Origin of the sequence: Lentzea sp. NPDC020367, assembly GCF_044387305.1 — a bacterium.
In the GTDB taxonomy this organism is placed as follows: domain Bacteria; phylum Actinomycetota; class Actinomycetes; order Mycobacteriales; family Pseudonocardiaceae; genus Lentzea.
Map to the genome: position 1 here is coordinate 169,110 of NZ_JBIRVV010000006.1, position 454,567 is coordinate 623,676.

Genomic DNA, 454,567 nt, shown 5'->3' on the forward strand with positions numbered 1-454,567 from the left:
ACACGCCACCTCCGACGAGAGCAACAACGACGACCGTCGAGACGACGGCGATGATGCGACGCTTCTTGGCCCGCTCCTGGCGGTAGACCATCTGACGCTCAAGCTTGCGCTTGGCTGCCGCGCGTCGCTGCTCGTTGGTGGGCACGTGCTCCCTCCCCAGGGACTCATGCGAATAGGGCGGTCGGCTCGGCAGTCTAGGGCCTGGGCATATGAGCTTTGTGTGGTGGTTAGGCTGTCGTTGAACAGGGAGGTCATTTTCGTGCTCGTGATCGGGTTCCCGACTGGTGCGCTCCAGGCGAACTGCTTCGTCCTGGCGACCGGTGAGGGCGAGCCCTGCGTGATCATCGACCCCGGTCAGGACGCGGTCGAGCCGATCGAACAGGCCCTGCGCCAGCACCGTCTCGCGCCTGTCGCCGTGCTGCTCACGCACGGGCACTTCGACCACACCTTCTCCGTCGCGCCCGTCTGCGACGGCAACGACATCCCCGCGTACATCCACCCGGATGACGTAGCGATGCTCGCCGACCCGTTGAAGGGCATCAGCGCCGAGACGGCCGCGTTCTTCGGCGGCAAGCTGGAGATGCGCGAGCCCTCGGAGGTGCGCGAGCTCACCGACGGCGCCGCGCTCGACCTCGCCGGGCTGCAGATCACCGTCGACCACACGCCGGGCCATACCGGCGGGTCGGTGATGTTCCGCTCCGGCGTGCAGGAAGGGGGTCGCCTGGTGATCTCGGGCGACACGCTCTTCGCCGGTTCCATCGGACGCACCGACCTGCCTGGCGGTGACCACTCACGCATGTTGTCGTCTCTGCAGAGCAAGGTCATGACCTTGCCCGATGACACAGTGGTGCTGCCCGGCCACGGCCCGACGACGACCATAGGCCGCGAGCGTGCGACGAACCCCTACCTGCTCCAGCTGCAGGACGCTCCGGCCGCCCCGCACCGAGGACTCTGAGACACGTGTTTTCCGCACCCAAAGGCGTTCCCGACTACATCCCGCCGACGTCCGCCGCGTTCGCGCACGTCCGGTCGACGCTGACCCGTGCCGCCGAGCTCGCGGGCTACGGCTACATCGAGCTGCCGGTCTTCGAGGACACGGCGCTGTTCTCGCGCGGTGTCGGCGAGTCGACCGACGTCGTGACGAAGGAGATGTACACCTTCCTCGACCGCGGTGAGCGTTCCATCACGCTGCGCCCCGAGGGCACCGCGGGCGTGATGCGGGCCGTGATCGAGCACAGCCTCGACCGCGGCTCGTTGCCGGCGAAGCTCTACTACGCGGGCCAGTTCTTCCGCGCCGAGGCGCCGCAGGCCGGCCGGTACCGGCAGTTCCACCAGGTCGGCATCGAGGCCATCGGCATCGACGACCCGGCGCTCGACGCCGAGGTCATCGCCGTCGGTGACGCCGGGTTCCGCGCGATCGGCCTCACCGGCTACCGGCTGGAGCTCACGTCACTGGGTGACGCGAACTGCCGTCCGGCCTACCGCGAGCTGCTGCAGGCGTTCCTCGCGAAGCTGCCGCTGGACGAGGCGACCCAGAAGCGCGCCGAGCTGAACCCGTTGCGCGTGCTGGACGACAAGCGCCCCGAGGTGCGCGCGCTGGTCGCCGAGGCGCCCCTGATGGTGGATCACCTGTGCGACGGCTGCCGTGAGCACTACGAGCTCGTCAAGGGGTACTTGACCGAGCTGGGCGTGAAGTTCGTCGAGAATCCGCGCATGGTCCGCGGCCTCGACTACTACACGAAGACGACGTTCGAGTTCGTCCACGACGGTCTCGGCGCCCAGTCGGGCATCGGCGGCGGCGGTCGCTACGACGGCCTGATGGAGCAGCTCGGCGGTCAGTCGCTGTCGGGCGTCGGCTTCGGTCTCGGCGTCGACCGCGCGCTGCTCGCGGCCCAGGCCGAGGGCGTGCTGCCGGAGTTCAGCCGCGTCGACGTGATCGGCGTGCCGCTGGGCGAGGCCGCGCGGGCCCGTCTGGTCGCGATCGCCGGTGAGCTGCGTGCCGCGGGCGTGCGGACCGACCTGGTCTACGGCGGCCGGTCGATGAAGGCGGGCTTCAAGGCCGCCGACAAGTCGGGCGCGAAGCTGGCGCTCGTGCTCGGTGAGCGCGACCTGGAGGCCGGGAACATCGGCGTCAAGACGCTGGCGACGGGGGAGCAGGTGACGGTGGCACTGGCGGACGTGATCGAGGCGGTGCAGGCGGCGCTCAAGCCGGCCGCGCTCGTGGCCGCTGTGCCGGGCGGTGTTGAAGGACTGGCTTCGGACGCGGGAGCCGTGGCGGCCGAGGCGGTGCAAGAGACTCCGTGAGCGACGACAAGCTCGTTCTCGACCTGCTCGACAAGGTGACGGTCCGCAAGCGTGCGCGCATGGTGGCGATCGGCGGCCTCATGGTCGCCCTCGCCTTCGGCGCGATCGTGGGCTTCATCGGCGGCCGCTGGTCCGGTGTCATCGCCGGGCTGATCGTGTCGGTGCCGGTGATCCTGCTGGCGATGTCCGAGGCGCGCCGCACGGTGTGGCTGGAGGGCACGACGGTCTACGTGCGGGCGTTCGGCACCCGCAAGGTCGACCTGGCCGTCGCCGATGGTCTCGACCTGCTGGTCACCGACCTGCGTGGCGCGCGGACCGTCGGCCTGTTCGTGCGCGGCAACAAGAAGGCGATCAACATCGCCCTGTCGATGTACGCGGGCACCGGCGGCCGCGAGCTGGGCGTCTACCAGCTCCGCCGCCTGGCCGACGCTCTCGCCGCGCGGGGTGACACGCCTGGGCTGGTGTTCTCGGAGCTGCTCGTGGCCCAGCTGCGGGCCGAGGCGCGCGGGATGGCGGCGGCGGAACGGCCGCTGTACCGGCTGGGCTCGCTGGCCCCGGCGGGCCGGATGGCGCAGAAGCTCCATCCGGACGCCGTCTCGAAGTTCGTCACCTCGCTGGACTGAAGTCCCCGACGGCGCCGCCCTCTCAGGTGCCCCAGAGGCCCGAGGGCGGTGCGGGGGACAGGATCGCGGTCGCGTCGGTCGTGACGGGCGCGCCGCCGATGAACTTCGTAAGCCCAGTGCCGTGTTCGACCCGGCCTGGGAACGGGTCTCCGGCGGTGGCGCGGGTCAGTTGCTGCATCGGCAGGCCGTTGTGCGAGGCCATGATCACGAAGTTGCCGAAGCGCCTGCCCCGGAAGACGCCTGGTTCGGCGAGCACGCAGACGTGTTCGAACACCGAGCGCACGGTCGCGCACTGGGACCGTGCGAACTGCAGGCCGTTGCCGTCGCCGATGTTCGCCGTGTAGATGCCGTCGTCGGCCAGCGCCGTGGACGCCTGCTTCACGAACTCGACCGACGTCAGGTGCGCGGGCGTGCGGGCTCCCGCGAAGCAGTCGCTCACGATCAGGTCGAACGAGCCGGGACGTGCCTTGACCAGCACGGCGCGGGCGTCACCTGTGGTGATCTTCACTCGTGGGGGCGGCGGGAGCTCGCGGCGGATGAACGCGATCAGGCCCGCGTCGATCTCGGCCACCTGCTGAGACGCCCGAGGCAGTAGATCGGCTACGTAGCGCGCTAGCGTGAGAGCGCCACCACCGAGGTGGAGCACACGCGAAGGCGCGGTGAGATCGACGATGTGACCCAGCCGGCGGACGTACTCGAACTCCAGATAGGTCGGGTCGTCCAGGTCCACATGCGACTGTGGGGTTCCGTTGACCCGCAAGGTCCAGGAGCGTCGTCCACCGATGTCGGGGACCAGTTCGGCGACGCCGGAGTCGATCGACTCGGTGATCGCCTCGGTGTCGGGCCGCTGTCTTCCCACTGCTCTATTGTCTCACCGGGTGTGTCAGTCCAGAGGAGGACCCAAGTGCAGGTTGTCGCGAACGTTCTGATCGCCCTCGTGGCGGTGATCCATCTCTACATCGTGGTGCTGGAGATGTTCCTCTGGACGACGCCGCGCGGCCAGAAGGCGTTCGGTCTCACGCCCGAGTACGCGCAGTCGACCAAGGCCCTCGCGGCGAACCAGGGTCTTTACAACGGCTTCCTCGCGGCCGGCCTGATCTACGCGCTGATCCGCCAGGACTTCGGCGCGTCCGTGCTGTTCACGGTGTTCGTGATCGTCGCGGGCATCTACGGCACGTTCACGGCGAGCCGGAAGATCTTCTTCGTGCAGGTGGTGCCTGGCGTGCTGGCGCTGCTCTTCGTGCTCTTGGCTCACTAGGACGTTCCCACGGCCCCTTGTCGGGGTCGTAGCCGGTGAAGAGGTCGCCCTCGATCCGCGCGGGCCGTGGTTTCACGGGCTTCGCGGCGCGTTTCACGGTCTTCGGTTCGGGCTTGGGCTCGGGCTCAGGTTCGGAGACCGCGATCGGGGCGACCTCCTGGCGTACCGCGACCAGGGCGGCCAGCGCCGTCGTCACCGGGATCGCGGCCACCAGGCCGATGCTGCCGACCAGGGTCCGGACGATCTCCTGCGCGATCTGCTGCGAGGTCAGGATCTCGCCCATCGACCGCCCGGCCAGCGAGATCGCCAGCAGCAACGGCAGTGCCGCGCCCGCGTAGGCCATCACCAGCGTGTTCACGACGGACGACATGTGGTCGCGCCCGATCCGCGAGCCCGCCGCGAACAGCTCGCGCCACGTCAGCTTGTCGTTGGCCCGCCGAAGCTCCCACACCGCACTGGTCTGGGTGACCGTCACGTCGTCGAGCACGCCCAGCGCGCCGATCAGGGTTCCGGCGAGCAGCAGCCCGCGGGTGTCGATGCTGGTGCCGAGCAGCGTGACGAGGTTCGTCGTGTCCTCGTCCAGGCCGGTCAGCTTCGACAACGCCGAGAACAACGCGCCCAGCACCCCGATCAGCGCGAGGCTGACGAGCGTTCCGAGCACCGCGGTCGACGTGCGCGCCGATATGCCGTGCGTCAGGTACAGCACCACGAACATGATCAGTCCGGCGCCGACCACCGCGACCATCAGCGGGTTCTTCCCCGCGAGGATCGACGGCATGACGAACAGCACCAGCACCACGAAGCTCAGCAGCAACGCGCCGAGTGCCGCGAGTCCCTGCCATCGTCCGAGCAGCAGCACGGCGGCCGCGAACAGCAGCGCCAGCACGGCGAGCGACCAGCCGCGCTGGAAGTCGACGATCTGGTACGACTCGGCGGCCTGCGGCTGGCTGCCCGCGTAGGACAGCACCACCTCGTCGCCGAGTTGGAAGCTCGGCGCTCCGGGGCCCTTCACGCTCGGGATCGTGATGCTCTGCCCGCTCGCGGCGCCGTCGGTCATCTTCACGGTCACCGCGACGCACTTCTCGCCGCAGTTCTCGGCCACGCCGGTGACGACGGCCTCGACCGGCGTCTGGTGCAGGCCGATCTCCGCGCCGGTCTTCTGCTCGACCCCGAACGGGTAGAGCAGTGCGGCGCCGACGATCGTGGCCAGTGCCAACGGCACCAACAGCCACATCAGCAACGTGCGCACGCGCTGCGACGCCGGTTCCTCGCTCAGCGCATGGCTATGCCCGTGACCGTGACCCACGCGCGACATCCTGCCCCATGAGATGTTCGACGGCCGTTACGGCCGCTGCGAACCTGTCCTCGGTGAGCTTCAGCCACGGCACACCGCGCCGCGTGAGCTCGCGTTCGAACAGGCCCGTCATCCACTCGCGAAGGTGTTCGCCGTCGCGCCAGCCGTCCTGTTCGAACGGAACGCCGACGTGGTCGGTCAGCAGGTACAGGTCCGGTTCGCTGCCCAGGAAGAGGTCCGGCCGGAAGCCGAGGTAGCGCTCGCCCCAGACGGTCGCGGCGAACGCGTCGTTGTCCGCGACGACCAGTGGTGCGGTCTCGGCCTGGATGCGGCGTTCCTGTTCGTGGGCAACGTCTTCGAAGTCGCCCAGCGTCCACACCAGACTGTCCACGGTGGCTTGCGGATCGAACGATCGTGCGGCGGTGAGCTTGTGTTCGGTGTGCTCCCGGCCGTACTCGGGGATCCAGGGTGCTCCGAAATGCGCGGCGAGCTGTGTGGACAGTGTCGTCGTGCCGGTGCTCTCGGCGCCGACCACCACGACCTTCCAGCCCAGGCCGCGCTGGGTCGCCGGTGCGAGGTGGTGCCAGTTAGCGACGGGATCGGTCCGCATCGCCGTGCCGGAGACCGGGTGCGTGAGGCGGTCGAGGTCGACGAGCACGTGCCGCGCGCCGAGCCGTTCGGCCAACTCGTCGCCGTACTTCTCGCTGGAGAACACGACGTCGACCGGGGCTTTCGACGGGTCTCCGTCCGCGATCGCGCGTCTGGCGAGCACCGCGCGGGTCAGTGCGACGTGCAGGTCCCAGATCTCGTCGGAGTCGAAGTCCATCGGGTGGTCGTCGAGGTCGCCGATGATGCGAACGCCTGGGGTCGTGGCGTGCGTCTCGGTCAGCCAGCGCACGCGGTGTTCGAGCGGGATGGTCTCGTTCGAGGCCGCCAGGACCGTGACGGTCGTGCGAACGCTCCGGGAAGCCGCCGTCTCGATGAGGTGGTGGTGCCCGTTGTGCGGTGGGTAGAACTTGCCGAGCACGAGGGCGTGTTCGAACTCCTTCACACGCGCACCTCGTTCTTCATCCAGTTACGCAGGCCGATCACGCACAGCACCATGAACCCCACGTACAACACTGCCGTCAGATACAGCTCCTTGTAGGCGTAGAGCGGCACGTAGATCACGTCCGCGGCGATCCACAGCCACCAGCACTCGATCTTCTTGCGGGCCTGGCCCCAGGTCGCGAGCAGCGACAACACCGTCGTGACGGCGTCCCAGAAGGGCACGGTCGACTCGGTGAAGGTGGTCAGGACCCAGTGCAGCAGGCCGGTGCCGAGCACGCCGGCGACCGCGAGCCAGATCCACTGAACGTTCGTCGTGCGGCTGACGTGCAGCGTGCTGTGCTGGTCGCCGCCGCGCAGCCACGCCCACCAGCCGTAGACCGCGAGCACGACGTAGACGACCTGCAGTCCGGAGTCGGCGTACAGGCCGCTGCCCCAGAACAGCACGAAGAACGCGATGTTGTTGGCGATGCCGATCGGCCAGTTCCAGGAGTTCTGCCTGGCCACGAGCCACACGCAGAGTGCTCCGGTGATGAAGCCCGCGATCTCGACAACCTTTTCGGGTGACACGTGCGCTCCTTGACCGCTGTTCGAACATGTGTTCGAATCGAGGTGTGCGATGGGACGGACAGAAACTCGAGGCAGAGCCGCAGCAGGCGCTACCGGGGCTACCGGGACTGGTGCGCAGCGTACGAACTCCTGAGTTCGCGGACGTGGTGTTCCACGAGGTCCGCGCCAAATCCGTGCTCAACGGAGTGCCGGGTTCGTCGCTGCCCTTCTCGTGGACGGTCAACCCGTATCGCGGCTGCTCACACGCCTGCACCTACTGCCTGGCCGGTGACACGCCGATCCTCATGGGCAACGGCCGCACCAAGCCGTTGTCCGAGATCCGGGAGGGCGATGAGATCTACGGCACCGAACTGGTCGGCAACTACCGGCGCTACAAGCTCACGACCGTGCTGGCGCACTGGGAGACGCGCAAGACCGCGTACCGGCTGACGCTGGAGGACGGCACCTCCGTGGTCGCCTCGGGTGACCACCGCTTCCTGACCGACCGCGGCTGGAAGCACGTGACGGGCGAAACGGCGGGCACTGGCCGTCGTCCGCACCTCACGACCGGCAACAAGCTGATGGGCACGGGGGCTTTCGTCGAGCAGCCCGCCGTGACCGACGACTACCGCCGCGGCTACCTGCGCGGCATGGTGGACGACGAGCACGAGATCCGCATCCCCGCGGCCGACATCGAGGCCATGGACCGCACCCGGGAGTATCTCGACTACTTCGGTGTGCGAGAAGGGAGGGGATTTCTGCCCCAAGTGCGCGAGCTCGCGCACTGGCAGATAGCCCCGAACCCCGACTGGCTCAAGGGATTCCTGGCCGGCGCGTTCGACTACCTCGGGACCTGCTCGCGCAGCATCCTGCGGATGTCGACGCGCAACGCCACCGTTCTGGAAGCGATCTGCCTGGCTCTCAAGCACTTCGACTTCGACTTCGCGATCGAGGAACTGCGTCGCCGTCGTGGCGTGCGGGTCGTGCGGTTGCGCGGAGGACTGCGGGAGAACCTGCGTTTCTTCCACACCGTCGATCCGGCGATCACGCGCAAGCGCGACATCGACGGCGTGGCGATCAAGTCGCAGCAGCCGCTCGGCGTCGTGTCCGTGGAACCGTTGGGGGAGATGACGCTCTACGACATCTCGACCGGCACCGCGGACTTCATCGCCAACGGAGTGGTGTCCCACAACTGCTTCGCGCGCAAGACGCATTCCTATCTGGACCTCGACACCGGCAAGGACTTCGACAACCAGCTGATCGTCAAGGTCAACGCGGGGGAGGTGCTGTCGCGCCAGCTGCGTTCCTCGAAGTGGAAGCAGGAGCACGTGGCGCTCGGCACGAACACCGATCCGTACCATCGGGCGGAGGGGCGGTACGCCTTGATGCCAGGGATCATCGAGGCGCTGACCGCCTCCCGCACGCCCTTCTCGATCCTGACGAAGGGCACGCTGCTGGCACGGGACCTGCCGCTGCTCTCGGCCGCCGCGCAGGTGGTGCCGGTCGGGATCGCGGTGTCGCTGGCGCTGATGGACCGGGACCTGCACAAGTCGCTGGAACCCGGCACGCCGACGCCCGCCGCTCGGCTGGATCTGGTGCGGAAGGTGCGCGAGGCAGGCTTACCGTGCGGGGTGTTCGTGGCCCCGGTGCTGCCCGAGCTGACGGATTCCGTCGAACAGCTGGACTTCCTGCTGGAGCAGATCGCGGCGGCCGGCGCCACCGGTGTGACCGTGCTGCCGTTGCACCTGCGGCCCGGTGCCAAGGAGTGGTTCGCTGCCTGGCTTCGCCGCGAGCACCCGGACCTCGTCGAGACGTACCGGTACCTCTACGGGCGTGGGTCCTATGTGGACAAGCGGTATCGCGCCCGGCTGGCGGCTCGGGTCGTGCCGTTGATCGAGAAGCACGGACTGACGCCGCGTGGGCGGCCCACCGAGGCCGTCACCGGGGTGCCCGGTGACGACGACGGCGTGTGGCCCGACGGCAGCCTGCCGGTGGGTGTACCGGCGCCGCGCGTGGATCAGGAACAACTCACCCTGCTGTGACCTTCCCTGCTGTGATTGTTGGAGCGTGGAGCACCCTCTTCCCCAGGGTGTCCTTCGCGGTTATTCGGCCCAACCGCCCTGGGCCATCGTCTGGAACTTCCACTCGCCGCCGACCTTCGTGAGCAGGTCGCCGTAGCGGACCGTCATCCCGTTGATCGTGCCGTCCGTGATGACGAAGACCAGGTTGTCGTTGATGAAGTGCGGCGTCCTGGTGGACTCCATCTGCACCTCACCGCCCAGTTGGGTCCCCATCTCCTTCAGGAACGTCTCGCGGTCCCACGACGTGGCCGAACCGTCGGTGACCGTGTTGATCGGGAACAGGGCCATGTCGGCCATCGCCTCGACGTCGCCCCTGACCGCGAGCTCGTCCCACTTCGCAAACCACTGCATGACCTCGTCGTACGCCATACCGTACATTGTACGGAAGTCAAGCGCTGCCGACCACTGCGGTGGTGTCCTCGCTGGTCACGAGCTTGGCGTCGAGTCCTGCGGCGGTGAAGGCCTGGAGTGCGGCGGGTGCCTGGCGTTCGCTGGTCTCGCTCAGCAGGTGCCCGCCGGGACGGAGCCAGGTCGCTGCCTGCGCTGCCGCGCGGCGCATCACCTCGAGGCCGTCCTCGCCGCCGTCGAGCGCCACCCGTGCCTCGTGGTCGCGGGCTTCGGCGGGCATGAACCGGATGTCGTCGGTCGGCACGTACGGCACGTTGGCGACCACGACGTCGATGTGGCCCTTGAGATGCGCGGGGAGGGCGTCGAACAGGTCGCCCTCGAACACGTTCGTGAGGTTCTGGCGCGCGCACGCCACGGCCACGGGGTCGATGTCGGCGGCGTAGACCGTGGCGTCCGGCAGGCGGTGTTGCAGCACCGCGCCCACCGCGCCCGATCCGCAGCACAGGTCGACGATCAGGGCGGGCTTCAGGTCGGTGGCGAGGTCGACCAGCAGTTCGGTGCGGTGGCGCGGGACGAAGACGCCCTTGGTCACCACGATCCGTTGCCCGCAGAACATCGCCCAGCCGACGGCGTGCTCCAGCGGCAGCCCGTCGACCCGTTGCCTGACCAGCTCTTCCAGGTGCTGGTCGTCGCGAGCGGCTTCTTGTAGTAGTGCGGCCTCTTCTTCGGCGAAAACGCAGCCGGCGGCCCGCAGTCGTTCCACGATGCTCATCGCTGCCGGACGCTAGCAGCGGTATTTACAAGCAGGCTTGACTGTTTGTTTGTTCGGCGGAACACTCGGGAGCGTGGAGACGAGGCAGCGCCAGGCCGACCGCAGCCGCGAGACCAAGCGGAAGCTGATGGAGGCGACCGTCGAGTGTCTGGTGGAACGCGGCTGGTCCGGCACGACGACGACCGAGGTGGCCGAACGCGCCGGGGTGTCCCGCGGTGCGCAGCTGCACCACTTCCGCACGCGCGGTGAGCTGGTGGCGGCGGCCGTGGAGCACGTGGGCGCGGAGAGCGTCGAGGTGCTCAAGCGGCGCGCGGAGATCGCTGAGAAGACCACGCACGCCGTGGTGGAGCTGATCGCGGACTTCCACGCCAGTGACCTGTTCACCGCGGCCCTGGAGCTGTGGGTGGCCGCGCGCACCGATCCGGAGCTGCGCGAGCAGGTGCTGGAGCTGCAGGCGCGGCTGGGCCGCGAGGTGTACGGGCTGGCGCTGGAACTGCTCGACGTGGACGACACCAAACCGGGTGTGAAGGACGCGGTGCAGGCAACCCTGGATCTCGTGCGCGGGCTGGCGCTCGCCAACCAGCTCGCCGACGACGCCAAGCGCCGGGCGCACGTGGTGCGCTACTGGGCGCGGATGCTGGAGGAACAGCTGTGATCACCGAACTGCTGGCCGATCTCGACGCCGAGTCCCGTTCGCTCGACGAGATCGTGTCGGCGGCGGACGACTGGTCGGTGCCGACTCCTGCCGAGGGCTGGACGGTCGGGCACCAGATCGGCCATCTCATGTGGACGGACAGGGCGTCGGTCCTCGCCATCACCGATCCGGAGGCGTTCCAGGCGCAGCCGCTGACCGCCGACATCGTCGACCGCACGGCGGCGGAGGGCGCGGCGCTGCCGGACCTGCTGGAACTGTGGCGGGACAGCCGGAAGTCGTTGCTGGAGCACCTCGCGCAGGCGTCCGGGAAGATCCTGTGGTTCGGGCCACCGATGAGCCCCGCCTCGATGGCGACCGCGCGGATCATGGAGACCTGGGCGCACGGGCAGGACGTCGCGGACGCGCTCGGGGTGGTGCGGGAGCCGACCGCGCGGATCAGGCACGTGTGTCACATCGGGGTGCGGACCATGGGGTTCGCGTTCCTGCTCAACGGGTTGGCGGCGCCCACCGCCGAGGTGCGGGTCGAGCTGACCGGGCCCGGTGGGGAGTCCTGGACCTGGGGGCCGGAGGACGCCGAGAACCGGGTTTCCGGGCCGGCGCTGGACTTCGCGTGGCTGGTGACGCAGCGGCGCAACCGCAAGGAGCTCGCGGTCGAGGCCTCGGGCCCGGTGGCGGAGGAGTGGGTGCCGATCGCGCAGGCCTTCGCGGGCCCGCCCGGAGGTGGCCGGTGATCAGGATCGGCAACGCGTCCGGCTTCTACGGCGATCGGCTCTCCGCCATGCGCGAGCAGCTGGAGGGCGGCCACCTCGACGTTCTGACCGGCGACTACCTGGCCGAGCTGACCATGCTCATCCTCGGCCGCGACCGCATGAAGGACTCGTCGCTGGGCTACGCGAAGACGTTCCTGCGGCAGATGGAGGACTGCCTGGCGCTGGCGCTCGACAAAGGCGTCAAGATTGTCGTCAACGCCGGTGGGCTCAACCCCGAGGGCCTCGCGCGCAAGCTCGACGCCAAGGTCGGGTACGTCACGGGTGACGATCTCAAGGCGCGGTTCCCGGAAGCCTTGACCGCCAACGCCTATCTGGGCGCGTGGGAGATCGCGGAGTGTCTCGACCAGGGCGCGCAGGTCGTGGTCACCGGGCGCGTGACGGACGCGAGTCTGGTGGTCGGGCCCGCCGCGGCGCACTTCGGATGGGCGCGCGACGACTGGGATCGGCTCGCGGGAGCCACGGTCGCCGGGCACGTGCTGGAGTGCGGGACGCAGGCCACGGGTGGGAACTACTCGTTCTTCACCGAGATCGACGTGACCCGGCCGGGGTTTCCGATCGCGGAGGTCGACGAGGACGGGTCGTGCCTGATCACCAAGCACGACGGCACCGGGGGCGCGGTCACCACGGACACCGTCACGGCGCAGTTGTTGTACGAGATCGGGGCGCCGGAGTACCTGGGGCCGGACGTCACCACGCACTTCGACACGATTCGGCTCGACGAGCACGAGCGCGGGGTCAGGATCAGTGGTGTCAAGGGGAGTCCGCCGCCGGACACGCTCAAGGTCTGCCTGAACACGTTGGGCGGGTTCAGGAACTCCACGACGTTCGTCCTCACCGGACTCGACGTTCAGGAGAAGGCCGACCTCGTGCGGCGGCAGCTCCACGACGCCATCGGAACCGAGGGACTGACCTGGACGCTGGCCCGGACCGATCAGCGGGACGCGGCCACCGAGGAGCAGGCCAGCGCGTTGCTGCACGTCACGATCAAGACGCCGGATCCGAAGCGGGCCAAGGCGTTCAGCCGGGCGGCGATCGAGCTGGCGCTGGCGAGCTATCCCGGGTTCCACGTGACGGCGCCGCCCGGTGACGGGACGCCGTTCGGGGTCTACAAGGCCGCGTACGTGCGCCGCGACGAGGTCAGTGCCAAGGCGGTGTTGCTGTGAAGAAGCCACTGGGAACGATCGTCGGCGCGCGCAGCGGCGACAAGGGCGGGGACGCGAACCTCGGCGTGTGGGTGCGCAGCGAAGAGGCTTTCGAGTGGCTCAACGGGTTTCTCACCACCGAGAAGCTGAAGGAACTGCTTCCGGAGGCGACCGAGGTCAGCAGGTACGAGCTGCCGAACCTCAAGGCGCTCAACTTCGTGCTGCACGGCCTGCTCGGCGACGGGGTCGCGAGCAGCACGAGGTTCGATCCGCAGGCCAAGGCGCTGGGTGAGTGGTTGCGCGGCAGGGAAGTAGAGATCCCCGAGGAGCTCCTGTGATCACGAAGGACCTGTACGAGCGGAAAGAGCTCAGGGCGCTCGTCCGCGACTTCACGCGCAAGGAGATCGCGCCGCACCTCGGCCAGTGGGAACGCGACGGTGAAGTTCCGCGGGAGCTGCACAAGAAGGCGGCGGAACTCGACCTGCTCGGCATCGGGTTCGAGCACGGCGACCTGCTCGACTCGGTGGCGCTGACCGAGGAGATCATCCAGAACGGCGGCTCGTCCGGTGTGATGGCCGCGTTGTTCACGCTCGGCATCGCGATTCCGCACATCTGGCAGTCGAAGAACGAGGACCTGATCGAGCGGTTCGCGAAGCCCGCGATCCGGGGCGAGAAGATCGGCAGCCTCGCGGTCACCGAGCCCGGCGCCGGGTCCGACGTCGCGGCGATCAGGACCAGGGCGGTCAGGGACGGCGACCACTACGTCGTCACCGGTGAGAAGACGTTCATCACCTCGGGGTGCCGCGCGGACTTCGTCACGACCGCGGTGCGGACCGGTGGCGAGGGCTACCAGGGCATCTCGCTGCTGGTGATCGAGGACGGGTTCACGCGGCGCAAGCTCGACAAGATGGGCTGGCACTGCAGCGACACCGCCGAACTGCACTTCGACGACGTGCGCGTGCCGGTGGCGAACCTGGTCGGCGAGGAGAACCAGGGGTTCGCGCTGATCATGCAGCAGTTCCAGGTCGAACGCGTGACGATGGCGGTCGAGGCCTACGCGACGGCGCAACGGGCGCTGGACCTGACCGTCGAGTGGACGCGCAACCGCGAGACGTTCGGCAAGCCGCTGATCAAGAACCAGGTGGTGCGCCACAAGCTCGCCGCGATGGCGCAGAAGATCGACCTGGCGCGGACGTACACGCGCGAGGTCGCGGCGCGGATCGACCGCGGTGAGGACTGCGTGACCGAGGTCTGCTTCGCGAAGAACGCCGCCGTGGACGCCTGCTCCGAGGTGGTCGACGAGGCGGTGCAGTTGCACGGAGGCATGGGATACATGCGGGAGTCCGAAGTGGAGCGTCATTACCGGGACGCCCGCATCCTCGGCATCGGGGGCGGGGCGAGTGAAGTGATGACCGAGCTCGCGGCACGACGATTGGGGTTCGCCTGATGGGCAACAGGGAGGCGCTGCTCGCGAAGATCGCGGGACTGGACGCCGAGCACGCCAAAGCGCTTGCGGGCGGTGGGCCGAAGTACGTCGAGCGTCACCACAAGCGCGGCAAGCTCCTTGCCCGTGAACGGGTCGAGCTGCTCATCGACGAGGACAGCCCGTTCCTGGAGTTGTCGCCGCTCGCCGCGTGGGGCACCGACTTCCCGGTCGGGGCCAGCGTGGTCACCGGCATCGGGCGGATCGAAGGCGTCGAGTGCGTGATCGTCGCGAACGACCCGACGGTGCGCGGTGGCTCTTCGAACCCGTACACGCTGCGCAAGTCGTTGCGGGCCAACGACATCGCGTTGCAGAACCGGTTGCCGCTGGTCAGCCTGGTCGAGTCGGGCGGAGCGGACCTGCCGACGCAGAGCGAGATCTTCATCCCCGGCGGCCGGGCGTTCCGCGACCTGACGAGGCTTTCCGCAGCGGGCATTCCGACGATCACGGCGGTGTTCGGCAACGCGACGGCCGGTGGAGCGTACGTGCCGGGCATGTCCGACTACGTGATCATGATCAAGGACCGCTCGAAGGTGTTCCTGGGTGGTCCGCCGCTGGTCAAGATGGCGACCGGGGAGGACTCGGACGATGAAAGCTTGGGCGGCGCGACCATGCACGGCGCCACGTCCGGGCTCGCGGACTTCGTGGCCGAGGACGAGACCGACGCGATCAGGCTCGCCCGCCGGGTCGTTGCTCGGCTGAACTGGCGCAAGCAGGGGCCTTCACCGGCTGCGATCGAAGAGCCGAAGTTCGACGCCGACAGCATCCTGGACGTCGTCTCCGAGGACCAGCGCGTGCCGTTCGACCCGCGGGACGTCATCGCGCGGCTGGTCGACGGATCGCAGTTCGACGAGTTCAAGCCGTTGTACGGCAACAGCCTCGTCACCGGGTGGGCCCGCATCCACGGCTACCCGGTCGGCATCCTCGCCAACGCGCGCGGCGTGCTGTTCAGCGAGGAGTCGCAGAAGGCCACGCAGTTCATCCAGCTGGCCAACCAGAGCGACACGCCTCTGGTCTTCCTGCAGAACACCACCGGGTACATGGTCGGCGCCCAGTACGAGCAGGGCGGCATCGTCAAGCACGGCTCGATGATGATCAACGCCGTGTCCAACAGCCGGGTGCCGCACCTGACGATCACGATGGGTGCCTCGTACGGTGCCGGCAACTACGGCATGTGCGGCCGGGCGTACGACCCTCGCTTCCTGTTCACCTGGCCCAACGCCAAGTCGGCCGTGATGGGGCCCGCGCAGCTCGCCGGCGTGCTGTCGATCGTCGGGCGGCAGGCCGCGATGGCGAAGGGGCAGGAGTACAACGAGGAGCACGACGCCGCCATGCGCAAGATGGTGGAGGCGCAGATCGAGGAGCAGTCGCTCGCGCCGTTCCTGTCCGGGAAGCTCTACGACGACGGCGTGATCGACCCGCGCGACACCAGGACCGTGCTCGCCCTCTGCCTCTCCGCTGTCCACAGCGGACCGATCAAGGGCGCCGACGGCTTCGGCGTCTTCCGGATGTGAGCCCCGTGATCAAGACTCTGCTGATCGCCAACCGCGGTGAGATCGCCCGCCGGATCATCCGCACCTGTCAGGACAACGGGATCCGCACGGTCGCGGTGTTCTCCGACCCGGACGCCGATTCGCCGCACGTGCGGGAGGCCGACTTCGCGGTGCGGTTGCCCGGTGCGTCGCCGACCGAGACCTACCTGCGTGCCGATCTGCTGGTCGAGGCGGCGGTGAAGGCCGGCGCCGATGCCGTGCACCCCGGTTACGGGTTCTTGAGTGAGAACGCCGACTTCGCGCGCAAGGTCCAGGCTGCGGGACTGACGTGGGTCGGGCCCGAGCCGGACTCGATCGAGTCGATGGGCTCCAAGGTCGCCGCGAAGAAGCGGATGGCCGCCGCGGGCGTGCCGACGTTGCCGGAGCTCGATCCGGAGACCGTCAGCGAATTTCCGGTGCTCATCAAGGCGTCGGCCGGCGGTGGTGGCCGGGGCATGCGGATCGTGCGCGAGAAGGCCGAGTTCGCGGACGCCCTGGCGAGTGCGCGGCGCGAGGCCGAGTCGGCGTTCGGTGATCCGACGGTGTTCTGCGAGCCGTTGCTGGAGCACGCGCGGCACGTCGAGGTGCAGATCCTCGCCGACACGCACGGCACGGTCTGGGCGCTCGGTGAACGCGAGTGCTCGATCCAGCGCCGGCACCAAAAGATCGTCGAGGAGTCGCCCAGTCCGGCGGTCACCGACGACGTGCGCAAGCGCTTGTTCGCCGCGGCGACGGCGGCGGCCGAGTCGATCGGGTACGTCGGCGCGGGCACCGTCGAGTTCATGCTGAAGGGCGAGGACTTCCACTTCCTGGAGGTCAACACGCGCCTGCAGGTCGAGCACCCGGTCACCGAGCTCGTGCACGGCGTGGACCTGGTCGAGTGGCAGCTCCGGATCGCCGAGGGCGCTCGGCTGCCGGTGGAGACGCCGGAACCGCGTGGGCACGCGATCGAGGTCCGGCTCTACGCCGAGGACCCGGCGAACGACTGGCGCCCGGCGAGCGGCACGCTGCACCGGTTCCACGTGCCCGGTGACGTGCGGCTCGACAGCGGTGTCGAGGACGGCTCCGTGGTCTCCGTGCACTACGACCCGATGCTGGCCAAGGTGATCGCGTACGCGCCGACTCGCAGGGCCGCCGCGCGCAAGCTCGCGACGGCGTTGGAAAGCGCGCAGATCCACGGCCTGGTCACGAACCGCGCACTGCTCGTGGACATCCTCGGGCACGAGGCGTTCCTCAACGGCGACACGCACACCGGGTTCCTGACCGAGCACGACTTCACTCGAACCGTTGACCCGCAACCGTTTGCGCGCGCGGCGGCACTGGCGCTCGCGGCGAGTCGCCGGATCGGGCATCTGCCGCTGGGCTGGCGCAACGTGCGGTCGCAGCAGCCGAAGGCGAGGTTCCTGTTCGGCGAGGAGCTCGTCGAGGTCGAGTACGACCCCGCGCAGGCGACTCCCGGCGTGGTCGCGCTGGAGCTGGACGGCGTGCGGACCCCGTTCCAGGTTGCCCGGTACGGCGATCTGGTCGAGGTCGACTCGCCGCGCGGATCGCTGTCGTTGAAGGTCGTGCCGCGCTTCCCCGAACTCGAGACGAAGCTCGCGCCGGGTGCGACCGTGGCGCCGATGCCCGGGACCGTGGTCAGGGTGTCGGTCCAGCAGGGCGATGTGGTCGAAGCCGGTGCCGAACTCCTGGTGCTGGAGGCCATGAAGATGGAACACCGCGTGCTCGCGAACAACGCGGGCACCGTCACCGAACTCCTCGTCGAGCAAGCCCAGCAGGTCAACGCCGGAGATGTCCTGGCCGTAGTGGAGGAATCGTGAGCTTCGTCGAGTCCGAAGAGCGGATCGCGCTGCGCAAGGCCGTCTCCGAGTTCGGTGCCAAGTACGGCCATGACTACTTCATCGCCAAGTCCAGGGCGGGGGAGAAGACCACCGAGCTGTGGGAAGAGGCAGGCAAGCTCGGCTACCTCGGGGTGGCCGTGCCGGAGGAGTACGGCGGCGGTGGCGGTGGCATCGGCGACCTCGCGGCGGTGTGCGAGGAGCTGGCGGCGGCGGGATGTCCGTTGCTGCTCATGGTGGTGTCGCCGGCGATCTGCGCGACGGTGATCGCCCGGTTCGGCACGGACGAGCAGAAGTCGAAGTGGCTGCCCGGTTTCGCGGACGGCACGCTGAAGATGGCGTTCGCGATCACCGAGCCGGACGCGGGGTCCAACTCGCACAAGCTGAAGACGCACGTCCGGCGCGACGGTGACGACTGGATCCTCAAGGGCACCAAGACCTACATCTCCGGCATCGACGAGGTCGACGCCGTGCTGGTGGTCGCGATCCAGGCGACCGGGCCGGTGCTCGTGGTCGTGCCGACGAACTCCGAGGGCTTCACCCACCACCAGATCGAGATGGACCTGGTGGCGCCGGAGAAGCAGTTCACGCTGTTCTTCGACGACGTCAGGCTGCCGTCCGACGCCGTGGTGGGTTCGCCGGACCAGGGGCTGCTGCAGGTCTTCGCCGGTCTCAACCCCGAACGGATCATGGGCGCGAGCATGGCGACCGGGTCGGCACGGCTCGCGATCGGCAAGGCCGTCTCGTACGCCCAGCAGCGTCAGGTCTGGGACCGCCCGATCGGCGCGCACCAGGGCCTCTCGCACCCGCTGGCGAAGATCCACATCGAGATCGAGCTGGCCAGGCTGATGACGCAGAAGGCCGCCGCGCTCTACGACTCCGGTCGCGACAAGGAGTCCGGCGAGGCCGCGAACATGGCCAAGTACGCGGCGGGCGAGGCGATCGCGGCGGCCGTCGACCAGGCCATCCAGACGCACGGCGGCAACGGGCTGAGCTCCGAGTTCGGGCTGGCGTCGATGCTCGGCATGTCCCGGTTGTCCCGCATCGCGCCGGTGTCGCGCGAGATGGTGCTCAACTTCGTCGCGCAAAACTCGCTGAAGTTGCCCCGCTCCTACTGACACACTGCGGTCCATGGGGACTTTCAGCACTTCAGACGGCGTCGGCCTCGTCTACCACGGCGAGGCCGACGACCCGTTGATCTGCCTGCCCGGCGGGCCGATGCAGGCGTCGTCGTACCTGGCCGGACTGCCGCTCGACGACGTGATCCGGCTGGACCTGCGCGGCACCGGCGACTCCGAACCGGCTGAGGCCTACCGCGTCGATCACCAGGTCGACGACGTGGAGGCGTTGCGCACGCACCTCGGTCTCGACAGGATCCGGCTGCTCGGCCACTCCGCGGGCGGCACGCTCGCGATCCTGTACGCCGTGCGGTTTCCGCGGCACGTCAAGGAACTCGTGCTCGTCGCGCCCAGTCCGCGCGTGGTCGGCATCGACGTCACCGACGACGATCGCCGCGCGGTCGTGCACCAGCGGCGCGACGAACCCTGGTACGCCGAGGCCGTGAAGGGGTTCGAGGAGATCTGGGCGGGCGGCTTCACGCCGGAGGCGTTCGCGAAGATCGCCCCGTTCCACCACGGCCGCTGGAACGACGCCGCGCGGGCGCTCGAAGACCATCCCACCAACGACGAGGCCGCCCGCGAGTACTACGCCGATGGCGCCTTCGACCCCGAGCAGGTGCGCGCCGGGCTCAAGACCCTCGACGTGCCAACGCTTTTCGTCGCCGGAGCGTATGACGTCGGGCTCCCGCCGAACCGGGCGCGGGAGTACGCGGACCTGTTCCCGTCCGCCGAGTTCGTGCTGCAGCCCGGTGCCGGTCACTTCCCCTGGGTGGACGACCCCGAGGCGTTCGCAGCGGCGGTCCAGCGCATTCCGTAGAGGCCAGGGCCGAAGTCGAGCGCGGCGGCGTGCGCGTAGCCCCCTTCGTCCACGGCGGCCGGGCGGGCGCCGCCGGGCATTTCCGCACCGGCCGGGCCGGACGAGAATTGTTCGCAGGACGCGGGCGGGGACTCCGCCGGGAATTTGATCTCCAGGACGTAGTCGTGCACGCGTTCGCCGAACCGCCGGAAATGCGTGTGCTCGACGGTCGGATGTGGATAGATCAATTCGTACTCGATCGCGATCGACTCGCCGGCGGAGATCGGTTCGTCGAACAACAGCTCCGCGACGAGCACGCCGTTCGTGCGTTCCCGCGCGATCCGGCCGACCCGGCAGGAACGGACGGCGGTGAGCGCGGGCTGCGCGGAACCCGTTTCCTGGCACAGGATCCAGCGGTCCACATTGGCGGAACTGGCCTGCAGGACCTGCCGTGAGCGGATGCCGCGCACGCCACCGCAGGGCGCGACGTCGACCCGGTCGTGCTGGGCGGTCAGCAGCAGGCCCGAGCCGTCCCACGGTGCCCGTGACGACAGCTCCCGCCTGCGGGAACGCCCCCGCGGCCGGGGTGGGCCCAGCAGGCGGCTCAGGGCGGTGTCCTGCAGCCCGAGCACGTTCTCGAGGTGCGCGAGCGCCGTCAGCGACTCCGGCCGCTCGGGTCTGCGCCGGCCCGACTGCCAGTAGCTCAGCGCCGTCACGCTGATCGGCGCGCCCCGCACTTTCAGGCGGTGCTGCAGCCGTTCCAGGCTGAGGCCCCGCACCTGGATCGCGACCCGCAACGCGTCCGCGAAGGGACCCGTCACGAGAAGGTCGGCGAGCTCCTCGCGCGGTGGGTAAATCGTGAGCATCGCTCCTCCGGTTTCACGGAGTCAAGGTCGGAAGGCTATCGGCAGCAAAGAGAACGCGGTACAGCCGATCGGCGGTTTTGTCCGGGTTCGAAACTCGGCAGGTTCAGATCTCGGGACTATTACGCCGCCAATAGCCCTCGTTCGGTTCCGGAGCATCCCTGCGACGAACAGGACTACACAATGCGCAAGACCGCAACTCTGCTGGGCTCGGCGGTCATGATCGCCGCGTTCGCGGCACCCGCTACCGCCGCGGTGGGCGAGATCCGGGTGTCACCAGGTGAGAACATCGCGGGCAGCTTCATCGTCAAGTTGAAGGACAACGGGGTCACCGCGAGCGCGCAGACTCTCGGTTCCCGGTTCGGCGGCCAGGTCGGGTACGTCTACGACACCGTCTTCCAGGGCTTCTCGGTCAAGATGAGCGACGCGCAGGCGCGCAGACTCGCCGCTGACCCCTCGGTCGAGTACGTGGAACGCGACCAGGTCGTCAGCACCCAGGCCACGCAGGTCAACCCGCCGTCGTGGGGTCTCGACCGCATCGACCAGCGCAACCTGCCGCTCGACCAGCGCTACACCTACAACAGCACCGGCGCCGGCGTGAACGCCTACATCATCGACACCGGTGTCCGCATCACGCACCGCGACTTCGGCGGCCGTGCGCGCAACGGCTACGACTTCGTGGACAACGACGCCGTCGCGCAGGACGGCAACGGCCACGGCACGCACGTCGCCGGCACCGTCGCGGGCACGCTGCACGGTGTCGCGAAGCAGGCGAACATCATCGGCGTCCGCGTGCTGAACAACTCGGGCTCCGGCACCATCGCCGGTGTCGTCGCGGGCGTCAACTGGGTGGCGTCCAACCACGTCAAGCCCGCTGTCGCCAACATGTCGCTCGGCGGCGGCGCCAACACCTCCCTCGACAACGCCGTGTCGGGTGCGATCACGCGCGGCGTGACGTTCGCCGTCGCGGCGGGCAACTCCAACACGAACGCGGCGAACACCTCGCCCGCGCGTGTGGCGGCGGCGCTGACCGTGGGCTCCACCGAGCGCACGGACGCCCGCTCCTCGTTCTCCAACTACGGACCCGTGGTGGACGTCTTCGCGCCCGGCGGTGGCATCACGTCCGCGTGGAACACCAGTGACACGGCCACGAACACCATCTCCGGCACCTCGATGGCGTCGCCGCACGTCGCCGGCGTGGTGGCCCGGTACCTGCAGGGCAACGCGACCGTGACGCCCGCCCAGGTGGCGACCGCGATCACCTCCAACGCCACCAACGGCAAGGTGACCAACCCCGGAGCGAACACGACCACGAGGCTTCTGTACTGGGCCCCGACCAGCTGAGCGCGACCCTGAGATGTGCGGCCCCGGCTCCCTGCGAGCCGGGGCCGTTTTCCCTGCAAATGAAAGGAAGTCTGCCCGTGAGAGCCCTGCTGGCAGTCGCCGCCCTCGCGGCAACGGTCGTGGTCGCCCCGGCGTCCGCGGCCACGTCGTCGTACATCGTCGTGCTGAAGGATGGCGCGGTCTCGTCCTTCAGCGGTGCCGTCGAGCACCGGTACACCAGTGTGCTGAACGGTTTCAGCGCCCGGCTGACATCGGCGCAGCTTCGCGCGTTGAAGGCCGACCCGAACGTGTCCTCAGTGGAGCGTGACGGGATCGTGCACGCCAACAGCGTCCAGCTCAACCCGCCCTGGGGGCTGGACCGGATCGACCAGCGCGCGTTGCCGCTCGACCAGCGCTACGAGTACACGACCACCGGCCGCGGCGTGAACATCTACGTGATCGACACCGGTCTTCGCGTGACGCACGCCGAGTTCGGTGGGCGTGCGCGCAACGGCTGGGACACCGTCGACAACGACGCGATCGCCCAGGACGACAACGGTCACGGCACGCACGTCGCCGGCATCGCGGCGGGCAAGACGTACGGCGTCGCGAAGAACGCGACGGTGTGGGGCGTGCGGGTGCTGAACGGATCCGGTTCCGGCACGATCTCCGGTGTCATCGCGGGCGTCGACTGGGTGACGACCAACGCCGTGAAGCCCGCGGTGGCGAACATGTCGTTGGGCGGCAGCGCTTCCGCGGCACTGGACACCGCGGTGAAGAAGTCGATCGACTCCGGCGTCTCGTACGCGGTCGCGGCCGGCGGCAGCAACACCGATCCGGGAAACTCGTCGCCGCAACGGGTTTCGCAGGCGATCTGCGTGGGTGCGTTGACGCCGACCGACACCAAGTCCTCGTCGTCCAACTTCGGGCCCCTGGTGGACATCTGGGCGCCCGGCGTGAACATTCCCTCCGCCTGGAACACCTCTGACACCGCGACCAACACGCTGAGCGGTTCGTCGATGGCCGCACCGCACGCGGCCGGTGTCGCGGCCAGGTTCCTGGAACGCAACCGTGCCGCCACGCCCGCGCAGGTCGAGCGCGCGCTGGTTACCACGGGCACTCCGGGGACGCCACCCGTCACTCGTATCCTTTACTGGCCGCCATCCCTGTGAAAGGTGAATTGTCCGGCAATGCAAGGCCGTCTTAAACCTTAAGACACCCTTGGCAGGAACCGGATCTCTCCATAACGTCGAAAGCGCTTCGTTCCCCTGCAAAGAACGGAAAGCGAATCATGACGCGAAAGATCCGGTTCCTGGCCGGCGCCGGCGTGGCCACTCTCGCCATGTCGGTTCTGATGGTTCCCAACGCCTCCGCCGCGGAGGGCGAGGTGCTGTCCCTCAACGCACCCGAGAAGATCGCCGGCAGCTTCATCGTGAAGCTGAAGGAAGGCAAGGCGAACGGGCACGCCCTCGCTTCCCGTTTCGGCGGCACCGTCGAGCGCGAGTACAAGACCTTCGGCGGCTTCAACGTGAAGCTCACGGAGAAGCAGGCCAAGCGCCTCGCGGCCGACCCGTCGGTCGAGTTCGTGGAGGCCGACCAGGTCGTGCACACGCAGGCCACGCAGACGAACCCGCCGTCCTGGGGTCTCGACCGCATCGACCAGCGCAACCTGCCGCTGGACGCCAAGTACAGCTACACCTCGACCGGTTCCGGCGTGACGGCGTACGTCATCGACACCGGTGTCCGCATCAGCCACTCGACGTTCGGGGGCCGCGCCTCGAACGGCCGTGACTTCGTGGACAACGACAACGTCGCGCAGGACGGCAACGGCCACGGCACGCACGTCGCCGGCACCATCGCGGGCTCGCAGTACGGCGTCGCGAAGGCCGCGAAGATCGTCGCCGTCCGCGTGCTCGACAACGCGGGCTCCGGCACCCTCGCGGGCGTCGCGGCCGGCATCGACTGGGTGGGCGCCAACGCCGTCAAGCCGGCTGTCGCCAACCTGTCGCTGGGTGGTGGCGCCAACGCCACGCTCGACACGGCCGTGCGCAACGCCATCGCCAAGGGCGTCACGTTCGCCGTGGCGGCGGGCAACTCCAACGCCAACGCCAACACGTTCTCCCCGGCCCGTGTGGCCGAGGCGATCACCGTGGGCGCCACCGAGCGCACCGACGCCCGCGCGTCCTACTCGAACTACGGCGCGGTGCTGGACATCTTCGCGCCGGGCTCGGCCATCACGTCGGCGTGGAACACCTCCGACAGCGCCACCAACTCCATCTCCGGTACGTCGATGGCCACCCCGCACGTCGCGGGTGCGGCCGCTCGCTACCTCTCGACGAACCGCGCGGCGACGCCGGCCCAGGTCGCCTCGTACCTGGTCGCGCAGTCGACGCCGTCGAAGGTGACGAACCCGGGCTCCGGCTCGCCGAACCGCCTGCTGTACCTCGCGCCGACCGCGTGAGCTAGCTGAAGAGTGAAGGGCCGCGACCCCGGTCGCGGCCCTTTTCCTATTGTTGGGTCCATGGTGGAGGGTCTGAAGGGCATCGACTGGTACCGGTTGCGCAGTCACGACGGGTACGCCGACGACCTTCCCAGGTTGCTCAGGCAGGCCAGGACCTCCGTCGAGCCGCACGAGGAACTGGTGCGGCACCTGACCGGGGACGAGTCCGAGGTCAGCGAGGCGACGGCGGCGGCGTGGCCGTTCCTGCTGGAGCTGGTCGCGCACGACAACACACCCAGCCGCGAGTGGCTGCTGGAGAACCTGTGCGGGGCGATCGCGGTCGCCGGGGGCAGCGGCTCCGACGGAGTGCACCCGAGTTGGCCGGCCGCCTGGGAGGCCTCGAAACCGGCGTTGCTGGCTCTGCTCGACCACGGCTCGGCCGGCGTGCGCCGAGCCGTGTTGTTCATGCTGGGGAAAGGCCGCGGCGACAGCTCGCTCGTGCTGCCCGCCCTGTCGCAGCGGTGGGAGGAGGAGCTCGATCCGGCCACGCGGCTGTGCCTGGTGATCGTCGCCACGGAGTTCGCCGGGCGCGGCGACGAGGCGGCGGCGCAGTGGTTGCGGGACCTGACGGTCTCCGGTGACGAACCGCTGGCGCGGCTGCTCGTGTCGGCGGCGACCAGGCCGGACGCCGACGTGATCCTGCGCGGGCTGACCGGGGACCTGGAGCTGTTCCTCGCGACCGGGTCGTTCGAGATGGGCTACGACGAGGTGCTGGAGCACGTGCTCTGGCTGGTGGGTCCCAAGGACTTCGACGGCATCGACCTCGTGCTGGCGCTGGTGGACGTGCTGCCGTGGCGGACCGAAGCGCTCGACTACCTGCGCCGGCTGTTCGAACGCGACACCACCGACGTGGGTCTGGTCGTGCCGTTCGTGCCGGTGTGGATCGCCGATCCGGACGTGCGGCTCCGGGCGTTCGCGGTGTGGCTGACCGGCGTCGCGGGGGCTCGGGAGTACCGGGACCTCGTCGCGGAGAGGGTGCACGACCACGGTGTGACGTCGTTGGGGCAGAAGGTCTCGACGCTGGCCACGTCGGTGCTGCTGGAGCTGGGATGACGCTGGAGGGACTGGACGACGTCGCGTGGCATTCGATCGACCACGCCTACGGTCCCGCGCTGGACACACCTGGTCACGTGCGGGCGTTGCTGTCCGACGATCCCGAGGTGGTCGCGCGTGCCATCACGGATCTCGACCGGACCATCCACGAGGAAGGCGGGTTCGTGTGCGGGGCCGCCACGGCGGTGCTGCCGTTCCTCGTCGAAGTGTTGCCGTCGCTCGCGCCGGGACCGAGAGCGCGGCTGCTCGACCTGATCCACCGGATCGCGGAGTGGGGGGACGCCGAGCAGGTCGACGCCGGGTGGCACGCGGCGTGGGCGAAGGCGAAACCGGTGCTGGAGAGATCATCTCCGCAGCGAGAAAGCCCTGCGTGAAATTCTGTCGGTGGCTCCGGCTAGCCTTGACGGCAAAGCTGACTTCGTCTACAAGGAGCCACCACCGTGTTGCGCACGCACGAGGCCGGATCACTCCGGGCCGAGCACGCCGGGCAGTCCGTCACCCTCACCGGGTGGGTCGCTCGCCGGCGGGATCACGGCGGTGTCATCTTCATCGACCTTCGCGACGCCTCCGGGGTGGCCCAGGTCGTGTTCCGCGAGGGCGAGATGGCCGAGCGCGCGCACCGGCTGCGCAGCGAGTACGTCATCAAGGTCACCGGCGACGTGAGCAAGCGTCCCGAGGGCAGCGAGAACCCCGACCTCTCCACCGGCGCCATCGAGGTCTACGTGACCGACCTCGAGGTCCTCAACGAGGCCGCGCCGCTGCCGTTCCAGGTCGAGAGCGACGTGGAGCCCGGCGAGGAGGCCCGCCTCAAGCACCGCTACCTCGACCTGCGCCGCTCCGGCCCGGCCAAGGCCATCCGGCTGCGCAGCGAGGTCAGCCGCATCGCCCGCGAGGTGCTGCACGGCGAGAAGTTCTCCGAGATCGAGACGCCGACGCTGACCCGTTCCACCCCCGAGGGCGCGCGTGACTTCCTGGTGCCGGCGCGACTGCGTCCGGGTTCCTGGTACGCGCTGCCGCAGTCGCCGCAGCTGTTCAAGCAGCTGCTCATGGTCGGTGGCCTGGAGCGCTACTACCAGATCGCGCGCTGCTACCGGGACGAGGACTTCCGCGCCGACCGCCAGCCGGAGTTCACCCAGCTCGACATCGAGATGAGCTTCGTCGAGCAGGACGACGTCATCGCGCTGACCGAGAAGCTGCTCGCCGCGATCTGGAAGGAGACCAAGGACGTCGAGCTGCCGCTGCCGTTCCGCCGGATCTCCTACGCCGACGCGATGGCGAAGTACGGCTCGGACAAGCCGGACCTGCGCTTCGAGCTCGAGCTCACCGACCTGACCGAGTACTTCAAGGACACGACGTTCCGCGTGTTCCAGGCGCCGTACGTCGGTGCCGTCGTCATGCCGGGTGGTGCCTCGCAGCCGCGCCGCACGCTCGACGCGTGGCAGGAGTTCGCAAAGCAGCGCGGCCACAAGGGCCTCGCGTACGTGCTTGTCCAGGAGGACGGCACGCTGGGCGGCCCGGTCGCGAAGAACCTCACCGACACCGAGCGCGAGGGTCTCGCGAAGGCCGTCGGCGCCAACGCGGGCGACTGCATCTTCTTCGGCGCGGGCGACCCGCGGGACGCGCGCGCCCTGCTCGGTGCCGCTCGCGTCGAGATCGCGCACCGCGTCGGCCTGATCGACGAGAACGCCTGGGCGTTCGCGTGGGTCGTCGACTTCCCGATGTTCGAGTCGGTCGACAAGCTCGACGCGGGCGACGTCGCGGTCGGTGGCGGCAACTGGACGGCGCTGCACCACGCGTTCACCTCGCCGACCCCGGAGTGGATCGACAACTTCGAGTCCGACCCGGGCAACGCGCTGGCCTACGCCTACGACGTGATCCTCAACGGCAACGAGCTCGGCGGTGGCTCGATTCGTATCCACCGCGCGGACGTGCAGCAGCGCGCGTTCAACGTCATGGGCATCGGTGCCGAGGAGGCGCAGGAGAAGTTCGGCTTCCTGCTCGACGCGTTCAAGTTCGGCGCGCCGCCCCACGGCGGCATCGCACTGGGCTGGGACCGCCTCTGCATGCTGCTCGCAGGTGCCGACTCGATCCGCGAGGTCATCGCGTTCCCGAAGTCGGGCGGCGGCTACGACCCGCTGACGGCCGCTCCGGCGCCCATCACGGCGCTGCAGCGCAAGGAGGCCGGTGTGGACGCGAAGCCGCAGGAGAAGGCGGCCGAGAAGACCGCCGAGAAGGCCGAGCAGAAGGCTTAACGATCTTTTCGCGCGCGGAGGCAACCTGCCGGGTGCCTCCGCGCGTCCCAGAACATGAGACCCGTTCGCCCGATCGGGCAGCTACTTGATCGGTATTGACCCAAGGGCGGCGATCGATCGGGTTGATCGGCACGTAGTGGGCAACGGAAGGTGTTTCCACACGTCCACACGTCGGAGGGGATCCGGAAACAGCGCGAGCCGTTATCAACGAGTAGTGGTGGTCGCAGTCTGGCCGGATTAGCGTCGGTCCGGCTCACGGACTTGGGGAGTAGGGTCGGAGGGGATGAGCGTGGAGATCACCGCGGGCCCTCCCGACACGACTTCACCTGAGATCGCAGACGCTGTCGGGGCGGCTGAACGCGTACTGACCAGAAGACTGGGCGCACAGGTGCGCCTCGCGGACCCCGAGACTCTCGGGGGTACCGGTCGTTCCGTCGTCATTCGCGTGAGAGTCGCCTCCTCGCCGTTCTCCATGCCGCGCACACTGGTCGTGAAGCGCTATCCCGCAGGCACCGGCGACCGCGACCCGTGGGCGCACGAGGCAGTCAGCCACCAGCTGCTCACCGCTCTTCCGGCCGAAGAGCGCGCCACCCCGGAACTCTTCGCCCACGACGCGGCGACGCGTCTGGTCGTGCTGGAAGACCTGGGCCGTGCGCCGCGGCTGTCCGAGAAGCTGCACGCGCCGGACGCGCGCGCCGCGGAACGCGGGCTGCTCTCGTGGGCACACGCCATGGGGCGCTTGCACGCCACGACGGCGGGCCGTGACGCGGACTTCGACGCGTTGATGCGCAGGGCCGGCGCGCAGTGCTGCCAGGATCCGATCGCGGTCGACGTGCACGCGGCGATCGCGGGCTTACCGGCGTTGCTGGAGTCCACCCTGGGCGTCGGCACGTCCCCGCAGGCCATCGAGTTCGCCGCCGAGTCCGCGCGGGCGTTCAGCACCTCGCGGCGCCGTGCCTTCAGCCCGTCCACGTCCTGTCCGGACAACCACCTGGTCACCTCGCGCGGTGTCCGGTTCGTCGACTTCGAGGGCGGCTGCGTCCGCGACATCGTGTTCGACGCCGCCGCGTTGCGCGTGCCGTTCCCGTCCTGCTGGTGCGGCTGGGGTCTGCCGCCGGGGATGTCCGAGGCCATGGTCGCCGCCTGGCGCGCCGAGGTCGGGTCGGTGTGGCCCGAGATGGACGACGACGCGGTGTTCTTACCGCGGCTGCTGGAAGCCCAGCTGCTGTGGGTGTGGCTCGCGACGTGGCGAGCGCTCTCCAAGCCCATGCCCAACGTTGTCAACGCGCCGCCGCGCAGTGTCGTGCTGACCGGCCGGTGGATCCGGCTGAGGTCCGACGCGTTGCTGCTGGGCGAGAAGACGGTCGCGTCGCACGCCGACGCGGTGATCGGGGCACTGGCCGACCGCTACGGCCCTGAGGTGCTCGAACTCCCGCTTTACCCAGCATTTCGCTGAACCGTTCCCGCACGGTCATTCCCGGATCACCGGGCCAGCTGATCCTGAACCGCGTGCTGGTGTTACTAGGTGACTCGACAGCGGTCGGGATCGGCGACCTCGTGCCCGGCGGATGGCGTGGCTTCGGCCCGATCCTCTCGTCCGCCTACTCGGACAACGGCTATCGCAACCACGCGGCCTCCGGTGCCAGGCTGGCCGACGTCAGACGCACCCAGCTGCCGCATGCGTTGCGCGACAAGCCCAGCGCGGCCGTCGTCATCGCCGGGGTGAACGACACGCTGCGATCCGACTTCTCCGTGCGGCGCATGCACGAGGACCTCGACCACGTCTGCCGTGAGCTGACCGCGGCCGGGGTCGCCGTCGTCACCGTGCGGTTCCACGACCAGGGCCGGGTGTTCAAGCTGCCGGGCCGGTTGCGGCGGGTGCTCAAGGACCGCATCGACGAGTACAACCGCGTGGTCGACGTCGTGGTCGCACGGCACGGTGTGCGGTGCGTCGACCTGCACACGATGCCCGGCGCCTACGAGCTGGACACGTGGGCCGTCGACCGGCTGCACCCGTCGGAGCGGGGGCATCGCATGCTGGCGCGGGCGTTCGCGGCCGAACTGCGCGCGGCCGGGCTCCAGTTCGGCGAGGTCAGCCTGGAGTGTTCCGGCGGACGCGAGCTGACGGTGTGGCACCACATGGCGTGGCTGATGCTCAAAGGGATTCCGTGGCTGTGGAAGCGCGGCGCCGACCTGCTTCCACTGCTGTGGGCCGACGAGTCGGCCGAGACGATCGGGCCGGTGCCGGGGGAAGTGCTCCCCGCCGACACCGGCCGTCTCTGACGATCAGCCCGTGGTCAGGTCGTAGAGGGTCTGGCCGCCCGCCGTCGTGGACTGGAAGGTCGCCGCGACCCACTCGGCGATCGCGCTGTCGCCACCGCGTCCGCCGCCGCCACCTTCGACGTAGTAGCGCACCTTGCCCTCCGCGACGAGCGCCTTGAACTCGTCGAGCGTGGGCGCGGGATCGCTGCCGTTCCAGCCGCCGATCGCGATCACCGACCGGCCGGACGCCAGCTGCAGTGCCGCCGCGCTCTGGGCGCCGGTCGTCGCGGCCGCCCACTCGGTGTCCGTGGCCTTCAGCAGCTGCACGACCTCCGTCGACGCGCCGCCTTCCCGCATGCCCATGCCGCCGCCCTGCTGCGAACGCGGGCCGGACAACGGGATCGACCCGCTGTGCGTCGTCGCGGCCGTGGCGAACGCGTAGCCGGACGTGCCGAGCAACGCCGCGACCACCAGCGCGGCCGCGATCCAGCGGCGTCCGTTCAGGCCGAACACCAGCGCGAACACGACGAGCGCGGTGACGGCCAGCAGGACCCAGCGCAGCCACGGCGTCCAGTCCGGCGTGCGGTCGAGCAGGATGAAGCCCCACACGCCGGTCGCCGCGACCATCGCCGTCAACGCCATCCGCACCGGGAAGTGGCCACGGCCGCGCCAGAGTTCCCGTCCGGCGATGCCGACCACGGCGGCGATCGCGGGCGCCAGTGCGACCGTGTAGTACGGGTGCGTGATGCCGCTCATGAAGCTGAACACCGCGCCGCTCACGAGCACCCAGCCACCCCACACCACCAGTGCCGCACGCGTGCGGTCGGTGCGGGGCGCACGGCGCAGGAACCAGAGTCCGGCACCCAGTCCGATCAACGCGGCGGGCAGCAGCCAGGAGATCTCCGGGCCCATGCTCGCGCCGAACAACCGCCCGATGCCCGTTTCGCCCCCGAAGCCGATGTTCCCGTTGCCGCCCATTCCGCCGCCACCGGGACCGCCGCCCTCACTGCCGAAGATGCGGCCGAGCCCGTTGTAGCCGATGGCCAGTTCCCACAACGAGTTGTTGGTCGACCCGCCGATGTACGGGCGGCTGTCCGCCGGCCACAGCTCGACCAGCGCGATGAACCACCCGGCCGACACGACGATCGCGACACCGGCGCCCAGCAGGTGCAGCAGCCGCTTGAGCGGTGAGGTGGGAGCCGCGATCAGGTAGGCCAGCGCGAGTGCGGGCAGCACCAGGAATGCCTGCAACATCTTGGTGAGGAATGCGAAGCCGATCGCGGAACCCGCGAGCGCCAGCCACAGTGGGCTCGCCTTCTCCAGCGCCCGCACCGTGCAGTACGCGGCCGCGACCATCAGCAGCACCAGCAACGCGTCCGGCAGGTTGAACCGGAACATCAGCGTGGCCACCGGCGTGAGCGCGAAGGCCGCGCCGGCGAACAGTGCCGCGGTCGGGCCCGACGTGCGTTTCACCGTGGCGTACAACAATCCCACTGCCGCAACGCCTTCCAGCGCCTGCGGAGCGAGCACGGTCCAGCTGGAGAAGCCGAACGCCTTCGCGAACAGCCCGCTCACCCACAGGAACGCGGGCGGCTTGTCGACGGTGATCGTGTTGCCGGGATCGAGCGAGCCGAACAGCAACGCCTTCCAGCTCTGCGACGCCGCCTGCGTTGCCGCCGCGTAGAACTCGTTGCCGTAGCCGGACGCGGTCAGGTTCCACAGGTACAGCACGGCGGCACCGGCGAGCAGGCCCAGGAACGCGATGCGGTGCAACAGTTTCGGGTCCCGGCGTTGCTGCGGCTGAGGTGGTGCGACGGGCGCGGGGGCGAGTGTGGCGGTCATGCCGTGACCCTTTCCGGTGCGGTGACCGGCAGGGCCGGCGTGGAGCGGCGCAACCGCGCGATGCCGCGCAGGTCGGCCAGTGCGGTGGCGAGGATGTCGACGCTGGAGTCCGGGTCCTCCACCCAGTCGACGGGGACCTCGTGGACGCGCAGTCCCGCGCGCTGGGCGAGGACGAGCAGTTCGGTGTCGAAGAACCAGCCGGTGTCCTCGACGTGGGGCAGCAGCCGGTGCGCGGCGCGGGCGTGGATCGCCTTGAACCCGCACTGCGCGTCGGTGATGTGCGTGCCGAGGGTGGCGCGCAGCAACACGTTGTAGCAGCGGGAGATCACCTCGCGTTTGGCGCTTCGGATCACCCGTGCCCCGTGCGCGAGCCTGCTGCCGATCGCGAGGTCGGAGTGCCCGGACAGCAGCGGCGCGACGAGTGGAGCCAGCGCGCGCAGGTCGGTCGAGAGGTCGACGTCCATGTACGCCAGCACTTCCGCGTCCGACACCGACCAGACCTCTTTGAGCGCACCGCCACGGCCCTTGCGCGGGAGGTGGACGCTGCGCACCTGGTCGTGCGCGCGCGTCAGGTTCTCGGCGATCTGGAGGGTGTGGTCGGTGCTCGCGTTGTCGGCGATGGTGATGCGGAAGTCGTGGGGGAAGAGCTTCGGCAGTTCGGTGAGCAGCCGGTCGACGCACCTCGGCAGGTCGCGTTCCTCGTTGTAGACCGGGATCACCACGTCGAGAGTCGTCATGACGCGTCCAGTTGGTAGAGGGTGGCACCGGCGACGGTGGTCGCGGTGTAGTTCTCGGCGACCCACGCGGCGATGTCGTGGGCGGCGTCGCTGCCGCTCTCGCCCTGCATCATCCGGCCGGCCGCGACGTAGTAGTGGATCTGTCCATTTCGGACCAGTTCCTGGAACTGCACCAGGGTCGGAGCGGGATCGGTGCCGTTGAAGCCGCCGAGCGCCATGACCGGCTGCCCGCTGGCGAGCTGGAGTCCAGCCGCGTTGTTGGAGCCGATGGTCGCGGCGGCCCACCGGTAGCTGCCCGCGTTGTCCTGCAACAGGGTCACGACCTCGGCGTCCGGTGTCGTGGCGTCGAGCAGGCCACCGCCCATGCCGCCCATCCGACCGTTCGACGGGCCCGCGACGGGCAGCGCGCCGGTGTGCGGGGTGGTGACGGTGGCGAAGGAGTACGTGGTGGGGCCGAGCAACGCGGCGATGAGCGCGACCGGGATGGCCCAGCGCATCGACAGCACCAGGCCGACCGCCGCGATCAGGCCCGTCATCAGCACCAGCACCGCGACGGGTGTCGAGAACTCGTTGATCAGCACGTAGCACTGCAGCGCGCTCAGTGCGACGGAACCCGAAAGCACCGCCGCGGCAACGGGTTCGCTGCGGCGGTCCCAGAGCTCGGTGGCCGCGATGCCGACGACGGCGGCGATCGCGGGTGCCAGTGCCACGGTGTAGTAGGAGTGGATGATCCCGTTCATGAAGCTGAACACCCCGGCGGTGACGACCAGCCAGCCACCCCACAACGCCAGCGCGGTGCGGGCGCGGCCCTTCGTCAGCCACAGCCCGGCGACCAGCAGCACCACCGCGGCCGGCAGCAGCCACGCGATCTGACTGCCCATCTCCGCGCCCAGCAGGCGGCTCCAGCCGGCGGAACCCCAGCCGCGGCCACCGCCGACGCTGCCGACCTCGTCACCGGTCAGGCGGCCGAAACCGTTGTAGCCCAGCGTCAGTTCGAGCACGCTGTTCGTCTGCGACCCGCCGATGTAGGGCCGGTCCGGCGTCAGTTCGACGGCGACGATCCACCAGCCGCCCGCGACGACCATGGCGCCGAAAGCGCCGAGCAGGTGCAGGAGTTTCTTACCCGCGGAGACCGGGGCGGCGAGCAGGTACACCAGCGCGAACGCGGGCAGCACCAGGAACGCCTGCAACATCTTGGTGAGGAAGCCGAAGCCGACCGCCACGCCCGCGAGTGCTAGCCAGAACGGGCTGGCGTTCTCGACCGCTCGGGTCACGCAGTAGGCGCCCGCGACCATCAGCAGGACCAGCAGCGCGTCCGGGTTGTTGAAGCGGAACATCAGCACCGCGACCGGGGTGAGCGCGAGCACCGCCCCGGAGATCAGCGCGGCCGCGGGGGAGAACCAGCGCCGCACCGTCGCGTACAGCAGCCAGACGCTGCCCACGCCCATCAACGCCTGCGGCACCAGGATGCTCCACGCGTTGACGCCGAACAGCCGCGCGGACAGGCCCATCACCCACAGCGAGGCGGGCGTCTTGTCGACGGTGATCGCGTTCGAGGCGTCCGACGAGCCGAAGAACCACGCCTTCCAGCTCGTCGCACCGGCCTGCGCGGCGGCCGAGTAGTAGGCGTTGGCCCAGCCCGAGTCCCCCAGCCGCCACAGGTACAGCGCGCCGGTCGCGATCAGCAGGACCGCCAGCGCCAGGCGTTCTCGTCTCATGGGGACGAGAGTCGCGGCCTAGCCTGGGTCGGTCGTGTGCTTCCGCTGTGAACGACCTGTGTGCAAGGAGACGGTGAACACCGTGCGCCCTGGCGTGCTCGCCACGGACACGTCGCCGTCGTGCGCGCCGACCACGGCCGACACGATCGACAGGCCCAGGCCGGTGCTGCCCGCCGCCCGTGAGCGCGAGGAGTCGCCGCGCGCGAACCGTTCGAAGACCTCCAGGCCCTCGGGGATGCCGGGGCCGTCGTCGGTGACGGTCAGGTCCACCTGTCCGTTGTGGACGGACAGGCCGGTCGTGACGGTGGTGCCCGGCGGGGTGTGCGCGCGGGCGTTGGACAGCAGGTTGCCGATGACCTGGTGCAGTCGTTGCACGTCACCGGGAACCGTGACGGGCTCGTCCGGTAGCGCGAGTCTCCAGCTGTGCTCGGGGCCCGCGATCCTGGCGTCGCCGACCACGTCCAGCACCAGCCTGGAGAGGTCGACGTCCTTGCTCTCCAACGGTCTTCCGGCGTCCAGGCGCGCGAGCAGCAGCAGGTCCTCGACCAGCGACGTCATTCGCACCGCCTCGGACTCGACCCGGCCCATCGCGTGGGTGACCTCGGGCGGCAGGTCGGCGTCGGTGCGACGGGTCAGCTCTGCGTAACCGCGGATGGCGGCGAGGGGTGTCCTGAGCTCGTGCGAGGCGTCGGCGACGAACTGCCGGACCCTGGTCTCGCTGTCGTGCCTGGCTTTCAGCGCCTCGCCGACGTGGCCGAGCAGCTTGTTCAGCGCGAGGCCGACCTTGCCGACCTCGGTCGCCGGATCGGTGTCCTCCTCCGGCACGCGTTCGGCGAGCGCGACCTCGCCCTCGTGCAACGGGAGTTCGGAGACGCGGGTCGCGGTGTCGGCGACCCGGTCGAGCGGCACCAGCGCGCGCCGCACGATCACCCTGCCCGCCAGGGCGACCGCCGCCGCTCCCGCGACGATGAGCCCGGCGAGGATCCAGACCATCTGCCACACGATGTCCGTGACGGTCGAGAGCGGCAGACCCTTGATCCCCATCCGGTCGGTCGTCACGCGGAACTCGCCCACCTCGCCGAGGTCGACGGTCCGCAGGCCCGACGGCGTGGCCGCCAGAGCCTTGAGCTCGTCAGTGGTGAGTCCGCGCGGCGCGGTCCATCCGGGCAGCTCGATCGTGCCGCTGATGCTGCCGTCGGGGAAGATCCTCGCGTTGATGCCGGGAGGGCCGTACTGCTGGCCGGGCGGTCCCGGCCGCAGGGTGGACACCTCGCGGTCGAGGTTGCTCATCAGGAACGCGTGCAGCGCGAGCACCGAGACGCCGCCGATCACCAGGCACAGCGCGGTGAGCAGGACGATCTGGCCGGAGACGAGCTGGGCTCGCAGCGTTCTAGGACGCAGGCTTGAGGACATAACCGGCGCCTCGCATCGTGTGGATCATCGGGGTGCGCCCGGCGTCGATCTTCTTGCGCAGGTACGAGATGTAGAGCTCGACGATGTTGGCCTGGCCGCCGAAGTCGTAGCTCCACACGCGATCCAGGATCTGGGCCTTGCTCAGCACGCGTTTCGGGTTGCGCATCAGATAGCGCAACAGCTCGAACTCCGTGGCCGTCAGGTCGATCGAGGCGCCGGCGCGTTCGACCTCGCGCGTCTCCTCGTTCAGCGACAGGTCGCCGACGATCAGCCGGGTGCCCGCGTCCGCGTCGGTCACGCCGGTGCGCCGCAGCAGTGCGCGCAGCCGCAGCACGACCTCCTCCAACGAGAACGGCTTGGTGACGTAGTCGTCGCCGCCCGCGGTGAGCCCGGCGATGCGGTCCTCCACGGCGTCCTTCGCGGTCAGGAACAGCACGGGCAGGATCGGCGCCTCGGCGCGCATCCGGCGCAGCACCTCGAAGCCGTCGAAGTCCGGCAGCATCACGTCGAGCACCACCACGTCCGGTCGGAACTCGCGCGCGGTCCGCACCGCCGAAGTCCCGTCGAGGGCCGTGCGCACGTCCCACTTCTCCATGCGCAGCGCCATCGACATCAGCTCGGCCAGAGTGGACTCGTCGTCGACCACGAGCACCCTGACCGGCTGTCCGTCCGGCCTGCGGAGTTCGGTCTTCATCGCGCGCATGGCTCCCATCGTGAATGCCGATCCTGTGTACCAGCTGTGAGCGATGCGCACAGGTCGTGCCTACGTCAGGCACAGGTTCGGCACAGCCGGGACCACCACGGTGGCTGTCATGACCGAACAACAGCCCCCGGAGTGGGGCGCACCCCAGCAGTCCGCCGAACCTGCGGCGCGCCCGGCGTGGACCGCGAAGAAGACGGTGGCGGCCGTGGCCATCGCCGTCGCGATCGCCGGTGCCGGTGGCGTCGCGATCTACGCCGCCAGCGGCACGAACCAGCAGACCGGAGCCGGCGGCATGGGCCCCGGCGGCATGGGCGGAGCGCCGCCGGACGGTGGCGGCGGCATGCGCGGCGGTCTCGGGTTCGGCACGGCGACGCACGGCGAGTTCCAGTCCGGTGAGGTCACCGCGCTCAGCGACTCGTCCATCGAGGTGAAGTCCACCGACGGCTACACGAAGACGTACGTGATCGACGCCGAGACCGTGGCCGAAGGTGTCGAGAAGGGGGACACGGTCACCGTGATCGCCACCACAGAGGACGGCAAGTCCGTCGCGTCCAGCGTGGTCGAACCTGGTCAGCGCGGTCAGCGGGACGGGCAGGCCCCTCCCACGAGGTGATTTGGGGTCAAGTGTGAGCGGTTATGGTCGGGTGATCAGCCCGACCACAACCGGAGGTGAGCGGCGTGCGCACGTTCACACTGACTGTGATGGGGTCGACAGACCTGCACGGCAATCTCTTCAACTGGGACTACTACCTCAACCGCGAGTTCGACGACTTCGCGCACAACGACGTCGGGCTCGCGAAGATCTCGACGCTCGTGAACGACGTGCGTGCCGCCGTGGGACGCCAACGGACGTTGCTGCTCGACGCCGGTGACACCATCCAGGGCACACCGCTCGCGTACTACTACGCGAAGGTCGAGCCGATCACGCGCGGTGCGCACGTCCATCCGATGGCCGCCGCGATGAACGCCATCGGCTACACGGCCGCCGCGCTGGGCAACCACGAGTTCAACTACGGGCTGCCGGTGCTGCGGACCTTCGAGCGGCAGCTGGAGTTCCCGCTGCTGGCGGCCAACGCGCTGGACGTGGCCACGGGCCTGCCCGCGTTCCAGCCGTACGTGGTGAAGACGGTGTGGCTGACCGGCGGGGCGCCGTTGCGGGTCGGGATCCTCGGGCTGACGAACCCCGGGATCGCGGTGTGGGACCGCGCCCACGTCGACGGCGTGCTGACGTTCCCCGGTCTGGTGGAGCAGGCGCTGCACTGGGTGCCGGAGGTGCGGCACAAGTCCGACCTGGTGATCGTGGTGGCGCACTCCGGTGCCGACCTGTCGTCGTCGCTGGGCGACCAGGTGCCGTTCCCGGAGAACTGTTCCGAGCTGCTGGCGGAGACGGTGCCGGGGATCGACGCGGTGCTGGTCGGGCACGCGCACGTGGAGATCCCGTCGCGGTTCGTCACGAACAAGGTGACGGGGCGGCCGGTGCTGCTGACCGAGCCGCTGTACTCGGGCAAGCGGTTGTCTGTGATGGAGTTCGACCTGCGCTACGACGGGCGCTGGGAGCTGGCGGACTCGCGGTCGTCCGTGCTGTCGTCGGCCACGGTGGCGGAGGACCCGCGGATCGTGCGGCTGCTGCGGCACGACCACGAGCGGGTCGTGTCGTACGTCAACGGCCGGGTCGGCACCTGTGCGTCGGCGATGTCGGCCGCGCGGTCGCGGTTCGAGGACACGCCCGCGTTGCGGTTCATCAACCACGTGCAGGCGCTGGAGGTCGCGAAGTCCACCTCGTTGCCGGTGGTGTCGTTGTGCGCGCCGTTCAACCGGGCCGCCGCGATTCCGGCGGACGAGGTGTCGCTGCGGGACGTCGCCGGGCTCTACATCTTCGACAACACGCTGGTGGGCGTGCGGATGACCGGTGGGCAGCTGCGCGACTTCCTGGAGGAGTCGGCGCGGTACTTCCTGCAGGTGTCCGGTCCCGGCCCGTTCTCGGCGGCCGAACTGTCCGCCGACGTGCCGGACTACAACTTCGACATCGCCTACGGGCTGACCGCGCCGCTGACCTACGACGTCGACATCTCGCAGCCGGTCGGGTCGCGGATCGTGGATCTTCGGTTCGGTGGTGAGCCGGTCTCGGACTCGTTCGAGTTCGCCGTGGCCGTGAACAACTACCGGCAGGCGGGCGGCGGCGACTTCCCGCACATCGCCTCGGCGCCCGTGCTGCACAACCAGCAGCAGGAGATCCGGCAGTTGCTGATCGACTGGGTGAAGGCCGCTGGCGTGCTCGATCCCGCCGACTTCGCGGGCTCCGACTGGCGTCTGATGGCGGGCGGCGAGCCTGTCGTGGTCTCCACGAACGAGTGAATTCGGGCGCGGTGTCCTGGGTGTTCCGGTCCAGGTGGTGGCACCCGGTCGGCCGAATGAGATAGGCCAGCCCCGTGCAGTTGCCGCTCCGCGTCTTCGTCGGCGCTCTGGTCGTGCCGGCGTTGCTCGCCGCGGTGGGCCTCGCCGCGCAGCCCGCTCCACGCGTGTCCCCTGGCCACCTGGTGCTCGCGGTGCGGTCGTCGGAGATCGTGCTGGCGGGCACCGCCGCGTCCGCACAGGAACGTCAGGAGGTCGTGGACGCCGTGCGCGCGCTGACCACGTTCCGGATCACCGACGTGATCACCCCGGACGCCGGCGAACGCCTGCCCGTCTCCGCGGCGCAGGCCGCCGCGCTGCTGGGCGCCGTGCTGGACCGGGACGTCACCGACTTCACCGGCGTCGTGCACGCCGGACACCTGACCGCGTCGGCACGCGTCGCGACCCCGGAGCACGCGGGCGCGCTGAGCGACGCCCTGCGCTCGGCCGCTCCCGGACTGCGCGTCGACGAGGACTTCACGACTACGGGCTAGGAGCTGTTCGGTGTTCGGGTTCTTCTTCCAGATGTTCCTGCTGTGCGCGGGCGCGTTCCTCGCCGGCGTTCTGCTGACCTGGCTCACCATGCGCGCCCGCGACTCCTCCGCGGTGGTGGAGGCCGCGCCTCTGTCGATCATGGAGGAGCCCGCCGCCGTCGCGCCCGCGATCAAGGCGAACTCGCGCACGATGATGTTCCACACCCCCGAATCGCCCTACTACAAGCGCATGAAGGGCGACGCGTTCTTCCACTCGCCGGAGGACGCCCGCCGCGCCGGCTACACGATGTGGACGCCCCGCCCGCGCGTGCCGGCCGTCAGCGCTTAGCCCGCGCGCAGCCAGGCGTCGAGTTCGAGGTAGTCGGCATCGGTCAGGCCGTGCCGCGGGTTCACCTTGTGCAGCAGTGCTTTGCCGTGGTGCTGGGCGACCCAGGCGCGGTCCTTCTTGCCGATCTCGTCGTCCACCCAGACGAACGGCCTGGTGCCCGCCAGCGCGACCAGGCCGCGGGTCTTCCAGTGCAGGCCCTGGCGCGCGTCGGCGGCCTCGGCGGCCGGGTCGTCCGGCCAGGTCGCGACCGGCAGCGTCGGCAGGCCGAGCAGGGGCGCGATGTGCGCGTTGGCGTCGTCCATCCAGGTCGTGGCCCACATCAGTTCGCACGGCAGGGCCGTGAGCCACGGGCCGTGTGCGGGGTCGAGCCGTGCGAGGCCCGGAGTGCCCGGGACGCCGTCGCCGAAGGGGAGCAGCGGGCCGTCGACGTCGAGGAACAGGATCGGGAGCGCGGCCATGGCGGGCAGGGTAGGCGGCACCTCGTAAGCTCGCCACGTGATTGCCGACGTGATCAAGCCCGGGCTCGACGTGCTCTTCTGCGGCATCAACCCCGGCCTCGTGTCGGAGGCGACCGGGCACCACTTCGCGCGGCCGGGAAACCGGTTCTGGCCCGCCCTTCATTTGTCCGGTTTCACGCCGTCTCAGTTCGCGCCCGGCGAGCAGGAGAAGCTGCTCGACCTCGGGCTGGGCATCACGAACGTCGTCGCGCGGCCCAGTGCCAAAGCCGACGAATTAACAATTGACGAAATGCGTCAAGGTGGGATCGCGCTCGCTGAAAAGGTCGAGCAGTATTCACCGAAGGTTCTCGCGGTACTCGGTGTGACGGTCTATCGTGCCGCCTTCGGCCGCAAGAAGGCGCAGGTCGGGGCGCAGCAGGACACCGTGGGCGGTGCTCGGGTGTGGGTGCTGCCGAATCCGAGCGGGCTGAACGCGCACTGGCAGTTGCCGGCGTTGGCGGAAGAGTTCGGGCGACTCAAAGCCAGCCTCTAGAAACAGAACAAAAGTTCACATTCATGCCCACTGAAAGTGGGCTGGACGTAGTGTGCTCTGGTCTGGTTGCATCCAGATCTGCGTCCGTTCGAGTGCATTCACTCTGAAGTGGAACCCCCGCGCATCGGAATGCGTCAAAATTTGGCAATGCCGTGCAGAACTTGGTGAATGTTCAACACTGGTGGGGGGCGCAGTGGAGGTCAGGATTCTCGGGCCGGTCGAGCCGTCTGTGCCGCCGAAGCCCGCGCAGATCTTAGCCGTCCTGGCGGTCGAGTGCGGCAGGATCGTGCCCGTCGAACGGCTCATCGATCTCATCTGGGGCGAGGAGCCGCCGCCGCAGGCGCGCAAGTCGCTGCAGGTGCACATCTCCAGCCTGCGCCGCTCCGGGCTGCCGGTCGAGCACCGGGCGGCGGGCTACGTGCTCAACGCCGACCCCGACAGCGTCGACCTGCACGCGTTCCGCAGGCTCGTGACCAGGGCGGGCGACGAGGCCGACCTCAAGGTCAAGGCCGAGGTCCTCAACGAGGCCCTGCAGCTCTGGCGCGGCACGCCGGTGGTGTTCGCGCAGACGCTCGACGTGCAACGGCTCGCGGCCGCCGAGGCGTGGGTCGACGCCGAACTGGCGCTGGGACGGCACGCCGAGCTGATCGACCGGCTCGGGGCGTTCGTCGCCGAGTACCCGCTGGCCGAACGGCTGCGCGGGCAGCTCATGACGGCACTCGCACGGGCTGGGCGGCGCGCGGACGCCATGCGGGTGTTCCGCGAGACGCGCAAGGTGCTCGTCGACGAGCTCGGGGTCGAGCCCGGCGAACAGCTCCAGCAGCTCTACCGGGACGTGCTGGAGGGCTCGCGGGACAGCCGCCGCAACTACCTGCCGCGCGACGCGGGCGACTTCACCGGGCGCGACCGGGAGCTGAGCAGGCTCCTCGACAGCGACGGCGGCGTGTGGTGGATCGAGGGACCGGCCGGCGTCGGCAAGTCGGCGCTCGCGGTGCACGCGGCGCATCGGCTCGCCGACCGGTATCCGGACGGGCAGCTGTTCGTCGACCTGCACTCGCCGTCCGGGGCGCTGGACGCGTTGCTGCGCGCGATGGACGTGCCGAGCGAACGGATTCCGGAGTCCGCCGAGGAACGCGCGGCGCTGTGGCGGGCCACGGTCGGCGGGCGGCGCGTGGTGATCGTGCTGGACGGCGTCACGAGCGTCTCGCAGGTCAGGCCGCTGTTACCGGGCAGCCCCGGCTGTCTGACGCTGATCACGAGCCGCAGCAGGCTGTGCGGGCTCGAAGGCGTGCGGCGCATCCCGTTGGACGTGCTGAGCAGCGACGAGGCCGTCACCCTGCTCCAGCGCATCCTCGGCGACGACCGGGTCTCCGCCGAACCCGATCAGGCCCAGGAGGTCGCGCGGCTGTGCGGGTACCTGCCGCTCGCGGTGCGGATCACCGGCGCGCGGCTGGCCGGTCGCGGGCACTGGCCGGTGTCGAAGCTGGTCAGGAGACTCTCCGACGAACGCAGCAGGCTCGACGAGCTCGTCGCGGACGACCTCGCGGTGCGGTCCAGTCTGGAGCTGACCTACCGGGCGCTCGACGAGAACGTCCGCCGCGCGTACCGGATCTTCGGGTTCCTCGGGCTGCCAGAGGTGCCGAGCTTCCTGTGGGTGCACCTGCTGGACGAGGACGTGCTCGACCAGCTCGTGGACGCGCGGCTGCTCGACGTCATCGGCAGCGCGCGGTACCGGATGCACGAGCTGGTGCGGCTGCACGCCCGCGAGCTCGCCGAGGCGGAGGACCGGCAGCAGGAACGAGAAGACGTCGTCAGAAGGGCCGTGGTCGCCGCTCTGTCCACTGTGGATGGACTGACCGAGCAGCTCTTCCTCGCCGTGCCGCGGATGCAGGACTCGCTGGGCATCGTCGCGACGGCGGCCCGCCCGACCGACAAGGACGCCTGGTTCGCGCGCGAGGAGTCGTTGCTGACCAAGCTCGTGGAACGCGCGGCGGAGCTCGGCCTCGCGGAGATCGCGTCCCAGCTGGCCGAGGTGCTGGTGTTCGCCTGGTTCGGGCTCAGAAACCGTTACGAGGCTTGGGAACGAACACACACAGCGGCGCTGGAGGCCGTGTGGAGGACCGGAGATCTGCGCCTGGAGGCGGTGCTGCGGTGCAGCCTCGGGCAGATGCACTACAAGCGCGACAACCTGGTCGAGGCGCGGTCGTGGTTCGACACCGCGCAGACGTTGTTCGTGGACATGGGCGACCGGCGCGGCGAGGCCGTGGCGATGAACGGCATCGGCATGGTGTGCCGCGATCTCGGCCAGTACCCGTGCGCGCTGGAGGCGCTCGGCCGGGCCCGTGAGCTGATGGAGTCCCAGGACCTCGAGGGCGAAGCGCACGCGCTGTACGGAATCGGCTCCATCAAACGGGAACTCGGCGACGACGACGGTTCGTTCGAGACTCTCCGCCTCGCCGAGTCCATCTACCAGAAGGCGCGCAGCCGCAGGGGTGAGGCGCTGGCGGCCCGCGGGATCGGGCTCGTGCACCGCGCCCGCGGCGAGCTGGACCTCGCGGAGGACCACATCCGGCGCGCCCACGAGATGGTCGCGGGCACCGGTGACGAACTGCTCGGCTGCTACACCGCCCAGGCGTGGGGGAAGGTGTTGCTGCGCAGGGGTTTGCTCGATCCCGCCGAAGGACTGCTGCGGCAGGCGCTGGACGGCTGCCGCGACGTCGGCGACCGGTTCGGCGAGGCGCTCGTCCGCCGCACGGTGGGGGAGTGGCGGCTCGCGGCGGGCGACCACGCCGGCGCGCGGGTGGCGCTGACCGACCTGCTGCCGGTGTGGAACGACCTGAGCCTGCCGCTGTGGCGGGCTCGGACGCTTCGGGACCTGGGAGCGGTCCACGCCTGTCTGGGGGACGTCGAAGGCGCGGACCGCTCCTGGGCCGAGGCCGCAGAGCTCTTCACGCGACTGGGCACCAGAGAGATGGGGGAGGTGCACCAGTGGCCTGCTCAATGGGCCCCGCGTGCACTCAGCCGGTGATCTTGTTGTACTTCCAGGGAGCGTAGCCACCGCTCTTGAGCGACGAGATCGTGACGGTCTCGTGGTCCATGTCGGTGGCGGTGCTGCCCTCTTCGTAGATCCACGCTGACGTCTTCGCGGAGCTCGTCCACTTCTCGAACAGCTTCACGTGGCCGTTGCGCAGGATCATGTCGCCCGGCTTGAGGTTCGCCCAGGAGATCTTCGTGGCGACCTCGTCCAAAGTGGACGTGTTGCGGCTGGTCGTCAGCTTCCACGCCATGGAGACGAAGCCGGAGCAGTCGGTGCGGTACTGCTTGCCGTGGTTGACGTCCCACGCGTAAGCGGTCTGGCTGTACGGAACCTTGCGGTCCCACCAGTTCTTGGCCCGGCTGATGACCTCGGTGCGGGTGATCGAGCCGCCGTACCCGGCCGCCGCCTGCACCTGCGAGAGGGACGTCTCCTGCTCGGCAGGACCCTCCGGTGCGGCCTGGGCGATGCCGCTCATGCCGCCCAGCAGTCCCAGCGAGATCGCGGTCGCCGCGAGGGCGTGGCGAATGCGCATGGTTGTAGCTCCGATCGACTTGCTGTTGGTGATGACCGGAACTGTCCACGGTGGCGCCAAAGAACGGCCTAAAGCCGATTTAGGCGTTCCTTTACCGCTGCTTCCTAGCTTTCGCGGCACCTTGGGCATAAGGAGAGAGCACATGTTCGTTCGCACGATCGCAGCCGTGATCGCGATGTTCGCCGCTCTGATCATGGGCGCGTCCGTCGCGTCGGCGGCCCCGGCCAAGTACACCCACTCGCAGGCGACCGCGCAGCTCAGCGCCGCCGGCATCAGCTGGACGTCCAGTGGTGGTTGCAGCAACCGCAACCAGTCGAACTGCACCTCGTTCGAGCAGATCAACCAGACGACCATCGCGGGTGCCAAGACGTTCAAGAGCGCGTCGGGCTGTGCGCTGACCATCACCGGCGGCACGGAGACCGGCCACGCGTCGGGCACGTACTCGCACTGGAACGGCTACAAGGTGGACTACCGGCTGACCACCTGCGTCACGAACTACATCAAGGGCAGCTTCTCGTCCATCGGTGGCAACAAGTGGAAGTCGAACGCGGGCAACATCTACTACCTCGAGTCGAACCACTGGGACGTCACGTACCACAACTGCGGTTGCTGATTTAGCGCCGAGGCCGGTAGTAGGTTGGTCGGGTGACCACACTCGGCGCCGTCTACCGGCCTCAGCTTCCGCCCGAGAACCTGCGATCCGTCGTCCTGGCCGCGGAGGAGTCCGGTGTGGACTCGTTGTGGCTGTGGGAGGACTGCTTCCTGGAGAGCGGCATCGCCTGCGCTTCCGCCGCCCTGGCCTGGACTTCCCGGCTGAAGGTCGGCGTCGGGCTGCTGCCGGTGCCGTTGCGCAACGTCGCGATCGCCGCGATGGAGGCCGCGACGCTGGACCGGTTGTTCCCGGGTCGCGTCACGATCGGCGTCGGGCACGGCGTGCAGGACTGGATGGGCCAGGTCGGCGCACGGGTCTCGTCGCCGTTGACGTTGCTGCGCGAGTACACGGACGCGTTGAAGGCGCTGCTGGCAGGCGAACGGGTCACCGTCGAGGGCCGGTACGTCAAGCTGACCGGCGTCGCGCTGGACTGGCCGCCGGCCGCACCGATGCCGATCTACGTGGGCGGACTCGGCCTGAAGACGCTGGACCTGGCGGGCGAGGTCGGCGACGGCACGATCCTCGACGCGTCGGCCGATCTCGACCGGGTCCGGGCCATCAGGGCCACCCGCGAGCACCCGTTGGTCGTCTACGTCGAGACGGACTCGCGTGACCGCGCGTTCGTCACGGACCTGGTCGCGCAGGTGGCCGAAGCGGGCGCTACCAGCGTGATCTTGCAGCAGTCCGCCACGAGCGAGGACCCCGAAGGGTTCGTTCGTTTCGTGGGATCACTCGATGGTGTGAGCGCATAGCGTCGTAGATAACGGCGGATACCTCCGTGCGATGGAACGGTCATGGGCCTTTCGTCGCTGTTCGGGGAGGTAAGCATGCTCGGGCGCAAGAACCGCCGGATCGCAGAGCTGCAGCGGGCCGTGGAGAGCCTGCAGGAACTCCTCGCCCGAATCGGTGACGCCCGGTCAGCGCAGACCGACGTGCTGGACGAGGTCGACAGAGCCGGTGCCGAACTAGTAGCGCTGCGGCACCGGATCAAGAACGCGCGCGCCGAACTCCAGCCCCTGAAGGAAGAACTGACCCTCCAGCGGGCAGGTGTGTTCCGCGCCGACGCCGCCGCGGACCACCAGGCGCAGCTCGACCTCATCCACGACGAGATGAAGACCCTGATCAAGACCGGCACGGCGATCGAAGGTAGCGGGCAGGTCACCTACAACGGATCGGACGCGACCGGCCGCAGGCTCGTCGAGGACTGGTCAGCGCTGATGCTCCGCTCGTACAACTGCGAGGCCGAGAACTGCCTGCGCATGCTGCGAGCCGGTGGCCTGGACGCGGCGAGAAGGCGGCTCGATCGCTCGGCGTCGGCGATCGAACGCCTCAGCGGGACGTTCGCGCTCCGCGTCTCGCCGCGTTACCAGGCCTTGCGCACGTACGAGCTCGAACTCACCGCCGACCACCTGCAGCGCAAGGCGGAAAGCCGCCGCACCCGCCGAATCGCCTCCTGACCAGCTGAAACCGCACTTCAGCACCCTTTCACTAGGTAACTAGTGAAAGGGTGCTACGGTGGTGCGCATGGGACAGAGGGAGCACCCGCCGGTCCTGGCGGAGGAGCTGGGGAAGAAGTACTCGCGGGGCTGGGCGTTGCGCGACTGCACGCTCGAGATCCCGGCCGGTCGGATCGTCGCGCTCGTCGGGCCGAACGGGGCCGGCAAGAGCACGCTGATGGGCATGATCACCGGGTTGCTGCGGCCGACGACGGGCCGGATCTCGGTGTTCGGGGACGCGCCCAACGGGCGTGGGATGCATCCGGCCGTGGCGTTCCTGACGCAGGCCAAGCCGTTGTACCCGCAGTTCACCGTCACGGAGACGCTCCACTACGGCCGCAACGCCAATCCCGGCTGGGATCAGGCGTACGCCGAGGAGCTGGTCGAGAAGGCGCAGGTGCCGTTCGCGGCCAAGGTCGGCACGCTCTCGGGTGGGCAGCGGACGCGGGTCGCGCTCGCGCTGGCGCTCGGGAAGCGGCCGAGACTCCTGATGCTGGACGAGCCGCTCGCCGACCTCGATCCGCTGGCGCGCGAGAACGTCCTGCAGACGCTCGTGGAGGAGTGCCGGACGCAGAAGATCACGGTGCTGTTGTCGTCGCACGTGCTGGCGGAGCTGGAAGACGTGTGCGATCACCTCGTGCTGCTGGCCGACGGACGCGTGCGGCTCGCGGGTGACGTCAGCGAGCTGCTGGCGGCGCACGCGGAGCACCGGACGCTCAGTCAGCTCGCGCTCGCCTACATGCGGATGGAGGTCGCGGCATGACCTGGATCGTGTGGCGTCAGCAGCGGCCCGTGGTCATCACGCTCGTCGCCGGGCTGGTCGTGGCGGTGGTGGCGATCCTGTTGCTGCGGGTCGGAATGGTCGCCGACCTCACCGCGCGCAACCTCCTCGACTGCGTGGGCAAAGGGGTGGAGGCGTGCCGGGGTTCGGCGGCCAGCGAGTTCCAGACCACGTGGTTCGACAGGATGCACCTCGCTGAGGTCACGGTGCTGGCGGCGCCCGCGCTGATCGGCGTTTTCGTCGGGGCGCCGTTGTTCGCGCGGGAGTTCGAGCAGGGCACGCACGCGCTGGCGTTCACGCAGTCGGTCAGCAGGACGCGGTGGATGGCGACCAAGTTCGTCGTCGCCGCGCTGCCCGCGCTCGTGGTGGTGGTCGCCTACCAGCTGGTCGTGCACAGCTGGCTGGACGCGGCGGGGAAGCTCGGGCCGCTGAGCATGGGGCCGTTCTACTTCACGACCTTCGACGCCCACGGTGTCTCGCCGGTCGCGTACACGCTCTTCGCCTACACGCTCGGCATGTTCGCGGGCGCGGTGTTCAAGCGGACGCTGGTGGCGATGACGTTGACGCTCGGGCTGTTCATCGCGCTGCGCACAGTGCTAGTCGGGGTGCGCGAGTTCCTGATCACGCCGACCAGGGTGCTCTCCGACGACCTGGACACCACCGAGGTCGTGCGCGGTCCGCTGGTGGTGGAGTCCGGCTTCCTGGACGCTCAGGGCGCGGTGGTCACCGATCCGGGGCCGATGATGAACTGCGCCGTCAAGGGGGACGTGCAGGGAGTCGTCGACTTCGAGGTCTGCTACCGGGCGAACGGGCTCGCGAAGCGGTTCTGGGACGTCATCCCCGTCGACCAGGCGACCACGCTGCACCTGGTCGAAGCGTCGATCTTCACGGGGCTCGCGGTGCTGTTCGTGCTCGGCTCGGTGTGGGCCGTGCGCAGGCAGGTGTGACGGACGGCGATCGCGGGACGGTGGACACCTATGCTGGGCGGCGTGATCGAGTTCCGCATCGATCGGCACTCCGGGGTGTCCACCTATCTCCAGATCGCCGCGCAGGTCAAGCAGGCCATGAGGATGGGGCTGCTCGGACCCGGCGACAAGCTGCCGACGGCACGCGAGGTGGTCGAGTCCACCAGGGTCAACCCCAACACCGTGCTCAAGGCGTACCGCGAGCTCGAACACGAGGGTCTCGTGGAGGGCCGCCGGGGCATGGGCACGTTCGTCACCGCCTCGCTCGCCACCGACGCGGCGAAGGCGGACGCGCCGCTGCGGCAGGACCTGGAGCAGTGGATGGACCGCGCCGTGGACGACGGGCTGTCGGCCGACGAGGTCGACGCGATCTACACCGACGTGCGGGGCACGCACTACTGATGTCCACTGTGGACTTGGGAGCACGATGAACGCCAGTCCTGTGCAGGCGGAGAACGTCGCGAAGCACTTCGGGCGCACCAGAGCGCTCGACGGCTGCTCGTTCGCACTGCCGGAAGGCAGCGTGACCGGGCTGGTGGGACCGAACGGCGCGGGCAAGAGCACGTTGCTGTCGCTGATCGCCGGGCTCGCGAAGCCCACCAGCGGTGAGATCTCCGTGCACGGCACCGCGGTGCACGGCCGGATGCACCCCGACGTGTCGCTGCTGACCCAGAAAAGGCCGCTCTACGACCAGTTCACCGTCAGCGAGATGATGCGGGCGGGCGCGGCGATGAACGACCGCTGGTCGTCCGCCAGGGCGGACGAGGTGCTGGATCTCCTTGCGGGCGTGGACAAGGACGCGAAGGTGCGCACGTTGTCCGCCGGCGCGCGCACGCAGGTCGCGATCGCGCTGGCGGTCGGCCGGCTGCCGAAGGTGCTGCTGCTGGACGAACCGCTGTCCGACCTCGACCCGTTGGCGCGCGACGAGACGTTGCGGATCGTCATGACCGAGGTCGCGGAACGGGGCACGACGGTCCTGCTGTCGTCGCACCTCCTCACCGACATCGGCGACGTCTGCGACCACCTGCTGCTGCTGGACGAGGGCCGCGTGCAGGTGACGGGCGACATCGACGGGATCCTGGACGAGCACCGGGTCGTCGTCGGGCCCGCCGGGCTCGACCTGGAGACGGACGGCGTCGTGGTCGACACCTCGCACACGCCCCGCCAGACGACGGCGCTCGTGCGTGGTGGCGTTGTGCCCGAGGGCTTCGAGACCACGCACCCCGATCTGGAAGCGCTGGTCATGGGCTATCTGCGGGCGTCACGCACCCGCAAACTCGCCCGCACTCAGTAGAGGGCCTTGTTCACGCCCTGGATCAGCGTTTTGTAGAGACCGCCCGCCGCACCCCACCGGGCCAGCGCCGCCCGTGCCGCGTTCGCCCCCGCCGCGCCGTGCACGCCGCCGCCCGGCCACGCCGACGAACCCGCCAGGTAGAGCCGGTCGAACGGGGTGTCCGCGCGGCCGAGTCCCGGCACCGGCCGGAAGACCAGCTGCTGGTGGATGCCCCCGGTGCCGCCGTTGACCGAGCCGATCTCGGCCGGTCCGAGCACCGAGCGCCCGAGGACGCGGGACCGGAAGCCGGGCGCGCGTTCCTCGATCATCAGCTCCAGGCGGTCGGCCCGGCGCTTCAGCCGTTCCGGCGTCCAGTTCCCGCCCAGCGGCACGTGCGTGTACGCCCAGGCGGCCTCGGTGCCCGCGGGGGAGCGGGTCGGGTCGGTCGTCGTCATCTGGCCGATGAGCATGAACGGGTTGCGCGGCACCTTTCCGCAGGCCAGTTCGTGGGCCACGGTGGCCATGCCGTTGACGTCGCCGCCGAGGTGGATCGTGCCCGCCCGCGCCGCCTCCGGGTTGGTCCACGGGATCGGGCCGGACAGCGCCCAGTCGACCTTGATCGTGTCGGTGTCCCACTGGAACCGCTTCAGGTCGTCGGCGAGCTTCGCCGGCAACGCGTCGGCGCCGATCAGGTCCAGGTAGAGCGACGGCGCGGGCACGTCCGCCAGCACCGCGCGGCGTGCGCGCACGACCGAGCCATCGGCCAGACGCACCCCAACGGCGACACCGCGCGCGTGCAGCACCCCCGTGACCTGGGCGTTCGTCTCGATGCGGCCGCCGAACCGGCGCACCAGCGAGGCCGTCAGCTCACCCGCCCCGCCGCGGGGGACCGGGTTGCCGACCTCCTGCGCGAGCATCGCCAGCAACCAGCCGAAGCCCGCGCCGCCGGCCTGGTCCGGGCCGAGGTCCGTGTGCATCGTGTTGCCCGCCAGCAACACACGGGCGCCCTCGCCCTCGAAGAGCTCCTCGCCCAGCCGGCGCACCGGCAACGTCAACAGGCGCGCCAGCCGCAGGGCGTCGCCGACTCCCGCCGAAAGCAGCAGGGAAAGACCACCGCGCACGGGTGGAAACGGTTGCAACAGAGAGTGAAGTACCGCGTCGCGCACCTGGAGCCATCGCGCGTACTCCGTTTGCCAGCGTTCCGCGTCCGAGTGGGCAAAAGTGCCGACGGATTTGGCCGTTTCCGCGACATCTCGCGAGAGCAGAGCCACTCGGTCATCCGGCAGAACGTGCGCTAGTACGGCCGGAGCGTGCTGCCACTGGACGTCGAGGCCCAACGCGCCGAGCACCGGCGAGCCCATGCCGAGCGGGTAGAAGGCGCTGAAGACGTCGTTGGTGAAGCCCGGCGCGGTGAGCTCTGCCGACGTCACGGCCCCGCCGGGCTTGTCGCGCTGCTCCAGCACGAGGACGTCCCAGCCCGCGTCCGCGAGCAACGTCGCGGCCACCAGCCCGTTCGGCCCGGACCCGATGACGACCGCGTCGACCTCGTTCACGCACGCCTCCCCAAAACGATGTCCGGGCCACGATTCCAGATCTTCACGCGTTCGGATGCGTCCGTACGGAGGTGTGAAATTCGGCCGGGAACGCCGTATCTCATTTCGTTCGGCACCGAAGAGCTAGCACACTCCGTAGTCGAGCGGTAGTCACATGAACCTTACGTATCTGTGTTCCGTACCACATAGAGAGGCATTATGTGACGACGAAATCAATACTGAGCTACCGCTTAGTATGCCGAGATCATTTGGACAAGGACTGCTGCATGCCCCTCCGCCGTGTACTGCCCACCGCCGCCTTGGCGCTCGCCGTCCTCGTGGCCGGTTGTGGCGCCAAGACAGACGAGAAGGTCCAGGTGAAGACCGGGCCGGGCGTTACCGACGACACGATCTCGCTCGGCATCCTCACGGACATGACAGGCCCGTTCAAAGCCTCCGCGCTGACCCGCATGAAGGGCTACGACCTGTACGTCAAGCAGGTCAACGACCGCGGCGGCATCTGCGGGCGCAAGATCGAGCTCAAGCAGAAGGACCACGCGTACGACGTGCAGAAGGCGCTCGACGCGTACTTCGACCTGGAGCCGCAGGTGCTCGGTCTGCTGGAGCTCGCGGGCACGCCGATGACCGCCGCGATCGAGCCCGACATCATGCAGACCCGCACGCTGACCGCCCCCGCGTCGTGGGCCGCGTCCCTGCTCGGCAACCCGCACATGATGATCGTGGGCACGACGTACGACCTCGACGTCATCAACGGACTTGATCACTACAAGCGTCGTGGTGTCATCAAGGACGGCGACACCATCGGCCACGTCTACGTCCAGGGCAGCTACGGCGACAACGCCGTCGAGGGCAGCCGGTTCGTCGGGACGCAGTGGAACATGAAGGTCGCCGAGCAGCCGATCGGCGAGACCACGGCCGACCTCGCGCAGCAGATCGGCGCGCTGAAGGCCGCGGGCGCGAAGGCCGTCGTGCTGAGCACCACCCCGGCCCAGACCGCCGCCGCCGTCGGGGTGGCCGCGGCGCTGAAGTGGGAGGTGCCGTTCATGGTCAACGTGGTCGGCTTCGACACCGCCATCCTCGACTCGCCGGTCGGTCCCGCCGTGGAGAAGCAGGTGTCCGTGGTGACGTCGGTGGCGCCGTTCACCGGCACCCAGGCGGGCCCGCGCGAGGTCGCGGCGGCGTTCAACAAGTACTACCCGAACGACAAGCCGGCGATCTACGTCGACCACGGCTACACCGTCGCCAAGGTGTTCCTCTCGGTCATCGAGAAGGCGTGCCAGAGCGGCGACCTCTCGCGCGACGGCGTGCTGGACGCGTTCCACAACATCAACGGCCTGGACACCCAGGGCCTGACCAGCGCGCTGCACTACTCGCTCGTCGGGCGGCCGTCCGCGACGCAGTCCTACATCACCAAGGTCGACTCGAAGGTGCCCGGCGGTCTCACGACCGTGGAGGAGCTGTTCGAGTCGGAGCTCGTGAAGATGAAGGGCACCCGAGCCAAGTAGCCACCAAATGAGAAAGGGCCCCTCCCGGCGTGGGAGGGGCCCTTTTCGTCGTCCTACTTGCCGAATCCGGCCTTGCGGAGCGCGTCCGCCATCGAGCCGCTCACGGGAGCCTGCGAGGTGCGCTGCTGGCCGCCCCGCTGGGGCTGTCCGCCACGCTGCTGCGGACGACGGTCACGGCCACCGCCGCCACCGCCCTGCTGCTTCGGAGCGGGCTTGCCCGGCTCGTCGGTCAGCCGCAGCGTCAGGCCGATGCGCTTGCGGGCCTCGTCGACCTCCAGCACCTTCACCCGCACCACGTCACCGGACTTCACGACGTCGCGCGGGTCCTTCACGTAGGTGTTGGACAGGGCCGAGATGTGCACCAGACCGTCCTGGTGCACGCCGATGTCCACGAACGCGCCGAACGCGGCCACGTTCGTCACGACGCCCTCCAGCACCATGCCGGGCTTGAGGTCGGCGATCTTCTCGACGCCGTCCGCGAAGGTCGCCGTTTTGAACGCCGGACGCGGGTCGCGGCCCGGCTTCTCGAGCTCCTTCAGGATGTCCGTGACCGTCGGCAGACCGAACTGCTCGTCCACGAACTGCTCGGGCCGCACCTTCGTCAGCACCGCCGTGTTGCCGATCAGCTCGGCACCGGCGGCCTCCTGGATCCGCCGCACGACCGGGTACGCCTCGGGGTGCACCGAGGAGGCGTCCAGCGGCTCGTCGCCACCGCGGATCTTGAGGAAGCCCGCGCACTGCTCGAACGCCTTCGGGCCGAGCCGCGCCACGTCCTTCAACGCCTTGCGCGACTTGAACGGACCGTTGGCGTCGCGGTGCAGCACGATGTTCTCCGCGAGACCGGCGGTGATGCCGGAGACGCGGCTCAGCAGCGGCACGGACGCCGTGTTGAGGTCGACGCCGACCGCGTTCACGCAGTCCTCGACCACCGCGTCCAGCGAGCGCGACAGCTTCGACTCCGCGAGGTCGTGCTGGTACTGGCCGACGCCGATGGACTTCGGGTCGATCTTCACCAGCTCGGCCAGCGGGTCCTGCAGGCGCCGCGCGATCGACACCGCGCCGCGGATCGACACGTCGAGGCCCGGCAGTTCGGACGACGCGTAGGCCGACGCCGAGTACACCGACGCGCCGGCCTCGGACACCACGATCTTGGTGAGGCCCAGGTCGGGGTGGCGCTTGATCAGGTCGGCGGCCAGCTTGTCGGTCTCACGGGAGGCCGTGCCGTTGCCGATCGCGATCAGGTCGACGTTGTACTGCTTGGACCACGCCGCGAGCTTCGCGATCGACTCGTCCCAGCGGTTCGCGGGCACGTGCGGCTGGATGACGCCGTGCGCGACGACCTTGCCGGTGGCGTCGACGATCGCGACCTTCACGCCCGTGCGGTAGCCGGGGTCGAGGCCCATCGTGGCGCGCGTGCCGGCCGGGGCGGCCAGCAGCAGGTCGCGCAGGTTCGAGGCGAACACCTTCACGGCCTCGTCCTCGGCGAACGAGCGCAGGCGGCCGCGCAGGTCGATGCCCAGGTGCACGAGGATCCGCGTCCGCCACGCCCAGCGCACGGTGTCGGTGAGCCACTTGTCGCCGGGACGGCCGCGGTCGTCGATGCCGAAGCGCGAGGCGATGCGCACCTCGAACGTCGACGGACCCTCCTCACGCGGCTCCTCCGGCTCCAGGACGAGGTCGAGGACCTCCTCCTTCTCGCCGCGGAACAGCGCCAGGATGCGGTGCGACGGCAGCTTGGCGAACGGCTCGTCGAACTCGAAGTAGTCGGAGAACTTGGCGCCGTCGGTCTCCTTGCCCTCGCGGACCTTGGAGACGACCCGGCCGCGCGTCCACATCTGCTCGCGCAGGTCGCCGATCAGGTCGCCGTCCTCGCCGAACCGCTCGACCAGGATGGACCGCGCGCCCTGCAGTGCGGCCGCGGTGTCCGCGACCTCCTTCGCCGGGTCGACGAACTTCGCGGCTTCTTCCTGCGGGTTCAGGCCAGGATCACCCAGAAGTGCGTCGGCCAGCGGTTCGAGACCGGCCTCCTTCGCGATCTGGGCCTTCGTGCGGCGCTTCTGCTTGTAGGGCAGGTAGAGGTCCTCCAGCCGCGCCTTGGACTCGGCGGCGAGGATCTGCGCTTCCAGGGCCTCGTTCAGCTTGCCCTGTTCGCGGATGGAGTTGAGGACGGCCGCCCGGCGCTCCTCCAGTTCGCGCAGGTAGCCGAGCCGTTCCTCGAGCGTGCGCAACTGGGTGTCGTCGAGACCGCCGGTCGCCTCCTTGCGGTAGCGGGCGACGAACGGGACGGTCGCGCCACCGTCGAGCAGTTCGACAGCAGAGCCGACCTGGCCTGCGGCCACTCCGAGCTCGTCAGCGATCTTCTGGTGGATGAGCGTTGTCACAGCGCGCCATTCTGCCCGCTGTCCGATTCGACGTGGCACGGTGTCCTACATGACCATCGCCGAGGTCGTCCCCTCACTGCTGTCGGGCCTGGACGTACCGGGTGCCGACAACACGCTCGGCCTTCCCACGGCCCGGCGTGTCGTCCTGCTGCTCGTCGACGGTCTGGGCCACGAACTGCTGCGCGCCCACGCCTCCCACGCGCCGTTCCTGACGTCGTTGCCCGACCGGAGGATCTCCGCGGGTTTCCCGTCCTCGACGGCCACCAGCCTCGCCTCCATCGGCACCGGGCTGCACTCCGGTGAGCACGGCATCGTCGGCTACACGTTCGAGGTCGGGGACGAGGTGCTCAACGCGCTGACCTGGAGCCGGGCCGGTGAGCACTCCCACGACCTGCGCAAGGCGCTCGTGCCCGAGGTCGTGCAGCCGCATCCGACCGTGTTCGAACGGGCCTCGGCGGCCGGGGTGGCGGTCAGCACCGTCGCGCCGATGCTGCAACGGTCCTCCGGGCTCACGCGGGCGGTGTTGCGCGGCTCGTGGTTCCGGGGCGCGGCCGGGTTCGGCGACCTGGCGCTCGGCGCGGTGGCGGCGGTCGAGGAGGAGCGGTCGTTCTGCTACGCCTACCACGCCGATCTCGACACGATCGGGCACATCTACGGGCCCGGTTCCGAGGAGTGGTTGCTGCAACTGGAGTTCGTCGACTCGCTGGCCGCCCGGATCGCCGCGCGCCTGCCCGATGACTCGATGCTGGTGGTCACGGCGGACCACGGCATGGTGACCGCGGGCGAGCGGATCGACTTCGACACGGAACCGTTGCTGTGGCAGGGAGTTCGCGTGATCGCGGGCGAGCCGCGGGTGCGGTACCTGCACACCGCGAGCGACGAGGTGTTCTCCGTGTGGCGGGAGTTCCTCGGGGATCGCGCGGACGTGGTGACGCGGGAGGAAGCCGTGGAGGCCGGCTGGTTCGGGCCGGTGAGCCCGCTGGCGATCGACCGCATCGGGGACGTCGTGGTCGCGATGCGGGACGCGCACGTCGTGGTGCGCAGCCAGGCCGAGCCGGTGCTGAGCGGCCTGACCGGGTTCCACGGATCGCGCACGGCCGCCGAGCTGGGGATTCCGTTGCTCGTCCACTCAGTGACTTCAGTGTAGACCGAATTCAGCCCTTCTCGTTGGCTCGCCTTAGGATCACCGGACGTGACGATCGAACTGCCAGGACCAGTCGGGTTCGTGCTCGGAGGAGGCGGAAGCCTCGGTGCCGCGCAGGTCGGCATGCTGCGCGCGTTGCGGGAGCACGGCGTGCGGCCGGACCTCGTCGTCGGCACCTCGGTGGGCTCGGTCAACGGCTCGCTGCTCGCCCTCGACCCGGACAAGGCCGCCGAACGGCTGGCCGTGCTGTGGGAGGGCATGACGCGGCAGCGGGTGTTCCCCGGCGGGCCTATCGCGCAGCTGAGGTCGTTGCGCACCAACAAGACCTACCTCTTCCCGAACACCGGTCTCGCGCACGTGCTGACCGAGGGGCTCGGTGGGTGCACGTCGTTCTCGGAGCTGGCGCTGCCGTTCGGCGCGGTGTCCGTGGACGGCGTGACCGGCGAGGCCGTGAACATCGTCGAGGGCGAGCTGATCCCCGCGATCCTCGCCAGCGCGGCGATTCCAGGCGTCTACCCGCCGGTGCGCATCGGTGACCAGGTGCTCTACGACGGTGGCGTGCTCGCGAACGTGCCGATCCGGCAGGCACTCGCGATGGGCGCGAAGTCGTTGGTGGTGCTGGACTGCGCGTTCCCCGGCCACCTGCCGACCGTGCCGGAGACGCTCGCCGAGACGCTGCTGTTCTGGGCGACGCTGGGCATGCGCAACCAGGCCGTGCTGGAGGTCGAGCTCGCCTCCCAGACCGCGCCGGTGCTCTACCTGCCGGGTCCGCCCGTGCAGGCCGTGACGCCGCTGGACTTCTCGCACACCGCGGAACTGGTCGAGGCCTCCTACCTGGCCTCGACCACGTTCCTCACGTCGCTGGAGTTCGCCGGTGTGGGGCTCTACGGGCACCCGTCACACGGGTAGGACGTACTGGCTGGCGGGGCGCGGCAGGCCGTAGTGCTCGCGCAGCGTGTGGCCGGTGTACTCGGTGCGGAACAGGCCGCGCTGCCGCAGGATCGGCAGCACCTCGTCCGCGAACCGCTCCAGCCCGGACGGCAGCACGGCGGGCATGATGTTGAACCCGTCCGCGGCGCCTGCCTCGTGCCACTGCTGGAGCTGGTCGGCGACCTGGAGCGCGGTGCCGGTGAACGTCTTGTGCCCGCGGCCTCCGCCGAGCCTGCCGATGAGCTGACGGACGGTCAGGCGTTCACGCCGGGCCAGTTCCACGATCAGCGTGTACCTGGACTTGGCGCCCTCGATCGCGGCCTCGTCGGGGAGGTCGGCGGGCAGTTCCTCGTCCAGTTCCAGGTGGTCGACCCTGAGCAGGCCGGCGAGTTGCCGGGCCGCGTGCTCCGGCACGATCAGCCGCTCCAGTTCGGCGTCGAGCGCGTGCGCCTCCTCCTCCGTCGAGCCGATCACCGGGACCAGGCCCGGCAGGATCTTGACCTCGTTCGGGTCGCGGCCGAACTCGATCGCCCTGCGCTTCACGTCCCGGTAGAACGCGACCGCGTCCTCCAGCGTCTGGTGCGCGGTGAAGACGGCCTCGGCGTGCCGGGCGGCGAAGTCCCTGCCGTCCTCCGAACTGCCCGCCTGGACCAGCAGCGGGTAGCCCTGGGGTGAGCGCGGCACGTTCAGCGGGCCGCGGACCTTGAAGTGCGGGCCGACGTGGTCGATGGTGTGGACGCGGTCGTCCCTGGCGTGCACGCCGGTGGCCTTGTCGGCGACGATCGCGTCGTCGTCCCAGGAGTCCCAGAGCTTCTTCGACACCTCCACGAACTCCGCGGCCCGGTCGTAGCGGGTGAGGTGGGCGGGCTGGGCGTCGAGGCCGAAGTTCCTGGCCGCGTCGTCGCCGGCGGTCGTGACGATGTTCCAGCCCGCGCGGCCGCCGCTGACGTGGTCGAGCGAGCTGAACCGGCGGGCGAGGTTGAACGGCTCGTTGTAGGTGGTGGACGCGGTCGCGATCAGGCCGATTCTCGTGGTGACAGCGGCGATCGCGGTGAGCAGGACGGTCGGTTCGATCTTGCCGGACGGGCGGCGGCTCGGGTTTCCCCACAGCACCGGGGAGTCGGCGAGGAACACCGAGTCGAACTTGGCCTCCTCGGCGATGCGCGCGATCCGCTGGTGGTAGGCGATGTCGATGTGCGCCAAGGGTTCCGACTCCGGCAGCCGCCAGGACGCCTCGTGGTGGCCGGTGTCGTGCAGGAAGAGGTTGAGGTGCAGCGTCATGCGGCGACTCCGATGCCGAGTGCGGACAACAGGTGCGTGCGGTCGGCGTCGTGCGCCGGGAGGTCGAGGCCGATGCGGCCCTCCTGCAGGACGAGGACGCGGTCGGCGAGTTCGATGGCCTCGTCGACGTCGTGCGTGACCAGCAGGACGGCGGGCCGGTGCTTCGCGCACAGCTCGCGCAGCAGGGCGTGCATCTTGATGCGGGTCAGGGCGTCCAGCGCGCCGAACGGCTCGTCCGCCAGCAGCAGCCGGGGTTCGCGGACGAGGCACCGGGCGAGCGCGACCCGTTGTTGCTCGCCGCCGGAGAGTTCCGCGGGCCACGCGCGTTCGCGGCCCTTGAGGCCGACCTCTTCCAGCGCTGCCCTGCCCCTGCCCGGTTTCACGCCGAGCTCGACGTTGTCCAGCACCCGCAGCCACGGCAGCAGTCGTGAGTCCTGGAACGCGACGGCGACCTCCTGGGGGACTTCGAGGGTGCCCTCGCCGGTCACGTCGTGGTCGAGTCCGGCGATGGCCTTGAGCAGCGTCGACTTGCCGGAACCGCTGCGGCCCAGCAGTGCCACGAACTCGCCGGGCGCGATCGTGAGGTCGAGGTCGTCGAGCACCTTGCGTTGCTGGAACTGCCTGGTCAGGCTCTTCACCCGGACAGCGTGCGTCGCCATGCCAGCGCCCTCCGTTCGATGATGCGCAGCAGAGCGTCCGACACGAACCCGAAGAGGCCGTAGACGACGAGTCCGACGACGATGACGTCGGTCTGGCCGTAGTTCTGCGCCTGGAACATCAGGTAGCCGATGCCGCTGGTCGCGTTGATCTGCTCCAGCACGACCAGCGACAGCCACGACGCCGTGACGGCGAGCCGCAGGCCGAGGAAGAAGCCGGGCAGCGCGCCGGGGAAGACGACCTTGCGCACGTACTGGGTGCGGGAGAGGCCGACGGCTTCCGCGAGTTCGACGTACCGGCTGTCGATGCCGGTCAGTGCCGCGTACGTCTGCAGGTACATGATCGTCGCGATGGTCACGGCGATCACCACGATCTTGAACTCCTCGCCGATGCCGAGCCACAGGATCAGCAACGGGATCAGGCCCAGCGACGGGATCGCGCGCTTGACCTGGACCGTGCCGTCGATCAGCGCCTCGCCGACGCGGCTGAGTCCGGAGAGGACCGCGAGCACCGTGCCGGCGGTGGCACCGAAGAAGAAGCCGAGGGCCGCTCGCTGGAGCGAGGTGAGGATGCTCTCCGGCAGCTTGCCGTTCTCGGTCAGCTCGATTCCTGTTTGGACGATCGTCCACGGCTCGGACAGGATCCGCGGGTCGAGCGCACCGGTCGCGGAGGCGATGCTCCAGACGGCGATGACCAGTGCCGGGCCGAGGACCCTGCCGTACGGGATGGGTTTGCCGAGCCCCAAGCGCTTGCGCTTCGGTGCTGTGGTGGGTGTCGAGATGGCGGCGGGGCGGTCGAGCACGTGGGTCATGTCCGGCTCCGGTACTTGGCGTCGACGGCCTCGGCGGCGACCTTCTCGAACCGCCGGTCGAACAGTTCCGTCACGTCGAACCTCGGCACGAAACCGCCTTCTGCCAGCAGGTCCGCGGTCTCCTGCTCCCACTGGACCGCGCGGTCCCAGTTCGAGGGGAACGTCAGCGGCGGCTGGGACTGCACGATCCGGTCGCCGTCGGCTTTGGAGACGTTCTGGTCCTTCACGTAGTAGTGGTCGACCCACTTGTCGGGGTTCTCGTAGCTCCACACGGTTCCGCGGGCCCAGAACGGGATGAACGCCTTGATCGCGGCGAGTTTCGCCGGGTCGTTGAGCACCTCGACCGGCGCCCACAGGACGGTGAGCAGGTCGACGGAGTTCATCTGGATCGCCCGCGCGTCCGGGTACTGGCCGAGGTACTTGGTGAGCTGCGGTTCGGCCAGCACCGCGACGTCGACCTGACCCGCCTGCACCGCGGTGAGGAACTGGTTGCTGGTCAACGGGATCAGCTCGACGTCGGTGATCTTGAGCCCGAGTTCCTTGAGCGTGCGCAGCACGACCACGCCCTGCGCCTGGCCCTGGCTGAACGCGATCTTCTTGCCCTTGAAGTCCTGGAGAGTTCTGATCGGCGAACCTGGTTTGGTGGCATAGGTGTAGAGGGGTTTGTCGCGCTCGCCGACCGCCACGATCTTCGTGGCGAGTTTGGTCGCCTGGGCCTGGATCGGCGGGATGCCCGCGTTGGCGCCGAGGTCGACGGACTTCGCGCGGAACGCCTGGATCACGTCCGGACCGGCCTGGATGTTGGGCCAGTCGGTGACCTGGAAGGGGAGTTTGCCCAGCTCACCCGATGCTTCGAGCTGCTTGAGCGTGGTGCGGATGGAGATCGTGAGCTTCGTGTCCGGCGGCGGGGCGGTCGTGGGCAGGTCGCCGAGGACCTGCTGGGTGGTGGTGCTGCCCGCGGAGCACCCCGCGGCACCGAGAGCCGCGAGGCCGAGCAACAGGGAACGCCGGGTCAGCATCAGTCCACCACCACGGCGTGGTCGGCGGTGAACGGGCGGCCGGCGAGCAGCGTGGACTCGCGCCCGTCCGGGCCCACCGGGGTGTCGCCGATGAGCGTGACACGGTGCAGGGTGCGCTGGACGTCGAGGTGCTCCAGGTCGCGCGGCGCGAGGTGGGCGGTGGCGCGGTTGTCCCAGAACGCGACGCTGCCCGGCTCCCAGCGGAACCGCACGGTGTACTCGGGCCTGGTCAGCTCGGCGTACAGCAGGTCCAGGACCGCCTTGCTCTCGGCGGGGGAGACGCCGACGACGTGGCTGGTGAAGCCCGGGTTGACGAACAGGCCCTTCTCGCCGGTGACGGGATGCACGCGGACGACCGGGTGTTCGGCGACCAGCAGGTTGTCGTTGACGCGCTTGGCGTACGCGCCGTCTGCTTTCACCGGGCCGCCGTAGCGGTGCTCGGCCCGCAGCCCGTCCACAAAGGACCTGATCGGGGCGGAGAGTCCGTTGTACGCGGCGACGAGGTTCGTCCACGTCGTGTCGCCGCCGACCTCCGGCACCACCTCGGCGCGCAGGATCGACGCGGCCGGCGGGTTCACCGCGGCGGTGACGTCGGTGTGCCAGCCGGAGAAGTAGCTGTACTGGCGCTTCTGGGTCTGCTGCTTGAAGTCCTTGCCGTAGCGCTCCTCGTACCGGCGCGGGTCGATGGTGAAGATCTCCGGGAAACCGGTCGGCGGGGCGTCGTCGTGCGGGTGGGCGTAGGTGAGCTCGCCGAACTGGCGGCCGAACGCGATCTGGCTCGCGTGGTCCAGATCCTGGTCGCGGAAGAAAATCACCTTGTGGGCGTGGAGTGCCTTGTGCACCGTTTCCAGTTCGACCGCCCGGAGTGGCCGGGAAATGTCGATGCCCGAGATTTCCGCCCCGATGTGCCCGGCGATCTGCTTGACCGTGAGGGTCTTTTCCTGAACTGAGGTCATGGAACAAGCGTGCAGTTCAGGGGCTGGTGATGTCTATTTTCTGCTCACGGAAAATAAGTCGGGCCGCCGTAGATCTCACTGAGCACGACACTTCCTGCGGCGACGCTGAGAACGTCGCTGCCGAAACTCGTCTGAATGACGTCTGCTTTACGTTCGCCGATTTCCGATGTCAATTCCTCCCAGCATCCGGGAATGAGGATCGCACCGGCCTCGACGACCACGAGCACGTCCGGGTTGATCACGTCGAGCAGCAGCCGGGCGGCCTGCCCGACGAGCCTCGACCGCCGCCGGAACAACTCGACCGCGCGTGGATCACCCCGTCGGCCCGCCTCGATCAGCAGGTCCAGCGACGGTTCCGCGGTGATCCCGGCCCGCGCGGCCCGTTCGGCGAGCGTCCGGTTCGACGTCGCGGCCTGCAGGCACCCGCGCCGCCCGCAGGGGCACGGCGTGTCGTCGTGGCGCAGCCGGAGGTGCGCGATCTCGCCCGCCGCGCCGCCCGGCCCGCTGTGCACGGCGCCGCCGGTGACGATGGCCGCGTCGACCACGTTGCCCACGAACAGATGCACCAAGCTGGTGCGGGCTCTGGGGTCAGCCCCGAAGAGCTGCTCGGCCCGCGCGAGTGCCCTCGAGTGCGACTCGACCTGTACCGCCATGTCGAGCGCTGTGGTCAGAAACTCCTTGGCGCGCACGTCCTTCCAGCCGAGCTGGCTGTGCTCGACGATCGTGCCGTCGTCCACGCGCCCGCCGGTCGCGACCCCGACCCCGATCGGCACGCGGTCGTGCCGGCGCAGGAACGCGGGCACCCGCTCGGCGATCCGCCGCAACGCCCGGTCCGCCGCCGGCCGGTCGTGCGGCTCGCGTTCCTCGGCGAGCACCCGCCCGCGCAGGTCGACGAGCGCCAAAGTCGTGTGCCCGTAAGCGATGTGGACGCCGCACACCACGTGCCGGTCCACGTCGATGTCCACCGGCACGTGCGGCCGTCCGATCGTCACGCGCGGAACGCGGGTGTCGACCTCGCGCACCAGCCCGCGTTCGGCCAGTTCGGCGTACTGCTTGGTGACGGTGGCGGCGCTCAGCCCGGTGAGGCGCGCGATGGTGCTGCGCGCGACGGGTCCGTGGTCCAGCACGGACCTGAGCACGGTGGCGGCGGTGCGGCTCATGCGGTCCCTCCCCTTCTCGCAGGGGTTCGTCTGATCTCCGGTCAGGCGAAGGCGGGCGCCGCACAGATCGCGCTCGCCTGCCGACGGAGGTCGACGTGGCGGCGCGTGCTGAGCACGGATGCCTGGGACATGTCACCGATGCTGACACCCGGTCCCGTCCTGGCCAAGCACGCCCACGTGGTGGGACGCGTGGAAAGGTCGGCTCATTTGGAGCCTTTATCGATCCTTTCGCGATGTAACACGCTCAGACCTCCGATGACCTCTTGAAGCACGTCATCAGGTGGCGTAAACCTTTGCGAGGAACACCGAGCACGTCTTCCTACCGCCGCGGGGAGCGTCCACCAGGAGGCTGGCTCGTGGGTAAGAGGTTGCGTCGTCTCGGCGTGTTGATGACCGCCGTTCTGCTCGTCGCGGGTGTGAGCACGCCGGCACGCGCCGAGGTGCTGCATCCGCGGCAGGACTGGTTGCGGGCGTCCACGTCCGGGCTGTTCCTGCACTGGGGGATGCGGACGAGTCCCGGCTACACCAGTTGCAGCGCTTGGGAAGCCGCCGTCACGGGTGGCGGGTGGAGTGCGCAGTACTGGGTCGACGAGGCGAAGAAACTGCACGCGCAGTACCTGGTGCTGGCGTCGTTCCACTCGCGGCTGGGCTACGCGCGGGCGTGGCCGTCGGCGATCCCGGGCAGTTGCTCGACCAAGCGCGACTTCCTCGGTGAGCTCATCGACGCGGCTTCGGCGGAGGGGCTCAAGGTCATCAACTACATGACCGACGACCCGCAGTGGCACGACGAGGGCGGGCACGAGTGGCTCGACTCGGCGGCGTACTCGAAGTACAAGGGCAAGACGGTGAAGCTGCAGGAACGGCCCGGGTTCGGGCAGTTCAGCTACGACAACTTCGTCGAGGTCATGGCGCGCTACCCGAAGCTCGCCGGGTTCTGGATCGACAACGACAACGCGTACTGGGAGCAGAACGGCCTGTACGAACGGATCCGGCGCGATCGGCCGGACATGGTCCTCAGCAACAACAACGAGGACACCGCGATCATGGACACGATCAGCAACGAGCAGAAGACCGGCATGACGCCGAACTACGACTACCCGCAGGCGGTCTACACGGCGGCACCGCGGCTGATCGAGGCGTGCTTCAAGCTGCCGAGCGGCGGGGCGTGGTGGTACTCGGGCTCCAACTCGTCCGTCGACTACAAGCTGACTTTGGGACGCTTGATCACCAACGCGGGCAGTGACGTCAAGGCGTTGATGGCCGAGACCGCGATGGTCAACGGCAAGTTCCCCTCGAACCAGGCCGCCTTCAACAACTTCACGAACACCTACCTCGGCGACGTCTGGGAGTCGATCGGCGGCACGTACGGCGGCGGGTATCTGAACGGCGGCCTCAAACCGGGCTTCTGGAACGACGGCGCGCACGGCGTCACGACCGTCTCCAAGGCCAACCCGCAGAACCACTACGTCCACGTGCTCACCAAACCGTCCGGCAGCACGTTGAAGGTGCGCGACAACGGGTACGAGGTCAGCCGCGTCACCAACCTGCGCACCGGTGCGGCGGTGACCTGGTCCCAGGCCGGCGGCACGATCACGCTCAGCGGCGTCTCGAACTGGGACCAGTACGACACGGTGTTCAAGGTCGAGACCGCCGGCCGGGAGGGGATCATCCCGGCCTCGTCGTACACGATGAGCGCGTCGGCCGCCGGCTCCGGCCACCCGGCCTCGCACGCGGCTGACGGCAACTACCAGACCTATTGGGACGCAACGGGTGCGGGCACGGTGTCGCTGCGCTTCGACCTGGGCTCGGCGAAGGCGGTCTCGTACGTCGCGCTCAACCAGCGCGAGGACTCGACGACCTACCCGTCGTCGAACTCCGCGCGTGTCAAGAACTACAACGTCTACACGTCCAGCGACGGTTCCAAGTGGACGAACGTCAAGTCCGGTTCGCTGGCCAACCACCGCGGGGTGCAGTTCATCGACCTGCCCGCGAACACGACCGCGCGGCACATCCGGGTGGAGAAGACGTCCACGCAGGGCAAGGCGCAGCTGCGGATCGACGAGGCCTGGCTCGGCTCGGCCTACCCCGGCGTCTAGCAGACCAGCACGCGTTCGACGTTGTGCTCGGCGATCTCCCGCATCGCGTCCCGGTGCGGGAAGTCGCCGTCCAGCAGGCGAAGCGGACCTTCCACGAGGGACAGGTGCTGCGCCAGCCGGTAGAACGACATCCGTGCCGGGTCGAGACCGGTCGCGGGACGGTAGTGCGGGCCGAACCGCAGCTCCAGGAACGCGTGCTCCCATTCGACGTCGAAGAACATCACGCCCTCGAAGTCGATCAGCACCGGCCGTCCGTCGGCGACGAGCACGTGGTCGGGGCCCAGTTCGCCGTGGATCAACGCGTACGCCGTGCGCGGCTCGATCACCGAATGCCGTTGCCGCAGCTGGGTTTCCAGGCGATCCCGCTCGGCCGCGATGCGTGGCACGCGTTCGCAGCAGGCCTCCAGGTGCCCAAGTGCCCGGTGCAGCACCACGTCCGGTACCGGCGGCGCGTCCAGCGGTTGCAGCGCGCTCGGACGGCCGTACTGCGGACTGGTGCGCAGGTGCATGGCCGCGAGGTCGTCCCAGAATCGTTCGAGTGCCTCGGCGTCGTGGTCGAGCAGCTTCTCCAGGAACTCGGCGCCGAGGTCCTCGACCACGATCACGTCGCGGTCGACCAGCACCAGCCTCGGCACGGACGCCCCGGCCTCCGACAGCGCGGTGTGGGCGGTCAGGAACAGGTCGCGCCCGCTCGCGTTGCCGAACAACGGATCGTGCTCGTGCGTGGGCCAGTAGTCCTCGGACGGGCGCCACACGTAGGCGACGCCCGTCGTGCCGTCGTCGAGCGTCAGGCGGTAGACGCCCTTCTTGCTGCCGCCGTGCAGTCGGGTCACGTCGCTCAGCTCACGGCCGTACGCCGCCTGCGCGATGTCCGCGAGGTCGGCCACCCCCAGATGTGCCACGCCGCACGACGTTAGTGGCGGACACGTGAAACTGGTGCCAACACTTCTGTCGCGAGCGGACACGAACAGACATGACGACCGAAGACGACCGAGCGTTGTGGTCGCAGGCCGCTGGGGGCAGCGCACACGCCTTCGGAGTGCTGTTCGACCGGCACGCGAAGGCGGTCTACAACCACTGCTTCCGGCTGACCGCGTCCTGGGCCGAGGCCGAGGACCAGCTGCAGGCCACGTTCCTGCTGGCCTGGCGCAAGCGCGACGACGTGCGGCTGGAGCGCGAGTCGGCGCTGCCGTGGCTGCTCACGGTCGCGACGAACGTGGTGCGCAACGAGCAACGCTCCCTTCTGAGACGCCTGAAGCACCTGCGGCGCGTCGGTGAGGAACCCGCGATGCCCGACCACGCGGACCGGGTGGCGGAGCGCCTCGACGACCAGCGGCAGATGAAGGAGCTGCTCAAAGCCGTGGAGAAGCTGCCGCGCAACGAACGTGAGGCGCTCGCGCTGTGCGTGTGGTCGGGGGTGTCGTACGCGGACGCGGCGGCAGTCCTCGGCATCACCGAGGGCAGCGTCCGCGCACGGGTCAGCAAGGCCAAGTCGAAGCTCCAGCAGCACCGGGAGCTCGTGCACACCGGGGAGGACCGATGACCAGCATGCTTCCGCCCACCCGCGACCTGCCACCCGGTCGCCAGGCGCGCATCCGCGCGGAGGTCGAACGCGCTGCCGGTCGGCGCGGGTCCCGGCGGCTGGCCGTCCCGATCCTCGCGGCCGCGGCTGCCGTCGCCGTAGTCACCGCCGGAATCGTGGTGCTCAGGCCTGCCCCGACGCAGCCGGTGCCGGCGGTGCGGATCACGACGTCACCGGCGACGCCGTCCGCCGGCTTCGGAGTCCCGCCTGACGAGGTCGCCGCGATCGAGACGGGCTGCATGCGGTCCACGGGCATGCAGGGCAAGGCGACCCTGCACCAACTGCTGGACGAGCAGACGCGATGGGCGCTGCTCTACACCGAGAACGAGGTGCTGCTCTGTTCGCTCGGCGCGGAGGGCAAGGACTACCGGGCGGGCTTCGGGAAGCGTGCCGTCGCGCTGCTCCCGGGGCACTTCTCCGTCGAAGGCGGCAGCGCGACCGCCGGAGGCATGCACCGCGGCCCGGCGTACGCGGGGACACCCGGCTACCGCGAGGCGGCCGGCCGGATCGACTCGAAGGTCGCCCGCGTGACGGTCACCGCGGACGGCGACACGGTCGACGCCAAGATCGCCAACGGCACGTACGCCCTCCGCATCTACTACCCGTCGTCCTGGGCCATTCCCCAGGGCGTCCCCGACCCCGTCGTGCGTGCCTACGACGCCGCGGGCAACCTGCTCGGCACCAGTTCCGACCTCGTGAACGCGTGCTTCTTCGACCCCGCGACCGGTGAGGTCGTCTACGGCGACGAGCGCAGGCCCCGGGATCAGTGCCTGCCCGCGTCGCCGTGGAAGTGACCCACGTGGCTACCGATCAGTACGGCCAAGCGACATACTGGTTGGTATGACGACTGTGGCGAACTTCGGCGGCACCAGCCACCACGCGGACCTCGGCGGGCCCGTGCACTGGGTCGACTTCGGCGGACCGGCGGACGGGCCGCGCATCGTCCTCGTGCACGGCCTCGGCGGCTCCCACCTCAACTGGGTGCTGCTGGCGCCGTTGCTCGCGAAGAAGGCCCGCGTCACGGCCGTCGACCTCGCCGGGCACGGCCTGACCAACCCGGAGGGCCGGCAGACCACGGTCCAGGCCAACACGAGGCTGCTGGGCCGGTTCCTGCGCGAGGTCGTGGGGGAGCCGGTGATCCTGGTCGGCAACTCGATGGGCGGGCTGATCTCGCTCTTCCAGACCGCCTACGACCCCGAGCTGGTCAGGGGCCTGGTGCTGGTCGACCCCGCGCTGCCGATGGTGCTCGGGACGCGGCCGGACCCGACGATGCTCGGCACGTTCTTCCTGTACTCGGTGCCGGGCCTGGGCGAACGGTTCCTGGCCAGGTCGAGGGCCGTCCCGGCCCGTCGTCAGGTCGAACGCCTGCTGGAGATGGTCTGCGCGGACCCGTCGGGCATCCCCGAGGAGCTCAAGCAGGCCAGCGAGCACCTGATCGGCGAGCGCGCCAAGGTCGAAGGACTGGACAAGGCGTTCCTCGACGCCGCGCGCAGCGTCGTGTTCACCACCTCGAAGCGCGGCGCCTACTACGCGGCGATGGCCAAGGTCCGCGTGCCGGTGTTCCTGATGAGCGGCGACCGGGATCGGCTGGTCAACGTCGCCAACGCCCGATACGTGGCGCGCAGGTACCCGCACTGGCGCTACGACGAGTACGCGAACGTCGGTCACGTGCCCCAGATGGAGATCCCCGAGGTCGTGTCCGAGCGGGTCCTGGACTGGATGGACGCCAACCGCCTGAGCACGTCCGCGAGCTGACCCAGGGTGAGCCGCTCCCGCAGCACGGGGGCGGCTCCGGTCAGCACGAAGTGGTCGTCGAGCTGCTCGATCCCCGTCAGCTGGATGCCGCGCGGCAGCTCCGGCACCGCGAACACGCGTGCGGGCAGCCACTTGTGCAGCCGCACGTGCAGTTCCGTGCCGACCAACTGGACGGTCAACGGGAACCAACTGAGCGGTTGTAACTCCGGGATGTCCGCGAAGTCCACTTCGACCCGGAACTCGACGGGGGACGACACGAGGACCGCGGGCGGGTTCACGTGCACGTCCCGGCACACGACGGTCGCGCGGCGAGCACGCCAGCGCGACCACCGCACGTTCTCCAGCTCGATGCGGACGTCGTCGACCTGACCGAGCGCCAGTCCGAGGGCGCCCAGCCGTGCGTCGAGTCCTACTACGGTCAGGTGCAGGTCGTGCGCGCCCGCCTGAACCGTCAGGTCGTGTCTCAGGCCGTCGTCTCCGGCTTCACACCGTTCGTGGCCGCCTTGGAGGTCGCACGCGGGGCACGAGGCTTGGGAGCGGGCTTCTTCGCCACGGGCTTGGCGACCGGCTTGGCAGCGGGCTTCGGGGCGGACTTGGGGGCCGGCGCGGCCTCGACGACCTTCTCTGCGGTCTCCGTCTTCTCCGCCGCCTCGGCGGCCAGCGCGACCATCTCGTCGAAACCGGCGCGGATGCCGTCCGCGAGCAGCTGGACGTCCGGCACGCCGTCGAAGTCGGCGTTGATGCCGAAGGTGAACCGGTCGAGGTAGGAGAAGATGCCGACGGTGATCCGGATCGTCGAGGCGACCGGCACGTACGGGAACATCTCCACCAGCGGGCGGCCGAGCATGTAGAGCGGGATGCGCGGGCCGGGCACGTTGGTGGTGACGGTCTGCAGGATCTGCTGCGGGAACCGCATCGCGGTCCGCGACCCCAGCGCCATCAGCGTCGGCGCGGCGAAGTTCGACAGGTTCGTGATGACGTCGGCGCCCGCCGCCTGGCGCGAGCTCTTCAGGTCGTCCATCTGCGCACGGATCGACGCGAGGCGCTTCACCGGGTCCGCCTCGCCCACGGGCAGGTTCACCAGCACGGCGCTGACGCGGTTGTTCAGCTCGTTGTGCTGGTCGGCCTTGCGCATCGACACGGGAACCATGGTCCGCACGACCATGCCCTCGGTCAGCTCGCCGCGCTTCTCCAGCAGATCCCGGAAACCACGCGTGATCGCCGTCAGGATGACGTCGTTGACGGTGCCACCCGCGGCGGTGCGAATCTGTTTGATCTCAGCCAGGTTCGCGCGCGCCCACACCCAACGGCGGTGCGGTCCAATCGGACCGTTCAAAGAGGTCGCTGCGCGCGTGACCAAACGCTTGGCCGTACCGGGAAGAGAACCGAGAACGGTCTTGCCGAAGTCCATGATCTCGCTGAGCGAGCGCACGTTCCGCGCCACAGCGGGCAAAGCGGACAGGTGCTGCACCGGCGTCACCACGGCGTCACGGACACCGTCGATGACCAGATCGAGCGTGGACGGCTGCGGCTGCGGCTTCCACTCCTTCGGCTCCGGAAGGACGCTCTCCTTCTTGAAGTCGAGGATGAGCTGCAGCATGTCCGAACCGGACACTCCGTCGATCATGCAGTGGTGGACCTTGGAGATGATCGCCCAGCGACCGCCCTCCAGGCCCTCGACCAGCCAGGCCTCCCACAACGGCTTCTTGTCGTCGAGCTTCTGCGCGAAGATCCGGCCCGCGAGGTTGCGCAGCTGGTCCTCCCCGCCCGGCGACGGCACCGCGGTGTGGCGCACGTGGTAGAGGATGTTGAAGTGGTCGTCGTCGACCCAGACCGGACGACCGACGTGGAACGGCAGCGCCTTCACCTTCTGCCGGTAGCGAGGCACCTGGTCCATGCGCGCCAGGAAAAGACGGATCACGTCGCCGTAGGACGGGGCCGGCCCGTCGAAAACCAGGACGGAACCGACGTGCATGGGCACGTTCTCGTCCTCGATGAAGTAGAAGCTGGCGTCCAGAGAGCTCATCCGATCCACTTGAAAAAGAGTAGAGGACCGGAGCGTCTCAATCGACGTCCATGCAGGTGAGAGGCAGTGCACACCTGTGAGGTTGCCAACGTGTTACCTGCACGTGGCGAATCGAGACTCGAAAGTACTGGCAAAAAGATCGTTCACGAAACATCATGGACTCACTGGGCAACGACGTCCAGGGCGCCGGCTCGGGGTTGTCGACGTGTGGGGAGGCTCCTATGTCTGCCGTACCTTCGGACGAAGTCTTCGAAGTGCCTGCTGTTTCGCCCCTCCACCTCGTCAGAGGCAGTGCGCCCGGCCTGTTCTGGTACCTCACCGAGCCCACCCGCTGCGCGCTCGACGTCAGCGAGTTCGTGGCCACCCGCTCGATGCTGCGCGGCGCGCCCTCCGGTGACGGCCACCCGGTTCTCGTCTTTCCCGGCCTCGGTGCCGCCGACTCGTCGACGGTGATGCTGCGCCGCTTCCTGTCCGGGTTGGGCTATCAGGTGAATCCGTGGGGCCTGGGCCGCAACATCGGGCCGACGCGCAAGGCCGTGGACGGCATGCACGCCTTGGTGAAGAAGGTTTCGGACGCCCACGGCGGGCCGGTCTCCATCGTGGGCTGGTCGCTGGGCGGGATCTTCGCGCGCGAGATGGCGCGCGATCACCCGCACCGCGTCCGCCAGGTGATCACCATGGGATCGCCGTACAACATGAGCGATCCCGTGCAGTCACGGGCGATGCCGGCGTTCGCGTTGTTCTCCCGGCTGCACATCCCGAAGGACGAGTTCCCGCCGCTCGAGTCGACGCGGCCGCCGATCCCGGTGCCCGCCACGTCGATCTACTCCAAGACGGACGGCATCGTCTCGTGGGAGTCGTGCGTCGAGGAACCGGGACCGCGCAAGGAGAACGTCCAGGTGTCGTCCTCACACCTGGGATATGGCTTCAACTCCAGCGTTCTGTGGGTCGTGGCCGACCGGCTGGCACAGGCGGAGGGCACGTGGGCGCCCTTCGCCGCGCCGCCCGGGATGGCCCGGCTGTACCCGCGCGCCGCCTAACAGGGGCGTTCGTCGGAGTAGACGACCAGCGTGTGGTCGGGCTGTTCGGCGAGGTGGAACGCCGTGTACGCGTAGTCGAGCGGCCCTCGTTCGGGGTGCCGCAAGCGTTTCCGGCCGCCGTGCCGGGGTTGCACGTCGTAGTGGGGCCACCAGGAGCGCACCTCCTGGCTGGCCTCGTGCAGGTCGTCGATCAGCCGGGTGAACCGCTCGTCCGAGGGGTGCTGGGCCGCCAGCGCGCGGAGTTTGGCGAGCAGGCCGCGGGCCTCCAGTTCCCAGTCGATCAGGACGTGCCGCGCCTGCGGGTCGGTGAACACCCAGCGCGCGAAGCTCGGTTTCTCCTTGCGAAGAAAGGGAAAGAGCTCGGCCGCCGCCTCGTTGTGGCTGAGCACGTCGTAGGTGGCGCCGATGATGAACGCCGGGTGCGGGTCCAGAAACCCCGGTACCGCGGCGACTTCCGCGGCCAGTTCGGCTTCGAGGGTGTGCGGGCGCGTGTGGCCCGCGAGCCGGAGCAGATGGTCCTTTTCGGACGGAGTGAGCCCGAGCGCGGCGGCGAGCGCGCCCAGCACCTGGTCGGACGCGCGCACGTCGCGGCCCTGTTCCAGGTACGTGTACCAGGTGGCGCTGATGCCCGCGAGCACCGCGAGCTCCTCGCGGCGCAGGCCAGGGGTACGCCGCCGGCCCGTGCGCGGCAGGCCCGCCTCGGCCGGGGTGAGCCGCTCCCGCCGGCTGCGCAGGAACGCGCCCAGTTCGTGCCGCTGATCGGCCGTTCTCCGCATGCTGGCACCTCCAGTACCAGAATAAGGTGGCTCTGGATACCAGGCTGAGCCTAACGCAGGCTGGGGTCATGGCAATCAAGGACAAGGTCGTGGCGATCACCGGCGCCAGCAGCGGGATCGGGGAGGCGACCGCTCTTCTGCTCGCGGAACGGGGCGCGCGCCTCGTGCTCGGGGCCCGCCGGTCGGAGCGCCTCGCGGACCTCGTGGCCAGGATCGAGAAGGCAGGCGGAACGGCCGTGCACACGCGCACCGACGTGACCCGCCGCGAAGACCTGCACGTGTTGGTGGCGTTGGCCCGGGAGCGGTTCGGACGGCTCGACGTGCTCGTGAGCAACGCGGGGGTCGGCCCGATCTCACCGCTGGACGACCTGCGCGTGGACGAGTGGGACGAGATGGTCGACGTCAACATCAAGGGCGTGCTGCACGGCATCGCGGCGGCGCTGCCGGTGTTCCGCGAGCAGCAGGCCGGCCACTTCGTGACCACGGCCTCCACGGCCGCGTTCACCGTCGTGCCGTCCATGGCGGTCTACGCGGGCACCAAGGTCGCGGTCCGGTCGATCTGCGAGGGCCTGCGCCAGGAGGCGGGTCCTTCGGTGCGGGTGACCACGGTGTATCCCGGTTTCGTGCACACCGATTTCGCGGAGGCGTCGAGCAACACCGCTGTGCGCGAACGGATCGCGGGCATGCGGGACGAGATCGCGATCCCGCCGGACGCGATCGCCCGCGCCATCGCGTTCGCGATCGAGCAGCCGGCCGACGTCGACGTGAACGAGATCGCCGTGCGGCCGACTGCCCAGGCTTAGCTATTTGGTCATCGGCTTTCCGTTGCCGGTGACGTTGGTGAACTTCAGGCCGTCGACGTTCTTGACGGTGTTGGTGGTGCTGCCGAGGCCGTTGAACTTCGAGTCGCGCAGGTCGAGGCCCTTGACGTGCTCCTGCGAGAGGCCGGACACGTCGAGGACCTTGGAGGCCTTGGTGCAGCTGGAGTTCGAGACGGAGAACGGCCCGAACTTCGGCACGTTGCTGCCCGTCTGCGAGTTGTAGGTCGTGGTGACGTAGATGAACGCGCGCCCGAATACGCCGGACACGCTGTCCAGGTTGATGTTCTGGGAGAAGCCGCCGCGTTGGGTGTTCGACTTGACGTACAGGGCGAACTTGGTGGCGTTGACGCAGTTCAACTGGTAGCCGTAGACGTTGCGGATGCCGCCGGTCTGCTCGGAGCCGCACGTGATGGCGCCCCAGTTGCCGTTCATGCGGCAGTTGACGACGACGATGTTCTGGCACGGCACGTTGATCCGCCGGCCGTCCTCGTCGCGGCCCGACTTGATCGCGACGTTGTCGTCGTGCGCGCCGAGGTCGCTGTTGGAGATCACGACGTGGTCGCACGACTCGGGGTCTACCGCGTCGGTGTTGTTGGCGGACGTGGACGGGTCGGTGTGCACGTCGTCGACCGTGACGTTCTTGCAGAGCGTGGGATGGATCTGCCAGAACTTGGGGTTCTTCAGCGTGAGGCCCTGGATCAGCACGGTGTCACAGTCGTAGGGCTCGATGAACGTGGAGCGCATGTTCTTGCCGGAGCCGGGAACCACGCGCTTCTCGGGCGGGGTTCCCTTGGCCACCAACGACTCCAGGTACGAGCGGTCGCTGCCCTTGTTCCAGCCGCCGGTGGCACCCGCGTCGAGCGTGCCCCTGCCGGTGATGGCGATGTTGGTCTGCTTGTGCGCGTAGATCATGGGGGAGCGGTTCATGCACTCGATGCCCTCGTAGCGCGTGAGCACCGTCGGGAACTTCGAGGCGTCGCCGGAGAACTTGAGCAGCACGCCGTCCTCGAGGTGGAAGTCGACGTTGCTCAGCAGGTGGATCGCGCCGGTGACGTAGGTGCCCTTCGGGACGATCACGTGCCCGCCGCCCGCAGCGTTGCAGGCGGCGATGGCCTTCTTGAACGCGTCGGTGTTGTCGGTCTTGTTGTCGCCCTTGGCGCCGTAGGCCGTCGCGTCGAAATTTCGGTCCGGGAACGACGGGAGTTTCGTGTTCCGCACGATGTCGTTGGCGGCCGGCCAGGGCAGGGTGGGGACGGCGACCGCGAGCGCGGTCGCCGCCAGGGCCGGTGTTGCTACCGCGGCCACGATGGTGGACTTCATCAGCAGCCTGCGGTTGATCCTGCCGTCCATGCTTCCTCTTCCGGTGGGAGGCGTGACGGCGGCGGTGTGTTACAGAAAAGACTGTAAACGTTTGCGGTGGCTCAGCGGAAGGCGTTGCGCGTGTAGGTGAGGCTGAAGGTTCCCTTGTTGGCGAAGTACTTGTCGATCACCAACGCCGGATCGGTGGCCAGGTAGCCGCGGTAGATCGCGCCGTCGTTCTGGTCGTCCCAGCCCCATGGCGCGTTGGCGGCGTTGTCCTTGCCGTTGTCACCGCGGAAGGTGCCGAACGACGAGTAGGTCTCCGAGTTGCTGCGGCGCGCCCACATTCCGTTGGCGTCCAGGGAGTTCACCAGGCGGTAGCCGACGCTGCGGTCGTTGCCGCCCGACGGCACCTCGCCGGTGGCGGCGGGCTGGTAGATCACGCCGTCGCCGCCGGGGAAGTCGGCGCCGTTCCAGCGGTACAGACCGTGGCCCTTGGCTTCCTGGAAGGTGGCGGGGCGGCCGCCGACCAGCAGCAGCGTGCCGTCGATGGTCTCCGACCCGTTCTGGTACGGCGACCCGGCGGGCACGTAGGAGTAGAAGTCGCTGTGCGCCACCGTGACCGCGGCTTCGAGCGTGCCGAACCCGGCGTCCTTGCGGACGACGAACAGGGTGCCCTCCAGGTCGTTCTCGTGGGTCCTGGTGCCGAACGGGTCGGGCTGGTCGTCCCAGTCGCGCGGGTGGAAGAAGCTGTAGACGAGGAACCAGTGCGTGGACGTCTCGACCACCGAGTAGTACGCGGCGCCGGTGAGTTTGGCGAGCTGGGTCTGGTTCTCCCAGTTGTTCAGCGTGTTCCAGTCGCCGTCGAAGTCCACAGTGGACAGATAGTCGGCGTCGTAGTCCGACGAGTCGGTGTCCTGGTGGTGCACGGGCGCCCAGTGCAGCGCCAGGTCGTAGTCCGAGACCGCGGCCTGGGCGGGCGCGGTGAGGGCCGTGGTGAAGAGAGCGACGGCCAGCAGGGAGGCGCGGATCGTTTTCACGACGCCGGAGGTTAGCTGTAGATGGTGACCGTCAGGCGGGGGTTTGAGCGAAAGTCCGTCGACTCGTAGGCGACGCGCGCGAGTGGCATCGATCCGGCCGCCGCGGTCAGCGTCGTCTCGATCTCGTGGCGCTCGTCCTCGGTCAGGTACGCCCAGAACGAGCTGTGCCAGATCACCGTGTACGTGCCGCGTTCCTCGGGCGGCACGAGGTTCTCGCGCAACCACCGCCCGGCGGGGGAGCGCGCGACCTTCACGCCGACCTTGGCGGCCAGTTCGATGGCGTCGTCGAGGTCCCACCGCAGCGCGTCGTGCTCGGGCGGGATGAACGAGTGCAGGATCATCGCGTGCTTGGGATCGGCGGGGTCGCGCGGCTGCAGGTCGCAGCCGGCCCTGTCGACGATCTCCAGGTTCGGCGGCTGCGGCCCGACCGCGGCCAGCCGCACCGGCGAGTCCTTGTCGCCCCACTCCCAGCCGAGCCCGAACCAGCGGTAGTGGTCGAGGATGAGGTTCAGCCCGGCGCACGCGCCGAGTTCGAGCAGCCGGACCTTCGGCGCCCCGATCATGGTGAGCCCGCGCAGCAGGAACCCGGCCGTCTTCGGCTGGTGCTGCTGGACGGTGCGGTCGAGCGCGGCCAGGATCTCACCCGCGTTCTCGACGATCGCCCGCCGTGCCGCGAGCCAGGCGAGCAGCGCCGTGGAATCGGACTCCCCGGCCATCGCCGCCGCGTGCGCGCTGGCGAACCGCTGACTGAGTTCCGGCGCCTTTCCCGACAGCATCAGCAACCGCACACCGGCGAGCGCCTGGATGCCGAACAGCGGGCTGTGCACGGCGCTGTGCGAGCACAGCAGGTCCGCCACCGGCCCGCCGCGGTCGAGTTCGCTGGCGAGTTCGGAGAGGATGCGCGCGGACACCGGAGCACTGGTGCGCAACCGCACCGCGAGCGTGCGCAACGTGGAAGCACCGATGGCGGCCGCGGTCACGTTTCCTCCCCTCCTCGGCAGAGGGACTTTACAAGGAGGTGAACGCATTACTACCCAACTGAGACCGCGCGAGCCGCCGGACGGCGGTAGGTATCGTGCGGCGGGTGAGCGAGTTCCTGGAGCTGTCCGCGGCCGGTCCGGTCGCCACGTTGACGATCAACCGCCCGGCCAAGCGCAACGCCATGTCGTACGAGATGTGGTCGGCCATACCAGGGCTCCTGGCACAGGTTTCCGCAGATGAGAGCATCCGCGCACTGGTGATCCGCGGTGGCGACCACTTCTCCGCCGGCGCCGACATCGCCGAGTTCTCGACCCTGCGGCGCGGTCCGGAAGGCGCCGCCCACTACGGCGAGGCCGTTCACAACGGTGAACGCGCGATTGCCCAGCTCGACAAACCGACGATTGCCGCGATTTCCGGTTTCTGCGTCGGCGGCGGTTGTGAGATCGCCCTCGCCTGCGACATTCGGGTGGCGTCTTCGGATGCCCGATTCGGCATCACGCCCGCGAAACTCGGCATCGTTTACAACTTCACGTCCACCAAGGCCCTCGTGGACGCGGTCGGCCCGGCCTGGGCGAAGCAGATCCTGTTCTCCGCCGACCTGATCGACTCGGCCACGGCGTTGCGGATCGGGCTCGTGAACGAGGTCGTGGAGTCCCTGGACGCCCGCGTGAAGGAACTGTCCGAACAGATCGCGGGCCGCGCGCAGGTGTCCGTGCGGGGTGCCAAGAAGATCATCAACTCGATCACGGACGGCGGGCACGAGGACGACTTCGTGCGCGCGCTGTACGCGGAGGCCGCCTCCAGCGCCGACTACGCCGAGGGCGTGACGGCGTTCCTGGAGAAGCGGCCTCCTAGGTTCTAGGCATGGGTCAACTGATGGGGGCTTTCACCGCGGCGGCTGATCACGGCTGTCTGCTGCTGGAAGACGAACAACCGATGGGGTTGCGGCACGACTCGTGGGACCCGGCGGAGGTGCTCTACGACGTGGAGGACGACTCCGTCATCTTCAGCGTGCTGCCGTCGGTGGACGGGATGGTCACGGTGCGGGTGTGGCGAGGCGAACCCGAACCCGGGGCCGCGACGCTGCCGTACTTCTCCGGCGCTCTGGTTCTCTCGCGCGGGAAGGCCGTGCTGCGTGATCCCGAGGACAGGGTGACGTTGACCTTCTACCTCGAACGGGGTCCGAACCCGTTCTACGTGTTGACGGACTCGGTCGAGTTCCCCGAGTCCGTCGACATCGTCTTCTCCTAGAAGATCTCGGCGGCGATCGTGGTGTCCGCGCCGTGCCCGGTGTGCACCACGGTGTCGCCGGGCAGCGTCAGCAGCTTTTCCCGGATCGACGCCTCGATCGTCGGCCGGTCCGAGAACGACCGGCCCGTCGCGCCCGGCCCGCCCTGGAACAGCGTGTCGCCCGTGAACACCGCGCCCAGCGACGGCACGTAGAAGCACACGGCGCCAGGCGAGTGGCCCGGCGTGTGCAGCACGTGGATCTCCTCGCCGGCCACCGTGAGCACCTGGCCGTCTTCCAGCGCCTGGTGCGGGATCACGCCGGTGTGCGTCAGCGACCACACGATGTGGTCATCCTGGTGCAGAGCCATGGGCGCACCCGTGGCGTGCGCCAGATCCGGCGCGACGCGGACGTGGTCGTCGTGTGCGTGGGTCAGCAGGATCGCGACGACCTTGCGGCCGTCGACCGCTTTGAGGATCGCGTCCACGTCGTGCGGCGCGTCGATGACGACGCACTCCGACGAGTCCCCGATGACCCAGACGTTGTTGTCGACGTCGAAGGTCTCGCCGTCCAGCGAGAACGTGCCGGAGGTGACGGTGTGATCAACGCGAAGCGACATCAGAACACCACGACCGATCGCAGGACCTCGCCGCGGTGCATCTTCTCGAACGCGCCCTCGACGCCGTCCAGCGCGATCTCCTCGCTGACGAACGCGTCCAGGTCGAAGCGGCCCTGCTGGTACAGGTCCACGAGCATCGGGAAGTCGCGCGTGGGCAGGCAGTCGCCGTACCACGAGGACTTCAGCGCGCCGCCGCGCGAGAAGAAGTCGATCAGCGGCATCTCGAGCCGCATGTCCGGCGTCGGAACGCCCACCAGGACAACGGTTCCGGCGAGGTCGCGGGCGTAGAACGCCTGCTTCCACGTCTCGGGACGGCCGACCGCGTCGATCACGACGTCCGCGCCGAACGAGTCCGTCAGGTCCTGGATCGCGGTGACGACGTCGTCGACCTCGCGTGCGTTGATGGTGTGCGTGGCGCCGAAACCCTTGGCCCACTCCAGCTTCTGCGGGTCCGTGTCCACGGCGATGATCTTCGCGGCACCGCCGATGCGGGCGCCCGCGATGGCGCCGTCACCGACACCGCCGCAGCCGATCACGGCCACCGAGTCGCCGCGGCCGACGCCACCGGTGTTGAGGGCCGCGCCGACGCCGGCCATCACGCCGCAGCCCAGCAGGCCGACAGCGGCGGCGCGGGCGGACGGGTCGACCTTCGTGCACTGTCCGGAGTGGACCAACGTCTTCTCGACGAACGCGCCGATGCCCAGCGCCGGCGAGAGCTTGGTGCCGTCTGCCAACGTCATCGGCTGCGACGCGTTGAACGTCGAGAAGCAGTACCAGGGCTTGCCGCGACGACAAGCGCGGCACGTGCCGCAGACCGCGCGCCAGTTCAGCACGACGAAGTCGCCGGGCGCCAGGTCCGAAACGCCCTCACCGACCGACTCCACGACGCCCGCGGCCTCGTGACCCAGCAGGAACGGGAAGTCGTCGTTGATGCCGCCCTCGCGGTAGTGCAGGTCGGTGTGGCAGACGCCGCACGCCTGGATCTTCACCACTGCCTCGCCGGGACCGGGATCGGGCACCAGCACCGAGGTCAGTTCCACCGGTTGTCCCTTGCCCCGGGCGACGATGCCCTTGACCTCTTGCGCCACTGCGACTCCGTCCTCAGTTGATCAGTGTCGTGCCTTCGAACTCGCCGAGTTCTTCCCGGTAGAACTCAATCCCTACACCGTTGGGGTCGCGGATGTACAGGCTGTCCTCGACGCCCCGGTCGGGGCCCAGGTACTCGATCCCCGCCTCGTCCAGCTTGGACTTGATCTCGGCGAACCGCTCGGGGGAGGTCGACAGCGCCAGGTGCTGAACGGCGCCGATCGTCTCGGAGAACGGCGGGTGGTCGTGGCCGGGGAAGTCGAAGAACCCCAGCAGGTTCTTGGCCCCGAGGTCGAAGAAGAAGTGGCTGGAGCCGTTGTAGTCGCGGTTCTCCACGAGCTCGACCAGCGGGAAGCCGAGGAACTCCTGGTAGAACCGGATGGTCTCCTCGACGTCCTTGCAGATCAACGCGATGTGGTGAACGCCCTGCGTGGGCGAGCCGCCGCGCTCGGCGAGCGGCTTCACGTACTTCGCGCGCAGCTCGTCGCGCTTGGCCCGGATGGCGGCGAGGTCATCACCTTCTGGCTGTGGCATGCGCGCCAGAGTAGTTGAGGATTCAAACGTCCGCAGGGCTAGCCGGCGACGCCCTCGAACTCCACCGCGTCGTCCTCGGAGAGCAGGGTGGCCTGCAGGAACGCCACCGAGGTCCGGGGACTCAGGCGGGCGGTGACCTGCGAAAGATCACCCGGTTGCCGGGCGTAGATCTTCAACGACGACACGTCGTGCAGCCCGAACCCGTCGCCGACACCCCACTGGGCGAGGTTCGCCGCGCTCATCAGCTCCTCGGCGTCGTCGAGCGACGGAGCCGAGAAGTACAGCCGCCCGTGCGCGTAGACGCCGCGCGCGCCGCTGGGGGAGATGATCGTGACCGGTGTGCCCGTCCGGCAGGCCAGGAAGTGGAACGCGATGCCGCCGCCGAGCGAACCGACGACTGTGGCCGCGGTCAGGCCGCTCCACGTCACCGGCCGCCGCGCGAACGCCTCGGCCTGGCCCAGCAGGAACTCGCGGTAGGTCCGCGGGGTGAGGTCCTGCAGGTAGTTCCACATCCGGAACACGTGGTGGTAGCCGAGCTTGCCGGCCAGTTCCAGCGCCGCGCGGAACGCCAGCCGTCCGGCGTAGGTGTGCTCGTCGCACGGCGGGATCCGTCCGGCGCAGAACAGGTACTCGCCGTCGTGCGCGTAGGCGATCGCCTTGTGCTCACCGGATTCCACGCCGTGCGCGCTCGTCCAGACCTCCGCGAAACCGCGACCCTCGTCGGCGAGGTGGACCGTCAGTTCCGGATACCCGGCCTTCACCACGGGGTTGAAGGACGTGCCGGCGAACCTGACGACGCCCAGCCGCGACCGGGCCGGGTCGTCCGGAACGTCGGTGAGCGGCTCGAACGTCGAAAACAGCGCACGAGCCCGCACCTGACGAGTCATCACTGGCCTTTCCCGGGGGAACTCGGCCAGATTAAGACGCCACCGGATCGTCCGCACCTACGCGTCTTGATTGGACGGACAGGTGCTCAATCTTCTTCGTCGCCGGGCCATTCACCGGTCAGCTTCTGAAAACCCTTGGCGCCGCCGCGGTCGATGGCGGCCTTGACCAGGCCGAAGATGGCGCCCTGCAACGCCGCGGCCATCAGCACCTCGCTCCAGGCGCGGTTGCGCATGGTGGCGCTGGGCGCTTCTTTGTCGCCCGCCACCAGTTTCCAGATCTGCCCGAAGATGGCGGTCGCCAGGAAGCCTCCCAGCGCGCCGACCAGCATTCCCAGCGGGCGGTAGAGGAGTTTCATCCGTTCCTCCTGGAAATCGCCCAGATCGCCAGGACGAGCGCGATCAGCGCCGCCGCGACGGCCCCGGGATGCCTGCGTGCCTTCTCGACCTGCACCGCGACGGGCTCAGGCAGCGAGTCGACCGCCTGGTTGGTGGCGAGGGCCAGCCGCAACCGGGTCTCCTGCGCCTGCTCCTTCACCCGGCCGGGCACGTCCACCTTGTGCGCCAGCGCTTCCACCGTCTCGCCCAGCTCACGCCGGGTCCGTTCGACGTCGCGCTGCAGCTCTTCCCTGGGGTCGTTCATCGGTGCGCACTCTCCTTGATCGTCGCGATGTCCTGCTGGACGTTGTCCATCGCCTGCCTCGGCGCGGGAGGAACGGCCTGCTTGACCTGTCCCTTGCCCACGAGCGCGAAGATGCCCGCGAACAGCAGAAGGGCGGCCGCGACGATCAACGCGGCCGCCCACGGCGGTACTACGAGTGCGAGCAGCAGGATCAGGCCCGCGACGACGCTGAGCCCACCCCACCACGCGAACACGCCGGCCGCGCCGAACATCCCGGCGCCGACACCGGCGTGCTTGCCCTTGTCCTTCAGCTCCGCGACAGCGAGACGGATCTCATCGCGCGCGAGCCTGCTCACCTGCTCGGACAGCTGGTGGACCAGCTGTGCGGTCGACGTGTCGGTGTTCATGCACCTCGACTACCCCGAGCGGCGTAAAGCCAATCAGCCCTGCTGGGCCTGGGCCTCCGCGACCTTCGCGTGGACCTCTTCCATGTTCACCTCGCGCGCCTGCTGGATCAGGTCGTTCAGCGCGGGGGCGGGCAACGCGCCCGGCTGCGAGAACAGCACGACGCCTTCGCGCACGATCATCAACGTGGGGATCGACCGGATGCCGAACGTGGCCGCGAGCTCCTGCTGCGCCTCGGTGTCGACCTTGCCGAACACGATGTCCTCGTTCTTGTCCGACGCGGCCTCGTACGTGGGCCCGAACGCGCGGCACGGACCGCACCACTCGGCCCAGAAGTCGACCAGGACGATGCCGGAGCCGTCGGAGTCACCGACCACCTCGTCGAAGTTCTCCTTGGTCAGCTCGACCGTCGCCATGTTGGTCCTCCTCGTTTGCTGGGGGCACCCGATCCAACGGAGCAGACGCCGATGGAATTCCCCGAGTGCGCCCGGTCACGCCTGGTTTCAACTTTTTGTGGACTTCTTCAACTGGACGTTGTACGGTCCCCGCCATGAAGCCGCGCCTGCTCGTGACCTCGCTGCTCGTACTGGGGCTCGCCGCCTGCGGGTCCACGTCTGACCCCGCTCAGACGTCCACGCCTCCGTCGTCCGACCTGGGCTCGGTCAAGAAGGACGACGCGCTCGCCGCGCTGCTGCCGCCCGAGATCGCCTCGGCCGGCACGTTGAAGGTGGGGTCGAACATCCAGAACCCGCCGAACAACTTCTACGACCAGGACGGCAAGACGCCGCTGGGGTCGGAGGTCGACCTGATCAAGGCGATCTCCGCGAAGCTCGGGCTCAAGGCCGAGCACAGCGACATGGCGTTCAGCTCGCTGATCACCAGCCTGGAGACCGGCCGCGTCGACGTGACGATGGCCGCGATGAACGACACCGCCGAACGCCAGCAGAAGATCGACTTCGTCGACTACTTCACCTCCGGCATCACGATCATGGTGCAGAAGGGCAACCCGCAGGGCGTCAAGGGACCCGACGACCTGTGCGGCAAGGGCATCGCGGTGAACCTGGGCAGCTCGCAGGAGCAGTTCGGCAAGGAGCAGAGCCAGAAGTGCGTGGCCGCGGGCAAGCCCGAGGTCCAGCTCAGCGTCACCGACAGCGACACCGGCAACCAGAACCAGCTGCGCACCGGCCGCGTCGCCGCGATCCTCAACGACCTGCCGACCGCCGTCTACGTCGCGAAGACCGCGGGTGACGGCCAGTACTTCGAGGTCGTGCCGCTCGCGCCGATCAACGGCGGCCCGTACGGCATCGGGGTCGCGAAGAAGAACGCCAAGCTGTCCGAGGCGATCAAGAGCGCGCTGCAGTCCCTGATCGACGACGGCACCTACGAGAAGATCGTCACCACCTGGGACATCAAGCAGGGTGCGATCACGAAGGCCGCGATCAATGGCAAGTGATCTCCAGACCAGTGGGCTCCAGCAGGGGGAGCTCACCGTCGTGCCGCTGCGCCACCCCTGGCGGTGGTTCAGCGGCGCGGTGATCCTCCTGGTCATCGCCGGGCTCGGCTGGGCGATGGCCGAGGCGCAGATCCAGTGGGAGGACGTGCCGGGGTTCTTCACGCACCCCGTGATGCTCGAAGGCCTGCTGAACACCATCGTGCTGGCCCTGGCCGCACAGGGTGGCGCGATCATCCTCGGCGTCGTCGTCGCGTTGATGCGGCTGTCGGCGAACCCCGTCGCGCGGTGGTTCGCGGTCGGCTACATCTGGCTGTTCCGCGGCCTGCCGGTGCTGCTGCAGATCCTGATCTGGTTCAACCTCGCGCTGGTGTTCCAGAACATCAGCATCCCGGGGCTGTTCTCGGTGCCCACGAACGTGGTCATGACCGCGTTCGTGGCCGCGTTGCTGGGGCTCGGTCTGAACGAGAGCGCCTACATGGCCGAGATCGTCCGCGCGGGCCTGAGCAGCGTCGACGAGGGCCAGACAGAGGCGGCCAAGTCGATCGGCATGACGCCGCTGACGACGTTGCGCCGAGTCGTTCTGCCGCAGGCGATGCGCGTGATCATCCCGCCGACCGGCAACAACTTCATCAACATGATCAAGGGCACCTCGATGGCGTCGGTGATCGCCTTCACCGAGCTCATCCACGCCGCGAACAACATCTCCTCGCGCAACCTGGAGATCATGGAAACCCTGTTCGCCGCCGCGGCCTGGTACCTCGTGATGGTGTCCGTCGCGTCGATCGGGCAGCACTACCTGGAGCGTGCGTATGGCCCTCGTTGAGTCGATCGGGGTCCGCAAGTCGTTCGGTCACACCGAGGTCCTGAAGGGCATCGACCTGGAGGTCGAGCGCGGCGAGGTCGTCTGCCTGCTCGGGCCGTCGGGTGCGGGCAAGTCGACGTTCCTGCGCTGCGTGAACCACCTGGAGACCATCGACGCCGGCCGGATCTGGGTCGACGGCGTGCCCGTCGGGTTCCGGGCGGCGGGCGGGAAGCTCTACGAACTGCGCGAACGCGACGCGGCCCACCAGCGGCGCGACGTCGGGATGGTGTTCCAGCGGTTCAACCTGTTCCCGCACCGCACGGCGCTGGAGAACGTCATGGAGGGCCCGGTCCAGGTGCTGGGGCGCGGCAGGGCCGAGGTGCGCGCGGAGGCGTTGGCGCTGCTGGAAAGGGTGGGACTGTCGGAGAAGGCCTCCGCCTATCCCGGTTCGTTGTCCGGTGGTCAGCAGCAACGTGTTGCGATCGCGCGTGCCCTGGCGATGAAGCCCAAGCTGATGCTGTTCGACGAGCCCACGTCCGCGTTGGACCCGGAGCTGGTCGGCGAGGTGCTCGACGTCATGACCTCGCTGGCCCGCGACGGCATGACGATGATCGTGGTCACTCACGAGATCGGCTTCGCCCGCTCGGTCGCCGACCGCGTGGTGTTCCTCGTCGACGGCGCCGTGGTGGAGAGCGGCACGCCGGCCGACGTGCTGGACAATCCGCAGCAGCCGCGCACGCAACAGTTCCTCGCAAAGGTGCTCTGAGTTGATCGACGCCCCGTACCTCGCCCAGTTCCGCGAACCGGAGGGGTATCTCGACTTCGCCCGCTTCGGCCCACCCTCTTTGGCGGTGGTGACGGCCACCTCGCGCCTGATGGAACAAGCGTCCCTCGCCGGGCCGTCCACTGTGGACACGCTGATGCGCGAGGAACAACGGGTCAAGGCTGCTGTCGCGCGGTTGTGCCGCACCGACACCGACCACGTGGCTTTGGTGCCGAACACGTCGATCGGCCTGTTCCAGGCGGCGTTCGGCCTGTCGGGCACGGTCATGTACTCGGCGGCGGAGTTCCCGTCCAACACCTATCCGTGGGTGCGGGCGGGACTTCCGTCGGTCTTGCTGGACGGTCCGGTGCATCCTGCTGCCGTGGCAACCCACCTGACCGGTGACGTTTCCGCTCTGTCGGTGTCCGCTGTGGACTTCCGCACCGGCTACCGCGCGGACCTGGCGACGTTGCGCGAGGTCGTGGGTGACCGTCTCCTGATCGTGGACGGCATCCAGGGCTTCGGCGTCGTCGACGAGCCGTGGGAACTGGCCGACGTGCTGGTGGTCGGCGGTCAGAAGTGGTTGCGCGCCGGGTGGAGCACCGGTTTCGTGGTGCTGTCGGACCGCGCTTTGGAGCGGTTGACACCGGTGCTGTCGGGCTGGACCGGCGCGGTGGACGCGGGGCTGTTCGACGACGCGGTGCACGACGCCGCACCGGACGCCGCCTCCTGGAACATCACGAACCTCTCCCCGGTCGTGTCCGGCGCCTTCGCGGAAGCCCTGGAACTCGTCGAGCTGGCAGGCGTTTCCGCGCTGGACTCGGCGGTGGGCGAGATCGTCGCCGAGGTCGAGGAGATCGTGCTGTCGAGCGGCGGCAAGATCGTGTCCGCCCGCGAACGCCGTGCCGGAATCCTGGCCTTCACCATGCCCGAGGCCGCCTCGGTGGTCGGGGAAGCGTTGAACGCCTTCGGAATCACCGCCACGGTCCGCCCGGAGCACGTCCGCCTGTCACCGCACGCCACCACGTCGCGGGCAACGCTGGAACGTCTGCGGGCGGCCCTGAAGTCGTTGTCCGCCTCGGCTTCCTCCCCGATCCCGGCCGCGCTGTCCGCGCTGGTGCCGACCATCGACAGCCTCGCCTCGGCCCTGGGCCCGGACACCGAGGTCGTGGTGCACGACCTGTCCCGCCTGCCGAACTCGATCATCGCGATCGCCGGCTCGCTCACCGGCCGCCAGGTGGGCGGCCCCATGACCGACCTGTTGCTGGGCCTGGTCCGCCGGGGCACGACCACCGACATGCCCGGCTACGAGACCTATGCCCCGGACGGCCGCGCGATCTGGTCGTCGACGACCTTCGTGCGCGACGCGGCCGGCGTCGCCGTGGGCTGCCTGTGTGTCAACAAACTCGCGGCACACGAGGCTTCCGGGCCCGTGGAGTCGTTTCCACAGGACGTGGACACGCTTCAGCGCGTGCTGGTCGAGAAGGCGATCGCCGATGTGGGCGTGCCCGTCGAGCTGATGAAGAAGGTGCACAAGTCGCAGGTCGTCCGGGTGCTGGACGAGGCGGGCTTCTTCCTCATCCGCGACTCGGTCGACCACCTGGCGGGCGTCCTGGAGGTCACCCGCTACACGATCTACAACTACCTCAACGAGAACCGGGGGACCTGACCGGGTTCCGGTGGCACGTCTGCTTGTTCGGGCGGAAACGGTCCCGGTCGCCCTTCGCGTTCCGGTGGAGTCTGGGACCTTTCCGCAACTTACGTCTTCCCTCACCGTCATCTCGGCTTTACCGTTCCAGGTGTGAGAGCGCTCTCAAAGGTGAGATGGCGGCGCGGACTGGCCGCCGTAGCGATTGCCCTGTCGTCATTGGCGACGGTCGAGGCTGCACACGCGGCCGACGACTACACGCAGAACGTGACCGCGATCGACGCGACTCAAGCCCGGATCAACTTCACGCCGACGACCCCTGCTGTCTACGTCGACGTGCACTACCTGATCTCCGGCCAAGGTCAGCAGAACTTCCGGATGACCAACAACGCCGGGACCTGGCAGAAGACCGTCGGGTCGCTGTCGTCCGGCACGGTGATCGACTACTGGTTCACCTACGAGAAATCCGGGCCGCAGTACGACACACCGCACTTCAGCTACACCCACAACGGCGCGTCGCAACCGGTCGCGACGCCCACGTTCAGCCCGCCCGGCGGCACGTACTCGTCGGCGCAGACGGTGACGATCTCGACCGCCACGTCCGGCGCGACGATCCGCTACACGATCGACGGCTCGACGCCGACCTCCTCGTCGACCCTGTACAGCGGCCCGATCTCGGTGCCCAGCAACAGGACCATCAACGCGATTGGTATCAAGTCGGGTCAGGCGAACTCGTCGGTCGGCAGCGCGTCGTACGTGATCGGCACGCCGGTCGCGACGCCGACGTTCAGCCCGCCGGGCGGCGCCTACGCGTCCGCGCAGACGGTGACGATCTCCACCGCGACCTCGGGTTCGACGATCCGGTACACAGTGGACGGATCGACGCCGACCTCGTCGTCGACCCTGTACAGCGGCCCGATCTCCGTGTCCAGCAACAGGACCATCAACGCGATCGGGATCAAGTCCGGCCTCGCGAACTCCGCTGTGGCCAGCGCGACGTACACGATCGGCACGCAGCAGGGTTGTACGCAGTCCGACAACCCGAACTTCGGGCCGAACACGCGCATCTTCGACCCGAGCATGTCGGCGACGAGCATCCAGGCGCAGCTCGACACGGACTTCAACAACCAGAAGGACACGCTGACCGCGCAGATGGCGCCCCGCCGGGTCGCGCACCTGTTCAAGCCCGGCACCTACAGCGGCATCCACGACGACGTCGGCTACTACACGTCGGTCTCGGGCCTGGGCCGCAACCCCGGTGACGTGCTGATCAACGGTGACATCACCGTGGACGCGTTCAACGAGTCCGACAAGGGCGTGGCGCTGCAGAACTTCTGGCGCTCCGCCGAGAACATGGCCGTCAACCCGGCCAGTGGCACCAACCGGTGGGCCGTCGCGCAGGCCGCGCCGTTCCGCCGCATGGACGTCCGCGGCAACCTGGCGCTCTACCCGGCTTCGTACGGGTTCGCGTCCGGTGGCTACACGGCCGACACGCGCGTGTCCGGTCAGACGGCGTCGGTCTCGCAGCAGCAGTGGTACACGCGGGACACGAACTACGGCAGCTGGAACGGCGGCGTGTGGAACATGGTGTTCTCCGGTACGCCGGGCGCACCCGCGACCACGTTCCCGAACCCGCCGTCGACGAACCTCGCGACGACGCCGATCTCGCGCGACGTGCCGTACCTGTACCTCGACGGCAGCCAGTACCGGGTGTTCCTGCCCTCCTTGCGCACCAACGCTTCCGGTGCGTCGTGGATCAACGGCGGCACTCCCGGCACCTCGTTGCCGATGAGCCAGTTCTACGTCGTGAAGTCCGGCGACACCGCCGCGACGATCAACGCGGCACTGGGTCAGGGCTGCAACCTGTTCTTCACGCCCGGCATCTACAACGTCAACCAGACGATCAACATCACGCGGCCCAACACCGTCGTGCTGGGCATCGGCTACGCGACGATCGTGCCGCAGAACGGCGTCACCGCGATGCAGGTCGCGGACGTCGACGGCGTGCGGATCAAGGGCATCCTGTTCGACGCCGGCACGACGCTCTCGAGTTCGCTGCTGACCGTCGGCCCGGCGGGCTCCTCGGCCTCGCACGCGTCCAACCCGACCACGCTGCAGGACGTGTTCTTCCGCGTCGGCGGTGCGGTCGCGGGCAAGGCGACGAACAGCCTCGTCGTCAACAGCAACAACACGATCATCGACCACAGCTGGATCTGGCGCGCCGACCACGGCAACGCCGGCACCTGGGGCTGGAACGAGGCCATCGGTGACACCGGCCTGGTCGTGAACGGCAACGACGTGCTGGCCACCGGCCTGTTCGTCGAGCACTACCAGAAGTACCAGGTCATCTGGAACGGCAACGGCGGACGGACCATCTTCTACCAGAACGAGATGCCGTACGACGTGCCGAACCAGGCGGCCTGGAACGCGCCCAACGGGGTGACGGGCTACGCGGCCTACAAGGTCGGGGACAACGTCACCACGCACGAGGCGTGGGGGCTCGGCAGCTACTGCTTCTTCAACGTCAACCCGTCGGTGAGAGCGGAGCACGCGTTCGAGGTGCCCAACCGATCCGGCGTGCGGATGCACAACCTGCTGACCGTGTCGCTCAACTACCAGGGAACGATCACGCACGTGATCAACGACGTGGGGGCGGTGACACCGCCGGGCACCGTGCCGGTGAACGTCATCAACTACCCGTAGTGCTGCCCTGAAATACGGCCCGTCACCTCCTCCTGGTGACGGGCCGTATCGCTGCCGCCACCTATGATGCGGCCATGTCGATCGAGCGGGGCGCCGAGTTCGCCGAGTTCTGGGCAGAACGGCACCTGTGCACGTTGTCCACCGTCCGTCCCGACGGGACTGTGCACGTCGTCCCGGTCGGGGTCACGCTCGACGCCGAGGCCGGTGTCGCGCGGGTCATCACGTCCGGTGCGTCGTGGAAGGTCAAGCACGTGCGCAACGCCGGGTACGCCGCTGTGTGCCAGGTGGACGGTCGGCGCTGGTCCACGTTGGAGGGTCCGGCGGTCGTGCGCGACGACGTGGAATCCGTCGACGAGGCCGTGCGGCGGTATGCGCTGCGCTACAAGCAGCCGCGGGTGAACCCGCAGCGCGTGGTGATCGAGATCCAGGTGCGGCGTGTCACCGGCACCGTCTGACGTCGTTGTCGTCGGCATCGGCGCCGACGGGTGGGACGGGCTGTCGCCCTCCGCTCAGCAGGCTGTTTCCCGGTCACGTGTGCTGATGGGGTCGCGGCGGCAGCTCGACCTGGTGCCGGGGGAGTTCGAACGGGTCGCGTGGCCGTCGCCGCTGGTACCGGCGTTGCCCGAGCTGTTCGAGAAGTACCGGGACGTGTGCGTGCTGGCGTCCGGCGACCCCATGTTCCACGGCATCGGCACGACCCTGGTCCGGTTGCTCGGCGATCGCGTGACGGTGATCCCGCATCCGTCGTCCGTGTCGCTGGCCTGTGCGCGGCTCGGGTGGGCGTTGAACGAGGTCGAGGTCGTCTCCCTGGTTGCGCGTTCGGTCGATTTGCTACGGCCCGTGTTGACTCCGGGACGGCGTGTGCTCGTGCTCGGTGGTGACCCGGCAGCTGTGGCCGAAGTCGTCGGAGCGTCTGGGCAGATCGTTGTGCTCGAACAGCTAGGTGGGCCCGCCGAGCGGGTTTACCCTTGGTCCGGGCAGGACTCGGACCCGCTGTGCGTGATCGCGGTCGAGTACCGCGGGAGCGCTCTCTCACGGGTTCCCGGACTGCCTGATGACGCTTACGAATCCGATGGCCAGCTGACGAAGCGAGAGGTGCGGGCTATTTCGCTGTCGAGATTGGCGCCTCTGCCGGGGCAGTTGCTGTGGGACGTCGGGGCCGGATCGGGTTCCATCGCGATCGAGTGGGCGCGGACGCATCCGACGTGCCGCGTCATCGCCATCGAGCAGTCGGCCGAACGCGCAGAGCGAATCGCCGGTAACGCTGCGTCTCTGGGCGTGCCGGGGGTGGAGGTCCACATCGGACGGGCGCCGGACGCGTTGGAGGGGCTGGAGAAGCCCGACGCGATCTTCATCGGCGGTGGCGTGACCGTGCCCGGCGTGATGCAGGCCTGCTGGGACGCTTTGGCTTCCGGCGGTCGTCTGGTGGTGAACGCCGTGACGCTGGAGTCCGAGGCCGTGGTGGCGCAGTGGTACGCACGGCTCGGCGGCGACCTGGTCCGGATCGCGGTGAACCGCGGCTCGGCGGTCGGCAAGTTCACCGGCTGGCGGCCGCACATGCCCGTGACGACGTGGAGCGTTACCAAGTGACTGTGCACTTCATCGGGGCCGGGCCCGGAGCGGCCGACCTGATCACGGTGCGGGGGCGTGCGCTGATCGAGTCGTCACCCGTGTGTCTGTACGCGGGTGCGTTGGTGCCCGTGGAGTTGCTGGAATTCTGTCCTGCCGGGGCGCGCAAGGTCGACACGGCGTCGCTCACGTTGGACGAGATCGTCGCCGAGCTGGTCGCGGCCTCGGAGCAGGGGCTGGACGTGGCCCGGTTGCACTCCGGGGACCCGTCGGTGTTCAGCGCGATGGCCGAGCAGATGCGCCGGCTGGACGCGTTGGAGATCGCTTACGACGTGACGCCCGGGGTGCCGGCGTTCGCGGCCGCGGCGGCGTCGTTGCAGCGCGAACTGACCGTGCCGGGCGTCGGGCAGACGGTGATCCTCACGCGGACCTCGCAGCGGGCCACGCCGATGCCGGACGGTGAGGACCTGGACACGTTGGGTTGCAGTCACGCGACTCTCGTGCTGCACCTGGCCGTGCAGCGGATTTCGGACGTGGTCGCGGAGCTCGTGCCGAACTACGGCCTGGACTGCCCGGTCGCGGTCGTCGCGTATGCGTCCCGTGAGGACGAGGTCGTGCTGCGCGGGACGTTGGACGACATCGCGGCGCAGGTCGAGGCCGCCGGGATCAAGCGGACCGCGGTGATCATCGTGGGGAACGTGCTGGGAGCGACGCAGTTCCCGGACAGTCACCTGTACTCGGCCACGCGCGTTCGATGATCCTGATCCTCGGCGGGACGGGGGAGGCTCGGGAGCTCGCGTCGCGTGTACCCGCTGTTTCTTCGCTGGCGGGTCGGGTGAGTGCGCCTCGGTTGCCTGCCGGTGAGGTTCGGATCGGCGGGTTCGGAGGTGTCGACGGGCTCGCGCAGTGGTTGCGTGACAACGATGTCCGGGCCGTGGTCGACGCCACCCATCCGTTCGCCCAGCAGATCACCGCGAACGCCTTCGAGGCCTGCTCCCGGCTCGGCGTCCCGTTCCTGATCCTGCGCCGGCCGGGGTTCTCCCCGCAGCCCGGCTGGCACTGGGTCGACAGCGTTGCCGACGCCGCGCGGGACCTGCCCGGGGCGCGGGTGTTCCTGACGACCGGCCGGCAGGACCTCGCCGAGTTCGCCGCGTGCCCGCAGTGGTTCCTGGCGCGGATGGTCGAGCCGCCAGAACCGCCGCTGCCACAACGGATCGAGGTGCTGCTGTCGCGCGGTCCGTTCACTGTGGACGGTGAACTGGAGCTGATGCGGTCCCGGGAGATCGACGTCCTGGTGACCAAGGACAGCGGCGGCTCGATGACGTCGGCCAAGCTCGAAGCCGCTCGTCAGCTCGGGGTGCCGGTCGTGATCGTGCGTCGGCCACCGCTCCCGCCTGCGGAAACGGTGGCCGACGTCGACGCTGCCGTCAGCTGGTTGGGTACCGTCGGGGCGTGAAGACGACGCCCTGAGGCGTCACGATCGTCTGCGACGAGCCGATGATCAGCAGGCAGCGCATGTCGATGGTGGCCGGGTCGAGGGCGCCGAGCGTGAGGACGCGGATCTCCTCCTCCGGGCCGCCGACGTCGCGGCCGACGACGATCGGCGTCTCCGGGGCGCGGTGCTGGAGCAGCAGGTCGCGCGTGTCCGCCACCTGGTGGGTGCGGGCCTTGGACGCCGGGTTGTAGATCGCGATGACCAGGTCGGCCTTGGCGGTGGCTTCGAGGCGTTCGGCGATGACGTCCCACGGCTTGAGCCGGTCGCTCAACGAGATCACCGCGTAGTCGTGCCCGAGCGGCGCGCCCGCCTTGGCCGCCACGGCGTTCGCGGCCGTCACACCGGGGATGACGCGCACCGGCACGTCCGGGGACTCCGCCGCGACTTCCAGCACCGCGGTGGCCATGGCGAAGACGCCGGGGTCGCCCGACGACACGACGGCGACCCGCGCACCCTTGCGGGCGAGATCCAGGGCGAAGGCCGCGCGTTCGGACTCGACCTGGTTGTGCGAGGAGTGGCGCTTCTGGCCTGGCCGCTCGGGAACGCGGTTGAGGTAGGTGCTGTAGCCGACCAGTTCGTCGGCGGCCTCGAGCTCCTGGCGGGCCTCCGGGGTGAGCCAGTCGCGGGAGCCGGGGCCGAGGCCGATGACCACGACCTCGCCCTTCGGCTTGGCGGGCTTGGACTGGCTCGGCAGCAGGGCGAGCGAGAAGTACGGGACGCTCTCGGGATCGACGTCGGCCAGCGGCGACATCTTCTGGCGGCCGGTGGTGGCGCGTTCGACGTACCACGCGCCGTCGAGCCTGCCGGACGCTTCGAGGGCCGCGCGGACGTTGGCGAAAGTGCGGCCCAGCTTGAGGATCGCGGCGCTGTCGGTGTCGGCGAGCCTGGTCGCGAGCTCGGCGGGCGGCAACGTGCCCGGCAGGATCGTGAGCACCTCGTCGCGTTCCACGAGCGGAGTGCCGAGCACTGCTGAAGCACCGCTGACGGACGTGACGCCGGGGACCACTTCCCACTCGTACCGGTCGGCCAGGCGTTTGTGCATGTGCATGTAGGAGCCGTAGAAGAACGGGTCCCCGGCGGCCAGCACGACGACGTCGCGGCCGGCGTCGAGGTGCGCGGCCAGCTTGGCGGCGGCCTCCTCGTAGAAGGCGTCGATCTCGCCCTGGTAGTCGTCCGTGTCCTCGGTGGTGACCGGGTAGACGAGCTGTTCCACGATCTGCGGGTTCGGATCGTCCTGGCTGCGGAAGTACTGGGCCGCAATGGTCTTCGCGACCGACTTGCCGTGCCGGGCGCTGTGGAACGCCACCACGTCGGCTTCGTTGATGAGTCGCGCGGCCTTGACCGTCACGAGTTCCGGGTCGCCGGGACCCAGGCCGACGCCGTAGAGCTTGCCCGTCATTCTTCCTCGCTCGCGATCGCGTTGATGGCCGCCGCCGTCATGGCACTGCCGCCGCGCCGGCCGCGCACCACGAGGTGCTCCAGATCCGTTGCGGCCAAAGCTTCCTTGGACTCCGCCGCCCCGATGAACCCGACCGGGATGCCCAGTACCGCGGCGGGTCGCGGAGCTCCGGCGGCGATCAGGTCGAGGAGGTGGAACAACGCCGTGGGGGCGTTGCCGATCGCGATCACCGCGCCGTCGAACCGGTCCGCGAGCAGTTCGAGCGCGGCGGCGCTGCGCGTGTTGCCGATCTCCTGGGCTCGCGTGGGGGTGCGCGGATCTCCCAGGTAGCAAAGGACTTCGTTGTCCTTGGGCAGGCGGCGGCGGGTCACGCCGGACGCGACCATGTTGGCATCGCACAGGATCGGCGCGCCCGCCCGCAGTGCCGCACGGGCGTCGCGGACGACGTTCGGCGAGAAGGCGACGTCGGTCGGCAGATCGGTCATGCCGCACGCGTGGATCATGCGGACGACGACTTTCGCGACGTCGCCGGGGAACCTGGTGAGGTCCGACTCCGCGCGAATGGTGGCGAAGGACTGGCGGTAGATCTCCGCCCCGTCCTTGATGTACTGCGTCAACGGATCTCCTCGTAGCCGTCGCCGGTCGCGACGAACTCGGTCACATCGCCTGCGGGACGACCGCAGCGGCGGGCACAGCCTGACCAGTGAACGGGGCGGTCGTGCGGGGTTCCGAGCCAGGCTCGCGCGTCAGCTCGCACGTCGGAGAGCGACTTCGCGCAGCCCGGGCGGCCGGTGCAGGCGCTGACGCCGTGCCACGGGGAGGCCGGGTCGGTGATCAGGCCGGTGGTGTCGGTGCCTTCGGGGACGACCAGGCTGCGCCACGGGGTCAGGCGGAGGGCGACGCCGGGGAGCTGGTGAGCGTCGAGCCGGCCGAGCGGCACGCCTGGCGTCAAAGGTGAAGGTGCGACAGGCGTCACAGCCGGGGTGATGCGCGGGGCGTCGGTGGCACCGAAGTGAGCGGTGATCTTTCGCACACCGTCGTCCACTTCGGACAGGCGCCAGGCCTGGCCGCGGAGCTGCTGGAAGAGGCGGGCGGCGGTCACCACCGCGTCGACGGGGTCGGTGACGCGGACGCCGGTGTCGCGACCGGCGAGCAGAAGCACGTCGTTGACCAGGCCGAAGTCCCCTCCCAACCCGCTCACCGAGGCCCCGACCGTCACCAGGAACCTGCCCGGCAGATCCGCCAGCGCCGGGTCCGCGCACAGGGCCGTGTCGATCGCGTCGACCAGTGCCTGGTTGTCCTCCAGCGGTGCCGCGATGATGTTGCGGATCCGCTCGTGCGACGCGGAGGGCAGGAGCCCGGCCGCGGTCAGTCGCGTGCCCAGTTCCACGCCGTCCGCCAGGCCCCTGATCTGGAGGTTCGCCCGGGAGGTCAGCTCGATCGAGCCGGAACCCAGTTCGAGCGCGGCGAGGCGCACGACGTCCCACTGAGCAGCGGAAAGAGTGCCGCCGGGTACCCGGATGCGCGCCAGCCCGCCGTCGGCCGCGGCGTGCAGCTCGACGGCGCCGGGGCAGGCGTCCGGGTGACTACGCATAGGTCGGACTGTAACCCGCCGGTTAGGGTGAGCCCGAACGACGAAGCGCAGGAGGAAGCCGGTGTGAATCCGGCGCGGTCCCGCCACTGTGACCAGCGAACACCGCTGGGAGTCAGGAACTCCGCTTCGCCAGTCACCCGCATTTTGGGGCGAGGACCCCACGAGGGATGGAGCCTGCGTGATCCTGCTGCTGTCGACCTCCGACACCGACCTGCTGTCGGCGCGTGCGAGCGGTGCCGAGTACCGGCTCGGCAACCCCGCGCGACTCACGACCGACGACCTGCCCGTGCTCGTCGACGGCGTGGACCTGGTCCTCGTGCGCATCCTCGGCGGCCGCCGGATGTGGGAGGAAGGCCTCGACTGGCTGCTGGCCGGCGGGCTGCCCGTGGTGGTGCTCGGCGGTGAGATGCAGCCCGACGCGGCGCTGATGGAGCTGTCGACGGTGCCCGGTGGCGTGTGCGCCGAGGCGCACCTCTACCTCGCGCACGGCGGTCCGGCGAACCTCACCGAGCTGCACAAGTTCCTGTCGGACACCGTGCTGCTGACCGGCCACGGCTTCGAGGCCCCCGCCGCCACCCCCACGTGGGGTGTGCTGGAGCGCGAGGGAACGCCAGAAGGTCCGACGGTCGCGGTGCTCTACTACCGGGCGCACCACGTGGCCGGGAACACGGCGTTCGTGCACGCCCTGTGCGACGCGATCGAGGCCAAGGGCGGCAAGCCCCTGCCGGTCTTCTGCTCCTCGCTGCGCACCGCCGAACCCGAGCTGCTCGACACCCTCAGGCAGGCCGACGCGCTCGTCGTAACGGTGCTCGCGGCGGGTGGCACGAACCCCGCGAAGGCCTCGGCGGGTGGCGACGACGACGCGTGGGACGTCGGCGCGCTGGCCGCGCTCGACGTGCCGATCCTGCAGGGGTTGTGCCTCACGTCGAGCCGCGACTCGTGGGACGAGAACGACGACGGACTGTCTCCTTTGGACACCGCGACCCAGGTCGCGATCCCCGAGTTCGACGGCCGGATCATCACGGTTCCGTTCTCCTTCAAGGAGATCGACGAGGACGGGCTGACCGTCTACGTGGCCGACCCGGAACGGGCGCTGCGCGTCGCGGGCATCGCGGTCCGGCACGGCAGGCTGCGGCACATCCCGGTGGCCGAGCGCAGGATCGCGGTGATGCTGTCGGCGTACCCGACCAAGCACTCCCGCATCGGCAACGCGGTCGGCCTGGACACGCCGGCGTCGACCGTGCGGCTGCTGAAGGCCATGCAGGAGCACGGTTACGACATCGGTGACGCGCTGCCGGGCGTGCAGGAGCTGGACGGCGACGCGTTGATCCACGCGTTGATCGCGGCCGGTGGCCAGGACGCGGACTGGCTGACGCAGGAGCAGTTCGAGAGCAACCCCGTGCGCATCGCCGCGGCGGACTACCGGGAGTTCTACGAGACGCTGCCCGAAGACTTCCGCGAGTCGATGCAGGAGCACTGGGGCGAGGCACCGGGCACGCTCTTCGTCGACCACTCCAAGTCCAAGGACGGCGAGATCGTGCTGGCCGCGTTGCGGTCCAACAACGTCGTCGTGATCGTGCAGCCGCCGCGCGGGTTCGGCGAGAACCCCATCGCGATCTACCACGACCCGGACCTGCCGCCGTCGCACCACTACCTCGCGGCGTACCGGTGGATCGAGTCGAACTTCGGCGCGGACGCGGTCGTGCACGTCGGCAAGCACGGCAACCTGGAGTGGTTGCCGGGCAAGACCGTCGGCATGTCGGCGTCCTGCGGCACGGACGCGGCGCTCGGCGACCTGCCGCTGGTCTACCCGTTCCTCGTCAACGACCCCGGTGAGGGCACGCAGGCCAAGCGGCGCGCGCACGCCACGCTGGTCGACCACCTCGTCCCGCCGATGGCCCGCGCCGACAGCTACGGCGACATCGCGCGCCTGGAGCAGTTGCTCGACGAGTACGGCAACATCTCCGCGATGGACCCGGCGAAGGTGCCGGCGATCCGCGCGCAGATCTGGACGCTGATCCAGGCCGCCAAGCTCGACCACGACCTCGGCCTGGAGGACCGGCCGCACGACGCGGAGTTCGACGAGTTCATCCTGCACGTCGACGGCTGGCTGTGCGAGGTCAAGGACGTCCAGATCCGCGACGGTCTGCACGTCCTCGGCGAGGCGCCGACCGGCAGCGTCCGCGTCAACCTCGTGCTCGCCATGTTGCAGGCGCGGCAGATGTGGGGAGGTCAGGTCGCCGCGCTGCCCGGACTGCGCGAGGCGCTCGGGCTCACGACGACCGGCCGTGAAGACGTCGACGCGATCGAGGAGATCGCGCGCGGACTCGTCCAGGCCATGGAGGACGCGGGCTGGGACCGGGAAGTGGCCAAGACCCTGCACGAGTCCGAGGACGTGCAGAAGATCCTGGAGTTCGCGGCGGTCGAGGTCGTGCCTCGTCTGGCGCGCACCACGGACGAGATGACGAACGTCCTGCACGCGCTGGACGGCGGCTACATTCCGGCCGGCCCGTCGGGTTCTCCGTTGCGCGGCCTGGTGAACGTGCTGCCGACCGGCCGCAACTTCTACTCGGTCGACCCGAAGGCCATCCCGTCGCGACTCGCGTGGGAGACCGGCCAGGCGATGGCTGACTCGCTGCTCGCCCGCTACCGCGAGGAGAACGACGGCGAGTGGCCGCCCTCGGTCGGTCTGTCGGTCTGGGGCACGTCCGCGATGCGCACCGCCGGTGACGACATCGCCGAGGTGTTCTCGCTGCTGGGCGTGCGGCCGGTGTGGGACGACCAGTCGCGCCGCGTCACCGGTCTCGAGGTCATCTCGCTGGAGGAACTGGAGAGGCCGCGCGTCGACGTCACGATCCGCATCTCCGGGTTCTTCCGGGACGCCTTCCCGCACGTCGTGTCCATGTTGGACGATGCCGTGCAGTTGGTGGCCGCGCTGGACGAGCCCGCGGAGCAGAACTTCGTGCGGGCGCACATGCTGAAGGACCTGGAAGAGCACGGCGACCAGCGCAGGGCGACGTTGCGCGTCTTCGGTTCCAAGCCGGGCGCGTACGGCGCGGGCGTGCTGCCGTTGATCGACAGCCGCAACTGGCGCGACTCGTCCGACATCGCCGAGGTCTACGCGGTGTGGGGCGGTTACGCGTACGGGCGTGGCGTGGACGGCGTGGCGGCGCGTGCGGACATGGAGTCGGCGTACCGGCGGATCGCGGTGGCGGCCAAGAACATCGACACCCGCGAGCACGACATCGCCGACTCGGACGACTACTTCCAGTACCACGGCGGCATGGTCACGATGGTGAAGGCGTTGACGGGCAAGGCACCCGCCGCGTACGTCGGTGACAGCACGCGACCGGAGGCGGTCCGCACGCGCACGTTGACGGAGGAGACCTCCCGGATCTTCCGCGCCCGCGTGGTGAACCCGCGCTGGATCGGGGCGATGCGCAACCACGGCTACAAGGGCGCGTTCGAGCTGCAGGCGACGGTCGAGTACCTGTTCGGCTACGACGCCACGACCGGTGTCGTCGCGGACTGGATGTACGAGAAGCTCACCGAGTCGTACGTGCTCGACCCGGAGACCCGGAAGTTCCTGCAGACCAGCAACCCCTGGGCGTTGCACGGCATCGCCGAGCGGCTGCTGGAGGCGGCCGAGCGCAAGATGTGGGAGCACCCGGAGGAGTCCACTTTGGACGCGCTGCGGGCGGCCTACCTCGAGACCGAGGGTGACCTGGAAGACGGCGTCTGAACGACCCGTACGCAGCAGTGACCTGGTGACGGATCGAGGCGGGCGGACACGCCGTTCGCCTTGATCCCTTCCAGCAGGCCGTTGATCAGGCACAGGGTCATGCCGCACACCAGTTGCGCGTGCCGCTGCGCCAGGCTGTGGAACGGGCAGTTGCCGAGCAAGATCTCCTCGCCCTCGGACCGGGGCTCGAAACCGAAGTCCTCCAACGCCCCGGTCAGATCGCCCGAGGCGGTGGAGGCCAGCTTCGCGCCCCATTCGTGGGCACGCCGGTTCAGGATCTCGCGCGGCGGCTCGCCGGTGCTCTCCGCCTCCATCAACGCGTCCGTCACCAGGTGGCTCGCGGCCTCGTAGCGGCGGTCGGGCAGCGACACCTCGATCTGCTGCTCCGAGCGCTGGTAGAGCTTCGCCGGACGGCCCGCGCCAGGTCCGCTGCGGCCGGATCGGCGCTGGTGCACCACTGTGAGCAACCCCATCTCGACCAGCTTGTCGAGGTGGAACGCGGCCGTCGTGCGGGGGAGTTCGACGGCCTGCGCGGCCTCGTCCTTGCTGATGGGCGCGGTGTGGTGCACGACGAAGTCGTAGAGCCTGCGGCGGTTCGGCTCGTCGAGGGCCGCGACGGCGGCGACGGGGTCGGCCATCTCTAAAACCTACTCTTGTTGACTAAATTCGGCGAACGGATCTACCGTGGCGAACATGGACGTCGAGGCGGCGCAGCGAGCGGTCACGGACCTGCTCAAGGCACTGGGCAAGGACCCGTACTCGGCGCACTTGGCCGACACCCCGCGCCGTGTGGCCGAGGCCTACGAGGAGATGCTGACCCCGCGCGCCTTCACCATGACGACGTTCCCGAACGACGAGGGCTACGACGAACTCGTGCTGGCGCGCAGCATCCCCGTGCAGTCGTTGTGCGAGCACCACATGCTGCCGTTCCACGGTGTCGCGCACGTCGGATACCTGCCGGGGGAACGGATCCTGGGCCTGTCGAAGCTCGCGCGGGTGGTGGAGATGTTCGCCCGCGACCTGCAGGTGCAGGAACGGCTCACGAAGCAGGTCGCCGACTGGCTGCAGGAACACCTGCAGCCCAAGGGAGTCGGCGTCGTGATCGAAGCAGAGCACATGTGCATGTCGCTGAGAGGCGTGCGGGTCAGCGGATCCCGCACGGTCACCTCGGCGTTGCAGGGCGTGCTGCGCGAGAACCCCGCGTCACGCCAGGAGTTCTTCTCCCTCGTTCAGGCCGCCTGAACCGGTCCGAACACGTAGGAGCCGGCGGCGTCCGCGTTGTCGCCCGCCCAGAACTCCGCCCACAGCGTGGCGAACTCGGCCCGCGAGAGCCTGCCGTCACCGTCGAGGTCCAGGACGGAGAAGTCGGTCGTGCCCTCGTGGCCGAGCCAGGCCTCGATCATCACCCGGTACTCTTCCTCGGACACGTAGTCGTCGCCGTCCGCGTCCACGGCACCGAACATCGCGTCCGCGGTGCCGAGCACCGGTTCGATGTTCGTGGGCAGCACGTCCACGACGTTCAGCACGTCGTCCAGCGTCACCCTGGCCGCGCCGCCCGCCGCCGACTGCAGGGTCGTCCACCAGCCGAGCATCACCTGGGACAGCAGTTTCTCGTCGCTGCCGCGCAGTTGGGCCCAGCGCGCGGCGAGGAGCCGGAAGTCCTCCTCGGTCAGATAGCCGTCACCGGTGACGTCCATCGCGCCGAACACCAGGTGCACCTTGCTGCGCTGAAATTCGCTCGCCATGCGCAGGACCATAGGCCGAATGCCGCAACGGGAACCATCGGCCGAACGGGTCCGAACTAGTCCACGAACAGAGCATCGGCCAGCTGCAAACGGCCGGACACCCCGAGTTTGCGGTAGATCCCCGACAGCACTCCTTCGACGCCGCCGACGGGCATGAGCAGCGTGGACGCGATCTCGTCATCCGAACGGCCGCGTGCCGCCAGTTCCGCCACCTGGTGCTCCGTCGGGGTGAGCGCGGTCGGCCCGGTCTGCCGCATCCGCCGAGGTCCGGCGCTCGTCGCCACCAGTTCGGAGTAGGCCCGCGCGGCCATCGCCGAGGATCCGCACTTCTGCGCCAGGTCCATCGCGTCACGCAGACAGGTGCGCGCGAACGCCGTGCCGCCCTGACGGCGCACCACGACGCCGAGGTCGACCAACGCGCGCGCCAGCTCCAGGCGGGCGGGGGAGCCGCGCAGCACCCGCACGGCCTCTTCCAGCAACGTCCGCCCGGCCGCACCCGCCGTCACCCGGCCGGCCGCGCGCAACGCCATGCCCAACGCCCTGGGCGCGCCCCAGTCGCGGGCCAGCGTGACCTCTTCCATGGCCAGTTCGCGGGCCCGTTCGCCGTCGCCCATGGCCGCGCTCGCCAACGCCGCGCCGGAACGCCACGCCAGCGCCGCCGGATTGCGGTACGGCCACGCCGCGCAGTGCCGTCCGGCGGCCAGAAACGCTTCCAGGGCCTCGTGATCGTCGCCTCGCGCGGTCAGCATCCGTCCGCGCACGGTCAGCACGCCGCCGTACGACCACACGCGCCGCGCCTCGTCCGTCGAGGCCTCGGCGATGACCACGGCGGCCTCGTCCAGACGGCCCTCCTCGAGCAGGATGTCGGCGAGCAACGCGGCGTGCCACGTGGACACCGCGTGCCAGCGCCGGTCCTGACGCAGATGGTCGGCCGCGACCTCCAGGTCCGCGCGGGCCGAGACGAGATCTCCCTTGCGGCGCTGGACGTTCGCGCGCATCACGTTCGTCAGCGCCCGCAACGCAGGAGCCTGCGCGCGGTCGACCTCGTCCAGCACGGCCAGCGCCTCGTCCAGCGAGTCGGCCAGGTTCAGCGTCATCGCGGACGCCAGCGACGACAGCACGCCCGAGGCGGACACGAGCGGAACCGCTTCCGCGGCACTGATGTCCCCGACCATCACGTGGTGCAGCACCCCGGCGGGCGTGTCGAGCGGCACCGACGACGGCACGGCCTCCTGCCACACCAGCCCGTGCACGGCCAGATGTGCCTGTGCCAGCGGAGAACCGGCCAGAACCGCGGCGATCTCGGCCGGGTTGCTCTCGGCGTGCAGCGCGTACGACAGGGCCACCGCGGACTCGACGTCGTCCACATCGGACTGGAACGCCTCGCGCAGCCGGGCCGTCGCGCCGGGCAGGTTGCCGACCAGCTCGGCGATTCCCAGCAGCCGCAACGCCCGTGACGGGTTCGCCACCGGTTCGCGCAACGCCCGCCACAGCAACCGCGCGGCACCCGACGTGTCGCCCTGGTTCACCGCCTCCTGCGCGGCCCGGTCGAGCACCTCGCCCGCCCACGGCTCCAGGCCGGGCGAGGTCTCCAGCAGGTGGTCGGCGACGGCCCGGTCCGAAGCGCCATGGGTGCGCAACGACCGTGCGGCCCGAAGATGCAACGCGGCCCGGGCACCGGCCGGCATGTCGTCGAGCACCGCGGGCCCTGCCACGCCGAGCAACTCGACCGTCCGGACCGCCTCGGCGAGCTCGACGGGACTGAGCCGGGTCAGCTCGGCCAGCACGCCGGGATGCGGTGAAGAACCCAGGGCCGCAAGGCAATGAGCCGTGGCCACCACGGCGGCCGGACGGCGGCGCAACCGGGCGGTCATGATCTCGCCGGCCACCTCCGCACCCCGGTGGGAGACCCGCCACGCGGCTTCGGCGGTCGGTGGCACCTTGTCCTCCGCCAACGCCCTGAGCAGACGCGTGACCGTCAACGGGTTCCCGCCGGTCGCCTCCACACAGGCCGTCACGAACTCGGGCGCCGCCTCACCCAACGCCGACGTGACCAGCACTCCGATCTCGGCCGGCGTCAGGTTGTCCAGCGTGACCCGTTGGCACGCAGCCATGATCTCGCCGTAAGAAGGATCGTCACACCGCTCGCCCGTGCCCACGGCCAGCACGAGAGCGATGGGCAGCCGTTGCACCCTCAACGCCAGATACGCCAGCCAGCGCAGAGAAGCGGTATCGGCCCAGTGCGCGTCGTCCACGACGATGAGCAGGTCACCGCGACAAGCCAGTGCGGCGGCCAGTCGGTAGACACCGTGCAACAGGGGGAAATCGGCGGTCGCGGCTGTGAGCTGCAACGCACTCATCGCCTCCGCGGGCACGAGATCCGGGTCGACCAGGTCGAAGAGCTGTGCCACGACCCCGAACGGCAGGTCGCCTTCCAGCGCACTGCCCCGCGCTCGCACCACCTGCCCCGCCCAGCGCGCGGCGAGGTCGTCCAGCGCCGCCGTCTTGCCCGTGCCGGGTGCGCCTTCCACCACCGTGGTCGTCCCCGGCGCCACCTGATCGCTGATTCCGGCGCACCACACTTTCAGCCGGTTTTCCAAGATCTCTCCACAATCCGCCGCTGAAAGTATCAGCGGAATTGATGTTAGGAGAAAGCGCTCCACTTGCCCAGGTAAAGGTTCCTGCGCCAAGGGCGTCTCAACAGGAGGGCTGCACGTATGATCCCGCGGGCAACTACTCGAATGGGTAGCGGCAGCGTGGCGGCGGCCTCACCCGCTGATCCCAACGGCCTAGGAGAGGCGCTTCGGGGCTGGTCGTGGTGCGGGTCGTTGTGGTATTGCAGCGAGTGTTCTCCGCCGCCGCGGAGCGAAAGGAAAAATGGGTGTCGGGGAATCGGGACGGGGTGTTTCGCGGCCGTGAGGGAGAACGGGAGCTCCTGAGCGGTGTGCTGAACGCGGGCACCGGTGTGGTGCTGATCGAGGGGGAGGCGGGCACCGGGAAGACGCGGTTGCTGGCCGAGATCGCCGCCGTCGCCGCCGGCCGCGGGTTCGAGGTGGCCACCGCCCAGGACGAGCTCGATCAGCCGTTCCTGCTGGCCCGCCTGGCCGACCGCCGCCCGGACGGGCCTGCCGTCGTCGTGCTGGACGATCTCCACCTGGCCGAGCCGGGAACCCTGGCCGCTCTGCGCGCACTGTTACCCGCCTCCACGCACGAGAAGGTGGTCTGGCTGCTCGCCCGGCGCCGCGGCGAGGGCGCGGACCGCCTGTTCGCCGCCGCGGCACAACGCGGAGCGACCCGGATCACGCTGAGTCCGTTGGCGGACAACGTGGTCGAGGACCTCGTGACCGACCTGACCGGCGGCATTCCCGACCACGACCTGAAAGCGCTTGCCTCGCTCGCCCAGGGCAATCCCGCCGCGCTGGCCGGGCTCTTCGAGGCTCTCCGGCAGGACGACCAGGTCGTGGTCACCGCCGAGCACGCCTCGATCAGGACCGATCGCTCGTCGCACGCCACCGAGGCGTTGCTGCGCGACCGCGTGAGTGCGTTGAGCGGCAAGGCGAGGCACCTCCTGCAGGTCGCGTCGGTGCTCGGGCCGCGCTTCGAACCCGGTGACGTCGCGGAGATGCTGGCGTCGAGCACCGCGATCCTGTTGCCCGCACTGGACGAGGTCATCTGCGCGGGCGTCGTGACGTCGCTGGACGAGCGGCTGGCGTTCCGCCACGAGCTGCTCTGGCGGCTGGTCGCCGACTCCGTGCCCCTGCCCGTGCGGCGCGCGCTGCACCGCGAGGCCGGCGAGATGCTGCTGGCGCGCGGGGATTCCGCCGTTCTCGCCGCGCGGCACCTGCTGCACGGCGCCCAGCGCGGCGACGCCCGGTCGATCGACGGCCTCGTCGCGGCGGCGAAAGCCGTGCTGTGGAACGCTCCCGAGGCCGCCGCCGAACTCGCCGTGCGTGCTTTGGAACTGACCGACCAAGCGTCTGCTTCGCTGGTCCACCGCACGGTCATGGCGGTGCGGGCGCTCACCGCGGCCGGCAAGCTCACCGCCGCGCAGGCGCTCGCGCGGGAAGCCCTGTCCCGGCACGTGTCCCCGGAACCGGCAGCCAAACTCCGGCACTGCGTCGCCACGACGTCGTTGCTGGGCGCCCGGCACGCCGAGTCGCTGGAGATCTCCGAGGCGTTGCTGCGCGAACCCGACCTGGCCCCGGAACTCGTGCCGTGGGTGGAGATCACCCGGCTGATGGCGTTGCTCGGCCACGACCGGCGCCGCGCGGAGGAACTCGCCGAGGAAGTCGTGCGCGGCCACCAGGGCGCGCCGGACGACGTGCTGGCAACGGCCCTGGCCGTGCACGCGGCCATCGCGCGCGACACCGGACGACCCGGCGCCGCGCTCGAACTCGCCCGCGAGGCCGCGCGGTCGAGCACCTCCCACGACCTCAGCGCCTACCCGCAACTGCTGCTCGCGACGCTGCTCGCGGGGCTGCGGGAGTTCGCCGACGCCGAGAACGTGGTGCGGCGGGTGCGCAGCGGGCCGTCCGCGGTGGTGACCAGGGAGGTCATGACCGCGGTCGTGCAGGCGCGGATCCTGTTGCAGGCGGGGCGGATCGAGGAGGCCTCCGTAGAGGCGCGCGCCGCGCTGACGGTGGCCGAGGAGACCGGGCACGAGTCGGTGGTGGCGCCCGCGCTGGCGGTGCTGGCGATGGTCGCGATCCACACCGGCGACCTGCCCGCCGCGATCGAGCACGTCGAGCGCTACCGCGAGCAGGTTCCCGCCGACGAGATCCTCTTCTCCCGCGCCTACTACCAGTGGGCGGACGTGCTCGTCACCCACGTCGGCTCGGGGCTCGAGAAGGCGCTGGCGCTGCTCACCGACGAGTACCCGGGCCTGGTGTCGTCGGGGCTCTTCGCGGAGGAACCCCGTGCCGCCGGGTGGTTCGTGCGCCGGGCGCTGGAGGCGGGGGACGAGCGGCTGGCGAAGGCCGTCGTGGACCGCGCGGAACGGCTGGCCGAGGAACACCCCGCGTTCGGCGCCGTCACCGCGGCCGCGGTGCACGCGCGCGGCTTGTTCGACGCCGACGCGAAGTTGCTGGAACTGGCCGTGCAGCAGCACCGCGACCTGTGGGCGCGGGCGAACGCGGCCGAGGACCTCGGCGTGCTGCTGACCGGCACGCCGGACCGGGCGGACTCGGTGAAGTCGCTGGAGACCGCGCTCGGCCTGTACCGGGAGATCGGCGCGTCACGGGACAGCGCGCGGGTCCTGGGCCGGTTGCGCAAGCTCGGCAGGCGCCGCAGGGCCGCTCCGGCACGCCCTGCCTCCGGATGGTCCAGTCTGGACGACACCGAACGGGCCATCGCCAACCTGGTGGCCAAGGGTCAGACGAACCGGCAGATCTCCACGCAGCTGTTCATGTCGCCGCACACGGTGAACTTCCACCTGCGCAAGATCTTCCGCAAGCTGGAGATCAGCTCTCGCGTCGAGCTGGTGATGAGGTCGCGGGACGACCAGTAGGCGCGGCGGTCCGCTTGGCCTGCCGGCGCAGCTGCAGGATGCGGGCCGCACCGACCACGGCGACCAGCAACGCGCCGCCGATCGCGCCGAACAGCAGGGCCACGCCGAGGGGAAGGCTGAACTCGCCCCACAGGAAGTGGATCGTGGCGTTGTCGCCGTTCTGCAGGATGAAGATCAGCAGGAAGATCAGCACGACGATCGCGACCAGCACGGCGACCCAGGTACCGCTGATCCGGGTGGGCCGCAGCTTCTTCGGTGCGGCCGGTGCCGGTGCGTCCGGCCTCGGTGCGACCGGCGCTGGAGCGGCCGGGATCGGTTCCGTGATCGGCGTCTTCTGGGACTCGTCGCTCGGGTTCGCCACGATCCACATTATCGGCGCCCGAGCGTGGTCCCGCGCGTTGGCGAACGGCCTACAACTTGCGCAACCCCGACAGCACGCGTTCGAGCAACGCGACGTTCGGCTGGGCGGCCGGTTCGTGCACCGCGACCAGGTTGAGGGTGATCAGGTCGCTCAGCAGCACCCGCGTGACGCCGAGCGGGATCTTCATGAGCGCCGAGATCTCGGCGACCGACCGCGGCTGCAGGCACAGGCGCATCATCGCCGCCTGGTCGTTGGTGGCGCGGTAGAGCCGGTCCTCGTCGGTGGAGAGCAGCGTCTCCAGACGAAGGTCGTGGCGGGCCGTCGTGCGGCCGCCGGTGCGGGCGTAGGGACGGATGAGCGAGCTGTCCCTAGCGGGGGCGTGGGTCGGTTCTTGCTCTTGCACAGGCCACTCCGGTGGCGGTTCCGGTGGGCGTTGGCGCAACGGTTGCTGACGGGGCAGTTGTTGCGTCTCCGCGCCAGTGAAGTCTTCGCTTCCGTCGGCGCGTAGCCGTCTACGGGTCGCGGGCGACCCGAAACGCGCCCCCGTGTAACCGATTGCCGTCGCTTCCTCGTCGTGCACGTGCTCAAGCTATAACGAAGTGGCCCAAATGTATGTGGATCACGTTGCCTTTTTGTCACCCAGATCGAATCTGACTTGGATTGCAGTGCCCGACGACGTCGTTTGGGTGCGCACGAGGTCCGCCAAACGGTTGACGAGCAACAGACCGCGACCGCCTGGTTCGTTTGCGTGAACAGGCGTTCGGCCAGCCAGAACATCGGTGATGTGACCGTTGTCGTTGACTTGGCAAACAATACTTTTCGGTTCGGCCCAGACGCGGACCGTGCTCTCGCCCCCGCCGTGCCGCACGCTGTTCGTCGCGAGCTCGGTGACCGCGAGCGCGAAGTCGTCGACACGATCATGGGACAGGCCGAGCTTGACGGCCTGCTCGCGGGCGAACGCCCGCACCGCCGCCATCGCCCCGGCGCCGACGGACGTGCTCACCGCGTCGGACGGGATCGGCAACGGCATCGAGTGGGCGGCGACGACCACCCGCGCGGGGTGGAAGTGGTCGCTGGGACGGTGGCCGCTCGCGTCGATCACGACCGGGTGGGTCTTCTCGGCGTCGGCCAGGATGTCGTGGTTGAGTGTGGTGATGCTGTAGGGGCACAGGATGCTCAGGTCGCGGCCGCTGAACGCGTAGTTGATCAGCGCCTCGTGCAGCGCGCACGCCGGGTACTCGACGTCGGTGCGCAGGTCCCACACCGGCTCGCTGATGATGCGGACGGCCCCGCGGTGCCGGTCGGCGAACGTGCGGAGCTCGGGGATGATCCGGCCGGGGTTGCGGCCGGTGTCCGCCATGTCGATGAACGTCACGAGGTGGGCGAACCCGCTCAGCGCCTCTTTGAGCAGCTCCAGGTTCGTGCTGGGCACCGCCACGGCGACCGGTTCGGCGCTCGCGAGGCCTTCCATGACGAACGGGACGGTCCCGTCGATGTAGGAGTCCTCATCGGAGTAGAACAGCGCCGGATGTGCGAACGTCATGTGCCACCTCTCGTCAACGTCCCAGGATGTCCACCCGGCGCGTTGCTCAAACCCATCATTTCTTGACCCTCACACCGTGTCAGCCCCTACACAGGAGCAGTCATGTTCACCATCGGAGACTTCGCCCATCTGGGGCGTGTGTCGGTGCGGATGCTGCGCCATTACGACGCGGTCGGCCTGCTCCTGCCGGCCCGCGTCGACCCGGCCACCGGCTACCGCTTCTACACCGCCGCCCAGCTGCAACGACTCAACCGCCTGGTCGCGTTGAAGGACCTCGGTCTGACACTCGACCAGGTGCGTGTGGTGCTCGACGAAAAGCTTTCCGTCGAGCAGTTGCACGGCATGCTTTCGTTGCGGCGTGCCGAGCTGCGGCAGCAGATCCTCGCGGACGAGTCGCGGCTGCGGCGGGTCGAGGCACGTCTCCGTGCCATTGAAAGGGAAGGCACCATGCCGACCGACGAGATCGTTGTGAAGCCCGTTCCCGCCGTCAGGGTCGCCCGGCTGACCGCGACCGCCGCCTCGTACGGGCCGGAGGACATCGGGCCGGTCATCCAGCCGCTGTACCCGCAGCTGATGGAACGCCTGGGACGGGCGGGGGTCGCGCCGTCCGGCTACGGGGTCGCCACCTACGAGCCGGCCGAGGGCGACCAGGTCGTCGTGCACGCCGGCGTGACGGTGGCCGTCGAGCCGTCGCCCGCCTACGAGTTCGAGGTCGTCGACCTGCCCGCGCTGGCCGAGGCGGCGACCGTCGTGCACCGCGGCACCATGGACGACGTGGACTCGACGTACCAGGCCGTCGCGGCGTGGATCGAGGCCAACGGGTACAAGCAGAACGGGTTCGCCCGCGAGGTGTACCTGAACTACGGCGAGGGCGACCCGGCCGACTGGGTGACCGAGCTCCAGCTGGAGATCAGCAAGCCGTAACGGGGCCGATCGCGGTTCAGTGGTCGTCCTGGTGGATGCGTCGATGCAGCGACTCCATCCGGTCGTCCAGCTGGGCCGCGATCATCGCCGTCGACATCAGCTCGCCCACGAAGTCCGCGGGCGGGCTGTCGTCGTACTTGTAGAACAGCTTGTGCTCCAGCGTGGCCCAGAAGTCCATCGCGATGGTCCGCAGCTGCACCTCGACCTTCACGTGCTCGACCCGGTCCGACAGGAACACCGGGATCCGCACGATCAGGTGCAGGCTGCGGTAGCCGTTCGGCTTCGGCGTGGCGATGTAGTCCTTGGTGCGCAGGATCTCCACGTCGTGCTGGCGCGCGAGCATCGCCTTGACCCGGTAGACGTCCGAGACGAACGGGCACACCACCCGCACGCCCGCGATGTCGTCGAGCCAGTCGCCGATCGCGTCGAGGTCGAGCGGGAAGCCCTTGCGCCGCAGCTTCTCCAGGATGCCTTCTGGCTTCTTCACGCGGTTGGTGATGTGCTCGATCGGGTCGTGCTGGTGGACCGAGTCGAACTCCTCGCTGAGGATGCGGAGCTTGGTCATGAGCTCCTCGATCGCGAACTTGTAGACGAGCAAACGTCGTTCGAGGTCGCGCAGCAGGCTCAGGTCGTCGGCCAGGTCGGTCACCACACCAGAGTACTGATCACTCCGGATCAGAACTGGGCCACGGCCTCCGGCGCGTACCCGTAGAAGCCGGGAAGACCACCCGTGTGGAGGAACACGACCGGGACGTCGCTGTGCGGGGCGATCTCGCGGAACTTCACCGCGGCCTTGCCGGTGTAGACCGGGTCGAGGATCACGCCCTCCGTCCGCGCGAAGAGCTTCAGCACGCTCCACATCTCCGGCGTCGGCACGCCGTAACCAGGCCCGATGGTGTCGTCGGTGACGGTGACGTGGGTGAGCTTCGGGGCGGGCTGTCCGAGGAGGGCGGCGGCGTCGGTGGCGAGGTTGTGCAGCTCCCGCTCGGCGTCGGCCGCGGTGTGCGAGACGCTCGCGGCGTGGACGGTGCCGGCCCAGCCGAGCAGTTCGGTGCCGAGCGCGATCCCCGCCGCCGTGGCGCCGCTGCCGTCCGGGACGACGATGGTGGCGTTGTCGATGCCGCGCTCGTTCAGCTGTCCCACGAGTTCGACGGCGGCCGCGACGTAGCCGAGCGCGCCCAGCCCGTTCGACCCGCCCACGGGCAGCGTGACGGCCTTGTCGTGGTTGATCTTCTCGTACGCGCTGACGGTCTCGTCGGCGTCCGCGCAGACGTGCACGTTCGCGCCGAACATGTGGTCCAGGACGACGTTGCCGGACCGCTCGTACGCGTCGCCCTTCATCGGCACCTTGGCCGTGAGCACGAGTTCGCACTTCAGGCCGAGCTTCGCGCACGCCGCCGCCGTCTGCCGGCCGTGGTTGGTCTGCAGCGCGCCGAACGTGATGATCGTGTCCGCGCCCTCCTCGATGGCCTGGCCCAGCAGGAACTCGAGTTTGCGCAGCTTGTTGCCGCCCGCGCCGAGGCCGTTGACGTCGTCGCGCTTGATCAGGACCGGCGGTCCGCCGAGCTCGGTCGCGAGCCTCGGGGCGTCCTCCAGCGGGGTCGGCCAGGTGCCCAGGGAGACTCGGGGGAACGCGCTCAGGTCCATGGTTCGAGCTTAATCGCTTCGGTTCTGGAGGGCTCCGGCCCGATTCCGTGCAGGACGTGGGCGAGGACCTCGATTCCGCGCACCACGCGCGGGCCCGGCCGGTTGAAGTACGACGGTCCATCCAGGACCCACGTCCGCGGCAGCGGCTGGTCCGGGAGTTCCCACAGCGTCCGTTCGATCGGGAAGCCGCAGGGCATCAGGAGGGCGATGTCCGGCTTCGCGTCGTGGACGGTCTGCCAGGTGATCGGCCTGGTGTGCTCGCCCTTCTCCGCGATGAGCGGGATGCCGCCCGCTGCCGCGATCTGCTCGGGAACCCAGTGGCCGGCGGGCCAGACCGGGTCGAGCCACTCGATCGCGGCCACTCGCGGGTGGGGGAGATTCCGGGTCTGTCGTTCGACGTTCTCGATGCGGCTTCTGAGCGCGGCGATCTTGTCCGTGCTGTCGACGCCGAGGACGTCGCCGACGGTCTTCAGGCAGCCCAGCACCTCGTCCAATGTGGAGGGTTCGAGGCTGAGCACCTTCGGGCCCACGTCCATCATCCGGACCGTGTCGGTGACCTTGCGGTACGAGATCGCGCAGACGTCGCAGAGGTCCTGGGTGAGGATCACGTCCGGCGCGAGGTCGTTCAGCAGGTCCGCGTCGAGCCCGTACAGCGACGACCCGTGGTGGACGGTCGAGTTGATCTCCCTGCTGCTCAGGGTGTTCTGGTCGATCCCGGTGCTCGTGACGACGGGGACGCCCTCGACCTCGGCCGGCCAGTCGCACTCGTGGGTGCGCCCCACCAGGTGCTCGACGAGTCCGAGTTCGGCGACGATGTCGGTCGCCGCGGGCAGCAGCGAGACGATCCGCATCAGACCTCCCGGCCGAACTCGGCGTACCGCGTGGAACCGCTCTCCAAGGCCGTGAGAGCGAGCGTGAGCCTCCGGTGCAGCGACGGGTAGATGCGGTGCCGTGCCTCGTCCAGAGTCAGGTACAGCACGCCTTCCAGTTCGGGATCGCGGGCCACCGCGTCGTCCACCACGCCACCGTCGAACACGAACTGGTGGCAGTCGCGCCAGACCCCGTTGCGCGGCGTCCAGTCGACCACCAGCAACGGCCCGAGGGTCAGCGTCAGCCCGAGCTCCTCGTGGATCTCGCGCAGCGCCGCCGCCTTCGGGGACTCGTCGTCCTCGGTCATGCCGCCGGGGATGTCCAGCACCGCCTTGTACGTCGGCACGACGAACAGCACGCGTCCGGTGGAATCGCGGATCAGCGCGCCGCCCGCGCACGTCTTGGTGGGGCGCCGTGACGCGACTCCCGGCACGTACTCCAGTTCGGCCGGACCCTCGTCCAGAACATCGGCGGCGAATGAGGCGGGATCTCCCGCGTGCAGTGCGGACACCAGTTGATGATCACACCACCGGGTGAATCGCGCACCCGTTGTGCAGCGGTTTCGCACCTGCTGGCCGATGTCCGGAAAATGACGGTCTGCAACCAAACGACCGAGGAGTACGCTTGGGCCTGTAACTCCGTGCGATCAATCGCCGATGTCCACGGCAACATCGGTGGAGGTGACGCCAATGGGGGCAACCGGTGCCGCCAAGCGCAGACGCGAGAGCAGTTCGGCCCCGTGGTCGGTGGTCGGACTGACCGTGGTGTTCGTCGTGGTGGCTCAGGTCCAGTTCGCCATCGCGGTCGCGGAAAAGGTCCTGTGGCCTGCCGCGCTCGGGGTGTTGTTGCTGGTGGCCGCGGTCGTGTTCGTGAAGACGGCGCGCAGGCTGCGGTGGGAAGAAGAGGACCTGTACGAAGCACCGCCCGAGGTGGCCCAGCCGCTTCCGGCCGCGCACTACGAGAGTCACGTCGACGCCGACGGAAGCCTGGCACGCGCGGTCGGCGAAGTCGTCCACGCGTCCCGGCGCTGGAGGGCCTGACGGCCTCATGACGCGGAGACCGGGCCACGGGTGGTCCGGTCATTTCGCCTTGTCGTCGAGAATGGCGCCATGCCGACGTCTGCCGAGTGGCTCGAGGTACGTGCCCACCTGCTCGAACACCGCCACGCGCTGGCCCTGAAGGCGGTCTCGGAGTATCCGGACGTGCCCAGGGTCGCCGGGACGCCGTTGCTCACGGCGCCGGGCTGGACGCCGGCCGCGCCGATCCCGCTGGCCGATCTCTCGCTGGAACTCCGGTCCTCACCGGCGTTGCCCGTGCTGCCCGGCTCGCCGGTCCCGGACGGGTTCAGGAGTTACTCGGAGGCGATGGCCTCGCTCGCCTCGCCGACGGTGTTCCAGAACCGCGAGACCTACCGGCTGCTCGACTTCAGCGGGCGGCACCTGACGTTCGGGCTCGGCACCTACTTCGACGGCATCGACGTGGGCGAGGCGTGCGCGCACGAGTACGCGGGACAGAGCAGCGGGCTGCCGTTGCGCGCGGCAGTCGGTGATCCGTGCGATCCCCGGCGCCGTCCGGTCAACATCGCCGTCAGCACCCTGACCCTGCGCCACGACACGGCGTCCGGGGAGGCGACGTTCTTCCTGCACTGGCGCGACCCGAAGCGCGTCGGGCACGCCGGCGGCATGTTCCAGGTGCTGCCGGTCGGCGTGTTCCAGGGCTCGTCCGAGGACGACTTCTCGTTGTGGCACTGCATGATCCGCGAATTCGCCGAGGAGATGCTGGGAGCTGAGGAGATCCACGCGGTCGACTACGCGGCCTGGCCGTTCGCGCGACGGCTGACGGAGGCTGCTCGCGTGTTCTATCTAGGCATGGGCGTGGACCCGCTGACGTTCGCGACGGACATGCTGACGGTCGCGGTGATCGAGGCGGGGGAGTTCGACGAGCTGTTCGGCGATCTGGTGTCGCACAACGAGGAGGGCGAGGTTCTGCGCGGGTTGCCGTTCACCGCCGAGAACGTCGAGCGCTTCGTGCACCACGAACCCACGCAGGCGGCCGGCGCCGCGCTGTTGTCACTGGCGTGGCAGCACCGTTCGGCGTTGCTCAGCGCTTGAACGGGTTGGGCAGGTAGGCCCAGGCCGTCGTCTTCGGGTCGAGCCGCATCAACGTGAGCGGCTTGGCCGGCAGCGGGTCGTTCAGCAACGCGTGCCGGTCCGGGGTGTCCGGGAGTGACTTCGCCACCACGTCCCACAGGTCGGCGTCCGGTGCGTCGAGCGTGCCGATCAACCCGGTCAGCGCGGTCGCGAAGAACGTCGCGAACGTCTTGGCGCGCAAGGCTTCCGGGCTCGCGTGCAGGCGTGCCGGCAAGCCGGGGCGCGGGCTGACGCGGATGTCGGCCAGGTCGCGGTAGAGCACCCGGCGCGGTCGGCCGTTCACCAGGCCCACCACCAGGTTCTGCTCGTGCGCCTCCAAAGCGACGCCGCGAGCGAGCAGCGTCATCAGCGGCGGCACGGTCAGTTCGGCGAACTCCGCGAGCCACTCGATCGGGTCGGGGATGCGCCAGGTGCTCAGCGCGGCCAGGGGCAGCAGGGTTTCGCCCTCGTGTGGAACGGGTTTGTCGCGCAGGATCACGCCCAGCCGGCGGTCCGGTTCGCCGTCGGTCAGCACCGCCGCCGACGCCCGGTTGTGCTGCAGTTCGATGCCCTCGACGGTCTCGCTCAGGAAGTCGGAGACCGTCGTGGCGGTCGCGATCGAGCCACCGGAGATGTCCCGCACGGCCGAGGTGATCTGGGCGCTCAGCGTCGTCTTGACGTGCCAGGAACCGGTCGAGAGGGTGCGCAGCGCCATCAGCGGGCTCGCGTCCAGGGTGCCGTCGGTGGGCACGTTCAGCCGGTCCGCCTGCCACGGGTGCACGGGGAGGAGGATCCGTTCGCCGTCGCGAAGCTCGTCGGGCCAGTCGCCGAACACCACGTGACTCGGCGCGGAGTGCAGCCGGAGCCGGACGACCGGGCGGTGCTCGGGGCCGTACGCGAGGTGGTCCCGGGCGGTGAACCCGGTGCGGTTGCGGCAGCACGGGTGCAGCGGATGGCCGTCGACGACGCTCTGCTCGTGCTCCTCCAGCGACCTGCTCAGGAACGGGGTCGTGAGCGGGCTCGTCGTGCGGGACAGGGCCAGCCCGGCGACGCTGTGGGCGACCTCCGTGATCAGGCTCTCAGAGCCGGGCCAGCGCAGTGCGGTGAGGAGCTCGACCGGGTGGAGGTAGTCGGCGGGATCCACGCTGACCTGCGGCAACGGCTCGATCGCGAACGCACGGCGCAGGCGCGCGAGGATGGCCGCACGGGCTCCCGGCAGCGCCGCGGCGAACCTTTCGGCGCGTCTTTCGTCCAGCGCTGCGGCGAACTCGGACTCGACCGGTGTCTGCGTCAGAATGATCTGATCCTGACACATCGCGACAGGGAAGCGGACACCGGTGGACGCCAGCACTGACCCCGACGCCGTCACCACGACGGCCCTGCTGAACTGCCTGCGCCGCGAGGTGGGGGAGTGGGCGAACGGCACGATCCGCCTGCCCCGCACCGACGTCCTGATCCGGGTGCGGGAGGGGCGCTGGCTCTCGGATCCCGAGGTGTTCACCGGATCGTGGCAGCCGTTGTCGTGGCACGAACTCGCCGTGCTCATCACGAAGGAGCTCGGCGACCCGCCGGTCGGCTTCCTGGACGAGGTCGCGGGCTCGCGGTCGGCCATCGCCGCCGTCCTGGACGCCCGCGCCGCGCCGCCCGCCGACCTCTACCAGCGCTCTGAGCAGGCGTTGATCGCCGGCCACCGCTACCACCCCGCGCCGAAGGGCCGCGGTGGCCTGCCCGCGTCGGAGTGGCTGCCGTACTCGCCAGAGGTGCACGCGAGCTTTTCGCTGGCGCACCTGGAAGGCGAGTTCGTCGACGACGGCGAGGTGCCGCTGCCCGCCGGTGTGCTGCCCGCGCATCCGTGGCAACTCTCCCTGCTGGGCCTCACGGGTGCCGTGGCGGAGCACGAGGTGTGGCCGACGTCGTCGGTGCGCACGGTCTACGACCCGGCCGCCGACCTGTTCTACAAGTTCAGCCTCGACGTGCAGATCACCAACGACGTGCGCCGGTTGTGGGAGCACGACCTGCGCTGGATCCCGCCGCTCGCGCGCCTGCTGAGACCGGTGTTCGCGGACATCGCCGCGGACTTCCCCGGCGCGGCCTTCCTGATCGACCGCGGCTACCGGACCTCGCCGGACTCGTTCGAAGGACTGGCGGTCGTCGTGCGCGACGGTGTCCGGCAGCACGTTCTTCCCGGCGTGACCCCGTTGCTGGCGGCCGGGATCAGCGAGGGCTTCGACGGCAACCCGTTGGACGGGCTGGATTCCGAGAGCGCGTTGCGCTGGTTCCGCCAGTACGTCTCGGTCGTCGTTCCCCCGGTGCTGCACGCGTTCTTCGCGCACGGCATCGTGATGGAGTGCCATCTGCAGAACGTTCTGGTGGGCGTGGACGCCACGGGTACGCCGGTGCAGGCGATCTACCGCGACCCCGAGGGCATGCGGCTGTTGCCCAGGCACGCCGAACTGCTGTCCTCAATGGACGGACTGGACGGGTCGCGGGGAGTCTCCGAGGCCAAGGGCTGGGAGCGGCTGCAGTACTGCCTGATCGTCAACCACCTGATCGAGATCGCCGGCGCGGTGCTGGTCCGGCATCCCGGTCTGGACGTGTGGGAGCAGGCACGGTCTGTTTTCGTTGCGTATGCAAGAGATCACGGATGTGAACAGGTCATGTCGTTGCTGGAGAACCGGTTCGTGCCCGCGAAGGCGAACCTGCTGCTGCGCTGGACGCGCGCGGAGGGCGCGGCGAGCCGGTACGTCGACTGCCCGAACCCGTTGTACCGGAACTAGCTCCTTTCGTTGACACCGTTTTCATCGCGCCCATACGTTCAGGGACATGACACGTCTGCCGGCGCTGCTCCTGCCGCTGCTTCTGCTCTCGGCGATGTTCGTCGGCACGCCGGCGGCTTCGGCTTACGTGCCACCGGTGACACGTGCGCAGGTGAGCCTCGACGCGGGCTGGCGGTTCCTGCGCGCGGACGCCGCGGGGGCCGAGGCGACCGGCTTCAACGACTCGTCGTGGTCGCAGGTCAGCGTCCCGCACACGTGGAACGCTTCCGACGGCCAGGACGGCGGGTCGAACTACTACCGGGGAATAGGCTGGTACCGCAAGCACTTCACGCCGTCGACGATGCTGGCCGGCCGGCGGTTGTGGCTGCGGTTCGACGGGGTGAACCAGGTCGCGGACGTGTGGGTCAACGGCGTCAAGCTGGGGCAGCACCGCGGCGGCTTCGCCGGGTTCCGGTTCGACGCGACCGCCGCGCTGAAACTGGGGCAGGACAACGTGATCGCGGTCAAGGCGGACAACGCCGCGAAAGCCGACATCGCCCCGATCTCCGCGGACTTCACGTTCTTCGGCGGCATCTACCGAGGCGTCTCGTTGACCGCGCTGGACCTGCTCGCCGCGCGCATGGGCGACTCCGGCGGCCCCGGTGTCTATCTGCGGCAACGGTCTCTGAGCGACGCGTCCGCGAGCGTCGAGGTGACCACGAAGGCCTGGAACAACCGGGCCTCCGCGGCACGGGTCAAGGTCCGCACGGTCGTCGCCGACCACGCCGGTGTCATCGTCGGCGAGACGACGTCCGCGACCCGTTCGGTCAACGCCGCCACCGGGTTCGACACCGTGCAGACGGTCGCGATCGCGCGCCCGCACCGCTGGAACGGCAAGGCGGACCCGTACCTCTACCGCGCGAGCGTGGAGATCATCGACGCCGACACGAACGTGGTGAAGGACGTCGTCACCGAACCGCTCGGCCTCCGCACCACCGCCGTCGACGCCAACACCGGGTTCTCGTTGAACGGCAAGGCTTTGCGCCTCAACGGGGTGAACGCGCACCAGGACCGGCTGAACGCGGGCTGGGCCGTGACGGCAGAGAACCACCGCCAGGACTTCGACCTGATGGACGAGATGGGCGTCAACGCGTTGCGCACCGCCCACTACCAGCAGGCCGAGCAGGTCTACGACCTCGCCGACGAACGCGGTTACGTGGTGTGGACGGAGATCCCGCTGGTCAACGAGATCACCGACAGCGCGGCGTTCCGCGCGAACGCCCAGCAGCAGCTGCTGGAGATGATCCGGCAGAACTTCAACCACCCGTCCATCGCGTTCTGGGGCATCGGCAACGAGCAGAAGACCAGCAACACCGCCACCAACAACCTGCTGCGCGACCTGGCCGCCGCCGTCCAGGCCGAGGACTCCGGCCGGCACTCCACCTACGCGTCGCACATCGGCGACCTCGACCCGGTGTCGGGACACGCGGAACTGGCCGCCTACAACAAGTACTTCGGCTGGTACGACACCAGCAGCACCGGCCCGGGCGGCTGGGCCGACCGCCTGCACGCCCGCGACCCGGCCCGCAAGATCGCGCTGAGCGAGTACGGCGCCGGCGGCAGCATCGCGCAGCACGAGGAGAACCCGCGCCCGCCCGTGACGACCTCGCGCTGGCACCCGGAGGAGTACCAGACCCTCGTGCACGAGAACCACTGGGCGGAAATCAAGACGCGCTCGTACCTGTGGGGCACGTTCGTCTGGAACATGTTCGACTTCGCCGTCGACAGCCGCTCCGAGGGCGACACGCTGGGTCGCAACGACAAGGGCCTGGTCACCTACGACCGCGCCACCCGGAAGGACTCCTTCTACCTGTACAAGGCGAACTGGACGAACACCCCGTTCGTGCACCTGAACAGTGCCCGCTGGACCCAGCGCACGGTCGCGGCCACCACCGTTCGCGCCTACGGCACGACGGACAACGTGCAGCTCACGGTGAACGGCGTGGCCGTCGGCGCCCCGAAGCCGCCCGCCGCCGACCACGTCTACACCTGGCCGATCACCCTGCGACCGGGCGCCAACACGGTGACGATCACCGGCACGCGCGACGGACGGACTTACACCGACACGGCAACCTGGACGCTCGCCGGCGCGTGAACACTCCGGGGGTGACGCCGGGTGTTGCGTCTTCTGGGAGAAGTGAGCGCGGGAGCGGTGGACCTGGGTCCGCCCCGGCAGCGGTGCGTCCTGGTGGCGCTCGCGGTCGACGCGGGCAAGGTCGTGCCGGTCGACCGGCTGGTCGAACGGGTCTGGGGCGCCGACGCGGCACCACGGGCGCGGACGACCTTGCACAGCTACGTGTCGCGGCTGCGGCGGGCGGTGGCCGGGATCGGCGGGCTGGCGATCGAGCACCGGTCCGGCGGGTACGTCCTGACCGGTGACGCCGTCGACCTGCTGCAGTTCCAGGACCTGCGGGCCCGTGCGCGGGACGGTGACGCGATCGGCCTGCTGACGGAGGCGCTGGCGTTGTGGCGGGCGGAGGCGCTGACCGGCCTCGACGGCGAGTGGGTGCGCGAGGAACGCGACCGGCTGGAGCAGGAGCGGCTGGCGGCCTCGCACGAACTCGTGGACGCTCGGCTGGCCGCCGGCGAGGGCGGGGAGCTGGTGGCCGAGCTGTCCGCACGGGTCGCGCGGCACCCGTTGAACGAGCGGGTGGCCGGCCAGTACCTGGTGGCACTGCACCGGTCCGGGCGCAGCATCGACGCGTTGGAGCACTATCGGCAGGTGCGCGAGCGGTTGCTGGCCGAGCTGGGTGCCGAGCCGTCCGCCGCGTTGCGCGAACTGCACCAGCGGATCCTCGTCGCCGATCCCCGGCTGGCCGCGACCAGGCCGGTCCTGGTCGTGCCGCGGCAGCTGCCGTCGGAGCCCGCGACGTTCGTCGGGCGCAGGGACGAGCTGGACCGTCTCGACGCCGCCCGCACCGCGGTCGTCTCGGCGATCGCGGGCACCGGAGGGATCGGCAAGACCAGCCTCGCGCTGCGGTGGGCGCACCGGCACGCCGGCCGGTTCCCCGACGGGCAGCTGTTCGTCGACCTGCGCGGCTTCTCCCCGACCGAGGAACCGATGACCGCGGGGGAGGCGCTGGGAGGCCTGCTGCACGCGCTGGCCGTCGAACCCGGCCGCATCCCCGCCTGCACCCAGGAGCGCGCGGCGCTGTTCCGGTCGCTCGTCGCGGGCAGGCGGATGGTGCTGGTGCTCGACAACGCCGCGTGCACCGACCAGGTCGTGCCGCTGCTGCCGGGCAACGACCTGTGCGCGGTGATCATCACGAGCCGCAACCGGTTGCCCGGCCTGATCACCCGGCACGCGGCCCAGCACCTGCTGCTGGGCGAGCTGACCGGCGCAGAGGCCCGCGTGCTGCTCACCGACCGGCTCGGCGCGGCCCGGCTGGCGGCCGAACCGCTCGCCACCGACCGGCTGATCGCGGTGTGCGGCGGGTTCCCGCTGGCGCTGAGCATCGTCGCCGCCCACGCCCAGATGAGGCCCGGTCTCCCGCTGACGACCCTCGCCGCCGAGCTGGACGACGCCGTCATCGACGTGCTCGACAACGAGGAACCGTCCGCCAGCCTGCCCGCCGTGCTGTCGTGGTCGTTGCGCGCTCTCTGTCCCCGGCAGCGCGACGCGTTCGCGCTGCTGGGCATCGCGCCCGGCCCCGACATCGGCCTGGCGGCGGCCGCCAACCTGCTCGGCGCCACACCGGCACAGGCCAGGCAGGTGCTGCGGGCGCTGGAAGAGGCTTCCCTGCTGCACCAGGACGTTCCTGGTCGATGGCGGATGCACGACCTGGTCCGCGCCTATGCCACGACGGTCGCCAGGGAGCTGCCGAAACCGGTGCGGGAGGACGCGTCGCGGCGGGTGTTCGACCACTACGTGCAGGCCGCGCGGGTGGCGGAGGAGGTCATGGACCAGATCTGCTTCCCGTCACCGCTCGACCACGTCACGCGCGACGTCCACCTCGACCCGGTGCCGGACGACGCGACGGCGCAGGCGTGGTTCGAGGCCGAGTTCCCGTGCCTGGTCGCTGCCCAGCAGAGCGCACTCGACCAGCGGCGGTACGCCGTCACGTGGCTGTTGGCGTGGCACCTGCACACGTTCCTGGTCCGGCGCGGGCTCACGCACGCGAGGCTCACGACGTGGGGGCTGGCCGCCGAGGCCGCCGGGCACCTGAACGATCCGGCCGTTCTCGCGAACACCGAACGCATGACGGGGGTCGCCCACATCTCCCTGGGGCAGAACGACATCGCCGTCGTGCACCTGCGCCGGGCGCTGGCCCTGGCCGAGCACTGCGACGACACCGTCCACCTGGCCGGCGTGCACTACTCGCTCGGGGTGGCCTGGGGTCAGCAGGACCCCCGTCAGGCGCTGCAGCACGCCCGCCAGGCGCTCGTGCTCTACCGGGCCGTCGGGGAACCGAGGTGGGAGGCGCGTGCGCTCGCGCAGATGGGCTGGCACGCGGCCGCCCTGGGACGGCTCGACGCGGCGCGCGGCTACAGCCGCCTCGCACTGGCCCGGCACCGCAGGGACGGCTTCCGCACCGGCGAGGCGGCCGTGCTGACCTGTCTTGGTCTCATCGCCCACCGGCGCGGCCACTACGAGGAATCCGCCCGGCACTACGAGGAATCCATCGCCGTGGTGCGGGAACTGGGACATCTCCTCGGACTCGCGGACGGCCTCGAACGGCTGGGCCACACCCTCGTCGCCCTGGGCCGGCACTCGTGCGCCGAGGCCGTGTGGCGGGAAGCGCTCGGCATCTACCTCCATCGTGGGATGAAGGCGGAGACCGAGCGCGTTCACCACTTCCTCACCCGTTGAAGGCGGAGAAGATCTTGGCGAACTCGTAGGGCTGCTGCGGGATGTTGTTGCAGCGGTACAGCGCGCCGTTGCAGGCGTTGGCATCCCGGCCCTGCTCCCAGAACGAGAGCATGCCCAGGTGCACGGAGGACGCGAAGGTCACCAGCGCACGGGCGTCCTTCTGGTAGAAGATCTCGTTCTGCGAGTCGTTCACGCCCAGCATCGGCGTGACGCCGACCTTCTTCCACGCGGCCGCGTCCGACAGCCCGTAGACGGACTTGACCTGGGCCTGCGTCGCCTTGGCGGCGGCGATCGCCCTGGCGCCCTGGTCGGCGGGGCCCATGTAGTAGTCCATCGCCATGACGTTGACCAGATCGAGGTTCACCCCGGCGTTCTTGGCCGACCGCACCACGTTCAGGCCGTCCGCCGTGAGCCCGCTCGGCAGCACCGGCAGCGTCAGCGAGATCTTCAGGCCGGGATTGCGGTCCTGCAGGATCTTCAACGCCTGCGAGCGCCGCTGGATCGTTGTGGGTTCGGCGACCGCCGCGCCCTCGATGTCGAAGTCGACGTACTTCAGCGCGTACGCCTTGACGACGGCGTCGTACTCGTCGGCCAAAGTCGTTGGCGTGGTGCAGAAGTAGGCCAGCTCGATGCCCGAGGCCCCGCCGAACGAGATCTTCACGTCCCCGCCCGCCGCCCGCAGCTTCTGGATCTCCTCCTTCTGCCACCCGGCCCGCGGGTCGTAGGCACCGAACCAGCTCGCCTTGCAGCCGTACGAGGTGACGAACCCGAGCGTGAAGCTCTTCACGCCGCCCTTGCTCGCCATGGACGACAGCACGGGCGTGGGCCACGCCCCCATGTCTACGTACGGCGCGACCGACGACAGCGTCGCCGCCTGGGCCGCACCGGTGGGCAGCACCACCGCCGCCAGCACGGCGGCCAGACCCAGTTTGACCAGTCTGTTCAGCATGACGAACTCCTCAGGGGGCAGGTTCGCGGCGGCTGAATATTGGTATAGACCAAGACCGGTGCGTTGGCCAGGCCGCGCGGCTTTCCCGGTCGCCCCAAGGCAAAGCTCGTGTCAGATACAGGGGCAAACCGGGACAAAACTCGCCGCGGGAACTACAGGAGCCGCTTGATCTCTCCCCTCGCGCGGTAGAAGCCGCCGCTCGCCGAGGTGTGGATCTCCGTCACCAGGTAGCGCGCGCCGGGGACGCGGATGTCCTTCGGGAACTGCACGGCGCGCGAGCGGTCGTACCCGTCGGAGATGACGTGCACGCGCAGACGACCGCCGTCCTGCACGCACTCCACGACGACGCCACCGTCGGCCGGCACCGCGCTGGCCACCACGGTCTCCACCGCGGCTGTCGCCTCGACGCGCTGCCAGTGGTCGGCCTTGATGTCGCTGCGCTGCGGCAGTTCTCCTTGCTCGGCGGCGTGAATGGCCGCCGGGCTGGCGTCGATGCACGCCAGCGAACCGTCCGTCGTGACGATGTAGAGGCGCTCGTCGCGGTACTGCATGGAGTACGCGGAGCCGCAGCCCGTGGCGAGCTTCCACAACCTCGTGCCGTCGGCCGCGAAGCAGTACACCGACGAGTGGTTGTCGCCAGCGAACACGTAGTCGCCGCCCGGCGAGGTGGCGCACGAGAAAACCGCCGCGTCGCAACGGTAACGCGCCTTCTCGGCACCGGTGGAACGCGCTAACCGGTGCACCCAGCCGCGGCTGGTGCCCGCGAACACCTCGGCCGGTTCCTGCCAGCCGAACAGCACGGCGCCCACCGTCTCGGCGTGCCACACGGGATCGCCACTGCGCGCCGCGTAGTGCATGACGCCGCGGGAGTGCCCGTGGAACACGCCTTCCGGCGCGCACCGCACCATCCACGCGCTGTCGCCCGTGCTGCGGCGCGACCACTGGAACTCGTCCTCGTGGTCGACGATCGTGATGCCGCCCTGCCGGTCCGACACGCCGAGCACGCCGTCGTCGATGTCGAGCCAGTAGATGTCGACGTCGTTGGCGATCTCGTACGCGACGCGCGGAACCTTGCCGCCCAGGTCGTACACGCGGCCGTCGTCGCAGCCCGCGTAGATCCAGAAGTCGTCGGCGACGATGCACTTCACGCCGTCCGGCAGCCCGTACCGCCCCGTCACCCGGCCGTCGTGCGCGAGCGTGAAGACGTCACCGCGCTCGTTGCCGACCCACGCCTCGTCCTCGCCGATGAAGATGCCGAACGCCGGCGCACCGGAGTGGAAGCGCCACAACACGGGCGCCTGCCGGGCGCTCGACTGCACGCTCGTGATCTCGCGCCGGGTGATCGCCCGCCGCGCCCGCTGCCCCTTGACCGCGGGCGCGTACCCCTTGCGCACCTTCTCGCCGATCTTCTTCTCCGCGGCGACCACCGCCTTGGCCGCATCGGCGAACGTGGACTCGCGAGTGGACCCGCGTTCACCGATGCGGCCGAACGTGATGGTGACCGTCGTGCCGTCGACGACCACCTCGTAGAACTTGTGCGCACTTCCGCCGGACTCCGACAGCTCCAGGTACGTGGTGGCAGCGGCCACGGTCTTTCCCCCTCGCGTTGATCAGCTGAAAACGACCGTAGCAAGGGGGTCCGACAATTCCGGAGACCGCGGTGATCAGCCGACGCTGCAGGAGACGCTCGGCCAGTTCCAGTTGCCACCGTGCTGGATGGTGAAGCCGAACGTGTTGCCGTTGCCGTTGGGGCGCGCGGTCATCACGTTGGCGGAGCCCCACGAGGCGCTGGTGTTCCAGGTGGCGATGATCTTCTGAGGCGAGCTCACGGTGACCGTGACGATCCAGTTGTCCGTGCCGGTGACCGTGACGTTGCCGTTGAAGCGGTCACTCCACTTCTCGCCCTCGGAGTACGTCGCCGTGCAGCCCCCGCCGCCGGGGTTGGACGACGTCGTCGTGGTGGTCGTGGTGCTCGTCGGACCGGGGTTCGTGCCGTTGTTCAGGACGTTGAGAACCGACGTGTAGGCGGCCTTCTTGTTGCCACTGCCGTCGAACAGCAGCGGGGTACCGGACGCACGCCACGAGTCGCTGTCGCGGATGCCCCACACGGTGATGCCGGTGCAGCGCGAGACGGCGAGGCAGGCCTGCGTGACGCCCTGGTACTGCTGGGCCTGCGAACTGCCGGAGCCCTCGATGTCCAGTTCGGTGATCTGGACGTCCACGCCGAGAGCGGCGAAGTTCTGCAGGGTCGTGTGGTAGTTGGACGGCACCGGGTTGCCGCTGTTGAAGTGCGCCTGGAAACCGACGCAGTCGATCGGGACACCGCGGGACTTGAAGTCCTGCACCATCCGGTAGACGCCCTGGGTCTTGGCGTGCGACCAGTCGTCGGTGTTGTAGTCGTTGTAGCAGAGCTTCGCGTTCGGGTCCGCCGAACGGGCCGCGCGGAAGGCGGCCTCGATCCAGTCGTTGCCGGTGCGCTGGAGGTTGGAGTCACGGCGTCCGCCGCCGCTGCCGTCGGCGAAGGCCTCGTTCACCACGTCCCAGGCGTAGATCTTGCCGCGGTAGTACGTCGCGACCTGCGTGACGTGGTTGAGCATCGCGTTGCGCAGCGACGTGCCGGACATGTTCTGCATCCAGCCGGGCTGCTGCGAGTGCCACGCCAGAGCGTGCCCGCGGACTCGCTTGCCCTGGTTGCGGGCCTGGTTCACGATCCGGTCGCCGTTGCCGTAGCTGAACTGGTTCTGGTTCGGCTCGGTCGCGTCCATCTTCATCTCGTTCTCGGCCGTGACCATGTCGAACTCGCGGTTCAGGATCCCGGTGTAGGTCGAGTCACCCAGTTTGCCCGCGGCCACCGCGGTGCCGAAGTAGCGGCCGCTCTGCTGGGCCGCCGCGCCCAGGGTGGAGGCGGCGCCGCTGGCGGGCGACGCTCCGATGATCGCGGCTCCCGCGACGGCGGTGAGAAGGGCTGACACGAGTGAGACCCGTGCGACTGACTTCGCTGTCAGCGTCATTTTCGGCGCTCTCTGAGAAGCACCCGCGAGAGGCGGGTGGAATTGGACCGGTCAACGCAGTTCGGTGCGAGCGGCGGGGATTGCGCCAAATCCCGATGCCGCCCGAACTGGAACTTCTCGCAGTGTTGACCGGACCGGTTCGACGGATCAAGAGCTGTCGAACAGGGTGAATCAGGTGTCGAATTCCGTCGAATCTCCAGGTGAATGCCCCGCCCGGCACCGTGCGGAAGGGCGGAAAACGGCGAAGTTTCGAAAACTGTTCGACTTCAGGGCGTCGGACAGGGCGAGAACAACCTGCGGGTGCCGGGCCCGGTGTAGGCGGCGCGATCGGAGAAGCGGCAGCCGAACGTGGCCGCGGCGACCGCGTCACGATCGCCGATCGCGTCACCGGCGGGCCTGCGGCCGCGGTCGGTCCACGTCACGAGGTCGTCCCACGCCGCACCTGCCTCCGCCGGCGAGAACTCGCAGTGGTCCACCGTGCGGATCGCCCGCTGCACCAACAACTTCGACTGACCGTTGCGGGCGACGTCGGCCCGGTAGTCCTGTTCCATCGAGAACGGCACGAAGAGATCGCCCAGCCCGTGCAACGAGAGCACCGGAACCCTTGGCCTGCCGGCGATCGCCGGCACCTCGGTGAGCGCGGGGGAGAGGCGGGTGCGCCAGTCGCGCGGCGCCACCCGCCGCACCTCGCGGTTGAGGTCGACCGGCGTGTTCGGCTGGTAGCGGGTGCCGAGGTTGGTCGCCAGCCTGCCGGGGTCGAGCGAGAGCGGCGCGCTGTCGTTGGCCGGCGAGGCGAGGCTGAACAGGAAGTCCTTCCAGTACGCGAAAGCAGGCGTCGAGCCAGGACGCGGGCCACCGCTGCGTTCGACGACGCTTGCGCGGAACTGGGCGCCCCGGACCGTCACGGTGTCCGGGCCGCCGGGCACGAGTCCGGTCAGGCCCAGCTTCTCCTGGATGCGCGGCACCACGGCCGTGGGGTAGTCCGCCGGGATCGGGTAGGCGCGAATTCCGCTGAGCGCCTGCGACGTCAGCTGGTAGTCGAGGAAGAAGTCGAACAGCTCGTGATCGCCGAGCACGCCGCACATCGGCAGCGCGCCGTCGTAGAAGCCGGGATACTGCTCCAGCGAACGGCCGATGACGTGCCCGCCCATCGACACCCCCGCGACGAACACCTGTTTCGGCCTGGCGACCAGCGTGCCGAAGTGCTGGGCCAGGTCGTGCGTCGCCGAGACGCCGGCACGGACGTCGTATCCGTTGCTGTAGTAGGAGGACGCGGCCCAGGCGTAGCCCTGGCCGAGCATCCGGGTGCGCAGGCCGTACGCCGGCGGGTCCACGGTGAGCACCGTGCCGGTGCCGCGGTAGCCGTGCGCCCACATGGCCAACCGGCCGTTCCACTTCGGCGGCACCTCGACGACGTACGCGGAGTGCTTGTGGACGCCCTGCAGCACTCTCGTCGGCTGCCCGTCGATCACCTCGGGCGCCAGCGGAGGGTTGACGATGGTGTAACCGGGCAACGGCTGGTCACCGGGCACGTGCAGTGGCTCGGCCACCGCGGGCGCACCACCCGCGACCAGTACGAGCCCCAGCAACGACACCACGAGCCGTGTTCGCATGGCACACCTCCGTTGGCGACTCCGCCGGATCATTGCACCCCGGCGGAGCCGCCCCGGTCACCACTCAACGGCCCAATGCGGCCCCGACAGCAGCTTCCTTCGGCAGGCGGCCGAGCTCGGCCGTCGGACGCTTGAACGTCTCGCGTCCCGTCGCGATCGCCGTAGCACTGAGCGCGCACACCGCCGCCGTGAAGATCGCGACCCCGAGCCAGTCGTCGCGCCCGGACCCGATCGCCGCCACCACGCTCGGCGCGAAGCCCGCGATGGCGAAGCCGATCTGCGTGCCGATCGCCATGCCGGACAGCCTGACCTCGGTGCTGAACATCTCGCCGTACAGGGACGGCCAGATGCCGTTGATCGCGGAGTAGCACACGCCGAACAGCAGGATGCCGAGCGCGAACACCAGTCCGTACGCGCCGATGGAGATCGACCACAGGTACGGGAAGATCAGGATCGCGCACGCGCCGCAGCCCGCGAGGAACACGGGTTTGCGGCCGATCCGGTCGGAAAGCCCTGCCAGCAACGGGATCGCGGCCAGCGCCACGACGTTGGCCAGCACGCCGACCCACAGCATGGGCGTGCGCGCCAGGCCGATCGTGTTCACCGCGTAGCTCAGGGCGTAGACGGTGAAGATCGTGCTGACCGAGGCGATGGTGGCCGCGAGGACGACCCGCAGGACGTCCTTCCAATGCGTCCGGAACAACACCGCGGCCGGCAGCTTGGCCGTCTTGGTGCGCTTGAACTCCGCGGTCTCGTCGATCTTGCGGCGGATGACGAAACCGACCACCACGACGATCGCGCTGCACCAGAACGGCACGCGCCAGCCCCACGTCAGCAGGTCCTCCTGCGGAAGTGCCGCCACGGGCAGGAAGATCGCCGTGGCGAGGATCTGCCCCGCCTGCGTACCGCTCAGCGTGAAGCTGGTGAAGTACGCCCGCCGGTGATCAGGGGCGTGCTCCAGCGACATCGAGTTCGCGCCCGCCTGCTCGCCCGAGGCCGAAAGTCCTTGCAGCAGGCGGAGAAGGACGAGCAGGACAGGTGCGAGGACACCCGCCGTGGCGTAGGTGGGCAGGCAGCCGACGGCGAACGTCGCCACGCCCATCAGCAGCAGCGTGAAGACCAGGACCTTCTTGCGGCCGAAGCGATCGCCGACGTGGCCGAGGATGAACGCGCCGAGCGGCCTCGCGAGGTAGCCCACGCCGAACGTGCCGAGCGCGAGCAGGGTTCCCGTCGCCGGATCGGCGGCGGGGAAGAAGACCTTGTTGAAGACCAGCGCGGCGGCGGTGCCGTAGATGAAGAAGTCGTAGTACTCGAGGGCGCTGCCGATCCAGGCTGCCAGCGCAGTCTTGCGGGCCATCGATGTGGTCACGGCGTACTCCCATGTACGACCTAGTTAGTTAATACAAGGTCGGATATGTGACCCCCGTGTGTCAAGAGCGAGATTTCAGCTGGTCAGATAGTCGATCAGCATGTCACCGAGCATGCGTCGGTAGTGCTCGCGGCGGCCGGGGTCGAGCATGTCCCTGCCGAAGATCGCCGCGAACGTGTGCCGGTTCGCGAGCCGGAAGACGCAGAACGAGCTGATCACCATGTGCACGTCGAGCGGGTCGGCGTCGGCGCGGAACCGGCCGGCCGCGCGGCCCCGTTCGAGGATCTGGGTCAGGCCGTCGAGCGCGGGGTTCGCGAGTCCCGCGAGGACCTCCGAGCGCGCGATGTGCTCGGCGCGGTGGATGTTCTCGATGCTGACCAGCCGGATGAAGTCGGGGTGCGCCTCGTGGTGGTCGAAGGTCAGCTCCGCGAGCCGCCGGATGGCGTCCTCCGGCTCGAGGTGCTCGACGTCGAGTTCGGCCTCGAGAGCGCGGATCGCCAGGTAGGCCTGCTCCAGAACGGCGATGTAGAGCTGTTCCTTGCCGCCGAAGTAGTAGTAGATCATCCGCTTGGTCGTGCTGGTGCGCTCGGCGATCTCGTCGACCCGCGCCCCCGTGTAGCCCTTGTCGGCGAACTCCCGCGTGGCTACGTCCAGGATGTCGGCGCGGGTGCGGTCCTTGTCCCGCTGGCGCTCATCGGATGACGGCGGTGCGGCCACCGAGCCCCCTTCGATCTGCGGATGACCAGCCAACTCTAGTCCAGCACTTCCTGCGGGCGACTCGGCGCGCTACAGTGAACTCACTAGTTCGTACATTAAATGGAGGCCGGGTGACCACCTACCTGATCGGGCTCATCGGCTCCGGCATCGGACCGTCCCTGAGTCCGGCGCTGCACGAACGCGAGGCCGCCGAGCTCGGGCTGCCCTACCGCTACCGGTTGCTCGACCTCGACGTCCTCGGGCTGCCGGTGGGCGAGGTGCTGGCGCAGGCCAGGGCCGAGGGGTTCGACGGCCTCAACATCACCCATCCGGCGAAGCAGGCGGTCCTGCCGCACCTGGACGAACTCGTCCCGCAGGCCGCCGCGCTCGGCGCCGTCAACACCGTGGTCTTCGACAACGGCAGGGCGATCGGTCACAACACGGACGCGACCGGGTTCGCCCGCAGCCTGAGCCGGGGCCTGCCGGACGCCGCGATGCAGAACGTCGTCCTGCTCGGCGCGGGCGGGGCGGGCGCCGCCGTGGCCCACGCGCTGCTCTCACTCGGCACCGGGCACCTCGGCGTCCACGACGTCGACCAGGATCGCGCCGCGAAGCTGGTGGTGGCGCTGGAAAGCAGTTTCGGCGCCGGCCGCGCCAGCGCCTGCACCCCGGAGGCCGTGCGCACGGCGGAAGGTCTCGTCCACGCGACCCCCACGGGCATGGCGGCGCATCCCGGCCTGCCGCTCGACGAGTCGTTGCTGCGGGACGAACTCTGGGTCGCCGACATCGTCTACCGGCCGCTGGAGACGGCACTCCTCGCCGCCGCGCGAGCGCGGGGCTGCCGGGTGCTGCACGGCGGCGGGATGGTCGTGCTCCAGGCCGCGGAGTCGTTGCGGCTGTTCACCGGCGTCGAACCGGACGCGGACCGGATGCTCGCGCACTTCGAGGAGCTGGAAGGGGAGCCCGCGCATGCGTCCTGACCTGCGCACCGCCATCGCCACCGTGTGCCTGTCCGGCACCTTGGACGACAAGCTGACCGCGGCCGCCGAGGCGGGCTTCGACGGCGTCGAGATCTTCGAGAACGACCTGCTCGCCGACCGCCGCGGCCCGGCGGAGATCCGGCAGCGCTGCGCCGACCTGGGCCTGAGCATCGACCTGTACCAACCTTTCCGCGACTTCGAGGCCGTGCCGCCGGACGTGCTCGCCGCCAACCTCCGCCGCGCCGAGCAGAAGTTCGACGTCATGGCCGAACTGGGCGTGGACACCGTGCTGGTGTGTTCTTCCGTGTCGCCAGAAGCCATCGACGACGACGATCTCGCTGCGGAACAGCTGCACCTGCTCGCGACTCGCGCGGGCGAGCGCGGCCTGCGCATCGCCTACGAGGCGCTCGCCTGGGGCCGGTACGTCAACGGCTACGAGCACGCGTGGCGGATCGTGCGCCGCGCCGGGCATCCGTCCCTCGGCGTCTGCCTCGACAGCTTCCACATCCTGTCCAAAGGGGACGATCCCAGGGCGATCCGCGCGATCCCCGGCGAGAAGATCTTCTTCCTGCAGCTCGCGGACGCTCCGACGTTGCCGATGGACGTCCTGCCGTGGAGCCGCCACCACCGGCTCTTCCCGGGACAGGGCGACTTCGACCTGACGACCTTCACCCGTGACGTCCTCGACGCCGGATACCGCGGTCCGCTTTCGCTCGAGGTGTTCAACGACGTGTTCCGCCAGTCCGACCCGCACCGCGCCGCCGTCGACGCCATGCGGTCGCTCGTCGGTCTGCAGGACTCCTTGCGGTTGCTGGACGTTCCCGCCGCGCCCGTCCCGACCGGCTACGCCTTCGCTGAGGTCGTGGGGAAGTCGGACCTCGCCGTGCTGGGCTTCACGCGGACAGGCGTGCACCGCTCGAAGCCGGTGGAGCTGTGGACGCAGGGCGAAGCACGCGTGCTGGTCAACGCGGCAGGCGAACCCGGCGCGATCGGCGCACTTGGTGTCTCCGTACCGGATCCGGCCGCCGCGGCACAGCGGGCGAAGGTCCTGCTCGCGCCTCCGCTGGCCCGCACGGCCGGTCCTGGCGAGGCGCCGCTGACGGCGATCGCCGCACCCGACGGCACCGAGATCTTCCTGTGCGCGGACGACGACTGGCTCGGTGACTTCGTGCCGACCGGTGAGTCGGCGCCGGAGGCCGGCATCACCGGCATCGACCACGTCGCGCTGACCCAGCCGTTCGACAACTTCGACGAGGCCGGCCTGTTCTACCGTTCGGTGCTGGGCCTGGAACCCGGTGTGACGGCGGAGTTCGCGGCGCCGTTCGGCCTGGTGCGCGGCCGTGGCGTGAGTGGAGGCGGCGTCCGGCTCACCCTGGACTGCGCGCTGGTCCGTCGTGGAGGGTGGGCACCGGCGGTGGAGGAGCCGCAGCACATCGCGTTCACCTGTGCCGACGCGGTCGCGTGCGCCGAAGCGTTGCGGGAGTTGGGCGCACGGCTGTTGGACATCCCCGGCAACTACTACGACGACCTGTTGGCGCGCACGAACCTGACGGCTGACCGGGTCGACGCGCTCCGGCGGAACTCCGTGCTCTACGACCGCGACGAGTTCGGCGAGTACCTGCACTTCTACACCGAACTGGCGGGCGCGAGGGTGTTCTTCGAGGTGGTCGAACGGATCGGCGGCTACCGCGGGTTCGGGGTGGTCAACGCGCCCGTCCGGATGGCCGCCCACCACGAGGCGCGGCGGTTCGCCCGGACCTGATCACCGGCCGGTGCTCGCCGAAGATGAGCCCCCACTCCAGTTCCTGCTCGGGAGCCGGGCGTGGTTCGGGGATGTGGCCGTGCGTCGGGACGATCGAGCCGTTGAGGAACTGCCACACCTCGTCGCCCGCGCGTTGCTGCGCGGCGGCCTTCCTCGGCAGCGGGACGCCGGTCGGAATCGTTGCCACGAAACGGATTCCGCGGAACCCCTCGGCGTCGGTGGCCTCCAGCGTGCCGTGGTGCCTGGCGGCGATGCGCCGGGCGATCGCGAGCCCGAGGCCGGCGCCGCCCGCGGCACGCGTGCGGGCCTCGTCGAGCCGGGTGAACCGGTCGAAGACGCGTTCCCGGTCCGCCTCGGGGATCCCCGGCCCGTCGTCGATGACCTCCAGCGTCGCGGAAGGCCCGCCGCGCAGGCGCACGACCACCTCGGTGCCCGCGTGGCGTTCGGCGTTGTCCAGCAGGTTGCCGAGCAGCCGGGACAGCTGCGCCCGCCGTCCGGGAACGAGCACGTGGTCGTCGGCCTCCAGGGTGACCATCGCCCGGCGCGAGACCTCCCGCCGCACCACGGCGGTGAGGTCGACGGTGTCCTGGTTGTCCAGCGCGTCGGCGTCCAACCTGGCCAGCAGCAACAGATCCGTGGTCAGCTCCTGCAGTCGTTCGGCGTCCTCCAGCGCGGCCTTCACGACGGTGGTCCAGTCCGCCAGGTGCGGATGCGACAGCGCGATCTCCAGCTCGGCCCGCAGCGCGGCCAGCGGGCTGCGCAGCTCGTGCGAGGCGTCCGCGACGAACCTGCGGGTGTCCTCGACGGCGCTGTGCATCCGGTCCAGCGTCTCGTTCAGCGTCTTGCCCAGCCGGGCGATCTCGTTGTCGGAGGACGGCACCGGGACGCGCCGGGTGAGGTTGTGCTCGTTGATCTCGGCCACCTCGGTCCGCATCGTCTCCACCGGCCGCAGCACCCTGTTGGCCGTGGCCAGCACCGTGACCGACACCAGCGCGGTGATCGTGCCGAGCACGCCCAGCAGGACCAGCGTCGCGCTGTTCAGCGCCCGCTGCGCCTGGTAGACGATCGTCAGCGTCTCCTCCTCGTCGGGGTGCGGCCCTTCCCCGATCACCCGGTACGGGGTCTCGCCGAGGCCGGTGAACGGCCAGATCGACAACTCCGGCCGGACCTCGACGCTCGCGTACCGGACCAGCACACCCGGCATGGGGGCGGCGGCCTTCTCGCTCAGCCGTATGCAGTTCTCGCTGCTGGAGCACATGTAGTGCGCGCGCGAGCTGTCCGCTGTCTGGTCGGCGATCTGCTGGCGTTGTGCCGTCAGCATCAGCGTCCCGGCGAGCCCGATCAGCACCGCCGTGATCACCGTGGCCAGCACGGTCACCTTGACCTGCAAGGACTTCATCGGTCCGCCAACCGGTAGCCGACTCCGCGCACGGTGGTGATGCTCCGCCGGTCGAACGGCGTGTCGATCTTGCGGCGGAGCGCGCTGATGTAGACCTCGACGAGGTTGGGGTCGGGGTCCTGCGCCGCGTCCCACACGCCGTCGATGATCTCCGACTTGGTGACGACCTCGCCCGCGTGCCGCAGCAGGAAGCTCAGCACCGAGAACTCCTTGGCCTTCAGGTCGATCCGCGCGGTACCGCGATGACACTCCCTGCTGACCGGGTCGAGCACCAGGTCGCCTGCTCGTAGCAGCACCGGCTGGGCGGTGCGCGACCGCCGGGCCAGCGCTCTGAGCCGGGCCACCAGCACCACGTAGGAGAACGGCTTGGTCAGGTAGTCGTCCGCGCCGGTGTCCAGGCCCTCGGCCTCGTCGAACTCGCCGTCCTTCGCGGTGAGCATCAGGATCGGCGTCCACACGCCCGCGTCCCGCAGCTCCTTGCACACCCGGTAGCCGTTGAGACCGGGCAGCATGATGTCCAGGACGATCACGTCGTACGGGTGTTCGCGCGCCCGCCACAGCCCGTCCGTGCCGGTGCGCTCCACGTCGACGGCGAACCCTTCGGCGGTCAGGCCGCGGGTGAGCAGGTCGGCGAGACGGGGATCATCCTCCACCACGAGCACGCGCATGGGAGCAGCGTGCCGCATCCCTCGTGATCGCGTCCTGAAATCCGGTTCAGGTTCCTTCAGCGTCTCTTCAGGTTCACCCTGGCAGGCTCTGCCGCGTGGATGAGGGGATCCACGACCGGGGGGAAGGTGGCGGTGCCGCTGGGGGGAGCGGCGCCACCACCTTCTGGCCGGCTCACGGGGTGAGCGGGCAGGGGATCAGGGCCCACACGGACTTCCCGACGGTGCGCTGGACCACGCCCCACTGCTTGGCGAGCTGGTTCACGATCACCAGCCCGCGGCTGCGCACCGAGTCGGGTGTGGCCGGTCGCAGCACGGGGCTCGTCGAGGAGGCGTCCTCGACGGAGATGGTGACCATGCACGGCTTGGTGGACTTCCGCAGCCGGAGACGTGCCGGGAACCGCGCGTGGTCGTAGACGTTCGACACGAGTTCCGTGACGACCAGCAGCACGTCGACGAGCTCGTCCTGGTGCACGCCGGGGAGGGCGGCCTCGGTCCAGCGGCGAATCCTGCCGAGGTCGGTGACGTCGCGATCGAGTTCCAGGACGTGCGCGGCATCGGAAGCGGTCGTGCCGTTCATCACTTCACCCTCCTTCGCGATGTCACGCCGTTGCGTTGGTGGTGGGATGCCCGCTCACCGAAGCGATCAACCGTTGCGCGGACCACCTGGGGCGAACGAGCGCTCAGCGGTCGAGTTCCGGGAGCGAGAGGCTGCGGGTCACGGCGTCCCCTGCCGGCTCGTCCAGCGACCTGGCCAGCACGAAGGCGCAGCCGGGCCTGGCATCGGTCTCCGTCCTCATCCCGGGCGGGTGACGGTCCGCAGCAGGGTGTGAGCGACGGTGCGGAGCTTGACGTTCTCGCGCTGAGATCGCTCGACCAGCATCGAGAAGGCTTCGTCCGCCGTGCACTCGTGCGCGGCCATCAACGCGCCCTTCGCCTGTTCGATGACGGCACGCGACTCCAGTGCCTGCTCCAGGTGCTGGACGTGCTTGCGGGAGCGGTGCCAGCGTTGCGCGCTGGTGATCGTGGCGGAGGCCTCGGTGGTGAAGAGGCGCATCAGGCTCTCGTCGAACGGGTCGAAGGCGGCCGCGGTGCGGCTGTAGACGTTGAGCGAGCCCACGTGGTGCGCCTCGGATCTCTCCGACGCCGGCAGCACCACGGGCACGGACAGGTAGGCGCGGATGCCGTGCTCCGCCGCGGCCACCTCGAACTCGGGCCACTCGTCGCGGCGTTCGCCGACCACCGCCCGGACGGCCGTCAGGGTGCGGGCGGCCTCCAGGCACGGGCCGCGGTCGGCGCTGTACTGCTTCTCGTCGACCTCGACGAGACGGTCGTCGGTCGCCGCCGCCGTGCGCGTCTGGTCCAGCTTGAGCACCGAGACCGTCACCGCGCCGGCGTCCACGATCGCCCCGGCCGCCGTCTCCGCCAGCCGCCGCAGTGCCTCGTCGAGGCCCTCCTCGCCGGTGAACGCGTCGCGCAGCACCGTGAGCGCCTCGGTCGTCTCGTCGAGACGTTCGACCGGATCAGGCCGGACGTCGTCCGCGTGTGCCGGCGGGAACGTTCCTGGATCGTCGGCCATGCCGTCGTACTCCTTCATCGCCTGGGGGAGTACACGGCGCAGGCTGCTCGACGCTCGCTAGAGCATCGTGGGACTGTTCACCGTGTACGGGCTGGACTCGCCGCGGTGAACCCCGGGCGGGTCCGGTCTAGGACGTAGCGCGAGGACGCAGACGTCGTCTCGCCCCTGTTCGGGAGCGACCGCGCTGATCACCGCGGGTACGAGGTCGTCGAGGCGTTCTGGCAGGTGCGGCGTCGTCACGGCGGCGCACAGCCTCTCGACACCCGCGTCGATGTCCTCGTCGCGGTGCTCCACGAGTCCGTCGGTGTAGACGATCAGCACGTCGTCCGGTCGGAGGGACGTCTCGAACGCGAGGTACTCGGCGTGCTGCACGGCCCCCGTGATCAGCCCGTGCCGGTGCTCCATGGGACGAGCGACGCCATGGCTGACCAGCAGCGGGTGCGGATGACCGGCGTTGGCGTAGCGGAGCGTGCCGTCCCACGGGGTGTAGACGCCGTAGAACACCGTCGTCATCGTCATGTCGTCGCCGGAGTGGACCAGCAGGTTCAGGTCGCGCAGCACGCGGTCCGGAAGCGGGTCCAGCATCGCGAAGGCGCGGATGGCGCTGCGGACCCGGCCCATCGTGACGGCGGCTTCGACGTCGTGGCCGATCACGTCGCCGACCGCGATCGCGAGCCTGCCGTCGGACAGCGGGAACGCGTCGTAGAAGTCGCCGCCCACCCCGGCCGAGCTGTTCGCCGGGCGGTAGGCCACGGCCAGTTCGGTCGCCTCGACGGCGGGGATGCTCGGCGGGAGCAGCGCCCGTTGCAGCTGCAGCACGATCTGCCGCTCGTCGCGCAGCTGCACCGTCATCTCGTCCGCTCGCACCACGGCCGCCCGCGCGTCGGCCTCCGCGGTGCGCCGGGCGGTGCGGTCGACGCACATGCCGCGCAGCGCGACCACGGTTCCGGTGGCGTCGGCGACCGCCTCGGCGATCGCGGAGAGCACGACGACACGACCGTCCGGCGTGCAGAGCCGGTACTCGATGTCCGGTGTCGGTGAGTGCAGGGTGAGGCCGGTGAAGGACGCCCTGGCCGGTTCGACGTCGTCGGGGTGCACGAGCGCGAGCACCTCGTCGAGCGTGTTCGGGGAGTGCGTGACCCCGGCCATGCGGCAGAGGTTGGCCGACCACGCGACCCGGCCGCTGCGCAGGTCGAACTCCCAGGAGCCCGTGCCGCCCACCCGTTGCGTCCGGTCCAGCCGGTCGGTCCACTCGGCCTGCACGCGCAGGCCTTCGAGCTCGGCGACCTCGTGGGACCTGGTGAGGTCCTGCACCGCGATCACGGCGGCGATCACCTCGTCCTGGTGGTCGCACAACGGGAACAGGTTGAGCAGGAGCTGCTTCCTGGTGTTGCCGACCTCGGCGCGGGTCTCGACGTCGCGGTGCACGGCACCGGCCGTGAGCACCTCGGCGACGTGGGGTTCCACCATGGCCTCGTAGGCGGGTGAAACGACCTCGCTCATCGTCCGCCCGGCGTAGTCACTGGCCGCCAGACCGTGCATCGACACGAACTCCGGATTGGCGTAGAGGAACCGCATCCGCTCGTCCACCACGGCGAAGCCCACCGGCGCCCGTTCGATCATCGCCGTGATCTCCGGCAACGACCGTCCCGACCCGGCGAGACCGCGGGCGAGGTCGATGCTGCCCGCCGGCGCACCGTCGAGGAACTGCGCGTCTTTCCCGTCCACGAACCACATGACTGGTCGTTCCTCCTGTCTCACCACACAGGCTCGGCTCCAGGTTCCTTGGCATGGCGTTACTTCCGGCAATCTTCATACCCGGCCGCGGACACGGGTAAACACGGAATCAGCCTGATGGAGGTGTGGCAGGTCCACAGAGGACGTGCGAGCCGAGGCCGAGCAGCCAGAGGACGGGCGTCCAGGGAGCGTCGGCGGCCACGAAGTAGCGGACTCGGGTGAAGTGGTTCTGCGCGGCGTTCACCAGGTCGACGCGGCCGTGCTCGAGCAGCCACTGCCGGATGGTCATCGAGTGGTCTCCCGTGCCTGCCGGCGTGCCGGTCCCGGCGATGACCACGGCCAGCGGGATCGCGGTTCCGCGCAGTTCGGTCAGCGCCTCGGTCACGCGGTCGAGCACGAGTTTCGGGTCGGGTCCGGCGAACGGGTCGACGACGAGGATCACGCCGCCGGCCAGCCCGAGGAACGTGGCGTGCTCGAAGGTCTCGCCGACGGCGCTGTGGAGGTGCACCCGGCGGCGGGAGTTCTTCTCTCCCAGGAGGATGCCGTGTGGCGGGACGGCGTCGGCGAAGGCCGCGTCACCCACGACCGCGAGGTGCACGGCGGGGACTGCCTGCGCCAGCGGGGGCAACGGGGTGTGGCAGCGGCCGCAGCTCGCGGGCAGGGAGTGCTTGCCGTTGAGCAGGAGCACCGGCAGGCGGTGGCCGCACAGGCAGGTTCGCCGGAAGACGCCCTGCGCGCCTGGGACCAGATCGTGGTGGACCCGTCCACATCCGCACGTGTACGCGGGGTGGACTCGTTGCTCACACGTGCCGCACTCGGTGGTGACGCCGCGCAGGGTCAGGGTGATGATCTCGAACCAGCGCAGGCAGTATGCCGCTGTGCGCACGGCCAGGACGACCGTGCCCGCCAGCGCCGCGTGCAGTGCCGTGACGGCCGCGATCAGCAGCGTCACGGTCAGGAACCCCAGCGCGTATCCGCCTGCCAGACCTGCGGGCGGGAGGACCAGCGGCCCGTCCAGGTTCCTGATCGACCACCTGCGCCACGTCCGGGCGAACATCGAGTCCGGGAACTCCTGGTCCGGCAGTGCCACGAGCCGTCGATACGTCGCGCGCACCGAGGTGCTGCTCAGCCGCCAGACGTCCTGGAACACGGGGCCCGCCAGGTAGAGCCGGTGCGCGGGATCCTCGCCGGCCCGGTGCGCCGGTTCCGGACGGGCCGGGCTGCGGATCGCGGTCGCGAGGCCGATCGCGGTGCTCGCCGCGAACGCCACGACGAACGAGACGACGGCGAACGGCGCGAGGACGACGAATCCCACGAAAGCGAAGACGCCCACGGCTCAGGCCCTCGTCGCGCGAAACTGGGAGAGCAGCCACAGCAACGGTTCCGCCACTCTCTGTCCATCCAGTGCGGACAGTGCGAAGCACCGGTGACCAGGCGGGGCCTCGATGTCGCCCCAACGGGCAAGCCAGGCCTCGACCTCGTGGTGCACGTCGAGGCTGTCCGACTCCACGTGACCGCGGTCCTGCGGGCTGGGGCGCCGCAGCGGAGAGCCGTCGGTGAACATGTCCCGGACCAGGTCCAGCTTGGTCACCGTCATCGCCGTGGGGACGGGGTGTGCCCACGGAGTGGGGCGCGGCGGCAGGGGCTCCAGGCCGAACAACGTGCGCACGCCGGGCAGTCGTCCCGGGTCGATCACGTGCACCACTCCCGCCGCGGTGGCCATGACGTCCGGCGGGCAGTCGTCCTCCGGCAGTTCGTACAGCGCGAGCACCACGGGTTTGGCGCTCACCGACCGGATGCTCATCAGCAGCGGCTCGGTCGACGGTGTGCGCAGATCCGCGTACCGGTTGCGGGAGCTCTCGCCGAGCAGGTGCACGGACAGTCCCGCCAGCGCGGCCTCGCCGGTCTCGAACTGGCGGACGACCGCCGAGATCCACGCGCTCTTGCCCGCTTCGCGTTCTCCCACCACGACGATCGCGCGGCCGGGTGCCTCCGCGTACTCACGGGGAACGGCGCGTCCGCAGGCCGGGCACACGCGCCGGGCCAGCGGAACGCGGCCGTGCGGGCATCGGTTGCGCCGCAAGGTCTTCACCGGGAACGGTGGCGCGGACGCGCACAGCGGACCACAGCTCATCAGCAGTTGGTCGGCGGCGCACCGGGCGCGGCAGTACGGGCAGATCATGGCGTCACCGCACGACGAGATCACGCGGGTCGGGATGGCACACCCACATCGAGTCGTCCAGCGCGAACGCCCGCAGGTGCACCGGTCCGCGCAGCTCGGCGGGCACGGTGAACTCGGCACGGCCGACCCGTTGCCCGCCCGGCAGAGTCGCGAGCACGACACCGTCGCCGGGATCCAACGGCCGGCGGGCCTCCTTCCCGAGCACGACGACGTCGGGAAGATCCGCGTCGCACTCGACCTCCACCGCGAACGTGCGCGCCCGCCCGTGCAGCCGGTAGCGCAGCTGGACCGGGCACGGCGACTCGACCGTCGCAAGTGGACCGAGCCGCCCGTCGCCGAGGACGCACACCCCGAACCAGTGACTGCCCGCCTCGGCCGCGGTCAGCCGCGCTCCGCGACTCAGGTAGGCGGTTCTGCTGACGCGCCAGCGGTGTGCCGCCGGGTCGTCCGGTCCGGCGAGCGGGCCGCCGTGCCGCCACACCACCAGCACCTCCCGCGCCCAGTCGGGCCAGTGCCAGGAGAGCTGGACCTGCGGGCCGAGCCGGACCGCGCGCAGGCCGGTCACCTCGACGGACGAGACGTCGACGGTCGCCGGTGTGCCGATGGTGGCCACCGGTCCGGACACGGTCACCGGTACCAGCGTGCGCTCGCCCGTGAGGTCTGCGGCGGGCACCCGGACGCGCCCGCACCGGCTCGTGGCGACGACCGGTCCCGCCAGCGCGGCCTGGTCGAGCCGGACCACGCCACCGGGCGCGGCCTCGGGAGCGGTCAGCAGCCGGATCTCGACCTCGTCGCCGCGCGGAGGTGTCCAGGTGAGGTCGACGACGTCGCCCGCCGCCACGGCCCACAGGTCGGTGACGGCGTCCGGCTCGCCGAGACACACCACCCGGACGTCGATGCCGGGACTGCGGAGCGCCGCGTACTCGACCAGCACCCGGTAGGTGTACGCGGTCCCGGGTTCCACGTTCCGATCGGTGAAGCCGGTCTCGTCCGCGGGCACGTCGGAGCCGGCGCGCCGGACGACCGCGCGCGACGCCCCCGGTGGCAGCGTCCACCGCCCGAAGACGACTCCCGGTTCGGTGACGAGCCGCAGGTCCGTCACCTCCGGCAGCACCGCTACCGGCTCGGCCGCCGTGGTTCCTCCAGGCACGCCATCGCGCAACGCCGTCACGGTGTAGATCAGCGGCACCCCGGCCGGAGCTTCGAGGTCGACGAACGGTGCCGTCGCCTCCTCGGCCAGCAGAGTCGCCCCGTGACGCACCTGGTAGCCGATGTTCCCCGCCGTGGAAGGCGATGGCCGCCAGTCCACGGCGACCGCGGCACCGTCCACAGTGGCCGATACGGCGGCAGGAGCGGCGGCCGGGCAACGGAGAAGGCCTTCGTCGACAGCCGGGTCCGTCAGCTCACGGCCGATCGCCAGGTACCGGGCGGCGGCGTCCTCCAGGTCGGAGACCTCGCGGGCCTGGGCCAACGAGGCGTACAGGCGGTCGAGCCGGGCGCGCAGCGCGTCCCGGACGCGGGCCCACGACTCGGGCAAAGGACGTGACTCCAGCAGATCCAGCGCGGCGGGCAGCCGATGTGCGTCGACCGCGGCGAAGTAGGCCTCCGTCCACGCCGCTTCCTCGCGGGCGCACCACACGGCGTACGCCACGGCATCGGGATCGGAGGAAAGGGTTGCGGCGCAACGTTGTGGTGAGGCCAGCTCCCGCACCGCCTGATAGCCGCACACCGTCGCGGCGGCGAGTTCGGCCAGCAGGTCGTGCGCGAGCGCGGCGGACAGGCCTCCTGGCGCCGCCGCCCACAGCCGGACGAGCGCGAGAACGGCCCGTTCGGCGTCCGAAGCCCGGTCGCGCGAGACCCGCAAACGTTGTCGTCGCGTCTCCACCTCGGCCGGAGTGGTGTCCGCGCCGCGCAGCTCCGGCGTGCGGGACAGGTACTCCCACAACGAGTCGTGCGGGAGGTCGGCCAGGTGTTCGCGCAACGCCGGCCAGCGCTGCGGCCGGGAGACGCGGGGCAGCGGAACGGGCTCGCGCACGGTGGCGCCGACGGCGTGCAGCGCGGCCACCACATCGGGAGTACTCCACCTGCCGCCGGCGACGCGCACCACGGCGGCGACGTCGTCGCCGGTCAGGGCGGGCGCTCCGTGCAGGCGGTGGCGGACGACCTCGACCAGTGCCTGGTGCTCCCGCTCGACGAACTCCCGGTGCCGGGCGCGGGCGGCAGGGTCGCCGAGGACCGCGGTGGCCGTGGAGTGACAGGCGTGCAGGCGTTCGCAGGCCACGGCGTGCAGGCGCAGCTCGGGCGTTCCCCACCGAGCGGGCAGGTCGGACAGCGCCGCGTCGACCTCGGCCTGACGGGCGTGCGGCGGGAGGCGGTACACCCGGAAGTAGTTGCGGTGCGGGGACCAGCCGGTCCGCACCGGCACGAGCACGTCGTCCACATAGGACTTCTCGTGGAAGTCCATGTCAGGCGCGGATTCCCGGCAGCGGCGCGCTCATCTCGGTCTCGGTCATCGCTCCCGCCACCTCCGCGTCGAGCCGCAGTGACGCGCCGTTGCCCGCGCGGGCGTGCACCCGCAGGACGCCGTCGGCCTTCAGCTCGAAGCAGATCTCCACCGGCGCGCCCTTCGGCAGACCGGCGGGCAGTCCGGTGATCTCGCCCGCGACCAGGCCGACGTGGGCCGCCGGGTCGTCCGCGAGGTCTCCGTGCACGAACCCGGTGGCCGATTCGTAGACCCTGATCGCCATGCGGCGCTGGTCGTCGCGGATCGTGCACACCTGATGCCGTTGCACCGCAGGGGTGTCCGCGCCGGGCGGAATCATCCACAGCACGCCGTGCCCGAGCGCGGGACGGGCCGCGTCGCGCACCACCGCCACCCCGTACCCCTTGGCGGTGACCGTGCTGATCTCGTCGGTGGTCTCGTGTCCCAGGGCGTGCCACGCCAGCCGGGCCGCGCCCTTGGCGACGGTGTGGTCGGCGTCGTGGGCCAGCCGGGCGGCGGGCAGTTCCGGCAGCTCCTCGGCGAGCCTGCGCGCCACCGCCGGGGTGCGGGACATGCCGCCGGACAGCAGCAGGTCGTCGATCCTCTCGACACCGTGCGGGCGCGCCTTCTCCAGCGCGTCGCGGGTCAGTTCGACGGTGCGGCCGAGCAGGTCGGCGGTGGCCTCCTCGTACTCGTCCCTGGTGATCGTCACGACGTGCTCCGCGCCGCCGGGGACGGTGATCAGCGCGGTGTGGCGCTCGGCGCCGGTCAGGGCGATCTTGAGCTGTTCCACCTGCCGCACCAGGCCGCCCATCAGCTTCGGGTCGCCGCGCAACGGGTCCGCGGCGGAGTTCAGCCGGCCGAGCAGGAGCTCGGTCAGCTGCCGGTCCCAGTCGGCTCCGCCCAGGCGGTGGTCGCCCTCGATGGCGACGACCTTGGCCGGCCCGTCCGGGCGGACCTGGATGACGGTCACGTCGAACGTCCCGCCGCCGAGGTCGTAGACCATCGCGGTGCGCTCGCCACCGCGGTGCAGGCCGTGCGCCACCGCCGCCGCGACGGGTTCGTTGACCAGGTCGAGCAGGTTGAGCCGGGCCAGTTGGGCCGCCTGGGCGGTGGCCTTGCGCTCGGCCGCGCCGAAGTAGGCGGGCACGGCGACCACCGCGTCGGCGACGGGCCCGGTCGCGGGCATCGCCCGGCCGAGGTGCGCCAGCGCGTCCTGGACGACCTTGAGCAGGATCACCGCCGACACCTGCTGCGGGTGGTAGCGGCGCCCGCCCGCGTCCACGGTGACGTCGGCCCTGCCCATCTCCCGTTTGATCAGCGAGACGACCCGGCCCGGTTCCTGGTCGCGCCGGGCCACGGCGGCGCTGCCGACCAGAGCCGTGCCGTCGTCGGCGAAGTAGACCACCGACGGCGTGATCGACTCGCCGGCGGAGTTGGGCAGCACGGCCTCGCCCCGCCGGTCGATCGCGGCCACGCACGTGTAGGTGGTGCCGAGATCGATGCCCAGCACCGGCCGGGTCTGGTCATTCGGGGGCACCGGTCTCGGTCCTCTCGTTCGGCGACGGCAGGCCGGGGCTGATGTCGAACACGTCCAGCCCCTCGGTGGCGTCGAACGCCGGGATCGCGATCCGTTCCGACGGCTGCACCGGGCCGATCGGCACGGCGGCGGGCATGCCACCCGTGAGGATGATCGGCGCGTGGGTGGCGCCGGCCCTGATCCGTTCCGCCTCCATCCGCTTGACGTGATCCAGGCCCAGCCGCTCGATCAGCACGTCCAGCTGGGCGGAGAGCTTCGCCTTGTGCACCTCCAGCCGGGTGCGCTCGATGTCGTTGGCCACGTGCTGGTTGAGCAGCTTCTGCTCGAGCTGCCGGAACTGCTGCTGCAGCACCACGTACTCGCGGTACTCCTTGTTGAGCTCGTCGGAGGCGAAGCGGATCTCGCCGATCGTCGTCTCGCGCGCGTCGACCTGGACCTCGGCCAGCGCCTGGGTGATCTGGACCTTCAGCTTCCCGCGCGTGTCGGCGAGCTCGTGGAGGAACCGGTCGATCTCGCCGCCGCTGGCGCGTTCGTTGAAGTAGCCCCTGACCTTCTCCCCGAGCACCCTGCCCACGAACCGCTTCACCGCAGTGGACTTGTGGTCGCCGACGTCGCCGTCCGCGTCCTCGCCGAACCGCTTGACCAGGAAGGGCGCGGCGTGCGGAGGGATCGACAGCGTCTGGGTCAGCTCCACCTCCAGCTCGAAGCCCTGGATGGTCACCTTGAGCGGGCCCAGTTCCGAGTCGTAGCGGTCCTCGCTGCCGGACTTGGTGCCCCAGGTGAGAGTCAGCTCGCGGGTCGGGATGTGCACGACCCGCGCGAACAGCGGGTTGATCGCGTAGGTCGCGCCGCCCGGCAGGATGTCGGTCTGCGGCCCGCTGCGCCCGCCGTTCCACAGGAACTCCCAGGGTTTCTGGAAGTTGTTGTGCCCCTCCACCACGGGTGCGGGCGCGCGCAGGTCGTCGGGTGCCGGCGCGTCCGTGACGATGACGACACCGACGTCCTCGGCGTCGACGGAGACCAGCCGGAGATCGTCGGCCTTGGCCGGGAAATCGGCGGGCAGAGTGTCCACTGTGTACACGTCGAACACCTGCGGGTCGATGGCGTACGCCTCGCCGCCGCGCAGCAGTTCCGGTTGCACGCCCTGCTCGCAGTCGCCCTTGAGGAACTTCGTGACGCTCTGGAAGCGGTCGCAGTCGACGTACCTGGACAGCCTGCGGCCCGCCGGCGCGTTGGCGCCGATCTTGGCCTTGACCAGCCCCACGGTGCCGGTCGGGATGCTGATGTAGTCGTACTCGTGGATGTCGTACAGCCACGACCACGGCGGGATCGTCTGCCCGCCGCGCACGATCCGCGTGCGCCGGAGCAGGAACTCCTCCCGCGACTGGTTCGGCGCGGGCAGGCCCCACCTGCGGGTGGCCACGGCATATCGGTGCAGCGGTAGGTACCGCATCCTGCGCAGGATCGGCACCGCCGCGGCGATGAACGCGACGGCCACCACGACGAGGACAACGATGATCACGGGCATGAGAACTCGCTCCGGATTCGTCGGTAGAGCGCGGACACGGTGACGTTCCAGTTGTCGAACCACGCGCCTGAGGGCACTTCGTGGCGCAGGGTCGGGAAGAACCCGGGGCCCGCGCCCGTCACCCAGACCGGGTAGTCGGCGGGAATGCCCAGCGGGTCGCCCCAGCCGAACAGGTGGGCCAGGTCGGCGACCTCGGTTCCGGCGCCGTCCGCCATGAGCAGGCGCTGGGCCCGGAAACCGTGCTTGCCGTCCGTGCCCTCGTGCCAGACGCGGGCGCAGTCCCGCAGAAGCCGCGTGCCGATGGACGCGACCTCGTCCAGTCCCGCCCAGCCGTGGTCCGCACAGCCCGCCGCGGCCAGCAACACCGCCGTGGTGAGCAGATCCGCCGCCACCAGGTCACCTTCCGCGAGCGCGGCGGCGATCCCGGCCACCACCGGGGTCTGAGACGTTTCCGTTGCGGGGTTGGCGTTCTGGCGCGCCGCGAGCTCACGCAGGGCTCGCAGCTGAGCGGCATCGGGCAGCGCGCCGGTGCGGGCGTCGAGGAAGACGTCCGGTTCGTGGTGGCCACCGGCGAGGACCACGAGCACGGTCACCCCGCGCTGCTCGGCCGCGAGCCTCATGTCCCGCACCGCCGCGTCCGGCCGTTCGGACACGATCACGATCAGAACCCGTGCGTCGGCAAGGGAATCCGGTTCGGCCGACACCCGCACGGCCAGTCCGGCGTCGAGCAGGACGGCATGCAGGTGGGCGGTGTGGCTTCGCCCGTTCCCGCCGCACAGCACCACTTCCGCGCCCACGGTGGCCAGCTCGTCGAGGATGCTCCGCACCGACGGGCGTCGTTCGGGACGCTTGTCGAGGGTGCGAGCGACCAGTTCGCGCACGACGCCCGGAACGCCGGTGAGGTCGGGGATCGGCTGGGTGAGCGTGGTTCCCGCGCTGGAGAAGGCGGTTCGGCCGGTGGCGGCGAAGTAGAGCAGGCAGCCCCAGGAGAACACGTCGGAGGCGGGCGACGCCGGTGCCGCCCGCCGCGGGTCGACCAGTTCGGGCGCGAGGTAGGGCAGCGTCCCGACGACGTGGCCGGTGGTGGTCACGCGCACGAGGTCGGACAGGTCGGCCGCGATCCCGAAGTCGATCACGACCGCCCGGTCGCCCGCCATCATCACGTTGGAGGGCTTGAGATCGCGGTGCACGATGTCGTGCGCGTGGATGTCCAGGAGCGCCTGCGCGGTGTCCCTCGCCACCGTCAGCAGCCGATCTGGGGCGAGGCCTTCTTCCAGGCCGGCGAGGCTCGTGCCGCGGACCACCTCGGTCACCACGTACGGCTCGTCGCTCTCCAGTTCCGCGTCCAGCAGCCGGGGGACGTGCGGGGACCTGATCAACGCCGCGGTCCGGACCTCGCGTTCGAACCGGACGCGGTACTTCGGCACCTCCGCGTAGGACCGGTTGATCACCTTGATCGCGACCTGCCGGTCGGTGCCGGGCCAGACGGCGAGGTACACGACGCCCATGCCGCCCGCGCCGAGCCTGCCGAGCAGCCGGTACGGCCCCAGCCGCCGCGGATCACCGGGCCCGAGCGCGATCACCTCACTCATCGGTCGTCCTCGTGCTGTCGCAACAGGGTGCCGCCTGATGGGCGAATCGTAGGTTCAAACGATCCTGAACTGGGCTTTTGTCCACTTATTGGCCACTGGGTCATGGCCACCACCGGTGCACGTCGTGCAGTGCCGCCTCGAGCCGCCCGGCCGCGTCGTCCCCGGCGAGGCCTTCGATCCTGGGTAGCGCGGCGGCCAGGAGCGCCGTGCAGGTGACGCGGCCGCCGAGGCTCAGCGCGTGGCGGAGCAGGGCGACGAAGTCCTTGTCGGCAGCCACTTCGACGGCTCGCAGCACCACCGCGCAGAGCAGGTCCCGGTCCCCGTAAGGCGTTGCGGCTAGTGCGTCGGCTAGGTGGACGGACGTGGACAGGTGCGGCACCAGTTCGCTGAGCGCGCGGGACCGGGCGCGGATGTCGGTGTTCGCCGTGGCCGCGGTTAGGGCGCTGTCGAGGTGGGGTCCTTGCGGGACAACGGGTTCTCGTCTGCTCTTCAGATAGGCCGACATCGTCGTCAGGGTGTCCGACCGGCTGCGGGTCGCGGTGAGGCCGGGCCAGTCCAGGCCCGCGGGCAGATCTCGGCCGCCGTCGTCGGGCGCGGTGGCCGCGCTGAGGGCTTCGGTCAGCACTTCTCGTCGTTGTGCTGGGGGCAGCAGGGGTGCCAGCCGAGTCAACGCTTCGGCGCGGTCGTGTGGGTCAGTGATCGCGTAGGCAGCCTCCCGGAGTTGCTTGCGATCAGGTGGTGCCGGTGTGGCACGGGCTTCGGCCGGTACGGCGTCGGAGAGGGCGGCGAGCGCGGTGGCCCGGCCCTCCTCGCTGCTGATCGCGCGCGCGGCTGTCAGCGCGCCGGTCCGGTCGCCGAGAGCGGTCAACGCCCGCGCTCGGGCGTGCGGGCTGGTGAGGCCTTCTGCCAGCGTCCGCACGGGACCGAGATCGCTCAGCCAGGGAACCAGGTCCGCGATGGCCCCGGCGCGTTCGTGCTCACCGGAGATGTCCGTGATGGCCTGCAACGCCATCGCGGCGAGGCTCGGGCGGTGCGGGACCAGTTTGAGCAGCACCTCGGCGCGGGGGTACGGGGCGATGACCTGCTCAGCCTGGGCGAGCGCGAGGTCCAGGACGTCCGGTGCGGCGGTTTCGGCTGCGAGCACGGCCAACACGTGTGCTCGCGCGGTGGCCGTGGGCAGTCTGAGTGCGTGGGTGACCGCACGCGTCTGCGTCCACACGCCACCGGTGACGAGTGCGGCGACCAGTTCGGCGGGGATCGCGTTGGTACGGCAGACAACCGTGGCCATGACCAGGTCGTAGTACAGCTCGTCGCAGAGGGTTGGTGCGGGCTGTTGCTCAGCGAGAGCCTGGTCGGTCGTCCGGGCACGGAGGTCGCGCGCGACGGCGACGTCGGACAGAAAGCCGTCGACCGTGCCGGCGCGGTCGTGCGCGGCGAACCACGCGGGCCGTCCGCTCGTGTCCTCCTTGCGCAGCAGTTGGTGCAGGTCCTCGGCGCGGCCAGCGCCGACGAGGTGCCGTGCCAGGTGCCTGAGCGGATAACCGTCGTCGAAAGGACCGGTCAGGTAGTGCTCGGCGATCCGGTCGTGCGCGGCGGTGGTGGCCGACCGCAGGACGTCCCACCACTTCCAGTCCTGCTCGGGACTGTCGTCGTCGGGGCGCACGCCGGCGAGGAACTCCCGCAGACTGGCGTGGTACAGCGCGAAACCGCGGCCGTCCTGCCCGTCGACGGCGCCGAGGAACGGTCGCAGCATCCGGTGGCAGTGTTCCCTCACCGCGCTTTCATCCACATCGGACAGTGCGGCCAGGGTCGGTACGCCGAGCGGTTCGCCCGCGACGCCCAGGGTCGCGAGGAGTGGCAGCAGCCTGTCCGTCCGGCTCCAACGCTCCAGCGTGTCGATGTAGTAGCACGACAGGTCCTTCGGCAACGGGTCGGCCGTCGCACGGGTGCCTTGCCGGAACTCGTTGAGGACGTATCGCAGGTACACCCACACGCCGCCGCAACGTTCGACGAGGTCGTCAGCGTCGGGCCGGACCTGGGCCACGTGCTCGGCCACGTCGGCGATGTTGCGAGGATCGGTCGCGGAGAGCCGCAGCACCGACGCGGGCGCCGTGGACCTCGGCGGCGGGCTGCCCGTCCGGTAGGTGCCCACCACGAAGACCCCTTGCGGCAGCTCCATCGGCAGCCCCCACGGCTGCGCTCCCGCCACCTGCTCGGCCTCGTCGGCACCGTCCACGACCAGGACGAGCGGAGGCGTGATCTTGGCCAGCAGCGCCGGGAACCCCTCCGGCGTGCACCAGCGTTCGGGCAGCAGGCCGCCGGGCGCGAGATCGTGTTCGCGGGCGAGTTGCCCCGCCAGGTTGCGCAGCGCGACCCGCGCCGAACCGCCGAGCGTCAGCCGCGAGAAGTGCCCGGCCCAGCCCCGTTCGCGGACGAGGTGCGCCGCGAGCGCGGTCTTCCCGACGCCCGCGTCCCCTTCCACCCACAGATAGCCGCAGGGCCGCTCGGCCACGAACCCGTCGATCTGCTCGATCAGCCACCGCCGCCCGGTGAACCCACCGGCGAGCACGTCGGCGAACAGCGGCGCGAGGTCGCACACCGCCTCGTCGACCGGCACGTCCCCGGACGCGTCGAACCGCACGGTCCGCACGTAGCCCGCCTGCAACACCCTGTCGGCGGTGCCTTTGAAGACGTTCCGGTACTCAGCCACCGGCCACCGCCGCGTTCTCCGGAGCGGTCCGCAGCCGGACCGCCTCGACGATCGACTCCGGCGGAGGCCAGAACAGCCGCGTCTCCTCACCGTGGTCGGCCACCTGAGCGGTGATGTCGTGCAGCGCCAACGGGTCCACCGCGTCGAGGTCGGCGCGGAACTGGTCGACGGCCTTGCCGCCGATCCGCCGCGCTGCCACGAGCTCGCGCACCTGCCGGTCCCGGCACCGCACGGCGTCGAAGGGCGTGGCGTGCCGCACCAGCTCCCGCTGCCAGCTGGTGCCGAGCAGCAACGCGGCGCTGTTCCCGTTGGTGGCGGCCACTTTGGCGCGAGCCCGGTGCGACACGTGCCACGCCACCACGAACCGCCCCTGGAACCGGCCGCGCAGCCCGGCCACCACGGACAGCACGTGATGCCCGTCGTCCGGCAGCTCGTCGACAGGCATGAGCAGCAGCACGCACGCCTTGGGGTCCGCCTTGACGTCCAAAGCGGACACGGGCTCAGCTCTCAGTCCGTTGCGTCCCAAGGAAGAGCACAGCGCGGGGCCACGTGCCGCGCCGGACCCGTCGACCACGACGACGTCCGGGCCGCGCCGCCGCATCAGCGGCCACCGCCGAGCAGGAACAGCTCGACCTTGGCGTCGCCGGGCGCGCCGTCCGAGCCGAGGTACGCGCGCATGTCGTTCATGGTGCGCAGCTGCGGCAGGCCCGCCGGCACCACCAGGTCCTTGAGTTGTTGTGAGACCAGGGTTCCCTGCGTCGGCACGGACGGGTCGCGGGACTTCCCGAACACCAGGATCAGCCCGACCCGCGCGTCCGGCCCGACCTCGTCGAGAAGCCTGCGGCGGAACTCGTCCACCACGCCCGCGCCGGACCCGTCCACGGACATGATGAACGACTTGGTGGTCAGCGACAGGCCTTCCGGTGCGGCCGTGCTGCTCGTGGGCGTGGGTGCCGCGGACGAGGTGGCCGGCTGGGCCGCCGCCGGCACGTGGTCGTCCGACCCGAGGGCGACGATCATCAGCACCAGGGCCAGCTCCGCGAAGAGCCAGCCGGCGATGCCGAGCGCGTTGACCGGTTGCCTGCGCGCCATCACGCCACCGGGCTCGGAGGTGTGACCTGGTCCGGGTGCTCGGCAGGATGGCGCAGACCGTCGGACACCATCGCGAGCCAGTTCACCTCGCGGATCGTCTCCCGCAGCTTGCTCGTGGTCTCCTGCAACGTGGACACGGTGGCCTGGAAGCGATCCGCCGCGCCCGCGACCGAGTCGGCGGCCGCGGAGAACGGCTTCTGGGCCTCCTCCAGCAGGTCGCGGTGTGCGGCGTTGCGGGTGGAGAGGTCGTGGGCCAGCGAGGTCTGCACGGTCGCCGCGCGCACCACCTCGCCGGAGGTGGCGGAGGCCTCGCGGGCCAGGCCCGCCGCGACGCCGACATCGGCGACCACGGTCTCGAGGGGTGCGACCGCGGCGACGATCTGGCCGGCCTGCTCGCCGAACCGCTGCTGGACCGCGGAGAACGCGTCCACCTGGCGGGCGAGGTCGGGCAGGGCGGCCACGAGTTCCCTGGCCACCGCGCCCAGGCGGTCCACCACCTCGGAGGCGGCGGCCAGCCGGGAGGAGGCCTCGCCGAGCCGGTGCGCGGCACCGGCCAGGGTGGCGGCCGCCTCGCGCGTCTGCTGTTCCGGCGACGACGTGCCCAGCAGGGCGCGCAGGATCGCGAGCGGCGGGAGCAGGTCCACCTCGAGCTGGTGGGCGACGCGGTCGATCGTGTCGGCACGGCGGTGCGACTTCCAGGTGCGGCGGTGGTTCAGCATGATCCACAGCACCGTCACGACGATCACCAGCGACAGCATCACCGGGCCGAGGTACCAGGGCTGGGCGAGCCAGTCCGCGAAGAACGACGGGCGGGCACCGGGATCGCTCGACGTGTACTGCTCGACGTAACGCCATTCCGCGACACCGAGCGCGGACCAGGTCAGCACGACCGGGAGCAGCACCAGCGCGCTGCTCGGGTGTGCGGGCGGGTGTTCGCAGATCGCGCGCAGGTAGCCGGGTTCGCGCAGCCGCCACAGGTCGGCGTCGCGGTCGGCGGCCGCCGGGTTCGACTCGACCTGCTTGGCCTGCTGCGCGGCGACCTCCAGCACGCCGTGCAACTGGGCGAGGTGCGGAGGACGGTTCTTCGCGGACACCCCGGCCGTCTTGTCCATTGTGGACATGGCCGCCTTGCTCAGCACGGCCACCTGCCGGGCCGCGGACAACGGTTCGGTCATCACTACCCCAATCGACCGAGCACGGCGCTCACCAGGAGGAAGAGCACGACGACCACCGACGTCGCGACCAGCGCGGACACGGCCCACCACGAGCCCTGCCCGTCGTCCCGGTCCTCCTCCTGCGGAGCCTCGGGGACGAACGCGAGCGAGCGGGCCGGTTCGTCCCGCGCCTGCCAGCGGTCGTCGTGGCGCGGCACCGGCGAGGGCGTGTTCCTGGCAGGTGCGGTGGGACGCAACAGAAGCCCCGCATCGCGCAGCACCACATGTGCGACGGGATCCTTCTCCGAATGCACGCTCCAGTACTCCAGCGCCGAGACCAGGAACGTGGCGGGCAGCGTCCCGCTCTTCTCGAGGTGCCGGGTCCCGGCGATGACCGCCGCCTCCTTCACCCGGCTCGAGCCGGTCGTCGCCATGAGCTTGACGAGCCACGCCGCGGCCTCCGACCCGCGGAAGGTGTTGCGCGCGAGCACGTTCTCGAGCACCTGGACCCGGCCCTCGGCGTTGTCCGGCACCGCCATCAGCACGGCGGCGCTCGCCGGACTCACGTCCTCCATGCGCTGCACGACCAACCTGATCGAGTCGGCCGGGTCGCCCGCGGCCCGCAGGAACTGCTGGTGCGCGTCGGAGATCCGGCCGGTCTGGGCCAGGGCCGCCGCGATGTCCTTGGCGGGCAACGGGAAGATGGACGGGTCGTTCGGCGAGACGCCGAGCTTCACCAGCCAGCTCCGCCAGTCCTGCACGAGATCGGCTGTGCCGAGCGGCTTTCCGGGTGCGACCACGTGGTCGCGCACGAACCGTTGGAGCTCCTCCTGCTGGTGGTAACGCGCACGGAGGAGTTCGGCGAGCCGCCCGTGCCAGCTGCCGCTGACGGCGTGCGCGGGCGGGAAGAGTGCCGGGTTCTGCCCGCGTCCGGCGTGCAGCTGCGCGTGCATCAACCCGTCGAACAGCAGTGCCTCGAGCCACTGCGGCGGTGTCCTGAGCAGTTCGCTGATCGCGGAGCCGGGCTGCTGGGACGCCCACCGCAGGACCATGTCCGAGTTGGTGCCGTTGCGCAGCCGCTGTTCGTGCGCGTGCACCAGGCCCGCGATGTCCGCCTCGGTGATGCCCAGCTCCTCGGCGATGATCAGGTCCAGCAACGCCCGCAACGACGCCGCACGGCGGTGCGCGGGGTTGCGTCGCCCGGACGCGGCGAGCTGAGCCAGCCACCTGAGCGCCTCGTCCGCGCGACGGGGCAGGGACTCCGGCAACTCGTCGGGGTCGGGCTCGAGCCAGCGCGCGACCCGCCGCGCGCTGAGGTTGTCCGACTGCTCGGCCGGCCACCGCCCGGTGACACTGGGACGCTTGTCCAGCACCGGAGTGCTCAGCGGGAACGTCATCCAGATGTGCTCGGCCACCACCGCGCTCGGCAACGCCGTGACGAGGCACCCGATCACGGCCGCGACCTCGGCGGGGGAGCCGGCCACCGCGACGCGCCTGCGGCGTTCGGCCAGCGCCGTGAGCGGCCCCAGGAGCAAGGACGGGTCCACGCTGTGCGGTGAGATCGGGCGCGGTTCGTGACCGAGCTTGCCGTCCCGGCCGACCCGTGCGACGCCGTGCGCCCACACCTCGGCGGGATCGGCGGCGACGGGCGCGAACAGGAACTGGCAGCTGCCCGCCCGCCCGAACGCGCCACCCCGGCCCTGCACGGTGAAGCACCAGTGCGGACCGTGGTCCTCGACATCGACCTTCTGCAGTCCCCACACCGGGAACCGGTCGTTGTCGCGCGCGTCCTCCGGCGGCTGAGGCACGATCTCGTCCTGCAGGTCGTGCGCCGCCCTCACGAACGCGGGCGCGGGCGCCTCGCCCCGCCGCGGATCGGCGTACGGCGCGAAGCCGCCACCGGCGTGGTCACCCCACTCAACGACGACGTGTTCGGTCACGGCCGCATCCTCCGGAGCAGGCAGAGCAGCAACTGGGACAGTGCCGCTGATCTCTCGTCGACATCGGGGAAGACCGCCCGCGCGTCCTGCGGCTCGATCAGCTCGCTCGTCGCGGCGACCCGGACGGGCGCGTGCTCCAGCGGGGAGCACAGGAAGAACCGGACGTCGCGCCACTTCTGGCCGAACATCGACTCGACCTGTTGCTCGAACCCGAGCGCGAACGCGATGCCGCACCCCAGCGCGGACATCACCAGGTCCCTGGTGCGCAGCACCGCCGACTGGTGCGGCGTGAGCGCGCCCGCGACGTGCGCGTCCAGCGACGGCAACAGGATCCGGCTCGCGGGCAGCACCGACGAGTGCTCGCCCTCGCGCACGTGGATCACCGCGCCACCACCGACGTGCACCAGGTTCCACCACGCGTCCGGGTCCGAGTGGTGGTCCACGATCGCCGTGGCGAACTGGCGCACGGTCGCCTCGAACAGGTTCGGCTCGTGCCGCGTCCGGTCGATCGGGTCGACGATCGAGTGCAGGGCCGCGTCCTCGACCATCCTTCGGTTCGGCCCGCTGAACCGGACCGCGAGCTCCGCGAGATACCGCGCGGCACCACTGACGATCGCCCCTGGCGCGCCGAGCTCGTCGAGCTTCCTGCCTCGCCGCAGACCCAGGTGGACGAGGTCCATCTTGGTGATGCACACCAGCATGTGCTGGCGCGCCCCGATGTTGGCGGCGAACACGCCCGCGTCCTGCGCGAGCGTGCGCGCGACCCGGCGCTGCACCGAGTTGCGCTGTTTCAGCACGGCACGCAGGTCGGTGTTCACGCTCTCACCCGGCCGGACGCTGGCCGCGAGCGTCTCCTCCGCGGTGTCCTCGGGGATGAACGCGGCGAACGGCTTCGCGATCGCCGGGTCGATCACCCAGGTGAGCGTGCCGTAGTTGCGCAGCAGCCGCTGGTGGTAGTCGTCCTCCAGTGCCGACTTCGCGAACTGCTCGCCCGCGAGGTCGGCGACCGCGACGAGCACCCGCCTGCCGCCGATCTGGTACCGGCACAGGATCGGCTGGCGGATCCGCCGTCCCCACGACGACCGGTCGAGGTGGCCCTCACCGCCGAGCTTCTCCTGCAGCTCCAGGAGAGCGGGCACGACGTCGGGGGAGATGTTGGCGCTGAGGAAGTGGAACGGCACCGTGGTGCGCAGCACCGTCGGCCCGAGCGGGAGTCCCTTCTCCTCGGTCTCGCGGTAGTTCTGCAGCAGCACCTGCAACGGCGTGTCCTCCAGCCAGTCCACCGTGTGGCTGTTGACCTGCATCGGCCGGTCCGGCGAGGTGATGTGCGGCAGCCCGCTCACCGACAGCTGCTGGTGCAGGGTGCGCAGCACCAGGTAGCTCTTGCCGGCCGCGACGCCGCCGATCGTGGCGGCCACGTCGAAGTCGTCGACCGTCCACTCGGTACCGACACCCTCGCCGGTCATCCTGATGTGGTCGAGGAAGACGTGGCCGTCACCGCACATGCGGTACACCCAGCCGGGCCGGGACCGGTGGTAGCCCTTCGACTGCGCCTCGACGGCGTTGTCGAACGAGCTGAGCCGCCACTCCATCGCGCCGCGCTCGGTGCCGCACACCTCCAGCAGGAGGCTCGGCCGCCGCCAGGAACCGTCCTCGGCGTGCGACGGCGGCACACCCAGGTCGTCGTCGCACGCGGGACATCGCCTGAGCTGGTTGAGGTTGTGGGACTGCGTCATTCGCGTCTTCCGTTCACAGCAGGGCCAGCAGGACGAACAGCACCAGCAGCAGCGCGGTGACCGGCAGCAGGACGAGCCGGGAGAACGCCCTGCCGCACGTCGCCCCCGCCGCGGCCGCCTGCTCGAGGTAGCCGTGCACGTGCGGCTCGGCCTCCCGGCGCGCGACCGTCGCGGTCGGCTCCTCCCACAGCACCCAGTCGCCGATCACGTGCCGGATCGACTCGTCGAAGTCCGGCGGTGGGCACACCCGGCGCACCGCGTCGCGCAACGCACCGGGCAGCGTCTCCTGGTAGCGCACGACATCACCTCCCCATCCACAGGCTGAACAGCAGGATCAGCGGGACCGCCATCGGCAGCAGGCCGCGCACCGCGACCTCCCGCCAGTACGCGTGCCGCGCCACGGTGAACTGGTGCCGCTGCACCGCCGCGGCGACCGCCGGGACGCGGGTCTTGCGCCCCTGCGGTTGTGCACGCACCTCGGCGCGGATCTCGTCCACGTGCCGCGCGTGCCTGCCGACCGGGGGCAGCCGCTCGTCCTCGCGCTGATCGTCCGGTGTGGACGGACGGGTCCTGATGAGCGACTGCAGCTCGTCGATCCACCTGGTGGCGCTCCACTCGTCGCCGCCCAGCGCGTTCGGCTGGAAGGGCGCCGCGAGCACCTTGGCGAACGGCCGCCAGTGCTCCGGCCAGTAGGCCGCGAGCGCACCGGCCACGACGTCCGGCGAGTCGACCGTGCGCCGGCCGTCGTCGTCCTGCGTCAGCATCGGCGCGACCCGGTCCTCGCCCGCGACGGCCGTGAGCACGACCAGCGCGAAGCCGAACCGGTCGTGCTCGCGCAGGTCGATCTCCTGCCGTTCCCTGCCGGGCGCCCGCATGCGGTGCCGCTGGTAGAGCACCTCCGGTGAGGCGTAGGCGGCGCTGAACCTCAGCTCGGGCAACTGCGCCGTGGCCCGCGCCACCGAGTCGCCGTCGATCAGCACGTACCCGCTGCGGTTGTTCGCGGTGAGGTAGCGGCAGACGTTGGCCGGCTTGATGTCGCAGTGCGCGATGTCCCGCTTGTGCATCGCGTCCAGGCCGATCGCGAGGGTGCGCAGCTCCGGCAGCTGCTCGACGCCCGGCGCGACCGTGCGCATGTCCGCCCTGGGCCAGCCGACCGGCGTCAGCAGCGGCGACACCACGAGGACGAAGCAGGCGGGCTGGGGCCGGTCGGCGACGCCGAACCACGCGGACAGCCGGTTCTCCGGGTCGGACACCACCTCGTGTTCCGGCATCGAGAGGTTCGTCGCCTGCGGTGGCCCGGTCAGGCCGGTCCGGCCGGACAGCACGTGCACCGGCGTGATCACCCACGGCGGCGCCTGCGCGGTGCCGCCGACCGAGGCGTTGACCTGCTCGATGAGCACGGCCTGGGTGCGCAGGTACCGGCGCAGCTGGGCGGCGTGCTGCGGGGTGGCGCAGCGGTACATCTTGACGTGCCACCGACTTTCGGGCCGGTCCTGCTCGGCGGCCACCGAGTAGAGCACCTGTGTCACCAGGTGCCGCATCGGCCGTTCCGCACTGCTCGACGGCACCGGGAAGAGCCGTTCCTCCGGCTTGTTCGCGGTGGACGGCGGTTCGATCAGCAGGATCCGGCCCGTCTCGTGCACGGTGGGGTGCGGCGAGCCGTCGAGGTGGTCGGGTTCGCCCGGCACGCTCGGCTGGCCGACCAGCCAGTCCTGCAGTTCGTAGTCGAGCGTGCAGCCCAGGCCGGTGTTGAGGTCGGTGAAGGTGATCCGGCCGCGGCGGCCTGCGACGTGCGGGGCCTGCTCGGCGATCAGCAGGTGGTCGTCGGCGGACACCGCGATGTGCGGGCCGTGCGGGAACCGGCGCAGCTCCAGCTCCCCGTTGTGGAAGCGGAAGTCCAGCAGCCTGCCGGACGGCACGGCGAGCATCGACCGGGGCAGCACCACACCCGGCCCGTAGTCGTCCCTGGCGTGCGGGCGCCCGAACGGCAACCACTTCGGGCTCGCCGACAGCACGAACTCGAACCGCAGCGCGCCCCAGCTCAGCACCAGCAGTTCGGACTGGTCGTCGTCGAACTCCGGCGGCGGCTCGGAGACCTCCTCGCGGCCCGCCTCCGCCGTGTCGCACCGCACCTCGCAGCCGCGCGGCACGACCGGGTCGACGACGAACGTGACCCTGGTGCGGATGTCGCGGTGGCCGCCGCGCACGTCGAGGAGCGACTCGCGGATCTTCGCCCGCACCGGGTCGGACAGCGGGCGCGAGGTCACGATCCGGATCTTGACCAGCCAGACGCCGCTCGCCGGCGCCTTCTCGCGCACCAGGAACTCGTGGAACCTCGTGGTGGCCTCGATCCGCGCCGCCTCCTCGAAGCGGGGGTCGATGTCGGTGGTCATCCGCGCACCTCCGTGACCTTGTTGATCGCCTGCTGTGCGAGCAGGCGGACTCGATCCGCGCCGGCCTGCTCGTCGCTCGTCTCGACGGCGACGGCGAACGACACCGGTCCCTTCGTGGTCGGCATGGCGCCGACGAGCCACGCGATCTGCCGGACGAACTGTCCCGGCGGCGGATTCGCGTCGTCCTCGACCAGCACGTGCGTGCCGGTCTTCACCCACAGCTCCCCTCCGTTCGCAGTGGACAGTCCGGTCGCGGTGCCCGCGGTGGTGGTGGCGGACAACGCCAGTCGCAGCTGCTCGGCCTGCGCGGGTTCCAGCACCTTGCGCGTCTCGCCGGCGACCGGGCGACGCGCGCCGCCGTTCGGGTCGGTGACGGAGGTGACCAGCGACGGCTGGATCGTGGTGCCGTTGTTGGCGACCGCGGCCATCACGGCGGCCATCTGCAGCGGGGTGCCCTCGACGGCGCCGCCGCCGAGCACCGGGTTGCCGATGTCGGACGCCGCGAGGCCGTGCGGCACAACGGAGTCGACCCCCGCTACCACCCCGGCGAGCCACGCGTTTCCCGGTTCGGGCCCGGCGAGCGAGAACCCGAACGCCTTCGCCGTCTCCTCGACGCTCTGCCACCCGATCTTGCCCGCGAGCTGGACGAACGCGGTGTTGCACGAGACCGCGAGCGCCTGGGTCAGCGAGATCTGCCCGTCGGGCCTCGTGCCGGGGCAGGCGACCTTGCCGTAGTTGTGGATCGGCTTGCCGCCGAGCTGCACGGACAGCGGCGCCGGGATCAGGTCCTGGGCGGTCGTGCCCGGCTGGCGCAGGTACGCCGCCGCGACGACGACCTTGAACGTGGAGCCGAGGCCGTACCGCTTGCCGAGCGCCCGGTTGACCGTCGGACCCGGCAGCGCCATGCCCTCGAGCCCTCCCACGTAGACCCGCAGAGCCGCCTGCACCTCGGCCGAACGAGGGCCGGGGTCCGCGCGCAGACCCCAGCGAACGCAGTCCGCGCGTTCCTCGGTGGTCGGCTGGTTCGTGCTGCACGGACGCGTCTCGTCCGGCGTGCCGTCTCCCTTGCGGTGGTAGTACTTCCGGTGCGAGGCGAGGAAGTCCTCCATCTCCCGCGTGACCGTGACGTCGGCGGTGGTGCGGGCGGTCTCGGTCGGCGCGCTGGCCGACGTGAGCACGTGCCCGGTGCGCGCGTCCAGCACGACCAGTCCGCCGGCGAGCGGGCCGGCGCCGGGCGCGGGCGTCCGCAGCGCCGTCGCCATGGCGGCCTGGAGCGTGGGGTCGACGGACAGCTCGACCGACCCCGGCGTCGTGGTCGCCGCCGGGCCGACGCGTTCCGCGAACGACGTGCCGGATCCGCTCGACAACGCGTCGTTCAACGCGCTGCCGTCGACGATCCCGGCGAGATCGGCCAGCGCGACGGTGGGTTGCCCCACCGGTGTCCAGGTCGGATCGGCGCCCTTGCGCACGTACTGCGCCTTGCCGCCGACGACGAGTTCGACCGACGTGCGGGCGTGCGCGATCCGGTCGGTCGAGCACTTCTCCGCGTCGACCACGGCCGACGTCGTGGCGCAGAAGGGCCGGTTCTCCGCGAGGCCGGTGTAGGGCCAGACCGTGACGCCTCCCGCGAGCATCAGGCAGGTCACGAAAGCCAGCAGCGAGGGGGAGAGGCTCAGCACCCGCCTCGGTCTCGGCGGCGGTTCGGGTCGCGGCTCCGACCGGTAGTGCAGCGCGACCGCGATGATCACGCCGAGTCCGAGCGCGACCGTGGACTGCACGCCGTAGGACAGGAACGGCGCGGTGATGCCCGAGTGCGGCACGGCGTTGACCGTCGCGGCCAGCACGAAGAGGAACTGCACCAGCACCATGCCCGCGAACCCGCCGATGAACAGCCGTTCCGGCGAGGCCGCCTGGCCCGTGGTGCGGGACAGCTTCGCGAGCGCCGCGGCCAGCAGCGCCAGCAACGCGCTGAGCAGCAGCACCACGACACCGCCGAGCTTGCTCCAGATCACCGCGAGCACGAGGTCCGAGCTGCCCGCGGGCAACCCGCGGGAGGTCGTGTCGGCGAGTCCGCGTCCCCACAGGCCACCGTCGGCGATGGTGGCGAGCGACTGCGCGATCTGCGAGTTCGTGCTGGCGAAACCGCCGCCGAGCGTCTCCTGGCACGCCGCGGTTCCCGGCGGGGTCACCGGTGCCGCCGCTGTCTCCGGAGCGTCCACACAGGACTGTGCCCAGTTGTAGACCCACGGGTTGCGCTGCGTTTCCCACCGCGTCGTGATGTACGAGGTGCTCACCATGACCAGAAGACCCACCGCCGCCAGCGCGAGCAGCGGCACGACCACGGGCTTGACGAACGTCCACGCGGTCTGCGTCGCGGCCATCGACCGCTTCGCACCTCGTTGGCCGCTCACGTACAACGACTTCGACACCTCGGCGCGGACCACGAGCCACACCATGGTCACCGTCGCCGCGAACACCGGGATCAACGGTCCGATGTCGGACTTGAGCGTGCTGGCGACACCGACCACGCCGAACAACGCGAACGGGTACAGCAGATGCCGCCGTGCCTTGATCGCGAGCTTCGGATCGGTCTTCGCGTTCCGCAGCGGGTCGCGCTCGATCCGGAACCCGTACGCGTGGTCCGCCAGCATCATCGCGAGCACCGCGAGATAGATGATCTTCCCGTACTCCGGCGTCGCGATCCCGCCCAGCGTGAGCTGCCCGTCACCCAGCAGCGGCGCCGCGAACAGCAGGAAGACCACGACGAGCCCAGCGGCGTGCCACCGGTCGTGCCGCGGCCGCTCGAACCGGATCCGCCCTGGCCGCAGCTTCAGCGCCAGCAACCCCAACGCCCCCGCGAGCACCGCGGCGGGCAGGATCACCTTGGTCAGCGCCGCGGCAGGCGCATCCCCTTCGAGCGCACCGAGAAACCCGACAGCCGGATCGCGCACGACCTCCAGCCGCACGGTGAGCAACAACCCGAAGAGAACGAGCACCCCCGTCGTCAGCAACACCGCCAACGCCGGCCCGGACACCACTTCTTCGCCGCGCCGCTCGTGCACCGCCTTCAGCAGATGCAGCCCGCACGCCACCCCGGCCAGCACGAGCACCAGCACCGCGAGGAACCAAGGGGTGGTCCGGAACTCGGTGCCGAACCAGAACCCCAGCCACAGCAGCACCAACGGCCACCACAGGCTCGGAACGCCACCGCGCACCAGCACCGCGGGCACGGTGAAGAACCGCCCCGGCTGCGGCGAACCGAGCGCGGCGATCGCCACCGAGGGCCTGCTGGTCAGGAACCGCAGTCCGTTGCCGACGGCCAGCGCCAGTCCGAGCAGAACGAACAGCCGGCTGAAACCCGCCGTGCCGCCGAAGAACATCGCCAAGTACGCGGAGAGGCCGTTACTCATCGCCGCTGCAGCCCTCCGATTCCTGAACAGGGGTGAACGTCACTGATTGCTGAATGGGGAGACGCGGTGAGTCGCGCTCCCGTTGAACCACAGTGCTGATCGGACCGGCATCGATCCGCGTTACGGCGCCGACGAACGTTTTCGGATATTCCCGTCGACGTCGACTCGACATTCTTCCGCGCACCTGAAAAGGCTTTGAGCGCCGCTGATTCGCGATTTCTATGGCCCCGCGGCAGCAGTGGAGTCCGTTGTGCTGCAACGGATCGACGTCATGACAGCCGAGTGTGCCGATGTCAGCGGGCGAGGGTGCTTGGTTTCGTTGTCAGAAAGTGGCCAATTACCTCCGGGTCGCCATGTCCCTGCGGGTGCGGCGCCGAGTTCGGCCTCCGCATGCTGCTGGAACGCACTATCGCCCGGTCTTGTTGCAGTCGAAGTTCACCGCATTCGGGTGACGGCGCCAGAACGTGCTCCCACACCCCTCGGCACGGCGGCTGGAACGAACCCGCGCCGGCGACCACCCGGCCCTGAGCACCGTTTTAACGGTCGTCTCAGGTCCGCTCGGTATGAACTGGGCATCGCCGGGCGACGCGGTGTCGGCCCCGCACCGGACGGCGGCTGAACCGTCCACGCGACCCTGAAAGGCAGCCGTTCATGATCTCTGTGCTCGTGGTGGACCCCCAGCCGCTGCAGCGCTTCGGGTTCCGCATGTTGCTGGAGAGCACCCCCGACACCGAGATCGTCGGCGAGGCCGAGAACGGCGCCGAGGCCGTTCGGCGGACCACCGAGCTGCGACCCGACGTGGTGCTGATGGACATCCGCGTGCCGGGCGTCGACGGGATCGAGGCCACCCGGCGCATCGCCGCCGCCGGTGGGCGTTCGCGAATCCTCGTGCTGACGACGTTCGACGTGGACCGGTACGCGTTCGCCGTGCTGCGGGCCGGGGCGAGCGGGTTCCTGCTCAAGGACACCCGCCCGGAGGAACTGCTGGCCGGCATCCGCGCCGTCGCCGCCGGGGACGCGGTGATCGCGCCGGTGCTGACCCGGCGGCTGCTCGACACGGTCGCCGACCAGCTCGACGACGACCTCGGCGGGCCCGTGCGGAAGGATCCCCGGCTGGACTCCCTGACCGGCCGAGAGCGCGAGATCCTCGTCGCCATCGGCCACGGCCTCACCAACGGCGAGATCGCGCAACGGTTCACGCTGTCGGAGTCGACGGTGAAGACCCACGTCGGGCGGGTCCTCGCCAAGATCGGCGCACGGAACCGGATCCAGGCCGTCATCCTCGCCTACGACCTGAGACTCACCCGGCCGATCTGACGCTTCGTCAGGCGAGCACCACCTGGCCTTCAACGACCTTGACCGGGATTTTGATCAGTGGTGCGGGTGCCGGCCCTCCGGTCACCTGTCCGTTCTCGTCGTAGGTGGCGCCGTGGCAAGGGCACTGGAATCCAGGGCCGACGTAGGCGACCGGGCAGCCCTGATGACTGCAGGTCGCGTTGAACGCCAGGAAGGTGTCCGTCGCCGGGCGCAGAAGATGGGCGGGCATCCCGTTCGGCGTCGTGAAGCTCTTCGACGAACCGACGGCGACGTCGTCGACCGCGGCGATCACCGGGCCGTGGCTCACCGGGTCCGCGGACGAGCCGGCAGGGCGCCGGGCGAGCGCCAGCACGCTGCCCGCGGTGACTCCGGCAGCGGTCGCCGCCCCCGCGATCAGACCGCTCCGCAGCACGGTGCGCCGCTCGACGTCGTCCTGCACCGTCCCGTCCTCGTCCGGCGCGGGGTGCGGCGGCAGGCCGAGCCCGTGCCGCACCTTCGCACGCAGCCGGGCACTCAGTGACAACACCCCGGCGTCGCCCGCGATGAGCAACGGCGTCCAGGCGAGGGCGAACACGATGTCGGCCCCGACGTAGTACGGCCGAGTCGTCCAGCTCACCGTCAGGAAGAAGCTGAGCGAGAGGAGGACACCGCCGAGTGCGGCGAGCCGGGTGAACAGCCCGAGCAGGGTGCCGAGCCCGACCGCGATCTCCCCGAGAGCGATCGCCAGCCCGGCGACGGTCGCGTGGTCGGCGGCCAGCGAGACCAGCGGGCCGATCGGGGAGGTCGCGGCGGCGTTCACCATCTGCGCGTGGACACCGAGTGGGGAGGTGCCGTCCAGGTAGTGCGTGTCGAGGAGCTTGGAGACACCGGCGTAGAAGAAGGTGCCACCGAGAAAAGCACGCAGTGGCAGCAACACCCAGACCGGCGACCGCCTCGGGGAGTCCCAACGCAACCGTTTCATGTCAGGACTTGCGGGGGGAGACCGTCATGATGCCCGCGCACATCTCGTCGCTGGTGCCGTCGCCCCACACCACGTAACGCGGCGGCAGCTTGCTCAGCTGTGGCAACCGTTTGCGCAGCCCGGCGTCGTGCGTGCACGTCACCCGCAGCGTGTCCCCAGGGCCGATCTCCACCGGCTCCGGCAGCTTCACCAGCCGCTGGTTGTCGAAGTCGAACTGCGGCACGTCCAGCACGACCTTGGCGTTCGGCTTGCCCGGGTTGAGTTCGACCTTGATGGCCCGCCCGAGCAGGTGCATGTGGCCGAAACCGGCGAACAGCGTCATCGGCGCCGGCACCTCGTGGTCGCAGGTCTGGGTGTCGCCGGGCTTCGGCGCGCTCTGGCCGCACTCCTCCAGCTGACGATCCGCGGTTTCACCGACCTCCGGCCCGAACCGCTTCGTCACGTCCGCGATCGAGGCCGCCCGGTCGCAGAGCGGACCCGACTCGTCGGCGGTGCAGGGCAGCTCGGTCGGCGCGTCGAGCGGGAACGTGTCGAGTTCCCGGGTCTGCGGCGTGCCCTCGGTCAGCCGCAGCCGCACCGCCGTGCGATCCGACCCGGCCGGCTTGCCGTCGGTCACGAGCAGGTTGTAGTGCATCTGGAGGATGAGCAGGCTGCCCGGCTCCAGCTTGAAGCCGGCGTCCTGGGTGTACAGCGTCTCCGTGGCGCCCGGCGCCCAGGTGTCCACCCACGTCGCGCCAGGGTCGGCGCTCTCGTCCTCGCTCTCCACGTCGGCGCCGACCACGCCGGTCCCGCCGAAACACTGCCAGCCGAGGCCGGGGGTCTTCGCGTCCTGCTCGCGCACGAGGGCAGCGCCGCCCGGCGGCACCGCGTACACGATGGCGTGGTGCGCGAGGGCGACGTTCTCCGGCACGACCTGGGTCCCGGTCAGGAACTCCGCCTTGGTCAGGCCCGGATCGATCACCTGGCACCGGTACTCGTCCGTGCCGCCGCCCTCCGGCGGAGCGGGCGTGTAGGCCTCGGCCATCTTCAGGTCGGCGAACCGCTCGCCGGCGCGCAGTGGCTGCGTCGGAGCCGGCGGCTGTCCCGCGTGTCCGTTGTGCGGGCCGGGCGGGACGGGCGCCGCGCCGTTGCCGGCGTTCGACCCGCAGGCAACGACGGCGAACGCCGTCGCCAGCGCCACGGTGGCCGCCCCAAACCTCCACAGTGGACTGTCAGTTTTCCTCATGACCTGAACGCTAGGGCGGAATCCGTCCCGTTGCGTCGTACCGCGGTCGTCACTTCGGCAGGGAGGCGGTACGACGGTACTACTCCGTTGAGTCCCCTTAGGACTGCCGACGGACCTGAGCACCGCATTAACGGTCCTCTCAGATTCGCTCGGTAGGAAGTCGATGCCAGACAGGCGAAGCATCACTTGTGCGGGAGGCTCTTTAATGGCAGTCAAAGCAGCGCCGTCCGGAAAGAAGCCGGCAGGCCGGTGGGTGCCGTGGTTGGTGATCGGCTTGTGGTTGGTGCTGACCGTCGTCATGGGGCCGTTGAGCGGAAAGCTGAGTTCGGTCACCACCGACAAAGCCGTGGACACCCTGCCGGCGAACGCCGAGTCCACCAAGGTCGCGGCACTGGAGGACGGTCTCCCCGGCGGGAACGACAACACGTTCGTCTTCGTGTACCACCGCGACAGCGGGATGACCGACGCCGACCGCGCGACGGTCGAGCGCCACTACGACACCCTTGCCAAGCGGTACCCGCCGAAGGTGGCGGCCCCGCCCGGCGAGGACGAAGAGGGCCCGCGGACGAGACCCTCCAACGACGGCAAGGCAATGATGTTCACCCTCGACGTGAGCACGACCTACGGCGCACCGGAGGCCATCGTCGGCCCGCTGCGCGACGCCGCGAAGGACCGCCCCGGCGGCCTCCAGCTCGAGGTGACCGGCCCGGCCGCGGTCGAGGGCGACATGGACGCCGTCTTCGACGGCATCGACCTGCAGGTCCTCCTCACCACCATCGTCGTCGTCACGCTCCTGCTGATCATCACCTACCGCAGCCCGGTGTTGTGGCTCATCCCGCTGGTGGCAGTGGGCGCGGCCGCACTGACCTCGATGGCGACCGTTTACTTGCTGGTCAAGGGTTTCGGCATCGTGGTCAACGACCAGAACTCGGCGCTGCTGACGATCCTGGTGTTCGGCGTCGGCACGGACTACGCGTTGTTGCTCATCGCGCGATATCGGGAAGCGTTGCACCACCACGAGAACGTCCGGGTCGCGATGGTCCACGCGTTGCGCGGCGCGGCGCCGGCCATCGTCGCGTCCGCGGCCACCGTGGTCGCCGGCCTGCTCTGCCTGCTCGTCGCGGACCTGAACAGCACCAGCGGATTGGGCCCGATCGGCGCGGCCGGCATCCTGTGCGCGCTGGTGGCCATGCTGACGCTGTTCCCGGCGCTGCTGGTGGTGCTCGGCAGGCGGATCTTCTGGCCGGCCATCCCGCGGTTCGGCGCGGCCGTGGGGGAGAAGCCGGGGCTGTGGGTCCGGCTCGGCGCCACCATCAGCCGCCGCCGGTGGGTGGCGACGCTCGGCTCGCTCGGAGTCCTGGGCGTGCTCACCATCGGGCTGACGGGCAACACCGGTGCCCTGCGGGAGCAGGACCAGTTCGTGTCCGCGCCGGAGTCGGTCACCGGCTTCACCGTTCTGCGCCAGCACTTCCCGGAGCTCGGTGGCCAGCCGATGACGATCTTCACGCGACCGGCGCACCAGGAGCGGGTGCTCGACGTCGTCAAGGGCACTCCTGGCGTGGCAGTGGCCATTCCGGGTCAGACCAGCGGTGGCTGGGCCGACATCTCGGTGTTCCCGACGGACGCGCCGGACACCGCCGCGGAGTACGACACGATCAAGCGGGTGCGCACCGCCGTGCACGCGGTGAGCGGGGCGGAGGCGATGGTCGGCGGGCCGAGCGCGGAGCACCTCGACACCGAGGTGACCACCAGCCGCGACGAGAAGCTGGTGATCCCGCTGGTGCTCGTCGTCGTCCTGCTCGTCCTCGGGCTGCTGCTCCGGGCGATCGTGGCCCCGCTGGTGCTGATGGCCACCGTGGTCGTCTCGTTCGCGGCGGCCTTCGGCGGCAGCGTGTTCGTCTTCGACACGATCCTCGGGTTCAAGGGCGTCGACTATTCGGTGCCACTGCTGGCATTCCTGTTCCTGGTGGCGCTCGGCGTCGACTACAACATCTTCCTGGCCAGCCGGGCACGGGAGGAGACCGCGCGTCTGGGCACCAGAGCGGGCATGCTCAAAGCCCTCTCCGCCACCGGTGGCGTCATCACCTCGGCAGGCCTGGTCCTGGCGGCCACGTTCGCGGTCCTCACCACGCTTCCGCTGGTGATGCTGATCGAGGTCGGGTTCCTGGTCGCCTTCGGCGTGCTGCTCGACGCCCTGCTGGTGCGGTCGGTCCTGGTGCCCGCCCTCACCCTGCTGATCGGCCGGCGGATGTGGTGGCCGAGCCGGCTGTCCCGACCCGTGGTGTCGCCGGACGGTCAACGGCCGCTCGCCGACGATGAAGAGCTTGTGCTGCAACGGTGAGTGCGTGGAGATCCGGGACGGGGAACGAGTCCCGTCCCGGATCTCTCACGGCCTGACGGTGGTGAGCCGTGGCAGCGGAACAGCCGGAAGGTCGACCCGAAGCAACGCGCCACCGCGTGCGGAGCGGCCCACGGTGGCCCGGCCGCCGTGGGCGTCGACGACCCGCTGCACGATCGACAGCCCCAGACCGGATCCCGGCAACGCCCGAGCGCTGTCGGCGCGGTAGAACCGGTCGAACACCCGCGGTACGTCGGCGGCGTCGATGCCCGGCCCGGCGTCGTCGACCTCGAGCACCGCCGACGCGCCCTGGGCACGGAGCCGAACCTGGACCGGCTGGTCCGCGGGGGACCACTTGCCGGCGTTGTCGATGAGGTTGAGCACCGCCCGTTGGAGCGCGGCGGGACGCCCGCTCACCCACACGGACGTCACGTCGAGCACGACCTCGACGTCGGGCGTGCGGGAACACGCCTGGGTCGCGGCGGCCACCACCACGTCGGCGAGGTCGAGCAGTTCGGTGTTCTCGTCGCTGACGTCACCGCGCGCCAGGTCGGTCAGCTCGGCGACAAGGGTGCTCAGCTCGGCCACCTGGGAGCCGAGATCGTTGAGCAGCCGGGTCCGGCTCTCCGAGGGAAGTGCGCTGCCCAGGGTGCCGCGCCGATCGAGCCGGATCAGCAGTTCGATGTTGAGGCGCAGGCTGGTGAGCGGGGTCTTGAGCTCGTGGGCGGCGTCCTCGGCGAGCAACCGCTGGGCCTGCCGGGAGTCCCGGAGCGCGGCGAGCATGTCGTTGATCGACCGGATCAGCTGCCGGATCTCCCCACCGCCCTCGTCCGGGATGTCGGCGTCGAGATCCCGGGTGCGCGCGACACGGACCGCGGCGGCGGTCAGCCGGTCGATCGGTGCCAGCCCGGTCCGCGCCACGGCCCGCCCGACCAGGGCGCCGCAGACCACGCACAGCAGCCCGATCAGCAGCATGCCCAACCCGAACCGGTTGATCGGGGTGTCGTCGGCCACGAGGGCCACCTGGACCGCGCCGCCCCCTGCCCGCAACGTGTAGACGAGGTAGCCGTCGTCGTCGCTGTCACCCGACTCCACCAGATCGGCCGCCACGCCCTGCGCCACGCCCCGGGCCTGCTCGCTGACCGGAGGAAGCGCGGGCTGGCCGTCCGGCGTCCGGACCGAGCCGTCGGGCAGGACGACCCGAACCAGCCGACCGCCTCCGGGATACGGCGGCAGCTCGACCTGCGCCAGGCCAGCGCGCTCCGCGCTCGCAGCGAGGACGCGGGAGTCGGCGCGCAGTTGGATCTCCGCGGCGTCCTGCAGCTCCCGGTCCAGCAACTCGCTGGCCACCTGGAAGGCCATGAACACACTGGCCGCGATGGCCGTCGCCGCGATCACCGTCATCCTGGTCCGCAGGGACCTCCGACGCCACCAACGCCTCAACCTCCGCGAGCCCCGGCTCACGGAGGAGTCTCCCGCAACGTGTACCCCAAACCGCGCCGCGTGTATATCAGTCGCGGCTCACCCTCGGCCTCCATCTTGCGGCGCAGGTAACTCACGTACACCTGGAGGTTGTTGGACGTGACGCTCATGTCGAAGCCCCAGATCGCCCCGAACAGCTCGCCGCGGGTCAACACACGGGTCGCGTTGCGCACGAGGACCTCCAGCAGGAAGAACTCGGTCCGCGTCAGACGCAGCGGCCGCTCACCCCGCCACGCCTCGAACCTGTCGGGATCGACCCGGAGATCCGCGAACGTCAGGACCTGCGACTCGTCGTCACCCGTCGTGCGGCGCCGCAGCAGGGCCCGGACCCTGGCCAGCAACTCCTCGGTGGCGAACGGCTTGGGCAGGTAGTCGTCGGCGCCGGCGTCCAGCCCGGCGACCCGGTCGGAGACCTGATCCCGGGCGGTCAGCATCAGCACCGGCAGATCCCGGCCCGCCGCCCGCAACCGCCGGCAGGTCTCCACCCCGCCGAGGCGGGGCATCATCACGTCGAGGATCAGCAGATCCGGCTCGTCGCCGTCGATCCCGTCGAGCACGGCGAGACCGTTGGCGACGGTGCTGGTGTCGTACCCCTCGACCTGGAGCACCCGCTCCAGCGACTCACGGATGGCCGCCTCGTCATCCGCGATCATGATCCGCACCCCGCCCCACCCCCTCCAGCCGACGCTTTAGCCGCTCATGGTCTCCGATGAACCTGAGACCAGGGTTAAAGCCCACCAGCTTGCCGGATCGTGAGAACGCACCTAGGGTCGGCTGCGACGTGCGAAAGTCACTGCCCGGTAGGTAGTCCGGGTGACGCGTGAGCGTTCGTGCAAGTACCTGTGATCAGGTCACCAGTGCGTCCTTTGTCGACCATCGACCAAAGGACGACCGTGTCTGATTTGAAGGTTCTCATCATCGGTGCCGGTCTCGGCGGCCTCACCCTCGCCCATGCGCTCCGCGGTCGCGGAATCGACGTCGCCGTCTTCGAACGCGACGCGAGCCCGTGGGATCGGCCCCAGGGCTATCGCCTACACCTCGACTCCGACGGGCTTGACGCCCTCCGAGAAGTGCTGACCGCCGAGCTGCACGCCGTGTTCGAGGCGACGGCGCAACGCACCGAACCGTTCACGACGATCCTCACGACCGACCTCTCGGTCGTCAAACGCCTGCCGGAACGCGATGAACACCGCAACGTCGACAGGGCAACGCTGCGCCAGATCCTGCTCGCCGGAATGGACGACGTGGTGCGGTTCGGCCGTGGCCTCACACACCACGAGAGTGACGAAAGCGGTGTGACCGCCTATTTTTCCGACGGGTCGACGGCGCGAGGTGACGTGTTGGTCGGTGCGGACGGCATTCGCTCGGTCGTGCGCGATCAGCGTGCACCGCAGTGCGGCACCATGGATGCCGGGATCACCGCGATCTACGGACGCGTGGCGGTTCCGGTCGCGGAGCCGTTGGTACCGGCCGAGACGCTCACGGACATCTTCACCATCGCTTCAGACGAGCGGAAAGTCTTCCTGGGTCTCGGCTCTGTGCGGTTCCCGGTGGCTCCCGCCGAAGCTGCCCGGCGACACGCGGCCGGAATCTCCATGCGTGATCAGGAGGACTACGTCGTGTGCGTGGTCGGCGGCCGTCATGAGTACTTCGACGGCGTGCGCGACCTGGACGCGCACGCACTCCGCGAGGTGGCGGCCAAGATTCTTGGCGCCTGGCCCGGCCGTGCCGCCGAACTCGTCAGCCGTGCGGACTCCGACTCGTTCTTCTCGGTGCAGATGTACACCAGCGTGCCGGCGGTGCTGGACGCCCCCGCCAACGTCACGCTTCTCGGCGACGCGATTCACGCCATGACGCCGACACTCGGTCGCGGGGCCAACATCGCGATGCGCGACGCCGCCCTGCTCGGCCGCGCACTGCAGTCCGTTGTAGACGGACGGGTCGGTCTTGCCCGCGCCCTGGCGGACTACGAACAGGAGGAATTGGTCGGCTACGGGTTCTCCGTCGTCAGAGAAGCCGCGCGGATCGGAGAGCAGCGCATGGGGCAGAACCCTCTGCCAAGCTGACCCTGTCGTGTCCTGCGACTGCGCGAGGGCCTTTCGCCTGAAAGGCCCTCGCGCCGCGGTCGGGTCAGCAGGACAGGTTGCCGCCGGCCGGGACGCCGAGGATCCCGGTGATCTGCGTGTACTTGTCGATCCGGCTCTGCACCTGTGCCGGGTTGCCGCCGTTGCACTCGATGGAGCCGTTGATGCTGCGGATGGTCTCGCCGAAACCGCGGCCGTTGACCATCGCGTCGTGCGGGGTCATCGTGCCGGGGCCGCTCTGGGTGTTCCAGTACCAGAGGCCGGTCTTCCACGCGACGGCCGCGTCCTGCTCGACGAGGTAGGGGTTGCCGAGCAGGTCGATGCCGAGGTTGTCTCCGGCGGCCTTGTAGTTGAAGTTCCAGGTCAGCTGGATCGGTCCGCGGCCGTAGTACGCGGCCTGGCCCGCGGGACAGCCGTAGGGTTGGCCGGCGTCGCAGTAGTGCGGGTAGTTCGCCTGGTTCTGCTCCACGATGTGGACGAGGCCGCCGGTCTCGTGGTTCACGTTGGCCAGGAACGCTGCGGCTTCCTGCCTCTTCACCGTGTCGTCGCCGGTGTTGGCGAAGGCGGGGTAGGCGTCGAGGGCCGCAGTCAGGCCGCTGTAGGTGTAGAAGCTGTTGCGGCCGGGGAAGATCTGGTCGAACTGAGCCTCGCTCACCACGAAGGACGCGTCCGATGTGGACGGTTGGGCGGACGAGGTCGTGGCGGGCAGCACCAGTGCGCCGGTGGTGGCGACGAGTGCGGCCACGGCCACTCCGGCGCGCTTCAGGAACCGGGGTGTCGACATTCGGAACTCCTCTTGTCATGTCGGTCGTGCGCGGTACGACCGATCCCGTTGGGCTACGGCAATAGGTATGGACCAATCGTCGATGCGTGAAACCGCTCTCACGGCAAGAGGCCGCGAACGGCCCAGTGATCGCTCCGCTATCTGGCAGCGAGTAGAGGACGAGTGGGCCGAATGAATGAAGGCCGAGGCTGGACGTAGGCAGCATCTCTACTCTCCGTAGAGATTTCTCGGCCGATGCGACGCCCAGTCGTGTGGCCCGGTGAGCCGGTGGAGCTCCCCAGGCGACGGTGAAAGTCCACAGTGGACCCGATCACCCGATCGCAGAGCCAGGCTGTCGGTCCGTACCTGGTGCAGCGGGTGACCCGGACTGCGAAGGCCCCGTTCACGCCCCGGCGTGGATGTGCCCGGCCCACAACGAGGGCGTGGCCGGATAGCGGTCGCGTTGCCGGCGGACGGCGTCGTGCAAGGCGAACGCCGCGCGGGAGGTCGGCCGGTCGGCGGGCAGACCGCGGTAGAAGTCCTCGGCGATCTCGACGGCGATCTCGTCGTCGAGCGCCCACAGCGTGCCGATGACGTGGGGAAAACCGGCGAGTTGGAAGGCCGAGGTCAGGTGGATGGCCTCGTCGAGGAGGTGGCCGGAGGTGTTCAACGCGGTCTCGCAGGCCGAAAGATAGGCGAGCCGGGCGTGGTCGAGGCTGATGGTGGCGAGGCTGGCCACGGTCAACGGCGTGGTCAAGTGGTCGTGCAGGAGCAGCCGGCTCTGTGACGGGTCGGTGGCGTCGTGCGTGCCATGGCACGCGAAGTGAGCGACGGCCCTGCTGGCCAACTCGGTGAGGACGCGCGAGGTGGTCGGGGTGTCCTCACCTTCCACGAGCAGGAGTGGCTCGGGCAGCAGGTCGTTCACGAGGTGGGCCTCGTCGGAGACGTGCCGAAGACGCCCGTCGCGGGGCAGGCCCGGGGTGGTTGGCATGGCGACGATGAGCGAACGTGACGGTCCCACGGCATTGCCGGCCTGGCGAGCGTGGTGCAAGGCACGGATGGTCGGGGTGTAGGAGCTGACCACGCGGTCGATCACGGTGCGACGGGAGGAATCGCCGTGGTACCCGGAGGCGTGCAGGGGCAGCAGGCCGAGCAGACCGCCGGGGACCCACCACACGCGGGGCCAGCAGTCGGTCGGGGAGGAGTCGAAACCCAAGGCGGCCAACACCGGACCGGCGGCGACGTCCCACAACCAGCCCAGAACGGCGGCCAAGGTGCGCTGCGCGCCGGCGCGGTCGGCGTCCCGGTCGGTGGTCTGCCGCAGCGCCTGGTGAAAGGTGTCGACCTGCTCGATCAGCGCGGCGAAGTCGAGGTCTGGCAACGGCAACAGCCGAACACCGTCGGCGGTCAGCAGCAGCGCGTCGCTTCGATCGGCGGTGATGTTGAAGGTGACGACCGGCCCGTGCGCCGCCTCGGGCATCAGCTCGCCGGCAGCGGGGGCCAGGCCGAAGGACCCGAACCCGTCGAGGGCGCGGATCTGGTCGAGGACGGCGGCCAGTTCACCGGGCAGGTCGGCCCGGCTGTCAGGCCGCTGACCGATCTCGATCGCGGTGGCGTCCTGGTCCAACCGGTTGCGCAGCTCGACAAAACGCGCGGCGAGATCGGCCCGGGCCGCCCGCAGATCGGTCAGATCGCTGCGGGTCTGCAGACTCTGGCTGAGCAAAACCGCGCGGCCGGCCTCCAGCAGCCCCAGGGCCCGCATCGCGCCATCGGGCGCCGAAGTCAGCACGGCCGCAGCGGCATCGTTGGCCAGGCCCGCGGTTTCGGCGATCGCGACCTGCCGGTCGGCCCGCCGCAGGTACTGCGGGGTGAGTTCGAACAGCAGCAACACCGCGGCCTCGAGTGTCGCCGCCTTGGCCGGGTCGTCGGGCACTGAGAGCGCTGCGGCCGCGCGGGCGGCACGGATGCGCACCGAGGGTGCCCCGCCTGGAATCGCCACCGCCGCCTCGAAGGCGTGCCGAGCTTCCTTCCCGGCGTCGGATCGAGCCTCCAGGCCGGAGCCCAGCATGAACAGGTACTTGGCCCGGTCCGGGTGATCCGGTGGGATCACCGTGGTGGCGAGCCTGGCCGCCGCGATCGCCTCGTCCAGGCTGGTCGCGTCGCCGTTCTCCTCGTAGCGGGCCTGCAGCATCTGACTGAGGTTGGCGTTGGTCATCGCCTGATCGGGGTGGCCGTCGCCAGCGAGCGCGGTCGCCTCCCGGCACACGTCGATCGCCTCGTCCAGATCCTCGGCGTCCTGATGCAGCCGATGCCGGGTCATCAGTGCGCCACCCAGGTTGGTGAGCATCAGCGGCCGGCGCGGGTGGTCGTCGGCCGCGGTCTCGACCGCCCGCCGCCCGACCGTGATCGCCTCGTCCAGATACCGTGCGAGCTCCTCGGCGTCCTCGGCGCGGCTGGACCTGATCCGCAGGGTGCCGCCGAGATTCGACAGGTACAGGGCAAGATCGCCGATGTCGTCGCCGCGGAGGCCCTCGGCGGCGACCACGGCGTCCCGGCCCGCCTCGACGGCTCCGTCGAGGTCGCCCAGCGCACCGGTCCGTTCGAATCTGGCCTGGATCACGCCGGCCAGGTTCGACAGGTACATACCCGCGTTGACGTTCGCCGCGCGCGCGGCGGTCACCGCCTCGCCGGCCACGCGGATGGCCTCGTGCAGGTCGTCGATCGCGCCGGTGCGTTCGGACCTGGCGCGCAACGCGCCCGCGAGATTCGAGCGTGCCATGGCCAGATCGTCGTGGTCGCCGCCGGATTCGACGGCCACTCTCCCGACCCGGACCGCCTCATCGAGGTCCGCCAGGCCGCCGGTCCGTCCAGATCGGACGATCAGCCGGTTGCAGAGGTTCGTCAGGACAAGAGTTCTCTCGCCACCGTCCGGCAGCACTTCGGCCGCGGCCGAAGCGATCCCCACAGCCCGGTCCAGGTCGTCGGCTCGGCCCGTGAGCAGGGATCGCGCGTTCCAGGCGTACGCCAGGTCGACCAGGACGCCCGGCCGGTCCGGGTGGCCGTCGTCGGCGATCTCCAGCGCTTGCTCGCCGGCGTCGATCGACTCGGTCAGCACGGCAAGCCCGTCGGGTGCGTGCTGAGAGGTGAGCAGAAGCGCCTCGGCCAGCGACGCCAGGCGGCCGACCAGATCGAAGCGACTGTCGCCAGGAGAGATCCGCACCGACTCGCGCCCGCGGTCGACCGCCTCGTCCAGATCGGTCTGGTTCCCGGTGCGGCCGTAGCGGATCAGCAACGATCTGCTCAGATGCCACAGTCGGCCGGGCCGGGTGGAGTTGTCCGGAGTGCCGTCGACGATCCTGGTCCACAACGCCACCAGATCGTCCAGCTGCTCCTCGTCCGCGCTCCCCTCCCGAGCTCGCTCGAACAGCTCGATCGCCTCGGCCGTCACGCGATCGGCGAGTTCGGAGGCCAGCACCCCCGGCGTTTCCAGCCCGACGAGGAAACAGAAGGTGAAGGCCTGCAAGGCGAAGTCCAGCGCCTCCCGTCCGTCCGGCACCGGCAGCCCGTTGTACCGATACCAATGCAGCCATCCCAGCAGCCGCAGCGTCTTCCAGGCGACTTCCGGCGGGTCGTTCTCGTCGAAGAGCCGCCTCAGTTCCTTCGCGTCCCGCGCGACGCCGGGCCGCAGTACGAGTTCGAAGTTCCGAGTCGCCTCGGTCGCCTCCAGCAACGCGATCAGAGACGCGAACAGTTCTTCGCGCCGCGCCTCGGTTCGCCGACGCGTTGCCTCACGCCATTTGTCGCGCAGTCCCATGGTGATCGTCTCCATCCGGCGGTGGGACGGGGCCAAGCAGGTCGGTCAGCTGGTCGCCGATGTCGGCGGGCAGGCGGCCGGTGAACTCGATGCCGAGCTGACTGGCCATCGGCCCGGTGTAGACGCGGACCGCCGCCTCCAGGAGTTGCGCGTACACCTGCACAGCCTCCCGGAACCGGTGATGGGCCGTGACGGCCACGACCAGGGCCACTGGAGCGGCGGGCCACCACATGAACGCGAGTGGCGCGTACAACACCGCCCATGAGCCCAGCAGCGCGGCGCGGCCCAAGGTGTCCCGAGCCGCGCTGATCTCATCTTGTTGCGGCGCGGCCAGCGTGAGCCACAGATGGGGCCACACCAGGCCGAAGTCGATTCGATGGTCACGCAGCAGGCGTGCGGCGGCAGCCTGGACTCGATCTCCGCTCCAGGTCGGCCGGTCCGGCCGGGTCAACGCGATGCGGTGCACGGCTTCGCGGGCTCGACTCAGTTCATCGTCGTCGTACGGCTTGCGCAGCGCCGCGGCGCGAGCACTTTTCTCGCGCAGCCGGTCGAGATGCCGGCTGGCGTCGTCCCATCGCCTCCGACGCCGGGCGACGCGTCGGTTCGCGGCCCACCGCAGTGGCGCGGGCCAACGACGCCAGCCGGCCGCCAGCACGACCCGTTCGATCCCGCCGGCCAAGCCCCGCGCGACCAGGCCCACCGCGCCACATGCGGCCAGCGCCGCGGCCAGGAGCGCGACTTGGCCGCCGGTGCTCGACACCGAGAAACCCTTGGCCCAACCGGTGAAACTCGTTGTCAGCGTGTTCACGTCGAACGTGTGCGATTGGCCGAGAGCGCGAGCCGTGAGCAGGACCGCCAGATACAGCGCCCCGGGCACCGCCATCAGGCTCAGCCACTTGTCGGCCAGGTTCTTGCCGAGTTGCCCGAGGAATCCCGTCACAACCACACCCGACGCAACTCCTGGTCACTGATCTTGCACCGGTGCTCCGCGGCCGCCGAGGGCCATGCGTGACGAGCGCAGGGATGGGCGTCTCGTGGGCACACGTAAACGGAATCGCGCCCGCTGGACGACTCGATTCCCGGTGGCTTGATCCCGGACCGCGCGCCGCCGAAGACCCCCAGCGTGTCGCCTGCCGCGCGCAGCGCGCGGTGCAGATCCTCCAGCGCCGCTGCCGGATTCCTGTCCTGCGCGACGGCGGCCAGCACCGTGTCCAGCACACCCACGCCGTCAGAAGAGAGCGTCAGCGTCTCGCGGATCTGGTCCAGGCGCGCGCAGACGTGGTCGAGGCCAGCGGCTACGTCGTCGTCCGTCCGCGCGCTGCGCTCCACGAGGCCCCCAAAGATTTGCGTGCCGTTAGTCAGGATCGGTGCAGTCCCGCCCGGCGTTACGCCCAAAGCGGCCCGGCCGTCTCCCACTGCGCAGCTTCCAACCTGCAACGTCGGGTTTCCGTGAACAGGGTCAGGCCGCTGTGCCGTCTTCCGGCATCCGACAGGCAAGGCGGTGGATGCCAGGCCTCACCTCATGGGCCGGTTCGCCGGGCAGCCGCACCTCGGCGACAGTTCCGGACGGCACGTCCAACTCGAGAGCGAATCTTTCGTCGTCGAGCCGCCAGGCCACGGAGATGGTCCCGTGTCGTGTTGTGTGTGTGGTTGAGGCGGACCTGATGCCTCCACCGGGGCGTGGCTCGACGCGGAACCGCCGCCACGTCGGCTCCAGCCGTCGCAGCCCCGCCACGTACTGGTGCAGGAACGAGATGACGGCGCCCTTGGAGTAGTGGTTGAGCGACTCGTGCGGCGTTCCGTTCTCGTCGACCCCCTCCCAGCTCTCCCACACCGTCGTCGCCCCGCGGTCGATCATCGTGAGCCAGGACGGGGGACTGTCCTGGAACAGCAGTGCGTAGGCGAGGTCGAGGTGTCCGTGGTCGGCCAGCGCGGGCAGCAACAGCGGCGTGGCGAGGAAGCCGGTGCCGAGGTGCTTGCCGTTGCTGGTGATGAGGGCGGCCAGGTCGTCGGCGACCCGTTGCCGGTGCTCGTCCGCCACCAGTCCGAAGGACAGCGCGCGGACGAGGTTCGCCTGGGTGTGCGGGACGACGTGTCCGCCGGCGTCGACGTACTCGGCGCGCCAGGCGGCTGAGGCTGCTTCCGCGAGCTCGTCGTACCGTGCTGCCGAGGCCGTGTCGCCGAGCAGTGCGGCGATCGCGGAGGCGTGGCGGGCCGACCAGGCCAGGTACGCGGTGGCCGTGTCACCCTTGTCCGCAGCGATGAAGGCGGCGAAGTCGGACACGGCCTCGCCTGGCACCAGCCACTCGCCCCAGTGAAAACCGTTGTCCCACAAGTGCTTCTCGTGCGCGGCAGGGTCAGGACGCCGAACGGTCCTGTCCGGGTGCCTGGCCGCGGCCGCCAGCCGCTGTGCGCGGTCGAGCCAGCGCACGACGTGTGGCCACATCTCCGCGAGCACAGAGATGTCGCCATACTCCTGGTATAGCTCCCACGGCACCAGGACGATCGCGTCACCCCATCCCGCTGAGCCGTTGAGACCTCGGAGCGGACCGGTGCGCTCGGCGACCGGCATGGGTGCCATGTTGTTCAGCGTGCCGTCCGTCCACTGGGCGGCGGCGAGGTCCCGCAGCCACTTCACCGAGAAGCCGTGCACGTCGTACAAGTACGTCGCGGTCGGTACGAACACCTGCCAGTCACCGGTCCACCCGGCCCGTTCCCTGGTCGGGCAGTCGGTGGGAATGTCGCAGGCGTTGCCGCGGAAGCTCCAGACCGCGGCCTCGTGCAGCCTGTTCGCCCGGTCGTCATCACACCGGAACGTGCCGCGGGGCCTCAGGTCGGTGTGCACGACCACTCCGGTCACGTCCACAGTGGACAGTGGACCGGGATGACCCTCGACGCGGACGTAGCGGAAGCCGTGCGTGGTGAAACGGGGTTCGAACACGTCACCGTCGACACCGGCGGATACCACTCGGTCGACCTGACCCGCGGTGAGCGGTCGAGGCAGAAAAGGGACATCGGGAACGAGATGATCGGTGGTGACGTCGCCGTCGCCGTCGCCGTCGCCGTCGACGGCCTCGCCGTGGGTGAGCACCAACTCGGTACCCGCTGGGCCGAGCGAGGTCAGCCGGACCCGGCCGTTGATGTTGCGCCCGAGATCGACGACGTGGGCGGAACCGACCTCGGTGACCGCCACGGGGACGATCTCCTCGATGGCTCGAACCGGCGGCGACGGCGACACGACCAGGGTCTCGGTGCTGACCGCCTGCGCGGCAACGGGTCGCCAGTCGTGCACGCCGACCAACCGGCGGTCCTCGTGCTGCCCTTCGATGAGGTCCGCGACGGTGATGTGGCTGTGCGACCACTGCCACGAGTCCCCGGTGCCGGTCGTCGTCGTGGAGCCGTCCTCGTACGTGATCGTGAGCTGGGCGAGGAACGCCGTGCGGTCTCCCCACTGGTCCGCGGCACGGGTCAGGCCGACCTGGCCGCGGTACCACCCGTCGGCGAGCAGCGCGCGCAGTTCGGAAGCGCCCGGCCGCAACAGCGACGTGACGTCGTACTGCTGCACTTGCAGGTGGTGCGTGTAGTCGGTGTAGCCGGGAGTGAGTTCGTCCCTGGTGACGCGCATTCCGTCGATGGTCAGTTCGTAGATCCCGTGCGCGGTTGCCCACAACACGGCACTGCGCACGGGCTTGGTCACCACCACTTCGCCGCGCAAGGCGTACGCGGGCCGGGCGCCGGGAGTGCCCGGCGCGTCGGTAGACGAGATCCACGAGGCCGACCACGTCGCCGGCAGCTCCGTCATGAACTGTGCTCCTGCGTTTCGGCGAGGAACTCGATGACCGTCGTGCGGAACTCGAGGCTGCCGCCCGCGGTCATGTGGTCTCCGGCGACCAGCCTCAGCGAGGCACCGGGGATCGCGGCGGCCAGCACCTCCGGCCGGGTCGCGAGCGGATCGGCGTCACCCGCGATCACGAGGGTCGGCGCGGTGATGGCGCCGAGGTCGACGGGTCCGGCGTGGGCGGCCAACGCCTGGGCGGCCAGCGACGGACGGTCGGAGCCGACCGCGTCCGCGAACCCCCGGAACGCCGCGAGTGCGGGAGGCAGGCCGGCCAGGTCGTCCGTGAGCAGCGCCTCCGCGAGATCGGCGGTGGGGATCACGCGGGTGTCCACGCCGCCGAGTTCGACCAGGCCCGCACCCGTGCCGCCGAGCACCAGCCGCCTGACCAACGGCTCGCGGGACGCGGTGATCGCGGCGACGACCGATCCCATGGAGTAGCCGACGAGGTCGACCGCCGGAACGCCGAGCCGGGCGATGACGGCGCGGAGGTCGGCCGCCATTCGCCCTTCGCCGTAGCGGGCCGGGTCGGGAGACTTCTGCGAGGCGCCGTGGCCCCTGGCGTCCACACCGATCACGGTGCGACCGGCGGCGAGCAGCGCGGCGACCATCCCGCGGCCTGCCCACTCCAGCAGGGTGTTGCTGATGAAACCGTGCTGGAGCAGAACCGGCGGCAGGTCCCCGACCGGCGGGTCCCAGCGGTGGACGGCGATCTCGGTGCCGTCGTCCACGACGACCGTCGAGGTGATCGGGTTCGTCATCGGTGCTTCCTAGGAGGCTCGGCGGATCGGCAGGATGAAGAACGCACCGAGCAGACCCGCGGCGGCGCCGAGGACGAACAACGCGGTGAAGTTCTGCGGTGCGGCGGCGGTCGCGCCGATGGCGAGGACCGCGGGCGCGATCGCGGGGATCAGGGAACTCGGCAGCGTGCTCGCGATGTTCATGATTCCCAGGTCCTTGGCGGGGTTGTCCGGGTCCGGCAGCAGCTGGGTGATCAACGCGATGTCGACGGCGAAGTAGGCGCCCTGACCGAGTCCGACGATCGCGGTGGCCACGAGGAACATGCCGAACGACGTGGCGAACGCGGCGGTCGTCAGCCCGGCGGCGAAGATGACCGCGGCGGCGATGACGAACGGCTTGCGCCTGCCGACGCGGTCGGAGAGCTTCCCGGCCAGCGGAGCGAACAGCAGTGCCGTCGCGGTCAGGACCAAAGTGGACAGGAAGACCGCGTTCGCGACCTCGGCGGGCGGGTAGTGCAGCACCACGATGAGGTAGAACGGTTGGTAGGCCTGGATAGCGGCCACACCGAGGAACACCATCAGCCTGCTCAGCCAGGCCCACGCGAAGTCGGGCCGGCGGCGCGGGTTGACCCAGAACGTGCGCGCCAGGTCGAGCCACCCGAAGGGTTCCTTCCGCGTCCAGCGCGGGTCGGACAACCGGAAGGCGAACAGCACGCAGCCGAGTGCGGCGACGGCCGCCGGGAGCAGGATCATCGCTCCCAGGTTCGGGGCGACGAGCTGGGCGATGAACAGCCCGACGACCGCACCGACCGGCAGGCTCAGCCCGACGATGGCGGACGCCGGACCACGGCGGTCGGGGGAGAACTGGTCGGCGACGACCGCGGTGCAGGCCACCGTGGCGGAGCTGAAGCCGAGCGCGGTGGCGATGCCGGACAGGACCAGCACCAGGGTGCTCTGCCCGACCAGCATGAGCACCGCGCCCAGGACGAACAACGCGGCGCCCAGCAGCAGGAACGGCCTGCGTCTGCCCAGCCGTCCGGTGGTGCGGTCGCTGAGCCGCCCCAGCACGGGGAAGGACAGCAACGAGAACAGGGCGCTGATGCCGATCACCGTGGACAGCAGGGTGGTCGCGTCGGCCGGGTCGATGACCGTCGCCTTGAGCGAGGTCGTCAGAACGGCGGGGACGAGATTTCCCATGCCCGCGCCCACGGCGGCGAGGCCCAGGAAGAAGAGGAATCCCCCGCGGGGGTTGGTCCGCCAGGAGACGGACTCGATCGGCTGGTCTTCGAGGAAAGCGCTCATCGTTGGGCACCTTTCGCCGCAGTTACGGGCGAGGATGGCCACCGGCCTCGGGTAAGGTCTGCGTTCGTGCCAACCAATGAAACGCCGGCGCGGAAGCGGGGGCGTCGGCCACCGCACGGGGAGCCCGTCGTGGACCGGGCGCTGGCACTGCTCGCGGCGTTCGACGCGGAGCACCGCACGCTGTCGCTGGCGGAGCTGAGCCGCCGCACGGAGATGCCGCCGAGTTCCGCACTGCGCCTCGCGAACCGCCTCGTCGAGTGGGGTGCGTTGGAGCGTGACGCCGGCGGACGGTTCTCGGTCGGGTTGCGCCTGCTGGAGGTCGCCACCCTGGCCCCACGCGGCCACGGGCTGCGGCACGTCGCGTTGCCGTTCATGAACGACCTCGCCGAAGTCACCCGGCAGCACGTCCAGCTCGCGGTGCGCGACGGGATGCAGGCGATGCTCGTCGAACGGTTGTCCTCCCGGCACGCCGCCCCGGTCGACTACCGCATCGGAGGCAGGCTTCCACTGCACTCGACCGGCGTCGGTCTGGTGCTGCTCGCGTTCGCGCCGCTGGAGGTGCAGGAGGAGTTGCTCTCCCGGCCCGTCTACAGCGAGCCCGACAACAGGCTCATTCCGGCGGACAAGCTGCGGCGCACGCTCGCGGAGGTGCGCCGCGAACGGCTCGCGATCTTCCGGCGCGACGACGAGCACGAGTCGATCGTGTCGGTGGTGGCGCCGGTGTTCGGTCCGGACGACACCGTGCCGGGCGTGCTGGGGGTGCTGGTGCCGCAACGGGTCGCCCAGCCGCGCAGGCTCGGCCTCGCCGTGCAGACCGCGGCGCTCGGCATCTCACGAGAACTCGGCGCGCGCCGCACCGTTTCCATTGAATGACACACCGATGTGGATGAACTCGATCCCGGGCTCATGATCGGCCCATGCAGCTGTATCAGGACCCGAAGCATCCCGCCGAAGCCCGTGCCGACGACCTGATCGGCAGGATGACCCTGGCGGAGAAGGCGGGTCTGCTCTGCCACGCACCCGTGGCGGCGAGCCCGGAAGGCGACCTGGTCGAGCAGTCGCACGGACCGTTGCCGGTGGCCCCCACCACGCACGCGGTCGAGGACCTGCACCTGCGGTGCCTCAGCCTGATGGCGCCTGTCTCCGCCGGCCCGCTCGCCCGGTGGCACAACCGCGTGCAGGCGCTCGCGGCGAGGAGCAGGCTGGGCATTCCCGTGCTGGTGTCGTCGGATCCGCGGCACTCGGCGAACGCGAACCCGCTGACGTCCGTGCCGTCCGGCAACTGCTCGCGCTGGCCGGAACCTCTGGGACTGGGAGCGCTGGGCGACGAGCGGCTGGTGCGCCGGTTCGCGTCGGTGGTCAGGACCGAGTACGCGGCGGTCGGCATCCGGCTCGCGCTGCACCCGATGGCGGACCTGGCGAGCGAACCGCGCTGGTGCCGGATCTCCGGGACGTTCGGTGCGGAACCCGGACTGGTCGGCCGCCTCGCGGGTGCCTACGTCGAGGGGCTGCAGGGGCCGTACGTCGGCCCGTTCTCGGTGGCGGCGATGGTCAAGCACTGGCCGGGCGCCGGTCCGCAGGCCGATGGCGAGGACGCGCACTTCCCGTCCGGTCAGGAGCAGGTCTACCCGGCGGGCCGCTACGAACTGCACCGCGCCCAGTTCGGTCCGGCGCTGCGGGCGGGCGCCGCGGCCGTGATGCCCTACTACGGCCGTCCGGTCGGCGTTCACGGCCTGCGGGAGGTCGGGTTCGCGTTCGACGCGGAGGTGATCGCCGGGCAGTTGCGGCGCGGCGAGGGATTCGACGGTCTCGTCTGCACCGACTTCGGGCTGCTCACCGACTCGGTGCTGCCGGACGAATCGGTGTGGCCCGCACGGGCGTGGGGACTCACCCACCTCAGCCGTGAGGAACGGGCGCGGCAATTGCTCGAGGCCGGCGTCGACCAGTTCGGGGGCGAGTGGTGTCCGGAGGTCGTCGTCGAGTTGGTGACGACCGGGCAGGTCACCGAGACGCGGATCAACGAGTCCGTGCGCCGGGTGCTCACCCTGATGTTCCGGCTCGGGTTGTTCGAGAACCGGTACGTGAACGAGGAGCGCGCCGCGCGGATCGTCGGCCGGGCGGACTTCGTGGCCGACGGCGCCGAGGTGCAACGCAGGTCGATGGTGTTGCTCGGCAACAACGGCGTGTTGCCGCTCGCCACCGGAATCCGGCTCTACGTCGAGGGAATCGACCCGGAGGTGGCCGCGCGGTATGCGTCCGTTGTGGACGATCCGGAGGACGCGGACGTCGCGCTCGTGCGCATCGCCACCCCGCACGAGCCCAGGCCGCGGCTGCCGGAGGCGTTCTTCCACCAGGGGCGGCTCGACCTGTCCGGCGACCAGCGCGAGCACCTGCTGCGACTCATGGCCGTCGTGCCCACCGTGGTCGACGTCTTCCTGGAACGCCCGGCCGTGATCCCGGAACTGGCTGAGCACGCGGCGGGACTGGTCGCGGACTTCGGCGTCGAGGACGAGGCGGTCCTGGACGTGGTGTTCGGGCACGAGCGGCCGGAGGGCAGGCTCCCGTTCGAACTGCCGAGCTCCATGGCCGCCGTCGCCGCTCACCCCGAGGACCTCCCCGGTGGCACCGAGAACCCGTTGTTCCCACTCGGCCACGCTCTGGAGACCGGGAACTGGATTCCCCGCGTCACGCGGACCTCATGACAGAGCGGAGAAAGGCCACGGAACGGTCCACAACGGACTCCGTGTCGGCGTCGAGCCACATGTGCCGTGCTCCGGGGACGATCTCCAGTTCGACCGGGGCGCCCGCCGCGAGCAACGCGTCCGCCATCCGGATGCTCTGCTCAGGCGGCACCAGGTCATCGGCGTCGCCGTGCATCAGCAACACTGGTGGCGCCGCAGCGTGGACGTGCGTGAGCGGGCTCGCCGCGCGGGCGAGGTCAGGCACCTCGTCCGGCGCTGAGCCGAGCAGACCGGCCTCACGGGAGTCCGGTCCGCCGGGCATCGCCAGCAGATCGGTCGGGGGAAACCACGCCACCACGCCCAGCACTCCCTTCGCGCTGCTGAGCGCCGCGAGCAGCGCCAGGTGCGCGCCGGCCGACTCGCCGAGCAGGAACACCGGGCGCCGCAGGTGGTCGAGCGCGACCAGCACGTCCTCCAGCGGGGCGGGGAACGTGGCCTCGCCGCTGAGCCGGTAGTCGACCGCCGCGACCGCGAACCCTTCCGCGACAAGGCGTTCGAAGCAGCCCGGCACGACCGGGTGGCGGCGGGAACCACGTCGCCACCCGCCGCCGTGCAGGTACACGACGGTAGCCACGGGGTCGTCCGGCAGGTGCAGGTCGAGCTCCAGCGGCCGGAAGCCCAGCACCTCGCGGTAGACGACGCCGTGCTCGGACCTCACCCGGCCAGCGCTCCGGACAGCTTGTGGAAGCGGCCGCCCTGCACGATCGCGAGCAGGTTGCCCGGATCCTGCAGCACCGTCACGTCCTCGGTCGGATCCCCTTGCACGACAAGCACGTCCGCGAGGTAGCCCGGGGTGAGCCGGCCGACCGGCAGGTCCAGGACCTGGCCGCCGTACTGCGTGGTGGCCCGCAACGCCTCTGCGGGGGAGTAGCCGAACAGGCGCACGAACAGGTCCAGATCCCGCGCGTTGCGGCCGATCGGGTTGTTGGGGAACCCGTAGTCGCCGCCCGGCAGCACCCGGAGGCCGCGCTTGCGCAGTTCCGGGTACAGCTCCGTCATCGCCTCCAGCGAACGCACCGAGCCCATCTTCTCCGCCAGCGCGGTGTCGATGCCGAACTCGGCGCCCTCGTGGACGTTGGCCCACATGATGCCGACGGCGGGGGAGAGGAAGATCGAGTCCTTGTGCTCCTCCAGGAGGTCGATCGCCTCCTGGTCGGCGTAGGAGCAGTGGTAGATCGAGCGGAACCCGGCCCGGACCGCCAGTTTGATCGACTCGGGTGCCTGCGCGTGGCAGTTGAGCCACACCCCGGACTCCCGGGCCTGTTCGCCGGCCGCATCGGCCTCCTCGGCGGTGTACTGGGTCACCATCGAGCCACCGTCGACGAACACGTCGTCGTTGCTCATCAAGAGCTTCACGCTGTCGAAGCCGAGTTCCGCCTGCTCCTTGACGAACGCGCGGACCGCGTCCGGTCCCGTCGCCTGGGGCACCGGCCCGGCAGGTCCCATGCGCACGGGGTTGTTGTCGCGTTCGAACGACGCCGCGCGCATGCGTGGACCGGGCACCACGCCCGCGGCGATCTTGTCGCGCAGCCACACCTCGGTCGGCACCGGGGTGAGCGACCCGGCGGAGTAGGCGCTGGTGAACCCGTGGTCGAGCAGGATGCGGGCGTTCCGTTCGGCGATCGCCAGGTGCTCGTCCGGCGTGGGCATGTGGTGGAAGAAGCTGACGTCGAGCGGCGGGTTGAACGACGGGTCGACGTGGCCGACCGCGGACGGGAACGTGAGATGGCTGTGCGACTCGACCATGCCGGGCATGACCGTGGTGCCACGGCAGTCGATCACGTGGTCGTCGGGGCCGGCCTCGGCGGTGCCGGCGGGCAGCACGGCCTCGATCCGGTCGCCGCGCACCACGACGTCTCCCGGCACGGCGGGGGAGCCGGTGCCGTCGAAGACGTTGCCACCGGAGAAGATCAGGGTTCGGTGTTCCATGCTGACCGTCCTCGTCGTCGGTTGATCATGCACCGATCATGTTGTAACCGCCATCGGCGAGCACGAACCCGCCGGTGATGTGCGCGGCGTCCTCGGTGGCGAGGAACAACGCCGCGCCCGCGAGCTCTTCTGGGCGGGGGATCCGGCCCATCGGGGTGTTGCCCCGCAACGTCTCGGCGCGCCCGGACCGCCAGTCCTGCCTGCCCAGCGTCGCCTCGGTCTCGATGAACCCCGGCGCGAAGACGTTGACCCGCACGACCGGGGCGAAGGCGTGGGCGTAGGACTTCGTGAGTCCGATGATCCCGTACTTCGCCGCCGCGTACTGCGGGGCCCGCGCGCTGCCCCGCACGACGACCGTGGACCCGATGTTCACGATCGCCCCGCCGCCCTGGTCGAGCATCCGGTCGCCGAACTCGTGCGTGCAGAACAGGGTTCCCTTGATGTCGACGGCGAGCACGTGGTCGACCGACTCCTCGGTGACCTCACGCCACGACATCTGCTCGCGGGCGACGTCGCCGACGTTGTTGATCGCGACGTCGACGCGCCCGAAGTGGCTCCACGCCTCGTCGGCCATCCGCACGACCTGGTCCCGTTCGGCGATGTCGGCCTGCACCAGGAAAGCCTTGCGGCCCTGCTGTTCGACGCGCTCGGCCGTGCGTTCCGCGCCGTCGCGCGACGAGCGGTAGTGCACGGCGACGTCCGCGCCCTCCTGCGCCGCGCGCACGGCGATCTCGGCACCGAACCCGGTGCCCGCGCCCGTGACGAGCACGGTCTTGCCCGCGAACCGCTGGGGATGGGTCACGTCGGTCTCCGTTTCAGACGAGGGTGCGGCCGCCGTCGGCGTACAGGACATGCCCTGTCACGAACGCCGACTGGTCGGAGCACAGGAAGAGGATCGGTCCCACGAGGTCGCCGACCGTGCCCAGCCGTCCGGCGGGCACCAGCGCGGTCAGTCCGTCGCGGACGCCGGGTTCGTCGAGGTGAGCACTGGTCAGGCCGGTCTCGGTGTAGCCGGGCGCGACCGCGTTGACGGTGACGCCGTGCGCCGCCCACTCCCTGGCCATCACCCGGCACAGCTGGTTGACCGCGCCCTTCGTGGCGGCGTACGGGGCGTGCTCGGCGTGGGCCAGCAGCCCCGAGACCGAGGACAGGAAGACGATCCGGCCGCGGCGCGCCCCGACCATCAGGCCGCCCGCCGCCCGTGCGGTCCAGAACGCGCTGTCCAGGTTGATCGAGACGATCCGCGCCCACACCTCGTCCGGGGTCTCCAGCACGGGACGCCGGTCGTTGACGCCGACGGCGTGCACGAACACGTCCAGCCCGCCGAGCGATGCGGCCGCTTCCTCGACCGCGGCCTTCGCCGCCTTGGGGTCTGTGAGGTCCGCGAGGCTCGTCCGCAGCTTCGTGCCGGCTGCCTCCGCGGCCCGCGACACCTCGTTCAGCCTGCTGTCGTCGACGTCGGTGACCACGACGTCGGCGCCCGCCGCGGCGAGCGCGACCGCCGCCGCGGCACCGATGCCGCCGGCACCCGCGACCAGCGCGCGCCGTCCGGTGAGACCCAGCCAGTCCAACTCTGCTCCTCCGTCGGCGGAACCGAGGTCCGACGCTAGGAGCCTGCCTCCGCGAGCGGGAGCCGGTGTGCCATTGATTGGCACTCGGGGCGGGGTGTTCCGGTCGCGTTGGTGAGATGGCGGCCATGACCAGACTGCCGCACCTCACGCCCGCCGAGCTGGACCCGGCGCAGCGGGCGCTCTACGAGGTCATCACCGGTGGCCCGCGCGCGAACGGACCGTTCGCGCTGACCGACGACACCGGACGCCTGAACGGTCCGTTCAACGCCATGCTCTTCGCACCTGCGGTAGGCGCGGCCCTGCAGGGACTGGGCGCCGCCATGCGCTACGAGACCTCGTTGAGCGGCCGCATCCGTGAGCTCGCCATCCTGGCCACGGCCGCGCACTGGGACTGCGAGTTCGAACGGTTCGCGCACGAACCGGCCGCGCTGGCCGCCGGCGTGACCGCGGAGCAGCTCGCGGCCGTCCGCGCGGGTGAAGTGCCGGAAAGTCTTGACACCGTTGAACTGTCGGCCGTGTTGTTCGTCCGCGTGTTGCTGCGGGAATGCGACGCGGACGACGAGACCTACGCCTCGACCGTGTCAATCATTGGCAACCAGATGGTCGTGGAACTGACCGCGCTGGTGGGCTACTACTCGACGCTCGCACTCCAGCTGCGGGTCTTCCGAGTGGGGAGCCCATGAAACTCGTGACCTTCGACGACCACCGCGTCGGCCGCATCGCCGACGACCTGGTGCTCGAACTCGACACGTCCTCCACCCGCGAGTACTTCGAGCGCGGCGGCGACGTCCCCGAGACGGGCCGCAGAGTTCCGCTGGCCGAGGTCCGGTTGCGCGCGCCGATCGTGCCGAAGAAGTTCTTCCACACCGCGGGGAACTTCCGTGAGCACCACGAGGACCTCGCGCGGGTCAACTGGTCGCACCCGGTCAACAAGGGGATCGTGTTCTTCCAGAACGTCGACGCGATCATCGGCCCGGACGACGACGTCGTGTACCCCGGTCACCTCACGCGGGAGCTGGACTACGAGTTGGAGATGGCCGTCGTCATCGGCACACCGGGGAAGTTCTTCTCCGCGGACCAGGCCGCCGAGCACATCGCCGGTTACCTGATCTTCAACGACATCACCGCCCGCGACATCCAGCGCCGCGAGATGGAGTCCGGCGTGTTCTCGTTCTCCAAGGCGATCGACACGTTCTGCCCGATCGGCCCGTACATCGTCACGGCGGACGAGGTCGGCGACCCGCACGACCTGAACATGGAGCTGCGCGTCAACGGCCAGGTGCGGCAGAAGTCCCACACCGGCCGCATGTCCGTGTCCATCCCGCAACTGGTCGCCTACCACTCGCCTCAGACCTACAGCGCCGGCGACCTCATCACCACCGGCACCGTGGCGGGCGTCGCGGCGAGCACCGACGACCCGTTCGCGAACTACCTCAAGCCCGGTGACGTCGTCGAGGCGGAGATCGAGAAGCTCGGTGTGCTGCGCAACCGCGTGGTGTCGTGGGAAGACGCCCACGGCACGCCCCCGCCCGCGGCGGACGGGTGGATCTGACCGATGCGCATCGCCAATCTCGCCGGTCGCCTCGTACTGCTCACCGGCGACAGGGCTCTTGACGTGGAGAAGGCCAGCGGCGGCCGCTTCGGCCCGGACCCGATGGCCGCGCTGGAGCAGTGGCGGGACTTCCACCCCTGGACGCGCACAGCCGATCTCTCCGACGCGGCCGACTTCGACCCGAGCCTGTTGGGGCCACCGGTGCCCCGCCCGAGCCAGATCTTCGCGGTGGCGCTGAACTACCCGCCGCACGCCGCCGAGGCCGGGTACGAGCCGCCGTCCGACCCGTTGGTGTTCACGAAATTCACCAGCTGCCTCACCGGTCCACATGCGACGGTCGACCTGTCCGGCGACCGCGTCGACTGGGAGGTCGAACTCGTCGTGGTCATCGGAGGAGGAGGCCACCGGATCCAGGCACAGGATGCGTGGTCGCACGTCGCCGGCCTGATGGTCGGTCAGGACCTGTCCGACCGCCACGTCCAGATGCTCGGGAAGCCACCGCAGTTCTCGCTCGGCAAGTCGTTCCCGGGGTTCGGTCCCACCGGCCCCGCGCTCCTGACAGTCGACGAGATCCAGGACCGGGACGACCTCGCGATCAGCGCGACCCTCAACGGCGAGGTCGTCCAGCGGGCGTCCACGAAGGACATGATCTTCTCGGTCGCGGACCTCGTGGCACGGCTGTCCGCGATCTGTCCGCTTCAGCCCGGGGATCTCGTGTTCACCGGGACGCCGGCGGGGGTCGGCAACCGGATGACGCCGCCTCGCTACCTCACCTCGGGTGATGTCCTGATCAGCACGATCGCTGGAATCGGTGAACTGCGCACCACTTTCCGCTAGGAGTTGTCACAGGCTCGCCCAGTCCGGCTGGACAGCGGTTCGCGAGTCCTCGCGGGAGACGAAGCGTCCGGTCCCGGCGCCGGGACCTTCCGTGGCCAGGGCGACGATCGCGTCCGTGCCCTCCGTGACGGTCTGGAAGCCGCTGTGACCGTTGAGGTCGGTCGCGGTGTAGCCGGGGTCGGCGGCGTTGACCCGGATGTCCTTCAGTCCCTTGGCGTACTGCGTCGTCATCATCGTCAGCGCCGCCTTCGACGCGGTGTACAGCGGTGCGATGACGCGCGACTCGGGCCGGGCGGGGTCGTGGGTGAGGGCGAGGGAGCCCATGCCGCTGCTGACGTTGATGATCACCGGGTCGTCCGAGCGGCGCAGCAGGGGCAGGAACGCACTCGTGGTGCGGACGACGCCGATCACGTTGACCTGGAAGACGGCCAGGGCATCGGCGCCGGTGAGGTCTCCCAGGTCTCCTCCGGCGGGACCGTGCACCCCGGCGTTGTTGATCAGCACGTCGATCCTGCCCTCGTGGCGGCCGACGTTCGCCGCAGCCGCGGCGACGGACGCGTCATCGGTCACGTCGATGGGAACGTGGCGCGCACCGAGCGCGGCGGCGGCCTCCTCACCTCGTGCCTGGTCGCGAGCTCCTATCAGGACGGTGTGGCCGAGCTCGATCAGGCGGCGGGCGGTTTCGTGCCCGAGCCCCTTGTTGGCTCCGGTGATGAAGATGATCGTCATGCGTTCGATGCTGGTCCCGCACCGACGCGTGGACCAGGACCGGTTCGACGGTAGGAAGACCAGTACCACCCTCACCGCCTTCACAAGCAGGAGGATGGACCTCGTGACGAGGACATCCGGGAACGAGCTCGGCGCGATGATCCGCGTGTGGCGGGATCGTCTGCCTCCGTCGGCCGCCGGGCTGCGGTCGGCGCGTGGACGGCGGGCATCGGGACTGCGGCGGGAGGAACTGGCCGACCTGGCCGGGGTGTCGGTCGACTACGTCGTGCGCCTGGAGCAGGGGCGAGCCACGACCCCCTCGGCGTCGGTCGTGGCGTCCCTGGCGCGCGCCCTGCAGTTGTCCACCGCGGAGCGGGACCACCTGTACCGGCTCGCCAAGCTCGTCGCACCCACGAAAGGCGTGATCTCCGACCACCTCCCACCCGGCGTGCAGCGCGTGCTCGCCCGCCTGGGCGACGCGGCGGTCGCCGTGTTCGCGGCGGACTGGCAACTGGTGTGGTGGAACCGCGGGTGGGCGGCTCTCCTCGGTGATCCCGCCGCGTCGACACCCGGGCTGCGCAACTTCGCCCGTGACAGGTTTCCCCTGGACGACAGCGCCCCTCACCTCGCGCGGTGGCCGGTGAGCGAGGCCGACCGCGACGCCACCGATGCCGCAGTCGTGTCCGACCTGCGCCGCGCCACCGGCCGTTACCCGCACGACGCCCGCCTCACGGCACTCGTCCACGACCTGAACGCCGGCAACAGCAGGTTCGCCGCCCTGTGGGCGAACGGGGAAGTCGGCGCGCACCGCGAAGACCGCAAGACGATCCACCACCCGTCGGTGGGCCCGGTCACGGTGGACTGCGACGTCCTGACCGAAGGCGACTCCGAGCTCAAGATCGTCATCATGACAGCCGTGCCCGGCAGCGAGGACGAGACCAAACTCCGGCTCGCCGCCATCGCCGGCCATCCGGCCACCGCACAGATCTGACCCACCAGTGCTGCCGGCGGTCACCTGATCGGAGTTCGCCTGCCTTGCCGTCTCCCGCGCCTTCGCCGCGCTGTGGCTCCCGCGCATGACCGATGGTCAGGCGTCACGCAAAGTGGTCGCCGTCCACGCGAGTGTTCCTGCGATGACGAGCCACGTCAGACACATCAACACGCCGAGGTGCACGGGCAACAGGCCGGGCTGGGTGGTCACCATCGACGTGGACGCGCCGAACGGCAGGAGTTGACCGACGGTCGGCCACGACTCCAGGACGAGTGCCGATCCGATGTGGACGGCGAACAACACCGTCGGTGCCAGGAAGTAGTTGCGCACGACGACACCGATGAACAGGCCCCACATCGCGCCCGAGGCGCCGAGTGGGATCGCGAGGAGTGTGTCGGGTGTGCGGGTCAGGAGTACGGCGGCGGCACCCACGCCGATCAGTGCGCCGCCCAGAGCCGTGACGGCCGCGGAGGACAGCAGCACGGGGACGCGGTGGCTCAGCAGGACGGCGCGGGTCACCACGCCGTTGCGGTGCGCGAGAACGTGCCTGATGGTGCCGTACAGGCCGGCGAGCAGGCTGACCTGGATCAGCAGGGCGTCCTTCGTCGCGTGCTGCGCCAGCAACGCGATCGACGCGAGGACCGTGAGGACGACGAAACCGAGCAGGGGCAGGTCCGACCTCAGCCGCATCAGTTCGGCACGCAGTGCGGTCACAGGACCTCCCGGCGTTCGAAGAGGCGCAGGCCCGCGAACGCCGCCGCGGCGACCCACAGCACGGCGATCAGGGCGCTGAGCCACACGGGGAACAGGCTGGACAGCGGGGTCCGCATCAGACCGGCGAAGGCGTCGTTGGGCAGGAACCGCGCGATCGACGGGCGCAGGAAGAGCAACGGGAGCTCGATGGCGAAGGGGAGCAGGAACGAGACTCCCGCGGCGAAGTAGTAGTCGCGCAGGATCCAGCCGACGGCGGCGCCGAAGACGCCGGCCAGCGTGCACGCGGCCAGACAGCCCGCGAGCGTCAGCCAGGTGGAGGGGCCGAGGTCGAAGTCGTCGCGCAGCACCAGCCACGTCACGAGACACCAGCCGAAGGCGCCGACCAGGCCGGTCACCAGGCCGCTGAGCGCTCCGGCGACGAGCTTCGCGGCGTAGAGGAAGACCTTGCGGTGCAGCAGGACGGCTCGTTCGAGAGAACGGTAGTAGTAGTCGCGGGTGACCAGGTATCCGCCCAGGAACGTGGCGGCGACCGGGCAGGCGGCCAGACAGCCCAGCATCATGCGCGTGTCGGCCATGTCCAGGCCGGAGAACCGCCAGACCGCCCACGGCAGCAGCACGGCGTAGGCGAGCACGGCCAGCAACCAGAAACCGCTGCGGGCCTTGAGGAGTTCGGCTCGAATCGCGTCACGCACGGACGGACTCCTCTCCGGCGACGAGGTCGAAGTAGCTGTCTTCCAGGCTTCGGCCGTCCGCGGTCAGCGCCTGGAGCGGTCCGGCGAACAGCGTGCGGCGGTTGATGACGATCACCTCGTCGACCGTCTGGGCCAGTTCCGCCAGCTGGTGGCTGGAGAGCAGGACGGTTCCGCCCTTCTCCGCGAACGAGCGCACGAACTGGCGCAGCCAGCGGATTCCCTCGGGGTCGAGCCCGTTGGCCGGTTCGTCCAGGACGAGCAGATCGGGGTCGCCGATCAGCGCGGTGGCCAGCCCGAGGCGTTGTTTCATGCCGGTCGAGTACTTGCCGAGCCGCCTGCGCGCGGCGTCGGCCAGGCCCACCTCGGCGAGAACGGCGTCGACGCGGCTGCGGGGGACCCCCGCCGCGACGGCGCAGATCTCCAGGTGACGCCTGCCGGTGATGCCCGTCTCGAAGCCCAGGCCGTCCATGTGCACGCCCACGGCCTGTGCAGGCCTGTCGAGCTGTCTGTACGGAACGCCGAACACCGTCGCCCGTCCCTCGCTGGGCCGGAGCAGGCCCAGCAGGCCGCGCAACGACGTGCTCTTACCGGCGCCGTTCGGCCCGAGCAGGCCGACCACTCGTCCGGGGCGCACGGAGAAGGTGAGGTCCTCCACCGCGACGAGATCGCCGTACCGCTTGGTGAACCCGTCGAATTCGATCACGGGGGTCATCTAGTCCTCCTGTCCGAAGATCTGGTGCCAGACGGGCAACAGGTAGTTGTGCGCGAGCCAGGTACCGGCCGGCATCGGGGCGCCCCGCACACGAGCCGCTCCGTTGGGATCGAGCCGGCCGGTGACGTCGATCAGCGGCAGGGTCGAGCCCTCGGTGGTGACACCGGTGCGGAACGGGGTCAGCGCGCTGAACGGGACGGTGGTGCGTTGGGTCTGCCCGGCGCCGATTCGGGCACTGCCCAGGCTCGTGCTGAACATGAGTCCGCCGCGTTCCAGCTCGACGTGCGAGCCGGCGGTCACCTCGGTTCCCGGTGGCAGCACGAGATGGACCCCCGACGAGTCCTGCGCATAACCGGCGCGAATGTCGTTGTCCACCTCGAGGAACGTCAGCAGCGCGCCGCAGGCCGAGAGGGCCACGACGGCGGTGAGCGCCAGGCGTGCGGTGCCGACCCCGGCTCGGTGCGCGTTGCGCAGCAGCGACCACAGTCCGCGGACCAACAGGTAGCCGAGGTATCCGAGAAGCAGCAGCACCAGCACACCACCGACGAGGCCCATGCCCAGCAGGACGTGGCTCCAGCGACCAGCCGCGATGCCGAGCACCAGCACGGGAAAACCGATGCACGTCAGACCGAACGGTACTGTCCAAACAGGAAGCGAACGGACGTGCCGAACGCCGAACAGCCGCCACAGCAACCAGGAGCGGGCTTCGGCCATGGACCGGTCTCGCAGGTGCGGGATGTCGACGTACGCCATCAACGCCAGGTAGCCGTCGAGCTTGACGAACGGGATCAGGTTCACCAACGCGCTGAGGTAGCAGACCACCGAGAACCCGAGCAGTGTGCTCTTGCCGTCACCGCCCGGCACGGCCGATGCGACCATCGCCGCGCACCCGGCGACCGCTGCCTGGGTGACGACCCCGGCCATCGCCACGCTCACCCGCTGGGACGGCTTCGCCAGTCGCCAGCCGTCGGTGACCTCGCAGAAACACGCAGGCGTCAGGTAGAAGAGCATCACGCCGAACCAACCGGGCCGGCCGTGGAAGTGCGTCAGGGTGGCGCCGTGGCCGAACTCGTGGACGACGGTGGTGGCGGCCAGTCCCGCCCAGATCAGTGCGAACGTCGAGAGCGGCAGCGGTGCGCCCAGAGCCTGCCCGAGCGCGGATCCTTGACACGCCAGCGCGATCAGGCCGCCGACCAGCAGTGCGAGGGCGGTGAACAGCACGGCGTGGCCGGACAGGCGGACCAGCAACGGCCGGATCGGGGCCAGCAGGCGGTCGGCCTTGGCGACGCGCAGCTGCCACGTCGTCGGCGACACCACCACGAATCGGCGCTCGGGTTTGGGTGCAGCGGCGTTCGGTCCCTCGATCAGCCCAAGCCCGTCGAGTCGCTCGACCGCGTGGCTGACGAGTTCGGCTGTCCAGGGAACCCCGAGCTGCCGGGCCAGGGACGCGGGATCTCGTCCGTCCAGAGTGGACAGCAGGGCGCCGATGTCGGCGCTCACCCGCAACGGGCTCGCGTCCGGTCGTTCGACGATCCAGTGCGCGCCTTCGGCCATGGGCTCGTGCACCGTGATCCACGGCGCGCGACGGGGTGCTGCGACGGTCATGGTCACCTCAGATCAACGGATGCGGGAAACGTGAGACGGGGCCGGTGCCCGCGGCCTCGATGCGGTCGTGCCGCCAGCCGAACTCGTGCCGTTCGTCCATCCGCAGAGGCTGGTAGCCGGGCACCACCACCTTGACCGCACGCCAGCCCATCGCCTGGTGCGGCGCGGGCAGGCGTGGCGTGAGGTCGACGACGAGCGGTTCGCCGCCGTCCGCCCGCACCGCCGCCACCAGTTCCGCGGCGGAGTGCCGTGGCGAACTCGGGGGCCCCGGCGACGCGAACGGAAGGTCACGCAGGCGCCGGGCGAGCTCGGCGACCGCGCGGGGAGTCAGCCAGAGCCGGGCGCGATCGATGTCGTCCCGCACCACGGCGGGCGGCTCACCGCGGCCCCACTGGCCGCGCAGGACCGTCAGCATCTCGTGCACCTGCAACACCTCCTGCAACGCGATCAGCAGAGCGCGGTCCCACTCCTCGTGGGCTTTCGCGCCGCACGCCGCCAGATCCGGTCCTGCCACGGTCGCGAGCACGCAGTGCAGGCCGGGGAGAACCGGCAGCCGCACGAGACGTGGCCGAAGACCTGAGGCGCACGCCTTGCGATACAACGTGCTGACCCGGCGCCACTCGGGCGAGGGAGGTGCCAGCGCGATCTCGGCCTCGAGGTCGATCTCCGCCGAGAACGCGCCGGCCGCCCACGCGACCCCCACGGCATCGCGCTCGATCAGCTCCAGCAACGCACCCCGCACCGCGAACTCGAAGTCCGGGCCCGCCGCCGCGCCGGACGGTGACGGGTCGAACCACGTCGTGTCGGCGGGGTAGTCCACCAGCCCGGCCGGGACCCACACCGATGCACCGGAGTGCAGCCAGGTTCCCGCGTACCACCGCAACGCGGCATCAGCGGCGACCGGGTCGCCGAGGCCCGCCGCCGCGAAGTCCAGTGCGGCCGAGCCGAGCGACGACGCCGTTGCCGTGACCGTGCGCGGGCCCGGATCACGAGGGAACAGCGAGAACCGCTCGACGGCTTCACCCGCGGCCCTGGCGAGGGTGTCGGCACGACTGGTGCCGTAGGCGCCGACCAGGTGGAGCGGGTAGCCGCCGAGGTCGGTTCCCCGCGCCTCCAGCCCTCCGACGTCGACCGCGACACTCCACATCGGACTGTCCGCCGACGGCGGCCGCATGTGCCATCCCCTGGCGAGCCCGTTGGCGGGATCGAGGGTCTGGATCAGGTCGAACACGACGCGTACACCTCCTCGACGTCGGCGGCGGTCAGATCGGCGAGCATCGGCAGCCGGCCGCCCCACGAGCGCTCCGCCCTCCGGGACGCTTCGGCGCGCTGGTCCGCCGTCGCGTCGAGCGAGGACGCGAGATCCCACCTGTGCAGCAGGGAAAGCAGTCCGGACACCGGCGGGCCGTCGGCGATCCAGCTCCACGCCTCCGCCAGCCGTCCGGCATCGCCGTAGCGGCGGTCGCCGGCCATGATCCGGGTCCACACCGCGGGTACCACCGCGGCGGTCGCGATCATCTTGCGCACACAGAGCACGGTGGACAGTTCGTTGGCGAGGTACCAGTGCTTGGCGCCGTAGGTGTCCCTGCCGACGAGGGCCCAGCCGGTGTGCGTGGCCGCGCTGAGAGTGGCCGCGGTGAGGCGGACGCCGGGTCCGGCATCGCCGGCCGCCAGCCTGTCGCCGACGGCGACCAGTTGACGCACGAGCATCTCGGCTTCCGCGTCGGGCAGCCCACCGATCCACGGGCTGCCGACGAACGGGCCGACGACTCGCAACAACGCCTCCAGCACTCCTTCGCGCAACAGCGACGGCGGAAGGGTCTCGGTGAACGCCGGATCGAGCACCGCGGACTCCGGCGCGAGCGCGTTGCCGATGGCGAGCCTGCGGTGCCCTCCGATGCGCACGCAGGCGACCGGGCTGACCTCCGCGCCGGTGCCGATCGTGGTCGGCACGAACACCCGCCGGAAGGCCGGTGAGGTGTCCGGCAGGCCGACCACACCGGCGCGCTGCCCCCGTGCCTCCAGCACATCGGCGAAATCGGGGACGCAGGCCAGTTTCACCACGTCGAGCACGCCGCCACCGCCGACACCCACCAGGACGTCCGGCGCGTGCTCGGCGATCTGCGACGACAACGCCCGCACGGTGCCAAGATCGGTGCTGGTGGTGTCGAGCCGGATGGTGGGCGCGTCGAAGGAGAAGGACAGCCCGGAGTCCGTGACGATCAGCGGGCGCCGGCCCAGGTCCGCCAAACGCCATGCCCCCGCAGCCGCGTGCACCGTGGTGGGGCAGGCGCGCCGCAGCATCACCGCGCCACCTCGTCGAGCGCGGTCAGCAGAGCCGACTCCAGTTCGGCCAGCTCGTCGTCGCCGTAGGTCAGCGCGGGGACCAGCTGGACGCAGTCGGGTCCGGGTTGGACGATCACGCCCGCCTTCCGGGCGGCTTCCGTCACCTGTGCGGAAACGCCGGACCGCAGCGTGATCGCGCGGAAGCAGCCGCTGCCACGGTGTCCGCTCACGAGCGGATGTGCGGAGACCCGGTCCAACAGCGCATCCAGCTTCACGCTGTTGCGCGCCGCCGTCGCCACCGCGTCAAGCTCGTGCATCTGCTGGATGGTGGCCAGGATCGCGGCGCAGCTGCCAGGAGTGCCCGCCTGCGTCTCGCCGTGCACCAGCACGGCGTCCGCGCGTTCGAAGACCTCGCAGATCTCATGCGACACAACGACCGCCGACGCCGCGCAGGTGCCGTTCGTCAGCCCTTTGGACGTGATCAGCACGTCCGGCGCGATCGGCCAGCCCGACGAGGCGAAGTACCGGCCGGTGCGACCGAACCCCGTGGCGACCTCGTCGGCGACCAGGAGAAAGCCGTGCTCCTCGCGGAGTCCTGCCACCGCCGAGATGAAGCTCTCCGGCACCGGATGCGCGCCCGAACCGAGCACGGGTTCGAGCACCACGGCGGCGACGCGATGGCCTTCCCTCGCGAGCAAGGAGGTGAGCTCCGCCTCGTCGGTGAAGCCGACGTGGCGGACCGCGCGCTGGTCGACGCCGTAGATCTGCTGGCCGAGGTTCTCCCCGGTCAGGCTGAAGCTGCCATAGGTCAGGCCGTGATAGCTGCCCGTCAGTCCCACGACGACGCGACGGCGATCATCTCCGCGCACCGCGTGGAAATGGCGGACCATCTTCATCATCACGTCGTTCGCGGCGCCGCCGGACGTGGAGTACAACACTCGGCCGAAGCTCGGCCCGCACACGTCGAGCAACGCCTCGGCCGCCCGCACGGCGAGGTCGTGCCCGCCGCGGAACAACGTCAGGTACGAGGCGTTCGTCAGCGCCTCCGCGACCGCGTCGGCGATGTTCTTGTTGCCGTAGCCGAGGTTGCAGTTCCACAGGCCGCTCGTGGCGCACAACGCCCAGCTGCCGTCGGCGAACCGGACGCGCGTGCCTTCTGCCGCGACCGCCTGCCGGTCGGGCAGGCCGTACCGGCTCGGCGGGATCAAGGACTCCCACACGGGATGGCGGCTAGTCATCGGAACTCCTGCAGACCAGCTGCACCTGGACCTGTTCACCGTCCGGGCCGCGACGCTGCTCGACGACCGCGAATCCCGCCGCGGCGAGCTCGTCGGAGAGCGTGCCGGAGCTGACCAGCCGCACCTCACTCGTGTAGAGCGCGCGACCGTCCGCCGAGTCACGGAGCAGACTGGTCGTCCGGATGCCGCGACGGGGATCGAAGTGCTGCAGGAGCGTGATGACGGACTGCTCGTGAACGACCACTGTGGACCGTTCGGCCGGGCGGGTGAGAAGAGTGCCGGCGAAGTCCAGGACGCTGAGGTAGAAGTGGCCACCTGGAGCGAGATGTCCGCGCACGCACGCGAAGAGCCCGGCTCGCTGGTCCTCGTCGAGCAGACACACCGACGACGTGCCCAGCAGGACGGTCTCGAACGACCGCCCCAGATCGAACGCCGTCATGTCGCCTTCGGCGAGGATGACCGAGTGGTCCGCGGGCAGCCGATCGGCGAGCAGCTCCAGCAGCGTGGGCGAGTTGTCGAGTGCGACGACGTCGTGGCCTCGCGCGGCCAGCGGCAGGGTCAGCCTGCCCGACCCGCACGCCAGTTCCAGCACCGGCCCGCGGGCGAGCCGCAGCACGTCCCGGATCTCAGTCGGGTCGTGCCGGGCGATCGCGTCGTAGGCGGATGCGCCTTCCTCGCCGTACAAAGGTTGTGCCTGCAGGCCGTACAACGCGGCCAGCAGCCCGGCTGTGCCGGGAATCGTGTTCCCGCTCAAGATCTTCCCCCAGGACGTGCGGAACCCCCGCACCCATTCTCGAATCGTTGGCGCGCAAGCTCAATACCGCCTGCGGGCCGACTTCACCTACTGCGCTGGTTGTAGTTCTTCAACGAAAGTCGTGTCGCACGGATCCCAGCGAGAGCAGCAACAACTCCAGCTCACGCACCGCGACCTGGTCGCCCCGCTCGAATCCGACGCCACTGAGATTCAGCACGATCTCGTCCACTCCGGCTTCGCGGTAGGAATCGAGTCCGCTGACCAGTTCCGCGATGTCACCGTGCAGGAAGACGCCGTGGTCGACCAGCGCCCGCGCGCCCGATTCGGGATCGTCCGCACGCACTTGAACACCGGCTCTGCCGAGCATGTCGACGTAGTGCGGCGACTGCAGATGGTTTCTGCTGACGGCCAGTGCGAGCCTTGCCGGATCACGGCGCGGTTTGCGCTGGGCCAGGTGCACCACGGACACGACCCGGGGCACGGATCGGTTCGCGGCGCGTGCGGCGGCCCGGATCTCCGGCACCAGCACGTCCTTCAGATAGCTCGGCGGGCACAGCCAGGTGATCGCGACATCGGCGATCTCCCCGGCGAGCCGCGCCATGGCGGGACGCAGCACTCCCAGACCCAGGTCCACCCGCGGGTGATCGATCGGCGGCAGCGCGGTGGAAGCACCGTCCACAAAAGACCGGACTGCGGTCAGGTACTCGCGCGCCGCGGTCAGCGGGCTGCGATAGGCGGCCCCGAGCAACGCGCGTTGGAAGTCGGCCGAACCAGGGCCGTAGCCCGCCACCACCGGATGGCCGGTGAGCTGGGCGAGCGAGCGGGCCTGCGAGGCGGCTTCGAGTGGATGTCGCAACGGCATCAACGTGACGCTCGTGCCGACCGGTACCTGGACGCCGCGGCCCGCGAGATGGGCGAACAGCTGGTGCGGTTCGAGCGACAGGGACTGGCCGAGCCAGAGGCGGCAGTCGTCGGCGCGCCTCACCAGCTCACCGACCGGCAGCACCTGGTCGGCGCGCACCGGCATGAACGGCACGTGCACGGAGAAGGTCATGGCCGACCGACGTTCCGCGCGGGGTTGGCAGGATCGATGCCCGCGTCCAGAAACGCCCGCACGACGGCGGGTTCACTGCGTTCGTCCCCGTCCGCGGCGTCCAGCAGAGCCTGTGCGAGCACGGCACAGCGGTGCTGCCCGAAGCTCTGCCGGGACCTGCCCGGTCGTGCGTCCGACGGCTCCCACGCCGTGGCGACGCCACGCGCGAGACGTTCGGCGAAGACCGATGTCTCGTCGAGAACTCCGGGCAGATCGCGGACCGCGTCGGCGACCAGGGGAGCGGCGTCCGGCGACGGCAGGTACACCACGATCGCGTCGCGGCGCGGGTACTGCCGTGCCCTGGACAGCACCTTCGCCTGATAGGCGACGGCATTGGACTCCAAGGTCTGCAGCACGGAACGCCAGACGGCGACCGCATTGTCCTCATCGGACACGTGGACGTACACGCGCAGTGCGGCTTCGGACAGGTCGACGGTCCGGGAGCCGCTGACGAACAGGAAGCCCGGTGACAGGGCCGGTCGGGCAGGAGGCACGAGCAGGTCGACGAGCTCACCCACCGCGGGGATCCGCACCGCGGCAGAGGCAGGAAGGTGCACCAGCACGCCGTCCCACTCGACGAGCAGGGACTCTCCGGCCGAACGCAGCACTGCGCGAACCGGTGCCGCGGAATGCGGGACCGCCGCGGAGAGCGCCTGCTCCAGCCACCGGTCGCGCTTCGCCAGCGCCAGTGCGACGTTCCGGTCGGCCAGCCCCGCGTGCAGGTGCGCGTAAAGCCATTCGGTGAGTCGCGCGACGAGATGCGGCCGGGTGTCCGCCTCGAGCTCGACGCCGTTCACGGTCGCTGTCCCCGCCCGGGTGCGGACCTGGGGGAGCGCCTCGGCCAGCCGGGCGGCTAGCACGGCTCAAGCCCGAGAACTGAGGTGAAATCGTTGTGGCGCAGCAGAATCGTGCGTGCCATGCGGAACAAGGTGAGAGCGGTGCCGTCCAGGCCGGTTCGAGGCTGAGCGTCGATGAGCATCCGCTCGAGCAGGTGCCACGCCACGTACAACGGTGCGCGGGCGGCGACGTCGGGGGCGAGATCCGGTTGGACCGCGCGGTAGGCGCACCAGAACGCCGCGACCCCGGGACGCGCCTGTCTCCAGGGCGGGCGATCAGGTGCCAGTACGACCGTCGGCGGCGGAAGAAGCCGACCGGCGGCTCGCGTGCGTTCTCCCAACAGGTCGACGATGGCGTGGTACAGCCATTCGCCGACGAACCCGCCGACGTCGCGGGCGGGATCGGCGAGCTGGTACATCTCCCAGTCGGTGAGGTACAGCCGATCCCCCGACACCAGGAACTGGTCGAGCCGGACATCGCCGTGCACGGGGACCTTCACCGTGTTCACGGCGTCGTCCTCGAGCCGGCCCAGCGCGTCTGTGATCACGCCGTCCTGCTGCACCAGCCGCCAGGCTTCGAGCTGGCCGAGGCTGGAGTCGTAGAACAACTCCTCGGTGAGCCCGAGTAGGGGATTCTCCTGCGGCAGTGGTGGAAGCGACGGTTCAAGCTCGGCGAGGCGTGTCGACCCGGCTGAGTGAAGCGCTCCGAGCGCGGCGCCGGCCTCGGCCGCGAGCGCGTGGCCGAAGTCCTTGGCAGCCATGACTTCCTGGCCGCTGCGCGGCTCCGGCAGCCCGTCGAAGACCTGCACCCCGACGCGTTCGTCCAGCCCGATCAGCGTCGCGGTGCGCAGCGGTGCCGGATGCGGCGTGAGGTAGAAGGCCTCGGTGCGCCGGAATCCGTTGGTGATCTCGGCTTCGGTACCCACGAGCTGTTTGACGAACACGCGTCTGCCGCACGCGGTGTCACCGAGCCAGTTGTTGTTCCGCCCGCTCATCGTGGTGGCGGCGGACCAGTCGAGGTCACCGAGACCGAGTGCGCGCAGAACGGTGTCTATCCGGCTGGACTCGGTCACACCCGGCATGAGGAAGGCTCCTCCGGAGTCAGTCCCCGTTCGCCTGGCGACGCTTCACGTTGCGGAGCAGGAAGAACGAGACGGTGAAAATACCCAGAATCGCCACCACGAGGAGGGTGATTCGCAGCCACTCCGCCGACACGGCGGAGGAGACCGGAATCAATGCGATCGCGACGACCAGGAACGCAACAAGTGCGCCGTTGTTCGCCTCGGAATTGTTGTTCGCCATGGTGGCAGCATAGTGCAGAACTGCCGGGTGCCTGGATTGGTTTCATGTTGTGTCTCCGCACACAAGCACCCGGCCGCGACCTTCTACGTGATCGTCATCGCGCCGATGACGAGCGCGCTGACACCCGCGCCGGCACCCACGCCGGCGAGGAAATCACCGACGTCCGGCGTCGCCACGACCTCGAGCTCGACGTAACTCAGGTCCGGGCCCCGCAGGGCCATCTCGGAGACCGAGAGGTCGAGAACCTTGGCTTCCTTCACGTTCACCCCCAATTCACGTTGTCGCAGGTCCAACCCGAAATTCACCGGATCAGGTGACGGCGACGGCGATCGCCGAGAAGGCGATCGCCAGGCTCACCGCTCCGCCGAGAGAGGCGTCACACGCCTTCGGGTCCATGCCGGCCTGCGAGCAGCCGCTCATGCCGACCATGTCCTCGAGCTCGGTGACCGAAAGGTCCAGAGTGATGTCGTTCATCATTTTCACCTCCCCCCGAAGGTGCGCGCCGAAAATGGAGGCGACTTTGGTGTCGGCGGGCGGCTCTGAGCACGCCTCGCCGAATCACGCTTCCCCCAAGCGAGATGAACCCTGACATCCGGCCGCAGCCGAACGCAATACTGCGCTGGTTGTACTTCTCCATTACGGCGTTGGTAGGACGTGGCGGAGCAGAGGCCACAGGTAACGTCGAAAGCAGTTTTCGGGGAGTTTCGCGTGTTCTGGGGGATTCAGATGACGGACGCTCGCGCCGCGTTCACCGCGGTGGTGCAGCTGGTCAGCGGCACAACGGTGACAGGTGGCTTCGGCAGGGTGGTGCTGGTGGAATCCGCCACGCACGAGGACAAGGCCGTGGAGCTGGGCGGAGCCGGCGGGCTCGTGTTCAGCCCCGGCGCCGGGGAGGCGGCCGTCCGGTACGAAGGAGGACTGGTCGAGCCGGGAGACGAGTTCCTGGTGGGGGACGACCTCTTCGTGCACACGCAGGACTACCTGGCGACGCCGTTCCTCGCGGTCGCGGGCCCGACCGTGGTGCGGGTCGGGGGTGAACAGGACTACGAGGCGTTCCTGCAGGACGCCGATCTGGCCAGGAGCAAAGGGGTGTTCGTCGAGCAGCTGACCACTCCCGGCGTGTTCCTCGCCGACCAGTGCGCCCTGGGCACGACCCACCCCTGTGTCGGTGCGAACCGCCTGCACGTGTCGGCGTCCGGTGAGGTGCGGACCGCGCCCGGTGGCGAGGTGCTGGGCTCGATCGAGTCCGATGTGGACTTCTCGCGACCCGATGCCGGTGGAGACGTGTGCCTGAACGCCGTGGTGGACGCGAACGTCATCGAGGACGCACGTGCCGCTCGTCCGTGGTTGTCCCGCTACCTGCGAGTGCTCGCCGTGCTGCGAGGTCTGCGTGCCGAGGGACGGACGGGGCTGAGGGTGTCCGGGTTCGGAGGCCGCTTCACCCCGGCGTTGCCCGCGGACCTCGTCGAGGACGTCGACGCGCCGATCCTGGTCTGGAGCGACGACGAGCAGCTCGTCTGCGACACCACGCAGGACCGCGTGTTCCAGGTCGGCGGGGACGCGGCCAGGATCGTCGAACTTCTGCTGGTCTCGGCCGGCACCGAGCACGCGGCCGAGCTGGCATCCGTCCACATGGGACTGGACCCTCTCGTGGCGGAGGCCGCCGTGCGGGAGGTGGTGGCCGCGTTCGAGGGCACCCCGGTTCAGTCGGCGGTGCGCGCCGGGATCACCAGCCCCGCTTCGTAGGCGGCGGCGACCACCTGGGCGCGCGAGGTCAGGCCGAGTTTGGTCATCACCCGGTTGACGTGCGTCTTCACCGTGGTCGCGGACAGGAACAGCTTGTCCGCGATCTCGTTGTTGGCCAGGCCGCGCGCGACCAGGACCATGATCTCGTTCTCGCGTTTGGTGAGCTCGTCGAGCAACACCGTGCGCACTGGGGCGGAGGTGAACTCGCGGATGAGCCGCTTGGTCACGGTCGGCGCGAGCAGCGCCTCGCCGGCCGCGATCACCCGCACGGCCGCGACCAGGTCCTCGGGATCGGTGTCCTTGAGCAGGAACCCGGACGCGCCCGCCCGCAGCGCCGAGTAGACGTACTCGTCGAGGTCGAAGGTCGTGAGGATGAGTACCGCCACCTCGCCGCCGAACGCCTCGGTGATCCGCCGCGTCGCCTCGATGCCGTCGGTCTGCGGCATGCGGATGTCCATCAGCACGACGTCCGGCCGGTGTGCGGTGGCCGCGGCGACGGCGGACACACCGTCCGCGGCCTCGGCGACGACCTCGATGTCCGGCTGCGCCCGCAGGAACGCCGCGAACCCGGCGCGCACCATGGCCTGGTCGTCCGCGACCACCACCTTGATGCTCACGCCGCCAGCTCCCTCGGCAGAGTCGCGACCATCCGGAACCCGCCTCCCGGGACGGGCCCCGCGTTGAGCGTCCCTCCGCAGACGACGGCGCGTTCCCGCATTCCGACGAGTCCGTGGCCGTGCTCGCCACCCGGCGGCTGTACAGCGTCGTTGAACACCTCGACGCTCATGTGGTCGTCCAGATAGCGCAGGCGCACCTGTACCTCGGCGTTGCCGGCGTGCTTCAGGACGTTCGTGAGCGCCTCCTGGATGATCCGGTAGACGGTCAGCTCACGCCCGGCGGTGAGGGGATACGGCGCACCTTCGGTGTGCACGGTGAGCGACATCCCGACATCTCGCATCGTCTGGAAGAGGTCGTCGAGCTGGCCGAGCGTCGGCTGCGGCCGCAGCTCGGCATCCATTCCCTCCGGCGTGCGCAACGCGCCGAGCAGGTGTCGCATCTCGGACAACGCGTCCTTGCTCGCCGTCTCGATGACCCGCAGCGCCGTGCGAGCATGCGCCACGTCGTCGGGCATGGCCCGTGCGACACCGGCCTGCACCGAGATCACCCCCAGACTGTGCGTCACGATGTCGTGCAGCTCACGGGCGATCCGGTTCCGCTCCAGGAGCGCGGCTTCCTCCTTGAGCTGCTCGCGCGCTTGTTCGAGCTGGCTCACGACCTCACGCAGCTGAAGCGCCCGCTGCCGGTTGCGGCGCGTCACCGTGCCCAGCCCGATCGATCCGCTCAGCAGCACCACGTCCAGCACCGCCACCGCGGGGTGGAAGCCGGGGTTGGCGACGTAACTCGTCACGGCGGCCACCGACGTCAGCACGGCAGCCACCACGGTGTGAATCGGCGCCGAGTTCGCCGCGATCGTGTACAGGGCGACCTGGAGCGCCAGCCCCACACCACCGCTCGGATAACCACCCAGCACCAGCGTCAACGCGGCCACCAGCACGACGAGGAAGACCGTCCGCGTCCACCGCCGACGACCCAGCAACGGCACGATCCCGGCGACACCCACCGCCGCCGCACCCCACGCCGGCAGCCATCCGGAAGACCCGTCGCTGAGCTCACGCACCACGAGAAGGTGCAGCGCGAGCAGCGCGACCACGATCACCGAGTCGATGGCCAGCGCACGTTTGACGGTCACACCGAGTGAGTATTCCAGCGAGATTGCCCCGGTGCCCGCCGAATGCCGCCGGCACTCCCCGTTCGCCGCTGTCGCTCTCACCACAGTGGACGTTCGTGTGACGGCCGTTTCTTCTCGTTCTGGGAGCGCGGCAAGGTCGAAGGAGCTGTTCCGCTCCTGCGGCCCGGTGCTGGCGAGTGCTCAAGGTGTCAGGGCGGTCGATTCCCAGCCTGTGTTTCGGCGATGACGAGTAGCCGGGCGTAGTGGCGCAAAGAGCCGTGAGAAACCCTCTGGGTACACGTCGCAAGTAGGCGATTCTTCCCGTCGTGGAAAGACTTTGAGGCTGTATCGCCGATCGCAGAACTCCCTGCAGACCTGGATGGCGGCGCGTGATGTGGTTGCCCGCGCGATGTCGGACCGTGGTCGTCAAGGAGAGTGCACAGATGGTTCAGAGGCGGCCTGCTGTGGTGATCCGCACCGCGACTGAAGCGGAGTACAGGGCGGTCCGTCATCAGATTCCAGCATTGTTGACGATCAAGGGTCGGACGGTCTGCTTTGGACAGTAGGAACACCGCTCAGGTGGGACACTGCTGACAAGGTCGTGGTCCCGTCCCCGCTCGTCAAATCGCCGAACGGCTGCTGGAGGACGAGTGGACGGAGCACATCGCCTCCCTCGCCCTCCTGCACCCCGATTTGCCCGAGCGCGTCCACAACCTCGTCCTCAACCTGACCGAGTTCCGCTAGCATCTTGTAATTCTGTTTGCTTTACGTTGCGTGATTGGTGTGCAAGCCCGACTCCTGGCTCTGCTCGAGATAGATCCGACCAGACCAAGGTGATCAACAGCCACGTGCGGAAGACGGATCTAGATGATCGTCGCGATCCACCAGGCTGATCAGGATCCGGTCCGCCAACTGAGCCTGGACGCGGAGAGCGGCACGATCGGCCGGACGGGGCCGTCGCCGACCTGCTGCCAGCGAATGACCCGAAAACTTCGAAGCTGTTCACGCTCTGACGCGCGAGCGCAGGACGGGCTCAGCGCTCGCGCGTCAGACAACGGTGCGTCGCGACGATCAGGTCTGGCACTGAGCGGTCACGGCGCCGGTCCAGTTGCTCCAAGCGCCTCCCGCGGGCCTGACGTGGATGCGGATCTCGGCCTTGGCGTTCCGCAGGCCGCAGACGCGACTCACGCTGGCGACTTCAATGGGGCCGACGGCGCCACGGGCGGGGACGCTGGTGCGTCCATTGCCCATTTTGGACCAGTCGCCGCCCTCGACGATGCGGAAGAACGCTTCGTACTCGACCGTGGCGGCGTGAGCGCTGGTGTTCCTCAGCTTGACGTGGGCCTTGATCTCGCGCATGGGGACCCGCCCCTCGTTGAACTTGTCGGCGCTGATGCAGCCGTTGGCGCCGATGGCCACGCTGGAGACGGAGCCACCGCAGGCGATGGCGGTGGCGTTGGCGCCGACGGCAGGAAGCAGCATGGCGAGCGCAGTGGCTGCGAACAGAGCCGTGGTGCGAATCAATCGCATGAGAGAAAGTCCATTCGACGGATGAGATCGTTGTGGTCTGCCCTCGCAGGCGGACAAGAGGGACTCTCGTGGAGGCGTTGCCCAGATCTCGCCCAGATCTCGTAATCGCTCGGGCACACTGAGTGAGTGAAGTTCTTGGTGCTGGGCCCGCTGGAAGCCCAGGTCGGTGGGGAGCCTCGAGCGCTGGGAGGGCCCCGGCAGCGTGCCGTGCTCGCGGCACTGCTCCTGCGCGCGAACGAGGTCGTGACGTTCGAGTACCTGACCGAAGCCGTGTGGGACAGGCCGCCGGCCCGGCCGGAAGGAAACCTGCGGACGTACGTGAGCGGTCTGCGCAGGCAGTTGCAGGTTGGGGCCGACCGGCTGGTGACAAGGCCAGGCGGCTATCTGCTGCGAGTGGAGGAGCCCGAGCTCGACCTGTTGTCGTTCGAGAGGCTCGCCCAAGCGGCCCGCGGCGCTGACGAGCCGCGAACGGTGGTGGAAGCCCTCGGTCAGGCACTGCGGATGTGGCGCGGCCGCCCTTTCGAGGGGCTTGCCGCGGGACCCGTGCTCGCTGCTGAGGCCGCGGGACTGGAAGAGCGGTATCACGGTCTGCTCGCCGACTACGTGGCAGCGCGGTTCAGTTTGGGCGAGCATGCCGAGGTCGTTCCGGAGCTGCGCAGGCTCACGGCGATGTTTCCGCTGCGAGAGCAGCTGTGGAGTGACTTGCTCACGGCCCTGCACCGGTCAGGCCGTCGTGCGGACGCACTCGCCGCGTACCAGGAAGCCCGAGTCCTGCTGGACCAGGAGTTGGGCGTCTCGCCCGGCGAGCAGCTGGTTCAGGCGCATGCGGACGTGCTCGCCGACCTCGGTGCGGAGGACGAGGCGGAAGCTCAGGTCCGGCCCGTGCCAGTAGCTCAACTGCCAGCGGCGCTGCCCAGGTTCACCGGCCGCGGTGAGGTGCTCGGCGCATTGGACGACCTGCTGCCGGAGGTGAGCAAGACCGCAGTCGTCGCCGCTCTGGCCGGTACCGCGGGAGTGGGGAAGACGACGGCCGCCGTGCACTGGGCACATCGGGTCCGCTTCCGTTTCCCCGACGGCCAGCTGTACCTCAACCTGCGTGGTCACGGCGGCGGCCAGCCGCTCACGCCGGAGCTCGCGCTCGCCGCGTTGCTGGTAGCGCTCGGAGTGGACAAGAGCCGCGTGCCGGCCGATGCCGCTGACGCCGCCGCGCTGTACCGCTCACTGCTGGCGGACCGCCAGGTCCTCGTGCTCCTGGACAACGCGGTGACGGCCGACCAGGTCCGTCCCCTGCTGCCGGGCACACCGGGCTGCCTGACGATGGTTACCAGCCGCAACCGGTTGGACGGACTGGTGGCCCGTGACGGTGCGCGGCTGTTCGTCCTCGACCTCCTGAGCCCTGTCGAGGCACGGGAAGTTCTGGAGCACCTCCTGGGCAAGCGGCGGACGGCCGCGGAGCCGGGGGCCACGGGTCAGCTGGCTGAGCTGTGCGCCCGGCTCCCGCTGGCGCTGCGCATCGCGGGGGCGAACCTCGCGGGCAGGCCCGGCTGGTCGATCGAGGACTACGTCACCGAGCTCCGCACGGGTGATCGGCTGACCGAACTCGAGGCGCAGGGCGACCCGGACATGGCGGTGCGCACCGCGATCGACCTGTCGTGCCAGAGCCTCGGGCAGGAAGCCAGCAGGCTCTTCCGCCTGCTGGGGCTGATCCCGGGGCCGGACGTGACGGTGGCCGCCGCGGCCGCGCTGGCCGGCCTTGATCAGGTCGCCACCCGGCGCGCTTTGCGCTCGCTCGCCTCCGCGCATCTCGTGGAAGAGCACACGCCCGGCCGGTTCACCTTCCACGACCTGCTTCGTCTAGCTGCATCGCAACGGTGCGCGGCTGACGAACGGGCGGTGGCACAGCACCGTCTTCTGCTCTTCTACGCGATGGCGGCACGGGCAGCGATGGAGGCGATCGTTCCTCGTGCCTACCGGCCGCTGCTCGCCGTGGAGTGCGAGCTCCCGGTGTTCGCCGACAGCGCGACGGCGACCAGGTGGCTGGACGACGAGATCTCGTGCCTGATGCCCGCGGCCCACTTGGCGGGAGCCCTCGGCGAGCCCGTCATCGGGTCGCTCCTCGTGCACGTGGTCGGACAGGTCCTGGACCGGCACGGCGACGTGGTCAATGCGTTCGACTTCGCCGAAGCCGCGCTGTCCTGGACGAGACGCACGGACAACTTCTCCGGGCAGATCCACGCGCTGTGGTCGCTCAGTTCCGCTCTCTGCCTGGTCGGCGAGTTCGGCCGGGCGGAGGCACGGATGGAGGAAGCCCGTCAGATCGTCGAGCGAGAGGGGATCGCCGATCTGGGCAGCATGGTGTTCAACCACCTCGGCCGCATCTGCGCGCCGGTGGGGAAGGTGCGCGAGGCGGTCGACCACTACCGCATGGCGGTCAAGTGCGCCCAGGAAGTCGGACACTCGCTGGTGGTTCCGATCAATCTCGTGTGCGAGGGCGACATGCTGTGGGAACTGGGCGAGCTGATGGAAGCACACCGCTTGCAGACCGAGGCGATGCGTCTGGCCGAGGAGGTAGGAGATCGCAACGCCGAACTGGCCGGCCTGAGCCTGCGCGGCCGGACCTGCCGGACGCTCGGCTGGTACGACGAGGCCATCGAGCACTTCACGGCCGGCCAGGAGCTGTGCCGCGAACTGAACGAGCCGACCCTGCACGGCACCATTTTGAACCAGCTTGCGTGCACCTATCGCGATATGGGCGACTACCCGGCCGCGGTGCGCACCGCGACCGAGGGTCTGGCGGTCGGGATCAAGCTCGGCGCACTCAACGGGCAGTCGTCGAGCCATCACGTGCTGGGCAGTACCTACCGGCTGCAGGGCAGGCACTCCGAAGCGCTGGCCGAGCTGCAGCTCGCGTTGTCGTTCGCGCTGAAGGCCGCGAACAAGCGGACTCGTGGAGAAGCCCTCGTCTCGTTGGCCGAACTGCACATCGACCTGGAACAGCCCGAGCTCGCGATCGAGTTCGCCACGCAAGCGCGGGACCTGAGCCGTACGAGCGGTCATCGCCTGATCGAAGCGGAAAGCCTCCGGGTGCTCGCGGAGGCTTTCCTGGCCCAGCGACGGCCGGTCGAAGCCGCCGCGTTCGCGGATCGGGCTCATGACCTGCACCTGTTGTCCGAATACCGGCTCGGCCTCGACCGGGTGCGGAGCGTGCGTGACCGGCTGGCCGTGCCGTCGACGACCTGAACATGCTGGACCCGATGCGGTTCCGGGTGATGTTCTGGGCCGGTGACCGTTGAGGACGTGCTCGAAAGTCCTCGCGACCGCTCGCGCAGCCGGCCTGATCGGTCGAGTCGGTCTTGTCCTGACTGCTTTGCGAACGGCTTCGGACCGCCCGGACAGTCTGGACCGCTACCCGGTCGAACTCGTCAGGACACTGCGCTGCTGCGAACCGCTGTTGCGCGCCGGTGGACACGTCGTTGTCGTCGCGCGGCTTCAGCGGCAGCTGGACAGTTCACTTGCAGACCTGACCACTCAGCTCATCGCGGCAGGCGCCGCAGCAGGGCTGACACCGGTAGACCGGTGCGTCGCGCTGACCGCGGAGTTGCGTGGTGGTCGCGTGATCACGCGAGCCTCGCTCGCGGAGCGCCGTGCGGCTTGCGTCGACGCGTCGCGAGCCTTGCTCTCGGCCCATCACGAAGTGCTCGTCTTCCAACTTGTCCACGACGCCGAACTCGCTGCCGTGGCAGTCGGTGGTGTCGAAGTCTTCGACTCGAGGCAGGCAGCACGACCACACGCCTCTGCACTCGGTGCGTCTGACTCTTCGTCAGGCGAGCGCATTTGTGACGAGCCACCATCGTCATCACAAGGCACCGCGTGGGATGAAGTTTGCCATCGGGGTTCGCGCGGAAGGCCGACTGGTTGGCGTGGCGACGGTAGGTCGTCCCGTGGCCCGGCATCTCGACGACGGATGGACGATCGAAGTCACGCGCACCTATACCACCGGGACCCGCAACGCCAACTCCATGCTCTACGCGGCAGCTTGGCGAGCAGCTCGCTCCATGGGGTATCGGCGACTGATCACCTACACACAATCCGGCAAGAGCGGGGCAAGTCTTCGTGCTGCCGGCCTTCGAGCTGTGGCGGTGCTGCGGCCGCGCCCTGGCTGGGATTCGCCAGGCCGTCGGCGTCAATCGCACGGTGTCGACAACGTAGGTAGAACTCGTTGGGAGATATACCCGTCTGCGGCACAGTCCAATGGCGATGAAGTGCCGCAGGGCGCCTGAGTCATGCCAACGGGTGCTTTCCTGCGCATCGCAGCTGGTTTCGGTGGTGCAGCTGGCAAAGCGTCGTAATTGATGTTGACCCAATCAAGGCATACGACCTGGCAGTCCCAAAGTGCCGGCCTTTCGGGCCGTGCTTTCGTGTGCCCAGATTCAGTCTGGAGAGTCTCGTGATTGATGATCATGGTCCTGCTCTCGTGTCCGTTCCAGAAGCCGCCCGGTTGCTCGGCATCAGTCGGGCATCGGCCTATCGGTACGCCGACTCGGGTGTGCTGCCCGGTGTCCGCCGGCTGGGGCGCAGGGTGTACGTCGTTCGCGCTCGACTTCAGCGGACGTCGAAGACCTGGACCGCGACGCCGAGGCAGTGACTGGTCTGTTCCTGCCATCCTCGGCGAGAGGGCTGATCTGACGTGAAAAAACGCCGATCTGCTACCACTTCTGCTACCGAAGACCCCAAAACGGGGTTCTCACGGTATGCAAAAAACCTGAAAGCCTCTGACCTTCGCAGGTCAGAGGCTTTCAGGTTGTATGGGCGATACTGGGATCGAACCAGTGACCTATTCGGTGTGAACGGATCCTGTCGAGTGTCAGGCCATTGCGCGGGTCTCAGTACTTGTGTCGTGACTTGCGCGAACCGTCTTGTTGGGTCTTCTGCCATCGCTGGCGTCTCGCTAGCAACGAAGCGTCCCAGCTACCGGATTTACTACCAGACTGGGCTTAGCGCTGTTCGAGACCGCGTGTCGATTGGCCTGGTGGCTTCTGCGGAGTTCGTGTCGTAACTTGCCGAGGTGCTGATGGCCGGACACCCTTGTGGCTCGAAAATGCAGCCCTGACGGTCGCGGCATTGGGCACCTGTGAAAATCCTGTCAGAAGGAAATTTATGGCGGTGTTCCAGAGTTCGCAACGAGTATTTGAGTTCGACGCATGCGCGATGAGAGGAATTTAGAACTCGGCGCCTCTGGTGGTGTGAGATGCGTCGTCGGTCCGCTTAACTTGCGTGGATGTAGTTTTCGGCACGCACAGGGTCACCGCAGCGAGTAAAATTCCAATCCGCATTGAAACACTACTCTTCACCACATCAGCCGATGCTGCTATCTGTCGTTCGACGGCAAGATACGGGTATGCGCTCGCACGTCCCAACAGTGACCGTGCTCGGCATTCGGGTGGTTTGCCTGCCCAGGAACCAGGTGCTCACCGTAGTCGGCGAGCTCATCGACTCGCCGGGCCCGTCGTTGCTGGCCTATACAAACGCCCACTCGCTCAACGTGGCCAGTGTCAACCTCGCCTACCGGCGAGTTCTGGACAGCGCGGCGCTCGTGCTGAACGACGGGTCCGGGCTGGCGATCGCTGCGAAGGTGCAGGGGAAATGCTTTCCGGACAACCTCAATGGCACCGACCTCACCCCGAGGATCCTGGAGCTGGCAGCGGAGCGTGACGCACCGGTGTTCTTTCTCGGTGGGGAACCGGGGATCGCGGAGGCGGCTGCGAAAAATCTCACCACACGGATCCCCCGGCTCCGGGTTGCAGGCTGTCGGCACGGGTTCTTCGGCCGCGTCGAGGAGGCCGGGATCCTGCGCCAGATCAAGGAAAGCGGCACGAAAGTACTCATTGTGGCGATGGGCAACCCGAAGCAGGAGTTGTGGCTGGACCAGCACCTCGGTGCCACCGGGGCATACCTGGGGGTCGCGGTCGGCGCGTTCCTGGACTTCGCCGCGGGCAAGGTCTCCCGCGCTCCCGAGTGGATGCGGAAGGTGGGAGTCGAGTGGGTGTACCGGCTGCTGCTGGAGCCGAAGCGGCTGTTCCGCCGGTACGTGCTGGGCAACCTGCTGTTCCTCGGGCGGATCGCCGTTGAACGGATCTTCACCCGACGGTGACTCGTGGCTGGTCGCAGTGCTGCGCCGACTCCGACTGCTGGTCAGCCAGGACACGGTGCTGCGATGGCATCGTGACCTGTGGAAGCGTCGCCACGCCCAGGCGAGCCGGCGTCGAAGGTCCGGGCGTCCGCGCACCGTGGCACCGGTCCGCCGTCTTGTCTTGCGTCTGGCGGCCGAGAACTCCTCGTGGGGCACCGGCGCATCCACGGAGAACTCGCCCTCCTTGGTGTCAGGGTCGCTCCTTCGACCGTGTGGGAGATCCTCAACGCTGCCGGCGTCGACCCGGCGCCACACAGAGCGACCGACCGTGACCTGGGCCGAGTTTCTGCGCTCCTAGGCCGAGGTGGTCCTGCCCGCCTACGGCGCCATGAAGCGCGATTTCAACAGCCTCACCGAGAGCGCCGCCGTTACGTGGCGAAGGAGGGCATCAGGGGCTACGGCATTACCCCGGCGGCACCGCGATGGCGATGATCGGTCAGTGGGAGGCTGAGACCCCCGGCGTCATCGCGCACGACAACGCCTCGAGTCCGCTCGGCAGGATGGCCGAACTGCGCGAGGTGACCGAGGTGGCGGCCTGGCTGCTCAGCGACAGCGCATCGATGGTGAACGGGGCGATCATGCCCGTGGACGGGGGAGCGGGCGCGTAGCGTTGTGCGCCGTGAACGATCGTGCGGACGTGCCGGACCGGGTCCTGGACGAGGTGCGGGCCATCTGCGCCGCGCTGCCGGAGACCACCGAGCAAGCGGCGTGGGTGGGCATGCGGTGGAGCATCCGCAACCGCAGCTTCGTGCACGTCTTCACGGCGTATCCCGGTGAGACCGGGGCGTACAGCCGGGCCGCCGAACTCACCGAACCAACAGTGATCATGACGTTCCGCGCGCAGTCCGAGGAGTTCGACGCCTTGGCCGGAGCCGGGGAGCCGTTCTTCCGGGCGGCGTGGGGCAAGGACGTGGTCGGGCTGAAGGTGCTGCCGGACGTGGACTGGGACGAGGTGCGGGAGTTGCTGACTGAGAGCTACCGGGTGCTGGCGCCGGCGAAGCTCGTGAAGCTGCTCGGTTGAGCGGTCAGGGCTCGCGGGTGCTGGGGACGGCGGTCCACGTCCGCTCGTGGCGATTGGCGGTGATCTCGGCGAATGCCTGGTTCACGGCGGCGGCGGACGGTTGCTTGCGCGGGTGGTTCCTGGTCAACAGGGCGGACATCGCGGAGGCGAGCGACTTGAACGCCACGTATTCCTTGGATCTGTCGGACGTCCAGGGAATGGTCTCATTCGCCCGGATGTGGCGGCGCAGCGACTTGAACGCCTGCCGCAGCCCGCCCAGTACCGCGATGTCGTCCTGATCGAGGACACGTTCCCCGGTCAGCTTGGCGAGCAGTGACTCGAACTGGCCCTCTGCCGCGGTCGCACGGAGCAGACACGTCCACTTGGCGTCCTGCGGTGGTGCGAACCCGGCGGGGAAGTCGCTCATCAGCGCGTTCCAGGTCTTCCAGATCGACACCGCCTCGCCGTGGAGCCGCTGGAAGTCGCTCGCGGCGGCGAGGTCGAGCTCACGAGTCTTCTTGACCCGGTCCCAGCGGTCGGTGACCCGGGTCGTCACCAACCAACCGCCGGACAGCGTGATCATCACCGTCACGAGCGGCACCACCAGGGGAATCCAGACCGGCATGGCCGCCTCTCGTCCGACTGCCTCTGACGAACGTCGTGGCGACGGGCGGGGTCGTTACGACCCGGACGAGCACGCGCAATTCGTTTTGGCGCGGGTGATCGTTCCCGTTAGGCGCACGGAATCTCTGTGGCGTGGCTGCGCGCGACCCTGGGTGAGGGCGTGCTGCGGCACCGCTACGACGAGCCCCAGGTCCTCACGGCCAAGCAGGGGCCGCTGGGCGGTGGGTCTCAGCTCCGGGGCCGACAACCGGACCGTGCTGGAGTGGGCGCCCGAAGTCGTTGCGACTGCACGTGAAACTGGCCTTGTCCTTGATCCGAACGGGTAGGTCGCTCCCGCTGCGGTCCTCGTCGCCGCGACCGAGGACGACTGAGGCCGCTGAGCTCGGTGCGCGCTTGGGCTGCAACGCCTCCGTTCTCGTGGAGGACGGCGGCGTTGGGCTGTACTGCCGCAAAGCGCACCTGGGCCGAGATCGCGGCTTCAGGCGGCTCCCGGACTCAGGAGCGAGGCAGCATGCCTGCAAGAGACGTGATGACCGCGAGCCGCAGGGCTGATCGAAGGTCGATGCGGTGGACCGCCAGCGCTGGTTCGGCCTCGTAGACGGCCAGCAGACTCGGTGGGGGAGGCATGTACGCGGACAGAGCGCCTGCCATCAGCAGGAGGTTCAGGCAGAAGTGCTCCACGTGGTCACCGATTTCGGGCAGGTACCTCTGGAGCAGGTCCGTCATCACCTTGAGATTGCTCAGTGAGGCCTGCTTGTGGCGACGGGCCACCTCGACCGAGACGTTGTGCTCCAGAACCCCGCCCTGCGCGCCGTAGAGATCGCAGAGCACTTTCCGGGATGCTAGTGAGCGGCTGAGCACGTCGGCCGTCTGCTCGGCCCGTTCCATTGTGGACAAACCCAGGTCGACGCCGGCGGACAGCTCCTGCTCCAGTTCGGTGAGCCAACTCGCCGTCCGGTCGTTCAGCAGGTCGAGCAGCACCGCCTCGCGGGACTCGAAGTAGCGCACCACCGCGGTCTTCGCCAAACCGACCCGCCGACTCAGTTCGTTCAGCGTCACCTCCGCCACCGGCATCTCGTCGAGCATCGCCGAGGTCGTCTCCAGGATCGCCTGTCGCCTGAGCTCACGCTGCTCGTCGGTGCGCGCCCGCTGGAACGTCATGTCCTCGACTTTAGCTTAGGTACCGCCGGTCCCTTGACAAGGTACCGGCGGTACCTTAGCGTTTCGAGCGTAAGTTACCGACGGTACTTTAGGAGACTGGGATGAACTGGGACGAGCAGCAGATCCCGCGCCAGAGCGGCCGGGTGGCAGTGATCACCGGCGCCAACACCGGACTGGGCTTCGAGACTGCTCGACAGCTCGCCGAACGCGGGGCATCGGTCGTGCTTGCCGTGCGTGACACGGAGAAGGGCAAGCAGGCCGCGGCGAGGATCGACGGCGACGTCTCCGTGCAGGAACTGGACCTGACCTCTTTGGACTCTGTGCGCACGGCCGCGGTAGACCTGCGTGCAGCCCATCCGCAGATCGACCTGCTGATCAACAACGCTGGAGTGATGCACACCCCGAAGCAGATCACCCACGACGGCTTCGAGCTGCAGTTCGGCACCAACCACCTCGGCCACTTCGCGCTCACCGGACTGCTGCTGGACAAGATGCTGCCTGTGCCTCGCTCCCGCGTGGTGACGGTCAGCAGCACCGGTCACCGCATTCGCGCCGCCATCCACTTCGACGACTTGCAGTGGGAGCGTTCCTACAGCCGGATCGCCGCCTACGGGCAGGCCAAGCTCGCCAACCTGATGTTCACCTATGAGCTGCAGCGCAGGCTCGTCCCTCACGGCACCACTGTCGCGGTGGCCGCGCACCCCGGCGTCTCCAACACAGAACTTGCCCGCAACATCCCGCCGGTTGCCCGCGAATTGGTCAACTGGCTCGCGCCGGTGATCACACAGCCTGCGGCGGCGGGCGCGCTTCCGTCCCTGCGGGCCGCCACTGACCCTTCTGTCCTTGGCGGGCAGTACTACGGACCGGGCGGGCGGGGCGAGAGGCGTGGCAACCCGAAGCTGGTCGCCTCCAGTCCTGCCTCTTACGACTTGGCTGTGCAGCAACGCCTCTGGGAACTCTCAGAAGACCTCACGGGCGTGCGGTTTCCCGTGGGGCGAGCGGATATCGCTATGGCGTGACCTGCGTCGATGAGACACCTTGGCCTACCAGCGAGTCACGCACGGGTTGGCCACGCGGTGCCTCGTGGCCAACCCGCACAAGTCAGAGCGAGGCTTCCTGGCCGAAAAACAGTTCCGAATGGACGGTCTGTCCGCGACGGGAACGCAGGTGGACGGATGACGGGTCCACCCGGAACGGTGGCGTTCGCTCGTCGAGCAAGTGCCCGGTGTGATCGAGCAGTGGCGCGACAAGAATCCTTTGCACGTCAAGGGAATTCCCTTGAGCGCGCTGGCGCAGGACCTCGCTCTCCCCGTCCAACAGCATCGCCGCGCAACTCGTTCAGGCAGCCGGGCTGAAGACCGTGGACGGTCATGCACGAGTGAGAACACTGCTGCCCGAGCCGCTTGAACGGGCGCTCGCCGCCCTGCCGCAGCCCTTCACCGTCAGCGAGGCCTGCCGCGTCCTGGACACATCGCGACGGGTCGCGCTGCCCCGGCTGCAACTGCTGGACCACGGCTCCGTGGACAGCGGCAACTCGCCCCTCCGTCTGCATGTCCTCGACCAGGCTGCACCTCGCCGCTAGCGCTGCTTCGTTGTGCGTCCGGCACCGACCTCGTCGCGGACGGCGGTGTCGAGGTCGGTGGCGGTCAGACCGAAGGTGTCGGTCGTCTCCGTGGCGTCCATGTGGAACGGTGCGTACCACTGGTAGTCCATCTCTGCCACCTCGCGGGCGATCGGTACGACCAGGCCGGTAGCGCGCATCACGAAGCGCGGTAGCTGGATCAGTTTGATCGGTGATCGACCTGCTGCTGCGGCGTAGCGTCCGGCGAGCTCGCGGACGGTGATGGCGGGCGGGGACGGCACGTGCCAGGCCCGGCCCCACGCCCGTTCTTCCGACGCCAGCGTGACGAGTGCCTGTGCCATGTCGGTGTTGACCGTGAAGGTGTGCGGCATGTCCAGGTGACCGGTGATCCAGGCTGCCTTGCCCTTCGTCAGGGCCGGCTCGATGAGCAGGGAGTAGATGCCGTTGGCGCCCTTGCCGACGTAGTCGGAGCCGCGGACCTCGACCGTGCGGATGCCCGCGGCGAGGGCCTGTTCCCACAACCTTTTGCGCAGCAGTCCTTTGTGTCCGGTCGCGGCCATGGGGGTGTGTTCGGTCATCAGGCCACCGGGCTGCGGGCCGTAGGCGTACATGCTGCCGGTCAGGGCGAGGACGGCGTCATTCGCCTTCGCGGCGGCGATGACCGCCGTCTGCAGGGGCGGTAGCAGGCGTTCCCATTCCGTGTAGGAGGGAGGGTTGGCGCAGTGATAGATGACTTCGGCGCCGCGGGACAGTTCGGTCAGGCTGGACGGGTCGGACGCGTCCGCGGCGACTCGCTCGATCGACGGGTGCTCGGGGCCCGATCCGCTGCGGGTGATGATCCGGACGTCGTGGCCACGCTCGACGAGCAGGCGAGCGACGTTGCTGCCGATGGATCCGGCGCCGATGACGACGTGTTCGACCATGACTGTTCTCTCCGTTCCAGAGTCTCGGTCAGTGATCCACGCCGGAGCCGGTGTAGCTGGGCACATCGGCGAGCATGCCGGCGACCTGCGGGTTGAGCTCGTTGCGGCGCCGATGCAGTTCCTGGATCTTGCCGTTGAGGTCCGGGTCCTCGTCGTCGCTGATGTCGAAGATCTCCATCCGCTCCACCAGATTCAGTCCCAGGTGGTCGGTCTGGTAGGTGGTCGGGTGCGTCAGGTAGGCGAAGAGGCCGTCGAGGTCCTGCATGACGAACACCGCGCTGTGGGTGTAGTCGCCACCAAGGTCACGTCCGACGATGAACGACTGGATGGCGGGGTTCGACCTGCCCTGGTTGCGCCAGCCCTCGAGTGCGGCCTCGACCTGTTCTGGCGTCGCGGTGGCCTTCATCGTGACGCGGCAGATGTGGTGAATCATGGTCAACCTCTCGTGTTCTAACGACGTTAGATTTCCTAACGTTGTTAACCATGGCGCACTCCTCCGACAGGGTCAAGGGCGGTCGTTAGTGTTCGAGGACACCATCGAGGGCGAAGTGACGGACCATGTCGATCAGCACGAGACGGGCCCGCGAACGGGCGAACACCCACGAGCGGATCATCGAGGCGGCGTTGCACGTGCTCGAGACCGAAGGCCCTGCGGCACTGACGATCCGGCGCATCGCCGGCGACGTCGAGTACTCCGCACCCGTCGTCTACCAGCACTTCGCCAACAAGGACGCGCTAGTCCTGGAACTGGTCGCGCACGGCCACCGCCTGATGCTGACCGAGGTCCTCCACGCCGTCCAGGAGGCCGATGTGGACCTGCGCATGAGGCGCATCGCGTCGGAGTACGTGCGGTTCGCCGGCGAGCACCCGCACCTCTACCAGGTCATGAACGACCCTGCGGTCGACACGGACGAACGGCGGCGCGTCGTGGAGCCGGCCATCGACTCCCTCAAGGAGTTGCTCACCACCTGGTCCGCCGCACACGACGTCGTCCTGGCCGATCTCGACGAGGCCTGCGAGGCCCTCTGGGGCACGATGCACGGCATCGCCTCGCTCGGTCACCTCGGCAACGATCGTGCCCGCCGCCTGGCCGAACACACCCTGCAAGCGATTCTTCTCGGCTGGCGCACCAAGGTGTTCGCGAACGACCAGAACCAGCAAAAGGAGATGCGGGGATGACACTGGCCCATGGTCGAAACCCACACGGTCTCCTCGATCCTGCAGTTGGCCGGTGATGTCGCGCAGGCTTTGGCTCGTGGCGTCGACGCCCATCCCCTGGCTGCGCGAGTGGATCTCGCTGCGGCTGTTCTCGATCGCGCGTGACAGCTCATCGCTCGGCTGGCGGCTGCCAAGCGTTGGCTATCGCGACCTGCTGGAGTTCACGAGGTGAAGGTCGTCGTGGTCGGACGCGGCAGCTCCGGTGCTCGCTGCTACTTCAGATCGAGATGCTGATGACGGTGGACGTCGAGGAACAGTCCGGTGCGAGCAGCGGAGCGGCGTGCAGAGCGCGGCGCACCCTAACAGGGAAGTGTTCCAGGACATTCGTGGATCAGCGCGAACAGATCACCTAGCTCCGAGACACGTTCGAGCACGTCGTCCGCGGTGAACTTCAGCTGGTCAGGCTGGTGGCAGTGTCAGACCTCGTGCCAGGTGAGGGGAGTGGCGACGGTGGGCTCGTCGCGGCCGCGCAACGACTACAGGCTGATGGTCGTCTTGGCGACGTTGTTCTGGCTCCAGTCGATGAGAACCCTGCTCGTCCGTCGAGACTTCGCCATCGTGGCGGTGACCTGCTGGGGCGTTTCCCGTTCGAAGTTCGTCGCGATGGTCTTCGCGTAGGCGGAGGGCGCCTGCACGTTCGCCTTCTTGATGCCACATAGATCTGGAGGCCTTTGAAACCGGACGTTGCGGGCACCGGGGTGAGGCCGTCCGCCGTCAACACGTCGTGCAACCGTTCGGCCACTCTGCAGCAGTCGACGACGGTGGTGCCCGGTCCGGGATCGAGGTCGAACACGAGGCGGTCCGGCGGGTTCCTCGATCCGTTGCCCGAGAGGGTCCATTGAGGAACGTGCAGCTCGATGGCGGCGAGGTTCGCTAACCACACGAGCGGGCGAGCTCGTGAATCAGCGGGTACCTGACAATCTCGTCGGCATCTGACTTGGACGGTTTACTCGCCGACCTGACCACCCAGCTCATCGCGGCAGGCACTGCGGCGGGGCTGACTCCGGTCGACCGGTGCGTCGCGCTGACCGCGGAGTTGCGTGATGGCCGCCTGATCACGCGAGCCACGCTCGCCGCGCGGCGTGCAGCTCGCGCCACCGCCTCGCCGGCCGCTCGTGGCCCACCACGAAGTGCTCGTCTTCCAGCTCGCCCACGACGCCGAGCTTGCTGCCGTGGCAGTTGGCGATGCCGATGGGTTTGACCTGCTGGACGAGACGGTGGGAGGTCGTTGTGGCCTCGCTGCGTGAGATCGTCCGTGGCGGCACCGACGTGACCGTCGGCTCGCTGTGCACGGGCTACGGGGTCTTGACCTCGGTTTGCTCGCGGCTCTCGGCCGCGGACGAATGCTCGCCCGCCTCGACGAACTCGAAGCCGATCTGCTCGACCGCCGGACCCGCGCCGAAGCAGAGAACTGGGCACGGTCTGGCCGAGACCGCCTTTGCTTCTTGCAGTCGTCAGTGTGGGAACAACGATGCCAGGACCAGGCATCTCCGGTCAGGGCTGGAGCCAGCGGTCGAACCAGGCACGGGTGCGACGCAGGACGTCGAGTTGGTGGTTGCGTTCCCGGATCGAGTGGCCCTCCCTGGGATAGATCACGAACTCGTGCACGGCACCGAAATGGCGCAGGGCCCGGTGGAAGTACACGGCTTGGCCGAGGGGGACGTTGGTGTCCTCGGCGCCGTGCAGGATGAGCACCGGGGTGCGGACGCGGCTGGCAAAGGAGACCGGGCTGACCGCGTCGTGTGGGTGTGGGCCGATCCCATCCCACCCGATGCTGCCGCTGAGCGCGCCGTCGAGCTGGCCGTGCTCCCCGGTCGCGGCGAGCATCCCCCAGTCGGTGATACCCGCGTTGACCAGCGCGGCGCGAAACCGGTTCGTCTGCCCGATCGCCCAGGCGGCCATGAAGCCGCCGTGGCTGCCGCCGGCGATGCCCAGTCGGCCGGGGTCGGCGATGTCCTCGGCGATGAGCAGGTCGATGCCGGTCAGGATGTCGGACCACTCCTCCCGGCCGACCCTGCCCGCGACGCTGGCCGCGAACTCGTGGCCGTGGCCCTGGCCGCCGCGCGGGTTGGGCAGGAACACCGCGTATCCGGCGGCGGCCAGCCACTGTGCCTGTGCGCTGTGGAACGAGAACAACTGGAGGCGATCGGCGTACCGGTCGTCGGGGCCTCCGTGCACGATCGTGACGAGTGGGAACGGGCCGTCCGAGGCGGATTTCCCGGCCGGCAGCACGAGCAGACCGTCCAGATCGAGGCCGTCGGCGGCTCGATAGGCCAGCGGTCGCTGGGTACCGAATGCGATGCCGTTCAGTTCGGGGCGGGTGTCCGTGATCTTCCACAGCGGCCCGGTCGGTGGCCCGACATGAACGTTCGTGGGTTGGTAACGGGTGCCGGTCAGTGCCGCGATCGTCTTGCCTGCTGGGGTGGTGGTGAGGGCGTCGAGGTGGCCGGGGTGCTGCGACAGTGGCGTGGGACCGTCGGGGTCGAGCCGGGCCAGGGTCGTGTTCAGGCCGTTGGCGAAGACCACCAGCGGGGCGGCGTCGGTCTGGCACAGTTCGGTGGGGCACATCGGCAGGTCGGCGGTGCGGTTGCGGCGGACGAGACTGCTCATAGCCAGGTCAAACACGGCGGTGCCGGCGTGGAGGACCGGTGGGGTGAGGGCGATGTAACCGAGGTGCCAACCGTCTTCAGCCGACCACCAGGCCAGGGATTGTGCGTCGACCTCGACCGGTCCGAGGTCTTTCGCGGTCCCCGTGGCGGGGTCGAACAGGTGCAGCTGGCCGGTGCGGGGGCCGTAGTCCTTGTCGGCGCTGGCCTGGGTGAGGACGGCGAGCGGGCCACCGTCGGGTCGTTGCCGCAGTTCCACGACGTGCCGGTCGCCGAACACATCCGGGGTGGTGACCTGGCCGGTGCGCAGGTCAAGCAGGCGCAGCCGAGCACGCGGTTCGCGTTCGCCGAAGACAATGGCGTCGTCACGGTCCCGGGCGCGGCGCACGTCCTGCTCGGTGGGCTCGTCCTCGGCGAGCAGCGCGATCAGGTTGGGATCGGCGAGCGGCCGGTGGTCGATGATGCCGGCACGCCAGCGGGTCACCGCGATCACCACGTCGTCGGCGGGGCTGAGCCGATGCAACTGCGGAGTGCCACGCTCGGCGCGGTCGGACAGGAAGTACAACGTGCCCGAGTCCGCGGACCAGCGGGGCCGGGACTCCGTCGCGGTGTCGGCGGTCACCCGACTCCACACACCGTCGTCGTTGATATCGGCCAGCCAGAGTGCGGTGTCGAGGTGGTCACCGATTCGGCTGATGGGGGCGAGGACGTAGCAGAGCAGATGCCCGTTCGGAGCGAGAGCCGGTGTCTGCGGGACGCGACCCTCGACCACGAGTTCAGCGGTCAAACCTGTCATGTGATCAGTGTGTCAACGTTAACAGCGCACCATGTGGACGAGTCACTGCGCTCGGCACGCTCGGCCGAAGCGTGCAGTTGAAGGCTCCGTCAGTTCCGAGGCGAAACCACAGCACCTGGACTCCGGAGCAGATGATGAGGTTCCTCGAGCACGTGCAATACCACCGCTGGCATGCGTTGTGGGTTCTCGAGGCCTCGACCGGAGTCCGCCGCTCAGAGCTCTGCGGTGCGGAGATCACGGCCTTCGACCTCACGAAAAAGGTCGTTCGCATGGCCGCCACCACACGAGTCATCGCAGGTGAAAAGGCGGTGAAGGATGCGGGCAAGAGCCAGAAGAGCCGTCGGCTGCTTGCCCTGGACAGCTTCACCACCGGAGTGCTGACCGTCCACTTCCAGCAATTGGAGAAGGAGAAGCGGGATTGGGGAGACGCCTATCAGGACCACGGGCTGGCGTTCTGCTGGGAAGACTGTAGGCCGATCTACCCAGACACCATCACGGAGGAGTTCAACAAGATCGTCAATTTCCTGGGGCTGCCGAAGATTCGATTCCACGACGTGCGTCACACCTACGCGACCATGTCGCTGCGGGCCGGTGTGCACCCGAAGATCGTCAGCTCTCGCCTGGGACACGCGACGGTGGCGTTCACGCTCGACATCTGCTCGGCGGACATCGAGGACCTTGATCGTGACGCCACAGAGGCAGTGATTGGTCTGTTCCTGCCGCCCTCGCAGAGAGGGCTGGTCTGACGTGGAACGACCCGGTTTAGCACCACTTTTTGCACCGAGGTCCCGGAACGAGCGGTCTGCGAGTGCCCGACAAACCCGAAAGCCCCCGACCTGTGAAGGTCAGAGGCTTTCCGGTTGTGTGGGCGATACTGGGATCGAACCAGTGACCTCTTCGGTGTGAACGAAGCGCTCTCCCGCTGAGCTAAACGCCCGTGTTCTGTTGTGGTGCTGTCCCGCTCTCGCGGTGTGGCCATAGCCTACAACATCATCAACGAGAACCAAAAATCGGGCTCTGCAACCAGGTCCACTCCACGCCGAACCAGCCTCCCACCAGTGCGAACACGTTGAGGAAGTAGCAGGTGACGAGGACGATGGCGCAGACTCCCGCCATCACCAGGCCGCGGACCCAGGCCGGCTGGCGCTTGAGCCACGCCACCCAGCGGTCGTAGTAGCGCTTCGCGAACTTCAGGACTCGGCCTGCCCACTCGAACTCCGTGGCGAGGATGGCCAGGCCCGCGAAGACCACGAGCCAGCCTGGGCCCGGGTACGGGATCATGACGATGCCCGCGATCAGCACCAGGCCGCCGATCACGCCCACGCCGATTCGGTAGGCCAGGTTGAGCGCCGGGTTTCGGTGGAACCAGTGGCGCCAGCCCTTGTGCTCGTCGGGCTTCACTTCGGGCTTCGTCATGTGTCGATCATCCTGTTGGGATTCAGGCGGGTGCAACCTGACCGCCTGCCAGCACCTCCGAGGGTTTCGGCGGGGCTTGGCGGCCTGGTTCGAGCGACACCGCGAAGGTCGTGTGCTTGTGCGCGTCGGCGGACCAAGACAGCAGTTGCGGGTCTGTGGTGCCTGCGCGCACGTCGAACACCGCCAACGGTACCGGCGCTTTGGTACTTGCACCCCAAACTACGTAAACGTGGCCCGTGTCGTTCGGTTTGAGGTTCATCGGCATCACGGCGCCCGAGGTCGGGTTCGAGAGGACCACGGCCACCTCGTCGCCTGAGGTCGTGCGCAGGACCGCCCTGTTCGTGGCCGGGTCCGCGGCCAGGGAGAGGGCCTTGTTCAGGTCGTCGGTGCGTGCCTGTGCGGCCGTGACCTCGCTCGAGAGTTGGTTCACGCGCACGCCCAGGTAGCCGGCGCCTGCCAGTACGGCCAACGCTGCCGCGGCGGCCAGCAGCACGCGGCCGGTGCGGCGGCGGTGTTGCGGGCGCAGCGGAATCGGGGCCGCGTGGCGCGGGGTGTGTTGCTCAGGCACGTCCTGGGGGATGTGCTCGATCTGTTCCATCAGCCTCGCGCGCAGGCGGGGTGGTGGTTGTTCTTGGCGGACCGCGCCGCCGATGCCCGCCAGCACCTCCTGCGTCGCCTGCACGGTGCGCTGGCACGTGGTGCAGGTCGGCAGGTGGTCGCGGACCAGTGCTTCCTCGTCGGGCTCCAAGGAGTGCATCGCCCAGCCGACGGCGAGCTCCTCCTGAGCGCACAGGTCGCCGTTCACCGGTGAACTCCCGTCGTCTCGCCGGTCTCTCCGGCCCACAAGTTCCCCAACGTGCCTCTCAGGCGTCTGATCGCCGCGAACGTGCGCGATTTCACAGTGCCCAGGGGTACGCCTGTCAGCTTTGCCACTTCGCACTGCGTGTAGCCACCCAGATAGGCGAGCGCTATTACCTGGCGCTGTTCTTCGGGCAGCGTGTGCAGGGCCGCCCTGACCTCGGCGCTCACCACGCTGACCAACGCTGCGTGGTCGGAGCCTTCGGCAGGAGGGGAGACATCGTCGGTTAGGGGAACAGTCCGACGACGCTGAGTGTTCTCCTTACGTACGGCGTCCACCGCGCGGTGGTGCACCAGAGTCATCAACCAGGTGCCGAAACTTCCGCGGGCGGGGTCGAACCTGGCGGGGTTCCGCCAGAGCGCGAGGAAGGCTTCCTGGACGACGTCCTCGGCCAGGTCCGGGTCGACGCAGATGCGCCTGGCCAGCGAATACGCTGGTGTGCTGTAACGGTCGTACAGCTCACCGAACGCCGGCCGATCGCCCTGTGCGAGTCTTTGCACGAGCTCGAAATCGGTCGGCCGGCCGTCGCTCGACGCGACGGTTGGGCCGGGCGAGTCAGCCACCAGAGATGTCCTCACGTCCAACATTCGCGCAACAGCCGGTACCGGGTTCAGGTTAGACCCAGCAAGATGGGAGTCGCTGAACGTCGGCTAACGAGCGAGGAGGACACGGAGCGCGTGCATACGGTCGCGTTGCGGAGTCAAGCTGACCCGATGGGGTGATCTGGGCCCGATTCGCGAGCGTTCCTCGCCACATGCACGTCACAACTAAGGTGCTCGGTCGTTTCATTGACCGGGAAGGGAGAAGAGGGTAACGACGATGCGCAACGATCACGTGACGCTCCGCTCGACAGCGGTCTTCGACCTGCTGGCACCGAGGACCCCTGCGGTCCCGGTTCAAGTGGAGCTGCGATACGACACAAAGGACCCGTACGCGGTCGTCGCCGCGTTCCGCACCGGCCGCGCCGGTTGGGTCGAGTGGGTTTACGCCCGCGACTTGCTCGCCGACGGTCTCATCGCCGACGCCGGTGACGGTGACGTCCGGATCCGCCCCGCCGCCGACGACCCCGAGGTCGTCGTGATCGAGCTGAGCTCGCCTTCCGGGCACGCCATGTTCGAGGCGTCCGCCCAGGAACTCGCCGACTTCCTCGACCGGACCTACGACGTCGTCGTGCCGGGCAACGAGCACCTCTGGGTCAACGTCGACGAGGCGCTCACGCACCTCATCTCGAACGACCTCAGCTGAATAACCCGAGGTAGGGGGCCCGCGATGGCGATGCGGGACCCCCCGGTGAAACCCGCTTGAACCGCTCGTATAAGCTTTGTTTCAACATCATGAAGTCAGTGATGAACGCGGATGTAGCGCAGTTGGTAGCGCATCACCTTGCCAAGGTGAGGGTCGCGAGTTCGAGTCTCGTCATCCGCTCTGTGGTTCCCCGGCGCCAGCCGTCGTGGAGTCATGCTCCTGGCGGAGTGGCCGAGTGGCTTAGGCAAGGGCCTGCAAAGCCCTGTACACGGGTTCGATTCCCGTCTCCGCCTCGGACGATTAGCTCAGCGGGAGAGCACTACCTTGACACGGTAGGGGTCACAGGTTCAATCCCTGTATCGTCCACGGTACTCGGGGCGAGTTGTGTTCGCGGATAGCGCGAACCAGCTCGTCCCGTAGTGTTTTCTGGGGGTGCAACCCCCAGACCCCGCCCGGCGGGCTTCGCCCCCGGACCCCTATCGGTGGTCGCTGTTGTCTCCGGCCTGGCCGGCAGGCTCAAGATCAGCCGATTTGGAACTTCGGGGGACCGTCGGATAAAGTTCCTCTCGCGCCACGGGAAACCGGCGGGGCACGCGGATGTAGCGCAGTTGGTAGCGCATCACCTTGCCAAGGTGAGGGTCGCGAGTTCGAGTCTCGTCATCCGCTCGGACGATTAGCTCAGCGGGAGAGCACTACCTTGACACGGTAGGGGTCACAGGTTCAATCCCTGTATCGTCCACTCCCAAGAAGCCCTCGATCACCATGATCGAGGGCTTCTTGCTGTTCCGGGGTGGAGCGCGCAAGGCATCCAGTTTTTGTCCAATTCCGGTCGGCGCAGCTGAAAATGCCCACTTTTTTGTCTTTTATCGACCGGGGTGGCGCACCTACCGTTGTGCGCTGTGTCCTACAAGTACGATTTCTTCATCAGTTACTGCCGATACGGCAGTGTGCAGAGATGGTTGATCAACCACTTCCTGAACAAGTTCAAGGAATGTCTGGCAGATCAGTACGCGCCAACTCCGACGGTGTACGTCGACCGCACGATGGAGCGCGCCGTGCACTGGCCGTCGAACCTGCAGGACGCCCTGCGCCACAGCAAGATCATGATCCAGCTCCTGACGCCGCAGTACTACGAGTCGCGCTGGTGCATGGCTGAGCAGAAGAGCATGCGGGCCAGAGAGGAGATGCTCGGTGTCGCGAGCATCGACGTCTCCCAGGGGCTGATCTACCCGATCCTCTACTCCGACTCCGAGAACTTTCCGCCCAAGGAGAAGGAAAGGTCGTGGGTGGATTTCAAAGACGTGGCGCACCCGGACCCGGTGTATCAGCAGAGCCGGAAATACCTTCGATTCCACACGCGGGTGAACGATCTCGCGGCTGATCTCGTCCGGCTCGCCAAGCAGGCGCCCCCGTGGCAGCCGGACTGGCCGGACGTCGATCCACCGGAACCCCCTCTTCTGCCACCACCCCAGATACCGAGGTTCTGACCATGGCCGGGACCGTCATCACCTTCTACTCGTACAAGGGCGGCGTCGGTCGCAGTTTCACCATGGCCAACATCGCGGTGCTGCTCGCTCGCTGGGGTTATCGGGTTCTCACGATCGACTGGGACCTCGAAGCTCCCGGGCTGCACCACTACTTCGCACCGGTGCTCCAGGCGGCACCGAATGGGGGCGTGATCGATCTCGCGCACGATTTCCTCGCCGGCGCGAAAGAACCCACCACCCACGTCGTGAAGGCCGCGGTAGGGGGCAACGGCACGCTCGAGTTGCTGGCCGCGGGGAAGATGGACCGCTCCTACATGCAGCGGATGCAGACGATCGACTGGGAGAAGCTCTACGAGAAGGGGTTCGCGACCTTCCTCGAGGTGTGCCGCGACCGCTGGACCACCGACCACGACTTCGTGCTGATCGACAGCAGGACCGGCATCTCCGACATAGCCGGCATCTGCACGGCTCACCTGCCGGACCGCCTGGTCGTCGTCTTCACCGCCAACGACCAGAACCTCGACGAGGTCGTGGACATCACCCGCCGCGCCGACGACGCGCGAGATCGGATGCCCTACGACCGGCCCCGGCACACCGTGCTCCCCGTGCTGTCCCGGCTGGACAACCGGGTCGAGTACGAACGTGCGGACAAGTGGCAGCGCAAATGCGCCGCGGTGGTCGCCCCGCTGTTCGAGAACTGGCTCGTCAAGAGCGTTCCGGAAGATCTGATGCTGCGGCATCTCACGGTCCCGTACGTCTCCTACTGGAGTTTCGGCGAGCAGTTGCCGGTGCTGGAGGAGCTCGTCCCGTCCCCCGACCAGATCTCGTACGCGCTGGAGACCATCGCCGCGGTGATCGCGCAGGGGTTCGACCGGACCGACGTGCTGGAGGACAACCGCGACGCCTACGTCGCGGCCGCGCGCAACCACCACCGCGACTTCGACCTCGACCTGCTGGTGTCCAGTCCCCGGACGCTGTTGAAGGCCACCGAGGAACTCATCACCGAACTGACCGCGCTCGGGCTGCGGGCAGATCGCTCGGTGTCCGGCGACCCGGAGATCCTCGAGAAGACCGGTGATCCGGCGGAGCACCTGTGCCTCCTGGTCGACGGACTGGCGAGCCGGTGGCAGATCACCGAGGCCGAGCGCTTCCTGCGGCACACCATCGGGCCCGAAGGCGATCAGCGGCAGTTGTTCTGCGTGCTGACGAAGAACACGGATCGAGACGAGCTACCAGGCTTCCTGCGCAATCTGCGGCACCTGGAGCTCGGCCCGCGTCCGGAGCTGGTCGCGCGGCAGCTGCACACCCTCATCCAGGGGACCCCCGAGCACGAACCGAACCACGAGGCGTTGCTGACGGCCGCGACCGCGTTGCGAGGCCTTCCGGTCGAGATGCCCTACGCCGGCCGGTTCGTGCTCGTCCAGGAAGCCGTCCACGGCATGACGGCGGCGCTCGACAGCGGCGCCGTGGAACTGCTGATCGACCACTCGGCTGATCTCGCGCTGATCAGCAAGGCGCACGGCAACGGCGCCAGGACCCCGATGCCACCGGAGCTGCGAGCCGCCGTGGGAGAGCTGCTCGCCCGGATCGATCGACGACTCGACGCGTTCACCGACTGAGAGAGGCGGCGTGATGCCGGAGAAGTTTGGCGCCCCGGAACGTGCGGTGCTGATTGTGCTGGTCCTGGCGAATCGGGCGATGCCCAACACGGAGCTGGGCGGCCAGGTCAGGCTCACCAAGCCCGGTCGTGAGAAGTTGAACAAGGCCGGCTTGATCCGGACGGACGACACCGTCACGCCGATGGTCCACGAGATCACCGACGAAGGAATCACCTGGTGTCTGAAGGATCTTGTCGATGGTGAGCTGCCGCCGAGGACGCCGTCGTACGCACGCGCCGGCTTCGGCCTGCTGCGGAAGCTCGTCCTGCACCACGATTCCCGCGGGACGCTCATCGAGGTGATCCGGTCCCGGGACCTGGAGTCGTTGATCCGGTCCGTCTACGAGGAACTGGCCGTCGAACCGCAGGACTGGATCCGGCTCGCCCGCATCCGGCCCCGGCTCAACGGCGCGGACAAGGGCGAGGTCGACGAGACGCTGGTGAAGATGATGAAGACCGGCACCGTCCACCTGGCGCCCGAGTCCAACACCAAGGTGCTCACCGCCGAAGACCACGCCGCCGCACTGCGGGTCGGCAGCGAGGATCTGCACCTCGTGGCGATGGAGGAGTCGTGACCGCACAGTTGCGGGAAGCGTTGGCCGCGTTGCGGTTCAACTCCGCCGAGACCCCGGACGACGTCTGGCGCACCTCGCCGTCCCACGTCGACGGTCTGCACACGCGAGCGGAGCACCGCATCCGGACAGCGATCGCGGATGCCAGGGACAGCACCGGTTCCAACCCCATCGGGCTCGTCTTGCAGGGGCGGAAGGGGGTCGGCAAGACCCACCTGCTGGGCACCGTGCGCAGCATGGTGCAGGAAACCGGTGGCTACTTCTTCCTGATCGAGGTCACCTCCGCGGCGATGTTCTGGGACGACGTGGCCGACTCCATGCGCAGCGAGCTGCTCCGGACCGACGACAGCGGCCAGCTCCAGCTCATCCTCCTGCTGCGGCAGTTGTGCCGGGGCGCCGACATGTCCGAGCAGGTCACCAAGGCGATCGTGAACGAGGCGCCGCTGAAGCCCGATCACCTGACCGCTCTCATCGACGGGCTGCGCAAGGTCGACGCCCGGATCGCCAGCGAGTGCGACGAGGTGATCCGCGCGCTGGTGCTGTACGCGTCCAGGCACTCGTCGATCGGCAGGAACTACCTCGAGGGGCTGGACGACGCGGACGGGGAGCGCCGCGGGTGGGGCCTGTCCGCCAGGACGAAGTCCTCGCAGCAGGTGGTGCGGGACATCTCGCGCGTCCTCGCGATGACCGGTCCCTGCGTGGTCGCGATCGACCAGTTGGACACCGTCGTCAACAAGACCCTCGACCTCATCGAGGACGACCTCAGCCCGGAGGAGGCGCGGGAGCTCGCGCTCATCTCGGACGGGTTGATGCAGCTGCGCGAGATCACCCGGCGAACGCTGACGATCGTCGCTTGCCTGCCCACCACGTGGATCAAGCTGCGCCAGGCCGCCAGCGACACCGTCGGCGACCGGTTCACGCTGACACCGATCCTGGGCTCCGTCACCGATCCCTCGATCGCCAGGACACTCGTGGCGAAGTGGCTCGCCGTGATCTACCAGAGCAAGGGGATCACGCCGCCTCACCCGACCTGGCCGGTGGCGGCGGAGGCGTTCGGCGAAGACTGGAGGGAAGAGACCCCGCGCACGTTGCTCAAGCGCCTTCACTCCCACGCGGAGGCGTGCCTGCACGGCGAGGTCCGGGAGCTCCGCTCGTTCCAGGAGCCGGAACAGCAGGAGACGCCCGCGCCGGCGGTCCCGTCCGCGCCCAAGTCAGGTCCCGTACCGGACTACCTCGCCGAACTCGACGCCAAGTTCGCGCGGCTGCGGGAGAAGGCCGCGCCCGCCGCCGCCGAAGTCAGGTCGCAGAACGAGGACGACGTGATGCCGGCGCTGCTGCTGGCAGGGCTGAGGTCGTGGGTCACCGAGATCGGCAACGACGATCTGGCGTGGCATCCCGAGCCCCAGGCCCAGGACAAGAGTCTCCACGCGAGCCTGCGGCACACCGTGGACGAGGAACGGGACGTCGAGGAGCGCTGGGTCTTCCGGCTGATCGCCAGCAGTCACGGCAACAAGGTGCTGCGCAAGTTCCGCAACGCGCGTGCGGCGGCCGAGGACGGACGCGGCAGGCACCTCGTCCTGATCCGCAAGGGCTCCACCGGCTGGACCGGGGCGAAGACGAAGGGCGAGGTCGCGGAGTTCGTGCAGCGCGGCGGCAAGAGCGTCGACGTGTCCGACGACGACCTGCGCACGTTCATCGCGCTCAAGGAGATGTGGTTGTCGCAGTCGCACCAGCTGCTCGCATGGCTGGTGGCGCGGAAACCGGCCAGCAGCAACACGTTCCTGCGGAAGATCCTGCCGGATCCGGCGAGGAGCGGGACCAGGAGTGGGCACCAGGAGACACGCCCTCCGCCGCGGCCAGAGCAGGCGACGCCCCAGCAGACGCTCCAGCCGCGGTCTGAGCCGCGGGCCGACGGAGCGATCGTGCTCGGGATGGACGGCGAGATCCGGATCGAGCTGGAGTCGTTGCGCAAGCACGCCATCGTGTTCGCCGGGTCCGGCAGCGGGAAGACCGTGCTGTTGCGCCGGATCGTCGAAGAGTGTGCGCTGCAAGGGGTTTCGGCGATCGTGCTGGATCCCAACAACGACCTGGCCCGGCTCGGGGACGCCTGGCCTGAGGCTCCGGGGGAGTGGCGGGCGGGCGATGACGCTCTGGCCGCCGAGTACCTTGCCGGGACTGAGGTCGTGGTGTGGACGCCTGGACGGGCTGCCGGGCGGCCGTTGAGTTTTCATCCCTTGCCCGATTTTGCCTTGGTACGAGGGGATGAGGATGAGTTTGGAGCGGCTGTTGAGGCCGCTGTGGCTCGGTTGGTGCCTCATGCGCGGATTGCCAACGAGACGAAGTTCGCCGTTCGTGGGCGGGCTGTGCTCAAGGAGGCGTTGAAGTACTACGCGCGCAACGACAGGCGGGATCTGAACGGGCTCGTGGATCTGTTGGCCGAGTTGCCGGACGGGGTCAGCAAGTTGTCCTCGGCGACGACCACGGCGGCTGATCTGGCGGAGACGCTCAGGGCCGCGATGGTCAACGATCCGCTGCTCGCGGGCACTGGAGAGGCGACGGATCCCGGGGTGTTGTTCGAGCCCTCGCAGGGGAAGAAGGCGCGGATCTCGGTGATCAGCTTCGTCGGGCTCGCGTCCGACGAGCAGCGGCAGGGGTTCATCAGCCAGTTGCAACTGGAGGTGTTCGCCTGGATCAAGCGGAATCCCGCTGTGGATCGGCCGCTCGGCGGGCTGATGGTGATGGACGAGGCGCAGACGATCGCGCCTTCCGGGCAGGCGACGGCCAGCACGCAGACGACGATTCTGCTGGCGTCACAGGCTCGTAAGTACGGGCTCGGGTTGTTGCTGGCGACGCAGGCGCCCAAAGGCGTGCACAACCAGGTCACCGGCAATGCGACCACGCAGTTCTTCGGGCGGTTGAACAGTCCCGCGCAGATTGCCGCGGCCACGGAGATGGCGCGGGCGAAGGGAAGTTCGATCACGGACATCTCGCGGCTCGAACGCGGGCAGTTCTACGTCACCGGGGACACGTTCGGGTTCCGGCGAATGCTCGCTCCGCTGTGCCTGAGTCATCACCCGCCCAGTCCGTTGCGACTGGAGGAAGTGATCGAACGAGCCAGGCAGTGAGAAAGGGCGGTGTCCCCACAACGGGGGCACCGCCCTTTTCGCGTCACGCGGTCGCGGTCAGCATGTCCTCGATTCGTTGCCACAGCGTGGAGAACAGCTCCGGGGACTCGCCCAGGACGACGAAGTTCACGATGTCGTCGTCGCGCACTTCGAGTGCGTACACGGCGTCGTTCGCCCGTTCGACGCGCACCGCGACTGTCGTGCCGCCCAGGTGCAGGGTGCCGGCGAGACCGCGCCTGGTGAGTGCGGGGGACGCGGCGGCGAACTGTTCGGCGAGGGTGCGCAGGGCGCTGCTGGGCGCGGGAGGCTCCGGCTGCTTGAGCGCCGCCACCAGGTCGGCGACGGGGACGCGGTCGTGGCCCGCGGTCTCGGCGGCCTCGATGCGGGCGACGAGGGTGTTGACGAGATGTTCGTCCGCCCGCAGGTACGTCACGTTCGACGACGTGGGCGGCTCGCCGGTCAGCACCGGCAGCACGTGTTCGCGGTCGTTCACGATCTCGTCCACGGTGGACACGAACGGCACGAGGAAGCGCACCTCTGCCTGCGGCAGGTCGTTGCTCTCCAGCACGGTCAGGCCGCGCTGACGGCACGCCTCGACCACTTCGTCGACCACGGCGCGCTGTTCCTCTGCGAACGACACGGCGATGTCGCAGGTCGCGGATTCGGTCACTCCAAACCTCCCTGATGACGACCGGCCGGCGGCCGGGCGCGTGCAGCATCCACAGCCGGTGTTGACCAGAAGTGGATGAGGAGTGGACGTGTTGACCACCTCGGTGGGCAACGGGAAACACCTGTTTTCAGGCTTTTCCAGGACGAATGCTCGAAGGGAGCCCGCAGAGAGCGGGCGAAATCCGGAAATCAATTCCGACTCCCTTCGGAGGATTCGCCATGTCCAAAATCGTGTCCACTTTCGTCGCGGGTGGCGCCACCCTGCTGACCGCACTCGCCGTCGCCGCCTCCCTTTCCGGTGGCGTCGCGGCCAACGCGGACGGCAACCCGCCGCCGCCTCCCACGACGACCACCACGGAGACCCAGGACGGCCACGGCAACCCGTGGCACGGATGACCTGACGCAAATGCGCCCCGGCCATTTCTCGAAACGGCCGGGGCGATTGCGGAGGAACGGTCGGGATGATGTACTCGGAAGACGCCGGAGCGGGAGGCAATCATGTCCGAAACTTTTGGTGAGTTGCTGCGCGCACACCGCATCGCGGCGGGTCTGTCGATGGGACAGCTGGCCAAGCTGATCCATTACAGCAAGGGATATCTCAGCAAGATCGAGAACGATCTCAAACCGCCGACCCCGACGGTGGCGCGGCTGTGCGACGGGGTGCTGGACGTCGGTGGCCGGCTGGTCGAGGCCGCCGCTCACACGCCGTCCTCGCGGGACACCAGGGGCCTCGACCGGCGTCAGGTGCTGGTGGCCGGAACGATGCTCGGCGTCGGCGCGTTCGCCGGCAGCGGAGGGCGGCCGGTGCCGGACGAACACGTGATCGCCGGGATGCGCTCCTCGTTCGAGCAGTTGCGGGGCCTGGGACTGCGGACCAGTCCGCAGGTGGTGCTCGAACCGTTGCGGGCCTTGCAGCACACGATGCACGGCATGGCGCGGGAGAACGCCGGACCGGTAGGCACCCGGCTGCTCCTGCTCGCCGCGCGCATCGCCGAGTACACCGGCTGGATGTGCCAGGAGGCGGGTGACGAGCAGGGCGAGCTGTGGTGGACCAGGCACGCGTCCGAACTCTCCCGTGCGGCGGGAGATCCGGACATCGCGAGCTACGCGTTCGTGCGGGAGGCCGGCCTGGCGCTCTACCGCAGGGACGCGTCCGCCACGATCAACCTCGCCCAGCAGGCGCAGTGGATCGGCAGGGCCGGCTCACGCGTCCTCGCCCTGGCCGCCCGGCGCGAGGCGCAGGGCCACGCGCTCGCGGGCGACCGGGGTGCCGCGGAACGGGCGTTCGACCGGGCCGCGCGTCAGATGGAGATCGCCGCGCCGGACAGCCCGTACCCGGTGCTCGGGTCGAGCGCTCCCGACCCGCTGGAACTGGCCAGGGGCTGGGCGTTGTCCGATCTCGGGCTCAACGCCGAGGCCGCGGTCGTGCTGGACCGGCAGCTCGCGCTGGTGCCGGCCACGTCCCGCCGCAGCCTGGCGAGGTTCGGTGCCCGGCGTTCGCTCGCGCTCGCGTTGTCGGGCGAGGTCGACGAGAGCTGCCGCTCGCTCGCCTTCACCCTGGACCACGCGGCGCACGTCGACTCCGCGACGGTGCGAACCGAGCTGAGGCAGCTCGCCAGAATCCTGGGCCGGTGGCACAACCATGGTGCGGTGCGCGAGGTCTACCCCGACCTGAAACGACTGTTCGTTCACCGCTGACCGCACGCGCACGTCAGCTCGGCCCGTTCCCGCCGCACCTCCTCGGCTTCCGGCTGGTCGAGCTCGCGGTACACGGCCTCGGCCATTTCCCAGTGCGCCACGGCTTCCGCGTGCCGGCCCAGGGCGTGCAACGTCCGTGCGGCGCCGATCTGGCCGTACGACTCGTGCGTGCGGTTGCCAGTACCCGTGGCCACGTCCAGCAACTCCTGGTAGAGCAGCAGCGCCGCGCCCGGCCGGCCGCGGTCCTTCTCCGTGGCGGCCCGGTCGCGCAGGAGGCTTCCCCGCAGTTCCGCGTCGGCCAGCCCGGCGGCCGCCTTGGTCGCGAGATCGTGGTGGTGCAACGCTTCGGGGAACCTGCGCGCGAGCCGGTGGGCGTCGGCGATGTTGGTCAACGCGTAGGCCGCCACGCAGAGGTCGTCGAGTTCGACCGCGATCTCGTGCGCCTCCAGGTGGTTCAGGATCGCCGCGTCGAGCATCCCCAGGTGCTGCTGGTTCGCGCCCAGGTTGTTCAGCACGTGGGCGAGCCCCTGCCGGTGGCCGCTCTCCCGCAGGAACCGCACGGCGGCTTCCTGTTGCGCCACCGCGACTTCGTACCTGCCGTGCTGCTCGTTGAGGTAGCCGAGCAAGCTCAACGCGTGCCCCTGGCCGCGCACGTCCCCGCACTGCTCGTACTTCGCCAGCGCGGCCTCGACATGCCTCATCGCCTCGTCGTGCGGACCGAGTTGCATCTTCGAGACGCCGATCGCGCACAACGCCGCGGCCTCACCGGCCACGTCGCCCAGCCGGGTCCAGCACGCCAGCGCCTGTCCGGCCAGGTCCAGCGCCTCGGTGTGCCGGCCACGCCGGTCGTTGGCGATGGACAGGCGGTAGAGGACGTGCGCTCGGCCGTGGTCGCCGTCCGGCCGCACGGAACTGACGGCGTCGATCCAGTCGTCGATCCGGTTCGCGGTGTTGAAGTGCCGCCAGATCAACGAGGCGAGCAGCCACGCGCGGTCCGAGTCCGCCTGCTTGATCGCGGCCATCAGGTTGTCGCGTTCGGCGATGATCCACGCCATCGCCTCGTCCTCGAGCGCGAACCGCAGACTCCGCGGGCTTTCCCGTTCGACGGAGGGCAGGGCGGCGCGGTCGAACGGGTACGCGACGTTCACGGCGTCCGCGAGCGTCACGAGGTAGAAGTCGAGCAGGCGTTCCAACGCGTCCGCGGAGGGAGGTTCGAGAGCGGCGAACTCCTTGATGGAGTCCAGCATCTGGTAGCGCTCCGGCGCGACCTCTTCCAGCAGGCAGACCTCGTGCAGGTCGTGCAGCAGCTTGCGGGTGACGGCGATGTCGGTGCCGATGAGCGCCGCCGCGCCGACGATGTCCACGTCGGGTCCCGGCAGGTGTCCGAAAAGACGGAAGACCTGCTGCTGGTGGGCGTCGAGTTGCCGGTAGGAGGCGTGGATCGCGGCGCCGTCCTCCCGCCACGCCCCGTTGTCGTCCAGCTGGCCGATCAGGTAGTCGAGCGACCACCTGTCGTGCTTGCGCAGCAACGCCGCCGCGACGGTGATCGACACCGGCATGTACCCGCATCGCTTCACGAGCCCGGCGACGTCCGCGGACCTGCCGCGCACGCGCGACGAGCCGTTCGTCAGCCTCTGGAACAGCGCGGACGCGTCGCCGGCCGGCATCGGAGCCAGCCGCACGTGCTCGCTGATGTCCGGCTCGCCCATCTTCCTGCTCGTGACGACGGCGAAGCACTCGCGCGTCTCGGGCAGCAACGGCCGGATCTGCTCGGGTGACGCCGCGTTGTCCAGCACCACCAGCGTTTTCGTGCCGTAGAGCCGTGACTGGTAGACCGTCGCCTTGCGACCCACCGTGTCGGGGATCTGCTCCGCGGGCACGCCCAGGTCGGTGAGCAGCTGGCTCAGCGCGTCCGAGACGGACATCGGCGCCACGTTCGGCGTGAAACCGTTGAGGCGCACCAGGAGCTGACCGTCCGGGAACCGGTCGCGCAGGCGGTGCGCGGCTTCGACGGCCAGGTCGGACTTGCCGACGCCGGGCGGGCCGCTGATCCACACGGCGCGCCGTTCGTCCGAACCGGCGGCGGCCGCGGCGATCTTGTCCAGCTCGTCGGACCGGCCGGTGAACGCGCCGGGGCGGGACGGCAGCGAACTGGCCGGTTCACCGCGCCGGGCGCGTTCCGCGAGGTTGCGCAGCACGGTTCCCGGCTCGATGCCGGACTCGGCGAGCGCGGCGGACGCGGTGTCGAAGACCCGGAGCGCGCCCGCTCCGTCGCCGCCGGCGATCAACGCCCGCATCAGGAGCTCGGCGTACTTCTGGTGGTCGGGGGAGGTGCGGGTGGCGCGGCGCATCCGGTCCCTCGCCGACCGGTGGTCGCCCGTGACGAGTTCCAGTTCGGCCAGATCGCCGAGCGCGTCGTGGTAGCTCTCCGTCGGCACGAACACCTCGGCGCCGCCGACCCTGTCGATGTCGATGTCGTCGAGGAACCGGCCGCGCCACAACGCCACCGCCTCGCGCAGCAGGTCGATGGCCCGGCGCTGGTCGTTGTCCTGCTGGGCGAGCGCGGCCTCCCCGCGCAGCCGGTCGAAGCGGACCGTGTCGATCTGGTCCTCGTCGACGCGCAGCACGTACCCGGTCGCCGTCGTCTCGATCTCGGCGTCGGTGGGTTCGAACGCCGTGCGCAGGCGCTTGATGTAGCTGCGGACCAGGCTCCGCCGGTCCGGGTTGCCCTGCCACACGATCTCGGTGATCCGTTCGGGTGACACAGGTTTGTTCGCGTGCAACAGAAGTACGACGAGGATGAAGCGTTGTTGCTGGTCCCCCAACGGTACGGCGGTGTGGTCGTGCCACGCCTCCAGTGGACCCAGCATTCGAAATTCCACGCCGCCTCCCGATCTGTTGCTCTCGTCTGGGGGGAATGTCGCGCAAGGTCCCGTCTGCGTGTCACCGAATCAGCTTTTTGTCCACGTTTGATCAACGCGATCCGGTAACGGTGCACGGCATGGACCGTGAGGTGTTGCCTTGTTACGTGGTGTGCGATGTGTCCTTCTCGATGGCCGGCCACATCGACGAGGTGAACGCCGGCATGCGGGAGTTCCGCGGTGTGGTGCACGCGGATCGCCGCAGAGGTGCCCAGATTCGGCTCTGCGTGGTCGTTTTCGCGGAACGGCCGCTGGTCGTGCGGCCTTTGTCGCCCGCGCTCGATCCGCTCGAAGTTATTCGACCGCGCCAGGAATCGGGTTCTGCCTTCGGATCCGCGTTCACCCTCGTGCGCACCGTCATCGAGCGTGACGTGGAGAGCCTGAAGGCGCAGCGACTGCGGGTGCGGCGGCCGATGTTGTTCTTCGTCTCGGACGGCAGGGCCACGGATCCCGCCTGGCCCGCCGCGCTGGAACGGCTCAGCGCCACGACCTCGTGCCCGGAGATGATCGCGTTCGGGTTCGGGGCCGTCGACCAGCCCGCGCTCGACCGCATCGGGAGCTCGCGGGTCTTCCTCGGCGGTGACGGGGTGCGGCTGGGCATCGCGCTGGCCTCGTCGGTGGCGCGGACGGTGCTGCGCCCGGACCACGTCTGACCGATCCACGGCGTGTCCACTTCTCGTCCACATGGCCGACGCAACCTGCCCCCGCAGCACGTGAGCACGCAAGGGGAGGAGAACCGGGGATGACGACGGCGAGCCTGGTCCAGGAGCTGAAGACCCTCCGCAAGGGGCGAGGGGTGCACGCGGGACGGATCACGGACAAGATCGGTCCGGCGCTGGCAGCGGCGTGCGGGATCACCGAGGCCGACGGGGCGGTCGCGGCCAAGCAGAAGCTGGTCACCCGGCTGACAGACCTGGTCGAGCAGCTCCCGGAGGACCTGCACCTCGCGGCACGGGTGGCGTTCGGCCTCATCTCGGACGTCCGGCACCCGCTCTACCAGGAGCGCGTCGGCTGGCTGGCGGCCACGATCGACCGCGACGCCCGCACCGTGCGCCGGCGTGTCGACGAGGCCGTGGAACAGCTGGCGGAGCTCGCCGCGACGACCATGCGCCGGGACGCGGGTGGCTGGCACACCGCGGAACTGGCCGTGGCGGTGATGCTGGACCAGGAACGGCCGGAGGTGCTGGAGCGCTACCAGATCGTCGTGAACCAGGACGGGGTGACGTCGTTCGACTTCGTCGCCGCGTTCCCCGTGCACCGGCGGGACGTGGAGGCGCAGCTGCTGTACGGCGGCACGTTGCAGGACCGGGGCAACCTGGACCGGCCCGGCTTCCGGCTCGTCCCGGCCGAACCGCTGGCGCGGGGCGAGACCCACGACTTCGCGATCCGCTACCGCCTGTCCCACCGTGACGCCATGCGCCCGTGCGTGCTGCACGTGCCCGAACGGCCGTGCGAGGTGTTCGACCTGCGCGTGCGGTTCGAGCACGACCGCAAGAGGCTCGTGCGGGCGTTCGACGGGGTGCTGCGGTCCGAGGCGGAGCCGGTCGGGACGACTCAGTCCGTGGACCGGGCGGGGGAGATCCACCTGCGGTTCCGGCGGCTGCTGCCCGGGCTGCTCTACGGCGCCCGGTGGGGCAACGCGGCCGTGTGCTCCGCGCGCAGGGCCTCATGACCGGCGGGGCTCGTACCAGGTCTCGCCCACCGGTTCGCCCGCCATGTTCCACGCCCAGACCCTGGTCGGCGTGATCCGGCAGTAGACGCCGGGGCCGACGATGCCGGTGCGGGCCTCCGGGTCGTCGGCGGTGCCGTAGACGCGGATCGCCCGCGCGACGAACGGGGTGAACGAGACCAGGTCGTCGACCACGAGCGAGACCTTGCGGCGGCCGGCGGTGATGTTGCGGAACTTGCGGGTGTTCCTGACCTGGTCACCCGCGCCGCCGACCCAGAGGTGCGTGCCGTCGTACTCGAACGCCAGCGGTACCACGTCCGGCCAGCCGTCCTCGTTGATCGTGGCCAGGCGGGCCAGGGGCTGTTCGCGCAGGTAGGCGATCTCCTCATCGGTGAACATGCCCCCTATACGAACAGGGGCGGGCGTTTTCGACCACCGAGCGGGCCGTCCGGGCATGCTGGACGGGGTGAGACCGCTGATCCTGATCGACGTCGACGGGCCGCTCAACCCGTGGGCCGCGAACCCCAAGCCGGGCAACTACCGGCCGTTCGACCTCAGGGTCGGCTGGCGGCGCAGGCTCCGCATCTGGCTCGACCCCGGTCACGGCGACCAGTTGAGACAGCTGGCGGACGAAACCGGCGCCGAACTCGCCTGGGCCACGACCTGGCTGCACCGGGCGAACACCGAGATCGGACCGCGTCTGGGCCTTCCGCCGCTCAAGGTGATCGAGTTCCAGGACGCGACCGGCTGGAAGTACCCGGCGGTCGCCAGGTACGCCTACGAGAGACCTCTCGTCTGGTTCGACGACGACTTCGGGCTGCACGCGGCGCGCCGGGAGGAGTTCGTCCACAAGCGACGGCACCTGACCACCGCGCTCGTCCACGTCGATCCCGGTACCGGGATCTCGGCACAACACCTCAGCGAAGCGCGGAAAGCATTCGGCGGCAACCCCGGGGACGCCGAGAATTCACGGTAGGAGTCGAGAAGGTCTCAACCGGCGCGGCTGGCTTGACAACGAAAGCATCCCGAGCCAATCCTCCGCTCGTGCTGAAGCGAGGGAACGTCACGACGAAGTTGATTGGCGTCGGCGCGTTGGTGCTGGCGGTGGCCGCCTGTGGCGCCCCGCCCGCCAAGGAGACGCCGGCTGGTGCTGCCGGAACCGCGAAGTCGGCGAGTGAGCTCGGCGGCATGGACAAGCTGGTCGAGGCCGCCAAGAAGGAGGGCAAGCTCAACGTCATCGCGCTGCCCCCGGACTGGGCGAACTACGGCGAGATCATCAAGGCCTTCGAGGCCAAGTACGGCGTCAAGGTCGACTCCGCCCAGCCGGACGCGTCCAGCCAGGAGGAGATCAACGCCGCCAAGCAGCTCAAGGGCAACGACCGCGCGCCGGACGTGTTCGACCTCGGGCTGAACGTGGCGCTGGCCAACAAGGACCTGTTCGCCCCCTACAAGGTCAGCACGTGGGACGACATCGCCGCTGAGCTCAAGGACGCGGACGGTGCGTACTACGGCGACTACGGCGGCTTCATGTCGATCGGCTACGACGCCGCGAAGGTGCCGGCGCCGACGAGCGTGAAGGACCTGCTCAAGCCCGAGTACAAGGGCAAGGTCGCGCTCAACGGCGACCCGACGCAGGCCGGTGCCGCGTTCTCCGGCGTCATGATGGCGGCACTGGGCAACGGCGGTTCCGCCGACGACATCGCTCCCGGTGTCGAGTTCTTCAAGCAGCTCAAGGCCGCCGGCAACTTCCAGCCGGTCGACCCGTCGCCCGCGACCATCGAGTCCGGTCAGACGCCCGTCGTCATCGACTGGGACTACACCAACGCCGCCCAGACCGAGAAGCTCAAGGGCAAGCTCGACTGGAAGGTCGTCGTCCCGGCCGACGCGCAGATCGGCGCCTACTACAACCAGGCCATCAGCAAGGACGCGCCGCACCCCGCGGCCGCGCGCCTGTGGCAGGAGTTCCTCTACTCCGACGAGGGCCAGAACCTGTACCTGAAGGGCATGTCCCGCCCGGTGCGCCTGGACAAGATGGGCGACAAGGCGGACAAGGCGGCGAAGGACAAGCTGCCGAAGACCGAGGGCAAGCAGGTGTTCCAGACGCAGGCGCAGGCCGACAAGGCCAAGGCCGTTCTCACCGCGACCTGGGCGCAGGCCATCGGATGACCTCAGTCGCTCCCGTAGCGGCGGCAAAGCCCGGCGGTCCTGCCCCGAAGAGGGGTGGGGCCGCCGGTCGGCCATCTGTGGCCGCTTGGCTCGTCGCGGTGCCGTTCCTGGCGTTCGTCGGCACCTTCCTCGTCTACCCCACGGTGCTCGTGCTGTTCGGGGCCTTCCAGGACTCCAACGGCGCGTTCACGTTCGACAACCTCACGACCCTGTTCACGGGTGTCGTCTTCGACGCCTTCGTGCGCAGCATCGAGCTCTCCGCGCTGACGGCGGTCATCGGCGCGATCTTCGGCGCGCTGCTCACGTGGGCGATCGCGGTCGGCAACCCCGAGGGGATGCTGCGCCGGATCGTCGTCGCGGGTAGCGGTGTGCTCGCCCAGTTCGGTGGCGTGCCACTGGCGTTCGCGTTCCTCGCGACGGTCGGCTTCGAAGGTCTCGTCACGAAGTTCCTGCGTGACAACGTTGGCATCGACCTGTTCGCCGGCAGCGCGTGGCTGTTCGACCTGCCGGGCCTGACGCTCGTCTACACGTTCTTCCAGATCCCGTTGATGGTCATCGTGTTCCTGCCCGCGCTGGACGGCCTGCGCCCGCAGTGGCGTGAGGCGAACGCGAGCCTCGGCGGCACGAGCTGGACGTACTGGCGGCACGTCGGCGGCCCGATCCTGACGCCGCCGTTCCTCGGCGCGCTGCTCCTGTTGTTCGCCAACGCCTTCAGCGCCTACGCCACGGCCGCCGCGCTCGTCTCGCAGGGCAGCCCGATCGTGCCGCTGCAGATCCGCGGTTTCCTCACCGGTGAGGTCGTGCTCGGCCAGGAGAACCTCGGCAAGGCCCTGGGCCTCGGCATGGTGATCGTGGTCAGCATCGCGATGGGCGTGAACGTGCTGCTGCAGAAGAGGGTGGCCAAGTGGGTTCGCTAGTGAAGCAGCGCGTCCTGCGCACGATCATCCTGCTGATCCTCGGCGTCTACTTCATCCTGCCGCTGATCGCGATGGCGGAGTTCTCCACGCGCGGCAAGGGCGGCAGCCGCAGCCTGGAGTCGTGGACGTCGATCGTCGACGACGAGGGCCTGATGGAGGCTCTCGTCAACTCGCTGCTGTTGTCGGTCACTTCGGCTGTGCTGATGCTGGTGCTGCTCGTGCCGACGATGGCGTGGATCCGGCTCAGGCTTCCCCAGCTGCAACGGCTCGTGGAGTTCCTGTGCCTGCTGCCGCTGGCGATCCCCGCGATCGTGCTGGTGGTCGGCATGGCACCGCTCTACGCGTGGGTGAACTTCTTCCTCGGCGACTCACCGCTGACGCTGACGTTCGCGTACACGATCCTGGTGCTGCCGTTCGCCTACCGCGCGGTCGACGCCGGTCTCGCCGCGATCGACCTGAAGACGCTCGCCGAAGCCGCGCGCAGCCTCGGAGCGTCGTGGTTCACGGTGCTGTGGAAGATCGTCGTGCCGAACATCCGCGTCGCCCTGATCGGTGCGTCGTTGCTGAGCGTCGCGTTGGTGCTCGGCGAGTTCACCATCGCGTCGCTGCTCAACTTCGACACGTTGCAGGTGCAGGTGAACCTGCTCGGCAAGCGCAACGCGGGCGTGTCCATCGCGGTGTCGCTGCTGTGCCTGCTCTTCGCGTTCGTCCTCCTGTTCGCACTTTCCTACGTCGGCCAGCGGCGCCGTCAGACCGTGGTCGAGGAGTAAGCACATGGGTCACTTGGAACTCAAAGGGCTGCGCAAGTCCTTCGGTGGGAACGCGGCTTTGGACGGTCTTGACCTCGAACTGGCCGAGGGCGAGCTCGTCTCGTTGCTCGGCCCGTCGGGCTGCGGCAAGACGACGGCGCTGCGCATCGTCGCGGGCTTCGAGACGTCCGACTCCGGCACGGTCACCGTGGGCGGCAAGGACATCACGAAGGTTCCGGCCAACAAGCGGGACATGGGCATGGTCTTCCAGGCCTACAGCCTCTTCCCGAACATGACCGCGGCGCAGAACGTCGCGTTCGGCCTGAAGATGCGCAAGGGCGACGCCAAGAAGGCGGGCGAACTGCTGGAGCTCGTCGGCCTCGCGCACCTCGGTGGCCGTTACCCGCACCAGATGTCGGGTGGTCAGCAGCAGCGCATCGCGCTGGCGCGCGCTCTCGCGATCCAGCCGCGCGTGCTGCTGCTGGACGAGCCGCTGTCCGCGTTGGACGCCAAGGTCCGCGTGAACCTGCGGGACGAGATCCGTCGCATCCAGACGGAGCTCGGCATGACGACGCTGTTCGTCACGCACGACCAGGAGGAGGCGCTCGCCGTCTCCGACCGCGTTGGCGTCATGTCGCACGGCAAGCTGGAGCAGCTCGACACCCCGTCCGTCGTCTACCGGGAGCCGGCGACGGCGTTCGTGGCGCTGTTCGTCGGCGTGACGAACAGCGTCGAGGCCAAGGCGGAGGGCCAGACCGTCGTGGTGAACGGTGTCACGGTCGCTGCGTCGCACGACCAACCGTCCGGAAGCGACGTTCGCGTCATCGTGCGTCCCGAGGACATCGGCGTCTCCGCGCACGACGGCGACTCCAATGGCAAGATCGTGGGCGACGTGCTGACCCAGTCGTTCCTCGGGCCGGTCACGCGGATCTCGGTCAGGGTGGGGGAGCAGGTGCTGCGCATCGACCAACCCTCCAACACCGCCTCCGTCTACCAGCCCGGCACGCGGGTCGCGCTCGACCTCAGCGAATCACGGATCATGGTGGTGCCTGGATGATCAAGAAGCTCCTCGCGCGCGACACGGCGGAGACCCACCGGGTCGCGACGCCGTTGGAGCTGTTGTTCGACCTCAGCTTCGTGGTGGCGGTCGCCCAGGCCGCCGCCTCGTTGCACCACGCCGTGTCGGAGAACCACGCGGGCGCGGGCCTGCTGGCGTTCTGCATGGCGTTCTTCGCGTTGTGGCTGCCCTGGCTGAACTTCACCTGGTTCGCCAGCGCGTTCGACAACGACGACACGCTCTACCGGATCATCACGATGGTCCAGATCGCCGGCGTGCTGGTCATCGCGGCCGGCATCCCGGCGGTCTTCGAGCACCAGGACTACCGGATCGTCGTCGCCGGCTACGTCGTCATCCGCCTCGCGATGGTCGCGCACTGGCTGCGAGCGTCGATCGACAACCCGTCGCACAAGGGCTGCACGCGCCGGTACGCCGCAGGTATCGCCGGCATGCAGGTGCTGTGGGTGTTGTGGGTGCTGGTCGCGCCGACGAGCCTGCAGCTCCCGCTGTGGATCCTCTTCATGATCGGCGAGCTGCTCGTGCCGGTGTGGGCGGAGCGCAACGAGGCGACGACGTGGCACCCGCACCACATCGCGGAACGGCACGGCCTGTTCACGCTGATCGTGCTCGGCGAGTCGATCCTGGCGGCCACGCTCGCGTTCCAGAAGGGCTTCGACACCGGCGTCAACCTCATCTCGCTCGCCGCGGCCTCACTGGTCATCGTGTTCTCGGTGTGGTGGATCTACTTCGAGGCGCCGTCGCACCTGCACAACCTGAAGAAGGCGTTCCTGTGGGGGTACGCGCACCTGTTCATCCTCGGCTCGATCGCCGCGCTCGGTGCCGGACTCGCCGCCAGCGTCGACTACGACCTGCACCTCTCGCACGCACCGGGCACGACGGTCGCCGCGTTCACGACGGTGCCGCTGGCCGTGTTCTTCCTGTGCGTCTGGTACGTGCAGGACTGCCCCGGCCAGGAGGGGGTGCGCAAGTACCTGCTGCCGCTGGGCTCGCTCGCGGTGCTGGCGGCGACGTTCGGACCGGCGCCGATCCACGTGACGGCGGGGATCGCGCTGGTGCTGTGCGTCGCCACGCGGCTGGTGTCGTCGAGTCAGCTCGTCGAGGCGTAGTCCCGCATCGCTTCGTTCGAAGCCGGGAGCCCGTACGCACCCGTGAGCACACCGAACTGGTCGTAGCTCGCGCCGTTGTACAGCCAGATTTCCGGTGTGCCGGCGAGTGCGTCCGCAAGTCGGCGTGGGCGGTCGTCCAGCGCCGCGTAGAGGGTGCCCGCCGGCGTCGGGCCTGACGGGAACGCGAGGTGCAGCGCAGCCTCGACGACGTGGTAGGCGTCCAGGCCGGTCACCGACGGGATGTGCGTCAGCAGCGCGTGGAACGTCCGCTCCGAGTCGCCGGTCAGCCTCAGAGCGGCGGCCGCGTAGGCACCGAGGTAGCCGTCGAGGAACGGGATGTCGCGGTTGTCGGGCAGTGCGCCGGCGGTGGCGGCGACCAGTTCGCCGACGACCTCGTCGCTCGCGTCCCGCCGGTCGACGGTGGCCAGCGCGATCGCGGCACCCCAGCGCGCGAGCGGACGCGGATCGCCGAACGCGGGACGCCCGCCCAGCAGGCCCATCGCGACGGACGCCGTCGCCGCCACGAAGTCTTCGGGGTCGCCGGCGGAGATCGGTGCCAGTGCGCGCAGGCTCTCCTCCGCCTCCTCCTGGAACCACGCCAGGGCGTACGCGGCCATGGCTCGCACCGGTGGCGCCGCGTTCAGCAGCTCGCGGAACAGCGGTACCCCCGCGCGGACGCCGTCGTAGATCCGCACCCAGCAGTCGTTGTACGCCTTGGCTTCGGGGTCCTCCGCCGTCGCCGCGGACTCGCGGTGGCCGGCGACCGGGATCGTCTCCGGCAGCCACCTCTCGTCGTACCCGGTCACGATCGAGGTCAGCAGGAGCAGCAGCGTCTCCTGCTCGGGGCACTCCGGCAGCGCCTCCAGCAGGAACGGCACCGCGTGGGGCGTGGCCTCGTAGATCGTGCCCTGGTGGAAGATGTTGCCGAACAGCTCGTCGAGCGCCGCGGTCCGCACGGACTCGTCGGGGGACACCAGGTCGCGGAGCTGGCCGGGGACGTCGTCCGCTGGTCCGTACGCGTGCTTCAGCTTCGCCCAGTCGACGTCGTCGAGTCCGTCCAGCATGATCGTCATCTTGTCAGGCGGCGCACTTTGGCGGGTTCGCTTTGTTCTGACACGAGTGGTGCGATGATCGTCGCCATGACCGGTGTCCGTGAACTCCGCCTGGTCGTCACCGCTGACGACTACGAAGAGGCCCTGCGTTTCTACCGCGACGTGCTCGGCCTCGAGCAACGGGCGGCGTTCACGTCCGACGGCGGGCGGGTCACGATCCTGGAGGCCGGCAGGGCCACGCTGGAGATCACCGATCCGCCGCACGCCGAGTACATCGACCAGGTCGAGGTGGGCAAGCGCGTCGCCGGGCACGTCCGGGTCGCCTTCGAGGTGGACGACTCCGCCGCGGCCACCCGTGCGCTGGAGGCCGCCGGTGCCGAGGTGATCGCGGAACCGACGCGCACGCCGTGGAACTCGCTCAACGCCCGGCTGGCCGCGCCCGCCGGGTTGCAGCTGACGTTGTTCCAGGAGCTGGGCGAGTAGATGACGATCTCCGCTGCCGGGTACCGCGACCTCGCGAACCGGGACGTGCTGGCGTGCGCCGTGGTGACGGTCGCCGCGAAGTTACCGATGTCCATGACGCCGCTGATGATGGTGTTCCTGACCAGGGGACTGCCCGGCGGGTACGTGCTGGCCGCGTCGCTGGTCGCGGTCTACGTGCTGGGCGAGATCCTCGGCGCCGCGCTGCTCGGGTTGTTCCTCGACCCGTCGCGGATGCGCGGGCAGCTGTCCATCGGACTGGTCGTCGGCGCGGGCGCGTTCACGACGCTGGCGTTGACGCAGAACGTGACGGTGCTGGCGATCGCGGCGTTCATCGCGGGCGCCGGGCCGTCGACGACGCCGGGCGGACTGCGGGCGATGCTGCTCGGGCTGGTGCCGGACTCGTTGGTGCCCAAGGCGATGGGCTTCGACGCCATGATCACGCAGGTGGTGTGGGCGGTGGCGCCCGCGCTGGTCACCGTGCTGGCGCTGAGCGTCGACCACCGCGCACCCGTCGTGGTGTCGGTGTCGCTGGTCGTCGTGGCGGCCTGGCTGGTGTTCATCCTGCCGCGCGGGCACGTGACGTCCCGTTCCGGCACGGCTAAACCTCGTGTGGTGGCGTCGGCCTGGCCGATCTACCTCGTGAGCGCGGCGGCGCTGGCACAGCTGGCGGTCGCGGAACTGGTGCTGCCCGCGTTGCTGGAGCACCGGGGGATCGGCATCGGCTGGATCGGGCCGCTGCTCATGGGTTTCGCGGCGTGCAGCGCGCTCGGCGCGGTGCTGTACGGGTTGCGGCCGTGGCCGGGAACGTTCCGCACGCAGGGGCTGGTGCTGCTCGTCCTCACCGCGACGTGCGTCGGCGCGCTGGCGTTGTTCCCGAACCTGCCGGGCATCACGGGCGCGTTGCTCGCGGCCGGGTTGTTCCAGTCCGGTGTGCTGGTGACGCGCAGTCTCGCGTTGCGCGAACGGCTTCCGGTCGGCGCGCACGCGGCGGGGTTCTCGATGATGTACGCGGTGACCGGTGCGGGCTACGGCCTCACCGCCGTCGTCGCCGCGTGGGCGATGGACGTCGGTTCGCCGGTCTGGGCCGTGTTCGGTGGTGTGGCGGTGACCCTGGTCCTGACAGCAGTCAGCGCGGCTGCCGAACGCCGGCAGCCGCGCTGATCTGAGAGGGAGACTGTCTACCCGCGGTAGAAGTTCCCCTGGGTCTGCACGTTCAGCTCGTCCGTGCGGAACAGCTTCGCCACGAACGTGCGCGGGTCGCGCATGTCGATGACGTCGAAGCCGCGGCCCATCTCCGAGGAGTAGATGTAGCCGTTGTACCAGTAGGTCGACCAGGTGCCGCCGCCCGAGCCGTTGGCCATCGGGCCGCGCTCGAAGAAGCCGATCTCACGCGGCTTGCTCGAGTTGGTGAAGTCCCACACCGAGACGCCGCCCTGGTACCAGGACTGCACCATGATGTCCTTGCCGGGCACCGGGATCAGCGAACCGTTGTGCGCGACGCAGTTCTCCGTGTCGCCCTGCATGCGCGGGATCTTGTAGTAGGACTTGAAGACCAGCTTGCGGTTCTTGCCCTTGCCCACGATGTCGTAGATGCCGTTGGCGCCGCGGTTCGGGCCGATCTTCTCGTTGCACGTCGCCGCGCCGCCGCCACCGAGCTCGTCGGTGAAGACGACCTTGGTGCCGCTGTTGTTGAAGGTCGCCGAGTGCCAGAACGCGAAGTGCTTGTCGTCCTGGACGCGGTTGATCTCCACCAGGCTCTCGCGGTTGGAGATGTCCCAGAGGACGCCGTCACCCATGCACGCGCCGGCCGCGAGGTCGAGCTGCGGGTAGACGGTGATGTCGTGGCAACCGGTGGTGGCGGAGGTGTAGCCGGTCTCGATGTCGCCGGGCTGGCCGGGGTTGCCGCCGTCCGGGAACAGGACCGGCGCCTTGAGCAGCGAGGCCGAGGCCGGGTTGCGCACCGGGACCTTGACGATCGAGATCTTGTCGTGCGGAGGCTGGCAGTCCGGGAACGTGGCGTTGGGCGAGTAGGACGAGATGTAGAGGTAGACGCTCTTCTTGTCCTTGGCCGGCACCATCGTGTGGGTGTGCGAGCCGCAGTCGGTCTCGACGGCCGCGACGTACTTCGGGGCCTTCTTGTCGCTGATGTCGAAGACCTTGACGCCCTCCCACGACTCCTTGATCGTCGCGGGCTGGGCAACGCTGTTGCACGAGTTGTCGCTGCGCGACGAGTCGGTCGACAGGAACAGCAGGTTCCCGTACACCGAGATGTCGTTCTGCGAACCGGGGCAGAGGACCGAGCTCGTGATCTTCGGCGCCCGCGGGTTGCGGACGTCGTAGATGGTGAAGCCGTTGTAGTTGCCGACGAACGCGTAGTTGTCCTGGAACGCGATGTCGGTCTGGGTCGAGTCGAGCGGAGCCTGCTTGTCCAGGTGCGAGACCAGGACCATGTTGCGGCTGCGGCTGATCTCGTCGACGCCGGGAAGGCCGGTGGACCCGTCGGCCCGCGACTCGAGCTGGGCCTCGCTCAGCCCCTTGCCGTCGGCGGGAAGATCGGGCTCGGCGAACGCGGGCGCGGTCAACGTTGACAGCGTCAGCGTGAGAGCCCCCAGAATCGCGAAAGGCGTTCTACGCCGCCGGGCCGTTTCGCGTGAACTCACAGCTGTACCCCCTCGGTACGGGTTGGTGAGGGGGAGTATGACCCTTTCGCCTTGCTAAGGGCCAGCGTCTTTCGGAGGGTTCTGCACTCTTTGTCCACAGTTGAAACGTCGGACATACATCATGGAGTAATTGTCCGGTTTCGCGGTGTCACCGGCTGTATGCCACGTCGCGAGGCCTGGATCGGCGGGAGGCGGACTGTATTGTCCGAAGCATGCGTTCTGGGGTCCTGGTCTTCGTCGTGGCGGCCGCGTTGCTCGCCGGCTGCACGTCCGAGCCCGCCGCCGCACCGGTCATCGCGCCGGACACGCCCGGCGGCTCGGCGCCCACCGTCGCGCCCTCAGACGTGGCGGGCAGGGTCCAGGCACCGCCGAACGACGCCGACCGCGAGTACGTGGCGATGATGATCGCGCACCACGAGCAGGCGCTCGCGATGACGCGCTTCGCCCCCGATCGCGCGGAGAACGAGACGGTGAAGGGTCTGGCCGACCGCATCCGGTTCAGCCAGGAGCCGGAGATCGGCGCGATGAAGCAGTGGCAGCGGACGTTCAACGCCATTGGCACGCACGGCGACCACTCGTCGATGCCGGGCATGGCGACGCAGGACCAGTTGAACGCACTGGGTTCCGCGCGCGGCAAGGACTTCGACCGGATGTTCCTGGAACTGATGATCAAGCACCACGAGGGTGCGATCAAGATGGCGACCGACGTGCGCGGCTCCGGGACCAACGTTCAGGTCGAGGAGATGGCGGACGACGTGGTCGCCACCCAGGACGACGAGATCAAGAGGATGAGGAAGCTCCTGACGGAGCTGTAGGAACGTCTATTCGGTGCGCTGCCGCGGCAGAACCATGTCCTCCGCGTGCGTGAACCGCTCCGGCTCGTTGCCCGTGACCAGGCGTGCGATCGTGCGGTGGCCCTTGTGCGCCTCGCGGAACGCTTCGGAGGCGACCCACGCGCGGAAGGCGTCCTCCGACTCGAACTCGTTGACCGAGACGTACGGCTGGTCGTCCTGCGTCGGCTTGAGCAGCGTGCTGCGCAGCAGGCCGGGGACTCCGGGCAGGTGGGTGCGCATGTTGCCGCGGAAGTACCGCTCGAACTCCTCGGACATGTCCGGGTTCACGAACATCCGGTTGGTCGCGATGAACATGCTGGCCTCCCTGATCCCGACGCTCTGTCGGGAACTATTCCAACTCCCCGTCGGGAAATCAAGCGCGATACGATCCCGATGTGCCGAGGATCAGCGCAGACACCGTCGCGGAGCATCGCGCCAACCGGTTGCGCGCCCTGCTGGACGCCGGGCGCGACATCGTGGCGACCGAGGGAGCGGAGGCGCTGACGCTCGCGTCGCTCGCCAGACGCGTCGGGTTGTCGCGGCCGAGCCTCTACGAGTACTTCCGCTCGCGTGAGGAACTGGTCGCCGCGATCGTGTCGGACGCGCTGCCGGAGTGGGCGGACAAGCTGGAGGACGCGGTCAACGGCGCCTCGTCCGTGCCGGAGAAGATCGAGGCGTACCTGCGCACCGAGCTCGCGATCATCACCGACGGCAGCCACGGGGCGGTGGTGGCGCTGTCCGCGCACACGTTGCCGGACTCGTCGCGCGAGCAGATCAGGGCCGAGCACGAACGACTGCTGGCGCCGCTGGTCGGTGTCTTCCGGACGGCCGGGGTGGAGCGCGCGGCGCTGCGGGCGATGCTCGTGCACGCGATGGTCGAGGCGACGTCACGGATGATCACGCCGGGTCGCAACGAGCACAACGAGGCGGTCATCCGGACGTTGCTCGACCAGGTGGTGCACGGGCTGGACAAGCCCATCAGCTGAACGGCACGACCTCGCCGTGGCGGACCAGTTCGCCGTACTGCGCCGGCTCGAGCGGGCTGAGAGCGAGGTCCAGCAACGCCGTCGCGGCCTGGGCCGGGGTGGGCGCGGTGCTGACGTCCCACCACAGCGCGGACGTCGGTGTGTTGATCATTCCCGGGCACGTCGCGGCTATCAGGATGCCTTTGGCGAGGTCGCTTTCTCGGCGTTCGCTCGCGAGGACGCGCACGGCGGCGACCTGGCCGATCTTCGATGGAATGTTCACGAATCCCGGCCAGGCGCCTGCTTTCGTGCGGCCGTCCCTCACCGCGTCGCGCCAGCGGGCGACCTGCGCGTCCAGTTCGTCCAAAGAGGACGGCTTCGTGAAGTGCCCGTGCAGCACCGGTGCGAGGTGGTGGAGGGTGCCGAGCGAGCTGGCGACAACGATCAGCCTGCCGTTGTCGTTGAGCAGTGGGGCGAAGGCCTTCAGGAGCCTGGTGGTGCCGAAGTTGTTGACCTCGGTGTAGCCGTCGATGAACTCGCGAGGGTCGTCGTCGGGGCCGACGCGCATGACGGCGTTGCCGAAGACGACGTCGATTCCGCCGTGCCGGTCGTGGATCTGGGCGGCGAGCTTCGCGGCCGCGCCGGGGTCCGCGACGTCCAGGAGTTCGCCGCGGACCAGCGCGCCCCCGCCCGGCAGGGACTCCACCGCGGCGGTGATCTTCTCGACGTCCCGGCCGGTGAGGTAGACGGTGTCCGTGGGCTCCAGGCGGTGGGCGAGCCCTTCGACCAGTGCCAGGCCGAGGCCCTGGGTGGCGCCGGTGACCAGTGCGATCGTCATGTCTCAGGCTTTCGCGAGGAGGGTTTCGGAGTACGTCCACAGCCGGGCGGCGTTGTCCTGGTCGAGGGCGTAGCGGGCGACGCCGTGCAGCGGCGGGGCCTCGTCGCGGCGGTCGACGGTCGGGGTCTCGTTGCAGTCGTCGAAGTAGCGGCCGCCGATGCCCTCCAGCAGCGGTGAGGTGGCGAGCAGGACGGACGTCGCGGCGCCCTGTTCCGGCGTCTTGATCGTGCTGAGGTCGACGTCGCTCTCCTTGATGCCGAGGTGGGCCGACAGGTTCGTGAAGATGGCGCCGGGCATGAGGGCGTTCGCGGTGATGCCGTCCCCGGCCCAGCGGCGGGTCGCCTCGACCGCGAACAGGACGTTGGCGGTCTTGCTCTGGCCGTAGGCGGTCCACGCGTCGTAGGTGCGGAATCCGTAGTTGACGTCGTCGAAGACGACCGGCGAGAGCATGTGGCCGGTGGAGCTGACGACGACGATGCGCGCGTCGTTCGCCGCCTTGAGCGCCGGGTGCAGGCCGGTGGCCAGTGCGAAGTGGCCCAGGTGGTTGGTGGCGAACTGCCACTCCCAGCCCTGGTCGGTGTACCGCTCGGGGACGGCCATCACGCCGGCGTTGGCGATCAGGACGTGCAGCGGGCCGTCCCAGGCGCGGACGAACGCGTCGATGGAGGCGAGGTCGGTCAGGTCCAGCTTCGCGACGCGGACGTCGCCGCCGATGTCCCGCGCGGTCTTCTCGCCCGCGTCCGTGTTGCGGACGGCGAGGGTGACCTCGGCGCCTCTACCGGCCAGCGCACGTGCGGTCTCGACACCGATGCCGGAGGACGCCCCGGTCACGACCACGCGCCTTCCGGTCACGTCGATCCCCTCGGCGACCTCGGCGGCTGTACTGCTGAACCCGAACCCTGTTGTGATCACGTCTTCGACGCTAGGCTCGTTCGAGCTATGCGGGTAGCGAGAATTTGTCAAGAGGGGTATGCGTAAACGTCATGGCTCTGGGTGATGCCTCACTGGTGGCGCTGCGGGTGTTCCGCGAGGTGGCCGAGCGCGGCTCGCTGACCGCGGCGGCCGCTGTCCTGGGCTACACGCAGTCCGCCGCGTCCCGGCAGATCGCCGCTCTGGAACGGTCGGCCGGTGTCCCGTTGCTGGAGCGGCGGCATGACGGCGTGCGGCTCACCGCGGCTGGACGGCTCGTGTTGCGGCGTGCGGCCGTGGTCGTCGATCAGGTCGACGCGGGTGCGCGAGAGCTCGCGGGATTGCCTGAGGACGTGAGCACCGTGAGGCTCGGCTGGTTCGCGACGGCTGGGGCGTGGCTGCTCCCTCAGGCACTGACGGCGTTGGCGCGCACTCATCCGTCCATCACGGTCGTGACGCGTGAGGGGAGCACGCCGGCGTTGGTGCGCGCGCTGCGTGCGGGCACGGTGGACATCGCCTTGATCTCGTCGGCGCCGCCGTTCCGCGCTCCGGACGACGAGATTCCCGCGCTGGAGGTCGACACCCTCGTCGAACGCAGCCTGCGAGTGGCCGTACCTGCTACGCATCCGTTGGCGCGCAACGACTTCATCGACGTCGAAGACCTGCGGGGCCAGCGCTGGATCGCGGGGCCCGGCGATCCGTGGGTGATGGGGGTGTGGCCGGGGCTGGACGAACGGCCCGTCGTCGCGCACACCGCGCGGGACTGGCTGGCGAAGGTGCGGCTGGTCGCGGCCGGGCTCGGCATCACGACGATTCCCACGTCGCTGAGCGAGGTCGTTCCCGCCGGGGTGCGGATCCTGCCGGTGCGGGGTGGGCCCGCCGAACAGCGCCGGGTCCTGCTCGCCCGGCTGCCCGGACCACTGCCGGAACCGGTGGCGCGCCTGGCCGCCGCTCTGCGCGCCGCCGTTCTCGAGACTGACTGACGGCATCAACCGATCGGTTGATCCAGGTCGCGCTCGTTGTTCGATGATCTTCGGGCGCCGTTCTTCGACGCTGGTGGCATGGCAATCATCGAAGTGAGCGACCTCGGGAAGAGGTACGGGCCCCGCGTGGCGGTGGACTCCGTGTCGTTCGAGGTGGCCGAGGGGGAGATCTTCGGCGTGCTGGGCCCGAACGGGGCGGGCAAGACGACGACGGTGGAGTGCGTGGCCGGGCTGCGGACGCCGGACCGGGGGACCGTGTCGGTGCTGGGGCGGCGCCCCGCGGACGTCCGCGCGTCGATCGGGGTGCAGCTGCAGGACTCGGAACTGCCGGAGCGGATGCGGGTCAGCGAGGCGCTGGAGCTGTTCTCGTCGTTCTACCCGTCGCCCGCCGACTGGTCCGAGCGGCTCGGCCTGACCGAGCACCTGGGGGTGGAGTTCGGGCGGCTGTCGGGCGGCTTGAAGCAGCGGCTGTCGATCGCGCTGGCGCTGATCGGCTCGCCTCGGGTGGCGATCCTCGACGAGCTGACGACGGGGCTCGATCCGCAGGCGCGGCGGGACACGTGGTCGGTGATCGAGGAGGTGCGGGCGGCCGGCGTGACGATCCTGCTCGTCACGCACTTCATGGAGGAGGCGGAACGGCTCTGCGACCGGGTGGCGGTGTTCCGCGACGGGCGGATCGTCGCGCTGGACACGCCCTCCGCGCTGGTGTCGCGTGTGGACGGTGCCACGCGGGTGCGGTTCGTGCCGTCCGCCGCCCTGGACGTGTCGTTGCTGGAGGCGTTGCCGGAAGTGACCGCGGTGTCGTCGGTGGGGGAGCAGCTCGTGGTCAGCGGGTCGGAGGACCTGCTGCACGCGGTGACGTCCCTGCTGGCACGGCGGCAGGTCGTGGCGCGCCAGCTCCGCGTCGACCAGGTCTCGCTGGACGACGCCTACGTCGAACTCACCGGGGGTCGTGATGTTGAAGATCATTGAGATCGAGGCGCGGTTGTTCCTGCGCGACCGGCTGAACTCGTTGTTCGCGATCCTGTTCCCCAGCCTGTTGTTGCTGGTGCTGGGCGCGATTCCGGCGTTGCGCACGCCAGACGCGAACTTCGGCGGTCAGCGGTTCATCGACAGCTACGTGTCGGCGCTCGTCGTGTTCACGTTGGTGTTCATCGGCTTGCAACGGTTGCCCGCGGTCGTGGCCACGTATCGCGAGAAGGGCGTGCTGCGCCGGCTGTCCACCACGCCCATGCACCCGGCGCGGCTGCTGGCCGGTCAGATGGTGGTCAACTTCGTCGCGGTGATCTTGTCGGTGCTGCTCCTCATACTGGTGGGGTACGTCGTTTTCGGCGTCGACCTGCCTCACCATCCACTCGGCCTGGCGTGTGCCGTGGTGCTGGGAGGCGCGGGCACGTTCGCGCTGGGCCTGGTGATCGCCGCCTTGGCCCCGAACGCGCGATCGGCCGGTGGCTGGGCGACGGTGGTGTTCATGCTGCTGATGTTCTTCGGCGGCGTGTACCTGCCGCGGTTCATGCTGCCCTCGGTGATTCAGGCGATCGGGTCGTACACGCCTCCCGGTGTGGAGGCGTTGCAGCAGGCGTGGCTGGGTACCGCGCCGGACTGGAGGCATCTCGCGATCATGGGGCTGGTGAGCCTCGTGGCGGGTACGGTCGCGGCCAGAACTTTCCGGTGGGAGTAGCTCGTGGACATGGCCGCGTTGGACAGGTGGGAGCGCAGGCTCGTCGCGATCGCCCACGTGATCCCGTACTTCGTGCTGACGGTGACGACGGTGCTGTACGCGGTCTTCACCACGCAGTCGGCCCCGGAGCGCTGGTTCACCTACGGAGTGGTGGCGTGCTGCTTCGCGTGGATGGCGTGGTGGTTCACGCTGCATCCCGGATGGCGCGGCCGTCCGAAGCTCATGGCCGTGTTCATCGGTGGCATGGTCGTGTTCTACGCGGTGCTGGGCATGCAGGAGCACTGGTTCGGTGTCGTGTCCTACGCGCTGTACGTCTACGCGAGCGAGGTGTTGCGCGGTCGCTGGATGTTCATCGTGGTGGCGCTGACGGCGGTCTTGGCGGCGCTGTCGTTGTTCGGCGGCTACCCCCTCGACGCCCAGGCGGCGTTCTGGTTGCTGCTGGTCGTCTTCGTGGTGCTGGCGTGCACCTTCACGTACGTCGGCCACGTGACGACCGAACAGGCCCGGCTGCGCAAGGAACTCCTGGAGGAGAACCAGGGCCTGCACGCGCAGTTGCTGGTGCAGGCGCACGAGGCGGGCGTGCAGGACGAACGTCACCGCATGGCCGGGGAGATCCACGACACCTTGGCCCAGGGCCTGGCGGGCATCATCACGCAACTGTCCGCGGCGTCCGATGAGGACTGGGAGCGCCGCGTGGCGGTGGCGGCCGAGCTCGCGCGCTCGAACCTGGCCGAGGCCCGCCGCTCGGTGCACGCCCTGCAACCACCCGCCCTGGACTCGGCGGCCCTGCACGAGGCGCTGGACGACGTGGCGTCGGGCTGGTCGAAGCACAACGGCGTGCCGGTCTCGGTGACGCTGACCGGAGCCGTGCGCGAAATGCACCCGGAGGTGGAGGTCGCCTTGCTGCGCACCGCCCAGGAGGCCCTGGCGAACGTGGCGAAGCACGCCTCGGCGTCCCGCGTGGGCCTGACCCTGTCGTACATGGAGGACGTGGTGACGTTGGACGTGCGCGACGACGGCGTGGGCTTCGACCTCGCGCGCCCCTCGGACGGCTTCGGCCTGCCTGCGATGCGCCACCGCGTGCACCGCCTGTCCGGCGCGCTGTTCGTGGAGTCCGAACCGGGCGCGGGAACGGCGATCTCGGCACGGGTGCCGGCGTGATCCGGCTGGTCATCGTGGACGACCATCCGGTGGTCCGCGACGGGCTGCGCGGCATGCTGTCCGCCGCACCGGACTTCGAGGTGGTCGGCGAGGCCGCCTCGGGCGACGAGGCGGTGGCCGTGGTGACGGCGATGTCGCCGGACGTGGTCCTGATGGACCTGCGGATGCCGGGTTCCGATGGCCTGTCAGCGATCGAACGCCTCCGCACCCACCCGTGCCGCGTCCTGGTGCTCACCACCTACGACACGGACCGCGACGTCCTGCCGGCCATCAAGGCGGGCGCCACCGGCTACCTGCTGAAGGACACCCCGCGCGACGAACTGCAACGCGCGATCCGTGCCGCGCACGCGGGCGAGGCCGTCCTGTCACCCGCGGTGGCCACGCGCTTGCTGGGGCAGGTGCGGGAGCCCGCGCTGGAGCCGTTGTCCACGCGGGAGGTCGACGTGCTGGCGTTGGTGGCCAAGGGATCCACGAACCGTGCGGTGGCGGCGGCGCTGTTCATCAGCGAGGCGACGGTGAAGACCCACCTGCTGCACGTCTACGCCAAGCTCGGCGTGTCGGACCGGGCGGCGGCCGTGGCGGTGGCGTACGAACGCGGGTTGCTGAAGGGGAGTGGGCGCTGAGGAGAAGGTCCCGCGGCGGGACCACTTCGGTTGGTCCCGCCGCGTGCGGCAACTCCCCCTTGCCAGTGGCACCCCCCGTGCCACTCCCTCACCCCTCGCTGTGCAAGAACTCCCGCCAGTCGCCGAGATACGAGATGTCCCGGATGTCACCCGATCGGATCAACGGATCGACCATCGCGTCGCGCAGGACGGTCGCGAGGGCCGCGCTGCCGTCCTCCAGTTCGATGACGCCGATCTCCAGTTCGGCCGGCTCGGCTGGGACGAGGTGGTCGCGCAGGATCTTCAGCGGCAGGTCGTAGAGCTCACCGACGACCGAGGCCGAGCCCGACTCGTGCATCGCGGGGAACTTCCCCCGCACCGAGAAGTAGCGGTACTTGGCCGCACTGCGCGCCTGGCACACCATCGGCGTGCCCTGGAGTTGCGAGTGCAGCGGTCCGCCCCGCATGCCGCCGCCGTTGAGGAAGATCAGTGCCATGACTCTCCAGGGTTCGGTGGATGGGGGTGGACAGCGCCGACAACGGAAGACCGGTGCCGCCGTGGCGCACGGCCACGAGTTCGGCCGCGATCGACACCGCCGTCTCGGACGGGCTGCGGCCGCCGAGGTCGAGGCCGATGGGGGAACGGAGCCGCGCCAGCGACGCCTCGCCGACGCCCGCTTCTCGCAGTCGTTCGAGGCGCTCCGCGTGCGTGCGGCGGGAGCCCAGCGCGCCGACGAACGCCAACGGCCTCGCCAGCGCCTCCACGAGCACGGGGATGTCGAACTTCGGGTCGTGGGTCAGCACCACGACGGCGGTGGAGTCGTCGGTGTGGGTGGACGCGAGGTAGCGGTGCGGCCAGTCGACGACGACTGAGTGCGCCGCGGGGAAACGTGCGGGAGTGGCGAACACGGGTCGTGCGTCGCACACGGTCACGTGATAGCCGAGGAAACGCCCGATCTCGGCCACGGCGGCGGCGTGGTCGATGGCGCCGAACACCAGCAGACGCGGTGGTGGCGTCCACGACTCGGTGAACGTCCGTCCGTCGGCCTCGAACCGGACCGACACGGGGTGTCCGTCGACCGAGGCCTGAAGTGCCGCGCGCAACGACGGGCTGTCGCGCTGCACCAGCACGTCCAGCGAGCCGCCGCAGGTGAGGCCGACCGCGAACGCCGTGTCGTCGGAGTAGCCGAACGTGGCGAAAGCCGGTTCGGAGGTCTCCAGCACCTGGCACGCCAGGTCGTAGACCTCGGCCTCCACACAGCCGCCGGACACGCTGCCGATCACCTCGCCGGAGGGGCCGACGGCCATCGCGGCGCCGACCGGGCGGGGCGCGCTGCCGCGCACGGCCACCACCGAGGCGACCGCGAACCGGTCCCACGACAGCAAAGTCGGCGCCAGATCACGCATCGAGCCTCCCAATCGAGAAGAAGGGCTCGGCCGGGTGGCCGCCCGGCCGAGCCCTCAGGTCACTTGCCGGTGATCAGATCCACGCCGAAGTACACGGCGAACATCAGCGCCAGGCCGGTCATCAGCCAGCCGGGCCAGCGGCCCTTGCAGACGCGCAGCACGACGTAGGACACGAGGCCCGCGCCGATGCCGTTGGTGATGGAGTAGGTGAACGGGATGACGGCGATGGTCAGGAAGACCGGAATCGTGAAGTCCGTTTCCTGCCAGGGGATTCGGCGGATCTGGGTCATCATCAGGCCGCCGATCACCACCAGCGCGGGAGCCGCCGCCTGCGCGGGCACGACCGTCGCCAGCGGCGTGAAGAGCAGTGCCACCAGGAACAGTCCGCCGGTCACCACCGAGGCCAGGCCGGTTCGGGCGCCTTCGCCAACGCCCGCGGCCGACTCCAGGAACACGGTGTTCGGGGCGGACCCCGTGACGCCACCGGCGATCGCGCCGGCGCCGTCGACCATCAGGATCTTGCCCATGCCCTCGACGCGACCGTCCTTGGTGAGACCCGCCTCGTCGGAGACCGAGGTGATCGTGCCCATGGCGTCGAAGAAACCGGACAGCACCAGCGTGAACAGGAAGATCGTCGCCGCGATCACACCCGCGGACACGAAGCCGCCGAACAGGTCCACCCGCCCGAACAACCCGAAGTCCGGCGAGCTGACCACCGAGTCCGGCAGCGTGGGCGACACGAGTCCCCAGCCCTGCACGTCGAACGCGGCGTTCACACCGATCGCGACGACCGTGGCCACCACGATGCTGATCAGCACGGCACCGGGCACACCGCGCGCCATCAGCACGATCATCAGCAGCAGACCCAGGCAGAAGATCGCGATCGGCCAGCCGCTCAGGTGGCCGTCGACGCCCATCCGCACCGGCACCGTCGAGTGCGCGGCGTCCGGCGTGCGGGTCACGAAACCGGCGGAGACCAGTCCCACCAAAGCGATGTAGAGCCCGATGCCCACGGTGATCGCGATCTTCAACGGCTCCGGGATCGCGTTGATGATCCGCTCGCGGACGCCGGAGGCGGCCATGATCACGATGCAGACGCCCTCCAGCACCACGAGACCGAAGGCCTGCGCCCAGGTCATCGTCGGCGCCATCTGGAAGGCGACCACGCCGTTCACGCCGAGACCGGCGGCTATCGCCAGTGGAGCGTTGCCGACGAGTCCCATGAGGACGGTCATCACGCCGGCCGCCAGCGCGGTCGCGGTGGTGATTTCGGCGATGGTGAGTTTGGCGCCGGTGATGTCCGCGGACGCGCCGAGGATCAACGGGTTCAGCAGCACGATGTACGACATCGCGACGAACGTCGTGATACCGCCGCGCACTTCACGGCCGAACGTGCTGCCGCGTTCGGTGATGCGGAAGAACTGGTCGAGCGACGAAGTCGTCGGTCGGCTCCGTAACTGGGTCATGGATGGACGGCCTTTCCCATGCCGGTGGGCGCGTTCCAACGCCGGAACGCGTTTGTGCGATGCGAGCTCCGGTCAGCTAGACAGGCTTGTGGCCGTTAGTAATCGATACGAGTTGCGAGAGACGTCCACGCGGTAAACGGGGCGTTGTCCTCGCCTGTGGAGATCTGGTGTACCGGCAGGTCCCACTCGCTGCGGGACTTGCTGAAGAGTTCGTAGAACTCCCGGTCGTCGAAGCCGGCCGCCGCCGCGTCATCGCGGTCGGCGGCGTACACGACCTTGTCCACGCGCGCCCAGAGCGCGGCGGACAAGCACAAGGGGCACGGCTCGCACGAGGAGATCAACGTGCAGCCGGTCAAACGGAAGTCACCGAGCGCCTGGCAGGCAGCGCGGATCGCGACGACCTCGGCGTGGGCGGTCGGGTCGAGGTTCGGCGTCACCTGGTTCACGCCGGTGGCGATCACCTCGCCGTCGCGGACGATCATCGCGCCGAACGGGCCCCCACCGGAGGCCACGTTGCGGGTGGCCAGGTCGATGGTGGCGAGCAGATGTGCGTTCACAGCAACAAACTCCAGGTTCTAAGTACCGGTGAGGTGTTCCGGGCGGACCGGGACGCGGGTGAGCGCCAGGCCGGTCGCCGCGCGGATCGCCGCCACGATCGCCGGGGTCGACGAGATGGTGGGCGGTTCGCCGACGCCACGGATCCCGTACGGGGCGTGGGGATCGGCGAGCTCGAGCACGTCGATGCTCATCGGCGGCATGTCGAGCACGGTGGGGATGAGGTAGTCGGTGAACGACGGGTTGCGCACCTTGCCGCCGGAGGTCTGGATCTCCTCCATCACGGCGAGGCCGAGGCCCTGGGCGGAGCCGCCCTGGATCTGGCCGACCACGGCCTGCGGGTTCAGCGCCTTGCCGACGTCCTGCGCGCAGTCCAGCGACACGACGCGCACCAGGCCGAGATCGACGTCCACGTCGACGACGGCGCGGTGGGCGGCGAAACCGTACTGGACGTGCGCGTTGCCTTGTCCGGTCTCGGGATCGAGAGCCTCGGTCGCGCGGTGACGCCACTCGGTGGTCTCGTCGATCACCTCGTCGCCGATGTCCGTGCGACCGTCCAAACGCGACAGAACGAGCGCGCAGGCGGCCTTCACGGCGCCGCCGGTGACGTACGTCTGGCGCGAGGCCGAGGTCGAGCCGCCGTTGCCGATCGTGGTGTCCATCGGCAGCACGGTGACGCGCTCGATGCCGAGTTCGGTCCGCACGATCTGCTGCATGATCGTCACCAGGCCCTGGCCGACCTCGCAGGCGGCGGTGTGCACGGCGGCGGCCAGTTCCCCGTTGACCATCGACACCCGGACGCGCGCGGTCGAGTAGTCGTCGTAGCCCTCGGAGAAGCAGATGTTCTTGATGCCGACCGCGTAGCCGACGCCGCGGATGACGCCCTCGCCGTGCGTGGTGTTCGAGACGCCACCGGGCAGTTCGCGGATGTCGGAGGACGTCCCTGCGGGCAACGGCCTGTCCTGCACGAGCTTCAGCAGCTGCGCGACGGGTGCGGCCGAGTCGACGACCTGACCGGTCGGCATCACGGAACCCTCGGTCATCGCGTTGCGGATCCGGACGTCGACCGGGGACATGCCCAGCGCCTCCGCCAGCTTGTCCATCTGGGACTCGTAGGCGAAACCTGCCTGCACAGCACCGAATCCGCGCATCGCGCCACACGGCGGGTTGTTCGTGTAGAGGCCATAGGCGTCGATCGTGACGTTGTCGACCTCGTACGGACCCACGCCCAGCGTCGCCGCGTTGGCCACGACAGCGGGCGTCGAGGACGCGTACGCGCCACCGTCGAGGTACATGCGAGTGCGGACGTAGACGAGTTTGCCGGTGTGGTCGGCGCCGTGCTCGTAGTACAGCACGGCCGGGTGCCGGTGCACGTGACCGTAGAACGACTCTTCGCGGTTGTAGACCATCTTCACCGGCTTGCCGGTGTACAGGGCCAGCAGACACGCGTGCACCTGCATCGACAGGTCCTCACGGCCACCGAACGCACCGCCGACGCCGGACAGCGTCAGCCGCACCTGCTCCTGCGGCAGGCCCAGCGCGGCCGCGATCTGGTCGCGGTCGACGTGCAGCCACTGCGTCGCGATGTAGAGATCGACCGAACCGTCCGTCGCCGGCACCGCGAGCCCGGACTCCGGCCCGAGGAACGCCTGGTCCTGCATCCCGACCTCGTACCGGCCGGTCACCACGACCTCGGCCTCGACGTCCTGCGAACCGCGCCGGATCGGCACGTGCCGCACCAGGTTCCCGCCGGGGTGCAACGGGGTGTCCTCGGCCGCGGTCTCCATGTCCACCACGGGTTCCAGCACGTCGTAGGTCACGACGATCTTCTTCATCGCCCGCAGCGCGGTCTCCGGGTGGTCGGCGCCGACCAGCGCGATCGGCTCGCCCTGGTAGCGCACGACGTCCACGGCCAGCACCGGCTGGTCCTTGTGCTCCAGCCCGTACAGGTTGCGGCCGGGCACGTCCGAGTGCGTCAGCACCGCGTACACGCCCGGCACCTTCAACGCTTCAGTGATGTCGACCGACGTGATGCGGGCATACGGGTGCGGCGAACGCAGCGTCGCGCCCCAGATCATGTCCTCGTGCCACAGGTCGGACGCGTAGGCGAACTCGCCGCGCACCTTCAGGTTGCCGTCCGGGCGCTGCGGCGACGTCCCGATGCCACCCGAGACCGCGGAGGTGAGTTCGGCCGGAGTGAGGGTCATCGCGCTGCCTCCTGGAGCTTGGCGCCGGCCGCGGACAGGTCACGCGCCAGCTCGTCGGTCGACGCCGTGAGCAGGACACCGTCCCGCACCACGACCTCACCGCCGACGATCAACAGTTTCAACGGCGGGGGAGTGCCGAGCACCAGTGCCGCCACCGGGTCCGCGATCCCCGCGTAGTCCATTCCGGACAGGTCCCACACGGCGAGGTCCGCGACCTTGCCCGGCTCGATCGAGCCCAGCGCGTCCGCGCGGCCCAGTACCTGGGCGCCGCCCATCGTGCCCATCCACAACGCCCTGCGAGCGTCCATCGCGCCCGGACCGCCCCGCTGACGTGCCTGGTAGAGCGCCGAACGCAGCTCGACGACCAGTCCACCGTCCTCATTGGACGCGGCACCGTCGACGCCGAGACCGACCGGCGCGCCGGCGTCCAGCAGGTCGCGGACCGGCGCGATCCCGGTGCCCAGCCGCCCGTTGGACGTCGGGCAGTGCGCGGAACCGGTCCTGGTCGCTCCCAGCCGCTTCACCGCGTCGCCGTTGAGGTGCACGGTGTGCGCGAGCCACACGTCCGGACCCAGCCAGCCGAGCTGCTCGGCGTACTCGGTCGGCGTGCACCCGTTCTCCGCCTGGCACTGCTCTTCCTCGTCCAGGGTCTCGGCGAGGTGCGTGTGCAGCCGGACGTCGTGGCGGCGAGCGAGAGCCGCGGCGCCGGTCATGAGTTCGCGCGACACCGAGAACGGCGAGCACGGACCCACGGCCACGCGCACGAGCGCGTCGTCGGCGGTGGAGTGGTAGTCGCCGATCGCCTGCTCGGTCGCGATCAGCGCGGCCTCGGTCTCCTCGACCAGGTTGTCCGGCGGCAACCCGCCGTGCGACTGGCCCCGGTCCATCGAGCCGCGGATCGCCTCCAGGCGGATCCCGATCCGCCGCCCCGCCGAGACCAGCGCGTCGAAGACGTCGCCGCCACCGGACGGGAAGACGTAGTGGTGGTCGGCGGCGAGCGTGCAGCCCGTCAACGCCAGTCGCGCCAGCCCTGCCGACGCCGCCGCGTGCGTAACGGTGTCGTCGAGCCCGCGCCACACCGGGTACAGCGTGGTCAGCCACTCGAACAGCGTGGCGTCGGTCGCGAGCCCGCGCGTCGCCCACTGGTAGAGGTGGTGGTGCGTGTTGATCAGCCCCGGCGTCACCAGGCACGACGACGCGTCGACGTAGGTGTGCGACTCGTAGGGCCGAGGCGCCGGGCCGGATCCGACGGACCGGATCCGCCCGCCGTCGATGACGACGTGCCCGGACAGGTGCTCGGTCCCGGCCTCGTCCACAGTGGACACCGCGCAGCGGTCGAGGACGATCATCGGCGCGCCGCCGCCAGTCGCACGGCGTCCAGGATCTTCTCGTACCCCGTGCAGCGGCACAGGTTTCCGGCCAGCGCCTCGCGGATCTCCGGATCCGACGGGTTCGGCACGCGGTCCAGCAGATCGTGCGCCTGCACCACGAGACCCGGCGTGCAGAAGCCGCACTGCACCGCGCCCGCCTCGACGAACGCCTCCTGCACGGGGTCCAGCACGTCGCCGTCCGCGAGTCCCTCGACCGTCGTCACCTCGCGGTCCTGCGCCTGCCCTGCCGCGACCAGGCACGCGCACACCGGCACCTTGTCCAGGTACACCGTGCACGAACCGCATTCGCCCTGCTCGCAGGCGTTCTTCGAGCCGGGCAGTCCGAGCCGCTCGCGCAGCATGAACAGCAGCGACTCGCCTTCCCACACGTCGTCGGCCTGGCGCTGCTCGCCGTTGACCGTCACGTTCACGCGCATGCTCGCTCCCCATCAAGAAGTTCCTGCCAGGCCCAGCCCAGCGTCCGGCGGGCCATCACGGCCAAGGCGTGCTTGCGGTAGGCCGCCGAGCCGCGCACGTCGTCGATCGGTGACGCGGCCTGGGAGACCAGCTCCCCGAACTCGCGCTTCACGGAGTCCAGCAACGGCTTGGGGTTGCGGAAGTCCAGCGCCGAGGCCAGGAACTGCTCGGCGTCGTGCGCGTGCCGTGGTGTCGGAGCGGCGGACCCGACCGCCGCGCCCACCCGGTTCTCCTCGGGGAACAACGAGATCCCGAACGAGCACACCGCGATCACCATGGCGTTGCGCGTGCCGACCTTCGAGAACTGCTGTGGCCCCTTGGCAGGCGTCAGGTGAACCGCGACGATCAGTTCGTCCTGCTCCAGCGCGTTCCGCTTGACCCCCAGGTAGAACTCGGCGGCCGGGATCATCCGAGTGCCGCGCACGGAGGCCACCTCGATGACCGCGTCGGAGGCCAGCAGCACCGGGTGCGTGTCCCCGGCGGGGGAGGCCGCGCCGAGGTTGCCGCCGACCGTGCCGCGGTTGCGGATCTGCGGCGACCCGACCGTTCGTGCGGCCATCGCCAGACCCGGCAGCTGCGCGCCCAGTTCGTCGATGATCCGCACGTACGGCACGCCGGCGCCGACGCGCAGCCCGTCGGACCACTGCTGGAGCTCGGGAATCCGGGTCAGGTCCAGGAGGGCGGAGGGCCTGCGGTGGTCGTAGTTCAGCTCCACCATGACGTCCGTGCCACCGGCGATCGGCACGGCGTCAGGGCGTTCCGCCTTGAGCTCCAACGCCTCCGCAAGCGTTTCCGGTCGAAGGAAGTCCATCGTCAGCTACCTCGGTAGGTGGAGTAGGCGAACGGCGACAGCAGCAACGGCACGTGGTAGTGCTGCGCCGGATCGGAGTAGTCGAAGGTGAGCACGACCTCGGGGAAGAACGGCGCCGCCTCCGAGGTGTCGAACACCAGCCGGTAGACCCCGGCCTCCAGACCTTCACCCCATCCGGTGATCCGGCCATCGGTGTTCGTCTCGGCGTGCGCCACCTCGGTCCCGTCGCGGCGTTGCAGCGACACGGTGATGCCCGCGAACGGCCTGCCGCGCGCCGCGTCCAGCACGTGCGTGGAGATCGTCACTCGCCCTCCCATCTGGTTGTGAGCCAGTACACAGACCTAGAGGTACACACCTCTACGGCGGGACACATGAATCAGGAGGCTCCTACAGGTAACGAATTTGTGCTTTCCTACAAACACGAACGGACGAAAGTGACCTCTCATGTTGTTGCTGCGGACGTTGCTGCAGATGCCGGAACTGCGCCTGAGCCTGCACACCGGTGAAGACCAGCTCGACCGCACCGTCACCCGTGTGTACGGAACGGAGCTGCCCGACCCCAGCCGGTACCTGTCCGGCGGGGAGCTCGTGCTGTCCGGCCTGCTCTGGCACCACGGCCCGCAGGACTCCGAGACGTTCGTCCGCTCCCTCGCCTCGGCCCGCGTAGCCGGTCTGGCCGCGTCCGAGACCGAGAACCGCGCGCTGCCCGACGACCTGGTCGACGCCTGCCTGCGCCACCACGTGCCGCTGCTGGAGGTGCCGGTCGACCTCTCGTTCGCGACCATCACCGAACGCGTCTCGATGGAACTCGTCGGCCTCTCCCGCCACCGCCGCCTGCTCAACGTCGTCGCGGAGGGCTCAGGCCTGCCCGCGCTGCTGCTGGCGGGCAGCCACGAACTCGGCGCCTCCTGCTGGGTGCTGTCCACCACCGGCCGCGTCGTCGCGGGCGGCGAACTGCGCGAGCGGGTCGCGCTGGTGAAGGAGTTCCTGCAGGCCGACCGCCTCCCGAAGACGGTCAGGGGCATGACCCTGGTCCCCGTCTCCGAACGCGGCGGCAACCGGCTCACCAGCTGGATCCTCGTCGTCGGCGGCTCGGTACAACCGGAGGCCGCCGCCGAACTGGCGTCGCTGGTGGGGCTGGAACGACTGCGCGAGGCCCAGGGCCGCCAGATCGAGAACCGCACCGCCGCACCACTCGTGTCCGCGGTGCTGAGCGGATCGGCCGACCTGGAGTCCCGGCTGGCGGCCGCCGGACTGGAGAGCGCCCAGCTGCGGGTGATCAGCGCCGTCACCTCCGACCAGCGGACGGAACTCGCGGCGGCGGTGCTGGAGGAGGCACTGCCCCAGGCCCTCGTGACACCGGTCGGCGACACCGTCTACGCGGTGGCCAAGGCCGGCGACTCGGTGCCCGACGACGTCCGCGAGGCGATGCGCGTGATGGAACCGGGCCTCGGCTCGTCCCGCGTGCTCGTCGGCATCAGCTCACCGGTCACGTCCCGCGGACTGCGCGGCGCCGCAGAGGAAGCCACGCACGCGCGTCGGCTGGGAGAGCGCCGTGGCGGCCGCACGTGTGTGGTGGCGGGCGAGGAGATCGCACTGCACCAACTGCTGCTCGCGGGCGTGCCGGAGGAACTGCGCGCGTCGTTGCGGCGACGGCTCCTCGGCCCGGTGCTGGATTACGACGCCGAGCACGGGTCGGATCTCGTGGGCACGTTGAAGGTGTTCCTCGACTGTTCTGGTTCGTGGACCGCGGCGGCGGGCAAGTTGCACGTCCACGTGAACACGTTGCGGTATCGGGTGGGGCGCGTGGAGGACCTGCTCGGCGCCGACCTGGCGGAGTTCGAGGCACGCGTGGACCTCTTCCTGGCGTTGCAGTCGGGGTAGCTTGGACCGGTGCCCGAACATCGGCCGATAGAACGAATCGCGGCCGACCTTCGTCGTGTGCGCCGGGTGCGGGCCTCCTTCGAGCCCGGGGCGTCCGCGATCAAGAAGATCGGCGCTCGTCAGGCCTATGACGCGCTGCTCGTCCAGGCCTGCACCGCGTTGGGCGTCGAGCACCGGTTGCGTTTGTTGCCAGAGGGAATGGACCGCGAGATCGAGCGGTTGCGGGTCGAGGAATGCCTCAGACACCACGGGTTGTCACTCTGATGGCTGATGCTTCTTGAGCCTTCAGGCTGATGCCGGAGCACCTCCCCGCTTCCTACCGTTCGGGACATGAAGACCGCTGCCTTACTCGTGGGCCTGCTGCTGGCCGGAAGCGCCGGCTGTGCGGCAGCGCCCAACATCCGCGTGGTGGTCGAGGGAACCGGCACGACCGACCGGCTCACCTACACGTTTCCCGGTGAGGAGGAACGGACGCTGCGCAACCCCGACCTGCCGTTCGAGCGCATGGGCAAGCGCAAGGGGAGGGTCGTCATCCGGCTGGAGGGCGTGCACGGCGAGCTCACCTGCAAGATCATCGTCAACGGCCGGCAGGTTCGTTCCTCGACGTCGAAGACAGGGGCCGCGCTCACGTGCGATCACTCGATGGCCGTCTGATGTAAGACGAGGAAAGCCCGTAGCTTCAACGTGTCGGGGAGGTACGGGTTGATGAGTGACGTACTGGCTGTCAGAGCCACAGGGGTCATCAGGGGCAGGAACGACGTACCGCCGCGGTTCCGGCCGCCCGCGCCGCCGCGGCACTTCGTGGGGCGGGACGCCGAGCTGGCGGGCATCAGGGCCGGGGTGACGGTGCTGCACGGCGCGAGCGGGGTGGGGAAGACCGCGCTCGCGTTGAAGTGGTTGCGGGAGCGGGGATCCGGCGACCAGCTCTACCTCGATCTCGCCGCGCACGACCTCAGTCAGGTGTTGCGGGCGTTCGGGTTGGACGTCGAGACCGGTGACGAGCCGGCGGTCTTCCGGAGTCTGGTCACGTTGCGGCAGTTCACCCTGTTGCTGGACAACGCGGACTCCGCCGAGCAGGTGACGCCGCTGCTGCCCGCCTCGGGCACGGTGCTCGTCACGAGCCGTTCGAGGCTGGGTCTCGCGCAGGCGCAGGAGATCGGCGTCGAGCCGCTGGCCGACGACGGGCGGCTCGGGCCGTTGCTCGATCGGTCCTATGTGGAGCTTCCGGAACGGCAGGCTCGGCTCTACCGGCTGTGCGCGTGGGAGCCGGACGCGTTCGGGGTGCCGGTGGCGGCGGCGATCGCGGGCGAGGCCGACTGCGACGTCGAGGACGCGCTGGACGACCTGGTGGAGAAGTCGTTGCTGACCGAGGTCGGGGACTACGCGTTTCGCTTCCATGACCTCGTGCGTGCTCATGCGCGCGCAAAGCGCTATCAATCGTAAAAAGGGTGCACGGCCGTTTAACGCAAAGCATTCCTTCTAACGAAGATCGTTGGCGGTAAAGGGTTGTCCACAGCGACCCGTCCCTTTCGGGAATCCGAATTGGTCATATCCTTTGCGTCATGCCGAAGGATTTCCGGGCCACGACGCTCGAACGCGCCATCGGGCGGCAGCTGGCCGGGTGGCGCGACGAGCGCGAGCTGAGCCTCACCGAGGCCGGTCAGCGCGTGGGTTTCAGCAGTGCCAAGCTGTCCATGATGGAGAACGCGGTGCAGCCGTCGGCGCCCGTGGACGTCATGGCGCTCGGTTACGTCTACAAAGTGCCGACTCCGGAATGGCAGGCCGTGGTGTTGCGCGCGCAGTACGCGGAACGGGTCCGGGCGCGTTCCAGCGGCGACGGCCCGAACTTCGATCCGGCGGCCGACTTCGCGAATCTGGTGTTCGAGGCGACGTTGTTGCGCGCGTTCACGACGGATCTCGTTCCGTCGGTGTTCCAGCTTCCGGGATACACGAACGCGGTTCTGCAGGACGACGATCCGGTGCGGACGGCGCGGCTCGCGATGGTGCGGGAGGCGTGGGCGACGCGGCTGACCGACAGGGATCCCCTGGCGGTGCAAACCGTGTTCCCGGAGGCGGTGCTGCGGCAGGTGGTCGGCGGGCCGCGGGTGATGAAGGCGCAGCTGCTGCACCTGATGGAGGTCAGCGAGCACGAGACGGTGACCCTGCGGGTGGTGCCGAGGGGCGCGGGGGCGTATCCGGCGATGGGGTCGCCGTTCACGTTGCTCGGGTTCCCGCATCGGCAGCACAACGACGTGGCGTACCTGGAGACGTTCATCAAGGGGGAGTACGTCGAGGAGCCTGGGCTGACCGAGCAGTGCGCCTCGCGGTTCGAGAGCCTGCAGGACAGGGCGCTCGGCACCGGCGAGTCGCTGGAACTCATCGCCGAGGCCGCCGCTGACCTGTAGAGATGTCGGATTCCTGAGAAATCTCCTGTTCGGCCGCCAGCAGGGGAAGGATCAGGACGCATCCCAACCCGACAAGGAGGCGGCATGTACCGCAGATTCGGTGTCCTGCTCGCGGCGGTCCTGGGCATCACGCTCACCGTCGCGGCGCCGGCCACCGCGGACGGTTCCCGGCACTTCCCGACCGAGTTCTCCCTGCCCAACGGGTGGCAACCCGAAGGCATCGCGATCAGCGGCACCACGGCCTACTTCGGGTCGCGGGCCACCGGGTCGATCTACGCGGCGGACCTGCGCACCGGCAAGGGCAAGGTGCTGGCCGAGGGGCCCGGCACGCCGTCACTCGGTCTGAAGGTCGACAACCGCAAACGGCTGTGGGTCTCGGGTGGCACGGGCGGCGACGCACGGGTCTACGACACGCGCACGGGCGCGTTGCTGGCGAAGTTCCAGTTCGCCACCGCGGACACGTTCGTCAACGACGTCGTGCTGACCGACAAGTCGGCGTGGTTCACCGACTCGCGCAAGGCGGTGCTCTACGAGGTGCCGCTGAACCTCAAGCCGCACCGGACGCTCGCGCTGACCGGCGACCTCGTCGTCACCCCCGGCGCGACGAACCTCAACGGCATCGTCACCGGGCTCGACGGCGGCCTGATCGTCGTGCAGAGCAACACCGGAAAGCTCTTCCGGATCGATCCCCGGAGCGGCAAATCGACCGAGATCAATTTGAGCGGTCAAACACTCACCAATGGCGACGGTCTGTTGCGTGAGGGACGGCAGTTGTACGTGGTGCAAAACCGGCTGAACAAAGTCGCGCGCTACACGCTCAGTCGTGATGGCGCGACGCTCGCGGCGGAACGCACGGACGCGCGGTTCGACGTTCCCACGACGGTCGCCGCGTTCGGCAAGCGCCTCTACCTGCCGAATGCCCGGTTCAGCACGCCTCCGACGCCCGAGACGACTTACAACGTCGTCGCGGTGGAGCGCCCGTAGAACGAACGACAGAACTAGCCCGTACGGGGGTTCTCACAAGGCAAGAACCCCCGTACTGGGTGTTGCTCCAGTCACTCGACTGGGTAGCCTGCGACCGCGTACTGCGTGTGATCGCTGTCATTGGGTAACGATGATCTCTCCCCGTAACCTAAATGCAGCCGAAGGAGTTAGTTGGGTTACCCGCAGCGCTAGCCGTGGGACACAGGAGACCGTGAGAGCGCTGTGAACGAGAAGAGCGGTTACACACCGACCAACTACCGGACCATTCGGTCCCGGCTGGCCGGTGTCGTGGTCGTTCCCAGCGTGGTCCTGCTGGTCATGTGGGCCGTTTTCTCCTCGTACACCCTTTTTGACGGTTTCTACATGCGGTCGGTCGCCGCCGGGGTGAAGGGCGCGACCATCCCGTCCGTCGAGGCGCTCGCGGGGCTGCAGAAGGAACGCCAGCTGACCCTCGAGGTCCTCAGCAGCGTCGGGGGCGTCGACAAGACCGGGTTGAAACGGCAGCAGGGCGTCACCGACGAAGCCGTGCGCAAGATGAAGGACGCGTTCACCGAACTCTCCGAGAGCGCGCCCCAGGACACGCTCGACCGGATCAACGCCCTCAACTCGGTGCTGAACGAGCTGCCGCAACAGCGCACGCGCATCGACTCGGGATCGGCGAACCCGCAGGCCGTCTACGACTACTACAACAGCCTGCTCGACTCGGGCGTCGCGCTGCTCGCCCGGCAGGCGCGCCTCGTGCCCGACTCGGAGGCGAGCCAGGCGAACGTCCAGGCCGTCACGATCTTCCAGGCCGCCGACTGGCTCTCGCGCGGTGCCACGATCGGCTCGCGCGGGCTGCTCAACGGCCGGTTCACCCCGGCCGAACGGGTCGAGTTCGCCCGGCTGGTCGGCGCGTACCACTCGAGTCTCGACGCAACGATCCCGTTTGCGCTGGAGCAGCCGCGCTCGCTGTACGACGCGCTGCGCGGCAGCACCGAGTACCGGTCGCTGCTCGACCTCGAAGGCCGGATCATCAACTCCGACGCGACGGTGACCGACGAGCAGTGGCGCGGGGTGGCCGCGCCGGTGCACGACAACCTCGTCGGGCTCGCCGTCACGCAGGCCCGCAACGCCGCCGATCTCGGTCTCGACAAGGCCAACAGCCGGGTCGCCGCGGTGCTCATCGGCAGCCTGATCGCGTTGCTCGCGGTCGTCGTCGGCATCGTGCTGGCGTTGCGCATCTCGAACCGGCTCGTGTCGCGGGCCCTGGTCACGCGGCTGGCGTCGCTGCGGGAGGACACGCTGCGGCTCGCGCAGGAACGGCTGCCGCACATCGTGGCCCGGCTGCGCGGCGGCGAGCAGGTCGACGTCCACCGCGACATGCCGCCGCTCGACTACGGCAACGACGAGATCGGCCAGGTCGCGGACGCGTTCAACGCAGCCCAGTACACGGCGGTCGCGGCGGCGGTGAAGGAGACGCAGGCACGCGAGGGCGTGAACCGGGTCTTCCTCGACATCGCGCACCGCAACCAGGGCCTGGTGCACCGGCAGATCAAGATCCTCGACAAGCTGGAGCGCGAGGAGGAGCACCCCGAGCGGCTCGACTCGCTGTTCCAGCTCGACCACCTGGCCACCCGCGCCCGCCGCAACGCGGAGAACCTGATCATCCTCGCCGGGGAACAGCCGGGCAGGCAGTGGCGCAAGCCGGTGCGCCTGAGCGACGTCCTGCGGTCCGCGGTCGCCGAGACCGAGCAGTACGTCCGCGTCAGGGTCAACCCGGTGCCGGACCGCGCGCTGGTCGGCGTGGCCGTCGCCGACACCATCCACCTGCTCGCGGAACTCGTCGACAACGCGACGGCGTTCTCCTCGCCGCGCTCCGAGGTGATCGTCCACTCCAACGCCGTGCCACACGGGATCGTGATCGAGATCGAGGATCACGGCCTCGGCATGACGCAGGAGGAGCGCCTGCAGGCCAACGCGAAGCTCTCCAACCCGCCCGACTTCGAGACGATGGCGTTCCGGGGGGAGTCCCGGCTGGGGCTGTTCGTCGTCGCCCGGCTCGCCGCCCGGCGCGGCATCAAGGTGGAGCTGCGCGACTCGCCCTACGGCGGCACGGTCGCGTTGTGCGTGCTGCCGCCGAACATCGTCGCCCCGCACAACACCGCCGGCGACATCACCGAGACCACGCAGATGCCGGTGCAGTCGTTCCACGACACGTACCACGGCCACGGCGCGGACCACCCGAGCTTTCCCGTGAAGGTGAATCCCGAAGTGCACGAGGCACTGAACGCGGGGCTGAAGGCGCTCGTAGAACCTGATATGAGCGCAGTTGCCCCCGCGGCCGTGTCCGCAGCAGAAGCATCGGTGGAGGAACCGACCCCCGCGGCACCTCCGGCTCAGGACGGGAAGGCACCCCTTCCCCGCAGGAAGAAGCGGCAGAACCTCGCGCCGCAGCTCATGCAGTCCTCGGAGGAGCCGCCACCCGCCGAGCCGGTGACCGGCGAAAGGCTGGCCGAGCGGTCCCGTGACGGACTGGCCGCGTTCCAGCGCGGCACCCGTGACGCCCGGCTGACCGACGACTGGAGATCAGAAGGAGCCCCCTCGTCATGAAGGACAACGCAAGCCAGCACGGCGAACTGAACTGGTTGCTGGAAGACCTGATCCAGCGAGTGGTCGGCGCCCGCCACGCGGTCGTGCTGTCGGCGGACGGACTCCTGCTCGGCCGCTCGGCCGGGCTGTCCCGCGACGACTCGGAGCACCTGTCCGCGATGGCGTCGGCGTTCCAGTCGCTCGCCCGCGGCACCGGCCGGCACTTCGGAGGTGGAGCCGTCCGGCAGACGATCGTGGAGATGGAACACGCGTATCTTTTTGTGACGGCGGCCGGTCACGGTGCCTGCCTGGCCGTGCTGGGCGAGGAGGACGCGGACATGGGCATGATCGCGTACGAGATGAACATGCTGGTCAAGAGGGTGGGTACGTACCTGTCGTCGGCTCCGCGCCAGGAGACGGCGACCGTGCCCTCGGCGCGCGAGTCGCGCTGATGACCGGGCGCGACGACTGGTGGTACGACGAGGCCGCGGGACCGTTGGTGCGGCCCTACGCGATGGTGCGCGGCCGCACCCGGCCGAACGCGCCTGACCTTCATCTCGTGACGCAGGTCCGAGCGTCCTCGTTTGCGTCCGACCAGACGTCGCTGATGGTCGAACATCGCGAGATCATGGCACTGTGCGCACGCCCGCTCTCGGTCGCCGAGGTCGCCGCTTACCTCGACGTGCCGCTCGTCGTGGTGAAGGTCCTGCTGTCGGACCTCATCGAGCGTGGTGACGTGCTCGTGCAGAACTCCACCCCCAAGATTCCCGACAGGGATCTCCTGCAGGCCGTACTGGATGGTGTTCGTGGGATCTGATGGCCTGATCGTGCCTACCGCGGTCAAGATCGTCATCGCGGGCGGGTTCGGCACCGGCAAGACCACCATGGTCGCGTCGGTGTCCGAGATCCCGCCTCTTCGGACCGAGGAACTGCTCACCGAGGCCGGTGTGCACGTCGACGACCTCGCCGGCATCGAGGGCAAGGACACCACCACCGTCGCCCTCGACTTCGGCCGCATCACCATCAACACCAAGGTGGTGCTCTACCTGTTCGGCACGCCGGGCCAGAACAGGTTCTGGTTCATGTGGGACGAACTCGCCACCGGTGCCATCGGCGCCGTGGTGCTGGTGGACACGCGCCGGCTCGACTCGTCGTTCCCCTCGATCGACTTCTTCGAGCACCGCGGGATCCCGTTCATCGTCGCCGTGAACTGCTTCGACGGGTCGCAGATGTACACGGTGGACGAGGTCCGGCACGCCCTGGACCTGGACGAGGCGATCCCGGTGCTGCTGTGCGACGCACGCGATCGGGAGTCCTCGAAGGCCGTGCTGGTCGGGCTGATCCAGCACTCGATGAACCGGCTGGCCGCGGTCTAGCGATCGCTCACGTGGTGCGCGTCCGCGGGCCAGGAACCCTCGCGGACGACGTGCTCGGCGATCCTCAGCGCCTCGTCGATCGGCACGGTGTCCGCGTCCGGGTACGCGTCGTTCTGCCCGTTGGAGAGCACGAAACCGTCACTGGAGCCGGTGGCTACCGGGTCTGTCGCGTGTTCACCGGGGTCGCCTTCGCCGTCGAGCAGCATGACCATCGCGCGTTCGGTGTTGGTCACGAAGGCGAGCATCCGGCCGGACTCGCTGGTCAGCCACGTTTCGAGGTGTCCGGCGCTGATCCGCGCGCGAAGAACGGCGCCCGTCTCGTCCGATGCGAGAGGGGCGCCGTCCACGGTCCAGGTTTCGGTCACTTCGCGTAGTTGTGGAATCCGCGTCCGGACTTCTTGCCCAGCAGGCCCGCGTCCACCATGCGCAGCAGCAGCGGCGGCGGCGAGTACAGCGGCTCCTTGAACTCGTCGTACATCGACTCGGCGATGGCCTTCGTGGTGTCGAGGCCGATCAGGTCGGTGAGGCGCAGCGGACCCATCGGGTGCGCGCAGCCGAGCACCATGCCGTTGTCGATGTCGTCGGCCGAGGCGAAGCCGGACTCCAGCATGCGGATCGAGGAGAGCAGGTAGGGGATCAGCAGCGCGTTGACCACGAAGCCGGCGCGGTCCTGCGAGCGGATGACCTCCTTGCCCAGGGTGGCGCGCACGAACGCCTCGGCGCGGACCTGGGTGGTGGCGCCGGTCAGCAGCGACGGCACGATCTCCACGAGCTTGAGCACCGGCACCGGGTTGAAGAAGTGCACGCCGATGACCTGCTCGGGACGGCCGGTGGCCATGCCCAGCTTCATGATCGGGATGGACGACGTGTTGGACGCGAAGATGGCGTCCTCGTCCTTCACGACCTTGTCGAGCGTGGTGAAGACGTCGGTCTTGATCTGCTCGTTCTCGGCGACCGCCTCGACCACGAACTGCCGGTCGGCGAACTCGCCCATGTCCGTGGTGAACCGGATGCGCCCCAGGGCGGCGTCGCGGTCCTCCTCGCTGAGCTTGCCCGACTTGACGCCCCTGGCCAGCGAGGTGGCGATCCGCCCCTGCGCTGCCTCGGCCGCACCCGCGTTGACCTCGGCGACGATGACGTCGAGGCCGGCACGGGCACTCACCTCGGCGATTCCGGAGCCCATGAGGCCGGAACCGACGACTCCCACACGTTGAATGTCACTCACCTGCCCGATCCTGCCACGACCTGCTCGAAACGAGGTCGCGGAGCGTCTCCTGGACGGTGGCCGCGTAGTCGCCGACCGGCCGGTAGCCGAGCGCGAGAGCGGCAGAGGTGTCCAGGACGAAGCCGCGGTGCCACGGGTGGCGACCGGCCTGGTCGTGGTCCAGCAGGATCTCGTGCCACTCGTGGCCGAGCGAGCCCGCGATGATCCGGGAGATCTCCAGGCCGTTCGGGGCGTCCGGGTCGGCGGCGTTCAGCACGCGCGCGCCGGGGTGCAGGGCGGCGGTCTCGATCAGCGCGGCGAGGTTCGCGGCGGCGGTCGGGTGGTCGACGCCTTGACCGCGCGACGCCAGCACGACGACCTTGTTCCCGGCGAGGATCCGTTCGACGAAGTACCGCTCCAGCGGCCGCTTGTTGCCCGGACCGTGCACTTTGGACGGTCGCAGCACGGTGACCGGGAGTCCGCTGTCGAGCAACGTCCGCTCCGCCGCCACCTTGTTCGGCCCGTATCCCTCGCGGGTGAACGGGTCCGAGTCGAGCGGCGCGAGCGTCGGCTGGTCCTCGGTCACCGGGGCGTCGAAGCGCGGCGGCTCGGAGGAGTTCGCGTGGCGTCCGTGGGAGTCCACGTAGACGGCCTTGGCGGAGATCATCACGGTCGAGACCGCCTTGCGTGCCAACGGCATCAGCGTGCGTGCGTCGGTGGCCGAGTAGCACAGGGTGTCGACCAGGAGGTCCGCGCCGTCGCCCATCGCCGCGGCCAGCGCCTCGGGATCGCCGCGGTCCACCTCACGGCCAGGGGCGTCGACGGTCCAGCCGGCCTCCCGCAGACGCCGAGCGGCGGCACGGCCGATGAGGCCCGTGCCGCCGAGGATCAACGCTCGTCTGCTCATTCGAGCATCACATCAGAGACCGAGGCCGAGGCCTTCGGTCAGGCCGCCGACGCCGTCGAGCAGGTCGAGGTCGGTGACGCCACCGAGCACGTCGCCGCCGAGCACGTTGCCGACGGTGCCGTCGGCGACGCCGTGGACGGTGTCGTGCACGCCGCTGACCGGCGCGACGTCCGGGACGACCTCGTGGACCACGTCGGTGACGGTCGTGACGTCGGTGGTGAGGGCGCCGACCACGCCGGGCACGCCGTCGACGGAGACGACGTCGGTCACGCCGGTGACGGTGCCGAGGACGCCGTGGACGTCCGCCACGCCGGTCACGCCGGTGACCGTGCCGAGCACGTCGCCGGTGCCGGCGAGGCCCGTGACACCGGACAGGTCGGTGACGTTGCCGAGGTCGGTGATGCCGCCGAGGTCCGAGACGTTGGCCAGACCGGCCACGTCGCCGATGCCGGGGACGACGCCGGTGACGCCGTCGAGGGTGCTCGACACGTCGCAGTGACCGGACAGGTCGCCGGCGAGGCCGTTGACGGAGTCGAGGTTCGCGAGGCCGCCGAGGGCGTTGTAGGACGAGAGGCCGTCGACGTCCGCGATCGAGGCGGCGTCGAGCACCAGCGGGAGGATCTCCTGGACGTCACCGGGGGTGATGTCGCTCAGACCGCAGGAGCTGAGGACGCCTTCGGGGTCGAGGTCGAACGCAGACAGGGCCGCCGGGTCGTTCAGGAGGTTCAGGGCGAACTCCTGCAGCGTGGCCGGCTGGGCCTCCTGCGGCACGGCCGCCGGGGTGGCCGGGGCGGGCGCGGCGGGCTGAACGGGCTGCTGCGGGGTGGCCTGGATCATGGGAGTGGGGCTCCTACGGCGTTCGGGGGATGTCGTCAGGAACCGTATTGAGATCGACTTCCCCCGGCATCGGGTGTGATCCCCAGATCTCGGACGGGTGAGCTCCCTAGGGGCTGATGGTCACCCGTTAGGGGGATGCTCCGCCACGTTAGGGGCACCGAACGGCGGCACGGCCGACGAGGCCCGTGCCGCCGGGGATCGATCACACCGAGTCGAGATCCCGTTCGATCGCGGCCAGTTCCTCCGGCGTGCCCTGGACCTTGGGGCCGGTGAACCACTTCCGCGCGGACACGAGCCACCAGACGCCCGCGAACCCGAGCACGACCAGCACGGCGATCGGCGTGTAGTTGAACGTCTTCGCCGTCACCGGACTGGCCTGGGGCAGCATGAACAGCACGGTGATGAACAGGACCCACGCCACCGCGACGACGCCGATGGGCCTGCTCCACTTGCCGAGGTGCCACGGCCCGCGCTGGAACCGGTCGCCCTGCAGCAGCCGCAGCAGCGTCGGCAGCACGTACGCGATGTAGAGGCCGATCACCGCGATCGACGTGACCGCCGCGTACGCCGTCGCGTTCCACAGGTACGGCAGGCCGAGCACGAACGCGCCACCCGCCGCCAGCCAGATCGCGTTGGTGGGCGTCCGGGTGCGCTTGTTGATCTTGTGCCAGAACCGCGACGCCGGCAGCGCGCCGTCACGGGAGAACGCGTAGATCATCCGCGAGTTCGCGGTCACCGACGACATGCCGCAGAACAGCTGCGCGCCGATCGCGATCAGCAGCAACAGCTTGCCGCCGGTCACGCCCAGGGCGTCGATGAAGATCTGCGCCGGGGGCACGCCCGTCGAGCTCGCGATGGCGCCGTCGTAGTCGCGGATCGCGAACGTGATGCCGACCAGCAGCACCCAGCCCGCGATGAGCGACACCACGATCGACATCACGATGCCGCGCGGTCCGCTGCGGGCCGCGTCGTGCGTCTCCTCGGTCATGTGCGCCGAGGCGTCGTAGCCGGTGAAGGTGTACTGCGCCAGCAGAAGCCCGAGCATGCCGACGTAGAACGCCGACGACCAGCCGGTGTTGTTGACGAAGTGCGTGAAGACCCACGACGCGGACTGGTGCTCCGACGGCAGGATCACCAACGCGCCGACGATGACCACCACGCCGACGATGTGCCACCACACGCTGATGTCGTTCAGCAGCGAGACGAGCTTGACGCCGAACGTGTTGAGCAGCCCGTGCAGCACGAGGACGATGCCGAAGATCAGGATCGTGTGCGGGGGCGTGGCCGCGAAGCCGAACTGCAGGTCGAGGAACGCGTTGATGAAGAACGCCGCGCCGAAGTCGATGCCCGCGGTCACCGCGACCTGGCCGAGGAAGTTGAACCAGCCGGTGAACCACGACCAGGCGGCGCCGTTGCTGGGCGCGAGCTTCGCCGCCCAGTAGTACAGCCCGCCCGCCGTCGGGAAGCTCGAGCAGACCTCCGCCATCGCCAGGCCGACGATCAGCGTCATCAGGCCGACGAACGGCCAGCCCCACACGATCAGCGCGGGACCACCTGTGTTCATGCCGAAGCCGTACAGGGTGAGGCAGCCGGAGAGGATCGAGATGATCGTGAACGACACCGCGAAGTTGGAGAAGCCGGACATCGTCCGGGAGAGCTCCTGCGCATAGCCGAGCTCGTGCAGCCGCTGCTCGTCGGCCGACCGTGAGGGGGTGGGGGGACTGTCTGCATCGTGACTCATCGGCGTCCTCCTCAATTGGACTCCGTCCAGTCCTTTAGACGGTGGTCGAGGGTGGCGCTCGCCACCCAGCGGTGTCAAGATGGTGCCGCCAATGGCTCGCAGACATACCTTTGGAGGAACGCGGAGATGCTGACCGTCGAGGAGTTGCGCGAGGCCGTGGACAGCGGTGAGATCGACACCGTCCTGGTCGCGATCGTGGACATGCAGGGTCGCCTGCAGGGCAAGCGTTGCGCCGCGCAGTACTTCCTCGACGAGGTCCTCGGGCACTCCGCGGAGGGCTGCAACTACCTGCTCGCCGTCGACGTCGAGATGAACCCGGTCAGCGGCTTCGAGATGTCGAGCTGGGAGCGCGGGTACGGCGACTTCGTGATGAAGCCGGACCTCGAGACGCTGCGGCGCGTGCCGTGGCAGGAGGGCACCGCGCTCGTCATGTGCGACGTGGTCTGGGAGAACGGCGACCCGGTCGTCGCCTCGCCGCGGCAGGTCCTGCGCAAGCAGCTCGACCGGCTGGCCGCGCTGGGACTGGACTGCTACGTCGGCACCGAGCTGGAGTTCATCCTCTTCGACGACACCTACGAGCAGGCGTGGAACGCCGGCTACCGCAACCTCACGCCGTCGAACCAGTACAACGTCGACTACTCGTTGCTCGGCACCGCGCGCGTGGAACCGTTGCTGCGGGCCATCCGCAACGGCATGACGGGCGCGGGCATGGTCGTCGAGTCGGCCAAGGGCGAGTGCAACCCCGGCCAGCACGAGATCGCGTTCAAGTACACGACGGCGCTGCGCACGTGCGACCAGCACGCCATCTACAAGAACGGTTCCAAGGAGATCGCGTCGCAGCAGGGCAAGGCGCTCACGTTCATGGCGAAGTACAACGAACGCGAGGGCAACTCCTGCCACATTCACCTCTCCTTGCGCTCCAAGGAAGGCGAGGCGGTCTTCGCCGAGGGCCACGGCATGTCGCAGCTGATGAAGCACTTCCTCGCGGGCCAGCTGGCCGGGCTGCGGGAGCTCACCTACTTCCTCGCTCCGAACATCAACTCCTACAAGCGCTTCGTGAAGGGCTCGTTCGCGCCGACCGCGGTGGCGTGGGGCCGCGACAACCGCACGTGCGCGCTGCGGGTCGTCGGCCACGGCCACGGGCTGCGGTTCGAGAACCGGGTCCCCGGCGGTGACGTGAACCCGTACCTCGCGGTGGCGGCGCTGATCGCGGCCGGCCTGCACGGCGTCGAGCAGGAGCTGGAGCTGGAGGACGAGTTCGTCGGCAACGCCTACGCGTCCGACCGGCCGACGGTGCCCACGACGCTCAAGGAGTCGGCGGAACTGCTGTCGGGCAGCACGATCGCGCGCGAGGCGTTCGGCGAGGACGTCATCGCGCACTACCTCAACGCCGCCAAGGTCGAGCTGGACGCGTTCGAGGCGGCGATCACGGACTGGGAGAAGGTGCGCGGGTTTGAGCGCCTCTAAGCCACTCATCGGCATCAGCACGTACCTGGAGCGCACGCGCTTCGGGCTCTGGGACGTGGAAGCGGCGGTGCTCTACCGCGGCTACCTCGACTGCGTCGTCGAGGCGGGCGGCAACCCCGTCATGCTGCCGCCGGTCGGCACCTGGAACGCCGAGACCATCGGGTTCCTCGACGGTCTGGTGATCGCGGGCGGCGCGGACATCGACCCCGCCGCCTACGGTGCCGAGAAGCACGAACGGACCGGCGAACCGAGCCGCGCCCGCGACGACGCCGAGTTCGCGCTCGTCGAGGCCGCGCTGAAGCTCGACCTGCCGGTGCTCGGCGTGTGCCGCGGCATGCAGGTGCTCAACGTGGCCCTCGGCGGCACGCTGCACCAGCACATCGAGGGCCACAACGAGGCACCGGGCGTGTTCGGGAGCACCGACATCACGGTCGCCGCCGACACCCAGCTGCACACGATCCTGGGCGATCGAACGACCGTTCAATGCCATCACCACCAGTCGCTGGACCGCGTGGCGGACGGGTTGCGCGTCACCGCGAAGGCACCCGACGGGACCGCGGAAGCCGTTGAACTGGAAGGCGCGCGGTTCGTCGTCGGCGTGCAGTCGCACCCGGAGCAGGACATCGAGGACCTGAGGCTTTTCGAAGCTCTCGTAGCCGCTGCAAGGAGCAAAGCGTCGTGACCTTTGACGTCATCAACCCCGCCACCGAGAAGATCGTGCGGTCCGTGCCGCACACCACTCTCGGCGACACCGACGCGGCGATCGGCCGGGCGCAGAAGGCGTTCGAGAGCTGGCGGAACGTCGCTCCCGGCGATCGAGCCAGGCTGCTGCGGAAGTTCGCGGAGATCGTCGACGCGCACGTCGAGGAACTCGCCCGGCTGGAGGTCGAGAACTCCGGGCACACCATCGGCAACGCGCGCTGGGAGGCGGGCAACGTCCGCGACGTGCTCCAGTACTACTCGGCTGCCCCGGAACGCTTGTTCGGCAAGCAGATCCCGGTCGCGGGCGGGCTCGACGTCACGTTCCACGAACCGCTCGGCGTCGTCGGCGTGATCGTGCCGTGGAACTTCCCGATGCCGATCGCGGGCTGGGGCTTCGCGCCCGCGCTCGCGGCCGGCAACACGGTGGTCCTGAAGCCCGCCGAGGTGACGCCGCTGACCGCGATCCGGCTCGGTGAGCTGGCGCTGGAGGCGGGCATCCCGGAGGGCGTGTTCCAGGTCCTGCCGGGCAAGGGCAGCGTCGTCGGCAACCGGTTCGTCACGCATCCGTTGGTGCGCAAGGTCGTCTTCACCGGCTCGACCGAGGTCGGCAAGCAGATCATGGCGGGCTGCGCGGACCAGGTGAAGCGGGTGACCCTGGAGCTGGGCGGCAAGTCGGCCAACATCGTCTTCGCGGACTCCGACCTGGAGAAGGCCGCCGCCACGGCGCCGTACGGGGTGTTCGACAACGCCGGGCAGGACTGCTGCGCCCGGTCGCGAATCCTCGTGCAGACGAGCGTCTACGACAGGTTCATGGAACTGCTGGAGCCCGCCGTCAAGGGCGTCAAGGTCGGCGAGCCCGGCGACGAGGCGACCGAGATGGGGCCGCTCATCACCGCGGCGCACCTGGACAAGGTCGCGTCTTACGTCCCAGACGACACCCACGTCGCGTTCCGCGGATCGTCGCCGGACGGACCCGGTTTCTGGTTCCCGCCCACGGTTCTGACGCCGCCCGCCGGCCACGTGACGGTCACCGAGGAGATCTTCGGACCGGTCGTCGTCGTGCTCCCGTTCACCGACGAGGCCGACGCGATCCGGATCGCGAACGACTCGGAGTACGGGCTGTCCGGCTCGATCTGGACGAACGACGTCGGCCGCGCGATCCGCGTCTCGCGCGCGGTCGAGGCCGGGAACCTGTCGGTGAACTCGCATTCGTCCGTCCGCTACTGGACGCCGTTCGGTGGCGTGAAGCAGTCGGGCCTGGGGCGCGAACTCGGCCCCGACGCGCTCGACTCGTTCACCGAAGTCAAGAACGTCTTCATCGCTACCTGATTCCAGGCGAACCCGAGGAGAACAACAGATGGTGCAGCGACTCGAAGGCCGCGTGGCCGTCGTGACGGGTGGCGGCAGCGGTATCGGACTCGCGACCGTGCGCAGGTTCGCGAGCGAGGGCGCGAAGGTCGTCGTCGCCGATCTCGACCCCGCGTCGGGCAAAGCCGCCGCGGACGAGGTGAGCGGACTGTTCGTCCAGGTCGACGTGACCGACGAGGAACAGGTCAAAGCGCTGTTCCAGACCACTGTGGACACTTACGGCAAGCTGGACATCGCGTTCAACAACGCCGGTATCTCGCCGCCCGACGACGACTCGATCCTCACGACGGGCCTCGAGGCGTGGGAACGCGTGCAGAAGGTGAACCTCACGTCGGTTTATTTGTGTTGCAAGTACGCGCTTCCGCACATGCAGGCCAACGGCAAGGGCTCGATCATCAACACCGCGTCGTTCGTCGCGACGATGGGCGCGGCGACGTCGCAGATCTCCTACACGGCGTCGAAGGGCGGCGTGCTCGCGATGTCGCGTGAGCTCGGTGTGCAGTTCGCCCGCGAGGGCATCCGCGTCAACGCCCTGTCTCCCGGCCCGGTCAACACGCCGCTGTTGCGGGAACTGTTCGCGAAGGACCCGGAGCGGGCCGCGCGGCGCCTGGTTCACGTACCGCTCGGTCGGTTCGCCGAACCTGAGGAAATCGCGGCGGCGGTCGCGTTTCTGGCGTCCGACGACTCGTCGTTCATGACGGCGTCGAACTTCCTCGTGGACGGCGGCATCGCCGGCGCGTACGTGACACCGCTCTAGATGATGGAGCACGCGCAGGAGGCGTTGTTCCGCCCGGTGCGGGCGGGCAACGCCTTCGAGGAGACCGTCGAACGGCTCATGCAGTCCATCCGGCTCGGCGTCGTCGCGCCGGGGGAGAAGCTGCCGTCCGAACGGGAACTGGCCACCCGGCTCGGCGTGAGCCGGGTGACTGTGCGCGAGGCCATCAGGTCGTTGCAGGAGAACCATTACGTCGAGTCCCGAAGGGGACGCTACGGCGGCACGTTCGTCAACGAGGTGCTGCCGAAGTCCGCTCCCGGCAAGGAGTTCGGCGACCTCCACGACGTGCTGACGTTGCGGAAGGTGCTGGAGACGGGCGCCGCGGAGACGGCGGCGGGACGGTCGCTGGGGCCCGCCGAACGACGCGGACTGCGGGCGCGACTGGAAGAAGCCTCCACCTCATCGCTCGTGGAATATCGGCGCAAGGACTCGCGGCTGCACCTGGCGATCGCCGAGGCCACCGGGTCCGCGGCCCTCACCGCCGCCGTCGCCGAGTCGCGGATGCGCGCCAACGAGCTGCTGGACCACATCCCGCTGCTCGAACCGAACCTCGCGCACTCCAACGCCCAGCACGAGCGCATCATCGCCTCCATTTTGGACGGAGACCCCACGACGGCACGGCAGGCCATGGCCGAACACCTGGACGGAACGGCGTCGTTGTTGCGCGGCTTCTTGGTCTGACCGGTCAGACTCCCGCGAACGCAGCAGTGTGGAAAGCTGACGAACATGAACCGGACCACCTGAAAACGTTTACAAGTCCAAATGTCCTGTTGTCATGCACATTCCGCATGGAACAACACTTGGCGTAAGGCTTTCGGACGGTTACCGTCCGAAACCTCGGGGACTTGCAGCGCAAGGAGCTGTTGATGCCAGGGTTGCGCAAGGTGTTTCGCGACGCCATGGGCAAGGTGCACTCACTCCGTGTCTTGTCCGAAGCGGGCATGGTGAGTCTCACGAACGTCAAGATGTCCGTGCAGGCTTTGAGAGAGGTCCAGGTCTGGGGGCCGAACGTGACGGCGCTGCGCCGTTCCGTCCGGCTGAATCCGGACGGCGTCGCGATCGTCGACGAACGTGGTTCGGTGACGTACAGACAACTCGACCGGCGTTCCAATGCCATCGCACAGGGATTGCGCGCGCTGGGGGTGCAGCACACGCACGTCGTCGCGCTGATGTGCCGCAACCACCGCGGCACGGTCGAGTCGCTGCTGGCGTGCGCGAAACTGGGTGTGCGCGTACTCCTGGTGAACACGGGATTCGGCGCACCGGTCGTCATGGATCTCCTGCAACGTGAACGCGCGTCGCTCGTCATTCACGATGAGGAGTTCACGCCGCTGTTCCACCAGTTGCCGCCGTCGATTCCGCGCTGGCTCGCGTGGTCGCGCGACGGACTGGACCGCCGCACGCCGACGCTGGACCAGTTGGTGGCCAAGGCGCCGCGCGGAGAGCTGGAACCGCCGCGCGAACCGGGTGTCGTGATCCAGCTGACGTCCGGCACCACCGGCACCCCCAAGGGCACCGCCCGCGAGATCAAGTCGGTGCTGACCGCGTCGGACTTCCTCGACCGCATCCCGATGCACTCCGGCGAGTCGACGTTCATCGCCGCGCCGATCTTCCACTCCGTCGGCTACTCGCACCTGACGCTCGCGATGTCGCTGGGTTCGCGCGCGGTGCTGCACCGCCGCTTCGACCCGCGCAAGACGCTGTGGTCGGTGCAGGGCCAGCGCTGCACGACGCTCGTCCTGGTGCCGACGATGCTGCAACGGATCATGGAACTCGAACGCCACGTGATCGACTCGTTCGACCTGTCGCACCTGGCCGTCGTGTTCTCCTCGGGCGCGCCGATCTCACCGGACCTGGTCGAACGCACCCAGGCCGTCCTCGGCCCGGTGCTCTACAACCTCTACGGCTCAACGGAAGTGGCCGTCGCCACCGTCGCCACGCCGGAGGACCTCGCGGCCGCGCCGTCCAGCGTCGGCCTGCCACCGCACAACTGCGTCGTGCGCATCTACGACGCCGAGGGCAACCGCATCACGCGCTCGTTCGTGACGGGCAAGATCTACGTGCGCGGCTCGCTGACCGTCGACCTCTACACGGACGGCACGCAGAAGGAGTCCATCGACGGACTCGTCGCGACCGGCGACCTCGGCCACTTCGACCCCAGCGGCCGGCTGTACTTCGACGGCCGCGAGGACGACATGATCGTGTCCGGCGGCGAGAACGTGTACCCGGTCGAGGTCGAGAACCTGCTGATGACGCACTACCGCGTGCGCGACGCGGCGGTGCTCGGCGTGCCGGATCCCGAGTACGGGCAACGGTTGCGCGCGTTCGTCGTGCCGGTCGCGGGCGCGCGGATCGACGTGCGGGAGCTGCGCGAGTTCGTGCGCACGAGGCTGGCGCGGCACAAGGTTCCGCGCGAGGTCGTGGTCGTGCCGCAGCTGCCGCGCAACGCGACCGGGAAGGTGATGCGGCGTCAGCTGCTGGCGATCCGGCTGGGACCGCAGCCCCACTGAGGCATGGGCGGAACGCACGCCACCGCAGAACGAGGGGGACTAATTCCGGCGGGGCGCGCGTTCCGGGTTTTGGGGAGCGCGTGACTCACGGCGTCGGGGATCGGGTCGTGAGTCACGCGCTCGGTCGGGTCACCGCTCGAAGCGGTCGCCGGGACGGCCTTCACCGAACGGGCCGCGCTGGTCACCGCGGTCGCCGCCGCGGGCAGGGCCGCGATCGGGTCCGCGCTCGCCGCGCTCGTACATCCGCACGTGGCCGGGGCCGCCCCGGTCGTCGAAGCGGTTGGCCGCGACGGCTCCCACGATGCCGCCGCCGAGGACGAGACCCAGCAGACCCACGGCCACCAGTTGGGTGGCGCGGTGGCCCGCGAAACGCCTCGCCCGGCCACGGGGTGCCGGTACCGCGGCCGAAGGGGTCGCCGCCGGAGGGGGCGGTGGGCCCGCCGGAGCCTCCGCGGCCGTCGCCGTCTGCTGCGGGGCCGCTGGTGCCGCGGGGGAGTCCGCCGCGGTCGTCGCCTGCTGGTCCGCTGCCTGCTGCTGCTGTGCCGCCGGGGTGGCCGGGAGCTCGGCGGTCTGCTGCTGGCCAGGCGTGGCCGGTGCTTCGGCCGGCAGCGGGGTCGTGGCCTGGTCCGGCGCGGGCTGGGCCGCCCGCGGATCGTTCTTGGACGGCTCCTGCGGTGGAGGCGTCTGTCCCTGCTCGCTCATGTCCTCAACGATGCGCCGTCCGGCTGAGCTGTGGCTGACAGCCACCTGTTCGTTTCCTGAAGCCCTGCGGGATCCCTCAGCGAGTTCATGACAGGCCTGGAACCAGCGAAAACGTGCCGCTGGTCGGCATAGGTGGCGCCGAAGAGCTCGTCGTCCAGGACGCCCGTCCACAGGAAGTGCAACGTCGTGCGCGTGCCGTCGCGGGCGTCCCGCCGTGCGTAGTGGTCGCGCAGGTCGGCGTAGAGCAGGCGCAGTTCGTCCCGGTTGGACTCGGTGAGGCGGACCGGGCATTCGACGACCAGGTCGGACATGATCGATGCTCCATTCGGCGGGCCGGGTGACAACAGGGTGCTCGCCCGAGGCGCTTGGACGCATCCGAAAAACCACTCAGAAGCGCGTACGTAGGTGTCGCGGACGGAATCCGCTTGCGCCCACCGGCTTCAATCGGAGCATGGAACTCGTACCTCTGCGCCCTGAGTTCGCCGCCGAGATGGCCGCCGCCGGAGCGAACGACGACGAGGTCAACCGGCTCACCGGTACTCACGGGACGTTCACGCTGGAGGATTACGAGGCGTACATCGAGCGCACCCTGAACGACCCGGACCGCTACACCCGTGCGATAACCGAGGACGGGAAGTTCCTCGGCGAGGTCGTGCTCACCATCAATCCGCACAACAGGTCGGCGGGCATGCGGATCGCGTTGTGGGGTGGTTTCGGCAAGGGCTACGGATCGATCGCGATCAGGCACGTGCTGGACCACGCGTTCAACGAGCGCGACCTCCACCGGGTGGACCTGGAGGTGTACGACTTCAACGACCGGGCCATCCACGTCTACAAGAAGCTCGGCTTCCGCGAGGAGGGCCGGCTGAGGGACGCCCTGCTCTGGGACGGCGTCTTCCACGACGCGATCGTCATGTCCATCTTGAGCACCGATAACATCTGATCCGCAATCCCCATCTTCGAACGTAGGAGTCATCGTGTCCGAGTCGCGCCCAGCAGTCGCCCAGAACCCGCCGCGCGTGGTGGTTCCGGCTGGGACGACGGCGGGCACGGCCGTGCGCGAAGCCGGTCTGCCGGGCAAGGGTTCCGACGCGATCGTCGTCGTGAAGGACGCCGAGGGCCACCTGCGCGACCTGTCGTGGACCCCGCAGGTCGACGTCGAGGTCGAGGCCGTCGCGGCCGACACCGAGGACGGCCGCAGCGTCCTGCGCCACTCCGCCGCGCACGTGCTGGCGCAGGCCGTGCAGCAGCAGTTCCCCGAGGCCAAGCTCGGCATCGGCCCGCCCGTGAAGGACGGCTTCTACTACGACTTCCAGGTCGAGAAGCCCTTCACGCCCGAGGACCTGCAGGCGCTCGAGAAGCGCATGAAGCAGATCATCAAGTCCTCGCAGCGGTTCTCGCGCCGGGTGGTCGAGTCGATCGACTCCGCGAAGGCCGAGCTCGCGTCCGAGCCGTTCAAGCTGGAGCTCGTCGACATCAAGAGCGACGTCGACACCAGCGAGATCATGGAGGTCGGCGGCGGCGAGCTGACGATCTACGACAACCTCGACCCGCGCTCCGGTGAGCAGGTCTGGGGCGACCTGTGCCGCGGCCCGCACGTGCCGACCACCAAGCACATCCCGGCGTTCAAGCTGACCCGCGTGGCCGCCGCGTACTGGCGTGGCAACGAGAACAACCCGCAGTTGCAGCGCATCTACGGCACCGCGTGGGAGTCGCAGGAGGCGCAGGACCTCTACCTGGAGCGCCTGGCCGAGGCCGAGCGCCGCGACCACCGCAAGCTCGGCGTGGAGCTCGACCTGTTCTCGTTCCCGGACGAGATCGGCTCCGGCCTCGCGGTGTTCCACCCCAAGGGCGGCATCATCCGCAAGGCGATGGAGGACTACTCCCGCCAGCGCCACACCGAGGCGGGCTACGAGTTCGTCTACTCGCCGCACATCACCAAGGGCAAGCTGTTCGAGGTCTCCGGTCACCTGGACTGGTACAAGGACGGCATGTACCCGGCGATGCACCTCGACGCCGAGTTCAACGAGGACGGCACGGTCCGCAAGCCCGGCCAGGACTACTACCTCAAGCCGATGAACTGCCCGTTCCACGACCTGATCTTCAAGTCGCGCGGCCGTTCGTACCGCGAGCTCCCGCTGCGCATGTTCGAGTTCGGCTCGGTGTACCGCTACGAGAAGTCCGGCGTGGTGCACGGCCTGACCAGGGTGCGCGGCATGACGCAGGACGACGCGCACATCTTCTGCGCTCGCGACCAGGTCCGCGACGAGCTGAAGTCGCTGCTGACGTTCGTGCTGGACCTGCTGCGCGACTACGGCCTCGACGACTTCTACCTGGAGCTGTCGACCAAGAACCCGGAGAAGTTCGTCGGCCCGGACGACATCTGGGAGGAGGCGACGGCGACGCTCGCCTCCGTGGCCGAGGAGTCCGGCCTGGAGCTCGTGCCCGACCCCGGTGGCGCCGCGTTCTACGGCCCGAAGATCTCCGTGCAGGCCCGCGACGCCCTGGGGCGCACCTGGCAGATGTCGACGATCCAGCTCGACTTCATGCTGCCGGAGAAGTTCGAACTGGAGTACACCGGCCCGGACGGCTCCCGCCAGCGCCCTGTCATGATCCACCGCGCCCTGTTCGGCACGGTCGAGCGCTTCTTCGGCGTGCTGACCGAGCACTACGCGGGCGCGTTCCCGGCGTGGCTCGCGCCGGTGCAGGTCATGGGCATCCCGGTGACGTCCGAGAACGCCGACCACCTGTTCGCGGTGCGCGAGGTGCTGAAGAAGGCCGGCATCCGGGTCGACGTGGACGCCTCCGACGACCGCATGCAGAAGAAGATCCGCAACCACACCATGCAGAAGGTGCCGTTCATGCTCCTGGCCGGTGCCAAGGACGTGGAGGCGAACGCGGTGTCGTTCCGGTTCCGCGACGGCACGCAGATCAACGGTGTGCCGGTGGAGCGGGCCGTCGAGCAGATCGTCGACTGGGTCGGCCGTCGCGAGAACGCCTCGCCCACGGCGGAACTGCTCTCGTGACGCCTGAGTTCTCCGAGCAGGACGGTGTGGGGGTCCACGACGCGTTGCAGCGTCTGTGGACCCCGCACCGCCTGTCGTACGTCCAGGGCGCGGGCAAGGCGCACGGCGACGAGCCGGAGGGCTGCCCGTTCTGCCGGGTCGTGTCCCTGGACGACGAGGCAGGACTGATCATCGCGCGCGGGGCCGAGGTCTTCGCACTGCTGAACCTGTACCCGTACAACCCCGGCCACCTGATGGTGCTGCCGTACCGGCACGTGGCCGACTACACCGAGCTCACCGTCGCCGAGACCGCGGAGATCGCCGCGTTCACGCAGAAGGCCATGAAGGTCGCGCGGCACGTGGCGGCGCCGCACGGGTTCAACATCGGCATGAACCAGGGCGTCGTCGCCGGCGCCGGGATCGCCGCCCACCTGCACCAGCACGTGGTGCCGCGGTGGGGCGGGGACGCGAACTTCATGCCGGTCATCGGGCACACCAAGGTCCTGCCGCAGCTGCTGGGGGAGACCCGGCAGCTGCTGGCCGACGGCTGGAAGGCCGTCGACTGATCGTTTTCCGACGCTTATCTGTTGACTTTCGATAGGTCACGAGCGACAGTCGTCCCATGCCTCGACTGCTGTTGCCCCTGGTGGCCTGTGTCCTCGTCGTCGCGCTCGGCGTCGGCGCGATCATGTACGCCGACGCCGACGACGCCCCCGGTCTGGGGCTCATCGGCTTCGTGCTGATTCTGGGTGCCATCGTGTTCGGTGTTCGGACGGTATTGCGGGCTAAACGGAGCGTTTAGCGGCGTGTCTGTGATTGAAAGCCGTACCAATTGTTGGACAAAAGAGTGACAAAAACCACTCACGTTGTCCGCACTGGACAATCGATGTCGTTTCCACGCGACACGGAATGGCTTTCGGTTACATCTTTCGGGTGCATTTCTCCAGTCGATCGAGACGTAACACCAGCACAAAGCGATTCCAGGTAGGTGAGATCACCCACCTGGAGGTGTCAACTGCGAGTCAAGTCCCCGCCTATGGCCGATCGTCTCACCGTGTGCGAATGGTTACGGTGCGAACATGACCGCACCTGAGCGTTCGCGATTAGCGAGAGAGCGGCTTTCGCGTGAACTACGCCGGTTGCGCACCGAGGCGAAGATGACCGGCACGGCCACCGCCCGTGCCACCGGGATGAGCCAGTCAAAGCTGTCGAAGATCGAGAACGGCATGCTGCTTCCGTCCGTCACGGACGTGGAGCGTCTCGTGGCGGAACTGGCCGCCGCGAGAGAGACGCGCATCGAACTGGTCGAACTCGCCAGGTCGCTGCACGCGGAGGCGGAAACCCGTCGCGTCGTGCTGCACCGAGGAGCGCACCGCCACCAGCAGACGATCAGCCGCGTGGAGGCGCGGGCCGCGACGTCGAGGTTCTTCCAGGTCAACCTGGTGCCCTCGTTGCTGCAGTCCGAGTCCTACCTGCGGATCGTGCTGGGGACGATGCCGCATTCGGAGCAGGAGGCCGCGGTGGCCGCCCTGCGCACCCGCCGTGCCCGGATGGACGACCTGGCGAAGCAGTTCGTGTTCGTGCTCTCCGAAAGCGCGCTGCGCTGGCGGATGGGCTCGGCCGAGCTGATGGCGGAACAGGTCGAGCACCTGGCCGCGATCCAGCGCCGCCCGAACGTCCGTCTCGGCGTGGTGCCGTGGTCGGCGGACGCGAACGTGGTCGCCCTGCACGGTTTCCACATCTACGACGAGCGCGTCGTCACGGTCAGCGTGCTGACCGGCAACGCCACCATCACCGACCCGCTGGACGTGCGCGAGTACCTCGCGCTGTTCGGCCGGCTGGAGCGGCTGGCGGTGCGAGGGGAGGAGTTGCAGGCGCTGCTGAAGCGCATCGCCGAAGACCACCGCCGGCTCGGTTAGAGACGGTTTCGCAGAGGGGGTTTGGACGGGCTGCACGTGAGTGCTTGTCACCGGCGTGGGACGGCGCTCGCACGGCCCGCCCGCGCCCGCCCTCTGCCTGCGCGCATGCGATCCCCGGACGTCCCGGTCCGTCGGAGGCGCTTCTGTCCGCTCCCACCCGCGAGCCGCTCGGCGCATTCCCGTCGAAGGGTGTCCCGCGTACCGCGCTTACCCGCGGAACACCTGTTTCAGCAGTCCAGCTAGGCTGCGACCTGCCATGCTGAACATCTTCGCTCGCGCGTCCGTCTCGCGCGTCACCGATCCGATCGGGGCGTGGCTGCTGGCGCGTGGCCTCACGCCCAACGCCGTGACAGTGGGCGGCACGATCGGTGCCGTGGCGAGCGCGCTGTGGTTCATCCCCCGCGGGCAGCTGTTCCTGGGCTGCGCGCTGGTGACCTTCTTCGTGTTGCTCGACCTGATCGACGGCGCCATGGCCCGCGCGCAGGGCCCCACGAGGTTCGGCGCCGTGCTCGACGCCACCTGCGACCGCATTGCGGACGGAGCGCTGTTCGCGGCGCTCACCTGGTACGCGTTCGACACCGGCGACCGGTGGACGGCCGCGGCCGGGTTCATCTGCCTGGTCGCCTCGCAGGTCATCTCGTACGTCAAGGCGCGCGCCGACGCGTCCGGGCTCTCGGCCGACGGCGGCATAGCCGAACGGGCCGAGCGGTTCATCGTCGCGCTGATCGGTGCCGGGGTGCAGGGGCTGGGCGTGCCGTACCTGATGGCCATCTCGCTGTGGCTGCTCGCGGCCATGACGGTCGTGACGGTGCTGCAGCGGATCTTCGCCGTCGCGAAGTCGGCGCGGGAGGCCGCGTGAACCTCGCGACCCTCGGGTACAGCGCCGGGTGGCGGCTGATCCGTCTGTTGCCGGAGTCGTGGGCGCGCGGGCTGTTCCAGGCCGGTGCCGACTACGCGGCCAAGCGTGGCGGCGAGAGCGTCGACCAGTTGCGCACGAACCTGCGCCGGGTCGTGCCGCGGGCCGGTGAGGAAGAGCTCGACGAACTGGTCCAGGACTCGCTGCGGTCGTATGCGCGGTACTGGTGCGAGGCGTTCCGGCTGCCGTCGATGGACCTGCGCGCCGCCTACGAGAAGTGCGACTCGCAGGTGTCCGGCGTGGAGAACCTCGACGCCGCGCTCAAGGCCGGCACCGGTGCCGTCGTCGCCCTGCCGCACAGCGGCAACTGGGACATGGCGGGCGTCTGGCTCGTCGGCCACTCCGGCACGTTCACGACGGTCGCCGAGCGGCTCAAGCCCGAGTCGCTGTACCGCAAGTTCGTGGAGTTCCGCGAGACCCTCGGGTTCGAGGTGCTGCCGCTCAACGGCGGCGACCGTCCACCCGCGACGGTGCTCGCCGAACGCCTGCGCGACAACAAGGTCGTCTGCCTGCTCAGCGACCGCGACCTGACGTCGTCCGGCGTGCCCGTGACGTTCTTCGGCGAGCAGACCCTGATGCCGGCGGGTCCCGCGCACCTGGCCTCGACGACGGGCGCCGCGCTGCTGCCGGTCGGCTGCTGGTTCACCGCGGACGGCTGGCACTTCCGCATCCACCCGCCGATCAAGGTCAGCACGGTCCAGGCAGCCACGCAGGCCGTCGCGGACGTGTTCGCCGCCGACATCGCCGCGCACCCGGCCGACTGGCACATGCTGCAGAAGCTCTGGCTCGCCGATCTGCCGGAGAAGCGCCGCGCCGCGCTGGCCAGGAGGCTCGCGCGGTGAAGGTCGGGATCGTCTGCCCGTACTCCTTGGACGTGCCAGGGGGAGTGCAGGCCCACGTCGTCGACCTCGCCCGCGCCCTGATCGGCCTCGGGCACGACGTGAACGTCTTCGCGCCCGCCGACGACGAACAGGCGCTGCCCTCGTTCGTCACGTCGGCCGGCCGCGCGGTCGCCATCCCGTACAACGGTTCGGTGGCGCGGCTGTCGTTCGGCCCTGTCTCGTACGCGCGGGTGCGGCGCTGGATCGACGAGCACCAGTTCGACGTCCTGCACCTGCACGAGCCCACCGCGCCCTCGCTGTCGTTCCTGGCGCTGGTGGTCGCGGACGGCCCGATCGTCGCCACCTTCCACACCTCGACGCCGCGCTCCAAGATGCTGTCCGCGTTCCAGCCCGTGCTGCAGCCGTTCCTGGAGAAGGTCACGGCCCGCATCGCCGTCTCCGCACTGGCCAGGCGCGTGCAGGTCGAGCACCTCGGCGGGGACGCGGTGGAGATCCCGAACGGCGTCGACGTCGACTTCTTCTCCTCGGCGTCCACTTTGGACGGCTACCCGCGCGCGGGCGGCACGATCGGCTTCGTCGGCCGCTACGACGAGCCGCGCAAGGGCATGCCGCTGCTGTGGGAGGCGTTCGGCCTGATCGCCGACGAGTTCCCGGACCTGCGCCTGCTCGTCGTGGGCCGCGGCGAGGACCCGTTCGAGGGCCCGTTCGCTTCTCGCGTCGACCTGCTGGGCCAGGTCAGCGACGAGGACAAGGCCAGGATGCTGCGGTCCGTGGACGTCTACGTCGCCCCGAACACCGGCGGCGAGTCGTTCGGCATCATCCTCACCGAGGCCATGTCTGCCGGCACCGCCGTGGTGGCTTCGGACCTGGACGCGTTCCGCCGCGTGCTGGACGACGGCAAGGCGGGCGCGCTGTTCCCGGTCGGCGACGCCCACGCGCTGGCCGACGCGTTGCGCTCGGTGCTGCGGGATTCCGCGCTGCGCGCCGAGTACGTCGACCTGGCGTCGGCGCGGGTGCAGGCCTTCGACTGGTCCGTGGTCGCGTCACAGGTGCTGCGCGTCTACGAGACCGCCATCGCCGCCGACCCGCGCAGGGTGAGCGAGGCATGACCACAGCTCTTGTCGTGGTGCTCGTCGCCCTGCTGCTCGCCGCCTGGATCCTGAAGATCGCGAACCGCCTGGATCGCCTGCACGTCCGCACCGACGCCGCCTGGGCCGCCGTCGACAAGGCCCTGGCCCGCCGCGCCGTCCTGGTGCGCACGCTGCTGGTGCCGGAACTCTCCGCGGCGGCCTCCCGCGCCGAGTCCGCCTCACGTGCCGACCGCGAACAGGCCGAGAACGAACTCTCCGGCCTCCTGGCCGCCCTGGACCGCTCGACCCTGGCCCCGGCACTGGCCTTCGAACTCGCCGACGCCGAGGAACGCGTCATGCTGGCCCGCCGCGTCCACAACGACGCCGTCCGCGACACCCTGCTGCTGCGCCGCCGCCGAGTGGTCCGCTGGCTCCGCCTGGCAGGCACCGCCCCGCAACCGTCGTACTTCGAGATCGCCGAACCCACCACCCCGTCCGAAGCCGTGATGCTCAAGCCCCGCCCGTCCGCCCGAGTGGTGCTGACGGACTCCGCCGGCCGCGTGTTGCTGTTCCAGGGCTTCGACCCCGCCCGTCCCCAGGAGTCCTTCTGGTTCACGGTCGGCGGCGGCGTGGAGGACGGCGAGGAACTGCGCGACACAGCCGTCCGCGAGGCCTTCGAGGAGACGGGCCTCAAGCTCGCACCGGAACAGCTCGTCGGCCCGATCTGGCGCCGCCGCACGGTTTTCAGCTTCGACGGCGAGACGTTCGACGCGGAGGAGTGGTTCTTCTACGCCTCCGTCGACGGGGTGGACGTCGACACCTCGGGCTTCAACGACGTCGAGGAAACCTCGATCACCGGGTTCCGGTGGTGGAGCGCTGAAGAGTTGGACGCCGCCGAGGACACCGTGTATCCGGTGCAGCTGGCCGAACTCATGCCGACGCTCACGGCGGAGTGGGACGGCGAGACCCGCACGGTCCGCTAGTCGTTCGCGCCGAGCGTGCGCCGCAACTCCGCCACGTCCTCGTGACCAGGCCCGAGCACCCTGACGAGATCGGCCAGAAGGCGCTCGCCCTCCACTTCCGCACGTGCCTGCTCGCCATTCCTGGTCAGGCACTCGACGAGACCGCCCCGGATGAACAGCGTCTCCAGGTTGTCGTGGCCGTAGACCCTCTCGAAATCCGGGACTAGTTGATCGAGCGCGCCGATGGCGTCCGCCAGGCGACCGGACTGTGCGAGCCAGTAGGCGCGGTCGTTCCTGGCCATCAGGGTGTGGGTGTCGTCAGGGCCGAGCACCTGGTGGAGGTCGGGCAGAAGCCGGTCGAACTCGCCCACCGGATCATCGGCCGCGGCCTCCGCGTGGAGCTTGGCCAGCCCGTATCGGGTCTTCAGCACCTCGGGGTGTTCCGGTCCGTGCTCCCCGAGCTGGTCGGCGAGGATGCGCTCGAGATCGGCTATGCCACCGGAGACGTCGCCGGCTTGTGCACGCAAGTGCGCCAGGTCCTGCCGTGCGGATTGCAGCAGGCCTGGCGTGAAGCGGCGGTAGATGGGAGAGACTCGGTGTTCGTCGGCCGAGATCTGCTCGAGTTCGGCCACGGCACCCGCCGGATCACCGGCTTTGCCGCGCCAGGCGGCTCGGCCGATGCGTGCGAGCATGGTCGTGAAGTCGTACGGAGTGCGGATCCGCGCGGTCGTTTCGCACAGTCGGTCGAAGTAGTCCCTTGCTTCGACCACACGGCCGCTGTCGCCCAGGCTGTTCCCCAGCAGGCTCGGCAACAGCAGGCCTTCTTTGACCCACATGTCCATGCCGATGACCGACAGGAGCGCTTCGCCGTTGGCGAGCAGCGCCTGTCCTCTCGCGTCGTTCCGGTAGAACTTCGGCCACGTGGCTGTCAGTGCGGTGGCAGTGGCGCGGCTGACCTTCTTCGTCTGCCGGACGGACCAGCCGTCGCGGTGGGCGCGTTGCACCAGCGCGTGCACGCGGACCTCGCGTGCCGTCGAGCCGACGTCCAGCGTGATCAGGCTGAGCCTGTGCAGGGTCGCGAGCACCTCCCGCACACCGGTCTCGTCGAGTTTGTGGAGATAGCTCCGCACGGACGGTTCGGTGAGCACGTCGAGCGGAATGCCGTGGGGATCGAGGACGCTGATGACGTCGAGCAGACGGCCCGCCACCCGCTTGGGATGCGTGCTGTTGGCCCGTTCGATCGACAACGACCAGGTGGCCGCCACGCTCGTGCGCCGCGATTTCGCCAGTCTGCCGAGGTAGTCCGCGCAGGACAGGTGCTGGTCCAGCACATAGGCGCCGGCCTGGGCCAACGCCAGCGGAAGGCCGCCGAGTTCGCGCACGACCTCGGCGGCGCCGTCGAGCAACGCCGGTCGATCGGCGAGCACCGTGCGCAGGTAGTTCAGGCTTTCGGTCTCGCTGAAGGTCTCGACGTCGAGGATCTGCCGTTCGTGCCCGCGCAGAGCCGCGTCCCGCCGCCGCGTCGTGACGAGCGTCCGGCCGTTGTCCGGGGGCCAGAGGCCCGTGAGGTCTTCGGGATCCTGGAGGTCGTCGAGCACCACGAGCCACGGTTCGTCCTTGGCGGCCAGCCATTCCAGGAACTTGCGCGCGCCGCGTTCCAGATCGGGCTCGTCGCGTCCGGTGAGTTCCGCCGCGGCCTCGGCAAAGGTGGACACGATCGCGTTCCTGGAACCCGCGGTGACCCACACCAGCAAGCTGACGTTGCCTGCTGCCCATTCCGTCGCGGCGTGATCGGCCGCGAGTTGTGTCTTGCCCACACCGCCCAGCCCGGAAAGCACGGTCACCGCTTTCCAGGGGAGTTCTCTGTGCTGGAACGCCGCTGCCCGCTGGGGCACGACACCGATTCGCAGCGGTAGTTCCGCGGGAGGGCGGAGCGTTGTGTGGGTGTGCAGGTTGATGTCGCCACTGACATAGCCGGCCTGCACAAGGGGTCCGTACACGTCTCCGGTCACGGAGTTGTGCACGGACCCCTTGTCCAGATCATCAGACACGCGATTCAGTATGCCGCTAAACAGCGGAGATGATCGCCGATCCGTAGGCGTCGCGCGTCTTGTCCTTCTCGTCGTGCATCAAGTAGAGCGCGAAGTTGTCGACGCCGATCTCCTTCAGTTCCTTCAGCCGCTCGATGTGCGCGGATTCCGGCCCGACGAGGCAGAAGCGGTCCACGATCGCGTCCGGCACGAAGTCGGTGGACCGGTTGCCCGCCTTGCCGTGGTGGGCGTAGTCGTAGCCCTCGCGGTCCTTGATGTAGTCGGTCAGGGCCTTGGGCACGACGCCCGAGTCCCCGTACCGCGCGACGAGGTCCGCGACGTGGTTGCCGACCATCCCGCCGAACCACCGCAGCTGGTCGCGCTGATGACTCAAGTCAGTGCCGACGTACGCGGGTGCTGCCACGCACATCGTGATGGCCGACGGGTCACGTCCGGCGGCCACCGCTGCCTCGCGGACGGAGCCGATGGTCCAGCGGGCGATGTCCGGGTCGGCGGTCTGCAGGATGAAGCCGTCGGCCTGCTCGCCGACCATCTTCAACGCCTTGGGACCGTACGCGGCCATCCACATCTCGAGCTTTCCGTTGCGCACCCACGGGATCTGGACCGGTGTGCCGTGGTGCTCGACCTCTCGCCCCTCCGCCAGCTCCTTGATCACGTGCATCGCGTCGCCCAGGGTGGCCAGGGACGCGGGCTTCTGGCCGATCACGCGGCGGGCCGAGTCGCCCCGGCCGATGCCGCAGACCGTGCGATTGCCGAACATGTCGTTCAGCGTCGCGAACAGCGATGCCGTCACCGACCAGTCCCTTGTGGACGGATTGGTGACCATCGGGCCGATGATCAGATCGCGGGTGGCCGAGAGGACCTGCGAGTAGATGACGAACGGTTCCTGCCACAGCACGCAGGAGTCGAACGTCCAGCCGTAGCGGAAGCCGCAGTCCTCGGCCGCGCGGAGGCCTTCCACCACGTCCCGCGCCGGCGGGTCGGTCTGCAGCACTACACCGAAGTCCACGGGTGACCGCCTTTCTCAGACGAGGTACTGGTTGAGGTCGCGGGACACGAAACGGCCGTGGCCCGTCGAGCCGTGGTACGCGCCGTCCGCGATCACCTTGCGGCCGCGGGAGAACACCGTCTCCACCCGGCCGGTGACCTCGAAGCCCTCGTAGGCCGAGTAGTCCACGGCCATGTGGTGCGTGTCGGCGGAGATCGTCTGCGAGGCCGTCGGGTCGTAGATCACGACGTCCGCGTCGGCCCCCGGTGCGATCACGCCCTTGCGCGGGTACATGCCGAACATGCGCGCGGGCGTTGTGGAGACGATCTCGACCCAGCGTTCGCGGGTGATCTCGCCCTTCACGACGCCCTGGTGCAGCAGGTCGACGCGGTGCTCGACGCCGGGCATGCCGTTGGGGATCTTGGAGAAGTCGCCGACGCCCAGCTGCTTCTGGTCCTTGAAGCAGAACGGGCAGTGGTCGGTGCTCACCACCGAGAGGTCGTTGGTGCGCAGGCCGCGCCACAACGACGACTGGTGTTCCTTGGGCCGCAACGGCGGCGAGGCCACGAACTTCGCGCCCTCGAAGCCCGGTCGTGCCAGGTCCTCCAGCGACAGGTACAGGTACTGCGGGCACGTCTCGGCGAACACGTTCTGACCCGTGTCACGGGCAGCCGTGACGGCGTCAAGCGCTTGCGACGCCGACAGGTGCACGATGTACAGCGGGGAACCGGTGACCTTCGCGAGCTGGATCGCCCGCGACGTGGCCTCGCCCTCCAGCTCCGGCGGCCGGGTCAGGCCGTGCTGCACGGGGTCGCCCAGGCCCGAAGCCAGCGCCTGCGCGACGAGCTGGTCGATCGCGATGCCGTTCTCCGCGTGCATCATGATCGTGGCGCCGGTCTCGCGCGCCTTCTGCATGGCCCGCAGGATCTCGCCGTCCGTGGCGTAGAAGACGCCCGGATACGCCATGAACATCTTGAAGCTGTTCACGCCGGCCGCGATGCACGAGTCCATCTCCTTGAGCGACTCGTCGTTCACGTCGGAGATGATCATGTGGAAGCCGTAGTCGACGGCGCAGTTGCCGTCCGCCTTGCTGTGCCACTTGTCCAACGTGGACAGCAGACTGCTTCCCTTGGGCTGCACGGCGAAGTCGACGATCGTGGTCGTGCCGCCCCACGCCGCCGCGGTCGTGCCGGTCTCGAAGGTGTCCGCGGACTGGGTGCCGCCGAACGGCATCTCCATGTGCGTGTGCGCGTCGATGCCGCCGGGGATGACGTACTTCCCGGCCGCGTCGATCACCTCGTCGGCCTGCACCTCGAACCCCGGCGTGACCAGGGCGGCGATGTGCTCGCCGCTGATCAGCACGTCGGCGGCGTGCGAACCGGTCGCGTTGATGACCAGGCCGTTGCGGATGAGAGTGCTCACGGGTTCACCAGGCCCTCGTAGGTGTCCGGGCGGCGGTCGCGGTAGAACGCCCACGTGTCGCGGACCTCGGTGATCAGGTCGAGGTCGAGGTCGCGCACCACGAGCTCTTCCTCGGTGTCCGAAGCCACCTCGTCGACGAACTGCCCGCGCGGCGACACGAAGTACGTCTGGCCGTAGAACTCGTTGTCACCCAACGGTTCCACGCCCACGCGGTTGATCGCGCCGACGTAGTACTCGTTCGCGACGGCCGCGGCGGGCTGCTCCAGCTTCCACAGGTACTCGGACAACGAACGCGAGGTCGCCGACGGGTTGAACACGATCTTCGCGCCCGCGAGCCCCAGGGCACGCCAGCCCTCGGGGAAGTGCCGCTCGTAGCAGATGTAGACGCCGATCCGCCCGACCGCGGTGTCGAAGATCGGATAACCGAGGTTGCCGGGCTTGAAGTAGAACTTCTCCCAGAAACCCTTCACCTGCGGGATGTGGTTCTTGCGGTACTTGCCGAGGTACGTGCCGTCGGCGTCGATCACGGCGGCGGTGTTGTAGTAGACGCCCGGCTGCTCGACCTCGTACATCGGCACGATCAGCACGATGTTGTTCTGCGCGGCGACCTCCTGCATCAGCCGGGTCGTCGGTCCGTCCGGAATGGACTCGGTGTAGGAGTAGAAGTCCGCGTCCTGCACCTGGCAGAAGTACGGCCCGTAGAAGAGCTCCTGGAGACACAACACCTGCGCGCCTTGGGATGCGGCGGCGCGGATGTGCTCGACCGCGTTCGCGATCATCGACTCCTTGTCGCCCGTCCACTTCTGCTGGACGAGCGCCGCCCGGATGATGTTGCTCACCTGGTCGTCTCCTTTGCCGTGTTGTCCTTCAGAGCGAGGAAGACCAGGAAGCCGGCCGCGAAGCCGACGACCCAGTTGTAGTCGTAGAGCGGCTTGAGGAACGGGATCAGCCCGTCCACCGGGAACGGCCCGCCGTGGGCGCCGCCGACCGCGAGCACCGAGCCCACGAGCGTCGCCACCACGGCCCGCCAGTTCCAGCCGCCGTTGAACCAGTACGCGCCCCTGCCGTCGAGGTAGAGGTCGGTGAGCTCCAGGTGCGTCTTCTTGATCACCCAGTACCCGGCGACGAACACACCGGCCACGGACGCCAGCAGACCGCCGTAGAACCCGAGCCACGCGAAGATGTAGATGTTCGGGTCGGAGATCAGCCGCCACGGCTGGATCACGATGCCGATGACACCGGTGATCAGGCCGCCGATCGCGAACGTGATCTTGCGCGGGAAGGCGTTCGAGAAGTCGTAGGACGGGCTGACGACGTTCGCCGCGAGGTTCGCCGAGATCGTGGCCAGCACCAGCGAGACCAGCGCGATGACCACCAGGAACGTGTTGTCGAAGCGGGACGCGAGATCCGCCGGGTCCCAGATCGCCTCGCCGTACAACGCCTGCGCGCCGGACGTCGTCAGGATCGCGACGATCGCGATGAACGACATCGTGGTCGGCAGGCCGAGGAGCTGCCCGATCGCCTGCTTCTTCTGGCTGCCGCCGAACCGCGTGAAGTCCGGCATGTTCAGCGACAGCGTCGACCAGAACGCGATCATGCCCATCAGCGCGGGGAAGAAGAGCTTCCAGAAGTCCGGTCCCCAGCCGAGCTTGCTGGGCGTGTCGAGGATCGGCCCGAAGCCGCCCGCCTTCACCAGCACGTAGCCCAGCAGGATCAGGAACCCGATGCTGACCAGCGGCGCCGTCCAGTTCTCGAACCGCCGGATCGCGTCCATGCCGCGCCAGATCACCAGCATCTGCACGACCCAGAACCCGAAGAAGCACAGCCACAACGTCCACGGCTGGCCGCCGATCGACGACGCCTTGGTCCACCCGTCGCCGGTCAGCCGCCCGATGATCACGTGCAGCGCCTTGCCGCCGACCCACGTCTGGATGCCGAACCAGGCGCAGGCGATGAACGCGCGCAGCAACGCCACCAGGTTCGCGCCGCGGATGCCGTAGAAGGCGCGGGCGAACACGGGGAACGGGATGCCGTACTTCGTGCCGGCGTGGCTGTTGAGCAGCATGGGAACGAGCACGATCAGGTTGCCCAGCGTGATCGTGAGGAACGCCTGCACCCAGTCCATGCCGATCGCGATCAACGACGCCGCGAGCGTGTAACTGGGGATGTTGTGCGCCATGCCCATCCACAGCGCGAAGAAGTTGTACGTCGTCCATGTCCGCTGCTCGACGGGCACGGGGGCGAGTTCGGGGTTGAAGAACCTGCTGTCCTTGATGGGACCTGCGTCGCTCAGTTCGACTCGGCCGTCAGGTGTGACCTGGGGCGGTGAGGACTCGACTGCCATCGTTCAACCCCCTGTTACGCTGCTGAAACAACCTCAATCCGGTCGGATTCCACCCCGGAATCCTGGGTCCGCCGCCGCAGGTGTGGCAGTGTCAGAGTGTCCACGCTTGTCATGATCGGCGCACATTGTGTTCCACTGGACCGCATGGGGATGTCCCGGCGAGCTGTCCTTCTCGGTGGTGCGGGCCTGGTGGGAGCGGCCGGAACGTACGCGGCGCTGACCCCGCGAGGCCGCCGTCTGCTCGGCTGGACGGGCCCGCCCGGCGTGGTCCCCGACGTCGCACCTGTACCCGTTCAGCCCACGCAGTGGGGCGCGTGGATGGGGACGGACGGGCCGGTGGTGCTCGTGCTGCACGGCCGCGGCGGCAGCGTCGGGTGGTGGCGGGACCTGGGGCTGCCGCAGTTCCTCAACGGGTGCGCGTTCCGGTGCGCGGTGATCAACGGCGGCGAGGACTACTGGGTGAACCTCACGCCGCCCGTGCCGTTCGAGGCGGCGTTGGGGATCTCGATGGGCGGGTTCGGCGTGCTGGACGTCGCGTCCCGTCAGCCGCTGAAGGCCGCGGCGGCCATCAGCCCGGCGCTCTTCCCGTCGTGGGAGGACGCCCAGCGGATCGACGGGTTCGCGTCGCGCGAGGTGTGGGAGGCGCACGAACCGTTGCGGCACAGGGAGAGGATCACGTCACCGGTCGGCGTGTGGTGCGGGCGGGAAGATCCGTTCCACGACCCTGCGCGAGAGCTCGCGGACGCGGTCGGCGCGCAGGGATCGTTCGAACACGGCGAACACGACGCCGGCTACTGGCGCCGTGTGCTGCCGGAGGCGTTGCGGTTCATCGGGGATCGGCTGTGAGCATGCGGGCCAGCGCGTCCCGGTCCACCGCCGCCAGCCGTGCGTCCTCGTGCCTGCCGTTGCGCTCGAAGGCGAGCACCAGGCCTTCCAGCGCGTCGTGCATCAGCGGCACGTCGTTGCAGTGGCGCACGACCTTCCAGGCCTCGTAGAGGTTGTTCAACGCGCGCACGTCTTCCCCCGCCCGCAGGCAGGAATGGCCGAGCCGCACCCGCAGAACCGCGACGAACCAGGTGTTGTCCAGGTTGATCGCCGCGTCCACGGCCAGCTGGTCGGTCATCAGCAGGTCGTCCAGGTGGCCGCGCAGACCGAGGTAGTCGTGCAGCGCCTGGGCGATCGCGCCGCCGTGGGGGATGTGCCGCAGCAGCAGTGCGGACAGCACGGACGCGACGAGCGTCGGCCGGTGGCGGTCGAACCAGTGCAGCGCCTCGGACTGTTTCGGCGTGCGGAGTGCTTCGTTCATCTGCGCGGCCCGCTCGGCGAAGTAGGTGAAGAACCGCGACATCGCCTGTTCGCGGGTCTCCTTCTCCTCGTCCGCGCTGACGCAGCCGGCCGCGAACTGGCGCACCAGGTCGTGGAAGCGGTCGCCGGGCTCGATCAGGTGCGCGGTCCGCAGCTCCCTCAACACCTTGCGCGCCTTGGCCTCCGTGCACCCGGCCAGCTGCGCGGCGCCCTCGACCGTAACCTCGTGCGAGGGGTGCAGCGCGGAGAGCCGGAACACCCGGCGTTGCTCCTCGGTGAGTGCTCGGTAGGACAGTTCGAAGGCTGCGCGCACGGACCGTTCGTCGCCGTCGTCGAGCAGGTCCAGCCTCACCTCGCGCAGTTCCGCGACCCAGTCGTGGCCGGGGTCGGTGCGGCGCAGCGCGGCCATGATCCGCAACGCGAGCGGCAGCCGTCCGCACAGTTCGGCGAGCTCGGGATCGCCCACCAGCGCGGCCGCCTCGTCCGGTGCGAGCAGCCCCAGCTCCAGGTGGTGGGCGTCGTCGAGGCCGACGAGCCGGTGCCTGCTGGTGACGATCGTGCGGTGCCGGTTGGGCAGCAACGGCCGCACGTGCTGCGCGGACCTCGCGTTGTCGATCACGATCAGCATCGGCTCGCGGTCAGCGACGAGCGTGCGGAACAACGCGGCGCGGGCGTCCTCGGAACGCGGGATCTCCCGCACCCCCAGGGCGGTCAGGAACTCCTCCAACGCCTGGGCCGGCGTCACCCGGCGTTCGTCGTCGTAGTCCTGGAGGTCGACGAAGAGCTTGCCGCCGGGGAACTTCTCGGCGTGCCGCAGCACGAGTTCGGTCTTGCCGACACCCGCGAGGCCCGACACCACGGTCAGTCCGGCCACGTCCAGCTCGGCGAGTTCCCGCTCGCGGCCGACGAACGACTCGGCGGCGTGCCGAAGACCGTCGAGCGCGGTGGGCGCCGGTTCGGGGGAGGTGAGGTGAACGGAACCCACGGTGTGCGCCTGCACCACGTTCCCGTGGTTCTGCCCGACCTCGTTGGTCACCGCTGGGATTGTGCCACTTTGAGCCGCACCACGGCCGTGCCCGCCTTGCGGTCGTGCCAGGTCCGGGTGCCGCGGAGGTCAAGCGACTCCACGGCGGACAGCACGAGCAGCACGAACCCGCCGACCAGCAGCAACGACGCGAGCCAGCCCGGCGACCCCACGGCGACGTGCTCGCCGATGACGACCCACGGCTGCTGCCAGCCGAGGCCCGCCATCAGCGCCGGCTCCCGCCAGCCCAGACCGGTGAGCACGAGCACCGCGCCCGCGCCGGGCAGCGCGGTCGTGATGAGCGTGCGCGTCAGCGCCCGCCGGAGGTTCAGGCCGGACGCGGGGCCCACGACCCGCAGCCCCGTGAGGACTTTGCCGAGGGTGTTCAGGCGAAGCAGCAGAGCGTCGTACAGCGCCGCGCAGAGCACCACCAGCACGGGTTCGTGGACCAACGGCCACGCCACGACCAGCACCAGGAGCCAGTCGAGCAGACGGGCGAGCAGCCGACGAACGAGCATGATTCACGCTAAGCGGCGGAAGTGCGTCATAAGTGGTCAGTTCATGGCCAGTTGTCGCACGAATTCAGCGGTCCAGCGGCCCCCGTCGCGATTCACCTCCAGCGCGGTGAGACCGTCCGTCTGGAACGCGTGGATCTCCGACGGCGTCAACGGCCACGGCGGACCGTCCGCGACCGAACCCTCCTCCCTGGCCACGGCCAGGACCAGCAGTTTCGACCCGGTCAGCCACGCGACCCGTTCGATGGCCTGGGCGTGCGCGTCAACGGGCAGCGCCTGCACCGTCATGTTCTCCACGACCAGGTCGAACGCGTGGTGCCACTCGGCGGGCGGGTCCAGCAGGTCGGCGACCACGTACGAGACGGAGGACTCCGGGTACCGCGCCTGCACGGCCGCCACGGCGGTGGGGGAGATGTCGAAGGCCGTCACCTCGAACCCGAGCGAGGCCAGGAACTCCGAGTCGCGGCCGTAGCCGCAGCCCACGACCAGCGCGCGCTGACCCGTGCCGTCGACTCCCTCGGCCCAGGCGACGAGGTGCGGTTGCGGGTGGGGGATGTCCCAGGGGACGGAGGCCGTGCCGGCTTCGGCCTCCGCGTAGAGATCTTCGAACCACCCGGTCGGGTTGGCGGCTTGCAGACGTCGGTCATCGGGAAGCATGACCAACTTCTACCGAACTCACCGCGCCGCGCGCGCCCGAGTTACGTAATCCACCAGACCGTCGTCGGCGGGCCACCCGATCTGCGTGCTGATCGTCGCCTTGTTCTCGGTCCACGACTTCTGCGCCGCGGCCTGGACCGCCGGGTCGCCGCCGGTGAACCGGGCACCCAGCTCGTCCCACTGCCGCCCCAGCTCGACGACGCGCGGGTCGTCGGCGGGGGTGCCGTCGGTCATGTGCTGACGCAGCTGTTGCACCAGTTCCAACCAGGACGCCTTCAACGCCTCCACGGCCTCCGGGCCCATCGCCGCCGCGCGCGACCTCATGTCGCCCAGCTGGTCGGCGGTGAAGTAGCTCTCGTACACGGACATCATCTCCAAAGTGGACAGAAGGGACTCGGTGGTGTGCCCGTCGAGCAGCGCGGTGAGCCGCGACCGCAGTGCCTCCACCTGTCGCGCCTGGGCGTTCAGCGCGGCGAGCTGGGCCTCGAAGAGAGGTCGCAGCGAGTCCGAACGGGACAGTGCCGATCGGACCTCTTCCAGGGAAAGACCGAGCTGGCGCAGCGATCTCACCTGATAGAGGCGACGAACGTCGTCCGGTGTGTACCGACGGTGACCGGATGTCGTGCGCTCGGAAGCGACGACCAGTCCGATCTCGTCGTAGTGGTGCAGCGTGCGGACGGTCAGTCCGCTCGCTCTGGCCAGGTCACCGACGCTCCAACGGGTCACACCACGACCGTAGGACCTCCCGCCGCGTGAGGTTCAAACCCTCACCACCCGATCGAGCGGGTTAATTCTCGAACCGAATGCGCCGATGAAATCGAAGATCGGTCCCCAAACCAGATTGAGGAAAACTGTGTCTCGTTCCGGACTGTTCCGTGCCGCCGCCCTGCTCGCCGCCAGCGCCGCCCCGCTCCTCGCGGGTTCGGCCAGCGCCGCCGAGCTGCCCCAGCTGGGTGCCGGCGTTCCCGAGGTCGGCGCGGACAAGCTGATCTCCGACGCCCAGCAGCACGCGAACCCGCTCGAGTCGGCCTCCGCTGTCCAGCTCCCGCACGTCGGCGCCCCCGTCGCCAACGACCTGCCGGTGCCCGCGCTGCCCGCCGTCCCGGCCGCGCAGGAGCGCACCGTGCCGAACCCGGTCGCCGCCGAGCTGGGCACCCTGCCGTCGCTGCCGAACGCCGAGGCCCTCACGGGCAACGCGCACGTCGGTGACCTGAAGGCGCCGGCGCTGTCGGACCTGCCGACCAACAACGTCGTGCCGAACCCGACCGTTCTCTCGGGCACCTTCCCGACGATCAACGGCTGAGTTCCCACATCGAAAATGGGCCCGTGCGCGCTCACGGGCCCATTTCGTGTACCAGCAGGGCGACGTAGAGCGAGAGCACGGACTCCGGGTCCTCCAGCGAGACGCCGAGCACCTGTTCGATCCGCCCCAGTTGCTGGTAGTAGGCCGTGCGGGACAGGTGCGCCGCCGCGGCCGCCGCCGACTTGTTGCCGCCGTTCTCGCACAGGCACCGCAGCAGCTCGACCAGCCGGGAGCCCTGCGCCGAGTCCCGCGCCAGCAACGGCCCGAGCTCGCGGTCCGCGAACGCCCGGACCCGTTCGTCCTCGCGCAGCAGGTGCAGCAGGCCGCGCAGCCGGACGTCGTCGAGCCGGTGGTACAGCTGGGATCCCGGTGCCCGCAGCGCCGCCCCTGCCACGTGCACGGCCTCGCCGAGTGACCTGCGAACGTCCGTTGTGGACGTGACCGTCGTGCCCACCGCGATCACCACCGCCGACGCCGCCGTCCGGTGGATCTCGCGCGCGACCTTGCGCAGAACTCCTTCCACACCAACGGTCACCGGCACCGACAGCAGCGCGCGCACCGACGTGTCGTCCACGACGCCGACCAGTGCCGCGACCGTCACCCGGCGGGCCGCCAGTGCCGTCGCCTCGGCGAGATCACGCAGGACCTCCTGCGTGGCAAGCGTTTGCCCCTGCAGGACGGACACCGGCCGGACCGCCACGCCGATCAGCTGGCGGCGTTCCAGCGGCACTCCCAGCGCCGCCGCCCGCGCACCCAGATCCGGCGACTGCGGCGACTGGCCGAGCAGCTGGGCCAGCAACGTCCGGTGCGTCTGCCGTTCCAGTGACTCCCGATCGCGTGCCACGAGCCGATGCACGGCCAACGCCGACGCGGCGCGTTCGGCGACCACGACGTGCCGGTGTGGTGGAGGCTCCGGCGAGACCATCACGAGCCGGCCCCAGTCGGCGCCGCGTGCCCCGACGATGGTGATCAACCAGCCGGACGCGGTGTCGTAGGCGGTCCGTTCGGTGACCGTGACGGCCCGCGAACGCGCCGCCCAGTCGTCCAGCAGCGTCACAGGATCGTGCCCGGCCGCGTCGTAGGCGAGCACGTCGTGGCCGAGCGTCTCCAGCACGACCGCCAGTCCGGACGTCCTGGCCACCTCGCGCAGCACCTCGGAGGGCTCGGCGCCCGCGACCGTCAGCGCCGTGAACGTCTCGTGCACCTGCTCCGCGGCCCTGAGCTCGGCCAGCTGGGCGTCCACGATCAGCCCGACGACGGCCTCGGTCACGGCCACGTACTTGGTCTCCTCGGTGAGCGTGACCAGCGGCAACCCGTGCCGTTCCGCCGCCGTGACCAGGGCGCCGGGCACGTCGTCGCGCCACCGCCTGCCCAGTTCGACGATCAGGCCCGCGCAGCCGACGGCGGCCAGTTCCTCGATGTAGCGGGCCAGGCCGGACTCGGGCAGCATCACGCCGGTCGTGAGCACCAGTTCGCCGCCGCGCAGCAGCGGCGCGATGTCTGCGATCTCCGCCACATGGACCCATCGGACGCGTCTGCCGAGTCCGGCCGATCCGGCCACCAAACGGGGCTTTCCCTGCCGGATCACCGGCAGAGCGACGACTTCGGAGACCGTCGGGTACATGGACACAACGTAATGCCAACCAGCCGATCCGGGTACAGGTTGTGCATGGCGGCGCACCCGGCACGCCAGCAGACTCCGAGGCAGGCGTCGGACCCCCTGGAGGACGAGATGGCTCACAAGGAGCTGCTGGCACGACACCGCGCGGTGATGCCGAAGTGGGTGGCCCTCTACTACGACGAGCCCATCGAGATCGCGAGCGCCTCCGGGCGCCGGGTGACCGACCGCGAGGGCACGACCTACCTGGACTTCTTCGCGGGCATCCTGACCAACGCCATCGGCTACGACGTCGCCGAGATCAGCGACGCGATCCGCTCGCAGCTCGACACGGGCGTGCTGCACAGCTCGACCCTGTACCTGATCAAGAACCAGATCGAGCTCGCGGAGAAGATCGCCGAGCTGTCCGGCATCCCGGACGCCAAGGTGTTCTTCACCAACTCCGGCACCGAGGCCAACGAGACCGCGCTGATGCTCGCCACCCAGGCGCGCCGCAGCGAGCAGGTCCTGGCCCTGCGCAACAGCTACCACGGCCGTGCGTTCGCCACGATCGCCATCACGGGCAACCGCGGCTGGTCCGCGTCCGCGCTGTCGCCGATCAAGGTCAGCTGGGTGCACGGCGGTTACCGCTACCGTTCGCCGTTCAAGGCGATGGACGACAAGGACTACATCAAGGCCTGCGTCGACGACCTGCGCGAGATCATCGAGACCACGACGTCCGGCGACGTCGCGTGCATGATCGCCGAGCCGATCCAGGGCGTCGGCGGCTTCACCTCCCCGCCCGACGGCCTGTTCCGCGCGTTCAAGGACGTCCTGGACGAGTACGGGATCCTCTTCATCTCCGACGAGGTGCAGACCGGCTGGGGCCGCACCGGCGAGCACTTCTGGGGCATCCAGGCGCACGACGTGGTGCCGGACGCGATGACGTTCGCCAAGGGCCTCGGCAACGGCCTCGCGATCGGCGGTGTGGTCGCGCGCGGCGACCTGATGGACACGATCAACGCGAACTCGATCTCGACGTTCGGCGGCAACCCGATCTCCACGGCCGGCGCGTTGGCCACCGTGAACTACCTGCTCGACCACGACCTCCAGGCCAACGCGGCCAAGCTCGGTTCGCGGCTGCTGAGCGGCCTTCGTGAGCTGGCCGAGAAGCACCCGGTGATCGGCGACGTGCGCGGCAAGGGCCTGATGGTCGGCGTCGAGTTCGTCGGTCCCGAAGGCGAACCGAACTCTGGTGCGGCCGGTGTCGTGCTGGCGGAGGCGAAGGCGCGCGGGCTGCTCGTCGGCAAGGGCGGTCTGTACGGCAACGTGATCCGGCTGGCCCCGCCGATGACGCTGACCGAGGACGAACTGGAAGAGGCTTTGGGCATCTTGGCGCAGGCGGTGGAGAAGGCGTGATCAAGCACTGGATCAACGGCAAGCCCTGGGACGAGACTCCTCTGCGGCTCGGTGATGTCTACGACCCGACGACCGGCAAGGTGGCTTCTCAGGTCGCCTTCGCCTCGGTGTCCGAAGTGGACGCTGCGGTCTCGGCGGCCGCGGAAGCGTTTGCGTCCTGGCGGAACGCGTCCCTGGCGCAACGCTCGACGGTGATGTTCAAGTTCCGCGAACTGCTCAACGACCGCAAGGGCGACCTCGCGAAGATCGTGTCCGCCGAGCACGGCAAGGTCGTGTCCGACGCGGGCGGCGAGATCCAGCGTGCGCTGGAGTCGGTCGAGTACGCGTGCGGAATCCCGCAGCTGTTGAAGGGCGGCTTCAGCGAGAACGCGTCGACCCGCGTCGACGTCTACTCGATCCAGCAGCCCGTCGGCGTGGTCGGCGTGATCTCGCCGTTCAACTTCCCGGCCATGGTCCCGCTGTGGTTCGTGCCGACCGCCATCGCCTGCGGCAACACCGTCGTCCTGAAACCGTCCGAAAAGGACCCTTCGGCGTCGAACTTCCTCGCCGAACTGTTCGCAGAAGCCGGTCTGCCGGACGGCGTCCTGAACGTCGTGCACGGCGACAAGGTGGCCGTCGACCGCCTGCTCGAACACCCGACCGTGAAGGCGATCTCGTTCGTCGGCTCCACCCCGATCGCCCGCTACGTCTACGAGACCGGCACCTCGCACGGCAAACGCGTGCAGGCGTTGGGCGGCGCCAAGAACCACATGGTCGTCCTGCCCGACGCCGACCTCGACCTGGCCGCGGACGCCGCCGTGTCCGCGGGCTTCGGCTCGGCGGGCGAGCGGTGCATGGCGATCTCGGTGGTCGTCGCCGTCGGCGAGGTCGGCGACTCGCTGGTGTCCAAGATCCAGTCGCGGATCGCCGACGTGAAGGTCGGCGCCGGTTCGTCGTGCGAGATGGGCCCGCTGGTCACCGGCGTGCACCGGGACAAGGTCACGTCCTATTTGGACGCCGGGGTGGCCGCGGGCGCGGTGCTGGCGGTCGACGGCCGGGACCACCCGATCGACGGCGACGCGAGCGGCTTCTGGCTCGGCCCCACGCTGTTCGACCACGTCGGCACGGACATGACGATCTACACCGACGAGATCTTCGGCCCGGTGCTCTCGGTCGTCCGCTGCGACACCTATGAAGAAGCCGTCGAGATGGTGAACAGCAACCGCTACGGCAACGGCACCGCCATCTTCACCAACGACGGCGGCGCCGCTCGCCGGTTCCAGAACGAGATCGAGGTCGGCATGGTCGGCGTGAACGTGCCGATCCCCGTGCCGGTGGCCTACTACTCGTTCGGCGGGTGGAAGGAATCGCTGTTCGGCGACTCCCACGCGTACGGCCCGCACGGCGTGCACTTCTTCACCCGCTCGAAGGTCGTCACGTCGCGGTGGCTCGATCCGTCGCACGGCGGCGTGAACCTGGGCTTCCCGCAGAACACCTAAGGCTGCGTTCGTACAACCTCTTGACCGCGAGGTACGCCGCCGAACTTGGCGACGAGCTCGCGGGAAGCGACTGGACCGTGCGCTGCTCGACTTGATCGCCGAGCAGCGCACGGCCGGTGCTCGACGTTGGCTGCGGTTCTGGCCACGTGGCGGCGTCCCTCGCGGACCGGTGCCTGTCGTCGGTGTTGACCCGTCACTGCAGATGTGCGCACGCCGCCGTACTCACCTGCGCCGGTGACATGACGGCAGTGCCCATCCGGGTTTTCTGTTCCGGCTCATCCGCACCTGCGCCGTCGTTCGCCTGGATGCAGCGCACCCCAGACCTGCACCAGGTGGCGCGAGTACTGCGAGCCGGAGGGTACCCGTTGATCGCGTTCTACGTGCTCACTGCGCAAACCCAGCCAGGTCAGGAGAAGTGCAGTGCTGGGGAACCCGTCGACGCCGGTCTCCCGAACGCCTGGAAGGCACGCTCACGCAGGGGTACCCCCTGATCGGGAACCCCTGCGTTTCAACGTACTCACGGGGTCCGACAAGACCGGACCGCGAGAATCGGGCCTACTTGGCCGCGCGGGCCGCCAGCGCCTCCGGCAGCGGGTCGTAGCGGGAGAAGCGGCGCGTGAACGTGCCGGTCCCCGACGTCAGCGACCGCAGCTCCACCGCGTACCGCAGCAGCTCCGACGACGGCACCTCGGCGCGGATCAGCGTGCGCCCGCCCTCGTCCGACTCGGTGCCGAGGACTCGGCCGCGCCGTCCGGACAGGTCGCCCAGCACGGTTCCCAGGTGCTCGTCGGGCAGCCGGATCGCGACCTCGTCCATCGGCTCCAGCAGTTGCGTGCGCGCGGCGGCCGCGGCCTCCTTCAACGCGAGTGCGCCCGCTGTCTGGAACGCGGCGTCCGACGAGTCGACCGAATGCGCTTTGCCGTCGACGAGAGTCACCCGTACGTCGACGACAGGGGTGCCGTCGTGCAGGCCTCGTTCCAGCTGCGCGCGCACGCCCTTCTCGACGGACGGGATGAACTGGTGGGGGACCGAGCCGCCGACGACCTTGTCCACGAACTCGAAGCCGGCGCCTCGGGGGAGTGGTTCCACGAGGATGTCGCACACCGCGTACTGGCCGTGGCCGCCGGACTGCTTCACGTGCCGGCCGTGGCCTTTGCCCGACCCGGCGAAGGTTTCGCGGAACGGGACGCGCACCGGTTCGGTGTCGATCTCGGCTCCGCCGGCGCGCAGGCGGGCCAGCACGACGTCGGCGTGGGCCTCGCCCATGCACCACAGGACCATCTGGTGCGTCTCGGCGTTGCGGTCCAGGCGCAGGGTCGGGTCGCTCGCGACCAGGCGGCCGAGGTTGCGGGCCAGGTTGTCCTCATCGCTGCGTGTGCGGGGCACGACGGCGATGGGTAGCAACGGTTCTGGCATGTCCCACGGCGCCATCAGCAGTGGTTGTTCGGGGGCGGAAACGGTGTCGCCGGTCTCGGCGGTGGTCAGCTTCGTCAGTGCGCACAGGTCGCCGGCCACGCAGTACGGGACCTCGCGCAGCGTCGAGCCCAGCGGCGAGTAGATGTGGGCGACGCGTTCGTCGGCGTCGTGGTCCTCGTGGCCGCGGTCTGCCATGCCGTGGCCGGAGACGTGCACGGGGCGTTCGGGGCGCAAGGTGCCGGAGAAGACACGGACCAACGACACGCGGCCGACGTAGGAGTCCACTGCTGTGCGGACCACCTCGGCGACGAGTGGCCCGTCCGGGTCGGCGGCCATGCGAGGTTGCGGGATGCCGTCCACGGACGTCACGTCCGGAACGTCGTGCTCCAGCGGTGACGGGAACGCGCGCGCGATGCCGTCCAACAGCTCCACGAGACCCATGCCGGTTGCGGCGCACACGGGCATCACGGGGTGGAACGAGCCGCGCGAGACGGCGGTCTCCAGGTCGGCGATCAGCGTGTCCTGGTCGATCTCCTCGCCTTCGAGGTAGCGGTCCATGAGGGTCTCGTCCTCGCTCTCGGCGATGATTCCCTCGATCAACGCCGCGCGTTCGTCCGGGTAGTTCGCACCGGATGTGAGCAGCCCGACCAGTGCGTCGCCCTCCGGCATGTACAGCGGCACGACGCCCGCGCCGAACGCCGCCTGGCACGCGATGACCTCGGTGCCGAAGTCCGCACGGTGGTGGTCGGTGCGTGTGATGACGACGGCGCGTGGCATGCCGACGAGAGCGCACTCCTCCCACAACGAGATGGTGGCCGCGTCGACGCCCTCGAAAGCGTTGACAACAAAAAGGGCCGCGTCCGCGGCCCGTAGTCCTGCTCTGAGCTCACCCACGAAGTCGACGTAGCCGGGGGTGTCGATCAGGTTGATCTTGATGTCCCCGTGCTGGATCGGGGCTACCGCGAGGCCCACCGATCGTTGTTGTCGCACGGCGGCCGGGTCGTGGTCGCAGACCGTGGTGCCCTCGGTGACCGATCCCGCGCGGGTCAGGACGCCGGTGGCGGCGAGCAGGGCCTCGGTGAGCGTCGTCTTGCCGGCGCCGGACGGCCCCACGAGCACGACGTTGCGGACCTTGGCCGGGTCATCTACAGCGACCGCGCCTGCCGGTGCCCCGTTGTCGGAGTTCTTGCTTCCCATGACGACCTCCGTCAAGTCGTAGTGTTCGATCTCACACCCGTTCCCCTCCCGGTACAACCCCGCAGACCCGTCTGGACGCCCACCAGCACGCGAACACAATTCACAACCGGCGCAGTGACACGTGTCACGACCTGCGGTTGATCGGAAAGTGGCCTTCTGGTTCGGGGCTCCAGTGGCTTGGGTGAGGGGGCCACGTCGGACGTAGGCTGAGTTCACCAAGACTTCCCCTCGTGAAAGGTTGCCCCGGTGAGCACTGATCAGGTCACGGGTACCGCCCGCGTCAAGCGCGGCATGGCCGAGATGCTCAAGGGCGGCGTGATCATGGACGTGGTCGACGCCACCCAGGCGAAGATCGCGGAGGACGCGGGCGCCGTCGCCGTCATGGCACTCGAGCGCGTCCCGGCCGACATCCGCTCCCAGGGCGGCGTCGCGCGCATGAGCGACCCCGACCTGATCGACGGGATCATCAACGCCGTCTCGATCCCGGTCATGGCGAAGGCCCGCATCGGCCACTTCGTCGAGGCCCAGGTCCTCGCGTCGCTCGGCGTCGACTACATCGACGAGTCCGAGGTGCTCACCCCGGCCGACTACGCCAACCACATCGACAAGTGGGCGTTCACCGTCCCCTTCGTCTGCGGCGCGACGAACCTGGGCGAGGCCCTGCGCCGCATCACCGAGGGCGCGGCCATGATCCGCTCCAAGGGCGAGGCCGGCACCGGTGACGTCTCGAACGCCACCACGCACATGCGCAAGATCCGCCAGGAGATCCGCCGCCTGCAGAACCTCCCCGAGGACGAGCTCTACGTGGCCGCCAAGGAGCTCCAGGCGCCGTACGAGCTGGTCAAGGAGATCGCGCAGAACGGCAAGCTCCCCGTCGTGCTGTTCACCGCGGGTGGCATCGCGACCCCGGCCGACGCCGCGATGATGATGCAGCTCGGCGCCGAGGGCGTGTTCGTCGGTTCCGGCATCTTCAAGTCCGGCAACCCGGCCCAGCGCGCCGAGGCCATCGTGAAGGCCACCACCTTCCACGACGACCCCGACGTCATCGCCAAGGTCTCGCGCGGCCTGGGTGAGGCCATGGTCGGCATCAACGTCGACGAGATCCCGGAGCCGCACCGCCTGGCCGAGCGCGGCTGGTAGGTCCCAGTAACGAACGAAGAAGGGCGCGTCCTGTGCGGGACGCGCCCTTCTGCCGTCCTACTACGGCAGCACGAAGCAGTAGGTGGTCTTCGTTTCCTGGTAAGCCATCGCCTTCAACGAATCCGGGCCGCACGCCGCCTCGTCCGCGGTGTTCGTGAGCACCCGGACCTTGACCGCACCGGTCGCGCCGCAGTCCACCACGGGGTTCTCGGCGGTGAGCGAGGCGAGCATGAAGTCGTAGCACTCGCCGTCGAAGAACACAGGGATCAAGCACAGGTGCTCACCGTTGAAGCCTTCGTAGGTCGTGTACGCGTCCGGATCGTCGCCGCACTCGTCAGTCCGGAAGGTTCGCGCCTTGCTCACGGTGTAGTTGTGCTGCTTGCCGTCGCACGAGACCTTTTCGTACGTCATGTTGGACTCCACGCCCGTCAGCTTCACGCAGTCGCCGACCGCCGCGCCGGGAGTGCCGGTTCCCGGGAGCACGTAGAAGACCGTCGCCATCATCGCCACCAGCAGGACACCGAGACCGATCCCGATCACCAGGCCGGCGCGGGAGGTCCTTTGTGGAGGGCCGGCGGGTGCCGGTGCGGGGTAGACGCTGACCGGGTACGCGGGGAACGGGGTGGCCTGGGGGCGTGGCGCCCACACGTTGGCCGGTTCTTCCGGTGGAACAGGCGGAGTCGTCATGCATTGCCCCCAATGCGGCTCGGACGCGGATGTGAATCGTCTGGCCGACGCGAGCAGTCCCCCCAGACTTCCGCCCATCCTATTGGCGGCCGGGTCCTTCGCCGACCGCCTATCGGGTCAGATCGAGAACGTGTGGGTCAGGCAGTAGGTCGTCTTGATCTCCGGGTAGGCCAGCGCCAGCGCGAGTCGCTCGTCCTGCCCGCACGCCGCCTTGTCCGCGGTTCCGGTGATCACCTTGGCCTTGACGACCATGTAGCCGCCGCACGCCTTCTTCGGGAACTCCGACTGCAGCGACGCGAGGGTGAAGTCGTAGCACTCGCCGTCGACGAACACCGGGATCAGGCACACGTTCACGCTGGAACCCTTGGTGTACTTGACGTAGCCGTCCGGCGGCGTGCCGCACTCCTCGGTGGACGTCGCCGGCACCTTGGACACCGTGTAGTTGTGCTTGTTCTCGGCGCACGGGGTCTTCTCGAACTTCGGGTTGAACGACCCGCCCGCGAGCAGCACGCAGTCACCGACCTCCGCGAACGGCTTCGGCTTCGTGGTCGTCGTGGTCGTAGTCGTGGCCGATGTGGACGGAGCCGCGACCGGCCTCTTGCTGCCCCAGTTGCCCAGGAACACGGCGGCACTGAGCCCCAGCGCGACCACGACGATCCCGGCGATGATCAGGAACGCCTTGCCCGAGGACTTCGGCGGTTGCGGAGCCGGGTAGGACGGGTAGGCCTGGAACTGCTGACCGGGGTAGGCCTGACCCGGATACGGCTGGCCGGGGTACGGCTGGGAGGGATCGGGCTGGCCCGGGTAGGCCTGGCCCTGGTAGGGCTGGCCCGGTTGCGCCTGGCCGGGATCCGGCTGTCCGGGGTAGGCCTGGGCCGGGTACGCCTGGCCGGGCTGCGGGCCCGGCGCGGCCTGCCCCGCGGGCGGTGTCGCCCACGGGTTGGCCGGGTCGTGGGGCTGGTAGGGCGGAGTGCTCACCAGCGGGACTTTAGAGCTGGTCAGAACCCCGCACCCACCGAATTACCCGCTTGTGCCCACGGTCTCAGCGAGATCGGACAAAGCGGTCGGCAACGCCTCGTGGTGCAGCACGCCGAGCCGTTGCGTGGCGCGGGTCAGCGCCACGTACAGCTCCGCCGCGCCGCGCGGCCCGTCCGCCATGATCCGTTCCGGCTCGACGACGAGCACCGAGTCGTACTCCAGGCCCTTCGTCTCCGCGGCGGGCACGGTGCCGGGCACGCCGACAGGTCCGATCACGACGCTCGTCCCTTCGAGGGACGCCTCCTGCTTGACGAACTCCTCGATGGCGCCGGCCAGTTCGTCCTCGGTCACCCGCCGCGCCCAGGGCTGGACACCGTTGGCGCGCACCGACTCCGGCGCGCGCACGTCCGGCGCGAACTCGGCGAGCACTCGCGCCGCGACGGCCATGATCTCCGCCGGCGTGCGGTAGTTGACCGTCAGCGACCGGTACTCCCAGCGCCCCGGCACGTACGGGTCGAGCATCTGGGCCCACGACGTGGCACCCGCCGCCGCACGACGCTGCGCCAGGTCGCCCACGACCGTGAAGGAACGGCCCGGGCAGCGGCGCATCAGCACCCGCCAGTCCATTTCGGACAGTTCCTGGGCCTCGTCCACCACCACGTGCCGGTAGGTCCAGCCGCGGTCCGCCAGCGCGCGTTCGGCGAGCGTGCGCTGGTCGTGGTCCTCGAAGCGCTCGGCCAGGTCCTCTGCGAACAACATGTCCGAGGCGAAGAGGTGGTCCTCGTCGTCCATGTGGTCGAAGCGGCCGACCATGCTGTCGAGCACCTCGGCCGCGTACCGGGCCTCGGCCGCGCGGTCCGCCGAGGCGGCCTGGTCGTCGGCCTGCTCGGTGCCGTCCTTGCCCAGCAGGTCGTGCAGCTCGTCGAGCAGCGGCACGTCCGAGACCGTCCACGCGGACCCGTCCACGCGGTGCAGCGACGGGTCCGCGCCCGCCTCCGCGAGCAGTTCCGGCGACGAGTACAGCGCGCCCAGCAGCTCGAACGGCGTCATGATCGGCCACAGGGAGTCGAGGATCGCGAGGAACGCGTCGTCGTCGGCGAGGTCCTTGACCAGCCCCGCCCGCATCTCCTCCCAGGCCTGCTTGTCGGACCGGGACATCCAGCCCTTCCCGATGCGGCCGATCGCCCGCTCGGTCAGGACGTACGTGACGATCTCGCGGAACACCGCGCGGGCCTCGTTGTGCGGCAGGCCGCTGTCGCGCGCCTCCTGCCGGGCCCACTCGGCGACGTCCGCGCCGATGTGGACGATCACGTCCTTCATGCCCATCGGGATCGGCTCCGCCGGAACGCGCTGCAGAGACGCGACGGCGCCCTTCAGCACGTCCACCATCTTGCGCGAACCCTTGAGCCGCGCGACCTCCGGCGTGTCCTCGGCGGTCGCGAGCAGACCGGGCAGCAGGCTGCCGGTGGTCGAGAACACGACGTCCGACTCGCCCAGCGACGGCAGCACGCGACTGATGTGGTTGAGGAACGCCGGGTTGGGACCGACGACGAGGACGCCGTGCCGTTCCATGCGCTCTCGTTGCGTGTACATCAGGTACGCGACGCGGTGCAGCGCCACGACCGTCTTACCGGTGCCGGGGCCGCCCTCGATCACCAGCACGCCGGGGTGGTCGAGCCGGATGATCGCGTCCTGTTCGGACTGGATGGTCGCCACGATGTCGCGCATGCCCTCGCCGCGCGGCGCGTTCAACGCCTCCAGCAGGGCCACGTCGCCCTGCTCCTCGCCGAGCCTGCCGAACACCTCGTCGGTGAACCCGGCCACGGCACGGCGGCGGGTGAGGAACTGGCGGCGCCGGAGCATGCCCTCGGGGCTGGCCCCGGTGGCGGTGTAGAACGGCCGCGCCGCCGGTGCCCGCCAGTCGAGCAGCGCCGGTTCGAACTCGTTCTCCTCGTCGAACAGGCCGATCCTGCCGATGTAGGAACTGTCGCCGTCGACGCTGTCCAGCCGGCCGAAGCACAGGCCGTAGTCGGCCACGTTCAGGCGCTTCATCTCGCGGTGCCGGGCGCGCACCTCGTTGTCACGGTCCATCGCGGTCTCGCCGGTGCCACCCAGCGCCGACAGGTAGGCGGCCTTCACGCGCGCGCGTTCGCCATCGAGGCGCGCGTAGAGACCGGCCACGTATTCACGCTCGGACTGCAGTTCTTCTTCGTAACCCACGTGCTCCCCACAGCGCCCTTGTTCTGCCTGAGGCGATGAGTGTGAACGATGCACGGGGTCTTGTGGCAAGGCCCCCCACCTGCTATACGTTTAAGTGGAGAAACGGGCCGGGTCGCGGGTGCGACCTGGCCCGTTTCGCATGTGACGCCCCTTACGGGTGGGCGATCTTCCAGGCCTTGTAGTAGGCCGAGGTGACCGCCTTGTCGGCCTGGTCTCGCCCGCCGCGATGCCGCTCAGCGCGGAGTCGACCTCGGTCTTCACGACGTTCGCGAGACCGGCGCACTGCCCGCCCTGCAGGTTCGTGCACGCGGTGGCGAGATCGGTGCAAATGAATTCATGGTTCTGAAACGGACCTTGGATCGTGCCGAATTCGACCGCGTGCGTGGCCTGACCGAGAGGAATGCTCGCCCGGCTCAGCTGGGTGGCGCAGGCACCGGCCGACGGGGCCGTGAAGGCAGAGAGACGAAGGCAAAAGCGCTGGTGAGGGCAGCGATGGCTACCGCGGCGCACAGGGATTTCCGCATGAAACATTTGTAGTCAGGAATGGGGAGGAGAGGCAACCAATTGATTGGAAGTTGGACCGTTTCGCCGAATTGAGTACCGGGATCAATGTCTCGGTGAACCGTTCGAAACCCGATGGCGTAGTAGATGCCCGCTTGTCATCATGGCGGTGTGAACGTGCCGTATCGCTGGGACCTCGTGACGCCCGACCAGCTCGGGTCGCTGCTCGACGGCGTGACCGCGCCCGAGCCGTGGTACTTGCCCGAACTCGCCGAGTGCGCGGGCAAGGTCCTGGCGCGCAGCGGCAACGGCGACCTGGTGTTCGTGGGCAGGTCGCTCGACTCGATGTTCGACCTGCTCAGCGGGGCGCTGCCGGACTCGGGACGGACGCTGAGCCGGTTGCCGATCTCGCTGTACGGCTCTGGTGAGCTCATCCCCGGCGACGTCCGGCGCGCCAGGGAGATGGCCGCGGAGATCGGCATCACGCCCGCGGCGCTGGCCAGGCGCGATCGCCCGGTGACCTTCGTGGACGTCGTGCACGTCGGCTCCACGTTCACCAAGCTCTTCGCGCTGCTGGACGACTGGATCACCGAGGAGCGCGAGACCTGGCCCGCGATCCGGCGCAAGCTGCGGTTCGTCGGCGTCACGACGCGCACCAAGACCAGCCCCAACACCTGGCGGTGGCAGCAGGAGCACCCCGAGTGGACCCATCGCCTGCCTGCCTCCGCGGTGGTGAACGTCTCGCTGGAGAGGATGGTCTGGTCCTACTTCGGCGACCACCAGACCAAGCTGACCCGCGGCTACCGGCTGGTGAAGTGGCGCGAGTACTCCGGCGAGATCAAGAGGGACGAACGCACGCGCATGGCGCTGGCCGAAGCGGTGCACCTCCTAGAACTCGGCCGCACCAAGGAGGTTCGGCGCATGATCGCGCGCGCCATGGACGGCGAGCCCGCGCTCAGCGAGTCCTGGCTGCGCACGTTGCGAAGCCGGCTGAGCTAGACCGTGTGCTCCATGACCATCATCGCGGTCGTGCCCGGTTCCAGTGCCTTGCAGATGTGCGGCACGTCGCCGGGGTAGACGATGTAGTCGCCGGGCCCGAGCTCGATCGGGTCGTCGGCGAGGCCCGCCAGGCAGCGGCCGGTCGCCACGATCATGTGCTCGATGCTGCCCGGCACGTGCGGCAGCGACTCGCGGGCGCCGCCGGGTTCGAGCGCCAGCCAGTAGATGTCGTGCTTGGTGCCCGGACGGCACGCGGCCAGCAGCGTGGCGGAGTAGTGCGCGCGCTCGGAGTGGATGACCGGGCCCTCGCCCGCGCGGATCACCTGCACGCGCGGCACGGCGGGTTCGACGAGCTGGCTGAACGGGACGCCGAGCGCCACGCCGAGTGCCCACAGGGTCTCCACGCTGGGGTTTCCGGCTCCGGACTCCAGCTGGGAGAGCGTCGACTTCGCTACGCCGGCCTTCTTGGCGACCTCGCTCAGCGACATGCCGGTGCGGTCGCGCTCGCGGCGGAGGTTGGCCGCGATGAGGTCGAGTGGTGCGTTCGACACAGAAGTCCATCCGTTCGTCTTGACGAACACCGATCCCAGGTGTTCATCTTAATGGGTGGTGCGTTCGATCTGGCGAACTCTTGATGCTGTGCTTCTGCGTGACGTGGCCGCGGTCGCACTAGGTGCTGCCGTGACCGGTGCGAGCTTCGGCGCGATCTCGGTCGGCTCCGGCCTGCCGTGGTGGATGCCGGTGCTGATGTCGCTGGTGATCTTCGCGGGTGGCTCGCAGTTCATGGCCGTGGGTGTTGTCGCCGCAGGTGGCAGCCCTGCCGCCGCGGTGCTGGCCGGGCTGGTGCTCAACGCGCGGCACCTGCCGTTCGGCCTCGCGGTCGGGGACGTGCTGGGCAAGAGCTGGCTGGCGCGGATCGTCGGCAGCCACCTGCTGATCGACGAGTCGACGGCGTTCGCGATGGCGCAGAAGGATCCCTCGAGAGCGCGTGCGGCCTACTGGGCGTGTGGCGTGTCGCTGTTCTTCAGCTGGAACACGGGCGTGCTCATCGGTGCGCTCGTGGGGCAGGCGATCGGCGACCCGATGACGTTCGGGCTGGACGCGGCGTTCCCGGCGGCCCTGCTGGCGCTCACGCTGCCCGCGCTCAAAGACGCGGCGACGCGCAACGCGGCGCTGGTCGGCGCGGCGATAGCGCTCGCGACGACGCCGTTCCTGCCCGCCGGTGTGCCCGTGCTGCTCGCGCTGGCCGGACTGTTCGCGTTCCGCACGACGAAGAAGAAGGAGGAGCCGTGCCCGTCACCGCAGTCCTGATCCTGGCCGCCGGCACCTTCGCGATCCGCCTCGCCGGACCGCTGCTGCGCGACCGCGTCACGCTGCCCGAGAAGGTCCGTGAACTGCTGTCCGCGAGTGCGACCGTGCTGTTGTTGGCGCTGGTAGCGGTCTCGGCGCTGACGAACGGCAAGCAGTTCGGCGGCTGGGCCCTCGCGGCCGGGGTCGCCGTCGGCGGGCTCGCGGCGTGGCGCAAGCTGCCGTTCGTGGCGGTCATCGTGCTCGCCGCGGTGACCACGGCGGGCCTACGGCTCGTCGGGGTGGCATAGCGCCAATGCTTCCGCGATAGAGGGCCAATGGCGGACAGGCCTCAGATGGGCCCATGGGCGCGAAACCTGGACTGGTCGGGCGGGACCGGGAGACGACGCAGCTCGCGGAGGCACTCACCGCGGCTTCGGGCGGTGACGGGCACCTCGTGGTGGCCACCGGGGGACTCGGGGCCGGCAAGACGGCACTGCTCACGACCGCGCGGGAGCTGGCCGCGCGGCACGGGTTCACGGTGCTGGCGGCGCGCGGCAGCTACCTGGAGCGCGACCTGCCGTTCGGGCTGGTCAGCCGCCTGTTCGTGTGCGTGCAGCCGGGGGAAGACGTCCAGCACCAGCCACGCATCGCCGCTGCGCTCGGGCAGTCCGACTCACTGGCCGAACCGGGCCCGGTGACGTTGCCCGAACTGCACGTCCTGCACCGCGCACTGGCGAGGATGGCCGCCGAACGCCCCGTCGCCCTCGTCGTGGACGACGCGCAGTGGGCCGACCAGCCGTCGCTGCAGTGGCTGAGCACCCTGCCGCACCGCATCGAGCACCTGCCGATCTTCGCGCTGGCCGGGATCGGGGCGGGCGAGGTGTGCGCGGGGCCGCAGACCCTGGAGGAGCTGCTCGCCGCGTCGACCAGCGAGATCCGGCTGGACGAGCTGTCGTTCGCCGACTCGCGCGCGTTGGTCGAGAACGAGCTGGGGCCGCAGGACGACGATTTCATCGCGCTGTGCCGCGCCGAGGCGGGCGGCAACCCGTTGCTGCTGCTCAACCTCGTGCGCGCGTACACCGACCACGTCGTCGGACTCACCGCACCGGCCTTGCTGCCGACCGTCAACGTCCGCCTGCGTCGCCTCGCGCCGCACGCTCCGGACGCGTTGCACGCGCTGGCCGTCCTGGGCGGCGAGGTCACGCTGCCGCGCGTCGCCGAGCTGATCGGCATCGAGCCGTGCGAACTGGCCGGGACGATCGCCGCGTTGCACCGGATGGGCTTGCTGTCGGCCGACGGCTCGCTGGTGCACCCGTTGGTGCGCAACACTTTGCGCGAAGAGCTGACCATCACCGAGCGCCAGGACCTGCACGCTGCCGCCGCCCGGCTGCTGACCGAGACGGGCGCGTCCTCCGAGGCGGTGGCCGAGCACCTGGTCGAGACCCGGCCGCAGGGCGAGGAGTGGGCGACCGAGGTGCTCGTGTCGGCCGCTCAACGGGCTCGGACGCGCAACCGGGTCGTGGACGCCGTCCGGTACCTCAGGCGGGCGATGGACGAGCCGGAGTCCGCCGGGCTGCTGGCCGAACTCGGCGAGGCCGAGTCCTATGTGGACGTCCCGGCGGCGGTGGACCACCTGGGAGAGGCCGATCCCGCACACCCCGCGCTGCCGGGCCTGCTGGCGTTGCTGGGGGAGGAGCCGCAGGTAGAGCCGGACGTCATCGGCGATCCCGACGTCCTGCCGGCGACGCCCTCGGAGTTCGAGCCCTACCTGCGGGCCATCGGGTTCGTGCGGATGCGTGGCGAGCTGACGGCCGCCTACGCGCGTGCGGATCGTGCGTTGACCATGGCACGGCGCTGGCAGCACCGGCCGTGCGTCGCGTCGGCACTCACGGCGCGTTCGGCGTGCCTGCGGGATCTGGGACGGCTGGCGGGTGCCGAGTCCGACGCCCGCGAGGCGTTGGCGGTGCTGGAGAGCTGCGGCGCGGCTCGGGTGTCGACGCCGGTGTTCGCGGCGCTGACCGAGCTTTCCCTGGCACTGCTGGAGATGGGCGACCTCGAGATGGCGACGGCCGTGTTCGAGATCGTGCCGGGAGAGGTGCCGGACCTGTTCGGCGCGCCTGCTCTGCTGGCCGCACGAGGGCGAGTGCGGATCGCGGCCGAGCGGCGCAAGGACGGCGTGCGCGACCTGCTGGACTGCGGCGAACGGTTGCACGTGCGCCGTTGTGACAGCACGTCGTGGCGGCTGCCCCTCGGAGGAGACCACCTTCTCGCCGAGGAACGGCTCGCACGCTCGATCGGCGCCGTGCTGCCGTTGGCGGCGTCGTTGCGAGCGCAGGGCGTGCTTCTCGGCGTGGAAGGCATTGCGCTGCTTCAGGAATCGGTCGACCTGCTGGCCCCGTCCGGCGCTCTGCTCGAACGGGCGCGCAGCCACTTCGCACTGGGGCGCGCGCTGCACCTGGCCGGACGGGTCAAGCCGGCCCGCGCCGAGCTGCGTGTGGCCGTGGACCTCGCCGACGACTGCGGTGTCGAGGAACTGGCCGAGGAGATCCGGCAGGAACTCGCCGCCGGTCCCGCGGGCCTCACCGAGTCCGAACGGCGGGTGGCCGCTCTAGCCGCCGAGGGCAAGATGAACCGCGAGATCGCGGCCGTGCTGTTCGTGCAGTTGAGGACCGTCGAGATCCACCTGACGAAGGTTTATCGCAAGCTCGGCATTGACGGCCGCGACCAGCTCGCACCCGCATTGCGCCTCGCCGGTTAATGCTTCCTGACGTGCGAGAAAAGGAGGTTTGTATGAACCTCTGTCACCTCTCGCCGGCTGGTGAACTTGTCGAGCACGAGTCGTTGCAGATGGCCGACGTCCGATACCGCGACGTGCACCAGGAAATCTTCCGGACCGGTCACGTGTGAGAGCGCGAGAGTTTCCGGCAGACTCAGCACATAAGCCATGAACGGGTCGACGATCTCCTTGGTGTGCGGGCGGATCTTCACCGCGAGCATCGCCTGGACGTGCTGTCCGACGGCGCCCGGATCCACCTCGGCGTGATAGCCGGTGATCACTCCGCGCTCCCGCAGCGCCCGGTGCCGGACCACCGCCGTGGACTGCGCGACGTTGACGCGTTCGGCCAGGTCCTTGTTCTGCAGCCGCGCGTCCTTCCGCAGCTCCCGCACGATGGCCTCGTCGATCGAATCCAGCACGGCCGTTCTCCGTTCTGCCGAATCGCCTGCGGTCTTTCATCCACCCTGCCGATGAAGTCTCCACCATTCGGGCCATGACGCGCATCGAGACCATCGCAGTGCACGGCGGCCGCGACGACCTCGCGGAGCTCGGCGTGCACGCACCTCCCATCGACCTGTCCACCACCTACCCCGTGCCTGACCAGGCGCTCGGCGGGGAAGCGCTGGGGGAGTGGGCCACCGGCGCCGCGCGGGCCACCTCGCCCGTCTACGCGCGGCTGCACAACCCGACGGTGGCCCGTTTCGAACAGGCGCTCGCGGCCCTCGAGCACACCGAGACGTCCGTGGCGTTCGGCAGCGGCATGGCAGCGGTGACCGCCGTCGTCCAGGCCGCATGCGTGATGGCGGGAAAACCGCACGTTGTAGCCGTGCGGCCGTTGTACGGCGGCACCGACCACCTGCTGTCGTCCGGTCTCCTGGGCGTCACGACCACGTACGTCGAAGCGGGCCTGGTGTCCTCCGCGATCCGGCCGGACACCGGGCTGATCGTGGTCGAGACCCCGGCCAACCCCAACCTGGACCTCGTCGACATCGAGCACGTCGTGCGCCAGTCCGGCGGCGTGCCGGTGATGGTCGACAACACCTTCGCGACCCCGATCCTGCAGAACCCGTACCTGCACGGGGCCTCGTACGTGCTGCACTCCGGCACCAAGTACCTGGGCGGGCACGGCGACGTGCTCGGCGGCGTCGTGGCCTGCTCGGAGTCGCTGGCGGCGGCGTTGCGGCAGGTCAGGATCATCACGGGCGCGGTGCTGCACCCGCTGGGCGGCTACCTGCTGCACCGCGGGCTGGCCACGCTGCCGTTGCGCGTCGAGGCGGCGTCCCGTTCGGCCGCGGTGCTGGCCTCGCGACTGGCCTCGCACGACGCCGTGGAGTTCGTGCGCTACCCGTCCGCGTCACGGCAGATGCGCGGAACCGGCGCCATGATCGCGTTCGGCGTGCACGGCGATCCGGTTGAGGTCGTGCGGCGGTTGAAACTCATCACGCCGGCCGTGTCGCTGGGTTCGGTGGACACGCTTATCGAGCATCCCTCGGCTTTGACCCATCGCCTGGTACCCGGAGAAGAACTGCGGGCTTCTGGCGTTCCGGACAATTTGCTGCGCATTTCCGTCGGGCTTGAGCACGTCGACGACATTTGGGATGACCTGAACGTGGCGCTGTGTGATGTCGCTTACGTTAAGTCTTCCCCAGGTGATTACTTGGTGATGACCGCCACTCGCTAGGGTTCCCCGAATCAGCGCGTCGGGGCGCGGGAGGTTCCGACGCGAGCATTTTTCCGTTTCGGAAGGAACCTCCTCGTGAGTTCTGTGGAAACTGATGCGGACGGCTACACCAAGGCGCTGAGCAAGCGTCAGGTGCAGATGATCGCAATCGGTGGCGCTATCGGCGTCGGCCTTTTCCTGGGTGCGGGCGGGCGCCTCGCCACAGCGGGGCCGTCGCTGATCCTCGCGTACGCGGTGTGCGGCCTCGCGGCGTTCTTCGTCATGCGCGCGCTGGGCGAACTCGTCCTCCATCGCCCCGTGTCCGGCAGCTTCGTCGAGTACGCCCGCGAGTTCATCGGCCCGTGGGCCGGCTTCACGTCGGGCTGGCTGTACTGGCTGAACTGGGCGATGACCGGCATCGCCGAGATCACCGCCGTCGCGATCTACATGCACAAGTGGTTCCCCGACATGCCGCAGTGGATCACCGCGCTGGTGGCCCTGGTCGTGCTGATCGCCATCAACATGTTGTCCGTCAAGCTGTTCGGCGAGCTGGAGTTCTGGTTCTCCGTCATCAAGGTGACCGCCATTGTCGTGTTCCTGGTGGTCGGCGTGGGCCTGGTCATCGGCAACGCGGACATCGGCGGCACCACGGCGTCGGTCTCGAACACCCTGGGCCACGGCGGCCTGTTCCCGGCAGGCTTCGGCATCGCCCTGATGACGTTGCAGGCGGTCGTGTTCGCGTACTCGGCCATCGAACTGGTCGGCATCGCCGCGGGCGAGACCAAGGACCCCGAGAAGATCATGCCGCGCGCCATCAACGGCGTCGTCTACCGCATCGCGATCTTCTACGTCGGTTCCGTGCTGCTGCTGACGATGTTGTTGCCGTGGGACCACTTCACCGGCACCGAGTCGCCGTTCGTGACCGTGTTCTCGGCGCTGGGCATCCCGGCGGTCGGCGACATCATGAACGCGGTGGTGCTGACGGCCGCGTTGTCGTCGTGCAACTCCGGCCTCTACTCGACCGGCCGGATTCTGCGTTCGCTGGCGCAGAAGGGTGAGGCTCCGGCCATCACCGGCAAGATGAACTCCCGGCACGTGCCGTACGGCGGCATCCTGTTCACCGGTGTCGCCTACCTGTTCGGTGTCGTTCTCAACTACATCGTGCCCAAGGAGGCGTTCGACATCGCGATCGCGGTGGCCTCGCTGGGTGTCGTGTCCACCTGGGCCACCCTGATCATCTGCCAGCTCCGGTTGCGGAAGAAGGCGTTGGCGGGCGAGATCCAGCGGCCGTCCTACCGAATGCCCGGCGCGCCCTACACCTCGTACGGGACGCTCGCGTTCCTCGCGCTGGTGATCGGGCAGATGGCCTTCGCCGGGACCGCGGAGAAGATCGCGTTCTGGTCGATCCCCGTGGTCGCTCTGATCTTGTTCCTCGGCTGGCGCTTCGTGAAGTCGCGTCAGCCGGTGGAGCAGCGGGATCTCGTCACCATCGACTGACGTAGCCCGTTCAGGCCGCGAGCCGCCCCCTCACGAAGGGGGCGGCTCGCGGTCGTTCTGACCTCGAATATGCTGGTGAACATGGTTGTCGCTGCCCCTCCCGTCATCGGCGTGCTCGCTCTTCAGGGCGATGTCCAGGAACACCTCGTGTCGCTCGCGAAGTGCGATGTCACCGCACGGCCCATTCGCAGGCCCGAGGAACTGGCCGAGCTGGACGGGATCGTCATCCCCGGCGGCGAGTCGACGACCATCAGCAAGCTCCTGGTCAACTTCGAGCTGCTCGAACCGCTCAAGGCCAAGATCAAGGCCGGTTTCCCCGCCTACGGGTCGTGCGCGGGCATGATCCTGCTGGCCGAGACGGTGCTGGACGGCCGTGAGGACCAGGAACAGCTCGGTGGCCTGGCGGTCACGGTGCGCCGGAACGCGTTCGGGCGGCAGATCGACTCGTTCGAGACCGATCTCGATCTCGCCGGTGAGAGCGTGCACGCCGTGTTCATCCGTGCGCCGTGGGTAGAGGCGGTTGGCGACGGGGTCGAGGTTCTCGCTACGGTGCCCGTTACGGCTGAAGCGGGTGATGCCGCCGGTAGGATCGTCGCGGTCAGGCAGGGCAACGTGCTGGCCACGGCGTTTCATCCGGAGCTCACGGGGGATGAGCGCGTCCATCGCCTGTTCGTGGACATGGTTCGTGGTTTGACTGGTTCGGAGGAGAAATGAGCGGCCACTCCAAGTGGGCGACCACCAAGCACAAGAAGGCCGCCATCGACGCCAAGCGCGGCAAGCTCTTCGCGCGGCTGATCAAGAACATCGAGGTGGCGGCCCGCACCGGTGGTGGGGACCCGGACGGCAACCCGACGCTGTTCGACGCCATCCAGAAGGCCCGGAAGAACTCGGTGCCGCTGGACAACATCGAACGCGCCCGCAAGCGCGGTGGCGGTGAAGAAGCCGGCGGCGCCGACTGGCAGACCATCATGTACGAGGGCTACGGGCCCAACGGAGTCGCGGTGCTCATCGAGTGCCTCACGGACAACCGCAACCGCGCCGCTACCGAGGTCCGCACGGCGATGACGCGCAACGGTGGTTCGATGGCCGACCCCGGCTCGGTGTCGTACATGTTCAGCCGCAAGGGTGTCGTGATCGTGCCGAAGGCGGACACGTCCGAGGACGACGTGATGCTGGCGGTGCTGGAGGCCGGTGCCGAGGAGGTCAACGACCTGGGCGAGGCCTTCGAGGTCGTGTCCGAGGCCGGCGACCTGATCCCGGTCCGCAAGGCGCTGCAGGACGCGGGCATCGACTACGAGTCCGCCGAGTCGAGCTTCCTGCCGTCGGTGTCGGTGCAGCTGGAGGCCGAGGGCGCGAAGAAGATCTTCAAGCTCATCGACGCGCTGGAGGACTGCGACGACGTGCAGAACGTCTTCGCGAACTTCGACGTGTCGGACGAGGTCATGGCCGAGGTCGGCTGACGACGTCCCACTTTCGGCGAACGCCGGTCACGCGATGCGCGTGGCCGGCGTTCTCGCGTTCAGGCCAGGTCTTCGGCGAGCGAGGTGCGCAGGGCGAGCGATTTCGCGTCGTCGAACTCGGCGAGGATCTCGAACGCCTCTCGTCCGCAGTGCCGGGCTTCGTCCCCGGACAGTTCACGGCTCAGGTTCACCAGGTTCTTGGCGAGCTTCCAACGGTCGCCCAGCTGCCGATGAGTGGCCACGGCCTGCCGGTGGAAGTCGACGGCGTCGTCCTCCCGGCCGAGGTCGCCGTACGCCAGCCCCGCACCTTCCACGGCCATCGCCTCCCGGCTGCGATCGCCGTTCTGGCGGCAGATGACCGCGGCCGCCTGATAGGAGACCAGGGCCGGGCCGGGCTCCCCGACCGCCCGCTGCGCTTTGCCGAGGTACAGCAGAGCCGTCGCCTCCCACAGCCGGTTGGTCATCTCGCGGCTGATGGAGACCGCTTCGGTCGCGAGTGCCAGTGACGTGCCCGCGTCACCGCGGATCCGGGAGACGTAGCTGGTCGCCGTGAGGGCCATCGACTCGTACAGACGGCTTTCGAGGTCGCGGAACATGCCCAGCGATCTCGTCAGGTGCGCGTCGGCCTCGTCCAGGTCCCGGAGCTGCGCGCAGGTGTACCCGAGGCTGTAGAGCACCGTCGCGAGCCACTCCTGGTCGTCGAGCTCCTGTGCCACGTCCAACGCCTCGGCGAACGCGGATCGGGCGTCGCGCAGCCGATGCTGGAACAGGTGCACCCAGCCGAGCCCGTTCAACCCCTTGACCACGTTGGCCAGATCGCCGAGTTCGCGGTAGGTGGCCACCGCGCCGATGTGGTGCGTGACGGCCTCGCCGAGGCGCATCGTCATGCGGCTCAGCCTGCCGAGGCTGTCGTGCATCGCGGCCTCCTCCGCGCGCAGGCCCAGTTCCCGCGCGCAGTCCAGGCCGATCCGCGAGGTCGATCGCCAGTCGTTGAAGTGGTTGTAGGTGGCGTAGATCCGTTCCAGCACGGCGGCCAGCCGCCAGGCCGTGAGGAGTTGCCCGGTACCGGCCGCCGCCCGCACGGCGGCCTCCAGGTTGAACTTCTCCTCGGCGTACCACCGAGCCGCCTGGGTGTGGTCGGAGAAGGGAGAAACTCCCTCACCCATCTCGAACAACAACGTCGTGTCGTGCGCCAGAGTTAGCGCGCAGTCGTAGCTCATGCGCAGATACCAGTCGCAGACCCGTTGGAGGGCCTCGAGTTGTTCCTCCTGCGACAGCCTGGATTGGGCGCAGTCCACCGAATAGGCGCGCAACAGGTCGTGGAAGCGGTAGCGCGCGAAACCCGTCGGCTCCAGCAGACAGGCGCCCGTGAGCTGGTCCAGCGCGGTGCGCACCTGGCGAGGGTTTCCGCCGGCCAGCGCCTCGGCGGCGCTCTCGCTGAAGTCTGCGCCCGGATGCAGGCCGAGCAGGCAGAAGACCAGTGCCGTCTCTTCCGGCAGAGCTCGATAGGACCAGGCGAACACCGTGTGCACGGCCTCCGCCTCGTCGATGTCACCAGTGGAAAGCGTGTTCCACAGTTCCGACTCGTCGCGCAGATCCGCGATGAGCCTGCTCAACGGCATCGACGGACGACTTGCCGCTCGTTCCGCCGCGATCCGCAGGGCCAGGGGCAGATACGCGCACAGGCCGGCCAGTTCGGCGATTTCTGCGGGATCGTCTCCGCTGCGGTACTCCCGAATCGTCGTGGTCAGCAGCTGAACGGCTTCGGCCTCGGTGAGGGTGTCGAGCGTTCTGCGGCGTGCGCCGTGCCGGATCGCGAGACCCTGCAGATGGCTGCGGCTCGTGACGATGGCGAGACTCTGACCCGAACCCGGCACGAGAGGGCGGACCTGCGCGTTGTTCGCCGCGTTGTCGAGGATTATCAGCATGCGCCGGTCGGCGAGCGCGGACCTGTAGAGACTTGATTTCGCCTCGACGTCATCAGGCACCGCCGCCGCTGGAACTCCGAGCGCGATCAGGAACCGCTCCAGGGCCTGGTCGGGTGATACGGGCAGGCCGGGGTCGTAGCCCCGGAGATCGATGTAGAGCTGTCCGTCCGGGAACTCGGCCCGTGCGCGATGTGCCCAGTGCAGCGCGAGCGAGGTCTTTCCCACGCCCGCGGTCCCGGAAATCACGTACACCACGAGGTTCTCGTCGTCGGCCAGGAGTTCGTCGAGAGCGGTGAGCTCGGAAATCCGGTTCACGAATCCCCGGACGCCTCGCGGCGGCTGAAGAGGGCGGTGGCCGCGGCCACCACTTCCGTAGTGGAAGTGAATTCCACCCTCGACATCGCGCACCTGCACGATTTCGCCGGTGTTGCTGTTCACCAGCGAGCGGTTGCCGGCACCTTCGAGTTCGCCGTCGGAATCGTCAGGCATCTTGATCACCACGGAGCAGAGGGTAGATGTGCCGGCAGCGGCCGGAGCCGGCATCGGTTCGCGGGGTTCGGCATCGGGCTCACCAGCGGAACTCGCCGAGAAGCTCTCTGAGTTCCGCGTCGTCCGTGCGCGCGAGCGCCGCGGTGAGCGGCTCTTCGACGGGCACGCCGTGCTCGCCGGCCTCGTTCCTGATCCACGACGGGACGTACCCGAGCAGCACCAGGGTTCGGTGCCGTGCCCGCGCGGTCGACGCCGCCGTCCGGTGCCAGAGGCCCCCGTGGATGATCACCGCGTCGCCGGGCTCGAAGAACAGCTCGACCTGGCCGGCGCGGTCACCCCGATCGCCCTGCGGGATCCGCAGGTCCGGCCGCAGGTGGGAGCCCGGCAGCAACGTCAGGGCGCCTTCGTCCACCGACACCCGATCCAGGTAGATCAGGCAGTGCAGCTGGTGCGGATAACAGAAGAAGACGGGCAGCGGATCGGGGATGACCGGCAGGTGGTTGTGCCACGGGACGGCGATGCCCGCCGTTCCCGGGTAGTGCATCCGAGCCTCGAGGTCGATCCACACCTGAGGTCCGAGAAGTGTGCGGGCGATCGAGAGAACCGGTTCCAGGCGGAGCAACCGGTGGAAATCCACGTGCTTGTCGAGCAGCCTGCGCAGGTAGATGCTGTCGTGGGCGACCCATTCCGCACCCGGCTTTCCCTCCTCGGACGCGGCGATCTCGTGCACGCGGTCACGAAGGGTCGCCGCCGTCGCCGGTGGAATCAGCCCTCTGCGCACCAGGTGGCCGTCCCGCACCAGGCACGCGATCTCGCCCGGCTCGACCTGGGCCGTGACAACGCGGACCGGGTAGCCCGCGGACTGGTCGTTGATCAGGAATTCGGTGCGAACCGATGCCTTGTCCACGGTTGTACTCGCTTTCGGCGGGCTACTGTCCGAGCGCGGCCGGTGGCGCGGGGTATGACGAGTCTGCTGCTCCGGATCTCGGCGAGAAGCTCGGACAGCGGGAATGACCTGGCGTGGAACTCCCGCCACGCCGTTCTCGCCTGGGCGAGGCGCTCTGGCGCGTCGTTCTGGTTTATGTAGAGCAGCTCTCCCTCTTTGTTGTAGCTGAGATCGACGACCACGGTGTCGTCGAACAGCCAGGTGTCCGTGTAGGTGACGTCCGGTACGTCATTCCGGTAGATGAACCGGATGTCCTCTCCCGCGGCGCCGTTGATCGCGTAGTACCAGTCGATCTCGAACTGGAGGTACGGGGTAAGCACGTGGTCGATGATGTGCACCCTGCCCATGTACCTGCCATCGGCCACGCACGCCCTGATGTTGTCCGCCCATTCCGCGTTTCGATTCTCGGGCAGCGGCTTTCCCGCGAGATAGTGTTCGAACTGCGCTCGCTCTTCTTCGACCGAGTAGGCCGGAAGGGTCTCTATTCGGGTCGCGGACTTCTTGAACTCGACGAAGAGTCTGCCGAACTGGTCCATGTTCAGAATGATGGCGACGGCTCCTCGGTCCGGCTACTGGTTGAACGCGCGCTCGAGGATGTAGCGCGGTATTTCGACCGCGCCTTCTCCTGGCGGCAGGTTCAGCCCGGCCTTGTCGCCATCCACGTTGAACCCCTGTACGACGATCGTCCCGTTCTCGGTCTCGTACACAGCGGGACATGGGCCGTTCCCGCATCCGGACCCGCCGATCTGCCTGAGCTCCACGGTGCTCCCCTCCGACGTCGCAGTGCAAGGTTAGGGTCCAAAAGTTTATCTGGCGGTGACGACCCCGGACAACCCGGGCCACTCACTTGTCGCACGTTTGCGCCGAACTGGCCAAAAACTGGGAGGCGTTCATTGACAATTCGTGGACAAGTTCCTCGAGGAAGTCATCCATTCGCGCAGAAAGGCAGTCCGAGAGGGTGAAGATTCGTTGGTCGACGTCTTGCCGTGTTGCGGCGAGTGAATTGCGTGATCGGATCAGGGCTGGTCGATGACCATTTTCATGGGTCCCGGCCATACGTCGGACGAGACGTCCGGTGAGGTGCAGGTCCGACGAACGGTGGACGTGGCGTTAGACCTTTGCGGGTCGTGAGCGGTACTCCCGCGGCGGTGGACTGTCCCCTGACACCGAACTGGGGAGATGTCATGCGATTGCGTTGGATGGTGCCGCTCGTTGCGGCCGGACTGCTGGCGAGCACGGCGGTGGCGTCGGCGGACGACCTGGTCGTGCGGACCGGGTACGGGGCGGTCAAAGGGGAAGCCAGCGGTGGCACGAGGGTGTTCGAGGGGATTCCGTACGCCGCGCCGCCGGAGAAGGACCTGAGGTGGCGCGACCCGCGGCCGCCCGCGAAGTGGAACGGCGTGCGGGACGCGGTCGAGCCGGGACCGGCGTGCGCTCAGTTGCCGGGCGAGTTGCCCCAGGGCAGCGACAGCGAAGACTGCCTCTACCTCAACGTCACGGCGCCCGCGGGCAGGCACAAGCCCGTGATCGTGTGGCTGCACGGCGGCGGGTACTTCATGGGGGCCGGGTCCAACTACGACGCGCGGCGGTTCGCGGAGCGCGGTGACGTCGTCGTGGTGACGGTCAACTACCGGCTCGGGATCTTCGGGTTCCTGGGCATGCCGGGGCTGGCGGGGTCCGGGACGTTCGGCTTGCGGGACCAGCAGGCCGCTTTGAAGTGGGTGCGGGCCAACATCGGCGCGTTCGGCGGGGATCCGCGCAACGTGACGCTCGCCGGGCAGTCGGCCGGCGCGATGAGCGTGTGCGCGCAGCTCACGTCGCCGGGAGCGGCCGGGTTGTTCGACAAAGCGGTCATGCAGAGCGGGTCCTGTGCGACCGGGTGGCTCGACAACTTCGAGTACCGCGGCGAGCAGGCGGCGACGATCTTCCAGCCGTTGGACGTCGTCGCGGCGCACGGGGCCGACGTGGCGCGCGCGTTGGAGTGCGCGGACGTGGAGTGCTTGCGCGGCAAGGAGATCGAGAAGCTGAAGCCGCACCTGCGCGACTTCATCCAGCCCGCGTACGGGACGGCCGCGCTGCCCAGCTATCCGGGCGATGCCGTGCGGGACGGGCGATTCCACCGCGTGCCGGTGCTGAGCGGCACGACACGTGACGAGGCACGGCCGTGGATTGCTGCCTACGAAGACAACGGGACCGCCGCGATGCGCCCCGACACCTTCGAGACGGTGCTCGCCGAGACCTTCGGCGACCAGGCGGCAGCGGTCAGGGCCGTGTACTCGCCCGAGAAGTACGGGTCGGCGGCACTCGCGTGGGCCGCGCTCGTGACGGACAAGATGTGGTCCTGCACCCAGCTCAAGACCGACCGCGGGCTGTCGGCCAAGACACGCGTGTACGCCTACGAGTTCGCCGACCCCACCCCGCCGAAGCTCTCACCGCTGCCGCCGACGATGCCGTTGGGCGCCCAGCACGCGTCGGACCTGTGGGACTTCTTCGACCTCGGCGGACGTGCCCCGAAGTTCACGCCCGAGCAGCAGAGGTTGTCCGAGCGCATGATCGACCACTGGGCCGCCTTCGCCACGCACGGCGATCCGGGGTGGCCGAGGTTCAACGGCCGTGACGCCGTGTCGTTCGCACCGGACGCGATCGGCCAGGTCGACCTGGCCGCCACGCATCACTGCGACTGACGAGCCTTCACGTCGTTCAAGAACGCCGACCACGCAGCTGCCGAGAAGGGGAGGTGCGTGGTCGGCGCCTTGCTGTCACGGATACCGACGCCACGGCCGACCTCGACGCAGTTGTTGCCATCGCCGGTGTAGGTGCTCTTGCGCCACACGGTCATTGGAGGCCCTCCAAGATGCTGTTGATCACCGCCCTCGATTCTTCCTCATCCAGGGCGACGGCAGCGAGGTCCTTCAGGATGTTCTCGTAGACCTCGACGGTGCCCTTGTCATCGAAGAAGAGGCCGCACTTGACGCTCTCGATGTAGACCACCGGCGGGTACTTCGGGAACTTCATCAGCCGGAAGTCGCCCGCCGCTCCCGCGTGCATGCCGACAGACCTCGGGATGATCCGGATGGTGACGTAGTTCCGCACCGACATCCGCAGCAGGTGGGCGAGCTGCTCCCGCCACACCTCCTCGCCGCCGACCGGAAGCCACAACGCCTGTTCGTGCAGGTAGAAGGTGAAAGTCCGGCTGTATTCGAGAATCTCCGCTCTGGCGACCCTCGCCTCGACCGTCGCTGGGATGTTCTCCGGCGGGACCGTTCGCGCTTTGGCGGTGACAGCCTCGATGTACTCCCGAATCTGGAGCAGGCCGGGCACCACGATCATTGACCAGTCGATGATCTCGTTGGCTTCCTTCTCCTGGTTGATCAGAGTGCGGGCCTGGTCGGGTAGACCGTCCTCGGGAATTTGCACGAAGAAGCTGCCGGACTCGCGGAACAGGTCGAGCAGACGTTCGCGGTCCTCAAGCGGTGTGCGGCAGTAGGCGAGCAGCGTGGCGACTTCCAACTCGTTCACGCCGCCCTTGCCGGCGAGCATGTCGGACAGTTTGGCCTCTTGCCAGCCGAGCACCTCGGCGAGCTGACGCTGGGTGAGTCCGGTGCTCTCGATGGCGGCTCGGACGCCGTTGCCGAACTCGCGGCCCACCACGCTGGACGATCTCTTGGGCATGGACGGACGGTAGGGGCAGGGGCCGCGAAAGCTCTATCGTTTCGCGTCAAATCTGCCTGAAGGTGGGAGCGTTGGAACAGCTCCAAGCAGGCATAAGGCGCCGGAGGGGTGCCGTAGGCTGGGTGCCGTGCTTTCCGACGAAGACATCGAGCTGCGGGCTCGCCTGCTCTCCGCGGCCGACCGGTTCGGCCACACCAACATCGTCGTGAACCCGGACTCCGAGGGCCCGGGTTACGTGTTCTCGGTGGGGGCCTGGCGCCGGTTCGGGGTGGCAGAGGCCGTGGTGATCGGGCTGCCGCAGGGCATGGGCGAGAACCTGGTCAACATGTACGTGAAGCGGGCCAGCGACGGCGAGCGGTTCCAGCCGGGCAAGCTCTACGACGACTTCTTCGAGGGCGTCCCGATCACGTTCGAGCGGGTGTACAAGGGTTTCTACCCGGAGTTCTTCGGGAGCGCGTACCTGCTCTACGACGGGTCGGAGTTCGCGGCCGTGCAGATCATCGTGCCGACGCCGCAGGGGCAGTGGCCTTGGCAGCCCGATGCGCCGCAAGGGTTCCACGACCACCAGATCATCCTCACCGAGAGCGGTCTGCCGGAGAGCTGGACGCCGGGGGTCACCGGTCCGTGAACGTCCACATCGGACCGCTCAGGCCGGAGCACGCCGGTGAGGTGATGACGATCCAGCGTGCCGCGTACCTCCAGGAAGCCAGGCGGTACGGCGCGTGGGACCTGCCGCCGCTCGTCGAGACCCTCGACCAGATCCGCGAGCACCTCGAGGACGGCACGCCCGCGCTCGGCGCGTTCAGCGGCTCCAGGCTCGTCGGGTCGGTGCGCAGCCGCGTCGACGGTGACCGGATGGAGGTCGCCCGGCTGTCCGTCGCGCCCGACGTCCAGGGGACCGGGGCCGGGCGGAAGCTCCTGCAGGCGATCGGCGAGCACGCTCCGGACGGGGTCGAGGTCGTCTGGCTGTTCACCGGCGCCGAGAGCGACGGGAACATCAGGTTCTACGAGAGCGCCGGGTTCGTGAGGGTCAGCGAGCACCTGGACGCCGTGGGCATCCGGTGCGTCACTTTGGAGCAGAGACCAAAACGTTGTCCGGAGGTCGTTGTCCGCTGAAAGCGCTCCGACACCGGACAACGATCTACCTGTAGAAATGCGGTGCGTTCAACGGTCCGGGGGGATCCGGGGATCGCGGCCGGGGGAGGAACGCCCCGCCCCGCAGGAGGCACAGGGGGATGCGGCGCGGGGCGTTTCGGAAGAAGAACCGGGAATTCTAGTTCTGGCTCAGGAACTGCTGGGCGAGTGACTCACCGAGTGAGGTGGCCTTTGCGTGGTCCTCGATCGGGGAGACCTTCGAGTTCTTGAAGTAGATGTAGTGCACCGGGCCGTCGGTGCCGCCGTTCTCCGGGTTCGGGTTGATGCCCAGGTTCACCGCGGACGCGTACGAGGCCTCCCCGATGATCGCGGTCGGGCCCGTGTCGCCGACCACCGCGTAGTCGACCTTGCCGTTGTAGATGACGGCGACGACGCCACCGCCCTGGATGCCGAACTTGCGGTAGTCCCAGGTCCCGCTGGGCGAGGGCACGACCACGTACGGGAGCTTGTCCGCGACCAGCGGCTTTCCCTTCGAGTCGTGGAACGCGGTGTCGGGCTGGAACCACGGGTCGGTGCTCTCGCTGCACTTCGCGGTGCGCTGGCCGTCGCAGTCGACGTCCAGGTCGGCCTTGTACCAAACGGCGCCGTTCTTGCCGCAGACCGGGATGTTCGCGGACGTCTCGGAATCCGACCGGTACTTGCCGCTGGAGATCTGCGAGCACGACGTGAGCTTGGCCAGCAGTTGCGACGCGCTCGGGCCGGCGGCCTGGGCGGCGGGGGATGCGAGCAGGGATGCGGCGAGAGCGGACACGGCGAAAAGCCCTGGGGCGAGCTTGCGCATTGTTGCCTCTTTCGACAGGGAACTTTCCTGACTGAAAGCGGCGGCAGGCTTACTGTGCGCAATTCACGTGATACCCGTCAAGGGCCTAAGGCTTACGTCCCAGAAGTCCAATCAGTCGTGTTTGGTCGTCGGCGTCCGGCGCAACCGGAACGGGCGAATCGAACATCGACGAACCACCCCACTCCTCGATGTTGCGTTCGACGTACTTCAACACCGCCGACGCGAGATCGGGGTCAATTCGTTCGTCCGCGCCGATCGAGCGCGCCAGATCCCAGGCGTGGACCGCGAGATCCGTGGTCATCTGCCAGCAGTACTCCTCGGCGTCCAGCGTCCCCGACGACACGTGCACGGGTTTCGCCAGCGCGTACTTGCCCAGCCACGCCTCGCGCGCCGCCGCGGCCGCCACGACCCAGGACACGAGCGGGTCGTCGCCCAGGTTGTCGTGGTCGAACCGGTCGCCGACCTGTTCCGCCGTGCAGCCGGCGAGCAGTTCCGGGGCCCAGAGCTGCTCGTAGACCAGGTGGCCGACGAGGTCTCTGACCGACCACTCCCGGCAGGGGGTGCCGAGCGACCACTGGTCAGGAGCGATCTCCCGGACCCGTCGGTCGAACTCCGTCATCGCCACGCCGTGCGCCTGGATCAAATCCATCCCAGCAGTGCATCAAATCCTGCCCAGCCGCGCATCCTGGCGTGAGAGTTGGGCCACTCGGACGCAACCCCGATTTCTAACAGTACGAGCGTTCGGCGTAATCTCGACCAGATCCGCCGTGACATCGTTGACACGAGAGGACGATGACTGTGAGCGCTCCTAGCGCCAGCATCTCCGCGCAGGACAAGGGATTCTTCGGGCACCCCCGAGGCCTGTCCACGCTGTTCTTCACCGAACTCTGGGAACGGTTCTCGTTCTACGGGATGAAGGCCATCCTCGGCCTCTACCTGTGGACAGCCGTGTCCGACGGAGGCCTCGGCGTCGACAAGGCACTCGCCCTGTCGGTCGTGGCCATCTACGGCACCGCGGTCTACATGTCCGGTGTCGCGGGCGGCTGGCTCGCCGACCGCGTCTGGGGTGGCCAGCGCTCGACGTTCTACGGCGGCGTGCTGATCATGTGCGGTCACATCGCACTGGCGCTGCCGATCGGGATCACGGGCGTGTACCTCGGCCTGATCTTCATCGTCTTCGGCACCGGCCTGCTCAAGCCGAACATCTCGACCGTCGTCGGCGGCCTCTACGCCAAAGACGACACACGTCGCGACGCCGGCTTCACGGTCTTCTACATGGCGATCAACATCGGTGGCTTCGTCTCGCCGTTGATCACCGGCGCGCTCGCGGACGGCGTCGGCTTCCACGCCGGGTTCGCCGTCGCCGCGGTCGGCATGGCGGCCGGTCTGATCCAGTACCGGCTCGGCCGCAAGAACCTGCGCGGCTCGGCCGCCGTGGCGCCGAACCCGTTGCACCCGAAGGAGAAGGGCCGCGTCTACGGCCTCATCGGCCTCATCGCGGTCGTGATCGGCGCGCTGGGCGTGCTGTCGTACGTGCTGGGCGACGTCGAGGGCGTCATCCTGATGATCAGCATCATGTCGATCGTCCTGCCGATCACGTACTTCACCGTGATGTACCGCAGCAAGAAGACGCTGCCGGAGGAGAAGCCGCGCGTCCTCGCGTACATCCCGCTGTTCGTCGCGGCGGCGATGTTCTGGCTGATCTTCGAGCAGAGCGCCTCGGTGATCGCGGAGTTCGCCGACTCGCACGTCGACAACCACGTGTTCGGCTGGGAGTTCCCGGTCGCCTGGTTCCAGTCGATCAACCCGATCATGATCATCGCGCTGGCGCCGGTGTTCGCGTGGCTGTGGCTGAAGCTCAAGGACCGCGCGCCCTCGACCCCGCGCAAGTTCGCCGGCGCGCTGGTGCTCGTGGGCCTGTCGTTCGTGCTCATGTACTTCGCCAGCAACTCGGCGGCCGACGGCAAGGTGACGCCGCTCTGGCTCGTGCTGATGTTCCTGATCATGACCTGCGGTGAGCTCATGCTGTCGCCGGTCGGCCTGTCGGTCACGACGAAGCTGGCGCCCAAGGCGTTCGCGTCGCAGACGATGAGCCTGTGGTTCCTCGCGGTCTCCGCCGGAACCGGTGTGGCCGCGCAGCTCGTGAAGTTCTACACGACGAGCCCCTCGGCGTACTTCTTCACGCTGGGCGGCGCGGCCGTGGTCCTCGGTGTCGCGCTCGCGGTGGCGGCCCCGGCGATCCGCAAGCTCATGGCGGGCGTCGAGTAAGTCCGGAAAAAGGCGAAAGGGAGGCCCGTCGCGGCGGCGGTGCGGCGGGTCTCCCTCTCGTCTACAAGGATGCACTACGCACATGTGTCATTGGGGCACGAACATTGCTCCAGCCGGGTGAAGTCGAGCACTCCCCGCAACAAATCTCGCCCCAGGTCAGCGCTAGTTCACCGTCAGTGACCGACTGGATTCGTTGGCACGCACCGGAAGTCGCAACGCGCCGCGGATGAGCTTCGACCGCCGGCGCGTCACCGGGCCGTCCGCGCCGAGGTTCGGGAAGCGCTTGAAGAGCTCGTGCAACGCCAGCGAGCCCTCGATGCGGCTCAGTCCCGCGCCGATGCAGTAGTGGATGCCCGCGCTGAACGCGAGGTGCTCGCGCGCGTTGGACCGCGTCGGGTCGAACTTCAGCGGGTCCTCGAACACGCGCGGGTCGCGGTTCGCCGCGGCCAGCATCAGCATCACCGGCATGCCCTTCGGCAGCGACACCCCGGCCAGTTCCAGGCGTTCCTTCGGCCAGCGGATCGTGTACTGCACGGGCGGATCGAGGCGCAGGACCTCCTCCACGAACCCCTCGGCGTACTCCGGGCTCTGGGCCAGCGGCGCGATCGTGTGCGGGTTCTCGAACGCCTTCAGCACGCCGTTGCTGATCAGGTTCACCGTCGTCTCGAACCCGGCGAAGAGCAGCAACCCCGTGGTGGCAACGAGATCCTCGCGGCTCAGGTCCTCGTGCTGGGTGACGAGGTGGCTGACGATGTCGTCCTTCGGGTTGCGGCGGCGCTCGTCCATCAGGCCGTCGATGAAGTCGTTGTACTCGATGATCGTGGCGTGCAGGCTCTTGAGCTGCTTGTGCGACCACACGCCGTCGAGCGTCTCCGCCAGCGAGCTTCCCCAGCGCGCGAAGACGTCCTTGTGGTCGTCGGGCACGCCCAGCAGGTCCGCGATGACCTGGATCGGCACCTGGGAGGCGAACTCGGAGACCACGTCGAAGCGGTCGTCGAGGCGGTCGAGGTACTGGGTGACGATCTTCTGGATGGACTCGGTGCGGTCCTTGAGCGCTCGGGGCGTGAAGAACGGCTGGACGAGCTTGCGCAGCCGGGTGTGCGTCGGCGGGTTCATCATCAGGAACGAGTCCTGCACCGGGTTCACGATCTTCTCGCCGTCCTTGACGAGCGTGATCGGCACCATCGACGCCTCGTCGAAGGTCGCGGTGATGAACCTGTTGTCCCGCAGCACGGAGTCGCAGATCTCGCGGCTCGGCGTGACGTACGCGCCCATGCGGCTGCGCACCATGTCGCCCTTGGCGCGCACCTTCTCGTACATCGGGTACGGGTCGCGGTCCGGCGGTGAGGCCATGACGCCCGCGTACGGGTCACCGAGCAGCGCGTAGCCGCGGACGAGCGTGCGCAGCGCGAAGAACTGAGTGGCTGTCTTCAGCGTGGACGGCATACGTCCACATTGAGTGGTACGCGAAGAACTCTCAAGAGTTGCGGCGGTGTCGCCGCACGGTTTCTTCTACTAGATCGAGCACGGGTTCCATGTCGTCCGCGGGCAGGCCCATCGCGAGGTGCGAGACGAGGCCTTCGAGGACGAGTTCCAGGAAGCTGGTCAGCACCGTCACGTCGACGTCGTCGCGCAGGTTGCCGGCTTCGCGCTGACGGATCAGGCGCTGGCGGGTGGCGGCGGTGAGCTGTTCGCTGCGCTCGGCCCAGCGCGCCCGGAAATCCGGGTCCGTGCGAAGCCTGCGGGAGACCTCGAGGCGCGTGCCGAGCCAGTCGGCGGCGTGCTCCTCGGTCCGCTTCTCCGGTTCGTCGAGCAGGTCGCGCATGACCTGGACGAGGCCCTGTTCGGCCACCACGTCGGCCATGCGGAGCGCGTCGTCCTCGGCGAGTGCGAGGAAGAGCGACTCCTTGTCGCGGAAGTGGTGGAAGATCGCGCCGCGAGAGAGTCCCGTTGCCTCTTCCAGACGGCGTACGGTGGCACCTTCGTAGCCGTGTCGCGCGAAACAGGAACGCGCGCCGTCGAGGATCTGACGGCGGCGGGCGTCGAGGTGGTCCTGACTGACCCTGGGCACCGGTAGATGGTCGCAGGGGGAGGGCGGGAAATCCAATCCGTACGTACGGATTGGACACGTCCATCAGTGTGATCTTCCCGGCCCACCCCGTTCGTGTGGATCATCGGGCGGGCCTGCGCGAACGGGCAGGCTTCCGGCCATATCCTTCCGCGCCATGGACACGCAGGAGATCATCAAGCTGTCGGCGCTCGCTGAGCGCCTCGGGTGGCAGCGGCGTGAGTCCACAGGCGTCCACGTGATCGACCTGCTGCTCAACGGCACGGTTTCGGATCTCATCGCCGCGCTCGCCGAGAACCGGGATAGGTAACGGGATCTGGTAAGCGCTTTCCCGCAGTTCCCGGAGGGGGTTGACTCCGGATGTCGCGGGTGGTGTGATCTGCGCGACAGTCAGGAAAGTTTCCTGTCTAAAACTGAATCCGCCGCCGCTCCGTCGTGATTCCCCCTACCCGTCTTGTGGGAGGCACAACAGTGGCACCGAGTAGAGGCCGGACGCTCCGCGCGTTCGGCGCGATGGGTGTTGCCTGCACAACAGCCGTCGCAGTGATGTCGGTACCGGAGTCGGCCCTCGCGGCGCCGGTCCGGTACGAAGCGGAGAGCGCGACGATCTCGCAGGGCGTGGTGGAGTCGAACCACGCCGGGTTCTCCGGAACCGGGTTCGTCAACGTCGACAACGTGGCCGGGAGCTCGGTCGAGTTCACCGTGAACGCCACGAAGGCGGGCCAGGCGAAGCTGGTCTTCCGCTACGCCAACGGAACCGCGGACAGCCGGCCGGTCGACGTGAGCGTCAACGGCGGTCTCGCCGTCGACGAGCGCGCCTTCGCGGGCACGGGTGCGTGGACGACGTGGGTGTCGGCCGAGAACACCGTGAACCTGAACGCGGGCGAGAACAAGATCAAGCTCACGTCCACCGGTGCCACCGGCGGCCCGAACCTCGACTACCTCGAGGTCGACGAGATCGCGAACGTTCCCGCCCTGGAGCAGGAGGCGGAGAACGCGACGATCTCGCAGGGCGTCGTGGAGTCCAACCACGCCGGCTTCTCCGGCACGGGCTTCGTCAACTACGACAACGTGATCGGCTCGTCCGTCGAGTACACGATCAACGCGGACTCCGGTGGCGAGCACGACCTCACGTTCCGGTACGCCAACGGAACGACGGTCGATCGTCCGACCTCGGTGACCGTGGACGGCGCCAACGCCCAGACCGTCTCGTTCCCCGGCACGGGCGCCTGGACGACGTGGCAGACGCGGACCCTGAAGGTCACGCTGCACGCCGGTTCGAACAAGATCAAGGCCACCGCGACGACCGCGAACGGCGGCCCGAACGCGGACAAGCTGACCGCCGTGCTGACCGGCCCCGCGGACAACGAGGCGCCGACGCCACCGCGCAACCTCCAGTTCGTGTCGTCGACCCACAACTCGGTGTCGCTGAAGTGGGAGGCGGCCACCGACAACGTGGGCGTCACCGGCTACGACATCTACCAGCACGGACAGCTCGTCACGAGCGTCGGCAACGTGCTGGAGGGCACCGCGACCGGCCTGCGCGCCGACACCCTCTACGACTGGACCGTGTTCGCGAAGGACCGTGCGGGCAACGTCTCGCAGGCCTCGAACAACGTCCCGGGCCGCACCCAGCCCGCCCCGCCGGACGGCCAGGCGCCCACCACCCCGGGCACGCTGCGCTCCACCGGCACCACCTCGACCAGCGTCTCCATCGCCTGGGGTGCCTCCACGGACAACGTGGGCGTCACCGGCTACGAGATCCACTTCGACGGCGCGCTGAAGCAGACCGCGGACGGCTCGGCCACGTCCGCGACCGTCGCGGGCCTGGTCAACGGCCAGACATACCTGGTGAAGGTGCGGGCGAAGGACGCGGCGGGCAACTTCTCGGCGTTCTCGAACGAGATCTCCGTCAAGCCCGGCGCGGGCGGCGGCACCGGCGCGCCGAACCCCGGTGCCGTCACGCAGATCGCCAGCGGGGTCGACGTGGCGTGGGGCCTCGGGTTCCTGCCCGACGGCTCGGCGCTGGTGACCGAGCGCGAGACGTTCAACGTCCTGCGGATCACCGAGGGCGGCAGCAAGACCGTCGTCGGCAAGGTGCCCGGCGCGGTCGGCACGAACGGTGAGGGCGGCGCGCTCGGCATCGAGGTCTCGCCGAACTTCGCCTCCGACCGGTTCATCTACATCTACCACACCTACGCCGACGGAAACCGCCTGGTCAGGGCGCAGTTCGACGGTGCGGCGCTGTCCGGCTGGACGACGTTGCTCAGCGGTGTGCCGAAGAACCGCTACCACAACGGCGGGCGCCTGCGGTTCAGCCCGGACGGCCGGTACCTGTTCGTCTCGACCGGTGACGCGCAGAACGGCAACAACGCGCAGAACCTCAACACCAACGCCGGCAAGATCCTGCGGCTCAACCCGGACGGCTCCATCCCGTCCGACAACCCGTTCCCCGGCAAGGCGATCTGGAGCTACGGCCACCGCAACGTGCAGGGCCTGGACTTCGACTCGCAGGGGCGTCTGTGGGCCTCGGAGTTCGGCAACTCGCAGCAGGACGAGGTCAACCTGATCACCAAGGGCGGCAACTACGGCTGGGAGCCCTGCGAGGGCACGATCGGCAACTGCGCCGGCACCATCCCGCCGAAGAAGACCTGGTCGACCTCTCAGGCCTCACCCAGCGGCCTGACGATCATCAACGACTACGTCTTCGTCGCCACCACCGTCGGCCAGCGCATCTACCGGATGCGCATCGACGCCAACGGCAACCTGGTCGACCAGCAGATCTACTTCCAGGGCACCTACAACCGCCTGCGCACGGTCGAGGTGGACCGCGACGGCGACATCTGGCTGACGACGACGACCGACAAGGACGGCTCGGCCGGCAACGACCGCGTCCTGCACATCGACATCGTCTACGAAGGCGGTGGCGGCGGCTTCAAGCTGACGTCCTCCGCGTTCGCGGACGACGCGATGATCCCGGCCAAGCACACCTGCGCCGGTGACGGCGTGCCCGGCCAGGACCCCTCGCCGCCGTTCGCGTGGGGTGAGTCGTCTGGTGCTGCCGCCTACGCGATCGTGTTCGCGGACCGCGTGAACAACGGCAACAAGCTGCACTGGGCGATCTGGGACATTCCAGGCAGCGTGCGTTCGTTGCCGGAGAACCTCGGGTCCGGGTTCAACGTGCCGGGGCAGGGGTCGGCGAAGCAGAAGGCCATGGAGTCCGGGGCCAACTCGCTGAAGTACTTCGGGCCCTGTCCCGGTGGCTCCACCAACCCGTACACGTTCACGTTGTACGCGTTGAACACCGCGACTGTTCCCGGGATCACTTCCGGTTCTTCGATGGCGCAGATCGAGACGGCCATCAAGAACGCGTCAACCGCCAACACGGTGCTGCGCGGCCGTTCCAACGCTCGGCGCTCGTAGCTCCACCAAGTGAGACAAGTGCCCGTACGCACGCGTGCGTACGGGCACTTCACTTGTTTCGTAAGGATTTGTGAGCTGCAACTGTCAGACCCCGCGTGTAGCGTCGAACGGGCCAGACGATCACGGGGAGTGTGGCAGCGTGACTGCGTTGCGTAACAAAAGGGCGCTGGCGAGGTTCGCCGACCGCGCCGAGGCCGAGGCTTACGTGGCCTCGGTCTGCTTCAAGCACGGGCCACCGCGGCTGTTCGGCGTGGAGCTCGAATGGACCGTCCACCACGCCGACGATCCGTCTCAGAAACTAGACAGGCACAGGCTGGCGGCGGCTCTCGGAGAGCACGCACCGCCGACACTCGTTCCGGACAGCCCTCAGCGGCCGCTTCCCAGCGGCACCCCCTTGACCGTCGAACCGGGCGGGCAGGTCGAGATCTCCACACCTCCCTGCACCAGCCTCCCGGACCTCTTCCGGACGGTCACCCAGGACATCTCCCACCTCACCGCCATGCTGGCCGACCACGGTCTCGTGCTCGGCGAACGAGGCGCTGACCAGCATCGCAGTCCCACGCGCATGCTTCAGGTGCCTCGATACGCCGCGATGGAGCACGCGTTCGGGGCGCTCGGTCAAGACGGCATCTCGATGATGTGCAACACCGCGGGTCTTCAGGTGTGCCTCGACTTCGGCGAGCAGAAGTACCTGCAGGACCGGTGGGCGGCCGTGCACCAGCTCGGGCCGGTGATGATCGCGTTGTTCGCGAACTCGCCGAGCATCGGCGGGATGCACGAAGGCTGGGCGTCGGCACGCATGCGGACGCTCTACGGCTGCGATCCCGTGCGCACCAGACCCAGCGCCGTGTGCGCCGATCCGGCCCAGGCTTACGCGCGAAGAGTCGTGGACACGCCCGTGATCGTCGTGCGCGGACCGGGTCCCAGTTGGATCCCGCCGCGGCCGATGACGTTTGCCGACTGGATCAACGGGGCACACGATCGGGTCCCCACCAGCGACGACCTCGACTACCACATGTCGTTGATGTTCCCGCCGGTCCGGCCGCGCGGGTACATCGAGATCAGATACCTCGACACGCCCGCGCCCGGCGGGTGGATCGCGCCGAGTGCGCTGCTCGTCGCGCTGTTCAGCGACCCGTCCGTGGTGGACGGTGTGCTGGCGGCGACGGAACGGGCGGCCGGGCGGTGGCTCGCCGCCGCGCGGTACGGGATGGCGGACGAACGCGTTGCGCGCGCCGCGAAGGACGTTGTGGCGCTGGGCATCGAGGCGTTGCCCCGCACCGGACTTTCTCAGGACCAGATCGGCTTCATCAGCCGGGAGCTTGAGGGGAAGCTGTGACTGAACAACTCCGCGAGCAAGTGGCGGAGGAACTGTTGCGCTCGCGCGCGCGTTCCACCGCCCTGACCGACGCCGTCGACGAGCACGATCTCGTCCGGCAGCACTCGAAACTGATGTCGCCGCTGGTCTGGGACCTGGCGCACATCGGCAACCAGGAAGAGCTGTGGCTCGTTCGCGACGTCGGTGGACGCGAACCGGTGCGCAGCGACATCGACGAGTACTACGACGCGTTCAAGTTCTCCCGCAGCGTGCGGCCCGAGTTGCCGCTGCTCAACCCGCGCGAGGCCCGCCAGTACGTCGGGGACGTGCGCGGCAAGGTGTTCGACGTGCTGGAGAAGGTGCCGCTGCAGGGCCGTCGGCTCGTCGAGAACGGCTTCGCGTTCGGCATGATCGTGCAGCACGAGCAGCAGCACGACGAGACGATGCTGGCCACGCACCAGTTGCGCACCGGCGAACCGGTGCTGCACGCACCCTTACCGCCTGGCGGAAACCTCGTTCCCGCAACGGAATCGTTCATTCCGGGCGGACCGTTCGAAATGGGCACGTCGGACGAACCGTGGGCGCTCGACAACGAACGTCCCGCGCACGCCGTCCACGTCGACTCGTTCTTCATCGACACCACCCCGGTCACGAACGGCGAGTACGCCGAGTTCATCCTGGCCGGCGGGTACGACGACCGTCGCCTGTGGACGGACGAGGGCTGGGAACACCGGACCAAGGCGAAGCTGGTCGCGCCGAGGTTCTGGCAGCGCGAGGAGAACTCGTTCGTGCGGACCGCGTTCGGCGTGACCGAGCCGATCGTGCCGGACGAACCTGTTGTGCACGTGTGCTTCCACGAGGCCCAGGCCTACGCGAGGTGGGCGCACAAGCGTCTGCCGACCGAGGCCGAGTGGGAGAAGGCGGCCCGTTTCGACACGGCGACCGGCAAGACCCGGCGGTACCCGTGGGGCGACGAGGAACCGACGGAAGCCCACGCGAACCTCAACCAGCGGCACCTGCGCCCGGCCCCGGTCGGCGCGTACCCGGCGGGGGCGTCGCCCAGCGGCGTGCACCAGCTGATCGGTGACGTGTGGGAGTGGACCTCCAGCGACTTCGGTCCGTATCCGGGCTTCGAGGTGTTCCCGTACAAGGAGTACTCCGAGGTCTTCTTCGGACCGGACTACAAGGTGCTGCGCGGCGGCTCGTTCGGCACGGACAAGTCGGCGGTCCGTGCCACGTTCCGCAACTGGGACTACCCGATCCGCCGGCAGATCTTCTCCGGCTTCCGCTGCGCCAGGGACGCCTGACTCGATGTGCCGCCATCTGGCTTACCTGGGCACCGCCATGCCCATCGGCAGCCTGCTCTTCGACGCACCGCACTCGTTGGAGCACCAGTCGTACGCACCGGCCGACATGCGGGCCGGCGGAACCGTCAACGTCGACGGCTACGGCGTCGGCTGGTTCCCCGGCCCGGTGCGGTACCGGCGCGCCGGCACGCTGTGGAGCGATGCGAACCTGCGTCAGCTGGCGGGCACCTCGTCGACCGCCTTCCTGGCGGCGGTCCGAAGCGCCACCGTCGGAATGCCGGTCACCGACGCGGCGTGCGCGCCGTTCACCGACGGCACGTGGTTGTTCAGCCACAACGGACGCGTCGACGGCTGGCCGCACACGGTGGCGGGGCTGGCGAAGACGCTGGACGTGACGGACCTGCTCACGATGGACGCGCCGACCGACTCCGCGCTGTTGTGGACGGTCCTCAGACGTCGTCTGGAGACCGGGAAGAACCCGGACCAGGCGCTCGTTGAACTCGTGCGGGAGGTGGCGGACGCGGCTCCGAAGTCGCGGCTGAACTTCTTGCTGACCAACGGAAAAGTGCTCGTGGGGACAACGTGGACACACGCCCTCTGGGTGCTGCAGAAAGGTGAGGGCGTGACACTCGCGTCCGAGCCGCTCGACGACGACCCGGGCTGGCGGGAGATCCCCGACCGGCACGTGGTCACCGCCGTTCCATCCACTGTGGAGGTTCGACCGATATGACCGAGCCGGTGCTGGACGTTCATCTCAAGCCGGAGGACGCCGCACACGCGCTACGTGCCGACGTGCGGGCCGGACTGACCGCGGACCCGAAGTGGGTCTCGCCGAAGTGGTTCTACGACGCCGTCGGCAGCGCGTTGTTCGAGGACATCACCCGACTGCCCGAGTACTACCCGACCCGTGCCGAACGGGAGGTGCTCGCCGAGCGCGCGGGCGAGATCGCGGCCACGACGGGCGCGCACTCGTTGGTGGAGCTGGGTTCCGGCTCGTCGGAGAAGACGCGGCTGCTGCTCAGCGCGTTGAGGGAGCACGGAACGCTCAAGGAGTTCGTGCCGCAGGACGTGTCGGTGTCGGCGCTGACCGAGGCCGCGCACGCGATCATCGCGGACTACCCGGGCCTGCGGGTGCACGGCGTGGTCGGCGACTTCACGCAGCACCTGAGCCTGCTGCAGGGGGAGTCGCCGCGCGTGGTGGCGTTCCTGGGCGGCACGATCGGCAACCTGATCCCGGAGGAACGGGAGAAGTTCCTGCGCACGGTCCGCGACGTGCTGGAGCCGGGGGAGTGGCTGCTGCTCGGCACGGACCTGGTGAAGGATCCGGGGACGCTGGTGCGTGCGTACGACGACGCGCAGGGCGTCACGGCGGAGTTCAACCGCAACGTGCTGAACGTGCTCAACCGCGAGGTCGGCGGAGACTTCGACGTCGAGGCGTTCGAGCACGTGGCGTTGTGGAACGCCGAGCAGGAGTGGATCGAGATGCGGCTGCGCGCCAAGCGGGCGATGCGCGTGACGCTCGCCGAGCTGGGGCTGACCGTCGAGTTCCGCGAGGGCGAGGAGCTGCGGACCGAGGTGTCGGCCAAGTTCCGCGAGGAGGGCGTGAAGCAGGAGCTGGAGGACGGCGGCTTCGCGCTGCACCGGTGGTGGACCGATTCGGAGGGCAGGTTCGCGGTCTCGTTGGCCCAAGCGGTGTAACCGGGGTCACAACCCGACGATAGGCGGGTTCACGCGGTGCGCGCTCAGTGATGGGCTGCATCGATGACTCCTGCATCAACGCGTGCCGTGCGCGTGGCGCTCGCCAGTGCGCTCGCGCTCGGTACCGTCATCACCGGCCTGGGCAGCGCGTCAGCCCAGACCGAAGCCGCATCGACTGTGAGACCCGCCGCGTGGGGGCCGTGCGCGGCGGACGTGCTCGCCGAGATCCCCGCCGCCGAACGCACCAAGGTCAGCTGTGCGATCCAGGCGGTGCCCGTCGACCACTCGCGGCCGCGCGGGGACTCGACCGGCGTCATCATGATGAAGCGCCCCGCAGGCGACCCGGCGAAGAAGATCGGCTCGCTGTTCATCAACCCCGGCGGCCCCGGTGGCGCCGGCCTGATCTACAGCGCCTACGGCTCGAGTTTCTTCACCCCGGAGATCCTGGAGAAGTTCGACCTCATCGGCTTCGACCCGCGTGGTGTGGGCCGCAGCGCGCCGCTGCGCTGCTTCCGCACCCAGGAGGAGGCCGACGCGGTGAACGTCGGCTGGTACGCGTTGCCGATCACCAAGGACGAGATCGCCAGCTCGATCCGGCAGTCCAAGGTCTACACGGACTACTGCAAGATCAACGCCGGCCCGTTGCTCAACCACATGTCGACCGAGGCCGTCGCGCGCGACCTCGACGTGATGCGTGAAGCCGTGGGGGACAGGCAGCTCACGTACGTCGGCTTCTCGTACGGCACGCTGCTCGGCGCGACCTACGCGAACATCTTCCCGCAGAAGTCGCGCGCGCTGGTTCTGGACGGCAACGTCGACCCGCAGCTGCGCCTCACCAACGGCGCGCAGTACGACCGTGAGCGTGCTCGTGGCTTCGAGATCGCACTGGACGCGATGCTGAAGCGTTGCGACTCCGTCGGTGTCGAGAAGTGCGCGTTCGCCGGTGGTGCTCGCACGAAGTTCGACAACATCCGCGAGTCGCTGCGCAAGGGGCCCACGACGTTGCCGAACGGCACGCAGGTGACGCTGACCGACGTCGTCGGCCGCACGTCGAGCAACCTGTACAGCCCGACGACGTTCAAGGCGCTGACCGCGTGGCTGCAGTCGATCCACGTGGCCCAGAACCCCTCCGCCGCGTTGGGCGTTCAGTCCGTTGTGGACGCTCCCGCGCTGCTGAACAACCTGGGTGGCAAGGCCGACGTGCGAGTGCTGCCGGAGACGCCGTACACGAGCGACGACTCGTACTACGCCGTCAACTGCATCGACAAGCCGTTCGCCCGCACGAACCGCAACTGGGCTCAGACCGCGGACAAGTGGGAGAAGGAGTCGAAGACGTTCGGCCGCTACCAGGCCGCGTCCGACCTGCTCACCTGCCCGACCTGGCCCACGCGCAACCCGGACCGCTGGATCGGCCCGTGGAACAAGCGCACCAAGAACCCGGTCGTCGTGGTGGGCAACTACTACGACCCGGCGACGCAGTACCTGTTCTCGCAGCGCATGGCCAAGGAACTCGGCAACGCGCGGCTGATCAGCGTCGACTCGTTCGGGCACTGCATCCTCGGTGACTCGGCCGGTGCCGACGCGGCGGTGACGAGGTATCTCGTCGACCTCACCGCGCCCGCCAACGGCCAGGTCTTCCAGCCGAACGCGCAACCGTTCTGATTTCTCACAGGTGCGCCGCCTGTCGTCGGGACACAACCCGACGATAGGCGGGTACAAACGGTGCACGCCGGGTGATGGGGTGCATCCGTGACGTCATCTTCCAGTTCTTTGCGTGTCGTGCGCGCGGCGCTTGCGAGCGCCCTCGTGCTCGGCACCGCGGTTTCCGGCCTGGGCGCGGCGAGCGCCCAGGCCGGTCCCGCCGTCCAGCCCGCTGCCTGGGGGCAGTGCGCGGCCGACGTGCTCGCCACCCTTCCCGCCACGGTGACGCCCGAGGAGCGCGCGAAGCTCACGTGCGCCGTCCAGGAGGTGCCCGTCGACCACTCGCGCCCGCGCGGTGAGAAGACCGGCATCGCCATGATGAAGCGACCCGCCAACGACCCGTCGCGCAAGATCGGTTCGATCTTCCTCAACCCCGGTGGTCCCGGCGGTTCCGGCCTGATCCGCGGTGCCGTGTCGAAGAACTACTTCGGGGCTTCGGTGCTCGACCGGTTCGACGTCATCGGCTTCGACCCGCGCGGTGTGGCCCGCAGCGCGCCGATGCGCTGCTTCCGCACCCAGGAGGAGGCCGACTCGGTCAACGAGGGCTGGTTCTCGCTGCCGATCACGAAGGCCGAGATCGCGAGCTCCATCAAGCAGTCCAAGACCTACACGGACTACTGCAAGATCAACGCCGGTCCGCTGCTCAACCACATGTCGACCGAGGCCGTCGCGCGCGACCTCGACATCATGCGCGAGTCCGTGGGCGACCAGCAGCTCAACTTTGTCGGCTTCTCGTACGGCACGCTGATCGGCTCGACGTACGCCAACATCTTCCCGCAGCGCACGCGGGCGATGGTGATCGACGGCAACGTCGACCCGCGGCTGCGCCTGACGAACGGCGCCGAGTACGACCGCCAGCGCGCCGACGGCTTCGAGATCGCTTTGGACGCGATGCTGAAGCGCTGCGACTCCGCCGGTGTCGCGAAGTGCGCGTTCGCCGGTGACGCCCGCGGCAAGTTCGAGGCTCTCAAGGTCGCGCTGGGCAAGGCTCCGGCGACGTTGCCGGACGGCTCGAAGGTCACGCTGTCCGACGTGGTCGGCCGGGTCGCGGGTGACCTGTACTCGATCGCCCGGATCGCGCCGCTGGCCGCCTGGTTGCAGAGCGTCCACAACGCTGTGAACCCGTCGATCGCCCTCAGCGTTCAGTCCACTGTGGAACTGGCCGCGCCGCTGAACAACGCCGGTGGCCGCATGGACGTCGACCCGCTGCCGGACACCCCGTACACCGCGGACGACTCGTACTACGGCGTCAACTGCACCGACAAGCCGTTCTCCCACACCACCCGCAACTGGGCCGCCACCGCGGCCAAGTGGGAGAAGGAGTCGCCCACGTTCGGTCGCTACCAGGCCGCGTCGGACCTGCTGACCTGCGCGACGTGGCCGACGCGCAACCCGGACCGCTGGATCGGCCCGTGGAACCGCAAGACGAAGAACCCGATCGTCGTGGTCGGCAACTACTACGACCCGGCCACGCAGTACCTGTTCGCGCAGCGCATGGCCAAGCAGCTCGGCAACGCGCGGCTGATCAGCGTCGACGCGTTCGGCCACTGCATCCTGGGCCGCTCGGCGGGCACGGACGCGGCCGTCGCGAAGTACCTGGTGGACCTCGTTCCGCCGGCTGAGGGCGCGACGTTCCAGCCGAACGTTCAGCCGTTCGCCTGACCCTTTCGCAGCCAGCGGTGGCGGTGCTCGTACAGCACCGCCACCGCGGCGGCGACGATCAGCAGGTACGCGGAGTAAGAAGGCCGCAGCCACACGGTGAGGCCGAGCAACGCGGCCGTGGCGAACACCGCCCAGGATCGCCGCACGACCGCCCACACCAGCACCGCCGCGACGACCGCCCAGAGCAGGCTGTAGTCGTAGAGGAAGTCGAAGTTCGCGCTCATCTCGACGCCGTGCAGCGTGGTGACGCTTTCCTCGCCCGTGTACCAGTCCGGCTGGGTCCCGCAGCGTGCGCCGGGTTGGGCGCACACGTCGACCATCGGCGCGGTCGCGATCATGATCAGTGCCGCGACCGCGCAGATCCCGAGCACGACCCACGTGGGGATCTTCACGACAGCAGGCTCCTCACGATCAGCACCACAGCGCTCGTTCCCGCCACGACCAGCATCGGTGTGCGAATGCCCTTGGCGTCGAACCTTTTGCGCAACGGCCCGGAAAGCAGGAACCCGGCCACCAGGAACGGGACCAGCGCGAGCCCGGTCCACAGCTGGTGCGCGCTGACCTGACCCGCGACGAGCAGACCGAGGATCGACGCGCCGGAGCCCAGCACGAAGAACGCCGCGAGCGTCGCCCTGACCTGCGGCCCCGCCTGGTTCTGGTAGAGCAGCCCGACCATCGGGCCGCCCACCGCCGTGGCCGTGCCGAACGACCCGCTCGCGAACCCGGCCGTCACCAGCGACTTCGGCCGGGGCTGCGGTCGCCAGGTCGTGATCGACAGCAGCACGCACGCCAGCACCGAGCCGCCGACGACCAGTCCGAAGCCCTTCGGGTCGAGTGAGTCGACGATCCAGATGCCGACGACCGTTCCCGGTAGTCGGCCGAGCATCGCCCAGCCGACGCCGCGCCAGTCGACGTGGCTGAACTCCCTCACCAGCGCCATCGACGCGTGCGTGGCGGCGATCATCAGCACCGGCACCGGCAGCAGCGCCGGATCGAGCAACGCGAGCAGTGGCACGGCGACCAGCGCCAGGCCGAAGCCGATCAGGCCCTGCAACAGGCCCCCGGCCGCGACGACCACACCTGCTGTCAGCAGCAACCCCCAGGACATAGTTCGCGATGCTATCGACCGTTGTTCGCCTGCTGTTGGCCCAGCGCACCTACGCTCCGCGCCATGACCGCGTCCCGCCGTTCCTTCCTGCTCGGCACCGGTGCGACCGCCGCCGCTGCCGCCCTGGTCACGCCTGGTTCCGCCGGTGCTGACAACGTTGTCGGGTACGGCCGTCCCGACCCCGAGGCGCGGCGGTTCACGCTCGCCGTGATCCCGGACACGCAGTACATGTTCGATCTTGATCGAGGCGACTCGGCGCCACTGAAGGCCACGCTGCAGTACCTGATCGACCACCAGAAGTCCGAGAACATCGTCTTCATCAGCCACCTCGGCGACCTCGTCGAGAACGCCCGCGCGAGCGAGATCGACGACATCAGCGCGCGGTTCGAGGTGCTCGACCGCCGCCGGATCGGGTACAGCGTGCTCGCGGGCAACCACGACGTGCCGGACTCGCGGCTGGACGACCAGCGCGGCCGCACGCCGTACCTCGACCGGTTCGGGCCGCAGCGGTTCCGCACCTCGCCGACGTTCCGCGGGGCGAGCGCCGACGGCTACAACTCGTTCCACGTGTTCCGCGCGGGTGGCAAGGAATGGCTTGTGCTCGCGCTGGACTGGCGCATGTCCGCCAAGGGGCTCGAGTGGGCGCGCTCGGTGCTTTCGAAGCACGCCAAGCTTCCCGTCATCCTCACCACGCACGAACTGGTCCACGACGGCGGTGACGGTGCCGCGGTGATGTCCGACTACGGGCGCCGGCTGTGGGACGAGCTGATCAAGGACAACGACCAGATCTTCCTGACGCTGAACGGGCACTTCTGGCCGCCGGCGCGGGCGACGATGCGCAACACGGCCGGCAACGACGTGCACGTGCACATCACGAACTACCAGGACCGCTACTACGGCGGCGGCGCGATGATCCGGCTCTACCACTTCGACCTGGACCGCCGGGTGGTCGACGTCCGCACGTTGTCGCCGTGGCTGCTCGGCAAGAGGTCGCTCAACCCGTTGGAGCGCAAGGAGACCGAGCTGACCGGCCCGGCCGACCGGTTCAGCGTGCCGATCGACTTCGAGCAGCGGTTCGCCCGCTTCGACCCGCCGGTGCTGCCGCCCGCGCAGCCGGTCAAGGACGTGCTCGTGCGCGGCACCGTCGCGTACTGGCGGCTCGGCGAGGGCCTCGAGGACATGTCGGGCAACGGGAACGACCTCAGGCAGACCGGCCCGCTGACGGCCTCGGACGACCACCACCGGTTCGCGCCGTCACACCGTTCGCTGTACTTCGAGAAGACCGGCTACCTGTCCACTGTGGAGTCCGCGCCGGTGAACCGCGAGACGTTCGATCGCGGCTACACGATCGAGCTGTTCCTCAAGCTGCCCACGGGCTTCGACCACCCGTGGTGCGGCCTGTTCACGAAGCTCGCGCCCGGTTCCGCGGCCGGCAAGACCGGGGACGACCCGAGCGAGCCGATCGCCACGCTGAACGTCGCCGGTGGCGGTCAGCTGCAGTGGGCGGTGTTCCCGCGCAGCCTGCCGGGCATCTCCACGAACTGGGGCCACGAGATGGACTACGAGACGTGGTGGCACGTCGCCGTGGTCAACGACGGCGTGCACACGACGATGTACGTCGACGGATCTCCCTTGCTGCGCAACCCGTCCACGCCTGCCCGCGGCATCTCGACCGCCGGCGACCCGTGGCTCGTCGGCGCCTACGCGTACAACCGGGTCGTCGAGAAGTCGTTGCACGGCTGGATCGGCGACGTGCGGATCGTGAACCGGCCGCTCGACCGGTCCGAGTTCATGCGGTCGAAGGCAGCCCGAACTTCGGGAACAGACTGAGGTCGAAGAACGACGAGACGCGCGTGATCCGGTCGGTCGCTTCCAGCACCTGGAGGTTGAACGGCCGGAACACGCCGTCCGGTTCTCTGAGGTAGAGCCCGAAAGCCGGTTGGCCGTTGGCCTCGGTGGCGATCATCCTGGCGCCGTGCGGGACCGCCGGGCACTGGTTCGCGAGGTGCCACGCGACCATGGCAGGGCCCAGGTAGAACTGCGGGTACGGCGGCATCTCCCAGATGACGTCCTCGGCGAACATGCCGATGATCGCCGGGATGTCCTTGGCCTCGAAGGCTTTCACCCACCGGTCCAGCAGCGGCTTCGCGTCCGCGGGCTCGACGACCTCGTCCTCGGTCAGGTCCTTGAGCTGCGCGTGCGCCCGTTGCAGAGCGCTGTTGACGGCCGCCACGGTCATGTCCAGCTCGTCGGCGGTCTCGGCGGCGCTGAGCCTCAGCACGTCGCGCAGGATCAGCACCGCGCGTTGCCTGGGCGGCAGGTGTTGCAGGGCCGCGACGAACGCCAGTCTGGTGGACGCGCGTTCGGTGACGATCGCGGCCGGGTCGGTCGGGAACGGCTCCAGCCACGGGATCTCGTGGTCCTGGGTGAGCGGGTCGGTCTCCGTGGCGCCCTGGGTGCCGAGCCCGAACGGCAGCGGGCGGCGCGTCCGGCCGTCGAGCGCGGTGAGGCAGGCGTTCGTGGCGATGCGGTACAGCCAGGTGCGCACCGACGAGCGGCCCTCGAACTGGCCGTACGCCTTCCACGCGCGCAGGTACGTCTCCTGCACCAGGTCCTCGGCGTCGTGCAGCGAGCCGAGCATCCGGTAGCAGTGCACGAGGAGCTCGCGTCTGAACGGGTCCGCGGCGGTCGCGAAGTCCACTGTCACCCCTGCACCCTAACCGCGTTCTGCATCCTGCCGATGAGAGTCTCGATGTAGTCCCTGAGTTCCACCGGTTCGTGCACCTCGAACTCGAAGCCCAGGAACAGCAGGTGGAACACGATCCGTTCGAGCGCGTCGGCGCCCGTGCGCATCAGGCATGAGTTCTCGTCGATCGGTTCCAGCGCCGCGGACATCGGCGTGGTGCGTTCCGCGACGGTCTGCAACGGCGCGTGGATCGTGAGCACCGCCTGGTAGGTGTAGACGCTCGAGGCGACCTGGCGGGACACGAAGTCGCCCAGGGACTCCGCCGGTGGCGTGCGGGGCGCGAAGCGTGCGGCGAGCGTCGGTTCCTCGGTGATCCGGTCCACCCGGAACGTTCGCCAGTCCTCTTTGGACACGTCCCAGGCGACCAGGTACCACCGGCGGCCGGTGTGCACGAGTCCCTGCGGTTCGATCAGCCGCTTCGACGGCTCGCCCTGCGTTGAGGCGTAGGTGAAGCGCAGCTGCTGGCGGTCGCGGCAGGCGGCGGCGATGATCGTGAGCGTCTCCGCGTCGACCGTCGGGCCCGCCGCCGTCAGGGGAGTGGTGTGCTCCTGGAGCGCCTGCACCCGCCTGCGCAGCCGGGTCGGCAACACCTGTTCCAGCTTCGTGAGAGCGCGGATCGACGTCTCCTCGATGCCCGCGATCGAGCCGTTCGCCGCCGTTCTGAGGCCGACCGCGACGGCGACCGCCTCGTCGTCGTCGAGCAGCAGGGGAGGGAGTTCCGCGCCGGCGCCGAGCTGGTACCCGCCGGCCGCGCCGGGCAGTGAGGTGACGGGATAACCGAGGCTGCGCAACTTGTCCACGTCCCGGCGAATCGTGCGCACGTCGACGCTGAGCCGCCCCGCGAGTTCCGGGCCCGTCCAGTCACGCCGCACCTGCAACAGGGACAGGAGCTTCAGCAGTCGCGCGGACGTCTCCAGCATGTGACGGAGTCTAGATTCCATTGCGGACAACGGCCCGTGCTGGCTAAGGTTGTTGGTATGACTGCCGGGTCGGCCTTGTGCCGTGAGCGGAACGGTTGCCCGGCCCTGACTTGATCAGGGCCCCTCCACCCCCGCGCCTATCCGTAGTACGGGATACGCGCGCTTGGGAGAGGAGGTGATGCGCAATGCTTCCCAACGTTGGTGATGTCTTTTCGGGGAAGGTCGTCTCGACCGTTCCCTTCGGTTCGTTCATCGAGCACCCCGCCGGTGCACACGGGCTCCTGCACGGCCAGCAGGCCGAGGTCGGTGCCTCCGTGCAGGTGAAGGTGCTCGCGGTGGACGCCGAGCAGCAGCGGTTCAGCCTGGAGCTGGCGTGAGTTGAGTTCCCGGGCAGAGGCGCCCTGCCCGGGCTTTCTCACGCTTTCCGGTAGTCCGCGCACTCGCCGGTCAGGCGGTCGTGCAGAGTCTTGCGGTGCCCTTCCTCGGAGGGCGCCGGACCCAGCGCGTCTGCCGGGCTCGTGACGCCGTGCAGCAGCCGGTACAGCACGACATCCGTTGCGGTGTAAAGCCAATCGTCCGCTCTGCCGGGCGGTGCGGCTGGTCCGAGCATGTTCTCGAACCACGCCGGGAACAGCAGATCACGCGCGACCGCGTCCTCGACGCGGGCGCGGATGAGCCGTCTCGTCCGCGCGATGGCCTCGTTGCCGGCCGACTTGGCAACGGTGTCCTTGGCGTACGTGTCGTCGTCCGGTGCCTCGGGCCGTTCCTGGGCCGTGACGGCCTGCCATTGCTTGTAGTTCTTGCGCCACAACGCTTCCGCTGTCGGCGGGAGGTGCGTCAGGGCCTCGGCCGCGTCGAACGCCTCCAGCGCCCTGCGGTCGTACTCGGCGATGGCCTTGCGGGTGTCCTTCGCCTCCTGCGGCGTGAAAGTCCTGCGCGCGTAGGCTTCCTGGCCCGCCAGGATCTGGGTGAGCAGCGGCTCGGCCACCTCCGGCCAGTCGTCGAAGTCGGCCTTCTGGGTCTCGCCCGCCCGGACCTTCCTGTTGAGCGCCACCAGGAGGCGTTCGAGCCGGTGGACGCTCTCCGCCAGTTCGGTGACGCGGTCGTTGGTCTTCGTGAGCTTGCGGGTGTTGTCCTTGAGCTGGTTCGTCTGGCTCAGCTGGGTGTGCGCCGCCTCGGTCTGGGCGTGGTCGATGCGGGTCTCGAGGGACTTCAGCTCTTTCTTGAGGCGCTCGATCTTGTCGTCCAGTGCCTTGACCGGGTCGATGTTCATTTGAGCGTCCTCCAGGCCCACCACGCGATGCCCGCGGCCGTGACGAGTGCCGCCCAGCCGCTGACCACCGGGGTCAGGAGAGTAGCCGCCAGCGCCGCGCTGATCGCCGCGGTCCGCGCCCTCGGCTCCCAGATGCCGCGGCCGACGGGATCCACCAGGACCGCCGCGGCCGTCGCCACCGCCAGCAGCAGCGACAGCAGCGACCAGGCGTCGAACCAGCCCACGGCGACGATCAGCGCCGCCGCCGTCGTCCCGGCCGCGATCGCCCGGTTCGGCACGGTCAGCCTGGCCGCCTCCACGTCCTTGCGCGCCGCCATCACGGCGTCGACCTCGGCGTTCGTGGTGGTGAGGAGGGTGTGGAAGTCGGGGCTGCCGGGGCCTGCGGCTTTCAGGGCTCGTAAGGCTGTTCGCAGGGACTGCTGGCGGTCGGCCAGGCGGGCGAACGGATCGGCTGCCATGCCCCGAAATCGTGATCAAGCCGGGTGGGCGCGGCTAGGCCTGTGGGGGGAGTTGGTCCGGTTGCCGACGAACTTCCCTCACTCGGCCTAGCCCATCTCGGTTCGTCACGACTTTCTTCTGGCCTCCTGCGGCCACACGACCTCGATCGGCACCCCGGACGCGCGCGCCTGCTCCACCACGTCCGCCGTCCCGCCCTTGCCCTGGGCCGGCACGCCGTCCCACACCGCCACGAGCACCTCGACCGAGGCGAGCATGCGCTCGTTGGCCGCCACGTAGGCCAGGCGTCCGCTCGACATGTGCGGGAGGACGCTGACCACCGTGGCGGCGGCACGCAGTTCGTCGTAGTCGGCCACCTGGTGCGGCTTGAGGCGGTCGCGGTAGTCCAGGGCCGGGAGCACGACCTCCACCTGGCCACCGAGCGCCAGGACGGCTCTGGCGAACACCTGGTCGGCGCCGGGAGCCAGACAGGTCACGCCCACCAGGTCCGTGCCCAGCCGGGTCAGCGCCTCCGTGATGGCGGCCTGGACGGCGGGGACGCACTCCGGGACCAGGTTGCTGTGGCCGGTGATGCCTACGCGCATCAAGCGGTCCGGATCGCTCTGATGGCGTCCCGTGTGTCCTGCACGGCGGGGATGTGGCGGTGCCGTGCCGCTTCCTTGGCGAAGTCCTCCAGCTTGCGCAGGACTCTGCCCGAGGAGAGCTTCGCCGCTGTCGGCAGGACCTCGTTGATCAACCCGCACGCTGCCTCCGGGTCTCCCGCGACCATTTTGGTGCGCGCCAGTCCGATCACGTCGAAGGCGCGGTTGCGCACCTTGGACGGGTCTCGCAGCTCCAGGGCGCGCCGGATGTGTTGTTCGGCGAACACGGCCTGGGCTGGATCGTGCATGGCGAGGTCGCGGCAGCGGGCGCCGATGACGCCCTCCAACTCGGCCTCGTCGAAACTGTGCAGGTAGCGCGGCTCACCGTCCGCGTCGCGCTGCGCGAAGCTGTCCTGCGCCATGCCCACCGCCTGGTGGAACTCCCGCGTCTTGCCCATCTGGGCGTAGGCCCAGGCCTCGCGGGTGAGCAGGAGGGCCTTGAGTGTCGGCGTGCCTGTTCGACGGGTGCCGTACTGGCCCAGTTGGACCAGCTCCAAGCCGTCCTCGGGGCGGCCCAGGTCGAACATCTGCCTCGCCATCGCGGCCAGGCACAGGGCCGCGAAGCCGTCGTTGTGACCGGCCTTGGCCATGCGGATGGCCAGCACGTAGTAGCGCTGGGCCGCGTTGTGCAGGCCCGCGTCGAACGACATGCTCGCGGCCACCTTCGACAGTTCGGCGCCGATGAAGAACGCGCGTTCCGTCGTCGGGCCGGACGGTGCCCGGCCCAGGCGTTCGGCCAGCTCGTCGAGCTGCCCCAGGACCGCCTTGCGGGCCAGTCCGTAGCCGCCGCGGCCTCCCCAGCCGCGCAGGCCGTCCGCCACGCGTTGCAACGCGAAGAGCTCCTCCTCGCTGATCGCCGAGTGCGACGACCACTTCGACAGGTTCTGCAGGGGGTGCAACCACCGCTGCAGCGGTTCGACCAGTGCTGACCCCACCGTCACCGCGGCGGCTCCGGTGAGCGCCGCTCGTCTGCTGATCGCCAAGTCGCTCCTCGCCGTCTCCTCGACCGAACGGGCAATGCTCGTCGCCTCCCACGGGGCGGCGAGCACGTCTGGCGGGCCCGTTATGGGGGACCCCACCTGAGCTGGGATGACGACTCGGTCGAACCACAGTCGTTCGCCCGGCACACCGAGCACCACCGCGAAATGGCGCAGCCGGTCGAGGCGGTCGATCTGGTTCTCGCCCGACTCGTAACGCGAGAGCTGCGCCTGGCTGATGCCGAGCCACGCCGCCATGCGGTCCTGCGTGACCCTGCTCAGGTGCTGGGGGTGATGCCGGTACGCGGAGATCAGCGCGCCCATGTCGCGGTCGATGCACGCCGCCGCGATCGCGGGGTGGTCCCAGAAGTCGTTGGGGACCTCAGGTGGTCCGTGCACGTCCGAACGAGCGTTGCGGCGGCACCGGTGACACAGCCGATCGGAGTTGTCGGCGGCGATGAACGCCCCGCACGGGCAAGCGCGTCTGGATTTGGGTCTCGCTGCATCCATCGGCCTCGCCCCCGTCACTGAGCGTTTTCCCAGTGTACGGACGTGTGATCGTCAGTCCATCCATCTCATGCATAAGACGTAATGGATTCGCGTGTCGCAGTCCTGGTGCCCCCGTGCGGCGGATGAGCTTCATACGTCCGCTGCATGAGGCTCATGCAGCGGACGAGTGGTGTTGGCGGGAAGTGAGAAGCACCCTGCACAACGTCAGGCCGCGGGTCGATCCCCGTGGCGTGGCCAGTGCCTGACCCACCCAACGGGGAGGACAACCGCCGATGAGCCTCACGACCGCGGAAACCGGTACGGGTAGTGCCGGTATCCCACAGAACAGGGGACACGCACGCGCGATCGGGGAGGCCGTCGCCGGCTACCGGTTGCTCGGCTGGCAGGTGACCGTCACCGAGCAGGGTGTGTTCCTCCCGCTAGGCCCCGCCACGACCGCGCTGGCGATGCCGGCGCGAATCGGGTCACGAGTGCTGGCCGACCTGAAGTCGCGCATGCTCGCCGGACCGGTCACCGTCATACCCGGCCCCCGCGAGCACTGGATCTTCCTCGCGGAGCTGGTGGCGTTGCTGCCCACGCACCTCAAGGCGCCGCCGGAAGTGCAGTTCGTGCGCTCGCCGCACCGGATCGCGCTCCCACCCACGATGACCAGGTACGGATCGCTGCGCTGGGCGAACCCGCCGTCGCACTCGCGGCACTGGTTCCCGCCGTTCACCGCCGTGCTGGCGCTGGCCCGGCAGGCCACCGCGGAGGACCACCGCCGATAATCGGTGCTCGTGGATCGTCGATCAGTGTTGTTGTGTGGGCTCGCCGCCGCTTTGAGCGCCTGTGGCGAGCCCGCTCCTCGCAAGACGGGTGGTGTCGGGACCGCTCGCCCAGGGGACCGGGTCGTGGCCGTCTCCTCGGTGCCCGAGGGCAGTGGTTTGCTGGTGGACATGCCCGGCAACGCCCAGTTGTTGGTCGTGCAACCTCGATCGGGTGAATTCCGCGCGTTCAATCCCGCGTGTCCCCATGTCGGTTCCCTGGTCAATCCTCCGGCGGCCGGAGTCATCACCTGCCCGTTGCACGGGAGCGCTTTCGACCCTTTGAGCGGCGCCGTCCGCAAAGGACCTGCGACTTCGGGACTGACCGAGGTCGCCATTGCGCGTTCCGGCGATGATTTGGTGCTCGGCTGAGACCTGTGCATTTGCTGTGCATTGGGCGTCTGACTGAACTCTCGCTGACCGTTCCGCGTAATGCTGTGGTGTGACCCCGAACACCCACCACCACGGAGGATCGGTCGTGAACACCGAAAGCCTGGTCAGCAGGCGAGCGGCGCTCTGCGGAATCGCGGTTGCCCTCGCGGTGCCCAGCGGACTCGTGACCGCCTGCAGCTCAACGGGTACTTCCACGGGCTCGTCTCCCACCTCCGCCGGAGGCTCGGAACCCACTTCGGGAGCCGCTGGTTCCACCGGCACGGCCCTGGTCGCCTTGGCCGACGTGCCTGAAGGCGGCGGCGCCGTCGTGGACGGTCCCGGCGGCCGCAAGATCGTCGTCGCGCGCATCTCCGCCACCGAGGTCAAGGCGTACGACGCCTCCTGCCCGCACCAGGGTTCCGTGGTCGGGGAACCCGCCGGTGGCACCATCACGTGTCCTTCGCACGGCAGCCAGTTCGGTGCGTCCGACGGCTCGGTGAAGAAGGGGCCGGCGACGTCCGGTCTGCGTGCCGTCGCCGTGAAGGTCGACGGCGACCAGGTGGTCCTGACCTGACCCTTTCTGTTTTTGTCAGACCACGTCGATAGTCTTGACGGCGTGGCAGATCCCTCGACGTATCGCCCCGCCGTGGGCACGATTCCTGAGGCTCCCGGCGTCTACAAGTTCCGCGACGCCGGTGGCCGGGTCGTGTACGTCGGCAAGGCGAAGAGCTTGCGCAGCAGGCTGAACTCGTACTTCGCGGATCTGGCCGGGTTGCACCCGCGCACCCGCCAGATGGTGACGACGGCGGCCTCCGTCGAGTGGACGGTGGTCGCCACCGAGGTCGAGGCGCTGCAGCTCGAGTACAACTGGATCAAGGAGTTCGACCCGCGCTTCAACGTCCGGTACCGCGACGACAAGTCGTATCCGGTGCTGGCCGTCACGCTGCACGAGGAGTACCCGCGGCTGCACGTGTACCGCGGCCCGCGCAAGAAGGGCGTGCGCTACTTCGGCCCGTTCGCGCACGCCTGGGCCATCCGCGAGACGTTGGACCTGCTGCTGCGCGTGTTCCCGGCGCGCACGTGCTCGGCGGGCGTTTTCAAGCGGCACAACCAGATCGGCCGCCCGTGCCTGCTCGGGTACATCGACAAGTGCTCGGCGCCGTGCGTCGGCAAGGTGTCGGCGGACGAGCACCGCGACATCGTCCTCGACTTCTGCGACTTCCTCGCGGGCAAGACGGACAACATGGTCCGTCGCCTCGAACGCGAGATGCTCCAGGCGTCGGACGAGCTGGAGTTCGAACGCGCCGCACGCCTGCGCGACGACCTGGGCGCGCTGCGCCGCGCGATGGAGAAGCAGGCAGTCGTCCTGGGCGACGGTACGGACGCCGACGTGATGGCGTTCGCGCAGGACGAGCTCGAGGTCTCGGTCCAGGTCTTCCACGTGCGCGGCGGCCGGGTGCGCGGCCAGCGCGGCTGGGTGCTGGACAAGGTCGAGGCCATCGACGACGGCGCCCTGGTCGACCAGTTCATCATGCAGTTCTACGGCGACGAGACCGAGAACACCCCGCGCGAGGTCCTCGTCCCGGTGCTCCCGGACGACGCTTCCGCGCTGGAAGACCTGCTGTCCGAACAACGAGGCTCGCGGGTCGTCCTGCGCGTCCCGCAACGAGGCGACAAGCGTGCCTTGATGGAAACGGTGGCCCGCAACGCCTCCGAAGCCTTCGCCCAGCACAAACTCCGCCGGGCAGGCGACCTCACCGCCCGCTCCGCGGCGTTGCAGGAGATCCAGGACGCGCTGGCCCTCGACACCGCACCGCTGCGCATCGAGTGCATCGACATCAGCCACGTCCAGGGCACCGACGTGGTGGCGTCCCTGGTCGTCTTCGAGGACGGCCTGGCCCGCAAGGCCGAATACCGCCGCTTCGCCCTCCGCGAAGCAGCAACGGAAGGCGACGTCGCCTCCATCGCCGAGGTCGTCCGCCGCCGCTTCCAGGCGATGCTGCGCGAAACCGCGTCCGGCGGCCCGAACCCGGGCATAGACCCGGACACCGGCAAACCCCGCAAGTTCGCCTACCCGCCCAACCTCCTGGTGGTGGACGGCGCGGGCCCGCAAGCCGCGGCGGCCTCAGACGTCCTGGCCGAACTGGGCATCACCGACGTGGCCGTAGTAGGCCTCGCGAAACGCCTGGAAGAGGTCTGGGTCCCCGGCGAACCGGACCCGGTGATCCTCCCGCGCAGCAGCGACGGCCTGTACCTGTTGCAACGAGTCCGCGACGAGGCCCACCGCTTCGCCATCGCCTACCACCGCCAGAAGCGCTCGAAGCGCATGACCACGTCCGAACTGGACGAGGTCCCCGGCCTAGGCGAGACGCGCAAAGCCGCGCTGCTCAAGCACTTCGGCTCGGTGCGGAAGCTGCGACAGGCCACAGTGGACGAGATCAGCGACGTGCCGGGGGTGGGCCGCCGCACCGCGGAGGCCGTGGTGGCGACCTTGGCTTCGGCGGGCGGAAAGTCTTGACGCGTCAGGAGCCGCCGCGCCGCGCGGGCCCGGGTGGGGCGCGCCGCGTGGGTCCGAGTTTGGTGTGCCGCGTGGGTCCGGATTTGGTGTGTCGCATGAGTCCGGGGCCAGCTCACCGCGTGGGTTCGGAGCTGACACGCCGTGTGGGTCCGGACCTGGCACGCCGTGTGGGTCCGGACCTGAGACGCCGCGTGAGTCCGGATTTTGTGTGCCGCAAGGGTTCGGAGTCGGCCCACCGTGTGGGTCTGGATCTGGTGTGCCGTGTGGGTCCGGCTTTGGTGTGCCGCTTGGGTTCGGCGCCGGTCCACCGTGTGGGTCCGGATCTGGCGCGCCGTGTGAGCCCGGATTTTGTGTGCCGCAGGAGTTCGGTGCTAGCTCACCACGTGAGTCCGGAGCTGACACGCCGTGTGGGTCCGGACTCACGTGGTGTGAGTTCGGATTTTGTGTGCCGGATGGGTTCGGCACCGGTCCACCGCGCGAGCCCGAACCTGGCGTGCCGCAGGGGTTCGGTGCCAGCTCACCGCGTGGGTCCGGGTCGGGCGCGCCGTGCGAGCCCGGATTTTGTGCGCCAGATGGGTTCGGCGCCGGTCGACTGCGTGGGTCCGGACCTGGCACGCCCCATGATTTCGGAGCCGGCGCGGCCCTGGAGCGTGGAGTCGGCGCGACCCTCCAGCGTGGAGCCGTCTCGCGGCATCGGCCCAGAGGTGGCCCGCCACCTGAGTGTGCAGCCTATCCGCCACATCCGTCTCGAGGCGGCCGGCACATGAGTCAGGAGTCCGGCCGTCGCGCGGAGGCAGAGGCCGCCGGAGTCGCGAGCACCGTGCCGCCGCTGGTGCCGCCGCCGGTGTCGACGAAGGCCGAGTCGCTGGCGCGCCGCGCCATGACCGAGGACGTGGCCCTGCGCCCCCTCCCCGCCGCAGCCGCAACCCTCCTGTCCGACCTGCGGGCCTCACCGCGGCTGGTCGCGCACCTGCGGGCCGTGCACGACGTGGCGTGCGAACTCGTCGCGTGGGTCGCGGCGCACCACCCGGCTGCGGCCGTCGACCGGGCCGCGGTGCTGTTCGGCGCGGCCACGCACGACATCGGGAAGGTGTTGCACCCCAACGAGTTGTCCGGTCCGGGCTCGGCTCACGAGCCGGCGGGGTACGAGCTGCTGCGGGCTCGCGGCGTCGAGGAACGGCTGGCCCGCTTCGCGCGGACGCACGGGTCGTGGACCGCGGACGGCATCGGGCTGGAGGACCTGCTGGTGAGTCTCGCGGACAAGGTCTGGAAGGCCAAGCGCGTCCCGGACCTGGAACAGCTGGTCACCGCGCGTCTCGCCCGAGCCGCACGCAAAGAGGCGTGGGAGGTGTTCATGGCGCTGGACGACGAGCTGGACCGGATCGCGTCCGGGGCCGACGCGCGGCTGGCGTTCCAGTCGAGCTGTCCGGTCGCGCCGTGAAGAGCCCCTCATCGTTCTCACCAGCCGCAGTGGTCACTTTCGTCCTGCGGGCGTCCCGCGAACCGGGCGAGGATCGTGACCGCGGCCACGGCGCGGCCGTGTCGACCGTCGAACCTGCCGCGCGTGAGGGCCGTTCCAGGGGAGACTGCGTGCCGGGCGTGTCGCGACAGGAGCGCAGCCCAGCACACAGCTCGCCCAAACGAGAGCGCCCAGCAGCGCTCATGAACAGGTAACGGAGTCGTAGTCGTGAACGCGGAGAAGTCCGGCATCGAAGTCGCCGTGGTGACCGGGCTGTCCGGTGCGGGCCGCAGCACCGCGGCCAAGTGCCTGGAGGATCTCGGCTGGTTCGTCGTGGACAACCTGCCGCCGGAACTCATCGCCACCATGGTCGAGCTCGGCGCTCAGGCGCGCGGGGCGATCACGAGGGTCGCTGTCGTCATGGACGTGCGGAGCCGCGCGTTCACCGAGGACCTGGCCGCCATCATCAAGGACCTCGACGCGCGGGGGTACAAGCCGCGCGTGCTCTTCCTCGAAGCCACCGACGACGTGTTGATCCGCCGCTTCGAGGCGGTGCGCCGCGGTCACCCCATGCAGGGGGACGGGCGGTTGCAGGACGGCATCGAGGCCGAGCGGATTCTGTTGACGCCGCTCAAGCAGGAAGCCGATCTGGTTCTCGACACCAGTGCGCTGAGCATTCACCAGTTGCGGGCCAAGATCGAGGACACGTTCGGCACCGAGGCCGCGACGCGCACGCGGGTCACCGTGCTGAGCTTCGGGTACAAGTACGGGCTGCCGATGGACGCCGATCTCGTCATGGACGTGCGGTTCCTGCCCAACCCGTTCTGGATCCCGGAACTGCGCGAGCAGACGGGTCTGGATGGTGAGGTGCGCAACTACGTGCTGTCCCAGGAGGGCGCTGACGAGTTCCTTGATCGGTACCACGAGCTGCTGAGGCTCATCGGTGCCGGTTATCGGCGTGAGGGCAAGCGCTACCTGACGCTCGCGATCGGCTGTACTGGCGGTAAGCACCGCAGTGTGGCCCTGAGCGAAGAGCTGGCCGCGCGGCTGGCTAGCGAGGACGGCATGGCCGTGAAGGTCGTGCACAGGGATCTGGGACGTGAGTGACGAAGTTGAAAGCTGTTGCTTTGGGTGGCGGACACGGGTTGCACGCGACGCTGACCGCGCTCAGACGGGTCACCGACGACGTGACGGCCGTGGTGACCGTCGCGGACGACGGTGGCTCGTCGGGGCGGCTGCGGCGCGAGCTGCAAGACCTGCTGCCGCCGGGTGACCTGCGCAAGGCCATGGCGGCGCTGGCGGGGGAGGACGAGGCCAGCCAGCGCTGGACGTCCCTGTTCAAGCACCGCTTCGGCGGCACGGGGGCACTGGCAGGCCACGCGGTCGGGAACCTGGTGATCGCCGGGCTGCTCGAGCAGCTCGGCGACCCCGTGGCGGTGCTCGACCTCACGAGCCGGCTGCTCGGCGTCAAGGGCAGGGTGCTGCCGATGTCGAACGATCCGCTCGACATCGAGGCGGACGTCGTGGGCCTCGACGAGGACGAGAAGGACGTGCGGCGCATCCGGGGACAGGTCGCCATCGCGACCACACCGGGGCTCGTGCAGCGCATCCGGCTGACTGCCCCGAACGGGCGACCTGCCGGCTGCCCGGAAGCAGTACAGGCTGTACTTGACGCCGATGTCGTGGTACTCGGCCCCGGATCGTGGTTCACCAGCGTGTTGCCGCATCTGCTGGTGCCCGAACTGCACGACGCGCTCGTGCACACGCGGGCCAAGAAGGTTCTTGTGCTCAATCTCGTCCCCCAACCGGGTGAAACCGCTGGTTTCTCTCCGGAGCGGCATTTGGACGTAGTCTGCGAACACGCACCCGAGCTGAAGGTGGACGCGGTGATCGCGGACGTCGACTCGGTCCCCACCCCGGACCGGCTGACGCGCGCCGCCTCGGCACTGGGTGCGCGTACGCATCTGGCCAAGATCGCCGCACCGGACGCCGCTGAGCGGCATGATCCGGAGGCGCTGGCCGGTTGCCTGAGGCAAGTGGTCGAGGAGACCGGAGTGGGAGGGACAAGCCCGTGGCGATGACGTCGGCGGTCAAGGACGAGCTGAGCAGGCTCGCGGTATCCAAGACCTGTTGCCGCCGCGCGGAGGTGTCCTCCCTGCTCAGGTTCGCCGGGGGCTTGCACATCGTGTCCGGCCGGGTGGTCGTCGAGGCCGAGCTCGACCTGGGTTCCGCGGCGCGCAGGCTGCTCAAGGAGATCCAGGCGCTCTACGGCCACCACGCCGAGGTCTTCACGATCCAGTCCAACGGCCTGCGCAAGGGCACCCGGTACGTCGTCCGCGTGGTCAAGGACGGCGAGGGGCTGGCCCGCCAGACCGGACTGCTCGACCCGCGGGGCCGCCCGGTGCGCGGCCTGCCCGCGCCGGTCGTGTCCGGTGGTGTCTGCGACGCGGAGGCCGCGTGGCGCGGTGCCTTCCTGGCGCACGGCTCGCTGACCGAACCCGGTCGCAGCTCGTCGCTGGAGATCACCTGCCCCGGTCCCGAGGCGGCGCTGGCGCTGGTCGGCGCGGCCCGCAGGATGGGCATCTCGTCCAAGTCGCGTGAGGTCCGCGGGGCCGAGCGCGTGGTGATAAGGGATGGCGACGCCATCGGGGCGATGCTGACCAAACTCGGCGCGCACGACAGCGTGATGGCGTGGGAAGAGCGCCGGATGCGACGTGAGGTCCGCGCCACCGCCAACCGGCTCGCGAACTTCGACGACGCGAACCTGCGCCGTTCGGCCCGTGCGGCCGTCGCGGCGGCGGCACGAGTCGCACGGGCGCTCGAGATCCTCGGACCGGAGGCGCCGGACCACCTGGCCGCCGCCGGGCAGCTCAGGCTCGCGCACCGGCAGGCGTCGCTCGAGGAGCTGGGGCAGCTGTCCGACCCTCAGATGACCAAGGACGCGGTGGCAGGCCGTATAAGGCGTCTGCTGGCCATGGCGGACAAGCGGGCCAAGGACCTGGGACTGCCGGACACCGAGTCCGCGGTCACGGCGGACATGCTCGAGGCCGAGGTCTAGACCGCGTCCTGCAGGTCCGTTCGATGAGAGTCACGGGCGAGACTTGCAGGACGCGGTCTAGGACGTGTGCCGGCCCGCCCACACGGCGAGCTGAGCCCGTGAGCGCAGTCCCAGTTTCGAACGCGCGTGCGTGACGTGCCGGGCAACGGTGTGCGGTGAGATTCCGAGCCGTTGCCCGATCTGCCGGTTCGTCAGTCCTTCCGCCACGAGCGTCGCCACGTGCCGTTCGCGGGCGGAGATCACGTCGTCGGACTCGGCGAGCGGCTGCGCGGTCAGGGCGTAGGAAATGGCCTGTGCCAACGACATCCGCTCGCCCGTCGACTCGGCGGCCCGCAGCCGTGCGGCGGTGATCCGGTCACGGCAGACGGCCCGCGCGTCGTCCAGCAGGTCCTGCCAGTACGGCTCGGCGCGGAACGCGTAGCGGGTGCGGACGACGGAGGCGGACGTCAGCAGCGAGAGCGCGCGTTCGTCGTCGGACCCCACACCGACCAGCCCGAGCGCCAGCCCTTCCAGGTCGTAGAACTGGTCCATGGGGTGCTCCGACCCCACCTCCAGGCTCTCCCGGAACAGGTCGACGGCCTCCGGGAAGCTCTTGCGCGCCAACGCGATCGCACCTGCGCTGTGCAGGACGGGGTTCAGCATGTGCGGCAGGCCGATCAACCGGGTCAGCGTCAACGCCTCGCGCACCAGCGGCGCCGCCCGGTCCGCGAAACCGTGCTGCAGCAACGTCCAGCCGTAGGAGTTCAGCAGGATGGCGCGCGCCAGCTGGTCGTCCGAGTCGCGCAGCAGCACGGCGGCCTCGTCGAACAGCCGCCAGGCCACCGCGGGATCACCGGTGTGTGCCTCGGCCGAGGCGAGCACCTCCAGCGCGCGGGCCGTCGTGCCGGGACGGCAGGCGTCGGCGCGTTCGATGGCCAGCGACTCCTCGGCGAACCGGCGGGTCACGTGCCAGCCGCCGCGCACCCGGTGGTGCATCGCAGCGAGCACCGAGAGGACGCTGCGGTACGCCTGGGGCATCGGCCGGGTCAGCGCCTGGTGCAGCAGCTCGGTGGGAGCACCGCGCGGGCCACGCGGGGTCGACGTCCAGGCCGTGGCGACGATCGTGAGGGCGTGCCGCGACCAGTCGCCGGTGTCCGCCGTCCTCGCCACGGCCAGTTCGAGCAGGCCCACGTTGCGGTCCAGGCGCAACACGACCGGTGGCGACGGGAAGAACGACGAGATCTCCGGCTCCACGACCGAACACACCCACTCGACCACACGGTCGGCCACAAGAGAGACGTCTCCGTGCGCGATGGCGCGCTCATGGCAGTAGAGACGCACTGATTCGAGCTGACGGAACGTCGTGTGCCCACCGACCCGTTCCGCGACCAGCAGCGACTTCTGCTCGAGGCCGGTCAGCAGCTCCAGGGCGTCGGGAACGCCGCAGACCGCGCTCGCCACCCCGAGGTCGAACGGCACGCCCAGCACCGCGAGCCGGCGCGAGGCCGCCTGCTCCTCCTCGGACAGCAGGTCGTAGCTCCAGCCGATCGCGGCCCGCAGCGTGCGGTGCCGGTCGTCGGCGGCGCGCGGCCCACCGGTCAGCAACGCGAGGCGGTCGCCCAATCGGGCAAGGATGTCGGCGGGGGACAGCACGGTGATGCGCCGCGCGGCCAGTTCGATGGCCAGCGGCATGCCGTCCAACGACCGGCACACGGCGACGACGTCGGCGACGTTCGACGCGTCCACCTCGAACGAGCGGTCCACCGACACGGCACGGTCGCGGAAGAGCACCACGGCGTCATGACGCAGAGCTTCGGCGAGGTCGGCATCCGCGGGCGGCAGCTCCAGCTCACCGACCGCGAAGACCTGTTCTCCGGCAAGGCGAAGAGGCTCCCGCGACGTCACCAGCACGCGCAGCCGCGGGCAGCCCGCCAAGAGCTCCGCCACCACGTCGCCGACGTCGAGCAGCAGGTGCTCGCAGTTGTCGAGCACGAGCAACGGCCGCCGGTGCTGCTCGATCTCGGCGATCACGGCGTCGCGCACCGACCGGTTGGGCAACGGGTGCGCGCCGACCGCGTGGTAGATCGCCTGGACGGCGTCGGACGCGGGTGCCAGCGCCGCCCACCACGTCTGATCAGCGCGTTTGCTCACGTGCTGGACGGCCAGCCTGGTCTTGCCCGCGCCCGCCGGGCCGACCAGCGAGACGAGCCGGTCCGCACCGAGGCGTGCCAGCGCGGCCAGTTCCTCGCGGCGGCCGACGAAGGTGTCGAGCGGCGCCGGGAGCGCGGTGTCATGCGGGGAGTCGTCGCGTGCCGAGCTGCGTTCGCGATACGCGCGTTGACGGCAGGCGTTGGAGCAGTAGCGTCGGCCCGCGACCGCTTCGGTGAGCGGGTTTCCACATGTCACGCAGGCGGCATTGGCCGTCATGACCATTGACCGTACCGGTGCGTAACGGTCCGTAACACCCGCTGTTTCGGGGTATTGAAGGGTCCTTCCGACCCTCGACAGGATCCCTTCATGACAGCCCAGAGCAGACCAGCGAACCCGCTCGTCCCGCCGCAGGACCGGCAAGTGGTGGACGAGTGGCTCGCGAGGATCACGGCGGTCGTCGGAAGAGACGCGAAGGACACCGGTCCGGAGGCTTGCCGCACCGCCGCGGAGGCGGCAGAGGAACTGAGCGCGTACCTCTGGATGCTCCGCGCGCTGCGCCGCCGAACGGCCTAATCAGGACAGGTTTTTCTGGCTCGATCAAGAGATACTCACTATCCCTGTGACCAGGGACGCAGTTCGGCAGATAGGGTGGGCTTGTTCCTACCAAGCTGAACGCAAGGAGTCAGTCGTGACGGTTCGTGTAGGTGTCAACGGTTTCGGTCGCATCGGGCGCAACTTCTTCCGCGCCGTGAGGGCCGGCGGCCACGACATCGAGATCGTCGCGTTCAACGACCTCGGTGACGTCGCCACGATGGCGCACCTGCTGAAGTACGACAGCATCCTCGGTCGACTGGACGCCGACGTGCAGGTCACCGACGAGGGCATCTCCGTCGACGGCAAGGTCATCAAGGCCCTCGCCGAGCGCAACCCGGGCGCTCTGCCCTGGAAGGACCTCGGCGTCGACGTCGTGGTCGAGTCCACCGGCTTCTTCACCGACGCCACCAAGGCCCGCGCGCACGTGGACGAGGGCGGCGCCAAGAAGGTCATCATCTCCGCGCCCGCCAAGAACGAGGACCTCACCGTCGTCATCGGCGCGAACGAGGAGAAGTTCGACGGCTCGCAGACGATCATCTCGAACGCGTCCTGCACCACGAACTGCCTCGCGCCGCTGGCCAAGGTCCTCAACGACAGCTTCGGCGTCGAGCAGGGCCTCATGACCACGATCCACGCGTACACGCAGGACCAGAACCTGCAGGACGCGCCGCACAGCGACCTCCGCCGTGCCCGCGCCGCCGCGCTGAACATCGTCCCGACCTCCACGGGTGCCGCGAAGGCCATCGGCCTGGTGCTGCCGGAGCTCAAGGGCAAGCTCGACGGCTACGCGCTGCGCGTGCCGATCCCCACGGGCTCGGCCACCGACCTGACCGTCACGCTCAAGCGCGAGGTCACCGTCGAAGAGGTCAACGCCGCGTACAAGGCCGCCGCCGAGGGCCCGCTGGCCGGCATCCTCAAGTACTCGACGGACCCGATCGTGTCGGCCGACATCGTCACCGACCCGCACTCGTGCATCTACGACGCGCCGCTGACCAAGGTCATCGGCAACCAGGTCAAGGTCGTCGGCTGGTACGACAACGAGTGGGGCTACTCCAACCGCCTCGCGGACCTGGTCAAGCTCGTCGCCGCCAAGATCTGAGCAGGAGCGGACGAAGTCAGTGAAGACTCTCAGCGACCTGCTCGCCGAGGGTGTCGCAGGTCGGCGCGTACTCGTACGCGCCGACCTGAACGTCCCCCTCGATGGCGACAAGATCACCGACGACGGCCGTGTGCGCGCGTCGGTGCCGACGATCAAGGCGCTCGCCGACGCGGGTGCCCGCGTGATCGTCACCGCGCACCTCGGCCGCCCCAAGGGCGAGCCGGACCCCCAGTTCTCCCTGGCCCCGGCCGCCGCTCGCCTCGGTGAGCTGCTCGGCACCGAGGTCGCGCTCGCGAGCGACCTGGTCGGCCCGTCCGCCACCTCCGTGGTCGGCGCGCTCACCGACGGTGGCGTCGTGATGCTGGAGAACGTCCGCTTCGACGCCCGTGAGACCTCGAAGGACGACGCCGAGCGCGCCGCACTGGCCGAGGAGCTCGCGGCGTTCGCGGACGCGTTCGTGTCCGACGGTTTCGGTGTGGTGCACCGCAAGCAGGCCTCGGTCTACGACGTGGCGCAGAAGCTGCCCGCGTACGTCGGCGGTCTCGTCGAGACCGAGCTCGGCGTGCTCAAGAAGCTCACCGACGACCTGGAGCGCCCGTACGTCGTGGTGCTCGGCGGCGCGAAGGTGTCCGACAAGCTCGGCGTCATCGCGAACCTGCTGGCCAAGGTCGACCGGCTGCTCGTCGGCGGCGGCATGGCGTACACGTTCCTCAAGGCCCAGGGCCACGAGGTCGGCACGTCGCTGCTGCAGTCCGACCAGCTCGACCAGGTTCGCGGCTTCCTCGAAGAGGCCGACAAGCGCGGCGTCGAGCTCGTGCTGCCGGTCGACGTGCTGGTCACGGCCGAGTTCGGCAGCGTCGAGCACGACGTCGTCGGCACCGACTCGATCCCCGCCGACAAGATGGGCCTCGACATCGGCCCGAAGTCGCGCGAGCTGTTCGCGTCGAAGCTCGCCGACGCCAAGACCGTGTTCTGGAACGGCCCCATGGGCGTCTTCGAGATCGAGACCTACGCCGGTGGCACGCGTGCCGTCGCGGAGGCCCTGGTCAAGTCCGAGGCGTTCACCGTCGTCGGTGGTGGCGATTCGGCTGCCGCGGTGCGTGCGCTGGGTCTGCCCGAGGACGGCTTCTCGCACATCTCCACCGGTGGTGGCGCCTCTCTCGAGTACCTCGAGGGCAAGGAACTCCCCGGCATCAGCGTTTTGGAGTCCTGATGGCAGCCCGGCTCCCGCTCATCGCGGGCAACTGGAAGATGAACCTCAACCACCTCGAGGCGATCGGTCTCGTGCAGAAGATCGCCTTCTCCCTCCCGGAGAAGTACTTCGCCAAGGTCGAGGTGGCCGTTCTTCCCCCGTTCGTCGACATCCGCAGCATCCAGACGCTGGTCGACGGCGACAAGCTGCTCCTCAAGTACGGCGCGCAGGACATCTCGCAGCACGACTCCGGTGCCTACACCGGTGAGGTGTCCGGCCCGATGCTCGCGAAGCTCGGCTGCGACTACGTGACGGTGGGTCACTCGGAGCGGCGCGAGTACCACGGCGAGACGGACGCCATCGTCAACGCCAAGGTCAAGGCGGCGCTGAAGGTCGAGGTCACCCCGATCTTCTGCTTCGGCGAGAAGCTCGACGTCCGCGAGGCCAAGGGTCACCTGGAGCTGGTGCGCCAGCAGCTGGAGGACGGCCTCAAGGGCTTCACGGCCGAGCAGGTCGCCAAGATCGTGTTCGCCTACGAGCCCGTCTGGGCCATCGGCACCGGTCGCACCGCCTCCTCCGCCGACGCGCAGGAGGTGTGCTCGCTGGTCCGCTCGTTCGTCGCGGAGAAGTACGGCGAGGAGACCGCGGCCGTCGTCCGGGTGCTCTACGGCGGTTCGGTCAAGTCGTCGAACATCAGCGAACTGATCGGGCAGAAGGACATCGACGGCGCTCTCGTCGGCGGTGCCAGCCTTCAGGCCGACGAATTCACCAAGCTGTGCGCATTGGCTGCCGGCGGGCCTCTACCCTAAGTTGATCTGGATAAACCCTTAACCCCACTGGTTGCACACGTTCGGCAGTCGAACAGGTACTCTATGGCGTCGGCTGCCTGACAGCGAGGAAGAAATGATCCTGTTCCTGCAGATCCTGTTGATCGTCTCCAGCGTGCTGCTGGTGCTGCTCGTGCTGTTGCACCGCGGCCGTGGTGGCGGCCTTTCTTCGCTGTTCGGCGGCGGTATGCAGTCGAGTCTGTCCGGTTCCTCCGTTGTCGAGAAGAACCTCGATCGCCTGACGCTGTTCGTCGGCGCGGTCTGGATCATCGCCATCGTGGGCATCGGACTCCTGATCAAGCTGCCTCCGTCAGCCTGATCAACCGTTCAGCGGCAGAAGCCCTCAGGGGCTTGGAGTAACCACTTGGTGGGGGTGTAACGGTCGATGTCCGGTGGTAACGCGATTCGCGGTACCCGCGTCGGCGCAGGCCCGATGGGCGAATCGGAACGCGGCGAGTCCGCGCCCCGTCGTCGGGTGTCGTACTGGTGCGCGAACGGTCACGAGTCCCGGCCTTCCTTCGCGGTCGAGGCGGAGGTCCCGGAGAGCTGGGACTGCCCGCGCTGCGGCCTGCCGGCAGGTCGTGACGAGCAGACGCCGCCCGCGCCGCCGCGCAACGAGCCGTACAAGACGCACCTTGCGTACGTGAAGGAGCGGCGCTCCGACGCGGACGGCGAGGCGATCCTCGAAGAGGCTCTCGCCAAGCTGCGCCGCCAGCGCGAAGAGCCGTAAGGCTCGGATCTTCGAACAATGCGAAAGGCCCCCTCATCCTGCGGAGAGGGGGCCTTTCGCATATCTCTTATCGCCGCAGTCCCGAGAACTGGCGGCGCAGCATCGCGGCACCGACGAGCAGGAAGAACAACAGCACCACGAGCGTGCTGGTCGTACCGCCGGACGAACTCGACAGCGTCACGTCCACGTTGCCCACGAGCACGATGCCGCACTCCGCGCGCACCTTGTGGCGGCCCGGCTCGATGTTCGCGAACTTCACCGGCGACCGGAAGGTGCCGTTCTCGTCCGCGGTCGTCTTGCCGACGTCCTGGCCCAGCGACTTCAGCGTCACGTTCGCGCCCTTGGGGCAGCCCGTGCCGGTCGCGGTCAGGTCGTCACCGGGCTGGATGTTCTCCTTGTCCAGGACCAGCACGCCGTCGTCGGGGTTGGTCAGCGCGTCGGTGGACGAGGACGGGGCCGACGAGTCCGTGGTGGTCGTCGTCGTTGTCGTGGTCGTGCCCGGAGTCGTGGTGGTGACGACCGGTGGACGCGTCGTCACGGGCGGGTTGGTGACCGGCGGGTTCGTCACCGGCGGAACGGTGACGGGCGGCTTGGTCGTCGTGGTGGTCGGGGGCGGCGGCACGACGACGCGCAACGCGCTGCCCGCGACGCCGCACTTCGTGTTGGACGACCTGGCTTCGAGCTTGTGGCTACCGGCACTGGTGCCCACGGGCACGGTGGCCCCGACCGAGCCGCTGGAGGCCGAGGCCGCCGACGCGATCTGGGCGCCGTCGAGCGTGAAACTGATGCTGACGGCACGACACGTAACGAATCCGCCCCAGGAAATGGTCACGGGGCCGCCTGCTGTGGCAGGCTGCGGCGCCGCGGTCACACTGGGCGGCTGCTGGGCCGCGGCCGGTGTGGCGACCAGCACCGTAACACCGGCCATCATGGCCACGAGTAAGCCTAAAGACCGCATTCCCTCTCCCCGGATCAGAACCTAAGGTGCGCTAGTGAGACGTCGCATGGCCGGTGCAGGTTTACTGCTGTGGTGCGGAATTATGCTGCTTCCCCCGGCGGCCCTCGCACAGGACGGGTCTGTGATCCTCGAGGCCGATGTGGACGGTAGGCCGGTTGGAGTAGGGAACCTCGTTCTGGACCCCTCGCAGACCGCCAAGGTCTCGGTCACGGTCCGCAACAACACGACCACCGTGCAGCGCGTGAAGACCGTGCGCATCAGCGGCACCGCGCTCGCGTTGACCTTCTTCGCTTACGACACAACGGTTCCGTTCGACGTGCCGGCGAAGTCCTCGGAGACCCGGTCGTTCCCGCTGGAGCCCACCGACCTCGGCTCGCAGGCGATTGGTCTCCTTCCGGTCACAGTTGAGGTCATCGACGTCGGGCGGGAGAGCATCGCGTCTGTCGAGACGACCGGAGACGTCAAGGGCTCGCTCTGGTCGGTCTACGGGGCGTTCGGTCTGGGCGTGCTCGTGCTGACCGGGTTGTCGTGGGCGGGGGCGTTGATCGCGCTGGCCCGCCGGCGGCTGCCCCCGAACCGGTGGCAGCGCGCCATGCGGTTCCTGCCCGCCGGGATCGGCACGGGGCTGGTCGCGGTGATCTCGTTGTCGGTGCTGCGGCTGGTGGCGCCGTCGCCCACGGCCGAGATCCCGTTCATCGTGGGCGCCGCCGCGGCCGCGTTCGTGCTCGGATACCTGACGCCGCACCCCGGGGAGCGGCGGCATCCGTCCGATGTGGATACCGTGAGGATTCAACGGTGATTCAGTCCAGTGTGGTCGCCGCGCTGCCGCAGTACGCCGTCGGTGAGCAGATCGGCGAGGGCGGCATGGGTGTCGTCTACGGCGGTGTGCACCGTCAGCTGGGGCGTCCCGTGGCGATCAAACGGCTGCCGCACGCGGTGGCCGAGGATCCGCGGATGAGCGAGCGCTTCGAGCACGAGGCGCGGCTGCTGGCCCGCCTCGACCACCCGCACATCGTGCCCGTCTACGACTACGTCCGGCAGCAGGGCGAGCACCTGCTGGTGATGGAACGGCTCGACGGCGGCACGGTCTGGTCGCGGTTCTCCGGCGACGGCCTGACCGCGCAGCAGTCCTGCGGGATCGTGCTCGCGGCGCTGTCCGGGCTGCACGCGGCGCACGAGGCCGGGGTGCTGCACCTCGACGTGAAGCCCAAGAACCTGCTCTTCACCTCGAACGGCGTGGTGAAGGTGGCGGACTTCGGCATCTCCCAGGTCGTGTCGGAGGGTGCGACGCTCGTGACGCACGGTGGAGCGGTGCTCGGCACCCCCGCCTACATCGCGCCGGAGCAGGCGATGGGCAACGCGCTGTCGCCCGCGGCCGACGTCTACGCGACCGGCACGATGCTCTACGAACTGCTGTGCGGCGACCTGCCGTTCGAACGCGGCGGCGGCCCGATCGCGATGATCCAGAAGCGGGTCTTCCAGGAACCGCGGCCGGTGCCGAAGGTGCCGGAACCCCTTGCGGGCGTGGTGATGCGCAGCATCGCCCGGGAGCCGGAGGCGCGCTACCGCAACGCCGAGACGTTCGCGATCGACCTGGCGGCCGCGGCGGGCCACCTGTTCGGTCCGGACTGGCTCGTGCGCCTGGGCATGCCCGTGCACCTCGCACCGCAGGTGTCGTCGTCTTCCACGCGTCCGTCGCTGCGGCCCGTGCCTGAGCGCGACACCGTCACGCTCACGGGGCAGCGGATCCGGGCCACGCTGGTCGACCCGATCCCGGCCGCACGGCTGAGCGGCAGCAGCACGCTGGTGCCGGCCTCGGAGGTGATCAGGCCGCCGTCGAAGCCCTGGGCGTTGTGGCTGGTGGCCGCCCTCGCGTTGATCGCGATGGCCGTCGTGCCGTTCGCGGCGACCGGCAACCCGCCCGAGGTCGTCATCTCGCAGGACCTGGCAGACCCGGTGAAGGTCGACGGCACGCATCTCGTCGTGACGGCGGCCGGGATCCCGCTCGCCGACGTGCCTGAGCGCACGCCGGAGGGCTTCGTGCTGCCGGGTGCGGCGCGGTGGATCATCGGCGGCGTCGTGACGGCGCGCGTCGACGACGGGGCGCCGTTCCTGTTGAAGTCCAACCAGACGCCGTGGCTGAGCCTGATGGGCACGGGCTCGGCGTTGCTGCTGCTCTTCACGTTCGCCTACCTGGAGTCGAACCTGCGGGCGTTGCGGCGGCGGCAGACCGGCCTGGCGGCGGTGATCGCGTCGGTGCCGCTGGGCCTCGGCCTCGGCCTGTCCGTGTGGCTGCTCGTATCGGTGTTGCTGGAGCACGAGCCGACGTTGTCGGTGGCGCTCACGTGCGGTGTGCTCGGTGCGGCGGCGGCTCTGAGCGCGTCGCTGGCGTCTAAGCGCGCCTGACCGCCAGTTCGAACAGGTCCGCGAGCTCCTTCGCGTACCGGGTGACGTCGGTGTCCGGCCGGGCCATGAGCTCGGCCGGCGCCGCCTCCATCGCCGCGATGACCGACACGGCCATCACCCTGGGCGCGAACTCGCGCAGTTCCCCGGATGCCTGACCTTCGCGGAACATGTCCTCCAACTCGGTCAGCGTCTGCTCGTTCTGCTCCTCCGACCACGTCCGTGCGGCTTCGGCGTCCCGTGCGGCGGCCGCGATCTGAGAGATCGCGATGAGTTCCGCGGGGTGTTCGGCGCAGTAGTGCACGAAACCCTCGATGAGCGACCGCAGCGCCGTGACGTAGCCGTCGGCGCTCTCGGAGCGTGCGGTCAGAGCGCGGTCCATCGAGTCGTGCACGGTCAGCATGACCTGCTTCATCAGTTCCTCGCGCTTCGCGAAGTGGTACGTGATGAGCCCCGGGCTGATGCCCGCACGCTGTGCGATCTGCACGAACGACGCCTTCGCGTACCCGATCTCGGCGATCGTCGCGATGGTCGCGGCCACGATCTGACCGCGGCGGGCGTCCTCGATGAAGCTGCGCTTCTGGCCGCCCGGCCGATTTTCTGGTTGCATGAACAGGAGCCTAGTTGAGCAACTAGTCGAGGGGGAACGATGATCAGTCGAAAGGTGTTCTTGAAGGCTGCTGTGGGTGCCGCGGCACTGAGCATCGGGGGCGGCACGGCGTCGGCGGCGCCGAAGAAGCGTGGCGGTGTCTGCTACGACACCGGCGTGCTGCACGCGGCGGGGGAGCCGTTGAGCCGCGTGCGCTGGAGCCGTCAGCAGCTGGAACGGGAGATCCGCATCCTCGCCGGCGAGTTGCGCTGCCCGTCGATCACGGCGTTCGGCAGCGACCTCGGCCGCCTCGCCGAGACGACGGACGCGGCGTTGCGCCGGGGCATGCGGGTCTTCGTGCAGCCGAGGCTCTACGACCACCCGCAAGAGCAGATCCTGGAGCACATGGCCGAGGCCGCGCGCACGGCCGAACGGAAGCGGCGCGGTGACGACATCGCGTTCGTCACCGGCTGCGAGCACTTCCTGTTCACGCCGGGCATCATCCCCGGAGACACGTTCCTGGACCGGCTCGCGAACATCCCGTCGATCACGGACTGGCCCGCGGTCATCCAGCGCTTCCGCGAGTTCATGGTGCGGGCGGTCGAGGTGGCGCGCAGGGAGTTCCGGGGCCGGATCACCTACGGCGCGGCCGCGGGGGCGGACGCCGACTGGAACGACTGGTCGTTGTTCGACCTCGTCGGCCTCGACTACTACACGTACTTCGAGACCGATGCCGAGTACACGGCCGACCTGGACAGATACCGTCGCTGGGGCAAGCCGCTGATGATCATGGAGTACGGCTGCTGCACGTTCACGGGTGCCGCGAAGGCCGGCGGGATGGGCTGGGACATCGTCGACTACGAGGCCGACCCGCCGGTGATCAAGCCCGGTTTCGAGCGCAACGAACGCGAGCAGGCCGACCACATCGCCCGCATGCTGCGCGTGTTCGCCGCACAGCCCGACGTCGAGGGATCGCACCTGTACTCGGTCATCACGCCGGACTCACCGCACAACCCGACGTGCCGCGACCGCGACTACGACATGGCCTCGTACAGCCTGCTGCGCACGATGCGCGAGCGGTTCGACGACGACAACTCGCCCTACCGCCTGGAGCCCAAGAAGTCGTTCCACGCCTTCCAGGGCTTCAATCGGTGATGACGCGTTCCCTCGGGAACGACGCCGTCACCAGGAAGCCGCCGTCCTCGGTCGGCCCCGCCGAGAACTCGCCGCCGAGCAACGTGGCGCGTTCGCGCAGGCCGACCAGGCCGTGACCTCCGCTGGGCAGCGACGACGACGGGCTGGACGGGGCGGTGTTGCGCACCTCGACCTGCACGTTGTCGTCGTACTGGGCGTCGATGAACACCGTCGCGCTCGAACCCACCGCGTGCTTGCGGATGTTGGTCAGGGCCTCCTGCACCGTCCGGTAGACGGCGCCGGACACCGGTGCGGGGAGGTCCTCGACCGGACCCTTGAGCTGGATGGTCACCTCGAAGCCCGCGTCGGCGGCCAGGTCGGACAGTTCGTCGAGGCCCGGCTGGGTGTCGTCCGTGGTGCGTAGGACGGACACGAGCGTGCGGAGTTCATCGAGCGTGCGCGTCGACAACATGCGGATGGTGCCGGCGACCTGCTTGTGCTCGGCGTCGACCACGGCCATGCGCAACGCACCGGCCTGCATGGCGATGAGACTGACCTGGTGCGACACCACGTCGTGCATCTCGCGGGCGAGCTTTGCCCGTTCGTCGGCACGGATGGCGTGCGCGTGCAGCACACGTTCTCTCTCGCGTGACTCGGCCAGTTCGCGGATGCGGTCGGACAGCTCCTGGCGCGCGTGCACCAGCAGGCCGATCGCGATCGGCAGGCCAGACACGAGGAAGCCGTAGATCGCGGAGTGGAAGTGGCCGGAGGCGGGCCGGTCGATCAGCTCCTGGAACGGCCAGGCGACGAACCGGCAGAGCCACACCAGCGCGGCCGCGAGGCCCGTCTGCCAGCCGCCGAGGTAGCGGCGGGCGACCGTGTAGAGGGCGATCATCGCGGCGAGCTGCGACCAGCCGACGAAGAAGCCGGGAATGGTCAGCACGAGCGTGAGGAACGGGAACCGCCGCCGCAGGACCAGCGCGCCGACCGCGAGCCAGTTGAGCCACAGCTGGTAGTTCTCGACCGGCGGGAGGTCCGTGATCGGGTCGGCTTCGAGCCACAGCCCGTACAGCCAGACGTCGAGCACGGCGAAGAAGATCAACGCCAGGTCCGCGAGCACCTGGCGGTAGTCACCACTGAGCGGCCAGCGCGAGCCGGCCGCGGTCTCCTCCGACCGTCTGGCCGGGAGCAGCGTCGTGGTCAGGATCCGACCTCCCCTGTGAGCCTTGCGATCCTCACCGTACTGCGCGTATGCGGCGGATGGCATTGGCTGCCCCTTTACCCCGACCTGCCCCGTCATGGGGGTAAGACGCCCGCACACGCGAATCTGTACGCGGCTCCTCTCACATATGTGCTACCGCACACGTCCGTGCGGACGCGTGCGGTAGTCACAGCACTACTGAGGGGCTATCAGGGGCAGGTCTTCCAGCTGAACTGGTAGGTCGTGTCGATCGCACCGTCCGTGGAGTCCATCGACACGAAGCTCGTCGTCGTGGCCGTGTTGGACGTGCCGGGGTAGACGCGGAGCTCGGTGTTGATGTTGAAGTTCCGCTTCTCGCCGCACGGCGAGTAGACGATCGCGGCGACCTCGGTCTGGTCGGTGGCCTGCCAGTCGTCGCTGTGCGGGCCGTTGTAGCGGTGCTGCGCCGAGTCGTTCTGCGACATGCCCTGGAAGTAGTAGTTGGCCTTCTGGATGGCGTACGCGCCTCTCTCCAGGTGCGCGAAGCCTCTGTAGTCGGCCTGGGCGATGCCGTAGGTGAAGCCCTGCGGGACGTTGACCCGGAGGTTGAGCTGGCAGTTCTTGCGGAAGTCGGTCGGTCGCGCGCCGACGCCGATCTGGGCCAGGTAGTCGCTGTAGGTGACCGTGAAGGCCTTGTTGTCCTCGGACACCGCGACGGCCGCGGTGCCCGCCGGGCAGCCGGAGCCGTTGACCGTGACGACGTCGATGGTGATGTGGTCGGGCGGCGGCGTCTCGTTGGGCGAACCGGGCGGGATGATGATGGCCGAGGCCAGCAGGGCAGCGGCAACCGCGTTGAGCATGAGGGGCACCTTTCCAAACGCGTCTCGCAGGGAGGGGTGGCGGCGGTTGGAACTTCGGTGGCGGCGGCCTTTGTCAGAAAATCAGCAGCGCTTCCACGAGAAGTGGTGCAGAGTGCGCACTTCTCCGCGCTGGTAGTCCATCGTCATGAAACTGTTTGTATTGGCATCCGAGCTACCCTTGTCGACGCGCAGTGCGCTGTTGACGTTGAGATTCTTCTGCTCGCCGCACGGCGACCAGACGATCTCCGAGAACTCGGTCTTGTGGGTGATCGACCAGTTGTCGTCGAACGGCCCCGTGAACGAGTGCTTCCACGTGGTGGTGGCCGATTGACCCTGGAAGTAGTAATTCACCGACTGGTACCCGGTCGCGCCGGGTTTGAGGTACCCGTAGCCGCCGTAGGTCGCTTCCGCGATGCCGTACGTGAAGCCCTGCGGGACGTTGATCTGCAGCGTGAGCTGGCAGTTCTTGCGGAAGTCGGTCGCACCGGCACCCTTGCCCGCCTGGGCCAGGTAGTCGCTGTAGATCACCCAGAACGAGGTGTTGTCCGGTGAGACGATCACTTCGGCGCTGCCCTGCTTGCACCCGGAACCGTTCACCGTCACCACGTCGATCGTCACGCGCTCCGAAGGAATCGTCGCGGCGTGTGCGGGTGCTGACGACAATGTGAACAGCACGGCCAGAGCGGCTGCTGCCGTCGCTTTACGCATGAAGTTGGCCTTTCCTGGTGCCTCTTTCTCAGCGTGGAGCGGCAGCGGTGCGCGAAGGTTAGCGCAGACCCTCAACCAATGGTGTGATCCAAATGGCCCAGGTCACACTGATGGAGCAGTTCGTGAAGAATTACCAAAAATAGTCGGACACCTGGTGCTGAAGGCACGAATAGTTTCCGGCATACTTGCCCGCATGTCGCTGGCTGGGCTGGTGCTCGTGGTCGAGGACGAGGACCCCGTGCGTAGGTACACCGTGAGCCTGCTCGAGGAGCTGGGCTTCACAGTTCTGCAGGCCAGCGACGGCATCGAGGCGCTCGCGATCCTGCGCGAACGGTCCGCCGACATCAGCGCGATGCTGCTCGACCACAGCATGCCGGGCCTGTCCGGCGAAGAGGTGCTGGCGCAGGTCGAACGCGAGGGCCTCGCCGTGCCGGTGGTGCTGACCAGCGGCTACGACCGCGCGTCGCTGGAGCGGCGGTTCGCAGGGCACGACGTCGCCGGATACCTGCAGAAGCCGTTCCGGATCGAGGCGCTGGACGAGACGGTCCGCCTCGCCGTGTCCCGCCGCGCTCAGGCGTCCTGACTGAGCACCTGACGGACGCGTTCGAGCAGGTCCGACTCCACGTACGGCTTGGTGATCAGCACCTCGTCGTCGAGGATCTCGTCGGTCGTGTACCCGGACACGTAGATCACGGCCGGTGCCGCGCCGGTCGAGCGCAGCAGCCGGACGAGTTCGGGGCCGCCCATCTTCGGCATCACGACGTCCGTGAGCACGAGCTCGATCGTGCTGCGGTGCGCCGTCGCGAGTTGCAGCGCCTCCTGACCGTCGCCCGCCTCGATCACCGCGTAGCCCGCGGTCTCCAGTGAGCGCCGGGTCATGACCCGCACCTGCGCGTCGTCCTCCACGAGCAGCACCGTGCCGACGCCCTGGTGCGTGGTGGTGCGACGCGCGCACGGTGCTTCGGGCGTGCCATTGCGTTCGTGCGGCACGGGCAGATAGACCTCCACGGTCGTGCCCTCGCCCAGTGCGCTGATCAGTTCGATCTGCCCGCCGGACTGCTGCACGATGCCGAACACCGTGGACAGGCCGAGGCCGGTGCCCTTGCCCACCGGTTTGGTCGTGAAGTACGGCTCGAACACCTGCGCCTGCACGTCCGGCGCCATGCCCGCGCCGGTGTCCTGGACGCGCATCACGACGTACTCGCCAGGCCGCACGCCGACGATCCGGCCGGTGTCGCCGTTGCCGAGGGTCCGGTCCTCGATCGAGATCCGGAGCGTGCCGCCGGTGGGCATCGCGTCGCGGGAGTTGACCGCGAGGTTGAACAGGATCTGCTCGACCTGGCCGGCGTCCGCCCACACCTGCGCGACGTCCTCCGGCAGGTCGATGTCCAGCTCGATGTCCTCGCCGACGAGCGTGCGCAGCATCGACTCGACCTTGGTGAGGTTGTGCTTGAGGTCCAGGGACTCCGGGTGCAGGACCTGCTGACGGGTGAACGCGAGCAGCTGCCTGGTCAGGTTCGCGGCCCGCTCGCCCGCGTGCCTGATGTCCTCGATCGCCGTGCGCCTCGGATCGTCCGGAAGGGTCCGTCGCAGCAGCATCTCGCTGTTGCCGTTCACGACCGTGAGGATGTTGTTGAAGTCGTGCGCGATGCCACCGGTCAACCGTCCGATGGCCTCCATCTTCTGTGCGTGCCGTAGCTGCGCTTCGGTCTCGCCGACGCGTTCTTCGAGCCGTGCGCGCGCGTCCTTCAGTTCCTGCATCAGCCTGATGCTCCGCAACGCGCTGCTGAGCTGCTGCTGCACCGCCTCGTAGATCCAGCCGGGCTCCGGGCCCTCCTCGAAGATCACGTACCCGAGGTGGTCCTCGTCGGTGTAGAGCGGGGCGATCAGCGCGCTGAACGGCACGTTGCGCTTGAACGGGTACGGCGTCAGGTTGATCGTGGGGAACGGGGTGGCCGGCGGGGTCTTGAGTTCGGCGTTCTCGTACCGGACGAGCGCGCGCGCCGTGCCTGGCGTGTCGTACGCCATGACGTGACAGCCGGGGATGGCGAGGCGGGGGAGTTCCTCGGCGAGAGCGGTCGTCAACTCGTCCACGTCCCGTGACGCGATGAGCCGTTGCCCCGCTTCACGGACCGTCTGGTCGTGACGCTCGTGCGACAGGTACTTGAAGCGTGCGTCCGTGGCGAACGCATCACCGAGAAGCAGCTGCACGCGCAGCCACAGGTCGTTGATGATCGTCGCGTCGCTGATCCGCGCCGTCACGAACCGATGCAGGTCGAACAGCGGTGGCCACCACTTCGCCGGTTCGCACCCTGCGCGCGCGGTCCAGCGGATGTACTCGGCCAGCAGCTTGAGGAACTCCGCGCCCTCGACCTCACCGCGTCCCGCCGCCATCAGTTCGACGACCAGCTGCTCGGCCCACCCGTCCGGCAGGTCCGCTGAGGGCTTCCCGAGCGAGTCGCGCAGGTGGTCCGCCACCGTGGACGCGGTCGCGGACTCGTTGATGCTGAGCCGGTCGTGCGCGGGCGCGTGGTCGCCGAGCCCGGACGGCAGGCAGCCGCACGACCGGCGCACGATCAGTTGGGTCGGCAGGGTCTGGTGCTCGCGCGTCGGCTGGCCCTTGACCAGCGCCACCGCGAGTTCGGCCGCCCGGAAGCCCATTTCGAGGAACGGCGCCCTGACGGTGGTGAACGCGGGACTCGCCGCGTCGTGCGTGCGAACGTTCGTGTGGTTGCCGTACCCGACGACGGCGACGTCCTCCGGCGTGCGGTAGCCCAGTTCCTCCAGCGCGGACACGACTCCGATCGCGTAGTCGTCGTTCGCGGCGGCGATGGCGTCCGGCGGTTCCTTGATGCGCGCGAGCATCCTGCGCACGGCCTGCGTCGCGCCGTTCGGTTCCCAGATGAACGAGCCCGGCATCGTGACGAGCGCGGGGTCAAACGGGATCCCGTGGTTGCGCAACGAATCCGCGTAGCCGAGGAACCGCTCCCGTGCGCCCGCATGCGTTTGCGGCCCCCGGACGAACGCGATCCGGCGTTTGCCGTGCACCTCGATGAGGTGGTCGACGGCCTGCTTCATGCCGTCGCGGTTGTTCATCAGGATCGTTGGCCACTGGGCAAGACTTGTTTCGACGCTCACGATGGGCATGGGCGCGTAGCGCTTCACGTACTCCTGCATGCCCTCGGACCCGATGAGCTGCCCCACGCGCGTAGTCCACACCACGAGCGCATCGATGCGGTTCGGCGAGATGAGGTCGTAGACCGTGTTCGCGCGACGCTTGAGCGGGTCCGGATGGTCCAGTTCACTGCCCACGAAACACACGAGGTCGCACCCGAGGCGCTGAGCTCCGTCGCTGACACCACGCCACTGCTCGCCCGCGAGCTCGATGAGCGGGCCAGCGGTGATCATCCCGATGGTGGGACGTCGCTTCGCACTGCCGTTTGCCACAAAACCCCCGCTACTCAACGCGATTGGGGATGATACGCGTTGTCGGGGGGAATGCCTGCCGTGTTACCAGGGAGATTGGTGAACGCTGTACTGGAGGGCCTGGCGTCGAACCCCTCGCTGCCGGCCACGCTGCTCGACCGCCTGGTCACCCACCCCGAGTTGGCCCCTGACCTGGCGCAACGCGCTGATCTCTCTCCTGCGCACATACGCGCGCTCCTCGCCCATGCCGACTCCACAACCGTGTACACGCTGCTGGACAAGGGGTTGGTTCACCCGGCCGACATACCCATCACCAACGAATCGGTCGCCTTGGTGGTGACCGGAAGCCCGGACGCCGACCCCGCACTGGCCCGCGCACTGGCCTTCCACCCGGACCCGGCCGTCCGCGCGCGACTCCCGGAGTGCGCCTGCTCCCTGCCCGCCGACGTGGTCGCCCTGCTGGCCCGCGACTCCGACCCGTCCGTGGTCGCCGAATTGGTTACCTTCCAACCATTACCTCTCGCTCTGGCCGTGACGCTGAGCGGCCACGCGAGCCTCGACGTGCGCCGCGCACTCGCCGCCGGCCCGCACACGCCCGCTTCGGTGCTGGCCTCGTTGAGCTTCGAGGACGCCCTGGCCCGCGAGCTGGCCGCCAACCCCGCGACACCTTCGTCCATCGCCGCGGACCTGCTGCGCCACCACGCATCCCGCTACTTCCTGGCCGAACGCACCGACCTGCCGTCCGACGTCTACGACCAGCTCGCCTCGGAACTCGAACCCGGCATCCTGTCGCAGCTGGCCGCGAACCCCGCCGTCCCGGTGCCGGTCCTGCGCCAGCTCACCGGGACCCGCGCCCTGCGCCTCGTGCTCCTGCGCAACCCGGCGATCCCGTTGGACCTTCTGGTGGAACTGGCCCCGTCGGCGCGCATCGGGCCCGATCCGTTGCCCCGCATCGCTTCCGCTTCCGTCACCGAGCTTCGGGAACTGGCTGTGTGCTCGGTGGCGCAGGTGCGGATGCTGGTGGCCAGGCGTCCTGACCTTCCCGCGGATCTGTTCGACCGCCTGGTGCTGGATTCCGATGGTGGAGTCGCGGGCGCGGTCGCGACCCATCCGCTGGTGACGGTCGCGCAGTTGTGGGAGCTGGTCGAGAGGCACGGGCCTCCGCTGTTCCCGCGGGTGGCGCGGAATCCGTTGTGCCCGCCCGAGTTGTTGCACCACATGGCTTTGCGGGCCGGTTCGGTCGAGGAGACCTACCGGGCCGTCGCGCGGCATCCTGCGGCGTGGGGTGCAACTCTGTTGCTGTGCCTGGAGGACGCGCAGGCCCGGCATCTGGCCGCCGCTCATCCGCACCTGCCGGTGCCCACGATCGTGGAGTTGCTGGGGAGTGAGTTCACGGCTGGGGCAGCGGCGGCGAACCCGTCGCTGCCGGTGCACGTGATGGAGGAACTGGTGGACCGGGGCGAGGTATGAGCGACGAGACGTTCCGGCACCGCACACCCCCGCCGAGAAGGCCGGTCAGGCCCACCACTTGATGAGGTTGGTCTGCTCCTTGCGCACCACGTATCCGTTGGCCGCGTAGAACTCCCGCGCGTGCACCCGGTTCGCCCCGGTCACCAGACGGATGCCGGCGGCACCATCGGCCCAGGCCCACTCCTCACCGGCGGCCAGCAACGCCCTCCCCACGCCCCGGCGCTGGTGGCGTGGCGAGATGGCCAGCGTGATCAGGTTCTTCAGCGGCCGGTGATAGGTGTTCTCGTAGTCGCTCAGCTGGATGTAGCCCAGCACCTCGGCGCCGTCGTCGGCCACGAACAGCACCACGTTGGGTACCTTGATGATCCGCGCGAGCTGGGCCGCCGTGTCCTCCAGCGGGAAGTCGTAGTCCAGCGCCTCGCGGTTGATCTGGTGGATCGCCGGCGCGTCTTCGGCCAGCACGTCCCGGATCTGCAACTCGCCCCCTCGGTCGACTCCTCCAGCTAACCACGCTGGGCGAGACGGGCGACTCGGCTGGACACAAACGGGATCGCGCTGGAACGCTCGGACCCGAGGTGATGACGTGCGCGCTCCCCGACGACGCTTCGACATGTCCGCCGTGATCGAGTTGCTGCTCGGGGTGCCGACGGTGCTGAGCAGCCTGCTGATCATCACGCTCGTCGGCAGAGCCGTGACGCCGGAGACACCGTGGCTGTTTCCGGTGGTGTGGCTGGTTTCCGGCGTGATCGTGTTCCTGCCGGCCACGGGCAAGCTGCTGGCGGCGCTGGTGCACGGGATGCGCGGGCCGACCGGGACGGAGCGGGCCGCGCTGGAGCCGTTGCTGGAAGAGGCGTGCGGGGCGGCCGGGGTGGATCCCGGGAGGTACCGGCTGCGGATCCAGAACTCCAGGGAGATCAACGCGATGGCCGTCGGCGGGCACGTCGTGGGGGTGTCGACGGCGGCGTTGCAGTTGCCGCGGAAGCAGCTCGAAGCGGTGCTGGCGCACGAGATCGGGCACCACCTGGCCGGGCACACGAAGATCTCGTTGCTGCGCTGGTGGTTCGAGCTGCCGGCGCGGGCGGTGGTGTGGCTGGTCGTCGTCGCCGGGGTGGGCATCTACGTGGCGGGCGACAAGATCGGCACGACCGGGGCCAGGGTCGTCAGCTTCGTGCTGATCGTGGCGCTCGGCGTCGCGGCTGTGCTGATCAGCCCGTGGGTGTTGCTGGTGCCGGTGATCGCGCCCCTGCTGGCACTGGCGAGCAGGAGGGCCGAGTTGCACGCGGACCGGGTCGCGGCCGAGCTCGGGTACCGGCTGGTGCTGCTGGAAGTGTTGCAGCGCTGGGTGAAGGAAGGCTACGACGAGCAACGGGCCCACGCCGGGTTCAAGGCTCGGATGCTGGCCTCGCACCCGTCGTGCGCGCTGCGCATCAGCAAGCTGCGCGGAGAAAGGCGAAGGCCCCTGAGCCGGAGCCCAGGGGCCTGAACGTCACGCCAGCGGTGGCTTGAACAACGCCGGTACCGCCGAGGCGGCCGCGGTGTCCAGCAACCACAACGTCCTGCGGCGGCCCGTGGCACCGGCCGCGGGGATCTGCACCTCGCCGGCGCCGTCCAGCGCCATGGCCACGGCGGCGGCCTTGGCCTCACCGGTGGTCATCAGCCAGACCTCCTGCGCGCACCGCGTCGACGCCAGCGTCAGCGACACGCGCGTCGGCGGCGGCTTCGGGCAGTTGCGCACGGCCACGACCGTCCGCTCCTTCTCGTGCACGGCAGGAGAATCCGGGAAGACCGACGCCACGTGGCCCTCCTCGCCGACGCCCAGCAGGCAGACGTCGAACGTGGGCACGTCGCCGTGGTCCTCCGGCCGCGCAAGGGAAGCCAGCACAGCGGCGTAGGCCTCGGCGGCGGCCTCGGGGTCGTCGCCGAACTTGCCGTCCGAAGGCTCCATCACGTGCACCCGCGACGGGTCCAGCGGAACGTGGTCCAGCAGCGCGGCACGGGCCTGCGTCTCGTTGCGGTCCGGATGTCCCGAAGGCAGGAAACGCTCGTCGCCCCAGAACAGGTCGACCCGAGACCAGTCCACCGCGTCCCGCGCGGCACCCCGGTTCAGGTGCTCCAGGACGGCGGTGCCGGTGCGGCCGCCGGTCAGCACGACCGACGCGTAGCCGCGGGCGGCCTGGGCGTCGACGATGCGGGTCACCAGGCGGGCCGCCGCGGCGGCGGCCAGAAGGTCGCCGTCGCGGTGGACCACCACTTGCGAATTGCTCACGAACCAGCCTTCGCCTTCGACTTCTTGGGTGCGGCGGAACCGTTGGCGGACTCCGCTGCGGGAGCCTCGTCGGCCGGCTTCGCCGCGGAGTGCGCACGGCCCCTGGAGATCTTCGACAGCGACTTCAACGCCGCCGCGTAGACCTCGTCGGGGTCGAGCCGGCGCAGTTCCTCGGCGAGGCAGTCGCGGACCGAACGACGCTGCAGCGCCACGCGACGCGACGGCTGGCCGGGCTGTTCGAGCGTGCCCACCTTGCCGTCCGGGCGGTGCAGGTCGACGGCGCCGGACGGACGGTCCAGCTTGACCTGCACGATGCCCTCGCCCGAGGTCGCCTTGTAGCGCCTGGCCGAGACCTTCAGCTTGTCGGTCAGCCAGGCCGCGAGGAGGTCGGTGGACGGCGAGTCGGCCTCACCGGTCACCTCGGCCTCGGTGATCTTCTCGTACGGCGGCAGGTCCAGCGACGCGGCGAGCATGGCGCGCCACAACGTCAGCCGCGTCCACGCCAGGTCCGTGTCGCCCGGCGCGTAGTGCGCTCGCCGGGACTCCAGGGCCTTGATCGGGTTCTTCTCGGCCGCGGCGTCGGTGATGCGACGCTGCGCGAGCTGACCGATCGGGTCCTTGGACGGCGACACCGGCGCGTCGAACGGCCACCACGCCACGACCGGGGTGTCCGGCAGCAGCAGCGGCATGACGCACGAGGCGCCTTCCTTGGCCAGTTCGCCGTACAGGCGCAGGACGACGACTTCCGAGGCTCCGGCGTCGCCACCGACGCGGATCTGCGCGTCCAGGCGAGGTGCCGCCTGACGAGCACCGCGGGCCACGACGATCACGCGACAGGGGTGCTCGCGCGAAGCGTCGTTGGCCGCGTCGATCGCGGCGTCGGTGCGCTGGCCGTCCTCGGTCACGATCACGAGGGTCAGCACGCGACCGAGGGTCGTCGCACCGCCTTCGTCCCGCAGCCGGACCAGCCGCGAGTTGATCTGGGAGGTGGTGGTCGAGGGCAGGTCGATGATCACGGACGCCTCCAGTGCCTTCCGGTGCGAGCCGTCATCGCGTCCGCCGAAGGCGGCCCCCACGTACCGGCCTTGTACTTCTCGAGCGCGGGTTCGTCCTTGCGAGCCCAGAACTCCAGCACCGGGTCCAGGATCTCCCAGGACAGCTCGACCTCGTCGTTCTTCGGGAACAGCGACGGCTCACCGAGCAGCACGTCGAGCAGCAGCCGCTCGTAGGCCTCCGGCGACGACTCGGTGAACGAGTGGCCGTAACCGAAGTCCATCGTGACGTCGCGAACTTCCATGGTGTTGCCCGGCACCTTCGACCCGAACCGGATCGTCACGCCCTCGTCCGGCTGAACCCGGACCACCAGGGCGTTCTGACCCAGTTCCTCGGTCGCCGTGTCGTCGAACGGCAGGTGCGGCGCCCGCTTGAACACGACGGCCACCTCGGTGACACGACGGCCCAGGCGCTTGCCGGTGCGCAGGTAGAACGGCACCCCGGCCCAGCGACGGGTGTTGACCTCGCAGGTGATCGCGCCGAACGTCTCGGTCTTCGACTCGGGCGAGAAACCGCCCTCCTCCAGCAGACCGGGGACCTTCTGGCCGCCCTGCCAGCCACCGGTGTACTGACCGCGCGAGGTGGTCTCCTCGAACGGCTGCGCGGGACGCGTCGCCGAGAGGATCTTCACCTTCTCCGCGCGCAGGTCGGCCGGCTTGAACGAGACCGGCTCCTCCATCGCGATCAGCGCGAGCAGCTGCAGCAGGTGGTTCTGGATGACGTCGCGCGTCGCGCCGATGCCGTCGTAGTACCCGGCGCGGCCACCGAGACCGATGTCCTCGGCCATGGTGATCTGCACGTGGTCGACGTAGTTCGAGTTCCAGATGGGTTCGTACAGCTGGTTCGCGAACCGCAGCGCCAGGATGTTCTGCACGGTCTCCTTGCCGAGGTAGTGGTCGATGCGGAACACCGACTCCTCGGGGAAGACCTCGTTGACCGTGCGGTTCAGTTCCTTGGCGGACTTCAGGTCGTGACCGAACGGCTTCTCGATGACGACGCGACGCCACTGGTCGGGTGCTGTCTGGGCGAGGCCCGCGCGCTTGAGCTGGTTGACCACCGTCGGGAACGCGCCCGGCGGGATCGACAGGTAGAACGCGTGGTTGCCGCCCGTGCCGCGCTCGGCGTCGAGCTGGGCCAGGCACGAGGCCAGGTTGTCGAACGACTGGTCGTCGTCGAACGTGCCCTGCACGAACCGGATGCCCTCGGCGAGCTGCTGCCACACGGCCTCGTTGAACGGCGTGCGCGCGTGCTCCTTGACGGCGTCGTGGACGACCTTCATGAAGTCCTGGTCGGCCCAGTCGCGGCGGGCGAAGCCCACCAGACCGAAGCCCGGCGGCAGCAGACCCCGGTTCGCGAGGTCGTAGATCGCGGGCATGAGCTTCTTGCGCGACAGGTCACCGGTGACACCGAAGATGACCAGCGCGCTCGGGCCCGCGATGCGGGGCATGCGCTTGTCGCGCGCGTCCCGCAGCGGGTTGTGCCACTTGGCGGATGTGGTCACGAGCCGTCCTCCTGGACTGCCTCGACGAGCTGGGCCAGTCCGGCGATGCGGTCCTCGAGGTGAAGACGCAGCACCGGGCGACCGTGTTCGGCCAGGACCTGACCGTCGCCGAGCGCCTGCGCGAGCTGCAGCTGCGCCAGCGTGTAGGGACGGCCGGGCACCTCCAGGTCGTCACCGGACTCGCCGGTGATCTGGATGAACACGCCGTTCTGGTGACCGCCCTTGTGGTACTGGCCGGTCGAGTGCAGGAAGCGCGGACCCCAGCCGAACGTGGTCTGCAGGTGCGTCCTCTTCGCGATCTCCGCACGGAGCAGCTCGAACGACGCGTCGTCGATCCTGTCCAAGTACGCCTGAACCGAGATGTAGCCGTGGTCGGGCGCCACTTCAACGATCGCCGCAAGCGCTTCCGCGACGGTGTGGACCTTGCGCGGCGCCCAGTCCGTGCCGTGTCCCTCGACCGGACCGTCCACGAAGGACGGGACGGTCGCGGCGACGGCCGGCGCGTCGAGCAGCGCGCGGGAGGCCTTCTTCGCGGCCTCGACGTCGGGCTGGTCGAACGGGTTGATGCCGAGCACCCGGCCGACGAGCGCGGTCGCGTACTCCCACAGCAGGAACTGCGCGCCCAGCGGACCCTCGACCGCGATGTTCGCCGACCCGGTGGCCGGTCCGATCGCGACGGTGGTGGCGTCCGAACGTGCGTTCACGAAGCCTTCGGCACCGGGACCTTCGACGACGACCGGCAACAGGCCGGTGCCGTTCTTGCCCGTCGACTCGGCGATGAGCTGCTCGGCCCAGTCGCCGAAGCCCTTGATGCCGGACCCGGTGTCCGCGAAGACGATCTTCTCGGCACCGTGCGCGTGCGCGGCGCCGAAGACACCGGCCAGCACGACCGCCGGGTTCTCCGGGGAGTCCTGCGACACGACCTTCGCGACCTCGGCCGCGTCGTCGAGCAGCGTCTCGACGTCCGCACCGGCCAGGTAGGACGGCACCAGGCCGAACGCGGTCAGCGCCGAGTACCGGCCACCGACGTTCGGGTCGGCCAGGAACACCTTGCGGTAGCCCGCTTCCTCGGACGCCTTCTGCAGCGGCGAGCCGGGGTCGGTGACCACCACGATGCGGGACGCGGCGTCGATGCCCGCGTCCGTGAAAGCCTTCTCGAAGATGCGCCGGTGGCTGTCGGTCTCGACAGTCCCTCCGGACTTGGACGACACCACGATCACCGTGCGCTCGAGATCACCGGCAAGGGCGTCGGCGACCTGGGCGGGATCGGTGGTGTCCAGCACGACCAGGGGCACGCCGGCCGTGCGCGTGATCACCTCGGGGGCCAGCGACGAGCCACCCATGCCGGCGAGGACGACGCGGTCGACGCCCTCGGCGTGCAGTGCGGCGCGCAGCGCCACGAGATCGGGGAGCAGCGCACGGGACGTCTCGTGCAACGTCGTCCAGGAGAGGCGAATGCTCGCCTCGGACTCGGCTTCCGGCCCCCACAGGGTCGGGTCCTGCGCGGTCAGCTTGCTCGGCACCGAATCCGCGACCAGGTCAGCAGCGATGATGCTGACCTGGTCGGCGTTCGGTGACCTCACGATTTCGACGGAGGTCACTTCGTGATCAGCCCTTCAGTTGAGCCAGTTGGTTCGTCACCGTCTCGAGCAACTCTTCCCAGGACTTCTCGAACTTCTCGACACCCTCGGTCTCGAGGACCTTGAACACGTCCTCGAGGTCGATTCCCACGGCGGCGAGCTGGTCGAACACCTCCTGGCCCTGCGCGACACGTCCGGTGACCGTGTCACCGGTGATCTTGCCCCCGTCGGCGACGGCGTGCAGCGTCTTCTCCGGCATCGTGTTGACGACGTCGGCGACGACGAGCTGGTCGACGTACAGGGTGGGGGAGTAGCTCGGGTCCTTCACGCCGGTCGACGCCCACAGTGGACGCTGCGCGTTGGCACCGTCCGCCTTGAGAGCCTCCCAGCGCTCGCCCTGGAACGTCTTCTCGAACGCTCCGTAGGCGATGTACGCGTTGGCGAGAGCGGCCTTGCCCTTGAGCGCGGTCGCCTCGTCCGTGCCGATCGCCGCCAGCCGCTTGTCGATCTCGGTGTCCACACGGGACACGAAGAACGACGCGACCGAGTGGATCGAACGCAGGTCGTGGCCGTTGGCCTTGGCCTGCTCCAGGCCGGCGACGTAGGCGTCCATGACGGCCTGGTAGCGCTCGGTGGAGAAGATCAGCGTGACGTTGACGCTGATGCCCTCGGCGATCGTCTTGGTGATCGCCGGCAGGCCCGCCTCGGTGGCCGGGATCTTCACCAGCAGGTTCGGCCGGTCCACGGTCTTCCACAGGTCCTGCGCCTCGGCCACGGTCTTGTCCGTGTCGAACGCCAGGCGCGGGTCGACCTCGATGGAGACGCGGCCGTCCACACCCCCGGTCGAGTTGTAGATGTCGCGGAACTTGTCGCACGCGTTGCGGACGTCCGTCGTGGTGACCTCGCGGATGGTCGCCTCGGTGTCGGCACCGCGGTTCGCGAGCTCGCGGACCTGCTCGTCGTAGGACTCGCCCTTCGAGAGCGCGCCCGCGAAGATCGTCGGGTTCGTCGTGACACCGACGACGTTCCAGTCGCGGATCAGCTCGTCCAGGTTGCCGCTGGTGAGCCGCTCACGGGACAGGTCGTCGAGCCAGATGGAAACTCCGGCGCCAGAGAGGGCGTCGAGGTTGGGCTTGCTCACTGGATTAACCCCTCACTCGGTCAAGGGAACGGCGGGCGGCGGCCACGACGTTCTCGGTCGTGAAGCCGAACTCCTTGAACAGGACCTGGTAGTCGGCCGAGGCACCGAAGTGCTCGATCGAGACGATCTCGCCGTTGTCGCCGACGTAGCGGTACCACGGCTGCGCGATGCCGGCCTCGACCGCGACGCGGGCCTTGACCGCCGACGGGATGACCGACTCGCGGTACTCGGCGTCCTGCTTCTCGAACCACTCGATCGACGGCATCGACACCACACGCACTGCAACGCCGTCGGCCTGCAGGGCCTTCCCGGCCTCGGCGGCGATCTGCAGCTCAGAGCCTGTGCCGATGATCACGATCTCGGGGTTGTCGTCACCGAAGAGCACGTAACCACCGCGCTTGACGCCCTCGGCGGAGGTGCCCTCCAGCGTCGGCAGGTTCTGCCGGCTGAGCGCGAACCCGACCGGGCCGAGCTGCTCGATGGTGGCCTTCCACGCGTACGCGGTCTCGTTCGCGTCACCGGGACGGATCACGGTGAAGTCCGGGATCGCGCGCAGGGCGGCGAGGTGCTCGATCGGCTGGTGCGTCGGGCCGTCCTCGCCCAGGCCGATGGAGTCGTGCGTCCACACGTACGTCACGGCGGCCTGCATGATCGCGGCCAGCCGCACCGACGGGCGCATGTAGTCGGAGAACACGAGGAACGTGCCACCGAACGGGCGGGTCGGGCCGTGCAGGGCGATGCCGTTGAGGATCGCGCCCATCGCGTGCTCGCGGACACCGAAGTGCAGCACGCGGCCGTACGGGTCGGCGTTCCACATGCCCGTGGAGATCGACGGGGGACCGAAGGACTTGGCGCCCTTGATCGTCGTCAGGTTGGACTCGGCCAGGTCGGCAGAACCGCCCCACAGCTCGGGCAGGTGCTTGGCCAGCGCGTTGATGACCTCACCGGAGGCCTTGCGGGTCGGCACGCCCTTGGCGTCCACCGGGTAGACCGGCAGGTCGGCGTCCCAGCCCTCGGGCAGCTCGCGGGCGACCAGGCGGTCCAGCAGCTTCTTGTTCTCGGCGTTGGCGGACGCCCACGCGTCGAACGACTTCTGCCACTCGGCCTTGGCGTGCTCGCCGCGCTTCACGACCTCGCGGGCGTGCGCCAGGACCTCGTCGGCGACCTCGAAGGTCTGCTCGGGGTCGAAGCCGAGGATCTGCTTGGTGGCCTTGACCTCGTCGACGCCCAGCGCGGCACCGTGCGCGGCGCCGGTGTTCTGCTTGTTCGGCGCCGGGTAGCCGATGATCGTGCGCAGCAGGATGAAGGACGGCTTGTCGGTGACGGCCTTGGCCTTCTCGACGGCCTCGAGGATGCCCTTGACGTTCTCGCCGGACTCCACGACCTGGACGTGCCAGCCGTAGGCCTCGTAGCGCTTCGCGGTGTCCTCGGACAGCGCGATCGTCGTGTCGTCCTCGATGGAGATCTTGTTGTCGTCGTAGAAGACGACCAGGTTGCCCAGCTGCTGCGTGCCCGCGAGCGACGAGGCCTCGGAGGTGACGCCCTCCTCGATGTCACCGTCGGAGGCGATCACGTAGATGTGGTGGTCGAACGGGCTGGTGCCCTGCGCGGCGTCCGGGTCGAAGAGACCGCGCTCGCGGCGGGCGGCCATGGCCATGCCGACGGCGGAGGCGAGACCGGAGCCCAGCGGGCCGGTCGTGATCTCGACACCCCTGGTGTGGCCGTGCTCGGGGTGACCCGGCGTCTTCGAGCCCCACTTGCGCAGGGTCTTGAGGTCCTCGACCTCCAGGCCGTACCCCGACAGGAACAGCTGCACGTAGAGCGTCAGGCTGGAGTGCCCGGCGGAGAGCACGAACCGGTCGCGGCCGATCCAGTCCGCGTCCGCGGGGTCGTGCCGCAGCACGCGCTGGAACAACGTGTACGCGAGCGGGGCAAGGCTCATCGCGGTGCCGGGATGGCCGTTGCCGACGTTCTGCACGGCGTCCGCCGCGAGCACGCGCGCGGTGTCCACGGCGCGCTTGTCGAGCTCGGTCCAGTCGTCAGGCAGATCGGCCTTGGTGAGCCGGGTGATGTCGTCGGTGACGGTCACGGACTTACAGCTCCAAACTTGTCGCTAAGGCGGGTCTGCGACGCGTCCGTGAATCGATCCCGAACGGCCTGACCCGCTTCTCTCCCACGTCCTCCGGCCAGCCTAGTCCTGAGAGATTCAGATGTTGCTCTGAAAGGTCCCAGGCACGTGTGTGCCGGGGCACACCAGCACCCGAACGGGCTGTGAATTCTTTGCGCGGTTACCATCAGTCGCTGGATTTCACACCTGTCTCAACACGAGGAGCGTTCCCGCGATGAGTGCCGTCCTCGAGGCCCCCAGGTCGCCTCGCCAGGTTGTTGGCGCTTACGTGGCGCTCACGAAGCCGCGGGTCATCGAGCTCCTGCTGATCACCACGATCCCCGCGATGCTGCTGGCCCAGCACGGCCTGCCGCCCCTGTGGCTCATCGCCTGCACCCTCACCGGCGGCACCCTCGCCGCGGGGTCGGCAAATGCCCTCAACTGCTTCGTCGACGCCGACATCGACTCGGTCATGAAGCGGACGGCGGCCCGGCCGCTCGCGCACAACGCCATTCCGCCGCGCAACGCCCTGATCTTCGGCATCGTGCTCGGAATCGTCTCGTTCGCGTTCCTCTGGATCTTCGTCAACCTGATGTCGGCCGCGTTCGCGGTGGCGACCATTCTCTTCTACATCTTCGTGTACACGCTGGTGCTCAAGCGCCGCACCTCCCAGAACATCATCTGGGGCGGCATGGCGGGCTGCATGCCGGTGATCATCGGCTGGTCTGCGGTGACGGGCACCGTCGAGTGGCCGGCGCTGGTCATGTTCGGCGTCATCTTCTTCTGGACGCCGCCGCACACCTGGGCCCTCGCGATGAAGTTCAAGGAGGACTACGCCCGAGCAGGCGTGCCCATGCTGCCCGTGGTGGCGACAGCTCAGCAGGTGACGCGGCAGATCGTGATCTACAGCTGGATCACCGTCGTCTGCACGCTGGCCCTCGCTCCGGTCACCTCCTGGATCTACGTTGCGGTCGCGGCGCTGTCCGGCGTGTGGTTCGCCGTCTTCGCGCACAAGCTGCACAACGTTGTTCGCCGTGGCGGGTCCACGAACACCATGAAGTTCTTCCACATGTCGAACCTCTACCTGATGCTCGTGTTCTGCGGTCTCGCCGTGGACGCCGTTGTCGGGTTGCCGGTGCTTGGCTGGCCGTTCTAGCTGCACCTCCAGTCGTACGGCTGTGGCGCCCGTTGAGTTCACCGTCACCGGTGGTGAAGGTTCACCACTGGACTTCGTCGCGGCCCTGACACCCGCGTCCTCCCTGGTCGTGATCACCGATCCGGGCGGCTGGGCGCAGGTCAGCCAGGGGCTCGCGGTCGGATCGACCGGGTCCGCCGTGGTCAAGACCGAGGTGCGGGTGCTGCGGTTCGCGGTGCTCGACCTCCGGCACTTCTCGTCGGCCTCGTCGCTGCCGTCGCTCGCGGACGTGCCCGGCGACGTCGTGGCGCTGCACGACACGCGTTCGTGGGACTCGGCTCCGGTGGTCGCGTCGTTGCGCGGCCTGGGCCGGCCGGTCGTGCTCTTCACCGCCGTGCACACCTGGGTGTCCGGTGTGGACGCTTCCTCGGCGCTGATCGGGTGGAGCGCGCCGCACGTCGTGCTCGCGGTGCCGCGCGGTTCCGGCGAGGGGCGGCTGGAGGACGTCCTCTGGCAGTTCCGGGAGCTGGAGCGGCGGGGCGCGATGACCTACACCTCGCTGCCCGCGCCGCCGGTGGTCGCGGACCGCGCGGTCACCGTGATGGTCGCGCTGCCCGGAGCGACCCAGGGCATCGCGGGAGCGTTGCGGCCCGGCGGCGACTACGAGGTGTGGGCGCGCGTCGGGGCGCACAGCACCGTGCTGCCGGGTGACCTGGGACTGCGGGCCGTGCTGAGCATGCCGGGGCGGCCGGTCCAGTCCGAGTCGTTCGTGCTGCCCGCGGACGGGCCCAGCTCGTGGGTGAGCTTCGAGGTCACGACGCCGTACGCGGCAGTGCCGTGGACCGGTGAGCTGGTCATCTACCACGGGGTCGTGCCGGTGCACGTCCAGCAGGTCGTGCTGCCGGTCGGCGCGGGCGAGTCCCGGACGGTGCCGCGGCTGAAGCTCTCCCGCACGTTCGCCGACCTCCCGCCCTCGTCGTCGCGGGCAGCGTCCGTTCTCGTGCTCGGCGACCGGGCGCTGGTGTCGGCGGGCGGGGTGCCGTCGTGGGTCAGCCTGGCCGGCTGCGCGCTGCCGCTGCCGGCGTTGTCCGCGCTGGATCCCTGGTACGGCAAGGACTTCCCGGCCTACTGCGCGGATCTCGCGTTCCTCGCCCGGCAGGGGGCCGAGGTGTACTCGCGGCTGTTCGGCGATCTCGGACTGGCCGACGCGATCCGGCGGGCGGCGCGGGTGACCGGTCGCCCGGCCGGGTTGATGATCGCTTCGCCGGACGCCGGGCCGGTGCCGTGGCCGATGATCTACGACCTGCCGTTCACGGACGGTCCGCACCGGTTGTGCGCGTCGGTCGGGCAGTTCGGGCCGTTCGGTGCCGGGGGAGAGGTGCCCGCGCACTGCCCGGTGGCCGACCACAGCGGGAACGTGTTGTGCCCCTTCGGGTTCTGGGGTCTGTCGAGCGTGCTGGAGCACCCGGCCGGGCCGCTGGTGGCGCGCGTCTCGCCGCGCCCGTGGCCGTTCGAGGTGTCGATGGCGGTCGACGCGGGGATGGATCGCGGCCTCACCGAGCGGCACGTCACGGAGCTGATGTCGCAGATCTCGCCGGAGGCGGTGTCCTCGGCCTACGTCACCCCGGCTGAACTGGGGCTCGTGTTGGCCGGTGAGTCGATGGACGTCGTGCACCTGCATTTCCGCGAGGGGTTCCTCGACGCCGAGGAGATCGCACGGTGGGATCGCGAGGGTGTGTGGCCGCGTCCGCACTGGCCCGTGCGCAAGCCGTTGGTCGTGGGGACGTCACCGATGGCCGCCCTGGTGCCCTCGTTCGTCGAGCACGGCGCGTCGGGCGTCGTCAGTCCCGAGGTCGCCGTGCCGCAGGACATGGCCGGCTGGGTCACGGGCATGATGCTGTCGCGGCTGGCGGCCGGCCTGCGCGCCGGTGACGCGTTGCGGCAGATCCGGTGGGAGATGCTCAGTCGTGGCAACGTGATGGGGCTCGCGTACGCGTTGCACGGAAGCGCGGATCTCCGGCTTCGCTGAACCGACGGGGCCGGCTGATCGTTTACCTCGGCATGCTGAACTCGCAGGCCCAGATCCGTCAGGCCGTCGCGGAACTGACCGAGGCCTTCGGTGACCGGGTGCCGGACGAGGTGATCGAGGAGGTCGCCGCCGCCACGCACGCCGAGCTGCTCCGCACGGCGACGGTGGGCACTCATCTCGCCGTGCTCACCGCACGACGCGCGGCCCGTGAACTCGCGTTCACCGCCATCGGGGTCACGATGCCTCAACAGCAGACCGCGGGCCTCACGCCTGCTCGCTGACCCGGAGGTAGACGGTCTCGGCGCGGCTCACAGCCGTGCGCGCAAGCCGTGACAACTCACTGAGGTGCGCGAACGCGGCATGGAAGTCCATGTCGACGAGAGGTGCCCACGACAGTGCGACGTCGTGCATGCGCGCTGGATCGGCTTTGACGAGCTGCGCCACGAGGGCAGCAGGGAGCGCGACAACGTTGTCTTCGGGCAGAGGCGCCCACACCTCGTTGAACACCTCATGCCACACGACAACCGCTTCGCGCGGGTCGTAGTCGCCGGCCGCGACCGACTCCACGCCGTTTCGGATGAAGAACGTGCTCAGGACGCCACCTTGGTCAGCAGGTCCTCGACGCACGGGTCGTCGAGGGACTCAACGATGCACTTCCACAACAGGAGGTTCGTCTCGGCCCACTTGGTGTAGGTCGCGGCGGCCTCCGAGTCGTAAAAGTAGTAGCCCTCGTCGGCTTTGCCCACCTGCTCGCCCACGATCTTGTGCGCGAGTTCGCGCAACGTGATGCCGTTCTCCTGGAGGTACTTGTGCGCCAGGACGACCGGCGTGACCGGCAGTGCCTTGAACAGCGTGTCCGCGTCGGACAGCGCCTGCGCCTCCAGCGAGATGTCGCGGGAGCGCGTGCGCATCTCGGCCTCGACGACGATGCGTTCGATCCACTCGATGTCGCCCAGGGAGACACCGGCGACGAACAGCACCTTGCGGCGCAACGCCTCGCCGTCCGTGGGCAGCGAGTTGCGGCGGACCATGTAGTTCAGGTCGTGCACCAGCGCGGCCACCTCGACGACGTCCGCCGCGGCACCGTTGCGTCCGGCGAAGTGCACGGACTTGTCCCGGACGAAGCTCACGTGGTGCCAGCCGTGGAACTGCAGCTTCGCGGCCAGGTCCTCGCACAGCCGCCTCACGCGCTGCTCCACGTCCGCGATGACAGACCTCGGAATCAATGTGCGCGTACGCATCATCAGCCCTCCTGACAGGTGGGCTGATGGTAAGCGTGTCGCGGCGGCCTCGGCGGGCCTTCACAGGTGGTTCGTCAGATCCTCCAGTCGGTCCTCCACCGGCACGTGCCGGTGGCTGATTCCGGTGTCCGGGTCGTAGCTGAGGCTCCACGGGTTCACGGCACGTGACTTGACCAGGAAGGTCATGGTCCCGTCGGCTGCTCGCGGGATGCGGTGGAACTCGTGTGCGAGCATCGTGCCGGTGGTGCCCTCGGCGCACTGGGTGCGGTTCGTGAGTTCCGTGCCGACGACCGTGCGGCCGCCGACGCCGAGCCGGGCGTCAAAACGTTCGTGCAGGTACGCACCGCTCAGGATGGTGGTGCAGAAGTGGTAGCGGTGGTTGTGCACCGAGTCGGCGTAGCCGGCCCGCCAATCGCCCAGCGGTTTGTACTCGTGCAGCCAGAACGTGAACGGTTCGTCCGCTTCGTCGCGCAGGCACCACGCGTAGTGCGTCGTCGTCTCGCGTGAGTGCGCGATCACCCAGGTCGCCTCCTGGGGTGTGAGGCCGTCGATGTGCGCGCGAAGCTCTTTGCGCAACCCGGGACGGGCCGCCCATTCGCGAAACCACGTGCCGACATCGGCCCAGTGGTCCACGACGGGGAATTCGGCGCGCTGCACCCGAGTGGCGAGCTCCTCGAGCGCGGACACCCCGGTGAACTCGGCTAGCAAGATCGATCAGCTCCTCAACTGAGCGGATGCGGAGAATTCGCGACGGAATGCGTGGAACTTGCCTTCGAGCTCCGTGAAACCGTCGATGGTGAGCGTCTCGCCGGTGATCTTCTCGAACAGCGCCACGAAGTCGTTCCTGGAAGTCGCTGGCGTGATGGCGAAGTGGTAACCGGCCTTGGAATTGCTGATGCGCAGGAACTCCGCGCGTTCCATCGCGTAAAGGAACGAACTTTCGGTGAACCTGAGCGTGCGCGGATACGGCCTGAGCACTCCCGCGGTGTTGCTGTAGAGCGTGAGCCACGCCGAGTCGTCGAACAACTCGAGCCGATCGAGCGGCGGATCCGAAACGATGGTGACGTCGATCCTGGAACACCGGCTGCGTGCCGCGTAGAGCCCGACGAGCCCGATGCCGATCTGCTCCTTGAGCCGTTTCTGGATCTCGTCGTAGTCCCCGTCCGCGCCTTCGTTGCGCAACAGGTACCGCGCCCGCCCGCTGATGGCGTTGTCGTCGCGCGGGTCGGCCAGCACCGCCCTGAGCTCGCACTCCGTCTGGCTGAGCAGCACCCTGCCCGCCGCGTACCGGCCGGCGAACCCGCGGAAGCAGTACAGCCGCGTCCGCTCCAGGTCCTGCATCATCAGCTGGTTGAACACCGGATCCGGCTTGGCCGTCGGCTCGAACACGTGACTGGGGAAGAACTCGCGATCGAGCGCCCGATACTCCTGGGTGAGTTCCCGGAGAGCCTTGCGACTCTCCTCGATCACCGGAGCGAGAAGCGCCTTCTGCGCCGCTTTCGACGTGATCAACGTCTGCGTGAAGCTCACGACCGCCGAAATAAGAGTGCCGGTACCCAGCGCTGTCAGCAGGTTTCTCGCTGTACCGGAATCCATTTGACTGGAAATGGCCAGCGACGCACCCGACGTCACGACGAGTATGAGGAGGAGCAACCCGGTCCGAGTCCAGAACAACTCCTGGATCAGGCTGCTGCGGATGCCTCCGGCCTCCGCGGACACGAGTCTCCACCTCCCGGATCACCAGATTGGCTGCTACCCGAACGGACGAATGCGGTCGGTGTCCGATCAAGTGCGAGGAGTTACTGTACGCGTCGGTCAAAAGATAAGGAAGCTGCTATTCGTGCGACATTCAGGACCGGAATAACCGCCCTTGAGCCCAGTCGTCGACCCGCATACGTGCACTTCGGTGACGCCCAGTCGCCACCCACCCCTCCCGTGTCGGATGAGGGTGACCCACCGACCCGAACGCACCCACTGCGAGTGTTTTAGGCCGCCCGGCCGTGGCCGCTGCTCCTCCGGCAGGCCGAGCCGGGGGACGGCCGTCAGGACGAGGTCGCGCGGCCTGCTACACGCCGCTCACACCCGCCCGAATACGCTCACCCACCATGCGTAACGTCCTGCTCATCGCTTCCCTGGCGCTCGTGGCGGCCACCGGCCTCGCCGGCTGCGGCAGCTCGGCCCAGCCCTCGGCCGGCGCGCCCACGACCCCCTGCAAGGCCGACGACTTCAAGGTCACCGGCGACTTCGGTGCGGCGCCCAAGGTCGAGATCCCCGCCTGCAAGCCCACCGACGAGCTCGTCATCAAGGACCTGGTGCCCGGCACCGGCGCCGAGGTGAAGGCGGGCACGACGGCCTCGGTGAACTACCAGCTCACGACGTTCTCGGACAAGAAGATCCTCGACAGCTCCTTCGAGCGCGGCGAGCCGTTCGACGTCGAGAACGTTGGCCAGGCGCCGGTCATCGACGGCTGGAACGAGGGCATCGTCGGGCTCAAGGAGAAGGGCCGCCGGCTGCTGATCGTGCCGCCCGCCAAGGGCTACGGCCAGGGCGGTCAGGGCATCAAGCCCAACGAGACCCTCGTCTTCATCATCGACGGCGTGAAGGTCACCCCCGCCGCCTGACGCGAAAAGCGAAACGGCCCCTCGGGAACACCCGAGGGGCCGTTTCTCATCGGCTCACGGCAGGAGCAGCAGCTTGCCGGTCGTCTTGCGCGACTGCAGGTCGGTGTGCGCCTGCGCCGCCTCCTCCAGCTTGTACCGGCCGCCGATCCGGACGTTCAGCTCACCGGACGCGATCGCGCCGAACAGGTCCGCGGCCCGCCAGTCGAGCTCCGCGCGGTCGAGCAGGTAGGACCCGGTCGACGGCCGCGTCAGGTACACCGACCCGGCCGCGTTGAGCCGCTGCGGATCCACCGGCGGCACCGGCCCGGACGACGCCCCGAACAGCGCCAGCAGCCCGCGCGGCTTCAGCGAGGCGAGCGACTGGTCGAACGTGTCGGCGCCGACCCCGTCGTAGACGACGTCGACCTTCTCGATCTGCGAGGCGAAGTCGCCGTACCGCAGCACCTGGTCGGCCCCGGCCTCGCGGGCCAGTGCCTCCTTCTCGTCGGTCGACACCGTCGCGACGACGGTGGCGCCCTTCGCCTTCGCCCACTGCGTCAGCAGCAGCCCGACGCCACCGGCCGCCGCGTGCACCAGCACCCGGTCGCCTTCCTTCACGACGTACGTCGAGTGGATCAGGTAGTGCGCGGTGATGCCCTGCAGCAGTGCGCCCGCGGCCAGTTCGACGTCCAGCCCGTCCGGCACCCGGACCGCGGACGCCGCGGGCACCACGACCTCCTCCGCGTAGCTGCCCAGCACGCCCATCCACGCGACCTTGTCGCCGGCGGCGAAGTCCGGGGAGTTCGAGACGACGACCTCGCCGGCACCCTCCAGGCCCAGTGCGGTGGGCAACGGGATCGCGTACTGGCCGCTGCGCTGGTACGTGTCGATGTAGTTGACGCCCGCCGCGGCCACCTTCACCAGCAGCTCGCCGTCACCGGCCACGGGCGACGGCACGTCGGCGTACTCCAGCACCTCCGGGCCACCGGCCGAACGCACCACCACTGCCTTGGGCATCTGTCCTCCTTGATCGACTCACCCTGCTCAACCCTGGCCGTGGCCCCGATGTTCCCCCTCCCAGCTGGTGGGAGCAAAAGGAGCGGGACCCTGGTAAGACCGATCCATGCGAAAAACAACCCTGCTGCTGATCGCATGTCTGCTCCTCATGGGAGCGCTTCCATCCCAGGCCGCCTCCGCCAAGAAGGGCGTGAACGCGGCCGACGACCCCGGTCCGGCCGGCGCCGCCATGACCGCCCTGGACGCCCGCTGGTACTACACCTGGGCCTCGGACCGGCGAGGAATCCAGAGCAACGCCGAGTTCGTCCCGATGATCTGGGGCGCGGCGAGCGTGACCGACACCGAGCTGAACAACGCGAAGGCCAACGGCAAGCAGTTGCTGGGCTTCAACGAACCGGACATGGCCGGCCAGGCGAACATGACCGTCGAACGCGCGCTGGACCTGTGGCCACGCCTGCAGAACACCGGACTGAGGCTCGGCGCGCCCGGCGTCGCGTTCGGAGGTGACGTCGCGGGCGGGTGGCTCGACCGGTTCATGGCGGGCGCCAAGGCACGCAACCTGCGCGTCGACTTCATCCCGCTGCACTGGTACGGGCAGGACTTCTCCTCCGCGGCCACCGGTCACCTGGAGTCGTACCTGCGCAACGTCTACAACCGGTACAAGAAGCCGATCTGGCTCACCGAGTACGCGTTGATCGACTGGCGTTCCGGCCGCGCGGTCTACCCGAGCCAGCAACAGCAGACCGCGTTCATCACCGCGTCGACCAGGATGCTCGACGGACTGTCCTTCGTGGAGCGTTACTCGTGGTTCACGCTGTCCACCAAGACAAGTCCGACGGGACTATCCACCGGCACGACGTTGACGGCGGCGGGCCAGGCCTACCGGCCTGCCTAGCGGCGCACGTGCCGGTGTCCCTCGTTGGGGAACTCCGGCGGTACGGCGGGAAGCAGGTCGTGCAGCGCGTAGCCGCACTTGACCGCCACCCGGCAGGACGGGTGGTTGCCGGCGGCGTGCAGCAGTTCCAGCTGGGTGAGCGCGACCAGGTCCTGGATGGACAGTGCCCACCGCGACAAGGTCTCCACCGCTCGGGCGGCGACTCCCCGCCCCCGAGCGGGGGCGGCGGTCCAGTAGCCGACCTCGGCCGTGCCGCCTGGTCCCACCTTCACCACCACGTGGCCCAGCGGGGGATGGTCGTCGGCGACCACGGCGAAGCTGAGCCGGGTCGCCCTCGCCCAGCCGTCGTCCTGCGCGTCGAGCCACCGCCGGCCTTCGGCCTCGGTGGTCAGGGAGGTGGCCAGCCAGCGGCGCAGCAGCGGATCGCGATGCGCCGCCAGCAGCGCAGGGAGATCGTCGGACCGCCACGGCCGCAGTGTCAGCGCGGTGTCCGGGACGGACAGCACCACAGTCATGGCCGGACTAGTCCTCGCCCAGGGCGACCCGGCGCGCGAGCCCCAGCGGCAGCGCGCCGGACCCGGCGATGCGGTCGTGGAAGTCGCGCAACGACCCCAGCCCCGCGGCCAGGTACTCGTCGCGGATCAGGTCGATCTCCAGCGCCCCGGTCAGGTACGACGGCGCCTGCGTCGGCCGCGTGCAGTACCGCTTGACCTCGCCCACCGCGGTGCCGGGCGTCAGTGCCGTGCGCGCCACCATGAACGCTTCGGCTTCGGCGGGGGTCATGTCACCGCAGTGCAGGGCGGTGTCGACGATCATCCGCGCCGCCCGGAACAGCCGCGCCTCGACGTGCCCCATCAACGCGCCCTGCGACTTGTAGTGGCCGACCGAGCGCAGCAGTTTCTCCGCGTACAGCGCCCAGCCCTCGGAGAAGTACGGCGTCCGGAAGATCTTGCGCAACGGGTGCGCCGGGCCCTGCGCGGCCAGCCACGTCAGGTGCCAGTGGTGGCCGGGGTAGGCCTCGTGCACCGAGATCGTCGGCAGCTGCGACCGCGCGTTGGTGCGCAGGCGGTGCGTGACCTGCTCGTCCGAGGCACCGTCGGGCGTGAACGGCACGAAGAAGTACCCCGTGCGCTTGGACGTCAGCGCGGGCGGGCCGAGGTAGCTCGCCACGGCCATGACCGCGCGGTGGAACGGCGGCCCCGGCACCACCTGGCACTCCTCGCCCTCGGGCAGCGTCACCAGCGAGTGCTCGACCAGCGCCGCGCGCGCCCGTGCCGTCTCCGCCTCGTACTCGGCGCGCAACGCCTCCAGCGTCGGCGGGTGGTCGTCCTGCAGCGAGCTCATCACCGAACGCCAGTCCGGCGAGCCCGCGAGCTCGATCAGTTCGGCTTCCAGCTCCGCGTAGGCGTCCTGCCCGCGCTGGTGCAGCTCCGGCGCGCCGTAGCCGAGCATCTCCTTGTCCTGCAACAGGGCCGAGTAGAGCTTCTCGCCCATCCGCCAGTCGCCGGTCGCCCGCACGGCCAGGTCCTCCAGGAACGCGGCGTGCCGGTCGAACGCGTCCGCGGCGGGCCCGGCGGCCTCGGCCATCGCCGCGCGGAACTCCGGCGCGGCCTCCAGCGGCAGCGAGTCCAGCAGGAACGACCGGCCGGTCCGCACCTGGTCCAACGCCCGTCGCACGACCAGCGGCGACGCCAGGGAGGCGTCGAGGTTCGCCTCGGCGGCGGCGAGCACCGCGGGCACCTCGCGCAGCTTCGCGATCGTGGAGGCGACGAGTTCGGCCTCGGGCAGCAGCCCGTGCAGGAACGGCCCCAGCAGCCCGAAGAACACCACCCCGGCGTACTCGTGCGGGTCGCGCCGCCATCCCGGCCACGTCTCGTGCGCAGACGCCCCGCGCAACACCGACAGCGCCAGATCGCGGTCCACCGACGTCGGCAACGGCTCCAGCCGCGCCAGCCACTCCTCGGTCTCCCTGGCCCGCTGCTCGAACGCGGCGGCGGAGAAGTCCCCGAAGGTGGAGTAGTGCTCCAGCGAGCCGGCCTGCGCCGCGTGCGCGGGGTGGTGGTCGAAGTACCACGTGAGGAACGACGTGAGCGTGTCGGTGGTCACCCGACTGAAGCTACCCGCTGGTTTTACAGTGTGGGGGTGTCTGATCAAACCACTCAGAAGCGCATCGCCGAGTTCGTGCAGGCCCACGGCAAGCCGGGCACGGCGGTCAGGGCCGTCGTGGAACCGATCGGCCGGGCCGGCGCGCGAATCGTGCTGGTGGGCGCGGACGGCGCCATGGGCGACGTGATGACCAAGGACGTCGAGTCCGCCACCAAGGCCGTCGAGGCCGCCGAGAACGTCGAGCAGTCCGAATGGGACCGCGAGACCACCGCCGCCGCCAAGATCGGCTCCGCGCACCGCCGCAAGATGGCCAAGATGCGGTCATGAAGGTCGTGCTCGCCTCGTGCGACCGCCTGCCCGAGGGCGACGGCGACGAGGAAGCACTCGTCGCCGCCCTGCTCCGGGACGGCGTCGACGTGTCGTGGCAGCCCTGGGGCAGCGCGGTCGAGGCCGACCTCGTGGTCCTGCGCACGACCTGGGACTACCCGGACCACCTGGACGCCTTCCTGGCGTGGTGCGCCGGCGTGCCGACCCTCGCGAACCCGCTCTCGGTCGTGCGCTGGAACATCGACAAGTCCTACATGGCCGAACTGGCCGCCCACGGCGTCCCCGTGGTGCCCACCGTCGTGGTGGAACCGGGGGAGACCCCGGCGTTCCCGGACGGCGAGTTCGTGGTGAAGCCGGCGGTCGGCGCGGGTTCGCGCGGCGCGGGCCGGTTCACCGACCACGAGTCAGCTCGCGCACACCTCGAAGCCATCGGCGTCAAGGCGTTGGTGCAGCCCTACCAGTCCAGTGTGGACGCCCACGGCGAGACCGCGCTGGTGTTCTTCGCCGGCGAGTACTCCCACTCGTTCCACAAAGGACCGATGCTGGCGCAGGGCCTCGCCGAGGCGGAGTCCGGCCTCTACGTCGAGGAGCGGCTGGGCAGCATCGAACCGTCCCCGCGTCAGGTCGAGCTCGCGAACCAGGTCCTCGACGTGGCCGCGAAGCTGCTCTCGTTGCAGCGCAAGGACTTCCTCTACGCCCGAGTGGACGTCGTCGAAGGCCCCGACGGCGAGCCGCTGCTGCTCGAACTGGAGCTGACCGAACCGTCGCTGGGCTTCAAGCTCACGACCGCCGAGGCCGCTTCGCGCTTCAGCAAGGCGATCCAGGAAGCCGCGTCCTAGTTCGCGCTACGGTCGGATCATGACCACCGCGAACGTCAACGGCATCACCATCGGCTACGACGACGAAGGCACCGGCGACGACGTGCTGGTGCTGGTGCACGGCCATCCCTTCGACCGCTCGATGTGGCGCCCGCAGTTAGAGCACTTCAGCGCCGCGGGCCGGCGGGTGATCGCCGCCGACCTGCGCGGCTACGGCGAGACCACCGTCGTCCCCGGCATCACGCCACTGGACGCCTTCGCGTCCGACGTCGCGGGCCTGCTCGACCACCTCGGCGTCGAGCGGTTCGTGCTCGGCGGCCTGTCAATGGGCGGGCAGATCGTCATGGAGTGCGCGCGCACGTTCCCCGAACGCCTGCGCGGCCTGATCCTCGCCGACACGTTCGCGCAGGCGGAGACCGAGGACGGCCGCCGGAACCGCAACGCCATGGCCGACCGGCTGCTGCGCGAGGGCATGTCGGGCTACGCCACCGAGGTGCAGTGGAAGATGGTGGCGCCGCACAACCCGGCCGTCGGCGAGTTCGTCGCGGGGCTGATGCACAACGCACCGCCCGAGGGTGCCGCGGCGGCGTTGCGAGGCCGTGCCGAACGGCCCGACTACACCGAGACCCTCACCTCGATCACCGTGCCGACGCTGGTGATCGTGGGCAGCGACGACGAGTACACGCCGGTCAGCGACGCCGAGTACATGAGCGAGCGCGTTCCGGGCTCGACGCTGGTCGTGGTCGACGGCGCCGCGCACATGCCGAACCTGGAACGTCCCGAGGTGTTCAACAAGGCGGTGGAGCGGTTGCTAGCGCAGACCTGACCCGATGCCGGTCAGCCCGCGCACCTCCATCTCCGCCTGCTTCTCGCGGTCCGCCGGCTCGCCGCCGAGGATCGTGCCCAGGAACCCGGCCAGGAACGACAGCGGGATCGACACGATGCCGGGGTTCGACAGCGGGAAGAACGCGAAGTCGGCGTCCGGGAACACCGACGACTTCGAGCCGGAGATGGCGGGGGAGAACACGATCAGCAGCACGCACGAGGTGAGGCCGCCGTAGATGCTCCACAGCGTGCCGCGCGTGTTGAACCGCTTCCAGAACAACGAGTACAGCAGCGTCGGCAGGTTCGCGGAGGCGGCCAGCGCGAACGCGAGCGCGACCAAGAAGGCAACGTTCTGGCCGTTCGCCGCGATGCCGCCGACGATCGCGAGCACGCCGACGCAGACCGCGGTGAGGCGTGCGACCTTGACCTCGTCGCGCGGGTCGGCCTCGCCGTGCTTGATCACGTTGGCGTAGACGTCGTGCGCGAACGAGGCCGACGCCGTCAGCGTCAGACCGGCGACCACGGCGAGGATCGTCGCGAACGCCACGGCGCACACGATGCCGAGGAGCACGGTGCCGCCGACCTGGAACGCCAGCAGCGGCGCCGCGGAATTTTCGCCGCCGGGAGCGCCGGTGATCTTGTCCGTGCCCACCAGTGCCATCGCGCCGAAGCCGATGACCAGCGTGCACGAGTAGAAGATCGCCATCATCCACGTCGCCCACACGACGGACTTACGCGCCTCGCGGGCGTTCGGCACCGTGTAGAAGCGCATCAGCACATGGGGGAGCGACGCGGTGCCGAGCACCAGCGCCAGGGCCAGTGAGATGAAGTCGACCTTCGACAGGTCCGAGGCGCCGTACTTCACACCCGGCGCCAGCACGGCCTCGCCCAGCGGCGAGCGCTGCGTCGCGCGGTCGAGCATCGAGGAGAAGTCGAAGCCGAACTTGCCGATCAGGAAGATGGTCAGCAGCGACACGGACAGAAGCAGCAGCACGGCCTTGATGATCTGCACCCACGTGGTGCCCTTCATGCCGCCGACCAGCACGTACAGCACCATGACGATGCCGACGACCGCGATGATGATGGCCTGGCCGATCTTGCTGTGCACGTCCAGGAGCAGCGCCATCAGACCGCCGGCGCCCGCCATCTGCGCGATCATGTAGAAGATCGAGATCACCAGGGTCGCGTTCGCCGCGGCCGCGCGCACGGGGCGCTGGCGCATGCGGAACGCCATGACGTCGCCCATGGTGAAGCGGCCGGTGTTGCGCAGCCGTTCCGAGATGAGCATCAGGCCGATCAGCCAGGCGACGACCCACCCGATCGAGTACATGAAGCCGTCGTAACCGTTCACGGCGATCGCGCCGGAGATGCCCAGGAACGACGCCGCGGACAGGAAGTCACCCGAGAGTGCGATGCCGTTCTGCGTGCCCGTGAAACTGCTGCCCGCCGCGTAGTAGTCCGACGCGCTGACGTTTCGCGTCGACGCCCGGTAAACGATGTAGAGCGTCAGCAGCACGAAGATGCCGAAGACGGACAGGTTGATCGCGGTGTTCGCCCCGGTCACGCGAGCTCCTCATCGGATTCGACGAGAGCGCGCACCTTGTCGACCTGGGGGTCGAGCTTCCGCTTGGAGTAACGCGCGTACGCCATTGTGATGATGATGGTGGTGACGAACTGGAGGAATCCCATCGTCAAGCCGACGTTCACGGTTCCGAACAGCGGAGTGCTCATGAAGTCGGCGGCGTAAGCCGAAAGCAATACGAACGTCACATACCAAGCGAGGAACAGCAGCGTCGCCGGCAGAATGAAACGCTTGACCCGGCGCTTCAGGTCGAGGAAATCCTCGCTCGTTTGGACGGCACCGAAATCAGGCTCACCGTCACCATCGATGAGCAATGAGTGAGCAGGCTCTTCAAAGGTCGCGAAACCGGGGTTGGCCGGGCGTGACACGGAGGGCAGCGCCTTCGTCATCAACCGCTCGCATTCGTTACGGGGAGTGCCCGGCGAGGCTCTGCGCGGAAGGCGCGTCCGGTCCGGGGGTGGGAGGCGCAAGCGTAACCACGCGTGGCGGCGAGTCAATCCCTGGAACGTGCATGACCACCCCAAAAGGTCTGTCGTCACAGCGGGTGATCGATCGTGCACGCCCCAGGTCGTTGTCGCGTCACGCTCTCTGGCCTACTATCCGCTAACACCCGATACGGCTGGTCGAGATATCTAGCTGCGGGGTCTCAAGCTCGCGGGGATTCACCAGGCCAGGAGGTAGCCGATAGTGGGGCACTTCGAGCGCGCCTTGGGGACCATTTCGTGAATGTCGAGTGGAGAAAGATCAGCGACTGGCGCAACTGGCGCCTGCCGGTCAAGCTCGGCGTCGTGCTGCTGGTGCCGGTGGCCGTCGCGGTCGGCGCGGGCGCACTGCAGATCTCCGGTTACGTGGACCGGTCCGACAACTACGTGCAGATGCAGGGCCTGGTCCGGCTCAGGGCCGATCTCGCGCCGCTGATCTCCAGCATCCAGCAGGAACGCACGCTCGCCGCCCAGAGCACGACCAGCGGTTCCGGTGTCGGCGCCTATCAGAACCAGATCAGGTCCACGGACAACGCGGTCTCGACCGTGCGCCGCCGCATCGACCGCACCGACGGCGTCAGCGACGTCGCACGGCAGCGCTTCGCCGAGGTCGGCGGCCAGCTGGAGACGTTGAAGAACCTGCGGGAGAAAGTCGCCCAGGGCGGCGACGGCGGCGACCCGTCCGGCGGCACCTACGGCTACACCGCGATCGTGAAGTCCTTGCTGGACTTCGAACAGGCGCTCGTCGGCCAGTTCAACGACAACGCCATCTCGGGCACCGCGGTGGCACTGCACAACATGGTCATCGCGCAGGAGCAGGTCTCGCTGCAGCACGCGTTCGTCTTAGCCGGGATCGGCCGGGGCAAGCTCCTGGGCCCGGAGGTCCGCGCGCTGGAGCAGTCCGACATCCGGTTGCAGGACCGCCTGAACGACTTCCAGGCCATCGGCACCACCGAACAGCGCCGCGCCTACGACCAGACCGTCACCGGTGCCGCGGTGGCGAGCCGCAACGCACTCGTCGAACGCGCGCTCACCCAGCCCGACGGCACCCCGCCGCCCGCCACGCGTCCCGGCCAGCCCAAGCCGCCGCAGGAGTTCGGCATCGCCGTCGACGACTGGAACAAGGCGTCCAGCACCACCGCGCGGCTGATGGAACAGGTCGGCCGCGAACTGCAGGACGAGCTCGCGAACACCGCCGCCTCGCTGCAGGACGACACGTCCAACAAGGCAGGCGCCGCCGCGGTCATCCTGCTCGCGATGCTGCTCATCGCCGGCACGCTCGGCTTCGTCATCGGCCGCTACCTGCTGCGCTCGCTGTCCGAGCTGCGCCGCTCCGCCCTCGACGTGGCGCACCACCACCTCCCCGAGGTCGTCGCCGCGATCCGTGCCGACCGCGCGCCGGACCTCACGATCGAACCGGTGCCCGTGCACTCCATGGAGGAGTTCGGCCAGCTGGCCCGCGCGTTCGACGCGGTGCACGAGCAGGCCATCCGCTCCGCCGTCGAGCAGTCGTCGCTGCGGTCGGGCATGAAGAACATCTTCGTGAACCTGTCGCGCCGCTCGCAGGGCCTCGTCGAGCGCCAGCTCAAGCTCATGGAGGAGCTGGAGCGGCACGAGGAGAACCCCGAGCAGCTCGCCAACCTCTTCAAGCTCGACCACCTCGCGACGCGCATGCGCCGCAACAACGAGAACCTGATGGTGCTGTCCGGCACGGACATGGCCCGCCGGTTCAGCCAGCCCGTCCCGCTCGCGGACGTGCTGCGCGCCGCCGCGTCGGAGATCGAGCACTACCAGCGCGTCGTGGTGAAGTCGACGCCGTCGGTCGAGGTCGTCGGCTACGCGGCCAGCGACCTCGTGCGCCTGATCGCGGAGCTGCTGGACAACGCCACCGCGTTCTCCGCGCCCGCCACCCAGGTCATGATCGGCTCGCGGATCGACCAGCAGGGCGCCGTGCTCGTCGAGGTCGCCGACCAGGGCATCGGCATGGGCCCGGCCGAGCTCACCGAGGCCAACGAGCGGCTGTCGTCCGGCACCGAGGACGACGTGCCCGTGTCCCGCCAGATGGGTCTGTTCGTCGTCGGCAGGCTCGCGGGCCGCCACGGCATCACCGTCCGGCTGCGCGGCGCGGGAGAGGGCCGCGAGGGCCTGCGCGCGTTCGTGCTCGTGCCGGCGGAACTCGTGCGCTCGCACGAGGAGGCCCCGGCGCCGTCGCAGCCGCGCCACGCCGCACTGCCGCAGCCGAAGCCGGCTCTGGCCAAGCAGCCCCACGTCGTCGTGAAGACGCCGAACCTGGCGCCGCCGCCCGCGCCCGCCCCGGCCATCGACCGGCCGCGCGAGTCCGCGGAGTGGTCGTCGTTCCGCGGCGCCGCGATCGACGAGTCACTGCCCCAGCGCACTCCGCGCCCCGCTTCGGCCGAGTACAACGGCGTGCCGGCCGCGTCACCAAATGAGACGACGTCGTCCTGGTTCAGGGGCACCGGAGTCTCGGGCGAATCGGTCAACGGTGATCATTCGCCGGCAACGACCCCACCTGTATCGTCACCGTCGGTAGTGGCGTCGTGGTTCGGGAAGAAGCCCGGCGGGACGGTCTGGGAGCAGGCGGGAGACCCCGCCACGGACGCCGGCGAGACCGATGCCGGGTTGCCGAAACGGGCGCCGCGTAAGAACCTGCTCCCCGACCTGGCGGAACGTCCCGAGAACGGCACACGCCCTGCCACAGGCCCGAAGCGCGATCCGGAACGAGCACGAGGCTTTCTCGCCAGCTACCAGACGGGCCTGCGTCAGGCGCCGCTCGGCGGCAACGGGAACGGAAGCGGCCAGGGGAACGGCCAGTACAACGGGGAGAAGGCATGAGCACGCCTCAGTCGCGCCAGGTCGACCAGTTCGGCTGGTTGATCACGAACTTCACGGATCGAGTGGCCGGTGTCGCCCACGCGATCGTGATCTCGGTGGACGGCCTGCTGCTCACCAAGTCGACGGGTCTGCCACCGGACCGCGCCGAGCAGCTCGCCGCGATCTCCTCCGGTGTCACAGCACTGACGATGAGCGCTTCACGTTGCTTCGAAGGTGGCGGAGTGTTGCGCACCGTGATCGAGATGGACTACGGGATCATGCTCCTCATGTCCATTCGAGACGGGTCTTGTTTGGCGGTTCTCGCCGCCCCCGACAGCGACGTCGGTCAAGTGGCCTACGAGATGACCGTGGTCGTCGACCAGGTGGGCCAGATCCTCACCCCCGAACTGCGAGCGCAGCTGCACAGCGTGAGGTGAACCATGAGCTCGTCCCCTGACGCGCACCGACGACGAAGGCGGGAAACGCCCGCCGAGCAGACGTTCGCCGACCTGATGAACGGGTTCTCCCTGGACTCGGGCCGAAAGCGGGCGCGCACGCCGGACCCGGTGCCCGCGCGGGAAGCGACTCCCGTTGTACCGCAGGAAGACTTCGAGCCCTCCATTCAGGAGGCTCAGGACTCGTCGATCGTTCGTGCATATGCCTGGACGGGTGGGCGCACTCGGTCCAACATCGACCTCGAGATCGAGACACTTGTCTCCGCCAATGATCAGAGTCGGCACTCGGCAGGTATCTTGCAGGCTGAGCACCAACGCGTTGTCGAGCTGTGCCACTCCCCGCGATCCGTCGCGGAAGTGGCCGCACTGATGCGTCTCCCACTGGGAGTCGTGAAGGTGTTGCTCGGCGACATGGCGGAACGAGGTCTGGTGGACGTGCACCAGACCGCTTCCGCAGGCGGTGACACGCCGGACCTCGGGTTGATGGAGAGAGTGCTGAGTGGACTACGTCGGCTCTAGATTTCCCGAATTCGGGCCCCCAGGGCCGCCCGGTCGGGAGCTGACCTCGGCCAAGATTGTCGTCGCCGGTGGCTTCGGCGTGGGCAAGAGCACTTTCATCAGGTCCATCGTGGAGAACGATCTCCTGACGATGAACGCACTGCCGCCGGAACGCGCGGGTGCCGTGACGGAACTGGTGCGCATCCAGTTCGGACGCGTGTGGCTCGACCCCGGCCTGGCGCTGCACCTCTTCGTGGCCCCGCAGTGGCAGGACCCGCGCGCGGGCTGGGGAGACGTGGTGCGCGGCGCAGTGGGTGCCGTCGTGCTCTTCGACGTGATGCGTCCCGCGGACTCCGTGGACGCGATGCGGTACTTCGAGGACCACAACATCCCGTACGTGCTCGCGCTGAACAACGTGCACGCGTCCGTTCGGTCGGACGTGAAGGCCATCATTCGCGGCATGGGCATCTCGCCCGACGTGCCGGTCGTGAACTGCGACCCGCGCGTCCGGCTCTCGGTGCGGGAGACGCTGATCTCGCTGACCGAGCACGCGAAGCTGGACCGGTGGCGCCGGCGGCCAGGGCCGGACGAGACGACCCCGCTCGCGCCCGTCTGCTGACTTGGAGCTTCTCCCAGCGATAGCTCTTTCTGGTTGATCGACCCCAAGCAACTGGCGTTGGAAGGCTTCCGCCTCCTGGCGTCGGTTGTGGTGGTCGTCGTCGCTGTGGCAATGGCTGCCGGACGTGTCAGACTTGAAGCGTGGGTCGACCGGTATCAGAAGGCCAGGCTAGGGGTGATGAGGTGACCACCGCGCGGCGTCTGGACGGCTACACCCTGGACGACTGGGAGAGCCTTGACCCGCAAGAAGGCCGTCGCATCGAGCTGGTCGACGGACGGTTCGTCGTGACTCCCGCATCCGCCGCCAAGCACCAGAGGGTCGGAGACAGGCTGGCTCGGATCCTCGACGACGCCGTTGCCTCGGAGGGCATGGAGGCGTTGACCGCCGTCGGTGTCCGCGTCGGCGAGCACTTCGGCTACATCCCGGACGTGGTCGTGACGACAGAGCGCGTCGAGACCGTGGCGGTCGACGTTGCGAACGTCGCGCTGGTGGTCGAGATCGTCAGCCCGTCCACGAAGAAGAGCGACCGTCTGGAGAAGCCCGCCGCTCTCGCCGCGGCCGGCGTGCCTGCGTACTGGCGGGTCGAGCTCGACATCGCGGACGGTCCGGTCATCTACTGCCACCGGCTGAACGGTGGCGTGTACTCGGACGTCGTGACGCTGACGCCGGGCAATCAGGAACCGGTGCACGTCGTCGGCACGATCTCCGTCACCTTCGACCCTGCCGATCTCCACAAGCCGCGCCGCTGAACGGATCGGTCGATCTCCTCATCGAGGTGAAGCTCCAGCCGTTCCCGCCGGATCTGACCTGCCCGCGATCCTGAAGACCAGTGGGCGGATGCAGGTCGCGGACCTCGATCCCACGAACGACTCGCTCATGGCCACGGCGGACAGACATCGGCTCGTCGCGCGGATCCAGACCACCCTCGACGACCTCGTCGCGTGCGCGAGCGGCACGATGGCTTGATGGAGATCCGGGTGGGAGTTCTGGATCACCGGCGTGGCCGCAACGCCCTTCTGAACTCGCAGTTCGGCAAGGTGCTGGCTCGGTTGCGGGCCGGCCAGGCGGTGCGGTTCCTGCTCGTGGACCCGTCCGCACCTGCGGTGGACGTGGTAGCGCAGCGAGGCCGAGGCGCTCAGGGAGAACGCCGAGCCGTACGACCCGGGCTGACGTTGACAAGATCGCTACGATGATTTCAGTGTCGACCGAAAGCAGTGTTCGCCTGGGAGGGCCAGAGATGAGCGTCGGACGCGAGACCCGCCTGTCCGCCTGGATCGAGCGGTTCGCGGCCCACTTCGCCGAGGAGGGCATCCCGCTGATCGGCGGCCGCATCCTCGGCTACCTGCTGATCTGCCAGCCGGTGGAGCGCACCGCCGCCGAGCTCTCGCAGGAGCTGGAGGCGAGCAGCGGGTCGATCAGCACGAACCTCAAGTACCTGGTCAACGTCGGGCTGGTGACCAAGCGGACCCGGCGTGGCCGGCAGGCGGCGGAGTACCGGATCAACGAGAAGGCCTGGACGGACTTCATCCAGCGCAAGCTCAACGCCATCGCCAGCGTCCAGACGCTCACCGAGGACGGCATGCGGTTGCTCAGCGGTGATCCGGAGCGGTCGATGCGGCTCAGGACCGTCGACCACCTCTACGGTTGGCTCTCAGAGGAACTGCCCGCTTTGTGGGAGCGCAGGCCCGCCTCGCCGAAGTAGCGTGGTGCCATGTGGCACCCGTTTCGCGACGACATCGAGTACTACGAGGAGCGGGCCAGGGGATTGCTGGCCTCCGCGTGGGACGGCGTGCCCGGTGCCCTGGAGGTCTTCGACGACGTGCCGTTGACGGACGAGGGCGCGCACAGCGTCCTTGCTCAGGCGCACGGGTGTGAGGACTGGAAGGCGCTCAAGGCCAACATCCGCAAGCCGCGGCCGTTCGCGCGTGCCTACCAGGCCATCGAGATGCAGAACCCCGGTGAGCTCAAGGCGATCATCACGCGCGACCCGTGGCTCGTGAAGGCCAGCGGTACCAACGGCAACGACCTGCTCGGGCTGGCGACGGCCAAGTGCGACGAGCGCCTGGTCGAGGTGCTGCTCAACGACGGCGCGGACATCGACCACCAGAACGTCCACGGCTGGACGGCGTTGCACCAGGCGGCGTACTCGAACCTGCCGAACCTCGCGGAACTGCTGCTGGCCAAGGGCGCTCGGACCGATCTGGACGCACGGGGTGAGGGCGGCACGCCACTGACGGTCGCGTTGTTCTGGGGCAACAGAGAAGCCGCCGAACTTCTGGCGCGAACAGGAGTTCACCCGCCGAACCTGCGCACCGCGGCCGGCCTGGGAGACCTGGACCTGGCGACCGAACCGGAGGCCAGAAGGGGCTATTACCGGCCCCACAGCGGTTTCCCGCGCTGGTGGCCGACGAACGACCCGCAGGAAGTGCTCGACGAGGCGTTGTCGTGGGCCGCGCGCAACGACCGCACCGAGGTCCTGGGCGACCTGCTCAAGCGCGGCGCCCGGATCGACGCGGACGTCTACCGCGGCACCGCGCTCGCGTGGGCGGCCTGGTGCGGGCTGGAGAACGCCACCCGCACGTTGCTCGACCTGGGCGCGGATCCCAACCAGCGCACGGGTTTCGGCGGGCCGATGCACGGCGAGGGCGTCACGGCACTGCATCTGGCGGCCGAACGCGGCCATCTCGAGGTCATCCGGATCCTGCTCGACGCGGGCGCCGACAAGACGATCACGGACGTCAACTTCGAAGCGACACCGGCGAACTGGGCCGGTCACAACGACCGGGGAGAAGCTCAAGCCTTGCTGAGCGCCTGATCGTCGGAAGCGGGCAGCTCGACCTCGTGCGTGCGCTCACGTGACGACGTCCACAAAGCAGCCGTGGCAACGACTACAGCACCGGCGCCGAGCACGTGGATCGACACCAGCACCTCGGGCACGCCCGTCCAGTACTGGACCATGCCCAGCGCGCCCTGAGCGAGCACGACGCCGACCAGCGTCCAGTAGGAGCGGGTGCGGGTGAAGAACCCGACCGCGATCAGCAGGCCCAGGAACAGGAACAGCAGGTCCGCGTGGATCTGCGCCAGAGTCGCCACCTCGACGCCCAGACGCGGGGTCGCCGAGTCACCGGCGTGCGGGCCGGCGGCCGTGACCCAGGTGCCCGCGAGCAGCAACGCGCCCAGCACGACGGCCATGACGACCTGGAGCTTCATCAACGGCGCCGGCACCTTCAAGCGAGCCGGGCCGTCACCTTCGGACAGCGAGCTCACGAGCAGCACGGCCATCCACACCAGACCCATCGAGATCATGAAGTGGATCGACACGGTGTACCAGGCCAGGCCGGTCAGCACGGTGATGCCGCCGACGACCGCCTGCACGGCCACACCGACGAGCTGGACGAGCGAGAGCACGAGAACCCGCCTGCGTCGCGGCAGGTTGTACCAGGCCGCCAGCACGCACAGGCCTGCGATGACGCCGACGACACCGGTCAGCGTGCGGTTGCCGAACTCGACCCACTGGTGCAGTGCCGCGACCTCGGGGTGCTCGACCGGGACGACGCTGCCCTCGACGCACTGCGGCCACGTCGGGCAACCCAGGCCCGAGCCGGTCACGCGGACGATCGACCCGGTGACCGCGATTCCGGCCTGCGCGATGACGACGGCAATCGCGAAAGCGCGCTGCCAGGACACGAGGAAGGCGGTCAGCTTCGACACGCCAACGATCGTAGGTGTCGTCAGGTGAGACGAGTCGTCCGGGTCGCCAACGCGCCCGCGACAACACCCCAGGCCACAAGTACTGCGACGGGGCCCACACCTGGAGCCGTGCCGTGCACCACAGAGGTTTCCAGGGCCTGGGCCAGAGCGGCGGACGGCAGCAGGTGCACGAACCCGACCGGCACCGACAGGGCCACGCCACCGACCATCAGCAGCACGAACCAGATGATGTTCGCCAGCGCCAGCACGATCTCGGCGCGCAGCGCCCCACCCAGCAGCACGCCCAGCGCACCGAACGTCAGCGTGCCCAGGACGATCAGCAGCACGACCCACGGCAGACCGGCCAGCGGGAAGCGCCAGCCCAGGATCAACGCCGTCACGCCGAGCAACACGATCTGCAACGCGACCACGACCAGCGCGCCGCAGACCCGTCCGGCGACGAGCAGCCAGCGGGGCAGCGCCGAGGCCGAAAGCCGCTTCAGCACGCCATAACGCCGGTCGAACCCGAGAGCGATGGCCTGCCCGGTGAACGCCGACGAGATGATCGCCAGCGCGAAGATCCGCGCGGTGGCGGACCCGACGCGCGGCTCCGGCATCGGGATCACCGACATCAGCGACAGAGCCACCAGCAACGCCAGCGGGATGATCACGGTCAGCAGGATCTGCTCGCCGTTGCGCAACGTCAGCAACGCCTCGGTGCGCGCGTGCACGAAGAGCATGCGCGGCAACGAACCGCGGCCGGGCGCGGGCTTGAACGTGCCGGGAGCGAAGGTGGTCACGAGCGCAGCTCCCTGCCGGTCAGCTCCAGGAAAACGTCTTCGAGGCTGCGCTTGGCCACCGTGAGCTCCTCGGCCAGCACGCCCTGCTGAGCGCACCACGACGTCACGGTGGACACGACCTGCGGGTCGATCATCCCTTCGACGACGTACGCGCCCTTGGTCGCCTCGCGCACCTTCAGCCCCTCGGGCAGTGCGGCGGACAGCAACGTGAGGTCGAGACCGGGTCGCGCGCGGAACCGCAGCTGCTGGTCGTCCGGCCGGTTCGCGGTCAGCTCGGCGGGCGAGCCCTGCGCGACCACGCGGCCCTCGTCGATGATCACGACGTTGTCCGCGAGCGCCTCGGCCTCGTCCATGAGGTGCGTCGTGAGCAGCACGGCCACGCCGTCGTCGCGAAGCGCTCCCACGAGGTCCCACACCAGACGGCGCGCCTGCGGATCCATGCCCGCGGTCGGCTCGTCCAGGAACACGAGTTCGGGGCGTCCGATCAACGCGCACGCGAGCGAGAGCCGCTGCTGCTGGCCGCCGGACAACCTCTTGTACGGGGTGCGCACGGCACCACCGAGTCCCAGGATCTCGATCAGCCACTTGGGATCGAGCGGATTGGCCGCGCAGGCCGCGACGAGGTTCAGCATCTCCTCGGCGCGAATGCCGGGATAACCGCCACCGCCCTGCGGCATCACGCCGATCCGCGGCCGCAGCGCCTCGGAACCCGGCGCCATGCCGAGCACGCGCACCGAGCCGTCGTCGGCGGTGCGGAAGCCCTCGCAGATCTCGACGGTCGTCGTCTTGCCCGCGCCGTTGGGCCCGAGCAGGGCGAGAACGGTGCCGGGCTGCTGAACGAGGTCGAGGCCGTCGACGGCGGTCTTCGAGCCGTATCTCTTGACCAGCCCCGACACTTCCACCGCAGGCTGGGGATTCGGGCTCACGAGCACGCAGCCTAGGCGGTCCGGGCAATGCGCACGCACCTGGGTCATTCGGCCCATTCCTGAAGCAGAGCTGAAAAAGGTGGGGCTAGCCCTACCCCTGCGACTCAGGGACACCTCAGGGTCCCCTCGGGGGAGTTCCCCATTGGTTGATCACCGCGTTCACAAGAGACTTTTGTCGTGATCGAGGCGGGGGCGAAAAGGCGGGGCCTGGTGGTCGGGGGGCTGGTGTTCTCACTGGTTCCGATTTTCTACCTGCATGTGATGTCGGCAGGTCAGCTCAACCCGGTCACGGACGTGATCAGCGACTACGTGTTCGTGAACAACGGCACGGGCTGGCTCGCGGCGACGTCTCTTAGTCTCGCGGCCGTCTCGGCGTTGCTCGCCGTCAACCTGCGGGGTGTAGGCAGGTCAGCGCAGTGGCTGATCGGCGTCTGGTCGGCGGGTCTGACCGTGTCGACGATCTTCCCGACCGATCCGACGGGAGCGCCGACCTCGTTGTCCGGCTATGTCCACCGGTACGCCGGAGCGGTCATGTTCATGGCTCTGCCCGCGGCCGGTGTGCTCATCGCCCGCAAATTTCCGGCTCTGCTCGGTGTCGCAATAACTGCGAGCGTGTCGAGCGCGGCGTTTCTGGTGAGTCACGTTTCCTTCGCCGGTTTCGAGGCGCGCGGACTTACGGAACGCGTTTTGTTCGCATCCCTTTACGGACTCCTTTTCGCCATCGCGGCACTACAGGTGAGGCGCACCTCATGACCATGCTCGCCATCACGCTCGCCGTGTTCGGTGCCGTGTGCTTCGCCCTCGCGGCCCGCCTGCAGCACGACGCGATCGCCGAGACCGGTGCCCGTGCCAGTGTTCTCCGCCAGCCCCGGTGGCTCGCCGGGTTCGCGCTGCTCGTCGGCGGTGCCGGGGTGCACGCGGCCGCGCTCGGCATGGCGCCGTTGACGGTCGTGCAGCCGATCGGTGTCCTCGCGATCGGCATGACCGCGTTGATGGACCGCCGTTTCCGCGAGTTGCCGGCGATCCTGCTCACGACTGTGGGCGTGGGTGCGTTCGTGTTGCTCGCCTCGGGCAGTGCGACCGCGACCAAGGTCGTGCCGGACGTCGAACTCACCGCCGGACTCGTGACTCTCGGCCTGATCGCGGTGCCGGGCGTGATCGCAGCCCTTACGCCGAACGCGCGCATTCGTGCCGTGGCGTTCGCATCGGCCGGTGGCGTCGCGTACGGGTACGTGTCCGTGCTGATGCGTGCCGTCTCACAGTCGGTGCAGCAAGGCGGTTTCGGGCTCTCGCACCTCGCGTCTGTGCTCGGCATCGCCATCTCACTCGCCGTCGGCGGCTGGCTGGTCCAGCACGCCTACGCCGGCGGACCTCCTCATCTCGCCGTCGCCTGCCTGACCGTGGTGGACCCGCTGGTCGCGGTCGGCCTCGGCGCCTTCCTGCTCGGCGAAGCAGCACATTTGTCTCCTTTGACCGGTGTCGCGCTGTTCGCCTGCGCTCTCGCCGCCGTTAGCGGCGTGTTCGCACTTGCTCGTCAACCTCGTGAAAACATCCGAACGGAGCTTCTCGTGAACACCTCCAGCGCGCTTCGCGTCGTCATCGCCGCGGACACGTTCCCGCCGGACGTCAACGGTGCAGCGCGTTTCGCGCAGCGCCTGGCGGTCGGTCTCGCCGAGAACGGTCACGACGTCCACGTCATCGCCCCGGACTCGCCCAGGGCCACGGAGATCCCCGGTGTCACCGTCCACCGGCTGCGTTCGCACCGGCTCCCGTTCTACCCGGACTTCCGCTTCTGCCTGCCGTGGCAGGCGTCGAAGGAGGCCGACGAGCTGGTCAAGTCGCTCAGGCCGGACGTCGTGCACGTCCAGGCGCACTTCGTGGTGGGCCGGTTCGTCCTGAACTCCGCTGTCGCCCAAGGGATTCCGACGCTCGCCACGAACCACTTCATGCCGGAGAACCTGTTCAGCCACGCCCACCTGCCGAAGTTCCTGCAGGGCATGGCCCGCAGGTTCGCCTACCGCGACCTGGCCCGCGTCTTCGGCCGCGCCGACGTCGTCACCGCGCCGACCCCGCGCGCCGTGCAGCTGTTGCACGACAGCGGTTTCCCCGAACGCGCGGTGCCCGTCTCGTGCGGCATCGACATCGCCCGCTACCAGCGCGAGGTCACCCACAACGACCGGCCGACCGCGCTGTTCGTCGGACGGCTGGACGAGGAGAAGCGCGTCGACGAGTTCCTGCGCGCCCTGGCCCGCGTGCCCGGCGCGTTCGGCGAGATCGTCGGCGACGGCACCTGCAAGGCCGAGTGGGAGCTGCTGGCCCGCGACCTGGGGATCACCGACCGGGTCCGCTTCCACGGCTTCGTGTCCGAGGACGACCTGCTCGACGCCTACGCCCGCGCCGACCTGTTCGTCATGCCCGGTGTCGCGGAACTGCAGAGCCTCGCGACGATGGAGGCGATGGCCGCGGGCAAGCCGGTGATCGCCGCGAACGCCATGGCGCTGCCGCACCTCGTGCACCCCGGCCGCAACGGCTGGCTGTTCGAGCCCGGCGACGTGAACCAGCTGGCCCAGCGCCTGCACACTCTGGTGCACGACGCTCCGATGCGGGCGCGGATGGGCGCCGCCAGCAGCGAGATCATCTCGCACCACGCGCTGGCGACGACCCTGGAGCGCTTCGAGGCGCTGTACGCGCGGGCGATGGGCCAGACGGTTCCGGTCATCGCGCTGGCGGCCTGAGTCTCAGCGAGGGGGGCCCGGCCTGACGGGGGATCGTCGGGCCACCAGGGCCGGGGTCAGCGTTCGTCCGCGGGGAAGTCCGCGGAGGCGCTGACCTCGGCCCACTTCTGCGTCTCCGCACTCCTGCGGGCCTCCGCCGCCAGCACCGTCTCGACGGCGGCGGCACCCAGCACCAGACGACGTGGCGGCTCGTCCGAGGCGACGACGTCGAGGATCACCCGCGCCGCACGGGCGGGGTCGCCCGGCTGCACGCCGTCGGTCTCGTCGCGGAAGCGGTTGATCGCGCCGACCGTCTCGTCGTAGTCGGGGCCTGCCTCGTGGCGGACCATCGAGGAACCTTGCCAGTCGGTGCGGAACGCGCCCGGCTCGACGATCACGACCCGCACGCCGAACGGCGCCACCTCGTTCGCCAGCACCTCGGAGAAGCCCTCCACCGCGAACTTCGCGGTCTGGTAGGCGCCCATGCCCGGCGTGCCACCCGCGCGGCCGCCGACCGACGAGAACTGCACGAAGGTGCCGGAACGCTGCTGCCGCAACACCGGCAGCGCCGCGCGGGTCACGTTCACGACGCCGAACAGGTTCGCCTCGATCTGGGCGCGGAAGTCGTCCTCGGCCATCTCCTCGATCGGCGCGCTGTTGGCGTAGCCGGCGTTGTTCACGACCACGTCGAGCGCGCCGAACGCCTCGACGGCCTGCTCGACCGCTCGGCGGGCCGCCTCCGGGTCGGTGACGTCCAGCGCGATCGCGCGCACCCGGTCCCCGAAGCGCTCCACCAGGTCTTCGAGCTGCTCAGGGCGCCGCGCCGTCGCGACGACGCGGTCACCCGCCTCCGCCGCGGCCTCGGCGAGCCTGCGCCCGAAACCCCGCGACGCCCCGGTGATGAGCCACGTCTTCGACATCGTCTGCTCCTTCATAAGTGTCACTCTCTATGACACTTATGACGCTGGAGACGGCCCGGAAATGCCCGCGAGGGGCATGGCCTCGGTCACAGGTCAGGCGCCCACGCCGTGCAGGAACGTCTCGATCACGAGTGCGGCGGCCGGACCGGGCTGGAGCGCCGGCATCTCCTGCGCGACCGTGTGCAGCTGGGTCTGCAGCATCCGCAACGTCCAGCCGGCGGGCAGTCCGGACGCGATCACGCCCGCCTCCTCGGCACGGAGCAGGAAGCCGTCCATCCGCTCATCCAGCTCCTCGCGGCGCCGCTGGATCGCCGGATCGGTCACCGCGCGGATGTCGACGGGCCAGTCACGGCTGAGCCGGATGCCGCCCTCGGCGAACGCCAGCAGCGCGTCGCGCACCGGTCGTTCGCCGGAGAAGGCCTCGTCGATCAGCGCCTCGAGCCGGTCCAGTCGAGTGCGGTAGACCGCCAGCAGCAGGTCCTCGCGGGAGTCGAAGCGCCGGTAGACGGTCCGCTTGTCCACGCCGGCCGCGGCGGCGACGTCGCTGATCCGCGCGAGGGGGTCCGCCGAGAACACCCGCGCGGCCGCCCGCAGCACCGCTTCGACGTTGCGCGTCGCGTCGGCCCTCACGCGCGTGCCCTGAGCTTCTCCCCGATCCGTTGCGCGACGAGCAGCCCGGCCTGGGAGAGGCTGAGCTCGCCGGGGTGCTCGCCCTCGCCCTTCACCAGGAACCGGTACAGCGAGGCGTGCCCCTCCAGCCGTTCGCGCAACGTCGCCGCGACGTCGGAGCCGTCCGGGTAGATCGCCGGAATCGCCTCGGCCACCAGCTGCTCGCGGATCCGGCGGCGTTCGATCCGCGGCACGTACCAGGACGTGATCAGCAGCAGCGTCAGGCCGAACGCCAGCGCGGTGCCGATCACCGCCTGCCAGCCCCACCCGCGCGGGCCGATGACCAGCAGCACGTCGGCGATCGCCAGGTACACCACGCCGTAGACGACGGCCCAGCCCGCGGTCGCGGCGGCGGGAGGCTCCGCGCGTTCCGTGCCCCACACGCCCTCGACCCGGCGCCAGCGCTGCAGCGACTTGCCGCTCGACAGCGCCATGTAGACGCCGAACGCTCCACAGAGGACCGAAGCGGGGATCACCAGCCACGGCTTGAGGTGCAGCTCGAACCGCCACACCGACCAGACCATCCCCGCGACCACCAGCACCACGGCGGTCTGCTTCCAGCGGCGCTTGATGATCTGCAACGGCCGGAAGTCGGCCAGCACGGCGAGCGGGGTGCGGATCGGCGCGGGCAACGAGCCGAGCACCAGCAGAGCCACGACGACGGCGGCGACTCCGGCCACCGTGATCGTGCCGGTGGTGATCTCCGCGTTGTCGTCGGGCATCCGCTCGACGGCTATGGCCACCAACGGAATCACGGGGGACAGCAACACCAGCCCGTGCAGCATCGTGCCGCTACGCAGGGCCGCGTACCCGAAGGCGGCGAGGAGGCTGGCCGCGCCGATCGCCGCGCCCGGACCCGCCGCCCACGCGGGCAGCATGCCGAACAACGCCATCACGACCAGCGCGCCGCCGACCGCGAGCCCGAGCAGCCCGAGGAACTGCGCGAGGTTGCCCCCGCGGGTCAGGCCGGTGATCGTCCAGTAGGGGAGCAGCGCGGCCCCGCGGACCACCCGCGTCACGGGACGGACCGCGGCGAGCCCCGACCGTTCGGAGTCGGCGACCGTGACGGCGACGGCCGCGGCGTTCGCGGCCGTGCGGATCATCTGGTCCGACGCGGCTTCCTGGGTGAGGGGCTCGCGGCCGATGCCCGCGCGGTCGAAGGCGTTGAGTGCCGACATGCCGAGCGTGACCGTGTGCTCGTGCGGATATTCCAGGCGCCGCAACAGGTCTGCGTGCTCTTCGAGGAACAGCTCACCGCGCGAACGCTTGTCCGCGCCGTCACCGCGGTCGGCGATGATCGCGGCCCGCAGCCGGGGGAGCTCCTCGCAGATGATCCGCCAGTGCAGGCCCCACGCGGCCAGTTCGGCGAGCTTCATCGACGACGGCGACAGCTCGTTCTCGGTCTCGTAGATGCCGCAGAGTTCCTTCTTCGCCTCTTCCGCGCACACGGCGACCTGCATCGGCAGCTCCAGGCCGAACATCGCCGCGACGACCTGGTCGACCACGGCCCCCGCCCGTTCCTCCGCCGTGCGCTCGTCACCGTCAGGCCGTCCGAGGAGGTCCATCCTGCGCAACCGGCGCGGGTCGAACAGCACGCGGCACAGCATCGTGGCGCCGTCGAGGCGTCCCCAGATCCAGTCGTTGACCCGCCACGACCGCTTGAGGAACCCGGAGAACCGCGACAGCGACGCCCCACCGGCCTTGTCGTCGGCCGTGATCGACTGCTGCGCGAACGCGTTGCGCGTCTGCAGCGACACCTGCACCAGCTCGACCGCCGTGTCCAGCCCGGTCGACGCGTCGTCGGACAGGCACGTGCCGGCGATCTCCAGTGCCAGCAGGCGACTGAGCCACCGTTCGCCGTCGTCGAGCCCGGCCTCCGCCGGGGTGGCCGCGGGGTCGAGCAGGGCGTGCCAGCAGACCAGGCCGCCGAGCTTGAGCCGGCGCTCGTCGAGCTCCGTGATCACCTTCCGCGCGGCGCCGACGATCCGGCCGATCTCGGCGACCTGAGCCCGGACCTCCAGGCCGAGATGCCCGTCGATCAGGTGCTCGTGGTAGCTCGCGAGCCGGCCGGTCCAGTAGGTCTCGCCGAGCGAGTCGGACGGCTTCCAGTCGAACAGCTCGGTGCGCAGCCGCCGCAGTTCCGCGCGGACCTGGTGCAGTTCGCGGCGGACCTTGGTGATCTCCTCGGCCTGGCCCTCGTCCACCACCCACACGAGCCGCTTGAGCAGGTCGAGTGCCGACGCCCCGAGGCGTTCGGCCATCGTGATGCCCCACTCCCAGCCCACGTCCTCGCGGCACACGACGCCCGGCAGCCGCACGCCCGGCACGTACGGCAGGACGCCGTGCAGCTTCTTCCACTTGCGCTGCGCGGTCTCCGCGGCCCTGCGCGCCCGTTCGAACGACCAGTTCGCCGGATTGCCCTTGGGCAGCGCGAACTGCTGCGCCGTCACCTGCCGGGCGGCCAGCCGGATCTCGATGTCCTCGTAGTGGCCGAAGAGCTTGTCCGCCAGCGAGTACACCTCGCCGACCACGTCGTCGCCGCCCGCGTGCAGGCGTTCCAGCAACGACATCCGGCCGCCCCTGCTGCTCGCGGCGCGCCGGTTGTGCTCCTCGATCTTCTCGACGTAGGTCCTGTTGGCCTGGCTGGACATCGCGCCCAGCAGCTTGCCGCCGGACCCGACCGTCGTCAGCCCGCTGTCGATCGCGTCGGCCATCGGCTCGGAACCCAGCGGCTCGGCGTGCGGGAAGACCAGCAGCATCACCCGCCGCACCGGCCCGTCCGCCGGCATCCGGTCGATGGCTTCGAGCGCCTCCTTTGTCGGAGTGTTCACGAGAACGCCGCCGTCGACCGCGAACCTGCTGCGGTCGGCGCCGTTGGCCCAGCTCGCGACGTCCGCCATGTCCGGGCGGTCCGGCGTCGCCTGGCCGCCGACGGGGATGAAGCTCGGCTCGAACGCGAACGGGAAGCTGGCACTGCTGCGGGCCGCCAGCGCGAGCTGCAGCACGCGGTCGTTCAGCGTGGCGGGCGTGAAGTCGTCGCGGGTGTCCTCGGAGACCCAGGTGTACGGGTCGCGGCGGAACGAGAACGAGCCCTGGTGCACCGACTGGGTCAGCGGCTGGCCCAGGTCGTCATAGGTGATCGTCGGAACGCCACCCAGAAGTGTGGTGGTGATCCGCAGGTCGATCGGGCGCTGGTCCGGCTCGGTCGGCTCGAAGTCCGTGGTGAGCCGCGCCAGCGCCTCCTGCAACCGGGGGAGGAAGAACTCGTCGCCCTTGAGCAGCGACGCCGGCTGGCCGCGGAACGGAGTGCGCAGCAGCTGTTCCATCCGGCCCTGCTCGGCCCAGAGATCCCGGAGCCTCGTCAGGTCGGCGTGCTTGTTGACCTGCGACAACGCCAGCGCGGCGCCGTTGATGCCGCCCGCCGAGGTGCCCGCGATGACGTCCGCTCTGGCCGTGCAGCCGACCAGGTCGAGCAGCGGCTGGTACACCGATCCGGGCCTGGTCAGCCGGTCGAGCTCCAGCACCACGCCGCCCATCCAGACGGCGAGGCTCACGCCCCCGTTGAGCACGACGGCGAACCGGACCTCTTCGCGCGACATGGGTTGTTCGGACATCACACGTCACCCCCTCCGGCGACGATCTTCCTACGTCCAGTAGGTCGTCCGCCGGAGGAACGGGGTTACCGGTCCGATCAGACCTGCCCGGCGGGATCGGACTTCAGGAACGGACCGACCCGCTTGCGCGCGATCAGCACGCAGATGGCGAACGTGATCACCGCGCCCGCGACCGCCTGGGGCACCGTGTAGGCGCGCCCGTCGAACGCGGACCCGGTCGGCGGCAGGATGATCGCGATGATCGCCGAGGTCACCATGGCGAACATCCGGAACTTGGGTCCGACCACCGCGGTGGCCAGCGGAATCGCCGCCCACAGCACGTACCAGGGTTGCAGCACCGGCCCGAGCACCAGGATCGCGCCGAGAGCCGCGCCCAGGCCGTTCATCGCCTTGATCCGGCCCTTGAAGCTGCGCCACAGCAGCACGATCGTGATCACGACGGACACGCCCTGCCCGAGCATCCTGGTCAGCGAGATCATCGCCTCGGTGTGGTTGCCCAGACCGAGCATGATCCCGGTGCCGGCGCCCAGGAAGCCCAGCGCGGTCGGCGGGGACATCCACGACTTCACGGTCGACGCGACGTTCAGCGTCTCGACCCAGCCGAACCCGAACCCGGTGCCGAGGCAGATCACCACCACCCCGACCGCGGCGATGCCGGCCATGATCGCCGCCACCAGCGCCAGGTGCTTGAACTGGCCGCCGAGCTTGCGCGCCACCATCACGCCGAGGAAGCCCAGCGCGGCCATCGCGGGGATCTTCACCATCGCCCCGCACACGATGACCCCGGCGCCCAGCGCGATCCACGACCACTTCAACGGTTCCAGCCCGCGCATCGCGAGCTCCAGGCCGACCAGCATCAGGCCGAGCGCCAGTCCGTCGTTGTGCACGCCGATGACGATGTGGAAGAGCACCAGCGGGTTCAGCGCGCCCAGCCACAGCGCGCCGACCGGCGGCACCCCGAACCGGGCGGCGAGCCGGGGCAGCGCCCACACGATCATGCCCAGGCCGACCAGCACCAGCAGCCGGTGCACGAACACGCCGGACACCACGTGGTCGCCGGTCAGCATCGCGGTCAACCGGCCGAAAGCCAGGAACAGCGGCCCGTACGGCGCTGGCGTCTCGCGCCAGATGTTCGGCACACCGCGCGTCAGCACGTGGTCGACGCCCAGCGCGTTCGCCGGTCCCAGCTCGTACGGGTCGAGCCCGCGCGCCGCGATCTCGCTCTGCGCCAGGTACGAGTACACGTCGCGGGAGAACATCGGCACGCAGAAGACCAGCGGAACGGTCCACATCAGCAGCGTGCGGTCCATCTGACCGCGCGAGATCAGCCGCGGCCTGCCGGGCTTCACGAACCGGCCCAGCGCCAGCCAGGCCGACACGATCATGAAGATGCCGGTCCAGACGACCCCCATCGCGACACTGGGCATCCTCGAGAAAAGTCCGAGAACGGGCACGCCGTAGAGCGGCGAGTAGATGGGCGCGGCCCCGCCGCCCAGGGATCCGACGGTCAGCAGCAACGCGCCGATGGTGCCCCAGCGACGGACGATGTCCAGCTGGCGACGCTCCCGACCGTTCAAGAGGTCGCTCTCCGGAGTTACAGCTCCGCCGTTCGTGGACATGCCAGGAGGGTATCGAGCCACGTTCAGCCGTGAGTCAGGTCACCCTGTGACCGCGATCTTTGCTACCTCCGGCTAAATACGCAACACTGGTGTTGTGAAAAACGCCGAGAGCTTCCTTGACGCCGTGCCGCAGCACGACGGCAAGACTCGGCGTGCTGTCGCCAGGCTCCTCCTGGAGCAGGGCCCGGTCACCGCGGCGGGTATCGCCGAGGAGCTGGGCATCAGTCCCACGGCCGTGCGTCGTCACATAGACGCGCTGCTCGCGGACGGTGAGGCGACGACGAGGGACGCACCGCGGCAGACCCAACGTGGCCGTGGCCGTCCCGCGAAGCTGTTCCTCCTGACTGACGCCGGACGCGCCCGGTTCGGCCACGCCTACGACGACCTCGCGGTCGCCGCCCTCAGGTTCCTCGCCCAGACGGGTGGGGAAGAGGCAGTGCGCGCCTTTGCGCAAAGTCGTGTCGACGCACTCGTGGACGGTCATCGTTCGACGATCGTGGCCCAGGTCACGCCCGCCGAACGGGCCAAGGCCCTTGCGACCGCGTTGACCAGGGAGGGTTACGCTGCGGCGGCGCGAAACGTGGGTACGGGCGAGCAGTTGTGCCAGCACCACTGCCCGGTCGCCCACGTCGCCGCCGAGTTCCCCCAGCTGTGCGAGACCGAGACGGAGACGTTCGCGAACCTCCTCGGTACCCACGTGCAGCGCCTCGCGACGATCGCCCGCGGCCACGCCGTGTGCACGACGCACATCCCGAACATTGCAAATCGGATCCCAGATGATGGAGGGGAGCCCGCATGACTGCCGCTGCCGAGCAGCGCACGCCCACCACGGTGCAGTCTCCGCTCACGCAGGAAGAGACCATCGCGTCTCTCGGCAACTACGAGTTCGGCTGGGCCGACTCGGACACTGCCGGCGCGAGCGCACGCCGAGGCCTCAGCGAGGATGTCGTCCGCGACATCTCGGCGAAGAAGAGCGAGCCCGAGTGGATGCTCGAGTACCGGTTGAAGGCGCTCAAGCTCTTCGACCTCAAGCCGATGCCGAGCTGGGGCGCTGACCTCTCTGGGATCGACTTCGACTCGATCAAGTACTTCGTGCGGTCCACCGAGAAGCAGGCCACCAGCTGGGAGGACCTGCCCGAGGACATCAAGAACACCTACGACCGCCTGGGCATCCCGGAGGCCGAGAAGCAGCGCCTCGTCGCGGGTGTCGCCGCCCAGTACGAGTCCGAGGTCGTCTACCACCAGATCCGCGAGGACCTGGAGGAGAAGGGTGTCCTCTTCCTGGACACCGACACGGCCCTCAAGGAGCAGCCGGAGCTCTTCCGGGAGTACTTCGGCTCCGTCATCCCCGCGGGTGACAACAAGTTCTCGGCGCTCAACGCCGCGACGTGGTCCGGTGGCTCGTTCATCTACGTGCCGAAGGGCGTGCACGTGGACATCCCGCTGCAGGCCTACTTCCGGATCAACACCGAGAACATGGGTCAGTTCGAGCGCACGCTGATCATCGTCGACGAAGATGCCTACGTGCACTACGTCGAGGGGTGCACGGCGCCGATCTACTCCTCGGACTCGCTGCACTCGGCCGTCGTCGAGATCATCGTGAAGAAGGGCGGCCGCTGCCGCTACACGACGATCCAGAACTGGTCGAACAACGTCTACAACCTGGTCACCAAGCGCGCCAAGGCCGAAGAGGGCGCGACCATGGAGTGGGTCGACGGCAACATCGGCTCCAAGGTGACCATGAAGTACCCGGCCGTCTTCCTGATGGGCGAGCACGCCAAGGGCGAGGTCCTCTCGATCGCGTTCGCGGGCGAGGGCCAGCACCAGGACGCCGGCGCCAAGATGGTCCACATGGCACCGCACACCTCTTCGACGATCATCTCGAAGTCGGTGGCGCGGGGCGGTGGCCGCACGTCGTACCGCGGCCTGGTCCAGGTCAACAAGCGGGCGCACCACTCGAAGTCCACGGTGAAGTGCGACGCGCTGCTGGTCGACACCATCAGCCGCTCGGACACCTACCCGTACGTCGACGTCCGCGAGGACGACGTGCAGATGGGTCACGAGGCCACGGTCTCGAAGGTCTCCGAGGACCAGCTGTTCTACCTGATGTCGCGCGGCCTGAACGAGGACGAGGCCATGGCGATGATCGTGCGCGGGTTCGTCGAGCCCATCGCGCGCGAGCTCCCCATGGAGTACGCCCTCGAGCTGAACCGCCTGATCGAACTGCAGATGGAAGGGGCCGTCGGCTGACATGGCCGCCCTGTCTACGAAACCTCACTCCCACGGCGCTGTCACCCCGGTCGCCTCGCGCGCTGAGCACTTCGCGTCCTACGACGTAGAAGCGTTCGAGGTCCCGGGTGGCCGTGAGGAGATCTGGCGCTTCACGCCTCTCAAGCGCCTTGCCGGTCTGCACTCCGGCGCTGCGGCAACGGGTTCCGCTGCCGTCGAGGTGTCCGCCGCCGCCGGCGTCACCGTCGAGACCGTGGGTCGTGACGACTCGCGGCTCGGCACCGCCGGCACCCCCGGTGACCGCGTCGCGGCGCAGGCGTACTCGTCCTTCGAGAACGCCACGATCGTGACGCTGCCCGGCGACGCCAAGACCGAGCCGACCACCGTCACGGTGACCGGCGCGGGCGTCGGCGCCGTCGCCTACGGCCACATCCAGATCAAGGCCTCGCAGTTCGCCGAGGGCACCGTGATCCTGGACTTCCGCGGCTCCGGCGCGTACGCGGACAACGTCGAGTTCCTCGTCGCGGACGGCGCTCACCTCACGGTGATCACCATCCACGACTGGGCCGACGACGCCGTGCACGTCTCGCAGCACCACGTGAAGCTCGGCCGCGACGCGACCATCAAGCACACCGTGGTCACGCTCGGCGGCGACGTCGTGCGTGTGACGCCGGTCGTGCAGTACGCGGGTCGCGGTGGCGACGCGGAGCTGTTCGGTCTGTACTTCGCGGACGCGGGTCAGCACCAGGAGCACCGGCCGTTCATCGACCACGCGCAGGCCAAGTGCCGCAGCAACGTCGTCTACAAGGGCGCGTTGCAGGGCGAGGGCGCGCACACCGTGTGGATCGGCGACGTGCTGATCCGCGCGGCGGCCGAGGGCACCGAGACGTTCGAGCTGAACCGGAACCTGATCCTGACCGACGGCGCGCGCGCCGACTCGGTGCCGAACCTGGAGATCGAGACCGGCGAGATCGAGGGCGCGGGCCACGCCAGCGCCACCGGCCGGTTCGACGACGAGCAGCTGTTCTACCTGCAGGCGCGCGGCATTCCGGAGGACCAGGCACGGCGTCTCGTCGTGCGCGGCTTCTTCCAGGAGCTGATCGCGAAGATCGCCGTCCCCGAGGTGCGCGAGCGCCTCGAGGCCGCCATCGAGGCAGAGCTCGAGGCGGTCGGCACGTGATCAAGGTGTGTGCACTGTCCTCATTGGACGACCGCAAGCCGTTCGCCGCCGACGTCGACGGAACTGATGTCGTGTTGGTGCGCAACGGCGAGCGGGTGCACGCACTCGCGGATCTGTGCTCGCACGCCGCGGTGTCGTTGAGCGAGGGCGAGGTCACCCGCAAGGGGATCGAGTGCTGGTTGCACGGGTCGTGCTTCGACCTCGAGACCGGCCAGCCCTCCTCGCCACCCGCCAGCGAACCGGTCGACGTCTACGCCGTCGACATCCGTGACGGCGATGTGTTCGTCGACGTCACCGTCACCACGAACTGACTTCTAGCTACACCACCAGGAGAACGGCAAGTCATGGCCACCCTTGAGATCAAGGACCTGCACGTCTCGGTCGTCAGCGAGGACGCTCCCAAGGAGATCCTCAAGGGCGTCGACCTGACGATCAAGGCCGGCGAGACGCACGCCATCATGGGCCCCAACGGCTCCGGCAAGTCCACGCTGTCCTACGCGATCGCCGGGCACCCGAAGTACACGATCACCTCGGGCACCGTCACCCTCGACGGCGAGGACGTCCTCGAGATGTCCGTCGACGAGCGCGCCCGCGCGGGCCTCTTCCTCGCCATGCAGTACCCGGTCGAGGTCCCCGGCGTCTCGATGTCGAACTTCCTGCGCACCGCCGCCACCGCCGTCCGCGGCGAGGCCCCGGCCCTTCGCCACTGGGTGAAGGAGGTCAAGGGTGCGATGGCCGACCTCGACATCGACCCGGCGTTCGCCGAGCGTTCGGTGAACGAGGGCTTCTCCGGCGGTGAGAAGAAGCGCCACGAGATCCTGCAGCTGGGCCTGCTCCAGCCGAAGATCGCGATCCTGGACGAGACCGACTCCGGCCTGGACGTCGACGCGCTGCGCGTCGTGTCCGAGGGCGTGAACCGGTACAAGGCCTCCGGTGAGGTCGGCGTCATGCTGATCACGCACTACACCCGGATCCTCAAGTACATCCAGCCGGACTTCGTGCACGTCTTCGCGAACGGCCGGATCGTCGAGTCCGGTGGCCGCGAGCTGGCCGACGTGCTCGAGTCCGAGGGTTACGTGAAGTACACCGGTTCCAAGGAAGCCGCAGCCCTTTCCTGACGTTAATAGGTGTTGAGAGGAGGCGCTGTGACCACCACCGCAGCACCACTGGACGTAGCCGCCCTGAGGGCGGACTTCCCGATCCTGTCTCGCACCGTTCGTGACGGGAAGCGCCTGGTCTACCTGGACTCCGGCGCCACCTCGCAACGCCCGACGCAGGTTCTGGACGCGGAACGCGCGTTCCTGGAGCAGCACAACGCCGCTGTGCACAGGGGCGCCCACCAGCTGGCCGAGGAAGCGACCGACGAGTACGAGGGTGCGCGTCAGCGCATCGCGGACTTCGTCGGTGCCTCGTTCGGCGAGCTGGTGTTCACCAAGAACGCCACCGAGGGCTTCAACCTCGTGGCGTACGCGATGGGCAACGCCGCGACCTCGGGTCCCGAGGCCGCGCGCTTCGTCGTGGGGCCCGGCGACGAGATCGTCGTGACCGAGATGGAGCACCACGCGAACCTCGTTCCGTGGCAGCAGCTCGCTTCTCGCACCGGCGCGACGCTGAAGTGGTTCAAGCTGACCCCGGACGGTCGTCTCGACCTGTCCGATGTGGACAGCGTGATCACGCCGCGCACCAAGGTCGTGGCGTTCACGCACCAGTCGAACGTGACCGGCGTGATCAACCCCGTTCGGCTCCTGGTCGCCGCCGCGCAGAAGGTCGGCGCGTTGACCGTGCTGGACGCGTGCCAGTCCGTTCCGCACAGCCCGGTCGACTTCCACGAGCTGGGCGTCGACTTCGCGTCGTTCTCCGGCCACAAGATGCTCGGCCCGTCCGGCATCGGTGTCCTTTATGGACGTCGCGAACTGCTGGAGGCGTTGCCCCCCTTCATCACCGGCGGTTCGATGATCGAGCTGGTGAAGATGGAGGGCTCGACGTTCGCACCGCCGCCGCAGCGCTTCGAGGCCGGTTCGCCGATGACGTCCCAGGCCGTCGGTCTGGGTGCCGCGGTGGACTACCTGAGCGTCGTCGGCATGGAGCGGATCAACGCCCACGAGCACGCGCTGACCGTTGCCGCGCTGGAAGGTCTGTCCGGCGTCAAGGGTGTTCGCCTGATCGGCCCGCTGGACGCGGTCGACCGCGGCGGCGCCGTGCCGTTCGAGATCGAGGGCGTCCACCCGCACGACGCCGGCCAGGTGCTCGACAGCCTGGGCATCGCCGTCCGCGTGGGCCACCACTGCGCGTGGCCGCTGCACCGCTGCCTGAACGCGCAGTCGTCGGTGCGCGCGACGTTCTACCTGTACAACACGCTGGACGAGGTCGACGCACTGGTCGACGGAGTCCGCGAGGCGCAGAAGTTCTTCGGGGTGGCCTGATGCAGCTCCAGCAGATGTACCAGGAGATCATCCTGGACCACTACAAGAACCCGCACGGCCGAGGCCTGCGGGACCCGTTCGACGCGGAGTCGTTCCAGGTCAACCCGACCTGCGGCGACGAGGTGACGCTGCGGGTCAAGCTCGACGGCGACCTGGTGAAGGACGTCTCCTACGCCGGCCAGGGCTGCTCGATCAGCCAGGCCTCGACGTCGGTGTTGACGGACCTCGTCGTGGGTAAGCCCGTGGGCGAGGCGTTCAAGAAGATGGACGCGTTCGTCGAGCTGATGCAGAGCCGCGGCCAGATCGAGCCCGACGAGGACGTCCTCGAGGACGGCATCGCCTTCGCCGGTGTCTCGAAGTACCCGGCGCGCGTGAAGTGCGCGCTGCTGGGCTGGATGGCCTTCAAAGACGCAGTAGCACGAAGCCAGGGAGCAGCATGAGCACCGAGGAAGTCGTCCGGGGAGCCGAAGGCATGCCGGTCTTCGAGCCCAAAGCTGACGTCGCCGCGCTCGACGACCTCGAAGAGGCGATGCGCGACGTCGTGGACCCGGAACTCGGCATCAACGTCGTGGACCTCGGCCTCGTCTACGACATCCACGTCGACGAGAAGAACGTCGCCACGATCGACATGACGCTCACGTCCGCGGCCTGCCCGCTGACCGACGTCATCGAGGACCAGACCCGAGCCGCCCTCACCGGCGGCGGCAGCGGTGGCCTCGTGGCGGACTTCCGCATCAACTGGGTGTGGATGCCGCCGTGGGGCCCGGAGAAGATCACCGACGACGGCCGCGAGCAGCTGCGCGCGCTCGGCTTCACCGTCTGATCCCGGTTCGCTCGAACGGCGCGCGTCCTGCGGGGTGCGCGCCGTTCGTCGTTCAGAGCAGGTCGAGGAACGTCGACGCCAGCGGGCCGTTCAGGGACGTCCGGCGTGCCTCGGCGACGCTCACGAGCCGGGAACGCAGCTCGTACCCGTCGGTGTCGGTCCAGTCGGGCCCACCGGCGCGTTCGGTCGCGGTGCCCTGGAACACGACCTGGAGGAAGTCCGGGTAGGGGTAGTCGTAGTCAGGACGCCTCGGGGCGAGGTGTTCGAAGTGCAGCCATCCCAGCGGGCGAAGGCTTTCACCGTCGAGCAGCCATCCAGTCTCCTCGTGCACCTCGCGTCTCGCGGTGTCCGCGTGCGTCTCACCGCGTTCCCGCCGGCCACCGGGCAGGACGTGGCCGCCGTCGACGTTCTCGCAGAAGACGACCAGCTCGCCGACCCGCACGACGCACCGGACCGAGGTGACCAGCTCGTCGGGCAGGTCGGCCGGACCGGCGTGGGCGCTGACTCGCAACGGCATCGCGCCGCCCAGCCAGGACACCTCGTCTACGGCGGCGGGCGTGTGCGCGGCCAGCAGCCTCGCGACGTCCGGATGGCGCTCCCCGAATCCAGGCTCGGTACCCCACATGAACGCCATCGAAACAGAGATCCACCATCTGGAACACCGCGAGAAGCTTGATTAAATGCGTTGCGAGCCTGTCCGAAGCTCGCATAGCTTGGTCCCATCACGAACGACAGAGATCAACCGGAGGAAGACATGCTTGCCAACGCACAGCTCGCGGGATGGCGAATTCTCGCCCTCATCGCCAGCGGTCTGCTGGCGGTGGCGTGGGGCTCCACGCCATGACCTGATCCCCAGGTCATGACCTCGGAGCCGCCCACGGGAAACCCTGGGCGGTTTTCTTTTTGTCCTCTGTCGATGCCGATGAGCTTGGGAAGCGGAACGGATTCCAAACCCGTTGTCCGAGGGTTCGACTCCTTCCATCGGTGCTGCTCGAAAACAATGCGGTCGTGGTGAACTCGGCGGACACGTCGGTCTTCCAAACCGAAGAAGAGGGTTCGATGCCCTCCGACCGCTCGCCACACGTGGATCTAGCCCAACTGGTAGAGGCACATGGTTGAGGGCCATGACAGTCAGGGTTCGAATCCCTGGATCCGCACGCCCCGGTAGCCCAACGGAAGAGGCAACGCGCTCAGAACGCGTCCAGTGCAGGTTCGAATCCTGCCCGCGGCACTGCACAACTTCATACAAAGGGGGACGCGCCGGCGCGCAGGTGATCCTTGCAAGATCGCCTTGGAGGGTTCGACACCCTCGTCTTCCACTCCGTCCCGTAGCTCAGCCCGGTGAGAGCGTCCGTCTGATACGCGGTAGGTCCCAGGTTCAAATCCTGGCGGGACGACCACACGATAAATTGGACCCACGACCAAGGGGAGTGGGTGGGAGTGGCACGTCTTCACGTCGGCTGCGCGATGTGGAACCACAAGGCGTGGCCCGGACGGTTCCTGCCACAACCCTTGCCACCGAAGGAACGTCTGCGGGCCTACGCGGGCTGGTGCAACGCGGTCGAGGGCAACACCACCTTCTACGCGACCCCTGCCAGGACCACCGTGGAAACGTGGGCGCAGCAGACCGATCCCGGATTCCGGTTCGTGGTGAAACTGCCGAAGGTCGTCACGCACGAGCGCAGGTTCGCCGGGGTCGAGGTGGAGATGCGGGCGTTCCTGGACGCGATCGAACCCCTCGGGGAACGGGCCGTGCTGTGGACGCAGCTGCCCGCGTCGTTCGGCCCGCCCGACGTCGAGGCCCTCGGCCGGTTCCTGCGCAGGCTGCCCGCCAACCTCCGGCGCACGGTGGAGGTGCGTCACCTCGACTTCTTCACCGACGCTCGTTCAACCGAACTGCTCGAAGCAACGCTCGACGACGCGCGCGCCGAGTGGATGACGTTCGACACCGAGGTCCTCTTCCAGAGCCCGCCGACCAGCGAGGGCGAAGCGGAGGCGTGGGCCAAGAAGCCGAGGATGCCGCGGCGGACGCGTGCGCTGACCGATCGGCCGGTCGTCCGCTACCTGGGCCGGGATTCCGCCGAGGAGACGGTCGAGGGATGGCGGCCGTGGGCCGACGTGGTCGCGAACTGGCTCCGCGAAGGCCTCTCGCCGACGTTCTTCGTGCACACGCCCAACAACGACGACGCGCCCGCGCTCGCCCGCCGCTTCCACGACGACGTGCGCGCGCTGGTTCCCGGACTCGATCCACTGCCCGAGCCGGAACCGGTCGAGCCCGCGACTCTCTTCTGAGCCGTACAAAGGAACTGTGGATCACAGCAGCAGAGCGATCTCCGCGGCGGGCGCCCTCTTCTTCGACGACGCCGGTCGCCTTCTGCTCGTCGAGCCGACCTACAAGCCGCACTGGGAGATCCCGGGCGGGGTGATCGAGCACGGCGAGACCCCGAGCGAGGCCTGTCGCCGCGAGGTGGCGGAAGAACTGGGTCTGGTCAGGGAACCCGGCAGGCTTCTCGTGGTCGACTGGGCACCCCAGGGAGACCAGGACCGCGTCCTGTTCGTGTTCGAGGGCGGCCTGCTCACCGCCGACGACCACATCCGCCTCCAGGCGGAGGAGCTCGGGCGGTACGAGTTCGTGACCCCGGACGAGGCAGTCCGGCGCCTGATCCCGAGACTCGCGCGCCGCGTCTCCGAAGCGCTGCGTGCCAGAGAATCAGGCGAGACCCGCTACCTGGAGCACGGCGTGGGCAGGTCGGACGGCTAGGCGTAGACCCGTTCGACGAACGACGCCAGGTCGTGCTCGGACAGGTGCCGGGCGAGATCCGCCTCCGACACCATGCCGACCAGCCGGTGGTCCTCGATCACCGGCACCCGCCGGATCTGGTTGTCCTCCATGGTCCGCAGCACCTGCGCCACCGAGTCCGAGGCGTCGACCCAGTGGACGTGGCCGCCGAACTCGCTGACCTTGGTCGACGCCAGGTCCAGACCACCGGCCACGGCCCTGATCACGAGGTCGCGGTCGGTGATGATGCCGCGCAGCCGGTCGTCCTTGCCGCAGATGGGCAGGGATCCGACGTCGAGGTCCCGCATCATGCGGGCGGCCTCGACGAGGTTCGCGTCCTCGTCCACGCACTGCACTCCGGGGTGCATGATCTCGCGCGCTGTCGTCACAACCTCTCCTTCCGGCCTTGTTCCACGAGCATCCGCTCACCCGAGTCGCCCCGCAGATCAGTCCGCTGAACGGACTAGACCCTTGCCTGCCCAACGGTCCAGAGTGCTACTCTGAGTGTTCCTAGAGTGACGCAGTTGCTATCTCCGGGGGCCGCGATGAGGCTGTTGGCGCGACTGACCGACGATCCCTGGGGCGGCCTTTCACCGTCCGTGTACGAGACGGGCAGACTCGTCGCGCTCGCGCCGTGGTTGCAGGGGCACCACGCCCGGATCCGGTACCTCCTCGACACCCAGCACGCCGACGGGACGTGGGGCGGTCCCGGCGAATACGCGCTGGTCCCGACCCTGAGCGCGGTCGACGCGCTGCACGAGCACCCGGCCGCGCGCAGAGGTCTCGAAGCACTGCGCAAGCTGCTCAGCCGCCCGGTGAAGCTGCCGGACACGGTCGCCGTCGAGCTCATCGTCCCCGCGCTCGCCGAACGGCTCGGCCTGCGCACGTCTCTCGACCCGCGCCCGTTGCACGCCCTCAGACAACGCCCGCTGCCGGACAAGCTCTGGCACACGCTGGAGATCTTCGGCCCACGTCCCGAGGTCGTCGCGGTCGGCGGGGTCGTCGCCGCCAGTCCGGCCGCGACCGCGGTCCAGTTGCAGGGCCCGGTGCCGGGGGACAGCCTCCGCTACTTGGAGGCCGTCCAAGAACGACACGGAGGTCCCGTTCCCGCCGGAGTCCCGGTCCCGCTGTTCGAACGCTCCTGGATCATCGTCGCCCTCCGGTCCGCGGGCGTGGACGTGCCCGATCCGATGGTGGAGCAGCTCCACGCCGCGTTCGGTGCACGAGGTGCGGCAGGCGGGCCGGGACTTCCCGCCGACGCCGACGACACGGCCACCGCGCTGCACGCCCTCGCGTTGTGCGGCAGCCCAGGTCCGGCAGAGACCCTCGACCACTACCGGGAAGCCCGCCACTTCGCCTGCTTCCCGAACGAGCGCACCCCGTCGACCAGCACGAACGCCCACGCGCTGCAGGCCGTCGGGCACGACCGGGAACTGGAGGAGTGGTTGCGGGACATGCAGGAACCGGCAGGCAACTGGCGCGACAAGTGGCACGCCTCGCCCTACTACGCCACCGCGTGCGTCACCAACGCCTTGCAAGGCAACGAAAAGGCCGTCGACTGGGTCCTCGGCACCCAGCACGACGACGGCTCGTGGGGCCGTTGGGAAGGCACCTACGAGGAGACCGCCTACGCCATCCGGATCCTGTCGCACGCACAGCGGGACGTCACCGCGGCGATGAGCCGCGGCGCGAAGTTCCTGCACGAGTGGGGAGACCGCGAGCACCCGCCGTTGTGGCACGACAAAGACCTTTACACCCCAACGAGAATCGTCGAGGCGGAAGGCCTGGCCGCACTCCACCTCGCCTGCGCGGTGCGCCGGTGAACCGCGCGGAGCTGCGGTTCACGTTGCGGCTGATCCCGTTCCTCGACTCGGTGGAGAGCGTCGAGGACGGCCTCGTCAGGCTCCGGGACCGGCGCTGGCTCGTCTGGCACCCGGACGTCATGACCGCGCTCTTCCGCAACGACCGCGCGTTGCGGCACCCGCCGAGCCGCACGCTGAGCCCGTTGCTGGGCAACCGATCCGTGCTGTGGCTCGACGGCGCCGAGCACACCGCGTACCGCCGCACGCTCGCCCCGATGCTGCGCGGCGTCCGGTACCAGGCGTTGATCGAGGAGATGACCGACCGCTCGATCGCCGAACTGCCGAGCGGCCCGACCAGCGTCTCCGCGTGGACCAGGAAACTCACGCTGAGGATCATCGGCCGCGTCCTCTTCGGCGTGGACGACGACGAACTGCTGACCGCGTTCACCCGCTGGCTGGACCGGCGCCTCGGCAGCCGCGCCCGCACCCTCGCGCACCGCTACCTGACCCCCGGCGCCACCCGGTTCGACCCGCGGCTGGACGCGATGTTGTTGCACCGCGCGCAAACCGCCGAACCACCGGCGCTGGCGGCGTTCCTGCCCAGGGAAGACCTGCGCGACCAGGTGGTCTCACTGCTGTTCGCGGGCCACGAGACCACCGCGAGCGCCACCGCCTGGACGTTGTACTGGATCAGCCGGACACCGGGTCTCGACGACAGCCGGCTCGACGCCACGATCAGGGAGTCGCTGCGGCTGTCCCCGCCCGCGGCCCTGGCGGGAAACAGGTTGAGCGAGGAGGGCATGGTCATCACCCCGAGCATCTACCTGGCGCACCGCCGGGCAGCGACGTACGAGAACCCGCACGTCTTCGACCCTGCTCGCACGCCACCGCCGCCCGGCGCGTACTTCCCGTTCGGCGGGGGAGTGCGGCACTGCCCCGGCAAGGACCTGGCGCTGCTGGAGATCCGCCTGATCGTCCGGGCGTTGCTGGCGCACAGGCACGTCCGGCTCAGCTCCCCGACCAGCACACCCCAGCTGCGGGGCGCCGCGATGGCGCCGCCGCCGGACCTCGCGATGGTGGCCACTTGCCGGCGTTGACCCATCTCCACCGCCTGGAACACCCCTTCGGCATGCACTACGCGTGCGCCGCCGCCTGGGGTGCCTGCTACGCGACGAGATTCGACCTCGCCGTCGTGATCGCGGTGCTCGCCAACTTCGTCGCGATCATCTCCGGCAACCCGCTCAACGCCTACGCCGACGTCCGCAACGACATCCACACCACCGACAAACGCCATCTCGCCCAAGCGGTGCAGGAGATCGGCGCGCGCAAGGTGCTCGCGCTGGCGATCTTCGAGATGATCTTCGCACTCGCGCTGGCGGCCGCCGTGTCGTGGAAGGTCGCGGTCGGCGTCGGGCTGATCCTGGTGCTGTACCTGGCGTACAACCTCGAACCGGTCAGGTTGAAACGGCGCGGCTATTCCGGCCCGGTGGTGCTCGCGATCGCCGCGGGGCTGCTGCCGAGCATCACGGCCTACTCGGCGGCCGGGGGACAGGCCGATCCGGCGGTGTGGCTCGTGTTCTCCGGTGTCGCCGCACTGGCGACGGGGCGGGCGCTCTGGTGGGCCGTCCCCGATCGCGCCGGCGACGCCCGTGTCGGGTCACGCACCCCAGCAGTCGTGTACGGGACGAGGCACGCCGTCAACGCGACCACCCAGCTGACCGTCGGTGGGTTGTTGCTGGTCGGTGGCGGGCTGTGGTTCCGGTTCGGGCCGCTCTGGGCGGCGGTCGGTGTCGTCGCGTGCTCGGCGTTCCTGCTCGCGCGAGACCTGCCGACAGCGGGTCAGCAGTTGCGGTACGGCATGTCGATGGCCGTGACGTCGACGATCGTGCTGGCCGCGATCCCGTTGCTGGCCTAGAGCTTGCGCGCCAGGCCGCCGGATCCGTGGAAGTTCTCGGGGTTGCGGTCCTGGACCTCGCCGGGATCCGGTTCCCACAACGGGATCGGCACCACGCCCGGTTGCAGGACCTCCATGCCGTCGAAGAACCGCACGACCTGCTCCGGGTACCGGAACGTGAAGGCGGGCAACGGCTGATCCCCGTACATGGCACCGAAAAGCCCCACCGCGGCCAGCATGAACGGGTCGCGGCACGTGTGCGAGAGCCCGAGATAGCTGCCGGGCGCCAGCGCGTTCAGGTACTTGGCCAGCACCTTGTACGGCTCGGCGTCGTCGGAGACGAAGTGCAGCACGTCCAGCACCAGCACGGCGACCGGCTCTGACAGGTCCAGCGTCGAGCGGACCTCCTGCGACTCCAGCACCTTCTCCGGATCGCACAGGTCCGCGCACAGGTACGACACGCGCGGCTCGTCCGCGACGATCTCCCGGCCCTCGGCCGCCACCGCCGGGTCGATCTCCACGTACACCACGCGCGCGTCGGGCGCGACGAGGTGCACGTTGCCCGCGGTGGGCAGGCCGGAGCCGAGGTCGATGAACTGCCGCACGCCGAGCGCGGTCAGTCTCCTGACGACCCTGCCCAGGAACGAGCGGTGCGTGCGGCACAGGTACGGCAGGTGCGGTGCCGCGGACACGAGGTGGTCCGCCAGTTCCTGGTCGGCCTCGGTGTTGCGGGTGCCGCCGAGCCAGTAGTCCCTGACCCGCGCGGTGTTGGGAAGCTCCGGGCCGTTCACTCCCGGTGCCCAGATGGGGGTGGCCACGGGGATTAACTACCGGAAGAAGGCTTGGAGGCACCCCAAGCGAACCCGAGATTTACCCGATCGAGTGAACCGTCAGACCGGTGCAGTCTGCGCCACCAGGAATCCCACCACGTCGTCGCGGCGACCGCGGCGCGCGAACGCCCTGCGCTGCCGCACCGCGCCCGTGCCGTCGAGCAGCAACCGGTCGATCCCGGTGGTCACCATCTCGTAGTCACCGGAGAACTCCAGCGCCGGCCGGATCCACCGCAGCAACGACGCGACGATCGAGGACGCCGGCGCGGGCGCGCCGGTGACCGGGTCGATGCCGAAGCCCTCCAGCCCGTCCCGCGCGGCACGCCACATCGCGACCTTCAGCAGATGCGGCGGCGGTGTCACGGGCGTCGCCCCGGAACTCAGTGCGGTGGCGGCGATCCCGCGCACCAGAGCGGCCATCAGCACCGCCTCCTCGACCGTCGGCGCGACGTCGGAGACCCGCAGTTCGAGCGTGGGATGACGGGCGGAGAGCCGGATGTCCCAGTAGAGCATCCCGGCGTCCATCGCCGCGCCGCTCGCCACGATCTCCTCCCGTGCCGTGAAGTACTCGGCCGCGGAGTCGAAGTGCGGCGGCGCACCCGAAGTGGGCCAACGGTTCCAGACCACGTACCGCCAGCTCGCGTACCCCGTGTCGCCGTCGAGCCAGTACGGCGAGTTCGCGCCCAGCGCGAGGATCGTCGGCAGCCACGGCCGCAGGTGGTTGCTCACGAAGATCTTCGACTCGTCGTCGGGCAACCCGATGTGCACGTGACAGCCGCAGATCGCGAGGTCGTTGGTGAGCGCTCCCATCTCCTGCGCCATCCGGTGGTAGCGCGGGGAGTTCGTCAACGGCGTCGGCATCGTGAGGCCCAGCACGGGCGTTCCGGTCGCGGCCAGTCTCGCGTCGTGCCGCGCGGCCCGTTCGATCAACGCCCGCCGCGCCACCGCGAGTTCGTCGCGCAACACGCCCATGTCCGTGCAGATTCCGCTGGCCGATTCCACCTGATACTGCGCGATTTCCGGCTGCAGATCGACCTCGAACCGGTCGGCCCCGGCGAGCACTTCCTTGGCACGGTTGGCCAAATGGCCGGTGGAGGCTTCGACGAGAACGAATTCTTCTTCCACACCAACGGTGAGGAGGCCATCCGAGCTCGTGCGTTGCGCGGGTACCGCTTGAGTTCTGCTGCCGACGTGCACGCCGAACCTCCAGTGCGCTGAGTAGCAACATCGATGCTATGAGTGATCAGCGCGCCGCACAGGAGGCGTTTGGTTGTACTTGTTAACTCACCGCGCGTTGCGCGACACCACGAAGCACGTCACGTCGTTCCGTGCCCGGCCGGCCCATGACCCAGCTGGACCCCGCAAGCGACTTCGCGTGCTCCTTCACCGGTGCCAGCAACCGCGACACCTCGCGATACGACCCCACTGATCCCGGGGCACAGATAAGGGTCGCAAGAGAGAGGGTGACGTGTCGTCCTTCTGCCGTGTACGACTTGTCGAGCAAACGCGCACTCAGCGGCACCGTTTCGTCGAGCCCGGCCAGCAAGAGGAAGTCGTCCCCGCCGACGTGCCCGACCTGCACACCGGGGAACGCGTGCGCGAGGTCCGCCAGGTCGTGCCCGATCTCGCGGATCAGATCGTCTCCGGCCGCGAACCCGACCGTGTCGTTGACCAGCTTGAAGCTGTCGACGTCCAGCCAGGAGATCGCGAAGATCTCGCCGGCCTCGATGCGCTCGTCCACGTTCTTCGCGACCGCGTCACTGCCGGGAAGACGCGTCAGCGGGCTCAGCGCGGCCGCCTGCTCCACCTTGAGCTCCGCGACACCGCGCACGACGTCCGCCACGCGCACAACGCCCATGCACCGCTCGTTGTGGTCCACGACGATGAGGTCGTCGTTGGTGCGCTCACGGTTCGCACCCGTCACCACGTCCAACAGGTCGAGCGCCGACGACTCGGTGCCGATGACATGTGGCTTGTCCGCGAGCCGTGCGGCCTCCCTCTTGGCGTGCAGGGCATGGCCGTACGGACCCGTCACCGCGAGAAGGAACCTGTTGCGGTCCACCGACCACTTGGGGCGACCCTCGTCGTCCACCAGAACGACACCCGTGACCGACGGCTGCGACGCCAGGACCTCACGCACCTCTTCACTGGTCGCGTGCTCGTGCAGCGTCGTCGCCGGGTGCAGGAACGCCGTGATCCGGGGACCCGTGGTGCTGCGCCGGATCTCGCCGGTCTCCGTGACCGCCTCCGGCGCGATGCGGGCGTTCACCGCCGGTCTTCGCTGCGGGGGCGCGAGGAGCTTGCCCTGCGCGTACCCCACCCCCAGCTTTCGCAGGTAGGTCAGCTCCGCCTCGGTCTCCACACCCTCGGCCACGACCTGCCCGCCCGTGTACTCGCCCAGGTGCACCAACGACTTCACCAGCGCGCCCCGCGCGGCGTCGTCGGGCAGCGTGCGGACGATCTCGCGGTCGAGCTTGACGTAGTCCGGCGACGCGCTCGTCAGCAGGCCCAGCGGTACGTCGCCCTCGCCCACGCAGTCGAGCGCGATGCGGAAACCGTTGTTCCGCAGCGTTTGCATGCCACGGGCAAGGCGCGCGCGATTAGCTCGTGAGTACGGCTCACCGATCTCGATGACGATGCTGTCCGGCGAACGCCCCGCGTCCCGCAGAGCACCGTAGAGAGGGCTCATCACCTCGGGCTTGTCCGCGATCGTGATCGCGAGCAGGTTGACGTGCAACGGCAGCAGCAGGTCGAAGTCGGCCGCGGACCGGATGGCGCGGCAGGCGAGTCCGACGTCGGCGTTGGCCAGCAGGCCCGCCCGGAAGGCGGCCTGGAGCAGGTCCTGCACGCTGCCGTCGTGCGGCCGGGCCAGAGCCTCGATCGCGACGACGCCCCCGGTGTTCAGGTTGAACAGCGGCTGGAAGGCGAACCTGACGTCATCCAGCAAGGCGGGCACGCATCCGATCGTGCCGGTGCGAACGACGTGCACCAAGCGGGTTCACCAGCTGTTCACGAGGTTGGCGACGATTTGCCACGCCGGGGCTGCGCTCGGTGACACGGCGTTCACGCTGGGAGTTCGCTAGAGGAGTTTCCACCTGAGGTGGGCCGGCGCGGCCCTGAAGATCGCCGACATGGCCCTCGCCGTCCCTCTGACGTCCTCGCGGCCGGACAGGTACGCGCGCTGCAGTTCCGGGTCGAGCCGGAAGAACAGCTCGAAGAAGTCCTTCGTCTCGTCGGCGTCGAGGCGGAGCAGGGCTTCGAGGCCGTGCTTGCGCATGGCGTGCACGACGCGGGCCTTGCGGGGCCAGATGACGTGCTTCGGGTCCTCGTTCGCCTTGATCGCCTGCGCGACCTGCGGGGCGAGGTGCAGCGAGGTGGCGACGCTGTAGCCCGTCGCGGGGTGGATGAAGCCGGCCGCCGCGCCGAACGCGTTGCTCGTTCTTGGCGCGTCCAGTGGGAAGCGCACGCGTTCTTCTTCGTGGCTCGGGGTCAGGCGGGCGTGCAGGCGGTCGCGGAGTTCCTGGAGGGGCATGCCGGGCCGCCGCGCCAGGCAGGTCTCCTCCACGAGGACTCGGTTGCCGCCCAGCGGGACTGTGTAGAGGAACGTGTCGCCGTTGCCGCGCCAGTCCATCAGCGTGGTCTCGGTGCTGTCCGAGTCGATGATCGTGCCTACGGCCGTTTGTTCGGCACGGCCCTTGCGCGCGCCTGTGGCGTTGAACGTGTAGCGCGCTGCTTCTGGCCGTTGGAGCACGTGGATTGTGTCCGGCAGTTCGTGGAGCTTGGCGTTGTCCAGCACGACGTAGGTGCGTTGGATCAGGTGCTCCTCGCGCGCGTACGCGCGAACAGTGGTGCTTGCGGACTTGATGGGGGTGTCGGTGGGGAGTTCATCGGCCCACGCGCCGTACGTCGCCGTCCAGGGCCGGTGGGGGTGACGGTCGACGATCGCCGTTTGGAGACCTTCGCTTGCACAGGCGCGTGCGAGCGCACGGCCTGCTGGACCTCCGCCAATCACCACCACGTCGAACACCACGAGGTCCATGATTGACCTTGTGGCCAAGACCTACCGCCAGCACCTCGTCCGTCGCGTCGGCAACGTCGTCATCAGTCGCGCTGTCTCTCTCGGCATCGCCCCCTCCTACTACGTCCTGCTGACCATCCGTGGCCGGCGCAGTGGTGCGGAGCGGACGATTCCCATTCGTCTGATGCAGCACGACGGCCAGGAGTGGCTCGTCGCGCCGTACGGCGTTCGCGACTGGGTGCACAACGCACGGGCGGCTGGTTCAGCGGTCCTGCGAAGGGGACGTAGGTCACGTCAAGTCGTTTTGAACGAGGTTTCCGCGGCCGTCGCGGCGCCCGTGCTGGCCGCTTACGTGCGTAAAGAGCCGGTGACTAGGCCTTTCTTCGACGCACGGGTCGGCGACCCCGTCTCGGCGTTCGAGGCGGAGGCCGACCGCCATCCGGTCTTCGCGGTGACGAACGCGCAGGTCAGTGGCGGTTCTGGTGCTTAGGTGACCCCCCGATTTGGAGATCGAAAGTGCCCCGTGTAATGTTCTCCAAGTCAGAGCGACACGGGCCGGGAAACAAGCCGGAACGGGCCTGACCACAAAGCCGGAAGACAAAAGCCTCCTAGAGGCCGATTTGACACCGGCGAGCAAGACAAAATAAGCTTCAGCAACACAAGCCCCGGAAGTAAGTCAGCGAAAAGCTGATGTGACTGCGGTGTGCGCGTGTTCTTTGAGAACTCAACAGCGTGCCGAAACACAGCCAGTAATATATGAATTACCTCCTCGTCGAGGTAGTTCCTTTGAGGCAAGACTAGATTGATGCCAGACATATTCCGTCTGGAGCGATCAAACACAATCCTTATTGGAGAGTTTGATCCTGGCTCAGGACGAACGCTGGCGGCGTGCTTAACACATGCAAGTCGAGCGGTAAGGCCCTTCGGGGTACACGAGCGGCGAACGGGTGAGTAACACGTGGGTAACCTGCCCTGTACTCTGGGATAAGCCTTGGAAACGAGGTCTAATACCGGATACGACACTGGACCGCATGGTTTGGTGTGGAAAGTTCCGGCGGTATGGGATGGACCCGCGGCCTATCAGCTTGTTGGTGGGGTAATGGCCTACCAAGGCGACGACGGGTAGCCGGCCTGAG

Annotated in this window: 427 protein-coding genes, 11 tRNA genes, 1 rRNA gene, 4 pseudogenes and 1 riboswitch (1 of these 444 running past the window's edge); of the genes and pseudogenes, 225 read left to right on the forward strand and 218 right to left on the reverse strand. The window is 69.2% G+C overall.

All coding sequences use genetic code 11. The features are described 5' to 3' along the window. Positions 1 to 145, reverse strand: partial view of a peptidylprolyl isomerase gene (locus tag ACH413_RS25960; RefSeq protein WP_360032034.1) — the start only. 713 nt of this gene lie to the left of the window's left edge; 145 of the gene's 858 nt are visible here — the first part of the coding sequence; it begins with the start codon at positions 143 to 145; the stop codon falls past the left edge of the window. Positions 146 to 259: 114 nt separating this feature from the next. On the opposite strand from ACH413_RS25960, the gene ACH413_RS25965 reads away from it, so the two are divergent. The 3 genes and pseudogenes from ACH413_RS25965 (at position 260) to ACH413_RS25975 (ending at position 2,927) form a co-directional block, all read left to right on the forward strand. Then, positions 260 to 955, forward strand: coding sequence for an MBL fold metallo-hydrolase (locus ACH413_RS25965; RefSeq protein ID WP_360032031.1), 696 nt, complete (start codon positions 260 to 262; stop codon positions 953 to 955). Positions 956 to 960: 5 nt separating this feature from the next. After that, positions 961 to 2,211, forward strand: a pseudogene (hisS, locus tag ACH413_RS25970) (histidine--tRNA ligase); the annotation flags it as partial. An 89-nt stretch (positions 2,212 to 2,300) separates the two neighbouring features. Beyond that, positions 2,301 to 2,927 carry a hypothetical protein gene (locus tag ACH413_RS25975; RefSeq protein ID WP_360032029.1) on the forward strand — a complete coding sequence of 209 codons (627 nt, stop codon included), beginning with the start codon at positions 2,301 to 2,303 and terminating at the stop codon, positions 2,925 to 2,927. Between the two features lie 22 nt (positions 2,928 to 2,949). Here the strand turns inward: ACH413_RS25975 and ACH413_RS25980 are convergent, their stop codons facing one another. Further along, positions 2,950 to 3,786, reverse strand: a complete 837-nt coding sequence (locus ACH413_RS25980; protein ID WP_360032026.1) for a fused MFS/spermidine synthase — start codon at positions 3,784 to 3,786, stop codon at positions 2,950 to 2,952. Between the two features lie 45 nt (positions 3,787 to 3,831). Here ACH413_RS25980 and ACH413_RS25985 point away from each other — a divergent pair, with 45 nt between their 5' ends. Further along, a complete protein-coding gene (locus tag ACH413_RS25985; protein WP_360032023.1) occupies positions 3,832 to 4,185 on the forward strand; it encodes a DUF1304 domain-containing protein in 354 nt (117 codons plus the stop codon). Here ACH413_RS25985 and ACH413_RS25990 read toward each other — a convergent pair. Genes ACH413_RS25990 through pnuC form a run of 3 tightly spaced genes read right to left on the reverse strand, consistent with a single transcriptional unit; the run spans position 4,106 to position 7,096 of the window. Then, entirely contained in the window at positions 4,106 to 5,491 is a 1,386-nt protein-coding gene (locus ACH413_RS25990; protein ID WP_360032020.1) for a YibE/F family protein, read from the reverse strand. The genes ACH413_RS25985 and ACH413_RS25990 overlap by 80 nt on opposite strands. Then, a complete protein-coding gene (locus ACH413_RS25995; protein WP_360032017.1) occupies positions 5,469 to 6,530 on the reverse strand; it encodes an AAA family ATPase in 1,062 nt (353 codons plus the stop codon). The genes ACH413_RS25990 and ACH413_RS25995 overlap by 23 nt, the downstream gene beginning before the upstream one ends. Then, a complete protein-coding gene (gene pnuC, locus ACH413_RS26000; protein WP_360032014.1) occupies positions 6,527 to 7,096 on the reverse strand; it encodes a nicotinamide riboside transporter PnuC in 570 nt (189 codons plus the stop codon). The genes ACH413_RS25995 and pnuC overlap by 4 nt, the downstream gene beginning before the upstream one ends. Before the next feature lie 26 nt (positions 7,097 to 7,122). Between pnuC and ACH413_RS26005 the strand changes: the two genes are divergently transcribed. Then, on the forward strand, positions 7,123 to 9,117 hold the full coding sequence (locus ACH413_RS26005) for an intein-containing Rv2578c family radical SAM protein (RefSeq protein ID WP_360032011.1): 1,995 nt from the start codon (positions 7,123 to 7,125) through the stop codon (positions 9,115 to 9,117). Between the two features lie 60 nt (positions 9,118 to 9,177). Here ACH413_RS26005 and ACH413_RS26010 read toward each other — a convergent pair whose 3' ends face one another. Next, entirely contained in the window at positions 9,178 to 9,525 is a 348-nt protein-coding gene (locus tag ACH413_RS26010; protein ID WP_360032008.1) for a nuclear transport factor 2 family protein, read from the reverse strand. A 19-nt stretch (positions 9,526 to 9,544) separates the two neighbouring features. Next, on the reverse strand, positions 9,545 to 10,276 hold the full coding sequence (locus ACH413_RS26015) for a putative protein N(5)-glutamine methyltransferase (protein WP_360032005.1): 732 nt from the start codon (positions 10,274 to 10,276) through the stop codon (positions 9,545 to 9,547). 127 nt (positions 10,277 to 10,403) lie between these two features. Here ACH413_RS26015 and ACH413_RS26020 point away from each other — a divergent pair, with 127 nt between their 5' ends. The 8 genes and pseudogenes from ACH413_RS26020 (at position 10,404) to ACH413_RS26055 (ending at position 19,631) form a co-directional block, all read left to right on the forward strand. Then, positions 10,404 to 10,931 (forward strand): TetR/AcrR family transcriptional regulator, encoded by a 528-nt coding sequence (locus ACH413_RS26020; protein ID WP_396425305.1) that lies wholly within the window; start codon positions 10,404 to 10,406, stop codon positions 10,929 to 10,931. Continuing rightward, on the forward strand, positions 10,928 to 11,662 hold the full coding sequence (locus tag ACH413_RS26025; RefSeq protein ID WP_360031999.1) for a TIGR03084 family metal-binding protein: 735 nt from the start codon (positions 10,928 to 10,930) through the stop codon (positions 11,660 to 11,662). The genes ACH413_RS26020 and ACH413_RS26025 overlap by 4 nt, the downstream gene beginning before the upstream one ends. 47 nt (positions 11,663 to 11,709) lie before the next feature. Next, positions 11,710 to 13,181, forward strand: a pseudogene (locus tag ACH413_RS26030) (acyclic terpene utilization AtuA family protein). Then, positions 13,178 to 14,290 (forward strand): acyl-CoA dehydrogenase family protein, encoded by a 1,113-nt coding sequence (locus ACH413_RS26035; protein ID WP_360031996.1) that lies wholly within the window; start codon positions 13,178 to 13,180, stop codon positions 14,288 to 14,290. Before ACH413_RS26030 ends, ACH413_RS26035 begins: the two are co-directional and overlap by 4 nt. Further along, complete coding sequence (locus ACH413_RS26040) at positions 14,290 to 15,840, forward strand: acyl-CoA carboxylase subunit beta (RefSeq protein WP_360031994.1); 1,551 nt, start codon at positions 14,290 to 14,292, stop codon at positions 15,838 to 15,840. Before ACH413_RS26035 ends, ACH413_RS26040 begins: the two co-directional genes overlap by 1 nt. Positions 15,841 to 15,845: 5 nt before the next feature. Then, on the forward strand, positions 15,846 to 17,678 hold the full coding sequence (locus tag ACH413_RS26045; RefSeq protein ID WP_360031991.1) for a biotin carboxylase N-terminal domain-containing protein: 1,833 nt from the start codon (positions 15,846 to 15,848) through the stop codon (positions 17,676 to 17,678). After that, the gene (locus ACH413_RS26050; protein ID WP_360031989.1) at positions 17,675 to 18,814 is read left to right on the forward strand and encodes an acyl-CoA dehydrogenase family protein; all 1,140 of its coding nucleotides are present in this window, start codon (positions 17,675 to 17,677) and stop codon (positions 18,812 to 18,814) included. The genes ACH413_RS26045 and ACH413_RS26050 overlap by 4 nt, the downstream gene beginning before the upstream one ends. Before the next feature lie 13 nt (positions 18,815 to 18,827). Continuing rightward, entirely contained in the window at positions 18,828 to 19,631 is an 804-nt protein-coding gene (locus tag ACH413_RS26055; RefSeq protein WP_360031987.1) for an alpha/beta hydrolase, read from the forward strand. On the opposite strand, the gene ACH413_RS26060 is transcribed toward ACH413_RS26055, so the two are convergent. Next, a complete protein-coding gene (locus tag ACH413_RS26060; protein ID WP_360031985.1) occupies positions 19,571 to 20,476 on the reverse strand; it encodes a hypothetical protein in 906 nt (301 codons plus the stop codon). The genes ACH413_RS26055 and ACH413_RS26060 overlap by 61 nt on opposite strands. Positions 20,477 to 20,656: 180 nt before the next feature. Between ACH413_RS26060 and ACH413_RS26065 the strand changes: the two genes are divergently transcribed. The 8 genes from ACH413_RS26065 (at position 20,657) to ACH413_RS26100 (ending at position 29,884) form a co-directional block, all read left to right on the forward strand. Next, positions 20,657 to 21,817 (forward strand): S8 family peptidase, encoded by a 1,161-nt coding sequence (locus ACH413_RS26065; protein WP_360031984.1) that lies wholly within the window; start codon positions 20,657 to 20,659, stop codon positions 21,815 to 21,817. 77 nt (positions 21,818 to 21,894) lie between these two features. Next, positions 21,895 to 22,968, forward strand: coding sequence for a S8 family peptidase (locus tag ACH413_RS26070; protein ID WP_360031982.1), 1,074 nt, complete (start codon positions 21,895 to 21,897; stop codon positions 22,966 to 22,968). Positions 22,969 to 23,087: 119 nt separating this feature from the next. Continuing rightward, on the forward strand, positions 23,088 to 24,257 hold the full coding sequence (locus ACH413_RS26075) for a S8 family peptidase (protein ID WP_360031980.1): 1,170 nt from the start codon (positions 23,088 to 23,090) through the stop codon (positions 24,255 to 24,257). A gap of 60 nt (positions 24,258 to 24,317) precedes the next feature. Further along, the gene (locus ACH413_RS26080; RefSeq protein WP_360031978.1) at positions 24,318 to 25,349 is read left to right on the forward strand and encodes a hypothetical protein; all 1,032 of its coding nucleotides are present in this window, start codon (positions 24,318 to 24,320) and stop codon (positions 25,347 to 25,349) included. After that, positions 25,346 to 25,723 carry a hypothetical protein gene (locus tag ACH413_RS26085; protein ID WP_360031977.1) on the forward strand — a complete coding sequence of 126 codons (378 nt, stop codon included), beginning with the start codon at positions 25,346 to 25,348 and terminating at the stop codon, positions 25,721 to 25,723. The genes ACH413_RS26080 and ACH413_RS26085 overlap by 4 nt, the downstream gene beginning before the upstream one ends. A 66-nt stretch (positions 25,724 to 25,789) precedes the next feature. Next, a complete protein-coding gene (gene aspS, locus ACH413_RS26090; RefSeq protein WP_360031975.1) occupies positions 25,790 to 27,601 on the forward strand; it encodes an aspartate--tRNA ligase in 1,812 nt (603 codons plus the stop codon). A 445-nt stretch (positions 27,602 to 28,046) separates the two neighbouring features. Then, on the forward strand, positions 28,047 to 29,057 hold the full coding sequence (locus ACH413_RS26095) for a hypothetical protein (protein ID WP_360031973.1): 1,011 nt from the start codon (positions 28,047 to 28,049) through the stop codon (positions 29,055 to 29,057). A gap of 53 nt (positions 29,058 to 29,110) precedes the next feature. After that, positions 29,111 to 29,884 carry an SGNH/GDSL hydrolase family protein gene (locus tag ACH413_RS26100; protein ID WP_360031971.1) on the forward strand — a complete coding sequence of 258 codons (774 nt, stop codon included), beginning with the start codon at positions 29,111 to 29,113 and terminating at the stop codon, positions 29,882 to 29,884. 3 nt (positions 29,885 to 29,887) lie between these two features. On the opposite strand, the gene ACH413_RS26105 is transcribed toward ACH413_RS26100, so the two are convergent. Genes ACH413_RS26105 through ACH413_RS26125 form a run of 5 tightly spaced genes read right to left on the reverse strand, consistent with a single transcriptional unit; the run spans position 29,888 to position 36,276 of the window. Then, positions 29,888 to 31,705, reverse strand: a complete 1,818-nt coding sequence (locus ACH413_RS26105) for a glycosyltransferase family 39 protein (protein ID WP_360031969.1) — start codon at positions 31,703 to 31,705, stop codon at positions 29,888 to 29,890. Continuing rightward, positions 31,702 to 32,442 carry a dolichyl-phosphate beta-glucosyltransferase gene (locus ACH413_RS26110; RefSeq protein WP_396425210.1) on the reverse strand — a complete coding sequence of 247 codons (741 nt, stop codon included), beginning with the start codon at positions 32,440 to 32,442 and terminating at the stop codon, positions 31,702 to 31,704. The genes ACH413_RS26105 and ACH413_RS26110 overlap by 4 nt, the downstream gene beginning before the upstream one ends. After that, positions 32,439 to 34,160 carry a glycosyltransferase family 39 protein gene (locus ACH413_RS26115; protein WP_360031967.1) on the reverse strand — a complete coding sequence of 574 codons (1,722 nt, stop codon included), beginning with the start codon at positions 34,158 to 34,160 and terminating at the stop codon, positions 32,439 to 32,441. The genes ACH413_RS26110 and ACH413_RS26115 overlap by 4 nt, the downstream gene beginning before the upstream one ends. An 18-nt stretch (positions 34,161 to 34,178) precedes the next feature. Next, entirely contained in the window at positions 34,179 to 35,573 is a 1,395-nt protein-coding gene (locus ACH413_RS26120) for a HAMP domain-containing sensor histidine kinase (RefSeq protein ID WP_360031965.1), read from the reverse strand. Next, positions 35,551 to 36,276 carry a response regulator transcription factor gene (locus tag ACH413_RS26125; protein WP_360031964.1) on the reverse strand — a complete coding sequence of 242 codons (726 nt, stop codon included), beginning with the start codon at positions 36,274 to 36,276 and terminating at the stop codon, positions 35,551 to 35,553. Before ACH413_RS26125 ends, ACH413_RS26120 begins: the two co-directional genes overlap by 23 nt. Before the next feature lie 109 nt (positions 36,277 to 36,385). Between ACH413_RS26125 and ACH413_RS26130 the strand changes: the two genes are divergently transcribed. From ACH413_RS26130 to ACH413_RS26145, 4 genes are all read left to right on the forward strand, one after another. Next, positions 36,386 to 36,889, forward strand: a complete 504-nt coding sequence (locus tag ACH413_RS26130) for a hypothetical protein (protein WP_360031962.1) — start codon at positions 36,386 to 36,388, stop codon at positions 36,887 to 36,889. An 89-nt stretch (positions 36,890 to 36,978) separates the two neighbouring features. Beyond that, positions 36,979 to 38,631 carry a 5'-nucleotidase C-terminal domain-containing protein gene (locus ACH413_RS26135; RefSeq protein ID WP_360031960.1) on the forward strand — a complete coding sequence of 551 codons (1,653 nt, stop codon included), beginning with the start codon at positions 36,979 to 36,981 and terminating at the stop codon, positions 38,629 to 38,631. 74 nt (positions 38,632 to 38,705) lie between these two features. Beyond that, complete coding sequence (locus ACH413_RS26140) at positions 38,706 to 39,161, forward strand: hypothetical protein (RefSeq protein WP_360031959.1); 456 nt, start codon at positions 38,706 to 38,708, stop codon at positions 39,159 to 39,161. 10 nt (positions 39,162 to 39,171) lie between these two features. Further along, positions 39,172 to 39,489 (forward strand): hypothetical protein, encoded by a 318-nt coding sequence (locus ACH413_RS26145; RefSeq protein WP_360031957.1) that lies wholly within the window; start codon positions 39,172 to 39,174, stop codon positions 39,487 to 39,489. On the opposite strand, the gene ACH413_RS26150 is transcribed toward ACH413_RS26145, so the two are convergent. Further along, on the reverse strand, positions 39,486 to 39,947 hold the full coding sequence (locus tag ACH413_RS26150) for an HAD domain-containing protein (protein ID WP_360031955.1): 462 nt from the start codon (positions 39,945 to 39,947) through the stop codon (positions 39,486 to 39,488). The genes ACH413_RS26145 and ACH413_RS26150 overlap by 4 nt on opposite strands. A 37-nt stretch (positions 39,948 to 39,984) precedes the next feature. Here ACH413_RS26150 and mug point away from each other — a divergent pair, with 37 nt between their 5' ends. Further along, complete coding sequence (gene mug, locus ACH413_RS26155) at positions 39,985 to 40,479, forward strand: G/U mismatch-specific DNA glycosylase (RefSeq protein WP_360031953.1); 495 nt, start codon at positions 39,985 to 39,987, stop codon at positions 40,477 to 40,479. 181 nt (positions 40,480 to 40,660) lie between these two features. Then, complete coding sequence (locus ACH413_RS26160) at positions 40,661 to 43,507, forward strand: BTAD domain-containing putative transcriptional regulator (protein ID WP_360031951.1); 2,847 nt, start codon at positions 40,661 to 40,663, stop codon at positions 43,505 to 43,507. Here the strand turns inward: ACH413_RS26160 and ACH413_RS26165 are convergent. Continuing rightward, a complete protein-coding gene (locus ACH413_RS26165) occupies positions 43,497 to 44,048 on the reverse strand; it encodes an NlpC/P60 family protein (RefSeq protein ID WP_360031949.1) in 552 nt (183 codons plus the stop codon). The genes ACH413_RS26160 and ACH413_RS26165 overlap by 11 nt on opposite strands. A 142-nt stretch (positions 44,049 to 44,190) precedes the next feature. Here ACH413_RS26165 and ACH413_RS26170 point away from each other — a divergent pair, with 142 nt between their 5' ends. The 7 genes from ACH413_RS26170 to ACH413_RS26200 all read left to right on the forward strand — a co-directional run bounded on the left by ACH413_RS26170 (position 44,191) and on the right by ACH413_RS26200 (position 49,236). Further along, positions 44,191 to 44,661 (forward strand): hypothetical protein, encoded by a 471-nt coding sequence (locus ACH413_RS26170; protein WP_360031947.1) that lies wholly within the window; start codon positions 44,191 to 44,193, stop codon positions 44,659 to 44,661. A 32-nt stretch (positions 44,662 to 44,693) separates the two neighbouring features. Further along, positions 44,694 to 45,452, forward strand: a complete 759-nt coding sequence (locus ACH413_RS26175) for an LLM class flavin-dependent oxidoreductase (RefSeq protein ID WP_360031945.1) — start codon at positions 44,694 to 44,696, stop codon at positions 45,450 to 45,452. 75 nt (positions 45,453 to 45,527) lie between these two features. Then, complete coding sequence (locus ACH413_RS26180; RefSeq protein ID WP_360031943.1) at positions 45,528 to 46,157, forward strand: DUF4041 domain-containing protein; 630 nt, start codon at positions 45,528 to 45,530, stop codon at positions 46,155 to 46,157. Positions 46,158 to 46,224: 67 nt separating this feature from the next. After that, positions 46,225 to 46,959, forward strand: coding sequence for an ABC transporter ATP-binding protein (locus ACH413_RS26185; RefSeq protein ID WP_360031941.1), 735 nt, complete (start codon positions 46,225 to 46,227; stop codon positions 46,957 to 46,959). Further along, positions 46,956 to 47,924 carry a hypothetical protein gene (locus tag ACH413_RS26190; RefSeq protein ID WP_360031939.1) on the forward strand — a complete coding sequence of 323 codons (969 nt, stop codon included), beginning with the start codon at positions 46,956 to 46,958 and terminating at the stop codon, positions 47,922 to 47,924. The genes ACH413_RS26185 and ACH413_RS26190 overlap by 4 nt, the downstream gene beginning before the upstream one ends. A gap of 42 nt (positions 47,925 to 47,966) precedes the next feature. After that, a complete protein-coding gene (locus ACH413_RS26195; RefSeq protein ID WP_360031937.1) occupies positions 47,967 to 48,344 on the forward strand; it encodes a GntR family transcriptional regulator in 378 nt (125 codons plus the stop codon). Between the two features lie 25 nt (positions 48,345 to 48,369). Continuing rightward, the gene (locus ACH413_RS26200) at positions 48,370 to 49,236 is read left to right on the forward strand and encodes an ABC transporter ATP-binding protein (protein WP_360031935.1); all 867 of its coding nucleotides are present in this window, start codon (positions 48,370 to 48,372) and stop codon (positions 49,234 to 49,236) included. On the opposite strand, the gene ACH413_RS26205 is transcribed toward ACH413_RS26200, so the two are convergent. Then, the gene (locus ACH413_RS26205; RefSeq protein ID WP_360031934.1) at positions 49,230 to 50,768 is read right to left on the reverse strand and encodes an NAD(P)/FAD-dependent oxidoreductase; all 1,539 of its coding nucleotides are present in this window, start codon (positions 50,766 to 50,768) and stop codon (positions 49,230 to 49,232) included. The two genes, ACH413_RS26200 and ACH413_RS26205, sit on opposite strands and share 7 nt — an antisense overlap. Positions 50,769 to 51,034: 266 nt before the next feature. On the opposite strand from ACH413_RS26205, the gene ACH413_RS26210 reads away from it, so the two are divergent. Continuing rightward, a complete protein-coding gene (locus ACH413_RS26210; RefSeq protein WP_360031932.1) occupies positions 51,035 to 52,273 on the forward strand; it encodes an ABC transporter substrate-binding protein in 1,239 nt (412 codons plus the stop codon). A 53-nt stretch (positions 52,274 to 52,326) separates the two neighbouring features. On the opposite strand, the gene ACH413_RS26215 is transcribed toward ACH413_RS26210, so the two are convergent. Beyond that, on the reverse strand, positions 52,327 to 54,654 hold the full coding sequence (locus ACH413_RS26215; protein ID WP_360031930.1) for a Tex family protein: 2,328 nt from the start codon (positions 54,652 to 54,654) through the stop codon (positions 52,327 to 52,329). 49 nt (positions 54,655 to 54,703) lie between these two features. Between ACH413_RS26215 and ACH413_RS26220 the strand changes: the two genes are divergently transcribed. Both ACH413_RS26220 and ACH413_RS26225 read left to right on the forward strand, forming a co-directional pair. Further along, positions 54,704 to 55,801: a nucleotide pyrophosphatase/phosphodiesterase family protein gene (locus ACH413_RS26220; RefSeq protein ID WP_360031928.1), complete on the forward strand. Its 1,098-nt coding sequence runs from the start codon at positions 54,704 to 54,706 to the stop codon at positions 55,799 to 55,801. A 45-nt stretch (positions 55,802 to 55,846) separates the two neighbouring features. Next, positions 55,847 to 56,707, forward strand: a complete 861-nt coding sequence (locus tag ACH413_RS26225) for a patatin-like phospholipase family protein (RefSeq protein WP_360031927.1) — start codon at positions 55,847 to 55,849, stop codon at positions 56,705 to 56,707. On the opposite strand, the gene ACH413_RS26230 is transcribed toward ACH413_RS26225, so the two are convergent. Genes ACH413_RS26230 through ACH413_RS26260 form a run of 7 tightly spaced genes read right to left on the reverse strand, consistent with a single transcriptional unit; the run spans position 56,696 to position 62,743 of the window. Next, a complete protein-coding gene (locus ACH413_RS26230) occupies positions 56,696 to 58,009 on the reverse strand; it encodes an LLM class flavin-dependent oxidoreductase (RefSeq protein ID WP_360031925.1) in 1,314 nt (437 codons plus the stop codon). The genes ACH413_RS26225 and ACH413_RS26230 overlap by 12 nt on opposite strands. Then, on the reverse strand, positions 58,006 to 58,668 hold the full coding sequence (locus tag ACH413_RS26235) for an ABC transporter ATP-binding protein (protein WP_360031923.1): 663 nt from the start codon (positions 58,666 to 58,668) through the stop codon (positions 58,006 to 58,008). Before ACH413_RS26235 ends, ACH413_RS26230 begins: the two co-directional genes overlap by 4 nt. Beyond that, complete coding sequence (locus ACH413_RS26240; protein WP_360031921.1) at positions 58,644 to 59,477, reverse strand: ABC transporter permease; 834 nt, start codon at positions 59,475 to 59,477, stop codon at positions 58,644 to 58,646. The genes ACH413_RS26235 and ACH413_RS26240 overlap by 25 nt, the downstream gene beginning before the upstream one ends. Further along, positions 59,474 to 60,496 (reverse strand): ABC transporter substrate-binding protein, encoded by a 1,023-nt coding sequence (locus ACH413_RS26245; protein WP_360031920.1) that lies wholly within the window; start codon positions 60,494 to 60,496, stop codon positions 59,474 to 59,476. Before ACH413_RS26245 ends, ACH413_RS26240 begins: the two co-directional genes overlap by 4 nt. Beyond that, on the reverse strand, positions 60,496 to 61,452 hold the full coding sequence (locus ACH413_RS26250) for a TauD/TfdA family dioxygenase (protein WP_360031918.1): 957 nt from the start codon (positions 61,450 to 61,452) through the stop codon (positions 60,496 to 60,498). Before ACH413_RS26250 ends, ACH413_RS26245 begins: the two co-directional genes overlap by 1 nt. A 44-nt stretch (positions 61,453 to 61,496) precedes the next feature. Further along, positions 61,497 to 62,612 carry an ROK family transcriptional regulator gene (locus ACH413_RS26255; protein ID WP_360031916.1) on the reverse strand — a complete coding sequence of 372 codons (1,116 nt, stop codon included), beginning with the start codon at positions 62,610 to 62,612 and terminating at the stop codon, positions 61,497 to 61,499. A gap of 41 nt (positions 62,613 to 62,653) precedes the next feature. Further along, the gene (locus ACH413_RS26260) at positions 62,654 to 62,743 is read right to left on the reverse strand and encodes a putative leader peptide (protein WP_319978918.1); all 90 of its coding nucleotides are present in this window, start codon (positions 62,741 to 62,743) and stop codon (positions 62,654 to 62,656) included. 225 nt (positions 62,744 to 62,968) lie between these two features. On the opposite strand from ACH413_RS26260, the gene ACH413_RS26265 reads away from it, so the two are divergent. Then, the gene (locus ACH413_RS26265; protein WP_360031915.1) at positions 62,969 to 64,708 is read left to right on the forward strand and encodes a discoidin domain-containing protein; all 1,740 of its coding nucleotides are present in this window, start codon (positions 62,969 to 62,971) and stop codon (positions 64,706 to 64,708) included. Here the strand turns inward: ACH413_RS26265 and ACH413_RS26270 are convergent. After that, positions 64,705 to 65,610: an aminoglycoside phosphotransferase gene (locus ACH413_RS26270; protein ID WP_360031913.1), complete on the reverse strand. Its 906-nt coding sequence runs from the start codon at positions 65,608 to 65,610 to the stop codon at positions 64,705 to 64,707. The genes ACH413_RS26265 and ACH413_RS26270 overlap by 4 nt on opposite strands. A gap of 71 nt (positions 65,611 to 65,681) precedes the next feature. On the opposite strand from ACH413_RS26270, the gene ACH413_RS26275 reads away from it, so the two are divergent. The 3 genes from ACH413_RS26275 to ACH413_RS26285 are packed head-to-tail and all read left to right on the forward strand — an operon-like array spanning position 65,682 to position 68,045. After that, positions 65,682 to 66,251 (forward strand): RNA polymerase sigma factor, encoded by a 570-nt coding sequence (locus tag ACH413_RS26275; protein ID WP_360031911.1) that lies wholly within the window; start codon positions 65,682 to 65,684, stop codon positions 66,249 to 66,251. Then, positions 66,248 to 67,084 (forward strand): hypothetical protein, encoded by an 837-nt coding sequence (locus ACH413_RS26280; protein ID WP_360031909.1) that lies wholly within the window; start codon positions 66,248 to 66,250, stop codon positions 67,082 to 67,084. The genes ACH413_RS26275 and ACH413_RS26280 overlap by 4 nt, the downstream gene beginning before the upstream one ends. A 46-nt stretch (positions 67,085 to 67,130) precedes the next feature. Beyond that, positions 67,131 to 68,045: an alpha/beta fold hydrolase gene (locus ACH413_RS26285; protein ID WP_360031907.1), complete on the forward strand. Its 915-nt coding sequence runs from the start codon at positions 67,131 to 67,133 to the stop codon at positions 68,043 to 68,045. Here ACH413_RS26285 and ACH413_RS26290 read toward each other — a convergent pair. Continuing rightward, positions 67,955 to 68,380, reverse strand: coding sequence for a hypothetical protein (locus ACH413_RS26290; RefSeq protein ID WP_360031906.1), 426 nt, complete (start codon positions 68,378 to 68,380; stop codon positions 67,955 to 67,957). The genes ACH413_RS26285 and ACH413_RS26290 overlap by 91 nt on opposite strands. 128 nt (positions 68,381 to 68,508) lie before the next feature. After that, positions 68,509 to 70,071 carry a wax ester/triacylglycerol synthase family O-acyltransferase gene (locus tag ACH413_RS26295; protein ID WP_360031904.1) on the reverse strand — a complete coding sequence of 521 codons (1,563 nt, stop codon included), beginning with the start codon at positions 70,069 to 70,071 and terminating at the stop codon, positions 68,509 to 68,511. Positions 70,072 to 70,292: 221 nt separating this feature from the next. Between ACH413_RS26295 and ACH413_RS26300 the strand changes: the two genes are divergently transcribed. After that, a complete protein-coding gene (locus ACH413_RS26300; protein WP_360031902.1) occupies positions 70,293 to 71,111 on the forward strand; it encodes an alpha/beta fold hydrolase in 819 nt (272 codons plus the stop codon). Here ACH413_RS26300 and ACH413_RS26305 read toward each other — a convergent pair. Further along, positions 71,108 to 71,887, reverse strand: a complete 780-nt coding sequence (locus ACH413_RS26305) for a helix-turn-helix transcriptional regulator (RefSeq protein WP_360031900.1) — start codon at positions 71,885 to 71,887, stop codon at positions 71,108 to 71,110. The two genes, ACH413_RS26300 and ACH413_RS26305, sit on opposite strands and share 4 nt — an antisense overlap. A 68-nt stretch (positions 71,888 to 71,955) precedes the next feature. Between ACH413_RS26305 and ACH413_RS26310 the strand changes: the two genes are divergently transcribed. Next, positions 71,956 to 72,690, forward strand: coding sequence for an SDR family oxidoreductase (locus tag ACH413_RS26310; protein WP_360031898.1), 735 nt, complete (start codon positions 71,956 to 71,958; stop codon positions 72,688 to 72,690). On the opposite strand, the gene ACH413_RS26315 is transcribed toward ACH413_RS26310, so the two are convergent. From ACH413_RS26315 to ACH413_RS26325, 3 genes are all read right to left on the reverse strand, one after another. After that, complete coding sequence (locus ACH413_RS26315; protein ID WP_360031896.1) at positions 72,691 to 74,058, reverse strand: glycoside hydrolase family 28 protein; 1,368 nt, start codon at positions 74,056 to 74,058, stop codon at positions 72,691 to 72,693. It lies immediately after the preceding gene. A 71-nt stretch (positions 74,059 to 74,129) separates the two neighbouring features. Beyond that, positions 74,130 to 75,047 (reverse strand): hypothetical protein, encoded by a 918-nt coding sequence (locus ACH413_RS26320; protein WP_360031894.1) that lies wholly within the window; start codon positions 75,045 to 75,047, stop codon positions 74,130 to 74,132. Positions 75,048 to 75,058: 11 nt separating this feature from the next. Next, entirely contained in the window at positions 75,059 to 76,027 is a 969-nt protein-coding gene (locus ACH413_RS26325; RefSeq protein WP_319978930.1) for a DUF2332 family protein, read from the reverse strand. Positions 76,028 to 76,131: 104 nt separating this feature from the next. On the opposite strand from ACH413_RS26325, the gene ACH413_RS26330 reads away from it, so the two are divergent. After that, positions 76,132 to 76,890 (forward strand): enoyl-CoA hydratase-related protein, encoded by a 759-nt coding sequence (locus tag ACH413_RS26330; RefSeq protein WP_360031892.1) that lies wholly within the window; start codon positions 76,132 to 76,134, stop codon positions 76,888 to 76,890. 2 nt (positions 76,891 to 76,892) lie between these two features. Continuing rightward, on the forward strand, positions 76,893 to 77,279 hold the full coding sequence (locus tag ACH413_RS26335; RefSeq protein WP_360031890.1) for a hypothetical protein: 387 nt from the start codon (positions 76,893 to 76,895) through the stop codon (positions 77,277 to 77,279). On the opposite strand, the gene ACH413_RS26340 is transcribed toward ACH413_RS26335, so the two are convergent. The 8 genes from ACH413_RS26340 to trxA all read right to left on the reverse strand — a co-directional run bounded on the left by ACH413_RS26340 (position 77,276) and on the right by trxA (position 81,822). Then, positions 77,276 to 77,875 (reverse strand): MBL fold metallo-hydrolase, encoded by a 600-nt coding sequence (locus ACH413_RS26340; RefSeq protein WP_360031888.1) that lies wholly within the window; start codon positions 77,873 to 77,875, stop codon positions 77,276 to 77,278. The genes ACH413_RS26335 and ACH413_RS26340 overlap by 4 nt on opposite strands. Continuing rightward, positions 77,875 to 78,963, reverse strand: coding sequence for an S-(hydroxymethyl)mycothiol dehydrogenase (locus ACH413_RS26345; RefSeq protein ID WP_360031886.1), 1,089 nt, complete (start codon positions 78,961 to 78,963; stop codon positions 77,875 to 77,877). The genes ACH413_RS26340 and ACH413_RS26345 overlap by 1 nt, the downstream gene beginning before the upstream one ends. A gap of 13 nt (positions 78,964 to 78,976) precedes the next feature. Next, positions 78,977 to 79,495 carry a VOC family protein gene (locus ACH413_RS26350; protein WP_093600777.1) on the reverse strand — a complete coding sequence of 173 codons (519 nt, stop codon included), beginning with the start codon at positions 79,493 to 79,495 and terminating at the stop codon, positions 78,977 to 78,979. A gap of 38 nt (positions 79,496 to 79,533) precedes the next feature. Further along, positions 79,534 to 80,382: a hypothetical protein gene (locus tag ACH413_RS26355; RefSeq protein WP_360031884.1), complete on the reverse strand. Its 849-nt coding sequence runs from the start codon at positions 80,380 to 80,382 to the stop codon at positions 79,534 to 79,536. 86 nt (positions 80,383 to 80,468) lie between these two features. Next, positions 80,469 to 80,738 (reverse strand): DUF4235 domain-containing protein, encoded by a 270-nt coding sequence (locus tag ACH413_RS26360; RefSeq protein ID WP_360031882.1) that lies wholly within the window; start codon positions 80,736 to 80,738, stop codon positions 80,469 to 80,471. Continuing rightward, positions 80,735 to 81,022: a DUF3618 domain-containing protein gene (locus ACH413_RS26365; protein WP_360031881.1), complete on the reverse strand. Its 288-nt coding sequence runs from the start codon at positions 81,020 to 81,022 to the stop codon at positions 80,735 to 80,737. The genes ACH413_RS26360 and ACH413_RS26365 overlap by 4 nt, the downstream gene beginning before the upstream one ends. Beyond that, a complete protein-coding gene (locus ACH413_RS26370) occupies positions 81,019 to 81,408 on the reverse strand; it encodes a phage holin family protein (RefSeq protein WP_355302083.1) in 390 nt (129 codons plus the stop codon). Before ACH413_RS26370 ends, ACH413_RS26365 begins: the two co-directional genes overlap by 4 nt. A gap of 33 nt (positions 81,409 to 81,441) precedes the next feature. Further along, on the reverse strand, positions 81,442 to 81,822 hold the full coding sequence (gene trxA / locus ACH413_RS26375) for a thioredoxin (RefSeq protein ID WP_319978940.1): 381 nt from the start codon (positions 81,820 to 81,822) through the stop codon (positions 81,442 to 81,444). Positions 81,823 to 81,956: 134 nt separating this feature from the next. Between trxA and ACH413_RS26380 the strand changes: the two genes are divergently transcribed. From ACH413_RS26380 to ACH413_RS26420, 9 genes are all read left to right on the forward strand, one after another. Continuing rightward, entirely contained in the window at positions 81,957 to 82,859 is a 903-nt protein-coding gene (locus ACH413_RS26380; protein WP_360031878.1) for an ABC transporter substrate-binding protein, read from the forward strand. Then, entirely contained in the window at positions 82,849 to 83,682 is an 834-nt protein-coding gene (locus ACH413_RS26385) for an amino acid ABC transporter permease (RefSeq protein WP_360031877.1), read from the forward strand. The genes ACH413_RS26380 and ACH413_RS26385 overlap by 11 nt, the downstream gene beginning before the upstream one ends. Then, positions 83,669 to 84,427 carry an amino acid ABC transporter ATP-binding protein gene (locus ACH413_RS26390; RefSeq protein ID WP_396425230.1) on the forward strand — a complete coding sequence of 253 codons (759 nt, stop codon included), beginning with the start codon at positions 83,669 to 83,671 and terminating at the stop codon, positions 84,425 to 84,427. The genes ACH413_RS26385 and ACH413_RS26390 overlap by 14 nt, the downstream gene beginning before the upstream one ends. Before the next feature lies 1 nt (position 84,428). Beyond that, positions 84,429 to 86,093: an aminotransferase class V-fold PLP-dependent enzyme gene (locus ACH413_RS26395; RefSeq protein ID WP_360031873.1), complete on the forward strand. Its 1,665-nt coding sequence runs from the start codon at positions 84,429 to 84,431 to the stop codon at positions 86,091 to 86,093. Between the two features lie 132 nt (positions 86,094 to 86,225). Then, on the forward strand, positions 86,226 to 88,775 hold the full coding sequence (locus ACH413_RS26400) for a chitobiase/beta-hexosaminidase C-terminal domain-containing protein (RefSeq protein WP_360031872.1): 2,550 nt from the start codon (positions 86,226 to 86,228) through the stop codon (positions 88,773 to 88,775). Between the two features lie 74 nt (positions 88,776 to 88,849). Then, positions 88,850 to 89,230, forward strand: coding sequence for a TIGR03618 family F420-dependent PPOX class oxidoreductase (locus tag ACH413_RS26405; protein WP_360031870.1), 381 nt, complete (start codon positions 88,850 to 88,852; stop codon positions 89,228 to 89,230). Further along, positions 89,211 to 90,365, forward strand: coding sequence for a precorrin-6y C5,15-methyltransferase (decarboxylating) subunit CbiE (cbiE, locus tag ACH413_RS26410; protein ID WP_360031868.1), 1,155 nt, complete (start codon positions 89,211 to 89,213; stop codon positions 90,363 to 90,365). The genes ACH413_RS26405 and cbiE overlap by 20 nt, the downstream gene beginning before the upstream one ends. After that, positions 90,362 to 91,102, forward strand: a complete 741-nt coding sequence (gene cobM / locus ACH413_RS26415) for a precorrin-4 C(11)-methyltransferase (RefSeq protein ID WP_360031866.1) — start codon at positions 90,362 to 90,364, stop codon at positions 91,100 to 91,102. Before cbiE ends, cobM begins: the two co-directional genes overlap by 4 nt. Then, positions 91,099 to 91,800 (forward strand): cobalt-precorrin-6A reductase, encoded by a 702-nt coding sequence (locus ACH413_RS26420; RefSeq protein ID WP_360031865.1) that lies wholly within the window; start codon positions 91,099 to 91,101, stop codon positions 91,798 to 91,800. The genes cobM and ACH413_RS26420 overlap by 4 nt, the downstream gene beginning before the upstream one ends. Here ACH413_RS26420 and ACH413_RS26425 read toward each other — a convergent pair. Genes ACH413_RS26425 through ACH413_RS26435 form a run of 3 tightly spaced genes read right to left on the reverse strand, consistent with a single transcriptional unit; the run spans position 91,772 to position 94,832 of the window. Next, the gene (locus tag ACH413_RS26425) at positions 91,772 to 93,238 is read right to left on the reverse strand and encodes a precorrin-2 C(20)-methyltransferase (protein ID WP_360031863.1); all 1,467 of its coding nucleotides are present in this window, start codon (positions 93,236 to 93,238) and stop codon (positions 91,772 to 91,774) included. The genes ACH413_RS26420 and ACH413_RS26425 overlap by 29 nt on opposite strands. Continuing rightward, the gene (locus ACH413_RS26430; protein WP_360031861.1) at positions 93,235 to 93,855 is read right to left on the reverse strand and encodes a precorrin-8X methylmutase; all 621 of its coding nucleotides are present in this window, start codon (positions 93,853 to 93,855) and stop codon (positions 93,235 to 93,237) included. Before ACH413_RS26430 ends, ACH413_RS26425 begins: the two co-directional genes overlap by 4 nt. Next, positions 93,852 to 94,832, reverse strand: coding sequence for a hypothetical protein (locus ACH413_RS26435; protein ID WP_360031859.1), 981 nt, complete (start codon positions 94,830 to 94,832; stop codon positions 93,852 to 93,854). The genes ACH413_RS26430 and ACH413_RS26435 overlap by 4 nt, the downstream gene beginning before the upstream one ends. Positions 94,833 to 94,840: 8 nt before the next feature. Then, a riboswitch (cobalamin riboswitch) is annotated at positions 94,841 to 94,976 on the forward strand. A 34-nt stretch (positions 94,977 to 95,010) separates the two neighbouring features. On the opposite strand from ACH413_RS26435, the gene cobN reads away from it, so the two are divergent. Further along, positions 95,011 to 98,574 carry a cobaltochelatase subunit CobN gene (gene cobN / locus ACH413_RS26440; RefSeq protein ID WP_360031857.1) on the forward strand — a complete coding sequence of 1,188 codons (3,564 nt, stop codon included), beginning with the start codon at positions 95,011 to 95,013 and terminating at the stop codon, positions 98,572 to 98,574. On the opposite strand, the gene ACH413_RS26445 is transcribed toward cobN, so the two are convergent. Continuing rightward, the gene (locus tag ACH413_RS26445; RefSeq protein ID WP_360031855.1) at positions 98,535 to 99,212 is read right to left on the reverse strand and encodes a helix-turn-helix domain-containing protein; all 678 of its coding nucleotides are present in this window, start codon (positions 99,210 to 99,212) and stop codon (positions 98,535 to 98,537) included. The genes cobN and ACH413_RS26445 overlap by 40 nt on opposite strands. A gap of 55 nt (positions 99,213 to 99,267) precedes the next feature. On the opposite strand from ACH413_RS26445, the gene folE reads away from it, so the two are divergent. Beyond that, on the forward strand, positions 99,268 to 99,816 hold the full coding sequence (gene folE / locus ACH413_RS26450) for a GTP cyclohydrolase I FolE (protein ID WP_360031853.1): 549 nt from the start codon (positions 99,268 to 99,270) through the stop codon (positions 99,814 to 99,816). Here the strand turns inward: folE and ACH413_RS26455 are convergent. Then, positions 99,804 to 100,319: an EF-hand domain-containing protein gene (locus ACH413_RS26455; RefSeq protein ID WP_360031851.1), complete on the reverse strand. Its 516-nt coding sequence runs from the start codon at positions 100,317 to 100,319 to the stop codon at positions 99,804 to 99,806. The two genes, folE and ACH413_RS26455, sit on opposite strands and share 13 nt — an antisense overlap. 56 nt (positions 100,320 to 100,375) lie before the next feature. Continuing rightward, a complete protein-coding gene (locus ACH413_RS26460; protein WP_360031849.1) occupies positions 100,376 to 102,919 on the reverse strand; it encodes an AAA family ATPase in 2,544 nt (847 codons plus the stop codon). 281 nt (positions 102,920 to 103,200) lie between these two features. Here ACH413_RS26460 and ACH413_RS26465 point away from each other — a divergent pair, with 281 nt between their 5' ends. After that, positions 103,201 to 105,825, forward strand: coding sequence for a LuxR C-terminal-related transcriptional regulator (locus ACH413_RS26465; RefSeq protein WP_360031847.1), 2,625 nt, complete (start codon positions 103,201 to 103,203; stop codon positions 105,823 to 105,825). Here the strand turns inward: ACH413_RS26465 and ACH413_RS26470 are convergent. The 3 genes from ACH413_RS26470 to ACH413_RS26480 form a co-directional block, all read right to left on the reverse strand. Then, on the reverse strand, positions 105,779 to 106,186 hold the full coding sequence (locus ACH413_RS26470; RefSeq protein WP_396425235.1) for a lipopolysaccharide assembly LapA domain-containing protein: 408 nt from the start codon (positions 106,184 to 106,186) through the stop codon (positions 105,779 to 105,781). The genes ACH413_RS26465 and ACH413_RS26470 overlap by 47 nt on opposite strands. Positions 106,187 to 106,235: 49 nt before the next feature. After that, positions 106,236 to 106,589 carry a DUF742 domain-containing protein gene (locus ACH413_RS26475; protein WP_319978961.1) on the reverse strand — a complete coding sequence of 118 codons (354 nt, stop codon included), beginning with the start codon at positions 106,587 to 106,589 and terminating at the stop codon, positions 106,236 to 106,238. A 216-nt stretch (positions 106,590 to 106,805) separates the two neighbouring features. After that, on the reverse strand, positions 106,806 to 107,729 hold the full coding sequence (locus ACH413_RS26480) for an anti-sigma factor RsbA family regulatory protein (RefSeq protein WP_360031845.1): 924 nt from the start codon (positions 107,727 to 107,729) through the stop codon (positions 106,806 to 106,808). Between the two features lie 102 nt (positions 107,730 to 107,831). Between ACH413_RS26480 and ACH413_RS26485 the strand changes: the two genes are divergently transcribed. Then, positions 107,832 to 108,653 carry a MerR family transcriptional regulator gene (locus ACH413_RS26485; RefSeq protein ID WP_360031843.1) on the forward strand — a complete coding sequence of 274 codons (822 nt, stop codon included), beginning with the start codon at positions 107,832 to 107,834 and terminating at the stop codon, positions 108,651 to 108,653. A gap of 16 nt (positions 108,654 to 108,669) precedes the next feature. On the opposite strand, the gene ACH413_RS26490 is transcribed toward ACH413_RS26485, so the two are convergent. Genes ACH413_RS26490 through ACH413_RS26505 form a run of 4 tightly spaced genes read right to left on the reverse strand, consistent with a single transcriptional unit; the run spans position 108,670 to position 111,681 of the window. Further along, complete coding sequence (locus tag ACH413_RS26490; RefSeq protein WP_319978964.1) at positions 108,670 to 109,305, reverse strand: GTP pyrophosphokinase family protein; 636 nt, start codon at positions 109,303 to 109,305, stop codon at positions 108,670 to 108,672. 23 nt (positions 109,306 to 109,328) lie between these two features. Beyond that, entirely contained in the window at positions 109,329 to 110,300 is a 972-nt protein-coding gene (locus ACH413_RS26495) for a D-cysteine desulfhydrase family protein (RefSeq protein ID WP_360031841.1), read from the reverse strand. Next, positions 110,291 to 111,151 (reverse strand): cobalamin-binding protein, encoded by an 861-nt coding sequence (locus tag ACH413_RS26500; protein WP_360031839.1) that lies wholly within the window; start codon positions 111,149 to 111,151, stop codon positions 110,291 to 110,293. The genes ACH413_RS26495 and ACH413_RS26500 overlap by 10 nt, the downstream gene beginning before the upstream one ends. Further along, complete coding sequence (locus ACH413_RS26505; RefSeq protein ID WP_360031837.1) at positions 111,151 to 111,681, reverse strand: NUDIX hydrolase; 531 nt, start codon at positions 111,679 to 111,681, stop codon at positions 111,151 to 111,153. Before ACH413_RS26505 ends, ACH413_RS26500 begins: the two co-directional genes overlap by 1 nt. A 178-nt stretch (positions 111,682 to 111,859) precedes the next feature. Between ACH413_RS26505 and ACH413_RS26510 the strand changes: the two genes are divergently transcribed. Together ACH413_RS26510 and ACH413_RS26515 are read left to right on the forward strand one after the other, a co-directional pair. Then, complete coding sequence (locus tag ACH413_RS26510; protein ID WP_360031835.1) at positions 111,860 to 112,210, forward strand: hypothetical protein; 351 nt, start codon at positions 111,860 to 111,862, stop codon at positions 112,208 to 112,210. A 69-nt stretch (positions 112,211 to 112,279) separates the two neighbouring features. Further along, entirely contained in the window at positions 112,280 to 113,281 is a 1,002-nt protein-coding gene (locus ACH413_RS26515; RefSeq protein WP_360031833.1) for a hypothetical protein, read from the forward strand. Here ACH413_RS26515 and ACH413_RS26520 read toward each other — a convergent pair. Further along, positions 113,271 to 114,614 carry an IucA/IucC family protein gene (locus ACH413_RS26520; protein ID WP_360031831.1) on the reverse strand — a complete coding sequence of 448 codons (1,344 nt, stop codon included), beginning with the start codon at positions 114,612 to 114,614 and terminating at the stop codon, positions 113,271 to 113,273. The two genes, ACH413_RS26515 and ACH413_RS26520, sit on opposite strands and share 11 nt — an antisense overlap. A gap of 22 nt (positions 114,615 to 114,636) precedes the next feature. Between ACH413_RS26520 and ACH413_RS26525 the strand changes: the two genes are divergently transcribed. From ACH413_RS26525 to ACH413_RS26535, 3 genes are read left to right on the forward strand one after another with little or no spacing between them, the layout of a single operon-like run. Further along, positions 114,637 to 116,076 (forward strand): IucA/IucC family C-terminal-domain containing protein, encoded by a 1,440-nt coding sequence (locus tag ACH413_RS26525; RefSeq protein ID WP_360031829.1) that lies wholly within the window; start codon positions 114,637 to 114,639, stop codon positions 116,074 to 116,076. 46 nt (positions 116,077 to 116,122) lie between these two features. Continuing rightward, a complete protein-coding gene (locus tag ACH413_RS26530; RefSeq protein ID WP_360031827.1) occupies positions 116,123 to 118,210 on the forward strand; it encodes a glycoside hydrolase family 2 TIM barrel-domain containing protein in 2,088 nt (695 codons plus the stop codon). Positions 118,211 to 118,231: 21 nt separating this feature from the next. After that, on the forward strand, positions 118,232 to 120,925 hold the full coding sequence (locus ACH413_RS26535) for a BTAD domain-containing putative transcriptional regulator (protein ID WP_360031825.1): 2,694 nt from the start codon (positions 118,232 to 118,234) through the stop codon (positions 120,923 to 120,925). On the opposite strand, the gene ACH413_RS26540 is transcribed toward ACH413_RS26535, so the two are convergent. The 6 genes from ACH413_RS26540 to ACH413_RS26565 all read right to left on the reverse strand — a co-directional run bounded on the left by ACH413_RS26540 (position 120,915) and on the right by ACH413_RS26565 (position 128,584). After that, positions 120,915 to 121,874 (reverse strand): chitinase, encoded by a 960-nt coding sequence (locus ACH413_RS26540; protein WP_360031824.1) that lies wholly within the window; start codon positions 121,872 to 121,874, stop codon positions 120,915 to 120,917. The genes ACH413_RS26535 and ACH413_RS26540 overlap by 11 nt on opposite strands. Positions 121,875 to 122,026: 152 nt before the next feature. Then, entirely contained in the window at positions 122,027 to 123,463 is a 1,437-nt protein-coding gene (locus tag ACH413_RS26545; RefSeq protein WP_360031822.1) for a WGR domain-containing protein, read from the reverse strand. Between the two features lie 75 nt (positions 123,464 to 123,538). Next, positions 123,539 to 124,885, reverse strand: a complete 1,347-nt coding sequence (locus tag ACH413_RS26550; protein WP_360031820.1) for an endo-1,4-beta-xylanase — start codon at positions 124,883 to 124,885, stop codon at positions 123,539 to 123,541. A gap of 266 nt (positions 124,886 to 125,151) precedes the next feature. After that, positions 125,152 to 126,498 (reverse strand): hypothetical protein, encoded by a 1,347-nt coding sequence (locus ACH413_RS26555; protein ID WP_360031818.1) that lies wholly within the window; start codon positions 126,496 to 126,498, stop codon positions 125,152 to 125,154. A 64-nt stretch (positions 126,499 to 126,562) separates the two neighbouring features. Next, positions 126,563 to 127,867 carry an MFS transporter gene (locus tag ACH413_RS26560; protein WP_360031816.1) on the reverse strand — a complete coding sequence of 435 codons (1,305 nt, stop codon included), beginning with the start codon at positions 127,865 to 127,867 and terminating at the stop codon, positions 126,563 to 126,565. Positions 127,868 to 127,942: 75 nt separating this feature from the next. Beyond that, the gene (locus ACH413_RS26565; protein WP_360031814.1) at positions 127,943 to 128,584 is read right to left on the reverse strand and encodes a TetR/AcrR family transcriptional regulator; all 642 of its coding nucleotides are present in this window, start codon (positions 128,582 to 128,584) and stop codon (positions 127,943 to 127,945) included. Between the two features lie 110 nt (positions 128,585 to 128,694). Between ACH413_RS26565 and ACH413_RS26570 the strand changes: the two genes are divergently transcribed. Both ACH413_RS26570 and ACH413_RS26575 read left to right on the forward strand, forming a co-directional pair. Next, positions 128,695 to 129,543 carry a shikimate dehydrogenase gene (locus ACH413_RS26570; RefSeq protein WP_360031812.1) on the forward strand — a complete coding sequence of 283 codons (849 nt, stop codon included), beginning with the start codon at positions 128,695 to 128,697 and terminating at the stop codon, positions 129,541 to 129,543. Next, entirely contained in the window at positions 129,533 to 131,305 is a 1,773-nt protein-coding gene (locus ACH413_RS26575; RefSeq protein ID WP_360031810.1) for a TIM barrel protein, read from the forward strand. Before ACH413_RS26570 ends, ACH413_RS26575 begins: the two co-directional genes overlap by 11 nt. Here the strand turns inward: ACH413_RS26575 and ACH413_RS26580 are convergent. From ACH413_RS26580 to ACH413_RS26675, 20 genes are all read right to left on the reverse strand, one after another. Continuing rightward, the gene (locus ACH413_RS26580) at positions 131,247 to 132,704 is read right to left on the reverse strand and encodes a HAMP domain-containing sensor histidine kinase (protein ID WP_360031809.1); all 1,458 of its coding nucleotides are present in this window, start codon (positions 132,702 to 132,704) and stop codon (positions 131,247 to 131,249) included. The two genes, ACH413_RS26575 and ACH413_RS26580, sit on opposite strands and share 59 nt — an antisense overlap. Then, the gene (locus tag ACH413_RS26585; RefSeq protein ID WP_360031807.1) at positions 132,701 to 133,372 is read right to left on the reverse strand and encodes a response regulator transcription factor; all 672 of its coding nucleotides are present in this window, start codon (positions 133,370 to 133,372) and stop codon (positions 132,701 to 132,703) included. Before ACH413_RS26585 ends, ACH413_RS26580 begins: the two co-directional genes overlap by 4 nt. A 172-nt stretch (positions 133,373 to 133,544) precedes the next feature. Beyond that, positions 133,545 to 133,949, reverse strand: coding sequence for an ATP-binding protein (locus tag ACH413_RS26590; protein WP_360031805.1), 405 nt, complete (start codon positions 133,947 to 133,949; stop codon positions 133,545 to 133,547). A gap of 216 nt (positions 133,950 to 134,165) precedes the next feature. Next, a complete protein-coding gene (locus ACH413_RS26595; RefSeq protein ID WP_360031803.1) occupies positions 134,166 to 134,966 on the reverse strand; it encodes a GAF and ANTAR domain-containing protein in 801 nt (266 codons plus the stop codon). A 39-nt stretch (positions 134,967 to 135,005) separates the two neighbouring features. After that, on the reverse strand, positions 135,006 to 136,685 hold the full coding sequence (locus ACH413_RS26600) for a SpoIIE family protein phosphatase (RefSeq protein ID WP_360031801.1): 1,680 nt from the start codon (positions 136,683 to 136,685) through the stop codon (positions 135,006 to 135,008). A 109-nt stretch (positions 136,686 to 136,794) separates the two neighbouring features. After that, on the reverse strand, positions 136,795 to 138,018 hold the full coding sequence (locus ACH413_RS26605; RefSeq protein WP_360031799.1) for a hypothetical protein: 1,224 nt from the start codon (positions 138,016 to 138,018) through the stop codon (positions 136,795 to 136,797). Between the two features lie 3 nt (positions 138,019 to 138,021). Beyond that, the gene (locus ACH413_RS26610) at positions 138,022 to 138,891 is read right to left on the reverse strand and encodes a hypothetical protein (protein ID WP_360031797.1); all 870 of its coding nucleotides are present in this window, start codon (positions 138,889 to 138,891) and stop codon (positions 138,022 to 138,024) included. After that, a complete protein-coding gene (locus tag ACH413_RS26615) occupies positions 138,872 to 141,331 on the reverse strand; it encodes a hypothetical protein (protein WP_360031795.1) in 2,460 nt (819 codons plus the stop codon). The genes ACH413_RS26610 and ACH413_RS26615 overlap by 20 nt, the downstream gene beginning before the upstream one ends. 1 nt (position 141,332) lies before the next feature. After that, entirely contained in the window at positions 141,333 to 142,889 is a 1,557-nt protein-coding gene (locus ACH413_RS26620) for an Hsp70 family protein (protein WP_360031794.1), read from the reverse strand. Beyond that, the gene (locus ACH413_RS26625) at positions 142,876 to 144,417 is read right to left on the reverse strand and encodes an SPFH domain-containing protein (RefSeq protein WP_360031792.1); all 1,542 of its coding nucleotides are present in this window, start codon (positions 144,415 to 144,417) and stop codon (positions 142,876 to 142,878) included. The genes ACH413_RS26620 and ACH413_RS26625 overlap by 14 nt, the downstream gene beginning before the upstream one ends. Further along, complete coding sequence (locus ACH413_RS26630; RefSeq protein WP_360031790.1) at positions 144,408 to 146,009, reverse strand: serine/threonine-protein kinase; 1,602 nt, start codon at positions 146,007 to 146,009, stop codon at positions 144,408 to 144,410. Before ACH413_RS26630 ends, ACH413_RS26625 begins: the two co-directional genes overlap by 10 nt. A 100-nt stretch (positions 146,010 to 146,109) precedes the next feature. Next, positions 146,110 to 148,719: an NACHT domain-containing protein gene (locus tag ACH413_RS26635; protein WP_360031788.1), complete on the reverse strand. Its 2,610-nt coding sequence runs from the start codon at positions 148,717 to 148,719 to the stop codon at positions 146,110 to 146,112. After that, positions 148,712 to 149,320, reverse strand: coding sequence for a hypothetical protein (locus ACH413_RS26640; protein WP_360031787.1), 609 nt, complete (start codon positions 149,318 to 149,320; stop codon positions 148,712 to 148,714). The genes ACH413_RS26635 and ACH413_RS26640 overlap by 8 nt, the downstream gene beginning before the upstream one ends. After that, entirely contained in the window at positions 149,320 to 149,811 is a 492-nt protein-coding gene (locus ACH413_RS26645) for a hypothetical protein (RefSeq protein ID WP_360031785.1), read from the reverse strand. Before ACH413_RS26645 ends, ACH413_RS26640 begins: the two co-directional genes overlap by 1 nt. Next, entirely contained in the window at positions 149,811 to 150,986 is a 1,176-nt protein-coding gene (locus tag ACH413_RS26650) for a hypothetical protein (RefSeq protein ID WP_360031783.1), read from the reverse strand. The genes ACH413_RS26645 and ACH413_RS26650 overlap by 1 nt, the downstream gene beginning before the upstream one ends. 2 nt (positions 150,987 to 150,988) lie before the next feature. Then, positions 150,989 to 152,905: a hypothetical protein gene (locus ACH413_RS26655; protein ID WP_360031781.1), complete on the reverse strand. Its 1,917-nt coding sequence runs from the start codon at positions 152,903 to 152,905 to the stop codon at positions 150,989 to 150,991. Next, positions 152,902 to 154,641 carry a hypothetical protein gene (locus tag ACH413_RS26660; protein ID WP_360031779.1) on the reverse strand — a complete coding sequence of 580 codons (1,740 nt, stop codon included), beginning with the start codon at positions 154,639 to 154,641 and terminating at the stop codon, positions 152,902 to 152,904. The genes ACH413_RS26655 and ACH413_RS26660 overlap by 4 nt, the downstream gene beginning before the upstream one ends. A 13-nt stretch (positions 154,642 to 154,654) precedes the next feature. Then, complete coding sequence (locus ACH413_RS26665; protein WP_360031777.1) at positions 154,655 to 154,939, reverse strand: hypothetical protein; 285 nt, start codon at positions 154,937 to 154,939, stop codon at positions 154,655 to 154,657. Between the two features lie 4 nt (positions 154,940 to 154,943). Further along, complete coding sequence (locus tag ACH413_RS26670; protein WP_360031775.1) at positions 154,944 to 157,034, reverse strand: hypothetical protein; 2,091 nt, start codon at positions 157,032 to 157,034, stop codon at positions 154,944 to 154,946. Next, the gene (locus ACH413_RS26675) at positions 157,031 to 160,444 is read right to left on the reverse strand and encodes a penicillin-binding transpeptidase domain-containing protein (RefSeq protein ID WP_360031773.1); all 3,414 of its coding nucleotides are present in this window, start codon (positions 160,442 to 160,444) and stop codon (positions 157,031 to 157,033) included. The genes ACH413_RS26670 and ACH413_RS26675 overlap by 4 nt, the downstream gene beginning before the upstream one ends. A gap of 651 nt (positions 160,445 to 161,095) precedes the next feature. Here ACH413_RS26675 and ACH413_RS26680 point away from each other — a divergent pair. Continuing rightward, positions 161,096 to 161,761, forward strand: a complete 666-nt coding sequence (locus tag ACH413_RS26680) for a response regulator transcription factor (RefSeq protein ID WP_360031771.1) — start codon at positions 161,096 to 161,098, stop codon at positions 161,759 to 161,761. A 7-nt stretch (positions 161,762 to 161,768) separates the two neighbouring features. On the opposite strand, the gene ACH413_RS26685 is transcribed toward ACH413_RS26680, so the two are convergent. Then, positions 161,769 to 162,722, reverse strand: a complete 954-nt coding sequence (locus ACH413_RS26685) for a Rieske 2Fe-2S domain-containing protein (RefSeq protein WP_360031769.1) — start codon at positions 162,720 to 162,722, stop codon at positions 161,769 to 161,771. 1 nt (position 162,723) lies between these two features. Further along, entirely contained in the window at positions 162,724 to 163,947 is a 1,224-nt protein-coding gene (locus ACH413_RS26690) for a hypothetical protein (protein WP_360031767.1), read from the reverse strand. A 205-nt stretch (positions 163,948 to 164,152) separates the two neighbouring features. On the opposite strand from ACH413_RS26690, the gene ACH413_RS26695 reads away from it, so the two are divergent. After that, the gene (locus ACH413_RS26695; RefSeq protein ID WP_360031765.1) at positions 164,153 to 166,288 is read left to right on the forward strand and encodes an MMPL family transporter; all 2,136 of its coding nucleotides are present in this window, start codon (positions 164,153 to 164,155) and stop codon (positions 166,286 to 166,288) included. A gap of 45 nt (positions 166,289 to 166,333) precedes the next feature. Here the strand turns inward: ACH413_RS26695 and ACH413_RS26700 are convergent, their stop codons facing one another. Further along, a complete protein-coding gene (locus tag ACH413_RS26700; RefSeq protein WP_360031764.1) occupies positions 166,334 to 167,689 on the reverse strand; it encodes an ATP-binding protein in 1,356 nt (451 codons plus the stop codon). 56 nt (positions 167,690 to 167,745) lie between these two features. Continuing rightward, positions 167,746 to 168,429 (reverse strand): response regulator transcription factor, encoded by a 684-nt coding sequence (locus ACH413_RS26705; RefSeq protein ID WP_360031762.1) that lies wholly within the window; start codon positions 168,427 to 168,429, stop codon positions 167,746 to 167,748. Positions 168,430 to 168,660: 231 nt separating this feature from the next. Between ACH413_RS26705 and ACH413_RS26710 the strand changes: the two genes are divergently transcribed. Beyond that, positions 168,661 to 169,833 (forward strand): NAD(P)/FAD-dependent oxidoreductase, encoded by a 1,173-nt coding sequence (locus ACH413_RS26710; RefSeq protein ID WP_360031760.1) that lies wholly within the window; start codon positions 168,661 to 168,663, stop codon positions 169,831 to 169,833. A gap of 64 nt (positions 169,834 to 169,897) precedes the next feature. Here ACH413_RS26710 and ACH413_RS26715 read toward each other — a convergent pair whose 3' ends face one another. From ACH413_RS26715 to ACH413_RS26745, 7 genes are all read right to left on the reverse strand, one after another. Further along, a complete protein-coding gene (locus ACH413_RS26715) occupies positions 169,898 to 170,635 on the reverse strand; it encodes a chitinase (RefSeq protein ID WP_360031758.1) in 738 nt (245 codons plus the stop codon). A gap of 382 nt (positions 170,636 to 171,017) precedes the next feature. Next, positions 171,018 to 174,428 carry a CHAT domain-containing protein gene (locus ACH413_RS26720; RefSeq protein WP_360031756.1) on the reverse strand — a complete coding sequence of 1,137 codons (3,411 nt, stop codon included), beginning with the start codon at positions 174,426 to 174,428 and terminating at the stop codon, positions 171,018 to 171,020. Continuing rightward, positions 174,403 to 175,368 carry a hypothetical protein gene (locus ACH413_RS26725; protein ID WP_360031754.1) on the reverse strand — a complete coding sequence of 322 codons (966 nt, stop codon included), beginning with the start codon at positions 175,366 to 175,368 and terminating at the stop codon, positions 174,403 to 174,405. Before ACH413_RS26725 ends, ACH413_RS26720 begins: the two co-directional genes overlap by 26 nt. Then, positions 175,365 to 175,757, reverse strand: coding sequence for a hypothetical protein (locus ACH413_RS26730; protein WP_360031752.1), 393 nt, complete (start codon positions 175,755 to 175,757; stop codon positions 175,365 to 175,367). Before ACH413_RS26730 ends, ACH413_RS26725 begins: the two co-directional genes overlap by 4 nt. 130 nt (positions 175,758 to 175,887) lie before the next feature. After that, positions 175,888 to 178,230 carry a family 78 glycoside hydrolase catalytic domain gene (locus ACH413_RS26735; protein WP_360031750.1) on the reverse strand — a complete coding sequence of 781 codons (2,343 nt, stop codon included), beginning with the start codon at positions 178,228 to 178,230 and terminating at the stop codon, positions 175,888 to 175,890. Next, positions 178,227 to 179,024 carry an alpha/beta fold hydrolase gene (locus ACH413_RS26740; protein ID WP_360031748.1) on the reverse strand — a complete coding sequence of 266 codons (798 nt, stop codon included), beginning with the start codon at positions 179,022 to 179,024 and terminating at the stop codon, positions 178,227 to 178,229. The genes ACH413_RS26735 and ACH413_RS26740 overlap by 4 nt, the downstream gene beginning before the upstream one ends. A 9-nt stretch (positions 179,025 to 179,033) precedes the next feature. Further along, on the reverse strand, positions 179,034 to 180,305 hold the full coding sequence (locus ACH413_RS26745; RefSeq protein WP_360031746.1) for an MFS transporter: 1,272 nt from the start codon (positions 180,303 to 180,305) through the stop codon (positions 179,034 to 179,036). Positions 180,306 to 180,434: 129 nt separating this feature from the next. Between ACH413_RS26745 and ACH413_RS26750 the strand changes: the two genes are divergently transcribed. Beyond that, the gene (locus tag ACH413_RS26750; RefSeq protein WP_360031744.1) at positions 180,435 to 181,178 is read left to right on the forward strand and encodes an IclR family transcriptional regulator; all 744 of its coding nucleotides are present in this window, start codon (positions 180,435 to 180,437) and stop codon (positions 181,176 to 181,178) included. A gap of 44 nt (positions 181,179 to 181,222) precedes the next feature. Further along, complete coding sequence (locus ACH413_RS26755) at positions 181,223 to 183,007, forward strand: glycoside hydrolase family 3 N-terminal domain-containing protein (protein WP_360031743.1); 1,785 nt, start codon at positions 181,223 to 181,225, stop codon at positions 183,005 to 183,007. On the opposite strand, the gene ACH413_RS26760 is transcribed toward ACH413_RS26755, so the two are convergent. The 4 genes from ACH413_RS26760 to ACH413_RS26775 are packed head-to-tail and all read right to left on the reverse strand — an operon-like array spanning position 182,991 to position 186,546. After that, positions 182,991 to 183,704, reverse strand: coding sequence for an alpha/beta fold hydrolase (locus ACH413_RS26760; RefSeq protein ID WP_360031741.1), 714 nt, complete (start codon positions 183,702 to 183,704; stop codon positions 182,991 to 182,993). The two genes, ACH413_RS26755 and ACH413_RS26760, sit on opposite strands and share 17 nt — an antisense overlap. Continuing rightward, positions 183,701 to 184,975 carry an amidohydrolase family protein gene (locus ACH413_RS26765; protein ID WP_360031739.1) on the reverse strand — a complete coding sequence of 425 codons (1,275 nt, stop codon included), beginning with the start codon at positions 184,973 to 184,975 and terminating at the stop codon, positions 183,701 to 183,703. Before ACH413_RS26765 ends, ACH413_RS26760 begins: the two co-directional genes overlap by 4 nt. A 25-nt stretch (positions 184,976 to 185,000) precedes the next feature. Continuing rightward, complete coding sequence (locus tag ACH413_RS26770) at positions 185,001 to 185,777, reverse strand: SDR family oxidoreductase (RefSeq protein ID WP_360031737.1); 777 nt, start codon at positions 185,775 to 185,777, stop codon at positions 185,001 to 185,003. A gap of 13 nt (positions 185,778 to 185,790) precedes the next feature. Further along, on the reverse strand, positions 185,791 to 186,546 hold the full coding sequence (locus tag ACH413_RS26775) for an SDR family oxidoreductase (RefSeq protein ID WP_360031735.1): 756 nt from the start codon (positions 186,544 to 186,546) through the stop codon (positions 185,791 to 185,793). Positions 186,547 to 186,671: 125 nt separating this feature from the next. On the opposite strand from ACH413_RS26775, the gene ACH413_RS26780 reads away from it, so the two are divergent. Genes ACH413_RS26780 through ACH413_RS26790 form a run of 3 tightly spaced genes read left to right on the forward strand, consistent with a single transcriptional unit; the run spans position 186,672 to position 188,935 of the window. After that, positions 186,672 to 187,229 (forward strand): carboxymuconolactone decarboxylase family protein, encoded by a 558-nt coding sequence (locus ACH413_RS26780; RefSeq protein WP_360031734.1) that lies wholly within the window; start codon positions 186,672 to 186,674, stop codon positions 187,227 to 187,229. Continuing rightward, the gene (locus ACH413_RS26785; protein ID WP_360031732.1) at positions 187,226 to 188,098 is read left to right on the forward strand and encodes a fumarylacetoacetate hydrolase family protein; all 873 of its coding nucleotides are present in this window, start codon (positions 187,226 to 187,228) and stop codon (positions 188,096 to 188,098) included. Before ACH413_RS26780 ends, ACH413_RS26785 begins: the two co-directional genes overlap by 4 nt. 3 nt (positions 188,099 to 188,101) lie before the next feature. After that, on the forward strand, positions 188,102 to 188,935 hold the full coding sequence (locus ACH413_RS26790; protein ID WP_360031730.1) for a fumarylacetoacetate hydrolase family protein: 834 nt from the start codon (positions 188,102 to 188,104) through the stop codon (positions 188,933 to 188,935). A gap of 6 nt (positions 188,936 to 188,941) precedes the next feature. Here the strand turns inward: ACH413_RS26790 and ACH413_RS26795 are convergent, their stop codons facing one another. After that, positions 188,942 to 189,664 (reverse strand): SDR family NAD(P)-dependent oxidoreductase, encoded by a 723-nt coding sequence (locus tag ACH413_RS26795; protein WP_360031729.1) that lies wholly within the window; start codon positions 189,662 to 189,664, stop codon positions 188,942 to 188,944. A gap of 94 nt (positions 189,665 to 189,758) precedes the next feature. Between ACH413_RS26795 and ACH413_RS26800 the strand changes: the two genes are divergently transcribed. After that, the gene (locus ACH413_RS26800; protein ID WP_360031727.1) at positions 189,759 to 190,634 is read left to right on the forward strand and encodes a helix-turn-helix transcriptional regulator; all 876 of its coding nucleotides are present in this window, start codon (positions 189,759 to 189,761) and stop codon (positions 190,632 to 190,634) included. A gap of 96 nt (positions 190,635 to 190,730) precedes the next feature. On the opposite strand, the gene ACH413_RS26805 is transcribed toward ACH413_RS26800, so the two are convergent. The 14 genes from ACH413_RS26805 to ACH413_RS26870 form a co-directional block, all read right to left on the reverse strand. Continuing rightward, entirely contained in the window at positions 190,731 to 191,348 is a 618-nt protein-coding gene (locus tag ACH413_RS26805; protein WP_360031725.1) for a hypothetical protein, read from the reverse strand. Then, positions 191,345 to 192,040 (reverse strand): hypothetical protein, encoded by a 696-nt coding sequence (locus ACH413_RS26810; protein ID WP_360031723.1) that lies wholly within the window; start codon positions 192,038 to 192,040, stop codon positions 191,345 to 191,347. The genes ACH413_RS26805 and ACH413_RS26810 overlap by 4 nt, the downstream gene beginning before the upstream one ends. Then, positions 192,033 to 192,752 carry an ATP-binding cassette domain-containing protein gene (locus tag ACH413_RS26815; protein ID WP_360031721.1) on the reverse strand — a complete coding sequence of 240 codons (720 nt, stop codon included), beginning with the start codon at positions 192,750 to 192,752 and terminating at the stop codon, positions 192,033 to 192,035. The genes ACH413_RS26810 and ACH413_RS26815 overlap by 8 nt, the downstream gene beginning before the upstream one ends. Then, entirely contained in the window at positions 192,753 to 194,357 is a 1,605-nt protein-coding gene (mpaP, locus tag ACH413_RS26820; protein ID WP_360031719.1) for a daptide biosynthesis intramembrane metalloprotease, read from the reverse strand. It lies immediately after the preceding gene. Positions 194,358 to 194,364: 7 nt separating this feature from the next. Next, positions 194,365 to 195,588: a YcaO-like family protein gene (locus tag ACH413_RS26825; RefSeq protein WP_360031717.1), complete on the reverse strand. Its 1,224-nt coding sequence runs from the start codon at positions 195,586 to 195,588 to the stop codon at positions 194,365 to 194,367. Further along, the gene (gene mpaC / locus ACH413_RS26830; RefSeq protein WP_360032520.1) at positions 195,576 to 196,661 is read right to left on the reverse strand and encodes a daptide-type RiPP biosynthesis dehydogenase; all 1,086 of its coding nucleotides are present in this window, start codon (positions 196,659 to 196,661) and stop codon (positions 195,576 to 195,578) included. Before mpaC ends, ACH413_RS26825 begins: the two co-directional genes overlap by 13 nt. Next, positions 196,661 to 197,881 carry a daptide-type RiPP biosynthesis aminotransferase gene (gene mpaD, locus ACH413_RS26835; protein WP_360031715.1) on the reverse strand — a complete coding sequence of 407 codons (1,221 nt, stop codon included), beginning with the start codon at positions 197,879 to 197,881 and terminating at the stop codon, positions 196,661 to 196,663. Before mpaD ends, mpaC begins: the two co-directional genes overlap by 1 nt. Further along, entirely contained in the window at positions 197,874 to 198,635 is a 762-nt protein-coding gene (mpaM, locus tag ACH413_RS26840) for a daptide-type RiPP biosynthesis methyltransferase (protein WP_360031713.1), read from the reverse strand. The genes mpaD and mpaM overlap by 8 nt, the downstream gene beginning before the upstream one ends. A gap of 109 nt (positions 198,636 to 198,744) precedes the next feature. Beyond that, a complete protein-coding gene (locus ACH413_RS26845; RefSeq protein WP_360031711.1) occupies positions 198,745 to 199,689 on the reverse strand; it encodes an LLM class flavin-dependent oxidoreductase in 945 nt (314 codons plus the stop codon). After that, positions 199,686 to 200,525, reverse strand: a complete 840-nt coding sequence (locus ACH413_RS26850; protein WP_360031709.1) for a T3SS effector HopA1 family protein — start codon at positions 200,523 to 200,525, stop codon at positions 199,686 to 199,688. The genes ACH413_RS26845 and ACH413_RS26850 overlap by 4 nt, the downstream gene beginning before the upstream one ends. A gap of 56 nt (positions 200,526 to 200,581) precedes the next feature. Further along, on the reverse strand, positions 200,582 to 201,646 hold the full coding sequence (lxmK, locus tag ACH413_RS26855; RefSeq protein ID WP_360031707.1) for a class V lanthionine synthetase subunit LxmK: 1,065 nt from the start codon (positions 201,644 to 201,646) through the stop codon (positions 200,582 to 200,584). Between the two features lie 19 nt (positions 201,647 to 201,665). Next, positions 201,666 to 201,866 carry a hypothetical protein gene (locus tag ACH413_RS26860; protein ID WP_360031706.1) on the reverse strand — a complete coding sequence of 67 codons (201 nt, stop codon included), beginning with the start codon at positions 201,864 to 201,866 and terminating at the stop codon, positions 201,666 to 201,668. A gap of 83 nt (positions 201,867 to 201,949) precedes the next feature. Continuing rightward, positions 201,950 to 202,132, reverse strand: a complete 183-nt coding sequence (locus tag ACH413_RS26865) for a hypothetical protein (protein WP_360031704.1) — start codon at positions 202,130 to 202,132, stop codon at positions 201,950 to 201,952. A 43-nt stretch (positions 202,133 to 202,175) separates the two neighbouring features. Continuing rightward, the gene (locus tag ACH413_RS26870; RefSeq protein ID WP_319979041.1) at positions 202,176 to 202,340 is read right to left on the reverse strand and encodes a hypothetical protein; all 165 of its coding nucleotides are present in this window, start codon (positions 202,338 to 202,340) and stop codon (positions 202,176 to 202,178) included. A 252-nt stretch (positions 202,341 to 202,592) separates the two neighbouring features. Here ACH413_RS26870 and mpaB point away from each other — a divergent pair, with 252 nt between their 5' ends. Next, complete coding sequence (gene mpaB / locus ACH413_RS26875) at positions 202,593 to 203,612, forward strand: daptide biosynthesis RiPP recognition protein (protein WP_360031702.1); 1,020 nt, start codon at positions 202,593 to 202,595, stop codon at positions 203,610 to 203,612. On the opposite strand, the gene ACH413_RS26880 is transcribed toward mpaB, so the two are convergent. The 3 genes from ACH413_RS26880 to ACH413_RS26890 form a co-directional block, all read right to left on the reverse strand. Next, positions 203,570 to 204,229, reverse strand: coding sequence for a response regulator transcription factor (locus ACH413_RS26880; RefSeq protein ID WP_360031700.1), 660 nt, complete (start codon positions 204,227 to 204,229; stop codon positions 203,570 to 203,572). The genes mpaB and ACH413_RS26880 overlap by 43 nt on opposite strands. After that, positions 204,226 to 205,362 carry a sensor histidine kinase gene (locus ACH413_RS26885; protein WP_360031699.1) on the reverse strand — a complete coding sequence of 379 codons (1,137 nt, stop codon included), beginning with the start codon at positions 205,360 to 205,362 and terminating at the stop codon, positions 204,226 to 204,228. The genes ACH413_RS26880 and ACH413_RS26885 overlap by 4 nt, the downstream gene beginning before the upstream one ends. Positions 205,363 to 206,412: 1,050 nt before the next feature. Further along, positions 206,413 to 206,871, reverse strand: a complete 459-nt coding sequence (locus ACH413_RS26890) for a hypothetical protein (protein ID WP_360031697.1) — start codon at positions 206,869 to 206,871, stop codon at positions 206,413 to 206,415. Positions 206,872 to 206,997: 126 nt separating this feature from the next. Here ACH413_RS26890 and ACH413_RS26895 point away from each other — a divergent pair, with 126 nt between their 5' ends. From ACH413_RS26895 to ACH413_RS26920, 6 genes are all read left to right on the forward strand, one after another. Next, positions 206,998 to 210,111 carry a BTAD domain-containing putative transcriptional regulator gene (locus ACH413_RS26895; protein WP_360031695.1) on the forward strand — a complete coding sequence of 1,038 codons (3,114 nt, stop codon included), beginning with the start codon at positions 206,998 to 207,000 and terminating at the stop codon, positions 210,109 to 210,111. 596 nt (positions 210,112 to 210,707) lie between these two features. Then, on the forward strand, positions 210,708 to 211,151 hold the full coding sequence (locus ACH413_RS26900; protein ID WP_396425306.1) for an XF1762 family protein: 444 nt from the start codon (positions 210,708 to 210,710) through the stop codon (positions 211,149 to 211,151). A gap of 194 nt (positions 211,152 to 211,345) precedes the next feature. After that, positions 211,346 to 211,516, forward strand: coding sequence for a helix-turn-helix domain-containing protein (locus ACH413_RS26905; protein ID WP_360031691.1), 171 nt, complete (start codon positions 211,346 to 211,348; stop codon positions 211,514 to 211,516). Positions 211,517 to 212,290: 774 nt separating this feature from the next. Further along, positions 212,291 to 213,022, forward strand: coding sequence for a WecB/TagA/CpsF family glycosyltransferase (locus ACH413_RS26910; protein WP_360031689.1), 732 nt, complete (start codon positions 212,291 to 212,293; stop codon positions 213,020 to 213,022). 467 nt (positions 213,023 to 213,489) lie between these two features. Then, positions 213,490 to 213,669: an SDR family oxidoreductase gene (locus ACH413_RS26915; protein WP_360031687.1), complete on the forward strand. Its 180-nt coding sequence runs from the start codon at positions 213,490 to 213,492 to the stop codon at positions 213,667 to 213,669. Between the two features lie 11 nt (positions 213,670 to 213,680). Next, positions 213,681 to 214,082 carry an MmcQ/YjbR family DNA-binding protein gene (locus tag ACH413_RS26920; protein WP_360031685.1) on the forward strand — a complete coding sequence of 134 codons (402 nt, stop codon included), beginning with the start codon at positions 213,681 to 213,683 and terminating at the stop codon, positions 214,080 to 214,082. A 4-nt stretch (positions 214,083 to 214,086) separates the two neighbouring features. Here ACH413_RS26920 and ACH413_RS26925 read toward each other — a convergent pair whose 3' ends face one another. After that, complete coding sequence (locus tag ACH413_RS26925) at positions 214,087 to 214,686, reverse strand: hypothetical protein (RefSeq protein WP_360031683.1); 600 nt, start codon at positions 214,684 to 214,686, stop codon at positions 214,087 to 214,089. A gap of 494 nt (positions 214,687 to 215,180) precedes the next feature. Then, positions 215,181 to 215,846, reverse strand: a complete 666-nt coding sequence (locus ACH413_RS26930) for a TetR family transcriptional regulator (RefSeq protein ID WP_360031681.1) — start codon at positions 215,844 to 215,846, stop codon at positions 215,181 to 215,183. 101 nt (positions 215,847 to 215,947) lie between these two features. Here ACH413_RS26930 and ACH413_RS26935 point away from each other — a divergent pair, with 101 nt between their 5' ends. After that, the gene (locus tag ACH413_RS26935; RefSeq protein ID WP_360031679.1) at positions 215,948 to 216,865 is read left to right on the forward strand and encodes an SDR family NAD(P)-dependent oxidoreductase; all 918 of its coding nucleotides are present in this window, start codon (positions 215,948 to 215,950) and stop codon (positions 216,863 to 216,865) included. 359 nt (positions 216,866 to 217,224) lie between these two features. Then, positions 217,225 to 217,428 carry a hypothetical protein gene (locus tag ACH413_RS26940; protein WP_360031677.1) on the forward strand — a complete coding sequence of 68 codons (204 nt, stop codon included), beginning with the start codon at positions 217,225 to 217,227 and terminating at the stop codon, positions 217,426 to 217,428. On the opposite strand, the gene ACH413_RS26945 is transcribed toward ACH413_RS26940, so the two are convergent. Then, positions 217,425 to 218,351, reverse strand: a complete 927-nt coding sequence (locus tag ACH413_RS26945; RefSeq protein ID WP_360031675.1) for an NAD-dependent epimerase/dehydratase family protein — start codon at positions 218,349 to 218,351, stop codon at positions 217,425 to 217,427. The genes ACH413_RS26940 and ACH413_RS26945 overlap by 4 nt on opposite strands. Positions 218,352 to 218,379: 28 nt before the next feature. After that, the gene (locus tag ACH413_RS26950) at positions 218,380 to 218,784 is read right to left on the reverse strand and encodes a Dabb family protein (protein WP_360031673.1); all 405 of its coding nucleotides are present in this window, start codon (positions 218,782 to 218,784) and stop codon (positions 218,380 to 218,382) included. 125 nt (positions 218,785 to 218,909) lie between these two features. Between ACH413_RS26950 and ACH413_RS26955 the strand changes: the two genes are divergently transcribed. Both ACH413_RS26955 and ACH413_RS26960 read left to right on the forward strand, forming a co-directional pair. Then, on the forward strand, positions 218,910 to 219,530 hold the full coding sequence (locus ACH413_RS26955; RefSeq protein WP_360031671.1) for a TetR/AcrR family transcriptional regulator: 621 nt from the start codon (positions 218,910 to 218,912) through the stop codon (positions 219,528 to 219,530). A 55-nt stretch (positions 219,531 to 219,585) separates the two neighbouring features. Beyond that, positions 219,586 to 219,741 (forward strand): hypothetical protein, encoded by a 156-nt coding sequence (locus ACH413_RS26960; RefSeq protein ID WP_360031669.1) that lies wholly within the window; start codon positions 219,586 to 219,588, stop codon positions 219,739 to 219,741. 304 nt (positions 219,742 to 220,045) lie between these two features. Here ACH413_RS26960 and ACH413_RS26965 read toward each other — a convergent pair whose 3' ends face one another. The 4 genes and pseudogenes from ACH413_RS26965 to ACH413_RS26980 form a co-directional block, all read right to left on the reverse strand. Beyond that, the gene (locus ACH413_RS26965) at positions 220,046 to 220,204 is read right to left on the reverse strand and encodes a hypothetical protein (RefSeq protein WP_360031668.1); all 159 of its coding nucleotides are present in this window, start codon (positions 220,202 to 220,204) and stop codon (positions 220,046 to 220,048) included. Between the two features lie 65 nt (positions 220,205 to 220,269). Beyond that, a pseudogene (locus ACH413_RS26970) lies at positions 220,270 to 220,452 on the reverse strand (ATP-dependent DNA ligase); the annotation flags it as partial. Between the two features lie 172 nt (positions 220,453 to 220,624). Continuing rightward, positions 220,625 to 220,834, reverse strand: coding sequence for a hypothetical protein (locus tag ACH413_RS26975; RefSeq protein WP_360031666.1), 210 nt, complete (start codon positions 220,832 to 220,834; stop codon positions 220,625 to 220,627). Positions 220,835 to 221,063: 229 nt separating this feature from the next. Then, entirely contained in the window at positions 221,064 to 222,971 is a 1,908-nt protein-coding gene (locus tag ACH413_RS26980) for a prolyl oligopeptidase family serine peptidase (protein ID WP_360031664.1), read from the reverse strand. Positions 222,972 to 223,105: 134 nt separating this feature from the next. Here ACH413_RS26980 and ACH413_RS26985 point away from each other — a divergent pair, with 134 nt between their 5' ends. After that, the gene (locus ACH413_RS26985; protein ID WP_360031663.1) at positions 223,106 to 223,717 is read left to right on the forward strand and encodes a site-specific integrase; all 612 of its coding nucleotides are present in this window, start codon (positions 223,106 to 223,108) and stop codon (positions 223,715 to 223,717) included. Between the two features lie 119 nt (positions 223,718 to 223,836). On the opposite strand, the gene ACH413_RS26990 is transcribed toward ACH413_RS26985, so the two are convergent. The 4 genes from ACH413_RS26990 to ACH413_RS27005 form a co-directional block, all read right to left on the reverse strand. After that, positions 223,837 to 223,908 (reverse strand) — tRNA-Val (locus ACH413_RS26990). Positions 223,909 to 223,964: 56 nt separating this feature from the next. Then, complete coding sequence (locus ACH413_RS26995) at positions 223,965 to 224,387, reverse strand: TIGR02611 family protein (protein WP_360031661.1); 423 nt, start codon at positions 224,385 to 224,387, stop codon at positions 223,965 to 223,967. Positions 224,388 to 224,409: 22 nt separating this feature from the next. Further along, complete coding sequence (locus ACH413_RS27000) at positions 224,410 to 225,192, reverse strand: anti-sigma factor (protein ID WP_360031659.1); 783 nt, start codon at positions 225,190 to 225,192, stop codon at positions 224,410 to 224,412. After that, a complete protein-coding gene (locus tag ACH413_RS27005) occupies positions 225,189 to 225,809 on the reverse strand; it encodes a sigma-70 family RNA polymerase sigma factor (protein WP_360031657.1) in 621 nt (206 codons plus the stop codon). The genes ACH413_RS27000 and ACH413_RS27005 overlap by 4 nt, the downstream gene beginning before the upstream one ends. Before the next feature lie 256 nt (positions 225,810 to 226,065). Here ACH413_RS27005 and ACH413_RS27010 point away from each other — a divergent pair, with 256 nt between their 5' ends. The 10 genes from ACH413_RS27010 (at position 226,066) to ACH413_RS27055 (ending at position 233,332) form a co-directional block, all read left to right on the forward strand. Next, complete coding sequence (locus ACH413_RS27010) at positions 226,066 to 226,491, forward strand: SsgA family sporulation/cell division regulator (protein ID WP_030477975.1); 426 nt, start codon at positions 226,066 to 226,068, stop codon at positions 226,489 to 226,491. A gap of 107 nt (positions 226,492 to 226,598) precedes the next feature. Continuing rightward, a tRNA-Gly gene (locus tag ACH413_RS27015) sits at positions 226,599 to 226,671 on the forward strand. Between the two features lie 41 nt (positions 226,672 to 226,712). Then, a tRNA-Cys gene (locus ACH413_RS27020) sits at positions 226,713 to 226,784 on the forward strand. A gap of 1 nt (position 226,785) precedes the next feature. Next, a tRNA-Val gene (locus ACH413_RS27025) sits at positions 226,786 to 226,857 on the forward strand. Between the two features lie 227 nt (positions 226,858 to 227,084). Then, positions 227,085 to 227,157 (forward strand) — tRNA-Gly (locus tag ACH413_RS27030). Between the two features lies 1 nt (position 227,158). Further along, positions 227,159 to 227,230: transfer RNA gene (locus ACH413_RS27035), tRNA-Val, on the forward strand. Positions 227,231 to 227,366: 136 nt separating this feature from the next. Beyond that, on the forward strand, positions 227,367 to 227,978 hold the full coding sequence (locus ACH413_RS27040) for a TIR domain-containing protein (protein ID WP_360031655.1): 612 nt from the start codon (positions 227,367 to 227,369) through the stop codon (positions 227,976 to 227,978). A gap of 2 nt (positions 227,979 to 227,980) precedes the next feature. Next, a complete protein-coding gene (locus tag ACH413_RS27045) occupies positions 227,981 to 229,597 on the forward strand; it encodes a KGGVGR-motif variant AAA ATPase (RefSeq protein ID WP_360031653.1) in 1,617 nt (538 codons plus the stop codon). 13 nt (positions 229,598 to 229,610) lie between these two features. Next, entirely contained in the window at positions 229,611 to 230,210 is a 600-nt protein-coding gene (locus tag ACH413_RS27050; RefSeq protein WP_360031651.1) for a hypothetical protein, read from the forward strand. Beyond that, positions 230,207 to 233,332 carry an ATP-binding protein gene (locus tag ACH413_RS27055; RefSeq protein ID WP_360031649.1) on the forward strand — a complete coding sequence of 1,042 codons (3,126 nt, stop codon included), beginning with the start codon at positions 230,207 to 230,209 and terminating at the stop codon, positions 233,330 to 233,332. Before ACH413_RS27050 ends, ACH413_RS27055 begins: the two co-directional genes overlap by 4 nt. 43 nt (positions 233,333 to 233,375) lie before the next feature. Here ACH413_RS27055 and ACH413_RS27060 read toward each other — a convergent pair whose 3' ends face one another. Further along, positions 233,376 to 234,002: a hypothetical protein gene (locus ACH413_RS27060; protein ID WP_360031647.1), complete on the reverse strand. Its 627-nt coding sequence runs from the start codon at positions 234,000 to 234,002 to the stop codon at positions 233,376 to 233,378. 218 nt (positions 234,003 to 234,220) lie between these two features. Between ACH413_RS27060 and ACH413_RS27065 the strand changes: the two genes are divergently transcribed. Then, the gene (locus tag ACH413_RS27065; RefSeq protein ID WP_360031645.1) at positions 234,221 to 234,397 is read left to right on the forward strand and encodes a hypothetical protein; all 177 of its coding nucleotides are present in this window, start codon (positions 234,221 to 234,223) and stop codon (positions 234,395 to 234,397) included. Positions 234,398 to 234,499: 102 nt separating this feature from the next. Then, a complete protein-coding gene (locus ACH413_RS27070; RefSeq protein ID WP_360031643.1) occupies positions 234,500 to 235,699 on the forward strand; it encodes a helix-turn-helix transcriptional regulator in 1,200 nt (399 codons plus the stop codon). Here the strand turns inward: ACH413_RS27070 and ACH413_RS27075 are convergent. Beyond that, positions 235,690 to 238,569, reverse strand: coding sequence for a BTAD domain-containing putative transcriptional regulator (locus ACH413_RS27075; protein ID WP_360031641.1), 2,880 nt, complete (start codon positions 238,567 to 238,569; stop codon positions 235,690 to 235,692). The two genes, ACH413_RS27070 and ACH413_RS27075, sit on opposite strands and share 10 nt — an antisense overlap. 131 nt (positions 238,570 to 238,700) lie before the next feature. Between ACH413_RS27075 and ACH413_RS27080 the strand changes: the two genes are divergently transcribed. Further along, positions 238,701 to 239,273, forward strand: a complete 573-nt coding sequence (locus ACH413_RS27080; protein ID WP_360031639.1) for a hypothetical protein — start codon at positions 238,701 to 238,703, stop codon at positions 239,271 to 239,273. A gap of 89 nt (positions 239,274 to 239,362) precedes the next feature. Next, positions 239,363 to 240,292 (forward strand): hypothetical protein, encoded by a 930-nt coding sequence (locus ACH413_RS27085; protein WP_360031638.1) that lies wholly within the window; start codon positions 239,363 to 239,365, stop codon positions 240,290 to 240,292. On the opposite strand, the gene ACH413_RS27090 is transcribed toward ACH413_RS27085, so the two are convergent. Beyond that, on the reverse strand, positions 240,287 to 240,688 hold the full coding sequence (locus ACH413_RS27090; protein ID WP_360031636.1) for a PPOX class F420-dependent oxidoreductase: 402 nt from the start codon (positions 240,686 to 240,688) through the stop codon (positions 240,287 to 240,289). The genes ACH413_RS27085 and ACH413_RS27090 overlap by 6 nt on opposite strands. 67 nt (positions 240,689 to 240,755) lie before the next feature. Between ACH413_RS27090 and ACH413_RS27095 the strand changes: the two genes are divergently transcribed. The 6 genes from ACH413_RS27095 to ACH413_RS27120 all read left to right on the forward strand — a co-directional run bounded on the left by ACH413_RS27095 (position 240,756) and on the right by ACH413_RS27120 (position 246,305). Beyond that, complete coding sequence (locus ACH413_RS27095) at positions 240,756 to 241,265, forward strand: HAD domain-containing protein (RefSeq protein ID WP_360031634.1); 510 nt, start codon at positions 240,756 to 240,758, stop codon at positions 241,263 to 241,265. A gap of 68 nt (positions 241,266 to 241,333) precedes the next feature. Beyond that, positions 241,334 to 242,455, forward strand: coding sequence for an extracellular solute-binding protein (locus tag ACH413_RS27100; RefSeq protein ID WP_360031632.1), 1,122 nt, complete (start codon positions 241,334 to 241,336; stop codon positions 242,453 to 242,455). A 77-nt stretch (positions 242,456 to 242,532) separates the two neighbouring features. After that, positions 242,533 to 243,372 (forward strand): ABC transporter permease, encoded by an 840-nt coding sequence (locus ACH413_RS27105; RefSeq protein WP_360031630.1) that lies wholly within the window; start codon positions 242,533 to 242,535, stop codon positions 243,370 to 243,372. Beyond that, positions 243,360 to 244,142 (forward strand): ABC transporter permease, encoded by a 783-nt coding sequence (locus ACH413_RS27110; RefSeq protein WP_245822219.1) that lies wholly within the window; start codon positions 243,360 to 243,362, stop codon positions 244,140 to 244,142. Before ACH413_RS27105 ends, ACH413_RS27110 begins: the two co-directional genes overlap by 13 nt. 4 nt (positions 244,143 to 244,146) lie before the next feature. After that, on the forward strand, positions 244,147 to 245,178 hold the full coding sequence (locus ACH413_RS27115) for an ABC transporter ATP-binding protein (RefSeq protein ID WP_360031628.1): 1,032 nt from the start codon (positions 244,147 to 244,149) through the stop codon (positions 245,176 to 245,178). Further along, positions 245,175 to 246,305, forward strand: a complete 1,131-nt coding sequence (locus tag ACH413_RS27120; RefSeq protein ID WP_360031626.1) for a low temperature requirement protein A — start codon at positions 245,175 to 245,177, stop codon at positions 246,303 to 246,305. The genes ACH413_RS27115 and ACH413_RS27120 overlap by 4 nt, the downstream gene beginning before the upstream one ends. On the opposite strand, the gene ACH413_RS27125 is transcribed toward ACH413_RS27120, so the two are convergent. Beyond that, on the reverse strand, positions 246,287 to 247,378 hold the full coding sequence (locus tag ACH413_RS27125) for a hypothetical protein (RefSeq protein WP_360031624.1): 1,092 nt from the start codon (positions 247,376 to 247,378) through the stop codon (positions 246,287 to 246,289). The two genes, ACH413_RS27120 and ACH413_RS27125, sit on opposite strands and share 19 nt — an antisense overlap. A 66-nt stretch (positions 247,379 to 247,444) precedes the next feature. Here ACH413_RS27125 and ACH413_RS27130 point away from each other — a divergent pair, with 66 nt between their 5' ends. Both ACH413_RS27130 and ACH413_RS27135 read left to right on the forward strand, forming a co-directional pair. Next, positions 247,445 to 247,840 (forward strand): VOC family protein, encoded by a 396-nt coding sequence (locus ACH413_RS27130; protein ID WP_319979067.1) that lies wholly within the window; start codon positions 247,445 to 247,447, stop codon positions 247,838 to 247,840. Then, positions 247,841 to 249,001 (forward strand): MFS transporter, encoded by a 1,161-nt coding sequence (locus ACH413_RS27135; RefSeq protein ID WP_360031623.1) that lies wholly within the window; start codon positions 247,841 to 247,843, stop codon positions 248,999 to 249,001. A gap of 17 nt (positions 249,002 to 249,018) precedes the next feature. On the opposite strand, the gene ACH413_RS27140 is transcribed toward ACH413_RS27135, so the two are convergent. Next, the gene (locus tag ACH413_RS27140) at positions 249,019 to 250,422 is read right to left on the reverse strand and encodes an LVIVD repeat-containing protein (protein ID WP_396425259.1); all 1,404 of its coding nucleotides are present in this window, start codon (positions 250,420 to 250,422) and stop codon (positions 249,019 to 249,021) included. Between the two features lie 290 nt (positions 250,423 to 250,712). Between ACH413_RS27140 and ACH413_RS27145 the strand changes: the two genes are divergently transcribed. Further along, the gene (locus ACH413_RS27145) at positions 250,713 to 251,315 is read left to right on the forward strand and encodes a DUF305 domain-containing protein (protein ID WP_360031621.1); all 603 of its coding nucleotides are present in this window, start codon (positions 250,713 to 250,715) and stop codon (positions 251,313 to 251,315) included. Between the two features lie 6 nt (positions 251,316 to 251,321). Here ACH413_RS27145 and ACH413_RS27150 read toward each other — a convergent pair whose 3' ends face one another. Further along, complete coding sequence (locus ACH413_RS27150) at positions 251,322 to 251,648, reverse strand: antibiotic biosynthesis monooxygenase (RefSeq protein ID WP_360031619.1); 327 nt, start codon at positions 251,646 to 251,648, stop codon at positions 251,322 to 251,324. 80 nt (positions 251,649 to 251,728) lie between these two features. On the opposite strand from ACH413_RS27150, the gene ACH413_RS27155 reads away from it, so the two are divergent. Next, a complete protein-coding gene (locus tag ACH413_RS27155) occupies positions 251,729 to 252,319 on the forward strand; it encodes a helix-turn-helix domain-containing protein (RefSeq protein WP_360031618.1) in 591 nt (196 codons plus the stop codon). On the opposite strand, the gene ACH413_RS27160 is transcribed toward ACH413_RS27155, so the two are convergent. Then, entirely contained in the window at positions 252,312 to 253,136 is an 825-nt protein-coding gene (locus ACH413_RS27160; protein WP_360031616.1) for an SDR family NAD(P)-dependent oxidoreductase, read from the reverse strand. The genes ACH413_RS27155 and ACH413_RS27160 overlap by 8 nt on opposite strands. A gap of 3 nt (positions 253,137 to 253,139) precedes the next feature. After that, positions 253,140 to 254,048 carry an SDR family NAD(P)-dependent oxidoreductase gene (locus ACH413_RS27165; RefSeq protein ID WP_360031614.1) on the reverse strand — a complete coding sequence of 303 codons (909 nt, stop codon included), beginning with the start codon at positions 254,046 to 254,048 and terminating at the stop codon, positions 253,140 to 253,142. Between the two features lie 71 nt (positions 254,049 to 254,119). Between ACH413_RS27165 and ACH413_RS27170 the strand changes: the two genes are divergently transcribed. The 5 genes from ACH413_RS27170 to ACH413_RS27190 all read left to right on the forward strand — a co-directional run bounded on the left by ACH413_RS27170 (position 254,120) and on the right by ACH413_RS27190 (position 258,493). Beyond that, positions 254,120 to 255,028 (forward strand): LysR family transcriptional regulator, encoded by a 909-nt coding sequence (locus ACH413_RS27170; RefSeq protein ID WP_360031612.1) that lies wholly within the window; start codon positions 254,120 to 254,122, stop codon positions 255,026 to 255,028. A gap of 78 nt (positions 255,029 to 255,106) precedes the next feature. Next, complete coding sequence (locus ACH413_RS27175; RefSeq protein ID WP_360031610.1) at positions 255,107 to 256,000, forward strand: ABC transporter ATP-binding protein; 894 nt, start codon at positions 255,107 to 255,109, stop codon at positions 255,998 to 256,000. Beyond that, positions 255,984 to 256,709 (forward strand): ABC transporter permease, encoded by a 726-nt coding sequence (locus tag ACH413_RS27180; protein ID WP_360031608.1) that lies wholly within the window; start codon positions 255,984 to 255,986, stop codon positions 256,707 to 256,709. The genes ACH413_RS27175 and ACH413_RS27180 overlap by 17 nt, the downstream gene beginning before the upstream one ends. 9 nt (positions 256,710 to 256,718) lie before the next feature. Next, positions 256,719 to 257,870: a sensor histidine kinase gene (locus ACH413_RS27185; protein WP_360032514.1), complete on the forward strand. Its 1,152-nt coding sequence runs from the start codon at positions 256,719 to 256,721 to the stop codon at positions 257,868 to 257,870. Beyond that, the gene (locus ACH413_RS27190; RefSeq protein ID WP_360031607.1) at positions 257,867 to 258,493 is read left to right on the forward strand and encodes a response regulator transcription factor; all 627 of its coding nucleotides are present in this window, start codon (positions 257,867 to 257,869) and stop codon (positions 258,491 to 258,493) included. Before ACH413_RS27185 ends, ACH413_RS27190 begins: the two co-directional genes overlap by 4 nt. An 88-nt stretch (positions 258,494 to 258,581) precedes the next feature. Here ACH413_RS27190 and ACH413_RS27195 read toward each other — a convergent pair. From ACH413_RS27195 to uraH, 9 genes and pseudogenes are all read right to left on the reverse strand, one after another. Then, positions 258,582 to 258,899, reverse strand: a pseudogene (locus tag ACH413_RS27195) (gamma-glutamylcyclotransferase); the annotation flags it as partial. Continuing rightward, a complete protein-coding gene (locus ACH413_RS27200; RefSeq protein WP_360031603.1) occupies positions 258,796 to 259,878 on the reverse strand; it encodes an XdhC family protein in 1,083 nt (360 codons plus the stop codon). The pseudogene ACH413_RS27195 and the gene ACH413_RS27200, both read right to left, overlap by 104 nt. A 59-nt stretch (positions 259,879 to 259,937) precedes the next feature. Further along, positions 259,938 to 261,344 carry an NCS2 family permease gene (locus tag ACH413_RS27205; protein ID WP_360031601.1) on the reverse strand — a complete coding sequence of 469 codons (1,407 nt, stop codon included), beginning with the start codon at positions 261,342 to 261,344 and terminating at the stop codon, positions 259,938 to 259,940. A 95-nt stretch (positions 261,345 to 261,439) separates the two neighbouring features. After that, complete coding sequence (locus tag ACH413_RS27210) at positions 261,440 to 261,901, reverse strand: nucleoside deaminase (protein ID WP_177320662.1); 462 nt, start codon at positions 261,899 to 261,901, stop codon at positions 261,440 to 261,442. Positions 261,902 to 261,919: 18 nt separating this feature from the next. Next, the gene (locus tag ACH413_RS27215) at positions 261,920 to 264,106 is read right to left on the reverse strand and encodes a molybdopterin cofactor-binding domain-containing protein (protein ID WP_360031599.1); all 2,187 of its coding nucleotides are present in this window, start codon (positions 264,104 to 264,106) and stop codon (positions 261,920 to 261,922) included. After that, complete coding sequence (locus ACH413_RS27220; RefSeq protein WP_360031597.1) at positions 264,103 to 265,455, reverse strand: 8-oxoguanine deaminase; 1,353 nt, start codon at positions 265,453 to 265,455, stop codon at positions 264,103 to 264,105. The genes ACH413_RS27215 and ACH413_RS27220 overlap by 4 nt, the downstream gene beginning before the upstream one ends. After that, positions 265,452 to 265,913: a (2Fe-2S)-binding protein gene (locus tag ACH413_RS27225; RefSeq protein WP_360031595.1), complete on the reverse strand. Its 462-nt coding sequence runs from the start codon at positions 265,911 to 265,913 to the stop codon at positions 265,452 to 265,454. Before ACH413_RS27225 ends, ACH413_RS27220 begins: the two co-directional genes overlap by 4 nt. Next, positions 265,904 to 266,764, reverse strand: coding sequence for a xanthine dehydrogenase family protein subunit M (locus ACH413_RS27230; RefSeq protein WP_360031594.1), 861 nt, complete (start codon positions 266,762 to 266,764; stop codon positions 265,904 to 265,906). Before ACH413_RS27230 ends, ACH413_RS27225 begins: the two co-directional genes overlap by 10 nt. A gap of 2 nt (positions 266,765 to 266,766) precedes the next feature. Further along, the gene (gene uraH / locus ACH413_RS27235) at positions 266,767 to 267,081 is read right to left on the reverse strand and encodes a hydroxyisourate hydrolase (protein ID WP_360031592.1); all 315 of its coding nucleotides are present in this window, start codon (positions 267,079 to 267,081) and stop codon (positions 266,767 to 266,769) included. A gap of 127 nt (positions 267,082 to 267,208) precedes the next feature. Here uraH and ACH413_RS27240 point away from each other — a divergent pair, with 127 nt between their 5' ends. The 10 genes from ACH413_RS27240 to ACH413_RS27285 all read left to right on the forward strand — a co-directional run bounded on the left by ACH413_RS27240 (position 267,209) and on the right by ACH413_RS27285 (position 275,984). Then, a complete protein-coding gene (locus ACH413_RS27240; protein WP_360031590.1) occupies positions 267,209 to 268,648 on the forward strand; it encodes a PucR family transcriptional regulator in 1,440 nt (479 codons plus the stop codon). 57 nt (positions 268,649 to 268,705) lie between these two features. Next, positions 268,706 to 268,912, forward strand: coding sequence for a hypothetical protein (locus tag ACH413_RS27245; protein ID WP_360031588.1), 207 nt, complete (start codon positions 268,706 to 268,708; stop codon positions 268,910 to 268,912). Positions 268,913 to 268,978: 66 nt separating this feature from the next. Next, the gene (locus ACH413_RS27250) at positions 268,979 to 269,302 is read left to right on the forward strand and encodes a hypothetical protein (RefSeq protein ID WP_330273980.1); all 324 of its coding nucleotides are present in this window, start codon (positions 268,979 to 268,981) and stop codon (positions 269,300 to 269,302) included. 51 nt (positions 269,303 to 269,353) lie between these two features. Next, positions 269,354 to 270,091 (forward strand): hypothetical protein, encoded by a 738-nt coding sequence (locus ACH413_RS27255; RefSeq protein ID WP_360031586.1) that lies wholly within the window; start codon positions 269,354 to 269,356, stop codon positions 270,089 to 270,091. 119 nt (positions 270,092 to 270,210) lie between these two features. After that, entirely contained in the window at positions 270,211 to 271,053 is an 843-nt protein-coding gene (locus ACH413_RS27260; RefSeq protein ID WP_360031584.1) for a helix-turn-helix transcriptional regulator, read from the forward strand. Positions 271,054 to 271,137: 84 nt separating this feature from the next. After that, a complete protein-coding gene (locus ACH413_RS27265) occupies positions 271,138 to 272,037 on the forward strand; it encodes a superoxide dismutase (RefSeq protein ID WP_360031582.1) in 900 nt (299 codons plus the stop codon). 222 nt (positions 272,038 to 272,259) lie between these two features. Continuing rightward, entirely contained in the window at positions 272,260 to 274,629 is a 2,370-nt protein-coding gene (locus ACH413_RS27270; protein ID WP_360031580.1) for a nitrate- and nitrite sensing domain-containing protein, read from the forward strand. Continuing rightward, positions 274,626 to 275,060 (forward strand): roadblock/LC7 domain-containing protein, encoded by a 435-nt coding sequence (locus ACH413_RS27275; protein ID WP_093601109.1) that lies wholly within the window; start codon positions 274,626 to 274,628, stop codon positions 275,058 to 275,060. The genes ACH413_RS27270 and ACH413_RS27275 overlap by 4 nt, the downstream gene beginning before the upstream one ends. Further along, positions 275,060 to 275,425 (forward strand): DUF742 domain-containing protein, encoded by a 366-nt coding sequence (locus ACH413_RS27280; RefSeq protein ID WP_360031577.1) that lies wholly within the window; start codon positions 275,060 to 275,062, stop codon positions 275,423 to 275,425. The genes ACH413_RS27275 and ACH413_RS27280 overlap by 1 nt, the downstream gene beginning before the upstream one ends. Next, positions 275,406 to 275,984: an ATP/GTP-binding protein gene (locus ACH413_RS27285; protein ID WP_360031575.1), complete on the forward strand. Its 579-nt coding sequence runs from the start codon at positions 275,406 to 275,408 to the stop codon at positions 275,982 to 275,984. Before ACH413_RS27280 ends, ACH413_RS27285 begins: the two co-directional genes overlap by 20 nt. Here the strand turns inward: ACH413_RS27285 and ACH413_RS27290 are convergent. The 5 genes from ACH413_RS27290 to ACH413_RS27310 form a co-directional block, all read right to left on the reverse strand. Next, a complete protein-coding gene (locus tag ACH413_RS27290; RefSeq protein ID WP_360031573.1) occupies positions 275,981 to 276,349 on the reverse strand; it encodes a hypothetical protein in 369 nt (122 codons plus the stop codon). The two genes, ACH413_RS27285 and ACH413_RS27290, sit on opposite strands and share 4 nt — an antisense overlap. Beyond that, a complete protein-coding gene (locus ACH413_RS27295) occupies positions 276,346 to 277,209 on the reverse strand; it encodes a 3-hydroxybutyryl-CoA dehydrogenase (RefSeq protein WP_319979098.1) in 864 nt (287 codons plus the stop codon). The genes ACH413_RS27290 and ACH413_RS27295 overlap by 4 nt, the downstream gene beginning before the upstream one ends. Then, complete coding sequence (locus tag ACH413_RS27300) at positions 277,202 to 278,095, reverse strand: NAD-dependent epimerase/dehydratase family protein (protein ID WP_360031571.1); 894 nt, start codon at positions 278,093 to 278,095, stop codon at positions 277,202 to 277,204. Before ACH413_RS27300 ends, ACH413_RS27295 begins: the two co-directional genes overlap by 8 nt. A 12-nt stretch (positions 278,096 to 278,107) precedes the next feature. Beyond that, positions 278,108 to 278,932, reverse strand: a complete 825-nt coding sequence (locus tag ACH413_RS27305; RefSeq protein WP_360031570.1) for an IniB N-terminal domain-containing protein — start codon at positions 278,930 to 278,932, stop codon at positions 278,108 to 278,110. 202 nt (positions 278,933 to 279,134) lie between these two features. Further along, the gene (locus tag ACH413_RS27310) at positions 279,135 to 280,673 is read right to left on the reverse strand and encodes an amino acid permease (RefSeq protein WP_360031569.1); all 1,539 of its coding nucleotides are present in this window, start codon (positions 280,671 to 280,673) and stop codon (positions 279,135 to 279,137) included. 126 nt (positions 280,674 to 280,799) lie between these two features. Between ACH413_RS27310 and ACH413_RS27315 the strand changes: the two genes are divergently transcribed. From ACH413_RS27315 to ACH413_RS27340, 6 genes are all read left to right on the forward strand, one after another. Next, entirely contained in the window at positions 280,800 to 282,140 is a 1,341-nt protein-coding gene (locus tag ACH413_RS27315; protein WP_360031567.1) for a glutamine synthetase family protein, read from the forward strand. Further along, the gene (locus ACH413_RS27320; protein WP_360031565.1) at positions 282,127 to 282,822 is read left to right on the forward strand and encodes a gamma-glutamyl-gamma-aminobutyrate hydrolase family protein; all 696 of its coding nucleotides are present in this window, start codon (positions 282,127 to 282,129) and stop codon (positions 282,820 to 282,822) included. The genes ACH413_RS27315 and ACH413_RS27320 overlap by 14 nt, the downstream gene beginning before the upstream one ends. Then, positions 282,819 to 284,171, forward strand: coding sequence for an aldehyde dehydrogenase family protein (locus ACH413_RS27325; protein WP_360031563.1), 1,353 nt, complete (start codon positions 282,819 to 282,821; stop codon positions 284,169 to 284,171). The genes ACH413_RS27320 and ACH413_RS27325 overlap by 4 nt, the downstream gene beginning before the upstream one ends. A 28-nt stretch (positions 284,172 to 284,199) precedes the next feature. Beyond that, positions 284,200 to 284,967: a 3-oxoacyl-ACP reductase gene (locus ACH413_RS27330; RefSeq protein WP_360031562.1), complete on the forward strand. Its 768-nt coding sequence runs from the start codon at positions 284,200 to 284,202 to the stop codon at positions 284,965 to 284,967. Further along, on the forward strand, positions 284,968 to 285,666 hold the full coding sequence (locus tag ACH413_RS27335; RefSeq protein ID WP_396425269.1) for a FadR/GntR family transcriptional regulator: 699 nt from the start codon (positions 284,968 to 284,970) through the stop codon (positions 285,664 to 285,666). It abuts the gene before it with no gap. 185 nt (positions 285,667 to 285,851) lie between these two features. Then, entirely contained in the window at positions 285,852 to 287,495 is a 1,644-nt protein-coding gene (locus tag ACH413_RS27340; protein WP_360031560.1) for an AMP-binding protein, read from the forward strand. 129 nt (positions 287,496 to 287,624) lie between these two features. Here the strand turns inward: ACH413_RS27340 and ACH413_RS27345 are convergent, their stop codons facing one another. Together ACH413_RS27345 and ACH413_RS27350 are read right to left on the reverse strand one after the other, a co-directional pair. Next, complete coding sequence (locus tag ACH413_RS27345) at positions 287,625 to 288,197, reverse strand: hypothetical protein (protein WP_360031558.1); 573 nt, start codon at positions 288,195 to 288,197, stop codon at positions 287,625 to 287,627. Continuing rightward, positions 288,194 to 288,508, reverse strand: coding sequence for a hypothetical protein (locus ACH413_RS27350; protein WP_396425270.1), 315 nt, complete (start codon positions 288,506 to 288,508; stop codon positions 288,194 to 288,196). Before ACH413_RS27350 ends, ACH413_RS27345 begins: the two co-directional genes overlap by 4 nt. A 140-nt stretch (positions 288,509 to 288,648) precedes the next feature. Between ACH413_RS27350 and ACH413_RS27355 the strand changes: the two genes are divergently transcribed. The 9 genes from ACH413_RS27355 (at position 288,649) to ACH413_RS27395 (ending at position 296,932) form a co-directional block, all read left to right on the forward strand. Next, on the forward strand, positions 288,649 to 289,140 hold the full coding sequence (locus ACH413_RS27355) for a GNAT family protein (RefSeq protein ID WP_360031554.1): 492 nt from the start codon (positions 288,649 to 288,651) through the stop codon (positions 289,138 to 289,140). A 76-nt stretch (positions 289,141 to 289,216) separates the two neighbouring features. Beyond that, positions 289,217 to 291,223: a threonine--tRNA ligase gene (gene thrS / locus ACH413_RS27360; RefSeq protein ID WP_396425307.1), complete on the forward strand. Its 2,007-nt coding sequence runs from the start codon at positions 289,217 to 289,219 to the stop codon at positions 291,221 to 291,223. Then, complete coding sequence (locus ACH413_RS27365) at positions 291,220 to 291,768, forward strand: HIT domain-containing protein (protein ID WP_360031550.1); 549 nt, start codon at positions 291,220 to 291,222, stop codon at positions 291,766 to 291,768. The genes thrS and ACH413_RS27365 overlap by 4 nt, the downstream gene beginning before the upstream one ends. A 56-nt stretch (positions 291,769 to 291,824) precedes the next feature. Further along, complete coding sequence (locus ACH413_RS27370; protein ID WP_360031548.1) at positions 291,825 to 292,004, forward strand: hypothetical protein; 180 nt, start codon at positions 291,825 to 291,827, stop codon at positions 292,002 to 292,004. Positions 292,005 to 292,281: 277 nt separating this feature from the next. Beyond that, the gene (locus tag ACH413_RS27375; protein WP_360031546.1) at positions 292,282 to 293,121 is read left to right on the forward strand and encodes a helix-turn-helix transcriptional regulator; all 840 of its coding nucleotides are present in this window, start codon (positions 292,282 to 292,284) and stop codon (positions 293,119 to 293,121) included. 256 nt (positions 293,122 to 293,377) lie between these two features. After that, positions 293,378 to 293,980 (forward strand): phosphatidylinositol phosphate synthase, encoded by a 603-nt coding sequence (pgsA, locus tag ACH413_RS27380; RefSeq protein ID WP_360031544.1) that lies wholly within the window; start codon positions 293,378 to 293,380, stop codon positions 293,978 to 293,980. Continuing rightward, positions 293,977 to 294,879, forward strand: a complete 903-nt coding sequence (locus tag ACH413_RS27385) for a phosphatidylinositol mannoside acyltransferase (RefSeq protein ID WP_360031542.1) — start codon at positions 293,977 to 293,979, stop codon at positions 294,877 to 294,879. The genes pgsA and ACH413_RS27385 overlap by 4 nt, the downstream gene beginning before the upstream one ends. Next, positions 294,876 to 295,988: a glycosyltransferase family 4 protein gene (locus tag ACH413_RS27390; protein ID WP_360031540.1), complete on the forward strand. Its 1,113-nt coding sequence runs from the start codon at positions 294,876 to 294,878 to the stop codon at positions 295,986 to 295,988. The genes ACH413_RS27385 and ACH413_RS27390 overlap by 4 nt, the downstream gene beginning before the upstream one ends. Beyond that, the gene (locus ACH413_RS27395) at positions 295,985 to 296,932 is read left to right on the forward strand and encodes an NUDIX domain-containing protein (protein ID WP_360031539.1); all 948 of its coding nucleotides are present in this window, start codon (positions 295,985 to 295,987) and stop codon (positions 296,930 to 296,932) included. The genes ACH413_RS27390 and ACH413_RS27395 overlap by 4 nt, the downstream gene beginning before the upstream one ends. Here ACH413_RS27395 and ACH413_RS27400 read toward each other — a convergent pair. The 5 genes from ACH413_RS27400 to ACH413_RS27420 are packed head-to-tail and all read right to left on the reverse strand — an operon-like array spanning position 296,929 to position 303,716. After that, positions 296,929 to 298,962, reverse strand: a complete 2,034-nt coding sequence (locus tag ACH413_RS27400) for an NB-ARC domain-containing protein (RefSeq protein ID WP_360031537.1) — start codon at positions 298,960 to 298,962, stop codon at positions 296,929 to 296,931. The genes ACH413_RS27395 and ACH413_RS27400 overlap by 4 nt on opposite strands. A 16-nt stretch (positions 298,963 to 298,978) precedes the next feature. Continuing rightward, positions 298,979 to 299,971: a TIGR03842 family LLM class F420-dependent oxidoreductase gene (locus ACH413_RS27405; RefSeq protein WP_360031535.1), complete on the reverse strand. Its 993-nt coding sequence runs from the start codon at positions 299,969 to 299,971 to the stop codon at positions 298,979 to 298,981. Positions 299,972 to 299,986: 15 nt separating this feature from the next. Next, positions 299,987 to 301,372, reverse strand: a complete 1,386-nt coding sequence (gene hydA / locus ACH413_RS27410; RefSeq protein WP_360031533.1) for a dihydropyrimidinase — start codon at positions 301,370 to 301,372, stop codon at positions 299,987 to 299,989. After that, positions 301,369 to 302,211 carry a nitrilase-related carbon-nitrogen hydrolase gene (locus ACH413_RS27415; RefSeq protein ID WP_360031532.1) on the reverse strand — a complete coding sequence of 281 codons (843 nt, stop codon included), beginning with the start codon at positions 302,209 to 302,211 and terminating at the stop codon, positions 301,369 to 301,371. Before ACH413_RS27415 ends, hydA begins: the two co-directional genes overlap by 4 nt. After that, positions 302,208 to 303,716 (reverse strand): NCS1 family nucleobase:cation symporter-1, encoded by a 1,509-nt coding sequence (locus ACH413_RS27420; RefSeq protein WP_360031530.1) that lies wholly within the window; start codon positions 303,714 to 303,716, stop codon positions 302,208 to 302,210. Before ACH413_RS27420 ends, ACH413_RS27415 begins: the two co-directional genes overlap by 4 nt. A gap of 144 nt (positions 303,717 to 303,860) precedes the next feature. Between ACH413_RS27420 and ACH413_RS27425 the strand changes: the two genes are divergently transcribed. Continuing rightward, positions 303,861 to 304,562 (forward strand): hypothetical protein, encoded by a 702-nt coding sequence (locus tag ACH413_RS27425; protein ID WP_360031528.1) that lies wholly within the window; start codon positions 303,861 to 303,863, stop codon positions 304,560 to 304,562. Here ACH413_RS27425 and ACH413_RS27430 read toward each other — a convergent pair. Genes ACH413_RS27430 through ACH413_RS27445 form a run of 4 tightly spaced genes read right to left on the reverse strand, consistent with a single transcriptional unit; the run spans position 304,543 to position 307,943 of the window. Continuing rightward, entirely contained in the window at positions 304,543 to 306,057 is a 1,515-nt protein-coding gene (locus ACH413_RS27430; protein WP_360031526.1) for an ATP-binding protein, read from the reverse strand. The two genes, ACH413_RS27425 and ACH413_RS27430, sit on opposite strands and share 20 nt — an antisense overlap. Then, positions 306,054 to 306,563: a hypothetical protein gene (locus ACH413_RS27435; protein WP_360031524.1), complete on the reverse strand. Its 510-nt coding sequence runs from the start codon at positions 306,561 to 306,563 to the stop codon at positions 306,054 to 306,056. Before ACH413_RS27435 ends, ACH413_RS27430 begins: the two co-directional genes overlap by 4 nt. A 36-nt stretch (positions 306,564 to 306,599) precedes the next feature. Further along, positions 306,600 to 307,217, reverse strand: a complete 618-nt coding sequence (locus ACH413_RS27440) for a class I SAM-dependent methyltransferase (RefSeq protein ID WP_360031522.1) — start codon at positions 307,215 to 307,217, stop codon at positions 306,600 to 306,602. Between the two features lie 18 nt (positions 307,218 to 307,235). Then, on the reverse strand, positions 307,236 to 307,943 hold the full coding sequence (locus ACH413_RS27445; protein ID WP_360031520.1) for a MerR family transcriptional regulator: 708 nt from the start codon (positions 307,941 to 307,943) through the stop codon (positions 307,236 to 307,238). 127 nt (positions 307,944 to 308,070) lie between these two features. Here ACH413_RS27445 and ACH413_RS27450 point away from each other — a divergent pair, with 127 nt between their 5' ends. Further along, complete coding sequence (locus tag ACH413_RS27450) at positions 308,071 to 308,520, forward strand: hypothetical protein (protein WP_360031518.1); 450 nt, start codon at positions 308,071 to 308,073, stop codon at positions 308,518 to 308,520. A gap of 31 nt (positions 308,521 to 308,551) precedes the next feature. Here ACH413_RS27450 and ACH413_RS27455 read toward each other — a convergent pair whose 3' ends face one another. Further along, a complete protein-coding gene (locus tag ACH413_RS27455; protein ID WP_319979128.1) occupies positions 308,552 to 310,144 on the reverse strand; it encodes a PucR family transcriptional regulator ligand-binding domain-containing protein in 1,593 nt (530 codons plus the stop codon). A gap of 108 nt (positions 310,145 to 310,252) precedes the next feature. Between ACH413_RS27455 and ACH413_RS27460 the strand changes: the two genes are divergently transcribed. Together ACH413_RS27460 and ACH413_RS27465 are read left to right on the forward strand one after the other, a co-directional pair. Further along, positions 310,253 to 311,536, forward strand: coding sequence for an aspartate aminotransferase family protein (locus tag ACH413_RS27460; protein WP_360031516.1), 1,284 nt, complete (start codon positions 310,253 to 310,255; stop codon positions 311,534 to 311,536). Beyond that, on the forward strand, positions 311,533 to 313,014 hold the full coding sequence (locus ACH413_RS27465) for a CoA-acylating methylmalonate-semialdehyde dehydrogenase (protein ID WP_360031514.1): 1,482 nt from the start codon (positions 311,533 to 311,535) through the stop codon (positions 313,012 to 313,014). The genes ACH413_RS27460 and ACH413_RS27465 overlap by 4 nt, the downstream gene beginning before the upstream one ends. Before the next feature lie 555 nt (positions 313,015 to 313,569). On the opposite strand, the gene ACH413_RS27470 is transcribed toward ACH413_RS27465, so the two are convergent. Beyond that, a complete protein-coding gene (locus tag ACH413_RS27470) occupies positions 313,570 to 315,627 on the reverse strand; it encodes an elongation factor G-like protein EF-G2 (protein ID WP_360031512.1) in 2,058 nt (685 codons plus the stop codon). Positions 315,628 to 315,873: 246 nt separating this feature from the next. Between ACH413_RS27470 and pdxS the strand changes: the two genes are divergently transcribed. Next, positions 315,874 to 316,767 carry a pyridoxal 5'-phosphate synthase lyase subunit PdxS gene (gene pdxS / locus ACH413_RS27475; RefSeq protein WP_090066984.1) on the forward strand — a complete coding sequence of 298 codons (894 nt, stop codon included), beginning with the start codon at positions 315,874 to 315,876 and terminating at the stop codon, positions 316,765 to 316,767. A gap of 60 nt (positions 316,768 to 316,827) precedes the next feature. Here pdxS and ACH413_RS27480 read toward each other — a convergent pair whose 3' ends face one another. The 3 genes from ACH413_RS27480 to helR form a co-directional block, all read right to left on the reverse strand. Beyond that, positions 316,828 to 317,454: a hypothetical protein gene (locus ACH413_RS27480; RefSeq protein WP_360031510.1), complete on the reverse strand. Its 627-nt coding sequence runs from the start codon at positions 317,452 to 317,454 to the stop codon at positions 316,828 to 316,830. 117 nt (positions 317,455 to 317,571) lie between these two features. Further along, positions 317,572 to 318,432 (reverse strand): hypothetical protein, encoded by an 861-nt coding sequence (locus ACH413_RS27485; protein WP_360031508.1) that lies wholly within the window; start codon positions 318,430 to 318,432, stop codon positions 317,572 to 317,574. Between the two features lie 42 nt (positions 318,433 to 318,474). Continuing rightward, positions 318,475 to 320,652: an RNA polymerase recycling motor ATPase HelR gene (gene helR, locus ACH413_RS27490; RefSeq protein WP_360031506.1), complete on the reverse strand. Its 2,178-nt coding sequence runs from the start codon at positions 320,650 to 320,652 to the stop codon at positions 318,475 to 318,477. 672 nt (positions 320,653 to 321,324) lie between these two features. Between helR and ACH413_RS27495 the strand changes: the two genes are divergently transcribed. Continuing rightward, a complete protein-coding gene (locus ACH413_RS27495) occupies positions 321,325 to 322,152 on the forward strand; it encodes a hypothetical protein (protein ID WP_360031504.1) in 828 nt (275 codons plus the stop codon). Here the strand turns inward: ACH413_RS27495 and ACH413_RS27500 are convergent. Continuing rightward, positions 322,149 to 322,703 carry an XRE family transcriptional regulator gene (locus ACH413_RS27500; RefSeq protein ID WP_360031502.1) on the reverse strand — a complete coding sequence of 185 codons (555 nt, stop codon included), beginning with the start codon at positions 322,701 to 322,703 and terminating at the stop codon, positions 322,149 to 322,151. The two genes, ACH413_RS27495 and ACH413_RS27500, sit on opposite strands and share 4 nt — an antisense overlap. A 58-nt stretch (positions 322,704 to 322,761) precedes the next feature. Here ACH413_RS27500 and ACH413_RS27505 point away from each other — a divergent pair, with 58 nt between their 5' ends. Genes ACH413_RS27505 through ACH413_RS27515 form a run of 3 tightly spaced genes read left to right on the forward strand, consistent with a single transcriptional unit; the run spans position 322,762 to position 326,200 of the window. Further along, positions 322,762 to 323,463 (forward strand): AzlC family ABC transporter permease, encoded by a 702-nt coding sequence (locus ACH413_RS27505; RefSeq protein WP_360031500.1) that lies wholly within the window; start codon positions 322,762 to 322,764, stop codon positions 323,461 to 323,463. Beyond that, the gene (locus ACH413_RS27510; protein WP_360031498.1) at positions 323,442 to 323,750 is read left to right on the forward strand and encodes an AzlD domain-containing protein; all 309 of its coding nucleotides are present in this window, start codon (positions 323,442 to 323,444) and stop codon (positions 323,748 to 323,750) included. The genes ACH413_RS27505 and ACH413_RS27510 overlap by 22 nt, the downstream gene beginning before the upstream one ends. Positions 323,751 to 323,803: 53 nt before the next feature. Next, entirely contained in the window at positions 323,804 to 326,200 is a 2,397-nt protein-coding gene (locus ACH413_RS27515; RefSeq protein ID WP_360031496.1) for a BREX system ATP-binding domain-containing protein, read from the forward strand. Here the strand turns inward: ACH413_RS27515 and ACH413_RS27520 are convergent. Next, positions 326,197 to 326,637, reverse strand: coding sequence for an Lrp/AsnC family transcriptional regulator (locus ACH413_RS27520; protein WP_360031494.1), 441 nt, complete (start codon positions 326,635 to 326,637; stop codon positions 326,197 to 326,199). The genes ACH413_RS27515 and ACH413_RS27520 overlap by 4 nt on opposite strands. Before the next feature lie 74 nt (positions 326,638 to 326,711). Here ACH413_RS27520 and ACH413_RS27525 point away from each other — a divergent pair, with 74 nt between their 5' ends. The 4 genes from ACH413_RS27525 to ACH413_RS27540 all read left to right on the forward strand — a co-directional run bounded on the left by ACH413_RS27525 (position 326,712) and on the right by ACH413_RS27540 (position 330,835). Continuing rightward, positions 326,712 to 327,899 (forward strand): PLP-dependent transferase, encoded by a 1,188-nt coding sequence (locus ACH413_RS27525; RefSeq protein WP_360031492.1) that lies wholly within the window; start codon positions 326,712 to 326,714, stop codon positions 327,897 to 327,899. A gap of 138 nt (positions 327,900 to 328,037) precedes the next feature. Then, entirely contained in the window at positions 328,038 to 329,375 is a 1,338-nt protein-coding gene (locus tag ACH413_RS27530) for an amino acid permease (protein ID WP_360032509.1), read from the forward strand. An 81-nt stretch (positions 329,376 to 329,456) separates the two neighbouring features. After that, complete coding sequence (gene pdxT / locus ACH413_RS27535) at positions 329,457 to 330,089, forward strand: pyridoxal 5'-phosphate synthase glutaminase subunit PdxT (RefSeq protein ID WP_360031490.1); 633 nt, start codon at positions 329,457 to 329,459, stop codon at positions 330,087 to 330,089. Beyond that, complete coding sequence (locus ACH413_RS27540; RefSeq protein ID WP_360031488.1) at positions 330,086 to 330,835, forward strand: YebC/PmpR family DNA-binding transcriptional regulator; 750 nt, start codon at positions 330,086 to 330,088, stop codon at positions 330,833 to 330,835. The genes pdxT and ACH413_RS27540 overlap by 4 nt, the downstream gene beginning before the upstream one ends. A 59-nt stretch (positions 330,836 to 330,894) precedes the next feature. On the opposite strand, the gene ACH413_RS27545 is transcribed toward ACH413_RS27540, so the two are convergent. The 4 genes from ACH413_RS27545 to ACH413_RS27560 form a co-directional block, all read right to left on the reverse strand. Beyond that, positions 330,895 to 333,252 carry a tetratricopeptide repeat protein gene (locus tag ACH413_RS27545; RefSeq protein ID WP_360031487.1) on the reverse strand — a complete coding sequence of 786 codons (2,358 nt, stop codon included), beginning with the start codon at positions 333,250 to 333,252 and terminating at the stop codon, positions 330,895 to 330,897. Between the two features lie 79 nt (positions 333,253 to 333,331). Continuing rightward, positions 333,332 to 334,159 (reverse strand): phytanoyl-CoA dioxygenase family protein, encoded by an 828-nt coding sequence (locus ACH413_RS27550; protein ID WP_360031485.1) that lies wholly within the window; start codon positions 334,157 to 334,159, stop codon positions 333,332 to 333,334. Beyond that, positions 334,126 to 334,734, reverse strand: coding sequence for a DUF6879 family protein (locus ACH413_RS27555; protein ID WP_360031483.1), 609 nt, complete (start codon positions 334,732 to 334,734; stop codon positions 334,126 to 334,128). Before ACH413_RS27555 ends, ACH413_RS27550 begins: the two co-directional genes overlap by 34 nt. A gap of 33 nt (positions 334,735 to 334,767) precedes the next feature. Continuing rightward, the gene (locus ACH413_RS27560; protein ID WP_360031481.1) at positions 334,768 to 334,905 is read right to left on the reverse strand and encodes a hypothetical protein; all 138 of its coding nucleotides are present in this window, start codon (positions 334,903 to 334,905) and stop codon (positions 334,768 to 334,770) included. 477 nt (positions 334,906 to 335,382) lie between these two features. Between ACH413_RS27560 and ACH413_RS27565 the strand changes: the two genes are divergently transcribed. Further along, a complete protein-coding gene (locus ACH413_RS27565) occupies positions 335,383 to 336,882 on the forward strand; it encodes a carboxylesterase family protein (protein WP_360031479.1) in 1,500 nt (499 codons plus the stop codon). Here the strand turns inward: ACH413_RS27565 and ACH413_RS27570 are convergent. After that, entirely contained in the window at positions 336,870 to 337,037 is a 168-nt protein-coding gene (locus tag ACH413_RS27570) for a DUF397 domain-containing protein (RefSeq protein ID WP_360031477.1), read from the reverse strand. The genes ACH413_RS27565 and ACH413_RS27570 overlap by 13 nt on opposite strands. After that, positions 337,034 to 337,870: a helix-turn-helix transcriptional regulator gene (locus tag ACH413_RS27575; protein ID WP_360031476.1), complete on the reverse strand. Its 837-nt coding sequence runs from the start codon at positions 337,868 to 337,870 to the stop codon at positions 337,034 to 337,036. The genes ACH413_RS27570 and ACH413_RS27575 overlap by 4 nt, the downstream gene beginning before the upstream one ends. Before the next feature lie 127 nt (positions 337,871 to 337,997). On the opposite strand from ACH413_RS27575, the gene ACH413_RS27580 reads away from it, so the two are divergent. Next, positions 337,998 to 338,498 carry a DUF4262 domain-containing protein gene (locus ACH413_RS27580; protein WP_360031474.1) on the forward strand — a complete coding sequence of 167 codons (501 nt, stop codon included), beginning with the start codon at positions 337,998 to 338,000 and terminating at the stop codon, positions 338,496 to 338,498. After that, positions 338,495 to 338,986 carry a GNAT family N-acetyltransferase gene (locus tag ACH413_RS27585; RefSeq protein WP_360031472.1) on the forward strand — a complete coding sequence of 164 codons (492 nt, stop codon included), beginning with the start codon at positions 338,495 to 338,497 and terminating at the stop codon, positions 338,984 to 338,986. Before ACH413_RS27580 ends, ACH413_RS27585 begins: the two co-directional genes overlap by 4 nt. 157 nt (positions 338,987 to 339,143) lie before the next feature. Here ACH413_RS27585 and ACH413_RS27590 read toward each other — a convergent pair whose 3' ends face one another. Beyond that, positions 339,144 to 339,806 (reverse strand): glycoside hydrolase family 75 protein, encoded by a 663-nt coding sequence (locus ACH413_RS27590; RefSeq protein ID WP_360031470.1) that lies wholly within the window; start codon positions 339,804 to 339,806, stop codon positions 339,144 to 339,146. 85 nt (positions 339,807 to 339,891) lie between these two features. Next, on the reverse strand, positions 339,892 to 340,455 hold the full coding sequence (locus ACH413_RS27595) for a TIGR03086 family metal-binding protein (protein WP_360031468.1): 564 nt from the start codon (positions 340,453 to 340,455) through the stop codon (positions 339,892 to 339,894). Between the two features lie 143 nt (positions 340,456 to 340,598). Between ACH413_RS27595 and ACH413_RS27600 the strand changes: the two genes are divergently transcribed. After that, positions 340,599 to 342,074 (forward strand): peptide MFS transporter, encoded by a 1,476-nt coding sequence (locus tag ACH413_RS27600; protein WP_396425275.1) that lies wholly within the window; start codon positions 340,599 to 340,601, stop codon positions 342,072 to 342,074. A gap of 162 nt (positions 342,075 to 342,236) precedes the next feature. Here ACH413_RS27600 and ACH413_RS27605 read toward each other — a convergent pair whose 3' ends face one another. Together ACH413_RS27605 and ACH413_RS27610 are read right to left on the reverse strand one after the other, a co-directional pair. After that, entirely contained in the window at positions 342,237 to 343,520 is a 1,284-nt protein-coding gene (locus ACH413_RS27605) for a cytochrome P450 (protein ID WP_360031464.1), read from the reverse strand. A 31-nt stretch (positions 343,521 to 343,551) separates the two neighbouring features. Continuing rightward, positions 343,552 to 344,145: a helix-turn-helix domain-containing protein gene (locus tag ACH413_RS27610; RefSeq protein ID WP_319979150.1), complete on the reverse strand. Its 594-nt coding sequence runs from the start codon at positions 344,143 to 344,145 to the stop codon at positions 343,552 to 343,554. A 154-nt stretch (positions 344,146 to 344,299) separates the two neighbouring features. On the opposite strand from ACH413_RS27610, the gene ACH413_RS27615 reads away from it, so the two are divergent. The 8 genes from ACH413_RS27615 (at position 344,300) to ACH413_RS27650 (ending at position 355,251) form a co-directional block, all read left to right on the forward strand. Next, a complete protein-coding gene (locus ACH413_RS27615) occupies positions 344,300 to 344,452 on the forward strand; it encodes a hypothetical protein (RefSeq protein WP_360031462.1) in 153 nt (50 codons plus the stop codon). 236 nt (positions 344,453 to 344,688) lie between these two features. Beyond that, complete coding sequence (locus ACH413_RS27620) at positions 344,689 to 347,565, forward strand: PQQ-dependent sugar dehydrogenase (protein WP_360031461.1); 2,877 nt, start codon at positions 344,689 to 344,691, stop codon at positions 347,563 to 347,565. A gap of 148 nt (positions 347,566 to 347,713) precedes the next feature. Further along, positions 347,714 to 348,904 carry a glutamate-cysteine ligase family protein gene (locus ACH413_RS27625; protein WP_396425277.1) on the forward strand — a complete coding sequence of 397 codons (1,191 nt, stop codon included), beginning with the start codon at positions 347,714 to 347,716 and terminating at the stop codon, positions 348,902 to 348,904. Beyond that, on the forward strand, positions 348,901 to 350,190 hold the full coding sequence (gene egtB, locus ACH413_RS27630; protein WP_360031457.1) for an ergothioneine biosynthesis protein EgtB: 1,290 nt from the start codon (positions 348,901 to 348,903) through the stop codon (positions 350,188 to 350,190). The genes ACH413_RS27625 and egtB overlap by 4 nt, the downstream gene beginning before the upstream one ends. Before the next feature lie 4 nt (positions 350,191 to 350,194). Then, complete coding sequence (egtC, locus tag ACH413_RS27635) at positions 350,195 to 350,920, forward strand: ergothioneine biosynthesis protein EgtC (RefSeq protein WP_360031455.1); 726 nt, start codon at positions 350,195 to 350,197, stop codon at positions 350,918 to 350,920. After that, entirely contained in the window at positions 350,917 to 351,888 is a 972-nt protein-coding gene (gene egtD / locus ACH413_RS27640; RefSeq protein WP_360031453.1) for an L-histidine N(alpha)-methyltransferase, read from the forward strand. The genes egtC and egtD overlap by 4 nt, the downstream gene beginning before the upstream one ends. A 63-nt stretch (positions 351,889 to 351,951) precedes the next feature. Beyond that, on the forward strand, positions 351,952 to 353,550 hold the full coding sequence (locus ACH413_RS27645; RefSeq protein ID WP_360031451.1) for an alpha/beta hydrolase: 1,599 nt from the start codon (positions 351,952 to 351,954) through the stop codon (positions 353,548 to 353,550). Between the two features lie 117 nt (positions 353,551 to 353,667). Next, positions 353,668 to 355,251 carry an alpha/beta hydrolase gene (locus ACH413_RS27650; protein ID WP_360031449.1) on the forward strand — a complete coding sequence of 528 codons (1,584 nt, stop codon included), beginning with the start codon at positions 353,668 to 353,670 and terminating at the stop codon, positions 355,249 to 355,251. On the opposite strand, the gene ACH413_RS27655 is transcribed toward ACH413_RS27650, so the two are convergent. After that, complete coding sequence (locus ACH413_RS27655; protein ID WP_360031448.1) at positions 355,236 to 355,643, reverse strand: hypothetical protein; 408 nt, start codon at positions 355,641 to 355,643, stop codon at positions 355,236 to 355,238. The two genes, ACH413_RS27650 and ACH413_RS27655, sit on opposite strands and share 16 nt — an antisense overlap. Next, a complete protein-coding gene (locus ACH413_RS27660; protein WP_360031446.1) occupies positions 355,640 to 356,359 on the reverse strand; it encodes a sulfite exporter TauE/SafE family protein in 720 nt (239 codons plus the stop codon). Before ACH413_RS27660 ends, ACH413_RS27655 begins: the two co-directional genes overlap by 4 nt. A gap of 63 nt (positions 356,360 to 356,422) precedes the next feature. Here ACH413_RS27660 and ACH413_RS27665 point away from each other — a divergent pair, with 63 nt between their 5' ends. Further along, positions 356,423 to 358,189: a LamG-like jellyroll fold domain-containing protein gene (locus ACH413_RS27665; RefSeq protein ID WP_360031444.1), complete on the forward strand. Its 1,767-nt coding sequence runs from the start codon at positions 356,423 to 356,425 to the stop codon at positions 358,187 to 358,189. Here the strand turns inward: ACH413_RS27665 and ACH413_RS27670 are convergent. Both ACH413_RS27670 and ACH413_RS27675 read right to left on the reverse strand, forming a co-directional pair. After that, positions 358,149 to 359,066 (reverse strand): sigma-70 family RNA polymerase sigma factor, encoded by a 918-nt coding sequence (locus ACH413_RS27670; RefSeq protein ID WP_360031442.1) that lies wholly within the window; start codon positions 359,064 to 359,066, stop codon positions 358,149 to 358,151. The genes ACH413_RS27665 and ACH413_RS27670 overlap by 41 nt on opposite strands. Then, positions 359,063 to 360,025: a YafY family protein gene (locus ACH413_RS27675; protein ID WP_360031440.1), complete on the reverse strand. Its 963-nt coding sequence runs from the start codon at positions 360,023 to 360,025 to the stop codon at positions 359,063 to 359,065. The genes ACH413_RS27670 and ACH413_RS27675 overlap by 4 nt, the downstream gene beginning before the upstream one ends. A 185-nt stretch (positions 360,026 to 360,210) precedes the next feature. Between ACH413_RS27675 and ACH413_RS27680 the strand changes: the two genes are divergently transcribed. Further along, a complete protein-coding gene (locus ACH413_RS27680; protein ID WP_189155947.1) occupies positions 360,211 to 360,402 on the forward strand; it encodes a S1 RNA-binding domain-containing protein in 192 nt (63 codons plus the stop codon). A 38-nt stretch (positions 360,403 to 360,440) separates the two neighbouring features. Here ACH413_RS27680 and ACH413_RS27685 read toward each other — a convergent pair whose 3' ends face one another. The 4 genes from ACH413_RS27685 to ACH413_RS27700 all read right to left on the reverse strand — a co-directional run bounded on the left by ACH413_RS27685 (position 360,441) and on the right by ACH413_RS27700 (position 363,771). Then, a complete protein-coding gene (locus ACH413_RS27685) occupies positions 360,441 to 361,298 on the reverse strand; it encodes a hypothetical protein (RefSeq protein WP_360031437.1) in 858 nt (285 codons plus the stop codon). Continuing rightward, positions 361,295 to 361,756, reverse strand: a complete 462-nt coding sequence (locus tag ACH413_RS27690) for a hypothetical protein (protein WP_360031435.1) — start codon at positions 361,754 to 361,756, stop codon at positions 361,295 to 361,297. Before ACH413_RS27690 ends, ACH413_RS27685 begins: the two co-directional genes overlap by 4 nt. A gap of 105 nt (positions 361,757 to 361,861) precedes the next feature. Beyond that, the gene (locus ACH413_RS27695; protein WP_360031434.1) at positions 361,862 to 362,338 is read right to left on the reverse strand and encodes a hypothetical protein; all 477 of its coding nucleotides are present in this window, start codon (positions 362,336 to 362,338) and stop codon (positions 361,862 to 361,864) included. After that, the gene (locus ACH413_RS27700; protein ID WP_360031432.1) at positions 362,338 to 363,771 is read right to left on the reverse strand and encodes a helix-turn-helix transcriptional regulator; all 1,434 of its coding nucleotides are present in this window, start codon (positions 363,769 to 363,771) and stop codon (positions 362,338 to 362,340) included. The genes ACH413_RS27695 and ACH413_RS27700 overlap by 1 nt, the downstream gene beginning before the upstream one ends. 383 nt (positions 363,772 to 364,154) lie before the next feature. Here ACH413_RS27700 and ACH413_RS27705 point away from each other — a divergent pair, with 383 nt between their 5' ends. The 8 genes from ACH413_RS27705 (at position 364,155) to whiA (ending at position 372,092) form a co-directional block, all read left to right on the forward strand. Beyond that, on the forward strand, positions 364,155 to 364,649 hold the full coding sequence (locus ACH413_RS27705) for a hypothetical protein (protein ID WP_093601255.1): 495 nt from the start codon (positions 364,155 to 364,157) through the stop codon (positions 364,647 to 364,649). Positions 364,650 to 364,772: 123 nt separating this feature from the next. Next, positions 364,773 to 365,057: a Rieske (2Fe-2S) protein gene (locus ACH413_RS27710; RefSeq protein ID WP_360031430.1), complete on the forward strand. Its 285-nt coding sequence runs from the start codon at positions 364,773 to 364,775 to the stop codon at positions 365,055 to 365,057. A gap of 106 nt (positions 365,058 to 365,163) precedes the next feature. Continuing rightward, positions 365,164 to 365,631 (forward strand): Rieske (2Fe-2S) protein, encoded by a 468-nt coding sequence (locus ACH413_RS27715; protein ID WP_360031428.1) that lies wholly within the window; start codon positions 365,164 to 365,166, stop codon positions 365,629 to 365,631. Positions 365,632 to 365,673: 42 nt separating this feature from the next. Continuing rightward, entirely contained in the window at positions 365,674 to 367,575 is a 1,902-nt protein-coding gene (gene uvrC, locus ACH413_RS27720; RefSeq protein ID WP_360031426.1) for an excinuclease ABC subunit UvrC, read from the forward strand. Between the two features lie 763 nt (positions 367,576 to 368,338). Further along, positions 368,339 to 369,016 carry an HD domain-containing protein gene (locus tag ACH413_RS27725; RefSeq protein ID WP_360031424.1) on the forward strand — a complete coding sequence of 226 codons (678 nt, stop codon included), beginning with the start codon at positions 368,339 to 368,341 and terminating at the stop codon, positions 369,014 to 369,016. Between the two features lie 267 nt (positions 369,017 to 369,283). Next, positions 369,284 to 370,141, forward strand: a complete 858-nt coding sequence (gene rapZ, locus ACH413_RS27730; protein WP_167971916.1) for an RNase adapter RapZ — start codon at positions 369,284 to 369,286, stop codon at positions 370,139 to 370,141. A 5-nt stretch (positions 370,142 to 370,146) separates the two neighbouring features. Then, positions 370,147 to 371,115: a uridine diphosphate-N-acetylglucosamine-binding protein YvcK gene (yvcK, locus tag ACH413_RS27735; protein WP_360032506.1), complete on the forward strand. Its 969-nt coding sequence runs from the start codon at positions 370,147 to 370,149 to the stop codon at positions 371,113 to 371,115. After that, positions 371,106 to 372,092 carry a DNA-binding protein WhiA gene (gene whiA / locus ACH413_RS27740; protein ID WP_089912944.1) on the forward strand — a complete coding sequence of 329 codons (987 nt, stop codon included), beginning with the start codon at positions 371,106 to 371,108 and terminating at the stop codon, positions 372,090 to 372,092. The genes yvcK and whiA overlap by 10 nt, the downstream gene beginning before the upstream one ends. Before the next feature lie 57 nt (positions 372,093 to 372,149). On the opposite strand, the gene ACH413_RS27745 is transcribed toward whiA, so the two are convergent. Next, positions 372,150 to 374,498 (reverse strand): LuxR C-terminal-related transcriptional regulator, encoded by a 2,349-nt coding sequence (locus tag ACH413_RS27745; protein ID WP_360031422.1) that lies wholly within the window; start codon positions 374,496 to 374,498, stop codon positions 372,150 to 372,152. Between the two features lie 90 nt (positions 374,499 to 374,588). Between ACH413_RS27745 and ACH413_RS27750 the strand changes: the two genes are divergently transcribed. From ACH413_RS27750 to ACH413_RS27775, 6 genes are all read left to right on the forward strand, one after another. Then, positions 374,589 to 374,795: a hypothetical protein gene (locus ACH413_RS27750; RefSeq protein WP_360031420.1), complete on the forward strand. Its 207-nt coding sequence runs from the start codon at positions 374,589 to 374,591 to the stop codon at positions 374,793 to 374,795. A 115-nt stretch (positions 374,796 to 374,910) separates the two neighbouring features. Further along, entirely contained in the window at positions 374,911 to 375,915 is a 1,005-nt protein-coding gene (gene gap / locus ACH413_RS27755) for a type I glyceraldehyde-3-phosphate dehydrogenase (protein WP_360031419.1), read from the forward strand. A 19-nt stretch (positions 375,916 to 375,934) separates the two neighbouring features. Next, a complete protein-coding gene (locus ACH413_RS27760; RefSeq protein ID WP_360031417.1) occupies positions 375,935 to 377,128 on the forward strand; it encodes a phosphoglycerate kinase in 1,194 nt (397 codons plus the stop codon). Further along, positions 377,128 to 377,916, forward strand: coding sequence for a triose-phosphate isomerase (gene tpiA / locus ACH413_RS27765; RefSeq protein WP_360031415.1), 789 nt, complete (start codon positions 377,128 to 377,130; stop codon positions 377,914 to 377,916). Before ACH413_RS27760 ends, tpiA begins: the two co-directional genes overlap by 1 nt. Before the next feature lie 94 nt (positions 377,917 to 378,010). Then, positions 378,011 to 378,253 carry a preprotein translocase subunit SecG gene (gene secG / locus ACH413_RS27770; protein ID WP_360031413.1) on the forward strand — a complete coding sequence of 81 codons (243 nt, stop codon included), beginning with the start codon at positions 378,011 to 378,013 and terminating at the stop codon, positions 378,251 to 378,253. A gap of 66 nt (positions 378,254 to 378,319) precedes the next feature. Next, positions 378,320 to 378,664 (forward strand): RNA polymerase-binding protein RbpA, encoded by a 345-nt coding sequence (locus tag ACH413_RS27775; protein ID WP_030478110.1) that lies wholly within the window; start codon positions 378,320 to 378,322, stop codon positions 378,662 to 378,664. Positions 378,665 to 378,731: 67 nt separating this feature from the next. Here the strand turns inward: ACH413_RS27775 and ACH413_RS27780 are convergent, their stop codons facing one another. Next, on the reverse strand, positions 378,732 to 379,595 hold the full coding sequence (locus ACH413_RS27780) for a hypothetical protein (protein ID WP_360031411.1): 864 nt from the start codon (positions 379,593 to 379,595) through the stop codon (positions 378,732 to 378,734). Positions 379,596 to 379,704: 109 nt separating this feature from the next. Between ACH413_RS27780 and ACH413_RS27785 the strand changes: the two genes are divergently transcribed. Both ACH413_RS27785 and ACH413_RS27790 read left to right on the forward strand, forming a co-directional pair. Further along, positions 379,705 to 380,421, forward strand: coding sequence for a hypothetical protein (locus ACH413_RS27785; protein WP_360031409.1), 717 nt, complete (start codon positions 379,705 to 379,707; stop codon positions 380,419 to 380,421). Continuing rightward, positions 380,418 to 382,028 carry a serine/threonine-protein kinase gene (locus ACH413_RS27790; protein WP_360031407.1) on the forward strand — a complete coding sequence of 537 codons (1,611 nt, stop codon included), beginning with the start codon at positions 380,418 to 380,420 and terminating at the stop codon, positions 382,026 to 382,028. The genes ACH413_RS27785 and ACH413_RS27790 overlap by 4 nt, the downstream gene beginning before the upstream one ends. Here ACH413_RS27790 and ACH413_RS27795 read toward each other — a convergent pair. Continuing rightward, positions 382,015 to 382,635 carry a TetR/AcrR family transcriptional regulator gene (locus ACH413_RS27795; RefSeq protein ID WP_360031405.1) on the reverse strand — a complete coding sequence of 207 codons (621 nt, stop codon included), beginning with the start codon at positions 382,633 to 382,635 and terminating at the stop codon, positions 382,015 to 382,017. The genes ACH413_RS27790 and ACH413_RS27795 overlap by 14 nt on opposite strands. Positions 382,636 to 382,674: 39 nt before the next feature. Here ACH413_RS27795 and ACH413_RS27800 point away from each other — a divergent pair, with 39 nt between their 5' ends. After that, the gene (locus tag ACH413_RS27800; RefSeq protein ID WP_360031404.1) at positions 382,675 to 383,769 is read left to right on the forward strand and encodes an abortive phage infection protein; all 1,095 of its coding nucleotides are present in this window, start codon (positions 382,675 to 382,677) and stop codon (positions 383,767 to 383,769) included. Here the strand turns inward: ACH413_RS27800 and ACH413_RS27805 are convergent. The 3 genes from ACH413_RS27805 to ACH413_RS27815 form a co-directional block, all read right to left on the reverse strand. Then, a complete protein-coding gene (locus ACH413_RS27805) occupies positions 383,759 to 385,015 on the reverse strand; it encodes a histidine kinase (RefSeq protein ID WP_360031402.1) in 1,257 nt (418 codons plus the stop codon). The two genes, ACH413_RS27800 and ACH413_RS27805, sit on opposite strands and share 11 nt — an antisense overlap. Positions 385,016 to 385,158: 143 nt before the next feature. Next, on the reverse strand, positions 385,159 to 385,788 hold the full coding sequence (locus tag ACH413_RS27810) for a DUF4360 domain-containing protein (RefSeq protein WP_360031400.1): 630 nt from the start codon (positions 385,786 to 385,788) through the stop codon (positions 385,159 to 385,161). Positions 385,789 to 385,869: 81 nt separating this feature from the next. Continuing rightward, entirely contained in the window at positions 385,870 to 386,496 is a 627-nt protein-coding gene (locus ACH413_RS27815) for a DUF4360 domain-containing protein (RefSeq protein WP_360031398.1), read from the reverse strand. 193 nt (positions 386,497 to 386,689) lie between these two features. Here ACH413_RS27815 and ACH413_RS27820 point away from each other — a divergent pair, with 193 nt between their 5' ends. Next, on the forward strand, positions 386,690 to 387,079 hold the full coding sequence (locus ACH413_RS27820) for a response regulator (protein ID WP_360031397.1): 390 nt from the start codon (positions 386,690 to 386,692) through the stop codon (positions 387,077 to 387,079). Here ACH413_RS27820 and ACH413_RS27825 read toward each other — a convergent pair. Further along, positions 387,067 to 389,904, reverse strand: coding sequence for a substrate-binding domain-containing protein (locus tag ACH413_RS27825; protein WP_360031395.1), 2,838 nt, complete (start codon positions 389,902 to 389,904; stop codon positions 387,067 to 387,069). The genes ACH413_RS27820 and ACH413_RS27825 overlap by 13 nt on opposite strands. A gap of 117 nt (positions 389,905 to 390,021) precedes the next feature. Here ACH413_RS27825 and ACH413_RS27830 point away from each other — a divergent pair, with 117 nt between their 5' ends. Further along, the gene (locus ACH413_RS27830; protein WP_360031393.1) at positions 390,022 to 391,392 is read left to right on the forward strand and encodes a hypothetical protein; all 1,371 of its coding nucleotides are present in this window, start codon (positions 390,022 to 390,024) and stop codon (positions 391,390 to 391,392) included. Positions 391,393 to 391,437: 45 nt separating this feature from the next. On the opposite strand, the gene ACH413_RS27835 is transcribed toward ACH413_RS27830, so the two are convergent. Then, positions 391,438 to 391,869 (reverse strand): GNAT family N-acetyltransferase, encoded by a 432-nt coding sequence (locus ACH413_RS27835; RefSeq protein ID WP_360031391.1) that lies wholly within the window; start codon positions 391,867 to 391,869, stop codon positions 391,438 to 391,440. A gap of 106 nt (positions 391,870 to 391,975) precedes the next feature. Between ACH413_RS27835 and ACH413_RS27840 the strand changes: the two genes are divergently transcribed. Next, positions 391,976 to 392,875 (forward strand): M48 family metalloprotease, encoded by a 900-nt coding sequence (locus tag ACH413_RS27840; RefSeq protein WP_360031389.1) that lies wholly within the window; start codon positions 391,976 to 391,978, stop codon positions 392,873 to 392,875. 3 nt (positions 392,876 to 392,878) lie between these two features. Here the strand turns inward: ACH413_RS27840 and pgl are convergent, their stop codons facing one another. Genes pgl through tkt form a run of 6 tightly spaced genes read right to left on the reverse strand, consistent with a single transcriptional unit; the run spans position 392,879 to position 401,022 of the window. Continuing rightward, positions 392,879 to 393,658, reverse strand: a complete 780-nt coding sequence (gene pgl, locus ACH413_RS27845) for a 6-phosphogluconolactonase (protein ID WP_360031387.1) — start codon at positions 393,656 to 393,658, stop codon at positions 392,879 to 392,881. Next, complete coding sequence (opcA, locus tag ACH413_RS27850; RefSeq protein ID WP_360031385.1) at positions 393,655 to 394,674, reverse strand: glucose-6-phosphate dehydrogenase assembly protein OpcA; 1,020 nt, start codon at positions 394,672 to 394,674, stop codon at positions 393,655 to 393,657. The genes pgl and opcA overlap by 4 nt, the downstream gene beginning before the upstream one ends. Next, complete coding sequence (gene zwf, locus ACH413_RS27855) at positions 394,671 to 396,158, reverse strand: glucose-6-phosphate dehydrogenase (protein WP_360032503.1); 1,488 nt, start codon at positions 396,156 to 396,158, stop codon at positions 394,671 to 394,673. The genes opcA and zwf overlap by 4 nt, the downstream gene beginning before the upstream one ends. A 50-nt stretch (positions 396,159 to 396,208) precedes the next feature. Further along, entirely contained in the window at positions 396,209 to 397,795 is a 1,587-nt protein-coding gene (locus ACH413_RS27860) for a glucose-6-phosphate isomerase (RefSeq protein WP_360031383.1), read from the reverse strand. A gap of 25 nt (positions 397,796 to 397,820) precedes the next feature. Next, entirely contained in the window at positions 397,821 to 398,933 is a 1,113-nt protein-coding gene (gene tal, locus ACH413_RS27865) for a transaldolase (RefSeq protein WP_360031381.1), read from the reverse strand. A 4-nt stretch (positions 398,934 to 398,937) separates the two neighbouring features. Then, positions 398,938 to 401,022: a transketolase gene (gene tkt, locus ACH413_RS27870; protein ID WP_360031379.1), complete on the reverse strand. Its 2,085-nt coding sequence runs from the start codon at positions 401,020 to 401,022 to the stop codon at positions 398,938 to 398,940. Positions 401,023 to 401,275: 253 nt separating this feature from the next. Between tkt and ACH413_RS27875 the strand changes: the two genes are divergently transcribed. Genes ACH413_RS27875 through ACH413_RS27885 form a run of 3 tightly spaced genes read left to right on the forward strand, consistent with a single transcriptional unit; the run spans position 401,276 to position 404,485 of the window. Next, the gene (locus ACH413_RS27875; RefSeq protein WP_093601302.1) at positions 401,276 to 402,196 is read left to right on the forward strand and encodes a heme o synthase; all 921 of its coding nucleotides are present in this window, start codon (positions 401,276 to 401,278) and stop codon (positions 402,194 to 402,196) included. A gap of 22 nt (positions 402,197 to 402,218) precedes the next feature. Next, the gene (locus tag ACH413_RS27880; RefSeq protein WP_360031378.1) at positions 402,219 to 404,204 is read left to right on the forward strand and encodes a hypothetical protein; all 1,986 of its coding nucleotides are present in this window, start codon (positions 402,219 to 402,221) and stop codon (positions 404,202 to 404,204) included. Between the two features lie 32 nt (positions 404,205 to 404,236). Next, positions 404,237 to 404,485, forward strand: a complete 249-nt coding sequence (locus ACH413_RS27885; protein WP_360031376.1) for a three-helix bundle dimerization domain-containing protein — start codon at positions 404,237 to 404,239, stop codon at positions 404,483 to 404,485. Here the strand turns inward: ACH413_RS27885 and ACH413_RS27890 are convergent. From ACH413_RS27890 to ACH413_RS27905, 4 genes are read right to left on the reverse strand one after another with little or no spacing between them, the layout of a single operon-like run. Further along, positions 404,469 to 404,771: a hypothetical protein gene (locus ACH413_RS27890; protein WP_360031374.1), complete on the reverse strand. Its 303-nt coding sequence runs from the start codon at positions 404,769 to 404,771 to the stop codon at positions 404,469 to 404,471. The two genes, ACH413_RS27885 and ACH413_RS27890, sit on opposite strands and share 17 nt — an antisense overlap. A gap of 23 nt (positions 404,772 to 404,794) precedes the next feature. Beyond that, entirely contained in the window at positions 404,795 to 405,445 is a 651-nt protein-coding gene (locus ACH413_RS27895; protein ID WP_396425289.1) for an HD family phosphohydrolase, read from the reverse strand. A gap of 60 nt (positions 405,446 to 405,505) precedes the next feature. Continuing rightward, complete coding sequence (locus ACH413_RS27900) at positions 405,506 to 406,153, reverse strand: hypothetical protein (protein WP_360031370.1); 648 nt, start codon at positions 406,151 to 406,153, stop codon at positions 405,506 to 405,508. 6 nt (positions 406,154 to 406,159) lie between these two features. After that, on the reverse strand, positions 406,160 to 407,164 hold the full coding sequence (locus ACH413_RS27905) for a hypothetical protein (protein WP_360031368.1): 1,005 nt from the start codon (positions 407,162 to 407,164) through the stop codon (positions 406,160 to 406,162). 386 nt (positions 407,165 to 407,550) lie between these two features. Between ACH413_RS27905 and ACH413_RS27910 the strand changes: the two genes are divergently transcribed. Further along, the gene (locus ACH413_RS27910) at positions 407,551 to 408,066 is read left to right on the forward strand and encodes an FKBP-type peptidyl-prolyl cis-trans isomerase (RefSeq protein WP_360031366.1); all 516 of its coding nucleotides are present in this window, start codon (positions 407,551 to 407,553) and stop codon (positions 408,064 to 408,066) included. Between the two features lie 54 nt (positions 408,067 to 408,120). On the opposite strand, the gene ACH413_RS27915 is transcribed toward ACH413_RS27910, so the two are convergent. Then, positions 408,121 to 409,062: a quinone oxidoreductase gene (locus ACH413_RS27915; RefSeq protein WP_360031364.1), complete on the reverse strand. Its 942-nt coding sequence runs from the start codon at positions 409,060 to 409,062 to the stop codon at positions 408,121 to 408,123. 106 nt (positions 409,063 to 409,168) lie between these two features. Here ACH413_RS27915 and ACH413_RS27920 point away from each other — a divergent pair, with 106 nt between their 5' ends. Next, positions 409,169 to 409,957: a glycoside hydrolase family protein gene (locus ACH413_RS27920; RefSeq protein ID WP_360031362.1), complete on the forward strand. Its 789-nt coding sequence runs from the start codon at positions 409,169 to 409,171 to the stop codon at positions 409,955 to 409,957. Here ACH413_RS27920 and ACH413_RS27925 read toward each other — a convergent pair. Together ACH413_RS27925 and ACH413_RS27930 are read right to left on the reverse strand one after the other, a co-directional pair. Beyond that, positions 409,954 to 410,472: a GNAT family N-acetyltransferase gene (locus ACH413_RS27925; protein WP_360031360.1), complete on the reverse strand. Its 519-nt coding sequence runs from the start codon at positions 410,470 to 410,472 to the stop codon at positions 409,954 to 409,956. The genes ACH413_RS27920 and ACH413_RS27925 overlap by 4 nt on opposite strands. A 7-nt stretch (positions 410,473 to 410,479) precedes the next feature. After that, positions 410,480 to 412,063 carry a DUF885 domain-containing protein gene (locus ACH413_RS27930; RefSeq protein WP_360031358.1) on the reverse strand — a complete coding sequence of 528 codons (1,584 nt, stop codon included), beginning with the start codon at positions 412,061 to 412,063 and terminating at the stop codon, positions 410,480 to 410,482. Positions 412,064 to 412,099: 36 nt separating this feature from the next. On the opposite strand from ACH413_RS27930, the gene ACH413_RS27935 reads away from it, so the two are divergent. Genes ACH413_RS27935 through ACH413_RS27945 form a run of 3 tightly spaced genes read left to right on the forward strand, consistent with a single transcriptional unit; the run spans position 412,100 to position 414,034 of the window. Further along, a complete protein-coding gene (locus tag ACH413_RS27935) occupies positions 412,100 to 412,390 on the forward strand; it encodes a hypothetical protein (protein WP_360031356.1) in 291 nt (96 codons plus the stop codon). Further along, positions 412,387 to 413,229, forward strand: coding sequence for a hypothetical protein (locus ACH413_RS27940; RefSeq protein WP_360031354.1), 843 nt, complete (start codon positions 412,387 to 412,389; stop codon positions 413,227 to 413,229). Before ACH413_RS27935 ends, ACH413_RS27940 begins: the two co-directional genes overlap by 4 nt. A 19-nt stretch (positions 413,230 to 413,248) precedes the next feature. Continuing rightward, a complete protein-coding gene (locus tag ACH413_RS27945) occupies positions 413,249 to 414,034 on the forward strand; it encodes an alpha/beta hydrolase (RefSeq protein WP_360031352.1) in 786 nt (261 codons plus the stop codon). On the opposite strand, the gene ACH413_RS27950 is transcribed toward ACH413_RS27945, so the two are convergent. After that, positions 414,020 to 415,597 carry a cation acetate symporter gene (locus ACH413_RS27950; protein ID WP_360031350.1) on the reverse strand — a complete coding sequence of 526 codons (1,578 nt, stop codon included), beginning with the start codon at positions 415,595 to 415,597 and terminating at the stop codon, positions 414,020 to 414,022. The two genes, ACH413_RS27945 and ACH413_RS27950, sit on opposite strands and share 15 nt — an antisense overlap. Then, on the reverse strand, positions 415,594 to 416,004 hold the full coding sequence (locus tag ACH413_RS27955; RefSeq protein ID WP_360031348.1) for a DUF485 domain-containing protein: 411 nt from the start codon (positions 416,002 to 416,004) through the stop codon (positions 415,594 to 415,596). Before ACH413_RS27955 ends, ACH413_RS27950 begins: the two co-directional genes overlap by 4 nt. 333 nt (positions 416,005 to 416,337) lie before the next feature. Here ACH413_RS27955 and ACH413_RS27960 point away from each other — a divergent pair, with 333 nt between their 5' ends. The 8 genes from ACH413_RS27960 (at position 416,338) to ACH413_RS27995 (ending at position 423,316) form a co-directional block, all read left to right on the forward strand. Beyond that, on the forward strand, positions 416,338 to 418,950 hold the full coding sequence (locus ACH413_RS27960; RefSeq protein ID WP_360031346.1) for a nitrate- and nitrite sensing domain-containing protein: 2,613 nt from the start codon (positions 416,338 to 416,340) through the stop codon (positions 418,948 to 418,950). Next, positions 418,947 to 419,366, forward strand: a complete 420-nt coding sequence (locus ACH413_RS27965) for a roadblock/LC7 domain-containing protein (RefSeq protein WP_093601335.1) — start codon at positions 418,947 to 418,949, stop codon at positions 419,364 to 419,366. Before ACH413_RS27960 ends, ACH413_RS27965 begins: the two co-directional genes overlap by 4 nt. A gap of 3 nt (positions 419,367 to 419,369) precedes the next feature. Continuing rightward, the gene (locus ACH413_RS27970; RefSeq protein ID WP_360031344.1) at positions 419,370 to 419,903 is read left to right on the forward strand and encodes a DUF742 domain-containing protein; all 534 of its coding nucleotides are present in this window, start codon (positions 419,370 to 419,372) and stop codon (positions 419,901 to 419,903) included. Positions 419,904 to 419,982: 79 nt separating this feature from the next. Continuing rightward, positions 419,983 to 420,501, forward strand: coding sequence for a hypothetical protein (locus ACH413_RS27975; RefSeq protein ID WP_093601339.1), 519 nt, complete (start codon positions 419,983 to 419,985; stop codon positions 420,499 to 420,501). A 182-nt stretch (positions 420,502 to 420,683) separates the two neighbouring features. Beyond that, positions 420,684 to 421,250, forward strand: coding sequence for a Uma2 family endonuclease (locus ACH413_RS27980; protein ID WP_360031342.1), 567 nt, complete (start codon positions 420,684 to 420,686; stop codon positions 421,248 to 421,250). A gap of 88 nt (positions 421,251 to 421,338) precedes the next feature. Then, positions 421,339 to 421,467, forward strand: a complete 129-nt coding sequence (locus tag ACH413_RS27985) for a hypothetical protein (RefSeq protein WP_360031340.1) — start codon at positions 421,339 to 421,341, stop codon at positions 421,465 to 421,467. A gap of 271 nt (positions 421,468 to 421,738) precedes the next feature. Beyond that, entirely contained in the window at positions 421,739 to 422,203 is a 465-nt protein-coding gene (locus ACH413_RS27990) for a transcriptional regulator (RefSeq protein ID WP_360031338.1), read from the forward strand. 9 nt (positions 422,204 to 422,212) lie between these two features. Then, complete coding sequence (locus tag ACH413_RS27995) at positions 422,213 to 423,316, forward strand: ankyrin repeat domain-containing protein (protein WP_360031336.1); 1,104 nt, start codon at positions 422,213 to 422,215, stop codon at positions 423,314 to 423,316. On the opposite strand, the gene ACH413_RS28000 is transcribed toward ACH413_RS27995, so the two are convergent. Genes ACH413_RS28000 through ACH413_RS28010 form a run of 3 tightly spaced genes read right to left on the reverse strand, consistent with a single transcriptional unit; the run spans position 423,295 to position 425,893 of the window. After that, positions 423,295 to 424,221 (reverse strand): heme A synthase, encoded by a 927-nt coding sequence (locus ACH413_RS28000; RefSeq protein WP_396425309.1) that lies wholly within the window; start codon positions 424,219 to 424,221, stop codon positions 423,295 to 423,297. The two genes, ACH413_RS27995 and ACH413_RS28000, sit on opposite strands and share 22 nt — an antisense overlap. Before the next feature lie 11 nt (positions 424,222 to 424,232). Then, positions 424,233 to 424,991: an ABC transporter permease gene (locus ACH413_RS28005; RefSeq protein WP_360031332.1), complete on the reverse strand. Its 759-nt coding sequence runs from the start codon at positions 424,989 to 424,991 to the stop codon at positions 424,233 to 424,235. Continuing rightward, positions 424,988 to 425,893 (reverse strand): ABC transporter ATP-binding protein, encoded by a 906-nt coding sequence (locus ACH413_RS28010; RefSeq protein WP_360032500.1) that lies wholly within the window; start codon positions 425,891 to 425,893, stop codon positions 424,988 to 424,990. Before ACH413_RS28010 ends, ACH413_RS28005 begins: the two co-directional genes overlap by 4 nt. A gap of 201 nt (positions 425,894 to 426,094) precedes the next feature. On the opposite strand from ACH413_RS28010, the gene ACH413_RS28015 reads away from it, so the two are divergent. Both ACH413_RS28015 and ACH413_RS28020 read left to right on the forward strand, forming a co-directional pair. Further along, positions 426,095 to 426,670 (forward strand): DUF998 domain-containing protein, encoded by a 576-nt coding sequence (locus ACH413_RS28015; RefSeq protein WP_360031330.1) that lies wholly within the window; start codon positions 426,095 to 426,097, stop codon positions 426,668 to 426,670. Beyond that, entirely contained in the window at positions 426,667 to 428,652 is a 1,986-nt protein-coding gene (locus tag ACH413_RS28020) for a glycosyltransferase (protein WP_360031328.1), read from the forward strand. The genes ACH413_RS28015 and ACH413_RS28020 overlap by 4 nt, the downstream gene beginning before the upstream one ends. A 56-nt stretch (positions 428,653 to 428,708) precedes the next feature. On the opposite strand, the gene ACH413_RS28025 is transcribed toward ACH413_RS28020, so the two are convergent. From ACH413_RS28025 to mptB, 4 genes are all read right to left on the reverse strand, one after another. Continuing rightward, on the reverse strand, positions 428,709 to 429,551 hold the full coding sequence (locus ACH413_RS28025; protein ID WP_360031327.1) for an oxidoreductase: 843 nt from the start codon (positions 429,549 to 429,551) through the stop codon (positions 428,709 to 428,711). 93 nt (positions 429,552 to 429,644) lie between these two features. Beyond that, positions 429,645 to 430,181 carry a helix-turn-helix domain-containing protein gene (locus ACH413_RS28030; RefSeq protein WP_360031325.1) on the reverse strand — a complete coding sequence of 179 codons (537 nt, stop codon included), beginning with the start codon at positions 430,179 to 430,181 and terminating at the stop codon, positions 429,645 to 429,647. After that, positions 430,178 to 433,834, reverse strand: coding sequence for a patatin-like protein (locus ACH413_RS28035; RefSeq protein WP_360031323.1), 3,657 nt, complete (start codon positions 433,832 to 433,834; stop codon positions 430,178 to 430,180). The genes ACH413_RS28030 and ACH413_RS28035 overlap by 4 nt, the downstream gene beginning before the upstream one ends. Before the next feature lie 77 nt (positions 433,835 to 433,911). Then, positions 433,912 to 435,453 carry a polyprenol phosphomannose-dependent alpha 1,6 mannosyltransferase MptB gene (gene mptB / locus ACH413_RS28040; protein ID WP_360031321.1) on the reverse strand — a complete coding sequence of 514 codons (1,542 nt, stop codon included), beginning with the start codon at positions 435,451 to 435,453 and terminating at the stop codon, positions 433,912 to 433,914. Positions 435,454 to 435,547: 94 nt separating this feature from the next. Here mptB and ACH413_RS28045 point away from each other — a divergent pair, with 94 nt between their 5' ends. From ACH413_RS28045 to ACH413_RS28080, 8 genes are read left to right on the forward strand one after another with little or no spacing between them, the layout of a single operon-like run. Further along, positions 435,548 to 436,252 (forward strand): metalloregulator ArsR/SmtB family transcription factor, encoded by a 705-nt coding sequence (locus ACH413_RS28045; RefSeq protein ID WP_360031319.1) that lies wholly within the window; start codon positions 435,548 to 435,550, stop codon positions 436,250 to 436,252. Beyond that, the gene (sufB, locus tag ACH413_RS28050) at positions 436,249 to 437,703 is read left to right on the forward strand and encodes a Fe-S cluster assembly protein SufB (RefSeq protein WP_093601364.1); all 1,455 of its coding nucleotides are present in this window, start codon (positions 436,249 to 436,251) and stop codon (positions 437,701 to 437,703) included. The genes ACH413_RS28045 and sufB overlap by 4 nt, the downstream gene beginning before the upstream one ends. Position 437,704: 1 nt before the next feature. Continuing rightward, positions 437,705 to 438,862 (forward strand): Fe-S cluster assembly protein SufD, encoded by a 1,158-nt coding sequence (gene sufD / locus ACH413_RS28055; RefSeq protein WP_360031317.1) that lies wholly within the window; start codon positions 437,705 to 437,707, stop codon positions 438,860 to 438,862. Beyond that, entirely contained in the window at positions 438,859 to 439,173 is a 315-nt protein-coding gene (locus ACH413_RS28060) for a non-heme iron oxygenase ferredoxin subunit (RefSeq protein WP_360031315.1), read from the forward strand. Before sufD ends, ACH413_RS28060 begins: the two co-directional genes overlap by 4 nt. 33 nt (positions 439,174 to 439,206) lie before the next feature. Then, a complete protein-coding gene (gene sufC, locus ACH413_RS28065; RefSeq protein ID WP_360031314.1) occupies positions 439,207 to 439,980 on the forward strand; it encodes a Fe-S cluster assembly ATPase SufC in 774 nt (257 codons plus the stop codon). Between the two features lie 27 nt (positions 439,981 to 440,007). Beyond that, on the forward strand, positions 440,008 to 441,285 hold the full coding sequence (locus tag ACH413_RS28070) for a cysteine desulfurase (protein ID WP_360031312.1): 1,278 nt from the start codon (positions 440,008 to 440,010) through the stop codon (positions 441,283 to 441,285). Further along, a complete protein-coding gene (gene sufU, locus ACH413_RS28075; RefSeq protein ID WP_360031310.1) occupies positions 441,285 to 441,725 on the forward strand; it encodes a Fe-S cluster assembly sulfur transfer protein SufU in 441 nt (146 codons plus the stop codon). Before ACH413_RS28070 ends, sufU begins: the two co-directional genes overlap by 1 nt. After that, on the forward strand, positions 441,722 to 442,108 hold the full coding sequence (locus tag ACH413_RS28080) for a metal-sulfur cluster assembly factor (protein ID WP_093601376.1): 387 nt from the start codon (positions 441,722 to 441,724) through the stop codon (positions 442,106 to 442,108). The genes sufU and ACH413_RS28080 overlap by 4 nt, the downstream gene beginning before the upstream one ends. A 52-nt stretch (positions 442,109 to 442,160) precedes the next feature. Here the strand turns inward: ACH413_RS28080 and ACH413_RS28085 are convergent, their stop codons facing one another. Further along, positions 442,161 to 442,733 (reverse strand): NUDIX domain-containing protein, encoded by a 573-nt coding sequence (locus ACH413_RS28085; RefSeq protein ID WP_360031309.1) that lies wholly within the window; start codon positions 442,731 to 442,733, stop codon positions 442,161 to 442,163. A 293-nt stretch (positions 442,734 to 443,026) separates the two neighbouring features. Between ACH413_RS28085 and ACH413_RS28090 the strand changes: the two genes are divergently transcribed. The 7 genes from ACH413_RS28090 to ACH413_RS28120 all read left to right on the forward strand — a co-directional run bounded on the left by ACH413_RS28090 (position 443,027) and on the right by ACH413_RS28120 (position 444,869). Continuing rightward, positions 443,027 to 443,095: transfer RNA gene (locus ACH413_RS28090), tRNA-Trp, on the forward strand. A 15-nt stretch (positions 443,096 to 443,110) separates the two neighbouring features. Further along, positions 443,111 to 443,183: transfer RNA gene (locus ACH413_RS28095), tRNA-Gly, on the forward strand. 8 nt (positions 443,184 to 443,191) lie between these two features. Further along, positions 443,192 to 443,265: transfer RNA gene (locus tag ACH413_RS28100), tRNA-Leu, on the forward strand. 1 nt (position 443,266) lies between these two features. Next, positions 443,267 to 443,339: transfer RNA gene (locus tag ACH413_RS28105), tRNA-Leu, on the forward strand. 91 nt (positions 443,340 to 443,430) lie between these two features. Further along, positions 443,431 to 443,508 (forward strand) — tRNA-Ile (locus ACH413_RS28110). A gap of 67 nt (positions 443,509 to 443,575) precedes the next feature. After that, the gene (locus tag ACH413_RS28115) at positions 443,576 to 444,400 is read left to right on the forward strand and encodes a DUF72 domain-containing protein (RefSeq protein ID WP_360032497.1); all 825 of its coding nucleotides are present in this window, start codon (positions 443,576 to 443,578) and stop codon (positions 444,398 to 444,400) included. Between the two features lie 16 nt (positions 444,401 to 444,416). Then, complete coding sequence (locus tag ACH413_RS28120; RefSeq protein WP_360031307.1) at positions 444,417 to 444,869, forward strand: NUDIX hydrolase; 453 nt, start codon at positions 444,417 to 444,419, stop codon at positions 444,867 to 444,869. On the opposite strand, the gene ACH413_RS28125 is transcribed toward ACH413_RS28120, so the two are convergent. Beyond that, positions 444,866 to 445,276 carry a CBS domain-containing protein gene (locus ACH413_RS28125; RefSeq protein WP_360031305.1) on the reverse strand — a complete coding sequence of 137 codons (411 nt, stop codon included), beginning with the start codon at positions 445,274 to 445,276 and terminating at the stop codon, positions 444,866 to 444,868. The two genes, ACH413_RS28120 and ACH413_RS28125, sit on opposite strands and share 4 nt — an antisense overlap. 156 nt (positions 445,277 to 445,432) lie before the next feature. On the opposite strand from ACH413_RS28125, the gene ACH413_RS28130 reads away from it, so the two are divergent. The 3 genes from ACH413_RS28130 to ACH413_RS28140 are packed head-to-tail and all read left to right on the forward strand — an operon-like array spanning position 445,433 to position 448,604. Then, positions 445,433 to 446,710 (forward strand): prenyltransferase/squalene oxidase repeat-containing protein, encoded by a 1,278-nt coding sequence (locus tag ACH413_RS28130; protein ID WP_360031303.1) that lies wholly within the window; start codon positions 445,433 to 445,435, stop codon positions 446,708 to 446,710. Beyond that, a complete protein-coding gene (locus ACH413_RS28135; protein WP_360031301.1) occupies positions 446,707 to 447,786 on the forward strand; it encodes a cytochrome P450 in 1,080 nt (359 codons plus the stop codon). The genes ACH413_RS28130 and ACH413_RS28135 overlap by 4 nt, the downstream gene beginning before the upstream one ends. Further along, the gene (locus tag ACH413_RS28140) at positions 447,774 to 448,604 is read left to right on the forward strand and encodes a UbiA family prenyltransferase (protein ID WP_360031299.1); all 831 of its coding nucleotides are present in this window, start codon (positions 447,774 to 447,776) and stop codon (positions 448,602 to 448,604) included. Before ACH413_RS28135 ends, ACH413_RS28140 begins: the two co-directional genes overlap by 13 nt. Here the strand turns inward: ACH413_RS28140 and ACH413_RS28145 are convergent. The 4 genes from ACH413_RS28145 to ACH413_RS28160 form a co-directional block, all read right to left on the reverse strand. Next, complete coding sequence (locus tag ACH413_RS28145) at positions 448,601 to 449,401, reverse strand: SAM-dependent methyltransferase (RefSeq protein ID WP_360031297.1); 801 nt, start codon at positions 449,399 to 449,401, stop codon at positions 448,601 to 448,603. The genes ACH413_RS28140 and ACH413_RS28145 overlap by 4 nt on opposite strands. A gap of 72 nt (positions 449,402 to 449,473) precedes the next feature. Continuing rightward, the gene (locus ACH413_RS28150; RefSeq protein ID WP_360031295.1) at positions 449,474 to 450,538 is read right to left on the reverse strand and encodes a glutamate--cysteine ligase; all 1,065 of its coding nucleotides are present in this window, start codon (positions 450,536 to 450,538) and stop codon (positions 449,474 to 449,476) included. A gap of 154 nt (positions 450,539 to 450,692) precedes the next feature. Next, the gene (locus ACH413_RS28155; protein ID WP_360031294.1) at positions 450,693 to 452,369 is read right to left on the reverse strand and encodes a GGDEF domain-containing protein; all 1,677 of its coding nucleotides are present in this window, start codon (positions 452,367 to 452,369) and stop codon (positions 450,693 to 450,695) included. Between the two features lie 123 nt (positions 452,370 to 452,492). Then, on the reverse strand, positions 452,493 to 453,452 hold the full coding sequence (locus ACH413_RS28160; protein WP_360031292.1) for a lycopene cyclase family protein: 960 nt from the start codon (positions 453,450 to 453,452) through the stop codon (positions 452,493 to 452,495). On the opposite strand from ACH413_RS28160, the gene ACH413_RS28165 reads away from it, so the two are divergent. Together ACH413_RS28165 and ACH413_RS28170 are read left to right on the forward strand one after the other, a co-directional pair. Continuing rightward, positions 453,451 to 453,921, forward strand: coding sequence for a nitroreductase family deazaflavin-dependent oxidoreductase (locus ACH413_RS28165; protein ID WP_360031290.1), 471 nt, complete (start codon positions 453,451 to 453,453; stop codon positions 453,919 to 453,921). The two genes, ACH413_RS28160 and ACH413_RS28165, sit on opposite strands and share 2 nt — an antisense overlap. A gap of 355 nt (positions 453,922 to 454,276) precedes the next feature. Next, positions 454,277 to 454,567 (forward strand): 16S ribosomal RNA (locus ACH413_RS28170); the annotation flags it as partial.

Excerpts from the sequence above, each read along its gene's own strand:
- ACH413_RS26005 (WP_360032011.1), top strand. The coding sequence starts at position 7,123 with ATGTGTTCGAATCGAGGTGTGCGATGGGACGGACAGAAACTCGAGGCA.
- ACH413_RS26010 (WP_360032008.1), bottom strand. The coding sequence starts at position 9,525 with ATGGCGTACGACGAGGTCATGCAGTGGTTTGCGAAGTGGGACGAGCTC.
- ACH413_RS26015 (WP_360032005.1), bottom strand. The coding sequence starts at position 10,276 with ATGAGCATCGTGGAACGACTGCGGGCCGCCGGCTGCGTTTTCGCCGAA.
- ACH413_RS26020 (WP_396425305.1), top strand. The coding sequence starts at position 10,404 with ATGGAGGCGACCGTCGAGTGTCTGGTGGAACGCGGCTGGTCCGGCACG.
- ACH413_RS26040 (WP_360031994.1), top strand. The coding sequence starts at position 14,290 with ATGGGCAACAGGGAGGCGCTGCTCGCGAAGATCGCGGGACTGGACGCC.
- ACH413_RS26055 (WP_360031987.1), top strand. The coding sequence starts at position 18,828 with ATGGGGACTTTCAGCACTTCAGACGGCGTCGGCCTCGTCTACCACGGC.
- ACH413_RS26060 (WP_360031985.1), bottom strand. The coding sequence starts at position 20,476 with ATGCTCACGATTTACCCACCGCGCGAGGAGCTCGCCGACCTTCTCGTG.
- ACH413_RS26065 (WP_360031984.1), top strand. The coding sequence starts at position 20,657 with ATGCGCAAGACCGCAACTCTGCTGGGCTCGGCGGTCATGATCGCCGCG.
- ACH413_RS26075 (WP_360031980.1), top strand. The coding sequence starts at position 23,088 with ATGACGCGAAAGATCCGGTTCCTGGCCGGCGCCGGCGTGGCCACTCTC.
- ACH413_RS26080 (WP_360031978.1), top strand. The coding sequence starts at position 24,318 with ATGGTGGAGGGTCTGAAGGGCATCGACTGGTACCGGTTGCGCAGTCAC.
- ACH413_RS26085 (WP_360031977.1), top strand. The coding sequence starts at position 25,346 with ATGACGCTGGAGGGACTGGACGACGTCGCGTGGCATTCGATCGACCAC.
- ACH413_RS26105 (WP_360031969.1), bottom strand. The coding sequence starts at position 31,705 with ATGACCGCCACACTCGCCCCCGCGCCCGTCGCACCACCTCAGCCGCAG.
- ACH413_RS26110 (WP_396425210.1), bottom strand. The coding sequence starts at position 32,442 with ATGACGACTCTCGACGTGGTGATCCCGGTCTACAACGAGGAACGCGAC.
- ACH413_RS26115 (WP_360031967.1), bottom strand. The coding sequence starts at position 34,160 with ATGAGACGAGAACGCCTGGCGCTGGCGGTCCTGCTGATCGCGACCGGC.
- ACH413_RS26120 (WP_360031965.1), bottom strand. The coding sequence starts at position 35,573 with ATGTCCTCAAGCCTGCGTCCTAGAACGCTGCGAGCCCAGCTCGTCTCC.
- ACH413_RS26125 (WP_360031964.1), bottom strand. The coding sequence starts at position 36,276 with ATGCGCGCGATGAAGACCGAACTCCGCAGGCCGGACGGACAGCCGGTC.
- ACH413_RS26130 (WP_360031962.1), top strand. The coding sequence starts at position 36,386 with ATGACCGAACAACAGCCCCCGGAGTGGGGCGCACCCCAGCAGTCCGCC.
- ACH413_RS26135 (WP_360031960.1), top strand. The coding sequence starts at position 36,979 with ATGGGGTCGACAGACCTGCACGGCAATCTCTTCAACTGGGACTACTAC.
- ACH413_RS26150 (WP_360031955.1), bottom strand. The coding sequence starts at position 39,947 with ATGGCCGCGCTCCCGATCCTGTTCCTCGACGTCGACGGCCCGCTGCTC.
- ACH413_RS26165 (WP_360031949.1), bottom strand. The coding sequence starts at position 44,048 with ATGCGCATTCGCCACGCCCTCGCGGCGACCGCGATCTCGCTGGGACTG.
- ACH413_RS26170 (WP_360031947.1), top strand. The coding sequence starts at position 44,191 with ATGTTCGTTCGCACGATCGCAGCCGTGATCGCGATGTTCGCCGCTCTG.
- ACH413_RS26180 (WP_360031943.1), top strand. The coding sequence starts at position 45,528 with ATGCTCGGGCGCAAGAACCGCCGGATCGCAGAGCTGCAGCGGGCCGTG.
- ACH413_RS26185 (WP_360031941.1), top strand. The coding sequence starts at position 46,225 with ATGGGACAGAGGGAGCACCCGCCGGTCCTGGCGGAGGAGCTGGGGAAG.
- ACH413_RS26190 (WP_360031939.1), top strand. The coding sequence starts at position 46,956 with ATGACCTGGATCGTGTGGCGTCAGCAGCGGCCCGTGGTCATCACGCTC.
- ACH413_RS26200 (WP_360031935.1), top strand. The coding sequence starts at position 48,370 with ATGAACGCCAGTCCTGTGCAGGCGGAGAACGTCGCGAAGCACTTCGGG.
- ACH413_RS26210 (WP_360031932.1), top strand. The coding sequence starts at position 51,035 with ATGCCCCTCCGCCGTGTACTGCCCACCGCCGCCTTGGCGCTCGCCGTC.
- ACH413_RS26220 (WP_360031928.1), top strand. The coding sequence starts at position 54,704 with ATGACCATCGCCGAGGTCGTCCCCTCACTGCTGTCGGGCCTGGACGTA.
- ACH413_RS26230 (WP_360031925.1), bottom strand. The coding sequence starts at position 58,009 with ATGACGCTGCACCTCAACCTCTTCCTGCACGACACCGGCCACCACGAG.
- ACH413_RS26235 (WP_360031923.1), bottom strand. The coding sequence starts at position 58,668 with ATGGCGACGCACGCTGTCCGGGTGAAGAGCCTGACCAGGCAGTTCCAG.
- ACH413_RS26240 (WP_360031921.1), bottom strand. The coding sequence starts at position 59,477 with ATGACCCACGTGCTCGACCGCCCCGCCGCCATCTCGACACCCACCACA.
- ACH413_RS26245 (WP_360031920.1), bottom strand. The coding sequence starts at position 60,496 with ATGCTGACCCGGCGTTCCCTGTTGCTCGGCCTCGCGGCTCTCGGTGCC.
- ACH413_RS26250 (WP_360031918.1), bottom strand. The coding sequence starts at position 61,452 with ATGACCTCAGTTCAGGAAAAGACCCTCACGGTCAAGCAGATCGCCGGG.
- ACH413_RS26255 (WP_360031916.1), bottom strand. The coding sequence starts at position 62,612 with ATGAGCCGCACCGCCGCCACCGTGCTCAGGTCCGTGCTGGACCACGGA.
- ACH413_RS26260 (WP_319978918.1), bottom strand. The coding sequence starts at position 62,743 with ATGTCCCAGGCATCCGTGCTCAGCACGCGCCGCCACGTCGACCTCCGT.
- ACH413_RS26275 (WP_360031911.1), top strand. The coding sequence starts at position 65,682 with ATGACGACCGAAGACGACCGAGCGTTGTGGTCGCAGGCCGCTGGGGGC.
- ACH413_RS26280 (WP_360031909.1), top strand. The coding sequence starts at position 66,248 with ATGACCAGCATGCTTCCGCCCACCCGCGACCTGCCACCCGGTCGCCAG.
- ACH413_RS26285 (WP_360031907.1), top strand. The coding sequence starts at position 67,131 with ATGACGACTGTGGCGAACTTCGGCGGCACCAGCCACCACGCGGACCTC.
- ACH413_RS26295 (WP_360031904.1), bottom strand. The coding sequence starts at position 70,071 with ATGAGCTCTCTGGACGCCAGCTTCTACTTCATCGAGGACGAGAACGTG.
- ACH413_RS26300 (WP_360031902.1), top strand. The coding sequence starts at position 70,293 with ATGTCTGCCGTACCTTCGGACGAAGTCTTCGAAGTGCCTGCTGTTTCG.
- ACH413_RS26305 (WP_360031900.1), bottom strand. The coding sequence starts at position 71,887 with ATGCGGAGAACGGCCGATCAGCGGCACGAACTGGGCGCGTTCCTGCGC.
- ACH413_RS26310 (WP_360031898.1), top strand. The coding sequence starts at position 71,956 with ATGGCAATCAAGGACAAGGTCGTGGCGATCACCGGCGCCAGCAGCGGG.
- ACH413_RS26315 (WP_360031896.1), bottom strand. The coding sequence starts at position 74,058 with ATGGACGGCAGGATCAACCGCAGGCTGCTGATGAAGTCCACCATCGTG.
- ACH413_RS26335 (WP_360031890.1), top strand. The coding sequence starts at position 76,893 with ATGGGTCAACTGATGGGGGCTTTCACCGCGGCGGCTGATCACGGCTGT.
- ACH413_RS26340 (WP_360031888.1), bottom strand. The coding sequence starts at position 77,875 with ATGTCGCTTCGCGTTGATCACACCGTCACCTCCGGCACGTTCTCGCTG.
- ACH413_RS26350 (WP_093600777.1), bottom strand. The coding sequence starts at position 79,495 with ATGCCACAGCCAGAAGGTGATGACCTCGCCGCCATCCGGGCCAAGCGC.
- ACH413_RS26355 (WP_360031884.1), bottom strand. The coding sequence starts at position 80,382 with ATGACTCGTCAGGTGCGGGCTCGTGCGCTGTTTTCGACGTTCGAGCCG.
- ACH413_RS26360 (WP_360031882.1), bottom strand. The coding sequence starts at position 80,738 with ATGAAACTCCTCTACCGCCCGCTGGGAATGCTGGTCGGCGCGCTGGGA.
- ACH413_RS26365 (WP_360031881.1), bottom strand. The coding sequence starts at position 81,022 with ATGAACGACCCCAGGGAAGAGCTGCAGCGCGACGTCGAACGGACCCGG.
- ACH413_RS26370 (WP_355302083.1), bottom strand. The coding sequence starts at position 81,408 with ATGAACACCGACACGTCGACCGCACAGCTGGTCCACCAGCTGTCCGAG.
- trxA (WP_319978940.1), bottom strand. The coding sequence starts at position 81,822 with ATGGCGACGGTCGAGCTGACCAAGGAGAACTTCGACGAGGTGGTCGGT.
- ACH413_RS26380 (WP_360031878.1), top strand. The coding sequence starts at position 81,957 with ATGAAGCCGCGCCTGCTCGTGACCTCGCTGCTCGTACTGGGGCTCGCC.
- ACH413_RS26385 (WP_360031877.1), top strand. The coding sequence starts at position 82,849 with ATGGCAAGTGATCTCCAGACCAGTGGGCTCCAGCAGGGGGAGCTCACC.
- ACH413_RS26390 (WP_396425230.1), top strand. The coding sequence starts at position 83,669 with ATGGCCCTCGTTGAGTCGATCGGGGTCCGCAAGTCGTTCGGTCACACC.
- ACH413_RS26405 (WP_360031870.1), top strand. The coding sequence starts at position 88,850 with ATGTCGATCGAGCGGGGCGCCGAGTTCGCCGAGTTCTGGGCAGAACGG.
- ACH413_RS26420 (WP_360031865.1), top strand. The coding sequence starts at position 91,099 with ATGATCCTGATCCTCGGCGGGACGGGGGAGGCTCGGGAGCTCGCGTCG.
- ACH413_RS26425 (WP_360031863.1), bottom strand. The coding sequence starts at position 93,238 with ATGACGGGCAAGCTCTACGGCGTCGGCCTGGGTCCCGGCGACCCGGAA.
- ACH413_RS26435 (WP_360031859.1), bottom strand. The coding sequence starts at position 94,832 with ATGCGTAGTCACCCGGACGCCTGCCCCGGCGCCGTCGAGCTGCACGCC.
- ACH413_RS26445 (WP_360031855.1), bottom strand. The coding sequence starts at position 99,212 with ATGGCCGACCCCGTCGCCGCCGTCGCGGCCCTCGACGAGCCGAACCGC.
- folE (WP_360031853.1), top strand. The coding sequence starts at position 99,268 with ATGGACGTCGAGGCGGCGCAGCGAGCGGTCACGGACCTGCTCAAGGCA.
- ACH413_RS26455 (WP_360031851.1), bottom strand. The coding sequence starts at position 100,319 with ATGGCGAGCGAATTTCAGCGCAGCAAGGTGCACCTGGTGTTCGGCGCG.
- ACH413_RS26480 (WP_360031845.1), bottom strand. The coding sequence starts at position 107,729 with ATGACGTTCGCACATCCGGCGCTGTTCTACTCCGATGAGGACTCCTAC.
- ACH413_RS26485 (WP_360031843.1), top strand. The coding sequence starts at position 107,832 with ATGTTCACCATCGGAGACTTCGCCCATCTGGGGCGTGTGTCGGTGCGG.
- ACH413_RS26495 (WP_360031841.1), bottom strand. The coding sequence starts at position 110,300 with ATGGACCTGAGCGCGTTCCCCCGAGTCTCCCTGGGCACCTGGCCGACC.
- ACH413_RS26500 (WP_360031839.1), bottom strand. The coding sequence starts at position 111,151 with ATGCGGATCGTCTCGCTGCTGCCCGCGGCGACCGACATCGTCGCCGAA.
- ACH413_RS26510 (WP_360031835.1), top strand. The coding sequence starts at position 111,860 with ATGGGGGCAACCGGTGCCGCCAAGCGCAGACGCGAGAGCAGTTCGGCC.
- ACH413_RS26515 (WP_360031833.1), top strand. The coding sequence starts at position 112,280 with ATGCCGACGTCTGCCGAGTGGCTCGAGGTACGTGCCCACCTGCTCGAA.
- ACH413_RS26520 (WP_360031831.1), bottom strand. The coding sequence starts at position 114,614 with ATGTGTCAGGATCAGATCATTCTGACGCAGACACCGGTCGAGTCCGAG.
- ACH413_RS26530 (WP_360031827.1), top strand. The coding sequence starts at position 116,123 with ATGACACGTCTGCCGGCGCTGCTCCTGCCGCTGCTTCTGCTCTCGGCG.
- ACH413_RS26540 (WP_360031824.1), bottom strand. The coding sequence starts at position 121,874 with ATGCTGAACAGACTGGTCAAACTGGGTCTGGCCGCCGTGCTGGCGGCG.
- ACH413_RS26550 (WP_360031820.1), bottom strand. The coding sequence starts at position 124,885 with ATGACGCTGACAGCGAAGTCAGTCGCACGGGTCTCACTCGTGTCAGCC.
- ACH413_RS26555 (WP_360031818.1), bottom strand. The coding sequence starts at position 126,498 with ATGCGAACACGGCTCGTGGTGTCGTTGCTGGGGCTCGTACTGGTCGCG.
- ACH413_RS26575 (WP_360031810.1), top strand. The coding sequence starts at position 129,533 with ATGCGTCCTGACCTGCGCACCGCCATCGCCACCGTGTGCCTGTCCGGC.
- ACH413_RS26580 (WP_360031809.1), bottom strand. The coding sequence starts at position 132,704 with ATGAAGTCCTTGCAGGTCAAGGTGACCGTGCTGGCCACGGTGATCACG.
- ACH413_RS26585 (WP_360031807.1), bottom strand. The coding sequence starts at position 133,372 with ATGCGCGTGCTCGTGGTGGAGGATGATCCCCGTCTCGCCGACCTGCTC.
- ACH413_RS26590 (WP_360031805.1), bottom strand. The coding sequence starts at position 133,949 with ATGAACGGCACGACCGCTTCCGATGCCGCGCACGTCCTGGAACTCGAT.
- ACH413_RS26595 (WP_360031803.1), bottom strand. The coding sequence starts at position 134,966 with ATGAAGGAGTACGACGGCATGGCCGACGATCCAGGAACGTTCCCGCCG.
- ACH413_RS26600 (WP_360031801.1), bottom strand. The coding sequence starts at position 136,685 with ATGTGGTTCGTGGACGGGAAAGACGCGCAGTTCCTCGACGGTGCGCCG.
- ACH413_RS26615 (WP_360031795.1), bottom strand. The coding sequence starts at position 141,331 with ATGGACTTCCACGAGAAGTCCTATGTGGACGACGTGCTCGTGCCGGTG.
- ACH413_RS26625 (WP_360031792.1), bottom strand. The coding sequence starts at position 144,417 with ATGCCCGTGATCATCGTTGTCCTCGTCGTGGTGGCCGTCGCGTTCATC.
- ACH413_RS26630 (WP_360031790.1), bottom strand. The coding sequence starts at position 146,009 with ATGAGTGAGGTGATCGCGCTCGGGCCCGGTGATCCGCGGCGGCTGGGG.
- ACH413_RS26640 (WP_360031787.1), bottom strand. The coding sequence starts at position 149,320 with ATGCGGCGGCGCGGCCCGGACGTCGTCGTGGTCGACGGGTCCGGCGCG.
- ACH413_RS26645 (WP_360031785.1), bottom strand. The coding sequence starts at position 149,811 with ATGGCGCGCAGGCAACCGGTCAACGCGCTCGGCATCGCCGGCTGGCTC.
- ACH413_RS26650 (WP_360031783.1), bottom strand. The coding sequence starts at position 150,986 with ATGACCGAACCGTTGTCCGCGGCCCGGCAGGTGGCCGTGCTGAGCAAG.
- ACH413_RS26660 (WP_360031779.1), bottom strand. The coding sequence starts at position 154,641 with ATGACGCAGTCCCACAACCTCAACCAGCTCAGGCGATGTCCCGCGTGC.
- ACH413_RS26670 (WP_360031775.1), bottom strand. The coding sequence starts at position 157,034 with ATGACCACCGACATCGACCCCCGCTTCGAGGAGGCGGCGCGGATCGAG.
- ACH413_RS26675 (WP_360031773.1), bottom strand. The coding sequence starts at position 160,444 with ATGAGTAACGGCCTCTCCGCGTACTTGGCGATGTTCTTCGGCGGCACG.
- ACH413_RS26680 (WP_360031771.1), top strand. The coding sequence starts at position 161,096 with ATGATCTCTGTGCTCGTGGTGGACCCCCAGCCGCTGCAGCGCTTCGGG.
- ACH413_RS26685 (WP_360031769.1), bottom strand. The coding sequence starts at position 162,722 with ATGAAACGGTTGCGTTGGGACTCCCCGAGGCGGTCGCCGGTCTGGGTG.
- ACH413_RS26690 (WP_360031767.1), bottom strand. The coding sequence starts at position 163,947 with ATGAGGAAAACTGACAGTCCACTGTGGAGGTTTGGGGCGGCCACCGTG.
- ACH413_RS26695 (WP_360031765.1), top strand. The coding sequence starts at position 164,153 with ATGGCAGTCAAAGCAGCGCCGTCCGGAAAGAAGCCGGCAGGCCGGTGG.
- ACH413_RS26700 (WP_360031764.1), bottom strand. The coding sequence starts at position 167,689 with ATGACGGTGATCGCGGCGACGGCCATCGCGGCCAGTGTGTTCATGGCC.
- ACH413_RS26715 (WP_360031758.1), bottom strand. The coding sequence starts at position 170,635 with ATGTCGACACCCCGGTTCCTGAAGCGCGCCGGAGTGGCCGTGGCCGCA.
- ACH413_RS26720 (WP_360031756.1), bottom strand. The coding sequence starts at position 174,428 with ATGGGACTGCGCGACAAATGGCGTGAGGCAACGCGTCGGCGAACCGAG.
- ACH413_RS26735 (WP_360031750.1), bottom strand. The coding sequence starts at position 178,230 with ATGACGGAGCTGCCGGCGACGTGGTCGGCCTCGTGGATCTCGTCTACC.
- ACH413_RS26740 (WP_360031748.1), bottom strand. The coding sequence starts at position 179,024 with ATGACGAACCCGATCACCTCGACGGTCGTCGTGGACGACGGCACCGAG.
- ACH413_RS26745 (WP_360031746.1), bottom strand. The coding sequence starts at position 180,305 with ATGAGCGCTTTCCTCGAAGACCAGCCGATCGAGTCCGTCTCCTGGCGG.
- ACH413_RS26755 (WP_360031743.1), top strand. The coding sequence starts at position 181,223 with ATGCAGCTGTATCAGGACCCGAAGCATCCCGCCGAAGCCCGTGCCGAC.
- ACH413_RS26765 (WP_360031739.1), bottom strand. The coding sequence starts at position 184,975 with ATGGAACACCGAACCCTGATCTTCTCCGGTGGCAACGTCTTCGACGGC.
- ACH413_RS26780 (WP_360031734.1), top strand. The coding sequence starts at position 186,672 with ATGACCAGACTGCCGCACCTCACGCCCGCCGAGCTGGACCCGGCGCAG.
- ACH413_RS26785 (WP_360031732.1), top strand. The coding sequence starts at position 187,226 with ATGAAACTCGTGACCTTCGACGACCACCGCGTCGGCCGCATCGCCGAC.
- ACH413_RS26790 (WP_360031730.1), top strand. The coding sequence starts at position 188,102 with ATGCGCATCGCCAATCTCGCCGGTCGCCTCGTACTGCTCACCGGCGAC.
- ACH413_RS26795 (WP_360031729.1), bottom strand. The coding sequence starts at position 189,664 with ATGACGATCATCTTCATCACCGGAGCCAACAAGGGGCTCGGGCACGAA.
- ACH413_RS26800 (WP_360031727.1), top strand. The coding sequence starts at position 189,759 with ATGGACCTCGTGACGAGGACATCCGGGAACGAGCTCGGCGCGATGATC.
- ACH413_RS26815 (WP_360031721.1), bottom strand. The coding sequence starts at position 192,752 with ATGACCCCCGTGATCGAATTCGACGGGTTCACCAAGCGGTACGGCGAT.
- mpaP (WP_360031719.1), bottom strand. The coding sequence starts at position 194,357 with ATGACCGTCGCAGCACCCCGTCGCGCGCCGTGGATCACGGTGCACGAG.
- mpaC (WP_360032520.1), bottom strand. The coding sequence starts at position 196,661 with ATGCTGCGGCGCGCCTGCCCCACCACGGTGCACGCGGCTGCGGGGGCA.
- mpaD (WP_360031715.1), bottom strand. The coding sequence starts at position 197,881 with ATGACTAGCCGCCATCCCGTGTGGGAGTCCTTGATCCCGCCGAGCCGG.
- ACH413_RS26845 (WP_360031711.1), bottom strand. The coding sequence starts at position 199,689 with ATGACCTTCTCCGTGCACGTGCCGTTCATGCCGGTGCGCGCCGACCAG.
- lxmK (WP_360031707.1), bottom strand. The coding sequence starts at position 201,646 with ATGCCGGGTGTGACCGAGTCCAGCCGGATAGACACCGTTCTGCGCGCA.
- ACH413_RS26860 (WP_360031706.1), bottom strand. The coding sequence starts at position 201,866 with ATGGCGAACAACAATTCCGAGGCGAACAACGGCGCACTTGTTGCGTTC.
- ACH413_RS26870 (WP_319979041.1), bottom strand. The coding sequence starts at position 202,340 with ATGAACGACATCACTCTGGACCTTTCGGTCACCGAGCTCGAGGACATG.
- mpaB (WP_360031702.1), top strand. The coding sequence starts at position 202,593 with ATGACGGACGCTCGCGCCGCGTTCACCGCGGTGGTGCAGCTGGTCAGC.
- ACH413_RS26890 (WP_360031697.1), bottom strand. The coding sequence starts at position 206,871 with ATGCGATTGATTCGCACCACGGCTCTGTTCGCAGCCACTGCGCTCGCC.
- ACH413_RS26915 (WP_360031687.1), top strand. The coding sequence starts at position 213,490 with ATGATCGGTCAGTGGGAGGCTGAGACCCCCGGCGTCATCGCGCACGAC.
- ACH413_RS26925 (WP_360031683.1), bottom strand. The coding sequence starts at position 214,686 with ATGCCGGTCTGGATTCCCCTGGTGGTGCCGCTCGTGACGGTGATGATC.
- ACH413_RS26930 (WP_360031681.1), bottom strand. The coding sequence starts at position 215,846 with ATGACGTTCCAGCGGGCGCGCACCGACGAGCAGCGTGAGCTCAGGCGA.
- ACH413_RS26935 (WP_360031679.1), top strand. The coding sequence starts at position 215,948 with ATGAACTGGGACGAGCAGCAGATCCCGCGCCAGAGCGGCCGGGTGGCA.
- ACH413_RS26945 (WP_360031675.1), bottom strand. The coding sequence starts at position 218,351 with ATGGTCGAACACGTCGTCATCGGCGCCGGATCCATCGGCAGCAACGTC.
- ACH413_RS26950 (WP_360031673.1), bottom strand. The coding sequence starts at position 218,784 with ATGATTCACCACATCTGCCGCGTCACGATGAAGGCCACCGCGACGCCA.
- ACH413_RS26955 (WP_360031671.1), top strand. The coding sequence starts at position 218,910 with ATGTCGATCAGCACGAGACGGGCCCGCGAACGGGCGAACACCCACGAG.
- ACH413_RS26960 (WP_360031669.1), top strand. The coding sequence starts at position 219,586 with ATGTCGCGCAGGCTTTGGCTCGTGGCGTCGACGCCCATCCCCTGGCTG.
- ACH413_RS26980 (WP_360031664.1), bottom strand. The coding sequence starts at position 222,971 with ATGACAGGTTTGACCGCTGAACTCGTGGTCGAGGGTCGCGTCCCGCAG.
- ACH413_RS26985 (WP_360031663.1), top strand. The coding sequence starts at position 223,106 with ATGAGGTTCCTCGAGCACGTGCAATACCACCGCTGGCATGCGTTGTGG.
- ACH413_RS26995 (WP_360031661.1), bottom strand. The coding sequence starts at position 224,387 with ATGACGAAGCCCGAAGTGAAGCCCGACGAGCACAAGGGCTGGCGCCAC.
- ACH413_RS27010 (WP_030477975.1), top strand. The coding sequence starts at position 226,066 with ATGCGCAACGATCACGTGACGCTCCGCTCGACAGCGGTCTTCGACCTG.
- ACH413_RS27045 (WP_360031653.1), top strand. The coding sequence starts at position 227,981 with ATGGCCGGGACCGTCATCACCTTCTACTCGTACAAGGGCGGCGTCGGT.
- ACH413_RS27050 (WP_360031651.1), top strand. The coding sequence starts at position 229,611 with ATGCCGGAGAAGTTTGGCGCCCCGGAACGTGCGGTGCTGATTGTGCTG.
- ACH413_RS27065 (WP_360031645.1), top strand. The coding sequence starts at position 234,221 with ATGTCCAAAATCGTGTCCACTTTCGTCGCGGGTGGCGCCACCCTGCTG.
- ACH413_RS27070 (WP_360031643.1), top strand. The coding sequence starts at position 234,500 with ATGTCCGAAACTTTTGGTGAGTTGCTGCGCGCACACCGCATCGCGGCG.
- ACH413_RS27075 (WP_360031641.1), bottom strand. The coding sequence starts at position 238,569 with ATGCTGGGTCCACTGGAGGCGTGGCACGACCACACCGCCGTACCGTTG.
- ACH413_RS27080 (WP_360031639.1), top strand. The coding sequence starts at position 238,701 with ATGGACCGTGAGGTGTTGCCTTGTTACGTGGTGTGCGATGTGTCCTTC.
- ACH413_RS27085 (WP_360031638.1), top strand. The coding sequence starts at position 239,363 with ATGACGACGGCGAGCCTGGTCCAGGAGCTGAAGACCCTCCGCAAGGGG.
- ACH413_RS27090 (WP_360031636.1), bottom strand. The coding sequence starts at position 240,688 with ATGTTCACCGATGAGGAGATCGCCTACCTGCGCGAACAGCCCCTGGCC.
- ACH413_RS27115 (WP_360031628.1), top strand. The coding sequence starts at position 244,147 with ATGGGTCACTTGGAACTCAAAGGGCTGCGCAAGTCCTTCGGTGGGAAC.
- ACH413_RS27120 (WP_360031626.1), top strand. The coding sequence starts at position 245,175 with ATGATCAAGAAGCTCCTCGCGCGCGACACGGCGGAGACCCACCGGGTC.
- ACH413_RS27125 (WP_360031624.1), bottom strand. The coding sequence starts at position 247,378 with ATGACGATCATGCTGGACGGACTCGACGACGTCGACTGGGCGAAGCTG.
- ACH413_RS27130 (WP_319979067.1), top strand. The coding sequence starts at position 247,445 with ATGACCGGTGTCCGTGAACTCCGCCTGGTCGTCACCGCTGACGACTAC.
- ACH413_RS27135 (WP_360031623.1), top strand. The coding sequence starts at position 247,841 with ATGACGATCTCCGCTGCCGGGTACCGCGACCTCGCGAACCGGGACGTG.
- ACH413_RS27145 (WP_360031621.1), top strand. The coding sequence starts at position 250,713 with ATGCGTTCTGGGGTCCTGGTCTTCGTCGTGGCGGCCGCGTTGCTCGCC.
- ACH413_RS27150 (WP_360031619.1), bottom strand. The coding sequence starts at position 251,648 with ATGTTCATCGCGACCAACCGGATGTTCGTGAACCCGGACATGTCCGAG.
- ACH413_RS27160 (WP_360031616.1), bottom strand. The coding sequence starts at position 253,136 with ATGACGATCGCACTGGTCACCGGCGCCACCCAGGGCCTCGGCCTGGCA.
- ACH413_RS27170 (WP_360031612.1), top strand. The coding sequence starts at position 254,120 with ATGGCTCTGGGTGATGCCTCACTGGTGGCGCTGCGGGTGTTCCGCGAG.
- ACH413_RS27175 (WP_360031610.1), top strand. The coding sequence starts at position 255,107 with ATGGCAATCATCGAAGTGAGCGACCTCGGGAAGAGGTACGGGCCCCGC.
- ACH413_RS27180 (WP_360031608.1), top strand. The coding sequence starts at position 255,984 with ATGTTGAAGATCATTGAGATCGAGGCGCGGTTGTTCCTGCGCGACCGG.
- ACH413_RS27185 (WP_360032514.1), top strand. The coding sequence starts at position 256,719 with ATGGCCGCGTTGGACAGGTGGGAGCGCAGGCTCGTCGCGATCGCCCAC.
- ACH413_RS27200 (WP_360031603.1), bottom strand. The coding sequence starts at position 259,878 with ATGCGTGATCTGGCGCCGACTTTGCTGTCGTGGGACCGGTTCGCGGTC.
- ACH413_RS27205 (WP_360031601.1), bottom strand. The coding sequence starts at position 261,344 with ATGACCCAGTTACGGAGCCGACCGACGACTTCGTCGCTCGACCAGTTC.
- ACH413_RS27215 (WP_360031599.1), bottom strand. The coding sequence starts at position 264,106 with ATGACCCTCACTCCGGCCGAACTCACCTCCGCGGTCTCGGGTGGCATC.
- ACH413_RS27220 (WP_360031597.1), bottom strand. The coding sequence starts at position 265,455 with ATGATCGTCCTCGACCGCTGCGCGGTGTCCACTGTGGACGAGGCCGGG.
- ACH413_RS27225 (WP_360031595.1), bottom strand. The coding sequence starts at position 265,913 with ATGCGCGTGAACGTGACGGTCAACGGCGAGCAGCGCCAGGCCGACGAC.
- ACH413_RS27230 (WP_360031594.1), bottom strand. The coding sequence starts at position 266,764 with ATGGACTTCCTTCGACCGGAAACGCTTGCGGAGGCGTTGGAGCTCAAG.
- uraH (WP_360031592.1), bottom strand. The coding sequence starts at position 267,081 with ATGGGAGGGCGAGTGACGATCTCCACGCACGTGCTGGACGCGGCGCGC.
- ACH413_RS27240 (WP_360031590.1), top strand. The coding sequence starts at position 267,209 with ATGTTGTTGCTGCGGACGTTGCTGCAGATGCCGGAACTGCGCCTGAGC.
- ACH413_RS27250 (WP_330273980.1), top strand. The coding sequence starts at position 268,979 with ATGAAGACCGCTGCCTTACTCGTGGGCCTGCTGCTGGCCGGAAGCGCC.
- ACH413_RS27255 (WP_360031586.1), top strand. The coding sequence starts at position 269,354 with ATGAGTGACGTACTGGCTGTCAGAGCCACAGGGGTCATCAGGGGCAGG.
- ACH413_RS27260 (WP_360031584.1), top strand. The coding sequence starts at position 270,211 with ATGCCGAAGGATTTCCGGGCCACGACGCTCGAACGCGCCATCGGGCGG.
- ACH413_RS27265 (WP_360031582.1), top strand. The coding sequence starts at position 271,138 with ATGTACCGCAGATTCGGTGTCCTGCTCGCGGCGGTCCTGGGCATCACG.
- ACH413_RS27275 (WP_093601109.1), top strand. The coding sequence starts at position 274,626 with ATGAAGGACAACGCAAGCCAGCACGGCGAACTGAACTGGTTGCTGGAA.
- ACH413_RS27280 (WP_360031577.1), top strand. The coding sequence starts at position 275,060 with ATGACCGGGCGCGACGACTGGTGGTACGACGAGGCCGCGGGACCGTTG.
- ACH413_RS27285 (WP_360031575.1), top strand. The coding sequence starts at position 275,406 with ATGGTGTTCGTGGGATCTGATGGCCTGATCGTGCCTACCGCGGTCAAG.
- ACH413_RS27300 (WP_360031571.1), bottom strand. The coding sequence starts at position 278,095 with ATGAGCAGACGAGCGTTGATCCTCGGCGGCACGGGCCTCATCGGCCGT.
- ACH413_RS27305 (WP_360031570.1), bottom strand. The coding sequence starts at position 278,932 with ATGATCCAGGCCACCCCGCAGCAGCCCGTTCAGCCCGCCGCGCCCGCC.
- ACH413_RS27310 (WP_360031569.1), bottom strand. The coding sequence starts at position 280,673 with ATGAGTCACGATGCAGACAGTCCCCCCACCCCCTCACGGTCGGCCGAC.
- ACH413_RS27315 (WP_360031567.1), top strand. The coding sequence starts at position 280,800 with ATGCTGACCGTCGAGGAGTTGCGCGAGGCCGTGGACAGCGGTGAGATC.
- ACH413_RS27330 (WP_360031562.1), top strand. The coding sequence starts at position 284,200 with ATGGTGCAGCGACTCGAAGGCCGCGTGGCCGTCGTGACGGGTGGCGGC.
- ACH413_RS27335 (WP_396425269.1), top strand. The coding sequence starts at position 284,968 with ATGATGGAGCACGCGCAGGAGGCGTTGTTCCGCCCGGTGCGGGCGGGC.
- ACH413_RS27340 (WP_360031560.1), top strand. The coding sequence starts at position 285,852 with ATGCCAGGGTTGCGCAAGGTGTTTCGCGACGCCATGGGCAAGGTGCAC.
- ACH413_RS27345 (WP_360031558.1), bottom strand. The coding sequence starts at position 288,197 with ATGAGCGAGCAGGGACAGACGCCTCCACCGCAGGAGCCGTCCAAGAAC.
- ACH413_RS27350 (WP_396425270.1), bottom strand. The coding sequence starts at position 288,508 with ATGTCCGACCTGGTCGTCGAATGCCCGGTCCGCCTCACCGAGTCCAAC.
- ACH413_RS27355 (WP_360031554.1), top strand. The coding sequence starts at position 288,649 with ATGGAACTCGTACCTCTGCGCCCTGAGTTCGCCGCCGAGATGGCCGCC.
- ACH413_RS27370 (WP_360031548.1), top strand. The coding sequence starts at position 291,825 with ATGCCTCGACTGCTGTTGCCCCTGGTGGCCTGTGTCCTCGTCGTCGCG.
- ACH413_RS27375 (WP_360031546.1), top strand. The coding sequence starts at position 292,282 with ATGACCGCACCTGAGCGTTCGCGATTAGCGAGAGAGCGGCTTTCGCGT.
- pgsA (WP_360031544.1), top strand. The coding sequence starts at position 293,378 with ATGCTGAACATCTTCGCTCGCGCGTCCGTCTCGCGCGTCACCGATCCG.
- ACH413_RS27395 (WP_360031539.1), top strand. The coding sequence starts at position 295,985 with ATGACCACAGCTCTTGTCGTGGTGCTCGTCGCCCTGCTGCTCGCCGCC.
- ACH413_RS27420 (WP_360031530.1), bottom strand. The coding sequence starts at position 303,716 with ATGGCAGTCGAGTCCTCACCGCCCCAGGTCACACCTGACGGCCGAGTC.
- ACH413_RS27425 (WP_360031528.1), top strand. The coding sequence starts at position 303,861 with ATGGGGATGTCCCGGCGAGCTGTCCTTCTCGGTGGTGCGGGCCTGGTG.
- ACH413_RS27435 (WP_360031524.1), bottom strand. The coding sequence starts at position 306,563 with ATGCTCGTTCGTCGGCTGCTCGCCCGTCTGCTCGACTGGCTCCTGGTG.
- ACH413_RS27440 (WP_360031522.1), bottom strand. The coding sequence starts at position 307,217 with ATGCTTCCCGATGACCGACGTCTGCAAGCCGCCAACCCGACCGGGTGG.
- ACH413_RS27455 (WP_319979128.1), bottom strand. The coding sequence starts at position 310,144 with ATGTACCCGACGGTCTCCGAAGTCGTCGCTCTGCCGGTGATCCGGCAG.
- ACH413_RS27460 (WP_360031516.1), top strand. The coding sequence starts at position 310,253 with ATGGCTCACAAGGAGCTGCTGGCACGACACCGCGCGGTGATGCCGAAG.
- ACH413_RS27470 (WP_360031512.1), bottom strand. The coding sequence starts at position 315,627 with ATGGGAAGCAAGAACTCCGACAACGGGGCACCGGCAGGCGCGGTCGCT.
- ACH413_RS27480 (WP_360031510.1), bottom strand. The coding sequence starts at position 317,454 with ATGACGACTCCGCCTGTTCCACCGGAAGAACCGGCCAACGTGTGGGCG.
- ACH413_RS27515 (WP_360031496.1), top strand. The coding sequence starts at position 323,804 with ATGGGCGCGAAACCTGGACTGGTCGGGCGGGACCGGGAGACGACGCAG.
- ACH413_RS27525 (WP_360031492.1), top strand. The coding sequence starts at position 326,712 with ATGACGCGCATCGAGACCATCGCAGTGCACGGCGGCCGCGACGACCTC.
- ACH413_RS27530 (WP_360032509.1), top strand. The coding sequence starts at position 328,038 with ATGATCGCAATCGGTGGCGCTATCGGCGTCGGCCTTTTCCTGGGTGCG.
- pdxT (WP_360031490.1), top strand. The coding sequence starts at position 329,457 with ATGGTTGTCGCTGCCCCTCCCGTCATCGGCGTGCTCGCTCTTCAGGGC.
- ACH413_RS27540 (WP_360031488.1), top strand. The coding sequence starts at position 330,086 with ATGAGCGGCCACTCCAAGTGGGCGACCACCAAGCACAAGAAGGCCGCC.
- ACH413_RS27545 (WP_360031487.1), bottom strand. The coding sequence starts at position 333,252 with ATGCCTGACGATTCCGACGGCGAACTCGAAGGTGCCGGCAACCGCTCG.
- ACH413_RS27555 (WP_360031483.1), bottom strand. The coding sequence starts at position 334,734 with ATGGACCAGTTCGGCAGACTCTTCGTCGAGTTCAAGAAGTCCGCGACC.
- ACH413_RS27565 (WP_360031479.1), top strand. The coding sequence starts at position 335,383 with ATGCGATTGCGTTGGATGGTGCCGCTCGTTGCGGCCGGACTGCTGGCG.
- ACH413_RS27570 (WP_360031477.1), bottom strand. The coding sequence starts at position 337,037 with ATGACCGTGTGGCGCAAGAGCACCTACACCGGCGATGGCAACAACTGC.
- ACH413_RS27575 (WP_360031476.1), bottom strand. The coding sequence starts at position 337,870 with ATGCCCAAGAGATCGTCCAGCGTGGTGGGCCGCGAGTTCGGCAACGGC.
- ACH413_RS27590 (WP_360031470.1), bottom strand. The coding sequence starts at position 339,806 with ATGCGCAAGCTCGCCCCAGGGCTTTTCGCCGTGTCCGCTCTCGCCGCA.
- ACH413_RS27595 (WP_360031468.1), bottom strand. The coding sequence starts at position 340,455 with ATGGATTTGATCCAGGCGCACGGCGTGGCGATGACGGAGTTCGACCGA.
- ACH413_RS27600 (WP_396425275.1), top strand. The coding sequence starts at position 340,599 with ATGACTGTGAGCGCTCCTAGCGCCAGCATCTCCGCGCAGGACAAGGGA.
- ACH413_RS27605 (WP_360031464.1), bottom strand. The coding sequence starts at position 343,520 with ATGCCGTCCACGCTGAAGACAGCCACTCAGTTCTTCGCGCTGCGCACG.
- ACH413_RS27615 (WP_360031462.1), top strand. The coding sequence starts at position 344,300 with ATGGACACGCAGGAGATCATCAAGCTGTCGGCGCTCGCTGAGCGCCTC.
- ACH413_RS27620 (WP_360031461.1), top strand. The coding sequence starts at position 344,689 with ATGTCGGTACCGGAGTCGGCCCTCGCGGCGCCGGTCCGGTACGAAGCG.
- egtC (WP_360031455.1), top strand. The coding sequence starts at position 350,195 with ATGTGCCGCCATCTGGCTTACCTGGGCACCGCCATGCCCATCGGCAGC.
- egtD (WP_360031453.1), top strand. The coding sequence starts at position 350,917 with ATGACCGAGCCGGTGCTGGACGTTCATCTCAAGCCGGAGGACGCCGCA.
- ACH413_RS27645 (WP_360031451.1), top strand. The coding sequence starts at position 351,952 with ATGACTCCTGCATCAACGCGTGCCGTGCGCGTGGCGCTCGCCAGTGCG.
- ACH413_RS27660 (WP_360031446.1), bottom strand. The coding sequence starts at position 356,359 with ATGTCCTGGGGGTTGCTGCTGACAGCAGGTGTGGTCGTCGCGGCCGGG.
- ACH413_RS27665 (WP_360031444.1), top strand. The coding sequence starts at position 356,423 with ATGACCGCGTCCCGCCGTTCCTTCCTGCTCGGCACCGGTGCGACCGCC.
- ACH413_RS27675 (WP_360031440.1), bottom strand. The coding sequence starts at position 360,025 with ATGCTGGAGACGTCCGCGCGACTGCTGAAGCTCCTGTCCCTGTTGCAG.
- ACH413_RS27680 (WP_189155947.1), top strand. The coding sequence starts at position 360,211 with ATGCTTCCCAACGTTGGTGATGTCTTTTCGGGGAAGGTCGTCTCGACC.
- ACH413_RS27685 (WP_360031437.1), bottom strand. The coding sequence starts at position 361,298 with ATGAACATCGACCCGGTCAAGGCACTGGACGACAAGATCGAGCGCCTC.
- ACH413_RS27690 (WP_360031435.1), bottom strand. The coding sequence starts at position 361,756 with ATGGCAGCCGATCCGTTCGCCCGCCTGGCCGACCGCCAGCAGTCCCTG.
- ACH413_RS27695 (WP_360031434.1), bottom strand. The coding sequence starts at position 362,338 with ATGCGCGTAGGCATCACCGGCCACAGCAACCTGGTCCCGGAGTGCGTC.
- ACH413_RS27705 (WP_093601255.1), top strand. The coding sequence starts at position 364,155 with ATGAGCCTCACGACCGCGGAAACCGGTACGGGTAGTGCCGGTATCCCA.
- ACH413_RS27725 (WP_360031424.1), top strand. The coding sequence starts at position 368,339 with ATGAGTCAGGAGTCCGGCCGTCGCGCGGAGGCAGAGGCCGCCGGAGTC.
- ACH413_RS27745 (WP_360031422.1), bottom strand. The coding sequence starts at position 374,498 with ATGACGGCCAATGCCGCCTGCGTGACATGTGGAAACCCGCTCACCGAA.
- ACH413_RS27750 (WP_360031420.1), top strand. The coding sequence starts at position 374,589 with ATGACAGCCCAGAGCAGACCAGCGAACCCGCTCGTCCCGCCGCAGGAC.
- tpiA (WP_360031415.1), top strand. The coding sequence starts at position 377,128 with ATGGCAGCCCGGCTCCCGCTCATCGCGGGCAACTGGAAGATGAACCTC.
- secG (WP_360031413.1), top strand. The coding sequence starts at position 378,011 with ATGATCCTGTTCCTGCAGATCCTGTTGATCGTCTCCAGCGTGCTGCTG.
- ACH413_RS27775 (WP_030478110.1), top strand. The coding sequence starts at position 378,320 with ATGTCCGGTGGTAACGCGATTCGCGGTACCCGCGTCGGCGCAGGCCCG.
- ACH413_RS27780 (WP_360031411.1), bottom strand. The coding sequence starts at position 379,595 with ATGATGGCCGGTGTTACGGTGCTGGTCGCCACACCGGCCGCGGCCCAG.
- ACH413_RS27785 (WP_360031409.1), top strand. The coding sequence starts at position 379,705 with ATGCTGCTTCCCCCGGCGGCCCTCGCACAGGACGGGTCTGTGATCCTC.
- ACH413_RS27795 (WP_360031405.1), bottom strand. The coding sequence starts at position 382,635 with ATGCAACCAGAAAATCGGCCGGGCGGCCAGAAGCGCAGCTTCATCGAG.
- ACH413_RS27800 (WP_360031404.1), top strand. The coding sequence starts at position 382,675 with ATGATCAGTCGAAAGGTGTTCTTGAAGGCTGCTGTGGGTGCCGCGGCA.
- ACH413_RS27805 (WP_360031402.1), bottom strand. The coding sequence starts at position 385,015 with ATGCCATCCGCCGCATACGCGCAGTACGGTGAGGATCGCAAGGCTCAC.
- ACH413_RS27810 (WP_360031400.1), bottom strand. The coding sequence starts at position 385,788 with ATGCTCAACGCGGTTGCCGCTGCCCTGCTGGCCTCGGCCATCATCATC.
- ACH413_RS27815 (WP_360031398.1), bottom strand. The coding sequence starts at position 386,496 with ATGCGTAAAGCGACGGCAGCAGCCGCTCTGGCCGTGCTGTTCACATTG.
- ACH413_RS27820 (WP_360031397.1), top strand. The coding sequence starts at position 386,690 with ATGTCGCTGGCTGGGCTGGTGCTCGTGGTCGAGGACGAGGACCCCGTG.
- ACH413_RS27825 (WP_360031395.1), bottom strand. The coding sequence starts at position 389,904 with ATGATCACCGCTGGCCCGCTCATCGAGCTCGCGGGCGAGCAGTGGCGT.
- zwf (WP_360032503.1), bottom strand. The coding sequence starts at position 396,158 with ATGCCCCGCATCGCGGGCCCGAGCGCGCTGGTCATCTTCGGTGTCACC.
- ACH413_RS27875 (WP_093601302.1), top strand. The coding sequence starts at position 401,276 with ATGAGTGCCGTCCTCGAGGCCCCCAGGTCGCCTCGCCAGGTTGTTGGC.
- ACH413_RS27885 (WP_360031376.1), top strand. The coding sequence starts at position 404,237 with ATGCTGAACTCGCAGGCCCAGATCCGTCAGGCCGTCGCGGAACTGACC.
- ACH413_RS27895 (WP_396425289.1), bottom strand. The coding sequence starts at position 405,445 with ATGCGTACGCGCACATTGATTCCGAGGTCTGTCATCGCGGACGTGGAG.
- ACH413_RS27910 (WP_360031366.1), top strand. The coding sequence starts at position 407,551 with ATGCGTAACGTCCTGCTCATCGCTTCCCTGGCGCTCGTGGCGGCCACC.
- ACH413_RS27915 (WP_360031364.1), bottom strand. The coding sequence starts at position 409,062 with ATGCCCAAGGCAGTGGTGGTGCGTTCGGCCGGTGGCCCGGAGGTGCTG.
- ACH413_RS27920 (WP_360031362.1), top strand. The coding sequence starts at position 409,169 with ATGCGAAAAACAACCCTGCTGCTGATCGCATGTCTGCTCCTCATGGGA.
- ACH413_RS27925 (WP_360031360.1), bottom strand. The coding sequence starts at position 410,472 with ATGACTGTGGTGCTGTCCGTCCCGGACACCGCGCTGACACTGCGGCCG.
- ACH413_RS27940 (WP_360031354.1), top strand. The coding sequence starts at position 412,387 with ATGAAGGTCGTGCTCGCCTCGTGCGACCGCCTGCCCGAGGGCGACGGC.
- ACH413_RS27945 (WP_360031352.1), top strand. The coding sequence starts at position 413,249 with ATGACCACCGCGAACGTCAACGGCATCACCATCGGCTACGACGACGAA.
- ACH413_RS27955 (WP_360031348.1), bottom strand. The coding sequence starts at position 416,004 with ATGACGAAGGCGCTGCCCTCCGTGTCACGCCCGGCCAACCCCGGTTTC.
- ACH413_RS27965 (WP_093601335.1), top strand. The coding sequence starts at position 418,947 with ATGAGCACGCCTCAGTCGCGCCAGGTCGACCAGTTCGGCTGGTTGATC.
- ACH413_RS27970 (WP_360031344.1), top strand. The coding sequence starts at position 419,370 with ATGAGCTCGTCCCCTGACGCGCACCGACGACGAAGGCGGGAAACGCCC.
- ACH413_RS27985 (WP_360031340.1), top strand. The coding sequence starts at position 421,339 with ATGCAGGTCGCGGACCTCGATCCCACGAACGACTCGCTCATGGCCACG.
- ACH413_RS27990 (WP_360031338.1), top strand. The coding sequence starts at position 421,739 with ATGAGCGTCGGACGCGAGACCCGCCTGTCCGCCTGGATCGAGCGGTTC.
- ACH413_RS27995 (WP_360031336.1), top strand. The coding sequence starts at position 422,213 with ATGTGGCACCCGTTTCGCGACGACATCGAGTACTACGAGGAGCGGGCC.
- ACH413_RS28020 (WP_360031328.1), top strand. The coding sequence starts at position 426,667 with ATGACCATGCTCGCCATCACGCTCGCCGTGTTCGGTGCCGTGTGCTTC.
- ACH413_RS28025 (WP_360031327.1), bottom strand. The coding sequence starts at position 429,551 with ATGTCGAAGACGTGGCTCATCACCGGGGCGTCGCGGGGTTTCGGGCGC.
- ACH413_RS28035 (WP_360031323.1), bottom strand. The coding sequence starts at position 433,834 with ATGTCCGAACAACCCATGTCGCGCGAAGAGGTCCGGTTCGCCGTCGTG.
- mptB (WP_360031321.1), bottom strand. The coding sequence starts at position 435,453 with ATGTCCACGAACGGCGGAGCTGTAACTCCGGAGAGCGACCTCTTGAAC.
- sufB (WP_093601364.1), top strand. The coding sequence starts at position 436,249 with ATGACTGCCGCTGCCGAGCAGCGCACGCCCACCACGGTGCAGTCTCCG.
- sufD (WP_360031317.1), top strand. The coding sequence starts at position 437,705 with ATGGCCGCCCTGTCTACGAAACCTCACTCCCACGGCGCTGTCACCCCG.
- sufC (WP_360031314.1), top strand. The coding sequence starts at position 439,207 with ATGGCCACCCTTGAGATCAAGGACCTGCACGTCTCGGTCGTCAGCGAG.
- sufU (WP_360031310.1), top strand. The coding sequence starts at position 441,285 with ATGCAGCTCCAGCAGATGTACCAGGAGATCATCCTGGACCACTACAAG.
- ACH413_RS28080 (WP_093601376.1), top strand. The coding sequence starts at position 441,722 with ATGAGCACCGAGGAAGTCGTCCGGGGAGCCGAAGGCATGCCGGTCTTC.
- ACH413_RS28085 (WP_360031309.1), bottom strand. The coding sequence starts at position 442,733 with ATGTGGGGTACCGAGCCTGGATTCGGGGAGCGCCATCCGGACGTCGCG.
- ACH413_RS28115 (WP_360032497.1), top strand. The coding sequence starts at position 443,576 with ATGTGGAACCACAAGGCGTGGCCCGGACGGTTCCTGCCACAACCCTTG.
- ACH413_RS28130 (WP_360031303.1), top strand. The coding sequence starts at position 445,433 with ATGAGGCTGTTGGCGCGACTGACCGACGATCCCTGGGGCGGCCTTTCA.
- ACH413_RS28165 (WP_360031290.1), top strand. The coding sequence starts at position 453,451 with ATGATTGACCTTGTGGCCAAGACCTACCGCCAGCACCTCGTCCGTCGC.
- ACH413_RS28160 (WP_360031292.1), bottom strand. The coding sequence starts at position 453,452 with ATGGACCTCGTGGTGTTCGACGTGGTGGTGATTGGCGGAGGTCCAGCA.